This window comes from Streptomyces sp. ISL-98 (assembly GCF_018614055.1).
GTDB lineage: Bacteria > Actinomycetota > Actinomycetes > Streptomycetales > Streptomycetaceae > Streptomyces > Streptomyces spiramyceticus.
In genome coordinates, this window is sequence record NZ_JAGGPB010000034.1 from 1 (window position 1) to 370,182 (window position 370,182).

Genomic DNA, 370,182 nt, shown 5'->3' on the forward strand with positions numbered 1-370,182 from the left:
CCGGGCCCTTCCTCGTACGTACGCCCGTCAGCTCGCGGCGTCTTCCCTGCGCACCGACAGCAGGTCCTCCAGCTGCTCCTCACGCGCCTGGGCGGCCACGAACAGCAGCTCGTCGCCCGCCTCCAGAGTCTCCTCCTGGCCGGGAGTCAGGACGCGCGTCCCCCGGATGATGGTGACCAGCGAGGTGTCCTCGGGCCACGCCACATCACTGACCTGAGTGCCGGCCAGCGCCGACTCGGGCGGCAGCGTCAGCTCGACGAGGTTGGCGTCGCCGTGGCTGAAGCGCAGCAGCCGTACGAGATCGCCCACGCTCACCGCCTCCTCGACCAGCGCCGACATCAGACGCGGCGTGGAGACCGCGACGTCGACGCCCCAGGCCTCGGTGAACAGCCATTCGTTCTTGGGGTTGTTGACGCGGGCGACGACCCGCGGCACCCCGTACTCGGTCTTGGCGAGCAGCGAGACGACCAGGTTGACCTTGTCGTCACCGGTCGCCGCGATCACGACGTTGCAGCGCTGCAGCGCCGCCTCGTCGAGCGAGGTGATCTCGCAGGCGTCGGCCAGCAGCCACTCGGCCAGCGGCACCCGCTCCACCGAGATGGCGGTCGGCGCCTTGTCGATGAGGAGGACCTCGTGCCCGTTCTCCAGCAGCTCGCCCGCGATGGAACGTCCCACCGCGCCGGCCCCGGCGATAGCAACCCTCATCCTTGACCGCCTTCCTCGGGACCCTTCGCGCAGGCCGCCTCGACCTTCGCGATCTCGTCCGTATGCATCATCACGTGGACGAGGTCGCCCTCCTGGAGCACGGTCTGGGAGGTCGGCAGAACGGCCTCGCCCAGCCGGGTGAGGAACGCGACGCGTACGCCCGTCTCCTCCTGCAGCCTGCTGATCTTGTGCCCGATCCAGGCCTCGGAGATGTGCACCTCGGCGAGCTGCACACCGCCACTCGGGTCGCGCCACAGCGGCTCGGCCCCGGACGGCAGCAGCCTGCGCAGCATCTGGTCGGCGGTCCAGCGGACCGTGGCGACGGTGGGGATGCCCAGGCGCTGGTAGACCTCGGCGCGGCGCGGGTCGTAGATACGAGCCGCGACGTTCTCGATGGCGAACATCTCGCGGGCCACCCGCGCCGAGATGATGTTGGAGTTGTCACCGCTGCTCACCGCGGCGAAGGCGCCCGCCTCCTCGATGCCGGCCTCGCGGAGAGTGTCCTGGTCGAAGCCGACTCCGGTGACGCGGCGGCCACCGAAACCGGAGCCCAGACGGCGGAAGGCCGTGGGGTCCCGGTCGATCACGGCGACCGTGTGCCCCTGTTGCTCCAAGGTCTGCGCGAGAGCGGCTCCCACTCGCCCGCAACCCATGATGACGACGTGCATCGTCCCGTTACCCCGCACTCCTGGTCGCCCCGCTGACCTGCACAAACACCCTGCTCACATCTTTCTGCTCGGCTCACCGGGGCGGCACGGGGCAAAAGCGCCCGAATATTGCCTTGCCCCTGTCTTCGTCCACCGTAGCGTCAACTCCGAACGCGCCATCGATCACGTCGCACATCTCGGGGTGAGTTCAGGGTCTATCAGGTTCATGCGGGGAGAACGCCGATGCCGGCGGGAGATTCTGTGGGCGAAAGGGGTGGTGGGTGGTCGATGCCGTTTTCGAACGCTTACGATCCTCTGCGTGTCCAAACTGACCGACGTGCCCAAACGGATCCTGATCGGCCGGGCGCTGCGCAGCGACAGGCTGGGGGAAACCCTCCTGCCCAAGCGCATCGCACTTCCCGTCTTCGCCTCCGACCCGCTCTCGTCCGTGGCGTACGCACCGGGAGAAGTGCTCCTCGTGCTCTCCATCGCGGGCGTGTCGGCGTACCACTTCAGCCCGTGGATCGCGGCCGCTGTCGTGGTGCTGATGTTCACGGTGGTGGCGTCGTACCGCCAGAACGTGCGGGCGTACCCGAGCGGCGGCGGTGACTACGAGGTCGCCAACACCAATCTGGGTCCCAAGGCCGGGCTGACCGTCGCCAGTGCACTGCTGGTCGACTACGTCCTCACCGTGGCCGTGTCGATCTCCTCGGGCGTGGAGAACCTGGGCTCGGCGGTCCCCTTCGTCGTCGAGAACAAGGTCCTGTGCGCGATCGGCATCATCCTGCTGCTGACGCTCATGAACCTGCGCGGCGTGCGGGAGTCGGGCAGCCTCTTCGCGATCCCGACGTACGTCTTCGTGGCGGGCGTCTTCATCATGATCGCCTGGGGCGCCTACCGCGGAATCGTCGCGGGCGAGACCATGAGCGCCCCGACCGCCGACTTCGAAATCAAGGCCGAACACCAGGGACTGGCCGGTTTCGCCCTCGTCTTCCTCCTACTGCGCGCCTTCTCCTCCGGCTGCGCGGCGCTCACCGGTGTCGAGGCGATCAGCAACGGCGTCCCCGCCTTCCGCAAGCCCAAGAGCAAGAACGCCGCCACGACGCTGGCGCTGATGGGCGGCCTGGCCGTCACCATGTTCTGCGGCATCATCGGTCTGGCCATGGCCACCGACGTGAAGATGGCGGAGACTCCTGCCGAGGATCTGCTGCAGAACGGGACCCCAGTTGGCGCCGAATACGTCCAGGACCCGGTGATCTCGCAGGTCGCGGCCGCCGTCTTCGGAGACGGCACCTTCTTCTTCGTCCTCCTCGCGGCGGCCACCGCACTCGTCCTCTTCCTGGCCGCCAACACGGCGTACAACGGCTTCCCGCTGCTCGGCTCGATCCTCGCGCAGGACCGCTACCTGCCGCGCCAGCTGCACACCCGCGGCGACCGCCTCGCCTTCTCCAACGGCATCGTGCTGCTCGCGGGCGCGGCCGCGCTGCTCGTCTGGCTCTACGGAGCCGACTCGACCAAGCTGATCCAGCTCTACATCGTCGGTGTCTTCGTCTCCTTCACGCTCAGCCAGATCGGCATGGTGCGGCACTGGAACCGCCACCTGAGCACCGAGAAGGACCCGGCCGAACGCCGCCGCATGATCCGCTCCCGCGCGATCAACACCTTCGGTGCGTTCTTCACGGGCCTGGTCCTCGTCGTCGTACTGGCCACCAAGTTCACGCACGGCGCCTGGGTCGCGCTGCTCGGCATGGTGATCTTCTACGGAACGATGAGCGCGATCCGTAAGCACTACGACCGGGTGGCCGAGGAGATCGCGGCCGCCGAGGGCCCGTCCGACGACAGCGTCCGGCCGTCGCGCGTCCACTCCATCGTCCTTGTCTCCAAGGTGCACAAGCCGACGCTGCGCGCCCTCGCGTTCGCCAAGCTGACGCGCTCGGACACGCTGGAGGCGCTCAGCATCAGCGTCGACCCGGTCGAGACCAAGGCACTCAGGGACGAGTGGGAGCGGCGCGGCATCAATGTCCCGCTGAAGATCCTCGACTCGCCGTACCGCGAGATCACGCGGCCGGTCGTCGAGTACGTGAAGGGCCTGCGCAGCGAGAATCCGCGCGACGCGGTCAGCGTCTACATCCCGGAGTACGTGGTCGGCCGCTGGTACGAGCACGTCCTGCACAACCAGAGCGCACTGCGGCTCAAGGGCCGGCTGCTCTTCACGCCGGGTGTGATGGTGACGTCCGTGCCGTACCAGCTGGTCTCCTCGGAGCTCGCGAAGAAGCGGGCGAAGAAGCGGGCCGAGTGGAACGCGCCGGGTTCGGTGCGGCGGGGCCCGGTGGACCGGCGCCCGAAGGAGCCGAGCGGCAAGAACTGAGGCAAGAGCCGAGGCATGAGCAGAGGCATGAGCAGAGGCAAGAGCTGAACTGTTTACTGTGGTGAACGGCCGGACGACACCCACGTAGACTGGTGGGCTGTTGTCCGGTCGTACCCCTTTGACCCTCTGGAGCCACCCCGTCATGCAGAACGAATCCCAGGAATCACTGGTCGGGGTGGAGTACGAGGTCGAGGTCGGTCCTGTCGCCCACGGCGGCCACTGCATCGCCCGCACCGAAGAGGGCCGCGTGCTGTTCGTACGTCACGCGCTGCCCGGCGAGAAGGTCCGCGCCCGCGTCACGGACGGCGGCGAGACCTCCCGTTACCTGCGCGCCGACGCCGTCGAGATCATCGAGGCGTCCAAGGACCGCATCGAGGCCCCCTGCCCGTACGCCGGACCCGGCATGTGCGGCGGCTGCGACTGGCAGCACGCGAAGCCGGGCGCGCAGCGGCGGCTCAAGGGCGAGGTCATCGCCGAGCAGCTCATGCGCCTCGCGGGCCTCACCCCGGAGGAGGCGGGCTGGGACGGCACGGTCATGCCGGCCCCCGGCGACAAGCTGCCCCAGGGCGAGGTGCCCGCATGGCGCACCCGCGTGCAGTACACCATCGACGACGACGGCAGGGCCGGACTGCGCAAGCACCGCTCGCACGACGTGCAGCCGATCGACCACTGCATGATCGCCGCACCGGGCGTCACCGAGCTGGGCATCGAGAAGCGCGAGTGGCCGCAGATGGCGTCGGTCGAGGCCATCGCCGCCACCGGCTCCAGCGACCGGCAGGTCATCCTCACCCCGAAGCCGGGCGGCCGCCTCCCTCTCGTGGAGCTGGACAAGCCGGTCTCTGTCCTCCGCGTGGAGGAGAAGGACGGCGGCGTACACCGCGTGCACGGCCGCGCCTTCGTGCGCGAGCGGGCCGACGAGCGTACGTACCGCGTAGGCATGGGCGGCTTCTGGCAGACCCACCCGCAGGCACCGGACCTCCTGGTCAAGGCTGTGATGCAGGGCCTGATGCCGCGCAAGGGCGAGTCCGCACTCGACCTGTACTGCGGTGTCGGCCTGTTCGCGGGTGCGATCGCCGAGCGCATCGGCGACAAGGGCGCGGTGCTCGGCATCGAGTCCGGCAAGCGCGCCGTCGAGGACGCCAGGCACAACCTCCAGGACATGCCCTACGTCCGCATCGAACAGGGCAAGGTGGAGCAGGTCCTGCCGCGCACGGGCATCACCGAAACCGACCTGATCGTCCTCGACCCGCCCCGAGCGGGCGCCGGCAAGCAGACGGTGAAGCACCTGGCCTCCCTGGGCGCCCGACGCATCGCCTACGTCGCCTGCGACCCGGCGGCGCTGGCCCGCGACCTGGCGTACTTCCGGGAGGGCGGCTACAAGCCGCGGACGCTGCGGGCGTTCGACCTGTTCCCGATGACGCACCATGTGGAGTGCGTGGCGATTCTGGAGCCGGTGAAGAAGGACGTCTGACCTGCGGATTCGGGTCATGCGCGTCGTGGGCGGTACGGGCGGCATTTGACGCACGCCCGACGCACTTTCTGACGGGGGGGGCAGCGGTAAGCCGCCCCCCGGACCAGGCTGTGTCCCCGTTCCGGAGGTGGCTCAGAACACCGGCAGGGCCGTCAGTGAGTGCGAGTCGTGGACGAAGACGCGGTTGCCGGCGGCCGCGAGGCCCCAGCGGCTTCCTTCGCCGGTCTTGTACACCATGCGGGGGTAGCCCGTCGTCAGGTCGAGGCCGCTCACCCGCGGAAGCTGCTCATCCGTGTCGACGACCCAGACGCCGGAGCCCTGCATCCGCATGGGGCCGTCGCCGCTGCCCATTCCCCAGAGTTCCTTGCCCGTCTTGGGGTTGAGGCGTTTGGGCTCGTCGTCGTGGGCGGCGAAGAGCATGCCGGGGTAGGCCGTCGGAAAGCGCCAGGGTTTCGGGGCGCCGAGATAGTCCTTGCCGGCGGGGACTGACCACAACTCCTTGCCGTCGCCGATGTTCAGTGCGGTCAGTGTCTTGCCGCCCAGGTAGACGACGCCGTCCTGGTGCGCAGGGCGCAGGATCTCGTCCGACTGCTTCAGGCGGTCCCAGACCTCGCTGCCGTCGGTGCTGTCGACGGCGAGCACATCGCCCTCGGCTGTCCACAGGACCAGGCGGCCGGCGGCCGCGATGCCCAGCGGGTGCACCTCCGCACTCAGGTTCACCGTGACCCGGGCCGTCCAGCGGACCTTCGCGTCGGAGCGGCCGATGGAGCGCAGGCGGCCGTCCTTCGTGACGACGTACACCGCGTCGTCGTCCTCCGCCAGGAGCGAGCGCGCCTCGGCGCGGGCGGTCCACTTGGGGACGCCGGTGGAGGGTACGTACGTCCGGAGCGTGCCCTTGGCGTCGACCAGGGCCACGAGGCGGTCGGACAGGGAGAGATAGCGGCCCGACGGGACGGCGGTCGGGGCCCGCCAGCGCTGCTTGCCGGTGACCATGTCGAAGGCCGCCACTCCGCCCGCCTTCGCCCCGATGACGACAACGTCGCCCACGGGCAGCGGCGCGGGTGTGTCCGCCGCGACGGCCTGCACGGGGCCCCACAGGGCCTTCGGGGCTTCGCCGACGATGTACTCGCCCTTGTCCGGGTCGAGCAGTTTCGCCTCCTCGGCCTGCACCGCCGGCGGGATGTCGAAGGGGTCCGACGGACCGTCGGCGTTCGTGCCGGTGCCTGACCCGGAGCCGTCCCGCAGCCACCACCACGTCCCCGTGCCACCGCCCGCCGCGAGGACCGTGCCGCCCGCCGCGAGTGCCGTGAGCATGCGGCGGCGGGAGACCGGGCGGGGCCCGTCGACCGCAGTGGTCACCCGGTGGACATCTGTCTCGCGCGTCTTGATGCCGGCCGCCAGCGGGCCGCTCCGCCAGACACGGTCCGCGCCCTTCGGCGGCGTGAACGCCGCCGCGATCTGCCCGGGATCCGGACGCAGGGCCGCGTCCTTCGCCAGGCAGGGGCCGATCAGGGCCTGGAGTTCCGTCGAGACCTGGCTCAAGTCCGGTTCACCATGGACGACTTCGTACTGCACGGCCGCCACATGCGCCGCGTCGAACGCGCGACGGCCGCTCGCCGCGTACACGAGGACGGCGCCGAGCGAGAAGACGTCGGCGGCCGGGCCGACGCGCCGGCCGAGGATCTGTTCCGGGGCGCCGTAGCCCGGCGTGACGGGGATCTGGCCGGTGGTGGTGAGGGTCAGGCCGTGCTCGGGGCGGGCGATGCCGAAGTCGATGATGCGCGGGCCCGACGACGTCAGCACGATGTTCGGGGGCTTGAGGTCGCGGTGGATCAGGCCGGCGGTGTGGATGTCGTGGAGCGTACGGGCGAGAGCGTCGGCCAGGGCGCGTACCGTCGGGCCGTCCATCGGGCCGTACGCGCCGATGGCCTCGTCGAGCGTCGGCCCGGCCAGGAACTCGGTGGCGATCCACGGGCGCCCGCCCTCCGTCTGCGAACCCAGCACCCGCGCCACACCCTTGCTGGTGACGGCCTTCGCCATCTCCGCCTCGCGTACGAATCGCTGCGCGAGGTGCTGGTCGTGGGCGAGTTCGGGGCGCAGTACCTTCACGGCGGCGGGGCGTCCGGTGCCGTCCTGGCCCAAGTAGACCTTGCCCATGCCGCCTTCGCCGAGCACGCCGAGGAGGCGGTACGGGCCGAGGCGGATCGGGTCACCGGTACTGAGGGGCTTCATGGCTGCGCTTCCAGGGGGTTTGTCGGAGGGTGGCTTGCTGCCGGGGCTACCGCGGGCCGGCTACTTCAGGGCGTCCGCCGCGCTACTTCAGCGGGTACGCCGCGATCAGCGGGCCGCCGAGGGCGAAGACGACCCGGGCGCGCTCATGGGCGATGAAACGGGTCCCCGAGGTCTTGTAGGTGGCGGTTGTCGTATGCGTGGATACGTCGATCTGACGGAGGCCCGAAGGTCCCTTGCTGTACACGCACTTCCTGCCTACTACCGGGGGGTCGGTGCGGTCCGCCCGCGCCCCCTCTCCGCCCTTCTCCTCCCAGCGCACCTTCCCGTCGGCCGCGCCGACGGCGACGAGTCCCAGCTTGTCCTGCACTGCGTACGCGACACCGTCCTTGACGGCCGGCGGCCCGAAGGAGGTGCCCGGGCGGCTCTTGGCGAGGGTCCATGCCTCCTTGCCGTCGGCCAGGCGCAGGGCGCGCAGCGGGCCGAATCCCAGATAGACGTGCCGGTCGTCCGTGGTCAGCAGGTTCCGGACCAGATCCGGCTTGGCGTCGGTCGCGGGGACGGACCAAAGGGGCGTTCCTGTACGGGAGTCGTGGACCGCGAGCTTCACCTTTCCGGCGGCCGTCTCCTGGAGCAGCACAAGCCGGTTGCCGACGACCCGGCCCGCGAGGAAGTGCGGGCTTTCGGAGTCTTTCTTGTGCGGCGGGAGGGGCCGGCGCCAGCGCTCTGCGCCCGACCGCATGTCGACGGCCAGCAGGTACCAGGACTGCCCGTTCTGATAGCCACCGCGTTTGAACCCGCCCGTGCCGCCCACCAGATACAGCATGCCGTCGGCGCAGCAGATCAACTGGGCTTCCTTGTGTAGGACGTTGAAGTCCGGGAAGGTCTGCCGGGGCTTGGCCGTCTTGCCGGTGGCCGCGTCGACCGAGTCGACGACCAGGGGCTTGACCTGCCCCTCGATGCCGAAGAACTCGTGATCAGGGATGCGGAAAATCTGCTTGCCGTCCGTGGCCACGCGCCACGCGTACTCGGCATCGCCGCTCGTCCAGGCGGCGTTGCCGGTTTTGGGGTCGATAGCGGCGAGCCCCGTGCCGATCGCCAGCAGGACGTGGTCGCCCAGGACGACCGGGTATGGATCGGCCGCCGGGTAGTTCTCGAGGGCGAGGTCGTCCACGGGGGGTATCTGGACCTGCCAGAGGTAGTCGCTCAGCGGCTTCTTCGATGTCGTGGGGGAGGGGGCGCCGCCGCTCTTGGCCGGTCCCGGCTTGCCTCCCGGGTCCTCCGGGCCGAGCCATGCCCACGCGCCCGCCCCGGCCGCCGCGACGCCGAGGACCGAACTTCCGCCCACGGTCAGGAGTCTGCGGCGGGTAAGGGCCGGGACGACGGCGGTCGAGGCCTGGTCGGCCTCCTCCGGTGCGGGGAGCCGGTAGGGCTGGTACTGCCAGACCTCTGTCGCCCTGCGCGCGATGTCCGCGAGCAGCAGGTCCGGCAGATGGTCCGCGAACTCGCCGTGACCGTCGTGGAGCTCCGCGGTGAGCTGGGCCGTGGTCGGGCGCTGGGCCGGGTCCTTGGAGAGGCAGCGGGTGAGCAGTGGGAGGAGCGAGGGCGGTACGTCCGTCAGATCCGGCTCCGCGTACCTGACGCGGTAGAGCAGGTCCGCGGCTTGGCCGGTTCCGAAGGGGCCGCGGCCCGTGGCGGCGAAGACCAGGACGCCCGCGAGGGCGAAGACGTCGCCTGCCGGGGTGTGTTCCTGGCCCGTGGCCTGTTCCGGGGACATGAAGGCGGGGGTGCCCGCCGCCGCTCCCGTACGAGTGAGGCGCTCGTCCCCGGCCGCTCGGGCGATGCCGAAGTCGATGATTTTGGCGCCGTAGGCCGTGACCATCACGTTGGACGGCTTCAGGTCGCGGTGGACGACGTCCGAGGCGTGGAGTTGCGACAGGGCCCCGGCCAAGGCTGCGCCCAGCGCGCGGACCGAGGGTTCGGGCAGGGGGCCGCAGAGGGCGATCGCGTCGTCGAGGGGCGGGCCCAGGACGTACTCGGTGGCCAGCCACGGGGTTTCGGCGAGCGGGTCGGCGTCGACGACGGTCGCTCCGTGGTGGCCGCCGATGATGCGGGCCGCGTCGGTCTCCAGGCGGAAGCGGGTGCGGGAGGCCGGATCCGATGCGATGCCGGCGTGCATCGTCTTCAGCGCGACCGTGCGGCCGCCGGCGGAGCGGGCCAGGTAGACCGTGCCCATGCCGCCGCTGCCCAGGCGGGCCAACGGGCGGTACGCGGCGATCTGGGCAGGGTCGTCGTGGGTGAGGGGGGACAGCATCGGTCAAGTCGTCCTGGAGGGCAGCGGGATGCGGAGTTCGGCGGCGAGCACTTTCGCGGACTGGTGGGCCACCGCCGCCACTACCCGGCCGGGCAGCCAGCCGGGGGTGATGAGCGATGCTGTGGAGTCGAGCTCCGTCGCGGTGGGGGCAGGTGACGACGGCGGGAGGGCGTGCAGGACTTCGGCAGCGGTGGGGCGTCCCGCCGGGTCGCGTGTCAGGCAGCGTGCGATCAAGGAGCGCAGGGATTCGGGAAGTTCGTCACGGTCCGGGACCGTGTGGCCCGTCGCCGCGTACGCCAGGACCGCGCCCAGTGCGTAGATGTCGCCCGGCGGGCGCGGGCGGCCGCCCGATGCCTGTTCCGGGGCCAGGCTTCCCGGCTCCAGGCCCGGGAGACCGGTGCGCCGGTCGCCGTCCGGGGCCGCCGCGCGGACCGCGCCGAAGCACGTCAGGCGCGGGCCGTTTCCGGCGAGTAGCACGGCTGCGGGGGACAGGCCCGCATGTGTGATGCCCATGGCGTGTGCGCCGGCGAGCGTCTCGGCCAAGGCCGCGCCCACAGCTCGTACGGTGCGCTCGGGCAGGGGGCCGCCGTGGACGGACAGGGCCACGGGGAGCGGCAGCGCGGGGAGGTACGGCGAGGCGTACCAGGGGGCCTCGGACGGGGGCGAGACTTCGGAGACGGGGCAGACCCAGGGGCCCAGCAGCCGGCGGGCCGCGTCGGCTTCGACGAGGAAGCGTCCGGGGGCGGTTGTTTCGAGCGGGGCGCTGATCAGCACCGTACGGTCGCCGTCCGCACTTCGCGCGACGAACCGGCGCTCGGGTACGGGCGGGAAGCCGGGACCGGCCGGATCGAGGCGGGTGATCAGGTGGTACGGGCCGATCCGGCGTGGATTGTCCACGCGCGGTTGTTCTGTGCGTGCTCGTTCCATCTGCGAATCCCCCGGGCCGGTCTGATGCATCAGGAGCCTACTCATGCAGCGGGGCCGGCCCGGAGGGTGGTCAGGTCGCGGTCGGTCGGAAGGGCTCCTTGCCATGACTTTGGGCGGCGCCGTCGGTCCTGCCCGCCTCGCCGCCGCCTGTACGCGGGCTCATGGTGCCCCACGGCAACAGGCCTGTGGGCCATCGTGGTCCGGATGCGGGCGGTGGTTTCCCGGAGGAGGAGGCCAGCGTCATGAGGGTGTAGATGTTCACTTCGCGGTGATCCTTACCGGGAGGCTCTCCAGGCCGTTGACGACGATGGAGCGCAGCGGGACGGCCGGGCCGGTCTGCTCGATGTGGTGGATGGAGTCGAGCAGTTCCGTGAAGAGGATCCGCATCTCGGTGCGGGTCATCATCGCTCCGAGGCAGAAGTGTTCCCCGGCGCCCAGCGCGAGATGGCGGTTGGGGCGGCGGGTGATGTCGAAGACGTCCGGGTTCTCGAAGTAGCGCTCGTCCCGGTTGGCCGAGGGGGTCCACATGACCACCCGGTCTCCTGCCTCCAGCAGGCGGTCGCGGAGCGTTACGGGCTCGGTCACCGTGCGCATGATGTGGGTCGCGCTGGAGGTCCAGCGCAGTACCTCTTCCACCGCCGTGGGCATCAGAGTGCGGTCGGCGTGCAGACGTTCCCAGTCGGCGGGACGGTCCAGGAAGGTCTGCATTCCGCCGGCGACCGCGAGGCGGACGTTCTCCGTGCCGCCTACCAGGAGGTTGTCGCAGTTGAGGAGGATGTCTTCCTCGGAGAGCAGATTGCCGTCGACCTCGCCGTTGACCAGGGCGCTGACCAGATCGTCCTCCGGCTGGTCCATCCGCCGGTACATCAGCTCGAGGAAGTACGCCATGATTTCCTGGTGCGCGATGCTGCGGGTCTCCGCCTCGCCCGCGCCGAAAGCCTTGCTGGTGAGGGAGAAGAGCATCTCCTGCTCGTGGTCCGGTACGCCCATGAGCCGGCAGATGACATAGAGCGGCAGCCGTGCCGCGATGTCGGTGACGAAGTCGCACTCGCCCAGTCCGGCCGCCCTGGCCACGACCTGGCGCACCGCACCGCGCATCGCCTCCTCCAGCGCGCGGACCGAGCGCGTGGTGAACCAGTCGGCGACCAGCGAACGCAGCGCCTTGTGGTGTGGGGGGTCGGTGAGTGCGAGCGTGCGGCCGCCGCCGGGGTCCTTGCCGTGGGCGAGGGGGCGCAGCAGGATGCCCTCGGCCGAGCTGAAGACCCGTGCGTCGTTGTAGACGGTGCGGATGTCGTCGTACCGCGTGACCGACCAGAAGGCGGGGTACTGGGTCGCGGCGTGCAGCCGTACCGGGTCGTTGTCCCGCATCCAGCGCCAGACCGGGTACGGGTCCCCGGTCGCGTACAGCTCGGGGTCGACGAGGTTGGCGAGGTCGACGGACTCGGGGGCCAGCACGGTCATGACAGGTCTCCTTCGGGCAGCGGCAGGGTGTGTACGAGGTCGGCCAGCCGCTTGACGAGCTCGTGGGCGGTGATGTCGGGGACCGCGTCGGGCCGGTAGTTGAGCGCGAGCCGCAGCCGGCCGTCGGGCAGGGGCCAGAACTCCGTCTGGACCTCCAACGGGATGTCCAGGTACGGCGGGCGGAGGTGCACGGTCGTGAGCCCGGACAGGGCGAGTTCCGGCACGGCGTTGTCCTGCAGCACCAGGAGGGTCTGGAAGAGCGGGGGCCGCCCGGTGCGGGGCGGGTTGAGCAGACGTACGAGGTCGTGGAAGGCCACGTCCTGGGCGCCGAAGGCCCGGTCGATGATGCGGCCCGCCTCGGCGATGGCGTCGGGGCCGCCGTCGAGGACCTTCCCTCGCAGCCGCAGGCACGCCATCTCGATGTGGCAGCCGACGGCCTCTTCGAGGCGGGTGTCGAATCGCTGCGCGACCGGTGCTCCGATCGCGAAGTCGTCCCGGCCGGTCAGTTCGGCGAGCAACTGCCCGTAGCAGGACAGCAGTACGGCATACCGGGTGACGCCCGCGCGGGTGGCGGCCGCGTCGATGCGGGCCGCGGCGTCCTGGTCGAGCTGCCGCTCGATCCGTACCGGGCGGCGGACATCATCCGTACGGTCGGGCGCGAGGGGCCACACCAGCTCCGGTACGCCGGACAACTCGGCCTCCAGTGCCATCCGTTGGCGCTCCAGGTCCACCAGGGCGAGCCGTTCCGAGCGCAGGCGCGCGCTTTCGGCGGCGGAGAGCGCCGCGGGCCGGGCGGATGTGCCCGAACCGGTGAGGGCCGCGTTGTACGCATGGGCGAGGTCCGCGGTCATCACGGACTCCGACCAGCCGTCGAAGGCGATGTGGTGGACGACGCAGCCGAACACCCAGGACCGGCCGGACTCCAGCGGCACCAGCGCGGTTCGCCACACCTCGCCCTCGGTGAGTTCGAGCGGTGCGCCGAGCGTCTCGCACAGCACCGCGGTCGCCGTGTCCGCGTCCGGTTCGGCGTCCAGGATCTCCAGTACGGGGGCGGGGAACTCCACGGCACAGGCGACGGGTTCGGGCGCGGCGCGGTAGGCCATCCGCAGCACTTCGTGGCGGTTGTGCACGGCCTCGACAGCGCTGTCGAGGGCATCCAGGTCCAGCTCGCCGTTCTCTCCGTCGATGCGGAAGAGAAGCAGGCAATGGGCCGAGCGGTCCTCGGGATTGAGGAGATGGTTGGTCAGAAAGCCGGTCTGCATGGGCGTGAGCGGCACATCCGCGCCCTCCCCGACGGCCGTGCTCCCGGCGGGGCCCGTCCGCGCCAGCCACTGCCCCAGACCGCGCGCGGTCGGGTGCTCGTACAGCCGTGATACGGGCACGGGCCGCCCCAGTTCCGCCGCGAGCCGCGCGCACACCCGGCCGGCGCCCAGCGAAGTGCCGCCGAGATCGGTGAAGGCGATGTCGGCCGGTACGCAGGCCCGGTCCAGGACCGCCGCGAAGACGGCGGCGGTCAGCCCGACCAGCGGCTCGTCGTCCGGCTCGTCGTCCGGCTCGTCGTCCGGCTCGTCGTCCGGCTCGTCATCCGGTTCGTCGTCCCGGGCGACGGACGGCGTCTGCGGGAGGCCGCCGGGGGCCGCGACCGGTGCCGACTCCAGCAGCGCCCGCTCGTCCAGCTTGCCGTTGGCGGTCACGGGGAAGGCGGCCACCGGAACCACGGCGTCCGGCCGCTGGTAGTGCACCAGCCCGGCCCTCAGGACGTCCTCGGCCCCGGCCAGCCCGTCTCCCGCCACGGTGGGCACGCAGAAGGCCAGCAGGCCCTCGGCGTTCCCGGCCTCGTCGCGGCGGGCCACCACTCGGCAGGTGCGGACACCGGGGAGCAGCGCCTCGATCTGCCGCTCGACCTCGGCCGGCTCGATCCGGTGGCCCCGGATCTTGACCTGCCGGTCGGCGCGTCCCAGGTAGTGCAGGACGCCGTCCTCGTCGAACCGGCCCAGGTCGCCGGTGCGGTAGACGCGAACGTCCCGGCCCCGTACAGGGATGCGGGGGAACTTGGCCCCGGTGAGGGCGGGGTCGCCGAGGTAGCGCAGGGCCAGTCCGTCGCCCGCGACGCAGATCTCGCCGTCGACGAGGTGGATCTCCGTACCGGGGACCGGGCGGCCGACGGGAATGCCGCCGGGCAGCTCGCAGTCGGACGCGGTGATGCGGTGCGTGGTGGCGAAGACGGTGCTTTCGACCGGCCCGTACCCGTTGATCAGGGCGATGCCGGGGTGGTGGCGGAGGAAGGCGCGTACGTGCGGGACGGACAGCCGCTCGCCGCCGGTCATCACCTGGCGCAGACCCCGGAAGGCATCCGGGTCCTCGTCCACGATCATGTTCAGCAGGCTGCTGGTGAGCCAGACCGTGTCGGCGCCGTGCTGGGTGACCGCGTCACGGAGCACCTGCCCGGACAGATACGGCTCGTCGACGACGAGCGAGGTGCCGCCGCTGAGCAGCGCGGTCCACAGTTCCAGCGAGAACGCGTCCCAAGGCAGTGCGGCAGCCAGCGGGATCACTGTGCCGGTGCCGAACCGGGCGAAGGTGCCGGGGCGCACCAGGCGCGCGGTGGCGCGGTGCGGGGTGAGAACTCCCTTGGGCCGCCCGGTCGTTCCTGAGGTGAAGAAGACACAGGCGGGGGCGTCGGCGGTGACCTCGGCGGGACGGAAACCGGCGGGCGGCTCGTGGTCTTCGCCGTGGGCGGCGGGCGACCACACCGGTAGTCCCGTGTGGCCTCCGTCGGGGTCCTCCGTGACGATCAGCCGCGCCCCGAGTTCGGCGGTCACCTCCTGGATACGACGCTCCGGCCAGGCGGTATCGAGCAGCGCGTACGCGGCCCCCAGCTTCAGCACGGCGAGCACCGAGGCGATCAGCCCGGCGCTCCGCGGCAGCAGTACGGGCACCAGGTCGCCGGGACCGACGCCCCGGCGGGCCAGGGAAGCGGCCCAGGCGTCGGCGGTGCGGTCGAGTTCCGCGTAACTCAGCCTGCGTGCTCCGTGCACGACGGCGGTCGCCTCGGGGCGTTCGGCGGCCCAGCGGCTGACGGCGGTGTGCAGGACTTCCTGATGGCCGGCGCTCATGCCCCCGCTCCGAGGGTGTCGCGCAGGGCCCGTCCGAACTCCTCGATCTCCTCGAGGGTGTTGTAGTAGTGCGCCGAGACGCGGACGGCGGTCTCCACACCGCGCTCCGCCATGTAGACCGGGGTGTGGTGGCCGACGATCTTCCATACGTTGATGCGCTGTTCGGCGAGCCGGTCCCTCACGGTCTCGGCGGCGACGTCCTGGTGCCGGAAGGACAGGATGCCCGACTGCTCGGTGCCGGGGGCGATGAGCTCGATACCCGGGATGTCCTCCAGGGTGGCGCGCAGTGCCCGGAACACCTCCTTGTGGTCGAAGGGCGTGCCCTCCTCGAACAGAGTGAGCGCGGTGTTGAACCCGGCCACGGCGGCGGTGCTGCGCTCGGCGAGTTCCAGAGAGCGGGCGCTGTGGTCGTCGATCCGGTAGCCGGTGGCCGAGTCGATTCGGGCCACGTGCAGATCGTGGAAGTCCGGGACCAGCGCCGCGCGCAGCTCGGGCGCGACGTAGGCGAAGGCGGTACCGCGCGGGCCGCGCATGAACTTGCGGCCCGCGCCGGTGAGGAGCTGGCAGCCGATGCGCTGAACGTCGACCGGAACCTGGCCGATGGACTGGCAGGCGTCGACGGCGTAGAAGCAGCGGTACGGGGCGAGCAGGCGCCCGATCGCCTCGACCGGGTTGACGATGCCGCAGCCGGAGGGGATGTGCGTCACCGACACGAGGGCGACGTCGTCGGCGATGTTGGCCGTCATCCACTCCAGGTCGAGGTCGCCGCCCGGCAGGGTGGGGACGACCTCGATCTGGCAGCCGGTGCGGTCGCGCAGGTTGAACAGGGAGATGAGGTTGCCCGCGTACTCGTAGGGCGTGACCCAGACCCGGTCGTCCGGGCCGAGGGACAGCCGGGGCACGACGGCGCACCAGGCGCGGGTGGCGCTGTCGAACAGGGCTACGTCCGTGACCGGTGCGCCCAGCACGCGGGCGAGCCGGCGGTAGACCTCGTCGTTGATGATCCCGTCGAAGAAGCCCTCTGTCTCGTAACAGCCCGTGGCTGCCTCACGGTCGAGGACCTCGGCCATGGTCCGCCGCACCTCGGCGGGTACCAGACCGGCTCCGGCCGTGTTCAGATGAATCAGCCGGTCGGCTCCTGCGGCCCCTGTGTTCCTCATCGTTCTCCACCTGCTCTGTTGTGTACGTGTACGTGATCGACTCGTGCGGCTCTGGGCCTAGGGGGTCTCCGGTTGATCTCCGCGGCGTCGCGGGGCCCCTAGTAGCCCGCACCGACGGTCCGGCTGTCGCCCCGGTGGCGTTCCGCGATGTCCGCGAGCGCGGTGAGGACCATCGGCGGGTGCTCGGCCAGGCGGTGCAGCAGGTGCAGCCACCAGTTCTCGCCGTAGGTGGCGTAGATCCGGCACGCGTAGCCGGCCTCGCGGTAGGAGCGCAGCAGGTCGGGGCGTACGCCGTGGAGCATTTCGATCTCCTCGACGCGGTCCAGCAGTCCGCTCTCCCTGGCGGCGGCCAGGACCGTGGGGTCCTGGGTGGCCAGGCTCAGGCGGGCGCCCCGGTCCAGAAGGCGCCCGGCGAGCCGCAGATACCGCTCGTCGAGTGCCGGGCCGCGCCCCAGCGCGATCTCGGTGGGCGCCGTGAAAGCGCCCTTGACCAGGCGGATCTTGCGCTCGTCCACCGGGATCGTGTCGATGTCGGCCTCGGTGCGGTGCAGGTAGGCCTGGACGGTGACGCCGAGATTGGGGTGCTCGGACGCGAGGTCGCGATAGGTGCCGAGCACCTCGTCCACGGCGGGCGCCCGCTCCATGCTGAGGACGACCTCACAGCCCCGGGCCGCCGCCGCCTCGGTGATCCGTGCGGTGTTCTTCCGGGAGAGTTCCCGGGAGAATGCGAGGCCCAGGTTGGAGAGGTCGAAGCCGAGCTGCTCCGGGACCGGCTCATGGGCGAGGACCGTCAGGTACTCGTCCACGACGCGCTCGATCTCGGCAGGGTCGGAGTTCTCCTCGCCCACGAACTCCACGGCGATCCGGTATGACTTGCCGCGCAGGATGCCGAGGTGGTCGAGGAACTCGTCCCGGCCCGCGGCGAGTACGTACCGGCGCGCGGCCGGCGACAGCACGTCCTGGAGGACCGAGCCGGGGGTGGTGAAAGCGGTGCGGCACCGCTCGTCGGCTGCCAGGATCCGCAGGCCCTGACCGGCCGCCTCGTGCAGGGCACGCTGGGACATTGCCGACTTCATGAGAGCACCTTGGCCTTTTCGTCGTCGCAGGAGAGCTGCTCGGTCCCTGACAGGACGAAGTCAGCGGGGTCGCCGGCCGTGCCCGACCCGGCGGCGAGCACCATCAGCTGGGCGAAGCTCGGCCCGGCCGCCGCCGGATCGCCGCCCAGGCGGCGCCATGTGCGGTACTTGGCGGCGTAGCTGATCACGGTTTCCTTGTCGCGCCGGTCGCGCGGCCGGGTGAAGGCGCCGGCCCACAGGCCGTCCCAGGCGGCGTAGCCGGGGTCGCCGAGCAGCACCTGGTGGGCGCGGCCGAGGTTCCAGAACGGGATGCCGGCGTTCATGTGGTGGACCAGGTGGTAGCGGTCGTTGTGACGGCTGATCAGGAAACGTTCCAGGAAGACGCCGTGGCGGTTGCGGGTCAGCAGGACCTGCTTGTTCTCGCTCTCGGGCATCGGGTAGTGCTCGGAGAGCTCGGCCAGCCAGCCGATGGCCACGTTGGTGGTGAACAGCGGTACGAACCAGAAGAGCAGCAGCTCCGGCAGGAACCCGAACCAGGCCGAGGCGCCGAAGATCGCGGACCACTGGGTCACGAAGACCAGCTGCTCCGTGCGCAGCGGCACCGGCACCGACACGGTGATCTGCGAGCTGTCGCAGAAGACCCGCTCGCGGGCGATGTAGCCGAGGTACTTGAGGGTGCGCAGACCCAGCGCGGAGGCGACCACTTCCTTGAGGAAGAAGTGCCGGTCGGAGCGCTCGGTGTCGTACAGGCCGCACTCGATGTGGAAGCTGTAGTCGGGGTCGTTCTGCGCGTCGCCCAGGTTGCGGTGGTGATTGCCGACGTGGGAGCTGCGGTAGGGCCCGTACAGATGCCACACCAGATAGCCGGAGAAGAGGGAGCCGCCTGCCAGGTTCAGGACCGTGTTCCTGGCCAGCACCTTGTGGCTGGACTCGTGCAGGAAGTGCGACAGGAACCGTTGTACGGAGCCGATGACGACCAGCGCCACCGGATAGAACCAGTAGGAGACCCCGACGCAGAGCGCCACGGACGCGGCGATGAGCGTGTACTCGAAGAGGATCGCGAGCGGGGCGTGGTGGTTGTCCAGGGTCCGGAGGTTCCTGAGCTCCCTGCGGATGCCAGGAGCCAGCCGGTCGAAGTTCAGTTGCTCGAGTGTGGACATGAGGGTGCCTCTGTTCGTTCAAGGAGCGTGGGACCGCGCGGGGCGCGGGAGCGCGCTCAGTGCGCGGGGGCGAAGCCGAGTGCCCGGCCGTAGAGCCGCAGTTCGGCCCGGAGCGAGTCGGCGATGGTGGCGGAGCGCCGGAAACCGTGCCCCTCACCTTCGAAGGTCAGATAGCGGTACGGGGCTGTGCCGGCTGTGCAGCCGTCGATTCGCTGGAGCAGCCGCTCCGCCTGGGCGGGCGGGCAGACGGTGTCGTCCAGTCCCTGCAGGAGGACGAAGGGGGCGCGGATGCGCTCCGCGCCGGCCAGCGGCGACTGCTTCTCGTACTGGTCAACGGCTTCCGGCCAGGGGCCGATCAGGGTGTCCAGGTACCGGGATTCGAAGTCGTGGGTCTCGTCGCGCCAGGTCACCGGGTCGAGCACCGGGTAGTAGATTCCGGCCGCCCGGTAGAGATCCGGTTCGGCGGCGATCGAGGCGGCGGCCGTCCAGCCGCCCGCACTGCCGCCGCGGATCGCGACGCGCCGCGGGTCCGCGAGCCCCTCGGCGATCAGGCCGCGGACCGCGGTGGCGCAGTCGACGACATCGGTCAGGCCCCAGCTCCGGCGCAGTCGTTCGCGGTACGCCCGGCCGTAGCCGGTGGAGCCGCCGTACTGGACGTCGAGGACGCCGATGCCCCGGCTCGTGAAGTAGCTGATCTCCTGGTTGAGGACCAGGTGCGTACGGCTGGTGGGGCCGCCGTGCACGAAGACCAGCCAGGGCGGCAGTTCGCCCTCGGGGCCGGTGATGCCGGGGTGGTACGGCGGGTACACATGGGCGTGGACCGGTTCCCCGCCGCTGCCGGCGTACGTGCGCCGGTACGGGGTGGTGGCGTAGGCGTCGAAGGAGGCCCCGGCCGGGGCCCGTACGACCTCGACACTGCCGTCGGCCGGGTCGGCCAGGACGACGGTGCGCCGCCGGCCGGGCGACGAGGAGACGGCGGCGACCCGGCGGCCGTCCGTCGCGGCGAAGTGCCATTCGGTGGCGGGGTCGTCGAAGTCCGTGAGCGTGCCGTCGGCGAGGATGCCGAGTCGGCGCTCGCCCACGCCGTGGATCACGGCGAGGCTGCCGTTCAGCAGCGGCAGGCACCAGCGCAGGCCGATCCGCCACAACGCCTCTCCGAACTCCTCGGGGCGGGGGCACAGATTGCGGACCCGGCCGCCCCGGTCGATCGCGTGGACGTTCCACCAGCCGTCCGGGTCGCTGACGGCGTACAGGCTGCCCGAGCCGTCGGTGGCCCAGTCGGCCTGGGTGACCGATTCGCCGTCGCCGCCCAGGAGCCTCGTCGCCTCGCCGAGCGTGCCGTCCGGACGGATGCCGGCGACCATCAGGTCGGTCGTGTCCCAGGGCATGTCCGGGTGGTCCCAGCCGAGCCACGCCACCCGGTCGCCGCCGGGCTCGATGCGCGGACCGGTCATGAAGTGGTGGGTGGCGGCCAGTTCGCGGACGCGGGACGGGTCGTCGGCCGCGTTGCCGTCCAGCGGCAGTGCCACGAGGTGGCGCTCGGCCGTGCGGGCGGTGTCGTCCGTCACCGTCTCGCGCAGGCACCACACCTCGTCGCCGCGCACCGCGAAGTCGGCGTACCGCAGTTCGCCCGCCCAGGCGCCGGCCGGGCTCAGCGGTACGGGCAGGGTGCCCGGCCGCCAGCGGTAGACCCGCTGGTCGGGGCCGTGACTGAAGACGAGGCCGTCCTCGGCGCGGTCGGAGAGGGCCAGCCAAGGGCGGCCGCCGTACTCGATGACCCGGGTACGTACGTCCCAGCCCGCAGGGAGCACCTCGCGGATGCCGTCGTCGGTGCGGCACATGAGTCCGCTGCGGCCCTCCTCCTCCGGGAGCACCTCGGTCCAGCACACGTGCTCGCCGAGGAAGCCGACCCATTCGAGCAGGACGTCGCCGCGCGCCGCGTCCTCGGCTCGCACGGGGGAGTCCCAACTGCCGTACGGGAGCTGCCGTTTGACGTCCGTCATGCCGGATCACCCGTCCCGTACGCGATCCGCGGGATCCCGGGGCTGCTGCTGTCCAGTTCGTACGCGGCGACTGCCGGGTCGTCGCTCACCCAGAAGTGGCCGTCCAGGTCCGACCAGTCGGACAGGCCCGCGAGCTGCGCGGCGTACGCGATGGCCCGCGGCGGCTCCAGGAAGCAGCCCAGCATCCGGGCGGCGCCCTGCTCGGTCGCGCCGGTGAGGGCGGTGAGTGCGGGCAGGAGACCGCCGAAGCGCATCAGCTTGACGTTGAGACCTCCGGCCGCGCGCACCGCGAACTCCGCGTCCGCCGAGGTGGCGACGCCCTCGTCGAGCAGGACTGCGGTGCCGGGCAGCGCGGCGCGGATCTCGGGCAGGAGCGCCGGATCGCGCACCGGGTCCTCCAGGACGGCCGGGGCGAGCCCCGTCACCAGGGAGCGCAGCCGCTCCCAGTCCTGCCGGTCCCAGCCGCGGTTGGCATCGAGGATCAGCGGCGCGTCGACACCGACGAGCGAGCGGAGCACCTGCTCGTCGTCCGGACCGCCCAGCTTGATCTTGAGCGGCCGGCCGTCGAGGGGGATCTCCTCGCCGATGGGCACGGTGTGCAGCAGCCGGACGCGGCCGGGCTCGGGGAGTCGGAGGAGCTGCCACACCGGTACGCCGGCCAGCCGGGCGGCGCGGTCCAGGAAGGCCATCTCCACCAGCATCCGGGCGGGCGCGCTGACGCCGTCCGCCGCGGCCTTCTCCAAACGGGCGCGGACGGGCGCCACGCGATCCGCACCGCGGTCGCACTCCCCGGCCAGGGCCCGGGCCAGCAGCTCCGCCTCGGCGGCGATGGCCGGGCCGTCCTGCCCGTACCCACTGTCGGCGGCGATCTCGCCCTCGCCGACGGTCACGCCGCCGGCCAGCAGGCGCAGCCGGAGGATGTCGACGGTCTCGATGGTCATGTGGGAGATCTGGAACGAGCTGGTGAGCGGCCGGGCTTCGAGGGTGAGTGACACCTCCGGTGCCGGCTCGGCCGGCTCGATCGTGAACCGGACCGAGTCCACGAGCCGGCGGGCCAGTTCGCGCGCCTCCGGCGGGGTGTCGGCGCCGACGACCACCGCACCGACCCGGTCGCCGCCGCTGCGGAAGCCGGAGACCACATCGCCTGGCGCGACGTGCAGTTCGGCGTGGAGCACGGACGGGTGCGAGCGGACCTCGTCCCATCCCTCGACTGCGGTCACCCGGCCGGCGGGCGGGGAGAAGTAGCGGGTGGCGGCGGCTCGGGTGGCGGCGGGCAGTTGGACAGGCCGGCCGAGTACGTCGTCGTAGACCGTCCCGTACAGCTCAAGGCCGGGGAGGGCGTGCGGGAGCATCCGGTGGATCCAGCCGCCGCCGATGCGGGCATGCACCTCGCCGAGCACGATCCCGTCGGCCGTCAGCCACAGTTCCACGTGGAAGAGGCCGAAGCGCAGCTCCAGGGCGGTGAGCGCCGCGATGACGGTTTCCTCGATCTCGCGGCGGGTGTCCTCCGGGAGGTCGGCGGGCAGCACGTGCCCGATCTCGACGAAGTACGGGGGCGCCAGCTTCTCCTTGGCCGTGACGGCGAGGACGCGTGGGGTGCCGCCGACGAAGACGCCCTCGACGCTGAACTCCGCGCCCTCGACGAACTCCTCGACCAGGAACGGGGCTTCGCGATCCGGCAGCTGTGCCAGCGCGGCCGGCAGGTCGTCGGCGCCGGTCACCTTGCGTACCCCCGCGCTGTCCGCGCCGTCGCGCGGCTTGACGACCCACGGGCCGGCCGAACCGGCGAGGAAGGCGCGCGCCTCGGCCTCGTCCGCGCACAACCGGACGGCGGGCTGGCGGAATCCGGCAGCGGCCAGCGCCGCCCGGCAGGCGTCCTTGGTACGGATGCGGCGTACGGCGGCGGGCGGATTGCCCGGCAGCGCGAGGGCCTGTGCGGTCTCGGCGACCGCCTCCTGCGCCATCTCCCGTACGCCGAAGACGACGGCCGGGCGCTCACCGGTCGCGGCGCGGGCCGCCGCCCAGTCGGCGGTGTCACCGGGGCGGGTGAAGTCGACGGCGCTCGCGCCGCCGGCCGCGGCCGTGACCGCGGGGGTGGCGGCGAGTGTGTCGCCGAGGTTGGTCACATGGGTGCGCAGTCCGCGGGCTCGGGCCTGCTCCAGTGCCTGTACGGCCACGTCGACGCTGAGCGTCATCGCGCCGCCGCCGCCGATCAACAGCAGTTCGGGGGAGTGGGAGTGGGAGTGGGGTGCGGTGTTCACGCGGCGGCCCGCCCCGAGTCGTCGCGCAGGCGGTAGACGCGGTCCTTGAGCTGCTGGATGCGCGCGTAGTCCTGCTCCAGGACCTCGGCCGACGTGTGCGAGAGGTGCGCCGCGAGGGTGGCGGTGTAGAGGTCGACGGTCGGGCGCATCCGGCTGCCGGGAGCCAGTTTGGGGACGAGCTTGTGGACGGACGGGAGCGACTCGATCTCCGCGATCACGTCCTGGTCGAGGCTCTCGACGACGCCGTCGGCCTCGGTGGCGGTGAAGACCATGCTCGCGTGGGTCAGCTTGCGGTAGGTACGGCCGGCGTACCGGTCGAGGAACTCCTGCGGCCTGGCGTACGCGAGGGCCGTGATGTCGGCCTGGTTCCCGCCGAGGCAGATGTCGTGGAAGTCGGGCAGCGTTCCGCCGCTGAGCCGGGCGCCGATCTCGACGAGGGCGGGGCCCTGCGGGGTGACGATGACCTCGGCGTGGGTGGGGCCGTACTGGATGCCGAGGGCGTCGAGCACCTCGTGCATGTACGCGATCATCTCGGGCGCGGGGCTCGCGTCCGGCGGGGTGATCGAGTCGTGGTCGTACAACTGGTGGGTGCCCTCACGGCGCTTGTGGTACTGCCAGACGCCGCAGATGTGGCGCTGCCCGGCGTACGAGACGACGTCGATCATGTACTCCTCGCCCTGGAGGAAGGACTGGATCAGGACCTCGTCATTGCGCTCGTGGAAGATGTTGACGGTGCCGAGCACGGCCTCGGCGGCCTTGCGGACCTCTTCGGCACTGCCGCAGATGGCCACGCCTTCGGTCGCGGCGGAGGAGAGCGGCTTGACGACCACGGGGTACTGGCCGCGCTGCTCGGCCCAGGCGACGAGCGCCTCGGCGCTGTCGCTCTTGAACTGGTCGGCGCAGCGGACGCCTGCTCGGCGCAGGGTCTCGATCATCTCGTACTTGTCGCGACGGGCGGAGGAAAGGGCCGTGCCGTTGCCCGGCAGGCCGAGCAGCTCGGACAGTTCGTCGGCAAGCGGTACGCCCGGTTCCTGTCCGGCCACCACGCAGACCGGGCTGAACTCCGCGAGGCGCGCGGCGGTTTCGGCCGGGGTGCCGTACGGGATCGTTGCCCGGTATGCGGTGAGATCGGGCAGCCTCATGGAGGTCATAAGCTCGGGCGTGCTCTGGACGTGCACCACGTCGACTCCGAGTTTGGCAAATGCTGGAGGCAAGTGATTGCCCGTCGTGTAGGCATCCACCAGTACTGCCACCGGAGGTACTTCCGCGCTCCTCATGTACTCCACCTTGCGATCAGGGAACAGCCCGCAGCCGTGTCGGCGGTGCCGTTTTCCAGGGATTGGCAAGAGGTTGCCACATGCATTGCCTCGATGGCAATATGGTCCGCGCATCGTCCATAGATCTGGTCAACACAGGTCAACACAGAGGGGATCGGCCTTGACCGTCGAAGCACCCACCGCACCGCCCCGCTCGGGCCTGGGGCGCGGGACCGCACTGACCCTCGCTGTCGCGGGCGCCCTCACGGTCGCCAACATCTACTTCCCGCAGCCACTGCTGGACGCCATCGCCTCGGGGCTGGGGGTCTCGGGTTCGGCGGCCGGCCTGGTCGCTACCGCCGCGCAGATCGGGTACGCGCTCGGCATCAGCCTGGTGGTCCCCCTCGCGGACGTCGCACGACTGCGCCGCCTGACCACCGCGCTGCTGCTGCTGACGACGGCCGGGCTGCTGGTCGCGGCGGCGGCTCCCAACCTCGTCACGCTCACGCTCGCCACGGTCGCCCTGTCGACCACCACGGTGATCCCGCAGGTACTCATGCCGACGGCCGCCTCGATGGCCGGGCCGGCCCACAGCGGCCGCGCCGTGGGGATGATCGGGATCGGCCTCACCCTCGGGTCGACGCTCTCGCGCACGCTCTCCGGCGCGGTCGTCGAACTCAGCGGCGACTGGCGCACCGCCTACCTGGTCTCGGCCGCGCTCACGGGCGCCCTCGTCCTCGTCCTGCCGCGGCTGCTGCCCGAGCACGGCGCGGGGGACCGGACCGTCCCGTACCGGAAGCTGATCGGGTCACTGCCGAAGCTGCTGCTCGCCCATGCCGAGTTGCGGCTCTCGGCCTTCCTGGGTGCGACGGTCTTCGCCGCCTTCAGCGCCTTCTGGGCGACGCTCGCCTTCCACCTCGCCGGGCCGGCCTTCGGCAAGGGGGTCGCCTGGGCGGGGCTGTTCGGGCTGTTCAGTCTGCCGGCTGCGCTGCTGTCGTACTCGGCGGGCAGGCTGAGCGACCAGCGTGGCCCCTTGTACGTCAACACGCTCGCCCTGGCGTGCGTCAGCGCCGCGTTCCTGCTCCTGGGCACCTTGGGCGGCGGCTCGATGGCCGCGCTCGTCATCGGCTCCAACCTGCTGGTGTACGGCGGAAGCTGCTGGCAGATCGCCAATCAGGTGCGGATCTTCCGGCTGGACGAGCGGATCCGCGCCCGGCTCAACACCCTCTTCATGCTGGCCAGCTTCGCGGGCGGCGCAGTGGGGTCACTGACCGGCACCGCGCTCTACGGGACGTACGGCTGGAGCGGCATGATCCTGGGCTGCGGTGGCTTCCTGGTCCTGGCGGCCGGTGGACTGGTGCGCGGCCGCCGCATCGGCTGAACCCCGGCCCACTGTCCCCCGGGCGACACTCGCCCGACGGAGCCTCCCCCGCCCGACGACGTCAGGCGGGGGAGGCTCCGCGCGCGTCCGTGAGGGTCTCGGCGAGCAGGCGCCAGATGTCGGCGGCCAGGTCGATGTTCGACGCGGCCTGTGCCTCCTCGGCGAGTGCCCGCATCCTGCGCAGCCCCTCGTGTTCTTCGCCCTCGATGATCAGCAGGCGGCTGTCCAGGACGTCCAGGCGCACCCGGTTGCGGTACGTCATGTGCGGATCGGCGCCGCGTACCCGGTCGAGCAGCGCGCGGGCATCGGCGAAGCGGCTCCCCTGGAAGGCGATGTCGGCCTTGAGGGAAATCACCTCCTGGTCCAGCGCGGGAATGCCGACAAAGGCGAGGCTCGTCTCGGCCTGCTCGACGTACTGCTCCGCGATGTCCAGCTCCGGCGGGGTCTTCTGGAGGTGCAACCGGGCCGCCGCCACCCGCAGGCGCGTCCACAGCGCCAGGTTCTCCGAGCTGGTGAAGCCGTCCAGCGCCTGCTCCAGCAGCTCCTGGGCGGCCACGAGGTCGCCCTGGCGCACCCGGACGGCGGCAGCCGTCCACCGCGCCTCGGCCCACAGGGAGTCCGACCGGTTGTCGGTCAGGGCGGTCAGCTCGTCCGCGTGCGCCCGCGCCTCGGAGAGCCGGCCCGCCTCGGCCTCGGCCGAGACCAGGGCCAGCAGGCTGGCCGCCATGTCCTGTACGGGCAGCTCGTTGTCACGGGCCAGCTGATGGGCGGTGGTGGCCGCATCGACGGCGAGGGTGATCTCACCGCAGGCGCGCAGGCAGCGCGCCAGCTGGGTGAACCCGCGGGAGCGCAGGGCGGGCAGGCCGAGTTCGTCGCCGAGCCTGACGAGCTCTTCGAGGAACTCCCGCTCCTTGGCGTGCTCGTTGTGCCGGCGGCGCCACTGCGCGACGAGCCACAGGGCCTGCCAGCGCAGCAGAGGGTCCTGGCCGGCGCCCACGGACAGTGCGCGCTCCAGCGCCTCGACGGTCTCGTCGGAGTTGGTCGACGTGGCGTTGGCAAGTGCTTGCGCCAGCGAATCGGTGACGCCGGGTTCCTCGAAGGCCGAGGCCTTGACGCCCAGTTGCGCGGTCAGGTGTTCCACGGCGCGGGCGGTGGGCTGCCGGGCGCCGGACTCCAGCCGTGACAGATAGCCGGTGGACATGCCGTCACCGGCGAGCGCGGCTTGTGACAGGCCCCGCTCGCTCCGCAGCTGCTTGAGCCGACGCCCGAAGGAAGGCTGTTCCAGCAAGAGATCAACCCCAGAGGTCGTACAGGCGGTGGAGGGAGGGGGCGGGCTTCTCACGGCCCCCAATACAGGGCGCACGTTGCCGTTGTCGAAGCAAAGGCTAGCCGGGCACCGGACGCTCGGGCAAATTCTTGCCCAGTACTTGAGACCGATTGGCGGGGATCGTGCGGTCCGCAGCTGAACCAGGATTGCCAATTTCTTGGCAACCACTTGCCAAGATCCGTGCGGCTGATCTAGCTTTCTGGGCAACGCGGCAGCCACCGATGCTCCGCGACCTCGTGATTCATATCTGCCAAGGAGTCTTTGTGCGGTCCTTCCTGCGTGCCACTCGCATCCGTATCTCGGCCGGCGCGTTCGCCTTCGTAGCGCTTTTCGCGGTTGTAGCCGGTCCCGCGGGTGACATCGGCTGGCCGGTTCCGATCGCCAAGTCCGTCGTCGCGGGCGACATCGGCTGGCCCGCCCCTCCGGCCGCCTAAGGCCCTGTCCTGACGGACCGGTTCCCGCCGACCGCTCCTCGTACATCGCACACCGCACAGAGAGTGATGGACTCGATGGCTTCCGACTCGACCCCGGCCCGCCCGGTCAAGACCGCTGTGATCGTGGACGGGTACTCGACCGGCACCTTCCTGCCCCCGGCCTTCGCCCGGCTCGGCATCGACCTGGTGCATGTCCACAGCACCGCCGACCCCATGTCGACCATGCTCCAGCCGGACCTCGGCGCCTACCGGGAGAACTTCCACTGCCCGGACGACGCCGCCTTCGAGCGGACCGTCGAGGCACTCACCGCGCTCGGTCCTGTGGCCGTACTGGCGGGCCAGGAGCCCGGTGTCCCGCTCGCCGACGCGCTCAGCGAGCGCCTGGGGCTGGCCACCAACGGCACGGCGCTCTCCAGTGCCCGCCGCGACAAGTACGAGATGATCGAGGCCCTGCGCCGCGCCGGAGTGCGCTGCGCGGACCAGTACAAGAGCACCAGCCCGCAGGCCCTCGCCGACTGGGCCGAGCGGGCGGGCTCGTACCCCGTCGTCGTCAAGCCGCTGAGCTCGGCCTCGACCGACCACGTGTACCGCTGCCACAGCTCCGCCGAAGTCCTGGCGGCGGCCCGCGCGGTGCTCGGCTCCACGGACATCTTCGACCGGCCCAACACCGAGGCGCTCGTCCAGTCGTTCCTGGAGGGCACCGAGTACATCGTCGACACCGTCAGCGTCGACGGCGACCGGTACGTGTGCGGAGTCTGGGAGTACGAGAAGGAGATCTTGCCGGGCGGCAAGAACATCTACGACCTCGATGTCCTGCTCGACCCGGACACCGAGCCCGTACCCGAGCTGATCGCCTACGTCGACACCGTGCTGAAGGCACTCGGCATCGAGCACGGTCCCGCCCACGCCGAGGTCATCATGACCCCGCAGGGCCCGGCCCTCGTCGAGATCGGTGCCCGCCTCAACGGCAACATGAACCCGGGCTTCCACGACATCTGCCTGGGCGCCAACCAGGCCGACCTCACCGCCCTCGCCTACGCCCGCCCCCAGGAGTTCACGGACCGGTACGCCGGCCGCGTCTACGCCCCGCGCGCGGCGGCGGCCGTACACAGCACCCGTACGGAACTCGACGGCGTCGTGGAAGCCGTGAACCAGGACGTCGTCGACCGCATCGCGGCCCTGCCCAGCGTGCACCTGGTCGGCGTCAAGCTCGCGCCCGGCAAGCGGATAAGCCCCACGGCCGACCTGCTCACCAGCCCGCTGCGGATCTTCCTGACGGCACCCGACCCGGCCACGATCCGCGCGGACCGCGACACCATCCAGACCCTGAAGGACGACGTCTACGAGGTGGCCGGGGAAGACCGCCGCCCCAGCGTGCTCCTGCTCGGCACCGACAAGTACGTCATGCAGGCCTGCGTACGCAACGGCATCGACGCCGTCGTCGTCTGGGGCGCCGCAGGGTACGACCACGGACTCGCCGAAGTCCCCCAGGAGTTGAAGGTCCTGCTGGTCGAAGACCAGAAGAACCCCGAAACCATCCTCATGGCCCTGCACCGGGCCGGACTCGGCAACCACCGCTTCGACGCCGTCCACACCTCCGACGAGTGGGGGCTGGTGACCGCCGGCGTCCTCGCCTCCTACCTCGGCTGCCGCGCCATCGACCCGGTGACCGCCGTCTACTTCCGGGACAAGTCGCTCCAGAAGCGGAAGGTCGCCGAGGCCGGGATCCCCACCGCCCGCGTCACCGTCATCGACGACGTCCACGACGTCTCCGATGTCACCTGGGAGTACGAGAAGGCGGTGCTCAAGCCGGTCGCGGGCGCCGCGACCGCACGTACCGCCGTCGTCGACAGCCTGGAGGGCCTGCGCGCCCTGAGCCGCCGCTACCGGGCGGACCGCACCGCACAGCGCACCTTCGTCCTGGAGGAGTACATCGGCGGCGAGGAGTGGATCGCCGACGGCTTTCTCCACGACGGCGAACTGCGCTTCCTGGCCGTCGGCCGCTACGGCGCCCCCTGCCTGACCATGATCGACCAGCAGACCCCGCTGTGGATGAGGCACTTCGACCCCAAGGACGAGACCTGGGCGTACGACCGTGCGGAACCGGTGATACGTCGCTCGCTGGAGGCCCTCGGCCTGCGTGACGGCGTCTTCCACATGGAACTCTTCCACGACCCCGAGACCGGCCGGCTCACCTTCAGCGAGTGCGCGGCCCGCCGCGGCGGAGCCCTCATCCACGAGCAGATCCAGGCGAAGTTCGGCATCCATCTGGGCGAGGCGGCGCTGCTGAGCGTCCTCGGCCGGGAGCCGAGCGCGGACGTCGAACACCGCCCGGAGATCTTCGGTACCAGCTACCTCAAGGGCCGGGCCGGGACACTCCTCACCTGCCCCTCCCCGGCCGAGCTGCGCACTCTGCCGGGCGTCGAGTTCGCCCGGGTGGAGTTCCCGGCGGGCGGCACCTTCCTCGGCGACATCGACAACACCAACCACCGGATGGGACAGGTACTGGTGTCGGCGGCGAGCGAGGAGGAGCTCGAAACACGCTTCGCCGACGTACGGGCCTGGTTCGACGAGCGCCTCGTGGTGGCTCCGCAAGGTGTCACCGGCCGCGAACTGCGCGCCTGGGGCCGCGAGCAGCGTCCCGACGCGGACTTCCGGGACACGCTGTGGCAGTGACCACGAGCCCGGAGGCCGGCACCTCCGCCGGTCCACAGGGACCGCTCGCGCGGCTGCTGCCCGAGCGCGGCCCCCGACGCACCCTGGCCGGGGCGACGTTCGTGAACGCCTTCGGCAGCGGGATGTTCATGTCCTCCAGCGCCCTGTACTTCACCAGGGTCGTCCACCTCCCCATGTCCCAGGTGGCGTTCGGACTGTTCGCCGGGGCGATGGTCGGCCTGGTGGCCGGCATCCTCGGCGGCCGTATCGCCGACCGCTGGGGAGCCCGGGAGACCCAGATCGCGGTGATGCTCTCGGGCACGGTCTTCATGGGCTGTTTCCTGCTGGTCGACGCCTTCTGGTCGTTCGTCCTGATCTCGGTCCTCACGGGTGTGGTCTTCGCGGCCGACAAGTCCAGCCGTGCCCCCCTGGTACGAGCCTTCGGCGGGGACGACCCGGCCCGGTTCCGCGCCTACCTGCGGGCCGCCACCAACCTGGGCATCTCGCTCGGCGCGCTGGTCGCCGGCGTGGCCATCCAGCTCGACACGGCACCCGCCTATCTGAGCCTGGTCGGCGGCCGCGCCCTGGCCTTCGCGGGCTGTGCCCTGGCCCTGCTGTGGCTGCCCCGGCCGGTGCCGGTCCCCGTACCACCGCTCAGCGGCCGCTGGGACGCTCTGCGGGACCGGCCCTACCTCGCGGCCACCGTCCTCAACTGCCTGATGTCGCTGCACTTCGCGGTGCCGACGTTTCTCCTGCCGCTGTGGATCGTGGAGCACACCGAGGCGCCCCGCTGGCTCGTCTCCGGTGTTCTGGTACTCAACACCGTCCTCGTCATCACCCTCCAGGTGGCGGTCAGCAAGAACGTCTCCGACCCCGACTCGGCAGGCAGCCGGATGCGCTGGGCGGGACTGGCGATCTGCGCCGGGCTGGTGCTGATGATGGCAGCCGGCAGCGTGCCCGCCTGGGCCGCCGCCGGGCTCCTCCTGGCGGCCACGGCCGTCTACACGCTCGGCGAGCTGTGGCACGCGGCGTCCGCCATGGAGTACTCCTTCGGGCTCGCCGCCCCGCACGCCCAGGGCCAGTACTCCGGGGTCTTCGGCCTCGGCGGCGGCCTCGCCGAGGCGCTCGCGCCCGCCGTGCTGGGCACCCTCGCGTTCGGACTCGGGCGCCCCGGCTGGTTCCTGCTCGGCGGGCTGTTCCTCCTCGTCGGCTTCGCGAGCCGCCCGCTCGTCTCCTGGGCCGTCCGTACGTCGCCGCAGGTCCGGGCGTACGAAGTCCCTTCCCCGTAACCGCTCTTCTCCCCGTAACCCCAACACGCACACCGTCCGGGCGACCGCCCGGAGAGAACGGAGATCACCATGGCCACGCCCACCCTCAGCACGATCGACACCGAGCTGGTCGAGATCGTCGCCGGGCTCCAGCTCGACCACGACAAGATCGTCGAGGCGTACCACCAGTACATCGAGCGCGTCCCCGCCGCGGCGTCCGGCAAGCCGGAGGACCGCCTGCGCCGCCTCGGCCTGACCCACCGCGCCGGTGCCGAGGACCAGTGGCGCGACGCCGGAAACGGGCAGTTCAACCAGGAGACCGGCGAGAAGAACTTCGAGGAGAACGAGTTCGCGTTCTTCAACGAGGCGCTCAAGGACACCTACTTCTACGAGCTCTACAAGCAACTGCCGTTCCGTCCCGGCCGCATGCGTCTCGTCACCCTGCACCCGGGCGAGATCTACCACATGCACACCGACCACTCGCGCGTCGCGCACGTGGCGATCCAGACCAACGAGGACAGCCGCCTGCTCTTCCGCAGCGGCCACACCTACCACGTGCCCACCGACGGCCGGGTCCACATCCTCAACACCCTCCGCCACCACTCCGCCTACAACGCCGGCGGCACGGACCGCATCCACCTCACCATGACGCTGACCGACTGAGCAGTAACACCGCGTCCCGACCGCCACCGAAGGAGTTCCGATGTCATCGCCGTCCGCCGCCCCCCTCGACCATCCCCGGGCCGAGGACAGGAGCGAGGCGTTCCAGCAGTGGGCCGACGAGGTCCGCGCTGCCACCACCGACCGCCCGCTGGGCGTCGGAGGCGCCCGTCCCGTCCCCGCCGGACGGACCGCAGTGGTGCGCCTGCCTCTCGACCCCGCTCTGCGGGCGGCGGTCGGACGCACGGCCCGCGAGCACGCGGTCACCCCACTGACCGTCGGCCTCGCAGCGCTGGCCGTGACCCTGACGCGGCGTACGGGCACGGACCGTGCGGTGGCCGGGGCGCTGCGGGTACCGGTCGTGCTCGCGGTACGGGACGACCTGAACCGCGCCGAGCTGCTGGCCGGTACGGACCTCGCGCTGGAGCGGTCCATCTCGCTGTGGACCGACGGTACGGACGCGACGATCCCGGACCATGCGGTGGAGTTCCGGCACGGCGCGGCCCCCACCACGCTGTCCGGCGCCCGTGAGGTCGGCATCGCGCTGTGCGACGGCGACCCCGCCGAGGGGGCCGCCCACCTCGCGGCGCTGTACAACGCCGACCGGTACACCGAGGACAGCGTCTCGGCACTCCTCGGCCAACTGCGCACCGTCCTGGGTACGTTGACGGGCGAGGAGCCCGTGACCGCCGGCGCTCTGCCTCTGCTGGACGAGGCCGAGCACCAGGCATTGCTGGGCCTCGGCACCGGCGACCCGCTGCCGGAGGACGGCCGCGAGCCGGTGCACGCACAGGTCGCCGCGCTCGCCGCCGCCGACCCCCGCCGCATCGCCCTCGTCTGCGGGGACGAGCAGGTCGGCCGGGGCGAACTCGATGCGTGGGCCGGGCGGATCGCCGCCCGGCTGGCCTCGGCCGGTGTCGGACCCGGCGACCGCGTCGGCATCCTCGCCGACCGCTCCACGGCCATGGTCGCGGCGGTGCTCGGCGTCGTACGCACCGGAGCCGCCTACGTACCCGTCGACCCGGCCAACCCCGACGAGCGGATCGCCGCGGTGCTCACCGACGCCCGCGTCTCCGCCGTCGTGGTGACCGGCGACGCCGGACAGCGCGTCACTCTGCCCGGCCTGAGTGTCGTGACCGCCGACGACCGCGCGGTCCGCGAGGAAGGCGACATCCTGCCACTGGCGCAGACAGGCCCCCGGGACGCCGCCTACCTCATCTACACCTCCGGCAGCACCGGCACCCCCAAGGGCGTGGTCGTCGAGCACGCCCAGCTGGCCGCCTCCACCCGGGCCCGCCGCGAGGTCTACCCCGGCGAGCCGGTCTTCCTGCTGCTCTCCCCGCTCGCCTTCGACTCCTCCGTCGCCGGGCTCTGGGGCACCCTCGCCTCGGGCGGCCGCCTGGTCGTCGCCGGGCCGGACGAGTTCCGCGACCCGGACGCCCTGCTGAAACTCGTCGAACGGCACGCGGTCACACACCTGTTGTGCGTCCCGTCCCTGTACGACACGCTGCTCGCCGCGGGCGAGCGGCTCGGCCTGCCCCGGCTCGCCTCCCTGACCACGGTGATCACGGCCGGCGAGGCGCTCCCGGAGGCGCTGCTGCGCCGGCACGTCGAGGCACTCGGCAGCGGAACCGTGCTCGTCAATGAGTACGGGCCGACCGAGGCCACCGTCTGGGCCAGCTACCGGCGCTTCGACACGGCCGGACCGGTCGACATCGGCGGCCCCGTACCGGGCACACGGCTCTACGTCCTGGACGAGGCGGGCCGCCTGGTGCCGCCCGGCATCACCGGCGAGCTCCACATCGGCGGCGCCGGCGTCTCCCGGGGCTACTTCGGACGCCCCGAGGCCACTGCACGGGTGTTCACCGCCGACCCCTTCGCGGGAGGGGACGCCCGGATGTACCGCACCGGCGACCTGGTGCGCTGGACCGCCGCCGGCACCCTCGAGTTTCTCGGGCGTCGCGACAACCAGGTGAAGATCCGCGGCCATCGCGTCGAACTCGGAGCCGTGGAATCGGCGTTGCGCGCCTGCCCCGGCATCCGCGAGGCCGTGGTCGTACCGGACGCCGCGGGAACCCGGCTCACCGGATTCGTGGTCACCGCCGCACCGGACGAGCTGGCCGCCGTACGGGAGAGGCTGGTGCGGACGCTGCCCGAGGCCGCGGTCCCGTCCACGCTGAAGGCACTGGACGCCTTCCCCGTCACGGTCAACGGCAAGGCGGACCGTGCGGCGCTGGCCGCGCTCGTCGAGCAGGAGGCCCCGTCGGTGGCGCCGGCGATGCCCGCGCCGTCGAGCGGTGACCCCGTCGGCCAGGTGTCGGCCGCGTGGGCGGAGGTCCTGCAGGTCTCCTCCGTGCCGGGTGACGTCAACTTCTTCGATCTCGGCGGGCATTCGCTGCTGATCATCCGCCTCCAGGACGCCCTGGGACGCCATACCGGCGTACGGCCGTCCGTCGTCGACCTGTTCCGCTGCTCCACGGTGAACGCGCAGGCCGAGCTCGTCCGGGCCGGCGCCGCAGCGGGCCCCGGCACGGCAGCACCGGCCAACGACCGGGCCGAGCGGGCCCGCCGCGAACGCGTCGCCCGCGCCCGCCAGCGCCGCGTACAGCAGGGAGCGGCCCGATGACCGGCTTCCCACGGCATACCGACGAGACAGCGCACGAGCGGTACTCCCAAGAGACCGGGCACGAGCGGTACACCCACGAAACGGAGCGCGACCGCTCCCTGGACATCGCCGTCACCGGTATGGCCGGACGCTTCCCCGGAGCCGCCGACATCCCCTCCTGGTGGCAGGCACTGCTCCGCGGCGAGATCCTCACCACCCGCCTCGACCGCCGCACACTCCTGGACGCCGGCGAGTCCGCGAACGTACTGGACGACCCCGACTACGTGCCCGTACGAGGCCTGCTCGACGACGCCGACCGGTTCGACCACGAGCTGTTCGGCATCAGCCGGCGCGAGGGCGAACTGATGGACCCGCAGCACCGGTTGATGCTGGAGGCCGCCTGGACGGCGCTGGAGGACGCGGGCTGCGACCCCACCGCCGAGCCCCGGGTCACCGGCGTCTACGCCTCCGCCAGCAGCAGCGCGTACCTGCGCGCCATGCTTACGTCGAACACCCTGGACGCGGCAGGCGTCGAGGAGGCCCTGCGCGCCAACGAGCCCGACTACATGGCGACCCGGATCGCCTACCGGCTCGGGCTGACCGGCCCGGCCCTCAGCGTGCTGACCGCCTGCTCCTCCTCACTGGTCGCGGTGCACCTCGCCGTACAGGCCCTGCTGAACGGCGAGTGCGAACAGGCCGTGGTCGTCGCCGCGGCTGTCGACTTCCCGCAGGCCGGGCACGTCCACCTGCCGGGCGGCATCCTCTCCGCGTCCGGCGAGTGCCGGCCCTTCGACGCGGAAGCCGACGGTGCGCTGGCCGGCTCGGGTGTCGTGGCGGTGGTCCTGCGCCCGTACGAGGACGCCGTCGCCGACGGCTGCGACCCGTACGGCGTGATCATCGGGACGGCCGTCAACAACGACGGCTCCGCGAAGGCGGGCTACCAGGCGCCCTCCGCCACCGGCCAGGAGGCCGTCATCCGCGCCGCCCTCGCGGCCGCGGACATCGAGGCCGACTCCCTCGGCTACCTGGAAGCGCATGCCACCGGTACCCGCGTCGGCGACCCGATCGAATGGTCGGCCGCCTCGTCCGTCCTGCGCGAACTCGGCGCCCGCCCGGGCGGGATCGCCGTAGGCGCCGTCAAGGCCAACATCGGCCACCTCGACGCGGCCTCGGGTCTGGTCTCGCTCATCAAGACCCTGCTGGTGGTCCGGGAGGGCGAAGTGCCGCCGGTGGCCGGGTTCCGCAGCCTCAACCCGCTGCTGGAGACCGACGGTTCGCCGCTGTACGTGCCCACCGGGCGCCTGGCCTGGGACAGCGGGCCGGGACCGCGCCGGGCGGGCGTCAGCTCCTTCGGCATCGGCGGTACGAACGCCCACGTCGTTGTCGAGCAGGCGCGGCCCGCGACCGGCGAGCGGAACCCAACTGACCGTCCCGTGATCGTCGGCCAGGAACAGGTACGGCCCGCGTTCCGTGAGGGGGCCATGACCGACGAGCGGCCACTGGTACGCCCCGCGACCGACCAGGTGTTGATGCTCTCGGCCGCCGACCCCGACGCCCTCGCGCGCGCGGCGCACCGGCTCGCGGACCGCCTCCCGGAGCTCCGCTCAGTGGCGCTCGCCGACATCGCCCACACCCTGGCGACCGGCCGCGCCCGACTGCCCCACAGAACCGCCGTCGCGGGCCGCACCCACCAGGAGCTGGCCGACCGGCTGCGCACTCTCGCCGAGTCGGTGAGGGGGAGCGAGGCGGCGGCCGCCACCCCCGCGCCCGTCGTCCTCCTGCTGCCCGGTCAGGGCAGCCAGCGCCCCGGCATGGCCCGGCCGTTCCAGCAGGCGCTGCCCGGGTTCGATGGCGCGCTGGAGGAGTGCCTCGGGCACTTCGGGCCCGCCCTGGCGGCACAGTTGCGCACCGCCCTGTTCGACCCGGAGTTCCCGGCCGGTGAGCTGGCCCGTACGGAACTGGCGCAGCCCGCGCTGTTCTGCGTCGAGTACGCGGTGGCCACGGCGCTCACCGGCCTCGGGCTTCGCCCCGTCGCGCTCGCCGGGCACAGCCTTGGCGAGATCACCGGCGCCGCACTGTCCGGCGTACTCGGGCTCGCGGACGCCGCCGAACTGGTGACCGTACGCGGCAGGGCCATGCAGGCCTGCCCGCCGGGTGCGATGGTCTCTCTCGTCATGGGCGAGGAGCGGGCCCTGGAGCTGGCGGAGCGGTTCTCGGCGACGAGCGGACACCGGCTGGAGCTGGCTGCGGTCAACACCACCGAGAGCGCTGTGCTGGCCGGGCCCGTGGAAGCCGTGGACGCCTTCCAGGCATGGCTCGGCGACCGCGAGACCGCACGCTGGCTGCGGACCAGCCACGCCTTCCACACCGGGATGCTCGACCCGGCTGTGGTCCGGCTGCGGGAGGCCGCGGCGGGGATCACCCTCGGCCGCCCCGCACTGCCGTACCTGGCCAATGCCACCGGGACACTCGTTCCGGCCGGGAGCGCCGTCGAGGCCGGTGCCTTCGCCGAACAGGCCCGCAGCGCGGTGCGGTTCGCGACCGGTCTGGCCGCGATCGCGGAGGCGTTCCCGGGTGCCGTGGCCGTCGAAGCCGGCCCCGGCAAGGCCCTGAGCGGGATGGCCGAAGCCGCGGGGCTGACCGCTGTGGCGCTCAGCCCCGGGCGCTCCGAACGCCCGGGCGAGGAGACGCTGCTGGCTCTGGCGGAGCTGTGGGCCATGGGCCTGCCCGTGGACCCGGCCGACCTGACCGGTCCCGGCCGCCCGGCGCACCTGCCCGGGTACGCCTTCGCGGGGCCGCGGCTGCTGGCACCGGCGGCGGCCGTCCGTACCGCCGTGATTGCGGCGCCCGTCGCGGCCCCGGCAGAGCAGGAGCCCGTACCGGCGGCGGAGAAGACTCCGGCCGAATCGGTCGCGGGCCTGTGGACGGACCTGCTCGGCAGCACCGGGCTGTCGCCCGACTCCGACTTCTTCGACCTCGGCGGGGACTCGCTGCTGGTCGTGCGGCTCGCCCGCCGGATCGGCGAGGACCTCGGTGTCCGCGTCCCGGTCCGCGACCTCATGACCGGCTCGACGCTGGCTCAGCAGACCGCGGTCGTGGAAACCCTTCTCGCGGCGGGAGACCTGCGATGACGAACTGGCTGAGATGCGCCACCCCGCGCTCCGAGGCGGCGTACCGGCTCGTGTGCTTTCCGCACGCGGGCGGTTCGGCCCCCTTCTTCCACAGCTGGGCGGAGGGGCTCCCGGAGTACGAGGTCCACGCGGTCTGCTACCCGGGACGCGCGTCCCGGCTCGACGAGCCGTTGCCGACCAGTCTGCTGCCGCTGGCCGCGGACATCGCGGAGGCGGTACGACCGCTGCTCGACCGGCCCGTGGCCTTCCTCGGCCACAGCATGGGCGCGGTGGTCGCCTTCGAGACGGCCAGGCTGCTCCAGGCCGGGGGCCACCCGGTCGCCCACCTCTTCGCCTCCGGCGCCCGCGCCCCGCACCTGGCGCACCCGGAGGGCCCCGAGGCGGCCGACATGGACGACGACGCCATCGCGGACGCCCTGGTGTCACTGGGCGGAACCGATGCCGAGCTGCTGGCCGACCCGGACTTCCGCGAGCTGGTACTCCCGTACGTCTGCGGGGACTTCAGGATGTTCGACGCCTACGCCCACCGGCCCGGGGCGGCGCTGACCTGCGACGTCACCGCCATCGCGGGCGACGCGGACCCGCAGGTGGGCACCGAGTACGCGGCGGCGTGGGCAGAAGTGACAGAGGGACGGTTCACGCACCACACCGTGCAGGGCGACCACTTCTACCTCACGTCGAACCCGCCGTTCCGGCTGATCGAAGCGGCCCTCTCGGCGGGGGTGCAGCAGAGTGTTCGCTAGCCTCCTCCCGGCGTCGCGGAACGGCCGCGTCATCGCATGCGGCGCGGCCGTGGACGCCATCGCGGTCGGCATGTTCCTCGCCGCCGCCACGCTCTACTTCGTGGGCATCGTCGGCATCCCCGCGGTCGCGGTCGGCGGCGCGCTCACCGCGGCCAATGTGCTGGGGCTGCTCAGCCCGGCGCCCTTCGGAGCGTTGGCGGGGCGGATCGGTGCGCTACCCGTTTACGTGGGGCTGACGCTGGTGCGGGCGGCGGGTTTCGTCTCGTACGCATTCGTCGAGGAGTACGTCGGCTACTTCGCCGTCACCTGCCTGATCACGGCTGCCACGCGGGCGGCGATGCCGCTGCTCCAGGTCATCGTGGGGGAGCTGGAGCCGGAGGACCAGCGGACCAGGACCATGGCCTCGCTGCGGGCGGTGAGCAACGTCGGGATGACCGCGGGCTTTCTGCTCGCGGCCGTCATCCAGGCGGCCGGCTCCGAGGCGGCGTTCGTCGCGCTGTTCGCCTTCAACGGGGCCGCGTTCGTGGCGGTGGCTCTGCTGATCGCGGGGGCCGGCCGGTCGGCGGGCCTGCGTACGTCACTTCGGAAGAGCCCGCCGTCGTCACCCGGGAAGGGGAGGACGACGGCGGCCGGGACCGGCGGTCCGTCTCCCTATCGGGACCGCCGCTTCGTGACGGCCGCGCTGGCCAACTCCGTACTCCTGCTCAACGATTCGATCCTGTTCATCCTGGTGCCGCTGTGGATGACCCAGCAGGCCGGACTGCCCGGGGGTGCGAGCTCCGTCGTCCTCGCCGTCAACACCGTGCTGACGGTGGTCCTCCAGGTGTACGTAGCCCGCTTCGCGCAGGGCGTCGCCAAGGCGCTGCGGCTGCTGCGGCTGGCCTGTCTGCCGCTGGTCCTGTCCTGCGTGCTCTTCGCGGCGGCGGACGGACAGGGCGTCGTCGTCGCCCTGGTGGCCGTGGTCCTCGCGGTGGTGGCGCTCACCGTCGGCGAGAACCTGCACGCGGTGGCCGCCTGGGAGCTGTCGTACGAGATGGCCCACCCTCGGTCGCGGCCGCAGTACTTGTCCCTGTTCAGCATGGGCATGAGTGCGCAGCTGATCGTGGGCCCCTTCCTGATGACGGCCTTCGTCCTGCCCGCGGGCACGGTCGGCTGGCTGGTCGTCGCCCTGCTCTTCGTGGCCGCGACGGCCGCTTTCTCCATCGCCGCCCGCGCTTCCGGCGAGCGGGCAGCGCCGCCGGCACCCGTGGTCCCCACGACCGTCTCCTCACCTTCCTGACTCTCCTCGACTTCCTGACCTTCCTGAAGGGCTCTTGCCATGGCTGACGACCTCAACCCGGCCTCCACGCCGGACCATTTCCTGCTGTTCGCGATCGGCCCCCGCCTCGACTTCGCCGCACGCCTGCGGGCCCTGGACGAGTCGGCTCGTATCTCGGTGATCTGCCGTCCCGAGCACCTGTCCCGGATCACCGAGTCGGGTAACTATCTGCGGGTCCTCGCCGTGCGCCAGGACGCCCCGATGGACGAGGTCGTCGCGCTGGCGCGCACCGTTCATGAGCTTGAGCCGGTCACCCGGATCACCACCTTCTGGGAGCACGACCAGGACCGTGCCGCCGCTGTGGGCGCGGTCCTCGGTGTCGCCACCCACAGCCCCGAAACGGTGCGCCTGGTGCAGGACAAGCACGCGATGCGTGAGCAGCTGCGTGAGGCGGGGGTGGAGGACACGGCCGCAGGCCGTGCGTACGGCGAGGCGGACCTGCTGGCGTTCGGCGAGAGCGCCGGATACCCCTTCATCGTGAAGCCGACAGCCGGCACGGCGAGCTTCGGCGTCACCCTCGTCCACTCCCCGGAGGAGGCCGCGGCGGCCTACCGTACGGCGACCGCGGACTTCCCGGGCATCGCCCGGCTCGGAGTCCTGGCGGAGCAGTACCACAGTGGCCCGCAGTACAGCGTGGAGGCGTTCTCGGAGGCGGCCGAGCATGTGGTGGTCGCCATCACGCGCAAGTACTCGGACCCCAAGAACATGGTGGAGCTGGGACACGTCCTGCCGGCACCGCTGGACCCGGCCACCCAGGAAGCGATCGGCGACCACGTGGGGCGCGTCCTCGACGCCCTGGGCGTGGAGTTCGGCCCGACACACACCGAGATCGTGCTCACGGCGGACGGCCCGCGCATCATCGAGACCCACTTGCGTGTGGGCGGCGACGAGATCTTCAACCTGACCAAGGACGCGGTCGGCGTCGACATGATCGACTTCCAGACCCGGCAGGCGTTCGGCGACAAGGTCCTTCCGGACATCCGCGCCATCCTGGAGTCCGACCGCGCCCCGCGCTGCGAGGCCATCTGGTACACGGCTCCCGAGGCTTCCGGAACGTTCATGGGCCTGGCGGACGGTGACGAGGCGAGCTCGAACCCCGACGTCACGGTGCTTCTGACTCCTGGCGAGCAGCTCACCGGCCACGGTTCGTTCGCCCGCATCGCCCGCGCCCGCGCGTCGGCCCCGAACGCCGAGGACGCGCTCGCCCGTGCACGCTCGACGGTCAACGGCCTGTCGTTCCTCTTCCGCGTCGCATCGGCGGAACCCGGAACGGTCTGACACACGTCGCGTCGCCAGGTCACCGGTCGCTGGGGCTGTTGGACAGCCGGTCCAGCCATTCGGTCATCAGGCCGGTCTCGGCGGCGCTGAGGGGCGAGGTCGGTGACCGGCGCAGCAGGGCGTTCAACCGGGCCGCGGTGGACGGCACTTGTGCTGCGTCGGCGTCCTTCCCGGAGCTGTCGGAGCTGCCCTGGCCCGCGGACACGTCCGGGGTGAAAATGGCGGCGTGCACCGCGTCCCGTACGCGCGTCGATGCGCTCATGTCCGTGAAGGTCGAAGGGCGGGCGACGAGCATCAGGGCCACGCCGACGTTGGCCGACATGACCATCTGGGCGGCCAGCTCGGGAGCGAGCCTCAGCTTGCCCTGCGCTGCGGCCCGTTCCAGGTCCCGGGTCAGGATCTGGTGGGACTCCAGCGCCGCGGCCGGCGGTGTGCGCATCGCTGGTGAGTTCATCAGGCGGTACAGGTTCGGGTTCCGCAGGGCGAAGTCCACGTGACTGTCCCAGCCGTTGCGCAGATCCTCGATCGGATCCGCGCCGCGACCGTACTGCCGCTTCGTCGCGAGGTACTTGTCGAAACCGTGGTCGACGACGGCCGACAGCAGGCCCTCCTTGTCACCGAAGTGACGGTAGAGCGCCGGTGCGCCGACCTGCGCCGCCTCGCAGACCGCCCGGGTGGAGACGTCCCCGTCCGGAGACTGCGCGACCAGATCGGCGGCCACTTCCAGGATGCGCGCTCGCGTGCTCATGAGAATGACGCTATCAAGCACGCTGTAGCGACGCTACGCATGCCCGGGAGTGCGAATACGAAGGGTGTTTGCCGGTCAGAGCGCGAGGCTCAGTGCGAAGACCAGGAAGAACGCCGCACAGAGCGCGGTAATGATCACAATGGCGATGAGCGGCCCCCTGGCCCAGTCGCGCGGTGGTTCGACGCCCGGACCGGATCCTGAGGCCGTGCTCGCCTCGCCGGGCGGGGTCTCATCGGGGGGCACCGAGCCTCCGGCTTCCAGTCCGGGAGTCTTACGGGGGTCGGGGTCAGGATTGTCGGTGTTCATGCCGTGAAGGTGCCCGTCACCGGGTTTCTAAACAGCGCACGGCAGTGGTGACCGGCGGAGACGGGGGGATCGGCCGGGTGGCGTACCTGGACGGACATCCCGCGCATATCCCGCGCCTGAATTGGCGCGCGGCACAGCCGTGTCGCTGTTGGGCCGAACGGGTGAGGGGCGGGAGAATGGCCGGATGCAGATACAGCACGTGGGCCGGGTGGTCCGGTGAGCAGGTACGACGTCACCGACGAGCAGTGGGACGGGCTCGCCCAGGTACTGCCGCTGCGCAGCAGGAACGAGTGGCCCTCCAGAGTCGATCACCACACGCTGCCGCAGGAGTACGCCGCCGAGCAGCGGCGGATGGTCGTGCTGCGCGTGCAGGTCTTCGCGGACGCGCGTGAGGTCGCCGAATACCTCGTCGCGCAGATACCCGTGCTTCTGGACCTGACCGCCGCCGACACCGATGTGGCCAAAAGGATCCTGGACTTCAGCAGCGGCGTGGTCTTCGGACTCGGCAGCGGGATGCACCGCGTCGACCGGAACGTCTTCCTCCTGGCGCCGGTCGGCATGGAGGTCGAGGGGGCCGAGGCCGCCGCCGTCCCTCAATCGTAGGAAGGTCTGCCGGGCGGAACGGTTCGGCAGCTCCGTAGCTGCATACCGTCCGGCCATGACCGTGCTTTCCCGGGCCACAGCCCCCGGGTCCCCCGCAGAACACCGTGCCCCCACCGTCACCGAACTGCGGCTCTCCGCTTACAAGTCGCACCGCGGCGCGGTGTTTCCGCTCGGCCCGGTCACGCTCTTCTCCGGGGCCAGCGGCAGCGGCAAGTCGAGCGTCCTCCATATGTACGAGGCGCTGGCCCGTCTCGGTGGTGGTGCCGCGCTGGGGGCGGTGTTCCCGGACGCGGCGGGGTGCGTGCCCGAGCGGGCGGGTCCCGACCGCCAGGGGCGGCGGGGGTTCCGGATCGGCTGCACCGTCGACGGGCCCGTGGGCCCCGTACGCCTGGATCTCGCCGTACAGGCCGAACCGGAACTCCGCATCGTCGGCGAGCGTTTGACGTGTGACGGGCAGACCCTGCTCACCACCGCTCTGGTCGACCCCGGGCGCAGCACCGTTCAGGCGGCCTGGCATACGGCGGGCACGGTGCCGGTGACGCGGGCGCCGCTGCCCGACGACCGGCTCGGGACCGCGCTGCTGCCCCTGCGCGTGGCCGGCACGACGGCGGGGCAGCTGAGGGTGCTTGCCGCCGCCGAGCAGGTGGTGGTCGCGCTGCGCTCGGTGTTCGCGTGCGATCCGCAGCCCTCGCGGATGCGGGAACCGGTGGCGATGGGCGACGCCAGGCTGCGGCGCGGCTGTGACAACCTCGCGGAGGTTCTGCGGCGTACGCACACCCAGTGCACCAAGCGGCATGCGCGGCTTGCGGCCATGGCGCGCTCCGGGTGCGCCGGGCCGGTGGAGGCGCTGACGGTGGAGGAGCTCGCGGACGGGAAGGTACGGGCGCTGCTGGGCCGGGGCGGGGCACTGCGGGCCACGCCGCTCGGCCGGCTCGGGGACGGCGAGTTGAGGTATCTGGCGCTCGCGCTGGTGCTGCTGACCGGGCCCGGAGTGCTGGCCATGGACACCGTCGCGGAGGTGCCTTCGGCGATGCAGGCGCTCACCGTCCTCGCGGACGGCTTCGACCGGTCCCTGGACGGGACGCAGACACGGGAACTGGCGGCGCTGGCGGCGGCGATCTGCGCGGACGGGCACATCAGGCTGGTGGGGACGGTCGCGGACGGGGCGTACACGCGCGGGGCGGACGGGGTGACGGTGGTAGACCTGGGGCCGTGACGAGCGAACAACACGATGTGAAGGCACTGCAGCGCAGGCTGGCCGAATTCGCGGCGGCGCGGGGCTGGGAGCCGTACCACACGCCGAAGAATCTGGCGGTGGCGCTGAGCGTGGAGGCGTCCGAACTGGTGGAGATCTTCCAGTGGTTGACACCCGAGGAGTCGGCGCGGGTGATGGAGGATCCGACGTCCGCGCACAGGGTGGCGGACGAGGTCGCGGACGTTCTGGCGTACTTGCTGCAGTTCAGTGAGGTGCTGGGGATTGATGTGCTGGCGGCCCTGGCCGCCAAGATTGACCGGAACGAGCTGCGGTTTCCGGTGCCGGAAACAAAGGATCGTCACTCTTCGGAGTGAGCAACTTATCCGAAACCCTCTTGGTGTCCACAGATTTCGCCATAGCTCTGGCGTTCTGGTACCCACACACTCACTCTGGGTAGTGGATAGGAGAACGGTACGCGAAAGACGCGGGCCATCGTACGGACGGGGGCGGCGCATGGACGCGGTAAGGCTCATCGGGCAGAGCCGGGCAGCGCTGGCGCAGAGCCGGGCAGCGCTGGACATCCTGGTGGAGGCATGGCAGGCACAGGCACTGGCTCAGGCGATCGGCGGCCAACTGGCGGTGAGCGGACCGCCGGAGCTGAGAGGCGAGGCGCGCGGGCTCAGTGAGGTGGGCGGCCGGGGCTGCGGGGTGTTCGAAGGACCGGCGCTGCGGGCCGGGGGAATGGGCTTCACCGGGGGACAGCCCCCGGACATCCTGCCGCGGGCCGCGCAATTATCCGAAGTGGCCGACATCCGTGGGGCGTTGACGGGTCTCGGAGGGCTGCTGGGCGAGGTGGGAATCGCGCTCGTCGGGGTCGCGTGTGCCACGGACGAGGAAGGGCTCTACTGGCAGTGCATCGAGGGGATCGACGCCGCCGACGAGTCGAGTGACCGGGTGCGCGGGATGTTGCGCCGGCTCACGGTGCGGGAGCAGGACAGGATGCGCAGCGCTGCTCGCGACTCGGCGACGGAGCCGTCATGAAGAGGCCCCCTTCAGGAGGAGCGGCCGCCGACCGGGCTGCCGGAGCCGGTGTTGTCGCCGGTGCTGGACCGGGTGCTGTCACCGGTGTTGTCGTCTCCGGCGGTCGGCGGGCGGTCGCCGGAGGACTGCAGATCGGCGTCGAGCTGCGAGATGTCGGCGGTCAGTGCCGCCATCAGTTCCTCCATCTGCTGGAGCAGGCCCTTGGGCGCTCCCGGATGCTGCTGGGGTACGGCCTGTTCCGGCACGGATTCCTGGGACATGGCGGCCTCCTCGGCCCTGGCCCTCCCCGCGGGGGAGAGCGGTGTCGCGTGCGACGCGCCGACAGCGGCCGCCGGCGCGCGGGCCGGGCGGTCCGGCTCCGCCCGAGCCAACGATCACCCCGGGCACCGGTCGCTGGCGGGGTCGTGCGCGGGCCGTCGGGGGACGGAAGTTCACCCGACCGAGCATGAGGGGGACGGGCGAGGAAGGCGGGGTTGACGACAGTTCGAAGGTGCAGGATGGAAGCATGGATCTTCGAATCTTCACGGAGCCCCAGCAAGGGGCGAGCTACGACACCCTGCTCAGCGTTGCCAAGGCCGCCGAGGACCTCGGATTCGATGCCTTCTACCGCTCTGACCACTATCTGCACATGGGGCCGGGCGACGGTCTGCCCGGGCCGACCGACGCCTGGATCACGCTGGCCGGGCTTGCCCGCGAGACCAGGCGCATCCGGCTCGGGACGCTGATGACGGCAGGTACGTTCCGCCTGCCGGGCGTGCTGGCGATCCAGGTCGCACAGGTCGACCAGATGTCGGGTGGCCGGGTCGAACTGGGCCTGGGAGCAGGCTGGTTCGAGGAGGAGCATCGGGCTTACGGCATTCCGTTCCCGAAGGAGAAGTTCGGCAGGCTGGAGGAGCAGCTGGCCATCGTCACCGGGCTGTGGGCGACCGAGGTGGGCAGGACGTTCAGCTACGACGGGACGTACTACCAGCTGACCGACTCGCCCGCGCTGCCCAAGCCCGCCCAGTCCAAGGTGCCGGTGCTGATCGGCGGGCACGGTGCGACCCGGACGCCGAGGCTGGCCGCGCAGTACGCCGACGAGTTCAATATCCCCTTCGCCTCGCTGGAGGACAGCGAGAGGCAGTTCGGGCGGGTCAGGGCGGCCGCCGAGAAGGCCGGGCGGAAGCCGGACGACCTGGTGTATTCCAACGCGCTGGTGGTGTGTGTGGGCAAGGACGACATGGAGGTGGCGCGGCGGGCGGCGGCCATTGGGCGTGACGTGGAGGAGCTCAAGGCGAACGGGCTGGCAGGCTCGCCCGCCGAGGTGGTCGACAAGATCGGCCAGTACGGCGCGATCGGTGCGTCCCGGGTCTACCTCCAGATGCTCGACCTGGACGATCTCGACCACCTTGAGCTGATCTCCTCGCAGGTCCAGTCCCAGCTGAGCTAGGAGCCCCCGTGCAGCCCGTCCGTACTCTCGCCGTCGCCATCGCCGACACCACCGTCGTCCTCGACGGCGGTCTGTCCAACCAGCTGGAGGCGCAGGGCTGCGACCTGTCCGACGAGCTCTGGTCGGCGCGGCTGCTCGCCGACGGCCCGGAGCAGATCGCGGCGGCGCACGCGGCGTATGTGAGGGCCGGCGCGCAGGTGTTGATCACCTCCAGCTATCAGGCGACGTTCGAGGGCTTCGCGCGGCGGGGCGTCGGGCGGAGCGAGGCCGCGGGGCTGCTGGCGCGCAGCGTCGAACTGGCCCGGGAGGCAGGGGAGTCCGTGGACCGGGAGGTGTGGGTGGCGGCCTCGGTCGGTCCCTACGGGGCGATGCTCGCCGACGGCAGCGAATACCGCGGGCGGTACGGCCTGTCGTTGCTGGGGCTGGAGCGCTTCCACCGGCCGCGGATCGAAGCCCTCGTCGCGGCGGGGCCCGATGTGCTCGCGCTGGAGACGGTGCCCGACACCGATGAGGCGGAGGCGCTGCTGGCGGCCGCCGAGGGGTGCGGGGTGCCCGTCTGGCTCTCGTACAGCATCGCGGGCGAGCGCACCCGGGCCGGCCAGCGGCTGGACGCGGCCTTCGCGGTGGCCGAGGGGAACGACCAGGTGATCGCCGTGGGGGTCAACTGCTGCGCGCCGCGTGACGTGGACCGGGCGGTGGAGCTCGCGGCGTCGGTGACCGGGAAGCCGGTCGTCGTCTATCCGAACAGCGGCGAGCAGTGGGACGCGGAGCGGAGGAGATGGCGTGGCGGGGGGACGTACGACCCTGCGCGGGTGGGCGCGTGGCGGGCTTCCGGGGCCCGGCTGGTCGGCGGCTGCTGCCGGGTCGGGCCGGGGGAGATCGCCGAGCTCGCCCGGCTGCTGTGAAATGAAGGAAGGGGGATAAACCCATGGTCAGGGCGGGTGAAGCGGGCAATACTCTGACGCGTGTTCCTGACGTACAGTCCGACTCGTCTGCCGCCCTGACTTGTCCCAGGTCAGGGCCGGTTTTTTAGTGCGGACATTCTGGCGGGGTCGAATCCGGGGCGTTCTAACCAGGAAACCGTCGCACGAATCGGTCTCTCGCCGCACTGCTATAGAGGGACATGCTCCCTTATGGGGCTGCGCTCTCCGCCTTGCCGCTGTCCAGTCACCTCCGGCTATGTACTTTCGTATAGTGCGAAGTGTCCGGAGGGGGCTGAGCGTTGTGTATGCGAGGGGCCTCGGTGTACGCACGCGCCGGGTGCACCCGGGTGTCGGCAAGGGCTCGTGCCGTGATCGGTGTTCTTGTCAATCCCCCCGAATCGTGGAGACCTTCTTATGCAGGCAGCGCCTTGTCGAGGCTGGCCCAGTAGCCGTGTTCGTAGTCGATCGGGCTCGTGAAGCCGCACACGCTGTGCAACCGGCGTGTGTTGTAGAAGTCGGTGATCCAGGTAGCAATCCGGATCCGGGCCTCGGTGCGGGTGGCGAAAGTGTGCCGGTGGACGTACTCGACCTTGAGGACGCTGTTGAACGCCTCGCTGACGGCGTTGTCGAAGCACGATCCGACGCGGCCCATGGACTGGAAGACGCCCAGCTTTCGGCAAGCGCGGCGGAATCTCCGTGAGCCGTATTTGCTCCCGCGGTCGCTGTGGAAGATCACCCCGCGGACATCGCCGCCGCGGGTGGCTGCGGCCATGTGCAGCGCGGCGACCACCAGGTCGGCGTCGTGCCGCGGGCCCATCGCGTAACCGAGCAGGCGACGGGAGAACAGGTCGATGACCGTGGCCAGATACAGCTTCCCCTCGCCGGTTACGATCTCCGTCATGTCGCCGCACCACACCAGGTCGGGGTCCTCGGCGCTGAAGTCGCGGCGCACGAAGTCCGGGGCGGCCGGCCGCTTGCCGGGCCGGGTCAGCCCCCGCCGTTGACGCACCCTTCGGGCCACCAGGCCGAGTTCGGCCATGAGCTTGGCGATGGTGTTCACCGAGATGCGCCAGCCCTGTCGCACCAGCTGGATCCAGATCTTCGGCGAGCCGTAGATGCCGCCGGAGGCAGTGAACTCCTCGGTCACCGCCTCGGCCAGACGTTGGCGGCGTACTTCCCGCCGGGTGGGCGTGCGGGTGCGGTGCTTGTAGAACCACGACTCGCTCACGCCCAAAGCACGACACGAGACGCGGTGCGAAATGCCGTGCTCGGTCCTGAAGTCGCCGATCACCCCGACCACTTGGGCCGGGTCCGCCACGGCTACTTCACCCACAGGACCATGCAGCGTTTGAGGACATCACGCTCCCTACACGGTGGATGCCAGCTCCTCCCCGGCCAACGGCACATGGAAGCTCCGCCAAGGTGTTCGTCGATGTCACGCACGGCTGGCTCGGCGATGTCGAGACGCCTCCTCAGGAGCCACAGGCAGACTCAACGGTGCCCGGGTCGGGGATAGCCGTGGTGCCTACGTTCGCAAAGGGGGAGATCGCGCCGCTCGGCTACAAGGGCAGCTACCAGCGCGTTCGCGCCTACCTGCACGACAAGCGCACCTCACCGCGGCCGGTGACCGCCAGGCCGCCTTCGGCCCGGGCCGTCGCCGGATGGATCCTCCGCCGTCCGGAAACCCTCACCGAGTCCGAGCAGCTCCAGCTCAAGACTGTCCGTACGCACTGCCCCGAACTCGACGCCCTCACCCGGCACGTCCGGTCCTTCGCAACGATGCTCGTCGAGCGCCGAGGCGAACGTCTGCCGGACTGGCTCGACGCCGTCCGGCAGGATGACCTGCCCAGCCTCCACACCCTTGCCGCCGGAATCTACCGTGACCGAGACGCCGTGACCGCCGGTCTGACCCTGCCCTGGAACTCGGGCGTCGTCGAAGGCCATGTCAACCGAATCAAGATGCTCAAGCGCCAAATGTTCGGTCGTGCCGGCTTCCGACTTCTCCGGAAGCGAGTCCTCCTGGCGTGAGCTGACCTACAGCTCGTACGGCCGTGCCACTGTCGGTGGCCCGGCCTACTGTGTGGGCGACACAGGATCCGTGACGATAAACAGGAGTTCCCCTTGACAACCCTGCCCGATCGGCCGAACACCGCGCTGCTCGTCATCGACGTCCAGAACGGGGTGGTGGCAGGCGCCCATGACCGCGATGGCGTGATCGCGAACATCAACACACTGGTGGGCAAGGCTCGCGCTGAGGACGTACCCGTGGTCTGGGTGCAGCATTCCGACGACGGTCTCGAGCGGGACAGCGAGCCCTGGCAGTACGTGTCGGAGCTGGTTCGCCGAGATGCGGAGCCTCTCGTCCACAAGACCTACGGTGACTCGTTTGAGGGCACTGCGTTGGAGGCGCTGCTCGCCGAGCGTGGGGTGGGCCAGCTCGTCGTGACGGGTGCCCAGAGCGACGGGTGCATCCGCGCGACTCTTCACGGGGCCTTCGTCCGCGGGTACGACGTGACGCTGGTCAGCGACGCACATACGACGCAGGACCTCAGCGAGTACGGCGCGCCAGCCCCGAACCAGGTGATCGCGCACACCAACCTCTACTGGCAGTGGCAAGGCGCACCCGGACGCCGCGCAAAGACCGTCGATACAGCAGAGGTGACGTTCACGGCGGACGCTGGCTGACCCGTACCTGATCAGAGCCTGGTGTGCACGCCGGTTTCTGGGCAAGCTTCCTCAGTTGTTACTCGGCGTGCACCCTCCACAGAAGTGATGCTGTTGGTGATCTTGTCGGGACCCTTGGAGCCGTGCTGTTACACCCCGCGCGGCGTGCCGGGCTTGTAGCCAATGAACGTGCTCTCATGCTGTCTTCGGCCAGCGTCCTGGCTTCCCGGGCCGACGGCTGACCAGCGACCACTGGAACGCAACGGCGCTCGCGCCGAAGATCACCAACAGCATCCGGAATGTGTGCCAGAACCTGAGTCTCAGCAGCGGTTGTCGGTCGCAGAGCCACCAGATATCGCTGAGAATCGACACCACTGCTGCGGGCCAACCGAAGGAGCGTTGGCAGAACGACCAGCGCCACTGGCGGAACCTTGCGCCGCAAGGCGCCTCGTATGCTTCGTCCCGAAGCGCGCCGCCGCCCGGGCGGCGCAAGGGGAGGGAGGCCGGTCGGTGACGACCCGCATCGCTGTATTCGGGGCAGGGTCCTGGGGGACCGTGTTCGCCATGATCCTGGCTGACGCGGGGTGCGAGGTCTCCCTATGGGCGCGACGCCCGGAGCTGGTTGACACCATCAACACCACCGGCCGGAACCCCGAGTACTTTCCCGACCTCGACCTGCCCTCCGGGATCACGGCCACGACCGACCCGGCGAAGGCCGCAGCCGAGGCCGAGTTCGCACTACTCGCCGTGCCCTCGCAGACGCTGCGCGCCAACCTTGCTGCCTGGTCATCAGTGATCGACGTGGATATTACGGTACTGGTCAGCCTGATGAAAGGCGTTGAACTCGGCACGGCCAAGCTGATGAGTGAGGTCATCGCAGAAGTCACGGGCGCGGGCCCGGAGCGGATAGCTGTCGTGTCCGGCCCCAACTTGGCTGGCGAGATCGTCCACCGCCAGCCAGCCGCGTGCGTCGTGGCCTGCAAGAGCAAAGACGTTGCGCAGCGGCTCCAGGCGGTCTGCCACACCGGCTACTACCGTCCCTATACGAATGCGGACGTGGTGGGCTGCGAGATCGGTGGCGCGGCGAAGAACGTCATTGGCCTGGCCGTCGGCATCGCGGGCGGTATGGGCATGGGAGACAACACGAAGGCATCGCTGATCACCCGCGGTCTGGCCGAGACCACGCGCCTCGGCCAGGCGATGGGCGCCGACCCGCACACTTTCGCGGGTCTGGCCGGCATGGGCGACCTGGTTGCCACGTGTGCCTCGCCACTGTCCCGCAACAACACCTTCGGCACCCATCTGGGGCGCGGGATGACGCTGCAAGAGACCGTCGCTGCCACAAGGCAGACGGCAGAGGGTGTCACGTCCTGCAAGTCGGTGCTGGATCTCGGCCGACGTCACGGCGTCGATATGCCGATCACCGAGACAGTGGTCGACATCGTTCACGGCGGAAAGCCTCCGCAGGTGGCCGTGGAGGAGCTGATGTCGCGGTCGTCGAAGCCCGAACGCCACTGAACCCCCTGAAAGTCTTTCATTGCTGTCAGGCCACCCAGGGTTGTGGTGTGGTTCGGTCAGCCCGCGGCGGCGGTCTGTTCGGCGCGGACGAGGGTGCTCTCGCGGCTGAGCAACAGGCGCTCTCGTAACTCAGGTTCTGGCACACATTCCGTGAGCGATCTTGAGTGCGGCTTCCCGGGGCCCATGCAACTCCTGATCGGTGCTGGTCATGCGACTCGTTCCGCCGGATGGCGCGAGACCAGCAAGATCTTTCACGGAATGGATGCTGTTGGTGATCTTCGGCGCGAGCGCCGTTGCGTTCCAGTGGTCGCTGGTCAGCCGTCGGCCCGGGAAGCCAGGACGCTGGCCGAAGACAGCATGAGAGCACGTTCATTGGCTACAAGCCCGGCACGCCGCGCGGGGTGTAACAGCACGGCTCCAAGGGTCCCGACAAGATCACCAACAGCATCCAGAAGTTGATCCAGAACCCGAGTTGGTTCTGGCCCAAGTTGTGTGGAGCTGTCGGGTTCCAGAACGGCTGTGCTCGACTCCGTGCAGGTCAGCACAGCCCTGGTAGACCCAGGCGCCACAGTGAGGGCTCCCTCCACACAAGTTGAGCCAGAACCGCTTCTCGTGAATAAAGCCACCCGCCCAGCGCGCCAACGTCAACGCCATGTTGGCGGTCATGCACGCGCTGCTGGCCGCTAGCGAGGACGTACGAGGTATCCCCCAGCCGCTGCTAGAGCTGCAGGAAGCCATCCGTTTCGGTCGCTGAGACGACCTCAAAGCGTGATTGGCTCGCCCCATTTCCGGGGGGCAGTAGGTGTCCCGGAGTCCCAGCCGTCCGTCTGGCATCGGCCAGAGAGCGAGGACGGAGCGCCGCGCGCATGATGACGGCATGGACCACCGTGTGCGAGTGATCGTCGAGCCGCCGGCCCCGACCGGCGGCCGGCGGGTGCGGATTGACGGAGAGTTCCTCGGGATCGCCTACGCGCCCTCAGATCTCTGTGAGTTCCTCCGCCGCGCCGGCCTCGACCCGGAGCAGGTCCAGCTCGACGACGCCAAACTCTTCGAGTGGCGCGGCGGAGGGCCCGACGTCTTGTCGCGGCGTCGCCCTGATCCTTGGCCCGCACTGTGCAGAGCCGGGAGGGCTCATGACATCCTGCGCCAGTGCGATTGAGTGATCATGCAAGCAGTGTCGAGCTCCGTCCGCTGCGCTACCAGTTCCCCGCGGTCAGGGGCGACTCGTACGACGACAACTGGCTGGTCATCGGTGGTGCAGTGACGACTCCCGAGGGCAGCTGGTCCTTTGCCGATCCCTGTCTGCTGACCGATGAAGCGCGTGAGGTGGCCGCCTGGCTGCGCGCGGTAGCAGCGGGGGCGGTGGCTGTGACCGGACCTGATGCCGACGGCGAGTTGTCCCCGGACACGTGGTTCGTCGAGCCGGTCCTGGCCTTCAGCCTCGCCGACCGAAGCAAGGGTGGGGCAGTGCTCCGTGTTCACCTGTCTTTGGAAGCGGCACCCCCATGGCAGCAGGGTGATGACGGAGCGGACCTATACCAGTACGTGGTGAAGGTGCGGGTGGATACGGCTGCGCTCCTTCACGCGGCTGACGAGTGGGATCTTGCGCTGGCATCCTTCCCGACCCGCTGATCAACGTCAGTCCTCCCCGGACGCGGTCCGCTCGGAGCCCAGCACAGGTCCCGAGGATTGACTTCTCCAGTGGGAAGCCACTGAGCGCTTGAGTTTGGCCCCGCTGGGCGTCACGGTTGGCCCGCAGGGTAGCGAGGGCGTTTCTGACCTGCGGTGTCTTCGTGCGAAGTGGGCAGCCGAATACCCGCACGCGTTGGCTGCATAGGATCCCCCGATGGCAATCACCAGCTACCTCCGGCAAGGGCCGCGAGTGGCCATTCGCCACGTCCGTCGTCAGGATTACGACGAGCTCACAGCACTGGCCCAAGACAGTGCCGAGATGCTCCGCCGCTGGCTAGGCGCCCGCGAGAACACGGTGGAAGCGTTCGAGAGCTACCTCAAGCGGTTCGAGCAGCCCACCCATGAGGGCTTCGTGATCTGCCTGCGCGGCACCGGCGCCATCTTGGGCGGTGTCAACATCAACAACATCGTCCGGGGCACGCTCCAGAGTGGGACTTTGGGTTACACCGCCTACGCCTCCACGACCGGCCACGGCTACATGACCGAAGGACTCAGGCTCGTCATCCAGCACGCCTTCGGCGAGCTCGGACTGCACCGACTGGAGGCGAACATCCAGCCGGACAACACCCCCTCGCTGAACCTTGTCAAGCGCCTGGGCTTCCAGCGGGAGGGCTACTCGGCTGCGTTCCAGTTCATCAACGGCGAGTGGCGAGACCACGAGCGCTGGGCCATCACCGCCCCGCAGACCACCAACCAAGATGGGTGCAGATCTTGTGAGGGTGCCTCGTTGGGGTGATTCGCTGGGGTTTGGGATGTAGCTGGTCGTGTCGGCTTCTACCGTCGCCGGGGTCGAGCCCGCCGTGATGGGTGGGGGTGCTGAGCGAGGGTGGGTGTGCGGTGCCGTCGTTGATCGAGGCGTTGGAGACCAGACAGGCCGAGGTGCTGGGCCAGGTCGAGCGGCTGCGTGAGCAAATCGCCGGTCTGTCCGAGGAGTTGTCGCGGGCCGAGGAGCGACTGTCGCGGTCGCAGATCACGCGGGAGACGGTGGAGGCAGTACTGGCCGCGCCGTCTTCGCCGGTGCCGGGCGCGGACGGCGCGGGCGGGGATGCCGGCGGCGGGGTCGCCGCGGCGCTGGTGAAGGCCGAGGCGGAGTTGGATGTGACGGCGATGTCGCCGGAGTATCGGGCGATCATCGGGTTGTTCGCGACCTCGGAGGCGGCGATGCGCTGCAAGGAAGTGTGCCGGCACCTGGGTCTGGGGACCGAGCCGCGGCATGTCGAGGGGATGCGCTCAAAGCTGAAGCGGCACCCGGCCCGCGGCCAGGACGTCTGGTCTGCTCCAGTTCGCTGGCGCCGCGTGGGCCAGGGCCAGCTTCTGGTGGGCGACACCCATTCCCACGAGCCTCCCTGCCGCACACCGCCAACTCCCCTGCTTCTAGGGCGCGTATCGAGTCGTGATCATCGGGTGGTCCTGGTGAGGTCTTTGATCCAGATCATCGAGGCGTGCAGGTGGAGACTGGCGAGGTAGCTGTCGGGAGTCTTGTCGTATCGGGTGTCTCACCGTCCCAGTTCCGGCCTCCTGGTACGTCACGCTCTGGGGCGGGTGAGGCACGTGGAGCCGACGTGAGCCGACCGGTGCACTGATGTCCGGGCGGGGACTCATGGGACATGGCCCGGCACCCGGCTCAGGTTCCGGGGAGGATACGGCGCGTTTCGTAGGCCCACATCGCGATCTCGACCCGGTTGCGGGCGCCGAGTTTGGCCATCAGGCTGGCCAGATGCGTCTTCACCGTGCTGAGGCTGATGTGCAGTGCATCGGCGATCTCGGTGTTGGTCAGCCCGCGAGCGACGGCGAGGAGCACCTGCTCCTCGCGGGCGGTGACGGGGGAGACCGGCTGGGCCACGGGCCGGCCGGCGGGCAGGTCCGCGAATGCCTGGAGCAGACGGACGGTGACGCTGGGCGCGATGAGCGCCTCACCGTCGGACGCCGACCGTACGGCCTGCGCCAGAAGGTCCGGTCCCGTGTCCTTGAGGAGGAATCCGCGGGCGCCGGCACGCAGTGAGCCGTAGACGTACTCGTCGAGGTCGAACGTGGTGATGACGACCACGGCCAGCGGGTCGGCGACGCCCGGGCCGGCGACCAGCCGGGTGGCCTCGAGCCCGTCGAGTACGGGCATGCGGATGTCGAACAGGCAGACGTCGGGGCGTAGTTCGCGGGCCAGACGTACCGCTTCCCGCCCGTCGGCGGCCTCGCCGACCACCTCGATGCCGGGCTGGGCGTTCAGCATGATCCGCAACCCGGTGCGGATGATCGTCTGGTCGTCAGCGACGAGGACGCGAATGGACACCGCTCTCGCTCCTCGCTCTCGGCAGTTCGGCTTCGACATGCCAGCCCCGGTCAGTACCCGGGCCGGCTCGTAGTGTGCCGCCGAGCAGGGTCGCGCGCTCGCGCAGTCCGGTAAGTCCGTATCCGTCGCGACCCCGGCCGGTGCGCCGGCCGTTGTCGCGCACGCTCACCCGTACCGTGTGCCGTTCCGCGGCGACCCGAACGACGAGCTCGGTCGCGTCGACCGCATGGCGCAGCGCGTTGGTCACCGACTCCTGCACGATCCGGTAGACGGCCGCGTCCACGGCCGGGGGCAGCGCGTCCAGTTCGCCGTCGAGCCCCAGGTCGACCCTGAGGCGACCACCCGGGGTGCGCACCAGGCGCTCCAGATCCGCGACTCCGGCAGGGGGCGCCAGCTCGGCGCCGACCCCGCGGTCGCGCAGCGCGGCGACCATGGCGCGCATTTCCTCCAGCGTGCGCGCCCCTTCCTCCTCGACCCCCTCCAGCGCCTCGACGGCGGCGGACGGGTCGGTGCCCGCGAGCACCCGGCCCGCCTGGGCGATGATCACCATGGCCGACACGTGGTGGGCCACCGTGTCGTGCAGTTCCCGGGCGAGCTGCTCGCGCTCGCGGGAGCGCACCTGCTCCAACTGCCGCTCGCGAGCGGTCACCCGGAACCGCACGGCAGCCCCGACCACGCCGGGCAGCAGCAGGAAGACGAAGCCCACGACCTTTTCGACGACCGGGGTCTCGTCCGTGACGACACACAGCGCGCCGGCCGCGAGGATCACCGCGCCGCCCAGCACGATCTCGCGTCCCGATCCCCACCGGGGCAGCGCGTACACCAGCACGAGCACGACCGCGCCGGTGTACAGGCCGACGGGCTCGCGCGGTGCGGCGACGAGCGAGGCCACCGGAAGCAGGATCACCGAGCCGAACGCCAGCGTCACCATCGCCAGCGGGCGGGTCCGGCGCCACAGGGGCAGCAGGCACAGCCATACGGCGAACACCACCGCCACCGGCCGCCACACGACGTTCTCGCGCAGGGTGGCCTCCAGCGCCACACCGGCAAGGCCCGCGGCGAGCAGCGCCCAGTCCCGCCGCACCCGGGCGGGCGCGTCGGGCGGCCGGGGTTCGGTCCACAGGGTTCGCAGGTCGTCTCGGAGCACGGTTCTCAGCCTAGGGATCGCGGCGTGCCGCGCATCGGCCGAAAGGACGGGTCGTCACTCCGCCCCGGGGCCGACGGATCCGCGGCCCGCGGGCCGATGCCGCGGAGCGCCGTGGCGACGAGCCTCGGCATCGGCGGCCGTACAAGGACGGCCGACGAGGTGGTTGGAGGACCCGATGCTCTCGAAAGCCCTGTTGCGCCTGGGCGCAAGCGCCGCCCGCCATCCCTGGCGGGTGATCGCGGCATGGCTGATCGCCGCCACGCTCGCCGTCCTCGCCGCCGTCGCCTTCGGCGGGCGTACCGCGGACTCGATGACCGCTCCGGGACTGGACTCCCAACGGGCCGCGGAACTGATCGAGCGGGCAGGCACCGGCCAGGAGGGGATGACCGCCCAAGTGGTCGTCACCCCCCTCGACGACGGTGCGACGTTCTTCGACCACGGCAGCGCGCGCACCGCTCTCACGCGGCTGCAGACCGAGGTGAAGCGGCTGCCGCACGTGCTCGGCACGAGCGACCCGGCGGGGGCACTCGACGCGGGCGGGGACACCGCCGTGCGCGGCGGCCTCGTTTCGGCCGACGGGCGGATCGCAGTCGTCCGGGTGCAGTACCCCGACCAGAGCCGGCTGTCGGCCAAAGACCTCGACGCCCTCGTCGATCTCGGCGACCGGCTGCGCGCCGAGCTGCCGCTGCGCATCGAGATGGGCGGGAACCTCTTCTACGCCTTCTCCGACCCCGACGGCGGCGCAAGCGAGCTGATCGGCCTCCTCGCCGCGGCCGCGATCCTGTTCCTGGCGTTCGGTTCGCTCGTCGCCGCCGCGCTGCCGATCGGCATGGCGGTCTTCGGGCTGACCATCGGAGTTGCCACGATGACGGTACTGGCGGGGGTGACAGAGGTCCCCACCTTCGCACCGGTCCTGGGCAGCATGGTCGGGCTCGGAGTGGGCATCGACTACGCGCTGTTCGTGCTCGCCAGGCACCGGGAGTACCTCGCGTGCGGGCTCGATCCGCAGGCGGCGGCCGGACGAGCGGTGGCAACGGCGGGGCGGCCGGTGGTCTTCGCCGGCGGCACCGTCGTCGTGTCGATCCTCGGCCTGGCGGTCGCGAACGTGCCGTTCATGACGGTGGGCGGGGTTGCCGTCTCGATCGTCGTCCTGACGATGGTGCTCGCGTCGGTGACGCTGCTGCCGGCCTTCCTCGGCGCGGCGGGCCCGCGCCTGGCCCGGGCCGGCCGGATCGGCCGGGCTCTGCAGACCAGGAAGCTGGGCCGACTCGCACGGCGGCGGGACCCGGCGGCAGGCGCCGCCCACGCCGCCGGGTGGCGTCGCTGGATCGGGCACGTCAGCCAGCACCCGGTGCCGTACGCGGTCGGCGCGGCGGGGCTGCTGCTGACCGCGACGCTGCCCGTGCTCGGCCTGCGCGTCGGCCTGCCCGACGACGGCTCACTGCCCCACAGCCGTACCGAGCGCCGGGCCTACGACCTCGTCGCCGAGGGGTTCGGCCCGGGCACCAACGGTCCCCTCGTCATCGCCGCGGACCCCACCGGTGATCCGGGAGTGCTGGACCGACTCGTCGCAACGGTCGCGGCGGATCCGGGCATCGCATCCGTCGCGCCGACGCACATCGATCGGGCCACCGGCATCGCGACCCTCGTGGTGTTCCCGACCACCAGCCCTCAGGACAAGGCCACGGCCGACACCATCGCCCGGCTGCGCACCGACGTGCTGCCCACGGCGATCGGGCACGGCCCGGCCAGGGCCCACGTCGGCGGCGCCGCCGCGAGCCTGTCCGATGTGGGCCAACGCACCAGCCAACGCCTGCCGGTGTTCGTCGCCGCCGTGCTGGCGATGTCGTTCCTGCTGCTGATGCTGGTCTTCCGCTCGATACTCGTACCGCTCAAGGCGGTACTGCTGAATCTGCTGAGCATCGGCGCGGCCTACGGCATCATGGTCGCGGTCTTCCAGTGGGGCTGGGGAGGCGCACTCATCGGGCTGGAAGCGACGGTTCCGATCGTGTCGTTCATCCCGATGTTCCTCTTCGCCATCCTGTTCGGCCTGTCGATGGACTACGAGGTGTTCCTCCTCTCCCGCGTACGCGAGGAGTACCTGCGCACCGGCGACAACGGCACGGCGATCGTTGAGGGCGTCTCGCGCACCGCCCGGATCATCACCTCGGCCGCCCTCATCATGGTGGCGGTCTTCCTGTCCTTCGCCGTCGCCGAGGACCCCTCCACCAAAATGTTCGGGCTCGGCCTGGCCACCGCGATCTTCATCGACGCCACGGTCGTACGCATGGTGCTGGTACCGGCGACCATGACACTCCTCGGCCGGACCAACTGGTGGCTGCCGAAGTGGCTAGACTGGATGCTTCCCCGCGGCCCGGTCGGCACCGACGACACCGACGCGGAATCCACGGGTGAGGCCCCGCGTCCACGGCTGGTTGACCGTTGACTCAACTCCTGCCCGCCCTTGGCGTCCGGCACCTCAGCGCGTCACCTAGGGGCATATCGAGTCGTGATCATCGGGTGGTCCTGGTGAGGTCCTTGATCCAGATCATCGAGGCGCGCAGGTGGAGACCGGCGAGGTAGCTGTCGGGAGTCTTGTCGTATCGGGTGGCGATGCCTCGCCATGCTTTGAGCTTGTTGATCAGGCGTTCGACGGTGTTCCGCTCCTTGTAGAGATCGGCGTCGTGGCTGACGGGTCGGCCACCTCTGGAGCCCTTCTTCTTCCGGTTGGCGGCCTGGTCCTTCTTCTCCGGGATGACCGCCTTGATACGGCGTTTGCGCAGGTGGGCGCGGTTTCCGCGGGACGAGTACGCCTTGTCCCCGGCGACCGCGTCCGGCCGGATGCGGGGTCGGCCGACGGGCCCGCGTACCCGTACCTTCTTCAGGGCGGGGATGAACTGCGGGCTGTCCGCTGCCTGGCCTGTGGTCAGGATGAACGCCAGCGGGCGGCACTTGCGGTCGGCGGCGAGGTGGACCTTGCTGGTCTGCCCGCCTCTGGAACGTCCGAGGAGGGCGGCCTTCAGCCGGAGTTTCCGCCGACGCCGGATGCGTCGTCGTTCTTCCAGCGCGGGATCACTTTCGGTCTCTTGCCCGTTTTGCTCTTCGAGGCCGCCCCCTTTGACCTGGCCTTCTCCTTCTCGGCCGCGGCTTTCTCCAGGGCGGTGACGACGTCCTCGTCGAGGTGCATCCCGGCCGCGTCGTGGTGGGCTCGGGCGGTGGTGGAGTCGATGCTGACCAGGGACAGGTCCACCTCACCCCGCTTCGCGGCTTCCGTGATCAGGCCCTCCAGCAGGGCCTCGAAGACGCCGGCGTCACGCCACTGCCGGAAGCAGTTGTGGACGGTCGACCAGGCGCCGAACTCCGTCGGCATCTCCCGCCACTGCCCGCCCGTCTTGAACCGCCAGATCACGCCCTCGAACTGCTGCCGCAGTCGCTCGGGGTACGGGCCGTACTCGCCGATCGGCAGGTACGGCTCGATGAACTCCCAATCCGGATCGGTCAGTTGCACTCGCGTCACGTAAGACCGTCTATCGGACCGGACCGTGCCACGAAGGCACATCCCGCAAATTGATCACGACTCGATACGCGCCCTAAATGCCATTGGCTTGGTTTACGATCTCCAGCTCCCGATGTCGGAGGTTGTCATGAGCGAACGAGCCGTCCACACGGTCGAGGTGCCCCTGGGCGACGGCAGTGACGAAGTGATCCGCGTGCAGGTCCGTGAGGTGGACGAGACCCTGGTCCGGGTGGGTCGGGCTGGTCGCTCCGTGGCGCGGGCCGAGCGGTCGTTCGGGCAGATGCTGGACACCGTACGGCCGGTGGCGGAGAGCTTCGTGGGGCGGTTCCGGGGGCTGGCGAACGCGCCGGACGAGCTCACGCTGGAATTCGGGGTGTCCCTGTCGGCCGAGGCGGACGTCGTCATCGCCAGCACCGCTACGGCGGCCAACTTCTCCGTGAGCCTGACCTGGAACAGGAGTGGTTCGGAGACCCCAACCGGGGATAATTCACAGGAGAGTTGACCCAAGCTGTCGACGGGGGCCCAGCGGCATGGTGACGGAAGTGGGAGCAGCGGGGTCGCGGAACGCGGACGAGGCGCTGGCCTCTGCGGTCGCGCGGATCACAGGACAGGACGGCACGCCGGTCGGGGCGGGCCTCCTCGTCACCCGGGACCTGGTGCTGACCTGCGCCCATGTGGTGTCGGACGCTCTGGGGCGGCCGCGCGACGAGCCGGTGGCGACCGGCACCGCGGTCACAGTCGGCTTTCCGCTGGTGCGGCCGGTGGGAGACGCGGCCGACAGCCCCGCCGCCCTCGTCGAGCACTGGATCCCGACCCGCCCCGACCGCACCGGAGACCTGGCCGTCCTGCGGCTGAAGGACGGGAAGGCCTCTGACGGCGCTCGGCCGCTCCCCATGGTCAGCCCGAGGGGCACCTGGGACCACGGGGCGCGTGCCGTGGGGTTCACGGGTGGTGAGCCGGGTGAGATCTGGTTCCGGGGAAGGCTCACCGGGGCCACGAGCGAGGGCTGGCTGCAGCTCTCCCGGGCCGACGGGCAGGCCGTCCACGTCCGGGAGGGGTTCAGCGGCGGCCCCGTCTGGGACAACGAACTGGGCGCGGTGGTCGGCCTCGTCGTGGCGGCCCAGCGCGAACAGGACGCCCAGCAGTCGTTCGTGCTCCACACGGACACGGTGCTTCGGGAGCTCCCCGACCTCGCCCCCGTACTGCGCCCGCCCTCGCCCTTCCGCGGTCTGGTGCCCTTCGAGGAGGGCGACGAGGACGTCTTCTTCGGACGCGACGCCGACATCGAGGAGGTCATCACGGCCCTGCGCGGTGACGACCCGACCGTCACCCTGTACGGGCCCTCCGGCTGCGGGAAGTCCTCCTTGGCCCGGGCCGGCGTCGCGCCCCGTATGCGGCGGGCCGGATACGACGTCCTGGTGGTGGACGCCGGGAAGATCTCGTCCCCACGGTCCGCCCTCGCCACCGAGCTGTACGAGAGCGCCAGGGCAGCGGAAGCGGGGCAGGACGGACCGCCCCGTGTGGAGAGCGCCGACCAGGTGGAGGCCTGGCTCGCGAAGGGCCTCGCGGACACCCTGCACCGGGTGCGGGGCACGACACGCGGCGGGCTCGTCGTCGTGCTCGACCAGGCCGAAGCCCTCCTGGACCGCTCCGAGGCCGAGGTCGAAGAGGCCGTCGACTTGCTGTTCCCCAAGCACCGTCCGGCCGCCGGGTTACGGGTACTGGTCACCCTGCGCGCTGATTTCATGGACGCGATGCTCAAGCATCCACGTCTGGGTCCCGCCCTGCGCGGCGGCAGGACGCTCCCGCTCACCCCGATGACCCGCGACCAGCTCCGGGACGTGATCACCAAGCCGGTCGAGAGTGTCCTGGCGATGGCGTACGAAGCTGGGCTCGACCGGCGCATCCTGGACGACGCCGGCGGCGAACCGGGCATCCTGCCGCTGCTGGGCTTCGTGCTGGAGAAACTGTGGGAACGGCAGGCCGGCGGGCGGCTGCTCACGACGGCGTACGAGGCGATGGGCGGCGTCTCGGGCGCGCTGGAGCAGCACGCCGAGCGGGCCTGGCAGGAGTGCGTGGGCGGGCAGGAGGAGCGGCAGGCCGAGGCACGGCGGCTGCTCACCGGTCTGGTGCGGGTACTGCCCGGCAGCGAGACCCCGTTGCGGCGCAGACTCACCCGGGAGGAAGCGGGCCCGGATCGGTGGCGGCTGGCCGAGGCGTTCGCCCGGCGGCGGCTGCTCGTGCTCCGCGGGGACGAGGGTGAGCCGGAGACCGCCGAGCTCGCGCACGAGGCGCTGACCACGGCGTGGGCGCAGCTGCGGCACCGGGTCAGGGCCGATGGGGAGTTCCTGGCGGGCCGGGCCGAGCTGGGCCACGACCTCGACCGCTGGAGACGGGGCAGCAGATCCGCGGACCTGCTGCCCGGCTTCCTCCACCTCGCGGCCATCGAACGCCGACTGGCCGGCCGCGAGCGTGAACTCACCGAGGAGGAACGGGACTTCCTGGCGCTCGCCCGGCAGCGGCACCGCAAGCGACGGGCCCGCGTCCGCGCCGCGTGGACCACGATGGCCGTGGTATTCGCGCTGATCGTGGGCCTGGGCACGTTCCTCGTCTACCAGGCGCAGGTCAGCGCGCAACGGGACGCCGAGGCCCGGTCACGCGCCCTGGCCAGCCTCTCCAACGACCTGGCTCCCCAGGATCCCGGCCTGGGCGCCCTGGCCGCGATCGCCGCGTACGACGTCGCGCCGACCAATGAGGCCCGCGGCGCGCTGATGCGCCGGTACGAGCTCTCCAAGGAGACGGCGTGGCTGCTGAGCGGCGCTGAGGGAATGATTCGCGCGGTGGCCACCAGCAACGATGGCGCGGTCACCCTGGTCACGACGGACACGGGGGGACGCGCGACACTCTTCGTCCGCCGGGCCGACGGCACGGTGCTGCGCGAGCAGCTCCGCCTCCCGGTCAGCGCCGTCAGCCCCATGGTGAGCCGGGACGGCCGGCGCATCGCCTATCTGGCGTCGGAGTCGGAGTCCAACGACCTGTACTGGCACGATGTGGATTCCACGGCCGAGGACGTGCTGGGTCCCGCCCACTCGATCCCGGCCGGAGCGTTCATCCACTCGACTCAGGTCAGCGACATCACCCGGCCCCGCGTCAGCACCGCCGCCTTCTCCCCCGACGCGAAGCGGGTGGTCTCCGTGTCGCAGGACGGACGGCTCTGGCTGTGGGACCTGCAGACGGAGGAGAACCGACGGCTGACGCGCCCGAGGGACATTGAGGGAGTGTGGTTCGGTCCGGACGAGGAGAGCCTGGTGGTCCATCGCCGGAACGAAGAGACGTTCGGGCTCTCGGTGACGGCCTTGGACCTCCGCACGGAACGGGAGCGGCCCCTCGCGGACGACGTCGAGGGGTCGCTGGACGTCGCGTATGTGGGCCTCTCGGGGGACGGCGGTGTCCTGGCCGCCTGCTCGGACGCACCCCGTGAGGACCCCGTCTACCGGGCCGTACGCGTCTCGGACGGACGTGAGTTGGCGCGCTGGGACTCCCACCCCATCGTCGCGTGCGACGAGATCGCCGTGGACAGGACTGGAACCCGCTTCGTCAGCAAGGGCACCACCGGCGAGTGGACGATCTTCGACATGCGCCGCGGGAAGGCGGCACGGACCCTCGGGAGCACGTCCGGCAGCGTCTCAGGGATGCCCCTCCTCCACGAGGGGAGTGATCCCGTCGTGCTCGCTTGGGACAAGAGCTGGGTGGCCGCCCGGCCGATGAGCACGGGCACCGTCCTCATCGGCCGCGAACCGGTCCTGCTCGGGGACGGCCGCACCATGGTGGCTTACTACGGTAGGGGCCGTGGCCTGGCTGTCATCGACCACAGCGAATCGGTGACCGACTGGAACGGGGAGTGGAAGATCCCCGCCCGGGCGGACCGGGATGCCGAGGTCGGCCTGCGGGAGAACCCCGAGCCCCTACAGGTCAACCCCGCCGAAACCCTGGTGGCCGACCTGATCGCCCCGGACCGGATCGCGGTCCGGGCACTGCCCTCCCTGCGCCAGGTCACCGAGATCACCACCGCCAGGCCTCCCACGGCCGCGGACGGGAAGCCCGTCGCGCTGGAGTTGCAGTTCCTCGACGACGACGAGCTCCTGACCGTCTCCGGCAGCGTGATCGAACAGTGGAACGTCCGGGACGGGCGACGGCTCACGAAGCCGATCGACGCCCGCGACCTCGGGCTCACCCGCCAGAAGGCCCCTCAGTTCGCCGTCCGGTCCCACTTCAAGCCGGGCCTCCTGCAGATCACCGTGTTCGGCGAACAGACCGTCCACGCCATCGACCGCCGAACGGGCAAGGAACGCAAGGACCTTGGCGTGACCTTCAACGACGACTTCGTCGTCGCCGCGTTCACGAGCGACGGACGGTACGCGCTCGTCCTCACCACCGGCAACCTGCTGGAAGGGTGGTCCGTGCGCACCGGGGAACGGCCAACAAGGGTGTTCGGTCCGCTCGGACCCCCCATGACGGACTACACAGAGCTGCGGTCGGTGGGCAACTCCGGGTTCTTCATCGCCAACGGGAACTACGCACGCTACCTGTGGTTCTCCGACCTCGACCGGGTCGACTCCTACGACTTCACGGAGGATCAGAACTTCTACGCGGCCTCCAGGGACGGCAAGACACTGTTGCGCAGCCCGACAGACCGCTCGGGCATGGACGTGTTCCGGCTCGATCCCGAGCTCTGGAAACGCCACCTGTGCGAGGTCCTCGGCCGCGACCTCACCGCGGACGAGCGCCGCACCCTCCCCTCGGGCATACCCGATCGCATCTGCCCGACCTGACGACGGGGCGCGCGGGCACCGAGGACCGCCCGCTCGGCGCTATTTGGTGCCCACCGTCCGCAACACAGCCAGCACAAACGTCCGTGCCACCTCCACGATCTCCGGCAGCGTGACCCGCTCCCGGGCACTGTGGCCGTGGCGGATGTCGCCGGGGCCGTACTGGAGGGTCGGGGTGCCCGCCGCCGCGTACAGCCGCAGGTCACTGCCGTACGGCGCGCCGCGCTCGCGCACGCCCCCGTTCGCGGCCGCGTGCGCCTCCCGTACGGTGTCCCGGAGCGGATGCCCGGCCGGCATGCGGCCGCTGGCGAACTGGCCGCCCGGCCACGTCACCGTCACCGGGTGCGCACGCAGCCACGGCACACTACGAGGGGAAGCGCAGACCTGCCGCAATGGCTCGCCGCCCGGACCACAGCCAGAGGCTCAACAACCCAGCTCAGCCAGTCCCTGTGGAAGAGCTACACCCTACTCAGCTTGCGGTGTGCGTCGTGGGCCTCACGCCGAACGCTTCGGGGCGGGCTCTGCCAGAAGCCTCGTTCCGCGAAGTGTGACCTTCCGCGGAACGAGGCCCGGCCATTCAGGAGCCGCTGGTGACGCGGCTACTTGCGGCAGACCCAGGCCTCGTTGCCCGGTTGGCTGGTCTGCTGCCAACGGTTTGGTGCTGCTCGAGAAGCCGAACGTGATGGCCCGTCGGCGCAGCGTCACGCTGGAGATGCCGGTGGACTGCCAGGTGTGGCCGTAGGTGCCGAAGGCCTGGATGTTCCAGCAGCCGCCGTGGGCCCTGGGCCGGAAGGATACGGTCGCCCGGCCTGTGTAACCCTGCATGTCCCAGTCGGGGATCCGCGGGCCCTCGTTGAAGATGAACGCCACGCCCTTCTTTCCGGCTTTCTGCGCCTGCCGGATCGTCTCCGTGGAAGAGCCCCTCTTCCACCGGTAGGTCAGCTTGTAGTTGATGAGCGAGACGTTCCTCGTGAAGGTGATCTCGAAGCCGTCGGGCTTGTTGACGTGGCGGGGAATCCCGAGCCACTTCCAGCCAGCCGTGGCGATGTAGTAGTCCTTGTGGCGTGCGTGGTAGATGCGCGGCTGCGCGAGCGCGATCTCCTGGCTCGGCTCGCCGAGGGTGGTGATCGACTCTGGGTGCAGATCCGATGAGGGTGCTGTCGATCAGGCGGTGAGTATGAGCCGGTCGCGGTAGCGCGCCTGGTGGTTGCGGATGAACTCCTGCTGCTCGTGCCAGGCCCCGTAGGCTTCGAAGTCGCCGTTGGCGCGGACGGCGCGCAGCTTGAGCACGGCTTCAGCGCCGGAGAGGCCCCAGCGGGCGCCGGTGATGTCCAGGCGGTCTTTGACCAAGTGGCGGGATGCTCCCTCGATGATGCCGGTGGCGATCGGCCAGCCGCGTTCCAGGGCGGTGTCGTAGCGCAGGTGTTCGGCCTTGCTGGTCAGGTAGTTCACGGCCTCGTCGATGCCCTTGCGTTTGGCGCCGCGCAGTCTGGCGGCGCGGGCGGCCGCCTCGAGCGCGGCAGCGGTCTGCTGCACGCCACCGGCCAGGAGGGCGCGGGCGTGGCGGGCGACCCAGGTCTCGGCGGAGGCGTCGCCGGTGTCGTGCAGGCACCAGGCCGCTCGCCACAGATATTCGAGCACGTGGATCAGGTCGACGATGATGTGGATGTCCGCGCCGCGCTGCTCTGCTTCGGCCTTGATGAGGTCGATCTGATGGCGGGCCCCGTCGACAAGGACGACCCAGGGACGGCGGTGCCCGGGGTCGCGGTGCTCGGCCTGGTCGAACACGGCGGCCACCACCTCGGCGGCGGTGTCGTTCACCGAGCCGTACAACCACTTCGACCTGGCCTTCGGGCCGGGGCGGCGCTCGGGGGGCACGGCATGGGCGGCGTCATGCCGGTCGGGGTCGGCGATGACGTCGTCCACCGTGCGCGGCGCGGGCTCGGCGTCGTAGACGGCTCCCAGGGTGGCCATCCGCTTCCTGCCGTGTTTCTCCCCGGAGGCCAGCCGGGTCTTCATTGCGTTTCCGCCCTTGGCCGCGGCGGCCTTGGCGGTGTCCGCGCGCAGCGCTTCGGGCCTTATCACGACGCCCTAGCCGTCCACCGACAAGATCAGCGGCGTGGCGTCGGTGCAGGGGCCGGCACGAGGGCGTCGTAGAAGGTGTCGATGTCCGCCGCGGCGTCGACGGCGAGCTCCTGGACCTGCCGATGCCCGACTCCGGCGCCGGTGACGGCGTTGATCCGCTCACAGGCGTCGGCGAAGCTGCCGCGGGAGGACTCGATCGCGGCGAGCTTGGCCAGCCCGTGCGAGTGCATCCCGTCCGGCAGGCTCAGCACCGCATCGGCCGGGTGCAGGTCCGCCACGCCGGTGCCGCGGTAGGCGATCCGGGTCACGGTGACCTTGCCGAACACCGTGGCCAGGGTCCGGCGCCGGCCCCGCTCGATCCGGGTGCGCTCGACGCTGGCGGCGTCCACGGCCTCCTCAAGACGCACCTCGTCCCTGGCCCGCAGCGTCAGGTGGTCCTGAAAAAGCTGCCGGGTGACCTCGCGCATCTGCGTCCCCAGCAGGTCCTCCAACTGTGAGTGCGTCAACTCCGCCGCCTCAGGGGCCGCCAACTCCGCGGTCACCGCAGCGAACAGACCCGCCGAGGCGGCGAAGGCATCCTCACATGCCGCCAGCGCACCGCCGGCCGACTCCACCACGCTCACCACCCCTGCCCCCTACCGTCGACCTTGAACAGCCCGAACGACGGCTCGGCCAGGATCCCGCGCTCCACCAGCCGCTTCAGCTTTGAGCGCATCCCCTCGACATGCCGCGGCTCGGTCCCCAGACCCAGGTGCCGGCACACTTCCTTGCAGCGCATCGCCGCCTCCGAGGTCGCGAACAACCCGATGATCGCCCGATACTCCGGCGACATCGCCGTCACATCCAACTCCGCCTCGGCCTTCACCAGCGCCGCGGCGACCCCGCCGCCGGCATCCCCGCCCGCGCCGTCCGCGCCCGGCACCGGCGAAGACGGCGCGGCCAGTACTGCCTCCACCGTCTCCCGCGTGATCTGCGACCGCGACAGTCGCTCCTCGGCCCGCGACAACTCCTCGGACAGACCGGCGAAAACGTCGAGGTCGACACCGAGCTCGCCAAGCTCGACCCGGCCGGCTACCGGCCGCTGCGGACACGGCGGCCGGAGCGCACGTAGGGGAGCGGCGGGAAATTCCCGGAGAGCGTCGGGAAGGTCGGTGATGCCGCGCTGGAGCTGCCAGCTGCGGGCCCGGCGCAAGACGGCTCGGAAGTCGGAGATAGACAGATTAGTTGATCTTGAAATGCAGGTGCCGCGCCGCCGCATTTGGCGCCCCCTTCTTCGCTGGTTGCGGGGAGTCAGCTGTCTTGTGGGTACCCGAGGGAACAGGAGAGGAAGCCGCCGGGAAGGCAGCGGCGCATAGTGTGGGCCATGTCTGCACGCCGCTCGAAAAGTTCGAAGAACAGGCTGCTATTGGTGATGCCTTATCACCAACTCGCCAGGAAGGCTGCCGAGGCGGGCTTTCGCGTCTGGTCTCTGTGGGACCCCCAGATACCTGAGGCCGACTTCCTGTCGCAGGTCGCGGATGCTTCTGAGGAACTGCTGCACACCAGTTTCGCGGACGAGGCGAGACTGCGACAGCTGGTGACCCAGATCTCACATCAGCACAACCTCGGGACCGTGCTGCACTGTGGCAGCGGGCCATCCGTGCTGCCGGTCGTCGAGGAAGCGTGGCATCTTGGGCTGTCTCCGAATCCGCCCGAGGCGCTCAGGCGGCTCCGGAAAGCCGATGAGCCATCAGTGGAGGCACCTCGGCTGACTGTGCAGACGCTTACTGTGGGCGGCTGCCACCATGTCGTGGGCATGGCTACTCAGCGCACCAGTGGTCCACCGGACTTCGCGGTGACTGGGTATCTATTCCCCGCGCTGCTGTCGAACCTGGAGCGGGAGACGGTCGAACAGTTGGTCTGCGGGTTGCTGCGGGCGAGCGGCTACCGCTTCGGGCCGGCTCACACCGAGGTGGCGCTCACCGCTGACGGGCCGCGGGTGGTGTGCTGCCAGCCTCGGCTGAGCCCCGATCGCATCCCGCTGCTGATCCAGGTCGCGAGCGGGTTCGACTGTGAGGCAGCGCTCTTCGACGCGCTCCTTGGTGAAGCTCCGCGGTTGCGGCCCGCGCACCAGTACGCCGAGATCGGTTTCTTCCCGCTGTCTGAAGGTCGGCTGCTGACCTATGCGGGGACGGAGGACATCGCCGTCACCCCCTGGGTGCGCGGTGCGCGCTTCCCGTACACCGTCCACGACTGGATCCCGCCCGCCACAGATCCCCGCTCGCGGCGCGCTTACGTGGTGGTGGAAGGCGACTCGCCGGAAATCACGAGGGAGCGGGTCCGCCAGGCGTGGGCCGACCTCGTCACCGACATCCGTTCGGAGGGATGAACGGCCATGAACAGCGGAAGTAACTCCCTGAATGTCCTCGGCATGGACGCAGCGTGCGAAGCCGTCTACCGGCGGCTCCTGGCGCTTCCCGGGGAGGGCCAGCAAGAGCTGGCCGACAGCCTGGGGCTGTCTGACCGGGCGCTGAGCGTGGCCCTGGGGCGCCTGCGGACACTGGGATTCGTACGCCCGGCTGCCGAGCCCCCGCATCAGCTGCATGCCGTCAGCCCACACCTGGGCATGGAAATCCTTCTCTCCCGGCAGGAGGCTGAGCTGGGCGCGCGTCAGCAGCGGCTACGGGAGGGTCGGGCTGCGGCAGCACGGCTGCTCGGTGAGTTTCCGCCACCCGGGGGCAGCGTGCCGCAGGGCGGTGTGGAATTCCTCGACGGGCTCGACAGCATCCGGGATTTCCTGGAGATCCTCAACTCCGAGGTCGGTGAGGAGATGCTGGCCTTCGCACCCGGAGGCGCGCAGACCGGCGCGAACATGCGCGCTTCTCGTCCGCTGAACCGACGGCTCCTCGAGCGCGGGGTACGGATGCGCACCGTCTATCTCGAAAGTCTGCGACGCGACCGTGCCAGCGTGGCCCACGCCGAGTGGCTCACCCTGCACGGCGGAGAAGTACGGACCACGTCGGCCCTCCCCAACCGCATGATCATCTGCGACCGGAGAGTGGCCCTCGTCGCGGTGGACAGCGAACACACCGGAGCGGGTGCCGTCGTCCTGCGGACCCGCGGGTTGGTCGAGACGCTGTGCGCGCTCTTCGACGAAACCTGGCGGCGAGCCGACCCCCTCGGAACACCACAGCGCAGGGACACCACGGGGTTCACGCCGCAGCAGGCGGAGGCGTTGCGGCTGCTCTCCCAGGGCCACACCGACCAGGCTGTCGGCAAGCGGCTCGGCGTCTCGCCGCGTACGGCCCGGCGCACCGCCGCCGAGGTCATGGCCCGGCTGGACGCGCGCAGCCGCTTCCAGGCCGGGGTCCTTGCCGCGCAGCGAGGACATCTGCCCCGGCCCTACGCCTGAGCACGGCGTCCACGAGCGACGATCTGGGCCCCCGCGCCGGTCACGACGCGGACCTGGAGGGCACCGCAGGAGCAGCGCAGCCAGACCGTGGTGCCGACCGAGGTGCGGTGCCGGGAAAGGACCTGGAAGTCCTCATGGCCATCGGCTCCGCAGTAGGTGCACAGCGGCTTCTTCGGCGGCTGAGAAGTCTGTGGAGTCGGGACGGCCGTGGAGCCGGTGAGGATCTGCGTCATGGCGGAACTCTCCTGTGGCTTCGGGGACGGTGCGTCGGTACGTGCGTCGGTACGTATTAGGCGGTGCGAGGGACGCGTACGACCAAGGCCATCAGGGCCGCGACGAGGCAGACCGCGCTCAGTGTGGTCCACACCATGTCGTAGGTGCCGAACAGGTCGCGGGCGGTGGCGCCGAGGAAGGCCGAGACTCCCGCGCCCAGTTGGTGGGCGGAGTTCGTCCAGCCGAAGACGATGGGGCCGTCCTCGCCATAGACGCGGCTGGTGAGCGCGATGACCGGTGGGACGGTCGCGACATCGACGAGGCCGTAGACAACCACGAAGACGATCATTGAGAGCGTGACCGTGGAGGAGAACACCATCGGCAGCGCGAGCAGGGTGAGCGCGCGGATCGCGAAGTAGGCGGTCAGTAGGCGGCGAGGGTCGAAGCGGTCGGTGAGCCAGCCGGAGAAGACCGCGCCCAGGGCGGAGAAGATGCCGATCAGGGACAGCATCGAGGCTGCGGCCGTGACCCGCATGCCATGGTCGTGGGCGGCGGGAGCCCAGTTGCTCCACATGATGCCGTTGGTGGAGGCGCCGCAGATGATGAACATGCCGGCCAGCAGCCAGAACGGACCGGTGCGCGCGGCGCTGAAGAGCACCCTCATAGTGCGTTGGGCCGCCCCGGACGCGGGCGCGGGCTTGGCCACGAACTCCGTTGCCCCGTAAGGTTTCACGCCCGCGTCGGCCGGGTGGTCGCGCAGCAGCAGGAACACCAGGGCGGCCACCGCCAGCGCCACGAACGCCAGCGTCACCACCGGCGGCTGCCAGCCGAAGCGGTCGACGGCCCACGCGAGCAGCGGCAGGAAGAGCAGCTGGCCCAGGTGGCTGGATGAGCTGAGCGCGCCGGTGACCAGTCCACGGCGCTTGTCGAACCAGCTGCTGGTAACGCTGGCTGCGAAGGTCATGGTCAGGCAGCCGCTGCCGAGGCCGATCAGTACGCCCCAGTACGCGACCAGCTGCCAGGGCTGTGTCATGACGCTGGTGAGCAGGGCTCCCGTGGTGATGAGTAGCAGCGCACCCACGACCACGCGGCGGATTCCGACCCGGTCCATCAGAGCCGCCGCGAAGGGGGCGGTGAGACCGAAGAGCACCATGTTCACCGAAGCAGCCAGGGCGATCTGGCCGCGGTCCCAGGAGTAATTCTCATGCAGCGGCGTCACCAGCAGGCCGGGGACGGTGGTGAAGGCGCCAGCCGTGACAATGGCCGTGCCCGAGACGACGGCGATCGCCCAGGCTCGGTGGAAGCGGGGCCCCGGGGCGCGCGGTGTGGTGCTCGGTGAGGTCTGTGTCAGCTGAGCCATGCCTCAAGCCTGGTGGGAGAGTCTCACCAAAACGAGGGTCTAGATGGCCCACATGCGCAAGGATATGGCCATGTCTGTCTTCTCTCACTCCGGACGGCACCACGTTGCCGTCCTTGCCCGCCAGGTCTTGCTCCCCATTGAGCTGGGCATCGTGCACCAGCTGTTCGGACAGGCCAAAGAGGGGGCGTCGGCGGACGGAGAGCGGCTGTACGAGGTCGCCACCTGCACGTTGCGGGCCGGCGATGTGCGTACGGACGGCGACTTCACCGTCTGTGTCCCGCACGGCCCCGAGGCGCTGGACGAGGCGGACACCGTGATCGTTCTGTCGTCGTACGAGGACTACGTTCAGGACACCCCGGAGCTTCCGGCCCCACTCGCCGAGGCTCTCGCCCGCATCCGCCCTGGCACCCGGATGGCTTCGATCTGCACCGGTGCTTTCGTGCTCGCCTCCGCCGGGCTGCTTGACGGGCACACCGCGACGACGCACTGGCGCTACACCGACCTGTTCTCCAGGCTGTTCCCGCAGGTCGACCTGGACCCGGATGTGCTCTACACCGACGCAGGGAGCGTGCTGACCTCGGCGGGCTGTGCCTCCGGAATCGACCTGTGCCTGCACATAATCCGGCGTGACCATGGAACGGCCGTCGCCAATGACGTCGCCCGCCGCACCGTCGTACCGCCGCACCGTGAGGGCGGCCAAGTCCAGTACGTCCGCCGCCCCGTGCCCGCTCTCTCGGCGCCCGCCACATCGGCCGCCCGCGAGTGGGCGCTGCAGCGCCTGAAAGAGCCCATCACTCTGGGGCAGCTGGCAGCCAGGGAAGCGATGAGCGTGCGGAACTTCAACCGACGTTTCCGCGACGAGGTGGGCATGACGCCGATGAACTGGCTTATCCAGCAGCGCCTCGAACGCGCCAGAGAGCTGCTGGAGGAATCGAATTTGCCCGTCGACCAAGTCGCCGCGCAGACGGGACTCGGTACGGCGGCCAATCTGCGTCAGCACTTCCACGCAGCGTTGGGCATCTCACCGAGCGCCTACCGCACCACGTTCCGCGGCCCCGACGGCCCGCGGCCGGCGTACACATGACGAGGCGCGGGGCGGCTCCAGTGGAGCCGCCCCGCGCCGGACGCGTCATTCAGCTGAGGTCACATCCCGCGTGCGAACTCCCGGTTGCCCAGGTGCTGGGGGCGGGGAAGGGCTGCCGCGAAGGGCTCCTCCAGGGCGTTCTCCACGCTGTTGTAGACGATAAAGATGTTCGAGCGAGAGAACGGGGTGATGTTGCCGTTGGAACCGTGCAGCAGGTTCGAGTCGAACATCACCGCTGACCCGGCGGGGCCGGCGATCTGCTTGATGCCGTGCGCGTGGGCCATCCGCGACAGGTGCTCCTGGCCGGGGGACCCCACGGTGATGCGGTGCACCCGCAGGGACTCCTTGTGGAAGTCCAGGGGAGTCTCGCCGACCGAGGGGATGAACGTCTTGTGCGTACCCGGCATGACCATGAGCGGGCCATTGAACTCATAGTTCTCGCTCAGGGCGATGGACACACTGAACGCGCGCGGCCGGGGCATACCGTCCTCGGCGTGCCAGGTCTCGAAGTCCGAGTGCCAGTCGAATTCGGCCCCGCCGAAGCCCGGCTTGTAGTTGACCCGGCTCTGGTGGACGTACACATCCGAACCGAGTACCTGCCGGGCGACGTCCGTCAGCCGGGATGAGTTGAGCAGTGCGGCGAAGAGCTCGCTGACCTTCTCGACCTCGAAGACCGAGCGGAGGCGGTCGGAATCCGGCTCCAGCACCACGCGGTCACTCGCCAGCAGCGCGGGGTCCTCGCTCAGCCGCTGGAGTTCGGCGCGGTACGTCTCGACTTCCTGCGGGGTCAGCAGGCTGTCGAAGACGTGGTAGCCGTTGGAGTCATAGCGGTCCCGTTCCTGCTGGCTGAGCGGCCCTTCGTGGTCGCCCCAGACAGTCGGGTCGAGGCGCGTCTGAGCTATGGCCTCGCCCGTGACGCGGGTCGGATACAGGTCGGTGCGGGGGGCGGCGGTCATTCGGTGTTCTCCTTCTGCTTGGAGGGCACGTCTGCGAGGGGGCCTATGCGGTGCAGGACTTCGTCGTGATGGCCGTCGCCCAGCCAGTCGGCTGGGAACAGCACGCGGTCGGTGACCTCGGCCGAACGCTTGCGGGCGTACTGCCTGAGGACCATGAGGATGGCCTTGTTCTCGGCGGAGACGGTGGCCTCGACGTACCGGGCACCGCGGTCCCGCTGCCGGTCGGCTGCAGCCTCGAAGAGCTTCACGCCGAGGAACGGGATGCCGTGCCGCGGACTGACCGCGGTCTGCCAGACGAAGTACGTGTCCGGTTCGTCGGGACGGCGATAGCCGGTGAGAAAGCCGACGATCTCGTCGTCCACGGTGGCCAGCAGCGAGCAGTCGGCGAAGTCCCGGAACCACAGCACGTAGGAATAAGGGCTGTTGGTGTCCAGGCCGGGGGTGTTCTTTACCATCTCCCACACCGCGAAGCCATCCTCGGGGCGCGGAGTACGGAAGACGGCCTTCTTGCGGGGCGATGCTTGGGGCCCGGATTCGAGTGCGGTCGTCACGGTCAGTCCACCTCGCCCTCGGTCAACAGCGGGTAGACGCCAGACTCGTCGTGGTCCTCTTGGCCGGTGACCGGCGGGTTGAATACGCATATGTAGCGGGAGTCGGTCTTGGGACGCAGGGTGTGCCGCTCATGCCCGTTGAGGAGGTACATCGTGCCCGGAGCGATCCAGTGCGTCTCCCCGGTCTCCTCGTTGGTGAGCTCCGACTCGCCCTCGACGCAGAGCACGGCCTCGATGTGGTTGGCGTACCACATCGTTGTCTCAGTGCCGGCGTAGACGGTGGTCTCGTGCAGCGAGAAGCCGACTTTTTCCCGGGCGAGCACGATCCGCTTGCTCTCCCAGGTTCCGGAACGCGAGCGTACGTGGCGGTCGGTATCGGTGATGCCGGCGAATGACCGTACGATCATGGGTGGTTCTCCTCTCCTTGACTGTCTCAGCGGGTCTCGCGGACAGAACGGGCGAGGACAGCCAGTCCTTCGTCCAGCTCGTCCTCGGTGATGGTCAGGGCAGGCAGGAGCTTCACCACCTCGCTCAGCGCGCCGGCGGTCTCTACGAGAAGCCCCAGGTCAAAGGCGCGTCGACAGATCTTCGCGGCGCGCAGCGGGTCGTGGAACTCCAGGCCCCAGGCCAGTCCGCGGCCGCGGACGTCCGCCACCTCGTGGTGGTGTTCGGCGGCAATACCTCTGAGCGTGGTCTCGACCTGTTCGCCACGGGCCAAGGTCTGCTTCTCCAGGTGGCCATCGGCCCAGTAGGTCTCCAGCCCCGCGGTGGCCGTGACGAAGGCCGGGTTGTTGCCGCGGAAGGTGCCGTTGTGCTCGCCCGGCTCCCAGACGTCCAACTCCGGTTTGAGGAGCAGTAGCGACATGGGCAAGCCGTAGCCGCTGATGGACTTTGAGAGTGTGACGATGTCCGGGACGATGCCGGCCTCCTCGAAGGAGAAGAAGGCGCCAGTCCGCCCGCAGCCCATCTGGATGTCGTCGACGATCAGCAGCATGTCGCGCCGTCGGCACAGGTCCGACAGGCTCCGCAGCCACTCGGTGCGGGCCACGTTGATGCCGCCCTCGCCCTGCACCGTTTCGACGATCACAGCGGCCGGCTGATTGAGGCCGGAGCCTTGGTCCTCCAGCAGTCGCTCGAACCAGAGGAAGTCCGGGGCCTGGCCGTCGAGGTAGCGGTCGAAGGGCATCGGGACGCCGTGTACCAGAGGTACACCCGCACCAGCGCGTTTGAAGGCGTTGCCCGACACCGCCAGCGCGCCCAGTGACATTCCGTGGAACGCGCCAGTAGAAGGACACGACCGTCTCACGACCCTTGACCTTGCGCGCCAGCTTCAACGCCGCTTCGACGGCGTTGGTGCCCGTCGGGCCCGGGAACATAACTTTGTACGGCAGGTCGCGAGGCCGCAGCACGATGTCCTGGAACGATTCCAGGAAGGCGCGCTTGGCCGTTGTGGACATGTCCAGACCGTGTATGACACCGTCCCGTTCCAGGTAATCCAGCAAGGCACGTTTGAGTACGGGATTGCTGTGGCCGTAGTTGAGGGCGCCCGCACCGGCGAAGAAGTCGAGGTAGGCGTGACCGTCCTCGTCGTACATGTGCGAGCCCTGCGCGCTGTGGAAGACGGTCGGCCAGCCACGGCAGTAGCTGCGTACCTCCGACTCGAGGGTTTCGAAGACGCTCAGGTCCGGCAGAGTGATCGTCATGCGGTGCCTCCTTCTGCTTCGGGAGCAGCGCGTACGGTCACGCCGCGGCGGGGGAGGGGGCCAGCGGGACGGAAAGTACGAAGTCGGTGAAGGTGTCCACCGACTCGAAGTCGTCCACGTCCAGTTCTTCGGGATCGACTACGAGCCCGATGGAGTCCTCGAGCGCCATCAGCATCTCGAGCATGGTGGTGGAGTCCAGGTGCAGGTCGTCGAAGAGCCTGACCTCCCCCCGCAGACCGGTGACAGGGCGCTCCAGTACATCGGTCAACGCCGTCTCCAGGGCCTGGACGACATCCTTGCGTTCCATGAGTCTTCTCCTTGAGTCGAGTTGGGTTCAGTCGAGTTGGGCTGTCTGCCGGTCGGGCCTGACGGGAACGTCCGCCTCGACCAGGGAGGCAAGCTGCTTCCGGTCGACCTTTCCGTTGCCGTTGACCGGCAGTTCGTTGAGCCGCACGCAGCGGCGGGGGATTTTGAACGGCTCGATCTGTTCGCGCATCCGTTCCAGAAGCTCATCAGTGGCCAGTTCAGTGACCACCGCGAGCAGCGCGGGTCGTCCGCTGTCCGGAGGCAGGACGGCTGCTGCCGACACCTGCTCGATCCGGCGCGCCGCCGCCTCGACCTCCGTACAGCTGACGCGAAAGCCCCGCTCCTTGTACAGATCGTCCCGGCGGCCGGAGAAGTAGAGGTAGCTGTCCTCGTCCATCCAGCCGTAGTCGCCGGTACGCAGTTCAGGGAAGAGCCCTTCGGCGCGGGGAAAGCGTTCGGCGGTCAGTTCGGGGCGGCGCCAGTAGCCGGTCATCACATGAGGGCCGCGCACCACGAGCTGCCCGATCTCGCCCGGGGGGAGACGCTCGCCGTCGTCTCCGGCGACGTATATCTCCGTGCCAGGCAGCGGCCGGCCGCTGGATCCCGGACGTTCGAGATCCCCGTCCGGTGGCATGATCGCCGCGCGCTTGCACTCGGTGAGCCCGTACATCACCTGGATCCGGAGACCGGGCAGGGCGGAGCGCAGGGCGGACATGGTCTCGGTGGGCAGGGCGGCACCGGTGTTCGTCAGCAGTCGAAGTCCGGCCAGGCGCCCGCTGCCGCGGCTGCTACGGGCGAGCAGCCAGGCCAGTCGGTCGCTGACCGAGGGGACACCCGCGAGTATCGTCGCCCCGCTGGACTCCAGACTACGCAGCAGTGGTGGACCGGCCTCGGCCGCGGTGGCGAGCCGGAGCTGCGCGCCGCTGAGTACCGCCAGGAACAACTGGTACAGGCCGTAGTCGAAGGACAGCGGCAGCGGGCAGTAGATGATGTCGTCGCTGCGGTAGTCCAGCCGGTCCTGGATGGCCGAGGCCGCGAACAGCATCTGCTGATGGGTGCTCACCACCGCCTTGGGCAGCGAGGTGGTGCCCGACGTGTAGATCAGGCAGGCCGGGTCGACGGCGAGGGTGCCGGGGTGGGGCAGCGGTCCTGCCCCGGCCTGCACCGTGAGGAGTTCCGTCAGTGACAGGGACGCCGTCCCCACCCGTTGTGCCGTCGCCTCGGCCGAAGAGTCGTCGGTGACGAGCAGCACTGGCTCGCTGTCAAGCAGTACGTGCTCCAGCGGCCCGCCACGCACCTGCTCGTGCAGCACGCTGAAAGCTGCCCCGAGCCGGGAGAGACCGTACAGCGCCGCCGCGATGCCCAGTCCGTCGGCTGCCGTGACCACCACCCGGTCACCGCGCCGTACGCCCCGGCCGGCGAGTGCCGTGGCGGCGCGGACACTGGCCGTGGCCAGCTCACCGTAGGTGAGGCTGCCGTTCTGGTCGGTCAGGGCGATGCGCTGCGGAAGCTGCTCGGCGGCGGCGTCCAGCACCTCGTGCAGCAGCCGCGGCTGCTCGTCTGCCCGGGTCACGCCGCCGCCCCTTCGGCCGGGGTGGGCCTGGCGACCAGAGGAGCGACCGTGGTGGCCGTGGCGCTGCAGACCAGCTGGGGGCTGGACAGCGCCTCGGCAGCGCTCGGCGACGCACCAGGACGCGCTGAAACCACCTTGTGTGCCTCCAGCTCCACCACCCGGCGCAGTCGGGTGCGGTGGACGAGCCGTGCGCGGGCCTCGATGTAGTCGCCGGGGTAGACGGGAGCGGTGAAGCGGACCTTCGCGTACTCGGACAGCAGGCCCTCGTCGCCGTCAGTGCGTACGGTGATCTCGGTGACCAGATCTCCGAACAGCCGGAGGATGCAAGCCCCGTCGATCAGGCCGCCGCCGTAGTGGGCATCTGCCTGGCTCATACGCACCCGAAGGAACGCGACGGTGGGGTTGTCTTCGTCTTCTGGTGTATTCATGGCGCGGGACTCCTCTCAGTAGGTCAAATGCCGGTCCCCGCAGAGGGGATGCTGATCGCTACGGCCGCCACCACGTTCTTCTTGTGCGCGATGGACAGGGCCATGGGAGGCAGGGACAGGCCGGCGGCCCGGCCGGTGAAGCGCACCGACGGCGCACCGTCGTCCGTGCGGCCGATGCTGATCTCGCGGGGCGCGAGTCCCTGGAAGAAGCCCCGGCCCAGGGACTTGAGGACCGCCTCCTTGGCGGTGAACCTGCCGGACAGGAACTCCAGGCGGCGCCCGGCGGTCATCTGCGCGGCGAGCGCCAGCTCCTCGGCGGCGAAGGTATAGCGCAGGAACCAGTCCCGGTCCGCCAGCCGACGCAGCTCGCTGCGGTCTAGTACGTCCAGTCCGATGCGCAGATCTGGTGGGCTCACTGGTGGCCTTCCCCGCTGAAGTCGGCCAGCTGCTGGCGGCTGAGCAGGTCCTCGGGCGTGTCCCGTTCGCGCACCAGGTGGGCCTCGCCCCGGTGGACCACCACCTCGGCGGGGAAGCCGTGGCTGAGGAAGAGCCCGGGGGACGCGGTGGGTCCGTACGCACCGGAACGCTCTACGCCCAGCAGATCGCCGGGCCGCACTTGGGGCAGGGTGACCTTCTTGGCGACCACGTCGTTGGGCGTGCACAGCGGACCGGTGAGCGAATAGCGGCGGTCCGCCTGGCCGCCGGGGCGGCTCAGGTGCTGCACGGGGAAGTTCCGCTTGACGAAGCTGCCGATGCCGACAGCGGCCATGTGGTGGTTGGTGCCGCCGTCAGCGACCACGAACCACTCACCCATGGACTGCTTCACATAGCGGGCGCGCACCATGTATGTGCCGGCGCGGGCGGCCAGGTATCGACCCAGTTCCATGATCACGCGGCATCCGGGGTGACGCCGCGTGAAGGGGATGACGGCATCACGCATTCCGGTACCGAGTGCTGCCACATCGGGGTCTGCCTCGCCGTCGAAGTACGCGACTCCGAGCCCACCGCCGACATCTACCGTGTGCAGCGGGATACCAAGTTCCCCCGCGAGATCCTCGGCGGTGGCCAGGATTCTACGGGTGTTGTGGACGACGTCGGCGGCATCCAGAATGCGGGTGCCCATGTAGGCGTGCAGGCCGATGACCTCGACGTGCTGTAGAGCCGCCAGTTGCTCCTTGGAGCGGCGTACGGTCTCTTCGTCGATGCCGAACTGCCGGGGCTTGCCTCCCATCGAGAGCCCCGATCCCTTGGCGGCGAAGGCCGGGTTGACCCGCAGCATCGCCGGGAAGGTGCCGCCCCCGCTGCCCTCCAACAGCTCGTCCAGCAGCTGGAGTTCCGCCATGGATTCGCACACCACCGCGTGGATTCCCGCCTCGACGCAGGCCGCGAGCTCCCGCTCGTCCTTGCCCGGACCGAGGAAGATGATGTCGCTAGGTGCGATACCGGCCCGCAGGGCAGTCAGCAGTTCGGTGTATGAGGAGACTTCGGCGCACGCGCCCAGCGTGCCGAGAAAGGCGCACACACTGATGTTCGGGTTGGCCTTGAGTGAATAGAAAATGTCGATCTCTTCCGGAAGCTCCTCGCGGAGCGTGCGGAAGGTGTTCTCCAGGATCTCGGTGTCGTAGACGAACAGCGGGGTTCCGAAGCGGTCAGCGAGTGCTGACGCGGGGATTCCCTGAACGTGGATTTCCTCGGCGCTCATGTCTTCTCCTCCTTGCCGCCGCTCGAATTCTTGCGGTCGACGACGGCGGAGTGGAATGCAGAACCGCTGGTCAAAAGCGTCCTTGGCCTCTTGCGGCCGGACGCGCGGGGGTGCGGGATCCGCAGGGTGCCGGGGCGGTAACGGGCGGGGAAGGAGGCGCGGAAGTATCAGCGGTGTCAGAGGGAAACGCCACCCGAGGGAGATTCGAAATGCGCACCAAGAAGCTCACCACCATCGCCTCGATCGTCGCGGCCGGGGCTTTCGTCTGGGCGCTCGCCATCCCCGCGCAGGCCGGCACCCAGGACTCCGGCTGGCAGCTGAAGACAGCGGCCGGCACGAGTGCCGGTCAGGCGACCAGCGACACCACCAACGACAACAACGGCAACAGCTGACCTGGCGTTCAGGTGCTCCAGTCCTCCTGGGAGCCGTCACCTCAGGCGTACCGGAACACGCCTTCCGGTACGCCCATGAGGAAGAAGAGCGAGTCGGCCTTCTGGCGGTTACTGACGGCGGCCTCCAGGTCCCCCATCGCCTCACTGGTTGCAGCGAGGCCGTCCAGGGCCTGGGCCTTCTCGTAGTGCAGCTCCATGCGGGAGGAGATCTCGTGGGCCAGCTGGTTCTGGCGCAGAGCCTCCGTGAAGTCGCCCAGCGCGAAGTACGTGCGGGCGGCGGAGAGGTGCACGAACGCCCGGTGGATGTCGTCCGTGCTGCGGATGGCCTCGGCCAGCGCGTGCAGGACGCATTCGCGGGCGCTCTCGACCCGGCCCATACGTAGCAAGATGTCAGTGCGGCAGGCGAGCATGACCGGTAGGACGGAGGGCATCCGCAGATGCTCGCAGCGCTCGACCGCCTCTTCCACCCGGGCGAGTGCCTCCTCGTAACGGCCCATGCCTTCCAGGGCGCGCGAGAGATAACTGAGCGCGTCCACGGACAGCTGTATCTCTCCTATGGAGTCGAATACTGTCAGCGCCTCCTTTGCCGTCTCGGCCGCCATCGCGAACTGCCCGAGTCGCACCTGCACTTGACTCAGAGTGCTCAGGGACGAGCCGTCGAGCCGCGCGAAGCCGGTCTTCCGCGCCATGCGGTTGGCCTCCTCGCTGAGCTGGAGTGCGCGCTGCAATTCGCCCAGGCTGTTGTACGCCTGACCCAACCGGGCCTTGCACTCGGCCTCGCTGCGTGGGTCATTCATGGACCGTGACAGCTCTAGGGCTTCCTCCAGCTGGGCGACCGCGTCCCTGATGCGGCCCAGCCGCCACTGCCCCATGGCCAGATTGGTGAGGTTCAGGCGCATCAGCGACGGGTCCGCCAGCTGCCGGGATGCCGTGACACCCGTCTCGAGCGCCACATTCGCCTCCAAGTCGTAACTGCGGATGCTGGAGTGGAAGCCCACCTCGCGCGGCAGCCGCGCCGCGTGCCGCAGCAGCCCGCGTCCGTGCGCGATGTCCACTGCTGCCAGCAGACTGTCACGGTGCTGGTCGAGCCATCTCAGTGCGACATCCTTGTCCGCGATTTCCGGCTCCTGTCCGTCCCGTTCGCCAACGGGCCCGCTGTGGCGGGGCCTGCCGGGGAAGAGTGTGTCGCAGGCGTGCGCCGCCGTGTGCAGATAGTGGTCGAGGAGCCGCTCCACCGACTGCCCGTCTTCCGGAGCCGCTTGGCCCTGAGCCAGTCGGCGCGCGAAATGGCGCACCAGATCATGGAAGGCGTACGTACCTGGCTCCCTGGCCTCCAGCAGGCGGACATCCACGAGCCTCTCCAGGAGATCCTCGGCGTCCAGGGCCCCGCCGCCCAGCAGCGCGGAGGCCTCGTCAACGTCGATGTACCGGCCCGGGTGGTGGGCCAGCAGTCTGAAAGCCGTGCGCTGCTCCTTCGGTAGGGACTCGTACGACAGTGACAGCGCGCTCGCAACTCCTCTGTCCTCGCTGGACAGTTCATCGAGCCGCCGCCCGTGGTCCTGTAGCCGGTCGACCAGGAGCTGGATCGTCCAGCGCGGCCGGTTCGATAGCCGGGCAGCCGCGATGCGCACCGCGAGCGGGAGCCCGCCGCACAGTCGCAGCAATTCGACCGCGGCCTCCGGCTCTCGTTCCACCCGCTCGGCGCCCAGGGCGTGCCGCAGGATCTCGTGGCTGTCCAACTCCGCGAGGGCACCGAGGGAGAGCCATTCCACGCCGTCGAGGTCCGTCAGCCGGGGGCGGCTGGTGACCAGGGTGAGACTGTCGGGCGAGGTGGGGATGAGGGTACGGACCCGTTCGGAGGTGTCGGCGTTGTCGAGGATGAGGAGCATTCGGCGGCCCCGCATGTAGGACTGCCAGAGTGCGCTGCGGCCTGCAGGAACGCCGGGAATCTCCTCGCTGGGGATCCCGGCGGCCGCCAGCAGGTCACCCTGGGCGGAGAACGTACTGAGCGGCCTCTGTCCCGGAGTGAAGCCTCGCAGGTCGACAAACAACTGCCCGTCCGGATAGCGCTGTGCCAGCTGGTGCGCGGCTCGTACGGCCAGCGCCGTCTTGCCCCCGCCACCCATGCCGTCGATCGCGATGACCGTGGGCGATCTCGTCGGTGTGCGTTCGACCGCTACACGGATCCGTTCCAGCTCGGACGCACGGCCAGAGAAGCCCGGCACGTCGTACGGCAGCGCCTGCGGGACCGCAAAGGAAGCGCCGTACGCGCGAGCCGACGCCCGCTCCGGAGGGGCAAGGGAGAGATCCTGCCGCAGTATGTATGCGTGCAACTCGCGCAGTTTAGCGCTGGGGTCGATGCCGAGCTCTTCGGCAAGCAGGTCCCGAATCTGAGTGAACTCTTCGAGGGCAGCGGCCTGTTGGCCGGTGTGGTAGAGAGCGAGCATCAGCTGGCCGCGCAGCGTCTCGCGCAAGGGGTACCGGCCCGCCATGGAGCGCAGTTCACCGATGATCGAGGCCGCCTCGCCCGCCTCTATGGTCAGCTCGTACAGCCGCTCGGCGGCCGCGAGACTCTGCTCCTCCAGGGCAGTCGAAATGGCATCAACGACTTGCCCGCCAGCCCCAGCCAGCACAGGCCCGCGCCACAACTCCAGCGCGGAGCGCAGCTGTGCCGCCGCCCTCGCATGCACTCCCGCTTCCCCGGCCGCATGGGCCTGACGCAGCAGCTCCTGGTAACGCATCAGGTCGAGCTGATCCACACCGACAACCGCACGGTAGCCGGGGCCATCGGTCACTATCAGTTCGAAGCCCTGCGGGATCCGGCGGCGCAACTCGGCCACGGCCTTGCGGATCTGGTGTGCCGCGCTCTCCGGAGGCGCTTCGTCCCAACCGGCTTCAACAAGGCGTGAGACGGGGATCACCCGCCCCGCTTCGAGTAACAGCATGGCGAGGACACGTTTCCGCAGGATCCCGTTGATGGGGACCGCCCCCCCTGCGTTCCGGACTTCCAGGGATCCAAGAATGCTGAAGTGGGGTCTGCCGCTTGCGGTTGTCTCGTCTATGTCTGAAATCGCGGCGTGCACGTAGTACCCCCTGCGGACGATGCCTGCCTTCGAGCCCAAGTTGTGATCTTAAGCTCACTCATGGGATGCCTACTCGGGTGCCCGCCTCCCGCCCACTCCCGACGCAGGCATGCACGCGCCCTCTTCCCCACTGACCGGGCACGCGCCCCCGTGCCCTACCTCGCACCCGCCAGGCCGATGCCCAGTGGCACCAGAGCGACCTGGAGCGTGCGTGCGCCACCGCGAACCGGGCCCTAGCCGAGGAGATCAGCTCCCACCGCACCACCGGCCCCCTGTGCGAGCTCGCCGCGAACATGCGCACCACCCGGGCTGCAGCGTGCTCGCGTGCCCTCCGAACCGCCGCTCGACTGGGTGCTCGCCCGTCGCCGGGCCATCGGGGACCAGATCCGGGCGGCCAGGCTTCACGCCAACCTCACGCAACAGGCAGTTGCCGAGAGGGCGGGCATGGATAAGGCCATCTACGTACGGGTCGAGCGGGGGCATCCGCCGCGCTGATCGACACCCTGATCCTCATCGCCGTACGAGGTCGACGCACCGCTCGCCGACCTCGTACGGCAATGAAGAGCCCCGGCCGTCCGCTCCACCGGTGCCGGACGGCCGGGGCCGGTCGAGGTGTTTCCTGCGAGGCGGGCTGGCCGGAGCCGGGGCAGGTCTCCGTGCCTGTGCCGCCATGCTGGTGGGTCGTGGCGGGCGTGGTGGGTGTGCCGGGCGGCGAGCCGACGCCTGCGCCGCGCCGCCGCCGCAAGGGCGAGGAACTGCCGGCCCGGAAAGAGGCGCAGAACAAGTCCCACAAGCAAGTCCGGGCCCGCGTCGAGCACGTCTTCGCGCGCATGAAGTGCTGGAAGATCCTGCGCGACTGCCGCCTCGGGGGAGAGGGCGTGCACCATGCCATGCGCGGAATCGCCCGCCTGCACAACCTCAACCTCGTCGGATAGGGGGCGCGGCCGGAACAGCCACCGGCCACGCCCCCATCCACCCAACCAAAGATCCTTTACGGGACAGGCCTTAGAAGGCGCTGTCGCCGCAGCCCATGCTCGAACCGATGTGGGTCTTCTGTGCGCCCGGGTCGCCCTCGCCGTTGAGCGCGCTGCCCAGCAGGCCGTTGAGCACCCCGACCTGGCCGAGGACGTCGACGTTCAGGTCGTGCGACTTGCAGTTGGAGCTCTGCTTGATGTTGAAGTGGTCGCCGTCGTGGTGGCCGTGGCCATGGCCGCCGGCGTGGGCAGTGCCGGCGCTCAGGAGTCCGACGCTGCCGAGGGCAGCGACCAGGACGGCGGCCTTGCGAAGCTTGTGCATGTCATCTCCGGTGGAGTGAGGTGGGTGCGATCTGTGATAGATCGACTTCGTTCAGTTACGGGAGATTAGTATGAAATACCATCAAAATACCCGGTGACGCGCCGAGTCCGGGCGGGACAGCGCGGGCTGGCCGCCGATGGGGTGCGCTGTGCGGGGTGCTCTTCGCAAATCGCCGACGCGATCGACGTACCGCTTGCCGATCTCGGCAGTGAAGAGCCCCGGCCGGCCGCTCCCCAGGAAGTGGACGGCCGGGGCGGTATCAGCGGCCGGCGGTGTACGGGGTCCGTGTTCTCGTGTCGACGACGATCACGAACGGGTCGCCGTAGGACTTCCTCGACCAGCCCCGCCTTCGCTTGGGCCCTCGTCTCTCTCCGTTCCCCAACGACGGTAGAGCCGCGGGGGAACGGAGCCCAGGGAGTCGTCAGTTCGGGCCTTTACGCGGAGGCGATCACTCTTCTCGGGTGGGTCAGCCACACGTCCTGACCGCGGGGCGTCACGGTCAACCCGAAAGCGTCAGCGTCAGGGCTGCCCAGAGCCTCATACTCCTGGTACGTCGTCTCGACGTCCCACCACAAGTCGCGCTCGCCGTACTGCCACGCCTGCTCACCGGGCTCAGCGAAGGCGCCCGACCCGGCCTGGTCCATCAGCCAGACCCCGGTGGTGCCATCGTGCTCGGCGTGGACCATCGAGACTCCGGGCATCCGGGCGCCCGCGTAGATGGAGAACCCGACGGTGAGCAAGAGCCGGGGGTCGAGCTTGCTCTCTGTCGGCCTGGCATTCCCTTGCACCTGCGCGTCGGCGGGGGCTCGGTGAGACCTCATCGGCATGTAGGACGCACCGCCCCGGAATGGGCCTGACGCGATGCCTCCCTCCTGGATCGACAGCTGGACGATTGCGCCGCTCCAGAACTCCCCGGCCATAGGCGCGACGAGGATGCCGCCTGGTTTCACCTGGCGCACCAACTCGTACGGCACGCGGCGCAGCGCGCAGGTGGCGATGAGCCGGTCGTACGGCGCCGCCTCTGCCCACCCGTGCTCGCCGTCGGCCACCACCACCGTGGGCGCGTACCCCAGAGTCGCGAGGTTCTCCCTCGCCTCATGAGCCAACGGCGGGTCGATCTCGACGCTGAAGATGAGCTCGTCGCCCAGGCGCTCGGAGAGGAGCGCCGCGACGTGGCCGGTGGCAGTGCCGATCTCCAGCACCCTGTGACCGTCCTCGACTTTCAGGTGTTGCAGCATGGTGGCGACCATGGACGGCTGGGAGTTGCTGGACGTGGCTACACCCGGGCCGTTGGCCGCCCCGTCGTCGATCTGGGTCACCACCGGCTCGTCGCTGTAGACGAGCTGCCACCACTCCGCGTCCGTGGTGACGGGCTCGCAACGCTCGGGTCCTTGACGCCAGATTGTCGGTGGGATGAACAGGTGACGGGGGACTCGCTCCCAGACCTCGCGCCAACGCTCAGACACCAGGCCCTGCTCCGCCAGTAACTCGACGAGCTCGGCGTGCTGCGGGTGTACCTGCGCGGTGCTGCCCACCGTCAGTCCTCCGTGTGGTTGGTGACCTTGGGCGGCGGTCCGTCAGGGGACGGCGAAGGGGGCGGAGGCGTCCACGGTTTGTCGGAAGGCTGGCCGGCGTGCTTGCCGTCATCGGACATGTGACTCTCCCGGTTCGAAGTGGTGGGTGAAGAGCCTGCCTCGGCTGTCGACGCCCCCAGGCGCGCGGCGACCGAGGCAGGAGTCATGGGGTGGGCAGCTGGCCCTTACCAGGGCCGGGAGTGGCGCGGAGGAACGCGGTGACGATCTCCCTGTAGCCCGTGTGGCCGGTCAGGCCTGCGTGGCGGAGTGCCCAACTGTCGGGGCCCAGCTGGTCGGTGCTGGCCTCGGACCGGTCCTGGCAGGTAGTGCATTCGATCTCGCGGATCGGCGGTGACGCGCCCTGCGAGTGGTCTGCACCGAGCGTCCAGGTTGCCTTTTTGATGATGGAGCGTGGGGTCACTGCGTCTCGCCCGCGCGCTTCGGCCATGCCTCGCGGGAGTAGGCGCGGAAGTGGTCGCCACTGTGGCCCGCGCGGAGGGTGCAACGCATCGGGGTGCCCGGCTTGGGGACCCAGCACACAACCGGAATATGGACGCGCCTCTGCTTCCAACTCGTCATGATGGCCGCCCCGCCATCGCCTGCTCCGCGGCCGGCGTCAGTTGGCGCTGCTGACGGCACGGCGCGCATCCATACCGGCCGTAGCCCGAGCCGGACGTCGCCTCAACGGAGTCGATGAGCACGGCGGTCACCGATGGCCCCTCATGCCAGTGACACCAAGTGCCGGGCGTACCCGCTTCGGTGGCCCCCGAGGGGCGGGTTCCTGAGTCCATGTCCTGGACCATACGAACGGCGGCCAAGTCGACACCAGGAAGTTCTACGAGATTCCACGCGGATTCACCCCAGTGCCTGGAGTGCCTCTGCAATCAGCGTGCGTGCGTCCGCTCCGTACACGGCGAGCTCGGCCAACTCTGCGAAGGTGTCGGCGTACATCGCTACCTCCGGAGCCTGCGTAATCGTCAGATACCCAGAGATCAACTCGACGTTGACCTGAGCAGAGTCATAGATCCAGAACCCCTCGACGGGCATGCGCGAGCGGTCCAGCCGCATGGGGACGATGCCGAGACTGACGTTCGGCAGCGACCCCACTGTGATCAGCTGTCCGAGCTGGCCGGCCATGACATCCCGGCCGCCGATCCCAGATCGCAGCACGGACTCCTCAATCAGGAAGGCGAAGGTGCGGCTTCCCTCGTGGAGCACCCGTTGCCGCTCCATGCGCACGTCCACGGCAGCGTCGACATCATCCACGGTGACCCGGCGGCGCTGCACGGCCCGCAGCACGGCCTCCGTGTAGGCGCGGCTCTGGATCAGGCCCGGCACGAACCACGAGGAGTACGCACGAAAACGGGTGGTGCGCTCATAGAGCGGGCGGACGGCCTCCTGCGCGCGGCGAAGGCCGGCGCGTTCCATCCGCCGCCACTCAACGAACATGCCTTCAACGGCGTGCAACGACTCGACGAGGCCCGCGGCCTGGTCGCCAGCGCCGCACGCGGTGCACCACGCGCGGATGTCGTCGGCGGACGGCGCGGTGCGGGCGTTCTCGATGCGCGAGACCTTGGAGGGGTACCAGCCACACGCGGCAGCAAGGTCCCGGCCGTTCAGCCCAGCGTCCCGGCGGATCTCGCCGAGACGGTCGGCGAGACTCTGCCGGGCTTGCTGGACTGAGGACGATGCCGACGTGGCCATGATGCGTGCTGGTCAGGGCTTGTACTGCTCGTGCGGGATGGCCCGTTGCCAGACGGACTCGAAGGCCTCGCCGACCAGCTTCGCCAGAGCAGGGTCGGAGACGTACTCGCGGCCGTCCTCGGCGAGCTGGCCGTCGCCGGTGAAGTGGTGGAAGAGGACGGTCTCGTTGTCGAAGACCCAGAAGTCGTTGGCGGGCAGCAGCAGGCCTGTCGTCTGGCGTCTCGGCAGCCACCGGACCTGTTCGCCCGCGAGGACGTTGGCGAACGTGAGGTCGTACTCGTAGCGGATGTAGTCGCTGATCGGCTCCGACGCGATGCGGACGCGGCGCACTGCGACACCTCGGGCGGTCGCGTCGCTGACCGAGTCGTGCCAGCCGCCCCACCAAGACGCCCGGTCGGCAGGATCCAGGCGCTTGCCCTGCTGCCACGCGATGAACTCGGGGTCGTCGAGCATGTAACTGTCGCGCAACTCCAGGTGAACGGCGGAGCGTTGAGCCCGTGCCAGGGCGTTACGCGCGGGTGGCTGCACTGCCTACCTCTTCAACGTCGGTGCGGGGGATGTACTTCAGCATGACCGCGGGGAGCCTGATGATCGTTTCGTGATCGGGGACGTCTGTGGAATGTCCAGGAATTGAGCCGATCTCTTGGCACGCCCGGACTTCTTCTTCCGTCGCCTTGTACGACTGGATCAGCAGGTCTCCCGTTTCCTCGTCGAGCCAGATCGTTGGGGACTCGTCCGTCGGGGTGTTGGGGATGATGCCCAGGAACTTTACGGTCATGGAACTCTCCTCCGTCGAGCGGATTCCACGCTGTTCCACGCACCTTCACGCTGCTGGAGCAGCGCGTCAAGGGTGCATCACATGACGTGACGGACCTGGGTGCGCCAAAATGCCCTGCCCTCCCCGAAGGGAGAAACAGGGGGGAGATCTGTCTCTTGTCGGCCTACGGGGCGGGCTCGTAGGTGACGGTCGTGTCGGGGCATGCCTCCGCGAGTTCGACGAGCGCGGCCTTCTCCGGCGCGTCCACGGTGAGGCCCCACCGCATCTTGATCCCCGTCCACTTGGCGGCGTACTGGCAGTGAACGTCGTTGACCGTCGGCAGCCAGGTGCTCGGATCTTGGTCTGCCTTGGAGCGATTCGAGGCGGCCGTCACCGCGACGAGGGAGGTAGGGGCGGTGAGGTCGTTGACGTATGCCTCGCGTCGGGCAGGGGTCCACTGGGATGCTCCGCTGTCCACGTAATTCCACTATTGATCCGAAACCCGCAGGTTCTTCTACCGCCGCCAACGCCAACCGCACATCATCCGCGGCTACTTCGGCGGCCCGCACGTCCGCTACATCCTCGAATAGAACCCTTTGAGTTTCGGATCAATAGGACACCGCCCAAGGATCTGCAGTTTTCGGCGTACGTAGCGGAAACGGCCCGCCAGCGTGGCTGGCGGGCCGTTGTTGCCATGTCTAGCAGAGGTTAGACATGGGTCAGTCGCGTGTGGACCACCATCTGGTCAGGGCGTTGGCCCCACGCACCCCGATGGCGAGGGCGAGGAATATCAGTGGCCAGGTGAGCCACCCTTGCTCGACCATGGTGGGCGACACCCAGTTCGCTACCGGAATCAACGCCGTAAAGACGATCACCGCGATCAGGGGCATCAGGCAGCATCCTGACAAGTTGCCGCGACCTGCCGGGTCCAAACCGTCTACCTGGTGATGCTGTGGCATTGGACGCCTCTGCGCTTTCCACCGGACCAGAACTGTGCGCAGGCTTTTCCGTAGTGCTTCAGGTTTTTGTCCGTGAAGGTCTCACGTATGCCTTTGGTCGCGCACTGGTTGTGTGTCGAGCCTCTGTCCCATCTGTAGGACTTGCCATACGTGTCGGCGTAGTGCCACTCCATGCGCCAGTTGCAGAAGCCAAGACCCAGGTCAGGCAGGGGGCCACAGCCGAACTTGCCACGCTGGTATTTGATTTTCTTACCGCTGCCTTCGATTTTGTGGCCCATGTTGCACACCGTGATGGGCAGCGAGCCCACCTTGCTCTCGTACCCGATGCTGACAATGTTCGCCACTCCGTTGGCGCTGTAGGCAGATGCCTGCGGGTCGTCACCTGCACCGGTATCGACAATGGGGGCCTGTGTCTCATCGAGCGGCAGCTGTACCACCGCGTTGCCATCCAGGTCGGTCAGCTGGAGGATGGTCCCTCCCTGAGAGCCAGTCTCGGCTACCACGCTCTCCTGGAGGCCGTTCACATGACGTGTTGTCGACGAGCCACGTTCCCACGATGGGCTCTCGCAGTCGCAGCCGTAGTGGTAGGTCGTCTGCTCGCCACCGTTCCAAGCACTGCCCGAATAGGTCTCCGCCTGAGACGTGGCAGTGCGTTGCGCCGCGTCATACTTCATGACTTGCCGACGGTCAGCGGTGCCTGTCTGGTAGATGGAACCGTTGGCGTAGTACTTGAGCGCGAGGCCACCGGGCTGGGCAGTCGTGCGTCCGAGATCGTCGTAGGCGTAGCCCGTATCGGTCAGGCGGCCGCCGCTGTCGTATGTGTGTGTGGTGACTTCGCTGGTGCTCGTGTCGAAGACGGCGCAGGACTCAGGCGCCGAGGTGAGCTTCGTCAGGTTGCTGTTGCTGTTGTAGGTGTAGGTGTAGTCGCGGCACTGGCGCCAGTTGCCCGTGTGAGCGGTAGCCGACAGGCCGAGCCCGTCGAAGGTGTAGCGCGCTGTGGCGGTCGACCCCTTCGTCTGGCTCCGAACCGCGTTCTGATCGTGGACGTTGACGTCAGCGTTGTCGGCGAGAGCCACGACGCCGGTCGAGGTCGTGTAGATGCGTGTGACTTCGTTGCCGACCGGGTCGCGCTCAACTCTGAGGGTCACGTCGCCAGGCAGCTTCTCGGTGTCCACGGCCCCGTCCGGGTTGTACGTCGCCGAGATGTTGCCGGCCGCTGAGTCTGTGACGCTGGTGGCCAGGCCCCGTGGGTCCTTGGCTGTGTCGTAGGCGTAGATCCGGGTGGAGGGCGCTGAGTCAGTGACCTTGGTCTGTCGGCCCAGGCTGTCGTACTCGGTTGTGGTGACGTTCCCGGTGCCGTCGTCGTATCGGATCAGGCGGCCGAGCTTGTCGTAAGTGGAGGCGATGGTGCCATCCGCGGACTTGATGGTGGCTGACTTGCCGGTGGCATCGTCGTAAGTTGTCGTCACTGCGGGAACGGCTTGATCACCGTTACCGGTTACCGTGCTCTTGATCGTGCGCCCGGCTTCATCCACTTCAGTCGTCGTGCTGCGGGTCTGGTCGCCTCCACTGGTGACGGTCTTGGCGACGTTGCCCCAGCGGTCGTATTCGGTGCTCAGGGTGCTGCCGGCTGATGCGACGGCCGGACCGACGGAACACTCGAGGTCGGCCCACTCCGGACGCCCCTCACAGGTGCCTGTGCCGGTGGCCGTCCAGTACTGGTGCACGGTGGTTCCGGCGTCACTGCCGGTGGACAACGGGTCGCGCTCGGAAGTAGTGCGCCCCTGGTTGTCGTAGCCAGTGGTGTGAGTGACGTTCTTGCTCGCCGGGTCGGAGATGTCCTTAGTGGGGAGTCCCTTGCTCCAGTCGTACACCGTCTTGGTGGTACGGGGGTCCGCGCCCGCCGGATACCCGTCGACGTAGCCACTGGTCACCGTGGTCGTAACCTGCTGGGCGACGACCGCACTGCCGTCAGTGGGCCGCCCTTCGTCGTACTCCCTGGTGACGTGCTGGCGCGCGGCAACCAGGGTTCCTGGGGCGAGGTCGGTACCGCTGCTGCCAGCCTTGAGCGCGCTCTGAAGGCTCACGTTGTGAAGCGGCCCGTACTCGTGGAGCAGCGTCTGCCCGTTGCCGGAGTAGACGAAGAGGGAGGAGAGCTGCTGGGCGCGCTCGGCCATCGAAAGTCCGTCGATGCCCAGTACGGTGAGTTGCTCGAGCCGGTCACCGGAAGCGGAAAGGGCCAGCTCCCGGTTGGCAGCGCTCAGCTCACGGATGATGTTGCCGTACTCGTCGTATTCCGTGGTCGAGATATGACCACCGGGCTCCTGGGTGTTCACCGACCGTCCCGAGGTCGAGTAGTACGTCACGCTTGCGCGGGTGAAGTCGCCGGTGGCGGCATCGTTCCCGTCATTCGATGCTGGGGCTTTGGCCGAGGCGTCTGCGGGGAAGACAGCCGTCGCACCGGCGGGATTGTCGGTCTGGCCCCATTTGGCAACGTCCGAGGCTGCCATGTCGTGCGGAGCATGTGTGCCGTTGAGGGCGACATTGTAGACGACGTTGGTGACCGCCGACCCGTCGGTTTCGGTGCTGCTGCCGGCCTTCAAGGCGGGGCGGGACACTGACAGCAACATGCCTGGTCCGCTGGGTGCCTTGGATCCGACTTGGCCGTATGTGAAGGTCCACGCAAGCTCACCGGGCGGGGTGAGGGTAGCGACCCGGCCAGTACTGGTGTAGGTGTAGGCCGTCTTCAGTGCCGGGCTGGTTCGCGGGTCCCACTGCTCACGCAGACGACCGTCCTCGTCGTACGTGTATTGGGAGAGCGCGGTGGCCGTCCCCATGCCGGCTCCGGGGGTGGTGGCCCACAGCTTGATCTGCTTGACCTGTCCTGCGACCTCGCCGAGAGAACTGGCAGTGGCCGTGGTGGTACTGGCGTACACGTACTCCAGGACGCGGCAGCCCTTGGTCGACGGGTTGGCTTCGCATGTGGCCGCCGAGGCCGCCGTCGTGGGGCCGATCAGGTACTTCGGGCGAGCGAGTGTCTTTTCTCCTGAGGTGACCTTCTCCCACACGATTGTGGTGGTGGAGTTGTCCGTCGGCATGGAAGCCGATGTCATTTGCCAGGTAGGCGCGTCAGAGGCCACCTTGGTGAACTTCGTTGTCGATCCGCTGGTGTGCTTCAGGGTGAAGTTGCCAGTGAACGATCCGCTCAGTGCGAGGCTCTCCGAGCCGGGCTCGACGACCCAATCGCCCGAGGCCGCGGCCGTGAAGCCGATGGCTTCTCCATCAGCTCGCACGATCTCCACCGAGGTGGCCGAGGTCTTGCGGATGAAACTCCAGCTGGTACTGCTGCGCTCGATGGTCAAACCGGATGTCCACTGAGACCCATAGATCGGCGCTTGGCCTTCCTGGTCCTTGCCCGCGTCGGGGCGCCGGGACGCGGCTGTCCGTGATGAGGCCATGCCGAATGCTTTGGCGTCGGAGGAGCTGAGCGTGTGGTCGCCGGTGACTGCGTTCACACCACCAGGGCTGATGTCCTCGGACAGGTCAGCTCCTCCCCAGCGGTCCACCGTGATGGTATTGGGCGACGAGTAAACAGTGGTCCCACCGGTGAACTTCGCGCGCACCTCCACGGGGCCGCCCTCGGACAGAGTCTTGGTGATGTCCCACGTCAGACTCGGCGAGGTTGAGCTGCTCACGCCGACGGGCCAAGCCGAGACAGGAGATCCGTCGGCAGCCTTCGTGACATCGGCAGCGGGGACGTCGTTCCAGGAATCCGTCTCACCATGGCGGTACTGGTATGTCACGCCCGTGTGGCCTGAGTTGCCACGCGAGGACAGCCGTACGGTGGCGTTCGAGCGCTCCCCCGCTTCCGGGGTCAGCAGGGCCGCTCCGCCCACACCGAAGGTGTAGTCGGTGGTGGCGGCGGAGAGGTTGCCGCCGGAGTCGACAGTCTTGGCGTAGAGAGTGTGCCAGCCGTCTTCGGGCTTGATGGTGATCGTCAGTGGATCACCACCGGTGCCGTTGGTGGTGTCATCGATTCGGTTGGGCGCAGCCACGTTGTCGAGGCCCCAGTAGTACCCCTGGCCGTCGGTGGAGCTGGTGTCGAGGGTGCATTGGGCGCCCCCATCGGCCTTGGCGGTCCACGCGTCCTTCTCGTACGGGGTGCAAGAGATGCTCGGGGCGACCGGCTTGCCCGTGTTCAGGGTGAAGTTGGTGTGCCCCGACCAAGGCCCGTAGTCCGTCCCGTCGTAGGCGCGTATCCGCGCTTGCAGGTGGGAGCCTGCGGGGAAAGCGCTCGCCGAAGGCACGGTCAGTTTGGCCGTCCCACCAGAAGCGACGCCCGCGCTCGTACCGGTGTAGGAGTAGGCGCCGGCGTCGTTGTAGTTCGGGTTGGGCGTGACCTCGAACTGCGCCTTGACCGTGCCACCGTCCGTGTCGCTGACCTTGGCGCTCAGCAACGGGGTCAGTGAGGTGACGTACCGACTGCCGTTGTAGGCATTGAGTGCGGACGGAGAAACGGCAAGGGCCGATCCGGTGCCGTAGGAGTTGTACGTCACCGTGAGGTGCGGCTCGGAGGCTTCGTCTCCAGAGGCGTGGTTCGCCGAGCGGAACCGGCGCCAGGTGCGGGAGTCGTCCTCATCCGCGCCACGGACCTGCAGGCCGTGGTTGGCCGAGCCGTCAGCCCATGCCTGCGCAATGCCGTCGACATCGAAGTTCATCGTGCCGGCCGGGCAGGAGGAGTCGTAGCCCAGCGCGGCGGTACTGGTTTTCGCGTCCGTGGCCGTCGTCGCGGGCTGCGCACCCCAGGTAACCGTGTCCGGGTCCCAGTCCGCGGTGATGCGTCGGACCTGCACGCCTGCCCCGGTGGTCTGGCAGGTAGAGGCGTAGTACGAGTACAGCGCCAGGTTGGTGTCAATGATGTGCTTGCCCTTGAACCTCGCCACATCGAACTTCACGTAGCTGCGCGCCACGGTGGTGCCCGCGTCGTAGGTGCCGGCCTTCAGCTCGGTAGAACCGCGCTGAGAGTCGGGATAGTTCGTGGCAACCCAGGTATCCGTGGACGCCGCCAGAGTCGAGACCGGGTCGACGGTCACCGGGTAGGTGACATCCGGGTCGGACAGGAACTTCTCGTCCGGCTTCAGCACGAGCACGCTGGCGCCGTCACTGTCCTGCTCAATCGCCGTGTCGACCTCGGCAACGTGCGCGGGCTCGCCAGATGCCTTGTTCTTGTCTGAGCCCCACATCGACGGAGCCGACGCTTCGGCCACGATCTTGCCGTCGCTGTCCTCCAGCCGCAGGTGACCGTTGTCGGCCTTCTCCAGCTTGAGACCCTTCAGGTCCAGGGGAATGCGGTACGACACGGGCTCACTGGGGCGCTCGGTAAGCAACACGGACTGCTCGAAGCCCTGCGGCAGCGCTTGGATCTTCAGGTCCGCTCCGCCGCCGAGCGCGTAGGTAGCGGTGTCGCCCTTGAGCGTCGGTGCGGGCAGGCTCTTGGACCAGCCCATTGAGAAGGACTGCTTGCCCCGTTCCAGCGAAGCCAGCGTCCCAGACCCACCATCGGAGATGACCACCTCGGCCGCTGCGGCCTTCGGCGCGACCTCATCGCCGGTGTCCACCAACGTGGTATCGATGTCCCGCCAGTCACCGCCTTCATCCTTGACCCGCACCGGACCGGAGAATGCCTCCACGGTCAGAGAGCCATCGGGATTCGCCCACGTCGTCGAGTCGTCGGTGCGCTCCGACAGGATCTCGATCCGGCGATCCTGCAGCCGCGACATGAGCCGGGCAGCCGCCTCATTCTTAGCTTCTGCAGGACCTTGCCCCGTGCCGGTTGCGGTCAGCAGACCTGCCCGTGAGGACGGTTCGGCCGCAGCCGCATTGGTTGCGGTGACGGCCAAAGCCGACTGTGCGGCCATCACCAGAGAAAGACCAACAGCTATCCGCTGTGTCCGTCTTGTCCGCCGGAGTGAACGTGCAGCGGCAGACGCCATGTACGGCGCCCCCACCCCTTGCTCTTTCATGCGCTCCCCATCCACATATGCCTCCCACAAGATCAGGAGGTAAGGAGGAGGGATCTACCAGCAGGATGGCTACCACTTCTTCACCAGGTCACCATATGGGGGTCCGGAGCACCCTGAGCGACTGAAGAAGTGGGGGTGAATATCGCCTTTAATCCACAATGCGCAACGGTCCCTTGTCACGCTTTCAACTCACTCTAGTAGGTCGCAGTCGTTATCAATTCGCAGTTATCGCAACCATTCATCACTGTTCGCAGAACAAAGAGGGGGATTCCCTGGATTTTCAACTCCCCATGCACTGCAAGGGTTTACCCCTCCGGGACGTTGAGGAGCACTCGGTAAGTCGTTGCTCGACTGCTGTCCAGGTCGCTGATCACGGGAGGCGCCATGGGAGGAGGGAAGCGCTCGCAACGCCTACCTCAGCCCCGCCGGGCCTTCCCCACTAGCGCCTCGCAGCAAGGGCCACACCCAGCATGCGGGCAAAGACCTCGACCATCGTGACGTCGTCGTGGTGGAGGTCACCCGGCTTGAGGCAGTCGACCGTCAGGAGCCCGAATGACATGTCTCCGGCCGTGACCGCGCAGGTGATGTACGTCTTGTAGGTGTCACTGTCCGGCTTCAGCGCTGGAGGCAGCTGATCGACATCGTGAACGAACTGGCTCGTTCCCTCGTCGAGCAGCTGCAGGAGCTCCTTGCCGCGGATGTCGGACTCTTTAAAGATTGTGACTGGCGCGACATTCCTGCCAGACCATAAGTTGCTTTGACATTTAACTTCCCGCATCCCCGGCAGCGTGTTGGGGGTCTCTTCCAGGAAGCACGCTCGCGTGTCTGGCGGACCGATCAAGTTGGCTGTGAGAGCGACGATCGCCAGCTTGGTTTGCTGTTTGAGCGCCTGCCGTTCGGCCCTGACGGTGCTGGAGACGATGAGGCCGAGGTTGAGCGTCAATGGAACCAGGACGTCCTCGAACGCCCTGCGCTGGTTGGAAGGCCGGGCACCGCTCGGTCAGCGGCCATGAGGGCCAGTACGCGACGCGGGAGATCGTGAACGCGATCCTGCACCAGTCCCGGACCGGTTGTCAGTGGGACTTCCTGCCGCACGACCTGCCGCCCCGCGGCGCGGTGTACTACTACTTTGCGAAGTGGCGCGACGACGGCACCGAGCAGACCATCCATGACCTGCTGCGCTGGCAGGTGCGGGAGAAGAAGCGCCGAATAGCCGACCAGAACCTGGTGGTGTTCGACACGAGAGTGTTCACGCGGCGGCCGGCGTCCCGGCCGCACGACGGGGCCTGGCCGAGCAGAACGACGAATGGACCGAAGCCCGCTGCTACCTGGGCCGCGAGCTGCTGGCCAAGGCCCGACTCCACCCGATCGAGTTAGAATCCGACGATCCCGTCATACCCACAGAACTCACCGCATAGCCTGAAACTGGATCACTGAGTGGCCGTCAATACACCACTCCAGGGGACGTGACCGCGTGTTTTGGCGTCCCTCGGCAAACACTGCTGAGGGAGGGGAATGGGGGACGTGGTGGAACGAAGGGCGCGGCTGCGCACAGCGCGAAGAAGGCCTGGGCCAGACCGAGTGAGAGCGCGGGTGCGGGATGTCGGTGAACCTCCGCAACGGACTTGGAGGCCCCATATCGACTGGACCCGGTGGGGCGCCGTCGTTGGGATCGGCGCGGGCATTGGAAGCCTGCTGTTTACGGCTGTCGCGACCTACTACGGAGCCATGGTTTCGCGGGATCAGCTTGAGCAGTCGCAGGAGGATGCCGAGTTGAAGTCTCGTGACCAGGCCACACGCGTCGCCTCCTGGAGCGGCAAAGCTCCGAATGGCGCGGCGTCGCGCCTGCATCTGATGAACAGATCACCGGACCCTGTGACCAGGGTAAATCTGTCCCTGATCCTGATGATCCCCGTGCCCCAATCCGCCGCCCATAGAGAGGTGAATGCCTCACTGTGGCAGGGGGATATGGCGCCTTGCTCGGAAGTGACCTTCGAGCTGGGCACGTTGAGGTACCAGGAGACGAAGAATGAGGAGTGGGAGAAGCCTAATCCTAAGATGTCGGCTTTCGTGATGAACCTACATTTCGTGGATCGCGAGGGTGCGCCGTGGAGGCGCAATGACGTGCAGCTGAGTCGGCTGGACTTTGATGAAGGGGCACGTCTCCAACCTGGGGTTTGGGGTTGGGATCTAACACGGTCTTACGGGCAGGCCCGGGCCGAACCCGTGGTGAGCAAAGCGTCCACGTGCGGAGCGGATACTGGCGGCTAGAGATCTTCAATGGCGGGGGTTACGCGGGGTCGTGACGGCTGTCGTGGGTCGCGCTATGCCAGAGGGATGAGGTATCCCGATGGCGGAGGGCTGACGGCTGAGGAGCGGGTTCGGCGTGAGCGGGTCCGGTTGGCGGCCGCCGATCTGATCGAGGCAGGGGCCAGTGACCGGGGGTGGCCCTGGGTTCAGGGTGACCCGGATGTCGGCGAACCGCTGGCGGCGGGCGTTGGCTTCGGGCGGGCGGCAGGCCCTGGCCTCCAAGGGGCCCGGCGGTGCCCGCTGCAAGCTCGATGCAAGTCAACTGCGTGTGTTGCAGGTGGTGTTGGATGCCGGCCCGGCCGCCGCCGGCTGGAGCGACCAGTGCTGGACTCTGGCGAGGATCGCCGAGGTCGTGCGACGCCGGTTCGGCGTCGAGTACACCTTGGCCGGGATGGACCTGCTGCTGCACCGCATCGGCTGGAGCGTGCAGATCCCGTCCCGCAAGGCCGCCGAGCGCGACGAGGAGAAGATCGCCGCCTGGAAGGACGAGCAGTGGCCCGTCATAAAAAGACGGCGGCGGACCTGGGCGCCTGGCTCTGCTTCGAGGACGAAGCCGGCCAGGGGCTGAGGCCGCCCAAAGGCCGCACCTGGGGCCGCCGAGGCCACACCCCCGTCGTGCGGGTCACCGCCGCGGGCACCAAACGCGTCTCCATGGCGGCACTGATCTGCACTAAGTCCGGCCATCGGCCCCGGCTGATCTACTGCACCCACCTCGACCGCGGCCCCGCCAAAGGCCGCCGCAAAGGCTTCACCGAGACCGACTACGCACGCCTGCTCGACGCCGCGCACCAGCAACTCGGCGGCCCGATCGTCCTGGTCTGGGACAATCTGAACACGCACGTCAGCCGCACCATGCGGCAGCTGATCGACGCCCCGATTATGGCTGACCGTCTACCAGCTGCCGCCGTACGCTCCGGAGTTCAACCCGGTCGAGGGCCTCTGGTCGCACCTGAAACGGTCCCTGGCCAACCTCACCAAGCACAGCCTCGACCAGCTCACCGCGCTGGTGAAGACCCGGCTCAAACGGATGCAGTACCGACCCGGCGTCATCGACGGTCTCATCGCCAAGAGCGGCCTCGACTTCCAATCGCCGTAACCTCAGCCATTGAAGATCTCTAGTTCCAGAAGGAAGCGGCGCGGGGGTGGACCGCGCCGGCCTGCGACCGGGGTCAGGGAAGTTCTTTGTGGAGGTCGGTGGCCGGCTGCTTGAGTGCTTCCCGCGCGAGCGGGGGTGGACCGGCGGTGGCGTGATGAGCAACGAACTTCGCCTCGTGCTTCCCGCGAGAGCGGGGGTGGACCGAGGCGCGGGGTGGTCTTCACCGAGGAGGAGGCGTGCTTCCCTGGCGAGCGAGGGTGGACCGGCTTCGGCGGTGGAGCGGCAGCGCGCCCAGCTGTGCTTCCCGCGCGACCTGCTGCGGCGCGGCTGGCTCTCCAACGTCGCCTTCTCCACGCCAGAACACCTCATTCGCACCGTCCGGAGAGGCCTACGGCACATCCAGTACCGCAGCAACCTGATTGACGGCTGCCTCACCGAGACCAGCCTGACCATCAAACCCGCATGACGACATCACGAGTCCCACCTCAGTAGACACTCCCGAAGCGGACAGGTCGGCTCACCACAAGAGCAGTGGCAGTCCTTCTTGTTCAGCAGCCCGGATGCGTTCTTCGATCTGGGCTGCGTCCTCACCGGCCGCGGTGCCGACGCGGATTGCTGTGGCGATGGCTCGGGCCCGGCCGGCGGGGCCTCGGAGGTCTGCCAGTGGGCCATTGGGGTCTCGATGACGTGTTACCCATTCTGAGCGGTTCTCCGCTGGGGTACCCAGCCGCAGGTGGGTGGGGTTTTGGCATGCGTGTGAGTCGCATGTGTGGCAGAGGACGGGGTCTTCGGTGCCGGACCATCCGAGTCGGGATATCACCCCATGTGCCAGCTGGTAGGCGAAGAGGTGGGCCGGGACTGTGCCTCGGCGGGATCTGCCGGGGAGGCTGGCTGCACGGAAGGAGCCGTGTCCGGTCGAGCTGATCGCGTTGAGCCAAGGCCAGCATTGCGAGGCGGCCCGCCGGTACCTCTTGGCTTCGAATCGGGCGACTACCGGGGGGTCGGCGAGCCAGGACTGCCAGAGGGCGGAGGGCACGCGTACCAGGGTGGGTTTCCCAAGGAGGGAAAGCTGTTCGCCTCGGCGGACGTCGGGTCCGGGCGTATTGACCCCTCCCAGGGGCAGTTGATTACCGAGAGCAGTCATGGCGCATCCGGCTGGTTGGCTCGGGGCGAACGGGGGCGCGTTCCTTGAGTGCACCGATGTGCGTGCGGACCCGCTTCCTTGAGCCGTTCGTAGGGGTGTGCAGGATTCACCTTTGGCCTCCGTATGGGACGCACGGGGAGTGCAGCTGTGGTGCCGATTGAGGTGAGAGGGATGGGGGACCGAGCCCCTTGAGAAAGGTCGGTCCCCCGTGGAACAGGCGGTTGTGTTGCGCTGCCGGGCGTTCAGGAGTGAAGGTCTGACATCTGTAGGGAGAGGGTGGCGAAGGTCAGCCGCTGGACGATGTCCTGCCGTAGGCAATCGGCTTCTTTGTGGTTAGCCGGGTCGACGCGGACGTCTTTGGCGAGGTCTTCTTCGATGGCGATGACGCGATTGAGGATGCTCCGGAGAACATCGACGGCGTCGTAAGCGCCCTTACTGCCGGTGCCTTCAGATCCAGGTTTCGGGCCCGCTCCGTTCTGAGTACCGGCTTCGTTCGCGCCCGTATCGGGCGGCGTTACCTGACTGTGATTGTCTGCGAAATTTTGCAGAGCTGGTGCTGGTGAGTGTGCAAGGGCAGGCAGGGCGCGGTGGGTTGGGGCTGCGTTCGGTGCTGCCAGTGGGAGGACTTGGGCAGCCATGAGTTGCTGTGCTGCCTCCTTGAACTGTGTCTCCCCGGCCTGCCTGCCTGCGGTTTTCAGGACGGCCTTTACTACCTGGGTAGTGATGGTGGCGGTAAGCCGAAGGTTCTCGTTGGCGGCGCGTGCGCGAAGTTGCTGGTAGAGGCCGGCTGCGGCGGCGAGTCCGAACCGCGTGGCGACGGGCAACAGAGCGCGGGTGTGGGATGCGGTCGCGGGCTTTCCCAGGCTCTGGGCGAGGCGCTCGGCGAGTGGCCATTCCTCCATCATTTGGTAGGCGGCGCGTTCGCTGATTTCCCAGCGTTCCTCGACGTAGGCACCGAATGTGGTGTGGGTACGGCGGTAGAGCTTGCGGTTGCAGATGGCCTGGAGGGCTTTTCCGGCGAGCCAGGTTGCTGTGGTCAGGTTCTCGACGGCGTTCTCGCAGACCGCGAGGTCGTGGATCTCGTTGTGGCTGAGGTCGCCTGTTGCCTCGACCTGTACGGGGGCGGGGATCATGTCGGAGGTGACGACCAGATCGGCTGGCCGCTCGGACGTGTGCTGGGCCGCCGGTTGCAGGTTGTCGGGCGCGTTCCGCTGGTCGCGTCGTGCACGAAGCGCGGCGGCGCGGTCGTGGTTGCTCATCGCAGAGTGCCCCTCTGAGGGAGAAGACCGCGCTGGATCATCTCGGTGGTCAGTTCGTCGTACGCGGAGCCGCGGGCGGTGACGGGTTCGAGCATCGACTGGGCGTATTTCTGCCGGCTGGGGATGGTGGTGGTGAAGACGTTCCAGCCGTCCTCTTCGAGGTATTCGCGGTACTGGCCTGTGGCTTTGGCCCCTGCGGTGGTGCGGTTGAGGAGGACCCAGGTGGGGGGCGGGTTGCCGTCGGGGCGCAGGACGTCGATGTCGTCGATCAGGTCGCGCATGGGGAGGCGTTCGATGCGGTCGATGTCGGCAGTGGTGGGGGCGGTGTTGAGGATGGCGAGGTCGGCGACGCGCAGGACGGACTGCACGATGTTGCGGTGGTCCTCGGCGTGGCCGCAGTCGACGACTCCAACTTGGCCGGGCTGGATCGCGGACGGGACGTTCTTGTGGAACAGGGGGGACGCCTGCTGCTGGACGGGGAAGGGGAACCCTCCGGCCTGTACGTCCCACTCCGCGAGCTGGCGGCTGTAGTCGGCCTCGTAGGCGATGACGGGGTAGCCGCGCTCGTAGAGGGCGTGGGCCTGCCATCCGACAGACGTGGTCTTGCCACTGGTACGCGGACTGATGTGAGCGATGATCACGCGTCTGGCTCTCTCTACTGGTGGTGTGTGAATGGGGATGTCTGCGCCGTCGCGCATCTGCATTGCCTTGGCGCACGGTGAACGCTGGGCCTCGTGTTGGGGCCTTAGCGGAGCGCTGCGCGCCGTCGCCTGCGGCGGGGGGCGGGCTGCCTCGGGGGAGGAGGCGGCGCGCCGGTGTTGCGGTCGTAGCGCTGTTCCGGCCTGGCGGAGCAGCCGGTAGACCGTGGTGGGGGAGCAGCCTTGATCGGCGGCCAGAACAGGGACGGCTTCTCCGGCGTCATAGCGAGCGCGCAAGGCGATGGCTTGGTCCAGGCGAGCCGCGGTGGCAGTGGTAGTGCGGAGCTGCCGGGTTTGTTGTGGCGAACGCAGTGTCGTCCCGGCTTCGCGGAGTAGGCGCCGCACGGTCCTTGCCGACCGGCCGCAGTCGGCCGCTAGCTCGTTGACGGTGGCTGCCGCCTCATATCGAGCGCGCAGATTCGCAGCCAGCCGGCGACGGGCAGGCAACTGACCCTTGTCCGAACGCAGCCTGCGAGTTGCCTGGGCTGTGCGCATGGCTGTACCGGCCGCGTGTAGCCGGTTTATGACCGTTCCGTAGGACAGCCCTGTGCTGTCGGCGAGTTCGTAGACTGTGGCGCCGTTCTCGTAGTCGGCGCGTAGCACCAATGGATCCTGGCGCCGTGCTTCTCCGCTGGTGGGCGGGGTCTTGGTGTTCATGCGGCGGATTCCCATTCGTTGATGGCTTCGGCGTGTGCTGCGACGAGCTCGTCGTAGGTGCGCTGGTCGGCGGGGGTGATGAGGATGAGGCGGCCGTCGGTGGCGACCGTCCATTCGCAGTCGGTGTGGGTGGTGGCCGGGCCGCTCCGTCCTTCACTAGGGGGCTGCCACTGCGCTGGGATCTCGTCACCGCGCGGCGCGGGAACCAGGACCAGCCGGCCGTCGTCGTGGACGACGAACAGCGCCTTGCTCCGGTGCTCAGCACGCTGTTCGAGCGCTTGGCGGTATGCGGTGCGTTCCGCGTCGTGGAGTGCCTTTCGGCGCTGGGCGGTGCCCGTGGTGCCGTAGCAGTGGGAGATGGCGTCCCAGCGCTGTGCGGTGCTCGCCTCAGGGGATGGGGCTACGCCCTTGTTCGTCTGGCCGATGTCTTCCAGAACGCGGGGCGTCAGAGTCCAGGCCCGATCGTTGTGGGTCACGAGACCGTGGGCTGCGAGGCGTTGCAGGGTTCGGTAGACGGTGGCCCGCGACACCGACGAGGAGGCGACGAGCTCGGTCGCGGTCTGACCGGGCCGTACATGAAGTGCGCCGATGACCATGAGGGCAGAGCTGCCGAGGCCCTGGTGGGCGAACGCGTCATGGCCCATCAAGCGGCTGATGAGAGTGGAGTCGATGTCGGCCGTGGTCGTCTCAGGGGTGGGCCACTCCTCAAGTTCCCGGTCGGGGGGGAACTGAGTGGTGCGGATACGAGACGACGAGCGGTCAGCGAAGTCGTTGCGACCGTCGCCGAGGTACCAGGTGGAGCCATCGCGGCCGTGACCGATGCGCAGCCGGTGAAGCCACCCGTTCGGTTTCAGGACCGACTCGTAGGCGTTGCGCAGCGCTTGCCGGGATACCCCGGCCTCCTCGGCGGTCTGGCGCTCGCTGGCGCTGTGCTGACGGCCACCTGCGGTCTCGGCAAAGTTGAGGTGCGCCCGCAGTATCCGCAGGGCTGTGCGGCCCCGTTCGCCACGCCACGGCGTGGTCTCGATCCGGTCGCGCAGCCCTGCGAGGTCTTCGTGGGCGTGCTGGCGGGCTTCGACCGTGACGGTGGAGCTGACCGCCGCCGACGCGCTGACCCACACACGGCGGACGTAGTCGAGGGCACGGGCCTGCCCGGAGCGCAGCGCGATGGTCCGCGCATGGCGGCCGCCCTCGTGATCGGGGTGCATCAGCAGAGGCACCAACTGGTCGAGGGTTCCGCCGGCGCGGGCCACATGGCAGGCGATGGCCGCCGTGATCCGGTGACCGTGGTCGGCTTCGCCCTGCCGGTCTGGACGGGCAACGACGGACAGGCCGTCGGAGCTGAGCCTGCTGTAACTGCCCGCCGCGTAGCGGCCGGTCAGATCACCGAGCAGGACAAGGTCAGCGGCAGCTGTGGAGAGATGGTGAAGTCCGAGGGGCACATAATGAGCGCCTGTGACTGCCTCTGATGGTCTCTTCGCTGAAGACGAAGGCTTGTTACTGGAGTGCGCAAGAACGTTGCCGTGTGGCATTCTGAGGCTGTCCCGCCAAGGACGTGGACCCACCCAGGCCCGCAAAAACCAGGGGTGGTGTCCGGACCGACCTCCAATCGGTACCAGCGAAGCCTCCAGGATTGCCGTCCTGGGGGCTTTCGTGCGCCTGGTGCCGAGGGAAGGCAGGCGTCCCCAACGCGGCTCGACCGGGGTCGAATCGGGGTCGAATCAGAGTGATTACCTCTGATTGCCTCCGATCGCCTCTGCAACCCGTCCTAGCAGGTCACAGCCAGTTCGACTCACATAAGCGCAGGTCAGAAAGGCGCAGCAGTTGTACCTGACGATCAGTACTACCGGCAATCAGGAGCGTCCTGCGACCGACCTCGGATTCCTGCTGCACAAGCACCCCGACAAAGCGCAGACGTTCTCCACTTCCCACGGCACGGCGCATGTCCTCTACCCCGAGGCGTCCGTCGAGCGGTGCACGGCCGCGCTGCTGCTGGAGGTGGATCCGGTGGCGCTGGTGCGGCGCGGCAAGGGCAAGGGCCGCGGCGGTTCGCCCGACTCCGCGCTCGCACAGTACGTCAACGACCGGCCGTACGCCGCGTCGTCGCTGCTGGCCGTCGCGCTGAGCACCGTCTTCAAGACCGCCCTGCACGGCGTGTGCAATGCGCTCCCCGAGCGCGCCGAGGCCCCGCTGCCGCTGCGCATCGAGGTGCCCGCGCTGCCCGCGCGGGGCGGCGCCGAGCTGGTGACGAAGCTGTTCGCACCGCTGGGCTGGACGACGGTGGAGGCGCAGCCGGTCGCGCTGGACGAGCAGTTCCCGGAGTGGGGCGACTCGCGGTACGTACAGCTCGTACTGGAAGGGGAGCTGCGGCTCGCCGACGCCCTGCGGCAGCTGTATGTGCTGCTGCCGGTGCTGGACGACGCCAAGCACTACTGGGTCGCGCCCGACGAGGTCGACAAGCTGCTGCGGGCGGGTGAGGGCTGGCTGGCCGAGCACCCCGAGCAGAAGCTGATAACCAGCCGGTATCTGTCGCGCCGCTGGGGTCTGACCCGGCAGGCGATGGAGCGCCTGGAACTGGTCCGCCTCGCCGAGGCCGACGACCTGGAGGTCGAGGAGATCGACAACGCCGTCGACGAGACGACGGACACGGAGGACAAGCCCGTGCCGCTCGCCGTGCAGCGGCGGGACGCGATCCTTCAGGCGCTCGAAGCGGCCGGGGCGAGCAGGGTGCTCGACCTGGGCTGCGGGCAGGGCCAGTTGGTGCAGGCGCTGCTCAAGGACGTGAAGTTCAGCGAGATCGTGGGTGTGGATGTGTCCATGCGCGCGCTCACCGTCGCCTCGCGGCGGCTGAAGCTCGACCGGATGGGCGAGCGGCAGGCCGGCCGCGTCAAGCTGATGCAGGGCTCTCTCACGTACACGGACAAGCGGCTCAAGGGATACGACGCCGCCGTGCTCAGCGAGGTCATCGAGCACCTCGACCTGCCGCGACTGCCCGCCCTGGAGTACGCGGTGTTCGGCTCGGCGCGGCCCCGGACCGTGCTCGTGACGACGCCGAACGTCGAGTACAACGTGCGCTGGGAGACCCTGCCCGCCGGGCACGCGCGGCACGGCGACCACCGCTTCGAGTGGACGCGGGAGGAGTTCCGCGACTGGGCGCGGAAGGTGGCCGAACGGCACGGGTACGGCGTCGAGTTCGTCCCTGTCGGACCGGACGACCCCGAAGTCGGACCGCCCACCCAGATGGCTGTGTTCACAGTGACCGCCCAGGACAAGCAGAACGAGAAGGAGGTGAAGGCCGCATGACCACCACGACCCGCAAGCTCCCCGTCACCGACCTGTCCCTCGTGGTCCTGATCGGTGCCACCGGATCCGGCAAGTCCACTTTCGCGCGCCGGCACTTCAAGCCGACCGAGGTCCTGTCCTCGGACTTCTGCCGCGGCCTCGTCGCCGACGACGAGAACGACCAGAGCGCGAGCGGCGACGCCTTCGATGTCCTGCACTACATCGCGGGCAAGCGGCTCGAAGCGGGCCGGCTGACCGTCGTCGACGCCACCAGCGTGCAGTCCGAGAGCCGCAAGCAGCTCGTCCAGCTGGCCAGGAAGTACGACGTACTGCCGATCGCCATCGTCCTCGACCTGCCCGAAGAGGTCTGCGCGGAGCGCAACGCATCCCGCCCCGACCGGGCCGGGATGCCCCGCCATGTCATCCAGCGCCACCGGCGCGAGCTGCGCCGTTCGCTGCGGAGCCTGGAGCGTGAGGGCTTCCGCAAGGTGCACATCCTGCGCAGCGTGGAGGAGGTAGAGGCGGCCGAGATCGTGCTGGAGCGGCGCTTCAACGACCTCACCCACCTCACCGGGCCCTTCGACATCATCGGTGACATCCACGGCTGCCGCTCCGAGCTGGAGACCCTGCTCACCAAGCTCGGTTACGTCGACGGGGCGCACCCCGAAGGCCGCACGGCCGTCTTCGTCGGCGACCTCGTCGACCGCGGCCCCGACAGCCCAGGCGTGCTGCGCCGGGTGATGGGCATGGTCGCCTCCGGCAACGCACTCTGCGTGCCCGGGAACCACGAGAACAAGCTCGGCCGTTACCTCAAGGGCAGGAACGTCCAGCACACGCACGGACTCGCCGAGACCATCGAGCAGTTGGAGAAGGAGGACGACACCTTCAAGGAGCAGGTGCGGGAGTTCATCGACGGCCTCGTCAGCCACTACGTCCTCGACGACGGCAACCTCGTCGTGTGCCACGCCGGTCTGCCCGAGAAGTACCACGGCCGCACCTCGGGCCGCGTCCGCTCGCACGCGCTGTACGGCGACACGACCGGCGAGACCGACGAGTTCGGCCTGCCCGTGCGCTACCCGTGGGCCGAGGAGTACCGCGGCCGCGCGGCCGTCGTCTACGGCCACACGCCCGTGCCCAACACCTCGTGGATCAACAACACCATCTGCCTGGACACCGGCGCGGTCTTCGGCGGCAAAATGACCGCGCTGCGCTGGCCGGAACGCGAGCTGGTCGACGTACCTGCCGAGCAGGTCTGGTACGAGCCGGTCAAGCCGCTCACCACGGAGGCCCCCGGCGGCCACGACGGCCGTCCGCTGGACCTCGCCGACGTGCACGGCCGCCGGATCGTCGAGACCCGGCACATGGGACGGCTCGCCGTCCGCGAGGAGAACGCCGCCGCGGCGCTCGAAGTCATGAGCCGCTTCGCGGTCGACCCGCGCCTGCTCGCCTACCTGCCGCCGACGATGTCGCCTACCGGTACGTCAGAGATAGAGGGCTACCTGGAGCACCCGGCCGAGGCCTTCGCGACGTACAAGGCGGACGGCGTGGAAAGGGTCGTGTGCGAGGAGAAGCACATGGGCTCGCGCGCGGTGGCTCTGGTCTGCCGGGACGCGGACGCGGCGCGCGAGCGGTTCGGGGCGGACGGCCCGACCGGCGCCATCCACACCCGCACCGGCCGCCCATTCTTCGACGAAGAGACAGTCACCGAGCAGATACTCGACCGGCTGCGCACCGCCGTGACCGAGGCAGGGCTCTGGGACGAGCTCCAGACCGACTGGCTGCTGCTCGACGCGGAGTTGATGCCCTGGTCCCTCAAGGCGTCCGGTCTCCTGCGCCACCAGTACGCCGCGGTGGGCGCCGCATCCCGCGCCGTCTTCCCGGGCGCCGTCGCCGCGCTCGAAGCGGCCGCCGCCCGTGGCGTCGAAGTGAAGGGGCTGCTGGCGACGCAGCGCGAACGGGCCGCCGACGCGGCCGCCTTCACCGATGCGTACCGGCGCTACTGCTGGACCACCGAAGGGCTGGAGGGCGTACGGCTCGCACCGTTCCAGCTGCTCGCCGTCCAGGGCCGGTCACTGGCCGCCGTACCGCACGACGAACAGCTGGCCTGGCTGGACCGGCTGGTGGAGCACGACCCGACCGCCCTCCTGCAGACCACCCGCCGGCTGATCGTCGACACCGGCGACCCGGAATCGGTGCAGTCCGGCATCGACTGGTGGCTGGAAATGACCAGCCGGGGCGGCGAGGGCATGGTCGTCAAGCCGCTCCAGGCCCTCGTACGGGACGGGAAGAACCGGCTCGTGCAGCCGGGCATCAAGGTGCGCGGCCGTGAGTACCTGCGGATCGTCTACGGTCCCGAGTACACGCGCCCGGAGCAGCTGGCCAAGCTGCGCAACCGGTTCCTCGGCCACAAGCGGTCGCTGGCGCTGCGTGAGTACGCGCTGGGGCTCGAAGCGCTGGACCGGCTGGCCGAAGGGGAGCCGCTGTGGCGGATCCACGAGGCGGTCTTCGCGGTGCTCGCACTGGAATCGGAGCCGGTCGACCCGCGGCTGTGACCCAGCGAGCCGGAACACGGCTGTGACCGCCGCTGTGACCGCGCCTCCCTGTGCGAAGTGGAATCGCTTCGCACAGGGAGCGCCCACAGGGACGCGCGTGCGGCGTGGCTCGGTCAGGATGGGGGGATGGGATTCCATGTCGATTCCGAGACCGGGCGGCTGCGCCGCGTCATCCTCCACAGACCGGATCTGGAGCTCAAGCGCCTCACCCCCACCAACAAGGACGCGCTGCTCTTCGACGATCTCTTGTGGGTGCGCCGCGCCCGTCAGGAGCACGACGGCTTCGCCGATGTGCTCCGTGACCGAGGGGTGGACGTGCACCTCTTCGGTGATCTGCTGCGCGAGTCGCTGGAGATCCCGGCGGCCAAGAACCTGGTCCTCGACCGGGTCTTCGACGAGAAGGAGTACGGACCGCTGGCCACCGGCGTCCTGCGGGATGCGTTCGACGGCCTGTCCGTGGCCGATCTGACCGAGGCACTGGTCGGCGGCATGACGAAGCGGGAGTACCTGGCCCAGCACACCGAACCGACCTCCGTCCGGTTCCACGTCATGGACCTGGACGACTTCTTGGTCAAGCCGCTGCCCAACCACATCTTCACCCGCGACACATCGGCCTGGATCTACGACGGCGTGTCCATCAACGCGATGCGCTGGCCGGCGCGGCAGCGCGAGACCGTCCACTTCGAGGCGATCTACAAGCACCATCCGCTCTTCAAGAGCCCCGAGGCGGGCGACTTCCACACCTGGTCGGAGGGGCAGCACGACTACCCGTCCACCATCGAGGGCGGCGACGTCCTGGTCATCGGCAACGGCGCGGTGCTGATCGGAATGAGCGAGCGCACCACCCCGCAGGCCGTGGAGATGCTCGCCCGCGGTCTCTTCGCGGCGGGCTCAGCGACGACCATCGTGGCGCTCGACATGCCCAAGCGGCGGGCGTTCATGCACCTCGACACGGTGATGACGATGGTCGACGTCGACACGTTCACCCAGTACGCCGGGCTCGGGATGCTCCGCTCGTACACCATCGAACCGGGCGTCGGCGAGCGCGCGTTGAAGGTGACCGACCACCCGCCCGAGCACATGCACCGCGCCATCGCCGCCGCCCTGGGACTGCGCGAGATCCGCGTACTGACCGCCACGCAGGATGTCCATGCGGCGGAGCGCGAGCAGTGGGACGACGGCTGCAATGTGCTGGCGGTCGAGCCCGGCGTGGTGGTGGCGTACGAGCGCAACGTCACGACCAACACTCACCTGCGCAAGCAGGGCATCGAGGTCATCGAGATCCGCGGCAGCGAGCTGGGCAGAGGCCGGGGCGGGCCCCGGTGCATGAGCTGCCCGGTCGAACGCGAAGCTGTATAGTGATGCGCTCATTCGTATACACTTCCACGGTCCCCGCATTCGCGACCCAGGAGCAGCCACCATGGCGATAGACCTCGCAGGCCGCCACCTCCTCAAGGAGCTGGACTTCACCGCCGAGGAGTTCCGCGGCTTGATCGATCTCGCCGCCGAGCTCAAGGCGGCCAAGAAGGCGGGCGCCGAGGTGCCGCGGCTGCGCGGCAAGAATGTCGCGTTGATCTTCGAGAAGACCTCCACCCGCACCCGTTGCTCGTTCGAGGTTGCCGCGGCCGACCAGGGCGCGTCGACGACGTACCTCGATCCCTCCGGCTCCCAGATCGGGCACAAGGAGTCGGTGAAGGACACCGCGCGCGTGCTGGGCCGGATGTTCGACGGCATCGAGTACCGCGGTGACAGCCAGGCCGCCGTCGAGGAGCTGGCCGCGTACGCCGGGGTCCCCGTCTTCAACGGGCTCACCGACGACTGGCACCCCACCCAGATGCTCGCCGACGTGCTCACCATGACCGAGCACACCGCCAAGCCCCTGGAGCAGATCGCATTCGCCTACCTGGGGGACGCCCGCTTCAACATGGGCAACTCCTACCTCGTCACCGGCGCACTGTTCGGCATGGACGTACGCATCGTGGCGCCCAAGGCCTATTGGCCGGCCGAGGAGATCGTCGCGCAGGCCCGCAAGGCCGCCGAGGCCAGCGGCGCCCGCATCACGCTCACCGAGGACGTCGCCGACGGTGTTCTCGGCGCCGACTTCGTCGCCACCGATGTGTGGGTGTCGATGGGGGAGCCCAAGGAGGTCTGGGCCGAGCGCATCGAGGCCCTGACTCCGTACGCCGTGACCATGGACGTACTGCGCGCCACCGGGAACGCGGACGTGAAGTTCCTGCACTGCCTGCCCGCGTTCCACGACCTCGGCACCAAGGTCGGCCGCGACATCCACGAGCAGTACGGCCTCACCGAGCTGGAAGTCACCGATGAGGTGTTCGAGTCGAAGCACTCGGTCGTCTTCGACGAGGCCGAGAACCGGATGCACACCATCAAGGCGGTGCTGGTCGCCACCATGGCCGGCGCCGAATAGTCGCCGAACGGCCGCCCAGCAGTCGTCGAAGGGGACGCCGAACAGCCGTACCGCCTGGTTCAGCCCGGCGGTGCGGCAGGCGGCCCTGCGGCCGGTCCCGCAAGGGTGAACCAGACCGCCTTGCCCTGCTCGGTGACGCGGTGCCCGCAGTCCGTGCTGAGCGTACGGATCAGCAGCAGCCCCCGCCCGTGCTCCTGCCACGGGTCGGGGCACAGGTCCTCGGGCGCACTGTCCAGCCTGCCCGGCGGGGCCGGGGCGGGGTCGTGCACCTCGACCTGGCACCCCGTCGGCAGCAGCTCCACCACCAGCCTGATCGGCTCGTCTCCGGTCGTGTGCTCCACGGCGTTCGCGACCAGCTCGGCGGTGAGCAGCTCCGCCGTTTCGCTGTCCGCGGGACCCTCGGCGGCCGAGATGTCGGCGAGCGCCGCACGGATCAGGGCGCGCGCGATCGGCACCGCGGCCGGGGTGTGCGGCAGCGCGATGCGCCATGAATCCGGGCCTGCTGCTTCCAGCAAGGCGTAATACCCCCTTTCGGGCACCAAAAGGATCAAGAGGGATCAAGAGGTCGATCTTTCAACCATACGAAGGCAATGCCGTATCGCCCAATGGCCTAGGTCAGAGGGCTCGATATCGCGCACTCGTGACGGCGGTCACGGATCGGTGATAACTTTGAGCGGCAGGCACCAGCCCCGCCGGTTGAAGGAGCCTTGCCCATGAGCCCCTTTCCCAGCTCAGCTCCTCGTACGCAGCAATGGCGCCATCTGCGCCTGACCACCGACGACGGCGTCGCCACCGTCACCCTCGCCCGGCCCGAGAAACTCAACGCCCTGACTTTCGGCGCGTACGCCGACCTGCGGGACCTCCTCGCCGAGCTGGCTCGCGAGCGCTCCGTGCGCGCCCTCGTGCTCAGCGGCGAAGGCCGCGGCTTCTGCTCGGGCGGCGACGTCGACGAGATCATCGGCGCCACGCTCTCCATGGACACCGCGCAGCTCCTCGACTTCAACCGGATGACCGGCCAGGTCGTACGGGCGCTGCGCGAATGCCCCTTCCCCGTGATCGCCGCCCTGCACGGCGTGGCCGCGGGAGCGGGCGCCGTGCTCGCCCTCGCCGCCGACTTCCGGATCGCCGACCCGTCCGCCCGGTTCGCCTTCCTCTTCACCAAGGTCGGCCTCTCCGGCGGCGACATGGGCGCGGCGTATCTGCTGCCCCGCGTCGTGGGCCTCGGGCACGCGACCCGGCTGCTGATGCTCGGCGACCCCGTACGCGCACCCGAGGCCGAACGGATCGGCCTGATCAGCGAAATGACGGACGAGGGGCAGGCGGACGCCCGCGCCGTCGAGCTGGCCCGACGGCTCGCGGACGGTCCGGCCCTCGCGTACGCGCAGACGAAGGCCCTGCTCACCGCCGAGCTCGACATGCCGCTCGCCGCCGCCGTCGAGCTCGACGCGGCCACCCAGGCGCTCCTGATGAACGGCGACGACTACGCCGAATTCCACGCCGCCTTCACAGAGAAGCGGCCGCCGAAGTGGCAGGGGCGGTAGCGATGCGGGTCGCGGTCATCGGTGGCGGGCCCGGCGGGCTCTACGCGGCGGCGCTGCTCAAGCGGCTCGACCCCGCGCGCGAGATCACCGTCTGGGAGCGCAACGCGCCCGACGACACCTTCGGCTTCGGCGTCGTCCTGTCCGACGAGACCCTCGGCGGCATCCAGCACGCCGACCCGGTCGTCTACCGGGCGCTCCAGGACGAGTTCGTACGCTGGGACGACATCGACGTCGTCCACCGGGGCCGCACACTCACCTCAGGCGGCCACGGCTTCGCCGCCCTCGGGCGCCGCAGGCTCCTGGAGATCCTGCACGAACGCTGCCGCTCGCTCGGCGTCGATCTGCGCTTCCGTGAGGAGGCGCCGTACGCCGCCGAACTCTCCACGGCGTACGACCTGGTGATCGCCGCGGACGGCGTGCACAGCCCCACCCGTGAGGCACACGCAGACGTCTTCGCGCCCCGCGTCACCACCCACCGCTGCCGCTACATCTGGCTCTCCGCCGACTTCGCCTTCGACGCCTTCCGCTTCGAGATCGCCGAGACCGAGCACGGCGTGATGCAGCTCCACGGCTACCCCTACGCCCGTCCGTCGCCCGACCTTCCCCAAGCTCTCGACTCCGCTCGAGCAGGGGAGGCCCCATCCCCCTCAACGAGGCTCTCCGGGCCGCAGAGTCAATCCGGAGCCTCCACCGTCATCGTCGAGATGCGCGAGGAGGTCTGGCGGGCCGCCGGGCTCGACCGGTGCGACGAGGCCGAATCCACCGAGCGGTGCGCGAAGGTCTTCACCGACGCGCTGGGCGGCCGCCCCCTGCGCGGCAACAACTCCTCCTGGACCGCCTTCCGTACGGTCGTCAACGACCGCTGGTCGCACGGCAATACAGTCCTGATCGGCGACGCCGCGCACACGGCCCACTTCTCCATCGGCTCAGGAACCAAACTCGCCGTCGAGGACGCGCTCGCCCTGGCCGCGTGCATCGAGGAGCAGCCCGACCTGCCGGCCGCCCTCGCCGCGTACGAGACCGAGCGCCGGCCCGTCGTAGCCTCCACGCAGCGCGCGGCCGCGGCGAGCCTGCGCTGGTTCGAGGAGCTCGGCACGTATCTCGACCAGGCGCCACGGCAGTTCGCCTTCAACCTCCTCACTCGCAGCCGGCGCGTCACCCACGACAATCTGCGGCTGCGCGACCCCGCGTTCACCCAGGCCGTGGAGGAGGACTTCGGCTGCCCGCCGGACACGCCCCCGATGTTCACCCCCTTCCGGCTGCGCGGTCTGACCCTGCGCAACCGGGTCGTCGTATCGCCCATGGACATGTACTCGGCGGTGGACGGTGTGCCCGGTGACTTCCACCTCGTCCACCTCGGCTCGCGCGCGCTCGGGGGAGCGGGGCTGGTCATGACCGAGATGGTGTGTGTGAGCCCCGAAGGCCGCATCACCCCCGGCTGCACCGGCATGTACACCCCCCAACAGGCCACGGCCTGGCGCCGGATCACCGACTTCGTCCACCGCCAGTCGCCGCCCGGCACGGCCATCGGCGTCCAGCTCGGCCACTCCGGCCGCAAGGGCTCGACGCGGCTGATGTGGGACGGCATCGACCAGCCGCTGGACGACGGAAACTGGCCTGTCTCCGCGGCCTCACCGCTTCCGTACCGTGCGGGCATCAACCAGGTCCCGCACGCACTCGGCCGCGCCGGACTCACCGACATCCGCGAACAGTTCGCCTCGGCCGCCTGGCGCGCGGCGCGCTGTGGCTTCGACTTGCTGGAACTCCACTGTGCCCACGGCTACTTGCTCTCCGGCTTCCTCTCCCCTCTCACGAATCAACGGACGGACGCGTACGGCGGTTCCCTCGCCCGGCGGCTGCGCTTTCCGCTGGAGGTCTTCGACGCGGTACGCGGTATCTGGCCGGAGGAGCGGCCGATGACGGTCCGTATCTCCGCCACGGACTGGGCGGACGGGGGTACGACGGCGGAGGAGGCGGTCGAGATCGCGCGCGCGTTCGTGGCGCACGGGGCCGATGCGATCGATGTCTCGACCGGGCAGGTTGTGGCCGACGAGGCGCCTGAGTACGGCCGGTCGTACCAGACGCCGTACGCGGACCGGATTCGCAATGCGGTGGGCGTGCCGGTGATCGCGGTCGGGGCGATTTCGTCGTGGGACGACGTCAATTCGGTGCTGCTGGCGGGGCGGGCGGATCTGTGTGCGCTGGGGCGGCCGCACTTGTACGACCCGCACTGGACGTTGCACGCGGCGGCGGAGCAGGGGTATGCGGGGGGCGCGGCGCCGTGGCCCTTGCCGTACCGGGCGGGGAGTCGTACGCCGCCGACGGGGCGCACCGACGCCCCGAAGCCGCGGCTGAGCCTGACGTAGCTTTCCGGCAAGGGCCCGGAAACCCAGCCCGTCCGGCGCCCGGCGATTGAGGACACTCACACAGGGCGTCCGGGTCTGGGGGCTTGCCCCTCACGCGGCGGAGCCGCAAATGTCGCAGCCGGGAAGAATGGGGTCTCCCCTGCTCGAACGAAGTTGAGAGCTTGGGGAAGGGCAGGGGAGCAGCGCCGCAGGCCCGCGCCCCCACGCATCGCCCGGCGCCGGGCCCCCACGCAGCGCCCCGCGCCGCGCCTGCCGCCCCGCCCCTCCTCAGCCCGCCACCGTGATCTCCACCCGGTCGGCCACCGGCCTGTAACCAATGCGCTGGTACACGCCGTTCGACGTCGGGTTCGCGAGGTCCGTGAACAGGAGTACCTCCTCCGCCCCCGCATCCAGCGCCGCCCCGCTCACCGCCGCCGTGACCGCCGCCGCGTACCCCCGCCCGCGCTGCTCGGGTGGCGTATAGACCGGTGCGACCCTCACCGTGCCCGCCGCCGGGCGCGACACGCCCGCCATCGACACCGGGGTGCCTTCGTGTTCCCAGAGGGTCAGGCCGCCGTACGAAACCCGGTCGTCGACGGCCCGCCCGGCGCCGGGCGCCGGCTGGCCGGTGTCCCGGCGGAACGCGTTGACCCAGTCCACCAGCAGCTCCCGGTCGGCGGCGGTGGCAACCCGCGCACGCCCGGGCGGCGCAGGAACCGGCGGGGTCAATTCCGCGAGCCGGTACAGCCGTTGCTCCACCACCGTCGTCGCCGCGACCCCCGCCCGCCGCCACTCGGCCGCCAGCGCCTCCGCCGTCTCGCGCTCCGCGCTGACCGCCGGGCTCCCGAATATCCCGCACGCCTCGGCCAGCGGCGCCACCGCCTCCGCGGGAACGGCCCCCACCATCACCGCATGCGGCGGCGTCCACACCAGCGCCCCGTCCACGCCGCCGTCGGCCCCGCGCCACCAGCCGAACCGCGGCGCACCTTCGCCGTACGCATCGCTGCCGCGCTGCCGGAGCGTCTCCGCGATCGTCAGCAGCAGCGTGTTCTCCGCGGGACGCGCGGCGACGGCGGCTCCGGCGGTGGCCAGGTACTCATCGAGGTCGTTGGTAAAGGTCCAGGTCAAGATCGAGGTCATGCCTCATGATGCCCGTACGAACTCCTCGCCCGCATCGCGCAGGAGCGCATGCAGTTCGGCGAAGACCTCCGCCGAGCGGGCGCCCGGCCAGCCCGCCGGGAGGAGTTCGGCGGGCAGACCCGGGTCCACGTACGGGAGGCGGCGCCAGGAGTCGAGGGCCAGGAGGTAGTCGTGGTAGGCCTGCTGGGGGTCCGGCGACCGGCCGCCGGACGTCCAGGAGCGCAGCACCGGCTCGTGCAGATCCAGGAACTCGGCGTGCTGCTTGGCGATCGCGGGCAGGTCCCACCAGCGCGCCACCGCCTCCTCCGTCACCGCGAAGCCGAGGTGTTCGCCCCGGAAGAGGTCGACGTACGGGGCGAGTTGGAGGCGCTCCAGGGTGTGGCGCGTCTCCTCGTACAGGCGCGCGGGGGCGATCCACACCCCCGGTGCCGCCGCACCGAAGCCGAGGCGGGAGAGGCGCGAGCGCAGCAGGTGACGCTTGTTGCGCTCGGCCTCGGGCACCGAGAAGACCGCGAGGACCCAGCCGTCCGACAGGCGCGGCGCCGGGTGCTCGTAGATGCGCCGGTCGCCGTCGTCGAGGAGCTGATGGGCGTCGTCGGACAGCGCGTATCCGGCGGCGCCGTCCGACGTGCGCGCGGCGACGAGCAGTCCGCGCCGTTTGAGACGCGAGACCGACGAACGTACCGAGGGCGCGTCGACGCCGACCGCGGCCAGCAGCCGGATGAGCTCGGCCACGCGCATCGGCTCGGCGTCGCCTCCGTCGGGCGTGCGCCCGTACGCGCCGTAGAGAGAAACGATCAATGAACGGGGAGTGTGCTGCTCGGCCACGTGATCACTCTACGGCCCGCAGCCGGAAGCGCTGGAGCTTGCCGGTCGGTGTACGCGGAAGGGCATCCAGAAAGACGATGTCGCGCGGGCATTTGTACGGCGCCAGCTCGGCCTTCACGAAGTCGCGCAGCAGAGCCGTGGTCCCGTCGCCGCGCGGCACCCCGTCGCGCAGGACGGCGTACGCGACGACGATCTGGCCGCGCCGCTCGTCGGCCTGCCCCACCACCGCCGCCTCCAGCACGTCGGGATGGCGCAGCAGCGCTTCCTCGACCTCCGGGCCTGCGATGTTGTACCCGGCCGAAATGATCATGTCGTCGGCGCGGGCGACATAACGGAAGTAGCCGTCGGCCTCACGGACGTAGGTGTCGCCGGTCAGATTCCAGCCGCCCTGTACGTACTGGTGCTGCCGCTCGTCCGCGAGGTAGCGGCAGCCCACGGGGCCACGGACCGCGAGCAGCCCCGGCTCGCCGTCGGCCACCGGCTGTCCGGACCGGTCCACCACACGCGCGTCCCAGCCGGGCACCGGCACCCCGGTCGTACCTGGCCTGATCGCCTCGTCCGCCGCCGAAATGAAGATGTGCAGCAGCTCGGTCGCGCCGATGCCGTTGATGATGCGCAGCCCGGTGCGCTCGTACCAGGCCCGCCAGGTCGCGGCGGGCAGGTTCTCGCCGGCCGAGACACAGCGGCGCAGGGCGCCCAGGTCGTACGCACCGAGGTCGTCCAGCATCGCCCGGTACGCCGTCGGCGCGGTGAACAGGACGGAGACCCGGTGCCGGTCGAGCGCGGGCAGCAGCTGCTTGGGGCCCGCCTGTTCGAGCAGCAGCGCGGACGCGCCCGCCCGCATCGGGAATATCACCAGGCCGCCGAGCCCGAACGTGAAGCCGAGCGGCGGGCTTCCCGTGAAGACGTCGTCGGGCCGGGGCTTGAGCACATGGCGCGAGAAGGTGTCGGCGACGGCCAGCACATCGCGGTGGAAGTGCATACAGCCCTTGGGGCGCCCGGTCGTCCCCGAGGTGAAGGCGATCAGCGCGACATCGTCGGCGGAGGTCGCCACGGCGGCGTACCGCGACGGCTTGTCGGCCGCCAGACGCAGCAGGTCGTCGGGCGTGTCACCGCCGTACGCCGTGATGCGCAGCCCGGGCACCTCGGCCTTGGCCAGGTCGTCGACGGCCCGTACGTCGCACAGAGCATGGCCCACCCGCGCGATGGCGCACATCGTCGCCAGCTCGGTGGCCCGCTGCTGCGCGAGGACCGTCACCGCCACCGCGCCCGCCTTCATCACCGCGAGCCAGCAGGCGGCGAGCCAGGGGGTCGTGGGGCCGCGCAGCAGGACGCGGTTGCCGGGCAGGACGCCCAGGTCGGAGGTCAGTACGTGCGCTATCCGGTCGACGGTGCGGCGGAGCTCGTCGTACGTCCAGATCTCACTTTTGGCGGTACGGAACACCGGCCGGTCCGCGCCGAAGCGCTCGATGGTGCGGTCCAGGAGCTCCGCCCCGCAGTTGAGCAGGTCCGGATAGCGCAGCTCAGGACGGTCGAAGACCAGATCCGGCCACTGGTGGGCGGGCGGCAGCTGGTCGCGGGGAAAGGTATCGAGGTGCGCTGAGGTCTTCAGCTCCATGATGGGATCGCCCCCTTGTCGCACATTGAGCGTATCGTTTAGGTGACGACAGTCAACGGCCCGCGATAAGAGGGGTGCCGCAATATGCCGGGATTCGAGCTGGAACCGGAACAGCACGGGTGGTGCGCCGAACTGCGCGCGCTGGCCGCGGACCGCCTGCGGCCCCTCGCGGAAAAGGGCGAACCGGGCACGGTGAACCGCGCGTTGGTCGCCTCACTCGGTGAACTCGGACTGCTGGAGCGCCTGTTCAGTTCTGGAGCCCTGGACCTCTGCCTGATGCGCGAATCGCTCGCCCAGGTCTGTACCGAGGCCGAGACCGCGCTCGCCCTGCAAGGGCTCGGGGCCAGTCCGGTGGCCCGCGCGGGCACCGGGGAGCAGCGCGCCCGCTGGCTCCCGGAAGTGATCTCGGGCCGCGCCGTGGCCGCCTTCGCGCTGAGCGAGCCGGGCGCGGGATCGGACGCGGCGGCTCTCTCGCTCAAGACCGTACCGGAGGGTTCCGGATGGCGCCTGTCCGGCGAGAAATGCTGGATTTCCAACGCACCGTACGCCGATTTCTACACCGTATTCGCCCGTACGGATGAGGGGGCCGGGGCCCGCGGCGTCACCGCGTTCCTGGTCCCCGCCGACCGTCCCGGCCTGACCGGGACCCCGCTCGACATGCTCTCGCCGCACCCCATCGGCGCCCTCGCCTTCGACGGCGTACCGGTCACCCCCGCCGACGTGATCGGTGAGGTGAACGGAGGCTTCCGGGTCGCCATGGACACCCTCAACCTCTTCCGCCCCAGCGTCGGCGCCTTTGCCGTCGGAATGGCACAGGCGGCCCTGGACGCGACCGTCGAGCACACCGCGCGCCGCACCGCCTTCGGCGGCCCCCTCAAGGACCTCCAGTCGGTCGCCCATCAGGTCGCCGAGATGGCGACCCGTACCGAGGCCGCGCGCCTGCTCGTGTACGCGGCCGCCTCGGCGTACGACGCGGGCGCATCCGGCGTGCCCCGCCGCGCCGCCATGGCCAAACTCTTCGCCACCGAGACGGCCCAGTACGTCGTCGACGCCGCGGTGCAGCTGCACGGTGCGCGCGCCCTTCAGCGCGGGCACCTGCTCGAACACCTCTACCGTGAGGTCAGGGCGCCCCGTATCTACGAAGGCGCCACCGAGGTCCAGCGGACGATCATCGCCAAGGAGCTGTACCGATGACCCTGCACCGCATCAACCCGGCCGAGCTGTCCCCGCCCACCGGCTTCTCCCACGCCGTCACGGCCACCGGCTCCCGCCTGGTCTTCCTGGCGGGCCAGACCTCCCTCGACACGGACGGCAAGATCGTCGGCGATATGCTCCCGGCCCAGTTCGAGAAGGCCCTCACCAACCTCCTCACGGCGCTGCGCGCCGCCGGCGGCACCCCCGCCGACCTCGCCCGCGTCACCGTCTACGCCACCGATGTCGCCGACTACCGCGCCCAGGCGCCCGAACTGGGCCGCATCTGGCGCCGACTGGCGGGCCGCGACTACCCCGCCATGGCGGTGATCGGCGCGGTCCGCCTCTGGGACGATCAGTGCCTGGTCGAGCTGGACGGGGTGGCCGTACTGGACTAGCTGGACGGGTGGCCCTACTGGACCGACTGCCCGTAATGGCCTTGCTGCCCGCACCCGTACTGGCCCGACCGGCCTGCGACTGATCCTTGTACGGCTCCAGCGCCTCGGCCGCCTCAGTTCACCGCCGAGTCCACAAACACACTCCAGCGCGGACTCGTCACGATCGCCCGCAACTCGTCGAACGACAGCGGCGGTTCCAGGCCGACGACCGGCCCGGTGAGCCGCCCGAAGGATTCGTACGAGCCCGGCACTGCGCGCGCGAACTCCTCCAATCGCTGCCCTGAGCCGCTCTGCCGTTCTCCCGTAACGACGCCGCGGAGGGGGCACCTTGTCACTGGCCGGACGGAGATAGCCTCGCTCTCAGCCGAGATGGAGGATTTGCCATGCCCCGGATTGAGCTCACCGCCGGAACCGTCGCGTACGAGGACACCGGCGGACCAGGACCCGTTGTGGTCCTCCTGCACGGCCTGGTCCACGACGCGACAGTCTGGCGCAAGGTCGTCGCCGCACTGCGGGCGGACCACCGGGTCGTCGCCCCGACCCTGCCGTACGGATCACACCGCATACCCATGCGCGCGGACGTACCGCTCACCCCGGACTCCGTCAACGAGCTCATCGCGGAGTTCCTCGACCGGCTCGACCTGCGCGACGTCACGCTCGTCGAGAACGACTGCGGGCGGGCCCAGACCGTCGCCGCCCAGCACCCCGAACGGCTCGCCAGGCTCGTCCTCACCTCCTGCGAGGCCTTCGACAACTACCCGCCCGGCGTGCCCGGCAAGCTGATCTCCCTCGCCTGCAAGGTGCCGGGCGGCATCACCTTCCTCGCCCGTACGCTCGCCCTACGCCCATTGCGGCGCCTGCCCGTGGGGATCGGCGCGCTCACCAAGCGGCCCGTACCGGACGAGATCGTCGACGGCTGGCTGGAGCCGCTCCTCACCGACCCGGCCATCCGCGCCGACTTCCGCCGCTACAACCGGGGCGTGCGCAGGACGGAGCTGCTCGAAGCGGTGGACGGGCTGCGGAAGTTCGACAAGCCCGCGCTGGTGGTGTGGGCGAAGGAGGACCGGATGATGCCGCGGGCGCACGGCCGGAGGCTGGCGGACATTCTGCCGCAGGGGCGCCTTCTTGAGGTCGAGGACAGCTGCACGCTGATCGCCGAGGACCAGCCGGAGGTGCTGTCCGCGGCGCTGCGGGAATTCATCGCCGCATCACGCTGAAGCGCGCCCGGCCCGCCGTACCTGTCCTCTACGGATTCGGTGCGGCGGGCCGGGCAATCGTTCCTTCTTCTTCACTTCTTCCCGGTCGCGAGCTTCCCGAAGGTCAGCCCGGTACCCGCCAGATCGGCCCTGATTCCTTCACGCTCCACGCTGATCTCGCGCAGCCGCAGGTCGCCGGGCGTCTTGGGCAGCCGGAAGGACAGCGAGAGCTGCTCGGACAGTTCCGGCGGCCGCAGGCTCAGCAGGGCGGCGACCAGCTTGGGGTCGATTCCGACCTTCTTCAGCAGCCAGGGGTGCTCGATGATCACGTCGACGAGGTTGAGCTTCATCAGCTGCTGGACGAAGCGCGGCGAGCCGGTGAGCTTGTTCAGCTCCTTCTCGCTCTGCAGCGCCCGGTCCACCCACTTCCTCGGTACGCCGAGCCGGTCCACCACCGCGGGAACCGCCAGCAGCGCCTTGATGCGCGCGCTCTCGCGGCTGATCCGCTCGGCGGCCTCGGGGTGCAGCCGGAGGCCCGAGTGCGCCCGGTCCTTGCCCGGCCGGTAGGTGACGAGCCCGGGGATGTCGAGCCGCATGTGGTCGACGGTGGTGGACACGGCCTGGTCGCCGTCGCGGCGTACGTGCGCCCGGGCCCGTACGCGGACTTCGTTGCCGGCGACGGGGACGGAGCCCACCACCCGTATGTTGCTTGCGCCGTCTCTCGTGAACTTGGCCTGCGAGGCGCCCAGTTCGCGGTTGAGGTCGTCGAAGGACAGCAGAACGTCGCCGTCCACGCTGCCGATGACGGCGCCCTTGATCGAGGAAGGCAGGCTGCCGACGATACGTACGTCCTTGGCGGTGGCCCGTACTTCGGCGAGGGAGACGCGGTCGGCGGCGACGTCGGGGACGCTGACGTCGACCTCGTCGAGGCGCTGGTCGAGGACCTGGGTGAGGAACGGGAAGCCGTGGATGTCGACCTCGGGCGCGGCCGCGAGCCCCAGTGACTTCTGGAGGTTTTCCTCGGCCTTGTCCTGCGCGTACATCACGGCGTAGCGGTCGGCGATCAGCAGGAAGGAGAGGCAGACCAGGCCGGTGACGACCAGTTTGAATACCACCGGGACGGCGGCGAGACGGCTTTTGCCACGGTGGTTGGGCGGGGCCCAGTCGTCGGCACCGTCATCGTCGTCGTCGGGCGCGAGACCGAGACCGAGCGGGTCGTCGCGGTCGTAGTCCGGCTCCGGTGTCGCGAGTTGTGCCAGTTCGTCGTAGGGATTAGGAGGATGTGAGGCTATGCGTGTGGGGGGTCGCATCAGCTCATCCCACCATGTGAACCGCCCTCGAACGCAAGCTCGACGACGGGAAGGTCCATATTTGGCCACGTTTATTGCGGGGAACGCGGCCGAGGTCTTTGCGTATTCTTTCCCGCCATGAACAGCGCATGGTTCGAACGACCCACCCTGACCGGCCAATACGTACGCCTTGAGCCACTGACCGCCGATCATTCCGAGGGTCTCTTCGAGGCACTCAAGGACCCCGGGGTCTGGACCTGGCTCTCGCACAAGCAGCCCGCGGACGTCGGCGGAATGCGGGCGATCGTCGAGCGCCTGCTGGTCAAGCAGGAGGAGGGCGACAGTGTCGCGCTCGCGCAGATCGACGTCGCGACCGGTGAAGTGGCCGGATCCACCTCGTACTACGAGATAGAGCCCGCCGACCGCGGCATCGCGATCGGCTCCACCTGGCTCGGCAGCCGCTTCCACCGCACCGGCATCAACACCGAGGCGAAACTTCTCCTGCTGGGCCGTGCCTTCGACGACCTCGGCGCGGTCCGGGTCACCTGGCACACCGACCACCGCAACGAACGGTCGCAGCGTGCCATCGAACGCCTCGGCGCACAGCGCGAGGGCGTACTGCGCCGCCATCGGACCAGGCCGGACGGGACGATGCGCGACACCGTCGTCTACTCGATGGTCTCCGACGAGTGGCCGACCGCACGCGAGGCGCTGACAGCACGCCTCCGGGAAGGCTCCCGGCCGTCCGCCTGACGGAGTGAGCGGCATGTCGAGCGGGCGCGGATTGATCGACTGGTGGCATGCACGCACCGGGCTTACGGTCAAATGGTGGGCAGAACCGCCCACTGCCTCTGTCGTGAGGGCCATGCGCCATGTCGACCTCCCAACCGACACCAGGACAAGCCACAACCGACAAGGGTCCGGGCAGCAGGAACGGCCTGGCCCTGCTGGTCATCGCCTCGTGCCAGCTGATGGTGGTTCTCGACATCACCATCGTGAACATCGCCCTGCCGCACATCCAGAGCGCCCTCGACTTCTCCACCACGAGCCTTTCGTGGGTGGTCAATGCCTACACGCTCACCTTCGGCGGGCTGCTGCTGCTCGGCGGGCGTGCCGGTGACATCCTCGGCCGCCGCCGGGTCTTCATTTTCGGCGTTCTGCTGTTCGTCCTTGCCTCCCTGCTCGGAGGCCTCGCGCAGAACTCCGGCCAACTCCTGGCCGCCCGCGCCCTCCAGGGCGTCGGTGGTGCCATCGCCTCTCCGACGGCACTCGCGCTGATCGCCACCACGTTCACCGAAGGCCCGGCCCGCAACCGGGCATTCGGCGTCTTCGCCGCCGTATCCGCGGGCGGTGGAGCCATCGGGCTGCTGGCCGGCGGTGTGCTCGTCGAATGGCTCGACTGGCGCTGGGTGCTGTTCGTCAACGTACCGATCGGGCTGCTCATCGCCGTCGCCACACCCCGCGTCATCAAGGAGTCCGAGCGCCATCCCGGCCACTTCGACTTCACCGGCGCCCTGACCTCCACGGTCGGCATGGTGTGTCTGGTCTACGGCTTCATCCGGGCCGCACAGGACGGCTGGAGCGACGCTCTCACTCTGGTTTCGTTCGCCGCCGCGGTGGTACTCCTCGCCCTGTTCATCCTGGTGGAACGGCGCTCCAGGCAGCCGATCACTCCGTTGCACATGTTCGCCGACCGTAACCGGGCGGGCACGTACGGAATCATGCTGAGCCTCGCCGCCGCGATCTTCGGCATGTTCTTCTTCCTCACGCTGTTCGTCCAGAACGTCCTGGACTTCAGCCCGCTCAAGACCGGACTGGCCTTCCTGCCGGTCAGCGCGGTCATCGCGGTGGGCGCGGGAATGGCCTCCCAGCTCCTGCCGAAGTACGGCCCGAAGCCCTTCATGGTGACCGGCTCGATCCTGGCAGCGATCGGCCTGTCCTGGCTGACCCTGACGGACATCGACTCGACCTACCTGGGCAGCATCCTGGGCCCGATTCTCATCTTCAGCCTCGGCATGGGCTTCAACTTCGTGTCGCTGACGCTGATGGCCGTCTCCAACGTGCCCACACACGAGTCGGGCGCGGCCTCGGGCATGCTCAACGTCACCCAGCAGGTGGGCGGCTCGCTCGGCCTGTCCATCCTGGTCACGATGTACGGCACGGCCAGCCGCAACGAGGCCGACACCCAGATACCGCGCTTCCTGTCCGCGGCGAGCCCCGCGGAACGCGCGAAGTTCGAGCAGACGGGCCAGCTCCCACCACCATGGGCCGACGAGGTCCTCACCTCCGGAGTCTCCGCGGCGTTCATCGTCGCCGCGGTGTTCACGGTGGTGGCCGCGATCGTCGCAATAATCGCCATCCAGGTACGCCCGTCCGACCTGGAACGCCTCCAGGGCGGCGGAATGGGCCCCGGGCCCTGAACCGGCCGGGCGCGCGCGTACGGGCGTAGCCGCGGCGCGCGAATCGCGGCCGTCACGAATTCGAGCGCCCCGGGTGCGCTCACCTGTGCGTAGCGTGGCCTCCCGCGGACCCCATGAGGCCGCCCGCCGACCGCTGTTGGGTGGCGGTGACGCGGCGCTGCTGCATCGACGTCACCTGCTGTACGACCACGACGGCCAGCACCGCCGACGCCAAAGTCAGGGCGCCTTCGAAGAAGCTCAGCAGGGCGAGCAGGCGGGCCTCGTCGAGGTCCTTGGCCTCGTCCCAGGTCTGCCAGGCCTTGGAGACGTACAGCAGACCGATGCTCCCGGCGAACGACAGCCACCATGCGTGCAGTGCGGCGCGTGAGGGCGTCGGCCGCTCGGGCCGGGTGGCGTAGGGCGCGGGGGCGGGCGGCGATGCGCTGGCGGTCCAGACGTCGTTGATGACCTGCTTGGGCACCCACAGGTGAGCCACTGGCACGAACCAGGCGGCCAGTGCCCATCCGCGCCCGAGCCTGTGCGCCTGTGCGTCGAATAGTTCGGCGTTGATCCGTACGCGACGGAACCAGATGAGCCACAGCACGACGGTCGCGAGCATGATCACGGACCAGATCCCCAGGATCGCCTCCGGGGTGCCCTTCCAGGTCAACTGGAGCGCATGCAGCAGGTCGGAAGGATTCGATCCGGTCAGATCCGCCGAGCTTTGTACGTCGTTCAGTTCACCGACGAGCTTCGCCTCGTAGTTGAGGTCGATGACGGACACGAGCATTCCTGCGCCCAGAAGGATGACCAGCGCATTGGACAGGCCCTTGGGCGTTTTCAGCACCGGCCCGCCGGCCGCCGGGCGCGGCAGCGGTGTCGCGGGACCGAACCCCGGCGTCGGCACCGGTCCGTGCATGCCGGGAGCCCGGTGGGGCTGGAACGGGAACGCGGGCCCGAACTGGCCTGTCGGGGCGGCCGGTACATGACCGCCGGGCACCACCGTCGGCGGCTGCTCCGTCATGTCGGCGTCCAGCAGCCGTGCCGCGTCCCGCCCCAGGTGCGCGGTCAGCCCGGCAGGCAGCCACGCACCCGCGTCCTGTTCCTGCACGTACGGCTCGGTGAGCTCCCGCAGTTGCGCGACCGTCGGCCGGTCCTCTGCGTTCTTGGCGAGACAGGCGGTAATCAGACGGAGGATGGGGCCCTCGGGGATCGCCGAGAGGTCCGGATCCTCGTGGGCTATACGGAAGAGCAGCGCGTGGATGCCGCTCTCGACCCCGCCGAACGGCACCCGTCCGGTCATGGCGTACGCGAGGACCGAGCCGAGGCAGAACACATCGCTCGCCGTGCCGACCCGCTCGCCCCGCACCTGCTCGGGTGACATGAAGCCGGGAGAGCCGATCACCGCACCGGTACGGGTGGCCGGGGCCTCAGCGACCGGTTCCAGGGCGCGGGCGATTCCGAAGTCGATGACGCGCGGACCGTCGAGGGTGATCAGCACATTGGAGGGCTTGAGGTCACGATGGACGAGTCCCGCGCGGTGGATGTCCGCGAGAGCCCCGAGCAGTCCGTTGGCCAGGACGAGCGCGGACCGTTCGGACAGCGGCCCGAAGGTGTCGTCGGACACGACGTCCTGGAGCGACGGCCCGGCGATGTAGCCGGTCGCCACCCATGGCGTGGCGGCGTTCGTGTCGGCGTCGAGCACGGGGGCGGTCCACTGGCCGCCCACGCACCGGGCGGCCTCCACTTCCTGCTGGAAGCGCCGCCGGAACTCCGCCTGGCCGGCGAGCTCTCTGTGCACCAGTTTCACCGCGACGGTACGGCCGCCGGCGGACCTGGCCAGATAGACCTGTCCCATGCCTCCGGCACCGAGTCTGCGCAGCAGCCGGTACGCACCGATCGCCCGTGGATCGCCCGGATTCAGGTACTCCATGTGCGGTTGGTCCTCCCCCTGCTGCGATTCGCTCGCGACGCCAGCCAGAAGGATAAGTGCGTTCGCGGACCGGGATGCCCACGGGTTACTTCGCGCGCAGGGCCGTCGACCGGATCGTCCGCCGGAGCGGGCGTCGGGTCCGGTTGCGGATGCGGGTGGCCTTGTCCGAGGCCGGGGGTAACGGCGGCACCACGACCGGTGGGGCCGCCGAGACCTCCGCGCGGCCCTCAACCCGCCATCCGTCCAGCCGGCTCAGGTGTTTTGGGGGACTTCAGACTGCTCCCACTCGCATGTCAGCAACGTCACTGACGTCCCGGCCGAACAAGGACCGGGCACTCTCCAGCGCGGCGCTGTCCGTGTGGACCTGCCCTGGCGCGCTGCCGTGGCCGAGCACGGCGCCGCCCCACCGCATGCCGAGGAACTCGGCGCAGTTGCGGAGCGTGCCGAGCATCGGATCGGCCTTCGCCGGGTCTCCCGAGGAGAGCGCGGTGACCGCCCACAGCGTCTTGCCCGCCATCCGCTCCTTGAACTCGACACCGGGGACACGCATCCAACCCGACCAGTAGTCCATGTAGAGCTTGGCGCTCGCGGACAGGCTGTACCAGTAGAGCGGGGAGGCGATCACCAGGTCGGTGGCGGCCAGCGTGGCGTCGAGCAGGACACGCGCGTTGCCCGCCGGCTCGGGATATTGGCCGGTGCCCACATGCCTGAGATCCTCGAACGGGGGCAACGGCAGTTCGCTCAACCGCACCCAGGACCGCTGCACGCCTTCGGGCAGCCCTGCCGCCGCGGTACGGGCGAGTGTCTCGGTGTTCCCTTTCGGCCGGGCGCCGCCCAGCACGAAGAGGAACTTGCGGTCAGTTGTGTGGTGCGGTGCGGTCATGTTGTGACGCCTCCTGCTATCGGTTCGGTTGTCAGTTACTGCGGCTCAGGGAACCCTCGGCAGCGGGCTCGGGCTCGGGCGCGGGCTCGGGCTCGGGGGACTGTGCGAGCTTCGCCGCGTCAGGCTTGGTTGAGGAAGCGGCCGCATCGCCGCCGCCCGGCCGACGGCGGGTCAGCGCGATACCGGTGAGCACCAGAGCCACACCCGCCAGGGTCACCGCTGTGACCGGCTCACCGAGTGTCAGCACTCCGAGAGTGACCGCCACGATCGGCAGGAGGTACGCGACGGTCGACGCGAGGGTGGCGCCGTCGTCCTCGATCAGCCGGTAGTTCAGGAGCACGGCGTACCCGGTTCCCAGCGCACCGAGGACGACCAGGGCGATCACGGAGTCAGCACGCAGGTGTACCGGTGTCAGCCCGGCGAACGGAGTCGTCACGGCCGCGATGGCGGTCGCGGCGAGCAGTTGTGCCGCTACCAGCGCAACCGGCGGGATGCCACGGCCGGCCAGCGTGCGGTCGATGTAGGTGTACCCGAGGGCGTAACTCAGCGCTGCGGCCAGGCAGGCCAGCACGCCCACCATGGCGGGGCCGGATGCCCCGCTCTTCCAGGGCTCGAAGATCAACAGGGCGCCGGTGAACCCGACGACGAGGCCGACGAGCAGTGCCGGAGTCAGCCGGGCGCGTTGCCGGCCTGCGAAGAGCCCGACCAGCAGTGCCCACAACGGGGTTGTGGCATTGAGGGCGCCGGCCAGTCCGGAGTCGACCGTCTGCTCGCCGACGGCGAACAGCAAGAACGGCACCACGTTGGCGAGTAGTGCGGCGATGCTCAAGTGAACCCAGACCATGGCGCCGCGCGGCAACCGCAGCTTCGCGAATCGCACCGCCGCCAGAAGCACCAGTGCGCCGAGGGCCAGTCGGACGAGCAGGATCTGGGTAGGCGTGAATCCGCGGAGCGCGATCTTGATCCAGAGATAACTGGACCCCCAGACCAGGGCAAGGAGTGCCAATCGAACGAGAGCACCTTGGCGCATGACGTGTATCCCTCCAACTGGAGTGCTGTGGCCTTGCAGACTTGACGTATGCCTGGAAATGTAGGTAGGGGCCCAAGGAGTGGCTATATCCAATCGGGGTCCAGTGGCTTCAGGGGGAACAAATGGGTCGTAACGTAGGTGCGCCGCAGTTGGCCGGAATGCTCGGCAGTGTGCGGACCGACCGGCCCGGATACCTGGAACTCGCCGACGCGGTACGGCAGTTGATTGACGACGGCCGACTGGGTGACGGCCTGCGGCTGCCCGCCGAGCGGGAGCTCGCGAGCGCGATCGGTGTCAGTCGGACCATGGTGACCGCGGCGTACCGGGAGCTGCGCGCCGGGCAGTACCTCACCAGCCGCCGGGGGGCCGGCAGCTTCACCTCGCTCGCCGGAAGCAGGAAACTGGCTGCCCGCGGTTTGTGGTCCGCGGGGCACTCAGAAGTGATCGATCTCGCCTGCGCCGCCCTGCCCGCACCGCCCGAACTGCTTGACGCGACGCGTGTGGCCAGTACCGATCTGCCGCTCTACACCCAGCACTCGGGATACCTGCCGCTGGGGCTGCCGGTGCTGCGTGAACGCATCGCCGAGAAGTACACGGCGCGCGGGGTGGCCACCATGCCGGATCAGATCATCGTTACCGCCGGCAGCCTCCACTCGCTGCATCTGATCCTGAAGCTTCTGGCCGGGCCGGGCGAGAAGGTCCTCGTCGAGTCGCCGACGTATCCCAACGCGCTCGCGCTGCTGGACCGGGCCGGCGCCCGGCTGGTCACCTGCGGTCTGGGACCGGCCGGTTGGGACAGTGCGCAATTCGTCGACATGCTGGCCCAAGTGCAACCGCGCCTGGCGTACCTGATCCCCGACTTCCACAATCCGACGGGTCATCTGATGCCGGCCGAGCTGCGCGAACGGCTCGCCGCGGTGTCGCGGGCCACCCGTACGGACCTTGTTGTGGACGAGACCCTCGTCGATCTCGACCTGGACGGCGGCCTTGTGCCGCCGCCGTTCGCGAGCTTCGACCGGAACGGGCAGGTGCTGTCGATCGGCAGCATGAGCAAGGCTTTCTGGGGCGGTCTGCGCGTGGGATGGATTCGCACGTCCGCGCAGCTCGTGCAGCAGCTGGCGGCCGTCGCTGTCGATCTCGGGGTCAGCTGCTCCATCCTCGACCAGCTCATCGCGGGGCGGCTGCTCGAATCCGGCGCCGGTATTGTCGCGAACCGGCGTGCCGAGTTGGCAGTGCAGCGGGACACCCTCGTCGCGGCGCTGCACGAGCAGTTGCCCGAGTGGCGGTTCCACATTCCTTCCGGCGGAATCTCCGTATGGGCGGAACTCGACGCTCCGGTCAGCAGCCACCTCGTGAAAGCCTGCGCGGAGGTCGGGGTCCGGCTCGCCGGAGGTCCCCGCTTCGGCGCCGCGGGGACTCTCGAACGGTTCCTCCGGCTGCCGTTCACCCTGCGGGGACCGGAACTGGAGGAGGCGGTGCGCCGCATCGCCGGAGTGCGGGCGGGCATAGACGACCGGTCCCGGTCGTACCTCACAGAACCTGCCGTATTCGCCTAGCCGTGGCGAAGCTCTGTGCGGCGCGCAGGAAGGCGTTGTTCTCCTCGGGCGACCCCACCGTGACGCGTACTCCGTCACTCGCGAAGGCACGCACCATGACGCCGTGGTCCGCGCAATGCCCGCTGAACTCGGCGGACCGCTCGCCCAGTGGCAGCCAGAGGAAGTTGGCCTGTGACGGGGGCAGTTGGTGTCCGGTGGCCAGCAGCGCGGCATGGACGCGTTCCCGCTCCCGTACCACCACCTCGCACCGTTGCCGTACCTCGTCGCCGTGGGCCAGGGCGGCGAGCGCGGCGGCCTGCGCGAGTCTGCTCACCGCGAAGGGGACCCCGACCTTCGCCGCGGCGGCGGTGACCGGCGGAGCGGCCACGCAGTAGCCGATCCGGACGCCTGCCAGCCCGTATGCCTTGGAGAAGGTCCGCAGGACCGCGATGTTCTCGTGCTCCAGCGCGAGCGGGATGCCGTCCGGCACGTCCGGGTCCGTCACGAACTCGCCGTACGCCTCGTCCAGGATGACCAGTACGTCGGAGGGCACCTTGTCCAGGAATCTGAGCAGGGCGTCCGAACCCACCGCGGTGCCGGTGGGGTTGTTGGGGTTGCAGACGAAGACGACCCGGGTAGCCGGCGTGATCGCTGCGAGCATCGCGTCCAGATCGTGCCGGTGCTCCGCGTCCAGGGGGACGGCCCGTACCGCAACGCCGGCGACGCTGGCGAAGACCGGGTACGCCTCGAAGGACCGCCAGGCGCACACCACTTCGTCGCCGGGGGCGCAGAACGCCTGGATGAGCTGCTGGCACAGGCTCACCGAGCCGCAGCCGACGGTGATCCACGGCTCCGGCACGCCGAGCCGCTCCGCGAGCCGGGACACCAGTGCGTCCGAGAACCACATGGGGTACCGGTGGCCTTCGGCCGCCGCCCGGGTGATGGCTTCCACGACGGACGGTGGAGGCGGCAGCGGTGCTTCGTTGGAGTTCAGCAGGATCGCCCCGGGCACCTGGCTCGGGATGATGTAGTCGGGCAGCTCGGCCAGGTCGGCCCGGACGGGGACGGGCATGGTATTCCTTCCACAAGGCGCCTGCGAAAGCGCCGGTTGTTGATCGGACGAGGTTGATCAGACGAGTCGGAACACGTCGTCCTTGAGCGCCACGATCCGCCGGTAATCGGCCATCAGATCCTGGTGGTTGCTGCCCGTCAGGTAGACCCGCAGCGGGCTGGACAGCAGATCGGTGGTGGGGCGCAGCCGATCCCCGGGTGCCACCCGGGGCACAGCCAGATGCACGGTGTTCAGCGCCCCGATCTCAGCGAGCACCCGTTCGTCGATCGCTGCCACCACGCCGCTCAGGCTGGTCTGCCCGTGGTAGACGATGCCCTCGTGGCGCTTGCGGTACATGGTCTTTCCGGTGAACCGGCGGGCGTACTCCTCGGGACGGACGCACGCCAGAGCCAGCAGATCCGCCTGGTTCCCGTCCGTACACGCGTCATGGAAGCCGGGCTCCAGGTTGCCGTTCAGCCGGGCGCCGATCTCCACCAGCGCGGGCCCTTCCGGGGTCATGATGATTTCCGCGTGGGCCGCGCCGAACCGGATCTCCAGGGCTTCGAGCACCGTGTCCAGATAGGCGACGAGCTCGGCCACCGGCTCATTGTCCGGCGTCAGCAGGACGTCCTTGTCATAGATGCGCCGGGAGCCGGTCTCGGTCTTCTCGTACTCCCAGACTCCGCACACATGCCGTCCGCCGCCGGGGCCACGCACGATGTCCACGATGTATTCGGTGCCCTGGAGGAAGGACTGGACGAGCACCTCGGTGTTGCGGCGCTCGAAGATGTCGTACGAGCCGAGGACCGAAACGGCGGCGGCCCGGACCTCCTGCGCGTTGCGGCAGATGAAGACGCCGTCGGCGGAGGCGGAGCTCAGTGGCTTGACGACCACTGGGTAGGCGGACTCCCGCTGCGCCCACTCCACGATCTCCGCCGGATCCGCGGACTTGAGCTGACGCGCGCAGTGGATCCCGGCGGACCGCAGGGCCTCGATCATCTCGTACTTGTCGCGCCGTGAGAGGGAGAGCGCCGAGCCGTTCCCCGGCAGCCCCAGGTACTCGGCGAACAGGTCCGCCGGCATCACACCGGTCTCCTGCCCCGGCAGTATGCATACAGGGGCGTACTCGGCGAGCTGCTTGGCGGTCCCTTCCAGGCCGTCGTGGACGACATTGGCGAGGTACGGGCGCAGGTCGGGCGGCGGGACGGTGGACAGGAACTCCGGCGTGCTCTGCAGATGTACGACATCCGCCCCGAGCCGTTGGAACGCGGCGGGCAGGAACTTGCCGACCGAATAACCGTCGACCACTACGCCCACCGGCGCGGGGTGAGGTGTCACGGGTGTCTCGGGTGTCATCATGGGCCGTCCTCCTGTCACGCGGCTGCCGAGGCAGCGATGCTGACGCGGTGCACCGTCCGGGAGATGCCCGGGGGCAGATCGGTCGCCATGTGGTACGTCGTCGATGTCTTCCACACCAGCAGGTCGCGCGGGGTCCAGCGGTGCGTGTACACGTGGGCGGGGTCCTGGAGCAACGTTTCGACCAGGTCGAAGAAGGCCTCGTTGTCGTTGGCGTCGAGACCGGCCACCGAGTCCATGTACTCCCGGGCCGCGTAGAGGTAGGGACGGCCGGTGAACGCGTCGCGCCGCACCACCGGGTGTTCCACCGCGGGGTGCTGCTGGGCGACCAGCGCCCGCATCTCCGCTATCGACAGCCCGACGTGCTCCTCGGCGATGCGCTGCTGCTTGCTCAGCGTGTGCAGTCCGATGCGGCCTTCGAGCTTGGCCTGCCACGTCTCCGGCAGCCGGTCGTACACGTCGCAGGCACTCGCGAAGAGGGTGTGGCCGTAGTCCTGCGGCACGTTGACGCCGTGCAGCATCGTGTACTCGGACGGACGCTCGCTGAAGGACGAGTCCTGGTGCCAGAAGTTGCCGACCCGCGGAACGCCCAGCGGCTTGTTGTTCTTCCACTCGTTCGAGGACACGAGGATCTCGTCGAACGACGGGTGACGCCAGTCCTTCAGCACGAAGGGCACCGGGCTGCCGATCCGCGAGGCCAGTTCGATCTGCTGCTCCGGCGTCATGTTCACGTTGCGGACGACGACCAGGTCCCGCTGGTGCAGCGCGTCGACGACGGCGTCGAAGACCTCGGGACGGCGCACGTCGTCAAAGGTGACCCCGGTGAACTCGACACCGATGTACGGGGTCAGTTGGCGCATTTCCATGCTTCCTCCTTGTGCCAGGTGTACGGACTTCTGCGGGCAACGATCAGCAGCAGCCACGCCACACAGACCGCCGCTCCGCCCACGGCCCAGGGCGCGCCGGGATGCCCGGGCCCGGAGAGCAGCAGGGCGAGCTGGGGTGCCAGAATGAAGGCGACATTGACGCCCGTGGAGTACAGGCTCATGTTCCGGTCGGCCGAGCCGCCGGACGGCGCGAGGCCGCTGACGTAATGCAGCAGCCCGGGGAACACGACTATCTCGCCGGCCGTCCACACCAGGGTGGAGAGCACAAGCGCCGGGCCGGATTCGGAGAGGCCCATCAACAGGAACCCCGCGCCCGCCAGCCCGTATCCGATGAGCAGCGTCGGCAGGTTCTCCATGCGCGCCATGACCACATTGAGGGGGACCTCGAAGAGAACGATGCCCGCGGCGTTGACGGTGAAGATGATGCCCGCCCAGTAACTGGGCAGCCCCAGGCCGACGATGACGTACGTACTGGCGAAGACCGAGGGAAGCGAGTACGCCAGCTGAACAGGCAGCGACAGGGCGAAGATCGTCCAGAACCGGGTGTGGTCACGCAGCGGGCGTACAGCGGGTACACCCCGCCGCGCCGCCCGCGCCCGCCGCGCCGGGGAGGAGCCGCCGTTCGTCCGGAGCGTCAGGTAGCCGGCCGCAGCCAGCACACAGACCGCGTTGGCCCAGAACACCGCGCGGGGGTTCACCGCGAAGATCAGCCCGCCGATCACCGGACCGACCGCCATGCCGAGGTTGATGGCCAGCCGGTAGCAGGAGAAGGCGACTTTGCGTTCCTCCGGCTCCGAGCCGGCGATGGTCGCCGAGTACGAGGCGGGGGTGACCACCTCGTACGCGAATCCCCAGACCACGATGGCCCCGATGATCCAGGGCAGTTCATGGAGCAGCGGGGTGACGGCCAGCACGGCGGCATTGAGCAGGAGACCGCCGAGCATGACCGTCCGCGAGCCGACCCGCCCCAGCAGTGCGCCGGCTGCCAGGTCCGCGGCAAGCGCGCCCACTCCGAAACTGGCGACAGCTGTGCCGGCCTGCGACGCGTCGAATCCGCCGGAGAGCAGCAGGTGCGCGGCGAGGAACGGGTACGCCATCGTTCCCGTGCGGAAGATGAGCGTGGTGAAGAAGAGAGTCCGCAGTCCGTCGTTGAGTCCGGCCACGATCCGGTAGGTCTTGACGATCACGGGGTGCCCTGGACCGCTTCCGCCGGGGCGAACATGGCTCCGGGGTTGAAGAGGTTCCCCGGGTCCAGGGCCGCCTTGAGCTGCCGGTGCACCCGCATCGAGACCGGGCCGAGCTCACGCTCCAGCCATTCCTGCTTGAGCTTGCCGATGCCGTGTTCGCCGGTGACCGTGCCCCCGAGGGAGAGGCCCAGGGCGAGAATCGCGTCGAACGCCTCACCGGCCCGGCGGAACTCGTCCGGCGAGTCGCGGTCGTACAGCACGGTGGGGTGCATATTGCCGTCGCCCGCGTGGCCGACGACCGCCACGGTCAGCCCGGCCGAGGCGCCGATCTTCTCGCAGCCGGCGATGAGTTCGGCGATCCGGGTGCGCGGTACGGCCACGTCCTCGGTCATACAGGCCCCTTGTGCCTCCAGGGCGGTGAGCGACACCCGGCGGGCACGCAGCAGCAGGTCGCCCTCGGCGGGATCACGGGTGACGTGAACGAGGGTCGCCCCGGCGTCCCGGCAGAGCCGCTCCATCGCCGCCAGCTCCCGGTCCGCCGCCTCGCCGCCCGAGTCCGACTGGCAGAGCAGCAGGGCTTGTTGGCCGACGCCACCGAGGTCGGTGCCGAGGTACGCCGCGGACGCCCGGAGCGAGGTGGCGTCCATGATCTCCATGAGGGAGGGGACGATTCCCTCCCGTACGACACGGATGACGCAGTCGCCCGCGTTCTCCACCGAGTCGAACGAGGCGATCAGTGTGCCGGGCGCGGCAGGCAGCGGCTTGAGCGCGAGGGTCGCCTCGGTGATGACGCCCAGGGTTCCCTCGCTGCCCACGAAGAGCCGGGTGAGGTCGTATCCCGCGACGCCCTTGACGGTTCTGCGTCCTGTCCTGAGCAGCGAGCCGTCGGCGAGGACCGCCTCCAGGCCGAGAACCGCTTCCGTGGTCACGCCGTACTTTCCGCAGCACAGGCCGCCGGCGTTGGTGGCCAGGTTGCCGCCCAGGGTGCACCATTCGAGGCTCGAAGGGTCCGGTGGGTAGAAGAGGCCGTGTCGGGCCGCCGCCTTGCGCAGGTCCAGATTGATCACGCCGGGCTGGACGACCGCGAGCCGGTTGTCCGCGTCGATCTCCAGGATCCGGTTCATCCGGGTCATGACCAGCACGACGCAGCCGTCCACGGCGTTCGCCGCGCCGGTCAGTCCGCTGCCCGCGCCGCGCGGCACGATCGGGACGCCGGCCTCGGCGCAGGCACGTACGCACGCACTCACCTGCGCGGCGTCGGCGGGCAGGACCACCGCGAGCGGCCGCCCCCGCGGGACGAGCGGCATCATGTCGCCCGCGTAGCCTTCGGTCACACCGGGGTCGGTGAGCACCGCCGTCTCTCCCAGGGCGGCGCGCAGCGCGGCGAGCAGGCCGGCCGTCATCCTGTGCTCCCGCCCTGTGTCGCGCCGACCAGGATCGCCTGGGCGGGGCAGAGGTCGGCGGCCTCGTGGACGCTGTCCGCGAGGTCCGCGTCCGGGGTGTCGTCGAGCAGGAGGACAACGCCGTCGTCCTCGTTCTGGTCGAAGACCTCGGGGGCCGACGTGACGCAGTGTCCGGCGCCGACGCACTGTTCGGGTGCGAGGAAGACCTTCATGACAGGAAGCTCCTTACAGGGTTTCTCGGATTGCGGGGTCACCAGGTGACGGGCAGCTCGTGCACGCCGTACACCGCCATGTCCTCCTTGAAGCGGAGCTCTTCGTCGGGCACGGCCGTACGGAGCGTGGGGATCCGGCGGGCGATGCCCGCGTACACCTCCTGGAGCTCCACCCGGGCGAGGGACTGCCCCAGGCACTGGTGCGGCCCGTAGCCGAAGGCCAGGTGGCCGTGAGCCCGTTCGGCAGGGACGAACTCCTCACCGGAGGCGAACCGTCCAGGGTCGCGGTTGGCCACGTTGATGGCAGCGACGACGCCTTCCCCGGCGCGCACCTGATGGCCGTTGACGTCCACGTCCTCGACAGCGATACGACGAATGCCGCGCTGCACGATGGTCAGGTGGCGCAGCATCTCCTCGACCGTGTTGGCGAGCAGCTCAGGATTGTCATTCCTGCCGAGCATCGCGAAGTGGCCGGGGTGGCGCAGCAGGGTGAGCACACCCAGCGAGATCATGTTCGCCGTGGTGTCGTGCCCGGCGGTCAGCAGCAGCAGCGCCATGGCACCGAGGCGTTCCTGGTCCATGGCACCGGTGCGCAGATGCCTCACCGCCATCCGGCTGATGAAGTCCTCCCGCGGGTCCTTCGCACGGACGGCGACCAGCGACACCAGGTAGTCCTGCAGCTCCTGGCGGGCGGCCGCGGCAGTCTGCGTCGTACCGCCGATCGCGTTCATGGTGTGGGTGAGGGAGCGGAAGAACTCCCGGTCCTCGAACGGCACTCCCAGGAACTCGCAGATCACCGAGAAAGCGACGGGGAGGGCCAGGCCGGCGACCAGATCCGCCGGGGCGGGCCCGTGGAGCATCCGGTCGAGGCAGTCGTCCACCACCGCACGCACGGCGGGCCGCCAGGACTCAGCGCGCTTCACGGTGAACTCGCTGAGGACCAGTCGCCGGTAGTGGTCGTGCTCCGGATTGTCCATGATGAGCAGCGTCGGAGTGACCGCTGTCTCCGCGAGCGCGACCGCACTGGACAGCGGGTAGCCGGGACGGCTCTTGTCCGCGCTGAACCGGGGGTCGCTGAGCACGATGCGGGCGTCGTCGAACCGGGTGAAGAGCCAGGGCCGTACCCCGTTCCAGATCGTCACCCGGGGGACGGTCCCTTCGGTACGCACCCTGGTGACCTCTTCGGGCGGTGCGTACGGGCATTGGCGCGCCATCGGGTAGCGCAGAGCTCCAGAGGTCGTCGTCCGGGAGGGCCCGGCACCGGAACTCGTGGAAGGCACAGTGGTCATCGGCTCGTCTCTCCGGTTCTTGTACTGAGCGTGGCGCGCGCATCCTCAAGGAAGTCCCACCACCGGCTGACGAGTGCGTAGTCGAGGTCCGGCGGGGTGATGCCGTGCGCCCGCAGCGCGGCGAGGGTGGTGCGGTTGTCGTGGCGGGCGCCGCCCCGGTGCGGGGCGGCGTGCAGTTCCCTGAGGTGTTCCAGGTAGGCGAGGGCGGGCAGTTCGGTCCCGGCCTCGGCGGCCGCGCCGAGCCGCTGGATCCACTCGGCGAGATCCACCCGGTCCGTACGGCCGTCCGCGCGCCGGTCGTACGGGTCCATGAACGCGCCGAGGTCCAGCTCCCGAGGGTGGTGCAGGTGGTGGACGGTGCCGGGCGCACCGTCGGCGAGGGCCAGCGTCACCAGGGCCCGAGCCATGACATCCACGGGCAGCACGTCGAAAGTCAGCCGCGAGTCGGCCGGGTAACACCCCAGTGCGGCGGACGTGACGAGCATCCGGGTGAGCATGTCGTCCAGGCTCAGGGCGCCGTTGCCGGTGGAGCCACCCGCCCGGCCGAGCCGGTAGACGCGGGCGTGCGCGCCCCGGGCCACGGCCTGCGCGACGAGCTGCTCGGCGGCCCACTTGGTGGCGACGTAGCCCCGGCCGCGCGCGTGCCGTTCGCCGTCGAGCGGTGTCGCCTCGGTGATCACCCTCGGCGGTCCTTCGGCCCGGAACACCCCGAGCGTGGAAATGTGGTGGAACCGGGCGGGCCGGCCCACCGCCGCGATCCTCAGCAGCTCCTCGGTGCCCCGGACGTTGGCGGCGGCGAGGTGCTGGAAGCCGGAGAGATGGTGCACCTGGGCACCGACGTGGAAGACGGTGGCGGCCTCCCGCGCCGCCCGCTCCCACTGCGTACCGGCAAGCCCCAGGCCGGGCAGGGCCAGGTCGCCGGGGACGGGCACGATGCGCGCATCGTGCGGGTCGAACCCCAGTCGGTAGCGGGTGGCGGTGGCCTCGATGCGCCGACGCGCGGCGCCGGGCGAGTCCGCCCGTACCAGACAGAGCACCTGGTCGTCCGTACGCTCCAGCAGTTCCTGGAGTACGTACGCCCCGACGAACCCGGTGACTCCGGTCAGCAGCACCGGACCGCCGCCCGGGGCCGGCGGTCCGGTCGAGCCGCTGCATCCGGTGAAGACGATGCCCGGATCGAGCACGGCGTCGGCCGGTCCCACCGTGGCCGAGGCCCCGGCACCCCTGCCTGCGAGCCGCCCGGCCGTGGCACGGACGGTCGGTGCCGCCAGGAAGTCGCGGACCGGGATGCGTGTGCCGCACTGCCGCTCGATGAGGCCGAGCAGCCGGATGAGCCGCAGAGAGTGCCCGCCGAGCGCGAAGAAGTCGTCGTCGAGCGACCCGACCGGGGTGCCGAGCACTTCTTGCCACAGGGTGAGCATCCGGAGTTCACCCGGGCCGGCCCCGGCCGCGGGGTCCCGGCCGTCGGGGGCTGCCGGGTGGCGGGCGGTCAGCCGGGCGGCGAGCGCTGTGCGGTCGGCCTTGCCGTGGGTGCTGGTCGGGATGGTCCCGACAGGGACGACGAGCCGGGGAACCATGTGGCCGGGCAGCAGCCGGGCGAGGTGCTCGCGCGCCTGCCGCTCGTCCGCCGGACCGACGTAGAACGCCGCGAGTTCGGCGTCCGGGCCGGATCCCTCGATGACCGCCACGGCTTCCCGCACACCGGGATGCGTCGCCAACGCGGCCTCGATCTCGCCGAGTTCGATACGGAAGCCGCGCAGCTTGATCTGTCCGTCCAGCCGGCCCAGGAAGTCGATGTTCCCGTCGGGCAGCCATCGCACCCGGTCGCCGGTGCGGTACAGCCGCTCGTCGGGTCCGACCACCGGAGCAGTGGTGAAGACCTTCTCGGTCTGCTCGGGGTTGTTCCAGTACCCGTGGCCGACGCCGGCGCCACCGAGGTAGAGCTCGCCGGGAACGCCGGTGGCGGCGAACCGTCCGTGCCGGTCGATCACATGGGCACGCGTACCGGGCAGCGGGCGGCCCACCGGCACCCGGGACCTGTCGTCGTCGTCCGCCGATACCCGGTAGGTGGTCGCGAGAATGGCGGCCTCGGTCGGCCCGTATCCGTTGATCACCACCCGGTCGCGGGCGAAGTGACGGGTGTCGTGTACGTCGGCGGGCTCGCCGGCCACCATCAGCACCCGCACACCCGCGAGGTCCGGACGGCCGAGGGCACGCAGCAGGGACGGGACCGTCACCATGACGGTCACTCCCCGCTCCCGCAGGACGCGGGTGAGGGCCGGGCCGTCACCCCGTGTGGCGTCGTCGCAGTAGACCAGGGTGCCGCCGGACACCAGCGGCATGAACTGCTCGTACACCGCTACGTCGAAGCCGGGCGAGGTGAGCTGCAGCCACACGTCCGTGGCGGCGAAAGGGTGTCGTGCCAGGTTTCCGTACAGGGTGTTGACGACCGAGCGGTGCCCGATCACCACACCGCGCGGGCGGCCGGTGCTGCCGGAGGTGTAGATGATGTACGCCGGTGCGGCAGGCGTGGCTCCGGCAGTGGGGGGCATGGTGGCGGCCTCGTCGGCCGGTGCCGTCAGCCGCTCGATGTCGAGGACGGCGATGGCCCCCGGCATCTCCAGGAAGGTCTCCCGGAACAGGGCGTCGGAGATCTCCTTGGCGGAGACGAGCACCCGCGCCTGTACGTCCTCGACGGTGTACCGCAGCCGCTCGGCGGGGTACGACGGGTCGAGCGGGACGTACGCCGCGCCGGACTTGAGCACGCCGAGGATCGCCACGATCAGGCGGGGCGAGCGGTCCAGGCAGATCGCCACCCGGTCGCCCGCGCGGATGCCGTGCGCGGCGAGCCGGGCCGCGACACCGTCGCTGAGCCGGTCGAGTTCACGGTAGGTGAGGGTGAGGTCGTCGCCGACGACAGCCGGCTTTTCGGGCAGGGCGGCGGCCTGCCGGGCGAACAGCTCGTGCAGCGTGGCGTCGGTGCCGGCCGGCGTCCGCTCCGGCTCCGGTACGGAGCACAGGCGTTGCCGCTCTCCCGGCGCGAACAGTTCCAGCTCGCGCAGTGTGGTGTCCTCGCCGCCCGCGAGCCGGTCCAGCACGGCGATCAGCTGGCTCCCGAGCTGCCGGACGGTGTCCTCGCGGTAGAGGTCGGTGCTGAACTCCAGCTCGATGTCGATCGCGTCGCCCGTCTCCTGGAAGGCGAAGAACAGCTCGAACTTGGCCGTGTCCCCAGCCGCCGTCCGCCAGGACTCGACGTCCGCCGCACCCAGGGTCAGCGGCCGGGGCTGACGCTGCTGGTAGTTGACGACGGCCTGGAAGGGGATCGAACCCCGGGCGGCGCCCGTGACGCCCAGGTCCCGGCAGACCGTCTGGAAGGGGACGTCCTGGTGCCGGTACGCCGCTACGCAGGCTTCCCGCACCTGCTTCAGCAGAGTCGCCACGCGGGTGTCGCCGCAAGCGCTGACCCGTATGGGAAGCATGTTGACGAAGTAGCCGATGAGCCGCTCGGTGCCGGCCCGGCCGCGTCCCGTGACGAGGCTGCCGAGACAGAGATCGTCCTGCTCGGCGTAACCGGACAGGACGGTGTAGACCCCGGCCAGGCAGAACATGAACCGGCTGACGCCGTGCCCGCGGGCCGCCCCGGCCAGCCGCGCGGTCTGTTCGGGGCCGATTCTGAGGCGGACCCGGTCTCCGGCGCCGCTGAGGACTCCCGGACGCGGGGCGTCCGTCACCAGGTCGAGCGCGGCGGCGCCGCCGTCCAGGGCCTGCGCCCAGAACTCCCGTGCGGTGGCGGCCCGCCGCGGGCCGCTGTCCAGCGAGTCCAGCACATGGTCGGCGAACGAGAATTCCAGTGCCGGGAGTGCGGCCGTGTCCGGCTCGGCGGACCGCAGCAACGCCTCGTAGAGTGCGGAGAGTTCACCGAAGAACAGGTCCAGTGACCAGTCGTCCGCGATCACATGGTGGATGTCGAAGTGGAGAACGGTCCGTACGGGATCCAGCGTGAGCACCAGGGTACGGACGAGCGGCGTCGCCGGGTCTGCGGGGTCCGCCGCGGCGGATTCCCCGATCAGCTCCCGGGCGCGGGTCTCCCGGCCGGCCACCGGCGTGGATCCGAGGTCGAGGTGGCGCAGTGCGGCGCCCGGGTCGGCGGACGAGGACTGCCACCAGCCGCCGTCCGTGTCGTGCTCGACGACCGTGCGCAGCGCGCGCTGGCGGTCCGCGAGCCGGGTCAGGGCGGTGCGCAGGGCGGACACGTCGAGCGGACCCCGGACGAGAAAGGTACGGGAGATGTTGTAACGGCCGCCGGGAGCCGCCTGCTGCTCGAACCAGATGCCTTCCTGCCCCGGCAGGAGAGGCACCCGCTCGCGGGGCGTGCGGGGCGCCGCGGGGCGTGCGGGATCTGCGGCATCGACCCGGGCGGCGAGCTCCCGGACGGTGGCCGCTTCGAAGAGTTCGGCAACGGAGAGTGCGACACCCGTAGCCCGCTCCAGACGGGCCAGGACGACCATGGCCGAGAGCGAGTCGCCGCCCGCGGCGAGGAAGCCGGTGTCCGGGTCGGCGGGTCCGCCGAGGACATCGCGCCAGATGGCCGCGACCGTACGTACGCTCTCGGCACCGGAGCCGGCCATGCCCCCCGCTTCGGGGTGTACGGCCTGGGCGGTCCGGGCCAGCAGTCCGCGGTCGGTCTTGCCGTTCGCCGTCACCGGAAGCGCGGGCAGCACTGTCACAGCGGCCGGGACCATGTGGTCCGGGAGCAACTCGCCCAGGTGACCGGTCAGTTCGCTCTGCGAGACGTCGCGCCCGGCCGCCGGGCTGACGAATGCCGCGAGTCTTCTGAGCCACGCGTCACCCTGGACGACGACCGCCGCCTCGCCCACCGCCGGGTGGGCGAGCAGTACCCGCTCGACCTCGCCCGGTTCGACCCGGTGCCCGCGAATCTTGACCTGGTCGTCAAGACGGCCGAGGAACGCGAGGTTGCCGTCGGGGAGCAGCCGCACCCGGTCCCCGGTCAGATAGGCCCTGAGCTCCGGCCTGCCCGGCTCGGGTATGAACCGCTCGGCCGTCAGCTCCGGCCGGCCGAGATAGCCCCGGGCCACCCCGGCGCCGCCTACGCACAGCTCCCCCTCGTCGCCCGGCGCCACCGGGCGTCGGTCGGGGCCGAGCACATGCGCCGACGCGCCCGCGACCGGCCTGCCGATCGGTACGTCCGGCCAGCTCTCGTCGTACTCCGCCAGAACCTGCCAGCAGGCGTAGACGGTCGTCTCGGTCGGTCCGTAGCCGTTGACCACCCGGCAGCCGGGCAGCTCCCGCAGCGCCTTGCGCACCGCGTTGGCGTACGCCCGGTCACCGCCCGATATGAGCAGTCGCAGCCCGCGCAGCTCGGGCGTGATGTGCTCCACCGCCAGCCGGAAGAGCGGGGCTGCCAGTCTCAGCACGCTCACGCCGTGCCGGGTGACGGCGCGGCCGATGTCGTGGACGGTCGGGTCCGGCTGTTCGGGCAGGACGAGCGTCGCGCCGTTCAGCAGGGCGCCCCACATCTCGAAGACCGACGGATCGGCGTGCAGCGGGGCCAGCTGCAGAAGGACGTCGTCGGGTCCGAGCCCGGCCGTCTCGCTGCGCACCAGGCCGAGCACGGAACGCTGTTCCACCAGCACGCCCTTGGGCCGGCCGGTGCTGCCCGAGGTGTAGATGACATAGCCGAGCACGTCCGGGCTCTGCGGTACCGGGGCGAAGGGGGCAGGATCTTCGGGCGGCGACTCGTCGATGGGCAGGATCTCGACGTGCTCGGGCAGCAGGGCACGCAGCCGCGGTACGTCCTGCCGCGCCGCGAATACTGTGCGGGTTCCGCTGTCCTCGATGAGCATCCGCAGCCGCCCCTCGGGCGAGCGCGGATCCAGCGGCAGGCAGGCGCCCCCGGCGAGGACCACTCCGAGGAGCGTGGCGATCGTTCCCGGCGAGCGCGCAGCACAGATCCCGACGAGTTCTTCTGGTTCAAGGGTGCCCGCGAGCCGTCCGGCGAGCGCCCCGGCCCAGCCGGCCAGCCGGCCGTAACTGAGCCTCAGGTCACCGGCGATGAGCGCGGTGTGCTCGGGGCGGCCGGTCACGACCTCGTGGAAGACGCTGCCCAGAGTGTTGGCAGGAGTTGCGTTCATGTGGAGCGTCACCCGCGGGGAGCGTTCAGGGCCTCTACGACGCTCGCGGTGTCGTAGAGATCGAGGTAGCGCGTGATCAGGCCGTCGTGGACGGTGAAGACATTCATCCACTGCGCCTCGTACCGGGCGTCGTTGGCCAGGATCCGGGTCCTGCTGACGCCGAGTACCACCACCCTGTCGCCCGCGTCGAGATAGTCGTACGCGTCGCACTCCTGGACCTCGATCAGGCCCCGGACGACAGTGAAGAACTCCCGGAACCCGGTGACCCCACGGTATGTTCCGGCCCAGGGCAGGGACTTGGGACCGTGGTAGATCCACTCGAAGTCCTCGGAGAGCAACGACTCGATGTCTTCGAGCCGCCCCTCCTCGAACAGCTGGAAGAATCGGCGTACCACGTCGACGTTCGGCTGGCTCATGAATGGCTCCCCATGGTGCTGACGGACTGGTGTACGGCTCTGCGGCCCCGCCGCAGGAAGCGGCGCAGCCGCTCTTCCGCGTGGAATCGGGCCACCTGAGCGAGCAGCCGGTACGGGCTGGTGCGCGAGAGCTCCTGGGCACTCCGCATCACCTGACGGATCTCCTCCTCAGTCGCGGTCAGCGGCAGCAGGAAGATGTCGTAGACGACGAATGCCCTGGCCCTGGTGATCCACCAGAGCATCATCGAGAAGGTCATCAACTCCCCCTCGGGCTGCATGAACCGGAGCAGCAGAGGGGGCAGACGCACCTCGAAGCGGCCGAGCAACCCCTCCGCGAACCGCCGCCCGACGCTCGGAGAGCGCCCCTGCATGGCGGCGATTCCGGTACGCACCACATCGGACAGCGCGGCGACGCGCCGGTTGAGCTGGAGCGCGTCGGCCTGGGCAATAGCCTGCAGTGCGAAGTGCGCGCCGAGCCGGCTGGCGTGATGGCCGCGCAGTTCGCTCACCAGCCGGGGATGGGCCTTGGCCGCCGCCTCGTGCACGGCGTCGGAGACCAGAGCCGCGCCGGTGGGGAAACAACCGTAACTGAGCGCCTTGGAGAGGCTCATCAGGTCGATCTCGGGCAGCCGGTCCTGGTGGGCGAAGCGCTTTCCGCACCGGTAGAAGGAGGTCAGCACCTCGTCGACGCCGACCAGATAGCCCCGGTCCGTCCGGCCCCGCGCGACGACGTCGAGCAGCGCGTCGGGGATCGGGGCGTACGAGTCCGAACTGCCGTGGACCAGTTCGATCCAGACGAGGCCGACCTGGCCCGAGTCGAGTTCCGCGTGGAACTCGTCGGCCGCGCTCTCCGAGAACGGGTCGATATAGACGATGTCTTCGTACAGCGGCCCGAACGGCGCACGGGTCCCGGCCGCGGCGGTGGCGAGCAGCGAAACCAGCGTCTTTCCGCCGTAATTGTGCTTGAAGACGACGATGCGCCGGTGCTCGGGGCGGGCGAGCCGGGCCAGGATCAGCGCGTTCTCCACCGCCGAGGCGCCGCTGACCGCGGGAAAGGCGTGCGGCAGCCCGGTTTCCTTGGCCAGGACCTGCTCCAGCTCAGCCACGTAGTCGCGGTCCGGGTCGTGCACCCGTACGACGTCGGTGAGCGCGTCGGCCGGATTGTGGCCGTTGATGCCGAGGCCCGCTCCGCACAGCCCGTCGACCAGGTCCAGACGGCGGCCCGAGTCCAGCTGGACGGTCAGCCGGGAGCCCTTGGCGCGTACGACGTGCAGGGCGCCGCGCAGCTTGCGGTGCATCCGTACCGTCATCGGGTTCACATGGCGCGCGTAGAGGTCGAGGGTGCGCTGCCAGTCGCGTGCGGTCGTGGCGAGTACGCGGTGCACGTGCGCCTGGTCGTCCCAGCGGCGCAGCAGCGACGCCTTGACGGCGCGCATCGCGACGGTGTTGCCGCCGTAGGTGTTGGAGTGCAGGAAGGCGGTCGAGGGGGTGCTCCACGGGGCGAACATGTCGCGGGTGCCGATGAACGCGCCGAACGGGACCTCGTAGCCAGTGAGCGATTCGCCGACGACAACGAGATCGGGTCGCGCGGCCGCGACCGCCGGGGACCGGCGCTGCGTCGGGTCGGCGTCGGTGAGGTCGAGGGCGACCCGTGCGCCGTGGGTGCGGGCGAGCTTCGCGAGTGCGGCCAGCTCCGCGGTGTCCAGACACTCCGGGTCGCGGACGACCAGAGCGCAGTACGTCCCCGCGGTCATGTCGGCGCGCAGTGCGTCGAGGGTGGGGTGGCTGGGGAGGCCGGGTACCAGGGCGAGCTCAGGTCCCTCGCCGAGCGGATCGGCGCGCCGGCCGAGGGTGCCGTCCGGGTCGAGGACGAGGACGCGGCCGCCGTGGCTGCCGGCCGTGGCGAGGGCGCGGTGGCGCAGCAGTTTGACGGCGCCGTGCAACGCCTCGAAACGGGAGTTCGCGAAGAAGCTGCGGTACGCCGTTCCGGGCGCCGCGTCGCCGAGTTCACGTACCCATTCGCTGAGGAGGAAGCCCGTATGGGCGGAGTCCGTGGTGACGAACCAGGACGGCATCGCGAAGATCGGGCGTTCCTGCTCGATGAGGTCCGACAGGATGTGAAGAGTCTCTTGCCCGGCCGGCCGGAAATACGCCACGGTGCCGCGGTCGAGATCGAGGTTCGTGGACAAGGGGCCACCTATGCCGGCTCGGGTGAATGCTGGGGTGTTTCCGTGATGCGCGGAGCGGGGTGGCGGGGTGCGTCCGTCTGCCGGGTGCGTGCCCCGCCACCGTGTCCACACGTTCAGTGCGTCTCTTGCAACTCACAGCGCTGTGCGTCGCTCAGCGCCTCTGTGAACTTTCGTCGGCTCTCTGCCAGCTGACTGGCCAGCAGTTCGCCGATGTGCTCGGAGTCCCGGAAATCCGATTCGATGGACCACGTGCTCCACCATGTGCCGCCCGGCTCGCCGGCCTGGACGGGCTCCCGGAACACCGCTGTGAATTCCAGCCACACCGTGGTGTCCGGGCCGAGACTCAGCCGGATGGTGAAGTCTGCCTCCGCGACGGACACCTTGATGAGGTCCTGGATGAACGAAGCAGAGACAATCCCCGGAATGGACTTGCTGATCAACGGATGGGCGAAGCGCATCGCCAATCCCTCGGTGCGGATGGCACGTTTCCTGCGTCCGTCGGCCCTGGGGCCGGCGTGGACTTCCGTACTCGCCACGGTAGTCATGCCGATCGCCCGCTGTTTCGGTTCGCCTCACGTACGATCGCGCGGTAGAAGGCGGGGTAGCTCCGCTCGACGAACTTCGCACATGCGGTCACCTCGCCGTGCCGTTCCCTGAGCCGATTGATCGCTACCGTCATCACCGCGTGGTGTTCTACGTGGAGATTGTTGCCGTTCGTGTACCAGGTGCTGAACCAGGAGCCCTTTATCGACCGCGTGTTCCGCAGGACATCAGTGGTGTCACTGTCGCAGAGGATGTGCTCGGGAAGCTCCAGGAGGAAATGCATGGGAATGGCCACCAGCAGCGGCAGAACCCAGAGCTGCAGTACAAGCCCGCCGTAACCGGCACAGGTTGCCGCCACCGCTCCCGCGATCGGCAGAATCATCATCCGATATTCGGTGATAATTTCACGCCGGCGACGGTCGGCGATCTGGCCGGCATCGTACTTCCAGGTACCACGCCAGCTCCGCAGAATTTCCCTCGCCACGATGAGAAAGCGATCGTAGGAAAACGTTCCGCGTGCCAGAACGCCCCAGGTGAGCGGCTTTCGCGTGTCGAACCCGAAGAACTCCGAGTCCTGAGGTGTTCCGAGAGATGCGTGATGTTGCAGGTGACGCACTCGGTAATGGCTGTAGGAGACCATCATCGGGATGCCCAGCGGGATCCCGACAATCCGGTGCGGCTTCGCGGAGGTGAACGCTGTATGGTGCAGGCACTGGTGCTGAAGCTCCACCATGTGTGCATAAAGGGCGCCGAGGATGAAAATGCCGATCAGGTGGCTTACCCACCCGCCCTGAAGCTGCAGTAGCACGCCCACCGCGCCGATCGCCCCAGCGACCACGAGCTTGCCGATGAAAACGGTCTGATCGCGTTTGGCGACCCTGGATCTTTGAAAGAGCAGTCCGCCGCGCCTGGTGTCCGTTGTTGTCGTCACGATTACCCCACCCGTCCGAAGTCGTATGCCGTCCTCTAGCGCAGGCCCCGCATGGCGTCCCAAATGCGCTGGTAATATCCGTTGGCGACCCGGACTCGGGTCAGAATGCCGAGGCTGATTTCCCGGAGAAGTTCCGGCGAACGGTCCACGAGCGGCACGAAGACCCCTTCGAACCACTCCGCACCGTGATCGGCGTCAACATGCACGTGGATTCGCTGGTAGTCGATGACGTCTTCCGGAACCCCGAGCCTGTTGCACCCGTCGACCATTGACTGGAAGCGGGGCGAGGCGCTCTGCTCCAGCACACCCATCGCCCCCAGGGCGCGCGGGTTCAGGTGCCGGTGGATGCCGTACATCAAGAGCATGGACGCGTTCTCGTAAGCCTCCGGAAAGTGCAGGCTTGAGTGGTCGACGCCGGACTTTTCGAGATGAGCACGCATGTATTTGGCCGAGTGTTCGAACATGCGGGTATGCACATGCTCGATGTCTCCCTCGCCCATCTCGTCCCAGTAGTTCTCAGCGATCGTGAGTTTTGTGTGACCCTGAGTTCCGATCTGGACCATGGCCATGAGGTCGTCGAATTTACTGTCCACCAGCTCTTCACCCATGAAGAAAAGTGCAATTTCATCGAGGGTGGCCTCTTCTGCCAGGTACTGGCAGAACTCCGGCTGGGTGTGCTGTGCGGCGGTGTTGAGGAACCACTCGCGGAACTCGTGGCCCGTTTTGGGCAGCGTCCGCTCGTCCACCTGCGCGTCTTCCCACCGGAGCCACGCAGTTTCGATGGCGCTGATCTCGGTGTCTGCATTCAGGCGAGGAATGCTGTCGAATTCTTCGGGTCCTGCCATGTACGCCACGTAGTGGGCGTGCAGTTGTTTGAACAGCCGGAGCCGAGCCGCCCTGTCGGGAGAGCCGTTCAGCGGGAATGCAAGGTCCAGCTCGCGCTGAAACTGCGAAGTTGAATTCGCCGAAACCTCTATCAGCGAAGCGGTCATGGTTGCCATCCTTCTGTTTTGGTGTGTGCTTTGCTCAACAGGCGTGCCGGCCTTCAGCTGCCCCAGGTCAGGTCGTTCGTGGTCATGACCGGGGTCGTGTCTATCGGCGCTTCGGCCTGGATGTGCGACGCACCGGCGACCTTTGCGTGGGTCGGAGCGAAGAGCAGCAGACCTGCACAGGCGAGAGAGAGAACGAGAGCGCTGCGGACGGCAGACAAAGGAACCACTCCTATTGAGAATTACCGAGGATCGCCGGATACGCTCTGGACTGCTGTCCCCCGACCGGTGCCCGATCGTTTTCCGTTCCGACGAGCACAACTCTGCCGACCGTGCGTTGCGGCGGAAAGGGTTCCGCTATGGACAAAATATGCAGTGGCATATTGCGTCCAGCGGGGGCGTCGGCAGCGGTTATTCACACGGCTGAGCGGGAGCCGCGTAGCGGATCCCGCTATTCCGCTCCTTCGCCGCCGAGCAGCAGTTCGTAGTGGATGGGAGGCACGGCGACCTGGCAGGTGACGAGTCGGAACCCCTGCAATTCACTGGCCGTCTCCAGGGCTCGCGTGCAGACCGCATGCGCGGAACGCTCCGCCTCCGCCAGGGAGGCGCTCAGCAGGAACAGACCGAGGACGGGTCCCGAAGCGGCCAGTGGATGCGCTGTGACGTGCTCCACGCGCTCCTCGGGGAGGGCGCACTGCATCACGGCTTCCGCGGCACTCTCGGGGGGCAAGTCGCCGCTTTCCGCTACGAGTCGGGCATGAATGAGATACACGTATCCATAGTCATCGCGCGGCAATCAGTAGCAAAGGTGACCGGTATGGACACTTTATGCCGTTGCAGAAAGCGTCCTCCGCAGCACGGGCCCCCTGCTCCCGGCTGACGTCATACTGTCGGCGAATGCCGGGCGGGAGAGGCCGGGAGCCGAACGGGCGAACCGGCCCGGAACGCTACGAGGAGGCCCGGATGCCCCTTTGGGGTATCCGGGCCGGCGCAATTCCGTGCGGTATCAGCAATCTGCGCCCTCTTGATCGATTTATCACCGTAGACTGAGGCGTCAACCTTCCCCCAGAATGATCTCGTCATTTGTCAACTGCATACTGGTGGGGGCGATACGTGCTGGAGACCCTGGGTGTCAGTCCTTTGTCGGAGCAGATCTACCGATCGATGCTGGCGTATCCCGACGAGGGCGTGAGTGCACTGGCGCTGCGTCACGGGATTGGGGAGTCAGAGGCTCGCCAGTCACTGAACCAGCTCAGCGCACTGGCTCTCATCCGCCCTTCGGAGAGCGACGGTAGCGGTTTCCACCCGGTCTCCCCGGAGTTAGCCATGGAGTCACTCCTTGCCCGCCAGCAGGCGCGGCTGGCGGCCGAGCAGTCGAAGGTGGAGGCGTCGCGGGCAGCCGCCGCGCAACTCATCGCCGAGTACTCAGTCCTTCGACCGTCGGGATCGCACACAGACCAGCTGGTCGGGGTTGATGCGATCCGTGAGCGCCTGGCGCAGCTCGGGAAGGCCGCCGAGTCGGAGGTGATGACGTTCGCGCCGGGCGGCGCGCACTCCCCATCGGATCTGGCAGCGAGCCGTGGTCCCAATACGACGCTGCTCGACCGCGGCGTCCGCATGCGGACGATCTACCTGGACAGCGTCCGCAACGACCAGCCGACCGTGGAACACGTCACATGGCTGCACTCCAGGGGAGGTGAGGTGCGCACCACGGCGAGCCTGCCCACCCGACTCATCATTGTCGATCGCAAGCAAGCCCTCCTGCCCACCCAGTTGGTGGACGCCCGCAATGGCGCAGTGCTTGTGAGGAGCGAGGGGACCATTGCGGCGCTGTGTGCGCTTTTCGAGTCCATGTGGTCGGCCGCAACCCCGTTCGGCACCAAGCCGAAGCTCGACCCCCGAGGGCTGCCCGGTCAGGAGGCCGAGGTTCTCCGGTTGCTCGCCAAGGGGCTGACCGACGAGGCCATCGCGAAAAAGCTGGGGGTCTCGCCCAGGACCGCCCGGCGCATCGCCGCCGAACTCATGGAGCGACTCGCTGCGCGCAGCCGTTTCGAGGCCGGGGTCCATGCCGTCCAGGACGGATGGCTGCCCCCCACACGCTGACGAGGGCGTGACGTGTGGCGACAATTCCTGGCGGCGGGGGGTTGTGGCGCGGGGACAGATGATTCCGGCACGGTAGAAACGTAATCCCCCGGCAGCGCGTCTCCCGCCGGCGCGCCCCGGACGCCATGCTGGAGTCCCTTGCGGGAAGGAGCCCCCGCCGCGCTTCGAGTCGCGGTCATCGGTTCAGGCCCCAGCGGCGTCTACCCAGGCATTGGTGCAGCAGGACGCGGTGCCCGACGTGCCGCGCGCGGGCGCCCGAGGCACCGTCGCCATCGACGCAATCCTTCACGCAGCCTCGGCCGGGACGGCGTCGGGCCCGGACAGCGGCCCGCAGGAGCCCGGCTCGGGCGCAAAGTCCCAGAGAGTCCCACAGGTGCCGCCGCACCCCTCCTGACCCGTGTTCTTGCTGGTCAGGGTGTGGCGGCACCCGTCAATCAAATGTCGCGGAAGATCTCGATCTGCGCGCCCACCGAGTTGAGGCGTTCCGCCAGGTCCTCGTAACCCCGGTTGATCACATAGACGTTGCGCAGTACGGACGTACCCTCAGCCGCCATCATCGCCAGCAGCACGACCACCGCGGGCCGCAGCGCCGGCGGGCACATCATTTCGGCGGCCCTCCAGCGCGTCGGGCCCTCCACCAGGACCCGGTGCGGGTCGAGGAGCTGGAGGCGGCCGCCGAGGCGGTTGAGGTCCGTCAGGTAGATCGCACGGTTGTCGTACACCCAGTCGTGGATCAGGGTCTGGCCCTGGGCGACCGCCGCGATGGCCGCGAAGAACGGCACGTTGTCGATGTTCAGCCCGGGGAACGGCATCGGGTGGATCTTGTCGATCGGCGCCTCCAGCTTCGACGGCCGCACGGTGAGATCCACCAGGCGCGTATGGCCGTTGTCCGCCGCGTACTCGGAGGTGCGGTCGTGGTCGAGGCCCATCTCCTCCAGTACCGCGAGCTCGATCTCCAGGAACTCGATCGGCACCCGACGGATCGTCAGCTCGGAGCCCGTCACGACGGCCGCGGCCAGCAGGCTCATCGCCTCGACCGGGTCCTCGGAGGGCGAGTAGTCGACGTCCACGTCGATGTTCGGCACGCCGTGCACGGTCAGGGTGGTCGTCCCGACGCCGTCGACCCGTACGCCCAGCGCCTCCAGGAAGAAGCACAGGTCCTGGACCATGTAGTTGGACGAGGCGTTACGGATCACGCTCACGCCGTCGTGCCGCGCCGCCGCGAGCAGCGCGTTCTCGGTCACCGTGTCGCCGCGCTCGGTCAGCACGATCGGACGGGCGGGCCCGGTCGCCGGCTCCACCACCGCGTGGTAAATCCCCTCCGTCGCCGTGATGTCCAGGCCGAAGCGGCGCAGCGCGATCATGTGCGGCTCGACGGTCCGGGTGCCGAGGTCGCAACCGCCCGCGTAGGGGAGCCTGAAGTGGTCCATCCGGTGCAACAGCGGGCCGAGGAACATGATGATGCTCCGCGTCCTGCGCGCCGCCTCCGCGTCCATCGAGTCCATGTCGAGACGGGCGGGCGGGACGATCTCCAGGTCCTTGCCGTCGTTGATCCAGCGGACGCGTACGCCGATGGAACTCAGCACCTCCAGAAGGCGGTAGACCTCCTCGATGCGCGCCACCCGCCGCAGGACGGTGCGGCCCTTGTTGAGGAGCGAGGCGCACAGCAGCGCCACGCACGCGTTCTTGCTCGTCTTTACGTCGATCGAGCCGGAGAGGCGTCGCCCGCCGACCACTCGCAGATGCATCGGTCCCGCGTACCCGAGAGAGACGATTTCACTGTCGAGAGCCTCGCCGATGCGCGCGATCATCTCAAGGCTGATGTTCTGATTGCCGCGCTCGATGCGGTTCACGGCACTCTGGCTGGTACCGAGTGCATCGGCTAGCTGTGTCTGTGTCCAGCCCCGATGCTGACGGGCGTCACGGATGAGCTTGCCGATGCGTACGAGATAGTCCTCTGCCATGGCGGCAGGCTATCTCACATATGAGATGTGGGATTCCTGGGGCGCGCCGGTCAGCTGACGGTGTGAAATATTCCGGTTGAAGCGGAAAAGGTTGGAAGGGTCGAGACGCGACTTGCTGTACGCGTGCGGGAACGGCGGGTCCTTGCGGATCGACTCGCCCTCGCTGTACGGAAGTTCCCGGACGTCGTCGATGAGCCTGAGCCCGATCGTGCGCAGCGGTGACACCCCAGGCGCTCACCCTCGGCCGCATCGCCATTGAAGGCAATCCGCACATACGCGATGAAACGCCCACGGAGCTACTCGGGAAGCTGCGGCATGTCCGGATACACCTGCCGTCAGGTTTTCCGGGCGTACAAGACCTGAGGTTCGCCCCACTCGACGAAGTGGTCTGCGAGAGTCATGCCGACGGACTCCAGCAGTCGCCGCGAACGCGCATTGGCCTCCTGGGTGACCGCGACGACCTCCGGCCGCGCGGGCGTGACCTCGTCCAGCGCCCAGGAGATCGCGGCAGTGACGGCCTCGCGGCCGTATCCGCGGCCCCAGTGCTCGGGCAGCAACTGGTACGACACCTCTGCCCGGCCCGCCCTGCGCGAGTCCGACTCGACCAGCACCGAGCCGATCACGACTGGTTCGGTACGCAGAAGCACACTGAAAGCCCCCACCGCGCCCACGCAACCCCGCTCACGCGCGGGCAATTCCTCTGCGGCGACTGGCCCGCCGAGGTAACGGCGTACCTCGGGGTCCGTCCAGAGCTCCGACATCACGGCAACATCGGCGCGCTCGATCGGGCGCAGCAGAAGCCGGTCGGTGTGAAGAGAAGCGGGCCAGAAGGCTGGCTGAGGTAAAGGCGGCACGTGGTCGATCGTGTCAGACCGCCGATCGCCGGTCCCGCACGGCGACTTCCGACGGCTGCCCCCGCTGCCTGATCCGAAAGTTCCACCCCGCCCGGAGTAAAGCGTCGATTCGATGGGAGCGGTCAGGCGTGGTCCGGGCATGACCGAGTCGAGGCCATGTACTAGTGTTATCTCGACATCGAGATATCTGCCGAAGGCGTACCGCAGCCGCCGACCGCTAAGGGTGACCTAAGTAAGTCTCACCTTAGCGGATGGCCAGGGGGCCGTGGCGGCAGGATGCGGTAGAAACGCGCACATTGAAGAAGGAGACTGTCGTGTCGGCGAACAGCTTCGACGCCCGCAGCACGCTGCGCGTGGGCGACGAGTCGTACGAGATCTTCAAGCTGGACAAGGTCGAGGGCTCCGCGCGCCTCCCTTACAGCCTGAAGGTGCTGCTGGAGAACCTGCTCCGCACCGAGGACGGCGCGAACATCACCGCCGACCACATCCGGGCGATCGGCGGCTGGGACTCCCAGGCCCAGCCCAGCCAGGAGATTCAGTTCACGCCCGCCCGCGTGATCATGCAGGACTTCACCGGCGTGCCCTGCGTCGTGGACCTCGCCACCATGCGCGAGGCCGTCAAGGAGCTCGGCGGCGACCCGGCGAAGATCAACCCGCTGGCCCCGGCCGAGCTGGTCATCGATCACTCCGTCATCGCCGACAAGTTCGGTACGGCCAACGCCTTCCAGCAGAACGTGGAGCTGGAGTACGGCCGCAACAAGGAGCGCTACCAGTTCCTGCGCTGGGGCCAGACCGCCTTCGACGAGTTCAAGGTCGTCCCCCCGGGCACCGGCATCGTCCACCAGGTCAACATCGAGCACCTGGCGCGGACCGTCATGGTCCGCAACGGCCAGGCGTACCCCGACACCCTCGTCGGCACCGACTCGCACACCACCATGGTCAACGGCCTCGGCGTGCTCGGCTGGGGCGTCGGCGGCATCGAGGCAGAGGCCGCGATGCTCGGCCAGCCGGTCTCCATGCTCATCCCGCGCGTCGTCGGCTTCAAGCTGACCGGCGAGCTGCCGGCCGGCACCACCGCCACCGACCTCGTGCTGACCATCACCGAGATGCTCCGCAAGCACGGCGTCGTCGGCAAGTTCGTCGAGTTCTACGGTGAGGGTGTCGCCGCCACCTCCCTCGCGAACCGCGCCACCATCGGCAACATGTCGCCGGAGTTCGGCTCCACCGCCGCGATCTTCCCGATCGACGACGAGACCCTGAAGTACCTGCGCCTGACCGGCCGCGACGCGCAGCAGGTCGCGCTCGTCGAGGCGTACGCCAAGGAGCAGGGCCTCTGGCTCGACCCGGCCGCCGAGCCCGACTTCTCCGAGAAGCTCGAACTGGACCTGTCGACCGTCGTCCCGTCGATCGCCGGCCCGAAGCGTCCGCAGGACCGTATCGTGCTCGCCAACGCCGCCGAGCAGTTCAGGGCGGACGTCGTCAACTACGTCGACGCCGCCCCGCAGCAGGAGCAGCCGACTGCCGCCTCACCGGTCGACGAGGCCAGCGACGAGTCGTTCCCGGCCAGCGATGCCCCCGCCTACGGCCACGAGGAGAACGGCGCGGGCGCCCCGCAGCACTCGGCCGTGGTGCCGGGCGCCGGGCCGTCCAACCCGGTCACCGTGACCGCCGCCGACGGCACCACCTACGAGATCGACCACGGCGCCGTGACGGTCGCCGCGATCACCTCCTGCACCAACACCTCGAACCCGTACGTCATGGTCGCCGCCGCGCTCGTGGCCAAGAAGGCGGTCGAGAAGGGCCTGACCCGCAAGCCGTGGGTCAAGACCACCCTCGCCCCCGGCTCGAAGGTCGTCACCGACTACTTCGACAAGGCAGGTCTCACCCCCTACCTCGACAAGGTCGGCTTCAACCTCGTCGGCTACGGCTGCACCACCTGCATCGGCAACTCGGGCCCGCTGCCCGAGGAGGTCTCGAAGGCCGTCAACGACCACGACCTGGCCGTTACGTCGGTGCTCTCGGGCAACCGCAACTTTGAGGGGCGCATCAACCCCGACGTCAAGATGAACTACCTGGCCTCCCCGCCGCTGGTCGTCGCGTACGCCATCGCGGGCTCCATGAAGGTGGACATCACCAAGGACGCGCTCGGCATCGACACCGAGGGCAAGCCGGTCTACCTCGCGGACATCTGGCCCACCGAGGCCGAGGTCAACGACGTCGTGGCGAACTCCATCGGCGAGGACATGTTCAACAAGTCCTACGCCGACGTCTTCGCGGGCGACGCGCAGTGGCAGGCGCTGCCGATCCCGACCGGCAACACCTTCGAGTGGGACAGTGAGTCGACGTACGTCCGCAAGCCCCCGTACTTCGAGGGCATGACGATGGAGACGACCCCGGTCGTGGACATCACCGGTGCGCGCGTGCTCGCCAAGCTGGGCGACTCGGTCACGACCGACCACATCTCCCCGGCCGGTGCGATCAAGGCCGACACCCCGGCGGGCAAGTACCTGACCGAGCACGGTGTCGAGCGTCGTGATTTCAACTCCTACGGCTCGCGCCGTGGCAACCACGAGGTCATGATCCGCGGCACCTTCGCCAACATCCGCCTGCGCAACCAGATCGCGCCGGGCACCGAGGGCGGCTTCACCCGCGACTTCACCGTCGAGGGCGGCCCCGTGTCGTACATCTACGACGCCTCGCAGAACTACCAGGCCGCCGGCACCCCGCTGGTCATCCTGGCGGGCAAGGAGTACGGCTCGGGTTCGTCCCGCGACTGGGCGGCCAAGGGCACCGCGCTGCTCGGCGTCAAGGCCGTCATCGCCGAGTCGTACGAGCGCATCCACCGCTCGAACCTCATCGGCATGGGTGTCCTGCCGCTCCAGTACCCGGAGGGTGCCTCGGCCGAGGCCCTGGGTCTGACCGGCGAGGAGACCTTCGAGATCACCGGCGTCACCGGCCTGAACGACGGCGGCATCCCGGAGACCCTGAAGGTCAAGGCCGTCAAGACCTCGGGGGAGACGGTCGAGTTCGACGCGAAGCTGCGCATCGACACCCCCGGCGAGGCGGACTACTACCGCAACGGCGGCATCCTGCAGTACGTGCTGCGGTCGCTGATCCGCAAGTAGGCGTCACCGCTTGAGCCCCGAAGGGCCGCATCCCCGCGCAGGGGATGCGGCCCTTCGGGCGTTTTGCCCACGTCAGGACAGCAGCTCCACCTCCGCCAGCGACGCCCCGCGGCCGCTCACCAGCCGGTAGCGCTTGTACGTACCCGGGTCGTCCACCGTGAACGCGCGGGTCTGCCGGTCCCAGGCGAAGGACTCGCCCGAGCGCTTGTCGACGTCGGTCCACTTCTCGCCGTCGTCGGATCCCTGGAGCACCCAGCCCGTGGGGGCCTTCGTGCGGTCCGACGAGGTGAGGGTGTACTGGACGGCTCGCGCCGGTGACTTCAGCGGCAGGTCGACGGACTCGGACTGCCCCTGCGTGGCGGACGAATTGTCGAAGAGCGCGCCTGATCCGCTGATCACGTCGGACGGCGGCGTCGGCACCTTGTCGTCCTGGGTGATCGAGACGGGCGCGGCCTTCTTGCCCGTACCCCAGGCGGACGGCTTCGCGCCCATGTCGAACTCCAGCGTGCCGCCGCGCGCGAGCAGGTCGTGCGGGAGGGCGGTGGACTTCCATGACTTGCCGTTGACCCTCAGGCCCTGGACGTAGATGTTCTTCGCGCTGTTCCTGGGGGCCTTGACCACCAAGTCCCGGCCGTTCTCCAGGTGCACGGTCGCCTTCGTGAAGAGCGGCGATCCGACGGCGTACTCACCACTGCCCATGACCAGCGGGTAGAAGCCGAGCGCCGAGAAGAGGTACCAGGCGGACTGCTCGCCGTTGTCCTCGTCACCGTGGTAGCCCTGGCCGATCTCGCTGCCGGTGTAGAGGCGGGAGAGGACCTCGCGGACCTTCTCCTGCGTCTTCCAGGGCTGGGATGCGGCGTTGTACATGTACGTCGCGTGGTGGGCGACCTGGTTGCTGTGGCCGTACATGCCCATCCGTACGTCACGCGCCTCCGTCATCTCGTGGATGACGCTGCCGTACGAGCCGGTGAACTCGGGGCTCGCCGTCTCGGGGGTCGAGAAGTAGCGGTCGAGCTTGTCGCCGAGGCCGGAGCGGCCGCCGTAGAGGTTGGCGAGGCCGCGGGAGTCCTGGGGGGCGGTGAAGGCGTAGCCCCAGCCGTTGGTCTCGGTGTAGTCGTAACCCCAGATGCGCGGGTCGAACTTGTCGCTCGGCACCCGCCAGTCGCCCTTGAGGTCACGGCCCTGGAAGAAGTCCGCCTTGTCGTCGAAGAGCTTGACGTAGTTGCGGGCGCGGCCCAGGAAGTACGCCGACTCTTCCTTGTAGCGGGCCTTCTTCGTCTTCGCGTAGAGGGCCTGGCCCATCTTCGCGAGGCCGTAGTCGTTGAGGTAGCCCTCCAGGGACCAGGAGAGGCCTTCGTGCGTCTCGGTGGACGCGTAACCGAGGAAGGGGGAGGTCTCCATGCCCTTGCGGCCGACGCCCGACGAGGGCGGTACGACCGTGGCGTTCTTCAGCGCAGCTTCGTACGCCGTCGTGGCGTCGAAGTCGACACCCTTGACGTACGCGTCGGCGAAGGCCACGTCGGACGAGGTGCCGGTCATCAGGTCGGCGTAACCGGGGGAGGACCAGCGGGAGATCCAGCCGCCGTCCTTGTACTGCTGGACGAAGCCGTCGACGAGCTTGCCGGCCTTCTTGGGGGTGAGGAAGGAGTAGGCGGGCCACGTCGTCCGGTAGGTGTCCCAGAAGCCGTTGTTGACGTACACCTCGCCGTCGACGATCTTCGCGCCGGTGTGGGTGGGGGTGTCGGGGCCGGTCTGCGGGGAGAAGGGGCTGGCGTACTGGTTCTTCGAACCGACCTTCTCGAAGCCGGAGTTGGGGTAGAGGTACAGCCGGTAGAGGCTGGAGTAGAGGGTCGTCAGCTGGTCGCGCGTCGCGCCTTCGACCTCGACGCGGCCGAGGATGTCGTCCCAGGCGTCCTGCGCGCGGTCCTTGATGCGGCCGAAGCCGGCGGAGCCGGGGATCTCGTCGGCGAGATTCCGCTTCGCCTGGTCGACGCTGATGAGCGAGGTGGCCAGGCGCAGGGTGACGGTGCGGTCCGCGCCGGCGTCGAAGCGGAGATGGCCGGTGACGCCTTCGGAGGCCGACGAGGTGACGGGCGCGTCGAAGACTCCGTACACGAAGAGCCGCGTCGCGCCCGTGGAGAGTCCGCTCTTGACGTCCGAGAACCCGGTGAAGGAGCGGGTGGCGGGGTCGAGGGTCAGTCCGCCCTCCTTGGTGACGTTGTCGAAGATGACGCTCGCGTCGTCGCCCGGATAGGTGAACCGCATCATCGCCGCGTGGTCGGTCGGGGTCATCTCGGCCTTGAGGCCGTTCTCGAAGGCGACGCCGTAGTAGTGCGGCTTCGCTGTTTCGTTGCTGTGCTTGAAGGGCAGGGCCCGGGCGGTTCTGGAGGTGTCCGGTGTGCCGGCCGCCGCCGACGGCATCAGCTGGAAGGTCTGCCGGTCACCCATCCAGGGGCTCGGCTCGTGGCTGGCGCTGAACGACTGGAGGGTCGGCAGGTTGTCGGCGTTGTTGGCGCGCGCGTAGTCGTACAGCCAGCTCTTCGACGCGGCGTTCGTCACCGGCGTCCAGAAGTTGAAGCCGTGCGGGACGGCGGTGGCCGGGAAGGTGTTGCCGCGCGAGAACGAACCGCTGGAGTTGGTGCCGCGGACCGTCGATGCGTAGTCCGAAAGACGGTCGAGACGCTTCTCGGGGGCCTTGGGCGCCATCGTCACATCGTCGATCCAGCCCTGGAACTTCGCCGGGCCCTTGGGGGAGTCGTACGCCACCAGGATCCGGTCGACCGTCCTGCCCGCCGCCACCGCGCCGATCCGGGACGCGACCTGGTTCCACTGGTTGACGTAGAGCCGCTTGGCGGCGCCCTGGCCCTGCGGGCTGAGGACCCCGCCGTGCGCGTCGACGGCCTTGAGGTCACTCAGATAGGTGCCGTCGGTGAAGGCGAGGTCCACCGACACGTTCGTGGCCGGATAGTTCAGGTCGGTTTCCGGCAGTGAAGGGAAGACCCGGTAGGAGAGCTCGGTGTCGCGAGTGATCGCCGTATCTACGTCGAAGACCTTGTTGTACGAGTACGCCCGGCCGTCCGCCTTGTGCGTACCGGCGTAACGCAGCGCCTTCTTTCCGGTGAATCCCGCGTTCGCCTTGGCGGTCGGCGAGCCGCCGGGACCGCGGTCCACGTGGCTGCGCATGTCCTCGGGGACGGGCACGCTGGTGTCACCGTTCGAGAACTGAACGTCGGCCAGCTGGGTGATATTTGCCGCGCCGTTGTTCTTGGTGATCTCCAGGCGATAGTGCGCGTACGCCGTGTCGTTCTGGAAGTCGTACGTCTTCGTCTCGAAGCGCTTCTGGAAGCTCTGGCCCTCGCGGGAGTCCAGGGTCTTCCACTCCTTGCCGTCGGCGGAGGCCTTGAGCGTCCAGTCCTTCGGGTCGCGCTCCGGGGCGTCATTTGCCGAAGTCAGGGCATATGTCACGACCTTGACTGGTTCATCCGTGTCGAACTCGACCCAGGCCGTGGGCTCGAAGGCCAGCCACTTGGTGCCCGGCTGGGTGTCGACGAGATTCTCCTTGATCTCGCCGCCCGCGACATTCTCCGCACTCGCGCGCACGTCCGTGACGTGGTCGGTGACATTGCCCGGTATCCCGGAAGTGAAGCCACCGTCGACGCCGGATGCCCGCTTGGAGCCGTCCGGTCCGGTTTCCACAGTATTACGCCATTCCGGCTGAGGTTCGTCCGCCTCGAAGGAGGAGCTGAACGCGCGCTCGGGCGGTGCGGGTTCGGTGGGCTGGGCGACGGCCGCGGAAGGGGCCGTGACGACGAGCAGAAGAGCGGCCGCCGCGATGGCGGCCGCTGTGCGGCCTTGTCCGTGCCGAGGTCTGTGCTGCATCCCGGACATGTGGCTCCCCTTGGACAACGTTGTCATGAGCGGTTCACGGGGTCCAGTAGGAAGCCAAGTCACCGATGGTGTCAAGGGTGTTGTACGCGGCAGGGGAGACGAAGGGGGCGCGCCGGTTTTGCGCGGCCGCACAGGCGGCTACGTGCGCGTTCCAGATATCCGCGAGGTCTCAACTCGGGAAAGACTGCCGCCCAAACCTGCTTTCGATCTTGCTCAGTTGGCGGGAAGTGGACTATACCTGTCGGCGTCTGCAACGCCGCTTTGTGGCAGCGGGCCAGGGGGACGGGAACAGCGTGGGAAGTCGCCTCGGGCGGCTGCCTGACGCTATGTTCCGTATCTTCTGCAACTCTGCACGACCCAGCGTCATTTGACCGCGGTGGCGGGGCCCTTCGCCTAGGCGAATATCGACGGGTGACCGGTACACCGCCTGAGTCCTGGAGAAGGCGAGGACTTGAGCATGGGATCCACCTCCGCCCACAACAATGAGGGCCTTGGCCGTCGCGATCTGATCAAGCGGTCTGCCGCACTCGGCCTGATCGCTGTTCCGACGATGAGCTTCCTGTCCGCTTGTGCGAGCAGTGACAGCGGCGGCGACGAAAAGGTCGACAAGGGCAAGAAGACGGACAAGAACCCGCTGGGCGTCAATGACAGCGCCCCGCTCGAAATTGTTATTTTCGACGGCGGGTTCGGCACGCAGTATGCCCAGGACGCCAAGGCCGTCTATGAGAAGACGTACCCCAAGGCGCAGATCAAGTTCTCCTCCACGCAGAAGATCCGCTCGCAGCTCCAGCCGAGGTTCAACGGCGGCACGCCTCCGGACCTGATCGACAACTCGGGCGCCGAGCAGATGGACATGGGCGTCCTGGTCGGCAAGAAGCAGCTCACCGACCTCACCCCGCTGCTGGACGCCGCGTCCATCGACGACCCGAGCAAGAAGGTCCGCGACACGCTGCGGCCCGGCATCGTCGAGATGGGCCAGTTCGACGGCGACCCGGTCTGGATCATGTACTACGCGTACACCGTCTACGGGGTCTGGTACTCGCAGACCGCGCTGGAGAAGCTCGACGCGACGTACCCGGAGAACTGGGACGACATGCTCGCGCTGTGCGCCAAGGCGAAGAAGAAGGGCATCGCGGGCTGGACGTACGCGGGCAAGCACCCGTACTACATCCCCTTCTCGCTCTACCCGTTCATCGCCAAGATCGGTGGCCGCGAAGTCCTCGACGCCATCGACAACCTGGAGCCCAACGCCTGGAAGCACCCGGCCGTCAAGGCCGCCTTCGAGGCGTACTACGAGCTCTTCAAGAAGGGCTACATCCTCAAGGGCACGCCGAGCATCGACCACATTCAGTCGCAGACCGCCTGGACCAAGGGCAAGGCGCTCTTCATCCCGAACGGTTCATGGGTGGAGAACGAGGCGTCCAAGACCATGCCCGCCGACTTCAAGCTGTCCGTCGGCGCACCGTCCGGCCTCGACGGCTCCGACAAGCTGCCCTTCGGCACCATCTGGGCGTCCGGCGGCGAGCCGTTCATCGTCCCGAAGTCGGCGAAGAACCCCGACGGCGGCATGGAGCAGCTGCGCATCATGCTCAGTGAGGCGTCGTCCAAGAACTTCACCCAGAGCGTGAAGTCCCTGACCGCCCTCAACGGCGGCACCGACGGCATCGAGCTGACCCCGGGCCTCACCTCGGCCAGCGCCGCGCTCGAAAAGGCCGGTGCGAATGTCGTGAACCCGCGCCTGCAGGACTGGTATGTGAAGCTCCAGAAGGAGCAGATCGGTGTCGCCGGTCTCGGCGAGATGATGGCCGGCCGCGCGACCCCGGCGGAGACCATCAAGAAGATCCAGGGCTTTGCCGATGCGGCGGCCAAGGATCAGTCCATCAAGCACTACAAGCACCAGTGAGTAACCCGGGGGTCCGGGGGCGGGCCCCCGGGAGATCGCAGAACCAGCGGCGGCACACGCCCGAAGAGCGGGGTCGGTAACCATGCAACACGGCAAGTACCGGTTCATTGCGGGGTTCTTGGGAGCCCCATTGGCGTTGTACGTAATCTTCGTCATCTGGCCGTTCATCCAGTCCATTTACTACTCGTTCACGGACTGGACCGGCCTGAGCCCGGACTTCGAAATGGTCGGCTTCGACAACTACAGCAGAATGCTGGAAGACCAGATCTTCTGGGATTCTCTGGGGCACAGCCTGCTCTTCGCACTGCTGCTGCCGCTGGTGACGCTCGGCCTCGCGCTTTTCTTCGCCTTCATGATCAATGTCGGCGGGCGGCGCCGGAAGGGCGCCGCCATCGCGGGAGTCCGGGGCTCGTCCTTCTACAAGGTCGCCTACTTCTTCCCGCAGGTGCTCTCGATCGCCATCGTCGCGGTGCTGTTCGCTTTCGCGTACAACCCGAACGAAGGCGCCATCAACGGACTGCTGAGAGCGATCGGTCTCGACAGCATTCAGCCGCAGTGGCTGGGTGACCCGGACATCGCCATCTGGGCAGTCATGGCAGTGATGGTCTGGGCCACCGTGGGCTTCTTCGTGGTGCTCTTCTCCGCGGGCATGGCGTCCATTCCCAGGGACTTCTACGAGGCTGCCCTGCTCGACGGCGCGAGCCGGGTCACCACATTCTTCAGGATCACCATCCCGCTGCTCTGGGACACCGTGCAGTCGGGCTGGGTCTACCTGGGAATCCTCGCCCTGGGCGCGGAATCCTTCGCGGTCGTCCAGATCATGACCGTGGGCCCCGGCGGCCCCGACTACTCGACGACCGTCCTGGTGCTGTACGTCTACCAGACGGCGTTCCGGGACGGCCAGGCAGGTTATGCGACAACGATCGGAGTGGCCCTCCTCGTCATCACTCTGGCCTTCGCGGCCCTGGTGATGCGACTGGGCCGGCGTGAGCGGCTGGAGTTCTGATGAAGATCACTGACACCCCTCCCGCCGACGTCGGCGCCGCGGACCGCCCGCCGGTGCGCAAGGCGACCGTCACGGAGCCCGCCAAGAAGCGGCGCGACGTCAGCGGCACCACGCTCAACGTCTTCTCGCACGGCGTCCTGATCCTGTGGGCCTTCATGGTCGTCATGCCGCTGCTCTGGGCGGTGATGACGTCCTTCAAGGACGACGCGTCGATCTTCGAGTCGCCGTTCTCGCTGCCGGACAAGCTGCACTTCGAGAACTGGTCGCGCGCCTGGTCCGAAGCGCACATGAGCGACTACTTCTTCAACACCGTCATCGTGGTCGGCGGCTCGCTCGTCGGCACGCTGCTGCTGGGCTCCATGGCGGCGTACGTCCTCGCCCGCTTCGACTTCCCCGGGAACCGCTTCATCTACTTCCTCTTCGTCGGAGGAATGAGCTTCCCGATCATGCTGGCCCTGGTGCCGCTCTTCTACGTACTGAAGAACATGGGGATGCTGGAGACCATCCCCGGCCTGATCCTCGTCTACATCGCGTACTCGCTGCCCTTCACCGTCTTCTTCCTCACCTCGTTCTTCCGTACGCTGCCGAGCTCGGTGGCGGAAGCGGCGATGATCGACGGCGCCTCGCACACCCGGACCTTCTTCCAGGTGATGCTGCCGATGGCCAAGCCCGGCCTGATCAGCGTCGGCATCTTCAACTTCCTGGGGCAGTGGAACCAGTACATGCTGCCGACGGTGCTCAACAACAACCCGGAGAACCGGGTGCTCTCCCAGGGCCTGGTCGAGCTCGCGACCAGCCAGGGATACAAGGGCGACTGGTCGGGGCTCTTCGCCGGTCTGGTGATGGCGATGCTGCCCGTCCTCGCGGCGTACATCATCTTCCAGCGCCAGGTCGTCGCCGGCCTGACCGCGGGCGCCGTGAAGTAGCGCCACCGGGGTTTTCTGCCTCAGTACGAACCGCCCGCCGGCATCCCGCCGACGGGCGGTTCGGCGTTCAGCGGGCTGTGTCACAACGCTCAAGGTCTTGACGCGAAGCAACCCCAAAGGCTCATCTTAGGGTTCACATGTTGGAGGAAGGGAAGTCAATGGAGACTCCGGGGTCGCAGACGTCACTGCACCGGGCCAACCTTGAGCGGGTCGTTCGTGCGGTACGCATGGCGGGCTCGCTCACCCAGGCAGAGATCGCCAGGACCACAGGGCTCTCTGCAGCCACGGTCTCCAATATCGTTCGCGAACTGAAGGACGGCGGGACCGTCGAGGTCACGCCGACCTCCGCGGGCGGCCGCCGGGCTCGCAGCGTCGCGCTCAGCAGCGACGCGGGCATCGTCATCGGCGTCGACTTCGGTCATACGCACCTGCGCGTTGCCGTCGGAAATCTCGCGCACCAGGTGCTCGCCGAGGAGGCCGAGCCGCTGGACGTGGACGCCTCGTCCGCCGAAGGCTTCGACCGGGCAGAAGGCCTGGTCAAGCGGCTGATCGCGGCGACCGGCATCAGTCAGGACAAGGTGATCGGCGTCGGTCTCGGCGTACCGGGACCCATCGACGTCGAGTCCGGCACGCTCGGCTCGACCTCGATCCTGCCGGGCTGGAAGGGCATCAACCCGAGCGAGGAACTGTCCGGCCGCCTCGGTGTGCCCGTGTACGTCGACAACGACGCCAACCTCGGCGCCCTCGGCGAGCTGGTCTGGGGCAGTGGGCGCGGGGTCAAGGACCTGGCATACATCAAGGTCGCGAGCGGTGTCGGCGCCGGCCTGGTGATCAGCGGACAGATCTACCGGGGACCCGGCGGCACGGCCGGCGAGATCGGGCACATCACGCTCGACGAGTCGGGGCCGGTCTGCCGCTGCGGCAACCGGGGCTGCCTGGAGACCTTCACGGCCGCCAGGTACGTCCTGCCGCTGCTCCAGTCCAGCCACGGCGCCGATCTGACCATGGAGCGCGTGGTGCAGCTGGCCCGCGAGGGCGATCCGGGCTGCCGCCGGGTCATCGCGGACGTCGGCCGCCACATCGGCAGCGGCGTCGCCAACCTCTGCAACCTCCTCAACCCCAGCCGTGTGGTGCTGGGCGGAGACCTCGCGGAGGCGGGTGAGCTGGTGCTCGGGCCGATCCGCGACTCGGTGTCCAGGTACGCCATTCCCAGCGCAGCCAGGCAGCTTTCGGTGCTGCCCGGAGCGCTCGGCGGGCGGTCCGAAGTGCTGGGCGCGCTGGCGCTCGTACTCAATGAAATGGGCGATTCGACCCTTCTGGACAGTGCACTGCCCGCCGACGCGCCTGCCTTCACCTAGATAACGAATGGCACCGTTGTCATCTCGTTAAGGGTTTACTCCTTGACGCTGCCAGCGGGGCGGAGTTGACTTCCAGCCACCTCGGCCGCAACGACGCGGCCTCGTCAGGGAGGTTTCTGAAGTGAACACGCAGATGCGTCGTGCCGCCGTGGCCGTGGCCGCCACCGCAATGGCCGTTTCCCTCGCCGCCTGTGGCAGCGCCAAGGAGTCCGGAGACAAGGCAGACGAGACAGCCGGGAACAAGGGCGATGCCCTCAAGATCGGCCTGCTCCTGCCGGAGAACCAGACGGCGCGTTACGAGAAGTTCGACAAGCCGCTGATCGAGGAGAAGATCAGCGAGCTGACCGATGGCAAGGCCGAGGTCGTTTACGCCAACGCCAAGCAGGACGCCACCGTCCAGACGCAGCAGATCGACACGATGATCACCAACAAGGTCGACGCGCTGATCGTGGACGCGGTGGACTCGAAGGCGATCGCCAACGGCGTGAAGAAGGCCAAGGACCAGGGCATCCCGGTCGTCGCCTTCGACCGCCTCGCCGAGGGCCCGATCGACGCCTACACCTCCTTCGACAATGAAGAGGTCGGCCACGTCCAGGGCGAGGCCCTGCTCGAGGCGCTGGGCGACAAGGCCAAGGACGCCCAGATCGTCATGATGAACGGCGCCATCACCGACCCGAACGCCGCCCTCTTCAAGAAGGGCGCGCTGGCCGAGCTCAAGGGCAAGGTCAAGATCGGCAAGTCGTACGACACCAAGGAGTGGAAGCCGGAGAACGCCAACGCCAACATGGAAGGCGCGATCTCGTCCCTCGGCAAGGACAAGATCGACGGCGTCTACTCCGCCAACGACGGCATGGCGGGCGGCATCATCACCGCTCTCAAGGCCGCCGGTTTCTCCAAGCTCCCGCCGGTCACCGGCCAGGACGCCGAACTCGCCGGTGTGCAGCGCATCGTCGCCGGTGAGCAGTTCATGAGCGTCTACAAGCCGTACGCCCCTGAGGCGTCCGCCGCTGCCGAGATGGCCGTCGCGCTGGCCAAGGGCGAGAAGCTCAACAACATCGCCAAGGACACCGTGGACAGCCCCACCACCAAGGGCATCCCGACCCTGCTGGTGCCCGTCATCTCGCTGACCCAGGACAACATCAAGGACACTGTCGTCAAGGACGGCGTCTACACGGTCGAAGAGATCTGCACCCCGAAGTACAAGGCCGCCTGCGACAAGCTCGGTCTCAAGTAAGTCCCCTGTCCCGCATGGGACTCGAAGACTTACGCGCGGTTGAAGCCTGTCCGGCGCCCCGCCCTCCACAGCCCCGCAGCTCGGGCGGGGCGCCGGACAGAACACCCCGCCACCCGCAACACCCGTCACCCGCACATTCCTGCTCAACCTCCGCGCCACTTCCCCCCGGCGCGGCATCCCCGCCGGTCAGGCGGCGAAGGAGATGGTTCACGTGTCCGCTACGCCCGTGCTGGCGTTGCGAGGGGTCTCCAAGCGGTTCGGTGCCGTCCAGGCGCTCACCGACGTAGAGCTTGAGGTCCACGCCGGTGAAGTGGTCGCCCTGGTGGGCGACAACGGAGCCGGCAAGTCCACGCTGGTCAAGACCATTGCCGGCGTCCACCCCATCGATGACGGTGTCATCGAGTGGGAAGGCAGCTCCGTACAGATCAACAAGCCCCACGACGCGCAGAACCTCGGCATCGCGACCGTCTACCAGGACCTCGCGCTCTGCGACAACATCGACGTCGTCGGCAACCTCTACCTCGGCCGGGAGATCCGCAAGCGCGGCATCCTCAACGAGGTCGAGATGGAGCGCCGCGCCCGCGAGCTCCTCACCACGCTGTCCATCCGGATCCCGAGCGTGCGCATCCCGATCGCCTCGCTCTCCGGCGGTCAGCGCCAGACCGTGGCCATCGCCCGCTCGATGCTCGGTGAGCCCAAGCTCGTCATCCTCGACGAGCCGACCGCGGCCCTCGGCGTCGAGCAGACCGCCCAGGTCCTCGACCTCGTCGAGCGGCTGCGCGAGCGCGGCCACGCGGTCATCCTCATCAGCCACAACATGGCGGACGTCAAGGCCGTCGCGGACAAGGTGGCGGTCCTCAGGCTGGGCCGTAACAACGGCGTCTTCGACGTCAAGACCACCTCGCAGGAAGAGATCATTTCCGCCATCACCGGTGCCACGGACAACGCCGTGACCCGCCGTGCGGCGCGCAACGGGGAGGCCCAGAAGTGAGCACCGACAAGATCCCCGCGGGCCACGTCGTCGAGAACCCCGAGGCCGCCCACGACGCGCTCACCGCCGTCGACCCCCGGCTGCTCGTCCGCGAGCGCGGCTTCGCGGGCTACATCTCCGAGTTCAAGCGCAAGCTGCACGCCGGTGACCTGGGCTCGATCCCCGTGGTCATCGGTCTGATCCTCATCTGCGCGATCTTCCAGGGTCTGAACTCGAACTTCCTCTCCGCGCAGAACCTCAGCAACATCGCCGTCACGATGGTCGCCACCGGCATGATGGCCGTCGGCATCATCTTCGTGCTGCTGCTCGGCGAGATCGACCTGTCGGTCGGTTCCGTCAGTGGTGTGTCCGGCGCCATCGTGGCCGTACTGAGCGTCACGCACGGCATGAACGAGTGGCTCGCGGTGATCGTCGCGATCGCCAGCGGCGCGGCCATCGGCGCGGTCCACGGCTTCTTCTTCGCCCGGATCGGCGCACCCGCCTTCGCCGTCACACTGGCCGGCCTGCTCTTCTGGCTCGGCTTCATGCTCCAGCTCCTCGGCGACCAGGGCACCATCAACCTGGACAGCGACGGCGTCGTCGGCAAGCTGACCACGTACTACTTCTCGGACGTGGCGGCCGCCTACGGCCTCGCCGCGCTCGCGGTGGCCGGCTTCTTCCTCTCGTCCTTCTTCGACAACCGCCGCCGCGAGGCCGCGGGCGTCCCGTCCCGCCCGCTCATGGACATCGTGATGCGTACGGCGGTGCTCGCTGTGGTCGCATTCGCCGCCGCGATCATGTTCAACCAGTACAAGGGCCTGCCCCTGGCGCTGCTGCTCTTCCTCGTCGTGCTGGTGGTGACGGACTTCGTGCTCCGTCGCACCGCGTACGGCCGCAAGATCTTCGCGCTCGGCGGCAGCGTCGAGGCCTCGCGGCGTGCCGGTATCAACGTCACGGCGGTCCGGATCTCGGTCTTCGCGATCGCCGGTACGTTCGCTGCCGTCGGCGGCCTGTTCTGGGCCTCCAAGATCGCCGCCGCCAACCAGAGCGCCGGCGCCGGTGACCTGCTCATGAACGTCATCGCGGCGGCCGTCATCGGCGGTACCAGCCTCTTCGGCGGACGCGGCCGGACCTGGAACGCGCTGCTCGGCGTCATGGTGATCGTCTCGATCCAGTACGGGCTGGCGCTGGAAGGCATCGCCACGCCGATCCAGTACATGATCACCGGTGGTGTTCTGCTGGCGACCGTGGTGATCGACTCCGTCACCCGGAAGACCCAGAAGACCGCGGGCCGCGCCTGACCGCGGCACACCGGACGTGCCCGGCACCGATTTCGGTGCCGGGCACGTTTGTGCGTACGGCCGTCCGCTCACCCGGGTGACGCAGAACGCACCGCCCGATGACCACAGTCGCGAGCGGAACATTAGACTCGGCAGACCGGCAAGCCAGACAGTTCAACTGCAAGGAGGCACGGGTGGCGCTGCTGACCCGCATTACGGGACCGCGCGATCTGGACCGGCTCAGCCCGGAGCAGCTGGACCAGCTGGCCGCTGAGATCCGGACATTTCTCGTCGACGAGGTCTCCAAGACCGGCGGACACCTGGGCCCCAACCTCGGTGTGGTCGAGCTGACCATCGCCCTGCACCGCGTATTCGACTCGCCCAAGGACAAGGTCCTCTTCGACACCGGGCACCAGTCGTACGTACACAAGCTGCTCACCGGCCGCCAGGACTTCTCGAAGCTGAAGATGAAGGGCGGCCTGTCGGGCTACCCGTCGCGCGAGGAGTCCGAGCACGACGTCATCGAGAACTCGCACGCCTCGACCGTCCTCGGCTGGGCCGACGGCCTCGCCAAGGCCAACGAGGTCCTCAAGAAGGAGGATCACCACGTCGTCGCCGTCATCGGTGACGGCGCGCTCACCGGCGGCATGGCCTGGGAGGCGCTGAACAATATCGCCGTCGCCAAGGACCGCCCGCTGGTCATCGTCGTCAACGACAACGAGCGCTCGTACGCCCCGACCATCGGCGGCCTCGCGAACCACCTCGCCACGCTCCGTACGACCGACGGCTACGAGCGCTTCCTCGCCCGCGGCAAGGACATCCTGGAGCGCACGCCCGTCGTCGGGAAGCCGCTCTACGAGACCCTGCACGGCGCGAAGAAGGGCCTCAAGGACTTCATCGCCCCGCAGGGCATGTTCGAGGACCTCGGCCTCAAGTACGTCGGCCCGATCGACGGCCACGACATCGAGGCCCTGGAGTCCGCGCTCACCCGCGCCAAGCGCTTCGGCGGCCCCGTCATCGTGCACTGCCTCACCGAGAAGGGCCGCGGCTACCAGCCCGCCCTCGCCGACGAGGCGGACCGCTTCCACGCCGTCGGCAAGATCCACCCCGACACCGGCCTGCCGATCGCCTCGTCCGGCGTCGACTGGACCTCGGTGTTCGGCGAGGAGATGGTCAAGCTCGGCAAGGAGCGCGAGGACATCGTCGCGATCACGGCGGCCATGCTGCAGCCGGTCGGCCTCGACAAGTTCGCGAAGGCCTTCCCCGACCGGGTGTACGACGTGGGGATCGCCGAGCAGCACGGCGCGGTCTCCGCGGCCGGTCTGGCCACCGGCGGCCTGCACCCCGTCTTCGCGGTGTATGCGACCTTCCTCAACCGGGCCTTCGACCAGGTCCTGATGGACGTTGCCCTGCACAAGTGCGGCGTCACCTTTGTACTCGACCGCGCGGGCATCACCGGCACCGACGGCGCCTCGCACAACGGCATGTGGGACATGTCGATCCTGCAGTGCGTCCCCACGCTGCGCATCGCCGCGCCGCGCGACGCCGACCAGGTCCGCGCCCAGCTGCGCGAGGCCGTCGTGGTCGACGACGCGCCGACCGTCGTCCGCTTCTCCAAGGGCGCCGTCGGCCCCGCGGTGAAGGCCGTGGGCAAGGTCGGCGGCATGGACGTCCTGCGCAACGCCGACGCGGACACCGAGCGGCCTGACGTCCTGCTCGTCTCTGTCGGGGCGCTCGCGCCGATGTGCCTGGAGATCGCCGACCTGCTCGACAAGCAGGGCATCTCGACGACCGTGGTCGACCCGCGCTGGGTCAAGCCGGTCGACGAGGCGCTCGCGCCGCTGGCCGAGCAGCACCGCGTGGTCGTCACCGTCGAGGACAACAGCCGCGCGGGCGGCGTTGGTTCCGCCATCGCCCAGGCACTGCGCGATGCGGGCGTCGACGTACCGCTGCGCGACTTCGGCATCCCGCCGCGCTTCCTCGACCACGCGTCCCGCAAGGAGGTCATGGCCGAGATCGGTCTGACCGCCCCGGACATCGCCCGCCAGGTGACGGGTCTCGTCTCCAAGCTGGACGGCCGGCTGGAGGACACGCCGGAAGCCGAGGTGGCGCGCGACTGACGCGGCGCCAGGACCTCGTACGCCGTCGCAAGGTCGTACGTCGTCGTACGCCGTCGTACGACTCAAGGCCCGGCTGGAGCAGCTCGCTCCGGCCGGGCCTTTCCGTCACCCGAAAGGCTCAACTTTCAGGCCAATTCCGCATACTCACCGGTGCCTCTCATCGGGTGAAACCCTGCGGCGGTACTCGTCGGTGCTGCCCGGTTCGCTCACGATCATGACTGAAACTCGCTCACTTCAAGGTTGGGCGACAGCCAACAGGCGGAGGTACGCCGGTGAGTACGCAGCAGGACCCCGGACCGGGAAGCGGCGGGATGTTCCGGACCAAGACGATCGAACAGTCGATCCGCGACACGGAGGAGCCGGAGCACGCGCTCAAGAAATCCCTCTCCGCGCTCGACCTGACGGTCTTCGGAGTCGGGGTCATCATCGGCACCGGCATCTTCGTCCTCACGGGCAAGGTGGCCAAGGAGACGGCCGGTCCCGCCACCGCGCTCGCCTTCGTCGCCGCCGGCGTCGCGTGCGGCCTGGCCGCCATCTGCTACGCCGAGTTCGCCTCGACCGTGCCGGTCGCCGGGTCCGCGTACACCTTCTCGTACGCCTCGCTCGGCGAGCTGGTCGCCTGGACCATCGGCTGGGACCTGGTCCTCGAATTCGCGCTGGGCACGGCGGTGGTGGCGGTCGGCTGGTCGGGGTACGTCCGGTCGCTGATGGACAACGCCGGCTGGGCTCTGCCCGACGGGCTCTCAGGCCCCGATGTGGCGGAAGGATTCGGCTTCGACCTCCTGGCCTTCCTGCTGGTGCTGCTGCTCACCGTGATCCTGGTGCTCGGCATGAAGCTGTCCGCCCGGGTCACCGCAGTCGTGGTCGCCGTCAAGGTGACCGTGGTCCTCATCGTCATCATCGCGGGCTCCTTCTTCATCGACACGGACAACTACTCGCCCTTCATCCCTGACGCCGTGTCACAGGACGCCGGATCGGGCTGGGACGCCCCCATGGTCCAGCTGCTGTTCGGCTACGAACCCACCAACTTCGGCGTCATGGGCATCTTCACCGCCGCCTCCGTCGTCTTCTTCGCCTTCATCGGCTTCGACGTCGTGGCCACCGCCGCCGAGGAGACCAAGCTCCCGCAGAGGGACATGCCGCGCGGCATCCTCGGCTCGCTCCTCATCTGCACCGTGCTCTACGTCGCCGTGTCCGTGGTGGTCACCGGCATGCAGCACTACAGCGAGCTGTCGGTGAGCGCCCCGCTAGCAGACGCCTTCAAGGCCACCGGGCACCCCTTCTACGCCGGCACCATCAGCTTCGGCGCCGCCGTCGGTCTCACCACGGTGTGCATGATCCTGCTGCTCGGCCAGACCCGGGTGTTCTTCGCGATGAGCCGCGACGGACTGCTCCCGCGGTTCTTCTCCGTCACGCACCCGCGATTCGGCACGCCCTACCGCCCGACCATCCTGCTCGGCGTGATCATCGCGATCATCGCGGGCTTCACCAGCATCGAAGAGCTCGCGACGCTGGTGAACATCGGCACGCTCTTCGCGTTCGTCGTCGTCGCCCTCGGCGTGATCGTCCTGCGCCGTACCCGGCCCGACCTGCACAGGGCCTTCCGTACCCCGATGGTGCCGCTCCTCCCGATCCTCTCGGTGGCCGCCTCGCTCTGGCTGATGCTGAACCTGCCGGCCGAGACGTGGCTGCGCTTCGGCATCTGGATGGCGCTGGGCTTCGTGGTCTACTTCGTGTACGGGCGCGGGCACAGCCGCCTCGGCCGCGCCGGCGGCGCTGCCAAGTACTAGGCCCTAGGCCTGACTTCTCTTCTCCGCACCGTTTCCCGGCTCCGTACGTCCCGCTTCGGCGGGGACTGCGGGGCCGGACTGCTGAGCCCGTACCGTCCGCGGCCCGACGCATTGCGCGCCGTACGCCTCCACGCGCCGCCTGAGCTCCCGGTCGGCGGTGACGACGACCACGGCGGCCTCACCCACCGCTTCCGCGACCACCTCGACGATCCGGTCGTCGCCGCTGCCCGTCGCCGCCTCGACCCGTACGCCGGGCACCGATGTGACACCACGCGCGGCCCCCTCGACGACGAGGACGACGCCGAGGGGACCGGGGTGACCCGGGATGCCCTCTTCGGCGTACGCCGGGAGGCGGTCCCTGAGGCGTTCGGCGGCTCCGTGGCGGTCGCGCCACCAGCCGTCGGGGACGGACCCGACGACGTTGGCGGCGTCCACGACGAGCAGAGTTCTCATAGCATCCTCATAGCATGCGTGGCCCTCGGGGCGGTCGCCACCAGGCAAAACGCTATGCTTGTTCGAATCACGGGGAGTCAAAAGTCGATGTACAGAAGGTTGGCGTGACGCCATGAGGCCGCGGACCGCGCGTAAGTCCGAGCGTAATCTTCCCTCTCCTTCCAGCAGCCCCCCGGCGGCGGCGACCGGGCCCGGGACCAGCCGGTGGCTGCTGCGCGGCAAGGACGACAGACTCTCCGCCTACGCGCCCACGGACGGCGGCCTGCTGCGCTGGACGGAGATCCGCCCCGGCGGCCCGGAGTGGTCGGGACCCGACTTCTTCCCGGCCCCCGGCATAGAGCACCTGACCCTCGCCCAGGGCCCGGACGGCTACGTGCACTTCATAGGCCGGCGCCGGAAGGGGAAGGCCGTCGACATCGTGCACGCGATCCAGTACCAGACCGGCCGCCCCCTGACCGTCTGGCACACCCTCGGCAACCCCTACAAGGAAGCCGACCGGGGCCTCAAGATCGGCATTCCGGCCGCCACCGTCAACACGGCGGGCTCGGTCCATGTCTTCGTACGCAACGCGGGCCTCGGCGTCCAGATGCGACGCCAGGCCGCCAACGGCAAGTGGGAAGGCTGGAAGGACCTGCGCGGCAGCAAGGTCCAGGACGGCCCGGCAGCGGTGGCCACGGCCACCGGCAAGGTCGAGGTGCTGGCCCCGGCAGCGGGCCGGACGCTGCGCTGGACGCAGGAGAAGCCCGGCGGCGAGCTGACGTTGGCCGAGGACATCCCGTTCACCCCGGTGGTCCGTACGGTCGTCGGCCTGGAGACCGCCGAGGACCGCATCACGTACTACTGGAACGAATCCGAGGCCGACGGAGGCATCACCGCCCACCGCCCCGGCCAGGCCACCGTCGCCCTCTCCGGCACCCCCGCGGACAGCCCCGCAGCGGCCCTGCGCACCGAAATCGGCGGCCACGACTGCACGGTCCTGGCCCACCGCGGCACCGACGGACGCCCCGTCCTCGCGGCCTGCGTGACAGAGGCCGAGGACGACGGCGTGTGGTGGACGGCGACCGGCGACGAGTGCCTGGGCGCACCTGCGCTGGCGGTGGACGCGATGGGCCGCGTGGTCCTCGCGGTGATCGGCACGGACGGCGGGCTCCATGTGGCCCGCCAGAAGCCCGAGGACGGCCTGGCGCTGGGGGCCTGGACCCGCGTCTGACCACGCACCACAGACGGACGGGCCGTACGGGAGCATCTCCCGTACGGCCCGTCTCGCATTGCGCGTCCGTTGTTACGCCGGGACGCTCGCCACGCCCGGCTCCAGGAACTTCTTCCCGTTCACACGCTCCGAGTAGCCCTCGCGGTCCAGGTACGGCGTAATGCCGCCCAGGTGGAAGGGCCAGCCCGCGCCCGTGATCAGGCAGAGGTCGATGTCCTGCGCCTCGGCGACGACACCCTCCTCCAGCATCAGGCCGATCTCCTGCGCCACGGCCTCCATGACGCGGGTACGGACCTGCTCCTCGGTCAGGACGGTGTCGCCCTGCTTGAGGAGAGCCGCGACCTCGGGGTCCAGCTCGGGCTTGAACCCGTTCTCGGCGGAGTAGACGTAGAAGCCGCGCTTGCCGGCCTTGACCACAGCGGCCAGGTTCGGCGACACCGTGAAGCGCTCCGGGAAGGCGCGGTTCAGGGTCTCCGAAACGTGCAGACCGATGGCCGGGCCGACCAGCTCCAGGAGCACCAGCGGGGACATCGGCAGGCCGAGGGGCTCGACGCCCTTCTCGGCGACGGCGACCGGGGTGCCCTCGTCGATGACGTTCTGGATCTCGCCCATGAAGCGGGTCAGGATGCGGTTGACGACGAACGCCGGGGCGTCCTTCACCAGAACCGCCGTCTTCTTGAGCTTGCGCGCGACACCGAACGCCGTGGCCAGCGAGGCGTCGTCGGTCTGCTCGCCGCGGACGATCTCCAGGAGCGGGAGGATCGCGACCGGGTTGAAGAAGTGGAAGCCGACGACCCGCTCGGGGTGCTTCAGCTTCGACGCCATCTCGGTCACCGACAGCGAGGAGGTGTTGGTGGCGAGGATCGCGTGCGCCGGGGCGACCGCCTCGACCTCCGCGAACACCTGCTGCTTGACGCCGATCTCCTCGAAGACCGCCTCGATGATGAAGTCGGCGTCGGAGAAGCCCTCGGCCTTGTCCAGAACACCGGAGACCAGGCCCTTCAGGCGGTTCGCCTTGTCCTGGTTGATACGGCGCTTGCCGAGCAGCTTGTCGATCTCGGCGTGGACGTAGCCCACACCCTTGTCGACGCGCTCCTGGTCGATGTCCGTCAGAACGACCGGCACCTCCAGGCGGCGCAGGAAGAGCAGCGCCAGCTGGGAGGCCATCAGGCCGGCGCCGACGACGCCCACCTTGGTGACCGGACGCGCGAGCGACTTGTCCGGCGCACCGGCCGGGCGCTTCGCGCGCTTCTGGACCAGGTTGAAGGCGTAGATGCCGCTGCGCAGCTCGCCGCCCATGATCAGGTCGGCCAGCGCGGTGTCCTCGGCGTCGAAGCCGGCGCCCAGGTCGCCGTCCTTCGCCGCAGCGATGATCTCCAGCGCGCGGTACGCCGCCGGGGCAGCGCCGTGCACCTTGGAGTCCGCGACGGCCTTGCCGCGCGCCACGGCCTGGTCCCAGGCGTCGCCGCGGTCGATCTCGGCACGCTCGACCGTGACCGAGCCGTTCAGGACGGACGCGGTCCAGTTCAGCGACTGCTCCAGGAAGTCCGCGCCCTCGAAGATCGCGTCGGCGATCCCGAGCTCGAAGACCTGCTTGCCCTTGAGCTGCTTGTTCTGGTTGAGCGAGTTCTCAATAATGACCGAAACTGCACGGTCCGCACCGATCAGGTTCGGCAGCAGCACGCAGCCGCCCCAGCCCGGTACGAGGCCGAGGAAGACCTCGGGCAGGGAGAAGGCGGGCAGCGCCTTCGAGACCGTGCGGTACGAGCAGTGCAGGCCGACCTCGACGCCGCCGCCCATCGCCGCACCGTTGTAGTACGCGAAGGTGGGGACAGCGAGCCCGGACAGACGGCGGAAGACGTCGTGGCCGCCCTTGCCGATGGCCAGCGCGTCCTCGTGCCGCTTCAGCAGCTCGACACCCTTGAGGTCGGCGCCGACCGCGAAGATGAACGGCTTGCCGGTGAGGCCGACACCGACGACGGAACCCTCGGCGGCCTCCTTCTCGACCTGGTCGATGGCGGCGTTGAGGTTCGCCAGCGACTGCGGCCCGAAGGTGGTCGGCTTGGTGTGGTCCAGGCCGTTGTCCAGCGTGATGAGCGCGAAGCGCCCGGCGCCGTACGGCAGGTCGAGGTGGCGCACGTGCGCCTGCGTGACGACCTCGCCGGGGAACAGCTCGGCCGCGCCCTTCAGAAGCTCAGCGGTGGTGGTGCTCACTTGTTGCCTCCGTCAAAGTGCGGGTTCTCCCAGATGACCGTTCCGCCCATGCCGAAGCCGACACACATCGACGTCAGGCCGTAGCGGACGTGCGGCTGCTCCTCGAACTGCCGCGCCAGCTGGGTCATCAGGCGTACGCCCGAGGAGGCCAGCGGGTGGCCGAACGCGATCGCGCCGCCGTACTGGTTGACGCGCGGGTCGTCGTCCGCGATGCCGTAGTGGTCCAGGAGCGAGAGCACCTGCACCGCGAAGGCCTCGTTGATCTCGAACAGGCCGATGTCGTCGATCGTCAGGCCCGCCTTGGCCAGGGCCTTCTCGGTCGCCGGGACCGGGCCGATGCCCATGACCTCCGGCTCGACACCCACGAAGGCGTACGAGACGAGACGCATCTTGACCGGCAGGCCCAGCTCGCGCGCGACGTCCTCGGCGGCGATCAGGGAGGCGGTGGCGCCGTCGTTGAGACCGGCGGCGTTACCGGCGGTGACCCGCCCGTGCGCACGGAACGGCGTCTTGAGCCCGGCCAGGCTCTCCAGGGTGGTCCCCGGGCGCATCGGCTCGTCGGCGGTCACGAGGCCCCAGCCGGTCTCACCGGCCTCGGGGTTGGTGCGGCGTACGGAGATCGGCACCAGGTCCTGCTGGATCTTGCCGTCGGCGTACGCCTTGGCGGCCTTCTCCTGCGAACGCACCGCGTACTCGTCGGCGCGCTGCTTGGTGATGTGCGGGAAGCGGTCGTGCAGGTTCTCCGCGGTCATGCCCATGAAGAGGGCGGACTCGTCGACCAGCTTCTCGCTGACGAAGCGCGGGTTGGGGTCCACGCCCTCGCCCATGGGGTGGCGGCCCATGTGCTCGACGCCGCCGGCGAGGGCGATGTCGTACGCACCGAAGGCCACGCCGCCCGCCATGGACGTCACCGCGGTCATCGCGCCCGCACACATGCGGTCGATCGAGAAACCGGGGACGGACTGCGGCAGCCCGGCGAGGATGCCGGCGGTGCGGCCGAGGGTCAGGCCCTGGTCGCCGATCTGGGTGGTCGCCGCGATGGCGACCTCGTCGATCTTGGCCGGGTCGAGGTCCGGGTTGCGGCGCAGCAGCTCCCGGATCGCCTTCACGACAAGATCGTCGGCCCGGGTCTCGTGGTAGATGCCCTTCGGGCCCGCCTTGCCGAACGGGGTGCGGACGCCGTCGACGAAGACGACGTCCCTGACGGTACGAGGCACGATGGCTCTCCTCCAGGGTGCGGGGTGGCACTGCTGCGGGCGCACGGCTAAGCGCGCGCTTCCTTTCCTCATGCTACTTGTGGGTAACCATGCTGCCCACCCCCCACGGCGGGAGCGGTGAACGTCACACCTGGACGACCGCACGAACCACCCCACGAACCACCCCACGACAAAGCCCCCGGCCGCGGACGGTCGGGGGCTCGCATCAGGCGCAATCGGCCGGATGCGGTCAGTCGGACGAGGCGATCAGGGCCTTGGCCAGCAGCGGAGCCACCAGCCCGATCTGCCACTGCCGCGCGCCGTACGTCGCCAGGGACGAGGACACCGCTTCCGGTGTGGCGTCGCCCGGCGGCTCCCAGCACACCCGGCGCACCGTGTCCGGGGTGATCAGGTTCTCCTGCGGCATGTTCAGCTCCTCGGCGAGCGCCGAGACGCCCGCCCTGGCCGCCGAGAGGCGGGCCGCGGCGGCCGGATCCTTGTCCGCCCAGGAACGCGGCGGAGGCGGGCCCGTCACGGCCGCCCCGGGCTGCGGAAGCTCCGTGTCCGGCAGCGCCTTGGCGCGGTCGACCGTCGCCTGCCACTGCTCCAGCTGACGGCGCCCCATGCGGTGGCCGAAGCCCGGCAGCAGGGACAGCGCCTGTGCGTTCGCCGGTACGGCGAGGGCCGCCTCGACGATCGCGGTGTCGCTCAGGACCTTGCCGGGCGACACGTCACGCCGCTGAGCGATCCGGTCCCTGGCGTTCCACAGCTCCCGCACGATCGCCATCTGCCGGCGGCGGCGCACCTTGTGCATTCCCGACGTACGGCGCCACGGGTCCTTGCGGGGCGGCGCGGGCGGGGCCGACGCGATGGCGTCGAACTCCTCACGGGCCCACTCCAGCTTCCCCTGCCGGTCGAGCTCCTTCTCCAGCGCGTCGCGCAGGTCGACGAGGAGCTCCACGTCGAGCGCCGCATAGCGCAGCCAGGGCTCGGGGAGCGGACGGGTGGACCAGTCGACCGCAGAGTGCCCCTTCTCCAGGGCGTATCCGAGGACGGACTCGACCATCGCGCCCAGGCCGACGCGCGGGAACCCCGCGAGCCGTCCGGCGAGCTCGGTGTCGAACAGCGTGGAAGGGACCATGCCTATTTCGCGCAGGCACGGCAGATCCTGTGTTGCCGCGTGGAGGATCCACTCGGCCCCGGTGAGGGCTTCGCCCAGGCCGGAGAGGTCGGGACAGCCGACCGGATCGATGAGCGCGCTGCCCGCACCTTCGCGGCGCAGCTGTACGAGATAGGCCCGCTGTCCGTAGCGATAACCGGACGCGCGCTCGGCGTCCACGGCCACGGGGCCGGTGCCCGCGGCGAATGCCGCGATCACTTCGGCCAGTGCTTCCTCGGTGGCAACCACCGGGGGAATGCCTTCGCGAGGCTCCAACAAGGGAATCGGCGCCGTCTCGACGTCGACCGGGGGAGCGCCCCCGGGGGTTCGCAGGTCTGGTTCTGCTGCGGTCTCTTGGGCGTCGGTCACGTGTAAAGGGTATCTGTGTATGGACAGCGCCCGCCGACGGAACGTTCCGTCGACGGGCGCGTGAGGGTTGTAATCGGTCAGTGGATGATTCCGGTACGGAGCGCCACCGCTACCATCCCGGCCCGGTCCCCCGTGCCGAGCTTGCGGGCAATGCGGGCGAGGTGGCTCTTTACGGTCAAGGCGGACAGTCCCATCGAGACGCCGATGGCCTTGTTCGACTGGCCCTCGGCGACGAGCCGGAGGACCTCGACCTCACGGCCGGAGAGCTCGCGGTAGCCGCCCGGGTGGCTCGGGGTACCCGGGGGGCGGCGGTGCATGCGGGCTGCCGCGGCGCCGATGGGGGCGGCGCCGGGGCGGGTGGGGTGCCCGATGTTGTTGCGCGTACCGGTGACGACGTAGCCCTTGACGCCGCCCGCGAGTGCATTGCGTACGGCGCCGATGTCGTCGGCGGCGGAGAGGGCGAGGCCGTTGGGCCAGCCCGCGGCGCGGGTCTCGGACAGCAGGGTCAGCCCGGAACCGTCGGGCAGGTGGACGTCGGCAACGCAGATGTCGCGCGGATTGCCGACGCGGGGACGTGCCTCCGCGATGGACGACGCCTCGATGACGTCACGTACTCCAAGGGCCCACAAGTGGCGGGTGACGGTGGAGCGGACGCGTGGGTCGGCCACGACGACCATGGCCGTCGGCTTGTTAGGGCGGTAGGCGACCAGGCTTGCGGGCTGCTCGAGGAGAACGGACACCAGGCCTCCTGGGGGAGTGGCGGGAAGCGCCGGCTCGGGGATGTTGCCGGGGCGAACCGTGCTGGAAGGGTCATTGACTCCTTCGGCAGCACTACCGCTCTCCTTTAGGGAAAGATCACGATTTGGTGAGTAACAATTCAGGCAATTCGGACGCGCGATCGATCATGTGAAGAAATATCGCCTCGCGACCGCATGGCCGTGCGCGCCGGCGCATAGCCGTGCACGGCGTGCATGCGGAGTCGTCCATGCCCATGCACGCGAGCCGTCCCTGGCCGTTCATAGCCGTGCATGCGAAGGGGCACGCTCTTCGGCGTGCCCCTTCCGGTGCGTTACGGCCGCTGCGGTCCGCGCCGCTGCGGCAGCGACACCACGCCCGCGTCCGCCGGGGCGGAGGAGTCCGGCCCGACGGCCTGTACCGGGGGCAGTCCCGCGATCTGGGCCAGCAGATCGCACCAGGCCGCCAGATGAGCCGCCGTGTCCGGCACCCCGCCCCGGCCCTCGTGCGGTGTCCAGGACGCCCGGATCTCGATCTGCGTCGCGGGCCGCCGGTCCGCCAGGCCGCCGAAGTAGTGCGAGCCGGCCTGGGTGACAGTGCCGCTCGCCTCCCCGTACGACAGACCGCGCGCCTCCAGGGCGCCCGTCAGCCAGGACCAGCTCACCTCGGGCAGCAGCGGGTCGGCCGCCATCTCCGGCTCCAGTTCCGCCCGTACGAGCGTCACGAGCCGGAACGTCCCGTGCCACGCCTCGTGGCCCGCCGGGTCGTGAAGGAGTACGAGCCGGCCGTCCGCGAGATCGTCCTCGCCCTCGACTACCGCTGCCTCCAGTGCGTACGCGTACGGCGCCAGGCGCTGTGGCGGGCGGGTCGGGTCGATCTCCACCTCGGGGCGCAGGCGAGCCGAGCGCAGGGCCTCGACCGCCTGACGGAACGCGGGCGGGGCGGAGCTGTCCGCCGCGCCGCCCATGTCGTCAGCATCATCCGAAAGTCGTCCCTGAGCCGGAGCCATGCGGGGAAGAGTAGGCGGAACGCGGGCCTCGCGCAGCGAAGGACACCCGGCCCGCGACAACGGCTTGGGCACGCATGCGAAGATTCTGCGCGTGAGTGCCAACCACCGCCCCTCCGGGGCCCCGCAGAGCCAGACACACGCCGCCGACGAATCGGCCTTCCTCAAGGCGTGCAGGCGCGAGCCGGTGCCGCACACGCCGGTCTGGTTCATGCGGCAGGCCGGGCGCTCGCTGCCCGAGTACCTGAAGGTGCGCGAGGGCACCGCGATGCTCGAATCCTGCATGCGGCCCGACCTGGTCACCGAGATCACGCTCCAGCCGGTGCGCCGCCACAAGGTGGACGCGGCGATCTACTTCAGCGACATCGTGGTCCCGCTCAAGGCCATCGGTATCGACCTGGACATCAAGCCCGGCGTCGGCCCGGTCGTCGCCCAGCCGATCCGCTCGCGCGCCGACCTGGCGCAGCTGCGCGATCTCGAGCCGGCGGACGTCTCGTACGTCACCGAGGCCATCGGCATGCTCACCGGCGAGCTCGGGTCCACGCCGCTCATCGGATTTGCGGGCGCGCCTTTCACTCTCGCGAGTTACCTCGTCGAGGGCGGACCGTCGCGCAACCACGAGAACACCAAGGCCCTGATGTACGGCGACCCGCAGTTGTGGGCCGATCTGCTCGACCGGCTCGCGGAGATCACCTCGGCGTTCCTGAAGGTGCAGATCGAGGCGGGCGCGTCCGCCGTGCAGCTCTTCGACTCGTGGGTCGGCGCGCTCGCGCCCGCCGATTACCGCCGTTCGGTGATGCCCGCCTCCGCGAAGGTCTTCGACGCGGTGGCGTCCTACGGCGTACCGCGCATCCACTTCGGTGTGGGCACCGGCGAGCTGCTCGGCCTGATGGGCGAGGCCGGCGCGGACGTCGTGGGCGTCGACTGGCGCGTCCCGATGGACGAGGCGGCGCGGCGGGTCGGCCCCGGCAAGGCGCTCCAGGGGAACCTGGACCCGGCGGTGCTCTTCTCGACGCCGGATGCGGTCATGGCGAAGACGGATGAGGTGCTGGAGGCGGCGGCCGGTCTTGAGGGGCACATCTTCAACCTCGGGCACGGGGTGCTGCCGACGACGGACCCGGACGCGCTGACCCGTCTCACGGAGTACGTCCACACGCGGACGGCGCGGTAGGGGAACAGCCCCGCGCAGGGCACGCCCTACACACCCGCCTTCCGCAGTGCCGTAACCGTCTTTCTGGCGGCAACGAGGACCGGGTCCCAGACCGGGGAGAACGGTGGGGCGTAGCCCAGGTCCAGGGCCGTGATCTGGTCGGCCGTCATGCGGGCCGTGAGGGCCACCGCCGCGATGTCGACGCGTTTCGCCGCGCCCTCCCGGCCGACGATCTGGACGCCCAGCAGACGCCCCGTGCGGCGCTCGGCGATCATTTTCACGGTCATCGGGGACGACCCGGGGTAGTACCCGGCGCGGCTCGTGGACTCGATCGTCGCCGTCACGAACTGCAGGCCCTCCGCCCGCGCGTCCTTCTCGCGCAGGCCGGTCCGGGCGATCTCCAGGTCGCAGACCTTGCTGACCGCCGTACCGACGACACCGGGGAACGTGGCGTAACCGCCGCCCACGTTCGACCCGATGACCTGGCCGTGTTTGTTCGCGTGCGTGCCGAGCGCGATGTGGCGCCGGCGGCCCGAGACGAGGTCGAGCACCTCGACGCAGTCGCCGCCCGCCCAGATGTTGTCGTGGCCCACGACGCGCATCGCCAGGTCGGTGATCAGGCCGCCGGACTCCCCGACCGGCAGGCCCGCGTCGCGGGCCAGCGTGGTCTCCGGTTCGACGCCGATGCCGAGCACGACGACGTCCGCCGGGTACGTGTCGTCGTCCGTGGCGACCGCCCGGACCTGCCCTCCCCCAAGCTCTCGGCTTCGCTCGAGCAGGGAGGTACCCCCACCTCCGGTGAGGATCTTGGTGACCTCCGCGCCCGAGACGGTCGTGATGCCCATGCCGTTCATCGCGTCGTGGACGAGGCGGCCCATGTCCGGGTCGAGTGTGGCCATCGGCTGCTCGCCGCGGTTCAGGACGGTCACGTCGTAACCGCGGTTGACCAGCGCCTCGGCCATCTCGACGCCGATGTAGCCCGCCCCGACGACGACCGCGCGCCGCCCTTGTGTCCGCTCCAGCGTGTCGATCAGGGCCTGGCCGTCGTCGAGGGTCTGCACCCCGTGGACGCCGGGGGCGTCTATGCGGGGCAGCGGGGGACGGACGGGGCGGGCGCCGGTGGCGATGACCAGCTTGTCGAAGCCGGTCCAGGACTCGGCGCCCGATTCGAGGTCCCGGGAGCGGACCCGGCTGCCCTCCACGTCGATTGCGGTGACCTCGGTTCTGATTCGCAGGTCGATGTCGCGCTCGCGGTGCTCCTCGGGCGTACGGGCGATCAGCTCCGCCCGCTCCGTCACGTGCCCACCGACCCAGTACGGGATGCCGCAGGCCGAGTACGAGGTGAAGTGGCTGCGCTCGAAGGCGACGATCTCCAGCTCGTCCGGGCCCTTGAGCCTGCGGGCCTGCGATGCGGCGGACATACCCGCCGCATCGCCGCCGATGACCACCAGTCGCTCCGCCGCTGCCATGGCGTGTCCTCCCAGTCCGTACATCCGAACCTGCGTACATCCGAAGGACACGCTACGTCCGCTGCGTTCCCTGGGCGGGGCTAGTTCTCTTCCTGCGGTGCCGGCAGCGGCGTCGCCACCGGCGCCGCGCGGTGCGGCAGGCGGCTGCGGAGCGCGCGCCACAGGACGTACAGCAGCGCCAGCGCGGCGGCGAACGGGGCGACCGCGCCCAGCACCATCGCGACCCACTTCAGCGTGGTGACGAACGCGTTCCAGCCGCCCCCGAGCGCGTCCAGGAAGCCCGGGTCGTCGTCCGGCTTGGCGGTCTCCTCCGCCTCGGGCTCGGAGAGTTCGAGGGTGATGGTCGCCAGGGTCGTACGGTCCTTGAGCGACGCCTGCTGGGCGAGAAGGGCCTCGAGCTCGGTCTGACGGGTGTTCAGTTCGCCTTCGAGCATGACCACATCGCTGATCTTCGTGGCCCGGTCCATCATTTCCCGCACCCGCGCGACGCTCGACCGCTGCGACTTGATGCGGCTCTCGACGTCCACCACCTGGTCCGTGACGTCCTTCGCGTCGGCCTTGCGGTTGAGCAGCTTGCCGGTGCCCGTCAGCTCCTTGAGCACGGCGTCGTACTCCTCCTGCGGGACGCGCAGGACGATGCGCGAGAAGACGTGGTCGTCCTCGGTGCGCTCCGTGGTCTCGTTGCCGACGATGCCCCCGGCGTTCTCGGCAGCCGTACGGGCCGTGGCGAGGGCCTTCGTCGCGCTGTCGACCTCGACGGAGAGCGTCGCGGTGCGGATGATGTGGGTCTTGGCGAGCGGCGGCTTCTTCGCATTGCCCTGGCCGTCGGGCTTCTGGGCGCCCGACTGGTCCTCGACGCCGCTGCCCGGCGCCCTCTCCGCGGGCGCCGCCGCCTTGTCGTCGGCCGCGCTGCTCTGTGCGCCGCTGTCGTCGGACGCGCCGCAGCCGCCGAGCGCCAGCGAAGCGGTGAGCAGGGCGGCCGCGAGGACCTTGAGTGAACGGTGCCCTGACGTGTGTGCTGCACGCATGTCGGCTCCCCCGAACGTCGTGGTGGGTGTTGCCGGTTCGACGTGCGGGGCGGGGGAGAGGGTTGCCCTTTTCGGATCCCGAAGCGGTCACGGTCAGGACTCTTTCCGGGTTTGAGAGAGTGGACCCCATGAGCGCCCACACACATTCACCCCACGTCGTCGTCATCGGTGGCGGCATCTCCGGCCTCGCCGCCGCGCACCGGCTGGTCGGAGCCGGTGCGCGCGTGACCGTGCTCGAAGCCACGGACCGGCTCGGCGGCAAGCTCCTGGCGGGCGAGATCGCGGGCGTGCCCGTCGATCTGGGTGCCGAGTCGATGCTCGCCAGGCGCCCCGAGGCGGTCGACCTGGCGCGCGCGGTGGGCATCGGCGACCGGCTCCAGCCGCCCGCCACCGCCACCGCGTCGCTCTGGAACCGGGGCACTCTCACCCCGATGCCCAAGGGGCACGTGATGGGCGTACCGAGCGACCCGGCCGTCCTCGGCGGCGTCCTGTCCAAGGACGCCCTCGCGCGCATGGAGCAGGACCACGAGCTGGCGCGCACCGAGGTCGGCGACGACATCGCTCTCGGCGAGTACGTCGCCGCCCGCCTCGGCCGCGAGGTCGTCGACCGGCTGGTGGAACCCCTGCTCGGCGGCGTGTACGCCGGTGACGTGTACCGGACGTCGATGCGGGCCGCCGTACCGCAGCTCTTCGAGGCGGCCAGGACGCACGACTCGCTCCTCGACGGCGTACGGGAGATTCAGCGGCGGGCGGAAGACAAGCAGCAGACCGGGCCCGCCCCCGCCAATTCAAGCTTCATGGGGATCGAGGGCGGCGTGGGCACCCTGCCCGGTGCCGTCGCCGATGCCGTGCGCGCCGGGGGCGGCGAGATCCTCCTCGACACGCCGGTGCTCGGCCTGACCCGCGGCGCCGGCGGCTGGGAAGTGCGTACCGACCAGCGGGTGATCGCGGCCGACTCCGTAGTCCTCGCGTCCCCGGCCTGGTCCGCGTCCGCGCTGCTCGCCGCCGAGTCACCGGCCGCGGCCGCCGAACTGTCCGCCGTCGAGTACGCGTCGATGACACTGGTCACCATGGCCTTCCGGCGCCGGGACGTGGAAGGGATGCCGGAGGGGTCCGGTTTCCTGGTGCCGCCCGTGGACGGGCACACCATCAAGGCGTCGACCTTCTCGACCCGCAAGTGGGCCTGGGTGGACGCCGCCGCGCCCGACCTCTTCGTACTGCGTACCTCCATCGGGCGATACGGCGAGGAGGAGCACCTGCACCGCGAGGACGACGAGCTGGTTGATGTGTCCCTGCGGGATCTCGGCGCGGCGACCGGCTTCGACGCCCGGCCCGTGGCCACCGAGGTCACCCGCTGGATCGGCGGCCTTCCCCAGTACCCCGTAGGCCACCCGGAGCGTGTCGCGCGGGTGCGGGCCGAGGTCGCGAAGCTGCCCGGACTGCGGGTCTGCGGCGCGGCGTACGACGGTGTCGGCATCCCGGCGTGCATCGCGAGCGGGCAGCGTGCCGCCGACGAGATCATGGTCACCCCGGCCCCGGCGCGGGGCACGGATCCGGGCGCGGGAGAATAGGGACATGACTGATGCTCCGGAGACTGTGACATCCCCCCGAGGCCCCAACGCCGGCAAGAAGGCCAAGGACCTCAACGACGTCATCCGTTACACCCTGTGGTCCGTCTTCAAGCTTCGGGATGTGCTACCGGATGACACCGCGCGCGCCGGGTACGCGGACGAGGTGCAGGAGCTGTTCGACCAGCTCGCCGCGAAGGACGTCACCGTGCGCGGTACGTACGACGTGTCCGGGCTGCGCGCCGACGCCGACGTCATGATCTGGTGGCACGCGGAGACCGCTGACCAGCTCCAGGAGGCGTACAACCTCTTCCGCCGCACCAAGCTGGGCCGCGCGCTGGAACCGGTCTGGTCGAACATGGCGCTGCACCGCCCCGCCGAGTTCAACAAGTCGCACATCCCGGCCTTCCTGGCCGACGAGACGCCGCGCAACTACGTCAGCGTCTACCCCTTCGTGCGCTCGTACGACTGGTACCTGCTGCCCGACGAGGACCGTCGCCGCATGCTCGCCGACCACGGCAAGATGGCGCGCGGCTACCCGGACGTGCGGGCCAACACGGTCGCGTCGTTCTCGCTCGGCGACTACGAGTGGCTGCTGGCCTTCGAGGCCGACGAGCTCTACCGCATCGTCGACCTGATGCGGCACCTGCGCGCGTCCGAGGCACGGATGCACGTGCGCGAGGAGGTGCCGTTCTACACCGGCCGGCGCAAGGACATCGCAGACCTGGTGGCGGGCCTCGCCTGAGCGACGGCCCACCACCCCCTGACCCGGAAGATCAGACAGCGGGCGCAGGCCTCCTGGCCACTGCCCGCTCGTCCAGCGACACCGGGTTCGGCTCCGGGTGCGGCGCGCATTGTGCGCGCCGCACCGGCGTCCGTCCGGTCAGGAGATACGTCTCCATGTAGCCGTTGACGCACTTGTTCTCGCCGCCGCCGATGCCGTGCGTACCGGCATTCCGCTCCGTGACCAGGACTGAACCCTCCAGCCGCCGCTGAAGCTCCAGCGCGCCCTTGTACGGCGTGGCCGCGTCCCGCTCGGCGGCCAGGATCAGCGTCGGAGGCAGCGCACCGGGCTCCGTACGGACGTCCAGAGGCACCTGCCGGGGGGCGCTCCAGTACGCACACGGCAGGTTCATCCAGGCGTTGTCCCAGGTCTCGAACGGCGCGCGGCGTGCCAGCTCGGTGTTGTCGTGGTTCCACACCTGCCAGTCCGTCGGCCAGGGCGCGTCATTGCACTCGACGGCGGTGTACACGGCGTTGCTGTTCTCGTCGTCCCACGCGGACTCGGGCTTGGGCGCGGCCTGCTCGATCAGCGGCTTCGGGTTGCCCTTCAGATACTGGGTGAGCGCGGTGGCGCGCAGCGCCCAGTAGTCGTCGAAGTAACCGGCCCTCAGAAACGCCGTCTGGAGCTCGCCCGGCCCCACCTTGCCGCCGGCCGGCCGGTGGGCGAGCCTGGCCCGCACCTTCTCGTAACTGGCCAGCACCGCGTCCGGCGTCTTGCCCAGGTGGTACCACTTGTCGTGCTTGGCGACCCAGGCCCGGAAATCGTGCCAGCGGGTTTCGAAGGCGAGCGACTGGTCGAGATTGCTGCGGTACCAGATCTGGTGGGGGTCGGGGTTGACCGCCGAATCGAAGACCATGCGGCGTACGTGGCCGGGGTAGAGCGTCGCGTACAGGGCGCCCAGATACGTGCCGTACGACGCGCCCATGAAGGTCAGCTTCTTCTGGCCCAGCGCTGCCCGCAGAACCTCCAGGTCGCGGGCGTTGTTGAGGGACGTGTAGTGGCGCAGCGCGTCGCCCGCGTTGCGCGCACAGCCGCTCGCGTACGCCTTGGCCTGGGCGACCCGCTCCCGCTTGTACGCGACGGAGGGGTCGGACGGGGACTGGGTGGGGGCCTTGGCGAAGTCCTTCGGCGCCTGGCAGGACAGCGGGGCCGAGCGGCCGACGCCGCGCGGGGCGTAGCCGACCAGGTCGTACGCCGCGCTGATCCGCTTCCACTCGGGCATCGACGCGACCATCGGGAAGTACATGCCGGAGGCGCCGGGCCCGCCGGGGTTGAAGACGAGCGCGCCCTGGCGTGCGACGGCTTTGCCCTTGGCCCCTTTGCCGCCCGCCCCCTTGCCACCTGCCCCTTTGCCGCCCGCCCCCTTGCCACCTGCCCCTTTGCCGTCGGCCTTCCCGCGGCTGACGGTCAGTGAGATCTGGCGTCCGTCGGGGGCGGCGTAGTCGAGGGGGACCTTGACCTTGCCGCACTGCGCCGGGGAAGACAGGCCCTCGGCCGCGGGGCACTTGCCGAAGGCGATGCCGGCGGCGGCCGCGCGCTTGGCGGCGAGGGCGGTGCCGCGGGCCTCGGCGGATGCGGGGGGTGTGAGCAGTGCGGGAAGTGCGGGGGATTCGGCGCTGCCGGCGGGGGCGGCGACGAGGGCGGTCAGGACCAGGGAGCCGAGGGATGCCAGGGTCCCGTACATCGCTACTGCTCTCATCGCGTTCCCTTCGTACAGATACAGGACAAAGGGGGATCCTTGACGCGGCAGTTGGCGAAGTAAAGCACCGGTGTTCGGTGTCGGGGTCAATGACCCCGATGCGCGTCACGGCTTGGGGCGGCTCGCCGGAGGCGGCAGCGGGAAGCTGGTGGACGGGGTGACCGGGACGGCCGGTGGCGGGGTGGTGCGGGACGGCGGGGCGGGCGGCGGCGGGCCTGTGGGGCTCGCGGTGGCGGTCCCGGCGGCCTCGTTCGCCAGGGCGTCGAAGTCGACACGGCCGGTGGCCTCCAGCATCCGGATGTGGTCCAGGACGGTCGTATTGGCGTCGTCGGCGAGGCCCCGGACGAGGGTGTTGCGGGTGGTGTGGCGCACCTGGGCGATGACCGCGAAGACCTTGCCATGGGCGGCGCGGAGGATGTTGGCGAATCTGCTCTCGTACGCCGGGCCGCTCGCCTCCGTGAACTCTCTGAGCCAGCCGCGCTGCTCGGCGGTGGGCTGGTTGGGCAGCTCCATGTTCAGCTGCGCCGCGACCTCTCGTACGCGTGCGTCGAGGAAGGTGTGGCCCTCGACGAGGTGTGCGCCGGCCTCCTCGACGGCACGGGTCGGGGCCCGCTCCAGTGCCTGCTGGCCGGCCGGGAGTTCCCACAGGCCGGCGAGTCTGATGCGTACGACGAGGTCGCGGTCGGCGGCCGAGAGCGGTCCCCACCGGGTGGGGACCGTTCCGGCGTCGAGCTGGGCAAGCCCGGTGCCCGAGCGGTCGGCGTACGACCAGATCGGGAAGATCAGCGCGGCGAGGGTCGCCGTCAGGGCGACGACGACCAGGCCGGTGCCGGCGGTGACGGAACGCATGGTGCCTCCTGGTGCGGCACCGCACGTTAGTGCGCGTCTCGGTGATCCCGTGGGGCGTTGTGAGAAATGGGTGGTGGAGCGGCCAACTCGGCTGCGTGGTAGGTATGTTGGCGGGTTCAGGAGGAGGAAGAGCAGCTGCTTCCGCCGCCGCAGCTGGAGCCGGAGCTCGAACTGCAGCTGGAGCCGGAGCTGCTGGAGCAGCTTGATCCGCCGGAGCCCGAGCCGGAGTCGTATCCCGACCCTGATCCCGATCCGGAGTCGCCCGAGCTTCCGCAGCTCGAACCGCCGGGGCCGGAAGAGGCGCACCACACGACGACTCCGGCTGCGGCGTACATGCTGCTGTCACTGGTGCTGCTGGTCGTGCCGGCCCTCGTGGTCCTGCTCGTCGGCGTCTGGCGCGCTGCCGCCTGCAGCTGGGCCTGCAGTTCGGGGTCGGGCAGCGCCCGCAGGCCGCCGAGCGCGACCAGGTGGCCCGCATCGGTCCGGTACGCGTGCGCGATGCGGTATGCCGCTGCGGCCGCCCGGCCGGCGGGGGTGACGCGGGCGGCGGCCCTGGACGCGTTGCCCGCGCCGCTCGCGATGCCGACGATCAGCGCGGGCAGAATCTTGACGACGAAGGGGATGCTGGAGTCCTCCACGAACGAGACGACGACGGCCGCCGGGAAGCCCAGGACGCAGGCCAGCGTCAGGATGTGGCTGCGGGTGCGCCAGTTGTGGCCGGCGTGCGGGGGCACCATCAGGCCGCGGAACGCGAGGCTGTCGCCGACCTCCTGCACGGCTGAGCTGCGCATCACCGCGTGGCGGAGGGTGTGCAGCGCGCCGTTGGGCGCGGCGCCGAGCTCCTGGAGCACGGCCCGTTCCACCGGGTCGCGGGTGACGGTGCTCCGGGCGGAGACGATGCCGGGGCCGCCGATCGCCAGGCGGCCGTCCTGGCGCATGGCGGCGAGGGCGGTGTCCACGGTGCGGGAAGGGCCGCCGTTGAGGAAGGCCGCCTCCATGACGTCGTGGACGGAGCCGCCGCCGGAGCCGTTGGCGCTGCGGCGGACGGCGGTAACGCCTCTGGTCAGGACCACGGAGGCGACGACCACGGCGAGCGTGATCAGCAGGGCGAGGACGGTCATCGGCGTGTCACTTCCGGACGAGTGCGGCACGTGCCGCACGGACGAGGCGGGTCGTACGGCGCGGAGGGCGCGGGGCGGCGCGGTCCTGCCACCAGTGGGTCAGCCGACGGCGCGCGGAGGCGTCCTCGGGGAGGCCGGCGGCGAGCAGATGCTCGGCGAAGTTCAGCGCGTCGCGGCGGTAACCGGCCGACATGGGACGGGACTTGGCGTACGCGAGGAAGGCGGTCCGGTAGGCGGCCCCGAGGATCTCCGGGAGCTCCGGGGCGAGCTTGGCGACGACGTCGGCGCGCTTGGCGGCGAGGGCACGACTCTGCACGCGCAGGCGGGCGGAGTCGAAGCCGGTGGGGGTCGGGGTGCCGGCGACGAGGGCGGAGAGCAGGGCGGCCTGAGCGAGGGCGACGCGGGTGCGGATGGCGGTGGCGGCCTCTGCGGGGCGAAGGGGTGCGGCCTCGACGGTGGCGGCGGGGTGCGCGGGAGCTGCGGCAGTGGCGTTGTTCCCCCTACCCCCGCGAGCTTCGCCGCGTGGGGGAGTGGTGGCTCCCTGCGCGGTGGTGGCGCGGGGGGTGGCGGCAGTTCCCGGTGTCGTGGTGATGGCGGCTTGGTCGCGCGGCGGGGTCGGGGTTGCGGTCGTGGTGGTCAGGGTGTTGCGGATTGTTGTCAGTTCCCTGGCCAGCTCCTCCGCCGGCGGGAAGTTGTCGTCCCGTTCCAGCAGGACACCCGGGGGGTTCGTGCGGGACCGGAGTTCGGAGAGGATGTTCAGGACCGGTTGCGTCACCGGGTGCGCGTGGGTGTCGTGCCAGACGCCGTCCTTCTCCACGCCGCCCGCCACGTGGACGTACGCGATCGACTCCACCGGGAGCTCGTCGAGCGCCGCCGCCGGGTTCTCACCGCGGTTGACGTGGTTCGTGTGGAGGTTCGCCACGTCGATCAGGAGGCGGACCCCCGTGCGCGCCACCAGCTCCGCCAGGAACTGGCCCTCGGTCATGTCCTCGTCGGGCCAGTTGATCAGCGCGGCGATGTTCTCCAGTGCGAGTGGAACAGGGAGCGAGTCCTGCGCGATACGGACGTTCTCGCACAGCACGTCGAGGGCGTCCCAGGTGCGGGGGACCGGGAGCAAGTGGCCCGCCTCCAGGCGCGGGCTCGCCGTGAGCGGGCCGCCCGCCCGTACGAACGCTATGTGCTCGGTGACCAGGGGGGAGCCGAGCGCCTCCGCCCTGGCCGCCAGGTCCGCCAGGCGGCCCGCGTCCGGGCGGTCCGCGCCGCCCAGACCCAGCGAGACGCCGTGCGGGACCACCGACACGCCACGCTCGCGCAGGCGGAGCAGGGAGTCGGGGATGTGGCCCGGGCAGATGTTCTCCGCGACCGCCTCGACCCAGTCGATCCCGGGCAGCCGCTCCACCGTGTCGGCGATCTCCGGCCGCCAGCCGATTCCGATTCCGAGACGCTCCATGATTCCCCCTCCTCTGCTTCGTGCAGGGGTAATGGCCCCGGTGCGCAGGGCCGAATCCAGAGGAGGGGACGTTCAGAGGTTGATTTGAGGTTCCGCGGGTCCTACGGCGAGGGTTCGGGGCGGTTCGTATTCACCGCCGGGCTGCCGATCTCGCCTTCCGGCTGCGCCGACGGCCGTGACGTAAAGGTCTGGCCGCCGGTCGGTACCGCGGGCGGCGGCGACGGGACCGTGACCGAGCCGTCCGGCGGCGGCGGGCCCGTGGGGCTGGCGGTGGCGGCTCCGGCGGCCTCGTTCGCCAGGGCGTCGAAGTCGACGAGCCCGGTGGCCTCCAGCATCGTGATGTGGTCCAGGACGGTCTGGTTGGAGTCGCTCGCCAGCTGCCGGATCAGGGAGTTGCGGGTGGTGTGCCGGACCTGGGCCACGAGGGCGAAGACCTTGCCGTGCGCGTTGCGCAGCAGATTGGCGAACTTCCGCTCGTACTCCTTGCCGCTCGCCGCCGACAGCTCCCTGAGCCACCCCTGCTGCTGCTCGGTGGGCTGGTTGGGCAGCGGTACGCCGAGCTGTGCGGCCACCGTACGGGCCCGCTTGTCGAGGTCGGCGTGGCCGACGACGAGGTGGTCGCCCGCCTCCTTGATGGCCTCGCTGGGCGCGCGTTCGATCGCCTGCTGCCCTGCCGGCAGCTCCCACAGGCCCGCCAGCCGTACCTTCACCAGCAGGTCCCGGTCCGTGGCGGACAGCGGGCCCCACTGGGTGGCGACGGTCGAGGCGTTGAGATTGGCCTGGCCGGTCCCTGAGCGGTCCGCATAGGACCACACAGGGAAGGCGAGCGCCCCGAGGGTGGCGACAAGTGCCGCGATGATGAGGGCCGTTCCGTTGATGCGTCGCAACAAGGTGTCTCCCGAGCCGATGCGTGAACACCGTCAACCTACTTGTAAGTATTCGTAGATACGTGTGACGCAGACCATGCGTTCAATGGGGCTTGGGAGAAGCCTGATTCAGGAGCGACGCGAGAGGCGGCGCAGCGCCGGGTGGTCCGCGACCACCGTGCACGAACCGGGCGCGATCTCCGTGAACCCCGCGTCCCGCACGACCGGCAGCCCGCTGGTGGTGAGCTCCTGCCACCGGCCTGCGTCGGGCGTCCGTACGGACAGCGGGAAGCCCGCGTCCTGCCACGCCTTCCGCTCCACCTCCGACAGCTCCCACCAGGCAAGTTGAGCCCCGTGGCCCGCCTGCGCCATCGCCTTTCCCGCCGACATGTCGAGCTCCGGACTCAGCCACATGACGGGGCCGGGCGGCGCGGCAGGCGGCGGCTCCGGGTCGTCCAGGTCCGTGCCCGACACCTGGAGTTTCGCCAGCTCCTTCGGCCATCCGTCCAGGGGTACGGGCGGGAAGACCCGCACTTCGGCGGCTTCTCCCGTGACGGTGATGCCGGGGAGGGCCGACGCCTTGCGCCACTCCGCGCCGCGCGCCCGCCGCACCACCTTGCGGATCCGGGCGTCCTGCCAGTCCCGTACGGCCTCGGCCCACTCGCCCGCGCCGAGCGACCGCTCGTCGGCGAGCATCACCAGCACCGCGCGGGCCGCCGTCTCCAAGGCCTCCGTACGGGCCGGAGGTTCGGCCTTCTCGATGTGGACGACGAGGGGGAGCACGTACTGCGGGGCCTCGTCGCGGGCCGTCTGCTCGTGCCGGAAAGGACTGTCGGGGGTGTCATGGGTGCTCACGCCCCAAGTCTGCCGCAGCCGTGAGACTCCTCGCCGAGGCTTCCCGCCGAGGCTTCTCGGCCGGGCGTCTTGGCGGAATGAATCGCTCCGGGCGAGGATGATCCGCATGAAGAGCGATCTTTTTGCCTCAGAGAACATGGCGGAGCAAGCCACCGTCCCCGGGATGACCCTCCAGAACGCCAAGGCGGTCAAGTACGCCGTCAACGGCGAAATGCACGCGCGGCAGGGCTCGATGATCGCCTTCCGCGGCAATCTTCAGTTCGAGCGCAAGGGCCAGGGCATAGGCGGCATGCTCAAGCGCGCCGTCACCGGCGAAGGCCTGGCGCTCATGGCCGTGCGCGGCCAGGGCGAGGCGTGGTTCGCGCACGAGGCGAACAACTGCTTCATCGTCGACATAGAGCAGGGCGACGCGCTCACCATCAACGGCCGCAACGTGCTGTGCTTCGACCCGACCCTCTCGTACGAGATCAAGACGGTGAAGGGCGCCGGCATGACCGGCGGCGGGCTCTTCAACAGCGTCTTCACCGGTTACGGCAAGCTCGCCGTGATCTGCGAGGGCAACCCCATAGTGATCCCCGTGAGCCAGCAGTGGCCGGTGTACGTCGACACCGACGCGGTGGTGGGCTGGAGCGCCCAGCTCAACACGTCGCTGCACCGCTCGCAGTCGGTCGGTTCCATGATCCGCGGCGGCTCGGGCGAGGCGGTCCAGCTGATGCTCCAGGGCGACGGCTTCGTGATCGTGCGGCCGAGCGAGCTCAAGACCGAGAAGGCGTCGGCGAGCTGAGACTCATAGGGGTGGGCCGCCGGTACGGCATCGGCGGCCCGTGGATTCTGCGCGGAGTCGACCTCGACCTGCCCGGGCAGGGACGCGGCCGGGCCCTGGTCCGGATCGAGGGCGCCAACGGCAGCGGCAAGTCGACGCTGCTGCGGCTGCTGGCCGGCATCGACGCGCCGACGGCCGGGCAGGTGCTGGAGCGCCCGCGCACGGCGTACGTCCCCGAACGCTTTCCGGCGGCGCTGCCCTTCACCGCGGCCGGGTATCTCGTTCACCTCGGGCGGATCCACGGGCTGCGGGGGTCCGTGGCGCGGGCCCGGGCGGAGGAGTGGCTGGAACGGTTCGGGGCGGCGGGGTATGCCCGTACCCCGCTGTCCGCGCTGTCCAAGGGCACCAGCCAGAAGGTGGCGGTGGCCCAGGCGCTCGTCGCCGAACCGGAGTTGCTGGTGCTGGACGAGGCGTGGACCGGCCTCGACGCGGCGGCCCGCGAGGAGCTCGACCGGGCCGTGGCCGAACGGGTCGCCGACGGCGCGACGGTGGTCTTCGTCGACCATGACGCGCGGAGGCTCGCGGAGGCGGTGGATGTGGTCCACCGGGTCGAGGGCGGCCGCCTTGTACGCGGGCGGGTCTCCGACTCGGCCGCGCCCGGCCCGCTGGTACGGATCGACGCGGTGGGGCCGGCCGGGGCGGCGCTGCCGGTCGGGTTGCCCGGCTCCCCGGACTGCGAGCCCGGGCCGGACGGCGGCGTACGGCTGACGGTGTCGGCGGCGCACTCGGACGCGGTGCTGCGGGCCCTGCTGGGGGCGAGGCCGGGGTGGCATGTGAGTGCGGTTTCCCCGGCCCCGGCCCGTCATGGGAGGGGCGGCAGCCCCGCGCTTGCGCCGCTGGTGGGGAAGGGACAGGGGGAATGAGTGCCTTGCTGCGGTATCAGGTGGCTCTGCTGCTCCGGTCACAGCGGTGGCCGGCGCCCGTCCTGCTGTACGCGATCTTCCTGTTCGTCAGCGTGCAGGCGGGGCAGCCCGTGCTGGACTCGCTGGGGTACGGGGCTGCCGCGCTGCTGCCGGTCGCGGCGTGGTTCGTTCGTATCTGCGCCACCAACGAGCCGTCCGCCGCCCGCAATTGCGCCGCCGCCGCGACCACCCCGGCCCGCGTCCACCTCGCGTGCCTGCTCGCCGCCCTGGGCTGTGCCGTCGCGCTCGGTACGGTCGGCACCACTGTGATCACGCTGATCAGCAAGGCCGCCAGCAGCGACAACCGGGTCGCCGTTCCGCTGGGCCCGGCCGCCCTCGCCGGGCTGCTCGCCGTACTGGCCTGCGCCCTGGTCGGGAGCGCCGTCGGTGCGCTGTGCACCTGGCCCCTGCTGCGCAGACCCGGCTGGTCGGTTCCGGCCACCGCGCTCGGCGCACTGCTGACGCTGGTGGTCGGCGGATCACCGGCGCAGGCGGCCGTATCCGGGCTGGTCACGGGATCGCACGCCGGGGTGGTGCACACGCCGGTGTTGCCACTCGCCGCTGCCGCCGTGGTCGCGGGCGTGGTGGTGGCGATGGTCTGTGCGCTCAGCTCGCGGCGTGGCTGAGTAGGCTCGTACGCATGGATGAGGAGAGTCCGCCGTACGCCGAGTGCGTGCTGTGCCGCAAGCCGACCGAGTACCCGGAGACGGTCAAGGGCGTCGTGTACTGCCCTGTCTGCGAGTGGCAGGAGGCGCAGCGCCTGGCCTGTTCCGGCTGAAACCCGGTGGACACCTCTCCCGGCGCTCGACGATCATCCGCAGCGTGAAAAACGTGAGCTTCACCGAGCTGAACGGCGCGGTCATGACCGCCCTCCTGGACGGCGACCTGGCCCGCGCCAGTGCCGAGGCAGGGGTCGGCCTGACCGACTACTTCCTGGCCGACAAGGCACTGTGGCTGTGGCGCTACCGGCTCGGTCAGATGGCCGACAACCCCGCCGCGGCGCACTGGTGCGGGCGCCTCGCGGTGTGCGGGCCCGACGGCGCGGTCGTCGGGCACGGCGGCTTCCACGGCCCGCCCGACGACGCGGGCATGGTCGAGGTCGGCTACTCCGTGGACCCGGCCTTCCGCCGCCGGGGATACGCCAGAGCCACCCTCACCGAACTGCTGCGCAGGGCCGCCGCCGACCCGGACGTCACCACCGTGCGGGCCTCGATCAGCCCCGACAATGCCGCCTCCCTCGCCACGATCGCCGGCTTCGGCTTCACGGAGGTGGGCGAGCTGTGGGACGAGGAGGACGGGATCGAGACGCTGTTCGAGGTGCCTGTACGGCAGGCCGTACGCCCTAGCGCTGCATGAGGCCGGAGACCTTCACGAACCGGTAGCCGCGCTTGCGCAGCTCCGGCACGATTCGCCGGACCGCCCGGTCGGTGACCGGGGCCGCGCTGCGCGTGCAGTGCATGACCACCACCGAGCCCGGCCGTACGCCCTCCAGTACCTGCTCGGCGACCGCGTCCCCGTCGGACGCGAACGCGTCGCCGCTGACGACGTCCCACTGGACCGCCGTCACTTTTGCCGGGGCCAGTGCGCGCAGGGCCCGGTCGTCGTAACAGCCGCCGGGGAAGCGGAAGTACGGGACGATGTGCCGCGCGCCCGCCTTGCGGAAGGCGGCGAACGCGCGGTCCACGTCGGTGCGCATCTGCTCCGCGCCGACCGTCGGGAGTCCGTAGCAGGGGGACTTGAAGGCGTGGTGGCTGTACGAGTGGTTGGCGATCTCGAAGAGCGGGTCCCGTCCGATCGAGCGCGTCTGGTCCGGGTACTCCTCCGCCCAGCGGCCCGTCATGAACACCGTCGACGGGACCTTGAGCCTGCGCAGTGATGCGATGAGCCCCGGGTTGTCGAAGCGTTCGCCGCCCGCTGCCCGGGGGCCCTGGGCGGCGGTCATGTCGGCGTCGAAGGTGAGCGCGACGGTCTTGTCCGTGGTGTTCCGGGCCCGCTCGAAGACCGGGGTGAGGCCTCCGGGGCCGGGCGCGAGCATCGGCGGCGCCGACTGCTTGGGCCCGGCCTCACGCGCGGCGGACGGGGCGGGGGCGGGAGCCACCGCCGCCGAGGGCACGGGTGATGCCGATGCGGGCGCGGCGCTCTTGCGCGGGGTGTTGTCGGTGCCGGCGCCGCACCCCGCGAGTGCCGCGCCCAGGGCCGCCGCCGCGATCAGCCTTCGTACGAAAATGTTCACTTACGGAAAGTAGCTGATCATGGTGGCGCTACGCGGGTGCCGCCTCGCGCGGGGCGGCCGACCGGGTGGCAAGAGAAGCGGAATAGCGGCGCAGGAGCAGCACGGCGGTGGTGGCCAGGCCGGTCAGCAGCCCGAGCCAGATGCCCAGGGTGTCGAGGCCCAGGGGACGGGCGAGGAGCCACGCGGCGGGGAGTCCGACGGCCCAGTAGCCGATCAGGGTGATGCGGAAACCGCTCTTCGTGTCGTCGAGGCCGCGCAGCAGACCGACTCCGATGTTCTGCGCGCAGTCGAAGAACTGGAGGAAGACGGTGACGACGAGCAGCTGGGTGGCGATGGCGAGCGCCTGGCCGGAGCCGGGTCCCGAGTCGAGGAACGGGCGCAGGACGAGCTCGGGCAGCGCGAGGTAGGCGACGCCGACGACCGCCATCACGGCCGCGGCGCACGCGAGCGCGGTGTTCTTGATGCGGCGTGCGTCGTCGGTGCGGCCGAGCGCGAGTTCGCGGCTGACGTTGATGGAGGCGGCGTGCGAGAGACCGACCGCGACCTGGAAGACGATGTAGACGAGCTGGTTGACGGCGGTGTGCGCGGCGAGGGCGGCGGGTCCGAAGGATCCGGCCATCAGCGCGGTGATGGAGAAGAAGCCCGCTTCCGAGCCGTACGTCGCCGCGATCGGCACCCCGAGGGCGATGAGCCGCTTGACGGTCGCCGGGTCGGCCTTGGCGGCGTTCAGGGTGAGCAGGGGCGCCAGTTCGCTGTCCCTCTTCGCCGAGACGTACAGGGCGATGAAGGACAGGAAGTAGACGGTGGAGGTGGCGACGCCGATACCGGTCAGGCCCAGCCGTGGCAGCCCCCAAGTTCCGTGGATCAGAACCCAGTTCAGGCCCGCGTTGACGGCGACGGACGCGATGGTTATCTGAAGCAGAGCCTGCGGGCGCCGCATGCCCACGGTGAACTGGCGGATCGCCTGGAACCAGAGGCAGGGCAGCAGGCCGGGCGCCAGGGCCAGCAGCATGGTCCGGGTGCGTTCGACCACGGCGGCGTCCTGGCCGAGCCAGGTCAGGGTCTGGCCGATGAGGACCATGAGGACGGCCCCGGCGATGCCGGCCAGCGTCGCCACGGCCATGCTCGCCCGGACGATGCCGCGGACCTCTTCGTGATCCCCTTCCGCCTCCGTTCCCGCCTTCTCCGTGCGGGCGGCAGCCGCGGCTATCTGGTTGCCGACGGAAGTCACCAGGCCGACGCCCATCGTGCGCAGCTGGTTGAAGATGACGATGGCCAGGCCGCCTGCGGCCAGTTCCTGGGTGCCGAGGAGGCCCATCATCACCGTGTCGGTGGTGGTCAGGGCGACCTGGGCGAGTTGGGTGAGGACGAGCGGTACGGCGAGGGTGGCCAGCGCGCGGCTGTCGCGGAGAAGGGTCGTCAGCATGAGGGTTATCGGTTCCTGCGGAGTTTGGTGAGGAGCTCTTCGATCTCGCGTTCCGCTTCGGGATCGAGGAGGTCGCGGGCTTGCATCCAGGCGTCGTTGAACACGGTGTCCATGTACTTCTCGCCGCCGTCGTTCACCAGCGCGACCATAGTGGTGCCGGGCGGGAGGGTGGGCAGGCGGGTCAGCGCCTCGTGGACGACGCCGCCGGCGGAGCCGCCGATGAGCAGGCCCGTACGGGCGACGGCGCGGCAGGTCGCGAACGCTTCGACGTCGCCGACCTTCACGCCTTCGTCGATGAGGTCGAAGTCGACGAGGGCGCCGATCTCGGCTCCCTCCGGTGTGCCGGTGCCCGACTGGTAGTAGTCGTGGGCCGGCCCGCCGAACGCGATCGACCCCTTCGGCTCGACTCCGACGGTGCTGAAGCCGGGTATCAGCCCCCGCAGTTCGCGGGCGGTGCCGCACAGCGCTCCGCCGGTGCCGACCGCGCCGATGAGGACGTCGAGCCGGCCGTCGAGGGCCTCGTTGAGCTCGTGGGCGACGGGGAAGTAGCCGACGCCGTTGCTGGGGTTGTTGTGCTGCTCGGTGAAGATGGTGTTGTCCTCGCCGCGTGCCATCTCCTCGGCGAGTTCCTCCCGGGCGGCGGTGGCGAGCTCTTCGGTGCCGTCGTCGACGACGTACACGAGCTCGGTTCCCAGGGCCTTCATGCCGCGCAGCTTGTCGGCGCAGGCGTGGTGGTCCACCACGGCCGTGAAGGTGTAGCCGCGTTCGGCGGCGATCACGGCGAGGCCGAGGCCGGTGTTGCCGGACGTGGACTCGATGATCCGGCCGCCGGGCCGCAGTTCGCCGCGGTCTTCGGCATCGGTGACCATCTGCCGGGCCATGCGGATTTTCGCTGTGCCGGTCGGGTTGAACATCTCCAGCTTCAGCAGCAGGCGGCTGCCGGTTTCGGTCGTGGCCAGTTCCAGCAGGGGGGTGTAACCGATGAGGTCGGACACGCGGGTGACCACGGCGGGTCGCTGAAGGGCTCCGGGCATCGTGGGGCTCCAGGGTGGGGTCAGGTGAAGTGGCGGTCGAGTCGCCAGCGCGGCCGCGGGCGTTCGGTGTGGTCGACGACGACCTTGGGCGGGAGGGCCAGGTCGTGGAAGGGGGATTCGTTGGAGTCCATCTGGTAGCCGGCCGTGTTGGGGTAGACCAGCAGGTCACCGGTGCGTGGCCGCCTGGGGAAGGGGATCTTCCGCCAGGTGAGTATGTCCGATTCCAGGCAGGTCGCCGCCCCGACACTGGCGGGATACGTGCCCGCCGGGGCGTCGGCGTCCCGCGAGAGCAGGTACGGGTCGGGCAGGTACTCGCTGTTGAACCACTGCTCGGACAGGCTCAGGCTGGTGCCGTCCACGGTGAGGAGCTGATAGCCCTCCCGGTCCTTGACACCCTGGATCCGGAACACGGTCGCGCCCGCCCGGTCGAGCAGCGCGCGGCCGGGCTCCATCAGCAACTCGACGCCCGAGTCCTTCAACAGCTCGGCGACACTCTGGCCGTGCCCCTCCGGCCGGGCCGCCAGGAGGGCCCGCAGGGCGTCCGCCCCGGCGGCCGGCGAGTGGTACGGGTAGAAGTCGCCGCTGCTGAACGACTTGCCCGCGTGGTAGTGACCGCTGTTCTGCTCGCCGAGGAAGGTCTGCCAGCTGTTGGCGTCGGTGTAACTGACCGGCAGGCCGCCGCCGATGCTGATCCGGCAGGCCTCCAGACCCAGGACGCGGGCCTTGAGGCACAGGTCGACCAGCCGGGCGGCGAGGTCGGCGCGAGGCTGGACTGCGTACCCGGACAGGTGGAAGCTGAACCCTTCCATGCGTACGGCGTCGCCTGCCTGCACGCAGCGGTCCATGGCGGTGGCCAGCTCGGCGTCGTTCATGCCGAAGCGGCTGTGCGGCTGGTCCGGCGGCAGGCACCGCAGGAGCAGCCGGGCGGGCCGCACGGTGCCGTTCAGCACGGTCGTGACGACGGCGTCGAGTTCGTCGAGCGCGTCCACGGCGATCAGCGCGCCCTGCCGCACCGCGAGGCGCAGCAGGTCGTGGCCCTTGGCCGGGCCCGTGACGACGAGGTTCTCGCCGCGTACGCCGTGGCCGAGGGCCTCGCGCAGCTCACCCACGGACGCGACGTCGACGCCCGCCCCGAGGGCCGCGCACTGTTCGATCCAGACGGCGGCCTTGTTGGCCTTCTTCGCGAAGTACACGAAGCCGTCCACACCCGCGTCCGTAAGGGCTGCCCGCATCGCATCGAGGTTGTCCCGGAAGGCGTCGGGCAGCAGGAAGTGGAAAGGCCCGCCCAGGGCGTACGAAAGTTCCTCGATCAGCCCACTGCCCAGCACCGCTTCGGTCGCGGGGTCGGGCAGGGCGGGCAGAGTCGGGAGAGTCGGCCGGGGCGGCCGGCCGGGGGCTCCGCTCACTGCCACAGCGGCACCTCGGTGCCCAGGCCCTGGGCGAGGGCGAGTTGGGCGAAGCGGTGGCCGAGGGCGATGTCGGTGACGACGAGGCCGCTGTTGTACGCGAAGATCCGCTCCTCGGCGGAGCGCCGCCCGACGGCCGCGCCACCGATCACGGGCGGGAACTCGGTGTCGACAGCGGGAAGTTTGCCGTCGGCGTCGGCCATGTCCGTGCCCGTGACGTTCATCTGCGCCTCGCTCGTGGCGATGACGCGGTCGGCCCGGTGGAGCGTCGAGGGGGCGAGGCCGTGGCCGACGAGGATGGACAGCGCGCCGGGCTTCAGCCACTCCGCCTCCACGGCGGCCTCTGTGTGCCCGCCCGCAGTCGCGACGATGACGTCGGCGTCCGCGGCGGCGGCCCGCAGATCGGTGACGATCTCCACGTCACGGTCCGGGAAGTGCGTCCTCAACTGCTCACGTACGGCGGTGATTCCCTCGGGATGGGTACCGGACAGCATCAGCCGGTCCAGGTCCGGGAGGGTGGTGAGCAGGAACGGAAGCGCGAGACGGCCCTGGGTCCCGGTGCCGATGACCAGGGCGCTGCGAGCTCCGGGGGCCGCGCATTCGCGGGCCAGCAGCGCGGAGACGGCCGGGGTGCGCAGGGAGCCGATACGGGAGCAGTCCATCATCGCCACGGGGAGACCGGTGACGTCGTCGTAGAGCGTGAGCGACGTGTAGTAGTGCTGCTCCTCACGGCCCTTGTCCAGGCCGTGCTTGTACGACGTCTTGATCGCGACGACGTTGCGGGTACCGTCCCGGCCCAGCATCGCGTAGGAAACGGAGTGCCCGTCCTGGGGCTTGACGGTCAGTTTGCGGGGGTTGTCGGACTGCCCGGCGTGGAGGGTGCGGTAGGCGCCTTCCACGGTGGCGACGACATCGGGCAGGGATATGTCGATCCCGGCGAGGTCCGAGGTCGAAAGGATCCGCAGATGCTTGTCGTCGCCGCCGGATATGAGGGGGTTGGCGGTGTCGGTCGATATGTCGCTCATGGTGTTCCTCCGGTCCGGGTGCGGATGCTCAGGCGGCGTGGCCGGCTGCGTGCTCAGTGTCGAGCTCAGTGGCGTGCGCTTCGAGGGCGGCCTGACCGTAGCCGTGCTCTGCGGCTTCGGCCAGAGGACGACTGAGCCGCCCGGGGACGCGGACCGATGCCCGCTTCAGCCACCGGTCGGTCCCGTCGTACCGGGCCTGGAACGGCACCCGGCCGTGTACGACCAGGTCGTTGTCGACGACGAGCACCTCACCCGGATCGAGGCTCACCGCGACCGACACGCGGGCGAGTTCGGCCTCCAGGCGCCCGTACGCGGCCCGGTACGCCTCGTCCGCTTCCTCCACCGGCGTGTACGCCGGGTCGAAGCGCAGCGTCATGCCGTTCTCGGACTTGAAGAGGGCGGGCACCGCGGGGGGCGCTTCGTCGGCGTAACTCTGTGCGGCCTCGTAGGCGTCGTCGGGGAGGATCGGCAGCGCGGGCCGCGTCAGGATGTCGATGTCCTCGTCCGTGAGGCGGACTTTGCGGATGCTCGCGGCGGTGGTGGCGATGTGGTCGTGATTGCGCATGCAACCGAGCATCAGCAGGTGCGCGCGGCCCGGGTGGAAGGCGTCCTCGGTGTGGGGGCTGAGGAGCACCGCGCTGCTGGCGCCGGTCTGCTGGCTCTCGTGGCCCGGCGAGGGAACGATGTTGTGGACGAACCGGCCGTCCTGCTGGCCCTCCCACGCGATGGGGTTGCCCATCACGGTGGCCAGCAGAAGCAGTTGGATATCATGAACGGCGCCGCTGTCCCCGGCAGTTGCCCAACTGGTGGGCGTACTGCCGACAGCTTTGTCGTCGACTTCGAGGCCGCGCAGGACGAAGAGGCCGTCGTCGGTGTCGACGGGGCGGCAGTGGTGGCGGAGGGTGTCGCTGAATCCGTCGGCCGTCTCCGCGACTCGTCGCAGAAGTTCGGCCGATGTGGCGGACGTTCCGAATTCGGCAAGTATTTTCTCTGCGGCCTGGCGGAGTTCACCCACGGTGTGGGCGTCGAGCTGGCGGACAGGTGCGGCTGCCGTGCTCATGGCGAAGAAGTTCCATTTCGTCGTCCGACATGGGGAGTTGTTCATGGACGCTAGCATTAAACTTAGGTAAGGCAAACCTTACTCGCCAGTCAATTTGGCTGGACCTGATGGAGCGTCAGCTCAAGTGCTTCGATCTGCGCGTGGCGGAGTCGTGTGCGGGGTTGCGGAAATGGTTGTCATTAGGGTAGGCAAACCTAAGCACATCAAAGTTGCTCCGAAGTGGATCGAGGACGTACGTGGACATGAACAGGCGTCAAGTGCTGTGGGCCGGCGGAGCGATAGGCATGACGGCGCTCCTAGCCGCCTGCTCCGGAACCGACGACACCTCCTCGAAGTCCGCCGGTGAGGGCGCCAAGCCCAAGAAGGGGGGCACCCTCAGAGTCGGCGCCCTCGGCCGCGCCTCGGCCATCACCCGCGACCCGCACGGCACTCAGGCCAACGAGAGCGACTACCTCGTCATCTCGCTCGTCCACGACACGCTCACCACCCCGGGCGCGAAGACCAACACCGCCCCGCGCCTGGCGTCCAGTTGGAAGGCCTCGGACGACCTCAAGACCTGGCGGTTCACCATCGCCAAGGGTGCGAAGTTCCACGACGGCACCCCCGTCACCGCCGAGGACGTGGTCTGGTCGCTGCGCCGGCTGCGCGGCACCCCCTCCGGCGCCTCCCGCCTGCCCGGCATCAAGGCCGACAACATCAAGGCCGAGGGGACCGACACCGTCGTCCTGGTCTCCGACTACGCCAATGCCGAACTGCCCCTGCTCACCCGCCTGACCACCTTCGTGCTCAAGAAGGGCACCAAGGACAAGGAGATCGGGAAGGCCCCCGGCACCGGCCCGTTCAAGCTGGAGTGGTTCCGCTCCGGCAACGCCCGGCTCGTACGCAACGAGGACTGGCACGGCGGCGAGGTCCTCCTCGACGCCATCGAGGTCAAGATCTTCGAATCCCCGCAGGCCATGTCCAATGCCCTCCTCGCCGGGCAGATCGACGTCGCCTCCAACGTCGGCGCGGTGGCGGCCCGTACGGCCGAGAAGCGCAAGGACATCCAGATCGTCCGCCGCCCCAACGACATGGCCATGCCCATCGTCATGCGCACCGCCGACGGCCCCTTCGCGGACCCGAAGGTGCGCGAGGCGCTGCAGCTCGCCGTCGACCGCAAGGCCATGGTCAAGCAGGTCCTGTCCGGATACGGAACCGTCGCCAACGACATCCTCGGCACCGGTGACCCCGCCTACGCCAAGGACATCCCGCAGCGCACCCGCGACCTGGCCAAGGCCAAGTCGCTGCTGAAGGAAGCGGGCTTCGACACCTCCAAGACGTACAAGCTGCTGACCACCGAGGACATTTCGGGACTGGCCGAGTCCGCGACGCTCTTCGCCACCCAGGTCCGCGAGGCCGGCGTGAAGATCGAGGTGGTCAAGCAGGAGTCCGCCACCTTCTGGGACAAGACCTGGCTCAAGGCCGACCTCTACACCACGTACTGGGGCACGAACGACTCCGTCGTCTTCTTCGCCAGCAAGACGATGGTCTCCGAGTCCGCCACGAACGAGGCGGGCTGGAAAAACAAGGCCTTTGACGCGGCGTACCGCAAGACCATCGGCACCAAGGACGCGGCCGCGCGCGCCAAGCTGCTGCGTGAGCTCCAGCAGATCGAACACGACGAGTCCGGCTACCTGTTCTGGGGCATCGCCGAAGGCATCGACCTGGCCGCCGCCCCCGTGCGGGGCCTGCCCACCCTGCCCGGCTACGGACGCGTGCAGCTCGAGCGGGCATGGCTGGCCCGCTGAGCAGTACGGCGAAACAGCCCGCGCCCGCGCCGGGCGGAGGGGTGCCTCAGGCAGCCCTCCGCCCGGCCGGGTCCGCGATGTCCGGCGCCCGCCGGCTGGGCGGCCTTCTCGCCCTGCTGGCCCGCCGGGCGCTGCTGCTCGCCGTGCTGCTCGCCGCGGTCTTCGCCGCCGTCGAACTGCTTCCCGGCGACGCGGCCACCGCCACATCGGAACGCGGCGAAAGCGCCGCCGATCTCGCCCAGCGGCGCGAACTCCTCGGCCTCGACCGCCCCGTCCTCGCCCGCTTCACCGACTGGATGACCGCGTTGCCCGCAGGCGACCTCGGCACCTCCGCCCGCGGCGAGCCGGTCGCCGACCTGCTGTCCCGCCCGTTCCCCAACACCCTGCTCCTCGGCGGACTCGCCCTGCTGGTCACGCTCGCGCTCTCGCTCGCCCTCGGCTGCTGGGCGGCGCTCAAGCCGGGCGGCAGGACCGACCGGGCCGTGTCCGCGACCGCCACCGGCATCCTCGCGCTGCCCGAATTCGTCGTCGCGGTCGCCCTGGTCCTCGTCTTCGCGCTGTGGACCGACTGGCTCCCCGCCGTCACCCTCACCGACGCCGAAGGCGCACCCGCCTCCTGGCGGATGCTCATCCTGCCCGTCATCGCCCTGGCGATCCCGCAGATCGGCTGGAACACCCGCATCGTGCGCGCCGCACTCGCCGACGAGGCCAAAGCCCCGCACGTCGAGAGCGCCGTCGTCGACGGACTGCCGCGCCACCGGGTCTTCATCCACCACCTGCTGCCCGGGGCGATGCCGACCATCGCGGCGGGCATCGCCACATCGACCGGCATGCTGCTCGGCGGCGCCGTCGTGGTGGAGACCATTTTCAACTACCCGGGCATCGGCTCGGTGCTGGCCGGAGCCGTCACCGACCGGGACAGTCCGGTGATCGCCGGCGTCGTCGCCGTCACCGGGGCCGTCATCACCGGCGTACTTCTGCTCGCCGATTTCGTACGGGCCTGGGCTTCCGGAGGCCGCACATGAATACGGACCTGACCACGCAGACGTCCGCCGCGCCCACCCCGAAGAAGCAGACCGTACGCCGCGTCGCCCTCCGCCGAGGCGTCGTCCTGCGCACCCTTCCCGCGCTGGTGCTCATCGCCCTCGCCGTCGCCGGCCCGTGGCTCGCCCCGCACGTCATCGACGCCCCGGTCACCGCTCCGTACGCCGAACCGGGCGGCGGGGCCCCGCTCGGCGGCGACCAGCTCGGCCGCGACGTACTCAGCCGGCTCCTCGCCGGCGGCCGTGAACTCATCGTCACCTCCCTCTTCGTGGCCGTCCTGGTCACCGCCGCGGCAGCCCTGCTCGGCGCGGTCGGCGCTCTGCGTCCGGCCGTCGGGCGGATCGTCGAACGGTCCGCCGACGTCCTCATGCTGCTGCCCGCCGTCCTCGGCATCCTCCTCGTCGCCCTGTCCTGGCCGGGCGGCGGCCGGCTCGCCGTGATCGCCGCCGCGGTCGTCATGGGCGTGCCGTACGCCGTACGGCTGGTAGCCGGCGCGGCGGCGCCCGTCGCGGCCTCCGGCTACATCGAAGCCGCGGCGGTCGGCGGCGAACGGCTGTGGCATCTCGTCGTACGCGAGGTCCTGCCCAACCTGCGCGCCACCCTGCTCGCACTCTTCGGGCTGCGCTTCGTCGCCGCCGTCTACGTCGTCGCCACCGCGGGCTTCCTCCAGGTCGGCCCCCAACCACCTGCCGCCGACTGGGCGTTGATGATCCGTGAGAACTCGGGCGGCATCGTCCTCAACCCATGGGCCGTGCTGGCCCCCAGCATCGCCATCGGCCTCCTCGCCATGAGCGTCAACCTGGCGGCATCGGCACTCGTCCCCACGACCGGCCGGAAAGCGGTGACCGCGCTGTGAACCACATGCCCCAGTGCTGTGTCCTTCCGGGGGGCAACCCCCGTACCTCCTGCCGGAAAATGCCGATCAGTGGGGGTGACCGTGCTGTGAACCACATGCCCCAGTGCTGTGCTCTCCCGGGGGCCAACCCCCGCACCCCCAGCCGTAAAAGCAGGTCAGCGGGGGTGAGCGCGCCGTGAACCACATGCCCCAGTGGTACCCCGAAGGCCAGGTACCCGACTCCGACGCCGCCGTGAGCGTCACCGGCCTGACCGTCGCCGCCTCCGACGGCCGCCTCCTCCTCGACAACGGCAGCCTGGAGGTACGCCCCGGCCGCGTCACCGCGCTCACCGGCCCCTCCGGATGCGGCAAGACCACCCTGCTACGGGCCGTGGCCGGCGTCCTGCCGCCCGGAGCCCGGCGAGCCGCCGGCCGCGTCGAGGTCCTCGGCCAGGACGTCCTGACACTGGAGGCGTCCGACCTGCGCGACCTGCGCCGCCACCGCCTCGCCTACCTCGGCCAGGACCCCGGCTCGGGACTCAACCCCCGGATGAAAGTACGCCGCCTCCTCGGCGAGGTCGCCGTGGATCGCAGCACCGAGGCGCTGCGCGCACTCCTCGCCGAGGTCCAACTCCCGTACGACAACGCCTTCATGGGGCGCCGCACCGGCGAGCTCTCCGGCGGCCAGCAGCGGCGTGTGGCCCTGGCCAGGGCCCTGGCCCGCCACCCGGCCGTACTGCTGCTCGACGAACCGACCGCAGGCCTCGACCCGGCGCTGCGCGACGAGATCGCCGAACTCCTGCGCCACCTCGCGGCCCACCACCGGCTGGCCGTCGCGCTCTCCTGCCACGACGCGGACCTCGTGTCCCGGCTGGCCGACGACGTCGTGGACCTGTCCCAGGACACCGCAGCGCCACCGCCCGCTCCCCGCACGGCAGTCCGGACGCTGCCCGAAGGCGGCGCGTCGCGGCTCTCCGTCTCCGGCCTGCACGCGCAGTTCACGCAGCGCGGCCGACGCATCCCCGTCCTGCACGACATCGATCTCACCGTGGCCGCCGGATCCAGCACCGGCATCGTCGGCGCGTCGGGATCGGGCAAGACGACCCTGGTACGCGCCGTCGTAGGCCTCCACCGCCCCACCGAAGGCACGGTCACCCTCGACGGCGTACGCCTCAGCCCCTCCGCCCACGGCCGTACGCGCGAACAGCGCCGGCGCCTCCAGCTCGTACCGCAGGACCCGCTTGGCACCCTGAACCCGAGCCGCACGGTCGGCGCGACGATCGGCCGCCCCCTGCGCCTGCACCGGCGTGCCGGCCGAGGCGAGTCACCCGCCCGCGTCCTGGAGCTCCTGGAGAATGTCGGCCTCCCGGCCAACTTCGCCGACCGCTACCCGCACGAACTCTCCGGCGGCCAGCGTCAGCGCGCCTCCATAGCCCGCGCGCTGGCGGCCGACCCCGACGTACTGGTCTGCGACGAAGTGACCTCCGCGCTGGACGACAAGACCGCCTCCGCCGTCATGGACCTGCTCGAAGACCTGCGGGACAGCCGCGGCCTCGCCCTGGTCCTCATCAGCCACGACCTCCACCTCGTCGCAAGCCGTACCGACGCGCTGCTCGTCCTGTCCGCGGGCCGGGCCGTGGAATCGGGCGCGACCCGGGAGCTGTTCATGTCCCCGTCCCACCCGGTGACCGCCTCACTGGTCGGCGGCGCGGTGGGTACTCCTACGGTGTGAGGACGGGCCGGTGGAGATGCGAAAGGGGGGCGGTCCGCGCAGGACCGCCCCCTCCGCTCAACTCAGTGGTTCCACGGGCCCGTTACGGCGAATGTGGTGCCCGGGGTGTAACAGTTGACGTACATCGTCCCGAAGTCCGGCGAGAAGGTGACACCGGCGAACTCGCCCCACTCCGGCTTCTCGGGCGTACCGATGTTCTGCCGGTTGCGGGCCATCGCGTACACCTCGCCGCGCCTCGTCAGCCCGTACACATGCTGCGAGCCATTGCCGTCCTCGCACACCATCAGGCCACCGCGCGGGGCGAGGCAGATGTTGTCGGGGGACTCGCCGGGCATCTCGATGTCCGTGTCGGGACCGAAGCCCACGACCATGGTCAGGCGGCGCCGCTCCGGCTCGTACTTCCACACCTGCCCGAAGTGGTCGCCCGCCGAGCCCTCCGCGCTGCGCGCGAAACTGGACACGAAGTACACCGCCTTGTCGCCCCAGTAGCAGCCCTCCAGCTTCTGGGCGTGCGTGATCCCCTTCTTGCCGAAGTCCTGGAGACGGATGGGGGTCTGCTTCGCCAGCGGATCGGGTACGGGCACCCACTCGACACTGTCGAAGGTCGCGCCCGGCTCGTCGACCGCCGACAGGTCGGGTACGCCGGGAACGCGCATCGCCTCCAGAGCGCCGCCCGCGCGCAGGGAACCCCTGCCGCCCATGGGGCGCTCGGGCAGGAAGCGGTAGAAGAGCCCGAAGGGCTTGTCGAACGCGTCCTCGGTCTCGTACACAATGCCGCTCTGCGGGTCGACGGCGATCGCCTCGTGCTGGAAGCGGCCCATCGCGGTGAGCGGGACGGCGCCGGTGCGGCGCGGGTCGATGGGGTCGACCTCGAAGATGAAGCCGTGGTCCTTGGTGTAGCCGTTGGTGCCGGCCTTGTCCTCGTTCTCCTCGCAGGTGAGCCAGGTGCCCCAAGGGGTGGGCCCGCCCGCGCAGTTGACGGCTGTACCGGCGATGGCGACGCGCTGGCCGAGGACGTTGTTGCGGCCGTCGAGAGCGATGGCCGTGCAGCCGCCCTTGGCGGCCGGGTCGTACGTCAGACCCTCGACCGTGGGGACACCGGCCGTGGCGCTGTGACGGTTCTCGTGGTTACGGACGAGATGGACGCGGCCGCGACGGCCTCTGAAGGCGGCCATGCCGTCGTGGTTGGCCGGGACCTTGCCCTCGTCGCGCCCTTCCGCGCGGAGCGGGTCGCCCGCCCGGGAGAGGACCTTGTAACGGAAGCCCTCGGGCAGGTCGAGCAGTCCGGCCGGGTCGGGCACGAGCGGCCCGTAACCGTTGCGGCCCAGGCCCTGTGCGGCGGCGGTGCCGGCGAAGATCTCCGAGAAGGACCCGGCGAAGGCGATACCGGCGCCCAGGGCGCCCGTACGGGCCAGGACTTCACGGCGTGATGCGGATGCTGAAAGCGATGCGGACATGAGGCAACTCCCTGTTGGCGGACAGGAACGTGACCCGCACGTGTGTACCACGCAAGTGATCTCACGTGAACCATGCGGGTCACAACACCTCAACAGACGCGCGTGTCGCCCGCCTGCCGTGCGTCAGACGAGCTTCGCGCTCAGAGTGATCTTCGTACCCGTCAGTGCCTGGCTGACCGGGCAGTTCTCCTTGCCCACCTCGGCCGCCTTGGCAAAGGCGTCCTGGTCCATGCCCGGGACCTCGCCCTCCACGGTGAGGTGGATTCCGGTGATGCCCTCGCCCGGCTGGAACGTCACGTCGGCCCGGGTGTTGAGGCGGGTCGGCGGGTTGCCCGCCTTGGCCAGCACGTTGGAGAACGCCATGTTGTAGCAGCTGGACTGGGCGGCGGCGATCAGCTCCTCGGGGCTGGTCATGCCGTTCGGCTCCTCCGTACGGGCGGGCCAGGAAACAGGGTGGGAGCCGATGCCGGACGAATCGAACGTCACGGTCCCCTTGCCCTTGAACAGGTCGCCTTCCCAGACGGTGTGTGCGTGACGCGTGGCTGCCATGTCGAACCCCTTCTAGCGGACGGTGATCTCCGCCCAACTTACTGGGCCACAAGGTCCTTCGCGTCGCGTGCCAGGGCGGTGAGCCGGGAGATCGCCCGGAAGTACTTCTTGCGGTACCCGCCGTTCAGCATTTCTTCGCTGAACAGCCGGTCGAAGGGCAGCCCGGAGGCCAGCACCGGCACCTCGCGGTCGTACAGCCGGTCGGCGAGTACGACCAGGCGCAGCGCCGTCGACTGGTCCGGCACCGGCCGCACATCGGTGAGGCAGACGGCGCGCAGCTCGTCGGTGAGCGCCCCGTACCGGCTCGGGTGGACCTTGGCGAGGTGGTCGAGCAGGTGCGGGAAGTCGTCGAGGCTCGCTCCCTCGGTGGCGTACGCCGCCTTGGTGACCTGCGCGTCGGAGTACGGCGCGGGGGCTTCGGGCAGGCCGCGGTGGCGGTAGTCCTCACCGTCGATGCGCAGCGGCCGGAAGTGGGCGGACAGGCCCTGGATCTCGCGCAGGAAGTCGACGGCGGCGAAGCGGCCCTCGCCGAGCTTGCCCGGCAGGGTGTTGGAGGTCGCGGCGAGGGCGACGCCCGCCTCGACGAGCCTGCGCAGCAGCGACGACACCAGGACGGTGTCGCCCGGGTCGTCGAGCTCGAACTCGTCGATGCAGAGCAGACGGTGGTTGCTCAGCGTCTGCACGGTCTGCTGGAAGCCCAGCGCGCCGACCAGGTTCGTCAGCTCGACGAAGGTGCCGAAGGCCTTGAGCTCGCGGGGCGCGGGCGTGGCGTGCCAGAGGGAGGCGAGCAGGTGCGTCTTGCCGACGCCGTATCCGCCGTCGAGGTAGACCCCGCGCGGCGCGGTGGGCGCGGCCGGCTTCTTCGCGAACCAGCGCCGCCTGCCGCCGGGGATCGCGGTGGCCCCGCCGAGGCCGGCCGCGAAGGTGCTGAGGACCTCGACCGCCTCGCTCTGGCTGGGCTGGTTCGGGTCGGGTACGTACGTATCGAAGCGCACCGAGTCGAAGCGCGGCGGCGGCACCATCTCCGCGACCAGGCGGTCGGCGGGGACGTGCGGCTCGCGGGCGCACAGGGACTGGGGAACCGCTTCGGATATGGGCCCGGGGCCCTGAGCGGCGGTGGAGGTCGACACAGCACTCCACTCTAAGCTCCGTGCCAGACTGCTCGGCATGCGACGCCTGTTCCCTGTGACCGATGAAACAGTCTCCGCCGCCGAAGGCGAGTGGAGCCTCGACGAGCTGGCCGACGCCTACGCGTATCCGACGGCGGGCGCCGGGTCCGGGACCGAGTCAGAGTCAGAGTCCGGGGCTGTGGCCGGGTCCGGGACCGTGGCCGGCTCCCCGTCCAGGCCCGGTTCCTGGCTCCGGGCCAACATGGTCTCCTCGCTCGACGGCGCCGCTCAGCACGAGGGACGTTCGCAGCCGATCTCGTCCGACACGGACATGCGGATCTTCGGGACGCTGCGGGGACTGGCCGATGTGGTGATCGTCGGCGCCGAGACGGTCCGTCTTGAGGGCTACCGCCCGGCCCGCGCACGCGAGGCCTTCGCGGAGCGCAGGGCGGCGGCGGGACAGGGCCCCGCACCCGCCATCGCCGTGGTCAGCGCCGGCCTGAACCTGGACTTCTCCCTTCCGCTCTTTACGTCGCCGCTCGTCCCCACCCTGGTGCTGACCGGGGCCGCGGCCCCCGTCGACCGGATCCGCGCGGCCAGGGAGGCCGGGGCCGAGGTGGTGATCGCCGGGGAGGGGGCGGCGGTGGAGCCGCCGCGGGCGGTGGAGGCGCTGGCCGAGCGCGGGCTCACCCGGTTGCTGACCGAGGGCGGGCCCCGGCTGCTGGCGCAGTTCATCGTGGCCGATGTGCTGGACGAGCTGTGCCTCACCGTGTCGCCCATGCTCACCGCGGGGCGGGCGCAGCGGATCGCGGACGGGCCGGGACTGCCCGTTCCCGAGCGCTTCGCACTGGCGTCCGTACTGGAGGAGGCCGGGTTCCTTTTCACCCAGTACCGTCGGATCTGACAATCAGCGGAATTTGCCGTTCCGGTTAGCTCCCGTTGGGCACACTTACTTCGCAGTCCCCGTGCGGGCACGGGGAAGGATGGTTTCCGCAGGGCCGGCGGCGAGACCGGGAAGCACCGGCCCACGAAGAAGAGAAGGGCGCCCGTCGTGTTCACGAGCGTATTGATGATCGAGAAGCCCCTGACCTCCATCGACGTGGAATTCGTCACCACCCTGCACGGCGAGGAGAGCGTCTCTTTCATCGTGCTGATGCAGCCGCGCGGAGACCAGGCGGACGTCCTGCTGCGTGCCATCGACGACGTGGCGCTCGGCCGGGTCGACGAAGCCGTCCACGAGCCCGAGAAGCCCCGGGGCGAGAAGGCGAAGCCCCTCGCCGAACGCGGCCTGGAGACGACCCTGGAGGCGCTGCGGGCCCGGGGTCACGAGGCCGTCGGCCAGGTCGTCGCCGAGCATCCGCTGGACCTTCTCAAGTCCGTCGTGGCCGAGACGAGCGCCGACGAGGTGATCGTGCTGACCGCACCCCATTACGTCGAGGAGTTCTTCCACCGCGACTGGGCCTCCCGAGCCCGCCACAAGGTCGGCGTACCGGTGCTCAAGCTCTTCTCCCACAACGAATAGGCTGGGGCACCGCTCACCCGTCACACCTTGGGAGAATCACGTATGGCACCCGGCCTTCCCACCGCCATGGACCGACCGCACTTCATCGGCATCGGCGGAGCCGGAATGTCGGGCATCGCGAAGATCCTGGCCCAGCGCGGCGCACGGGTCGCGGGCAGCGACGCACGCGAGTCCGGCACCGCCGACGCGCTGCGCGCGCTGGGCGCCACGGTCCACATCGGCCACGCGGCCGAGCACCTGGCCACCGACGCGACCTGCGTCGTGGTGTCCAGCGCCATCCGCCCGGACAACCCGGAGCTGGTCCGCGCCGCCGAGCTGGACATCCCCGTCGTCCACCGCTCCGACGCGCTGGCCTCGCTGATGGAGGGCCTGCGCGCCATCGCCGTCGCGGGCACGCACGGCAAGACGACCACGACATCAATGCTGGCCGTGGCCCTGACCGAGCTCGCCCTCGACCCGTCGTACGCGATCGGCGGCGACCTCGAAGGCCCGGGCACGAACGCCCGCCACGGCTCCGGCGACATCTTCGTCGCCGAGGCGGACGAGAGCGACCGCAGCTTCCAGAAGTACGACCCCGAGGTCGCGATCGTCCTCAACGTCGAGCTGGACCACCACGCCAACTACGCCTCGATGGACGAGATCTACGACTCCTTCGAGACCTTCGTCGGCAAGGTCGTCCCCGGCGGCACGCTGGTCATCTCGGCGGACCAGGCGGGCGCGGTGGAACTCACCTCCCGCCTCCGCGACCTCTCCACCCTGAAGATCGTCACGTACGGCGCGTCCCCGTCGGCCGACGTACGCGTCCACAAGGTCACCCCTCGCGGCCTCACCAGCGAGGTCACGGTCGTCCTCGACGGCCGCTACCTCACCTTCACGGTCTCCGTCCCCGGCAGCCACTACGCCCACAACGCGGTGGCCGCCCTGGCCGCAGGCACAGCCCTGGGCATCCCGGCGCACAATCTGGCCTCCGCCCTCGGCAAGTACACCGGCGTCAAGCGCCGCCTCCAGCTCAAGGGCGAGGCGAACGGCGTGCAGGTCATCGACTCGTACGCCCACCACCCGACCGAGATGACCGCAGACCTGGAAGCCATGCGCGGCGCGACGGCGGCTGCCGACGCCCCCTCCGGTCGCCTCCTGGTCGTCTTCCAGCCCCACCTCTTCTCCCGCACCCAGGAACTGGGCACCGAGATGGGCCAGGCCCTGGCGCTCGCGGACGCCTCGGTGGTCCTCGACATCTACCCGGCCCGCGAAGACCCGATCCCCGGCATCACGAGCACCCTCATCATCGACGCGGCCCGCGCGGCAGGCGCCGACGTGACCGCCGTGTCCGACAAGGCGACGGTCCCCGACGTGATCGCGGGAATGGCGAAGCCGGGCGATCTCGTTCTCACGATGGGCGCGGGTGACGTCACGGACCTCGGCCCGGCCATCCTGGCCCGCCTGTCGAACTGAGGGAGCGCACCATGTCGTACGACGTCGAGAAGTCCGACGAGCAGTGGCGCGTGGAACTGACCCCCGCCGAGTACGCGGTCCTGCGCCAGGCCGGCACGGAGCCCGCCTTCGTAGGTGAGTACACGGACACGAAGACGACCGGCGTCTACTCCTGCCGGGCATGCGGCGCGGAACTCTTCCGCTCGGACACGAAGTTCGAGTCCCACTGCGGCTGGCCGTCCTTCTACGACCCGAAGGACACGGACGCGGTCGAACTGATCGCGGACAGCTCCCACGGCATGACCCGCACAGAGGTCCGCTGCGCAAAGTGCGGCTCGCACCTGGGCCACGTATTCGAGGGCGAGGGCTACCCGACCCCGACGGACCAGCGGTACTGCATCAACTCGATCTCGCTGCGGCTGACCCCGGACGAGGGCTGAAGACCGAGATTCCGCTCGGCAGGGCGTAATGCCCACGCCGCTGCGTTGTGAACGCGTGAAGGGTGCCCCGGACGGGGCACCCTTCACGCGTTGCAGGCATTGTCGGCGCGTTACTCGATGACGAGTTCGACCTCGATGTTGCCGCTGGTGGCCTTGGAGTACGGGCAGTAGGCGTGGGTCGCCTCGACCAGTCGGCGGCCGGTCTCGCCCGCCAGGGCGTCCGGCAGCTCCACGCGCATCACGACCGCGAGCCCGAAGCCCGTGTCGTCCTTGCCGATGGAGACCTCGGCGGTCACCGAGACGTCCTTGGTGTCGACCTTCATCTCGCGGGCGACCGCCCCCATCGCGCTGGCGAAGCAAGCGGCGTACCCGGCGGCGAAGAGCTGCTCGGGGTTGGTGCCCTGGCCGTTGCCGCCGAGGGCCGGGGGCAGGGCGAGGGCGAGGTCGATCTGACCGTCGGAGCTCACGGTGCGGCCCTCGCGGCCGTTGGCGGTGGCGACAGCGGTGTACAGCGCGTTCATGGGGTCTCCCTCGGTTCGTCTGCCGGAGACATAAGAATTGCACATCATTAAGTTGTGCACAACCCAATGATGCGCGAGGGGTTACTCTGGATCCATGACGCCTCCGCCGACCACCGACCCGGTCCTCCCCGCGGTGTCCGATGCGGAGCTGCTCCGCCTCGATCACCAGGTCTGCTTCTCACTGCACGCCGCCTCGCGCGCCTTCGGTGGCGTCTACCGTGACGCGCTCAAGGACCTCGGCCTCACGTATCCCCAGTACTTGGCCATGCTGGTTCTCTGGGAGCACGGCCCGCAGCCCGTCAAGGCGATCGGTGAGCAGCTGCGCCTCGACTCCGGCACGCTCTCTCCGCTGCTCAAGCGGCTGGAGACCGCCGGCCTGGTGCGACGCGAGCGCAGCGCCGCGGACGAACGCTCCGTAACTGTCCAGCTGACGCAGGCGGGCGCCGAGATGCGTGAGCGGGCGCTGCCCGTGCCGCGCAGGATTCTTGCCGCGACCGGCCTTTCGATCGAGGAGATCCTCGGCCTTCAAGGGCTCCTGGGTCGCTTGACGGGCGCTCTCGACGAGGCTCAGCTGTAGTTCGGGCGGCCCAGCTCCTTGCGGAACAGGTCGAGGACATTGCCGCCGAGGATCTTACGGACGATTTCCTCGGGCAGGCCCCGGTTCAGCAGTGCCTCCGTGACCAGAGGCAGACCGCGCGGCCCCTCGATGCCCGGCAGCGACCACGGGAAGCCGTAATCGGTCTCGCAGCAGGGCGGGGTGGTGTCGCCGATGACTTCCTGGATGAAGTCCGGGCCCAGGCCCACGTGGTCGGCGCCGGCGATCTCGGTGATGTGCACGATGTGGTCGGTCAGGCGGTCCAGCGTGCATGCGGCCGGGGCGTCGGCCAGGAACTCCGGGAGGAAGTTCACGCACACCGTGCCGCCCGTTGCGGCGATGCCGCGGATCTGGGCGTCGGTGAGGTTGCGGTGGTGGTCGCGCAGGGCGCGGGACGAGGAATGGGTGGCCATGACCGGGCGGGTGGCCAGTTCCAGGATGTGGGCCACGCCAGAGGCGCTCAGGTGCGACACGTCGAAGAGGATGCCGAGGCGCTCCATCTCGGCCAGCGCCTCCACGCCCGCCTCCGTGAGGCGGCTTCCGGTGGCGTCCTCGCCGCTGCCGTCGGCCAGCGGCGTACGGCCCCAGTGGGCTATGGAGGCGATACGTACGCCCAGGCGGTGGAGGGTGGGGAAGAGTTCGATGTTCGCGTCCACGCCCGGGGCGCTCTCCAGGGCCAGGACCAGGGCGATCCGGCCCTCGGCGAGCGCCGCGTCGATGTCGTCGCCGTCCAGGCACAGCCGTACCTCGTCCGCGTTGCCCTCGGCCAGCGTGTGCGCACACTCGATCATGCGCAGGGTTTCGCGCAGCGCGCCCTCGGGGCGGAACCGGTCGTCGATGAAGACCGGCAGCACCTGGAGGTTCACGCCGCCTTCGCGGAGTTGCGGCAGCCACTGCTCGCGGAAGAAGGCCGCCCAGCGGCGGGGCGGGCGGGCGGTGACCGCTATGAGCAGGTCGTTGTGGGTGTCGGCCAATACGGCACGGCGGTGGAATTCGTTGGGCATGTGGGCGGATGCTACGGGCCGGGGATGGGCGTGCACAGCGGATTGCGGTGCCGGCCCCGGGCCGTAGCGGCGTACTCCTAGTGGGTGTCCGGTCGGTCTCCGCGACGCCGTGGAGACCGACCGGCCCCCTCCTAGGAGCCCGGCGTCAGGCGCAGGGTCAGGATCTGGAACGGGCGCAGGGTCAGTCGCAGCGTGCCGTCCGGGGCCGGTTCGTACGCCGCCGTCTCCGGCAACGGGCGCTCCAGCAGGTCCGTTTCGGTGAGGGAATCGACCGGGAAGGCCGTCGCCAGCTTCGCCGTGGCGCGGCCGCCGCCCGCCTCGTAGAGGCGCACGATCACATCACCGCTTCGGTCCTCGGCCAGCTTCACCGCCTCGACGACGACGCGGTCGTTGTCGACCGTGAGGAGTGGGGCGACCGGTCCTGCGCCTCGCGGGAGCGTGCGCTCCGGGAGGTTGATCCAGTGGCCCTCGCGGACCGCGTCCATGACCGTCGCGCCCGGTGCCAGTGCGAAGCGCAGGCGGTGGGCGCCCTGGTCGGTGGCCGGGTCCGGGTAGCGCGGGGCGCGCAGGAGGGAGAGGCGGACCGTTGTGGTCTGGCCGCCGTCCTCGCGGACGGTGCGGGTCACGTCGTGGCCGTACGTCGAGTCGTTGACGACCGCAGCGCCCCAGCCCGGCTCCTCGACGTGGATCCAGCGGTGCGCGCAGATCTCGAACTTGGCGGCGTCCCACGACGTATTGGTGTGGGTGGCACGGAAGACATGCCCGAACTGCGTCTCGGCGGCCGACCGGTCGGCCTTCACGTCGAGCGGGAAGGCGGCCTTCAGGAATTTCTCCGTCTCGTGCCAGTCCACGTCCGTCTCGATGTCCAGGACTTTCGCGCCGGAGCGCAGGGTCAGGCGCTGCACGACCGTCGAGCCGGAGAAGGAGCGGGAGACGGCGATGACCGCACGGTCCTCCGTCGATTCGACGAGTTCCAGCGCGTCGAGCTCCACGAGGTCCGTCACATTGTGGCGGTAGAACTCGTCGACGTCCCACGCGTCCCACATGTTCGGGAAGTCCGGGTGGATCTGGAGGAGGTTCGCCGCTCGGCCCGGCGCGACCGCCTCCCTCTGCGCCCCGATGTCGTACGCCGAGACCACCAGGCCGCGCGCGTCGACCGTGACGCGGAGCAGGCCGTTGGCGAGCTCGTAGCCGCCCGAGCGGGGTGCCACCGTGACCGGAGGCGTCGTACGGGGCCCGGCCACCGCCGCGCCGCCCGCCGGGACCGAACGGCGCTCGTGCGGCGATGCGTTGAAGACCAGATCCAGGGAGCCCTCGCCCGCCAGCGCCGTCTGCGCCGCTACCGTGATCGCCTCCAGCTCCGCCCGTACCCGCGCGTACGTCTCCCGCGCCTCCCGGTGCACCCACGCGATCGACGATCCCGGCAGGATGTCGTGGAACTGGTGCAGCAGGACCGTCTTCCAGATGCGCTCCAGGTCGTCGTACGGGTACGCGTAGCCGGGGACGCGCACGGCCGCCGTCGCCGACCACAGCTCCGCCTCCCGCAGCAGCGACTCGCTGTGCCGGTTGCCCTGTTTGGTCTTCGCCTGCGAGGTGTACGTACCGCGGTGCAGCTCCAGATACAGCTCGCCCGCCCACACCGGCGCGTCCGGATACTCCGCCTGCGCCTTGGCGAAGAAGGCGGAGGGCTTCTCCACCGTCACCTTCGGCGAGCCCTCCAGGTTCCGCAGCCGCCGCGCCCGCGCCAGCATCTCCCGGGTGGGGCCGCCACCGCCGTCGCCCCAGCCGAAGGGGGCCAGGGAGCGCGAAGCGCGGCCCTTTTCACGGTAGTTGCGGGCCGCGTGCGCCATCTGGGCGCCGCCCAGATCGGAGTTGTACGTATCGACCGGCGGGAAGTGTGTGAAGACGCGCGTGCCGTCGATGCCCTCCCACCAGAAGGTGTGGTGCGGGAACTTGTTGACCTGGCTCCATGAGATCTTCTGCGTCAGGAACCACTTCGACCCCGACAGCTTCACCAACTGCGGCATCGCCGCCGTGTAGCCGAAGGAGTCGGGCAGCCAGACCTCGTTCGTCTCGATCCCGAACTCGTCCATGAAGAATTTCTTGCCGTACAGGAACTGGCGGGCCATCGCCTCCCCGCCCACCATGTTCGTGTCGGACTCCACCCACATCCCGCCGACCGGCACGAACTGCCCGTCCGCGATCTTCTTCTTGACCTTCGCGAAGACCTCCGGACGGTGTTCCTTGATCCAGGCGAGCTGCTGCGCCTGCGACATCGCGAAGACGAACTCCGGGTGGTCGTCCATCAGCGCGACGACGTTGGAACAGGTGCGGGCCACCTTGCGGACCGTCTCGCGCAGCGGCCACAGCCACGCCGAGTCGATGTGCGCGTGGCCGACCGCGCTGATGCGGTGCGCGGACGCGTTCGCGGGGGAGGCCAGGACCCCGGCCAGTTCGGCCCGGGCGCGCGTGGCCGTCCCCGCGATGTCCGTCAAGTCGACCGCGTCCAGGGCGCGTTCGACGGCGCGCAGGATGTCCCAGCGGCGCGCGTCGCCCTCCGCGAGCTCCGTCATCAGCGAGCCCAGCACCTCCAGGTCCTGGACCAGCTCCCACACCTGCGCCTCGAAGACCACCAGATCGATCCGGCCGATGCGGTACAGCGGCTCGCTGCCGGAGGTGAGCCTGTCGCCCTCGTACGTCGGCTTGTGCTCGACCAGGACCGGATTCGACGACGCCTCGACGTACAGCAGCACGTCCTCGCCACCGGCCGCCGGGTCGCCGATCCGCACCCAGTCGTTGAACGGGTTGAGCGCCTTCACCGCTTCCCCGTCGGGGCGGTAGACCAGCCCCTCGCACTGGAAGCCCGGCATCTGCCGGTCGAAGCCGAGGTCGACGACGGCCTCGACGGTGCGGCCCCGCCACTCCTGAGGCACCCGGCCCGTGACCCTGAACCAGGTGGTGCCCCACGCCGGGCCCCACGTCTGCCCCGCCGCGGCCGGCTCGTACACGGCGGACAGACCGTCCGCGACCGGCACCGGCTCGCCCGGGGCGTCCCACCTCTCGATGGTCAGCGGCACGGGGCTGGAGCGGACGGCGGGCTGGATGCGTTCCCTCAGTACGCGCCGCAGGCGGTGTTCCACGATGCTTCGGTCGTCATGCATGAAAGCGACTCCGATGGCTGCTCGGCTACCCGACGTCGTTCGGGTCGATCACCTCGGTGATACCCAGTGCCGCCGGATGTCCGGCATCACCGGTGCGCCTCCGCGGGCTGGAGCAGGTCCCAGCGGTTGCCGTAGAGATCCTCGAAGACGGCGACCGAGCCGTACGGTTCGTGGCGCGGCTCCTCCATGAACCGGACGCCGGCCGCCGTCATGCGAGCGTGATCGCCCGCGAAGTCCTCCGTATGCAGGAAGAAACCGACCCGGCCGCCGGTCTGCGCGCCCACGCTCGCGAGCTGCGTGACGTCCTTGGCGCGGGCCAGGAGGAGGCCCGTACCCGGTGCGGAGCCGCGCGGCCGGACGACCACCCAGCGGGAGGCGTCGCCGCGGTCGGTGTCCTCGACCAGTTCGAAGCCGAGGGCGTCGGTGTAGAAGGCGATGGCTTCGTCGTAGTCGCGGACGACGAGGGTGACCAGGGCGATGTGCGGCATGGGCTTCTTCCGGTGAGGGGAGGCCGACGTTATACCGCGACACCGCGCCGTCTGCCTCTTCCGCGCCGTCTGCGTCGTCCGCGTCCACGACGCCCCGGCTCTACTGCGTCTGGGGGATGTGCTGGGTGACGCAGTGGACGCCGCCGCCACCCCACGCGAGCGTGCGTGCCAGGGCGCCCACGACCTCGCGGGTGGGGAAGAGCGTACGGAACTGGGCGAGGGCGAGGGAGTCCGTCGCCGACTCGCCGGACAGGGGTACGACGACGCTGCCGCTGGTCTCGTAGTAGTTGGTGTAGCTGAACGTCTCCACCGTCAGGCCGTTGTGCCGGAAGTGGGGCTGGTGGTGGAGCTCCACGATGTCCAGGCTCCGGCCTCGGGCGTCCGTGGCGTTCTGCAGTACCGCCTTGTTGGCCGCCATGCGCGCGTGGTTGGGGCTCGTGGTGTCGGGCTGGGTGTGGAGGAGGACCTTCGCCGGGCCCAGATAGGCGGCGACGAGGTCGACGTGGCCGTTGGTGATGTCGTCGTTGTTGAGGCCGTACGGCAGCCAGACGACCTTGCTCGCTCCGTACGCCGCCAGCAGCGCGGCCTCGATCTGGGCGCGGGTCATGGTGGGGTTGCGGTTGGGGTTGAGCAGACACTCCTCGGTGGTGATGAGCGTGCCCTGCCCGTCGGTGATGACCGCCCCGCCCTCCAGGACCATGTCGACGGGCTTGCGCTGTACGCCCAGGTGGTCGCACACGCCGACCGGCAGCAAGTCGTCCTTGGCGTACGGGAACTTCTCGCCCCAGCCGTTGAACTTGAAGTCCAGCCCCGTCTTCTGTGTCCTGGCCGCGTTGACGGCGAAGACCGGTCCGGTGTCCCGCGTCCAGCAGTCGTTGATCGCGTACTCGATGACGGTGACCGTGCTGCCGCACTGGGCGCGTGCCTCCGCGGCGTGGCCCGGCTCGGCGACCATCAGGACCGGCTCGAAGCGGGCGATCTCCTTGGCTATGCCGGCGATCTCGGCCTGGGCGTCGTTCAGGAGCCCGCCCCAGCCGACGGCCGGGTCCCAGGGCCAGGCCATGACACAGCCGGAGTGCGCTTCCCACTCGGCGGGGGCGTGGAACACGGTGGTGGCCTCCTTGGCGGTCGGGGCGGTCGGCGCGGTCGTGGCTGTGGTCGGGGCGGCGGCGGCGCGGCCGCCGCCGAGCACGGCGGCTGCTGTGGCTGTCAGTGCGGCGGCGCTGAACCCTCTTCTGCTCATGTGCGGCATGCGGGGCAGAGTCATCTCGTATCTCCTTGCCGGGAAGAAGCTGATGTGTGCGCGGAAGGGTGAGGGCGAAAGCCGGTCAGGAGGGATCGGCGGCGAGCTCGGCGGTCTCGTCCGCGCCCGGCTTGTCGGTCCCGGCCGGACGGTCGTGGCGGTCGTCGCGGATCTTGTCCTGCGGGCGCTTGACGACCAGGTAGACCAGGCCGACGACGATGATCACGGCTGTGCCGATGAGACCGGCCCACACCTGGTACCAGGGGGCGCCCGGAGGGGCGAGGATGGCGCGCGGCCAGCACACGTTGACCACCTCGAAGCCGGTCCACAGCACGGCCAGCACATTGAGCCACGTGCCCTTCTTCCCCTGCCGGATGTGTCCTGCGGGAACCCACGTGCCGCGCAGGCGCGCGACCAGTGCGGCCAGGGAGGTCAGGAAGAACGGCAGGAAGGTCGCCGCCGTGCCGAATGCGATCAGGCTGCCGATGGCGGTTGCGTCGAGACCGAGGAGCAGGGCCGAACCGCTGACCAGGGTGGAGGCGACCAGGCCGCCGATCGGGGCCTGTCGCTTGTTGACCTTCCGTACGTGCCGGGAGAAGGGGAAGACGCCGTCCCGGGCCAGGGAGTAGAGACCGCGGGCCGCGCCGCCCTGGGACGCCATGGCGCAGGCAAGGAAGCCGAGCAGAACGACGGCTACGAACGGCTTGTCGGACCAGGAGCCGAAGGAGTGCACCACCGCCGTGGTCACCGGGTCGATGTCCTCGCCCAGGACGACCTTGTCGGGGGCGGGGTGGGCGAGGGCGACAGCCATCGCGTTCAGGATCACGACCGCGCCGACGCTGAGCAGCGCCCACCACATGGCGCGCGGCACCTGGCGGCCCGCGTCCTTGGTCTCCTCGGAGGTGGAGACGCAGGCGTCGAAGCCGATGAAGGCCCAGCCCGCCACGGCGACGGCGGCGAGGAAGGCCATGGCGGTGGAACCGCCGGACAGCGCCTCGGCTCCCATGGTGTCCGTGAACAGGGCGAAGCCGTGCTCCCGGAAGAACAGCAGCAGGGCGAAGCCGACCAGGACCGAGGCGACGGCCTCGGCTGCGATGCCCATGGACACGATCAGGCTCAGGACCCTGATGCCGTACGCATTGATCAGCATGCACCCGAGCAGGATGGAGACGGCCACCGCCACCATCGCTCCGGGCGTCGGCGTGATCCCGAAGAGGGCGAAGACCCAGGGGGCGGCCAGATAGGCCACGGTGGTGTTGCCGAACATCACGGCGAACTGCCAGACCCAGCCACCCATCCAGCCGAAGGTCGGGCCGAGGAGGCGCCGCCCCCACTGGTACGGGCCGCCCGCGAGCGGCCACTGGGAAGCGAGCTCGGAGTAGACGTTCACGACCAGGCACTGGCCGATCAGCACCAGGGGCAGTGCCCAGATCCACGCCGGGCCCGCGATGGTCGTGCCGACCATGGCCACGGCGTACAGGGCCACCACGGGCGAGACCACGGCGAAGCCCATGGAGATGTTCCCCAGGATGCCGAGGCTGCGGCGCAGCTCCTGCCGGTAGCCCAGGTCGCTCAGGCGGGCGGCGTCGGTGTCGATGGGTGGCGCGGGACTGCCGGCGCGCGGTTCTGTCATGGGTCACCTCGGGGGGAGCAGCTAAATCTAACGCTGTTAGGTATGGGGTGCGGGGACCATAACGCGCCGCCTGGCCGGATGTGAACCCCCTTCCGCCGGGTAATCTGGCGGCTGAAAAGAGGGGGAGCATCGCGATGGGCCGACCGAGCCAGCCACTGCTGAGCCGCGAGAACATCGCGCGCGCGGCGCTCGTACTCCTCGACGAACTGGGCCCGCAGGCGCTGACGATGCGGGCGCTGGCCCAGCGTCTGGGCGTGAGCGGAGCGTCGCTCTATCACCACGTTGCGTCCAAGGACGATCTGCTGGACGCGGCGTTGGACCTGATCAATGAGGAGATCGACCTCGGGCCGCTGGAGCATCCGCAGTGGCGTGAGGGGATCGCGGCGTACGCCCGTGGCTACCGCGAGGTGTACATGCGCTACCCGAACATGATTGCGATGGTGGCGCGGCGGCGGGTGGAGGCGGACAAGGCTCTGCGCGGGTACGACACGCTGATGGGCGCGCTGCTGCGGGTCGGGTGCACGCCGGCCAAGGCGGCGGAGGTTGCGGCGGCGATCGACTATCTGGTCCTCGGGTCTGCGCTGGAGACGTTTGCGGCGGGCTTTACGCGGGCGCCGGGTGCGTACCGCCCGGCGTTTCCGTCGCTGGCGGATTCCCTCGAAGGGGCCGACGGTGTGGGGTCGGGGCTGGCCGGGCTCGACGACCGCGGCTTCGAGTTGGGGCTCGGGTTGGTGCTGGACGGGCTGGCTGCGGCTGTGCGGGGGCGCGACGCGTAGGCGGTGCGGAGCCACCGAGCGGCGGCGTCGGCACATTTCACAGCGGGAAGGGGCGGGGTGGGGAGCAGGCACCCGCCAGCACAATGGGCCCATGCAACCGCACCGGCTCGTCGCGCGTGCCCGCCGTCTCATCGCCCCCGGCCGCCGCCGCATCCTCGGCATCACCGGCCCGCCCGGCGCCGGCAAGTCCACCCTCGCCGCGCACCTCGTCGACCACCTCGGCGGGCAGGCCGTCCTCGTCCCCATGGACGGCTTCCACCTCGCGGGAGCAGAGCTCGACCGCCTCGGGCGTACGGACCGCAAAGGCGCACCCGACACCTTCGACGCCGCCGGGTACGTCGCCCTCCTCACCCGGCTGCGCGCCCCCGGGACGACCGAAAGCATCGTCTACGCGCCCGCCTTCGACCGCGCACTCGAAGAGCCCGTCGCCGGCAGCATCGCCGTACCCGGGCCGCTGGACGCGCCGCTCGTCATCACCGAGGGCAACTACCTTCTCCTCGACGAAGAGCCCTGGGCCGCTGTCCGGGACCTGCTCGACGAGGTCTGGTTCGTGGACCTCGACCAGGACGAGCGCGTACGCCGCCTCATCGACCGGCACGAACGGTTCGGCAAGCCCCGCCCGACCGCCGAGCGCTTCGTCCACGCATCGGACGAGGCCAACGCCCGCCTCGTCGAGCAGGGGCGCGACGCCGCCGACCTCGTCGTCACCCTCGCAACCGGCTAGCGAGCGCCCCGCCCTCGCGGCAGGATGAAGCCATGCCTCCCGCGCCCGTCACATCCGATGCGCCCACGCCCTTCACCGCCGACGTCTACCGCGAACGTATGGCCCGCGCCGCACAGTCGGCCGCCGACGCCGGGCTCGACGGCGTACTCGTCGCACCGGGGCCCGATCTCGTCCACCTCACCGGCTACCGGCCCGTCGCCACCGAGCGCCTGACCCTCCTCGTCCTGTCCGCGAAACAGGAACACGAACCGGTCCTGGTCGTGCCGACCCTCGAAGCCCCCGACGCCGAACAGGCCGTCGGAGCCCCCGCGCTCACCCTTCGCGACTGGACCGACGGCAAGAGTCCGTACGAGGCCACCGCGCCCCTCCTCGCCGCCGACGGCCGCTTCGGGGTCAGCGACAACACCTGGGCGATGCATCTGCTCGGGCTCCAGAAAGCGCTGCCGGGCACCTCGTACGTATCGCTGACCGAGGCCCTGCCCATGCTGCGGGCCGTCAAGGACGCGGCCGAACTGGCCCGGCTCGAAGCGGCGGGCGCGGCGGCGGACGCGACGTACGAGGAGATCGTCAAGGTACGTTTCTCCGGGCGGCGCGAGTCCGAGGTCGCCGCCGAACTCGCCCATCTGCTCACCCAGTTCGGGCACGAGCAGGTCGACTTCACGGTCGTCGGCAGCGGCCCGAACGGCGCCAACCCGCACCACGAGGCGGGCCTGCGCGTCATCGAGGAGGGCGACATGGTCGTACTCGACTTCGGCGGCCTCATGCACGGTTACGGCTCCGACACCTCCCGGACGGTCCATGTCGGCCCCCCGACCGCCGAGGAGCAGCGCGTCCATGACGTCGTACGGGAGGCGCAGCAGGCGGCCTTCGAGGCGGTGCGGCCGGGGATCGCGTGCCAGGAGGTGGACCGGGTGGCGCGCGCGGTCATCACCGGGGCCGGGTACGGCGAGCGCTTCATTCACCGCACCGGACACGGAATCGGCGTGACCACGCACGAACCGCCGTACATGGTCGAGGGCGAGCGGCAGCCGCTCGTACCCGGCATGTGCTTCTCCATCGAGCCCGGCATCTACCTCCCCGGCCGCTTCGGCGTACGTATCGAGGACATCGTGACCGTCACGGAGGCCGGCGGCCGGCGTCTCAACACCACCGCGCGCGAGCTGGCCGTCGTCGGCTGAGGCCCCGCTCCAACCCTGGTACTTGGGGCGGTCGCGGACGCTGTCCAGCACCGGAGTTTGAGCACACCTCAAGGCAAGAGGTCATACGCTCGCGGGGCCCAGTACGACGCAGGACTCGGGCGGCAGGCGCAGCTGTCCGTCGGGGCCGGGCGGCGTGACCGGCTCCCAGGCCGCCAGTACGACGCTGCGGCCATTGCGGCCGAGGCCGATCGTGGCAGGCTCCTTCGACAGGTTCACCGCGACCCGGACGTCGCCGCGCCGGTACGCCAGCCAGCGTGCCGCCTCGTCGTACGCGACCTTCACCGCCGCCAGGTCCGGGTCGGCGAGGTCGGGCCGCTTGCGGCGCAGGGTGATCAACTCGCGGTACCAGGCGAGGATCCGTGCATGCGGCGCGACCGCCGGCTCCGACCAGTCCAGGCAGGAGCGCTCCCTGGTCCGCGGGTCCTGCGGGTCGGGGATGTCATCCTCTGCCCATCCGTGCGCGGCGAACTCCCGCCGCCTGCCTGCCCGTACGGCCTCGGCGAGCTCCGGGTCGGTGTGGTCGGTGAAGAACTGCCAGGGCGTGCGGGCCGCCCACTCCTCGCCCATGAACAGCATCGGCGTGAAGGGGCCGGTGAGGACGAGGGTGGCGGCGCAGGCGAGCAGCCCGGGGGAGAGGGACGCCGAAAGCCGGTCGCCGAGCGCCCTGTTGCCGACCTGGTCGTGGGTCTGGGCGTAGGAGAGGAAGCGGTGCGCCGGGGTCTTCGTGCGGTCCACGGGGCGGCCGTGGGTGCGGCCCCGGAAGGTCGAGTACGTACCGTCGTGGAAGAAGACGTGGGTCAGTGCCTTGGCGAGCGCGCCGATCGGTGCGCGGGCGAAGTCGGCGTAATAGCCCTGGGACTCGCCGGTCAGGGTGGTGTGCAGAGCGTGGTGGAAGTCGTCGTTCCACTGGGCGTGCAGACCCAGCCCGCCCGCCTCGCGCGGGGTCGTCGTCCGCGGGTCGCACAGATCCGACTCGGCGATCAGGAACAGCGGCCTGCCGGTCTCGGCCGCGAGCGTGTCCACGGCCGTGGACAGCTCTTCGAGGAAGGTCAGAGCACGCGTGTCGGCGAGGGCGTGGACCGCGTCGAGCCGCAGTCCGTCGATGCGGTAGTCGCGCAGCCACGCGAGCGCGCTGTCGAGCAGATACGTACGGACCTCGTCGGATCCCGGGGCGTCGAGGTTGACGGCCGAGCCCCAGGGGGTGTGGTGGGTGTCGGTGAAGTACGGGCCGAAGAGGGGCAGGTAATTGCCGGAGGGGCCGAGGTGGTTGTGCACCACGTCGAGCACGACACCGATGCCGAGACCGTGCGCGGTGTCGACAAAGCGCTTCAGCCCTTCCGGCCCGCCGTACGGCTCGTGCACGGCCCACAGCGACACGCCCTCGTACCCCCACCCGTGAGTGCCGGGGAACGGGCATACCGGCATCAGCTCGACGTGGGTGACCCCCAGCTCCGCCAGATGGCCGAGCCGGCGGGCGGCGGCGTCGAAGGTGCCCTCCGGGGTGTACGTACCGATGTGCAGCTCGTACAGCACCGCGCCCGGCAGCGGGCGCCCCCTCCAACCACCAGTCCACGCGAAGGTGTTGTGGTCCACGACCGCGCTGAGCCCGTCGGGTCCTTCTGGCTGGCGACGCGAGCGCGGGTCGGGCAGCACATGGCCGTCGTCGAGTACGAAACCGTAGCGATCGCCGTCGCCCGCCTCGGCCTCGGCGGTCCACCACCCGTCCCGGCCCGGATCGCGCTCCATTGCATGGGTCTCGCCCCCCAGCCGGAGCGCGACCCGGTCGGCCTGTGGTGCCCACACCTCGAAAAGCACTGGCGGCCCCTCTCGTCGACGATGCCGCCCACCATGGTGCGTCAGGAGAGGGTGATCCGCTCGTACATCACCACTTCCGCGTCACTTCAAGTCGGCCTCCTGCGCAGTGCGAGTGGACGGACCACGGTAATGATCTTGTGGCGTGGGTCGGGGCTTTTCTGGACACTTGAGCCTGGTCGGACCGACAATCAGCTTTGTGACGTCCTCCTTCGAGTTCCCCACGTATCCCGCGCGGCTGTCCGACGCCGAGCGCGATCGTGCCCTCGGGGTGCTCAGAGAAGGGGCGGCCCAGGGCAAGTTGTCGCACGACACCTTCGTGCGCCGCATGGAACTCGCCCTCACCGCCCGCAGGTCCGACGAACTGGCCGTGCTCACCGCCGACCTGGAGACCGACGGCCGCTGGTCGCGGGCGCTGTTCGCCGCAGTGGGCCGCGCATCGGCCTTCTCCGTACGGCTGCGCAGGGCGTGGCAGTCGGAGCGGCTGCCGAAGCTGCTGTTCCCCGTACCCGGACCGTATCCGCTGCGCATCGGGCGTGATCCGGCGAACGGACTGCGGCTCAGCCACGAGACGGTCTCGCGCGTGCACGCCGAACTGTCCGCACAGGGCGACAGGTGGATCCTGCGCGACCTCGGCTCGACCAACGGGACGTCCGTCAACGGGCGCCGGGTCACGGGAGCCGTGTTGGTACGGGACGGGGACCAGGTGAGTTTCGGGCGGATGAGCTTCCGGCTCTCCTCGCGCTGAGCCGGGGGTCTTCCCGCCGTCGGGGTGGGGTTAACCACAGAAGAGCCCCGGTCGCTGGCACCAGTGACCGCGACGTACCGAACCAGGACGCTGATCAAGAAGAGATAAGCGTCCTGGGGAGGGAACCGCAATGGCGGTCAGAGGTCAGCCGGTCACGGTCGGAATCGCGCGATGGTGCGCCACACATCCATGGCGGGCCATCGTCGGCTGGCTGCTGTTTCTCGTCGTGTGCGTCGGCGCGGGCAGCGCGGTGGGGACGAACAAGGGGCAGTTCTCCGACTTCTGGATCGGCGAGGCGGGCCGGGCCGAGGCCATCGCCGCCGACGCCGGGCTGACGCCCCCGCCGGTCGAGCGGGTGCTGATCACGGCGGACCGCGGAAAGGGGGGCAAGCCCGGCGCGGCCGCCGAAGACGCCGCGCGCGACGTGCAGCGGCGGATGAAGGACCTGCCCGCCGTCGTCTCGGTCGCCGAGCCGAAGGCCGCGCGGAACGGCTCCGGGCTCATGGTCGCCGTCACCCTGCGCGGCGACAAGGAGACCGCCAAGGAGGACGTCGACGCGCTGCTGAAGCAGACCGAGGCAGTCGCGAGCGAGCACCGGGACCTGCGGATCGAGCAGACCGGCAGCGCGTCCCTCTCCAACGGGGTCAACGACAAGCAGGGACAGGACCTTCAACGCACCGAGGCCATCAGCCTGCCGGTCACCTTCATCATCCTGTTCGTCGTCTTCGGGGCGGTCCTCGCAGCCGGCATCCCCGTGATCCTCGCCGTCTTCGCCTTCGCCGGAGCGGTGGGGCTCTACGGCCTCGCCTCCTGGATCACACCCGACGCGGGCGGCGCGGCGCTCAGCGTCATCTTCATGATGGGCATGGCCGTCGGCGTCGACTACTCGCTCTTCTACCTGAAGCGGGCCCGCGAGGAGCGCGAGCGTACGGGCGGCACGATCAGCCACGCCGCGGCCGTCGAACTGGCCGCCGCCACCTCGGGCCGCGCCATCTTCGACTCGGGCCTTGCCGTCGCTTTCGCACTCGGCGGCCTCTACCTGATGGACGACGTGATCTTCTCGTCGATCGCCTCCGGGGCGATCCTGGTCACCCTCGTCGCGGTGGCGGGATCGCTGACCGTACTGCCCGCGCTGCTCGCCAGGCTCGGGCACCGTACGGACGGCCGCCGGGGCAGGCGCCGCACGGCCCGTCGCGCCCCGGAGCAGAGCCGGATGTGGTCCGCCATGCTGCGGCCGGTCATGCGCAGGCCGCTCGTCACGCTGCTCATCGGTCTCGCCGCCACGGCGGCCCTCGCCCTGCCCACGCTCGGCATGAAGCTCGGCACCGAGGGCAAGGACACGTTCCCCGACAGCGTGGCCGCCGTGGCGACGTACGAGCGTCTGACGGCCGCCTATCCGGCCGACGGGATCGCCCACCTCGTGCTCGTACGGTCCGACGCGGCCCATGCGGAGCAGGCGAAGGCCGCCCTGCGGAAGCTCGCCGACCGGACCAGCGGCAATGAACTCTTCGCTCAGGAGGGGGCGCCGCAGTTGCGCACCTCGCAGGACGGGCGCGCGGCGATGCTGACCCTGCCCGTCCCCTACGCCGAGAACGGCACTCAGGCGGACCGCTCCCTGGCACTGCTGCGCGACGAGCTCCTGCCGGCGACTGTCGGCAAGGTGGCCGGCACCGAGTCGGCCGTCAGCGGGGAGATCGCCTACGGCGCGGACTACGCGGCACACCAGGAGGAGCGGCTGCCCTGGGTGATCCTCTTCGTGTCGCTGGCGACGCTGGCCATCATGTACGCCGCCTTCCGGTCCGTCGTCATGGCCGTGCTGAGCGTGCTGCTCAACCTGGCCGCCGTGATGGTCTCCTGGGGCGTGCTGACCCTGGTCTTCCAGGGCACCTGGGCGGAAGGGCCGCTCGGTTTCGACTCCACCGGATTCGTCGGATCGCGTACGCCGCTGATGGTCTTCGCCATCCTGGTCGGCCTCTCCACCGACTACCAGATCTTCGTGGTCAGCCGGATCAAGGAAGCCGTCCGGCGCGGCATACCGACGCGCGAGGCAGTGGTGGACGGAATCGCAGGCTCCGCGAGCGTCGTCACCAGCGCCGCCGTCATCATGGTGTCGGTCTTCGTCAGCTTCCTCTTCATCGACCGCATCGAGATGAAGCAGATCGCCGTGGGCCTCACGGTGGCGGTGCTGTTCGACGCAGTGGTGCTGCGGGCACTGATCCTGCCGTCGGCGATGGCACTGCTCGGAGACCGCTGCTGGTGGTCGCCGTGGAGCACCGCGCCGGGGCGCGGGGAGCCGGCCGGAGCGGCGCTGCCTCGTCCTACTGCTGGTGCGGGCCACGGCCCGCGAGCGTAAGGAAGGTTTCACCGACTGCTTCGGAGAGGGGTGGGTGGGCGTGGACGTGGCGGGCGACGTCGGAGGGTTCGGCGTCCCGGCTACCGCTCCTCTCCTCCCGCCCGGGTCAGGAGCGACACCGGACGTTCCGTGAAGAGCTCAGCCACCCGCACCCGCCCGCTGAACTCCCGCCCCGGCGCCAGCACATCACCCCACCGTCCCTCCGGCAGCACCAGCTCCGTATCGCGCCAGCCGCCCGCCTCCGCCAGCCGCAGCGAGAGCCGGGTGACGGCCGTTACGGCCTCCCCGGAGCGGCAGAACGACACGCAGTGGCCGGCCGCCGGGCCCACCGCCGTCAGCGGTGTGTACGTACCCGTCTCACCGAACGCGTCGGGCCGCTCGCGCCGCAGCCGCAGAGCCGCCTGCGTCACCGCGTATTTCTCACTGGACAGGCCGTGGGGCGACGCCGGGACGGTGAAGCCGACCGGGCGCCGGTTGTCGGGGTCCACCAGCGCGCGGAACTCCCCCTCCGTGCCCTGATAGAGATCCGGAACGCCCGGCATGGTCAGGTGGACCAGCGCGGCCCCCAGCACATTGGCCCGTACGTACGGATCGAGTTCCCGCGAGAACGCCGCCACCGTTTCGAACGGCGGTCCCGCAGGCCCCGCCGCCACGAAGTCGGCCACCGCCTGCTCGTACGCCTGGTCCTGCTCGGTCCAGCTGGTGTGCAGCCCCGCCTCCCTCACGGCCTTGAGCAGCGCAGGCGTCAGCCTCTGCGCGTCGGGCGTGCCGAAGCCGAGGGCGGTCTGCCAGGCCGTCCAGGCCAGATGCGGATCGGGGGCGGGTACAGCGGTCCCCTCGGCCAGCTGCCGCATCAGCCCCGCCCACCGCCCGGGGCACTCGGACAGCACCGCGATACGGGCCCTGACGTCCGCGCTGCGCTTCGTGTCGTGCGTGGACAGCACGGTGCCGGTGCCCGGCCAGTCGCGCGCCAGCCGGGCGCAGAAGGCATGGAAGTCCTCGGGGCTCACCCAGGGCGTGCCCGGATCCCCGCCCACCTCGTTCGCCGAGATCAGCGGCACGTACCGGTAGAAGGCCGTGTCCTCCACCGACTTCGCGCGCAGCGCCGAAGCCGTCTGCGCGAAACGCGCGCAGAAGGCCGATGGGTCGGGGCCCGGACCCAGCCTCCCCAGCGCCAGATCCCGCACCAGATCCACGACCGACGCCTCCTCCCGTACGGCGAACCCCTCCTTCACCTGCCGCACGGCCGCCACCGGTACAGCGGCCTCCGCACTCTCGGGACAGGGCCCGCCCGCCGTCACGTACGGCCGGTACACCGGCACCCGCACCAGCAGCTCCCGCACCGCCGCGCGCAGGGCCCACGGCGCGTGGTCGCCCAGCCCCGGATCCGCCGCGCAGATGCGCTCCGCCGTACGGACCAGGAAGTCGGTCTCGGCGGCCAGCTCATGGGTGAGCACCCGGTACGCGGCCCTGCGCACCGTCGCCTCCCAGTAGCCGCCCCGGTCACCCGTCGGGCCCGCGAAGTCCCGGTAGTGGCGGAGCAGTTCCCCCGCGCCCGAGGGGTCGGTGAAGAGCCCGTCGATCCGGTACAGCGCGTCGTACCCCGTCGTACCGGCGACCGGCCACTCCGCCGGCAGCCGCTCGTGCCCCGTAAGAATCTTCTCGACGACGGTCCAGCGGCCCCCGACCGCCTCCCCGAGCTGCCGCAGATACGCCTCGGGATCGGCGAGCCCGTCCGGGTGATCGATGCGCAGACCGTCCAGCACACCCTCCCGTACGAGATCGAGGACCTTCGCGTGCGAGGCCGCGAAGACCTCCGGGTCCTCCACCCGGACGCCGATCAGCTCGGAGATCGTGAAGAAGCGCCGGTAGTTGAGCTCGGTCCGCGCCAGCCGCCACCACCCGAGCCGGTACCACTGGGCATTGAGCAGCTCGGGCAGCGGCAGCCGCGCCGTGCCCTCGCGCAGCGGGAACGCGTGGTCGTAGTAGCGCAGGACGTCGCCGTCGACCGTCAGGGCGTCCAGTTCGTCACCGATCCGGTGCGCCAGCACGGGCAGCAGGACCTTGCCGCCGCCCGCCTCCCAGTCGATGTCGAACCATCGGGCGTACGGCGACCCTGGCCCCTCTCTGAGTACCTCCCACAGAGGCCGGTTGAGACTCTCCGGAGCCGGTACGGCCATATGGTTCGGCACGATGTCCAGGACCAGGCCGAGGCCGTGCGAGCGTGCCGTGCGCGACAGGGCGCGCAGGCCCTTCTCGCCGCCGAGCTCGGCCCGTACGCGTGCGTGGTCCACGACGTCGTACCCGTGCTGAGAGCCGGGCACGGCTTCCAGTACCGGCGAAAGATGCAGGTGCGAGACACCGAGTGCGGCCAGATGGGGCACCGCCTCCTCGGCCGAGGAGAAGGGGAAGTCGGAGCTGAGCTGCAGACGATAGGTGGCGGTGGGCGTCATGCGAACGTACGTACCCGAATTGGCGGCTTCTGTGTCATCGGCCCATGCGTCCGTGTCCTGACACCGCATTACGTTCGCCCGATGTCAGGAACTCTTCGTACGTATCGCGAGGTGCTGGCCCTGACGGGGCCCGTGCTGCCCGTCGTTTCCTTCCTCGGCAGGCTGCCGACCGCGATGTGCCAGCTCGGCAGCCTGCTCCTGGTCGCCGAGACGAGCGGCAGCCTGGCCACCGCGGGACTGGTCGGCGGAGCCCTCGCGGCCGGTCAGACGGTCGGCGGCCCGCTGCTGGGCCGAACGGCCGACCGCCACGGCCAGCGCACCGTCGTCCTGGTCGCCGCCCTCGTCAACGCGGTCGCCGTGGCCGCGCTCGTCGTCGCCGCACTCGCCCACACCGGTACGGCCTGGCTCGCCCTCATCGGAGCCGCCGCCGGGGCGAGCGTGCCGCAGGTCGGCCCCATGGCCCGTACGCGCTCGGTCGCCCTCGCCCGCCGAGGCGGCGCGGACGACCGGCTCATCGGCACCGTCCTGTCCTTCGAAGGCACCCTCGACGAGGTGTCGTTCGTGCTGGGCCCCGCCCTCGTCGGCCTGGCGGCGGCCCTCGCTCATCCGGCGGCGGCGCTGCTCGTGGCCGCAGGACTGCTGGCCGTATGCGGCACCTGGTTCGCCCTGCATCCGACGGCGGCCCCCATACGCCCCGCGTCCCGGCAGGCATCCCCCGTACGTACGAGCCTGCCCGGCGCGGTGTACGCCCTGCGCACCGCGATGGTCCTCCAGGGCGCCATGTTCGGCGCCTCACAGGCGGGCATCACCGCCCTCACAGGGCAGCTCGGCCGGCCGGAACAGGCTGGGCTCGTCTACGCGGCGATGGGCGTCATGAGCGCGGCCGCGGGGCTCGCGATGGCGGCTGTACCGGGCAGGATCACCCTGACGGCCCGTTGGCGCACCGCGACGGCCGCGCTGATCGTGCTTTCCGTACCGCTGCTGTTCGTACAGTCCCTGTGGGCCCTGTACGCCGTGGTCGTCGTGCTCGGTGTCGCGTACGCGCCCCACCTGATCACGATTTTCGGCCTGACCGAACGGATTGTCCCGGAGAGCAGGATGGCGGAGTCGATGGCCTTCCTGACGAGCGGCGTCGTCGGCGGCCAGGCCCTGGCGCTCGCCCTGTCGGGGCGCCTCGCCGAGAGCAACGGGGCGCCCGCGGCCTTCGCCGTGGCGGTGGCGGCGGCCACGCTGTGCGCGGTCCTCGCCTGGGCCACCCGCCCCGCCACGGCACAGACACCGCCTACGCCGGCCGCTGCAGCACCACCAGAGATCGCCCGATCAGCGTGACCCGCTCGCCCGCCGCCACCTTGGAGCCCGTCCCGGGCGGCACCCCGTCCGCTCGGGCCGTGTCGACCACGATCTGCCACTGCCTGCCGTGATTGACCGGAACCGCGAACTCCAGCGTGTTGGAGCTCGCATTGAACATCAGCAGGAACGAGTCGTCCGAGATCCGCTCGCCGCGCGGTCCCGGCTCCGAGATCGCGTGCCCGTTCAGGAACACCGTCAGCGCCTTCGCATGCGCCGCCTGCCAGTCCCGCTGGGCCATCTCTGTGCCGTCCGGTGTGAACCACGCGATGTCCGTCAGATCGTCGTGCGTGCCCTCCACGGGGCGCCCGTGGAAGAAGCGCCTGCGCCGGAAGACCGGATGGTCCCGCCGGAGCCACACCATCGCGCGCGTGAAGGCGTGGAGGCTGCTCTCCTCCTCGTCCCCTTCCGGCCACTGGACCCACGAGATCTCGTTGTCCTGGCAGTACGCGTTGTTGTTGCCGCGCTGTGTCCGTGCGAACTCGTCGCCGTGCGAGAGCATCGGCACGCCCTGCGACAGCATCAGCGTCGCGATGAAGTTCCGCATCTGCCGGGCGCGCAGTTCGAGGATCGCGGGATCGTCCGTGTCGCCCTCGGCTCCGCAGTTCCAGGACCGGTTGTGGCTCTCGCCGTCCCGGTTGTTCTCCCCGTTGGCCATGTTGTGCTTCTCGTTGTACGAGACCAGGTCGGCCAGCGTGAACCCGTCGTGGCAGGTCGCGAAATTGATGGACGCGAGCGGCCTGCGCCCGTCGTCCTGGTACAGGTCCGAGGACCCCGTCAGCCGCCCGGCGAACTCCGCGATCGTCCGCGGCTCACCCCGCCACAGGTCCCGCACCGTGTCCCGGTACTTGCCGTTCCACTCGGTCCACAGCGGCGGGAAGTTCCCCACCTGATAGCCGCCCTCACCGACGTCCCACGGCTCGGCGATCAGCTTCACCTGGCTGACCACCGGGTCCTGCTGCACCAGGTCGAAGAACGACGAAAGCCGGTCCACCTCGTGGAACTGCCGCGCCAGTGTCGCGGCCAGATCGAAGCGGAAGCCGTCGACATGCATGTCCGTCACCCAGTACCGCAGCGAGTCCATGATCAGCTGGAGTACGTGCGGCGAGCGCATCAGCAGGGAGTTCCCGGTCCCCGTGGTGTCGGTGTAGTAGCGGGGATCGGAGGCGAGACGGTAGTACGAGGCATTGTCCAGGCCACGGAAGGACAGCGTGGGGCCGAGATGGTTGCCCTCCGCCGTGTGGTTGTACACGACATCGAGAATGACCTCGATCCCGGCCTGGTGCAGCGCCCGTACCGCCGATTTGAACTCCAGGACCTGCTGTCCCCGGTCGCCCCACGACGCATAGGCGTTGTGCGGTGCGAAAAAGCCGATGGTGTTGTAGCCCCAGTAATTGCTCAGCTTCGCGTCGGCCAGCCGGTGGTCGTTGACGAACTGGTGCACCGGCATCAACTCGAGAGCGGTGACGCCCAGTTCCGTCAGATGCGAGATGACCGCCGGATGCGCCAGCGCGGCGTACGTACCGCGCAGCTCCTCGGGCAGGTCGGGGTGGAGCATGGTAAGGCCCTTCACATGGGCCTCGTAGAGGATCGTGCGGTGGTAGTCGGTGCGCGGCGGGCGGTCGTCACCCCAGTCGAAGTACGGATTGACGACGACCGAACTCATCGTGTGGGGAGCCGAGTCCAGGTCGTTGCGCGAATCCGGCTTGCCGAAGTGGTAGCCGTACACCGCCTCGCCCCAGTCGATCTCGCCACTGATGGCCCTGGCGTACGGATCGAGCAGCAGTTTGGCGGAATTGCACCGCCGTCCCTGCTGCGGGGCGTACGGACCGTGGACCCGGTAGCCGTAGCGCTGGCCCGGCATGATGCCGGGCAGGTAGGCATGGCGTACGAACGCGTCGGTTTCGCGCAGTTCCACCGCCGTCTCCGAACCGTCGTCGTGCAGAAGGCACAGCTCGATACGGTTGGCGGCCTCCGAAAAGACAGCGAAATTGGTGCCGGCGCCGTCGTACGTGGCACCGAGTGGGTAAGCCTCTCCCGGCCAGACCTGCATGCGATCGACTCTTCCACTTCTGATCCGGCTGCTGCGGGGCACTTCGCACAGATCTTCCCCGAAAGTGGGGCAACCTCCTAGGACTTCGGATCGTCCTACCGGGTGACCACGCATACCCGGTATGCCAGTTACAGTCGCGCGCGACGCGCGGGAGGACTGGAGACTCCGGGGGGAGTAGGGGGGAAACGTGCACCAGACAGTGCGCCGTCATCTGGGGAAGATGATGGCGGGGGCCGCGATCGCGGTGACCGCAACCGCGGTGATGATCGGAGTGACCCTGCCGGGCCAGGCGGGCGCCGACGAATCGACGGGCGCGCGCGGAGCGGGCAGCGCGGCGGCCGCCGGCACGGGCCAGGGGGGACAGCAGGGCGCCGGGACCGGCCAGGACGCCGCGGGCGGCGAGGCTCCCGCACCGGGCGTCGTCGAGGGCGCCCCGGCGGACGGCGAGAAGGGCATAGGCAGGGACCCGCTCACCGACGACGAGCTGAAGCGGGTCGAGAAGCTGGCGATGACGCGCGCGCAGTTCGCGGGCGGCAGGGACGTCGAGGGGGACCGCGGTCCGCAGCACCTCTCCACGAACCTGAGCGAGCTGGAGCCGTCCGAGGTCGACGACCCGACGCCGCCGCGCCGCGCGGAGGTCTCGTTCTACGACTACAAGACCGACGAACTGGTGACGAGGACGGTCAATCTCGACACCGGCAAGGTCGAGCGGGCCGACGCCCTCAAGGGCGTCCAGCCGTCGCCGACCCCGAAGGAGAACCGCGAGGCCACGGAGCTGATCCTGGCCAGCCCGCTCGGGGACGGCCTGAAGAAGGATTACAAGGACGCCATGGGCAAGCCGCTCACCTCGGCCGACCAGCTGTGGGTGAACGGCGGCATCTACCGGGTGGACCGCGAGGAGCAGGTGCCCGCGGCGCTGTCGAAGTGCGGTGTCCACCGGTGTGTCCGCATTACGTCCAAGGTCAAGAACGGGCCGTGGATCGACACGCGTGACCTCGTCGTCGACCTGAGTGCGAGGACCGTCGGCCGCATCGGCTGACCTTCCTGCCCGTCTCATCTCTCCAGTCCTTTCCCGCACTTCCGTAAGAGGGAGTCCACCTTTCATGCACGTCAACAGATCAACGCGTTCCCGCAAGCGGGCCGCGGCAACCCTCGCCGTCGCCGCGATGCTGGGCAGCCTGGCCACAGCGACCGGATCCGCCGCCACCGCGGCACCCAAGGACGCGGCCAAGGGTGTGTCCAAGGCCGCGCCCAAGGCCCCTGCCCCGCCCCCGGCCGACTGCAGCGCGGCGTACCGCATCGAGCAGAAGCTCGACGGCGGCACCACCTGGGGCATGTGCTGGAGCTACGACAGCGACGCCGGCCTTGTCCTGGAGAAGGTCTCGTACCAGCCCAAGGGCGAGCCCAAGCCGATCCGCGTCCTGACGTCCGGCAAGCTCGCACAGGTCCATGTGCCGTACGACAACGGCAAGGAGGAGTTCGACGACCTCACCACCTACGGATTCGGGTACGGCCTCCAGAACCTGAAGCCGAACGAGTGCCCCGGCGGAACCATCAGGACCGTCAAGGTCGCCGAGGTGGGCAACGTCAAGGGCCTGTGCACGACCACGCGGGCCCGCGGCCACGCCTACCGCCTCGCCAACGACGAAGGCACCAAGGTCTGGCAGGCCCAGGGCAAGGACCTGCTCGTCTACACCGTCAACAAGGTGTCCTGGTACGAGTACATCACCGAGTGGCGCTTCTCGTCCGACGGCACGATATCCGCCAACGTCGGTGCCACGGGCAGCCTTTCGCCCGGCGACTACGACGCCACGGACGGCCGCGGCTGGCCCATCGGCAAGGGCGCGCGCGACTACGCCACCAGTCACAGCCACAACGTCTTCTGGCGGCTGAACTTCGGCCTCGACGGCAGCTCCAAGAACCGCGTCGAGCAGTACGACTCGAAGGTCACCCCGCCCACCGGCAACGGCAAGCCGAAGACCAAGACCACCCGCACCCCGATCACCAAGGAGCTCGCGGGCGACGCCAAGAGCATGCGGTGGTGGCGGATGGTCAGCGCGACGGGCAAGAACAAGGACGGGCACGCTCGCTCGTACGAGATCGTCCCGGGCCCGACGAACAAGCACCCCGGCCGCAGCTTCACCAAGCATGACCTGTACTTCACGGACTACCGCAAGTGCGAGCAGTTCGCGAGCAACAACATCCGCAACTGCGGCACGAACGCGCCCGACAGCGTCGACAAGTGGGTGAACGGCGAGCCCCTCAAGAACCCGATCACCTGGGTCAACATCGGGTTCCACCACATTGCCCGGGACGAGGACCAGCAGCCCATGCCCGTCCACTGGCAGGGATTCCAGCTCGCCGCCAGGGACGTAACCGCTATGAATCCGCTCACTCCGGCCGATCTTGCCGGACAGAACGGACGTTACGAATAGGGGAGTTGGGAAAGGAGCCTGTGGATCCGGCTGCACCGCCTCCCGCTCGCGGAGTACCCTTCCTTGATCGTTGAAGAAGGGTCTCCAGGAGCTGAAGGCGGTGCGCGGGTGAGCTCGGGAGGGCTGGAACTGCCCCCCGGTGACGCAGGTCACGAGGGGGGTTCCACAGGTTCCACAGAGGTCCCGCCCGGAGCGGTCTCGCTTGCGCGGCCGATGGAGATCGGAGCGGAGCTGGACTGGGGCGCGGACGCATGGAGTGAAGTGCGTACGCGCGCCCAGCGGGCCGGGCGGGCCTACATCTGGCTGAACCTGGTGGAACAGCGGCTGCGCGCCGTCGTCGCCGCCGTGCTCCGGCCCATCTACGAGCCGGTGCACGGCGAGGACGACTGGGTGGTCGCGGCGGCCGGCCCCGCGGGCCAGGAGTGGGTGCAGCGCGCCGTGGCGGTACGGGAGGTCTCCCGCCGCAAGGGCTATCTGCTGGACCCGGCCGACGACAACGTCCTGAGCTTCCTCACGCTGCCCCAGCTGCGCGAGCTGATGGTCCAGCACTGGCCGTGCTTCGAGCCGTACTTCGACGACCGCCGGGACGTCGAGCTGGCCCTGGACGAGCTGGAGGTCACCCGTAACGTCGTCTCGCGCAACCGGGCGCTGTCCGAGGCGGTGCTCGCCCAGGCGGAGCGGGCCTCCGCGCGGCTCCTCGAAATCCTGGGCAGCGGGGCCGGTGTGCCGTCCTCCGGGCGGCTCAAGGTGGACGCGGTCGAGGATCTGGTGGGGGACAGATACGCGGACGTGGTCAGCGTCCACCCGGACCGGGTGCGGCTGCAGCGCCAGCTTCCCGCCGAGGACCTCTTCGGGGGCGCGCGGCGCCTCGACGCGATCGGCATAGGCCTGAACCTCCTCGTCCAGAATTTCTCCGGCAGGAGGCTGGTGCGGCTGGCCGAATCGGGTTGCCGGACACGGCTGCTCTTCCTCAATCCGGCGAGCAGTGCGGTCAAGCGGCGCGAGCGCGAACTCGGCCTGAAAAAGGGCGAATTGAGCCGGTCGGTGGAGATGAACATCCTCCATATGCGCCGGGTGCGCTCGAAGCTGCGCGATCCGGGGGCGTTCGAGATCCAGGTCTTCGACGAGACGCCGCGCTTCACGGCGTACCTCGTGGACGGAGACGGGTCGGACGGCCTCGCCGTCGTCCAGACGTATCTGCGCAGGGCGCGGGGCATGGAGGCGCCGGTGCTGGTTCTGCGGGGCGGGGGGCGTGGGGTGGTCCGGCAAGGCCAGGACACCGAACACGGACTTTTCGAGACGTACCGGGAGGAGTTCGAATCCGTGTGGGCGGACTCCCGTCCGGTCTCCTGAGGGCGTTGTCAGTGCTGCGTGCGAGGGTTGTTTTCCACCGGGGGAGCATCCGGGACAAGACAGTACGAAGGAGGTCCCAGGATGGGATGGCACGGGGAACCGCTGGTCGGATTCGACCTGGAGACGACCGGCACCGAGCCGCTGGAGTCCCGGATCGTCACGGCCGCGATCGTCGGCGTGAAGGGCGGCGCGGTGGTCCGGCAGCGCGACTGGCTGGCCGACCCGGGCATCCGAATTCCGGCGCAGGCATCGGCGATCCACGGCATCAGCAGCGAGCGGGCGGGGGCGGAGGGCAGGCCGGCCCGTGAAGTGGCCGACGAGATCGCCGAAACCCTCGCCGGGTACTGGAGGCAGGGGATCCCGGTCGTCGCCTACAACGCGGCGTTCGACCTGACCCTGTTGACGGCCGAGCTGAACAGACACGGGCTGCCGTCGCTGAGCGAGCGCCTCGGCGGCGGGATCGGGCCGGTCGTCGACCCGTACACCATCGACCGCGCCGTCGACCGGTACCGCAGGGGCAAGCGGACGCTGGAAGCGGTGTGTGTCGAGTACGGCGTGGTGCTCGACGGCGCCCACGAGGCGGGCGCGGACGCGCTGGCGGCGGTGCGGGTGGCGCGCGCGATAGCCGAGCGGCACCCGCAGGTCGCCGCACTGTCCCCGTCCGAGCTGCACGACCGCCAGATCCAGTGGTACGCGGACTGGGCGGCGGACTTCCAGAGCTTCCTGCGGAAGAAGGGCAACCCGGACGCGACGGTGGACCCGGCCTGGCCGCTGCGCGACCTGGTGCCGGCCGGTCGCTGACGGCCGGTGGCAGCGAGTCCTTCGCGCCAGCCATGTGAACAGCGTCAGCCGGAGCGTGATCGTCACAGTCGCCCGAAGGCTCGTCAGAAGGGGTACCAGCGGACTTCGGGGTCGCCGTCGCGCAGCGATGCCACCCGTCGGCGGAACTCCGCCAGCGCCGCCGGGTTGGTCGGGGCGTGCTGGGCGACCCAGGCGCAGCTGGCCGTTTCGCGGGCGCCGCGCAGCACCGTCCAGCCCGGCCATTCGCGTACGTCCCAGCCGTACGCCGTGGTGAACGCGTCGTACGCCTCGGGCGCCAGGCCGTAGCGGTCGCGCGAGAGGGCCATGACGACCAGGTCGTGCTCGCGGAAGTCGGCGGCGAACGTTTCCAGGTCGACCAGGGCCGGGCCGCCCGGGCCGACATGGACGTTGCGGGGGAGCGCGTCGCCGTGGATCGAGCCCGGCGGCAGGTGCGGGGTCAGGCCGGCCGACGCCGCCGCGAAGCTGTCCCGCCGCTCGCGCAGATACGCCGCGTCCGCCGCGTCGATCGCATCGCCCGCGAGCCGCAGCCACCGCTCGACCCCACCGAGCAGGTCACGAGGAGGGAGGGCGAACGAGGGCGCGGGCAGGGCGTGGACGAGGCGCAGCAGTTTCGCCAGGTCCTGCGGCGCCGCCGGCCGTACGGACTCGGGCAGCCGGTGCCAGACGGTCACCGGGTGGCCGTCCACCACACGCGGCTTCGGCTCGGCGGCCCGTACGGCGGGGACGTCGGACGAAGCGAGCCAGGCGGCGACGGCCAGTTCACGCTCGGCCCGCGCCAGCAGCTCCGGGTCACGGCGCCCGACCTTCACGACCAGGGCACCGTCCACCGCGAACACCGCGTTCTCGCCCAGGGCCAGCAGCTCCGCGTCGGCCGGGAGTCCGGCGGCGGCCAGAATCTCGCGTGCTCGTGTCTCGTCCATGGGCACCGATTCTCGCATCTGTGCAGGTGGCCTTGACGAACCGACGACCCGTCAGCACGATGACGGAGGCCGCCGGGGCGGCCCTATATCAGGATGAGCCGCCCGAAGGAGTCGAATCCGTGATATTAGAGACCGTAAAGGCGCGGTCCGGCAGAAAATCCACCAGCAGAAAATCCATCAAAAGACCGGATCACGGCGCCTGGTTCCTGGTCCTGCCCGCGCTGATCCCCATCCTGATCCTCAGCGTCGGCCCGCTGCTCTACGGCGTCGCGCTCGCCTTCACCGACTCCCAGTCCGGCCGCACCCAGCCCACCCAATGGGTCGGCGCGCTGAACTTCCGGGACCTGCTGCACGACACGCTCTTCTGGGACTCGTTCCGGATCGGCCTGCTGTGGGCCGTCGGCGTCACCGTGCCGCAGTTCCTGCTCGCCCTCGGCCTCGCCCTCCTGCTCAACCAGAACCTCCGCTTCCGCCCGCTGGCCAGAGCCCTCGCGATCATCCCGTGGGCCATGCCCGAAGTCGTCGTAGGCATCATGTGGCGCCTCGTCTACAACCCCGACGCCGGGATCCTGAACGAGACGATCCGCGACCTCGGCCTGGGCGACGGACGCGACTGGCTCACCGCCCTCGCCACCGCCCTCCCCGCCGTGATCCTCGTCGGCATCTGGGCGGGCATGCCCCAGACCACGGTCGCCCTGCTCGCCGGCCTCCAGAACACCCCGCACGAGCTGCACGAGGCCGCCGCCCTCGACGGCGCCGGGGCGTGGCGCCGCTTCCGCACCGTCACCTGGCCCGCCCTCAAGCCCGTGGCCCTCGCCATCACCGCGCTCAACTTCATCTGGAACTTCAATTCCTTCGCCCTGGTCTACGTCCTGACCAACGGCGGCCCCGGCGGCCGCACCCGCCTCCCCATGCTCTTCGCGTACGAAGAGGCCTTCCGCTACGGACAGTTCGGCTACGCCGCCGCCATGGGCTGCGTCATGATCGCGGTGATCTCGGTGATGCTCGCCTGCTACCTCGTGGGCCGCCTGAAGGGAGGCGACGACCAATGACGCTCCGCACCAGCAGATCCGCGCGCACCGGCCAGTACCTCGCGCTCCTCGGCTACCTCGTCTTCCTCGCCTTCCCCTTCCTCTGGCTCGTCTCGACGGCCTTCAAGCCACCCCGCGAGCTCGGCTCTCTGCACCCCACCTGGATCCCCGAGAACCCGACGCTCGACAACTTCCGCCAGGCCTTCGACGAACAACCCCTGCTGGAAGCCGCGCTCAACAGCCTGATCGCCGCACTCTCGGCGGCCCTGATCGCCGTCGTCATCGCGACCCCGATGGCCTACGTCATGGCCCGCCACCGCAACAAGCTCTCCGCTGCGGCCACCGGCTGGGTCGTCGTCAGCCAGGCGTTCCCCTTCGTCCTCGTGATCATCCCGCTCTTCCTGATCCTCAAGAACCTCCACCTGATCAACTCCCTGGTGGGCCTGGTCATGGTGTACGTCGTGTGGTCCCTGCCGTTCGCGCTCTGGATGCTCGTCGGCTACGTCAGGGCCGTACCGCGTGAGCTGGAGGAGGCCGCCGCCGTAGATGGCGCGAGCAGGCTCCGTACGCTCGTCTCGGTCATCGCCCCGCTGCTGGCCCCCGGCATCGTCGCCACCGCGCTGTTCGCATTCATCACGGCATGGAACGAGTTCTTCTTCGCGCTCGTCCTGCTCAAGACCCCTTCGATGCAGACGTTGCCGGTCGTGCTCACCCACTTCCTCGGCGCGGAGGGCGTGGCCGACCTCGGCCCGCTCGCCGCCGCCGCGTTCCTCGCCACCCTTCCCTCCCTCGTCGTCTTCGCGGTCATCCAGAAGCGGATCACGGGCGGCATGACGGCCGGGGCGGTGAAGGCCTGATGCGACGCATCGCCCGGCTCACGGCGGCAGCCGCCGCGTTCGCGCTGCTGCTCACCGGCTGCTCTGACGGCGGCGGCAACGACACCGACGGGAAGGTCACGCTGCGCTTCCAGTCGCTGGCCTGGCAGAAGGAGTCCGTCGACGCCAATAAGGCGCTCGTCGAGCAGTGGAACGCCGCACACCCCGACGTCCGGGTCGAGTACGTCCAGGGCAGCTGGGACAGCGTCCACGACCAGCTCCTGACGTCCTTCGAGGGCGGCGAGGCGCCGGACATCATCCACGACGCCTCCGACGACCTCGCCGACTTCGCGTACGGCGGCTACCTCGCCGATCTGCGCGGGCTGCTGCCCGCTCGCCTCAAGAGCGACATCCCGCAGCGCAGTTGGGACACGGCGACCTTCGGCACGGGCGTGTACGGCGTCCCGTTCCTCCAGGAGCCGAGGGTCCTGATCGCCAACGAGAAGATCCTCAAGGCATCGGGCGTACGCATCCCCACTCCCGAAAAGCCCTGGAGCTGGCCGGAGTTCCGGCAGGTCACCAAGGAGCTGAGCGGCGGTGAGGGTGACGGCGACGGCAGCGGAGTCGGTAAGAGGTTCGGCGTCGCCTGGCCGCTCAAGGAACCGGTCTCCGCCACCCTCAACCTCGGGCTCTCGGCAGGCGGGCAGCTCTTCCACCACGACGGCGACGGCAAGGCCGAAGTGCGCTTCGCCGAGGGCGACGCCGTGGTGCCCGGCACCATCCACGACCAGGTCAACACCGACAAGAGCGCCTCAGCGGCGACGCTCGGCATGGGCGGCTCCGACACTCTGCCGGGCTTCTTCGGCGGCAAGTACGCCATGGTGCCGCTCGGCTTCTCCTACCGGCAGCAGATCGTCCAGCAGGCGCCCGAGGGCTTCGAGTGGAAGGTGCTGCCCGCTCCGGCGGGAGCCGGGGGCCTGACCCAGGGCGTCAGCCCGCAGACGCTCTCTGTCGCCGAGGACAGCCCGTACAAGAGGGAGGCGGTGGAGTTCATCGACTTTTTCCTCCGGCCCGCCAACATGGCCCGCCTCGCCAAGGGCGACTGGATGCTCCCGACCGGCACCGCCGCCCTGAAGGACCCGGCTCTGCGCGCCGAGAAGGACGGCTGGGCCACCGGCACCGCGCTTGCGGAGCACCTGGTTCCGGCCCCGGCCCAGTCCGTGCGCGGCTATCCCGAGTGGAAGGACAAGGTGGCGACGCCCGCTTACCAGGAGTTCTACAGTGGCGCGATCGACGCCGGTGAGCTGGAGAAACGGCTGGTCTGGGACGGCAACCTGGTGCTCGCCCGCTACCAGCGCTGAAACCTACTTGCACGAGACGTCTCGTCTCGTCTGTTCGTGGCATGACTTCAGCGAGTTCTTGCGAGGAGCCCCGGGAGGATTCACATTCTTGTGTTCGCGGTGGGGAGCGCCGCGGTATCGCTGCGGTTGCCTGGCCGCGCTGCGGCCGGGTGCCGCTTCGGGGAGAGCCGGACGAGGTGCGGACGAAGGAGGATGGGTTCACTCGGTGGGGTGAACCGTGGGGAACGTGTGGTGGGTGCTCGCACGGGTGTGTACGTTCGGTGATCGTGAAGCTGGTGGTGCAGGTCAAGCTGCTGCCGACGCCCATGCAGGCGGCGGCACTTGAAACGACCCTGCGCGCCTGCAACGAGGCTGCCACGTGGGTGAGCGAGATCGCTTTCGAGCGAGGGGAGTTCAAGAGCTTCTCCCTGCGCAAGCACACCTACGAGCAGATCAAGGTGCGTTGGGGACTGGGCGCGCAGGCCGCGCAGCATGCCATCAAGAAGACCTGCGACGCCTACACCACGCTGACGGCGAATCTGAGGGCCGGAAACTACGGCAGGCCGGGTTCGAAGCGCTACCGCCGGGCGGCCGGGAAGCCGCTTGCGTTCCGGTCCGAGGGCGGGCAGCCGTATGACGACAGGATGCTGTCCTGGCAGATCGCCGAGCGCACGGTGTCGATCTGGACCACGGTCGGCAGGACGAAGCAGGTCGCATTCACCGCCTCGCCGGAGCAGCTGGCCACCCTGACCCTGTATCGGCGGGGCGAGTCGGATCTGCTGTACCGGGACGGCATGTGGTTCCTCATGGCGACCTGCGAGGTCCCCGAGGCCGAGCCGAACGCCAATCCGGTGGACTTCCTCGGGATCGACCTGGGGGTCGTGAACATCGCCACCACCTCCGACGGCCAGATCATGGCCGGACGCGCTCTCAACCGGGTGCGGGTCCGTGAACGCGGCCTGCGGCAGAAACTGCAGAAGAAGAACACACCCTCCGCCAGGCGACGCCTGAAGAAACGGCGCCGCAAAGAGGCGCGGCGGGCGAAGGACATCAACCACAAGATTGCAAAGCATTTGGTGGCCGAGGCAGAACGCACCGGTCGCGGAATCGCCCTGGAGGATTTGACGGGCATCCGCGAACGGGTACGGCTTCGCAAGGCCCAACGGGCCACCCTCCACTCCTGGGCGTTTCACCAGCTCGGAGAGTTCATCGCGTACAAAGCCCGCCGCGCCGGAGTACCGGTGGTGCACGTCGATCCGGCATACACCTCCCGCACCTGCGCAGAATGCGGGCACATCGACAAAGCGAACCGCGTCTCACAAGCACGGTTCGCATGCCGGTCCTGCGGATTCGTTGATCACGCAGACCGCAACGGCTCCCGCAACATCCGTGCCCGCGCACGGGAGTTGTGGCGACGCGGGGCCCAGTCAACGGCCCCTGCCGTACCCCGACCACGGAGTGCGGCTGGACGCAAACGCAGCATCACCGCCAGTGGTGCCCGTTGTGCAAGCCCGGGACTTTAGTCCCGGGTAGTTGACCGAAGCGTGCCCATGTCGCCATGTCCTCCATCGCCGCCTCGGCATGGCGGCGGAGGGCGGTGCCGAGCGGGCGGCCGGTCTCATCGAGGCCGAACTGCTCACCCGGTAGCGGCGGTTCACCGGCCGTTCGGTGGAACCGCGTCGTCACGATCCTGGCCATGTAGATCTGCGCGCCCGCTCGCGTCTTGATGGCCGCGCAGTGGGCGGAAGGTTCCACTGCAAAAGAGGCTGTCCGACTTGGCGCCTCTTGCCTGTTTTGTTATTACGAAAGCTTGTTGAGTAAGTAACAGGCGCATGTAGGTCTTGATCTGAGCGTGTCAATCGGTCAGGGTTTCGAGTCAACCCCCGGAGATTTTCCGGTCCGGGGGCAAATCCCCCCACATTTTGACGAGGAGACCCCTCTTCATGGCAATCCACAAGCGTTCCAGCCGACTGAAGCTCACCGCGGCGATAACCGCCGTAGCGGCCGCAGCTGGTGTGACCGTACTCAACTCGTCCTTCGCGGGAGCCTCTCCGGCCCCCGCCCAGGGCATCGTGTACGGAGCCGACGCCAAGGGCGCCGTCGCAGGCAGCTACATCGTGATGCTGGACGAGAAGGCCGACAAGCAGGACTTGGCCAAGGAGTACGGCGGCAAGCTCCAGCGCAACTACAACTCTGCCATCAACGGCTTCTCGGCCAGCGGCCTTTCGGAGACCGAGGCCAAGCGCCTCGCCGCCGACCCGGCCGTCGGCAAGGTCGTCCAGAACAAGAAGTTCACGATCAACGCGACGCAGGACAACCCGCCCTCCTGGGGCATCGACCGCATCGACCAGGCCGACACCGCGGGCGACAGCAAGTACACGTACCCGGACAGCGCGGGCGAGGGCGTCACGGCGTACGTCATCGACACCGGTGTCCGCATCACGCACAAGGACTTCGAGGGCCGCGCCGCCCACGGCTTCGACGCCGTGGACAACGACGACTCCGCCGACGACGGCAACGGCCACGGCACGCACGTGGCGGGCACCATCGCCGGCGCCGCGCACGGTGTCGCCAAGAAGGCGAAGATCGTCGCGGTCCGCGTCCTCGACGACCAGGGCTCGGGCACCACCGAGGGCGTCGTCGCCGGCATCGACTGGGTCACCAAGAACCACCAGGGCCCGTCGGTCGCCAACATGAGCCTCGGCGGCGGCCCCGACGAGGCCCTGGACGAGGCCGTACGCAAGTCCATCGCCGCCGGTGTCACCTACGGTGTCGCCGCGGGCAACGAGTCCAGCGACGCCGGCCAGGGCTCGCCGTCCCGCGTGAAGGAGGCCATCACGGTCGCCTCCAGCACCAAGGACGACCAGCAGTCCGACTTCTCCAACTTCGGTGCGGTCGTGGACATCTACGCGCCGGGCTCGGACATCACCTCCTCGTGGAACGACAGCGACGAGGGCACGAAGACCATCTCCGGTACGTCCATGGCGACCCCGCACGTCGTGGGTGCCGCCGCGGTCTACCTGGCGGGCCACAAGGACGCCACGCCGGACGCCGTCGCCAAGGCGCTGACCGACGGGGCCACCCCGGACAAGATCAGCAACCCGAGCGAGGGCACGGCGAACAAGCTGCTGAAGGTCGTCGAGTAAAGACTCACCCGAAGCACTGAAACGGGCGGCCGCCGCGCCCTCCCCCACGGGGTGCGGCGGCCGCCTATCGTTCTGTGCATGACCACGACGTACGCCGCACTGCTGCGCGGAATCAATGTGAGCGGGCACAGAAGAGTGCCCATGGCGGAACTCCGGGCGCTGCTGACCGAACTGGGCCACCGGGACGTCCGTACGTACCTCCAGAGCGGCAACGCCGTCTTCACCACGGACGCGGACAAGACCGACGACGCGCTCGCCGCAGACCTGGAGCGGGCCATCGAGAAGCACTTCGGCTTCCCCGTCGACTGCCTCGTCCGCAGCGGCGCCTACCTGAGCGCCGTCGCCGACGCCTGCCCCTTCCCGGCCGCCGAGCTGGAAGGCAAGCAGCTGCACGTCACGTTCCTCTCCGGAGCCGTCGACCCGAAGCGGCTGGCGCCCATCGACCCGGCGGCGTATCTCCCCGAGGAATTCCGGCTGGGCGACCGTGCGCTGTACCTGTATGCCCCGAACGGCCTAGGCCGCTCCAAGCTTGGCGAAGCGCTGGCGAAACCGTCGCTCTTCAAGGGTGTAATCGCCACGTCCCGGAACTGGAACACGGTCGCCAAGCTCGTGGAGATGACCCGTGACTGACCGGACCTCCGGCACAGGCTCCGCCGTCGATGAGGCCATGGAGTGCGAACTGCGGCTGCTCGACCCGGACGTCCGCAACTCCGCGGAGCTCCTCGCGGAACTCCTGCACCCCGAGTTCAGCGAATTCGGCGTGTCGGGCCGCCGATGGGACCGCGAATCGATCATCGAGGCGGTCGCCGACGCGTCGGCGACGACGGGCCGCGCGATCACCACCATGCGGATGAAAGGCGTCCAGCTCGCCCCCGACCTGGTGCAGCTGACCTTCGACACGAACACCAACGGCCGCCTCGCGCACCGGAGTTCACTGTGGCGGCTGACCGAAGACCGGGGCTGGCTCCTCTACTTCCACCAGGGAACGCCGTACGAGGAGTAGCCCGTCAGGGGAAACAGCACCGCAGGGTACACACCTACGCGCTGACCGCCGCCAGCCGCACCGGCACCCGCGCCTCGTCGTAACGCATGAGCAGCAGCCGGGCCAGCTCCGGCGACGCGCCCAGGACCTCGCCCAGCACCTCCGCGCCGCCCTCACGTGCGCCGCGCGCGATCCGGTCCGGCAGGAAGCCCGGCGCTATGACGTACGGGGCGACGGCGATACGCCGTACCCCCGCCGCCGCCCGCAAGTCCCGTACCGCATCCTCGGTACGGGGCAGCGCAGCGGAGGCGAACGCAGGCCGCACGGCGCACCAACCGGTGTACCGCAGCTCCCGCGCAATTTCAGCGATCACTGCGATCGCCTCCGGGTCTGTGGAGCCCGCCGAGGCCAGGACGACCCCGGTCGAGCTCTTGTCACCGGGGCTGAGCCCGGCTTCGTACAGTCGTCGCTCCAGCGCGGTGAGGAGGAGCGGCGACGGGCCGAGTACCTCCGCCTGGTGGACCCGCAGCCGAGGCAGCCGCGCCGACGCCTCGCGCAGCGCGGCCGGAATGTCGGCCTTCGCATGGAAGGCGCGGGTCAACAGGAGCGGCAGGGCAACCACGTCCTGCACCCCTTCCCCCGCCAGACGCTCCAGCACCTGCGGCACTGCGGGTGCGTTGAAGTCCAGGAAGCCGGTCTCCACACGCAGGCCGGGCCGCGCCGCCCGCACCCGCTCCACCAGGGCGTGCACGGTCGCGGCATGCCGCGGGTCGCGGCTGCCGTGGGCTATGACCAGCAGGACGGGGCGACGGGACATGGTGATCAGCCCTTGGTGAGCAGGCCACGGCTGCGCAGCACGCGGCGCTCCAGCGGGGAGAAGAACAGCAGGTCGATGCCGATGCCGACGACCAGAATCAGGATGATGGTGGCCAGCACACCCGACATGTCGCTGTAGGTGCGGAAGTTCTCCATCAGCTGTCCGAGACCCGTGCCGAGGTCCGGCGAGTTGGCGATGAGCTCGGCGGCCATCAGCGAGCGCCAGGAGAACGCCCAGCCCTGCTTCAGCCCGGCCAGGTAACCGGGAAGCGCGGCGGGCAGCAGCACATGCCGTATGCCGTTGATACCGGTGGCCCCGATGGTGCGGCCGGCCCGCAGGTACAGCGGCGGAATCTGGTCGACGCCGGCGACAAGACCGTTGGCGATCGACGGTACGGCGCCGAGCAGCACCACCGCGTAGATCGTGGCGTCGGTCAGCCCGAACCAGATGATCGCGGCGGGCACCCATGCCACCGACGGCAGGGACTGGAGACCGGACAGGATCGGGCCGATCGCCGCCCGTACCACCTTCACCCGGGCGACGAGCAGGCCGAGCGGCGTGCCGATGGCGACCGAGACGGCGAAGCCGAGGGCGCCGCGGGAGACGCTGGTCCAGATGTAGCCGAGCAGCGTGCCGTCGAGCCACATCTGCTCGACCGAGTGCCATACGTCCACCGGACCCGGCAGGACGTAGTCCGGCTTGAGGTCCGAGGCTGCGGCGAGCTGCCAGAGGGTGATGACCAGGGCGATGGCCACCAGCGGCGGCACCACCTTGGACAGGAGGATCCGCCCGAGGCCGACCCGCTCGGTGGAGTACTTCGTCTCCAGTGCGTCCAGGCCGGCCTCAAGACCGGCGAGGTCGTTCTTCGGGCTTGTTTCAGTGCTGGCCATGTCGACGGATCTCCCCCCGCAGCTGTTCGGTGATCTCGACGGACAGGTCGGCGACCGCGGAATCCTCGATCCGGCGCGGCTGCGGGATGCCGACCTGCCATTCGCGCGCGATGCGTCCCGGACGGGACGACAGCAGCACCACGCGCTCGGCGAGGCGGACGGCCTCGCGGACGTTGTGGGTGACGAAGAGGACCGAGACGCTGGTCTCCGACCAGATGCGGGTGAGCTCCTCGTGGAGTACGTCGCGGGTGATGGCGTCCAGCGCCGCGAACGGCTCGTCCATCAGCAGGAGCTGGCTGTCCTGGGCCAGTGCCCTGGCCAGCGCGACGCGCTGACGCATACCGCCCGACAGCTCGTGCACCCGCTTCCCGTACGCCCCGCCGAGACGCACCAGCTGCAGCAGCCGCTCGGCCTCGCCGCGCCGCTCGGGCTTCGCCATGCCCCGCATCTTCAGCGCGAGTTCGATGTTCTTCCCGGCCGTCAGCCAGGGGAACAGCGCGTGCTCCTGGAACATCAGGGCGGGTCGCCCGCCGGGTACGTCGATAGAGCCCGCGGACGGCCGGTCGAGTCCGGCGACCAGGTTGAGCAGGGTCGACTTGCCGCAGCCGGAAGCCCCCAGCAGGGTCACGAACTCACCCGGCGCGACATCGATGCTGATGTCGTCCAGTACGAGCTGCTGCGCGCCGGGCCGGCCGAACGACTTCGACACGTGGTCGATCCGTGCGGCGTAAGGCACCGTGTCTGCGGGCGCGGCGGCCTGCTTGACGAGTGTGGTGGCCATGAGCCTCACCTCCTGAGGGCGTTCCGGTTGCGGGAAGGACGGTTACTTGGTGCCGAGTCCGGCGTCCACGACGGCGGGCTGCTTCTCGGCCTTCAGCACCTTGTTGAGGAGCGTCAGGTCGTAGATGCCGTCGAGCAGCGGGTCCTTGAGGAGACCGGCCTTGACCGCGTGACCGGCCTCGTCCCGCAGCGTCGAAGCGAGCGGGTCGTTGGTGATCTCGACGTTCTTGAACGCCGGGTCGAGCACCTCGGCGGGCAGCTCCTTGCCGGAGTCCGCCTTCAGCTTCGCGTTGATCGCGGCCTTCGCCTCGTCCGGGTTGGCCTTGATCCACTCATTGCTCTTCACAGAGCCGCGCAGGACCGCCTCGACGACGTCCGGGTGCTCCTTGAGGAACTTCTGGGAGACGATCACGTTCGTGATGACGAACTTGCCGTCCTTCCACAGCTTCTTCTCGTCGAGCAGTACCTTGCCGCCGCCCGCGACCAGCTTGGACGCGGTGGGCTCAGGTACCCAGGCGCCGTCCAGCGCACCGGACTCGAAGGAGGCCGGGATCTCCTTGTTGTCCTGGCGGATGACGGTGACGTCGCCCTTGCCGGTGTTGGCGTCGACCTTCAGGCCCTTCTCCGACAGGTAGTTCAGCAGCGCCACGTCCTGGGTGTTGCCGAGCTGCGGGGTCGCGATGCGCTTGCCCTTGAGGTCGTCCAGGGACTTGATCTTCTTCGGGTCGACGACGAGTGAGACGCCGCCGGAGGCCGAACCCGAGATGATCTTCAGGTTCTGGCCCTTGGACTTGGTGAAGCCGTTGATCGCGGGGGAGGGGCCGATCCAGCTGATGTCGACGGCATCCGCGTTGAGGGCCTCGATCGCCGAGGGGCCCGCGTTGAAGGGCTGCGACTTGACCTGCGTGCCGCCGAGCTCCTTCTGGAACAGGCCCTTCTGGAGGCCGACCAGGGCGGTGGCGTGCGTGACGTTGGGGAAGTACCCGATACGCACTTCGTCGACGCCGCCGATCTTCTCGCCCTTGGCGGCGGGAGCGACCTTGTCGTCCTTCTCGGCCTTCGAGCCGTAACCGCAGGCGCCCAGCGCGCCGATCAGCAGCGGAAGGGCGGCGGCAGCGGCGAGGCTGCGGCGAAGGGTGGTACGTGGGGCATGCACGGGAGGCGTTCCTCTCGGTGGCCCGGCGTCACACCTCTCGCGTGGAGCGGGGTGCGGCCGGGAAGTCGGCAGGTCTTCGTCGGTACAGCGGCAGGGCGCGCAAGCGGTGCGCGTACGTCATCGGGCACATCGCGCCACGCCGCCCGTTCCCGCACCGACGGTGCCGCTGCCGATGCGGCCGCCCTCTTTCGCGAACGTCGCATAGATGTCGATGGTGTCGATGGTCATGATCAGAAGTCCCAGCCCTCGTCGTCCGCCACGACCTTCACGGTCTCGGCGGCGAACGAGTCGCCCGCCATGCCGGCCGCGAGCGTCGTACCGTCGGCCGGGTCGATCAGCAGGAACGATCCGGTGCGGCGCGAGTCGCGGTACGCGTCGAGCGCGAGCGGCTCGGCGGTACGGACCTTCACCCGGCCGATGTCGTTGGCGACCAGCTGCCCCGGGTCCGGATGCTGAGACAGGTCGTCCAGCGTCAGGCGGGACGGGATCTCCTTGACGATCGCCTTGACCGTGCGCGTGGTGTGCTTGAGCAGCACCCGCTGGCCCACCGAGAGCGGCTGGTCGGCCACGTGGCAGACCGTCGCCTCGACGTCCTGGGTGGTGCGCGGCGCGGAACCGCTCGGCGCGATCAGGTCGCCGCGCGAGATGTCCAGGTCGTCCGCGAGCGTGACGGTCACCGACTGCGGGGCCCAGGCGATGTCGACGCTCTCACCGAGCGCGTCGATCCCGGTGATCGTGGACGTACGCCCCGAGGGGAGCACGGTCACGGCCTCGCCCACCCGCAGCGCGCCGGACGCGATCTGGCCGGCGTAACCCCGGTAGTCGGGGTGTTCGGCGGTCTGCGGGCGGATCACGTACTGGACCGGGAAGCGCGCGGGGCAGCCCGCCAGGTCGTGGCTGACCGGCACGGTCTCCAGGTGCTCCAGCACGGTCGGGCCGCCGTACCAGTCCATGTTCGCGGAGGGCTCCACCACGTTGTCCCCGGCCAGCGCCGAGATCGGAATGGCGGTGATCTCCGGCACGCCGAGCGAGGCGGCGTACGCCGTGAACTCCTCGGCGATGGCTGCGAAGACCGGCTCGGCGTACTCGACGAGGTCCATCTTGTTGACGGCCAGCACCACGTGCGGGACACGCAGCAGCGCCGCGACCGCCGCGTGGCGGCGGGTCTGCTCGACCACACCGTTGCGGGCGTCGACGAGGACGACGGCCAGCTCGGCGGTGGACGCGCCCGTCACCATGTTCCGGGTGTACTGCACATGCCCGGGGGTGTCGGCCAGGATGAACCGGCGGCGCGCGGTGGCGAAGTAGCGGTACGCGACATCGATGGTGATGCCCTGCTCGCGCTCGGCACGCAGCCCGTCCGTCAGCAGCGCAAGGTCGGGCGCCTCCTGGCCGCGCTTGAGGGACGCCGCCTCGACGGCCTCCAGCTGGTCGGTGAGGACCGACTTGGAGTCGTGCAGGAGCCGGCCCACGAGGGTGGACTTGCCGTCGTCGACCGACCCCGCGGTGGCGAAGCGCAGCAGGGTGGTGGCGCTCAACTGCTCAGTGGTGGTGGTCATTTAGAAGTACCCCTCGCGCTTGCGGTCTTCCATCGCGGCTTCGGACATCTTGTCGTCGGCACGTGTCGCGCCCCGCTCGGTGAGCCGGGAAGCGGCGATCTCGGCGATCACGGCGTCGAGCGTGGTGGCGTCGGAGTCGACGGCGCCGGTGCAGGACATGTCGCCGACGGTGCGGTAGCGGATGAGCCGCGTCTCGACCTGCTCGTGCTCCTTGGGGCCGCCCCACTCACCGGCGGTCAGCCACATGCCGGAGCGCTGGAAGACCTCGCGCTCGTGGGCGTAGTAGATGCCGGGGAGTTCGATCTTCTCGCGGGCGATGTACTGCCACACGTCGAGCTCGGTCCAGTTGGACAGCGGGAAGACACGCACGTGCTCGCCGGGCGCGTGGCGGCCGTTGTAGAGCTGCCACAGCTCGGGGCGCTGACGGCGCGGGTCCCACGCGGAGAACTCGTCGCGCAACGAGAAGACCCGCTCCTTGGCGCGCGCCTTCTCCTCGTCGCGGCGCCCGCCGCCGAACACCGCGTCGAAGCGGTGCTGCTGGATCGCCTCGGTCAGCGGCACGGTCTGCAGCGGATTGCGGGTGCCGTCGGGCCGCTCGCGCAGCTTCCCGGCATCGATGTACTCCTGTACGGACGCGACATGCAGCCGCAGACCGTGCTCGGCCACCGTACGGTCGCGGTATTCGAGCACCTCCGGGAAGTTGTGCCCGGTGTCGACGTGCAGCAGCGTGAAGGGAACCGGCGCGGGCGCGAACGCCTTGAGCGCCAGGTGCAGCATGACGATCGAGTCCTTGCCGCCGGAGAAGAGAATCACCGGCCGCTCGAACTCACCCGCCACCTCACGGAAGATGTGGACGGCCTCGGACTCCAGGGCGTCCAGGTGGCTGAGCGCGTACGGGCTGTCCGTACCCTCGTTGACGGTTGCGGCGGTCGTCGTCATGCCAGACCCCTTTCGGTGAGCAGCGCGTGCAGCGCGGCTGCGGACTCCTGCACGGTCTGCTGGTGCGACTCGATCCGCAGGTCGGGCGACCCGGGTGCCTCGTAGGGGTCGTCGACCCCGGTGAGCCCGGAGATCTCGCCGGCCGCCTGCTTGGCGTAAAGGCCCTTCACATCGCGTACGGAGCACACGTCCACCGGCGTGGCGACGTGCACCTCCAGGTACGCGGTGCCCTCGGCCTGGTGGCGCTTGCGGACGGCGTCGCGGCTGTCGGCGTACGGCGCGATGACCGGAGCCAGTGCCAGCACACCGTTGCGGGCGAGCAGCTCGGCGACGTAACCGATCCGCTGCACATTGGTGTGCCGGTCCTCGCGGCTGAAGCCGAGGCCCGCGGAGAGGAACTCGCGGATCTCGTCTCCGTCCAGCACCTGGACACGGCGGCCCTCGGCGCTCAGGCGCCCGGCCAGCTCGTAGGCGATGGTGGTCTTGCCGGCGCTCGGCAGACCCGTGAGCCAGATGGTGGCGCCGGTGGTGGCCCCAGTCACGTCTTTCTCCTGCTCCTGATCGTTTGTCATCAGCCGTGCAGCCCGCATTCGGTCTTGTTCCGCCCCGCCCAGCGGCCGGCGCGGGCGTCCTCGCCCTCCGCGACCCTGCGGGTGCAGGGGGCGCAGCCCACGGACGCGTATCCGTCCATCAGCAGCGGGTTGGTGAGGACTCCGTGCTCCGCGACGTACGCTTCCACGTCGTCCTGCGTCCAGCGGGCGATCGGCGAGATCTTGACCTTCTGCCGCTTCTCGTCCCAGCCGACGACCGGAGTGTTCGCCCGGGTCGGGGACTCGTCGCGGCGCAGGCCGGTCGCCCAGGCGCTGTACCCCTTCAGCCCGTCTTCGAGCGGCTTGACCTTGCGCAGGGCGCAGCACAGGTCCGGGTCGCGGTCGTGCAGCTTCGGCCCGTACTCGGCGTCCTGCTCCTCGACGGACTGCCACGGCAGCAGCGTGATCACATTGACGTCCATGACGGCCTCGACGGCGTCCCGCGTCCCGATGGTCTCCGGGAAGTGGTAGCCGGTGTCGAGGAAGACGACGTCGACGCCGGGCTTGGCGCGCGAGGCGAGATGGGCGACGACGGCGTCCTCCATGGAGGACGTCACGCAGAAGCGGTCGCCGAAGGTGTCGGCCGCCCACTTCAGGATGTCGAGGGCGGAGGCCTCTTCGAGGTCCCGCCCTGCCTGTTCCGCCAGTGACTTGAGATCTTCCTGAACCGTCGTCATATCTCGTCCCCTCCACCGTCGTTGCGCTGAACTCCCCGGGACAGCAACCCGAGGAACTTCAACTGGAATGCGCGGTTGCACGCCGCGCATTCCCAGGCGCCGTGGCCGGTCTCGTGCGGACGCAGGTCCTCGTCGCCGCAGTACGGGCAGTAGAAGGGCGCCGCGCGCTCGCTCACGAGAGGTCCCCCTCGCTCGCCCGCGCCACCCAGGTCGCGAAGCGCTCGCCGTCCTCGCGCTGCTCCTGGAAGCGGAGCAGGACGCGCTCGACGTAGTCGGGCAGCTCGGCCGAAGTGACCTTCAGGCCGCGCACCTTGCGGCCGAAACCGGCCTCAAGACCCAGCGCGCCGCCCAGGTGCACCTGGAAGCCCTCGACCTGGTTGCCGTGGTCGTCGAGGACCAGCTGGCCCTTGAGACCGATGTCCGCGACCTGGATACGGGCGCAGGCGTTCGGGCAGCCGTTGATGTTGATGGTGATGGGCTGGTCGAACTCCGGGATGCGCCGCTCCAGCTCGTCGATGAGCGAGGCGCCGCGCGCCTTCGTCTCGACGATCGCGAGCTTGCAGAACTCGATGCCGGTGCAGGCCATCGTGCCGCGCCGGAACGGCGAGGGGGTGACCCGCAGATCCAGCGATTCCAGCCCGGCCACCAGCGACTCGACCTGCGCCTCTTCCACATCGAGCACGATCATCTTCTGCTCGGCGGTGGTACGGAGACGGCCCGAGCCGTGCGCGTCGGCCAGCTCGGCGATCTTCGTCAGCGTGGTGCCGTCCACGCGGCCGACGCGCGGGGCGAAGCCGACGTAGAAGCGGCCGTCCTTCTGCTTGTGCACACCGAGGTGGTCGCGCCACGTGCCGGTCGGCTGCTCGGGCGCCGGGCCGTCGACCAGCTTGTACTTGAGGTACTCGTCCTCCAGGATCTGGCGGAACTTCTCCGGACCCCAGTCGGCGACGAGGAACTTCAGGCGGGCGCGGGTGCGCAGGCGGCGGTAGCCGTAGTCGCGGAAGATGCCGATGACGCCGCCGTACACGTCCGGGACCTCGTCGAGGGGCACCCAGGCGCCGAGCCGCACACCGAGCTTGGGGTTGGTGGAAAGCCCGCCGCCGACCCACAGGTCGAAGCCGGGTCCGTGCTCGGGGTGGTCGACGCCGACGAACGCGATGTCGTTGATCTCGTGCGCGACATCGAGCTGCGGGGAGCCGGAGACCGCGGACTTGAACTTGCGGGGCAGGTTGGAGAAGTCCGGGTTGCCGATGAAGCGGCGCTGGATCTCGTCGATGGCCGGGGAGCCGTCGATGATCTCGTTCTCGGCGATGCCCGCCACGGGGGAGCCGAGGATCACGCGGGGCGTGTCACCGCAGGCCTCGGTCGTCGAGAGGCCGACCTCTTCGAGCCGCCGCCAGATCTCCGGTACGTCCTCGATCCGGATCCAGTGGTACTGAACGTTCTGCCGGTCCGTGAGGTCGGCGGTCCCGCGCGCGAACTCCTGCGAGATCTCACCGATGACCCGCAGCTGCTCGGTCGTCAGCCGGCCGCCGTCGATGCGCACCCGAAGCATGAAGAACTCGTCGTCCAGCTCCTCCGGCTCCAGGATCGCCGTCTTGCCGCCGTCGATCCCGGGCTTGCGCTGGGTGTACAGACCCCACCAGCGCATGCGTCCGCGCAGGTCGTTGGGGTCGATGGAGTCGAATCCCCGCTTGGAGTAGATCGTCTCAATGCGTGTCCGCACATTGAGACCGTCGTCGTCCTTCTTGAACTGCTCATTGCCGTTGAGGGGGGTGAAATGACCTACGGCCCACTGACCCTCGCCACGGTGGCGTCCGGCCTTGCGGCGGGGCGTGACTGCAGCGGGCTTTTCCGGCGTGGCGGCCATGGTGGTTTGTCCTTCTCTGGCGGCTCAAGGTGTGGCGGGTCGCGCCGACGGTACCCCTGTGACCTGCGGGAAGGCGGTCGGACACGGCAGAGCGGAATGCTCCGCCGGGTGGGCGGAGATCACGTGCGTATCGGGGTGGCCGGCTCGTCCGCGACGGCGGGGACGGCTGAAACTATTCGGTGTTGCTGTGCTGTCAGCCCACCGGACAGATGGCGCTGGACATGCGGCCGAGGTCGACGTGCCGCCGACTCACCAAGGCAACTCCAGCTGAAGACATGACGGAAGCGTGTCACGGGGATCTCGGGGCAGTCCACCACTGCCCACAATGTGGACAAGACTGTCCCGAATCGCGAGACAGTGTGTCACCGGTCACTTCACGGTCGCTTCCCGGCCACTCGGTCAGGCATGCGCTCCCGGCCACGGACCCGGGGTGACCGCGTCCGCCTCTTGCGCCGTCTTCGTGGCGAAAAGCCGGAATCCGCGGCGCAGATAGTTGTCCATCGCGTGCGGCCCGTCCTTGCTGCACGTGTGCAGCCATACGCGCTTCGTGTCCGTCCGCTCGGGCCACCGCTCCGCGAGGTCCCAGGCCCGTGCGACACCGTAAGAGAGGAGGTGGCCGCCGATGCGGCGGCCCCTGAAGGCCGGTATCAGCCCGAAGTACATGATCTCGACGACACCGTCGTCCTGCGGGTCCAGCTCGACGTACCCGGCCGGAGTGCCGTTCTCGTACGCGACCCAGGTCTCGACGCCGGGCCGGGCCAGCGCCGCCCGCCACTGCTCGTACGTCATCCCGAGCCGGTCGGTCCAGCCGATGTCGCCGCCCACCGCGGTGTAGAGGAAGCGGCTGAACTCGGGGGAGGGGATCTCGGCCCGGACGATCCGGACATCTCCCGCCGGCTCGACGGCGGGCCTCAGGTCGTCCGGCGAGGTCTGTTCCAGGGACCACGTGGTCACAGCGACGGTGCTCATGCGGCCCAGGGAACCATGCGCCCTGGCTATGGCCAAAGCCGGGGCGGTACGGGATGATCACGCCGCGCGTGCCACCCCCCACATCCCTCGGCAGAAGGATGTTCATGTCCCGTCGCACACACCGCGGCCTGCTCGCCGCGGCCACCGTCACCGCGGCCCTCGCCACCCTGGCCACCCCGGCCGGAGCCTCCGCCGATCCGCAGGCCCGGCTTTTCATGGTCAACCCCGTGCAGTCGTCGAACGACCAGTCCCTGACCGACGCCAAGGACTCGGCGGACGCCGTTTCCGCCTCCGCCTACGGGAGCGCCGCGCTGCGCAACCTCGACGCGAGCGGCGGGCTGTCCGGCAAGTGGGCATACGTGAGATCGGACACCGGAGCCTCCGCGAAGATCGCGGAAGCGGGCTCGTACGACCGCAATGACGACCAGTTCGAACAGGTCATGGCGTACTTCTGGGTCAACGAGTCGCAGGAGTATCTCCAGGGCCTCGGCTTCGGCAGCGAGCTGCCCGGGGCCAATGACCGCGCCCAGCCGGTCCGTATCAACCAGTGGGGCGCCGACAACTCCTTCTTCACCGACAAGAAGGCCGAGATCCGCTTCGGCAAGGGCGGCGTCGACGACGCCGAGGACGCCGAAGTGGTCATGCACGAGTACGGGCACGCCGTGCACCACGCCCAGGTGCCGGGCTTCGGAACCTCGGTCGAGGCCGGGTCGATCGGCGAGGCCTTCGGCGACTACCTCGCGGTCACGGTCGGCGCCCACGCGGCCGGGAAGTACGGCTGGCCGCTCAAGGCGGACCTGGCGTGCGTCGCCGACTGGGACGCCGTCTCCTACACCTCGACGGCCCCGCACTGCCTGCGCCGCATCGACGGCAACAAGGTCTACGGCGACCGGGTCGGCCAGGTGCACGCGGACGGCCAGATCTGGTCCCGCGCACTGTTCGACATCCGGGGCGCGCTGGGTGCGCGGACCGCCGACCGCATCATCGTCAATGCACAGTTCGGCTTCGCCCCGGACACGAGCTTCGAGGACGCGGCGACGACGACGATCGCCACGGCGCGGAAGATGTACGGCGAGGGGGCGGCGGACGCGGTACGCAAGGCGTTCCGGGACAGGGAAATACCGGGCGTCTGATGCCGGGCGGGCGGCGGCTCACCCGGCCTCGGGTGGGCCCTCGCCCGCGTCCCGCAGCGGTGCGCGGGGGAGCGCGGCCCGTACGGCCTTCCTGGGATCGGCCACCGGGACGCCCAGCCCGGCCAGCCGGCCGCGCACGCGCTCGATCGGCTCGTGCATCAGCCGTGCGTGGGAACCCGGGGTCCTGCCAGGGATCGTCGGCCAGTCGCCGCCCCGTCTCGTCGCGGAGTACGGCCAGCCGCGCGGCCACCAGCGCCACCTGGTGCCGGTACCGGTCGGCGTCCCGGTTGTGGGGGACGTGATCCCAGATGCTGGAACCGCGTGCCCTCGCCACCCAGTCGTCGTCCCCGGCAGCCGAGGAAGGCCCTTCCGGTAATGGGCCTTGCCGCACGGTCAGTTGACCGACCGAACCGACCTGCACGATCGAACCCGCCACTGTGCAGTCGCCCACCATGTTGTGGCTGTTGGGGTGTTGCATGCCGCCCTGTCTTCCGCTTCGTGGAGCCACAGCCTAGAAGTGGCTCCACGCCGGCGTGGAGCGATTCAGTCCGGTCAGTCCGGCGGCCGCAGTTCGCCCGAGCCCCGTGCCACCAACTCCACCGCCACCGTCCGCGTCCGCGCCCCCGATCGGTCGCCGCCCAGCCGCGCCAGCACCTGCTCGGCGGCCGCCCTGCCCATCGCGGCCGGGTTCTGCGCGACCACCGTCAGGCCCGGTTCCAGGACCGCGGCCAGCGGCAGGTCGTCGAACCCGACCAGGGCGACATCGCGTCGGCCGGCCTCGGCGAGCGCGGGGACGACGCCGAGCGAGGCGAAGTTGTTCGCGGTGAAAACCGCCGTCGGGGGAGTGGGGAGAGCGAGCAGGCGGCGTACGGCCACCCCCGCCGCGTACGGATCGTGCGCCGCGACGACGAGGGCGGGGTCGTACGGCAGGGCCGCCTCCGCGAGCGCCGCCCGGTAGCCCCGCAGCCGCATCTTGCGGGTGTAGAGGGTGGCCGGCCTGTCGCCGATGAAGGCGATACGACGGTGGCCGTGCGCGATCAGGTGCGCCACGCCCATCCGCGCACCCTCCTCGTTCGCGCTGACGACCGAGTCCGCCGCCAGCCCGGTCGCCGGCCGGTCGAGGAAGACGACCGGCAGCCCGCTCTCCCGCTCCCGGCGCAGGTAGCGGTGGTCGCTGCCCGCTGCCGGCACGACCAGCAGACCGCTGATGCGCCGGGCGAGGAACGTCGTGACGAGGGAGTGCTCCAGCGGCTGCCGCTCGCCGGACGAGCCCATCAGGAGGGTCAGGCCCCGGTCGCGTACGACGTCCTCGACGCCGCCCGCGACCGTGCCGAAGAAGGGGTTGCCCATGTCCGGGACGACGAGCCCGACCGTCGAATCCCGCGCCCCCACGCGCATGTTGCGTGCCATGAGGTTCGGGCGGAAGCCGAGCTCCTCGACGACCGCGAGCACCTTGGTACGCGTCGCCTCGGAGACCGGCCCGTCCTCGTTGAGCACCCGGGACACGGTCTTCGCGCTGACCCCGACGCGCTCGGCGACATCGGTCAGCGTCGGGCGTCGGCTGCTCGCCATGGTCACCGATCACCGCATCTCTCAGCTCAGCTCAGTCCACTCCGGCGGCCTTCGCTGCCTCCCGGTCGGTTACGACCGTACCGCCGTCGTCACCCCCGACCTGAAGGGCCCCGGTCATGATCGCCACTACCTCCGCCATGGAATGGTCCTGCGGTCGGATCTCCGCCACCCGCCGCCCCAGCCGCTGTACGTGGATGCGGTCCGCGATCTCGAAGACGTGCGGCATGTTGTGGCTGATGAGTACGACGGGCAGGCCCCTGTCCCGTACCCGCCTGATCATGTCCAGGACCTGTCCCGACTCCTTCACGCCGAGCGCGGCCGTAGGTTCGTCCATCACCACCACATGCCGGGCCCAGGCGACCGCACGGGCCACCGCGACGCCCTGGCGCTGACCGCCGGAGAGCGTCTCGACGGACTGGGTGAGCGACCGCAGCCCGATCTTCAGGTCGGCCATGTGGGCGGCCGACTCCTCCCGCATCCGCTTCTTGTCGAGCATGCGGAAGACGGTGCCCAGCGGGCCCGGCCTTCGGATCTCCCTGCCCAGGAACATATTGCTCGCTATGTCGAGGGAGGCCGCGACCGCCAGATCCTGGTAGACGGTCTCGATTCCGTGCCGGCGTGCGTCGAGCGGATCACGGAAGCGGACCGGTTCCCCGTCGAGCTCGATCGTGCCCTCGTCGGGCTGTACGGCGCCGGTGAGGGCCTTGATCAGGCTGGACTTGCCCGCGCCGTTGTCTCCGATGACCGCGAGGACCTCGCCGGGCATCAGGTCGAAGTCGGCGCCGTCCAGGGCGGTGACCTGGCCGTACCGCTTGACCAGGCCTCGGGCGCGCATCACGGGAGTGGTCGTGGGTGTGGTGGTCATCGGCTGGCCTTCCTGCGGGAGATCTGGTCGACGGTCACGGCGAGGATCACCAGGGCGCCCGTGATGAGGGTCTGGTAGATGGAACCGACCCCCATCAGCTGGAGGCCGTTGCGGAACACGCCGACGATCAGGGCGCCGACGAGCGTGCCGAGCACCGCGCCCCGGCCGCCGAACAGGCTCGTACCGCCCAGGACGACCGCCGTGATCGCGTCGAGGTTGTCGGTCTGGCCCGCCTTCGGGTCGCCGACTCCCGTACGGGAGACGAGGAGCAGGGCCGCGATGCCGTAGATGAGTCCTGCGGTGGCGTAGATGCCGAGCTGGAGGCGGGTGGTGCGGATGCCGGTGAGGCGGGCGACGTCGGGGCTGTTGCCCAGGGCGTACGTGTGCTTGCCCCACGCGGTCTGGCTGAGCATGTACGCGAAGGCGAGGAAGAGGACGATGGTCAGCACCGAGCCGTACGTGATGTCGGTGCGGCCGAGCGGGAAGGTTTCGCCGAGGCCGGTCAGCGCTGCCGGCAGGTCGGTGATGGTCTGCTCGTCCGAGTAGATGTGGGTGAGCGCGAAGGCCACGTTGAGCATGCCGAGCGTCACGATGAACGGCGGCAGCTTCACCAGTGTCACCAGCGCGCCGTTGACCAGCCCGAAGAGCGCGCACACGCCGATACCGGCGCCGATCGCGACCAGCGGCGGCAGTGTCCCTTCCGCCGCGAGCTTCGCCATCACGATGGTGCCGAAGGCCATCACGGCGCCGCAGGACAGGTCGATGCCGGCGGTGAGGATGATCAGCGTCTGGCCGAGGGCGAGGGTGCCGACGACCATGACCTGCTGGACGACGAGCGAGAGGTTGCCGCCGGACAGGAACTGGTCGCTCTGGAAGGCGAAGAAGACGCAGGCAACGAGCAGGGCGACGAGCGGCCCGGCGGTCGGATGGGCGGTCACTGCACGCCAGTTGGGCGTCACCGGAATGGTCCGTGGCGCGGTGGAGGTGGTCATGGGGCTCCTTGGTTCATGGATGTACGGGCGATGTTTCGCGGGACGGGGCCCCGGGCCTATCCCCAGCAGTTCTCCAGCCCGTACGCGGCGTCCTTGGCGCTCACGCCCGCCGCGGGCTTGTCGGTGATGAGCTGGACGCCCGTGTCGACGTAACCGCTCGCCTTCTTGCCGTCCATGGCGTACGCCGTCACGGCCTTGACGCCCTTGGACGCCATGAGTAGCGGGTACTGCTGTGAAGTGGCGGCGATCCTGCCCGACTTGACGGCCTCGGTGCCGGTGCAGCCGCCGTCGACGGACACGATCAGTACGTCTTTCTCGCGACCCTTGGCCTTGAGCGCCGTGTACGCGCCGAGCGCGGCGGGCTCGTTGATCGTGTAGACGACGTTGATGCCGGGGGCCTTCTGGAGGCAGTTCTCCATCGCCGTCTGGCCCTTGGACTGGTCGCCGCCGGTGTCCTGGGAGCAGACGACCGACGGATCGCCCTTCTTGATCCCGTAGCCCTTCAGGAAACCGTCGTGGCGCAGCTGCCCGACGGCGACCCCGGGGGCGAGGTCGAGGGTGGCGATCTTCGCCTCCTTGCCGCGCATGGCGGCCTTCGCGTACGCGCCGATCAGCTCGCCGGCCTTGAGGTTGTCGGTGGCGAAGAGTGCGTCGGCGGCGTCCTGCGGATCGGTCGGGCTGTCGAGCGCGATGACCAGAACGCCCTTTTTCCGGGCCTGTTCGACGGCGGGGACGATCGCCTTGGAGTCGTTGGGGGTGATCAGGATGCCTTTGACTCCGGCGGCGACCATGTTCTCGATCGCGGTGACCTGGCCTTCGTTGTCGCCGTCGAACTTGCCTGCGGCCGTGCTCAGTTCGGCGCCCTCGGCCTTCGCCGCCTGGGCGGCGCCCTCCTTCATCTTGACGAAGAAGGGGTTGGTGTCCGTCTTGGTGATCAGGCCGACCTTGACCTTTCCTCCGCTGCCGTTGGACCCCTGGGCCCCCTCGCCGCATCCGGCGAGCAGCAGGGCGGCGGACGCGGTGCAGGCGGCAAGGGCTGTGGTGGTGCGGGCGGTGCGTGCTGTGCCGGCAGTGCGGGTGGTGCGTCGCTTCATGGCGCGGCTCCTCAATGGCGTGGGCTGTCATCGTTGACTTATGTCAACGTTGACATCGACTCGCCCAGATGGTGGACTCCGCGGCGAGCAACGTCAATGCCCCCTACGCGTAACGAGTTGGCAACGGAGGCCATCCAGATGAGCCGACGTCCTGATCGACCGGTCCTCCGTCGAGGTCTTCACCGGCGACGGCACGGCGCTGAGCGCCCGCGTGTACCCGCGCTACCGCGAGTTCGACGCCGTCGAATTCACGGCAGAGGGCGGTGGACTGCGTCTGAAGAGAGCCACGCTGACCCGCCCCGGCTCGTCCTGGACCGACTGACCGACCTCCCAGATCTCCCCCTCTCCCGAAAGGACCCTCATGCCCGCGACCCGCCCCGTGGCAGTACTCGGCGAATGCGTTGCCGACGCCTTCGTCGCTCCGGCGCACGACGACGCCCCGGGCCTCAGGCTCGACGTACTGCCCGGTGGCGGGCCCGCCAACACCGCGGTGGCGCTCGCCCGGCTCGCCACCCCCACCCACTTCATCGGCCGCCTCTCCACCGACGTCTTCGGCAGGCTCTTCCGCAGCCACCTCGCCGCATCGGGCGTCAACCTCGACTCCTGTACGGACGCCACCGAGCCCAGCACCCTCGCCGTCGCGGGCCTGGCGCCCGACGGCAGCGCCGACTACTCCTTCCACGCCGAAGGGACCGCAGACTGGCAGTGGACGGCCGACGAACTCGCCGCCGCCGAGCTCGTCGACGCGGCCTGCCTGCACACCGGTTCACTCGCCCTTGTGCGTGGCCCGGGCGCGTCCGCCGTGGAGGAACTGCTGTGCGCGGTACGTCCGTACAGCACCATCAGCATCGACCCCAACGTGCGCCCGCACCTGGTCGACCCCGCCGTCTACCGGACCCGACTGCCCCGCTGGTGCGCCCTCGCCGACATCCTGCGCATGAGCGACGACGACCTGTCGGAACTGCACCCCGGCGTCGCGCCGGAGGCGGCGTGCGACACCTGGCACGAGGCGGGCGCGACCCTGGTGGTCGTCACGCGCGGCGCCGACGGCGTGCTCGTCTCGTACGCCGGCGAGCGGCTGCATGTGCCGTCGCCGCCGGTCGACGTTGTGGACACGGTGGGCGCGGGGGACGCGTTCACGGCGGGACTGCTGCACCGGCTGCACGCGGCGGGGCTGCTCGGCGGCCGGCTCGACGGGCTGTCGTGGCGGCAGATCGAGGATGCGGTCGCTTTCGGCACGGAGATCGCCGCTGCGACCTGCGCGGTACGCGGCGCGAACCCACCCCGAGTGAACAGTTCGGCGCCGGCGTGCCCTTAGCCGGTGGGCCGTGCGGGTGCCTGCGGGCTTGTTCCCCTACCCGCCCCTTTCACGAAGCTGTGGGGGCAAGCCCTCAGACCCCCGGACGCCCGTCCGGCGTTTGAGGAGCGGGTCTGGGGCGGGGCCCCAGTTCGGGAAGGGGCGGGCAGGGGAACAGCCCCGCAGGCACCCCGCTGGAAGCGGCCGGCGTTGGCTAGCCCTGGCCCGCGTCCCGGTTCCGCCGCGCCCCCGTGATCGCCGGTGCCGTGGAGTGCGGCAGCAGGTACGCCGGGTGGGCCGGGCGGATCACCTCCACCTCCACCTCGTCCACGAAGCGGTACGGGCGATGCGCCAGCACCTCCGCCAAGTGGCGCCGCAGACGCGACATTTCCGCTCGTACCGTCACGGTCCGAGTCGGATCGCCGAACAGGTCGGACGCCAGCTGGGCCGCGCTGCGCCCCTCCCGGTGCACGCTCAGCAGGTACAGCAACTCGGCGTGCCGCGGGCTGAGTTCATGCGTCCACGGCCCCGCCTCACCCGCCCCCGACACCGTCACCGACGACCGGCTCCGGTTGCTCAGGTCCAGTACGACCCGACTCGCCGCACCCACCTCCGAGCCCCGCTCCTCCACCCGCACCAGCCAGCCCCCCGGCAGCGGCTCCACCGCGCACATCCCCAGCGACGGCAGCCATCTCCGCCCCGCCCGGAACGACTTCGGCAGCGGCAGCCGCCCGACCGGCGGCATCCCGGTCACCGCCGCCAGCCAACCGTGCGAGTCCACCACCAGCGCCCGGCCGCCCACCCGGCACAGCACCGGCGCCGCCACCGAGCGCAGCTGCTCGACCGTGGCGAGGTGGCGCTGTCGCAGCTCGGCCTCCGCCAGCTTGGCCACCGAGTCGACCAGGGCCAGCGTGGCCGGGTGGAAGGTGGAGTCGACGCCGCTGACGTCTATGACGCCGAGCAGCCGCCCGTCCCGCGGATCGTGCACGGGCGCGGCGGCGCAGGTCCAGTTGTGGAGCGTACGTACGAAATGCTCGGCAGAGTGCACCTGGACGGGCCGGCGCAACTCCAGCGCCGTACCGATCGCGTTCGTGCCCGTCGTGTCCTCGCTCCACGCGGCGCCCTCTTCGAGACAGATGGACCCGGCCTTGCGCATCACCGCCCGGTCGCCGTCGCGCCACAGCACGCGTCCCTCGTCGTCGGTCACCACCATCATCTGCTGGGACGCCTGCACGACCGCGACCAGCCCCTGGCTGAGCGAGGGCAGCACCTCGCCCAGCGCGGTGGATCTGCGCCGGTGTTCCAGCTCACCGGCCGGCAGCAGGTCACTGCTGGTGCTCCGGTCGGGGTCGACCCCGATGCGCAGCATGCGCTGCCAGGAGGCGTCGATCACGGCGCGCGGCGCGACGGGCGCCGGATCGCCGGAGAGGGCGGCGGCCCGCATTCCGTGGAGCCTGCGGGCGGTCTCCGCGGTGTGCCGGGAGTTGAGCCGGGCCAGGCCGTGCGGGTCGAGTGGGTCGATCTTCACTGGGATTACCCCGTCACTGCTGTGAGGTCACGAGGGCACAAGGTCCCTGGGTCACCCGTATGCGAGGTGGTTGTTCCCTATCGTGCCCCTCCGTCGGCGTGCTCGCCCGCCAGTCCGCACAAACAGTGCAACCGTTTGCAACTCTCGTGCAGGGGCCCCGACTTGTACGAGGGTGGAGGTGTCAGTCGGGGTGGTGCCGTGTCGGCGCAGCACCACCCCGGCGACACCCGGCTGCATGGGCCGGGACCCGTCAGACGACCGCCCGCGCCCGCTCCACGACCGACGCGAGATCGAGGCTGTGCGGCAGTGTTCCGAAGGCCGCGCCCCAGTCCCCGCCGAGCCGCGACGCGCAGAACGCGTCAGCGACCTCCGGCGGCGCCCACCGCACCAGCAGCGAGCCCTGCAGCACGAGCGCCATCCGCTCGACGAGCCTGCGCGCACGCCCCTCCATGCCCTCCAGATCGGCGAGTTCGGTCAGCAGGCCCTTGATCGCCCCGTCGAGCCGGTGATCGGCGCCGCGCGCCTGCCCGATCTCGGTGAGGAAGGCATTGAGCGCCTGCGGTTCGCGCTGCAGCGCCCGCAGGACATCCAGCGCCTGTACGTTCCCCGAGCCCTCCCAGATCGAGTTCAGCGGCGACTCGCGCAGCAGCCGCGGCATCCCCGACTCCTCGACGTACCCGTTGCCGCCCAGGCACTCCAGCGCCTCGGCGGTGACCGGCGTGCACCGCTTCGTCACCCAGTACTTCGCGGCAGGCACCGCGAGCCGCAGGAACGCCCGGTCCTGCTCGGTGTCGCTGTCGTACGCCGCCGCGAGCCGCATCGCGAGCGTCGTCGCCGCCTCCGACTCCAGCGCCAGGTCGGCCAGTACGTTGCGCATCAGCGGCTTGTCGATCAGCTTGCCGCCGAAGGCGCTGCGGTACGCCGCATGGTGCGTGGCCTGCGCCACCGCCTGGCGCATCAGCGCCGCCGAGCCGACCACGCAGTCCAGCCGGGTCGCGGCCACCATCTCGATGATGGTGCGCACGCCGCGCCCCTCCTCGCCGACCAGCCGCGCCCACGTCCCGTCGAACTCGACCTCGCTCGACGCGTTGGACCTGTTGCCCAGCTTGTCCTTGAGGCGCTGGATCCGGAACACGTTGCGCGTCCCGTCCGCCAGTACCCGCGGCACCAGGAAGCAGCTCAGGCCGCCCGGGGCCTGCGCCAGGACCAGGAATCCGTCGCACATCGGTGCCGAACAGAACCACTTGTGCCCGGTGAGCAGATACTCACCCTCGCCCGCCAGCGGCTCCGCGCTCGTCGTGTTGGCCCGGACGTCGCTGCCGCCCTGCTTCTCGGTCATGCCCATCCCGAAGAGCGCCCCCGTCTTGAGCGACGGGATTCTCAGCTCCTCCTCGTACACGTGAGAGGTGAGCCGGGGCTCCCACTCGGAGGCCAGTTCGGGGTTCGCACGCAGGGCGGGCACCGCCGCGTGCGTCATGGACAGCGGGCAGCCGTGCCCCGCCTCGGCCTGCGTCCACACGAGGAACCCGGCCGCGCGCCGGACGTGCCCGTCGGGGCGGCCCCAGGCGTCCGTAAGGCCTGCCGAGACGGCGTGTCCGAGGAGGCGGTGCCAGGCCGGATGGAACTCGACCTCGTCGATTCGGTTGCCGTAGCGGTCGTGCGTCCGCAGTTTTGGCGGGTTCTCGTTGGCCTGGACCCCCCATTCCTGTGCCTGGACGGACCCGGCGGTGCGGCCGAGCGCCGTCAGCTCCTGCCGTACGTCTTCGAGGAGTCCGGGGGTGACGTGCCGCTCCACGCCCTCGCTCAGGGCCCGGTCGGCGGTGAAGACGTCGTACCCCACCAGGGGCGGAGCCTGATTGGTCACTGTGTGTGTCGTGGCTGCCATGCCGCTACGGTAAGGAGGTGCAGGCAGCAAAAGAAACACCCGAACGGCCTCATGGCAGGCTTCACCGGGCCAGAGTCCTCTATCGCAATGTCTCCAAGCGCAAGTTGGTTTGGCTGCTGCTGAAGGACACCGTCAACTCGTGCATCGAGTACCGCATCCTCGGTCTCGCCGCAGAGGCGGCGTTCTTCACCCTGCTGTCCCTCCCACCCCTGCTGCTCGGCATGATCGGTCTGCTCGGTTACGTCGATGCCTGGACCAGCACCGAGACGGTCGCGTCCATCGAGCGGAACATCCTGACCGCCGCTGAAGCCGTCCTCTCCGACCGAGGCGTGAACGACTTCGCCAAACCGCTCCTGGACGACGTCACCAAGGGCGCGCGGCCCGATGTCATCTCTCTCGGCTTCGCCATCGCACTCTGGTCGGGCTCACGCGCGGTCAATGTCTTCATCGACACGATCACCGTGATGTACGGCCTCGACGGCCACCGCGGCATCGTGAAGACGCGGCTGCTGGCCTTCCTGCTGTACATCGTGGCGCTGATCATCGGCGCGGTGGTGCTGCCGCTGATGGTGGTCGGACCGGACCGGGTGGTTGACCTGGTGCCGTTCGGCACGGAGGTCATCAGTGTCCTGTACTGGCCGGTCGTCACCCTGCTGTCCGTCGCCTTCCTCACCACGCTCTACCACGTCTCGGTGCCGGTCCGTTCGCCCTGGATCGAGGACATCCCCGGGGCGCTGATGGCCCTCGGCATGTGGGTGCTCGGCAGCTTCCTGCTGCGCATCTACCTGACCAGGACCGTCGAGGGCGTCTCCATCTACGGCTCCCTGGCCGCCCCCATCGCCGTCCTCCTGTGGATCGGCATCTCGGCGTTCGCGGTCCTGGCGGGCGCTGCCGTCAACGCCGCGATCGACCGTGTCTGGCCGTCGGTGGCCACGGCGGCGGCCCGCGAGGCGAACGACCGCGTACGGACGGCCCAGGCGGCGGCGGTGATAGCGCGCGCGGAGGCGGCGCGCTCGGCGGAGGGCGACGCGGACGAATCCGACCCGGACATGCCGTCGGAGTTCCCGGAGCGGTGGTCGCGATTCCTGCCGCCGGACGACGTGAAGTCCCGACTGCACTCGGGCAAGGACAAGGGACAGCTTTAGTCGGGGGAGTACCCGCACCGTCACCGCACCAGCACCAGCACCCGACGTCACGGCTTCGTAAGGCGCCGCCCGCCCCGCACCCCGCCCCATGTCGACGACACTGGCCCCATGCAGACCATCCTGGTCGTCGACGACGACCCCACGGTCGCCGAGGTCGTCACCGGCTATCTGGAACGTGCCGGCTTCGCCGTGACCCCCGCCGCCGACGGCCCTGAGGCCCTTCGGCAGGCGGCGGACCGCAGGCCCGACCTCGTGGTCCTGGATCTCATGCTGCCCGGCATGGACGGCCTGGAGGTGTGCCGCAAGCTCCGCGCCGACGGACCCGTCCCGGTCATCATGCTCACCGCGCGCGGCGACGAGGACGACCGGATCCTGGGCCTGGAGGTCGGGGCCGACGACTACGTCACCAAGCCGTTCAGCCCACGCGAGCTCGTGCTGCGCGTCGAGTCCGTACTGCGCCGTGCCGCGCTCCAGCACCAGGGCCCACGGGTGCAGGCCGCCGGGATCACCCTCGACCCCGAGGCCCGCCGCGCCACCAAGGCAGGGGCCGAACTCGCCCTCACCCTCAGGGAGTTCGATCTCCTCGCGCACCTCATGCTCCACCACGGCCAGGCGCTGAGCCGGGAGCGGCTGATGCATGACGTGTGGGGCTGGGAGTTCGGCGACCTGTCGACGGTCACCGTCCATGTGCGGCGGCTGCGCGGCAAGATCGAGGACGACCCGGCACGACCGCGCCTCATCCGGACGGTATGGGGAGTCGGCTACCGCTTCGATGCCGACCGACTCGACGAAGGCGGGGTCTCACATGCGTGACCTCCTGCTCATCGCCTTCTTCGCCTTCCTCGGCGCCGCAGCCGCCGGCCTCCTCGGCGCCGTGGCCCTGCGCCTGCTCCGCCACCGCTCCGTCGCCGTGTCGCTGACGGTCGTCGCCGCCGTCACGGTCACCGCGATGCTCGCGGGCACGCTCTCCGTGGCGCAGGCGATGTTCCTGTCCCCGCACGACCTGACCGTGGTGACGACGGTCGTCGCGATGGCCGCCGTCGTCTCCCTGGCCACCGCGCTGCTCCTCGGCCGCTGGGTCGTCGCGCGCAGCAACGCCCTGAAGCTGGCGGCCCGTACCTTCGGCGACGGCGGCGACTTCGCGGCGCCGACGGGATCCTCCACCGCCGAACTGGACGCCCTGGGCCGTGAGCTGGCGTCCACCAGCGCCAAACTCGCCGCCTCCCGCGAACGCGAGCGCGCGCTGGAGACCTCCCGGCGCGAACTTGTCGCCTGGATCTCGCACGACCTGCGCACCCCGCTGGCCGGCCTGCGCGCCATGTCCGAGGCGCTGGAGGACGGCGTCGTCGCCGACCCGCCCCGCTACCACCGGCAGATGCGCACCGAGGTCGACCGGCTCAACTCCATGGTCGGCGACCTCTTCGAGCTCTCCCGCATCCACGCGGGCGCGCTCGCCCTCACGCCGATCCGTATATCGGCGTACGACCTGGTGGGCGAGGCCATCGCGGGCGCGGACCCACTGGCCCGCGCCCAGGGCGTACGCCTCGTCGGCGACGCGGTGGAGGCTCTGCCGCTCGAAGTCGACGCACGCGAGATGACCCGCGTCCTCGCCAACCTCCTGGTCAACGCCATCCGCCGTACCCCCGCCGACGGCACGGTCGCGGTCGCCGCCGAACTACGCGACGACTCGGTGGTGCTGTCCGTCACCGACGGCTGTGGCGGCATCCCGACCGAGGATCTCCCGCGCGTCTTCGACACGGGCTGGCGCGGCACCGAGGCCCGTACGCCCCCGGCGGGCGCGGGCCTCGGGCTCGCCATCGTGCGCGGCATCGTCGAGGCCCACGCGGGCCGTGCAGACGTACGCAATGTGAAGGGCGGCTGCCGCTTCGAGGTCACACTGCCCGCGGCGCCGCGCTGACGGTCAGGAGCTCTTGCTCCGGCTCGTGGTCGCACGCGTCGTCGATGCCGTACGTGTCCCACGCGGGGAAGGGATCGTCCGCCGGGGCGCCTGCGTCCTCGCCGACCGCGGTGAGGCATGCGGTGAGCGCCGTGTGCAGCGCCTCGGCCCGCAATCCGGTGCCGATGAAGACCAGTTCCTGGCCCTGCTCGGTGGCCGAATCCGCGTCGCGCGCCCCCGAGGGCTCGAACCTGGCGACCGCCCCGGCCTGCGACCACAGGCCGGTCACCCGCGGGCGGCTGGCCAGCCAGAAGAAGCCCTTGGAGCGCAGGATCTGCCCGTACGTGCCGCTGTCGAGTTCCTGCGTGACGAAGTCCCACAGGCGCCCGGGATGGAACGGCCGCTCGGCGCGGAACACGGTGCTCGAAATGCCGTACTCCTCCGTCTCCGGCACATGGTCGCCGTTCAGCTCCCGCACCCAGCCGGGCGCCAGCTGGGCCTTCTCCAGGTCGAAGAGGCGGGTGCCTAGCACGTCGGCGGGGGCCACGCGCCCGTGGGTCGCGGCGACGATCCTTGCCGCCGGGTTGAGGCGCGAGAGGGCCGCCCGGAGCCGGTGTGCCGTCTCCGAGTCCACGAGGTCGAGCTTGTTGAGCACGATGACGTCGGCGAACTCGATCTGGTCCATCAGCAGATCACTGACCGTGCGGTCGTCGTCCTCGTACTGGTCGAGCCCCCGCTCGGCGAGCCCGTCGCCACCGTTCAGCTCGGGCAGGAAGCCCGCGGCATCGACCACCGTGACCATCGTGTCGAGCCGCGCCAGGTCGCCCAGCGTCGCGCCGTCGTCGCGCGGGAACGCGAATGTGGCGGCGACCGGCATGGGTTCGGAGATGCCGCTGGACTCGATGAGGAGGTAGTCGAAGCGCCCCTCCCTGGCCAGCCGGTCCACCTCTTCGAGCAGGTCGTCCCGCAGGGTGCAGCAGATGCACCCGTTGGTCAGCTCGACGAGGCGCTCCTCGGTGCGCGACAGCGCGGCCGTGCCGCCCCGCACGAGCGCGGCGTCGATGTTGACCTCGCTCATGTCGTTGACGATCACGGCGACCCGCAGCCCGTCCCGGTTGCCCAGGATGTGGTTGAGCAGCGTGGTCTTGCCCGCCCCGAGGAAGCCCGAGAGCACGGTCACGGGCAGTCGGTGCTGTGTCATGCCGGTCGGCGCCATGCCGGTCAGCCCTCGGGGCGCAGGAGCCCGCGCTCGTACGCCTTGGCCAGCCGTTGCGGCACCCGGTAGACCGAGCCGTCGACGGTGATGGGGACGAGCTGCGGCGTGGTGGCCTTCCACTGGGCGCGGCGGTGGCGGGTGTTGCTGCGGGACATCTTCCGCTTGGGTACGGCCATGGGGTCCTCCAGGGGTGAGTGCGATCGTCGGAACGCTACCTGCAAATGGATCCCGTTTTCAATTTGGCCGCTCATTGAGGCCCGTACTGCCGCGAATATCTGGGCGTATCGTGATATTTAGGCGCGTGATCGGGACCTCTGGGGGTCGAAATGGTCGAGGAGCTGTTGACAGCGGGAGCGGTGGCGGGATCCGCCGCTGTGCTGTACGTCATGGCGGCCGCCAGGGTGGTGCGGCAGTACGAACGGGGTGTCGTCCTCCGCCTCGGGCGGCTTCGCCGGAACATACGGACCCCCGGCTTCACCATGGTGATTCCGGCCGTGGACCGGCTGAACAAGGTGAACATGCAGATTGTGACGATGCCCGTGCCCGCCCAGGAGGGCATCACGCGTGACAACGTCACCGTGCGCGTCGACGCCGTCGTGTACTTCAAGGTCGTCGACCCGGCCGCCGCGATCATCGCGGTCGAGGACTACCGCTTCGCGGTGTCCCAGATGGCGCAGACCTCGCTGCGGTCGATCATCGGCAAGAGCGACCTGGACGACCTCCTGTCCAACCGCGAGAAGCTCAACCAGGGCCTTGAGCTCATGCTCGACAGCCCGGCCATCGGATGGGGCGTGCAGATCGACCGGGTCGAGATCAAGGACGTTTCGCTGCCGGAGACCATGAAGCGCTCCATGGCACGCCAGGCGGAGGCGGACCGCGAACGCCGCGCGCGCGTCATCAACGCGGACGCGGAGCTGCAGGCGTCCAAGAAGCTGGCCGAGGCCGCCGGGGTGATGTCCGAACAGCCCGCCGCGCTTCAACTCCGGCTGCTCCAGACCGTGGTGGCCGTCGCGGCCGAGAAGAACTCCACGCTCGTACTGCCGTTCCCGGTGGAGCTGCTCAGGTTCCTGGAGCGGGCGGCACAGCCGCAGCAGCCGCAGCAGCCGCAGCAGGCGCACGACGAGCCGCGGACCGAGGCCCGGCCCGAGCCCCCGTCGGCGCTCGCGGACGAGGAGCCGGCCCTGGCCGAGCCGCCGGTCACCGGCGACCACTCGATTCAACGGTAGAGCCGTCAGCCGGTGGAGAGACCGGCCGCGGATTCCGCCAGTGCGTCCAGAACCGGCCGGATCAGCGGATGGTGCTCGGCCCCTCGGCGTACGGCGGCGAACACCCGCCGCGTCGCGGCCGGGCCCGCCACGGGACGTACCACCGTGTCCTTGAGCTCCATCCCGCGCAGCGCCGAACGCGGCACCAGCGCCACTCCCGCGCCCGCCCCCGCCAGCGCCACCACGGCGCGGAAGTCGTCCGACGAGTGGACGAGCCGCGGCTGGAAGCCCGCGAGTTCACAGGCGAGCAGCATCACGTCGTGGCACGGATTGCCGGGGTACGGGCCGATCCAGTCGCTGTCGGCAAGCTCCGCGAGGGCTACGTGCGCGCCCTGCCCGAGCGGGTGCGAGGCGTGCAGTACGGCGTCGAAGGGCTCGGCGTACAGCGGTACGCGGGCCAGGCGCCGGTCGTCCTCGCGCGGGGCGCCCCGGTACTCGACGGCCAGCGCGACATCCGCCTCCCCGTCCAGCACCAGCGGCAGGCTCTCGTCGCCCTCGGCGTCCCGGACGCGGACACGGATGTCCGGGTGGCGGTCCGCGAGACGGCCGATCGCCGGGGCGAGCACCTCCGCGATGCCGGTCGCGAAGGCCACCACGCGCACTTCACCGGCCGCTCCGCCCGCGTACGCCGCGAGCTCGGCCTCGGCCCGCTCCAGCTGGGCGAGCACGGCGTTGGCGTGGGCCAGGAGAATGTCGCCGGCCGCGGTCAGCCGTACGCCCCTGCCGCTGCGGGTCAGCAGGGTGTGGCCGGTCTCCTGCTCCAGCGCGGCGAGCTGCTGGGACACGGCGGACGGGGTCAGGTACAGCGCCGCAGCCGCGGCGGTCACCGTCCGGTGGTCCGCCACGGCCCGCAGGATGCGCAGCCTTCGGGGGTCGATCACCCAGCCATTGTCGCCCGAGCGTCGATGAACGCCGCCACAGCCCGCTCCACGTCGGCGGTCGAGTGCGCGGCGGAGAGCTGGACCCGGATGCGGGCAGCGCCCATGGGGACGACGGGGTACGAGAAGCCGATCACGTACACGCCGCGCTCCAGGAGGAGTTCGGCCATGCGGCTCGCCTCCGCCGCGTCGCCGATCATGACGGGCGCGATGGCGTGGTCGCCGGGGAGGATCTCGAATCCCGCCTCGGTCATCTTCGTACGGAAGAGCTTGGTGTTGGCGGTGAGGCGCTCGCGCAGTTCACCGGCGGATTCGAGGAGGTCCAGGACCTTGATCGACGCGGCGGCGATCACCGGGGCGAGGGAGTTCGAGAAGAGGTACGGGCGCGAACGCTGGCGCAGCAGCTCGACGATCTCGGCGCGGGCGGCGACGTAACCGCCGGACGCGCCGCCGAGGGCCTTGCCGAGCGTGCCGGTGATGATGTCGACGCGGTCCATGACGCCGTGCAGCTCGGGGGTGCCGCGGCCGCCGGGGCCGACGAAGCCGACGGCGTGCGAGTCGTCGACCATGACCATGGCGTCGTACTGGTCGGCCAGGTCGCAGATCTCGGCGAGCGGGGCGACGTAGCCGTCCATCGAGAACACGCCGTCGGTGACGATCAGGCGGCGGCGGGCGTCCTGAGTGTCCTTGAGCTGCTGCTCCAGGTCGGCGAGGTCGCGGTTGGCGTAGCGGTGGCGGCGGGCCTTGGAGAGGCGGATGCCGTCGATGATCGAGGCGTGGTTGAGGGCGTCGGAGATGACGGCGTCCTCGGGGCCGAGGAGGGTCTCGAAGACGCCGCCGTTGGCGTCGAAGCAGGAGGAGTAGAGGATCGTGTCCTCCTGGCCCAGGAAGGCCGAGAGCCGCTGCTCCAGCTCCTTGTGGATCTCCTGGGTGCCGCAGATGAAGCGGACCGAGGCCATGCCGTAGCCCCAGCGGTCGAGGGCGTCCTTGGCGGCGGCGACGACGTCGGGGTGGTCGGCGAGGCCGAGGTAGTTGTTGGCGCAGAAGTTGAGTACGTCGCCGGAGGGGACGGAGACGGAGGCGTTCTGCGGGGTGGCGATGACGCGCTCGGGCTTGTAGAGACCGGCGGTGCGGATTTCGTCGAGGGTGGTGCGGAGGTCTTCGCGGACGGAGGTGAACATGGGCTTTGGCTCTCCTTGCGGTGGTTGGGTGGTGACGTCCGGGCTTCCGCTGCGCGGGGCTGCCCCTGTCCGCCCCTTTCCCGAAGCTGGGGGCAGGCCCCCAGACCCCCGGGACGCCCGTTCGAGGAGCGGGGTCTGGGGCGGAGCCCACGCGGTGGCAGCCGCACATGTCACAGCCGGGAAGGGGCGGGCAGGGGAAAGGCCCCGCCAGGGCAGGATCGGCTCAGCTCGTCCAGTCGAGGATGATCTTGCCGCTGCGCGCGGTCGCCGCTTCGTCGAACGCCGCGTCGAAGTCCTGGTAGCCGTAGCTGCCGGTGATCACCGGGCTGAGGTCAAGACCGCCCTCCAGCAGCACCGTCATCGCGTACCACGTCTCGTACATCTCACGGCCGTAGATCCCCTTGACCGTGATCATCGAGGTGACGATCTTCGACCAGTCGACGGCGAACTCCTCGGACGGCAGGCCGAGCATCGCGATCCGGCCGCCGTGCGTCATGTTCGCGACCATGTCCCGCATCGCCTCCGGCCGGCCCGACATCTCCAGACCGATGTCGAAGCCCTCCTTCAGCCCCAGCTGCCGCTGCGCGTCGGCGATGTCCGACTCGGCGACATTGAGCGCCAGCGTCGCGCCCGCCTTGCGGGCGATCGCCAGGCGGGACTCGCTGACGTCGGTGATGACGACATTGCGCGCACCGGCGTGCCGGGCGACGGCCGCGGCCATGATGCCGATCGGGCCCGCTCCGGTGATCAGTACGTCCTCGCCGACGAGCGGGAAGGAGAGCGCGGTGTGCACCGCGTTGCCGAACGGGTCGAAGATCGCCGCCACGTCCAGGTCCACCTTGGCGCGGTGCACCCACACATTGGACGCGGGCAGGGCGACGTACTCGGCGAACGCGCCGTTGCGGCCGACGCCGAGGCCGACGGTGGAGCGGCACAGGTGCCGGCGCCCGGCCAGGCAGTTGCGGCACTTCCCGCACACCAGGTGGCCCTCGCCGCTGACCAGGTCGCCGACCGCGATGTCCTGTACGTCCGCACCGACGGCCGCGACCTCGCCCACGAACTCGTGACCGAGAATGAGCGGTGTGGCAACGGCCTGCTGGGCCCAGCCGTCCCAGGATCTGATGTGCAGGTCCGTGCCGCAGATGCCGGTACGGAGCACCTTGATCAGCACGTCACCGGGCCCGGTCTCCGGCTCCGGCACGTCCATGAGCCACAGCCCGGGCTCGGCGTACTGCTTGACAAGTGCCTTCATGGCTGCGGCTCCAGGCGAGGTGACAGGGCTGATCGCGAACGCGTACCAATCTGTCGGGACCGGGGCGTGCAGTCCATCGAGGATTTCTTAACCGGGCCAACAGCGCAGCTTCACGCGTACGGCGAGGCCCGGTAGGCCCTATGCGACGCCGACCAGCACATAGCTGTGCCCGTACTGCCACACCGGGCCCGCCTCGGCGAAACCCGCCTTGCGCAGGAGGTCCGTATGGCACTCCAGGCTCAGCCCGTTGTCGCCGCCGCTGTCGAGGCGCCGTCGGCGGCGTTCCGCCATGAGGCCGGTCAGCTCCGGGGCGGCGAGCGCGGCGGCCCACCAGGACTGCCAGTCCTCATGGGCAGCGACCCCAAGACGGTCCGCGCGCCGGCGCCCCGCGTGCTGGGCGAGAGCAGCCAGCCGGGGCGCCTCGTGGTCGAAGTGGTCCGCGTTGACGAGTACGCCGCCGGGGCGCAGTGCGGCGTACAGACGTTCGTACACCTCGGAAAGGGCGGGCTGCGGAAGGTAGTGGAGCGCCGTGGTGGACACGGCGGCGTCCAGCGGGCCACCCAGTTCCAGTGTCTCGATCCAGCCGGGGGAGCCGATCGCCACATCGGCGAAGCGGACCGCCGTGCCGCAGTGCCTGCGCCCCAGCTCCAGCAGCAGCGGATCAGTGTCGACGGCGACGATCTCCCACGCCGGGTTACGGGCGGCCAGCCGCGCCGCCAGCGAACCGGGGCCGCACCCCAGATCGGCCACCAGGGGGCGCCGCTGTCCCGCCGTGACGTGCTCGACGACGTCCGCGATCACGGTGAAGCGTTCCTCGCGGTCGACCGCATAGCGTTCCTGCTGTAGATCCCATCGCCGGATCCACTCCGTCGCCGCGGCCGGCGTCAACTGCCCGGTCACCGTGCGCCCTTGTTTGCTTCGCCGTTTGCTTCGCCGCCCATGGGTGGTGTCGCCCTCTCGATCCGTGGTGCACCCACCCTACAACTTAACGACAATCATTGTCGTTAAGTTGTAGGTGATCGTATTTATGTGCGGGTCTCTGTGCGGGCGCCGGGTTCGAAGCCTGCGAGCATCTGTTCCAGTTCCTGCTGGTCGGGGCCGATGAAGGGATCCGAGCCGGGTGCCGCGGTGAGGGTGTCGATCATCCGCGGGGCAATACCGACGGCCGGCGGCAGATGGGTGCACATGACGGCCTCGGGGTCCATGACCCGCAAGGGTTCGAGGCTGGCGAGGAATCTGCCGACGTCCACGACATGGATCCAGGGGCTGTCCACCGTGGCCCACAGCAGCTGCGCCGCGCGCAGGTCGTCGGCGGCGACGTCCCCGGCGTTACCATCGGCGGCCACTTCCGCACTGGGCATGGGGCCGCCGAAGCAGTCGGAGCTGAAGCATGTGCGCGAGCGGTCGTCGTAGAAGCCGACGGTGGCCGGGTTGTCGAACAGCGGCGGCCGGAAAGCGCTGAGCGTACGGTCGCCCACGTCGAGGCTCTGGCCGGGGTTCACCAGGCAGACGCGGTCGAGCGGCAGCGGGCGCTCGGTGGACATGATGCCCGCGCCGAGGAACGTGGTCACGACTCGCGCCTTGGGGGCGGCAGCGAGCAGGTCGAACAGGCCGCCGGTGTGGTCGCGGTCCGGGTGCGTGAGCCATATCCAGCGTACGTCGGCGGGGTCGACGGCCGGGCCGAGCGTGGTCAGGAAGTCCCGGTCGGCGAGGCTGAGGCCGGTGTCGACGACGACCGGCTGCTCGGCATGCAGGACAAAGGAGTTGACCGGGAGGAAGCCGAGCCCCGGCACTTCGAGACAGTCCCCCAGCACGGTGATGTCGCGTCCGATTTTCTGCATGCTCATGGCTGGCCTCCTCAGGTCTCCTCTCCAGTTTCCTCCCGGCCGGTGCGGGCTGCCTGCCCGGTGAACCAGGCCAATCTCGCGCACTCCGTGTCCGGCGGTGTCCGTCGGCCACGGCCCGCGCCGGGCCGGAGCGAAATGCGGCCCCACAAAAGGGAACCAGGCTGATGCCCGGGGCGCGAATGGCTGGATCAATATGCACGGCCGACGTGGTCGGGTGACATGAATTGGCCGGATCGGGTGGCTGGTGGTCGCTCGTTCTCCCGGGCGGTATTGACTCGCGGCCCCGTCACCGATTCTCTTTGCTCTCTCCGGGGGCGGGGAATAGGTGAGCGTTGAATCAATGAGTTTCGAACGGAGAATGGGGGGCGTTCATGAATTTGTCCAAAGGTCATTCCATGCCAGGCGATAAGGCGCCGGTGATCGTGGCACTGATACCCGCCCACAACGAGGCCCGTCGCATCCGCGCCTCCGTCGCCGCGCTCCACCGCCAGAGACGTGTCCCCGACCGCATCGTCGTAGTGGCCGACAACTGCACCGACTCGACCGCCGACATCGCCCGGCTGGCGGGCGCGGCCGTCCTGACTTCCGAGAACAACCGGCACAAGAAAGCCGGCGCCCTCAACCAGGCCCTGGAACGGACCCTCCCCGAGCTCACCGACCATGACTTCGTCCTCGTCCAGGACGCCGACACCATGCTCCAGCCCTCCTTCGTCTCCAGTGCCGTCGCGGCAATGAGCCGCAAGGTGGGGGCCGTCGGCGGAATCTTCTACGGCGAGAAGGGCGGCGGCCTGCTAGGTGCGCTGCAGCGGGTGGAATTCCACCGTTACGCCCGCGAGATCACCCGCCGCCGCTACCGGGCCGACGTGCTGACCGGCACCGCGACCCTGTTCCGGGTGACCACCCTCCGCGAGGTCAAGCAGGCCAGGGCCGACGGCCGGATCGGCGGTGGCGACTCGTACTACTCGCTGGCCTCGCTCACCGAGGACGACGAAATGACCAAGGCCGTACGGACCTTGGGCTATCTGACGGTCTCGCCGCCCGGCTGCGGCGTGGTCACAGAAGTCATGACGACCGTCCCGAAGCTCTGGCACCAGCGACTCCGCTGGCAGCGCGGCGCCCTGGAGAACCTGCGCGACTACGGCTGGACGCGGGTCACGGCTCCGTACATCCTCCGCCAGATCTCCATGGGTCTGTCGGTCGTGTTCCTGGCGCTGTATCTCATCTTCACCGCATGGATGCTCACCCGGGGGCGGCCGGAGTTCTCGCCCTTCTGGATCGCGATCGGCCTCGTCTTCGTCGCGGAAAAGGTCATTACCGCCCGCGGCGCCGGCCGGCGAGCCCAGCTGCTCGCGGGGACGCTCGCCGTGGAGCTGGCGTACGACATGTTCCAGCACGCGGTCTACGTGCGCTCCCTCTGGGACATGGCACGGCGTCGTGAGGAGCGCTGGATCGCCACCTGAGTCACGACCCCCATTCACCACCCGAGTCACCACCGGGCCATAAACAACCCCTTGGAAGACAGGAGTTCCGTGTACGGAGGAATGCCGATCGCCGGTGTGGTCGGGCTCGGCGGGGCGTCGTCGCTCGCGGCCAGACGGTCCGGCTTCGACACGCTCGCGAACGTCGTCGCGGCGACCACTCTGCTCATGGCCGGAGTCTCCCTGTTCAAAATCATTCCCCGGCGCATGCCCGATATCGCACTCACTGACCCCGGAGCCTTTCAACGCTCCGCAGGACACGGCACGTTGAACGAGCCCCGGCTTTCCCGCGGGACGTTCCGCCGTCGTCACCGAATCCAACGGACACCGAGCAACAGCGCACGACCGATGGGCAATTCCGCAATTTCCGATGACAGGAGATTCAGCAATGACCACTAACGGTGCTACTGCCGCTCCCTACCCCGACGGAACAATCGTCACCGCGGCCGGCAACGGCCAGGCAGGGTACGTATCCGACGGCAGCCCTGCCGTCGGCACCAAGACCCACTACCCCCACGGGGTCGCGGTCGACGGCGAAGGCAACCTCTACATCGCCGACCAGCACAACCACCGGGTCCGGAAGGTGGCCCCGAACGGGATCATCACCACGGTGGCAGGCACCGGCACAGCGGGCTTCGTGTCGGACGGCGGCCCCGCCGCCGGCACCCCGCTCCACTACCCCAGCGGGGTGGCGGTCGACGGCTCCGGGAACCTGTTCATCGCCGACCACTACAACCACCGGGTACGGAAGGTGGCCCCGAACGGGATCATCACCACGGTGGCCGGCACCGGCACAGCAGGGTTCGTCTCCGACGGTGGTCCGGCTGTCGGCGCCCGTCTTCACTACCCCATCGGGGTGGCGGTCGACGGCGCCGGAAACCTGTTCATCGCCGACCAGCACAACCACCGGATCCGGAAGGTGACCCCCGACGGGATCATCACCACAGTGGCCGGCAACGGCCAGGCCGGATTCGTCTCGGACGGCGGCCCCGCCGTCGCCACCCAGCTGTATCACCCGCTCGGGGTTGCGGTGGACGAGTCAGGAAACCTCTACATCGGTGACTGGAGCAACCACCGCATCCGTAAGGTGGATGCGAAGGGCAACATCACCACGGTGGCCGGCAACGGCGTCGCCGGGTACGTCTCGGACGGCGGCCCCGCCGTCGCCACCCGCGTCTACCACCCCGGCGGCATGGCAGTGGACGCCGCCGGAAGCCTGTACTTCGCCGATCACGCCAACCACCGCATCCGTAAGGTGGATGCGAACGGGAACATCACCACGGTCGCCGGCACCGGTGTCGCCGGATACGTCGCCGACGGCGGCCCTGGCGTCGCCACTCAGCTCTACTACCCGACTGACGTGGCGGTGGACCCGTCCGGGAACCTGTTCATCGCCGACCGGCACAACCACCGCATCCGGCGGGTGTACGGCGCTGCGCACGTGCAGCCGCCTAAGCCCCCGATGGCCGACCTCTTCGGCGAGATGGTGGCCCCTTCCTCGGTGCCGCGCGGCCAGGAGTTCGACCTCGGCGCCCGTATCCGCAACCGTGGCCCGGCCACCGTCGACGGCGGGAACGTCACCGTCGTGATGACGCTGGCCGAGGGTCTGACCGGCGGCCCCGGTACCACTGGTCGCCGACTGACCCGTACCTTCTCCGGAGCCCAACTCGTCCCGAACGGCGGCTCGCTGGACGGCGTCTTCCGGGTGAGCGCCCCCGACACCACGCCTCCCGGGATGTACGAATCGACACTGGAGATCCAGTACGGCGGCGATCTCAACCTCAAGGACAACGTCTTCAAGCTGCCCGTCACCGTCGTCGTGCCCGCGCCGGTCGGGGACGAGACGGCGCTGACGATCTATCAGGAGACCGTCCCCGAGGCCGCTGCGGGCCAGAGCAGCCGCATCAACCTGCGGCTTCTCTCGCCCACGAGCCAGCCGGTCAACCCCGGCATCATCATCCAGCGTTTCACCGCGCCGACCGGTTTCGTGTTCAACGGCCGGCCGACGTACGCGTACCACACGGCATCCCACGGGGTGATCACCGGCGACCTCGACCACCAGGTCCACGACGGCGGCCGAACGATGATCATCGCCGCCAACCCGCACCTCAACACCACAGCCACCGACACCGGCTCCCTCATCTACTCCATCCCTCTCCTCGCCCTGCCCGGTGCCACCCCGGGACTGCAGACCGACGGATCGGCCAGCATCGGCAGGCGCACCCCCGTACAGCTCGCTGCCAAGATCGTCGGGGCTGCCGCCGATTCGGCGCAGGTCATACAGATCCAGCGGGAAAAGGCGAAGGTGCGGCCCGGTCAGCAGTGGGTGTATCCGGCGGTCTTCAAGGTGACCAACACCGGCCGGGCCCGGATCGGCAACCACCCGATCGTCCTCAGCGCGCCCGAAGGGATGCGCTTCACCGAAGACCGGCTGGTGATGTCCCGGCAGGACGATGACGGCCGGGAGACCGTCAGCCCGGCCGTACGGTCGGCCGACGGGCGCACCCTCACCTGTTCCGCCGTCGCTCTTGAGCTCGACCAGGGCAAGTCGGCGTCGATGTACCCCGAGATGGAGGTGGACCGCTCGGCCGCCCCGGGTGAGGTGACGGTCCGCCTCCAGATGGGCAGCCCCGTCTTCTCCTCGGGCTACGCCACGATCGTCGTCGAACCCCGGTAAGAAACCCCCGGTAAGAAACACGGCAATAAATGGCTGGCACTGCGTCCCGGGACAGGGTTATGGTTCCCCCGTTCCGGGACGCGGCTGTGCCGCGACCGGAGCGCATTGTCGGTTCGTTGAAGAAGCAGGAGGTGAGGACATTGATGACTGTCACGGTGACGGGCACTGCCCGCATTCAGGAGTTCATCATCGTTTCCACCCCTGTGGTCTCCGGCTGACACCCACTCAACTTCCGTGCGCAGAGCGCACCGCCGGGGCCACCCTTCGAAGGGTTCCCCTTGTTCAACGCTTTGCTCAACACGTCCCACCACTCCGCTGCCCAGCACGCCCTCGCCCCCTACGGCTGGGACGCAGCATGGGAAGCCGAATTCGCTCCGTACGCCGCACAGGGCCTGCTGCCCGGCCGTGTCGTACGGGTCGACCGGGGCCAGTGCGACGTCGTCACCGCCGACGGCACCGTCCGCGCCGACACCGCCTACGTAACTCCCCACGACCCGCTGCGCGTTGTGTGCACCGGCGACTGGGCGGCCGTCGACCCCGTCGGCGATCCGCAGTTCGTACGGGCGTATCTGCCGCGCCGTACGGCTTTCGTACGCTCCACCTCCTCCTCCCGGTCCGAGGGGCAGATCCTCGCGGCCAACGTCGACCACGCGATCATCGCGGTCTCGCTCGCGGTCGAGCTCGACCTCGGGCGCATCGAGCGGTTCCTGGCGCTGGCCTGGGAGTCGGGCGCCCAGCCGCTGGTCGTCCTCACCAAGGCCGACCTGGTGCCGGACGCCACCGGGCTCTCGTACCTCGTCGACGACGTGGAGACCACCGCGCCCGGCGTGCAGGTGCTGGCCGTCAGCTCCACGACGGGCGACGGCCTCGACGTACTCAGCGCTGTCGTCTCGGGCGGTACGAGCGTGCTGCTCGGGGTGTCCGGTGCGGGCAAGTCGACCCTCGCCAACGCGCTGCTCGGCGAGGACGTGATGGATGTGCAGGCCGCCCGTGAAGTCGACGGCAAGGGCCGGCACACCACCACGACGCGCAACCTGCTCGCGCTGCCCGGCGGGGGAGTGCTCATCGATACGCCCGGACTGCGCGGCGTGGGGCTGTGGGACGCCGAGGCCGGTGTCGGGCAGGTGTTCTCGGAGATCGAGGCGCTGGCCGAAGACTGCCGGTTCCACGACTGCGCCCACGAGGCGGAGCCGGGCTGCGCGGTCCTCGCCGCCATCGAGGACGGCACACTGCCCCACCGGCGGCTCGACAGCTACCGCAAGCTGCTGCGCGAGAACCGGCGCATCGTCGCCAAGACCGATGCCCGTCTGCGGGGCGAGATGCTGAAGGACTGGAAGCGCAAGGGCGCCGAGGGGCGCTTCGCGATGGAGGCCAAGCGCGGCAAGGTGCGCTAGCCATCGGGTGTGGTGAGTGGGGCAGCGGGACCTTCCCGTTGCCCCACTGTCGTGTCCGAACTTCTGTGTCCGAAACCCGCGAGTGCCTCGTCTCCGGCTGTCGCACACTGGGTGACGTGATGGACGAAGAGACCAAGTACGAGGCGGTGACCAGCCGCGACGCGCGCTTCGACGGAGAGTTCTTCTTCGCCGTCGTGACCACCGGCATCTACTGCCGGCCGAGCTGCCCCGCCGTCACCCCCAAGCGCAAGAACGTCCGCTTCTACCCGACCGCGGCCGCCGCCCAGGGCAACGGCTTCCGCGCCTGCCGCCGCTGCCGCCCCGACGCCGTACCCGGCTCCGCCGACTGGAACGCGCGCGCCGATGTCGTGGGCCGCGCCATGCGGATGATCGGCGACGGAGTCGTCGACCGCGAGGGCGTCCCCGGGCTCGCCGGGCGGCTCGGCTACAGCACGCGGCAGGTGCAGCGGCAGCTCACCGCCGAGCTGGGCGCCGGGCCCGTCGCGCTCGCCCGCGCGCAGCGCGCACACACCGCCCGCGTACTGCTCCAGACGACCGGGCTGCCGGTCACGGAGATCGCGTTCGCGTCCGGCTTCGCGAGCGTGCGGCAGTTCAACGACACGATCCGGCAGATCTACGCCCGTACCCCGAGCGAGCTGCGCGTGGAGTCGGGGACCAAGACCGGGACCAGAGACAGCGCGGGCAGCAGCGCAGGACCCGCCCTCGCCGCCGGGATTCCGCTGCGGCTCGCCTACCGGGGGGCGTACGCCGCCCGCGAGGTCTTCGATCTCCTCGCGAGCGAGGCCGTCCCGCGCATCGAGGAGGTCGTCGGCGAGCCGGGCGCCCGCACCTACCGGCGCACGCTGCGGCTGCCGTACGGCACGGGCATCGTCGCCGTCGACGAAGCGCCGCACAACGGCTGGCTCGAAGCCCGCATCCACCTCACCGACCTGCGCGACCTCACCACCGCCGTCCAGCGCCTGCGCAGGCTCTTCGACCTGGACGCCGACCCGTACGCCGTCGACGAACGCCTCGCCGCCGACCCGCGCCTGGCGCCGCTGGTCGCCGCCCGGCCCGGACTGCGCTCGCCGGGCGCCGCCGACCCGGACGAGTTCGCGGTACGGGCGCTGGTGGGGCGGGAAGGCGCCGTACAGCTCATCGAAACGTACGGAAAGGCCCTGGACCAGCCCTGTGGTGCGCTGACGCACGTCTTCCCCGAGCCGGGCGCCCTCGCCGGGGCCGACGACCCCGCACTACGGGCCCTCGCGACCGCCCTCGCCGACGGCGACGTACGCCTGGATCCGGGTGCCGACCGCGACGAGGCGCAGCGGGCGCTGCTCGCGCTGCCCGGGATCACCGCGAGGACGGCGGGGCTGATCAGGATGCGGGCGCTCGGTGATCCCGATGTCCTGCCGGACGGGGAGGCGGAGGGCGAGTTCGGGGGCGGGCCGCAGTCGGACGGGTGGCGGCCCTGGCGTTCGTACGCCGTACAGCATCTCTGGACGGTCGGTCCGGACCCCGGCTGACAGTCAGTCCAGGCCCCAGCTGTGGATCTTCTGCGGGTGGATCCGGATGAGCTCCTGGCTGAAGTGGGGACCGAGCTCGTGCGGGCCCGTCAGCAGCTCGGCCTCGCCCCGGATGTCCACCCCGCGCACGGCCCACGGGCGCAGGCTCACGATGTCGTCGACCACCAGCGCGACCTTCGGGTTCGCCTGGAGGTTGCGCCACTTCTTGGTCGTGCCGAACACCTGCCAAAGACACCCCATGCGTGCCAACATGAAACATGACCTACGAACCGGCGGATCACCAACTCGCGTGCATCTACTGCCGCATCAGCAGCGACCGAGAAGGCGCCGGCCTAGCCGTCGAGCGGCAGCGCGAGGACTGCGAACAGCTCGCTGACCAACTCGGCCTGAAAGTCCTTGAGGTGTACGAGGACAACGACCTCTCCGCCTACAGCGGCAAGCCCCGCCCCGGGTACAAGCGGCTCCTGGACGACCTCCGGGCCGGGCGGGCGGGGGTTGTACTGGCCTGGCATACCGACCGGCTCCACCGCTCACCGACAGAGCTGGAGGAGTACATCGACGTATGCCAGCCGCAGCGCATCGACACTCGTACGGTCAAGGCGGGGAACCTCGATCTGACCACTGCCACCGGCCGGATGATCGCCAGGCAGCTCGGCGTCCAGGCCCGCTACGAGGTTGAGCGGATGATCGAGCGACAGAAGCGGTCGCGGGATCAGATGGCGGAGAAGGGCAAGTACTTCGGCGGGCCGCGGCCGTTCGGCTGGGAAAAGGGCGGAGTCACGCAGGTCCCGGAGGAGATTGCCGCCCTGCGCGAGGCGTGCCAAGCCCTTCTCGCAGGGGCGTCGCTGCGCGCTGTCGCCGCAGACTTCAACGAGCGCGGCATTCACACCAGCTCGGGCGGGCAGTGGGTCGGCCCTGATCTCCGGCAAGTCCTCCTGCGGCCGCGCAACGCTGGCATCATCAAGCACCGCGGCGAAGAGGCCGGCCGGGCGGTATGGGAGCCCGCGCTGGACGAGCCGTTGTGGCGGAGCGTCGTAGCGCTGCTGAAGGAGCCGTCTCGCCGCACGGTGACGACCAACGTGCGCAAACACCTGGGGTCGAATCTGTACGTCTGCGGGGTCTGTGGTTGCACGCTGCGGGCCTCTTCGAAGAATTCGGGGAAGGGGCGCCCGATGCGGTCCGTATACCGCTGTCGGGAAGCGGATCACGTGACGCGCAGCCAGCCCCGCTTGGACGACCATGTGCAGTTGGCAGTTCTCGAACGAGTCTCGCGGCCCGACGCCGCTGAGCTGATGGCGCAGCGCGAGGATCCGGTTGACGTGCGGGGTACCCAGGAGGAGATGCGCGCGGCCCGCGAGACGCTGGACAGCCTGGCCGGGATGCTGGGCTCGGGCGGGATGGATTTGCAGGAGTGGCGCGTGGCCTCGGCGGCGGCGCGGGCGCGGTTGAAGGACGCCGAGTTGGTCATGTCTCGAGCGGTGAAGGCCAACCCGGTGGGTGAGCTGCTGGATACGGATGATCCGGAGGCTGCCTGGAATCGGTTCGATCTGTCTCGTCGTAGGTCGGTGGTGGATTACCTGATGACTGTTCGCGTGATGCCGTCGAGGGGCGGGCGGTTGCCGGGTGGCCAGTACTGGGATGCGGCGACGGTGCAGATCGAGTGGAAGTGACTGCGCCCCCGGCTGTGTAGGCCGGGGGCGCAGCAGCCGCTCTTCGCTTGCCTGGGGGGCGGTGCGAGGAGGGCTGTTCATGGTGGGGGGTGGTCCGTGTGGAGTACCCGCCTCCCCCGTGATCAAACACTGTAGGTTTTACCCTACATACTTTCGATCATGGACCCGTGAGCGTGGATGGGTGCCGCGCTCCGTCCCACCGCCCGACTGGGTACTCGCTCGCCGCCGGGCCATCGGGGCTCAGATCCGCGCCGCCCGCCTCCACACGAACCTGACGCAGGAGGCAGTAGCTGCGCGCATCGGGATGGACCGGGCGACGTACAACCGGATCGAGCAGGGCCACGCGAGCGCGCTGGTCGACTCGCTGATCCTCATCGCCGACGCGATCGGTGTACCGCTCGCAGACCTCGTCCGGCAGTAGGGGCTTAACCCTCCATGTGGCCGCAGCCCTGACAGATGTACATGGAGTACCCGGTCGGGTTGCCCTGGTCGTCCGTCTCGACGGTGCGGTACATGGTGCCGCCGCACTTGCCGCACCCGCGTGTCTGAATGAGCTGTCCCATGGAACTCTCCATCTCGTTGACGATTCGTCGGTCGGCGTCGCGCTGTGTGGCGCGCTCACCGAGAGCTGCGTCCAGCAGTGCGATGGCGTGCTCGCGCTCCTGCTGGTGCCGCTCGATGTCCTCCGGGCTGTCCCCAGGGATTGCGTACCGGGTGCACGTGCGGCAGTACCAGCGCTCGGGGAGCGCTGCCGCGCGGTGCATCGGGGTGTGGCAGCTGGGGCACATCACACGTCCTCCATATGGCCGCAGGCGGAGCAGACCCAAAGGTCGCGCTGCATCCACATCGTCCTGCGACAGCGGGGGCACCCGGTTGTTTGGATGCCCAGCGGGGTCATGAGGGGCGGGTCCGGAGTGGCGGCCGCGTACTCGACGATCCGCTCGCGCTCCTGGTCGTCATCGGTGGCGGCCATGCGGAGCAGTCGGGCGGTGCGGGTACGGGCCTCGTCGGCGAAATCGGTCATCTCGCCGGGCAGATTACGCCGTCAAGGGCATGCGGCGGGGCGCGCTGGCGGTCTTCACTCGGCGGTGTCATGAGCAGTCCTCGTTCGGGAGTGGAAAGCCCCGGCCTGCCTGCATCCCCAGGGTGCGAGGGCAGGCCGGGGCGGTCAAGGCGCGACTACTGGGCAGGGGAGCCAGAGCCGGGGGGTCAGCCGGAACCGATGGCGGGCCGCTCGGGGCGGCTGAGTGCGTTGCGCTGGAGGTCGTCCGGGGTGATGGGTTCGCCGCGGTAGAGCAGCGTCACGCCGTGCTCGGGGCAGTACGCGCCTTCGTGGTCCTCTACGGGAAACTCGTGCTCACCGAAAACGCACTCCGTCATCGCCGCGCCTCGCGCTCTGCCCGCCTCAGCCGGTCGCCGGTCACGCACCCGTCGAGACAGGTCGGGCAGTCTTGGGCGTGGGCCAGCAGCGCGCGGTACTCCGCGACCCCTCGCTCGGTGCTGCGGTACCCCGGGGTCTTGAACCTGTCGCTGACGGGCGCTGCGCGGGCGGTCACTGCCTCTCACCCTCGTATCGCGGCCACTCAATGCGGTCGTAGGCGTGGTAGTGGTCGCCGTCGTGCCCCGCGCTCTCGGTGCACCGCATGTGTGTGCCCGGCTTAGGGATCCAGCAGAGGCCGGGGATGTGTACGCGGCGCCCGGTCTGTGCGGCCCTCACGACTGGTGCCTCGCGGCGTCGGCGGCCGCAGCCTCGCGGCACGGCGCACACGCTGGGACAGGCATCGGCGGGCCCGAATTGGTCTCGCCCCACAGGGCGTCGAGCTCGGTGTCGGTAGGCCCGTTGTGCCAGTGGCACCACTTCCCCCGGGGCGAGCCTGCCTTACACCGAGGACAGGTGCATGCCGGGAACCCCGGCGATGCGGGCAACTGGTCTACGTCGCCCGGCACGACAGTGACCAGCCGACCGACGTTTCGTCGGCTCCCGTCCGCCCCTAGTCGATACACCTGCATTGTCATCGTCATGGCTGTCTCTCCGACCCGACTCGGTTGGGAGACCCATCGTGAGAGTGATGTGCCGTCACTCTCATACAGTCTTTTCGCTCCCGGGCGTATATTTCCGCCATGAGCCGTCGGGGACTCTGGACAGACGTCAGGCTGCGCGCCGCATGGGCACGGGGTGACTGGGGTGCTGTCCTACGCGAGTACCGACGAGCCGCAGACATCTCCCAGGTGGCCCTCGAATCGCTCATCGGCATGCCGCAGCCCCACATTTCGGCAATCGAGTCCGGCCGCAGGCAGGTGAAAACCGCCGAGGTACGGGCCCGCATCACTGAGGGGCTTCAGGTGCCGCAAGAGGTCATCGACGCTGGGCAGAGCGCGGCGTACGGCGAGTGGGAGCCGTCTCCCGAGCTGCGCGAGCGCATCGCGCACGGGCACCGGACCGGCCGGACCGACCTACGTACGGCCGACTGGATCGGCGAAGTCCTCGCCACGCAGCGCCGGGCCGAGGACGAGATCGGCGGTATCGCTCTGTGGCCCGTCGTCCGCTCCCAAGTCGACGCGGTTACCCGCTTGATCCCTGGCACGTCCGGCCCGGCCGCCGACCGGCTCATGCTGCTCGCTGCCGAGCACGCGCACTGGCTGTCGTGGGTGGCATGGCAGAACAAGCAGCGCGGGCCGGCGCTTGCGTGGCTGGACGTGGCGCTCGGGTGGGCGGTCGATGGCGGGCATTCGGATATGGCGTCGTGGGTGCAGCGCGTGCGGGCGTATTACTGCCGCAGCCACGGTGACCCTGTGCGGGCGTTGCGCACCGCCGAGGCTGCTCGATCAGTGTCGGGGCTGTCGCCTGCGGCGGCTGCGGTGGCGGCGCATGAGGCGTCGCTCGCCGCGGCGGCGGTCGGCGAACGGGATCGGGCTACGCGTCTGGCCGATGATGCGTTTGTGCAGGCGGCGCGCGCTCCTGAAGAGTCGGACCGGCCGGGGTGGCTGTACTGGCTGACGCCCGAGCGGGCGAGCCTGCACTCGGCTGATGCGGCGTATGCCTGCCACCGCTGGCAGGCAGCGGCGGATCAGATACGGGACGCTCTTCCGGGACTCGACGGGTACCCGCGCGATCGGGCGCACTACCAGGACCTGTTGGACGACGCTCTGCGCCGGGTCGGTTAGTCCTCGTCGCCGGGCTGACGTGTTTTGACGATCACGATGTCTTGCCCGACCCGGTCGCGAACTGCCTTGACCATGTGGCCGATTGCCGGGCCGTAGCCGGGCTCGACCAGGTCGGCGGGAAACTCGAAGAGATCACGTTGCGGCTCGGCCGCAGGCTCGCAGTCGTCGTCGGTCAGGATGCGGTACGTGATCCACAGTTTGTACGGGTCGTCGCTCATGGCGCCGATCGTAGCGGCGGGGTCGGACATGGTGAGACCCCCGGGGGTCGGGCCCCGGGGGTCTGATCGACAGCGTACCGGTCGCTGGTCGTCGATGCCTGGGTTCACGGGTACTGGCGGCGTTGCGGGTCCAAGCCCAGCGACAACGTCCGCTGCTGCGGCGCCGGGTCAGGATCAGGCGCCCCATCTCGGCGGCAGACCAGCGCGTCCGGGTCGTAGTCCGGGGTCTGCCACGAGTACCCGTCCGGGCACGACTGCCCGGCGGGCCCGGCCGGCCCTTCCTCGCCCCGAGGACCAGGCACAGTGGAGTCCGCACCTGAACGCCCGGCTGGCCCCTCGGGACCCATCGGGCCGGGGACAGTGGAGTCGGAACCCGGCTGCCCCGGCCGTCCCGGTTCACCAGGCAAGCCTCGTGCAGGCGTAATGGTCGGTGCGGGCATGCCCGGCTCGCCGCGGTCACCCTTCGCCCCCTTCTCACCTTGCGGGCCAGGTATCGGCACCGGCACCTCGGTGCGATCCGGCAGATCCTCCACGGCCTTGGACGGATCCGGGGCGCGCGGCGTCTGGCCCTCCGCTTCGATCTGCGCCCGCAGGACTCGCACGTCCCCGGCGAGCGTCGAGACCGCGTCACCGCGTCGGTTCGCTTCGGCGATGGCCTGCTCTCGCGCTGCGGTCTCAGCGTCGATCCGCAGCCACACCAGGACGATCGCCCCAGACAGTACGGCGAGGACCGCGGTGACGGCCAGGGATCGCCAGCGTCGGGCGAGGACGCTTTCGGATCGGTGGTGCCGGGTGCGGGTCACGGGGTCGGCCCTCCTAGGGCGGCGATCTGTCGGTCACGGTCGGCGATCTGCGCTTCAAGCTGCTCGATCTCTGCCTGGAGTTGCGCCTTGTCGGAGTAGGCCGCAGTCAGTGCGGTCTCGGCTGCGGCAAGTTTGGCTTCCAGCCCAAGGCGCTCTGCCTGCAATCGGTCGAGGAGCCCGCCGTAGCCAGTCATCACCACGCCCTGGTGCGAGCCACGGTGGCCGATCCATGCGGCCGTGGCCGCTGCGAGCCCGACCGCGATGGTTCCAACGGCGCCGAGCGTCGCAACGTCCACGTGCATACCTCCTTGGTCAGACGCTCGCCGGGCCCCGCGGCGTGTGCCGGGCCTGGTAACCGGCGAGCCAGGTCAGTGCGGTCGGAACCAGCGGGATGGCGACGGCCTGGAGCCAAACCGGCAGCGGCCCGAGCAAACTGCTGTCTGCGGCAACCGCGTTGAGGACGGCGAGCACAAGGCCGACGACGAACGTCATCGCGCTCGCGGCCTTCACCTTGGCTTCGGTGGGTGCGTTGGACATGAGGGGTCCCTTCGGTTAGTTCGCCAGCCGGGCGGCGAGCTTGTCTGCGACGAGGTCCGCGAGGCGGGCCATCTGGGCGTCGGTGAGGCCAACGGTCTCCAGCTGGCCGACCGTGGCGGCGAGCTCGGTGACGGTCTTCTGGGTGGCGCGGGTGCGCGCGTTGGTGTCCTTCTCGTAGGAGTCGAGCCGCCACGTCGGGTTGGTCTCCGTGTCGGGGGCGTCTTTCGGTGCGGTGATGGCGTCCTTTTGCACCACCGCTTTGAAGGCGTGCGTGTTGATCCCGTCGGCGATCGCCGTCTTGATCCACGTCTTGTCGTCGGCACTCAGGGCCATGTCGTCCTCCGGGGGCTGGTTATTGTCGAGGCGGGCGGCGACCCGGCCGCGCATCGTCTGCATCGTGAAGCCGCGGGGGTCGACTTTCCCCGGCTGCCATTCGAGGTGGCCGATGACCGACCCGGCCCCCCACCCGTGGTGGCGGCAGATCGCGGCGGACGCCCGCTCGATAGCGTCGAGTTGCGCCGACGGCCACGGGTCTGCGCCGTCGCCGAGGTTGATGCACTCGAACCCGTAGAAGTGCCGGTTGCCGTCGGTGTCGGTCTCGTTGTCCGCCGGGAGGGCCGTCTCGTCGATGACGGCCTGGAGGACGTCCCCGTCCCCGAGGCCGGCGTGGTTGGTGCGCCCGTACCCGACAAGGTGGATGACGCCCTGCTTGTCGATGACGCCGTGGCACAGCGGGCCGGGCAGGGAACTGTGGCCGTCGCGGCACAGGGCCACACTGTTGGCGGTTCCCGACGTGACGGTGTGGTGAATCATCACGCCGTGCACAGGGCCCCAGGGGCCCTTGTGGTTGCGGTTGTGGGTCTCCCAGTTGCCGACCTCGACGACCGTCAGGCCCTCGGCGCGCAGGATCGCAGCGAGCTGCGAGGCTGCCATCGGGGAGGCCACGTCACGCCTCCAGGTTCGTGGCGGCGATCACGTTCTTGGACAGCTGCGTCATCACGCCAATGCGGGCATCGAGGCTGTCGCGCAGCTCCTCTACGACGCTCTGCTCGGTCAGCCCCGGCAGCGGGCCGCCAGCGCCAACGGTGACCTGAATGAGCAGCGTCAGCCCGGTCTCGTTCGGGCCGTCGGCCTGGAGGCGGTAGTGCGGGTACGGGGTGTCGGCCATGAGGGGCTCCTTATGCGATGCGGCGGACGATCATGATTGATCCGGCTCCGAGCCGGGTCGCGGTCGCGTCCGAGGTGGTCTGCGCCCACTGGACGGCCAGCGTTCCCGCGCTGGTCGTGGTGACGATGGCCTCCTCTTGTGCGAGGCACTGGTTGGAGGCGGAGTTGCGGGTGCCGTAGCTGACGGACGTGGTGAAGGCGTGGACACCGAACCTCGACGTGGTGGCGGCGGTGGCGTCCGTGGCGGCAGACCCGGCACCTTGGGCGGAGCGGTTACCAGTGGCTCCCGACGGGACGGTCCACGCCGTCTTGAACCCGGCGGTCGAGATCGCCGCGTAGTGGAGATACATGATCACGTGGTAGACCGCGTTGGCCTCCAACTCCGTCGTCAGGTCCGTGTCGTCCGCAAACGTCGTCGTCGCGCTGCGGTCCTCGTGCGCGGTCTTCCACTTCTCCTGCGGCAACATGGACTGGTAGACGCCTGCACTCATGCGCCGGCCCGAAGCGATCGTCGGGTACCTGGACACTGGGGCCTCCTACAAGGCTGCGATGGGCGGGTTGGCGAGCCAGACATCAGCCCCGGCGGAGTGGGCCTTCGTGATGCCGTTGACGGAGCGGGTTACGCCGAGGGTCTGCGGGTCGAGGAGCGAGAACTCGGCAAAGCTGACGGATGGGTTGACGTTGGTGATGCCGCTGAGACCCGACGCGGATACGCCAACGGAGCCGCTGGACACGGTGTTCGACGTGACCGTGCGGTCGATGTGCCAGAAGTCCTCATCCGGTTCGGCCGCCCCGTCCGCCCAGACGCGGCCGCGGACCCTGTGTCCGTCCAGGCGTGCGCGGAGCCAGAACACGGCGCCGGCCGTGTAGGTGAGCCCGGTGTTGACCTGTGCGCCGATCTCTGTGGCCACGTTGGTCACCACGATGTACACGTTGGAGTCGGTACGGAAGTGCAGGCGGCAGCGGTAGAACGCGGTACTGCTGGCGTGGCGCAGGAGGACGCCAGGCACGAACGATGTGCCGGTCGAAACTTGCCCAGGCGAGATGGACGCCAGCACTTCACAGTTGCGGACGTCGTCGACGAGCAGCTGCCGGCGCACGAGTTCGGGGTTGGCGGCGAGCGTGAGGACGCCTGCGGTGCCGTCGACAGTGCGGTCGGACGCGGCGCCGGTGAGCTCGGTCCATGCCTGCCCCGTGTCCGCGATGCCCCATGTGTTCGTCTCGGTGCGGGTGAAGGCGTCGTAGCCCTTGGACGTGACGTAGGTGACGGTCATGACCTCGCCGCCCACCCGGATGTCGAAGGGCGGGTCGTCGTCGTCCGTGGTCCACAGGCCGGTTTCGCCGTCGGCGGGGGTGACGTCGATGGTGGTGGCGCTCGACGTGATGTCGGAGTAGAGAACGCTGCCGTCGGTGTCGGCCCGGCCGTAGACGTCGTCGTCGGCGGTCGTCACCCGCCAGGGGCTTTCCGGCCCGCAGTTGAAGGTGACCTGGTGCTGGAAGTGGTCGATCGTCTCGCTGTAGCCGAGGGCCATGAGTGAGATGTCGTCGGTGGGCGGGACAGGTAGGGGCCCTTCAAGGACGATGCGGTCCCCCGGCCGGACCGTGAGCACCTGTGCGCGCAGCGCCGGGTTCGTGGTGAACGGGGAGCGGGCGAGGTTGATGCTGATCTGCGGGTAGCGGGCCTCGTCCACCGTGCCGAGGTGGAGACGCCAACCGGCTTGGTCGGCAAGGTCGTCGTCTGACTCGACGTTGACGGTGACGGGGTCGCCGTACTCGCCGATGCCCTCGGGCGGGTCGGCCGTAGACATGGCGCCCTCGGTGACTTCCGCCCGCTCGGTGACGCTGGTGTCGCTGTTCGTGACGTCGACGACGTTCTTCACGAACGACAGGTCATCGACTGGCTTCGGCACCTGCGACAGGTGGGCGCCCGTGTACGACAGCGTCAGGGTGGGGTCCTGGTTGTACAGGGTGGTCCGCGGCCGGTAGCCAAGCCCCAGAGCACTGCGCGCCTCGTACATGATCCCGAGGTCAGTCGTCTCGCACTCCTGGAGCCGCTCCACCGCCTTCGTACGCGGCTCCGGGCCCATCGCCGACGAGTCCGTCAGCGTCAGCCCCAGGTTCTCGAACGCCACCCTCGCCTCGGCGCATACCCGCTGGAAGCGCGCGCCGGCCGTCTCCCCGGACGGGTCGAGGCGCTCCCCGAGGTCCGTCACGGCGGTGACGCTGTTCCACAGGGCGACGTGGCCGATGGTGCCGTCGGGCAGGCCGCGGGTGCCGAGTGGGCCGATGACGCCGACCGTGGCGGGGCACATCGATATCGACGTGACGCGCGCCAACGTGGAGAGGTTCTGCGTGTCCGTGACGGAATCTGCGTCGGTGGCGTTGACCCCCAGTGTGCGGATGGCTCGGTCGATGCCGGTGCCGTTTTGCTGGAGTTCGACGGAGACGCGCAGGTGCTTGCCGCGCACGTCAAGGCTGTGGGCGAGCTCGCCGCCGAGGAGGGCCCCGTCAGGGTCCAGGGCGCGGAGAGTCAGGGTGTTGGTGCTGGTGTAGTACAGCTCCCAGTAGGCGGTTCCGGCGTCGTCCTGCTGAATGCGGCAGATGACCTTGCCTTCGTCGGCCCCGTCGTCGGGGACGTGCAGCAGGAAGCGGAGCTGCGTGGAGCCGATTGTGTATTCGGGCAGGCGGCCGACGAACGAGGCGTCCGTCATGGTCGGCAGGGGGTCGGAGGAACCGAATCCCGAGTAGGTCGCGAGCTCCGGGGTTCCGCTGATGGTCATGGCCGGGATGTTCGTGGTGGCGGATGCGATGCTGCGGGATGCGGCGATGTCCTCGCACGGCCAGTACGCGATCGGTGTGGGGCTGAGCGCCGATATGCCGCGCCGCAGGACGCTGGTCGTCGGCGGCCGGCCGCGCTGGAGGCGGGCGAGGATGCCCATGGCTTCGACGTCGCACCAGATGTCGTTGCCGGTGGTGTCCCAGTCCTGCGGCCAGTCGCTGACTTCGCCCCAGAATCTGTAGTCCTTGAGGTTCGTCGGGCCGGGCACGCTCACGCGGAGCTGCACATTGCGGGACAACGTGCCGTAGTAAGGGCCGGTCGGGTTCCTGGGCGAGAAACGTCCGTCGCGGTTGTTCAGCTGGAAACGACACCGGCCGGGCTCCACAGTGGAACCGGCGCTGGACCGGCCGCCGCTGATCTCGACATGGCCGCCGCCGTCTCGGGTCAGGACGTACCCGGTGATGTCCACCCACGCGCCGGCCACGTACAGCTCCACGGTGAGCGGCTCACCGTTGGAGTACTCGCCGGACGGCCGGGCGGGGCCGGGCAGGTTGGCGTATCGGCGCTTCCACGCCGTGACGCGTGCTGCGAGACCGCCGGGCATCGGTCAGCCCACCTCGCTGAAGATGATCCAACAGCGCAGGTCCACGGCCGTCGTCGGCGTCGTGGCCCGCACCCGCAAGAACTTGCTGACGGCGACGATGGGGCGCTCGTCGGGCATCCACTGCCACGCGTGCGTCAGCGCCGAGTTCCCGGCGGTCGAGTCGAGGGCCACCGCGTCGAATGTACGGCTGGCGGTGGTGCTGCCCTCAGCGGTGGCCGTGTAGCCCGTCGCTGACGTGCCGAGGGTGAGCAGCGACGCCGTGCCGTTGGGGTCCAGGTTCTGCACGCCGGACGCGGCGTGCGCTGTGACCGTCGCGGCGACGTCCGTCTGAAGAAGCTCGATGACGCCGTCCGCACCGGGGGCGTCGTCGGCGGTGAATCCCCAGCTGATGAGCTGGATCTGGCGCGTGCTCGGGGTGGCGAGCTGAAGCATCGTCTTGATGGCCGTGCCGGTGGTCACCGACGCCTGCGCGGCGGTGGTCGGCATCGGCCCGTTCCACACCTTGTAGGGCATCTGCTGTTCTCCTTCTGTCAGTTACGGCCGAGGGCCTTTTGCACGTCGCCGCCAGTGCGCCGCAGCACCTCGTCACGCATGGGGTCGAAAATCTGCCGGGCGACGACCTTGCCGTCGAGCGTGATCACCTGGTGCACGACGATCGGCTGCTGCACACCGACAGCCGTGGGAGCAGCGGCAGGCCGGGCCGCGGCGTGCTTGCCGGTCGTGAGCATCGACTCCCACGCCATCCGCTTGGACTGCCCCGTCGGGTACACACGGGAGCCGACCGGCAAGCGCACGATCTCCGGGCCCTCCTCGCCGGTGAGGGTCAGACCGCCCCGGACGCCGCCCGACGCTGCGGCGCCGACGATCCCGCCGGCCGCCTTCTTGGAGAACGCCTTCTCGATGACCTTCTCCATGGCCTTCGCCAGCCTGTCCATGGACTTGGTCAATTTCTCCTGCACGCTCTTCAGCGCACCGACGACCTTCGCCTGAGCCTTGATCTGCGCCCCGTACACCGCGTCGGCCGTCACCTTGCCAGCCGCGCTGGCCGCCTTCGTGATCTGTGCCTGGAGTTGGTTCATGGACGCGATCTCGGACTTAGACGAGCCGAGCAGCGCCGAGGCCGTCTCCAGGCCGCCGCCGTCGATGCCGGCCTCTGCGACCTGCGCGAGCAGGTCCTTGCTGAGGCCCTTCTTTTGCAGGTCCTTGAGCGCTTTCGCGAACGCGGTTGCTTTGTCGCGGGAGCCGGTGAGGCCGCCCATGATGCTGGCGGTGGTGACGCGGCCCTCGCCGGATGCGCCCTTGGTGATGTTCGCCGAGCCGAGGATGTTGCTCTTCACCGAGGAGGCGAGCTGCGAGGCGGCGTTCTTCAGGTCGGCGAGCTTGGACTTGGCCTTGTCGAGCTGGTCGGTGACCCGCGACAGGGCTTTCTCCTGCTTCAGCAGGGCCCGGCCGGTGGCGTCCAGTTGGCGCAGCAGGTTGCGTTCCGTACGGCCGTGGGTGGCTTTCATGATGATGCCGCGCCACTGGTTCAGGCTGTTGACCAGCGCACCGAGAGAGTCGGGCTTCGCGAGCCCGGACCGAATCTCGGACCGCTGATACCCGGCCATCTTCCCGAAGTGGGAGATCGTCAGGTCACCTTGGGCACCGGAGCGTGCCTCCCGCTCCGCCTTCGCCTGCGCGGCCGCGCGCTCCCTCCGGGCCTTCGCCGCCTTCTGCGCCTTCGTCAGGCCGCCCTTGGCGAACGTCTCCAAGCCGACGCCGAAGCGGTCCGCCACTTCCTCCAGGATCGCCAGCGACCGGGGGCGCTTGGACTCGGACAGGGGGATGTACGCCTCGCCACCGGTCTCCGGCTCCGCCCATACCCGCATCGACCCCGCCGGGGCGATCTGGGCGACGTGGTTCTCGGAGCCGTTCGCGAAGTGCCGGATGCCGCCCTGCGCGTAGTAGTCAGTCACCGAGCCGTTGGCTTCTCTCAGCTGCGAGCCGTGCGACCCGGCGCGGCGGGCGGCGCTGCCGTCACCGACGACGACATAGCGGGTCGTGATCGTGGCGGTGGCGCTGCTGCCGTCGATCCTGCTGAGCTCGTACCTGGCCTGCGCGATCTTCCGCTTCAGGTCCGCAATGTCCGCCCGGACCTGCGCCTTCCGGGAGTCCGGGACCTTCCGCAGCTGCCCCTTCGCGCTGTTCAGCTTGGCCTGCAAGTCCTGCATGTTGCCCTTGAGGCGGGCCGTCTTATCGGGCGTCCGCAGGATTTGGTCCGCCAGCCGTTTCGCCGCCGCCTCGCTGTCCGTCACTCCCCGGGTGAGGGCCAAGATCTTGGCGCGGCCACGGTCATAGATGCCGTTGACCTTGTTCCAAGAGGCGCCGTTTGCGCGGGCACTCTCAACCGCCTTCATGGTCGAGGCGGCGATGTCGTCCAGCGCCTGGGCGTTGCCGCGGCCCTTCTCCGTGGTCTCGTCGAGAGTTTTACCGTTCTTCTTGAACGCGGCGTCGGCGGCGTCCATGGCCGCTTCCATGCCACGGATGCCGCCGCGTGCCATCAGGTACGCATTGCTGAGGGCGTTGATGGATTGGGCCAGCCCATCCGCGCTGGACTTCTGTGCGCTGAGCTTCTCCTGTACAGCGAGCGCCTGCTGCCCAAACAGGCCCTGAGCCTCGGCGGCCAGCTGCGCCTCGAAAGCCATGTCCGCGAGGGCCGACTTGTAGTCGTCCAGCTCCGTGCGGAGTTCCCCCTCCGTGAGGCTCGTGAAGCTCTTCGATACCCGCTTGAGGGCGGCCTCCGCCATTTCGGCATTGCCGCCCTTGACCATCCCGGCGAGCGCCTTATCAATTCCGTCGATGGCCTCCTTCGACTCCTTGACCGGAGTGGAGTCCATGCCGAAGAACGAGGTAATAGCCTGCTGGGTTTTGTCCAGATTCGACGGGCGGGCCAGAGTGCGGAGCGACTTCTCCAACTCCGCGAAATCTTTGCCGTACACGCGTGCCGCTTCGCCCGACACCTTCCCCGACCGGGCGAGCTTCCCCAGCGACGACGTCAGCTTCTCAACGTCCGGCGGTGCCGACCTGCCCATCTGCGCCAGCGACGTCAGCGCCACGACGAGGATGCCGATACCCGTAGCGAGGAGCGCCGCCTTCGCCCCGACGGACAGCGCAGCGAACGCGGCCGTCAGCGTGGCCAGGCCGCCCGACGCGCCGATCGCTGCTGTGCCCATCGCTGTGATGGCCGCGCCGAAAGCGGCGAGTCCGGCCTGGAGAGCGACGAATCCAGCGATCGCCAATTTCGCGACCTTGAACGCGATTGCGAGCTGGAGGAACGTGGCGATGAGGTCGGTCGGGATCGCATTGACCACCTGGGCGAATGCATTGACGATGCCGAGCATGCTGACGCCAAGGTCGGACGCAGATGCAACCAGGTGGATCAGGGCCTTCGCGAGGTTGCCGAGGGTCTCGCCGACAGCAGGGCCGACCTCGCGGGCGTAGGCCATAAACTCGGTGAATTCGCTGTGCCCGGCGCCGCCTGCCATGGCGCGGGAGAAGCTGATCAGCCCGTCGGTGGCCTTGGACAGGGCGCCCTCAGCGAAGCCGGAGAACGAGTCCATAAACCTGGCGAATCCGTCGCTCTCAATGCCGCCAGCCATGACGGTCATCAGCCGGTCCAGCTCGGACGATGCGCCGCGCACCAGCGGCGACAGCTTCGGCAGCAGCGCCCCGAAGGCCGCAAACGACTTGGTGGCGACGGGCATCGTGGAATCAGCGAGACTGTCCGACCACGCCTTGTACTGGTCCTTCATCAGCGACAGACCAGCCGCAGCCTGCTGCGTCGACTCGGGCATGTCCGCCAGCGCAACCTGCACTTGACGTGCGGCCTTCGCTGCTTCCGCGGAGCCTTGCCCGTGTTCCTTAACCGCGTCCTTGTACTTCTTCTCTGCGGCTGCGGCCTCTGAGATTGCCGCGACCTGTTGGCCGATCGCGAGCCCGAACGCGGCCACAGCAATGCCCGCAGCGCCAAGGCCAGCCGCGATGGGCACCGTCGCGGCGGCGATGGGTATGAGCGCCGACGCCAGGGCAATCGCCGCCGTCTTGAGGCTCTGCATGCCGTTCCCTGCACCACCGGAGGACGAGCCGACGCTGCCGAGATTTCCGCGCAGCGCTCCCATCCGGCCCCCGACGCGGAGCAGTGATCCGTCGAGGTCGTCCATGTCCCCGCGCAGCGTGCGGGTGCGGGTGGCGAGCGAGTCAAGGCGGCCGTCGGCCGTCTGCGCGCGGACGTTGAAAGCGCGCAGCGCCAGGGACACCGCAGCAACGCGGTCCCGGAGATCTGCCATCGCCTCGGATGCTGCGACTGCACGGCGGCGGAGGGTCCGCAGGGCGTCGGATGCCTCTTCGGCCTGCTGCTCCAAAGAGTTCAGCGCTGTGGCGGCCGCCGCTGCACGGGTGGACAGCGCGGTGAGGGCGGTCCCGGCACCGTTGGCGTCACCGCGCAGATCCTGCATCGCGGCTGCGGCTGCCGTGATCTGTGCCGACTGCCCGTCGAAGGCCACGTCCAGGCGTACGGGGCTTTCGCGCTTGAGGTCGCGAAGCGCGTTCTTAATGGCGGTGACGCTGGGGGCGATTCGGTCGTCGATGGAGGCGGTGACGCGGATGTCTCCGGCGGCGCCCCGGAGGCGGACGAGGGCCCGTTCGGCGGAGTCTGCCCGGCTGCTGAGGGTGGCGAGGGACGTTGCTGCTGCGGTGGAGCTTCTGACGAGCCCGTTGAGAGCGTGCCCAGCGCGCTGGGCGTTGTCCTTCAGCCCGTTGAGGGAGGTGTTGGCGGCGGCGAGCCCGGCGCCGGTGTCGTTGGACACGCGGACGCTGATCTGAATGTCGTTACCCACCGCCGTCGTCACCCCCCTCTGGTGTGCCGAGTCGTTCGATTTCGAGCAGGTACAGCAGCTCTGCGTCCTCGTCCATCAGCTGCGAGGGCAGGCAGTGGAAGCGGTCGCAGAGGTTGAGGATCAGGCGGGCACGGCTGTAGGCGCCGGGTGGTCTGGCAGCGTTTCCATAGGAATCGACGCCACCGGGGACGGCTCGCCACCGGGCGAGCTCTCCGGCAAAGGGGCATCCACCGCGCCTTCGAGGCGCTCGAACCAGCGGGTTGCGACCCGGAGCATCATGTCCTTGTCCTGGGCGAACACGGCGTCCCTGGTGGGCGGTACGGGGGTGCCGTCCTCCTCTTCGAGGTTCCAGGAGATGAGGCCCTTGGCGAACTCCTCCAACTGCCGCACGAGCGCGGGACCGTCGATGTCGCTCTCGGTAAGACCGATGATCTCCAGGTACTCGCCGAGGCTCTTGCCGCGGACGTGGACTTCCAGGCCGTCGAGGTCGGGGTCGCCCTCGAAGGTGAGGACGACAGGCTTGGTCTTCTTTCGGAATCCCATGTGCGTGCCTTTCAGGCCCAGGTCGGGACGGTGCCGTCTGCCAACACACCCGGCACGGCGAAGGTGAGCTCGCCGGAGTCCGAGCGGGACAGCGGGTAGTCGGTGTAGAGCACTTCGTTGGGGAGGCTGACGCCGTTGACCGTGAGGGACGTGGTGCGGGCCACGCTCGTGGACGGCACGGTCCTGAACACCAGGTGCGAGGTGGCCGCGTTGAACACCCCGTTCAGGGTGATGCTGAAATCGGCGAGGAGCAGCAGCCGCTCCATCGCGCTCTTGTCCACGCCGGTGACGTCCTGCACCGCGCGAGGGGTCGCGAACTGCAAGTTGGTGATGTCGTTCTTGATTACGACGGGGGTACCGCCGCTGTCGTCCACGCTGAGCGTGGTCCAGCCGATGCCGCTGGCCTTCGCCATGACATGTCCCTTCTGTTCGGTTAGCCGCTACGCCTGAGCGAGCTGCGGTTCTGTAACCCACTTGGGCTCGTTGTCTCGGCTGACAGCCAGGCAGCCGAATATCTTGCGGACGCCGCCCGGTTCCACCCACTCCTCGTGGAACTGGACCAGCACCGGGACCGCCTGGTCCTCAAACGCGACCTTGAGCGGGTGGACCTGATTGCCGCAGTCCACCAGCGCCCGTAGCCGCCCGCTCGGATTGGTCAGCGTGACGGTGAACCCACGGGGTCCGAGAACCCGCCGCTGCCCTCGCCCATCGTTGTGCGGCACGTCGTACACCAGGGCGGGCATGCTGACGTCGAGGTCTTCACAGTCGCCTGTGTAGTCCTCGCCATGGATCTCAAGACGCCACCGCTTCGGCTCCGTCACAACCTCAGCCCCTCTCGCGTGCGTCTGCGAGCCCCTGCTGGTGCGTCGCGAAGTCCTCGACCCAGTGCTCCGGCTTCTGGTGCATCCGGGCTTTCGTGCCGCGCGGATTGCCCCGGTGGTCACCGTCACGGACGATGAAAAGTTCCGGCTTGTCGATCCGGGTCCGGTGCTCACTGGCCTTGAAGCACGGCTGGCCGGCCTCGAACTGCAGCCACGTCTCGCCCTCCGCGACAGGGAGTTCGATGTAGCGCCGGCCGCTGGTCTTCGCGGCGTGGACCATCTCCGGGGGCAGGCCCTCGATGCGGACGCGCCAGCCGTTCAGGTAGTGGGGGCAGTCGACTTCGGCGCAGGTCGCGGGCCGGTGGTGTGTCGCGACGGGGGCGACGATCGCGTACGTCTTGTACGCGGATGCGGGCATCTGAGGCTCGGGGCGGGCCATCAGAACGTCACCGCCGTGTCGTTGCGGCAGATGATGACCGCGAAGGTGCACTCGGAGAAGGTGCCGGTCGTGACGACCTTCAGGTACCGCTCGACGGTCAGGCCGGCGGCGGTTGCGATGCGCTGTGAGGTGACGCCGGTTGCCGCGGTGAATGCCCCGCCGACGACGTCGACGTACGCGTCGGCGCCGTTGTCGCTGCTCTCCTGGAGTTTCACGGTGCACGAGGTGCCGGTGAAGCTGAAAACATGCAGGTACGCCTGGAGCCCGAACGCGGAGGACGCACCGCCGTCTACTGCGGTGACTGCTGCAGCGGCGGTTGCTGCGGTGTCGGTGCGCTTCCCCGCGGTGCCTTGGACGCCCCATTCCAGGCCGTAGGCGTTGGACTCCACGTTGACGGCGAAGGTGAGGCTGCCGTCGTCGCCTCGGCTGGGGTCGTAGTTGATCTGCTTTGCCACGCAGGCGGCGGCTGGGTTCGCCAGCGTCGTGCCCTGGTGGTAAGAGGTGATGACGTCGGCTGTCGGCAGTGCGGAGAGCCGCTCGTGTGCCCGGCCGGTGGCGGTGTTGAACCACGTGGACCAGGACATGCCGCCGGTTCTCAGGCCGCCGATGCGTTCGAAGGCCGACTTGTCGATGCCGGTCACGACGAGCGCGGCGGGGCCGCCGGATGTGTTGATGCTGCCGAGGTCGCCGCTGATGTCGTATCCGGCGATGTAGAAGTTATCGCCCAATCCGCCTGATTTGGCCACCTATGCCACCTCTTCCCAAAGATCATTGACGATGACGGGCAGGCTGATCGTCATCACTCGGTACGGTGCGCCGTCCTGCGACAGGTATCCGGCGCGAACGTCGAACGGGGCGCCATGGGCGCCGAAGATGTCGACCTTGCGGACGAGGCCACCGAGGGTGAAATCGCCGCAGTAGGCGATGCACAGCGCGTCGACGGCCTTGACCATGTCGGGGTCGATGGCGTCGAGCGGCAGGGACTGCCCGGTCTTGTACAGCCGGACGTTCAGCACGAGCAGGACCGACACCGAGCTGAGGCCGGACGAGCGGACGGGCGTGACGCGGTCGACCCACACGGCAGCCGTGAGACCGCCTGTGATCGGCGGGTTCAGCGGCTCGTGGCCGTTGACCTGCTCGAAGTACCCGGACGCAGAGGCGTGGGACGTCGCCGCGTCGAGGATGCTGTCGATATCGAGAGCCATCGGTCACCCCCTCATCTCGGGGAGATGGCGCTGCACGGCGCGGTCGGCGATCGCCGGGCCGCGCAGCTGCGCGAGCTGCTTCGTCTGCCGCCAGTGCGAGTAACCAGGGAAGCCGGGGCGTGGACGGTTCCTGGTGCCGACGCCCTCCAGCCACGGGCCGTAGACGACGCCCTGGTCGTGGACGAGGGACGTGTCGGCCGCGACCCGCTCAGTCGTGACACGGGACTCGTAATAGCCGGTGGGCTCACGGAAGTTCGCGCCCATCAGGGCCAGCGCGTGCTCCTCGGCAAACTCGGCGATGTCCTCGCGCGCGGCGTCCGCAGCGTCCTGCATGGCGCGCGCCGCCCGGCCGTCGAACAGCGGCCCCGTCATCGTGATCTCGATGCTCACCTCACACCGCCCTCGTCCGGGCCTTGCGGCCGTGCGCGGTGTACACCTGCTGGCGCAGGCTCGGCAGCGCGGTCGCGTCCAGGGCCTTCTCGCTGGTGCCGCCGTCGCCGGTCTTCCGCGTGCGTGCGTAGCCGGTGTGTTCGTTCGTCAGCCGGGCGATGGCCTCGGCGATCGTCAGGTCTCGGACCAGGCCGGGCGGGTCCCACCGGTATGCGGTGGCGCCGCTGGAGTGCGTGGCCGCCGTGGTTCCGAGCGCGCCCCGGGTGACGGTGAGAGTGCGCGGGGCGTAGATGTCGACGCCGGCCGAATGGGCGGCGAGCACGCTGCCGTCCCATCCGCGCTTGACGGTGAGGTTGTTGCCTGCGATGTCGACGATGAGCATGCGCTCGGAGTCGATGAGGATGGTCTCGTCGACCGTGTACGCGGTGCCGTCCGTTACGGCCACGGTGACGGAGTTGTTCTGCGCGGTGAGTCCGGCGCCGCCGAGGTTCTGTCCGGTGTCGGCCATGGTGCGGCCGGTGACGAGCATCCGTTCCGTGTCGATCCGCAGGACGGAGCCGATGCCGATGAGCGCGGATGCTGCCCCGGTGACGGAGATCGTGGTCGCGGTCGTCGAGCCGACGGCGGCCGTGAGAGCGCCGACGGTCGTCTCGTCGTTGCGGTAGCCGAACAGCCCGCTGATCACAGTGGCCTGCTGGTGCGTGTCACCAGAGGAGAACGCAGCGGCGCTGTCGAGGTCGATCTCGACGTGCGTGAACGGCGGCTCGTTGCGCTGGTCGGAGCGGCGCAGGAAGTAGTCGTCCGCGGTGATGGTGACGCCGCCGCTGGTGAGGGAGGTGACGGAGATGAGGGTGTTGGAGTCGAGCCACAGGCGCCACGGCCGCGCGTACTGGCTGCCCGGGTAGTCGAAGCGTCGGGTGTCAGTCTCGGGGGCGAACGTCCGGTGGCACAGGTCGTCGATGCTGCGGCTGGCGGACTCCAGGGCGCGGCTGATCTGCCCGTTGTTCCGTGCGGTTTCCTTGCTGTCGAGGGCGTGCTTCACGTCCTCGCGGGTCGCGTAGACGACCATCTCTCTCACCTCCTCTCAGGTGTTGTTGGGCTGTGTGGTCAGATGCGGGGCGGCCAAGTCCAGCGGTAGAGACCGCCGGTTTCCTCGTCGAGGCTGTCGACGTAGGTCGCCGAGGTCTGCCACTCGGTGACGTGGCCGTCGGGCAGCACGTGCACGTTGACGGTGGTGTCGTCCCAGACGCGGGTAATGACAGCGGGCGCGACGCCAGCGCCGTTGTTCATGGCCGGGTCCATCGAGACGAGGACAATGCGGCCCACGCTCGGCTTCATGTGTTCCTCCAGTTGTTGGTCAGGGTCGGCCGTGGATGGAGAAGCTGACCCCGGTGAAGGTGGGGGTGTCGGTGCCGCCGACGGTCCACCGGATCCGGCCCAAATTGGTCATCTGATAGCCGTTGTTGATCACGCCGTACGTGGTGCCAGCCGCCGACACCACCACCCCGCCGATCGACGTCGCGGGCGAGGTCTGCACCCACGAGCTGTACGCGTCCAGCACATCGAAGAAGATCGCGAGCGTGGGGTTCGTGCCCGTCGGCGCATTCGCGATCGTCACCACCAGCAGGCCGTTGCTGACACGCGAGATGTCGATCGCCCCGGTGCGGCCCGTGGTGTCGTTCGTGGTGTTCGCGGTGACGTGGTTGGTTGAGCTGTTCAGGGTCAGGCCGGTGGCCCTGAACAGCTCGCCGTTCCGGTAGGCGCTCACCCGGATTCCTCACCGTCCGGCTCGAACGTGAGCGTGTACGCCTGCTGCGGCTCGAACAGGTCCGCAGCCGCACCGTTGAGCGTCATGTTCAGCTGCAGGTGCGGCGTCGCCACCGCCCACTCCTTGTTTCGGCCGTCGGAGTAGTCCGGCAGGAACGACACGAGTGCCTGGCGGCTGTCGCCCTCACCGGTCTCCACCTTCTGGCTGCAGACGACCTTCGCGGTCACGGCCACGTCAGTTCCCCTTCGCGCTGTCAGAGCCGGAGATCGTCTCCGACGTATCGTTCTCCTGGCCGCCATCCGTCGAACGGGCAGTAGAGCTCCCCGTCCGGCCCTTCCCGGAGCGGTTCCCCGTCTTGCGGGCAGGCGACGGGCTGTTGGGCTTGCTCGTCTCGGGCGATGTCGGCTGCTTCTCGGCAGATGTCTCGGAGCTGCTCCCAGCTGATGGCTGCTCACTCCCCTCGGGCGCCGAATCCGCCGGCACAGCGGCCGTCTCCGACTCGGCTTCGTCCTCGTAGCGGTTCGACGGCCCACCGTGGGCGGTGATCTTCGGCATGCTGTCCTCCTCGTTGACGTCCGGCACCGGGACTTGAGGCATCGCGAGGCCACACCCGGCGCATACGAGGCTCGGCATCTCCAGCACGCCAGGGGCGGCCGTGCGCAGGTGCACCCGCCGCCGCTTCCCGTAGTGCATGCAGTCGGCCGTCGCGCACTCGACGGTCAGCGACGGCAGCACAGCGCCCCCACGGCCCTCCGTACGTTCGGTGCTGCCGCACTGCGGGCATCGCGGGGCGCCCACCGCATAGGTGGTGGTGCAGCCTGCGCACGTCTCCACAGCCATGTCAGGCCGCCGCCACAGACGCGCCGTTGTCGAGCGGGATGTACGTGAGGACCCATGTGATCCCGCCGTCCGCGCCGGTCGCGTTGACCTGCTCGATCGTGCCCGTGTTGACCACGATCGGGCGCTGGACGTTCGGCGCGGAGCCGGGCCCGTGGACGATTGAATCGGTCTTGACGCCGGTGAAGCTGAGGATGTTCCCGGCCGGGGTGTCGGTCGTGCCGAGGTCGGTGGCCGCCACCAGGTCCGACGTGGTGCCCGTCGTCGGGTTGGCCTGGAGCTTCGACGTGCCGGCCGTGGTGATGGCCGTGGTGACCTCGCCCGTGATGGACGTGATCAGCACCTTGCCGCCAGTGACGTTGAACAGCGTCTTCGTCTCGACGGCGAGCGTTGCGTACGCCTTCTCCACGCGGGTGCCGTACAGGATGGTCCGGAGCTGGTCCCCGGAGATGAGTGTCGACATGTCAGATCTCCGTTCAGCTCAGCGGGGCGACGAGGTTGGCCGGAGTCCGCTGCACCGCGAGATCGCGCAGCAGGTACAGGCTGGAGATGAGCTGCGCGCCAGCTGCTCCCGTGTCGGCGATGTCGAGGCTGATGTAGTCGTAGCCGTCGGACAGTGACCGGGCGTCGACCTCGATGACGACGATCATCTGCGTCTCGGCCGAGGTCGAGTTCAGCGTCACCTCGGACGCGGCGGTCTGCGTGACCCGTGTCCACGTCTCGTCGCCGTCGAGAGTTGCTTCCTGCTTGATGTAGTAGTGATCGATGATGTCCAGGTCAGCGCTGGTGCCGCCCGATGATGCGGTGTGCTGCTGCAGGTCCAGCACCGGGTCATCGTTCGCTGTCCCTGCCGCCTTGAAGACGACGATCGTCACGCCGCCCGCATTGCGCAGGGACACGCGGTGGCCAGTCATCGCCGCGGTCTGCGAGTCGACGGGCACGATGCCCGACGAGATGTCGAACAGTCGGCCGAGGCCTTCCTGTGCCATGAGGTATCTCCTGTCTCGTGGTGCCCTGCCGGGGCGACACTGCCGGCCCGGGTGAGAGCTGGCGCCGGGGATTGATTGCCGACGCCAGCCGGTTGGTTACGCGCGCTCGGCGATCTCGACGAACGGGCTGAGGGTGGGGCCGCCGTTGGCCGGGGTGATGGCCGACTGGAGCCAGGGGCGGCCGTCGACGCGCTGGATGATTCTGTAAGCGGTCTGGTCGTTGCCGAACTTGTACTCGGTGCTGCTGTCGGCGGTCATCTGCTGCCGGTCGCCGATGAGGTAGTACGAGAGGTCGACGAACGCGAGGTCGGAGCGGTCGCCGAGGCGTCCGGCCTTCTCCGACACGACGAGCGGACGGCCGAAGATGGTCATCGGCGCCGGGCCCGCGACGTTGGTGAGCATGACCGGGCCGCCGCCGGTGCCGACGGACAGGGCCATCGTGTAGAGCTCCGGGATGGCCTCGGGGGAGCACACCCAGATGCCGCGAGCGAGCGACGACGGGAGCATGCGGGAGTACATCTTGATGACGTTCTCGACGACGATCGTGTCCGCGGCCTGGCCGGACTCCTTCGTGACGGCGACACCCGCGGAGTTCGCGGCGCCGAGGAAGCCCTCCGGTTCGCCTGCTCCGGTGCCGGACATGAACGCCAAGTCCTCGAAGAACGCCAGGGCCTGCGGCCACAGCGTCTCGATGAGCGCCGAGAACGAGATGAGGGAGTCCTGGAGGAGCTCGTTGGGGACGAGCGCGAAACCGGTGAGCTTCTTCGCGTCGAGGACAGCCCGGCCGAACTTCGGGTTGGACTCGACGAGCGCTGCGCCCTCTTCGCCCCAGTAGCCGATCATGCCGCCGAACACGGACCCGACGTTGGTCGTCGAGTCGATCATCGGGAACGGGACGCGGGCCGTCTCCATCGGAACGACCGTCGCGCGCGAGCGGACGACAGACGACTCCAGGGCGATCTGGAGCAGCTGGGAGCGCAGCGTCTCGGGGACGAGGAAACCGCCGTCCGCTGGGATGACGGAGCTGTACGCGTTGCGGAGCTCGTCCATCTTCGCGCGGGCCGCGGGGTCTGTGTTCCGGTGCCAGGCGTGACGGAAGAAGTCGGCCGCGTTCTCGAACTTGCCGTCCAGGGCGGCGCCGACGGCCTTCGGGTTGTACGCCGTGGCCTGCCTGTGTGTCGTCAGCATGTTGCCCGGCCGGGTCTGCGGGTCCAGATTCAGGCGCTTGATCGCGTCGCCGCTGGCCGTCACGTCGTGGTCGCGCAGCATGTTCGCGAGGCCGCGCTGGACGCCCTCGTCGATCTGCCGCTGCATGTCGGTGCCTTCGCCCTGCTGCTTCTGGGCGTACTCGTCGATGAAGTCCGCGAGGGCCTTCGGGGTTTCCATGATCTGCTTGGCGCGCGTCGGGTCGGCGAGCATTTCCGCCAGCTCGTCCGAGTTGCGCGGCGTGGTCAGGGTGGGTGCCACTGGTGCCTCCTTAGGCTGCTTCCGTCGCCGCGCTGGACGACGCCGTGGTTCCGGTCAGGTGGGATGTGAGCTCGGCCCACGGGTCGGGGGCGGGCTGCATGAGCTGGGCGACGGCCGCCGCCCACGGGTCCAGGAGCGGCTCGGCCGCAGGGTCCTCGTCGACGGGGGCGGGCGGGGCAGGCTCGGCTGGTACGGCGGCCACCACCTGCTCCACGGGCTCGGGCTCAACGGGGGCAGGCTCGACGACAACCTGCGCGCGCAGCGCCGCGGCGACTTCCTCGCCGACCAGCGCGCGAATGTCCTCCGTGAGGCCGGTCGCCTGCTGGGGGCCGGTGTAGCCGTACGCGGTCAGGTCGAACGCGCGGTGCATGTCTGGCTCCGGCGAGCTCTCCTCGGGAGAGGCGGGCGGGGTACCGGTCTTGGGCACCTGGATGGCCTCATCGGCGAGTCCGGCGTCGACGGCGTCCTCGGGGAGGTACCACGTCTCGGCGCGCATGCGTTCGCGCCACTGTTCGCGGGTGCCGCCCGCCCTACTGGCGTAGGCGTCAGCGATGTTGTCGCTGATGAGGTCGAGGAGCTCTTCCATCTCGGCCATGTCCGCGGCGTTGCCCATGCAGAGGCCGGACGCTTCGTGAACCATCATCATCGTGTTGGGGGCCATCTCGATCCGGTCCCCGGCCATGGCGATGACGGAGGCGATCGAGGCGGCGATGCCGTCGACCTGGATCGTGATGTTCGCCGGGTGGGAGCGGAGCGCGTTGGCGATGGCGATGCCCTCGAACACCGACCCGCCGGGGCTGTTGATCCGGACGCGGAGGTTCGGCGCCGTGACGCCGCGCAAATCGGCGATGAACTGATCAGCAGTCGCGCCGTACCAGCCGCCGATGTCCTCGTACAGCAGCACCTCGGCCTCGTCGGAGGACTGGTTGGTGATCCGGTACCAGGGCTGGGGCTCGATACCGTGCTGGGCTCGGAGCTTGTCGGCCTGCTCGCGCTGCTTGGCGAGGAAGCTGTTCAGGTTGGCGGGCAGCGTGAGGCCCGGCATGCGGCTCATTCGTCGTCTCCCGTCTTGCGCCGCTTGACGACCTTGCAGCGGCATTCGTTGCCGTACTCGGCGCCGACGCACTTCACGTAGCCGGAGCCGCCGGGGTAGTCCCGGTAGGCCGCGGCCCGGTTGCGGTAGGTCTTGCCGTCGTTGTCGGCGCAGGGCTTGCAGGTGTTGTCGTCGATCTCGGCGACGGCTTCCCACCGCATCGCAGCCTCGATGCCGTCTCCGGTCAGGCCAGCCACCGCAGCCGCCCACCCGTCCGCCGGGCCTGCTGACTGCGCAGGAGCCGGCCGCCCCGTGTGCGGGATGTCGGGCAGCCCCACCGCGGACAGCGTCCCGGCGGCGTCGAAACCCTGGCTCACCAGGACGGCGGCGGCGTTCGCGCGGGCGGTCAGCTCAGCGGAATCGGCTTCGCGGTCGTCGGGGACGGGGTTTTCGTAGTCGAATTCGAGGCCCTCGCCGGTGGGCCCGTACAGCGGGAGCAGTTGGTGGTTGAGCGCGTCCTTGATTGCTTCGAGGTCTGGGACGCACAGCCAGCGGGCGAACATGACCTCACCGGCGTCGGCGTTCGCGCGGTTTACGTCGTCGACGGCGCCCAGCATCGGCTTGGGGAAACCAAAAGCTTCGCGAATCACTTCGCGGCTGACGTTGCGGAGCTCGACGAACTGCATGTCGCGCTGGGTGAACTTGCGGTCTTTCCACGTGCCGTGTTCGAGGATCGCGACCCTGTGGGCGTTGGCGATGCCCTTGTGCTGCTCGTTCCACCTGTCGCGCAACTCGTTGTACTCGTCGTCGCCCAGGTGGTTGGGGACCTCGATGATTCCGCCGGGCTCCGCGCTGTTGAGGAAGAAGTTGCGGTTCCACTCGGCCGAGTACCGGACGGCGTCGAGGTCGGTGAGCAGCGCCTGGACCGGGCCTATACCCCGGTACGGGTCGGTGGGGTGCGGGGTCCGAATGAAGATCACGTCTTCTTTGCGGAGCGCGATCTGCTGCCCGTCCGGCCCGGTGTACATGTACCCGGACAGGAAGTGGTCCGGGTCGGGGACGGGCTCCATACGGTCCGGGCGAACCGGCCACATCTCCAGGGGTATGTCGAATCGCTCGTCGCGGGCGATGACCCACCACTGCTCGCCCGTCAGCTGCTTGTGCTGCGCCCCGGCCTCCACGAACACGGACTGCGTGTAGAACTCGTTGGGCTTGTTCCACAGGTCCAGCGCCGCGTGCGCGGTGACCTCGACACGGTCCTCCGTCTTGCCGCTCTTCGCCTTGCGGTACAGGTGCCAGCCAACGCCAGCCTCAGCTTTGGCGGTTCGGTTGACGATGGCGAACAGCGTGCTCACAGAGCCCATGGAGTTCAGCTGGGCGGTGGCGCCGCGCTGGGAGCCGAAGAGGCTGCGGCCGTAGCTGCGGGTGCGGGATGTGAAGGGGACTGGGGTGGCCGTGGCGCGGTTGCGGAGTGCGCCGAGGAGGGTTCTGGCCACCGGCCCCTCCCCTCCGCCTGCTAGTCGCCGTAGATGCGCCAGTTGAGGACGATCGCGGCGATTCCGGCGGTGATCCATCCGGCGGGCGCGTAGATCATGTTGGCACCTATTGACAAGAGAATAGCGCCTACCGAGTCCAGCGCCACCGGCATAGCCCTATTCAATTGCCGTGTGACGCTGGGCATACGCGGTTTCCGTGCCATCGAGGCCGCCTCATCGTGATCGGATTCGGTTTGTAAGGTACCTACAATCCGAGGCTCGCGAGCCTCGTTACAGCCAGCGGACCCGCGTCCGGCCCTTCAGGTCCCGGGCCGCGGCCATGTACCGCAGCGCGTCCATGCCGTGATCGTTCTCCTTCGCGGGGGCTTCCTTCAGCCCGCCCGCCGCGCCGGGCTTGACCGCCCACACGTAGCCGGTGATCTCCTCGGCGGTGCACGTCGGCAGAGACGCAGCCTCCAGCGCCTGGTCGCGTTCGACGAGGGCACCGCGCACGATGAACAGGCGCGGCTTGCCGTCCGGCTGGACCTTGAGACGGGACTGCACCGCCTGGATCCCATCGGACACGGTCTTGGTCGCGGCCGTCGTTGACAGGCCGAGATGCCGCTCCAGCGTGGCCCGGTCCTCCGCATCATGGTCCGCGAAGATCGCGCGCGGCCGGGGCCCCCGGGGTTCCCCCGACGGGTAGTTGAGCAACTGTTCCTTGATCTGCCTCGCGTGATCCTCGACCAGGCGGCGCGTGAAATACAGCTCGTTGACCAAGTACAGGCGGCCGTCGGGATCTTCCCTCCAGTCTTGGAAGCAGAAAGGTGCCGTGTACCCGAAGTCGACTGCGGCCCACCTGGTCCACGTGTTGGGGATCTTGAAGGGATCGATCAGGTGGACCGACTCATCCCACGCTTCATAGATCTGACCCTCGGCAGCAGCCCATGCTCCATCGCGGTAGCGCAGACGACGGACTCCTGTGAGCGCGTCGAGCTTGTCGAGGTAGTCCTGGCCGCGTTCAGTGAGGGAGCCATCGGAGTTGACGTACGCCGGGTTGTCGCGGTGGCGGGAGATGATCCTTTGCATCGTGCCGCGGTCGGCGCGCTGCTTCAGCCAGTGGGTCGGATGGGCCGGGTTGGCGGCGCAGACGACCTGCTTGTACGTCGGCGCTGTGCCGCGGAGTCGGGTGATCAGGGTCTCCAGTGCGAGCTCGCTGACCTCTGTGGCCTCGTCGATCGCGATCCGGTCGAACTCGGAGCTGAGGAACTTCTCTGGCCGGTCAAGCCCGCCAACGAGGATCTCTGAACCGTTCGCGTAGCGGTACGCGGCTGGCTGTCGGCTGCTGCCGCCGTACCAGTTGACGATGCCCGCAGCCATGGCGTCCTGCGCCACGGTCCGTTCGAAGGTGACGAGCGTGGTGCCGGTGAGGGACGCGTGCGTCTGACGGACCAGGAGGGCGCGAAGGCCAGGCACAGCGAGGGCCGCTAGGTGGATCTTGAACAGCATCGCCAGCGACTTTCCCGTACCCGCCGGCCCATCGATCAAAATCTCCGTCGAGCGAGAGACTAGGAGGTCCCTGGCCCCTCCTCGCGGCTCGTAACGAACGACCATCTCAGACACTGACGTACCGCCTGACATAGGCCGCCGCCGCTTCGAGGCGTTCGGGGTTGTCTCGCATCAGGCCGATGGACCGGTTGCACGGATCGCACAGGAGCGCCCGGACGCATCGCCCGCAGGACTTGCCGCCGGGGCAGCACGAATGGTCGTGGTCGACGTAGAGGTTCCTGCCGCTCGCATTGGTGCCCCCGCAGATCGCGCACCCGCCGTCCTGCTTGGTCAGCATCGCCTCGTACTCGCCGATGGTGATGCCGTAGGCGGCCCTGAGCTTCTCGTCCCGCCAGCAGCGCAGACAGAAGGAGTGGAGCCCGCCCTTGATGCGGGGGTTGGCCATGTAGCCGTCCTCGGGCTTCCATTCGCGGCAGCGGCTGCACTGCTTGCGTCCGTGTTCGTCCCGGGCGGTCGTGTCGATGTGCGGCCTGAGCGGGCGCAGCTCGTGGCCCTTGAACTTTTGGAGGTAGTGGGCGGTGCAAAGACCGTCGCTTCGTCGCTGCCGACCACAGTCGTCGAAGGTGCACACCCGGTGGGCCCGAGCAGGGGCTGTGCTTCCTGCTACACCGCAGCGCTTCCATTCCCGGTAGTGGTAGTCGCAATAGCCCCACGCCGTGTGGGAGCGTACGCATTCGGGCAGGTCACAGCTACGCTGGCCCATGAGGGCACCTCTCAGATAGGTGGTCTCCGCGCCCCGGGACGGCTGCAACCGTCGCCGGGGTTTTGATGCTCTGATTCTACCGTTTCCGCAGCTCAACCGCCGTGCACACTGCAGGAGTTGGGCGGTCATGCGCGGCCCTGCCGGTGGACGCGGTTCTCGCGCGCGAGGAAGTCCCGCAACCACGGCGCGCCGCAGCGGGCTTCCCGGCGCAGGGCCTCGGCGACGGCCTCGCGGTTGGCGGGGTCGCGAAGCCAGCCAGCGATGTCCTCGGGGGTCGGCCGCGCGGTGGTCATGTGAGGTCCGCGGGGTCGATGCCGACGACCTCGTAGCGGACACCGCCGGACAGGCTGATCTTCTTCTCGGCGTCGAGGCCGTGGAGCTTGCGGTACGACTCGCGGATGGCGCGGAGTTCGCGGATCGCGGCGAGCTTCGGCCCGTCGTCGAGGAGCGGCTGCCCGTCCTCGCCGGTGACGATCCGGCCATGGGACACGGTGACGTGATCGCGCTCAAGGACTTCGAGCGCAGCGACGTACAGGTCGTCGAGCTGGGCTGCCTCGGAGGCGACGAGCTCGGCGCCGGCCTGTTGGACGACGCCCTTGCGGCACTTGTCGATTGCGCGCCAGGCGTCGGCTTTGTGGGTGTAGCCGACGGCGTCCGCGATCTGCTGGAGCGTCATGCGGGGGTTGTCGGCCTTGAGGCGGGCGGCCTGGGCGGCGCGTTCGTCGTGGGCGAGGGTGGTGATGAAGCGCCCTCGGGCGTCTTTGACTCGCCCGGGCGGTGGTGTGGGTCCGTCCGGTACGGGTGGCTCGTTACCGGTGTTCATGGTCTGATGGTAGCGGCGCTACGCGCGTGGGGGCCCGCTCCTGGTTGGTGGCCAGGGGGCGGGCCCTCAGTCGTGCGCGGGGTCAGTCGTCGTCTTGGGTACCGACCCACTCAACTCCGGACACCAGCCCGTGGGTCTTGGCGCTGAGCACGCCGGTCGGCGCCCAGCCGTCGGCGATGAACTTCGCGGCGACCTCCTGCGGAACCCAGTGGTCGCCGCGCGCCGGGTCGGACATCCACGCCGCGAGGTCGTCTGCCGTCGCGTACACGGGGCTGATCGGGGAGCCTTCGCTCACGGTCTCCCAGAGCTGCCAGCCGTCGCCCGTGGGCGGGTCGGTCGGCTCCCACGCTTCGGCCTCGGCACGCTGCCCTTCGTGCTTCTCGATACCGCTGTGCCCCTGGCAGGTCGGGCAGGTGTCGTCGATGCCTTCGCGCTCGCAGCGGGCACGGATCACCACGCTCGCGTTGATCCCGTCATGGCCGAAGCCGCCGATGGACCACCCGTTGACCTGTTCGGCGGTCGGCGTGACGGGCGGCTCCTTTTTCTGCCAGCCGTCCTCGCGACTCCAGGTGTGGGTGAAGTCGTGCAACCGCCCGGCGGCGACGAGTGCGTCGACGTCGTCCTGCGAGAGGTGGTGGGACCACTGCCCATTGAACAGGTTCGCCAGCCGCTGCGCCTCGCGCACGATGGCCGCTTCCCCGGTCCCGTAGTAGTCGGGCGCGTTACCGACGTTGCGCTCGGCGAACGCTCGGACGGCCGGGCTGTCGTTCCGCCACGGCGTCGATCCGGTGCTGGCCGGGTCGAACGGCAGCTTCCCGTACCAGAGGTCGTACAGGTTCTGAGCCTGCGGCGAGTAGCCGCTCTTGCAGTCGGGGCACTTCTCCTCGTCGAACCGATCGGGCATCAGGAAGCCCTCCCAGACCTTGTTGAGCGGCCAGTCGAAGTCGAGGGGTACGCGGCGGATTTGGCGGCCCATGTGGGTTCTCCCGGGATGTGGTGGCGGTTTCAGCGTATGTCGGTCACGCCGCGAGGAGGAGCCGCACGGCGAGCTGGTGCGGTGCTGCTCCGCTAGTTCGCGGCCCCAGTTGAGCCGCTCCTGTGGTGGCGGGCGCGCATCCGGCCCCTGGTCTGCTCGATGGTGGGCGCCGTCCACGCGTGCCAGCCGACGCCGTCGGTGTGCTGCCGGGCGTGCGGGCGTTCAGCGAGACGGCAGTACCGGCAAGCGTCGGGGTCGGCAGGCTGGTTCCTGTCCGGCTGCGCTTCGCAGAGGGGGCAGGGGCAGACGCCCCCGGGGGCGGTGGCGTGGCCGTAGCCGTTGACGTCGTAGGTGCCGGGCTCGTACCAGAAGGGTGAGGTCTCGCGCGGGTTGTGGCCGGGGCCGCCGTTGGTGTCGAGCTTGTCGATGATGCGGCGCAGCGTGTCGAAGGCGCAGGCCTCGGAGACGGGGTCGCCGTGGTTGATGACGTGGCCGTTGACGTGCGTCTTGACGCAGCCTGGTGTGCGGGACTTGGTGACCTTGAGTTCGCGGCCTCGGTAGGTGGTGCGGATCATGTGTGGCTCCGATCTGGGAGGAGGGTCAGGCGGCGAGGCTGAGGATGTGGGCGGCGATGCGGTGCTTGCAGGGGTGGAGGCCCTTGATTCCGGCTGGGCAAGAGCAGGCAGTGCGGTGGGCCTTGTAGGTGCGCGATCCGTCGGAGGAGGGGGCGAGGTAGATGCCGCTGCGGAGGGGGATGAGGGCGCCCTGTTCGATGAGCTCTTCTGCCTTGGCGATCTGGTGGGGCTTGTACTGGGCGACGATGGCGGCCTTGGCGGCGGCCTTGACCTTGCGGGTGCAGGTCGGGCCATAGCCGGTGGCGGTGCTCTTGGCGCTGGTCAAGCGACGCCCGCAGCGGAGGCAGTTGGTGTGGTGGTGGGTGGTGGCTGCGGCGTTCATGTGGTCCCCCTCGTTCGCGGTGTCTATTTTCTAGACACTTAGAGAATGGCAGAGGCAGGCGCTGCTGTCTAGTGCATAGACGTAACTCGTCTAGGAATCAGACGCCAACCGTGAGACGATGCCGCTATGACCGACTGGGAGAAACAACTCGGCCGCCGCGCCACAGCCGTCGAACGCGCCAAGGAAGCACTCGACGCAGACATCGCAGCCGCCCGCCTCGACGGCGCGTCGTTCCGGGACATCGGCAGGTGGGCGAGCGTGAATCACGAGCGGGCGCGCAGCATCGCCATCCGCATCAACGGAGACTCCCGGACCCGCACCGAGCGCGAGGAGCAGACCGTATGAGCGAGACCTGGACCGACCGCAGGCCCATCCTCGGATCCGAGGTGCAGATCGGCGACATCGTTTCCATCCCCGGACGCCCAGACGTGACCGTCCGCGAAATCGAGACCAGCTTCGACGGCTGGGTCAAGGTGAACCCGGGCACTCAGGAGCAGCGGCTGGGGCTTGCCACGCAGTACGTCAAGGTCATCAGGCCGGAGCACCCGGCGAGTACCGAGGAGAAGAACGCATGAGTGAGCAGCCCGACGAGACGCCCGGCGCCCTCGCCCGGATCATGAACATGGAGGGCTGCGGCCAGGTCAAGCGCATCCTGAACCAGGCCATCTACGGCAACGCTGACGGGCCCGACCGCGAACGGACACCGGTGAGCGACGAGTTGGCGCGCGCCGTCGATGAAGTACTTGACGGGCCGGAGAACAGCGAGGAGAAGAACACATGATCAAGCCCGTGTACCGCGTCCAATGCGACGGACCCGGCAAAGAGTGGCTGTCACTCCCCGACGGCTACGTCCCAGGCACTGACCTCATGGCAGGCGTGCTCATCGCGGCCGCCACTGCAGAGCGGGCCGGAAACTGGCCCGGCGAGCGGGAAGCGCAGCGCGCAGCAGTCGGCGCGGGGTGGCGGCCGGCAGTCGGCTCGGACTTCAGGACTTGGCTCTGCCCGGCCTGCCCGGCCTGCCAGGGCGCGGGCCCAACGACTAGCGAGGAGAAGACCGCATGAGCGAGAGCGTCGACCCCTACGAGTTGCGCGCCCGACTCCACCGAATCATGGCCGGGCGGCTCCGGGTCGCTGCTGCCCAGCACGACATGGCCGCGTCTGCGGTGATGGCCACCAAGTCCTTGAAGGGTTTCACCGACGCGTGGAATGCCAGCGTGGCGCGCGAGGTCGCGGAGCACCCGGACTTGGCGGAGTTGAACGTGCAGATGCACGGCTTCTACGGCGTGGGCCCGGTGCGCCCGGACGAGGAGCCCACCCCATGACCGAACGCCGCGAAGAGACCTGCCCCGACTGCCAGGCCACCGAAGCCAACAAGGACGCCCGCATCACCAGCATCGGCAAGGACCTCACCACAGGGGCCATGCACGCCACCGTCACCTGGCACACCAAGGACTGCCCCACGCACACGGTCAACCAGATCCTCATGGAAGACGGCGCGCGCCGCGCGAAGGAGCGGGACGAGTGGATGAAGACGGCGTTCCCCGCCGCACATGAACGGTTGAAGGCAGCGGCCGCAGCGCTCCCGGATGAAGCCGCCGCAGCCCCGTTCGTGGCCGCGCTCACCGAGCTCGTCGCGGAGCAGGCTGACGACCTGGGCCGGTTCGTGCCGCCGGAGCGATGGGCTGAGATCCTGGACAGGCACTTCCCGCCGCAGAGCGAGGAACCAACCGCATGATCGAGCCGGACTACGTCGTCATCCGCCCCTGACGGGTGGATCCGACCAAACCCATCACCCCCCTTGCCCCCGGTGCCCTACCCTCACCGCACCAGCAACAAGGGGGGTCCTCTATGTCCAGCGGCCAGGCCAGCTACAGAACGCTCTTCGGCCTCATCGCCATCGTCGTCATCCTGATCGCGTGGACGGGTGCGGCCGGCGAGTGGGACAACAGGGAGTGTTCGCTCGGGCAGGGGTACGTGTTCGTCATCGCGCATGGCGGCGGCCCGGATGAGCATGAGGGGTGTGAGGACGAGCCGGGTGGGGCGGTGTACACGGACGAGTACGGGTCCTGGTAACGCGAAAGCCCCACCGGGACGGGGGTGTCCGGTGGGGCTTCGTTGTGCCGGGCGTTACCCGGCGCGAGCTTCCAGTGTGGCAGTTGCCCTACTTCTTCGTGGGCTCCTTCGGTGCTTCCACCGGGCGGGTGTAGCCGCCGGTGCTGCTCGCGTACTGCCGGGAGTGCTGCGGCTCGGCCTCGGCTCGCTTCGGGTCTCTGGTCGGCATGTCGTTGCTGAGTGCCATGATTCGGGTTCCTGTCTCGCGTATTCGGGATGGGCCGGGGCGGCCGGTCAGCTGCCAGGCGGGCGGCCGCCCCGGGGGTCTTCAGCGGGTGCGTAGCGTGTGGCGGCGGTGCGCCTCGGACGGGTCGTGCACGACGGTCCCCGCCTGGCCAATGGCCTCTACACGGAACCCCTTCTCAGGGCCGCTCTCGTCGGCGTTGTTGGCGTTGGCGTTGGCGCCTGAGCTGCACAAACAACCGCCACCACACGCGCCGCCCACAGGCGAGGAGGTGAGGGGCGGGATGTCGTCCTGGTGGACCCCAGGCCCGTTCCCCTGCGCGGTGCGGACACCCGCGCGGACTTGGACGCCGGCCTTGTCGAGGAGCGCCCGGACGGTCTTGGTGTCCGGCAGCCCAGCCGCCGCCTGAAGGTGAGTCAGCAGGACGTGGCCGCCGCCGACGCCGAGGGCACGGAGGTGCGCGACGACATCGACCAGCTGCTCCTTGTCCTGCTCCTTGGCTCCCTTGCCGCGCGCCTCACGCCAGGTGCGGCACCGCTGCCACCCGAGGGTGCTGGCGATACCGACTACGACGTAGGCCATCTCAGGCAGCGCGGCGACGACTCCCCACATGGCGAGCAGCAGCACACCCGTGAGCAGCACCCGGGCGGTGCGCTCGCTCATCCCCTGCGGCTCGTCGGTGTCCGGCTGCTCATCGGTGTCGGTGTCGCTCACCCGAACACCCCGGTGAAGGCGGTCCCCGCCAGATTGGCGCCGCTGCCGAGCGGGATCGCGGCGACACCGGCGACGTTCCCGGACAGGGCGGTCAGGATGCCCGCGAGGCAGCCGAGCAGGATCTTGCTCTTGGACTGCTTGGGGCCCCACTTCAGCAGGCCGAGGAGCACGAGGGTAAGTAGGAAGACGATCGCGTAGCCGCCGTCGGTCAACACGAGCTGCTGCGCGCGGGTGACATCCGGAGCCGTCCCGCCGATGCCCCACACGAGGGCCGCGTAACCGGCGACGTTGCCCGCCCATAGGGCGAGCCAGGTGACGCCCCCGAGGGCAGACACGGAGCCGAGGGCGGCGAGGGCGGCGAGCATTCCGTACAGCACGGACAGGGCGAAGGGCACGAGCGCGCCGAGGCGCTTCTTCTCTCGCATGATCCAGCGCATGAGGAACAGGACGATGATGCCGACGCCGAGGGTGACGCCGCCGAGGTTGATGGCCATGTACGGCACGGGAGGGGTCCTATCGGAAGAGGGCGGCGACGTAGACGGCGGCTGTGGTGATGAGGGCGACGGTCCGCACCGCGGGGAGCAGGTACCGGCTGGGTTGGTACGTGGGGGCGCAGGCGATCAGGGCGAGTGCGGCGAGGAGCGCGAGCATGGCGAACGTGATCAGGCCGAGGATCATCAGGCCGTCCTCCGTGCCATCTCGCGGCTTCGGATGCGCCTGACGTTGTCCGGGTCAACGTCCGGTCCGTGGATCTTTTGGACGTAGGACAGGACAGCGGCCTTGTCCTCGAAGCCGGAGGACAAGGCTGTCCGGATCGTGTCCGTGACGGTTTGCCCGGGCGGGGAGATCGGGCGGAGCGTGGTGTCTGACCTGCTGTCCGTCGTGTCCGGACCGGTGTCCTTCGCGCTGTCCACGAGTGTCCGGACGGTGCGCTCGTCGTAGTCGATGCCGAGGTCGTCGAGCCGGTCGAGGACGTCGTCGGCGGACGCGTCCGGGGTGGTGGACAGGACAGCGCGGACAGCGGACCGGACAGTGCCGGCCGCGCGTCCCGGCGCGGGGGCGCGGTCGGCAGGCTCCTCGGCGGCCGCAGGCTGGGGCAAGGCCGCGGCGTGCTGCTCCGTCCGGTCGAGCTGCCGCTGGCGGGCGGCGAGGGCGATGCGCGCGGTCATCTGCTCCTCGCGCTTGAGGAACCATTTCTGCGTGAGCGGCGACATGGGGCGCGCCTGGTGCTCGAGCGTCACGGTCCACATGCCCTTGGCCACGGCGGAGATCACGGCGCCTGCCACGCCGACGGCGAGGGAGTCTTCGACGCTGCCGTGCGCGCAGACGGCACCCATCTCGATGAGGAGGGCGATGTTCCCAGCGGTGCACGGGAGTCGGGCGCGGGCGGGGTCGTAGCGGGCGTGCCATTCGAGGGCCATGCAGGAGATCCAGGCGAGGCCGAATGCGACGGCGCCGAGGTAGGCGATGGGTGCGACAACGGCGCGGGCGAGGAAGTCGCCGATGCTGGCGGTGGACCAGACGACGCTGATCGCGACCATCGCGCCGGCGATGCCGAGGACGCTGGTGATGACGATGTGGTCCCAGTCGCGGGGCGGGACGGGGACGATCACGTCGTACTCGTCGTCGACCAGCTCGGGGATGCCGTCGATGGTGTGGAGAACCTGCCTCGTGCGGGTCTCTACGCGGGTCTTCACGGTGCGCTCCAGGGCGAAGGGTGGCCGGGCCCCGCGGGCGTGGGTGGCAGGAGCCCGGCCGGTCAGGTGGTGGTCAGCGGGTGCCGGTGCCGTGGCAGGACTGGCAGGAGCGCCCCGTCTGGCGGGCGACACCGTCACCGGACGTGTCCTCGGTACGGCCGCCGCTGCCGTGACAGTCGCTGCAGGGGCGCGGTTCGTCGGTGGCCATCACAGCCCCCTCGCGGCCTGGCGGAGACGTGGCGCGTACTCCATGCCGGTCTCGCCGGGGCGGGGTGCGGGCGTGATCGCGGCGGCTCGCTGGGATGCCTCGTCGGCGACGATGTCCGGCAGGCCAGCGAGGACGATCGCGGCCGCGTTGACGCACGCTTCGTCGAGGACGTGCAGGTTGACGACGAGGAACGGTGCGCCGTTCTCCAGCTGGACGGCGGTCTGCTCGGCGAGCTGTGCAGCCCAGGTGGGCTCGTTGAGGATGCGCGCGAGTAATGCGTCCAGCGGGTGGTGATCGGTACGCTCCATGGCGGACCTGCCTTTTCGTCGCTGATGCGGGTGGGTCCACCCCCGGTCCGGCGCTCCAACGCCACATGGACCGGGGGTTTTCCCGTTACCGAGTACGACGCTAACGACCTCCTTGCCATATGGCAAGTAGGTCAGAGAGAATGGTGGCCATGGCCGACGACGAAGGAGGGCCGGACATGATCAGCTTCCGGGAACTGGCCCGACGCCTGGTGAGCGAGGGCGTCGTCGAGCGGATGACGCACCAACGCATCTCGCAGATCCGCAAAGAGGACCCAGCAGGCTTCCCGCCCGTCGTGCAGATCGGCCGCTCGATGGCCGTGGACTACCGCAGGGCGCGCCCCTACTTTGTGGGCAGGAAGCTGCGGCCGGGGGAGCGTACGGACCTGAAGGACCGGCCGGCCGAGTAGCCCGTACGCGTGCGTGAGCCCCCGACCTCGACGAGGCGGGGGCTCACGTGTGTCCGAGGAGCGCCAGCAGCTCGGAGCCTCAGCGTAACGGCGGGCACTGACAGCCGGCGGGGATCAGGTGGCGCTCACCGCTGCTCCTTGTCGAGGGCGCGGATGGTAGGGCACGGGTAGGGCACGCCGTCGTTGCGGGTGCACTCGGAGCAGGTCTCGTATTCGTTCCGGTGCAGGTCCCGGATGCGGTGGATTCGGGCGCTGGCGGCGGCGAGCATTTCGGCGAGTTGGAGTTCGTCGAAGCTGGCGAGGAGGGCGCGGGCGGGCTCGCTGGCGTCGTCGTAGGTGCTCACGGTTGTGCCTTCCAGTTCGGCCCACGGAGTGCGGGCGGGACGCTGCTCGTCGGGTTGGCGCTGAGGAGTCGGACGAGCGCCGTGAGGTTCACGGGCGGCTTCGGGGCGGGGCGTTCCGGTTCGGGCCGGTCGAGGGCGGCGCGCTGCTCGTCGGTGAGCCCGTAGCCCTCGGCGAGCGCGAGCAGGGTGGGGCAGTCGTTGACGTGCTCGGTGATCGGCTCGGGGCAGTAGCTGGCGTCGTAGCCGCAGCCTTCGCAGGCGTAGTGGCTGGGCCAGCCGTCGCCCTTGGGTGCGTGTTCGGCGAGGATCTTGCGGTCGGCGGCGCAGCGGCGGAGGACCGTGGCCGGGTCGTGCTCGCTGATGTGCTCGGCGATCGGCCCGGCCTCGGTGGTGAGCGGCCAGCCCTCGCCGACGTCGACGGCGGCCGTGCAGGGCTGCGGCCAGTCGAGGTGGCCGTAGTGGGCGGCGCGCTTGGCGAGGTCCTCGCGCTGGCGGATCTTCCGGGTGATCCATTCGCGGAGGTCAGGCACCGGGCTGCTCCTCGCGCTGGCACGAGGGGTAGCAGCGGTCAACAGGCTGCTCGGTGGGCGCAGTCATGACGCTGGCGTGGACGTCGAGGGTGCGCCGTTGGCAGGCGTGGCAGTGCGGGAGTGACGTGCCGGTGATCCGACGCCAGAGGGTGCGGAGGTGGTTCTTCACGGCTGCTGCTCCTCGTCGATACGGATGGTGTCGCAGAGCCGGGCCTTGTGATCCATCAACTGGCATTCGCTGGCGGTGGCCTGGTTGCGCGCGGCAGCTTCGGCGACTTCGAGGCGCTTGGCGGGGGTGGCCCGGTTCCACTGCCAGATCCACTGGGCGGGGGTGGCGGCGGTGTACTCGTCGAGGTGCGGCTCCTCGCCCTCGTGAAGGGCGGCGAGTTCGGCGCGTAGCTGACCAACGACGGCCTCGGCTGCATCGGCCCGCAGCCTGTAGGTCTCCAGGGCTGCACACGCCTGCTTGTACGCCCACGCGGTGGGGTACGGCTGCCGGTCGTGGGCGATGGCGAGGTCACGCTCGCGGCGCAGCTGTTCCATGCCCCGGTCCCGCACGGCCATCACGGCGTCAGCCAAGTCCCCGTCAGTGGCCGCCCCGTACAGGCCGATCTCCCCGCGCCACGGGGACGCTGCGGGCGCGCCGGCCTGCTGGAGCCGTGAGCGGATCGCTGCTGCGTAGTCCTCGCGCAGGCTGTCCGATGCGGCGCCTGGAGCCGTGTCCGGACTGTCCGGGGGGCTGTCCGCTGTTGTCCGGACAGCGTCCGGGGTGCGCCAGTCCTTGACGAGTTCCAGCGTCAGCGTGCTGCTCGCCGCGTCGTACCCGGTGACCCGGTAGGCCACCTGGTCGGCAATCTCGATGACGTCCGGGCCGGGCATGGACAGGGTGGAGTTCGCGGAGGCGAGCGCGTCGAGGGCGATGCTGCTGTGCTGCGGGGCTTGGGTGACGATGATGCCGCGGCCGCGGTGGCGGGTGAGGACGATGTCGCTGGGCTCGACGGCTGGAGGGTGGTCCTCGGCGAGGTGGCGTGCTGCTTCCCTGCGGGCTGCGTCTTCGCTGCGGTGGTCGAGGCCGACCCAGCCAAAGCAGGAGTCGTCGCCCCAGCAGCGCCACGCCCAGGCTTGGTGGCCGTGGTCGTGGCGGTACTGGTTGATGGCGATGAACTCGGGCAGTGGCGCGGTTGGCTGCCGCTCGACGACGGCGGCCTTGGCGTCCTTGAGTCGTGCGGCCATGGCGGTGATCCCTTCGTCCAGTTGCTCGACTTCGGGCGGGAGGATCGTGCCGCGGCGGACGCGGTCGACGAGGTGGTGCAGGTCGGCTTCGGCTTTGTCCAGCATGCGGGTGTCGGTCACCGCTGCTCCTCGGTCTCACGGGGGTGCGGAGTGCCTGCGGCCTTGCCTGGCCAGTCGTGCGCCATGGCCTGCCCGCACCAGCAGCCCTCGCCATCCCCGAGCGCGGAGCCGCGGGTGTCGGGGTGGCGGTTGTCGCGGTAGCGGACGCGGTTGTACTTGGCGGCGGCGGAGTTCTCTGCGGCGGTGTTGGCGCGGACGCGCTTGGGGTCTGCCATGGGTGCTCCTGGGCTGGGGCCCGGCCGCGCTACGGCCGGGCCGGGGGTGGTCAGTGGTCGTCGCCGAACGCGGGTGCGTCGTACATGTCTTGGAGGCGGCGGCGCTCCCGCACCCGGCGGGCCTTGATCCACAGGGAGCCGGTGAGGATGAGTGCCTGCCCGCCGACCATGGGGAGCCACCAGTCGGGCGTCTCGCTGAGGAGGAGGTAGCCGAGGCCGGTGGCGATGGCTGCGGCGAGGGCGCCGATGAGGAAGGTGTGGAGGATGTCGAGGCGGGTGGGCATCAGGCGTCCTTCGGGTCGGTCGTATCGGGGCCCTGCGGCTGGTGGGCGGAGCCGAGGTACGTGAAGCGGGTCAGGAAGTCGACGCGACGCAGGGCGTGAGCGTCGGTCGAGGCCACCGGGGTGTCGTCGTAGATGACCCAGTCGGCGGCGACTTCGAGGACCCAGTACGTGGTTGCCGTGGCATTACTGCGCCAGGTGGTGCCGGGGCGCAGGGCGCTGCTCGTGTCCCAGTGGGCGCGGCAGAGGTGCTCCATCACTTGACCGCAGAGGCAGGTGAGGCGGATACGGGTCGGTGAGGGGTCAGGCATCGGGGCCTCCGGTCGGGGCCGTGGCGGGCCCTGGTGGGGGCGTGGGCGGGCTGAGCCAGTCGGGTGGGGCATCGGGACACTCGGTGGCGGCGCCGACCGGGCAGCGGGGCGCGTGGCTGCGGCCGCCGGTCGCGGTCCAGAACTGGCAGCACGGGACGAGGAGTAGGCCGACGATCGCTGACTCGTCCAGGGACTCCTCGTCGAGGAGGGCTGCGCGGCGGGCCCGCTCATGCCGGACCAGGTCTGCCCGGTGCGCGGCGGCCTCACGGTGGCTCGCTGCAGCGAGGATGACGCCCATACCAATGGCGAGGGCTGCGGCCCATGGTTCGTCGCGGCGCCACATGATGGTGGCGGAGAGGCCGGCGCCCGCTGCTCCGATGGTGAGGGCTATCTGGTGGCGGCGGTAGCTGCTCACGGTGTCTCCTCGGTGGGCTGGTCGTCATGGCAGGTGCAGGAGCAGTCGGTCTCGCCGACTTCGCAGCAAGGGATCCAACGGCCGTCGACGTAGTGGCGGCCGGCGTGGGCCCACGGGCGGTAGCTGCTCACTTCTGCTCACCGCCGAGGAGGTCGCGGATCGCTTCGGCCGCCACCTCTGCGGCTTCCTGCGGCGTGGGGCCCCGAAGAACCGGGAGCGGGCCGTTGCCCGGCAGTTGAACGCACATCTGGTCCTCGGGAGCACCGTCAGCGAACCGCTCAGCAAGGGCGAGGGTGATGCGCTCCTGCACTTCGAGGGCGCGGGTACGCGCACAGCAGCGGCCATCTTGGGTGTGGACGCCGTGGTCGGCGAACGCGGCGACGATGGCGGGGTCGTCGAGGAAGTCTTCGAGGGACTCGTCTTCGGTGTCCCAGTCGCCGTCTTGGAGGCCCTTGATGAGGTCGCCGAGGACTTTCCGCTTGGTGGTGTCGTCGGCGCTGGTGTTGATGAGGGCGCGGGCGACGGGGTTGAAGATCTCGTTAGCGCTGGACCATCCCATGACGGGCCTTTCGGTTGAGGCGGCGGCAGAGTGCGCCGAGGCTGAGGCGGAGGGCGGAGAGGAGGGGCATGGCGGGGATCGCCATGCCCAACCAGCGAGCAGCGGTCACGTGATGAACCGTCGTGTCGGGATGCCGGCCGCCTCAGTGAGGTCGGCGCAGCCACTGGCACCGTGCGAGCCGTGCGGGCGGGGCCGTGAGCACCTGGCCTTCGTGCACGGGCTGATGAACGCGGCGCACACATCAGCGCCGAGGGCGACCATGTGCCGGTTGCGGATGGGGCCGCACTGGGGCCACTGGCCGTGGTCGCTGGCGTGGTGCCGTTCGATGGTGATGCGGGCGCCGCGCTGCTGGTGCCAGCGCGCCCACTGGTCGGCGTGGGCGTCGGCCCCGGTGGGGCAGGCTCCGTGGACGAGGGTGAACGGCTGGCCCAGGAAGGTGGTTGCGGCGAGCAGCGCGGTGAGCTGGCGGCTCACGGCCAGTTCGTCGGGCCAGTCGCGGGAGCCGGTGACGAGGACGCGGTACGTGGTGATCACGAAGGCTGCCCTCCCGCGCGCCGGCAGTCCGGGTAGGCCCGGGACAGGTGGTACTTGGCCCCGCCGCCCCAGTCCTGGCCGGGCCCGGGGATGGGCCCGAACCAGGTGTGACCGGTGCCGGTGATCGTGCGTTTGCAGTGGGCGCAGTTCCACGGCGGGCTCGGCCTTGTCGTGGCGACAAGCTCGGCGTACACGGCACTGGCCCGCTCGACGTCCCGGCACCGCCGGTCGCAGCGCTGCCCGTCGTACGGCTGCCGGATCTCCGACCCGGTCCGCTGCAACTGGACCTGGTGCAGCCGGGCGTGGAGCTCCTCGGCGGTCTTCCACGCCACATCAGCGGGCGTCCGGTGCGGGCTGCGGGTGCAGCCGCGGAACTCCATCTGCGCCAGGTTGGTGATGCGGTTCGTCCGGTCGTCTCGGCGTGCGGCGTGGGAGTGGAGCCAGCGGGCGAATGTCGGGGCGAGGACGGTGTACGGCGCCTCGCCGTCTCCGGCGCAGCCGTGGGCGTACAGGGCGCCTGTCTTGCGGAGGCGGATCTCCTGGCCGCAGGGCTCGCAGAGGCCGAGCTTGGGCAGCGGGTAGTGGGTCACGGCTGTTCCCCCTTGGTGGGCGGCTGCTCGATGGTGGTGATCGTCGTGGTGCGCACCACCCGGTACGGCCAGGACGCCGGGCTTGCCTCCCAGCGGGCGAGGTCTTCCAGTGCCTCGCTGCGCCGACCGCGGGGCGGCGCGTAGCCGGTCCACTGGCCGTTGGCGCGCTGGGCTTCCACGGTCCACGTGGTGGCTGGCGGCCGGGCCTCGTCGAGCGCACCGGGCGGGAGGACTTCCCGGCCGATGTACACGGCGACAGCCACGGTGAGGGACCCGACGAGCTCGGGCGTGGTGTCCGGGTCGCCGAGCCGGATCGGGGTGTCGCGGAGCGCCTTGGCGATCACCCGGGCGAGAGGCGCGAGTTCGGCCAGGTCGCCGCTCACAGCTGCTCCCCGCCGACCACGAACGGCGCCGCCTCGACGAGGCTGTACTCCAAGGCAGGGAAGTTGCGGCGCCGGTGCGCGAGAGCGGCCTCAGCCTGCGGGCGTTCGGCGGCCGTGTACGTATCGATCAGAGTCCACTCGCCTCGCCCGAGCCCGCAGACCAGGGCCCACTCCTGGACGACCGGCGTCGCCGTGTCTGCGGGCTGCTCGGCGCGGAGACGAGTCGCAGCCTCCCTCCACCGGGCGATCACTTCGCGCGCCGCTTCGGGCTCCAGATAGTCGCCGCAGTCACACGCAAGGCAGTTGTCCTCGAAGTGCCGCTGCGCGGGGTGCCCGCAGATGCAGACCACCATGGCGGCGGGCTGTGCGGCGCGGCGCACCAGCTCGTCGAGCATCCCGGCCGACCCCGGAACGGCACGGGCAAGGATGCCGTTGCGGAGCATCTCGCTCGGGAACTCCACCTCACAGCTGACCCCGCAGTACTGGTGGCCACCCGCCGCGTGGTTTCGCTCGGTCTCCAGTCGGTCCGCGCGCTGCTCGTCGCTCTCGGCCTCCGTTGCGCTCGGGTGCTCGCCGGGGTTGGCCCGCCGGTCGAGGTCGGACACCCAAGCGGCGCAGACGGCGGCGACCTGGATCAGCTCGGTGCGCAGCTTGGCCGGGTCGGACTCGGCTGCGGCCTCCGCGAACTCCTCCAGAGCGATGTCCAGCCACGTGACGTGTCCCTCGCTTGCGAGCTGGTCGGTGTTCTCGCGTGCGCAGTTGGCGACGTACCCGGCCGGGCCGGTGAACGCCCAGATCCGGTCGGGGTGGGTGCCGTCGCGGTGGCGCTGGTCGCCGAACTTGGCGAGTTGCCGCTGCCGTTCGGCGTCGATCTCCTCGGCGAACTGCTTCACGCCGGGGGTGGTGAAGAGGGTGGGGTACATGGGCTGCTCCTTGTGGTGTGATCGGTGGGTGCCGCCCCGCACTGCCCGCGGGGCGGCCGCTTTGCGTGCGGGCTCAGTCGTCGGTGGGTTCGGTGAGGTGCCATCCGCCGCAGTGGTCGCAGAAGGCAGGAACTTGGGCGATGCCGAGGAGTCCGGCGTCCACGGATTCGGTCTGGGCGAGGCTGGCGGTACGGATCGGGGGCTCCCCCGTAGCCGGGCAGATGGCTGGTATGCGGGCGGGGATGGTGCGGGCTTGGTGTGGTGGGGTCCAGCGGGTCATGAGGCGGCGTTCCCGTTGTTTTGGGGTGCGGTTGGTGCGGTCAGTTGTGGTCATTGGTGCCACCAGGTGGGCCAGTTGGGGTGGCCGGTGATGGTGCCGGTGGTGGTTATGACGAGGAGGACGTAGAGGACGACGGCGATCACGACTGCTCGCTCGTGGCGTAGGTGCGGGTGCGGTTGTGGCGGCGGTAGGTCTTCATCGGCTGGCCTTGGCGAGCCGGATTCGGCGGGTGGCGTTGCGGTGGTCGCCCTGTCGATCGAAGGTTCCGTTCCGTACGCCGTCGTGCAGGAGGTTGCTGGCGGTGACTGCCTTGATGTCGCTGGCGCCGGTCATGGCGGTGACGACATCGGTCCAGGGCTGCCAGGCACCTCCTGTCAGGAGGGCGAGCGCGGCGTTCCAAGCGGGTGCCAGTCGGGTGCTGCTGGTGGGGTTGAAGGTGGCCATGAGGGTCTCCGTGTGATGGGTGGTTCGGGTGCTTCGGGGGTGGTGCAACCCCCTCCTCCCCTTTAGGGGAGGGGGTTGCGTGAAGCTCTGCGTGAAGCGAGCGTGAAGCTGTGACCTGCGGGTTCCTTGATCAACGTGAAGCGCGTGAAGTTTGGCGTGAAGCGGTGCGTGAAGCGGGGGTGCGTGAAGCGGCGTGAAGCGGTGCGTGAAGCTGTGAGCAGGCAGTTCCTTGATCAACGTGAAGCGCGTGAAGCGTTCGTGAAGCCGAATTTCCTTGATCAACGTGAAGCGCGTGAAGCGCCGCGTGAAGGTGGTACTGAATCCGGACATGCCCTTTTCGCCCCTCATTCCGGAAGCACCCCCTGCTCGTCGAACGCAGCGAAGTAGGCGACCGGAGCAGTGCGCGAATTGCCCGTCTTGCGCATCACCGCGAGCCCCTGCTCGACGTACTGGTCCAAGCGGCGCCGCGACTTCTCGATCTCCGACGTGGTCGGCTTCGACTTCGGGTTCGGGTAGAGGTTCACCGCGAGCGCCGCAGGCGTCAGCCCGGCACTCCCCGACGCCTTCAGCAGGCCGAGAATGTCCACCTGGTGCCACACCTCGGTGCGCCCCCGCGGGTGGTCGTGCTTCAACTTCCACGGGCCGACTTCCCCGGCCGGCTGCTTCAGGTGGCGCAGCGACACGATGGGTTCACCGGCGGAGCCCCAGAGGCTGACGACGGACCCGGCCCCGGCGGTGATCCAGGTGGAGCCGTACAGCTCGTCGAGGCTGGTGGCTTCTTTGCCGCCTTCCTTGCCGCCGCCTTGCTTGCGGTGGTGGTGCAGCCCGACGACTTCGATGCCTTCGACGAGGGTTCTCTGGATGGCCTGGTTGATGGCCTGGCCGCCTTCCTCGGAGGCGAGTTCACCGGCCATGTCCTTGAGGGAGTCGAGGCATACGGCGTCTGCGCCGGCGGCCTCGCAGAGGCGGAGCAGGATGCCGGGGTTTTTGATGAAGTCGGAGGGTGGCGGGCCGGGCCAGAACACGAGGCGTTCGTCGAGGAGTTCACGGTCCTCCGGCTTGACCATGCGCGCCATGGACCGGGCGGCCTGCTGGGGGCGGTCGGAGGCCAGGTACAGGAAGCGCTTGAACCGGTGGACGGGCAGGCCGAGGACGCCACCGTGGAGGACGCCGATCGCGTTGAGGATGACCTGCTGGGCGACGGTGGTCTTGCCGACACCGGACGGCCCGGCGATCAGGAGCGCTTCGCCTTCGGCCCACAGCACCTGCTCGCTGTAGCCCCAGATGGCGGGGACGGTGTCGGGCCGGTCGAGGATGAAGGAGCCGCCGCCGATGAGTCGCGCGGCGAACGGGTCGGTGGCGTTGGTGGTCGCGGCCTGCTTGAGGTAGCCGCTCAGTTGCCCTTCGAGGGTGTCGGGGTCGCCGCCGGTGAGGACCCCGGCGCGGAGCCGGATGGCGAGGTCGTTGATGCGTCGGACGCGGGCTTTCTGGCGGATCGCCTCGGCGAAGTGCGGTGCCATGCCGGCGCTGATGTAGTCGGCGCCGAGCTTGTTGATCAGGTTTCCGTCGTCGACTTCGCGGAGGCGGCCGAGCTTGTCGATCTCGGCCTTGACGGTGACGGGGTGGAGGGCCTTCTCCTCGGCGACGATGCCGCCCACGACGTCCCAGATGAGCCGGATGGCGGGCTGGTAGATGTCGTCCCGCTTGATGACCTCGGCGCACTCCTTGTACGCGGTGGCGCTGTGCAGGATGGCGCCGGCCACGAGATCCTCGGCCTCGGCGTCGTGGGGTGCCGTCCGGTCGGGGCCGTCGTGGTCCGCCTGGTCGCGCGGGTTCATGTGGCGGACGTTCTCCACGGGCGGGGCTCCTAGGGTCAGAAGAGGGTGTCTGCCGACTGCCGGTCGCAGCGGTGTTCGGTGACGTGCTGGTGGGGGCAGTCCGTGCGGTGCCAGGTGGTGATCCAGGTGAGGCGTGGGGGCCCGTACTTGGAGGTCCGGAGGCACCAGATGAGGCGGTTGGGTTCGCGGATGGCGGCCTGCTGCTCGGCGTCGAGTGCTGTGAGGTCTGCGGTGACGGTCAGGGCAGCCCGGTCGCCGACGAGCTGGGTGAGGATGGGCGCGCGGCAGGTCCGGCAGCGGGAGTCGTCGCTGCGAGGCCGTGCCGCGCGCCCGGCCATCAGTCCTGCTCGGCTTCAGCCACGCAGGACTCGCAGGCGATCTGGTCCTCTACGTAGGCGATCTCGTCGCCTTCCTCGATGTCTCCTCCGCAGTGCTGGCACTCGGAGTCGAATCGGGCGTTGAACTTGCGCATCAGGCGGGGCTCCCGTTCATGACGGGCTGCTCGATGGCCTCGCCGATGGCGGTGACGACGTCACCGAACGCGGTGGCGAGGATGTCGCCGGGGCGCTCGAGCTTGTAGCCGATGCGCAGCTGCGTGTCGACGATCCGGTGCCGCAGCCGGGCGGTGACCTTGTAGCCCTGTGACCCGTCGAACGGGACGAGGCCGACGATGAACGTCTCCGGGATGGTGAGCTGCCCCTTTTGCCCTGCCTTGGCGGTGACGGTCTCGACGTACTCGAACTGCCGCTGTCCGGTGGCCAGTCGCGTACCGGACTTGAAATCGACCTTGCTTGTGGCCTGGAAGGACTGGGCGATCTCGAGCATCTCGGCGGCCGCGGGCTCGAGGAGCTCGGGCAGGTGGTCCTCGAGGAACTCGGCGAACTGCTCCTGGCTGACGAGCTTGCCGTCCAGCTCCTTCCACTGCTTCCACGCGTCGGTGGTGCGCAGCGCGAGGGTGAGCCGGTGCCCGGACCAGCGCGCGGTGTCGGCCTGGTGGGCGTCGAGGACGGCGGTGATGGTGAGCCGCTCGGCGTCCGCGTACACCTCGGTGTCGCTGTCGGCGTGCTTGTCGAAGTAGGCGGCGAAGCTGGTGGCGTCGCGGACGGTGGTGGTGCCCTGCTTCCGCGGCGGGGTGCCGGTGTGCTCGGGGCCGGTGAGGTCGACCTTGTGGACGCCCTGCCGGGTGTGGAAGGCGTAGACCTTGCCGGGCTCCAGCTCGGCCGGGCGGGCGGCGAGGAGGGCGGTGTCGACGATGGTCTGCGCTTCGCCGGGGGTGCTGGCGAGCTCGGTGGAGTAGGTCATGTTCAGGCGTCCTTGAAGGTGTTGGTGGTGGGTGCGGTACGGAAGTCGATGGCCATCTGGCGCGGGTCCTCACGGACCGGGTTGCCGTCGTCGTCGAGGAAGTACAGGGACTTGACCGGGGTGGGCTTGGGGGCCTTGACGGTCGACTCGACGCCGATCGGGAGCGGGGCGGACTCGACGCCGTTGGCCGGGGGGTCGACGACGAGGGTGATGACGAGGGCCCCCTTCTTGCCGTGGGCGCGGACGGCTTCGAGGAGGTCGTGGAACTCGGTGGACAGGGCTTCGGCGGTGCGGCCGTTGAGGTGTCCGGCGATGAACGCGGCGAGGTCGGCGCGCTCGGTCTCGGTCTCGGTCTCGGTGTGCTGGATGGTCATGCGGCGTGTGCTCCTTGGTGGTTGGCGGTGCAGTTGGCGGGGTGGTCTGTGCGGATCCGGGCGACGAACTCCTGGACGGCTATGGGGCCCTTGACGGGGCCCTCGGTGGTGCGGCAGAGGAGGCACTCGTAGCGGGCGCGGGGTGGCTGGACCCATGTGCCGCCGTCCGCGCTGGTCTTGGTTCGCCGGCCGAGGTCGACGAACAGGGCGGCGGTGATCCGGAGGGCGGTCACGCGGCTGCCCTCCGCTGCTCGGTACGGCCCCGCTTGAGCTTCCTACGCTCGTTCTCGGACAGACCGCCCCATACGCCCTGCCTCTCGGGGGTCGTGAGCGCGTACTCCAGGCACTCGGTGCGGACCTCGCACGCCATGCAGATCCGGCGGACGGGCGCGCTGATCACCCCGGTCTCCGGGTAGAACAGCTCGGGGTCGACCTGCGCGCACAGCGCGTCGGCCATCCACGGCGGCGGGGAGGCGATCACCGGGCCACCGCCTTGGACTTGTCGTACTGGTAGCGGCGCTGGCTGCCGGTGAGGCCGCCGCGGATCCCGAACCTGTTTTCCTTGCTCGCCGGACCTTCGGTGCGCATGGCCTCGTCGAGGCAGATCAGCTCGACGGAACACCCGGCACAGATCTGCTTGGCCGTCTCGATACCGAGCTTGTCTCCGGAGTTGGGAAACATGAGGTCCGGGTCCGGAATGCATGCGCCGTGCTGCTGCCAGTTCGTCATCGGGCTACCGCCACGGTGGCCGTCGGCCAGTGCACAGTGTCGAGAGCGCGGCGCTGCTGCTGCGGGAGGGTGAGCAGCGGGTAGCCGAGCCAGTCCAGGCCCATCGCGACGAACACGGCGGCGTCGGCGGCGTCGTACCGGCCGGTGCCCTCGCACCAGATGCCGAGCTGCTCAACGACGAAGCTGTGAACCATGCCCTTGGCGATCCGGGCACGCTTCTCGCGCGGCTGGTCCTGCGCCGGGTTTGCCTTCCCCGTCGCGTAGATCGTCCGCAGGTGCGGGTTCGCCACCCCGTACGGGATGCCGCGCCGGAACAGACCTTGCGTGATGAGCCACCACAGGCCGGCGCGCTCGTGGTGCCCCGCCTGCAACTGCTGTCCGTACGCCGGTCCTTCGATGACGACGAGGTCGGCGGCCTTGGTGCGGTCGGTGATCTCGTCGAGGAGCCAGCCGAGGCGGGCGTGGCCGGTCTGCTTCTTGGGGCGGATGGCGTCGGCCCAGTCGGCTCCGGCGATGCCGCAGGAGGTGAGGGACGGGTCGAGGCCGATGACGAGGGGGCGGGGCCCCGCCGCTGGCCGGGTGGCCGGGGCGGGGTCCTGCTCGAAAAGGGTCGGGGTGCTCATGCCAGCACCGCCTTGACGCGTCCACCGAGCCACTGCGCGACGTTGCACGACACGGCGTTTCCGGCCTGCATGGTCTGCTCGCCCTTGTTGCCGAGGACGATGTACTCCTCCGGGAACCGCTGCGCGAGGAGCTGCTCCCGCGGCTGGATCATCCGGTAGTGACAGTCCTCCAGCGCAGGCGCCGGACCGAGGAGCCCCGCCGAGTCGACCGTGCCGAGCGTGTGCAGCGGTTCTCCGACCGACTTGGTGGCGGCGTTTCGGTACGGGACGACGAGCCAGTGGTGGCGCCCCTGCCCGGTCACCGTGTCGACGGGCTCAGACACCGGGCGGGCAGTGGAGTTGCGGCGCAGGGTGACGATGAACGAGTCGTCGGCCGGCGGCGGGACGGCGAGCGCATGGCCGTCGCGGGCCGTGACGGTCCCGAACGGCTCGGCGATGCTGCGCACCATGTCGACTGGGCGGGCGTTGCCGCCGTAGTTCTTGACGTAGAACGCGCCGTCTGGCACGAGGATCGCGTCACCGATCTTCGCAGTGCGGGCCGGGAGCGGCGCGGCGTCCGCCGGGAAGGAACGCCCGTCGTGGCCGCCGTGGTTGACGGTGACCACCATGCGCCGGTCGCCGAGGAGTTCGAGGCCCTTGCGGATCCGGGTCACGGTGTTCGCGGCGAGCGGGGGCAGCTTGTGCTGCGGGCGGTCGCCGATCAGTACGCCGAGGTTCGTCCAGTCGATGATGGACGCGGCTGGGCGGACGTACGGTTCGACGATCGCGTGGCGGCAGCGGGGCCCGTTGGGGCAGCGGTAGACGTACTGCTGCCCGTACTTGCCGAGCTTGCGGGCGCCCGGCTTCTTCCACGACTGGACTGCGGCCACGTTCTCCTCGCACACCGTGCACCAGGCGCGGGGGCGGGGCTCGACGTCCGGGAGCGGGATGTCCTGGCGGGTGAGGACGATGTAGATGCGGTCACGCCACTGCGGTGCCGGGGCGTTGGTGTCGTCGCCCGCGTGCGCTGAGGACAGGGACACGAACTGGTGGCGGTAGCCGAGGGTGCGCATCCCGGCGAGCCAGATGTCGAACAGCTCCCAGTCCGCTGCTTCCATCACGTTCTCGACGAGGACGGCCTTGTAGCGGTGGACTTCGGCGGCGCGGATGACGTCCCAGAAGGTGGCCCGGGTGCGGTCGAACGCGCCGGTGGGTACGTGTCCGTACTCTTCGAGGGCGACTTGGCCGTGCCCGGCGTCGGTCTTGCGGTTCTTGCGCCTGCGTCCGCCTGCGGGGCTCAGCTCTGTGCAGATCGGGGAGGCCCAGAGCACGTCGGTGCTGGGCAGGCGGCGCATGTCGTAGTTGTTGACGTCCGCGCAGAGGTGGTCGGCGTCGCGGTGGTTCGCGGCGTGGGTCTCGATCGCGCGGGCCCAGTGGTTCGCGGCGAGGGTCAGCTCGTAGCCGGCGGCGACGAGCCCGGTGGAGGAGCCTCCAGCGCCGCAGAAGATGTCGGTGAACGTGAGGGTCATTGGGTACCTGCCGGGGTGGTGGTGCCGCAGCTGGTGCACGTCCAGGCGCCGTCGGGCTCCGGGGTGTGCGGGCGGGTGAGGTGGGCGCAGGTGGTGGTGTCGCACCTCAGCCAGCGGGTGCCGGGCTGCGGGTCGACGAACGCGGCCGGGGCCGGGGTGGCGCGGTGGCGGCCGCGGGGCCGGATCACGGAGGGAATGTGGAGCTTCACGGCTGCACCTCGCGCGGCTTGTCCGTACGACGGTCCTGCCTGTGGGCCCCTGCGGCGATCTGCGGGTTGTCCAGGCCGAGGAGGTTGTCGAGCTGGCCCTCCAGGGAGCGGATCCGCCGGTCTCGTGCGTGGATGGCGTCGAGGTAGCGGGCGCAGGCACGGAGAGCGCGCTCTCGGCGCTGGTCGACGCGCACGACGGTGCCGACAGCGTTCCCCTGGAGCACTCCAGCGAGGGTGATCGCGTTGCTGCGCTGGCCGGTCCGTACTTCGAGGAGCTGACGGAGGCGGGCGATCTCGCGCCCCTTGGAACCGAACATCAGGCTTCTCCTCGCTGGTGTGGGATGAGGGGCCATTCCGTGCGTACGCCGTCGGCCCACGACTCCTTGCCGGGTGTCCGGGCGAAGTGGTCCCGCAGTGACTCGCCCTGCTCGCGAGCCCAAGCGATCTGCTGGGCGTGCAGCTGCTCCAGCGGCAGGGCGGCCAACTCCGGCCGGGTCGCGCCGATCCGCCACGCGACTCGGCAGGCGGCGACTGCGTCGGCGTCGGCCGAGTGCGCGCCGTCGAGACGAACCCCGTAGTGCTGGCACAGAGCGGTGAGCGTGCGGGACCCGCGGCGGCGGCTGACGTGCTTGTCCAAGACGCGGGGGTCGATGACGCGCAGGTCGGTGCCGACCGCATCGACGAGCGGGGTGACACCGTGTCGGCGGGCCTCGCGGTCGAGGAGCGTCAGGTCGTACGACGCGTTCATCACGACGACCGGGACCCCGGACAGCACAACCTGCGTGAGCGCGGCGATCAACTCGGTGACGACCTCCGCCGCCGGCCTGCCCTCGGCGCGGGCCCGCTCGGTCGTGATGCCGTGGACCTTCGCGGCGCCCTCGGGAATCTCCATCCCGCCGACGTCAGACAGCCAGGAAGCCGATTGAGCGGGGCTGCCGCCGCCGCACTGCACGACGCACGCCGTAACGATGCGGTCGTTCTCGACGTCGACTCCCGAAGTCTCCAGGTCAAAGCCACAGAGGCGGCCTTCGTGCCAGGTCATGCGATTCCCCCCTTGGCCGTGCGGCGGCCGCGTTCGTTCTCCCTGTGGCAGGCGCGGCAGTAGCGGCGTCCGCGGTAGAGCCGGGTGTTCTCCGGCGTGTAGTCGTGGCCGTTGCGGCAGCGGCGGCGCAGTAGCCGCGGGCGCCGGTTGTTGGCCTGCTCCTTGGGCGTGGCCCACCGGCAGTTGCCTGGCTCGTAGTTGCCGTTGGTGTCGATCCGGTCGATGGAGTGCGCAGGTGTGGGACGCGGCCCCATGTCGGCGTAGAAGCTGACGAAGTCGAGCCAGCGTTCGCAGACGGAGATGCCACGGCCGCCGTAGTCGGGCCAGTCCTTACCGTTGGGGTCCCCACATCGATCGCGCATGTGGTGCCAGACGCGGTACTCCGGCGTCTTACTCAGGCCGTGGGTGCTGTTCCTGACGCTCGCCACTTCCCGGCGGAGGCAGCCGCAGGATTGGGTGCGCCCCCACTCTCCGAAGAGGACCGAGTGCGCTTGGCCGCAGTCGCAGCGGCACTGCACGCGACGCTCACCCGGCTGCCGTTCGACCGTGACGGTGAGCCTGCCGTGGCGCTCACCGGCGGGGATGATGCGAGGCATCATGCGCGGGCCCCCGATCCGGGCTGCGCGGCGGTCGGCCACTCCGTCGAACTGTCGGCCGAAGGCGCAGCCGTCGCGGCCTGCTGCTGGATCTCATCGACCGTGACCCGAGGCAGCGGGAACTCCTCGTCGGCCGTGACCTCGCCCCGCTGGATCGACTGGAAGGCGACGAGGAGTTGCGCCACGTCGTGCTCGGTCCACTTGCCCGACGGGCGCCCTAGCTTCGTTTCGATGCGGTCCTGCGTCACGCCGATGCCCTCGAACGCGCGGATGGCGTCGGCGATGCGCTGCGGCAGGGGCTTGCCTCCGCCGTCGGAGAGGGTCTTCGTGCAGATCTGCTTGGCCTCTTCGACGAACCAGGGCGGCAGGATCGCGAAGATCGCCTCACGGACGCGGCGGGCACCGTTGTTGGCGTTGTTCTCGTAGATGTCCCGCATGTCGGTGAGCTGCTTGGGGCCGCCCTTTTGGTCCCTCTTGTGGGGGACGATGAACGTCGAGCTGTTGCGGGAGTTCTTCTCGACGTCCCAGGCGAATGCCTGCATCTCGGACTGGCCGAACTCGTCGTCGCGGCGCATCTCGACGAGGCCGTACTGGATGTTGCCCCAGCAGCGGGCCAGCTCGCGGGCGAGGTGGACGGAGGGGCCGGTGATGTTTCCGGAGCCGCGGCTGTACCGGAAGAACGCGCGCTCGGCGAGGAACATTTGCTGGCAGGACTGGCGCATCTCGGCGATGGCGTTGTTGATGTCTCGCGGGCACTGCTGGGCGACGATGATTGCGGCCTGGACCTCGGCGACGGCGCGGGACTGCTCGACCGCGGTTCCCTGCCCGACCCGAGCGGGGGCGGCGGCTGGGGTCATGCGCTCTGCGGGGTAGTTCACAGGTACTCCTCGGTGTCACGGATCTCGGCCCACGGGGGCAGGGAGAGGTAGGCGATCTCGTCGCTGTAGCCAGGCCACTGGCCGGTAGCCGTGCACTCGGCGAAGATCTCCAGGGCCCGGCGGTTACGGGCCGCGCCGATCCGGCGGGCAGCGGCGTCCATCTCGACGACCGTCACCACGTACGGGGCGGTCTTCTCCTGGCAGACGAAGACGAACGCCGCGTCGTCGCCCGCTAGGTCCAGCGCTCGGGCGCCGGCGCGGTACCAGTCGTCCTGCTGGTGGTAGCCGAACTCGTCGACAGCGCGCGCGAGGGCGGCCGGTTCGGCAGATCGGCACGTCTTGTAGTCGGGGATGATCAGTCGTCCGCTGCGGGCGTCGGGCAGCCAGTCGAACCGGGCTCGGCGCATCACGCCGGTGGGCTGGTCGCGCCAGAACAGGGACTGCTCCGGGCGCCCGCGCGCCGGGTCAAACAGGACGGAGGCGACGGCGTGGCGGCGCAGCGCGTCGGCCATCGCGTGCACCTGCTCGTACTCGGCGGGCTTCAGGGGGATGCCGCCCTCGGAGCGCACCTCGGCGACGTCCGCCTTGACGGCGTTGGTCGTCCACTTGTCGGCGTCGATCCGTACGAGGTCGGGCCCTTCGCCGAGGACGAGTTTGTGCGCGGCGGAGCCGAGATCGAACGTCTTCTTCGGCTCCTGGGGGGTGTCCTGCGCGTGCCGGAAGAGGGCGGGGCAGGATGGCGGGAGGAGTCGGCGGGCGCCGCTGGAGGAGAGCGACCCTCGGTCGGCGTGGTACTCCTCGTTGGTCATCTGGTAGATGCCGGGCTCGGTGATGGGCTCGGCCGCGGTCTGAGGCTGCACGGCGGTGGCCATCAGGCGTTGCCTCCGGTCTTGCGGCAGGTGTAGAAGCGGCGTGGTGTCCCGTCGCCGTGCCGGGTGAGGTGGCCTGCGGCCTCAAGGCGCGCGAAGTGGCGGCGGATGGTGGCGCGGTAGGTGTGCTTGCGCAGCAGGCGCCGGTACACGGGCTTGGCTCGTCCGACGGTCCACTCGCCGCGATCGCGCTTGATGACGGCCAGCAGGTGCGCCATGGCGTCGATTCGCCGGGGGCGCCGCCCGGCGGCCGGGGCCGAAGCCCCGACCATCGGTGTCGTCGTCATCAGGCGTCGCCCCCGTCGGCAGCGGGTGTTCCGAATGGCTGGCCGACGTCGAAGCGCGGGCCGCCAGCGGAGTCGTATGCGTCCTTGTAGGCGGCTTCGTTGGCGGCCTGGCTGGCGGCCAGCCGGCCCTCCAGGGCCGCCACGTGGGCCCGAAGCTTGCGGAGTTCGGCGAGGGCGTGGATTTCCCTCGGGCTTGGGGTGCTGGTGGTCATCAGGAATCCGAATCGGGCCATCAGGCACCGCCCTTCAGGGTGTAGTAGCGGGCGCCCTTGACCTCGTGCACCTTCAGGAAGCCCTCGGCCGCCAGCGCGGCGAGGTCCTTTCGGGCGGTGTGCTGGCCTGCGGCGATCCCGGCTGCGGTGTAGGCGTCGGCGGCTCGGCCGGACTTCCATCGGCCGCCGTGGGCGGTGATCTGCTGGCGGAGGTAGGCGCGGCGGGCGTTCTCCTCGTCCGGTTGGGGAGCGGCCTTGGGCGGCGTGTAGGGGTGGAGCCAGGCGGCCTCGTCGTTGAGGCAGGGGAGGCATCCTTCGCCGCCGGTGCTGCCGAGGCGGTTGTGGGCTGTCGGGGCGTGCTCGCAGGTAGCGCACGGTTGGGGAGTGGACTCGCCCGTGGGGGTGTCCTTCTCGCCCTGCTCGGCAACCCCCCACGGGCGCTGGGCCGCTGCGTGCTCGACCCGGTTCGCCATCTTGAGCAGGAGGTCCGCAGCGCCGCGCTGGTCGTGCTCTTCGAGTTCGAAAGCAGCCTGCCGCAGCACATGCGCCTCGACGGGGCGAGAGGCGAGTTCGGCACGCAGCAGCTCGATCTCCGCGTCAGCCACGGCCATGACGGGGTCGACATGCGCTCGTACGTCAGCGAAGAGTCCAGCAAGGTTCTTGACCTTCAAGACTGCCGCCGCGTACCGCTCGCGCCGCTCGTCGCGGGCGCTCATGCGGCACCTGCTTCACGCTGCGTCGGCACGGACTTCAGCGCGCCGATCGACTGGAGCCGGTCCGCGAGACGCATCACCTGCGCCCCGTACACCGGAATCCGCCCGTCGTCCGCGACCTCGGCCAGCAGCTCGGCGACCTGTACGTCCCGCTGGTGTGCGGCGTGTGAGTCCGGGCCCTGGTGAGCGGCGGACCGGTTGAGTTCGGCGATGTCGACGAGCTCGGAGAGGAGGCTTTCCCCGTCCTCCTCGGCGGCGTGCGCCAGGTTGAGGAGGATCGCGGTCAGGTAGTGCGACACGTCGATGGTCGCGCCGGTCGGCAGCGAGTCGACATAGATGCGGTACGGCCCGTCAACGGGCATACGGTCAGGCATCGGTGCCTCCGAGCAGGATGAGCAGCGCCAGGAACCCAGCGCAGAGGGCGGCGAAGAGGAGCAGGTACGCGACGGCGATCACGGCGTCACCTCGGGCAGGTCCCGGAGCGTCCGGTACTCGTGGTGCAGCGGCGAGTCGTGCGGGTCCTCGACGGCGGCGGTCTGCCGGGCGATCAGCGCGCGGAGCTTGGTGACCTGCGGCCGTACGTCGTCAACCACCTGGGTTGGACGGGCCTGCGCGAGGGGCAGCGCTTCGAGCGCGTGGTCCAGCGGGTCCATCAAGTGCCGCTGTTCGGCGGCCTGGCCGAGCTGGTGCTCCAGCTCCGCGACCCGCGCCTGCAGCGCGTTGCACTCCATCTGCACGGTGAGCTCTTCGGCCACGGTCTCTCGCAATGCCTCCTGCAAGTCCCGTGTCCGAGCGGCGTACCGGTCAGCGGCGCTGCCAGTCGCGAGAGCGCGGGTGCGGGCCCTTCGCCACGCGATGCGGTAGCGCTCGCAGCGGGCCCGCAGTTCGGCCAGTTCGGCGGCGGTCTCCGGGGACTGGAGCAGGCACGCCGACTCCAGCGCATATGCAATCCCCGCAGCCGTCTGCCGGGTCTGCTGCGCAGCAAAGATCACACCCGCCGCAGCCGCGACGCGCTTCGCGTTCACGCCGACACCTCCGACGCGTCAGCAGCCGGGTACAGCACCGCGCACACCGACTCCGTGGTCCGACCCACAACGTCGCACCACGACGCCAGGTGGAACTCGGCCGCCATGTCGTCGTCGCCGTACGGACCGCACCCGTCGACAAGCAGCCGGTCAGCCAGGAAACGGATAGCCAGCGAGGCGAGCGGGGTCTCCGTGTGCGGGTCGCCGCTCACAGCAGTACGGATCGCGCCGGTCACGCACATCGGCCGGGTGGCGTGCGGGGTGGTCAGCACGCGGTCGAAAGCGTCCGCGACCATGTCACCTTGGTGCAGGTGGTTCGTGGCCATGACGCGGGCAGCGGCGCGGTATACGCCGGCCAGAGTGGTCGGTTGGGGTGGTGCGATGTCCGTCACGCGGATCGTCCGCTGCCATCCGGCGGGGAGATCGATAGGCTGTGTCACGGTGTCCTCGTTTCTGTGTGGATGAGGTGCCGAAGGGGTTCCTGGACCAAGCCCGGTCCGGGGGCCCCGCTTTATGTGGTGGGTCAGGCGGCGCGCGGTGCGGGCACGCTGACCACCGGGTGACGAGCGGACTCGAAGACCGCCCGCAGTTGCATGAGTTGTTCGGGGCGAAGAGCCGGAGCAGCGTCGACCGATTCCCGGATCGCCTTCACAGCGGCGGGCCCGAGACGCTGTTCCGCTGCGGCGCGGCTGAACGGTGCGGCGGTGGTCATGCGGTCACCGACAGGCGAGGCCGGGTCGTGCTCGACTCGGCGCGCTGGACGGGGATGAAGAGGACGAGGAGATCGACGCCGAGCGCGTTCGTGATGCGCTCGGCTGCGTCGGTGAAGACGCCCTCTTGTTCTCCCGTGAGGAGGTTGCCGATGGTCCCGTGGGGGACGCTGGCGCGGTCGGCGAGCTGTCGAACGCTCACGGAGTCACCGCGCCCGGTGCGTCGCATCAGCAGCTCCAGGAGTTGGATGCTGACGAGCTTGTAGCGAAGGACAGGTGTGGTCACGTCCACCTCGTGCAGTAGTTCGTTGCACTGCTTGGATGGATGAAGCATTGCATAGCTTGGACGGAACGTCCAGCGTCTTGGATGTGGTGTGTGGTTTCGGTCAAAACTCGGAGGCGGCCTAGGCAGGGTTGCCTTAATCCATGGACAATCTGTCCAGCGCGTGAAATGACCAACGCGCGCTATCAGGGGGTATGCAGCTCGCACCCCGCTGGTCCCATGGACACCCCACGGCCCATGACATGACACGGAGTGGCAGGATGAGCCTCATGGCTGCTGAAGATCGCGCGCCCAGCCCAAGCGCGCGGACCCAGCTCACAGACCTCGTGCGTGAGCGGAAGGCTGCGCTTGGGCTGAGCTATGAGCGCCTCGCCAAGCGATGCGTGGACCCGGAAACCGGCGAGATGCCGGTGAAGTCGTCATGGCTGCACCGCCTGGTAACCGGGCTGCCCGTTATCTCTCCGGACCTGTCGCAGTTGCAAGCCCTCGCGGCGGGCCTAGACGTCCCGCTGGGGCGGATTCAGGACGCGGCTGGCGCGCAGTTCTTCGGTATCGACGTGGTGCCAGCGCGCTCGGGCGAGGTTCGAGCCTTGGTGGAGCGTGCCGACCGGATGTCTCCCGAGCAGTTGGAGCAGCTCCTTCGCCTGTTGGACACCTTTACGCCAGGCGATCAGGCGTAGGCATATTCCTCTGGCCAAAACGCGTACGCACGGTAGTTCCCTGGTCTACATGTAGTCAGAAGTGATTGAAGATGACAGCATTGAGCTGCATCCGCCTGGGGGGCGCGAGGTAGAGGGACTAGCCTGCTACGACGTTCGGTCGAACATGCGATCGAACGCGTGGGTCGCGCCAAGGGGGTCTCATGGAGGACAGCCGCAACCACCGCCTTCGCTTCGAGCTGAGCGACCTGGTTCCAGAGGGGAGTGGCGTGGTTCGAGTGCAGCGGCAGGACGAGACGCTGCTGGTGGTACGGCCCGATGAGCCGCTGACCCCAGCGCTTACCGCCGAGATCAACCGCCACCTTGCCCACGGGCATGCGCGCGTTCTCGGCGCCGAGCCTTCGTCGTTCGAGGAGCCAGCCAGACCCCATCCAAGCAGCGACTTTTAAAGGCGGCTTTCGCAGGCGTTCGATGTGCCGAGGGCGTGCCCGCCGATCAGGATCGTCCCGTCGTCCTGCGGGAAGAAGCCGACCGGATTGGCCTGCGGCCGACCCGTGGGATCGACGGTCGCCATACGCCCCAGGCGCTGCGTCTTGAGGTACGCGCGCTCGGCATCGCTGAATGCGGTCATGGCGTCAGCCTCACACGCGCACCCCGCCCAGCACATCGGAAACATGTCCTAGGACTTCAGGAGGGCGGGCTTCGGGCGGGCTTCGCTGTCGGCGGGCTTCAGCCCCAGATCAGTGCGCCCACCCAGGCCCCCACCACCAGCAGGCACGTGAACAGCTCGACCAGCACCGGGTAGCCGACGGCGCGCATGACCGTACGCGTGGACGCCCAGCCGCCCCCGTGGCTGCCCAGCCGCGCCCGCTCCACGCCGTAGATCCCGCCGACGAAACCCGGGATCGCGCCCACCACGGGCAGCAGGAAGAAGCCGCCGATGGCGGCGGCCCCGCCCACCAGGAGCGTCCGCAGCGGAACCCCGGCCTCGCTGTGGCGGCGGGTCGGCAGCAGGGGTCTCAGCGCCACGTTGAGCAGCAGCACACAGGTGGCGCCGATCAGTACGGCCCAGGCGACCACCGTTTTGTCCTCCAGCGCCCACCACACCACCGACGCCCACACGATGGCCTGCCCCGGCACACCCGGCACCAGGACACCGAGCAGGCCGAGCAGCATCACCAGGCCGACGGCGACGAGCTGCCACACACCCATCTGCCAAGGGTGCAGGAGAGGGAGCGTTCTCGCAGGTCAAGGCGGCCCGGCCGGGGTGGGGCACTGACTGGTCGAGCCCGCCCGGACGGGTCAGTCGCGGGCCACCCAGCCGCGCTCGTACGCATGCCAGCCCAGCTGTAGCCGGGTCGTCACGCCCGCCAGCTCCATCAGCCCCTTCACGCGCCGCTGCACGGTCCGCAGGCCCAGCTCCAGCTGCTTGGCGACGCTCGCGTCCGTCATCCCGGCGAGCAGCAGCGATAGCACCTGGAGATCGACGGCATCGGGCCCGGGCACCGCTTCTTCGGCCATCGCCGCACCGGCCCCACCCGCCCGGAGGCGCAGCGGCCGCGCCTCCCGCCACACCGCCTCGAAGAGGCCCATCAGCGACTCCAGCAGTCCGCTCGCATGGACGACGAGAGCGGCGGGGTCGGCGCCGCGCCCCGTAAGCGGCACCATCGCCGTGCTCCGGTCCGCCACGACGAGCTTGGTCGGCACCGTGTCCACCACCCGGACCTGCTCGTCGCGCCCCAGCGCGATGGAGAGTTCGACGATCCCGGCGGGCAGCGTGAGCACCTCGCGCTCGACCACCACCCGGTACATCACACCGCGCGACGCCGCCCGCTCCTCCGCCTCGTTGTCCGTGCCCGACACTCCATTCGGCCTCCCGGTCACCAGGGCGCACACCTCCTCGGCCGCCCCGAGCCGGAGCTGGTTGAAGCGGTGGGCGACCGCGTCGGCGCCCGTCACGACCTCGACCAGATCGTGCACGGCCGGCTTGTCCGCCTCCACCCGGTACTCCTGCGCGAGCAGCGCCGCCGTCAGCTCCGCCTGCTCCAGCTCGTGCCGCTGCCGGGTGAGCAACGCGCCCAGCGCGACGCCCGGCGGCGCCGCCACCCAGCGTCCCGTACGGGTGGACGACCGGGCGGCGAGCCCCTGCCGCTCCAGGCGGCGCAGCGCCCGCTCCGTGTCGGCCTCGGGCAGCGCCAGCCGGTGCGCCAGATCGGGCACCTCCGCCGCTCCTACAGCGACGAGCACGCGGTACGCCGACTCCTGCGCCTCGTCCAGACCAATGGCTCCCAGCATCCCCCGAACCCCTCCCGGACGATCCGATTCCGCACCGTCCCCCTGATCTTCCCCGACGGCGCTCCCCACGTCCGCGCGGACCACTTTTTCCCGTTGCCCCGTTTCGTACGCCCCCAGCGGTAGAAAATAGGGACATGAGCCAGCAGGGGGAGAGGCACACCACGAACGAGGACGAGTGGTGGGGCCGACTGTACGACGAGACCGCCCCGGACACGGGCCCCGCACAGCCGGGCGACACCCTGGACGACAGATTCGACTCCGCCGTGGACACAGTCGCGGAGCCACCGCCTCCACCCCCGCCCGCATCCGCATCCGCGCCCCCACCCCCGCCTGCGGCGAAACGGTCACCCTCACCCCCTGTCATGCCCAGCCCGCGCGCCCCCTGGGAGCCCCCGGAAGCGCCGCCCGCACCGCCCTCCCCGGGGGACGCGCCCCCGGAGGCCTGGCGCCCCACGCCCCACCACATCCCCGAGGCCCGCACCGCCTGGGACGCGACCGCACCCCCCGAAGCCTGGCAGCCACCGCCGGCCACCCCCTCGCCACAGCAGCAGCAGCCACAGGCACAACCACAGCCGCAACCAGACCCCCACAGCCACCCGCCCCGCCCCCGCACCGACCACGTCGGTGACGGGCCGCCCACCTACGACGCCGAGCCCACCGCGCTCCCCGTGGCCGACCCGAACGAGCTGCGGACCCTCGTCGCCGACACCGTGCTCGACGGCGCCCAGTACGGGACGTACACCCTGCGGGCCGCATCCATCCGCGGCGACTCCGCCCGCTACCGCGGCGAACCCCGCCGCGACGCACTGCTCACCGCCCGCTTCGGCCACGGCGACGACGCGCTCGTCCTCGTCGCCGTGGCCGGCGGCGTGCGCGCCGCCGAGAGCGCGCACCTCGCCGCGGCCGACGCCTGTCGCTGGATCGGCGGGGCCGTCGGCCGCAGTCACGCACGCCTCGCCGATGACATACGGGCGGGCCGCAGGGGCGACCTCAAGTCGGGACTGCACCGCCTCACCGACCGCACCTACGGCAAACTGCGCGCCGGTGCCTCCCAACTCGACCTGGACGCCGAGGAGTACACGGCGAGCCTGCGCTGCCTGCTGCTGTCCGCCGACCCGCAATGCAGGACCCGGGTCTTCTTCGGCGTCGGCGCGGGTGGGCTGTTCCGCCTGCGCGACGGCGCCTGGCAGGACCTGGAGCCACTGGTCCCCGAGCCCGGGGCCGGCACCGGTGAGCCCGTGGTCGGCTTCGGCTCGGTCCCCGCCGAGACCTCCGACGGCGACCGCCTCACCATGGACCTCGGCATTACGACGCCCCCGTCGCCGTACGTCGAGAGCGAGCCCCCGCCCAACGAGCCGTTCCGCTTCCGGGCATCGGTGGCCCGCCCGGGTGACACCCTCGTGCTGTGCAGCGGCGGCCTCGCCGAGCCCCTGCGCGGTGAGCCCGCCCTCGGCAAGGAGCTCGCCGAACGCTGGGCCCCCACCGAGCCGCCGGGCCTCGCCGAGTACCTCGCGGACGTCGGCCTGAGGGTGAAGGGTTACGCCGACGACCGGACGGCGGTGGCCGTCTGGGAGGCGTAACGGCGTACGCCATGGGTTGATGGGAACGGCAACGGCACACGACCGACCGTCTCCCCCGCCGAAAGGGTGTGCGCATCAATGGCCAAGCAGAAAGTGGCGGAGCAGTTTGTCGACATCCTCGTCCGCGCAGGGGTCCAACGCCTCTACGGTGTCGTCGGCGACAGCCTCAACCCCGTCGTCGACGCCGTCCGCCGCACCTCCGGGATCGAGTGGATCCAGGTCAGGCACGAGGAGGCCGCGGCCTTCGCCGCCGGCGCCGAGGCCCAGCTCACCGGCCGGCTCGCGGCCTGCGCGGGCTCCTGCGGCCCCGGCAACCTGCACCTGATCAACGGCCTCTACGATGCCCACCGCTCCATGGCCCCGGTCCTCGCCCTCGCGTCGCAGATCCCGTCCAGCGAGATCGGCCTGGGCTATTTCCAGGAGACGCACCCCGACCAGCTGTTCCGCGAGTGCAGCCACTACAGCGAGCTGATCTCCAGCACCAAGCAGATGCCGCGCGTCCTGCAGAGCGCGATCCAGCACGCGGTCGGCCGCAGTGGCGTCAGCGTGGTCTCCATGCCTGGCGACGTCGCGTCGGACACCGTCCCCGAACGGGCGCTGGAACACGCGCTGGTGACCTCCCGTCCGACCGTACGCCCGGCCGACACCGAGATCGACAAGCTCGTCCGGCTGATCGACGACGCGGACCGGATCACGCTCTTCTGCGGCAGTGGCACGGCCGGCGCGCACGCGGAGGTCATGCAGTTCGCCGAGCGGGTCAAGTCCCCGGTCGGGCACGCCCTGCGCGGCAAACAATGGATTCAGTACGCCAACCCCTACGACGTAGGCATGAGCGGCCTTCTCGGCTACGGCGCGGCGTACGAAGCCACACACGAATGCGACCTGCTGATCCTGCTCGGCACCGATTTCCCCTACAACGACTTCCTCCCCGACGACGTCAAGATCGCCCAGGTCGATGTGCGGCCCGAGCACCTGGGCCGTCGCTCCAAGCTCGATCTGGCGGTCTGGGGCGACGTACGCGAGACGCTGCGCTGTCTGACGCCGCGCGTGAAGGCCAAGACCAGCCGCAAGTTCCTCGACCGGATGCTGAAGAAGCACGCGGACGCCCTCGAAGGCGTGGTGAAGGCCTACACCCGCAAGGTCGAGAAGCGGGTCCCGATCCATCCCGAGTACGTCGCTTCGGTCCTCGACGAACTGGCCGACGACGACGCCGTGTTCACGGTCGACACGGGCATGTGCAACGTCTGGGCGGCCCGCTACATCACCCCCAACGGGCGGCGCAGCATCATCGGATCCTTCACCCACGGATCGATGGCCAACGCCATGCCGCAGGCGATCGGCGCCCAGTTCACCGACCGTAGGCGTCAGGTGATTTCGATGTCCGGCGACGGCGGATTCAGCATGCTGATGGGCGACTTCCTCACCCTCGTCCAGTACGACCTGCCGGTGAAGGTGATCGTCTTCAACAACTCCTCCCTCAGCATGGTCGAGCTGGAAATGCTGGTCGACGGCCTGCCGTCGCACGGCACGGAGAACAAGAACCCGGACTTCGCGGCGGTCGCGCGCGCGTGCGGCGCGTACGGCGTGCGCGTGGAGAAGCCGAAACATCTGGCGGGAGCGCTCAAGGACGCCTTCCGCCACAAGGGCCCGGCCCTGGTCGACGTGGTGACCGACCCGAATGCCCTGTCGATGCCGCCGAAGATCCGCGCCGACATGGTGAGCGGCTTTGCGCTGTCCGCAAGCAAGGTCGTGCTGGACGGCGGGGTGGGCCGGATGCTCCAGATGGCGCGCTCGAACCTGCGCAACGTACCGAGGCCGTGAGCGACTTATGGCCGAAACCCCTGAGAAGGGGAATCCACCTGCTTTAGCTGGGGGAGGACGTCAATCATGGGCATGAGTGCCTGTGCACGTGCGGGGCATGCATTGCGTGAACCAGTTCGAGAAGCATGACCGGTCGGTGTGCGGGTGGGGGATATGACAGGGAAACAGGCGAGCGGGCGGGGTCCGGCCGCACGCGCTCAGTTACGACGCAGACTGGCCCGCGCGGATCTCGCGGCGGTTCCCGAAGTGCGGCGCGCTCTGCGCGACCTGCTGAGGCACCGCGGACGCCGGGAGTGTTCGGAGGTCGCCGAGCTCCTCACCACGGAGCTCGTGACCAATGCCCTCGTCCATACGGAGCACGACGCGGAGGTCACCGCGACCGTGAGCGTCTCCAGACTCCGTGTCGAGGTACGGGACTTCGTGGCACGGCACCCCACATTGCGCGCACCGGTCGCCGACGACGGTACGAACGGCAGGGGACTCGTCCTGGTCCAGGCACTCGCCGACGCATGGGGCGTAAAGGCGCACGGGGTAGGGAAAGCGGTGTGGTTCGAGCTGGACATGGCGGGCGGCGGACCGGCGTAAGAGACCGGCCCACCACCGCCATGGTCACCTGCTGAGCAGGGAACCTGCTCAGCCGAACTGCTGCTCAAGGTCCTTGAGCTTGCGCTCAAGAGAGTCGAGCCGGGGCAGAGCCTGCGTGTCGTCCTCGGCGGTGAGGTCGACGGTCGTGATCGGCTTGTCAGAGCCTCTGACTGCCTGGAGGGAGGGCCTTTGTCGAAGCGGCAGTTGTCCCGGCTCTGCTATGGCGGGCTCCGCGACGACCTGCGCCGGCGCGGAGCCCGATCCAGGGGCGATGCCCGTGACTTCGACCTGCCTTCCGCCGCGACCGCGGCCCCAGGCCCTGTGCTGCCGGTTGATGGCCTTTATCTGGGCGCGCTCCAGCCTGTGGTGATCGCGTCGGCGGATGCGGTTCTGCTCCTTCTCGCGCACGTCCTCGCGGACTTCCTCGACCGCCTCGTCGAGTGTGCGTACACCTTCGAGCAGCATCAGCGACCAGGCCCCGAAGGTCTCTCTGGGGGCTCTCAGCCACCGAACGATCCGGATCTGCGGCAGCGGACGGGGCACCAGGCCCTGCTCGCGGAGCGCGGCTCTTCGGGTCTGCTTCAGCGCGCGGTCGAAAAGCACCGCCGCCGAGAGCGACATGCCCGCGAAGAACTGCGGAGCGCCGTCGTGGCCGAGGCCCCGGGGCGCGTGCACCCAGTTGAACCATGCGGCGGCGCCGGCGAACAGCCAGACCAGGAGCCGTGAGCCGAGGGCGGCGTCGCCATGGCTCGCCTCGCGCACGGCGAGCACTGAGCAGAACATCGCTGCGCCGTCGAGGCCGAAGGGGACGAGGTATTCCCAGCCGCCGGTGAGGCTCAGGTTCTGCCGGCCGAAGCCGACCAGGCCGTGGAAGGAGAGTGCGGCGGCGACCGCCGCGCAGCAGAAGAGCAGCAGATACGACGCGATCCCGTAGATCGCCTCCTTGCGCCTGCGCCGCTCTTCGGTACGTTCCCAGGAGTCGTCGGCTGCGGCCTTGCCACCGGCGCGCTTGCCGCGCGCAAGCACCGCAACCGCCGCCAGGACCCCCGCCAGCATCACGCCACCCGGAAGCAGCCAGTCCAGCGATATGTCGGTCAGTCTCATGCGGTGTCCCTTGCATCGCGGTAGGGCGTTTCGGGCGCCATATTGGCGGAATCCAAGTGACCCAAAGGGGGTTTCGATGCAAGAGGGCGCCAACGGAGTGTCAGGGCATACGGATAGGTGCGTTCTGGTCGAACCACCGTACGCAGAGGGCGGATTGGGTTCGATTTAGGTCACTGGATCGGGTGGCGTGCCGTCAGACGGCGGCGACGGCGGAAGCCGCCGTCGCGGCGGCTTCCTCGCTCAGCTTCCGTACGCGCTCGGCGTCGCACGTACGGGGACACGTCACGCAGGTGTCCTCGGGCCGCAGCGTGTAGAAGAGGCAGCAGCTCGCCCGGTCGCGCGTTGGCAGCGATTCGCCGTTCGGTCCGGTCAGCTCGCGGAAGCCTGCGGTGCCGGCGTACGGCTTGGTCGTACCCGGCAGCAGCTCCTCCAGTTCCCGCATCGCGCGCCGCTCGTCACCCAGCTGATGGGCGATGTACCAGAGCCCTTCCACGATCTCGTCCGTGACCATGCCCCACAGTGCGCGCTTCCCGCGCCGCATCCGCGGCCCGAAGCCGTTGAGGACGGGCCCGAGGTGCGCGGCGACGGCGTCCCGCACCTCGCCGCGCAGGGCTTCCTCGTCCCGTACGACGCGGGCGCCGGGAAGGGTGGCGGCGGGGTCGTCGGGCAGGCACGCGAAGTCCCGTACGCGTACGGCCATCCGGCCCAGCGTGCGCTGGAAGGCAACGTCCTCGACGGGCATGCGCGGCACCCGGCGCTGCAGAAACCACGGCACCGTAATGAGGAGGCAGGCGGGCCAGGCGTAACGGTGCAGACCGAAACTGGCGACGACGTCGGGGCGGGCCTGCTGGCCGTAATCACGCAGAACCTGCGCGTTGTCCCAGGCCAGGAAGGTGTCGAGCGCGGTGCCACCGGCGGCCAGCTCGGCCGCGCCGACCCAGCCCGCTGCGCCGGGGGCCTGCTCGCCGTCCGGGATCTCCTGGATCCGCAGGCCGGGAAAGGCCTCGGTGAGACGGGCGTACGAGGCCGCGACGGGAGACGCGGTGACGCCGGTGAGAACAGCGGGGACGGTCGTGGGGACGGTCATGCAGAGACCACCGAATCGCGATCGTTGGCAGGTAAGCCTTACCTTACCCGATCGTTTCGAGGTTTGAACTGAGACCTGGGCCGCCTATCGTGCATATGGGGCACAGCACCGGAGGAGACGTCATATGGAGCAGTCGCGGGCGCAGGGCGGAGCGCGCGAAGCCGCGTACCCACACGTCCCCGCGATCCCCGTCGCCCCAGCCGTCGGTGTCCCGGAACAGGCCCGTGGCGAACACACCCACAGCGAGCCCCCCGCCCCGCGCGTCGTCCAGCGTCACTCGGTCCGGGGCCAGATACTCGACGCCCTGCGCGCGGCCCTGGTCAGCGGCGAGCTGATACCCGGCGAGGTCTACTCCGGCCCGGCCCTCGGCGCCCGCTTCGGCGTCTCGGCGACGCCCGTACGAGAGGCGATGCAGCAGCTGTCCCTCGAAGGCGCGGTGGAAGTGGTCCCCAACCGGGGTTTCCGCGTCACGGTCCGCAGCGCAGTGGAACTGGCGGAGCTGGCGGAAGTGCGCTCCCTGATCGAAGTCCCCATCATGCTCCGCCTGGCCCGCACGGTCCCGGCCGACCGGTGGTGCGACCTGCGCCCCCTGGCCGAAGCCACCACGGCAGCAGCGGCAACGGGCGACCGGGCGGCGTACGCGGAGTCGGACCGCGCGTTCCACGGGGCGGTGCTCGCTCTGTCGGGCAACCGGCAACTCGTAGCCGTGGCCGACGACCTCCACCGCCGCTCCCAATGGCCCCTGCTGACGGGCGACCCCCTGGGCCGCAGGGCAGACCTCCTGGCAGACGCGGCGGAACACCTGGCGCTGCTGGACGCCCTGGTGGCCCAGGACCTGACGGTGGTCCAGTCGCTGGTCCGCGAGCACTTCGCGGGCGCGGACCGCTGACGGCCGATCAGAGGCGGCCCTCCTGGTTGCAGAAGCAACCCATGCAGTGGGTCAGACCGCCGGCCCCGGGGTCATCGGGGTCAGTTGTGCTGCCAGCCATGTTGGTACGCCGTCCAGGAGGCGGAACAGGCGGGCTGCTTCCGCGCGCAGGCGGGTTGCCTCCGGTTCTGGTTCCGCGTCTGCCAGGGCTGCCAGTGCGGGGGCCGTGCCGACCAGGTAGCCCAGTTCCTCCCGTATCCGCAGCGACTCCGCGAAGCCGTGCCTCGCGTCTGCCAACTCGCCCTCCCTCAGGGCCAGTCCGGCCAGGTGGCGCCATGTGAAGGAGAGCAGCAGCGTCTCGTCGTTGGCCGTGGCGCCCGCGTGGGCGCGGCGGTAGGCGGCGAGGGCCGACTGCGGGGAGTCGGAGATGTGCTCGGCGACCAGGCCCCGGCGGAAGTCCAGCAGGGGGCGAGCCGCCGCCGTCGGGGAGAGCAGGGCCGCTGCCCTGCCGAGCGCGGCGCGTGCCTCGTCGGCCCGGTCGCGGGCGCCGAGCACCGTCGAGGCGTACGCGAGCTGGCCGCGTTCGCACGCCGCCGCACCGCGCTCGTCGTCCTCCCGGGCGACGGCTTCCGCCGTACGCAGGGCGTCTTCCGCCTCCGCCCAGCCTCGCTCCGTGAACAGGCAGCGCTCGACGAGCAGCGATGCTCGCTGCAGCGCGGCGGCGGGAGTGGCGGGGGCACCCGCATGTGGTTCTAGCAGGGCCGCCGCATCGGTCCAGCAGCCGCGCGAGCGCAGCCGCCATACCGCGGTCTGGAGTGGGCTTCCGTCCCCTGCGGTTGATCCGGAACCAGACATGGCGGTATGCGCCACATTGCCCTCCCCGAGCACGCCATTGAGCTGTGAGTAGCTGTAGTGGCCGAATCTCAGCACGGAATGGCACTCCGGGCCAAGAGGTCAGGTGAACGAATTCACAATCGGCCGGTCACAGCGCCGAGTTGGCTGAGAGTAGCGGCCATTGCCGTACGCATCTTCTTCGGATACCCGGGCAACTCTACGATCAGCCGGGGGAAACGGGCCCGCGACCAGTCGTAGGTGTGCGTGACCCGGGTCGCCGTACCGTCGGGCTCCAGTTCGTAGCGCCAGCGCTGGCCGCCCACCAGCCGGCGGCCGCCCAGCTCGCCCCACGTCTCCCAGGCGATGAGCCGGTCCTGTTGGTACTCCACGACGACATTCACCGAGCGGTACGGGATGCCTCCCTGGCTCATCCCCATCGTGAACCGGTCACCGGGGCCCAGCACTTCGGGCCCCTGCGGCCTGCCCTTCAGCATGCCCGAACCGTCCAGCTCGGCGTGCCGGGCCGGTGTCGCCAGCAGCTCGAATATCTGCTGCGGCGATGCGACGACGACCTCCGAGACCGATATCGATCTCTGTCCTGCTTCCGTTGTCGGTCCCGGTTTCATGTGGAGCCCCCTCCTGAGTGCCTGCTTGCGCTAGCTCATCCTCAGGGCGAGGAAGAAGTCCAGCTTGTCCTCGAGGCGCGACAAATCGCGCCCCGTCAACTGCTCGATCCGGCCCACCCGGTAACGGAGTGTGTTGACGTGCAGGTGCAGCCTCGCCGCGCAGCGCGTCCACGAACCGTCGCAGTCGAGGAACGCTTCGAGGGTGGGGATCAGTTCCGCGCGGTGGCGCCGATCGTAGTCCCGCAGCGGATCGAGCAGACGCGCGGTGAAGGCCCTGCGTACGTCGTCGGGTACGAACGGCAGCAGCAGCACGTGCGACGCCAGCTCGTGGTGGCCCGCCGCGCAGACCCGGCCGGGGCGCGCAGCGGCGACCCGGCGGGCGTGCCGGGCCTCCTCCAGGGCGCCGCGCAGGCCCTCCGCCGAGTGCACGGCGGCGCTGACACCCAGTGTCAGCCGCCCGTCGTCGGCGAGACCGCCCGACAGCGGCTCGCGCACCGCCTCCAGGAGTACGTCGGCGTGCAGGCCCTGGTCGGAGTCCCGCACCTCGTCCTCGTCCTCGCCTTCGGCGGCCTCCCCCTCGGTCGCGATCGCCGGCAGCGGTACGAGTGCGATCGCCTCGTCACCCGCATGGGCCACCGCGATCCGGTCCGACGAGTCGGAGCCCGCCACCGCCGGGTCGACCAGGATTTCCTCCAGCAGCGTCTGTGCGACGGGCCCGCTCTGGAGAGCCCCGCCGTCCTGCCACTCGACGCGCGCCACGACGACCTGCCAGTGCGGCGCGGAGCCGAGGCCCGGCAGCAGCACCGGCGCCGCGACCCGCAGCCTGGCGGCGATCTCGGCGGGGGCCGCGCCCGTCTGGACCAGCTCCAAGACCTCCTGGGCGAGGCGGCGGCGTACCGTACGGGCCGCGTCGCGGCGGTCGCGCTCCACGGCGATCAGCTGGGTCACGCCTTGGAGCAGGTCGAGGCGGGCGGCGGGCCAGTCGCCCGCGTCCGCCTCCACGGCCAGCAGCCAGTCCGAGAGGACGCTCTCGCGCACGTCACGGGAGGCGGACACCGCGGCGGCAGCCGCGCCGCGCCCGGCGCTGCGGATCGGGAAGAGCGAGTACGTCGTGCCCTGAACGGCGGCGCGGTGCGGCGCCCGGCGGCCGGTCCGTACGGCGGCCAGATGCTCGCCCGCGAGCTTGGAGCCCACGCCGGGGGACAGCGGCGCACCGGCCCCGGCGATCTGACGTCCGGTGGGCGAGAGCACCCAGGCGTGCAGGTCCAGGTCGGAGGTCAGCAGGTCGAGGACCACCTCGGGCCCGCCGCCCGCCGGGCCCGACGTCATGAGCCTGCGGTGCCGGTCGACGACCGCCGCGAGGTCCCCGGCGCGCTCGCCGGACACCTGGCGCACCACGTACTCGGTGATGGTGGCGAAGGCGACGGCCTCGCTGACCGCGAAGAGCGGCAGCCGGTGGCGTACGCACGCCTCGACGAGGTCGTTCGGGATCGCGCCGAGCTCCGCCTCGCCCGCCGCGAGCCCGACAACGCCCGCGCCCGCCAGGAGGCGTACGAAGGGTTCGGAGTCCTCGGCCGAGTGCCGCCACGCCAGCCCGGTGAGGACCAGCTCGCCGCCCGACAGGTACCGGCTGGGGTCCCGCAGGTCGGTGGTCATCACACCGCGCACGGTGCGGTCGAGCTCGTCCTCGCCGCCGAGCAGCCGCAGGCCCAGTGCGTCGGTCTCAAGCAGTGCGCGCAGCCGCATGGGTCGCCGCCGATCTGTCTCTCGATGTTGGATGGATGTGTTCGGGTGGTTTGTCTGTCGGAGGAGGCCGTGCCTGTGGTTTCGAAAAGGCTGTGCTTGTGGCTTCCAAAAGAAAGCCGTGGGGTTACTGAGGTCACCCTTTCGTTCGAATCTACAAGACGTAAGGGGCGGCCAGCCAACTCCTTCATGGTTTCGGTGACTGCACCAGGCGGGGCCCGCCTTGTGTACTGGGGCCACGCCGCGTGAACAGCACATGAACGACTGAACGAATCAGTCGAGGGCCGGCCGTCTCCGGGCCCCAGCGCACAGCGATCAACCCGATTGAGAAGAAGAGAGCCTCATGGACTTCCTTCGCCCCGCCAGCTGGGAGGAGGCGCTCGCCGCCAAGGCCGAGCACCCCACGGCTGTGCCCATCGCGGGCGGCACCGATGTCATGGTCGAGATCAACTTCGACCACCGCCGCCCCGAGTACCTCCTGGACCTGAACCGCATCGGCGAACTGCGCGAGTGGGAGGTGGGTGAGGAGACCGTACAGCTCGGCGCCTCCGTCCCGTACACCCAGATCATGGACCACCTGCGGGCGGAACTGCCCGGTCTCGCGCTCGCCGCCCACACCGTCGGCTCGCCGCAGATCCGCAACCGCGGATCCGTCGGCGGCAACCTCGGTGCCGCTTCGCCGGCCGGGGACTCGCACCCCGCCCTGCTTTCGGCGGGCGCCGAGGTCGAGGCCGAGTCGGTGCGCGGTACGCGCCTCATTCCGGTCGAGGAGTTCTACACCGGTGTGAAGCGCAACGCGCTGGAGCCGGACGAGCTGATCAAGCGCGTCCACATCAAGAAGGCCGACGGACCGCAGCAGTTCTCCAAGGTCGGCACCCGTAACGCCATGGTCATCGCGGTCTGCGCGTTCGGTATCGCGCTGCACCCGGAGACCCGCACCGTGAAGACGGGCATCGGCTCCGCCGCCCCCACCCCGCTGCGGGCACGCGCCGCCGAGGACTTCCTCAACGCCGCGCTCGAAGAGGGCGGATTCTGGGAGAGCGGCAAGATCATCACTCCTTCGGTCGCCAAGCAGTTCGCGGAGCTCGCCTCCGGCGCCTGCAACCCGATCGACGACGTGCGCGGCACGGCGAAGTACCGCCGCCACGCGGTCGGGATCATGGCCCGCCGGACGCTGGGCTGGACCTGGGAGCAGTACCGCGGCACCGGCCGCTCGCTTGAAGGAGCTGCATAGCAATGCGCGTCAATTTCACGGTCAACGGCCGTAAGCAGGAAGCGGACGACGTCTGGGAGGGCGAGAGCCTGCTCTACGTCCTGCGCGAGCGCATGGGCCTCCCGGGCTCCAAGAACGCGTGCGAGCAGGGCGAGTGCGGTTCCTGCACGGTCCGCCTCGACGGCGTGCCCGTCTGTGCCTGTCTCGTCGCCGCCGGTCAGGTCGAAGGCCGCGAGGTCGTCACGGTCGAGGGCCTCGCAGACTTCGCCAAGCAGCGCGAAGAGGGCTGCGCCACGGGTGCCTGCGGCGGTACGTCGCTCCAGGAAGCCCGGCAGTGGCAGGCGAAGGGGACGGACTCCCAGACCGGCGAGGGCGACGAGCTCGCGCCGATCCAGCAGGCGTTCATCGACGCCGGCGCCGTGCAGTGCGGTTTCTGCACCCCGGGTCTCCTGGTCGCCGCCGACGAGCTCCTCGAGCGCAACGCCGAGCCGTCCGACGCGGACATCCGCGAGGCGCTCTCCGGCAACCTGTGCCGCTGCACCGGTTACGAGAAGATCCTTGACGCCGTCCGCCTCGCGGCCGCTCGTCAGGAACGCCAGGAAGAGGCGGTCTGATCATGGGCGTCACTGGTACCCCCACCAACATCAACCAGGGTTCGAAGACCAAGGGCGGCATCGGCGAGTCCACGCTCCGCCCCGACGGCACCCTGAAGGTCACCGGCGAGTTCGCGTACTCCTCGGACATGTGGCACGAGGACATGCTCTGGGGCCACACCCTGCGCTCCACCACGGCGCATGCCGAGATCAAGTCGATCGACACCGCCGAGGCGCTGGCGATGCCCGGCGTCTACGCCGTGCTGACGTACGACGATCTGCCGACCTCGGTGAAGAACTACGGCCTGGAGATCCAGGACACCCCGGTTCTCGCCCACGGCAAGGTCCGCCATCACGGTGAGCCGGTGGCCATCGTCGCCGCCGACCACCCGGAGACGGCCCGCCGCGCCGCCGCGAAGATCAAGATCGAGTACGTCGAGCTGCCCGTCATCACCGACGAGGCATCGGCGACCGCGCCCGACGCGCTGCTGATCCACGAGGGCCGCGACGACCACCACATCGGTCACGTCCCGCACCCGAACATCGTGCACCGCCAGCCGATCGTCCGCGGCAACGCCGACGAGGCCGCCAAGCGCGCCGACGTGATCGTCTCCGGCGAGTACGTGTTCGGCATGCAGGACCAGGCGTTCCTCGGCCCCGAGTCCGGCATGGCCGTACCCGGCGAGGACGGCGGCGTCGACCTGTACGTCGCCACCCAGTGGCTGCACTCGGACCTCAAGCAGATCGCCCCCGTCCTCGGCCTGCCCGAGGAGAAGGTCCGCATGACGCTCTCCGGCGTCGGCGGTGCCTTCGGCGGCCGCGAGGACATCTCGATGCAGATCCACGCGTGCCTGCTCGCCCTGCGTACCGGCAAGCCGGTCAAGATCGTCTACAACCGGTTCGAGTCCTTCTTCGGCCACGTGCACCGCCACCCGGCGAAGCTCTGGTACGAGCACGGCGCGACCAAGGACGGCAAGCTCACGCACATGAAGTGCCGGATCGTGCTGGACGGCGGCGCCTACGCGTCGGCCTCCCCGGCGGTCGTCGGCAACGCGTCGTCGCTGAGCGTCGGCCCGTACGTCGTCGAGGACGTCGACATCGAGGCCATCGCGCTCTACACGAACAACCCGCCCTGCGGCGCCATGCGCGGCTTCGGCGCGGTCCAGGCGTGCTTCGCCTACGAGGCACAGATGGACAAGCTCGCGGCGAAGCTCGACATGGACCCCGTGGAGTTCCGCAGACTCAACGCCATGGAGCAGGGCACGCTCCTGCCGACCGGCCAGCCGTGCGACTCCCCGGCGCCCGTCGCCGAGCTGCTGCGCCGCATCAAGGCCATGCCGATGCCGCCCGAGCAGCAGTGGCTCGCGGCCGGTGAGCAGGCGGACGTACGCGCCCTGCCCGGCGGTCTGTCGAACACCACGCACGGCGAAGGCGTCGTACGCGGTGTCGGCTACGCGGTCGGCATCAAGAACGTCGGCTTCTCCGAGGGCTTCGACGACTACTCCACCGCCCGCGTGCGGATGGAGGTCATCAACGGCGAGCCGGTCGCGACCGTGCACACCGCCATGGCCGAGGTCGGCCAGGGCGGCGTCACCGTCCACGCGCAGATCGCGCGCACCGAGCTGGGCGTCACGCAGGTGACGATCCACCCGGCCGACACCCAGGTCGGCTCGGCCGGCTCCACCTCCGCCTCCCGTCAGACGTACGTCACGGGTGGCGCGGTGAAGCACACCTGCGAGAACGTCCGCGAGAAGGTCCTGGAGATCGGCCGCGCGAAGTTCGGCTCCTACCACCCGGCCTGGGCCACCGCCGAGCTGCTGCTCGAAGGCGGCAAGGTCGTCACCGACGGCGGCGAGGTCCTGGCCGACCTGGTCGACGTACTCGAAGGCGAGTCGGTGGACCTGGAGCTGGAGTGGCGCCACCGGCCCACCGAGGCCTTCGACCTGGTGACCGGACAGGGCAACGGCCACGTCCAGTACTCCTTCGCCGCGCACCGCGCGGTCGTGGAGGTGGACACCGAGCTCGGCCTGGTCAAGGTCATCGAGCTCGCGGTCGCCCAGGACGTCGGCAAGGCGCTCAACCCGCTGTCCGTCGTCGGCCAGATCCAGGGTGGTACCACCCAGGGCCTGGGCGTCGCGGTCATGGAGGAGATCATCGTCGACCCGAAGACCGCGAAGGTGCGCAACCCCTCCTTCACGGACTACCTGATCCCCACCATCCTCGACACGCCGACCATCCCCGTCGACGTACTCGAACTGGCCGATGAGAACGCGCCGTACGGTCTGCGTGGCATCGGCGAGGCCCCCACTCTCTCGTCGACTCCGGCCGTCCTCGCGGCGATCCGGAACGCGACGGGTCTGGAACTCAACAGGACGCCGGTGAGGCCCGAACACCTCACCGGTACCTGATCCCCGGGTTCCACCGAAAGCTCCCCGGGCGGTGCCGTGCCTCCAGGAACGTCACACTTCCCCGCCTCCACCGCCCGGGGCCCCAAGTGCCGCACCGCTCGCGGCTCTTGCAACAACACCGCTCACAATTTCACCCAGGTATTACCCAGCTTTACCCTGATTTGCCCAGTTCGTCTCGGGCCGTCCCCCGGGTCGTGCAGCCAGCGCAGCATCCCAAATCCCGCGTTTCCAATCTCCATTGCGGGTGCCCCTTTGAACCTTGGGAGACAGGCACCATGACCCAGCAGTCCACAGAGCCGACCACGACGGCGGAAGATGCCGGCGCGGGAACGCGCCAGCCCGCCGGCCGGTCCTGGCTCGACCGGTACTTTCACATAACGGACAGAGGATCCACCGTAGCGACCGAGGTCCGCGGCGGCATCACCACCTTCATGGCGATGGCGTACATCCTGCTGCTCAACCCGCTGATCCTCGGCGGCAAGGATGTGGCCGGCAACGTCCTCAGCCAGCCCGCCCTCATCACCGCGACCGCACTCGCCGCCGCGGCGACCACCCTGCTCATGGGCTTCTGGGGCAAGGTCCCGCTCGCCCTCGCAGCCGGTCTCAGCGTTTCCGGTGTGCTCGCGTCGCAGGTCATCCAGGTGATGACCTGGCCGCAGGCCATGGCCATGTGTGTGGCCTACGGTGCGGTGATCTGCCTCCTGGTGGTCACCGGCCTCCGCGAGCTGATCATGAACGCGATCCCGCTCGCCCTCAAGCACGGCATCACCATGGGCATCGGCCTCTTCATCGCGCTGATCGGCCTGGTCAAGGCCGGCTTCGTGCACGAGAACCCCGCCCCCGGCGGCGGTCCCGTGTCCCTCGGCCCGGCCGGTGAGCTGGCCGGCTGGCCCGTCCTGATCTTCGCAGTCACCCTGCTGCTGATCTTCGCCCTGCAGGCGCGCAACATCCCCGGCGCCATCCTGATCGGCATCGTTGCGGGCACAGTCATCGCGGCGATCCTCAACGCGATTGCCGACATCCCGGGCAAGGCCTGGTTCTCCGGCGCACCGGAGCTGGAAGGCAGCGCGGTCTCCACCCCGGACTTCTCGCTCTTCGGCCAGGTGTCCTTCAGCGGCTTCGGAGAAGTCGGCTACATCACCGTCACCATGATCGTCTTCACCCTGGTGCTGGCGGGCTTCTTCGACGCCATGGCCACGATCATCGGTGTCGGCAGCGAGGCGAAGCTCGCCGACGACAAGGGCCGCATGCCCGGCCTGTCCAAGGCGCTGTTCATCGACGGCGCGGGCGGTGTCATCGGCGGCGTCGGCGGCGGCTCCGGCCAGACCGTCTTCGTCGAGTCGGCGACCGGTGTCGGCGAGGGTGCCCGTACGGGTCTCGCCTCCGTGGTCACCGGTGCGTTCTTCGCGGCCTGCCTCTTCTTCACCCCGCTCACCGCGATCGTGCCCCAGGAAGTCGCAGCCGCGGCCCTGGTCGTCATCGGCGCGATGATGATGCAGAACGCCAGGCACGTGGACTGGAGCGACCGCTCCGTGGCGATCCCGGTGTTCCTCACCGTGGTCCTGATGCCGTTCACCTACACCATCACCACGGGTGTGGCCGCCGGTGTCATCTCCTACGTCGTCATCAAGGTGGCGCAGGGCAAGGCCCGCGAGGTGGGCGCCTTCATGTGGGGCCTGACCGCGATCTTCATCGTGTACTTCGCGATCCACCCGATCGAGAGCTGGCTGGGCGTCAGCTGACCGCCCGAGCCCTCCACACCCCCTTAAGGAGAGAGTCATGCTGGACATCGCCGAAGAGCTCAACCGGTGGGTCGAGCAGGGACGCGACTTCGCCGTCGCCACGGTCGTGGCGACGAACGGAAGCTCGCCCCGGCAGCCGGGAGCGGCCCTCGCGGTCGACTCCGACGGCACGGCGATCGGCTCTGTCTCCGGCGGGTGTGTGGAGGGCGCTGTGTACGACCTGTGCCTGCAGGCGCTGGAGGACGGCGGCGATACCGTCCTCGAGCGCTTCGGGTACAGCGACGAGGATGCCTTCGCCGTGGGTCTGACCTGCGGCGGGATCATCGACATACTCGTCACCCCGGTACGTGTGGACTCTCCCGCCAGGGAGGTGTTCGCGGCCGCGCTGGCCACCGCCGCATGTGGGGATGCGGCGGCGGTCGCGCGGATAACCGACGGCCCGGCCGATGTCATGGGCCGCGCCCTGCTCGTACGCCCCGACGGTGCGTACGACGGATCCCTCGGCGGGCACCCGGAGCTGGACCGTACGGCGGCCGGTGAAGCCCGCGCCATGCTGGACGCGGGCCGCACCGGCACCGTCCTCATCGGCGAGGACGGCTCGCGCTGCGGGCAGCCGCTGACGCTCCTCGTCGAGTCGAGCGTCCCCGCCCCCCGCATGATCGTCTTCGGCGCCATCGACTTCGCCTCCGCCCTGGTGCGGGTGGGCAAATTCCTGAACTACCACGTGACGGTGTGCGACGCCCGGCCCGTCTTCGCCACCGCCGCCCGCTTCCCCGAGGCCGACGAGATCGTCGTCGACTGGCCGCACCGCTACCTGGAGTCGGCCGAGACCGACGGCCGTACGGTGCTGTGCGTCCTCACCCACGACGCCAAGTTCGACGTTCCGCTCCTCGAACTCGCCCTGCGGCTCCCGGTCGCGTACATCGGCGCGATGGGCTCGCGCCGCACCCACGAGGACCGCAACAAGCGGCTGCGCGAGGTCGGCGTCACCGAGCTCGAACTGGCCCGCCTGCGCAGCCCCATCGGCCTCGACCTCGGCGCCCGTACGCCCGAGGAGACCGCCCTGTCCATCGCCGCGGAGATCGTCGCGGCCCGGCGCGGCGGCAGCGGCGTCTCGCTGACCGGCGCGCACACCCCGATCCACCATGAGGGTCCGCAGGAGCCGGCGGGGCGGATCGCTTCCGTGGCCTGACAGTCGTACGGACGTACAGTGTCCGGTGTGATTGATCTTCGCCGGACCCGTGCGCTCGCGGCTGTGGCCGCGGGCCTGACACTCTGCGCCGGGCTCGGCATCCGGAGCGCGGTGGACGGCGATGTCGCCAAGTACGCAGGGGACGCGCTCTACACGGTCCTTCTGTGCACGCTCGTCGTGCTCGTCGCGCCCAGGACCAGGCCGCCGGTGGTGGCCGCCGTCGCGCTGGGCCTCAGCTGGGCGATCGAATGCGCCCAGCTCACGGGCGTGCCCGCCGAGCTGGCGGAGCGCAGCCTCGCGGCCCGTCTTGTGCTCGGCTCGACGTTCAACGCGCCCGATCTGCTCTGGTACGCCGCTGGCGCCGGGTTCTTCCTGCTCATATGCACGGTGGTGCCCCGCCCGAGCGGCCTGCGCCACGCTCGTGAGGCGAGTGCAAACGCCGGACGGCTGGAGGTATACAGCCCGTCCGGCGATTGAGGACCACGCCCAAAGGGCGTCCGGGGGGCTGGGGGCTTGCCCCAAGTTTCGGGAAGCCCCGGTGCTCCAGACTGACAGTTCTGGAGGCGTCGGGCCATGGTGGCATCTACGCAGGTCAAGCAGTCAAGGAACACGCCCGGCCCTACAACGGGCATGGAGATTCGCAACCCAGCCGTTGGAACCGCAGCAATCGAGACCCTGCGGGGCGTGCGATGCATCCGACTGTCAGTCCGGACGGATGAGACGACCAGCCCGGAGCGGCAGCGTGAAGCCGACGACATTGCAGCAGCAGCGCTCGGCATTGATTTCGGCGAGGGCGATGCGCTGCGGGAAGCCGTAGATCTGGACGTGTCGGCGTCCAAGATCCGCCCCTTTGACCGCCCGCAGCCAGGCGTACGAGAACCGGGCTTCGGTCCGGGCTCGGCGGAAGCGGCGGGAAGTGATCGCACGGGGCAACTCGGCTGCCGCTCGGCTCCGCCGGATCATCCGGAAGTCGGGGCGCTGTAACTGCGCTCGCTGCGGTCGGCATGTGCTCGCGTCGGGCATCGACGTGGACCATGTGCTACCGCTCGCCCTCGGTGGCGAGGACACGGACGACAACGTTCAACCGCTGTGCCGTCCGTGCCATCGACTCAAGACGCGTGAGGATTTCGGGGCCGGTGGGACGCCGCTCTAAGGACCATAAAGACGTTAGGACCCAGCATTAGGACGCAGTAATCTCTCGGTTCCCAGCATTGGGGCCCATATTGGTCCGAGGGCCTCCGTCCATTGCTTCCTGGAACTCTGCGGCGATCTTATCGTGGACAGACGTGGGCAGTCGGAGAAACCGATTATCTTGCAGCCTATCCCCTGGGGTTTTCACTAGCTCGGTCATGTCAAGTGTTGTCGAGTCTGGCGTGGGGGCAACGGGTGCGGCGCTGGCAGGAGAGGCGAGAGCTCCGAAGGATACGGCCCCCCCAAGGGCAGCAGCGGCAAGCACGCGCTTCATGTTGTTCATACCCTGCCAACGATCTCGAGCCGTTCGGATCACGCCCGATGCGCAGTCCCACCCGTTCGGAGGTGATCCCCCATGCCCCGAAAGCCCGCCCGCCCCCCCCGTGCAGCGTCCCCGGGTGCCCCGAACTGACCCCCTGGTGACCGTTGTGAGCCGGACAGCACGATGCCCCGCACGGCCGAGAAAGGCACGTACGGGGCAGGTATGCGGGTGGCCGATCAGCCGGCGAGGAGTGCGCTCACGACAGAGGAGAGCCCACTGGTGAGGCTGGTCACGACTGAGGTCAGGAGCGGAGCAAGCATAGAATCCCCTTGATTGAAGCTGAGTTGGGACACCGCGTGTGTCGACTAAGGGCTGTCCCGCAACGGC

The 370,182-nt window shown here is 69.7% G+C and carries 350 protein-coding genes and 14 pseudogenes; 132 read left to right on the forward strand and 232 right to left on the reverse strand.

The window, feature by feature from the left end; genetic code table 11:
• Window positions 1-27 precede the first annotated feature (27 nt).
• Window positions 28-705 carry a TrkA family potassium uptake protein gene (locus tag J7I98_RS22210; protein WP_214923374.1) on the reverse strand — a complete coding sequence of 226 codons (678 nt, stop codon included), beginning with the start codon at window positions 703-705 and terminating at the stop codon, window positions 28-30.
• Window positions 702-1,391, reverse strand: coding sequence for a TrkA family potassium uptake protein (locus J7I98_RS22215; RefSeq protein WP_374225164.1), 690 nt, complete (start codon window positions 1,389-1,391; stop codon window positions 702-704). Before J7I98_RS22215 ends, J7I98_RS22210 begins: the two co-directional genes overlap by 4 nt.
• Before the next feature lie 280 nt (window positions 1,392-1,671).
• Here J7I98_RS22215 and J7I98_RS22220 point away from each other — a divergent pair, with 280 nt between their 5' ends.
• Entirely contained in the window at window positions 1,672-3,720 is a 2,049-nt protein-coding gene (locus tag J7I98_RS22220) for an APC family permease (RefSeq protein ID WP_214923393.1), read from the forward strand.
• A 142-nt stretch (window positions 3,721-3,862) separates the two neighbouring features.
• Complete coding sequence (locus tag J7I98_RS22225) at window positions 3,863-5,191, forward strand: class I SAM-dependent RNA methyltransferase (RefSeq protein WP_214923397.1); 1,329 nt, start codon at window positions 3,863-3,865, stop codon at window positions 5,189-5,191.
• 132 nt (window positions 5,192-5,323) lie between these two features.
• Here J7I98_RS22225 and J7I98_RS22230 read toward each other — a convergent pair whose 3' ends face one another.
• The 11 genes from J7I98_RS22230 to J7I98_RS22280 all read right to left on the reverse strand — a co-directional run bounded on the left by J7I98_RS22230 (window position 5,324) and on the right by J7I98_RS22280 (window position 24,175).
• Entirely contained in the window at window positions 5,324-7,423 is a 2,100-nt protein-coding gene (locus J7I98_RS22230) for a serine/threonine-protein kinase (protein WP_214923400.1), read from the reverse strand.
• 82 nt (window positions 7,424-7,505) lie between these two features.
• Window positions 7,506-9,734: a protein kinase gene (locus J7I98_RS22235; RefSeq protein WP_214923425.1), complete on the reverse strand. Its 2,229-nt coding sequence runs from the start codon at window positions 9,732-9,734 to the stop codon at window positions 7,506-7,508.
• 3 nt (window positions 9,735-9,737) lie between these two features.
• Complete coding sequence (locus J7I98_RS22240) at window positions 9,738-10,661, reverse strand: serine/threonine protein kinase (RefSeq protein ID WP_214923428.1); 924 nt, start codon at window positions 10,659-10,661, stop codon at window positions 9,738-9,740.
• Window positions 10,662-10,919: 258 nt separating this feature from the next.
• Window positions 10,920-12,122 carry a cytochrome P450 gene (locus J7I98_RS22245; protein ID WP_214923431.1) on the reverse strand — a complete coding sequence of 401 codons (1,203 nt, stop codon included), beginning with the start codon at window positions 12,120-12,122 and terminating at the stop codon, window positions 10,920-10,922.
• Window positions 12,119-15,238, reverse strand: a complete 3,120-nt coding sequence (locus J7I98_RS22250) for an AMP-binding protein (RefSeq protein WP_214923466.1) — start codon at window positions 15,236-15,238, stop codon at window positions 12,119-12,121. The genes J7I98_RS22245 and J7I98_RS22250 overlap by 4 nt, the downstream gene beginning before the upstream one ends.
• Window positions 15,235-16,398, reverse strand: a complete 1,164-nt coding sequence (locus J7I98_RS22255; RefSeq protein ID WP_214923469.1) for an aminotransferase class V-fold PLP-dependent enzyme — start codon at window positions 16,396-16,398, stop codon at window positions 15,235-15,237. The genes J7I98_RS22250 and J7I98_RS22255 overlap by 4 nt, the downstream gene beginning before the upstream one ends.
• A 98-nt stretch (window positions 16,399-16,496) precedes the next feature.
• Entirely contained in the window at window positions 16,497-17,474 is a 978-nt protein-coding gene (locus J7I98_RS22260; protein ID WP_214923472.1) for a proline dehydrogenase family protein, read from the reverse strand.
• Window positions 17,471-18,634: a fatty acid desaturase family protein gene (locus J7I98_RS22265; protein WP_214923475.1), complete on the reverse strand. Its 1,164-nt coding sequence runs from the start codon at window positions 18,632-18,634 to the stop codon at window positions 17,471-17,473. The genes J7I98_RS22260 and J7I98_RS22265 overlap by 4 nt, the downstream gene beginning before the upstream one ends.
• A 56-nt stretch (window positions 18,635-18,690) precedes the next feature.
• Window positions 18,691-20,637: a prolyl oligopeptidase family serine peptidase gene (locus J7I98_RS22270; RefSeq protein WP_214923485.1), complete on the reverse strand. Its 1,947-nt coding sequence runs from the start codon at window positions 20,635-20,637 to the stop codon at window positions 18,691-18,693.
• Entirely contained in the window at window positions 20,634-22,898 is a 2,265-nt protein-coding gene (locus tag J7I98_RS22275; RefSeq protein ID WP_214923500.1) for an ATP-grasp domain-containing protein, read from the reverse strand. The genes J7I98_RS22270 and J7I98_RS22275 overlap by 4 nt, the downstream gene beginning before the upstream one ends.
• On the reverse strand, window positions 22,895-24,175 hold the full coding sequence (locus tag J7I98_RS22280; protein WP_214923504.1) for an ATP-grasp domain-containing protein: 1,281 nt from the start codon (window positions 24,173-24,175) through the stop codon (window positions 22,895-22,897). The genes J7I98_RS22275 and J7I98_RS22280 overlap by 4 nt, the downstream gene beginning before the upstream one ends.
• Before the next feature lie 160 nt (window positions 24,176-24,335).
• Here J7I98_RS22280 and J7I98_RS22285 point away from each other — a divergent pair, with 160 nt between their 5' ends.
• Window positions 24,336-25,535, forward strand: coding sequence for an MFS transporter (locus J7I98_RS22285; RefSeq protein WP_251021013.1), 1,200 nt, complete (start codon window positions 24,336-24,338; stop codon window positions 25,533-25,535).
• Between the two features lie 61 nt (window positions 25,536-25,596).
• Here J7I98_RS22285 and J7I98_RS22290 read toward each other — a convergent pair whose 3' ends face one another.
• A complete protein-coding gene (locus J7I98_RS22290; protein ID WP_214923520.1) occupies window positions 25,597-26,823 on the reverse strand; it encodes a helix-turn-helix domain-containing protein in 1,227 nt (408 codons plus the stop codon).
• 302 nt (window positions 26,824-27,125) lie between these two features.
• Between J7I98_RS22290 and J7I98_RS22295 the strand changes: the two genes are divergently transcribed.
• The 9 genes from J7I98_RS22295 (at window position 27,126) to J7I98_RS22335 (ending at window position 40,954) form a co-directional block, all read left to right on the forward strand.
• On the forward strand, window positions 27,126-27,296 hold the full coding sequence (locus J7I98_RS22295; RefSeq protein ID WP_214923533.1) for a hypothetical protein: 171 nt from the start codon (window positions 27,126-27,128) through the stop codon (window positions 27,294-27,296).
• Window positions 27,297-27,371: 75 nt separating this feature from the next.
• The gene (locus J7I98_RS22300; protein WP_251021014.1) at window positions 27,372-29,972 is read left to right on the forward strand and encodes an ATP-grasp domain-containing protein; all 2,601 of its coding nucleotides are present in this window, start codon (window positions 27,372-27,374) and stop codon (window positions 29,970-29,972) included.
• Window positions 29,969-31,240, forward strand: a complete 1,272-nt coding sequence (locus J7I98_RS22305; RefSeq protein WP_214923539.1) for an MFS transporter — start codon at window positions 29,969-29,971, stop codon at window positions 31,238-31,240. The genes J7I98_RS22300 and J7I98_RS22305 overlap by 4 nt, the downstream gene beginning before the upstream one ends.
• Window positions 31,241-31,309: 69 nt before the next feature.
• Window positions 31,310-31,882 (forward strand): aspartyl/asparaginyl beta-hydroxylase domain-containing protein, encoded by a 573-nt coding sequence (locus J7I98_RS22310; RefSeq protein ID WP_214923542.1) that lies wholly within the window; start codon window positions 31,310-31,312, stop codon window positions 31,880-31,882.
• Window positions 31,883-31,922: 40 nt separating this feature from the next.
• Window positions 31,923-34,505, forward strand: a complete 2,583-nt coding sequence (locus J7I98_RS22315; RefSeq protein ID WP_251021015.1) for an amino acid adenylation domain-containing protein — start codon at window positions 31,923-31,925, stop codon at window positions 34,503-34,505.
• Complete coding sequence (locus J7I98_RS22320) at window positions 34,502-37,615, forward strand: type I polyketide synthase (RefSeq protein ID WP_214923545.1); 3,114 nt, start codon at window positions 34,502-34,504, stop codon at window positions 37,613-37,615. The genes J7I98_RS22315 and J7I98_RS22320 overlap by 4 nt, the downstream gene beginning before the upstream one ends.
• The gene (locus J7I98_RS22325; RefSeq protein WP_214923548.1) at window positions 37,612-38,358 is read left to right on the forward strand and encodes a thioesterase II family protein; all 747 of its coding nucleotides are present in this window, start codon (window positions 37,612-37,614) and stop codon (window positions 38,356-38,358) included. Before J7I98_RS22320 ends, J7I98_RS22325 begins: the two co-directional genes overlap by 4 nt.
• On the forward strand, window positions 38,348-39,637 hold the full coding sequence (locus J7I98_RS22330) for an MFS transporter (RefSeq protein ID WP_214923550.1): 1,290 nt from the start codon (window positions 38,348-38,350) through the stop codon (window positions 39,635-39,637). Before J7I98_RS22325 ends, J7I98_RS22330 begins: the two co-directional genes overlap by 11 nt.
• 39 nt (window positions 39,638-39,676) lie before the next feature.
• A complete protein-coding gene (locus J7I98_RS22335) occupies window positions 39,677-40,954 on the forward strand; it encodes an acetyl-CoA carboxylase biotin carboxylase subunit family protein (protein ID WP_214923553.1) in 1,278 nt (425 codons plus the stop codon).
• A 19-nt stretch (window positions 40,955-40,973) separates the two neighbouring features.
• Here J7I98_RS22335 and J7I98_RS22340 read toward each other — a convergent pair whose 3' ends face one another.
• Both J7I98_RS22340 and J7I98_RS22345 read right to left on the reverse strand, forming a co-directional pair.
• Window positions 40,974-41,702: a TetR/AcrR family transcriptional regulator gene (locus tag J7I98_RS22340; RefSeq protein ID WP_214923556.1), complete on the reverse strand. Its 729-nt coding sequence runs from the start codon at window positions 41,700-41,702 to the stop codon at window positions 40,974-40,976.
• Between the two features lie 75 nt (window positions 41,703-41,777).
• Window positions 41,778-42,008: a DUF6480 family protein gene (locus J7I98_RS22345; RefSeq protein WP_214923559.1), complete on the reverse strand. Its 231-nt coding sequence runs from the start codon at window positions 42,006-42,008 to the stop codon at window positions 41,778-41,780.
• Between the two features lie 216 nt (window positions 42,009-42,224).
• On the opposite strand from J7I98_RS22345, the gene J7I98_RS22350 reads away from it, so the two are divergent.
• The 4 genes from J7I98_RS22350 to J7I98_RS22365 all read left to right on the forward strand — a co-directional run bounded on the left by J7I98_RS22350 (window position 42,225) and on the right by J7I98_RS22365 (window position 44,847).
• On the forward strand, window positions 42,225-42,611 hold the full coding sequence (locus J7I98_RS22350) for a cell division protein SepF (protein WP_214923562.1): 387 nt from the start codon (window positions 42,225-42,227) through the stop codon (window positions 42,609-42,611).
• A gap of 55 nt (window positions 42,612-42,666) precedes the next feature.
• The gene (locus tag J7I98_RS22355) at window positions 42,667-43,827 is read left to right on the forward strand and encodes an ATP-binding protein (protein WP_214923564.1); all 1,161 of its coding nucleotides are present in this window, start codon (window positions 42,667-42,669) and stop codon (window positions 43,825-43,827) included.
• 17 nt (window positions 43,828-43,844) lie between these two features.
• A complete protein-coding gene (locus tag J7I98_RS22360) occupies window positions 43,845-44,180 on the forward strand; it encodes a nucleotide pyrophosphohydrolase (protein ID WP_308377892.1) in 336 nt (111 codons plus the stop codon).
• Between the two features lie 139 nt (window positions 44,181-44,319).
• Complete coding sequence (locus J7I98_RS22365) at window positions 44,320-44,847, forward strand: DUF6099 family protein (protein WP_214923591.1); 528 nt, start codon at window positions 44,320-44,322, stop codon at window positions 44,845-44,847.
• Window positions 44,848-44,858: 11 nt separating this feature from the next.
• On the opposite strand, the gene J7I98_RS22370 is transcribed toward J7I98_RS22365, so the two are convergent.
• Window positions 44,859-45,107 carry a hypothetical protein gene (locus tag J7I98_RS22370; RefSeq protein WP_214925226.1) on the reverse strand — a complete coding sequence of 83 codons (249 nt, stop codon included), beginning with the start codon at window positions 45,105-45,107 and terminating at the stop codon, window positions 44,859-44,861.
• A gap of 245 nt (window positions 45,108-45,352) precedes the next feature.
• On the opposite strand from J7I98_RS22370, the gene J7I98_RS22375 reads away from it, so the two are divergent.
• Both J7I98_RS22375 and mmuM read left to right on the forward strand, forming a co-directional pair.
• Complete coding sequence (locus J7I98_RS22375; RefSeq protein WP_214923594.1) at window positions 45,353-46,276, forward strand: LLM class F420-dependent oxidoreductase; 924 nt, start codon at window positions 45,353-45,355, stop codon at window positions 46,274-46,276.
• Window positions 46,277-46,284: 8 nt separating this feature from the next.
• The gene (mmuM, locus tag J7I98_RS22380; RefSeq protein ID WP_214923606.1) at window positions 46,285-47,181 is read left to right on the forward strand and encodes a homocysteine S-methyltransferase; all 897 of its coding nucleotides are present in this window, start codon (window positions 46,285-46,287) and stop codon (window positions 47,179-47,181) included.
• 430 nt (window positions 47,182-47,611) lie between these two features.
• Here the strand turns inward: mmuM and J7I98_RS22385 are convergent, their stop codons facing one another.
• Window positions 47,612-48,532, reverse strand: a complete 921-nt coding sequence (locus tag J7I98_RS22385; RefSeq protein WP_214923609.1) for an IS3 family transposase — start codon at window positions 48,530-48,532, stop codon at window positions 47,612-47,614.
• A 209-nt stretch (window positions 48,533-48,741) separates the two neighbouring features.
• On the opposite strand from J7I98_RS22385, the pseudogene J7I98_RS41220 reads away from it, so the two are divergent.
• The 7 genes and pseudogenes from J7I98_RS41220 to J7I98_RS22420 form a co-directional block, all read left to right on the forward strand.
• Window positions 48,742-49,227: pseudogene (locus J7I98_RS41220) on the forward strand (transposase); the annotation flags it as partial.
• 93 nt (window positions 49,228-49,320) lie between these two features.
• The gene (locus tag J7I98_RS22395; RefSeq protein WP_214923612.1) at window positions 49,321-49,884 is read left to right on the forward strand and encodes a cysteine hydrolase family protein; all 564 of its coding nucleotides are present in this window, start codon (window positions 49,321-49,323) and stop codon (window positions 49,882-49,884) included.
• Between the two features lie 489 nt (window positions 49,885-50,373).
• Window positions 50,374-51,381: an NAD(P)H-dependent glycerol-3-phosphate dehydrogenase gene (locus J7I98_RS22400; RefSeq protein WP_308377893.1), complete on the forward strand. Its 1,008-nt coding sequence runs from the start codon at window positions 50,374-50,376 to the stop codon at window positions 51,379-51,381.
• Window positions 51,382-52,258: 877 nt separating this feature from the next.
• Window positions 52,259-52,540 carry a hypothetical protein gene (locus J7I98_RS22405; RefSeq protein WP_251021016.1) on the forward strand — a complete coding sequence of 94 codons (282 nt, stop codon included), beginning with the start codon at window positions 52,259-52,261 and terminating at the stop codon, window positions 52,538-52,540.
• Entirely contained in the window at window positions 52,531-53,013 is a 483-nt protein-coding gene (locus J7I98_RS22410; protein ID WP_214923619.1) for a hypothetical protein, read from the forward strand. The genes J7I98_RS22405 and J7I98_RS22410 overlap by 10 nt, the downstream gene beginning before the upstream one ends.
• Before the next feature lie 214 nt (window positions 53,014-53,227).
• Window positions 53,228-53,809, forward strand: a complete 582-nt coding sequence (locus tag J7I98_RS22415; RefSeq protein WP_214923622.1) for a GNAT family N-acetyltransferase — start codon at window positions 53,228-53,230, stop codon at window positions 53,807-53,809.
• A 101-nt stretch (window positions 53,810-53,910) separates the two neighbouring features.
• Complete coding sequence (locus tag J7I98_RS22420; RefSeq protein ID WP_214923635.1) at window positions 53,911-54,540, forward strand: hypothetical protein; 630 nt, start codon at window positions 53,911-53,913, stop codon at window positions 54,538-54,540.
• A 157-nt stretch (window positions 54,541-54,697) separates the two neighbouring features.
• On the opposite strand, the gene J7I98_RS22425 is transcribed toward J7I98_RS22420, so the two are convergent.
• Together J7I98_RS22425 and J7I98_RS22430 are read right to left on the reverse strand one after the other, a co-directional pair.
• The gene (locus J7I98_RS22425) at window positions 54,698-55,360 is read right to left on the reverse strand and encodes a response regulator transcription factor (RefSeq protein ID WP_150497990.1); all 663 of its coding nucleotides are present in this window, start codon (window positions 55,358-55,360) and stop codon (window positions 54,698-54,700) included.
• On the reverse strand, window positions 55,335-56,507 hold the full coding sequence (locus tag J7I98_RS22430) for a histidine kinase (RefSeq protein ID WP_214923664.1): 1,173 nt from the start codon (window positions 56,505-56,507) through the stop codon (window positions 55,335-55,337). Before J7I98_RS22430 ends, J7I98_RS22425 begins: the two co-directional genes overlap by 26 nt.
• Before the next feature lie 175 nt (window positions 56,508-56,682).
• Between J7I98_RS22430 and J7I98_RS22435 the strand changes: the two genes are divergently transcribed.
• Window positions 56,683-58,953, forward strand: a complete 2,271-nt coding sequence (locus tag J7I98_RS22435; protein ID WP_214923666.1) for an MMPL family transporter — start codon at window positions 56,683-56,685, stop codon at window positions 58,951-58,953.
• A 67-nt stretch (window positions 58,954-59,020) separates the two neighbouring features.
• On the opposite strand, the pseudogene J7I98_RS22440 reads toward J7I98_RS22435, so the two are convergent.
• Window positions 59,021-60,024, reverse strand: a pseudogene (locus tag J7I98_RS22440) (IS5 family transposase).
• Between the two features lie 127 nt (window positions 60,025-60,151).
• On the opposite strand from J7I98_RS22440, the gene J7I98_RS22445 reads away from it, so the two are divergent.
• On the forward strand, window positions 60,152-60,526 hold the full coding sequence (locus J7I98_RS22445) for a CU044_2847 family protein (RefSeq protein WP_214923669.1): 375 nt from the start codon (window positions 60,152-60,154) through the stop codon (window positions 60,524-60,526).
• A 28-nt stretch (window positions 60,527-60,554) separates the two neighbouring features.
• Window positions 60,555-64,856 (forward strand): trypsin-like peptidase domain-containing protein, encoded by a 4,302-nt coding sequence (locus J7I98_RS22450; RefSeq protein WP_214923671.1) that lies wholly within the window; start codon window positions 60,555-60,557, stop codon window positions 64,854-64,856.
• Window positions 64,857-64,895: 39 nt separating this feature from the next.
• On the opposite strand, the pseudogene J7I98_RS22455 reads toward J7I98_RS22450, so the two are convergent.
• The 4 genes and pseudogenes from J7I98_RS22455 to J7I98_RS22470 form a co-directional block, all read right to left on the reverse strand.
• Window positions 64,896-65,213, reverse strand: a pseudogene (locus J7I98_RS22455) (peptidase M20); the annotation flags it as partial.
• 135 nt (window positions 65,214-65,348) lie between these two features.
• Window positions 65,349-65,723, reverse strand: a complete 375-nt coding sequence (locus tag J7I98_RS22460) for a hypothetical protein (RefSeq protein WP_214923675.1) — start codon at window positions 65,721-65,723, stop codon at window positions 65,349-65,351.
• A gap of 294 nt (window positions 65,724-66,017) precedes the next feature.
• Window positions 66,018-67,531, reverse strand: a pseudogene (locus J7I98_RS22465) (ISKra4 family transposase).
• Between the two features lie 26 nt (window positions 67,532-67,557).
• Window positions 67,558-68,196: a hypothetical protein gene (locus J7I98_RS22470; protein WP_214923688.1), complete on the reverse strand. Its 639-nt coding sequence runs from the start codon at window positions 68,194-68,196 to the stop codon at window positions 67,558-67,560.
• Between the two features lie 105 nt (window positions 68,197-68,301).
• Here J7I98_RS22470 and J7I98_RS22475 point away from each other — a divergent pair, with 105 nt between their 5' ends.
• Window positions 68,302-69,306: a phosphoribosylglycinamide synthetase gene (locus J7I98_RS22475; protein ID WP_251021019.1), complete on the forward strand. Its 1,005-nt coding sequence runs from the start codon at window positions 68,302-68,304 to the stop codon at window positions 69,304-69,306.
• A 6-nt stretch (window positions 69,307-69,312) separates the two neighbouring features.
• Window positions 69,313-70,329: a helix-turn-helix transcriptional regulator gene (locus J7I98_RS22480; protein WP_214923695.1), complete on the forward strand. Its 1,017-nt coding sequence runs from the start codon at window positions 69,313-69,315 to the stop codon at window positions 70,327-70,329.
• On the opposite strand, the gene J7I98_RS22485 is transcribed toward J7I98_RS22480, so the two are convergent.
• Window positions 70,320-70,562, reverse strand: coding sequence for a hypothetical protein (locus J7I98_RS22485; RefSeq protein ID WP_214925228.1), 243 nt, complete (start codon window positions 70,560-70,562; stop codon window positions 70,320-70,322). The two genes, J7I98_RS22480 and J7I98_RS22485, sit on opposite strands and share 10 nt — an antisense overlap.
• Window positions 70,563-70,618: 56 nt before the next feature.
• Complete coding sequence (locus J7I98_RS22490; RefSeq protein ID WP_214923698.1) at window positions 70,619-71,902, reverse strand: MFS transporter; 1,284 nt, start codon at window positions 71,900-71,902, stop codon at window positions 70,619-70,621.
• 64 nt (window positions 71,903-71,966) lie between these two features.
• On the opposite strand from J7I98_RS22490, the gene J7I98_RS22495 reads away from it, so the two are divergent.
• Window positions 71,967-72,986 (forward strand): GlxA family transcriptional regulator, encoded by a 1,020-nt coding sequence (locus J7I98_RS22495; RefSeq protein ID WP_251021053.1) that lies wholly within the window; start codon window positions 71,967-71,969, stop codon window positions 72,984-72,986.
• Window positions 72,987-73,045: 59 nt separating this feature from the next.
• Here J7I98_RS22495 and thpD read toward each other — a convergent pair whose 3' ends face one another.
• The 9 genes and pseudogenes from thpD to J7I98_RS22535 form a co-directional block, all read right to left on the reverse strand.
• Entirely contained in the window at window positions 73,046-73,942 is an 897-nt protein-coding gene (gene thpD, locus J7I98_RS22500) for an ectoine hydroxylase (protein WP_214923704.1), read from the reverse strand.
• A complete protein-coding gene (gene ectA, locus J7I98_RS22505; protein ID WP_214923727.1) occupies window positions 73,939-74,493 on the reverse strand; it encodes a diaminobutyrate acetyltransferase in 555 nt (184 codons plus the stop codon). Before ectA ends, thpD begins: the two co-directional genes overlap by 4 nt.
• A gap of 2 nt (window positions 74,494-74,495) precedes the next feature.
• Window positions 74,496-74,900, reverse strand: coding sequence for an ectoine synthase (locus tag J7I98_RS22510; RefSeq protein ID WP_214923740.1), 405 nt, complete (start codon window positions 74,898-74,900; stop codon window positions 74,496-74,498).
• Between the two features lie 26 nt (window positions 74,901-74,926).
• Window positions 74,927-76,196 (reverse strand): annotated as a pseudogene (gene ectB, locus J7I98_RS22515) (diaminobutyrate--2-oxoglutarate transaminase).
• Between the two features lie 37 nt (window positions 76,197-76,233).
• Window positions 76,234-76,503, reverse strand: coding sequence for a phosphopantetheine-binding protein (locus tag J7I98_RS22520; RefSeq protein WP_214923742.1), 270 nt, complete (start codon window positions 76,501-76,503; stop codon window positions 76,234-76,236).
• Window positions 76,504-76,530: 27 nt separating this feature from the next.
• Window positions 76,531-78,075, reverse strand: a complete 1,545-nt coding sequence (locus tag J7I98_RS22525; RefSeq protein WP_214923745.1) for a class I adenylate-forming enzyme family protein — start codon at window positions 78,073-78,075, stop codon at window positions 76,531-76,533.
• Entirely contained in the window at window positions 78,072-78,503 is a 432-nt protein-coding gene (locus J7I98_RS41225; RefSeq protein WP_251021020.1) for a hotdog fold domain-containing protein, read from the reverse strand. Before J7I98_RS41225 ends, J7I98_RS22525 begins: the two co-directional genes overlap by 4 nt.
• Before the next feature lie 23 nt (window positions 78,504-78,526).
• Window positions 78,527-78,919 (reverse strand): 4'-phosphopantetheinyl transferase superfamily protein, encoded by a 393-nt coding sequence (locus tag J7I98_RS41230; RefSeq protein ID WP_308377894.1) that lies wholly within the window; start codon window positions 78,917-78,919, stop codon window positions 78,527-78,529.
• The gene (locus tag J7I98_RS22535; protein WP_214923748.1) at window positions 78,916-80,205 is read right to left on the reverse strand and encodes a diaminopimelate decarboxylase; all 1,290 of its coding nucleotides are present in this window, start codon (window positions 80,203-80,205) and stop codon (window positions 78,916-78,918) included. The genes J7I98_RS41230 and J7I98_RS22535 overlap by 4 nt, the downstream gene beginning before the upstream one ends.
• Window positions 80,206-80,414: 209 nt before the next feature.
• On the opposite strand from J7I98_RS22535, the gene J7I98_RS22540 reads away from it, so the two are divergent.
• Window positions 80,415-80,597, forward strand: a complete 183-nt coding sequence (locus J7I98_RS22540) for a hypothetical protein (RefSeq protein ID WP_214923762.1) — start codon at window positions 80,415-80,417, stop codon at window positions 80,595-80,597.
• Between the two features lie 41 nt (window positions 80,598-80,638).
• Here J7I98_RS22540 and J7I98_RS22545 read toward each other — a convergent pair whose 3' ends face one another.
• On the reverse strand, window positions 80,639-83,542 hold the full coding sequence (locus J7I98_RS22545; RefSeq protein ID WP_251021021.1) for a BTAD domain-containing putative transcriptional regulator: 2,904 nt from the start codon (window positions 83,540-83,542) through the stop codon (window positions 80,639-80,641).
• Window positions 83,543-84,004: 462 nt separating this feature from the next.
• Between J7I98_RS22545 and J7I98_RS22550 the strand changes: the two genes are divergently transcribed.
• Together J7I98_RS22550 and J7I98_RS22555 are read left to right on the forward strand one after the other, a co-directional pair.
• Window positions 84,005-84,175 carry a helix-turn-helix domain-containing protein gene (locus tag J7I98_RS22550; RefSeq protein ID WP_214923765.1) on the forward strand — a complete coding sequence of 57 codons (171 nt, stop codon included), beginning with the start codon at window positions 84,005-84,007 and terminating at the stop codon, window positions 84,173-84,175.
• 233 nt (window positions 84,176-84,408) lie between these two features.
• Window positions 84,409-84,615: pseudogene (locus J7I98_RS22555) on the forward strand (transposase family protein); the annotation flags it as partial.
• Between the two features lie 70 nt (window positions 84,616-84,685).
• On the opposite strand, the gene J7I98_RS22560 reads toward J7I98_RS22555, so the two are convergent.
• The 10 genes and pseudogenes from J7I98_RS22560 to J7I98_RS22605 form a co-directional block, all read right to left on the reverse strand.
• Entirely contained in the window at window positions 84,686-84,976 is a 291-nt protein-coding gene (locus J7I98_RS22560; RefSeq protein ID WP_214923788.1) for a hypothetical protein, read from the reverse strand.
• A 434-nt stretch (window positions 84,977-85,410) separates the two neighbouring features.
• Window positions 85,411-86,511 (reverse strand): methyltransferase domain-containing protein, encoded by a 1,101-nt coding sequence (locus J7I98_RS22565; protein ID WP_214923791.1) that lies wholly within the window; start codon window positions 86,509-86,511, stop codon window positions 85,411-85,413.
• Window positions 86,512-86,713: 202 nt separating this feature from the next.
• Window positions 86,714-86,971, reverse strand: a complete 258-nt coding sequence (locus J7I98_RS22570) for a hypothetical protein (RefSeq protein ID WP_251021022.1) — start codon at window positions 86,969-86,971, stop codon at window positions 86,714-86,716.
• Between the two features lie 434 nt (window positions 86,972-87,405).
• The gene (locus tag J7I98_RS22575) at window positions 87,406-88,254 is read right to left on the reverse strand and encodes a helix-turn-helix transcriptional regulator (RefSeq protein WP_214923794.1); all 849 of its coding nucleotides are present in this window, start codon (window positions 88,252-88,254) and stop codon (window positions 87,406-87,408) included.
• A gap of 12 nt (window positions 88,255-88,266) precedes the next feature.
• Window positions 88,267-88,782 (reverse strand): DUF6879 family protein, encoded by a 516-nt coding sequence (locus J7I98_RS22580; protein ID WP_214923797.1) that lies wholly within the window; start codon window positions 88,780-88,782, stop codon window positions 88,267-88,269.
• Window positions 88,763-89,032: a hypothetical protein gene (locus J7I98_RS22585; protein WP_214923800.1), complete on the reverse strand. Its 270-nt coding sequence runs from the start codon at window positions 89,030-89,032 to the stop codon at window positions 88,763-88,765. The genes J7I98_RS22580 and J7I98_RS22585 overlap by 20 nt, the downstream gene beginning before the upstream one ends.
• A 163-nt stretch (window positions 89,033-89,195) precedes the next feature.
• Window positions 89,196-89,486: pseudogene (locus J7I98_RS22590) on the reverse strand (DUF1524 domain-containing protein); the annotation flags it as partial.
• Between the two features lie 244 nt (window positions 89,487-89,730).
• Window positions 89,731-89,901, reverse strand: coding sequence for a hypothetical protein (locus J7I98_RS22595; RefSeq protein WP_214923806.1), 171 nt, complete (start codon window positions 89,899-89,901; stop codon window positions 89,731-89,733).
• Between the two features lie 47 nt (window positions 89,902-89,948).
• Entirely contained in the window at window positions 89,949-95,888 is a 5,940-nt protein-coding gene (locus tag J7I98_RS22600; RefSeq protein WP_214923820.1) for a DNRLRE domain-containing protein, read from the reverse strand.
• A gap of 544 nt (window positions 95,889-96,432) precedes the next feature.
• Entirely contained in the window at window positions 96,433-96,936 is a 504-nt protein-coding gene (locus tag J7I98_RS22605; RefSeq protein WP_214923834.1) for a hypothetical protein, read from the reverse strand.
• Window positions 96,937-96,971: 35 nt separating this feature from the next.
• On the opposite strand from J7I98_RS22605, the pseudogene J7I98_RS22610 reads away from it, so the two are divergent.
• The 4 genes and pseudogenes from J7I98_RS22610 to J7I98_RS22625 form a co-directional block, all read left to right on the forward strand.
• Window positions 96,972-97,279 (forward strand): annotated as a pseudogene (locus J7I98_RS22610) (transposase); the annotation flags it as partial.
• A gap of 1,184 nt (window positions 97,280-98,463) precedes the next feature.
• Complete coding sequence (locus J7I98_RS22615) at window positions 98,464-98,871, forward strand: winged helix-turn-helix domain-containing protein (protein WP_251021023.1); 408 nt, start codon at window positions 98,464-98,466, stop codon at window positions 98,869-98,871.
• Window positions 98,872-98,954: 83 nt separating this feature from the next.
• Window positions 98,955-99,399: pseudogene (locus tag J7I98_RS22620) on the forward strand (transposase).
• A gap of 313 nt (window positions 99,400-99,712) precedes the next feature.
• Window positions 99,713-99,865: pseudogene (locus J7I98_RS22625) on the forward strand (IS630 family transposase); the annotation flags it as partial.
• A gap of 920 nt (window positions 99,866-100,785) precedes the next feature.
• Here J7I98_RS22625 and J7I98_RS22630 read toward each other — a convergent pair.
• From J7I98_RS22630 to J7I98_RS22640, 4 genes and pseudogenes are all read right to left on the reverse strand, one after another.
• On the reverse strand, window positions 100,786-101,802 hold the full coding sequence (locus J7I98_RS22630; RefSeq protein WP_214923849.1) for a hypothetical protein: 1,017 nt from the start codon (window positions 101,800-101,802) through the stop codon (window positions 100,786-100,788).
• A complete protein-coding gene (locus tag J7I98_RS42595) occupies window positions 101,799-102,443 on the reverse strand; it encodes a plasmid partition protein (protein WP_214923852.1) in 645 nt (214 codons plus the stop codon). Before J7I98_RS42595 ends, J7I98_RS22630 begins: the two co-directional genes overlap by 4 nt.
• Before the next feature lie 372 nt (window positions 102,444-102,815).
• Window positions 102,816-103,271, reverse strand: a pseudogene (locus J7I98_RS42600) (helix-turn-helix domain-containing protein); the annotation flags it as partial.
• Window positions 103,154-104,599, reverse strand: a complete 1,446-nt coding sequence (locus J7I98_RS22640; RefSeq protein WP_308377895.1) for a MarR family transcriptional regulator — start codon at window positions 104,597-104,599, stop codon at window positions 103,154-103,156. The gene J7I98_RS22640 and the pseudogene J7I98_RS42600, both read right to left, overlap by 118 nt.
• A gap of 382 nt (window positions 104,600-104,981) precedes the next feature.
• On the opposite strand from J7I98_RS22640, the gene J7I98_RS22645 reads away from it, so the two are divergent.
• The 4 genes from J7I98_RS22645 to argF all read left to right on the forward strand — a co-directional run bounded on the left by J7I98_RS22645 (window position 104,982) and on the right by argF (window position 111,419).
• Window positions 104,982-106,460: a 3' terminal RNA ribose 2'-O-methyltransferase Hen1 gene (locus tag J7I98_RS22645; protein ID WP_214923870.1), complete on the forward strand. Its 1,479-nt coding sequence runs from the start codon at window positions 104,982-104,984 to the stop codon at window positions 106,458-106,460.
• Complete coding sequence (locus J7I98_RS22650; protein WP_214923873.1) at window positions 106,457-108,991, forward strand: polynucleotide kinase-phosphatase; 2,535 nt, start codon at window positions 106,457-106,459, stop codon at window positions 108,989-108,991. The genes J7I98_RS22645 and J7I98_RS22650 overlap by 4 nt, the downstream gene beginning before the upstream one ends.
• A 126-nt stretch (window positions 108,992-109,117) precedes the next feature.
• Window positions 109,118-110,350, forward strand: a complete 1,233-nt coding sequence (locus J7I98_RS22655) for an arginine deiminase (RefSeq protein ID WP_214923876.1) — start codon at window positions 109,118-109,120, stop codon at window positions 110,348-110,350.
• Between the two features lie 61 nt (window positions 110,351-110,411).
• On the forward strand, window positions 110,412-111,419 hold the full coding sequence (argF, locus tag J7I98_RS22660; protein ID WP_214923891.1) for an ornithine carbamoyltransferase: 1,008 nt from the start codon (window positions 110,412-110,414) through the stop codon (window positions 111,417-111,419).
• A 59-nt stretch (window positions 111,420-111,478) separates the two neighbouring features.
• Here the strand turns inward: argF and J7I98_RS22665 are convergent, their stop codons facing one another.
• Entirely contained in the window at window positions 111,479-111,934 is a 456-nt protein-coding gene (locus J7I98_RS22665; RefSeq protein WP_214923894.1) for an ATP-binding protein, read from the reverse strand.
• A 198-nt stretch (window positions 111,935-112,132) separates the two neighbouring features.
• Here J7I98_RS22665 and J7I98_RS22670 point away from each other — a divergent pair, with 198 nt between their 5' ends.
• Together J7I98_RS22670 and J7I98_RS22675 are read left to right on the forward strand one after the other, a co-directional pair.
• A complete protein-coding gene (locus J7I98_RS22670; RefSeq protein ID WP_214923897.1) occupies window positions 112,133-112,960 on the forward strand; it encodes an enoyl-CoA hydratase family protein in 828 nt (275 codons plus the stop codon).
• A 2-nt stretch (window positions 112,961-112,962) separates the two neighbouring features.
• The gene (locus J7I98_RS22675) at window positions 112,963-115,326 is read left to right on the forward strand and encodes an oxidoreductase (RefSeq protein ID WP_214925140.1); all 2,364 of its coding nucleotides are present in this window, start codon (window positions 112,963-112,965) and stop codon (window positions 115,324-115,326) included.
• 267 nt (window positions 115,327-115,593) lie between these two features.
• Here the strand turns inward: J7I98_RS22675 and J7I98_RS22680 are convergent, their stop codons facing one another.
• Genes J7I98_RS22680 through J7I98_RS22690 form a run of 3 tightly spaced genes read right to left on the reverse strand, consistent with a single transcriptional unit; the run spans window position 115,594 to window position 118,891 of the window.
• Window positions 115,594-116,433, reverse strand: coding sequence for a GNAT family N-acetyltransferase (locus J7I98_RS22680; RefSeq protein ID WP_214925141.1), 840 nt, complete (start codon window positions 116,431-116,433; stop codon window positions 115,594-115,596).
• A 15-nt stretch (window positions 116,434-116,448) separates the two neighbouring features.
• Window positions 116,449-117,273, reverse strand: a complete 825-nt coding sequence (locus J7I98_RS22685; protein WP_214923916.1) for a PaaX family transcriptional regulator C-terminal domain-containing protein — start codon at window positions 117,271-117,273, stop codon at window positions 116,449-116,451.
• Between the two features lie 4 nt (window positions 117,274-117,277).
• Window positions 117,278-118,891 carry an AMP-binding protein gene (locus tag J7I98_RS22690; protein ID WP_214923919.1) on the reverse strand — a complete coding sequence of 538 codons (1,614 nt, stop codon included), beginning with the start codon at window positions 118,889-118,891 and terminating at the stop codon, window positions 117,278-117,280.
• Between the two features lie 84 nt (window positions 118,892-118,975).
• On the opposite strand from J7I98_RS22690, the gene J7I98_RS22695 reads away from it, so the two are divergent.
• Entirely contained in the window at window positions 118,976-120,085 is a 1,110-nt protein-coding gene (locus tag J7I98_RS22695; protein WP_214923922.1) for an acyl-CoA dehydrogenase family protein, read from the forward strand.
• Complete coding sequence (locus tag J7I98_RS22700; protein ID WP_214923925.1) at window positions 120,082-120,480, forward strand: RidA family protein; 399 nt, start codon at window positions 120,082-120,084, stop codon at window positions 120,478-120,480. The genes J7I98_RS22695 and J7I98_RS22700 overlap by 4 nt, the downstream gene beginning before the upstream one ends.
• A gap of 113 nt (window positions 120,481-120,593) precedes the next feature.
• Here the strand turns inward: J7I98_RS22700 and J7I98_RS22705 are convergent, their stop codons facing one another.
• A complete protein-coding gene (locus J7I98_RS22705; protein WP_214923928.1) occupies window positions 120,594-120,752 on the reverse strand; it encodes a hypothetical protein in 159 nt (52 codons plus the stop codon).
• A gap of 111 nt (window positions 120,753-120,863) precedes the next feature.
• Here J7I98_RS22705 and J7I98_RS22710 point away from each other — a divergent pair, with 111 nt between their 5' ends.
• Window positions 120,864-121,697, forward strand: coding sequence for an alpha/beta fold hydrolase (locus J7I98_RS22710; protein WP_214923931.1), 834 nt, complete (start codon window positions 120,864-120,866; stop codon window positions 121,695-121,697).
• A 71-nt stretch (window positions 121,698-121,768) separates the two neighbouring features.
• Here the strand turns inward: J7I98_RS22710 and J7I98_RS22715 are convergent, their stop codons facing one another.
• Entirely contained in the window at window positions 121,769-122,986 is a 1,218-nt protein-coding gene (locus tag J7I98_RS22715; RefSeq protein WP_214923934.1) for a DUF2993 domain-containing protein, read from the reverse strand.
• A gap of 117 nt (window positions 122,987-123,103) precedes the next feature.
• On the opposite strand from J7I98_RS22715, the gene J7I98_RS22720 reads away from it, so the two are divergent.
• Both J7I98_RS22720 and J7I98_RS22725 read left to right on the forward strand, forming a co-directional pair.
• Entirely contained in the window at window positions 123,104-123,718 is a 615-nt protein-coding gene (locus tag J7I98_RS22720; RefSeq protein WP_214923938.1) for a GNAT family N-acetyltransferase, read from the forward strand.
• 119 nt (window positions 123,719-123,837) lie between these two features.
• On the forward strand, window positions 123,838-125,385 hold the full coding sequence (locus tag J7I98_RS22725; RefSeq protein WP_214923941.1) for an MFS transporter: 1,548 nt from the start codon (window positions 123,838-123,840) through the stop codon (window positions 125,383-125,385).
• Window positions 125,386-125,464: 79 nt separating this feature from the next.
• Here J7I98_RS22725 and J7I98_RS22730 read toward each other — a convergent pair whose 3' ends face one another.
• The 3 genes from J7I98_RS22730 to J7I98_RS22740 all read right to left on the reverse strand — a co-directional run bounded on the left by J7I98_RS22730 (window position 125,465) and on the right by J7I98_RS22740 (window position 129,186).
• Entirely contained in the window at window positions 125,465-127,297 is a 1,833-nt protein-coding gene (locus J7I98_RS22730; RefSeq protein ID WP_214923944.1) for a DUF4328 domain-containing protein, read from the reverse strand.
• Between the two features lie 271 nt (window positions 127,298-127,568).
• Entirely contained in the window at window positions 127,569-128,180 is a 612-nt protein-coding gene (locus J7I98_RS22735) for a flavodoxin family protein (protein WP_214923948.1), read from the reverse strand.
• A 31-nt stretch (window positions 128,181-128,211) separates the two neighbouring features.
• The gene (locus J7I98_RS22740) at window positions 128,212-129,186 is read right to left on the reverse strand and encodes a DMT family transporter (protein WP_251021024.1); all 975 of its coding nucleotides are present in this window, start codon (window positions 129,184-129,186) and stop codon (window positions 128,212-128,214) included.
• Between the two features lie 146 nt (window positions 129,187-129,332).
• Between J7I98_RS22740 and J7I98_RS22745 the strand changes: the two genes are divergently transcribed.
• Window positions 129,333-130,766 (forward strand): PLP-dependent aminotransferase family protein, encoded by a 1,434-nt coding sequence (locus J7I98_RS22745; protein ID WP_214923955.1) that lies wholly within the window; start codon window positions 129,333-129,335, stop codon window positions 130,764-130,766.
• Here the strand turns inward: J7I98_RS22745 and hisC are convergent.
• The 15 genes from hisC to J7I98_RS22820 all read right to left on the reverse strand — a co-directional run bounded on the left by hisC (window position 130,741) and on the right by J7I98_RS22820 (window position 150,080).
• Entirely contained in the window at window positions 130,741-131,817 is a 1,077-nt protein-coding gene (gene hisC / locus J7I98_RS22750) for a histidinol-phosphate transaminase (RefSeq protein ID WP_214923958.1), read from the reverse strand. The genes J7I98_RS22745 and hisC overlap by 26 nt on opposite strands.
• 57 nt (window positions 131,818-131,874) lie before the next feature.
• Window positions 131,875-133,155, reverse strand: a complete 1,281-nt coding sequence (locus J7I98_RS22755; RefSeq protein WP_251021025.1) for an ATP-grasp domain-containing protein — start codon at window positions 133,153-133,155, stop codon at window positions 131,875-131,877.
• Between the two features lie 14 nt (window positions 133,156-133,169).
• Window positions 133,170-134,018, reverse strand: coding sequence for a TauD/TfdA family dioxygenase (locus J7I98_RS22760; protein WP_214923960.1), 849 nt, complete (start codon window positions 134,016-134,018; stop codon window positions 133,170-133,172).
• Window positions 134,000-135,226 (reverse strand): MFS transporter, encoded by a 1,227-nt coding sequence (locus J7I98_RS22765; protein WP_214923963.1) that lies wholly within the window; start codon window positions 135,224-135,226, stop codon window positions 134,000-134,002. The genes J7I98_RS22760 and J7I98_RS22765 overlap by 19 nt, the downstream gene beginning before the upstream one ends.
• Window positions 135,223-136,629 carry an FAD-binding oxidoreductase gene (locus tag J7I98_RS22770; protein WP_214923984.1) on the reverse strand — a complete coding sequence of 469 codons (1,407 nt, stop codon included), beginning with the start codon at window positions 136,627-136,629 and terminating at the stop codon, window positions 135,223-135,225. Before J7I98_RS22770 ends, J7I98_RS22765 begins: the two co-directional genes overlap by 4 nt.
• Window positions 136,626-136,841 carry a ferredoxin gene (locus J7I98_RS22775; protein WP_214923987.1) on the reverse strand — a complete coding sequence of 72 codons (216 nt, stop codon included), beginning with the start codon at window positions 136,839-136,841 and terminating at the stop codon, window positions 136,626-136,628. The genes J7I98_RS22770 and J7I98_RS22775 overlap by 4 nt, the downstream gene beginning before the upstream one ends.
• A gap of 38 nt (window positions 136,842-136,879) precedes the next feature.
• Window positions 136,880-138,130 carry a cytochrome P450 gene (locus tag J7I98_RS22780; protein ID WP_214924004.1) on the reverse strand — a complete coding sequence of 417 codons (1,251 nt, stop codon included), beginning with the start codon at window positions 138,128-138,130 and terminating at the stop codon, window positions 136,880-136,882.
• Window positions 138,127-144,282, reverse strand: coding sequence for a non-ribosomal peptide synthetase (locus tag J7I98_RS22785; RefSeq protein WP_214924006.1), 6,156 nt, complete (start codon window positions 144,280-144,282; stop codon window positions 138,127-138,129). Before J7I98_RS22785 ends, J7I98_RS22780 begins: the two co-directional genes overlap by 4 nt.
• Before the next feature lie 8 nt (window positions 144,283-144,290).
• Window positions 144,291-144,698 (reverse strand): nuclear transport factor 2 family protein, encoded by a 408-nt coding sequence (locus J7I98_RS22790; protein ID WP_214924009.1) that lies wholly within the window; start codon window positions 144,696-144,698, stop codon window positions 144,291-144,293.
• Window positions 144,695-146,887, reverse strand: a complete 2,193-nt coding sequence (locus J7I98_RS22795; protein WP_214924012.1) for an aminotransferase class III-fold pyridoxal phosphate-dependent enzyme — start codon at window positions 146,885-146,887, stop codon at window positions 144,695-144,697. The genes J7I98_RS22790 and J7I98_RS22795 overlap by 4 nt, the downstream gene beginning before the upstream one ends.
• A 113-nt stretch (window positions 146,888-147,000) precedes the next feature.
• Window positions 147,001-147,345: a hypothetical protein gene (locus tag J7I98_RS22800; protein WP_214924038.1), complete on the reverse strand. Its 345-nt coding sequence runs from the start codon at window positions 147,343-147,345 to the stop codon at window positions 147,001-147,003.
• An 83-nt stretch (window positions 147,346-147,428) separates the two neighbouring features.
• Window positions 147,429-148,361, reverse strand: coding sequence for a fatty acid desaturase (locus J7I98_RS22805; protein WP_214924049.1), 933 nt, complete (start codon window positions 148,359-148,361; stop codon window positions 147,429-147,431).
• Window positions 148,362-148,396: 35 nt separating this feature from the next.
• The gene (locus tag J7I98_RS22810) at window positions 148,397-149,353 is read right to left on the reverse strand and encodes an iron-containing redox enzyme family protein (RefSeq protein ID WP_251021026.1); all 957 of its coding nucleotides are present in this window, start codon (window positions 149,351-149,353) and stop codon (window positions 148,397-148,399) included.
• Window positions 149,354-149,406: 53 nt separating this feature from the next.
• Complete coding sequence (locus J7I98_RS22815; protein WP_214924055.1) at window positions 149,407-149,571, reverse strand: hypothetical protein; 165 nt, start codon at window positions 149,569-149,571, stop codon at window positions 149,407-149,409.
• 230 nt (window positions 149,572-149,801) lie between these two features.
• Window positions 149,802-150,080 carry a hypothetical protein gene (locus J7I98_RS22820; protein ID WP_251021027.1) on the reverse strand — a complete coding sequence of 93 codons (279 nt, stop codon included), beginning with the start codon at window positions 150,078-150,080 and terminating at the stop codon, window positions 149,802-149,804.
• A 383-nt stretch (window positions 150,081-150,463) separates the two neighbouring features.
• Between J7I98_RS22820 and J7I98_RS22825 the strand changes: the two genes are divergently transcribed.
• The gene (locus J7I98_RS22825) at window positions 150,464-151,453 is read left to right on the forward strand and encodes a helix-turn-helix transcriptional regulator (RefSeq protein ID WP_214924060.1); all 990 of its coding nucleotides are present in this window, start codon (window positions 150,464-150,466) and stop codon (window positions 151,451-151,453) included.
• Between the two features lie 434 nt (window positions 151,454-151,887).
• Here the strand turns inward: J7I98_RS22825 and J7I98_RS22830 are convergent, their stop codons facing one another.
• From J7I98_RS22830 to J7I98_RS22840, 3 genes are all read right to left on the reverse strand, one after another.
• On the reverse strand, window positions 151,888-153,417 hold the full coding sequence (locus tag J7I98_RS22830) for a UDP-N-acetylglucosamine 1-carboxyvinyltransferase (RefSeq protein WP_214924074.1): 1,530 nt from the start codon (window positions 153,415-153,417) through the stop codon (window positions 151,888-151,890).
• A 9-nt stretch (window positions 153,418-153,426) separates the two neighbouring features.
• Entirely contained in the window at window positions 153,427-153,642 is a 216-nt protein-coding gene (locus J7I98_RS42605) for a hypothetical protein (RefSeq protein ID WP_214924077.1), read from the reverse strand.
• Window positions 153,643-153,752: 110 nt separating this feature from the next.
• Entirely contained in the window at window positions 153,753-154,271 is a 519-nt protein-coding gene (locus J7I98_RS22840) for a GNAT family N-acetyltransferase (protein WP_308377896.1), read from the reverse strand.
• A 314-nt stretch (window positions 154,272-154,585) separates the two neighbouring features.
• Between J7I98_RS22840 and J7I98_RS22845 the strand changes: the two genes are divergently transcribed.
• Entirely contained in the window at window positions 154,586-157,396 is a 2,811-nt protein-coding gene (locus tag J7I98_RS22845) for an aconitate hydratase (RefSeq protein ID WP_214924083.1), read from the forward strand.
• A gap of 72 nt (window positions 157,397-157,468) precedes the next feature.
• On the opposite strand, the gene J7I98_RS22850 is transcribed toward J7I98_RS22845, so the two are convergent.
• Window positions 157,469-161,275, reverse strand: a complete 3,807-nt coding sequence (locus J7I98_RS22850; RefSeq protein WP_214925145.1) for a GH92 family glycosyl hydrolase — start codon at window positions 161,273-161,275, stop codon at window positions 157,469-157,471.
• 466 nt (window positions 161,276-161,741) lie between these two features.
• On the opposite strand from J7I98_RS22850, the gene ngcE reads away from it, so the two are divergent.
• The 9 genes from ngcE to J7I98_RS22895 all read left to right on the forward strand — a co-directional run bounded on the left by ngcE (window position 161,742) and on the right by J7I98_RS22895 (window position 173,871).
• Entirely contained in the window at window positions 161,742-163,187 is a 1,446-nt protein-coding gene (gene ngcE, locus J7I98_RS22855) for an N-acetylglucosamine/diacetylchitobiose ABC transporter substrate-binding protein (RefSeq protein ID WP_214924095.1), read from the forward strand.
• 82 nt (window positions 163,188-163,269) lie between these two features.
• Window positions 163,270-164,193 carry a carbohydrate ABC transporter permease gene (locus J7I98_RS22860; RefSeq protein ID WP_214924115.1) on the forward strand — a complete coding sequence of 308 codons (924 nt, stop codon included), beginning with the start codon at window positions 163,270-163,272 and terminating at the stop codon, window positions 164,191-164,193.
• Window positions 164,193-165,119, forward strand: a complete 927-nt coding sequence (locus J7I98_RS22865) for a carbohydrate ABC transporter permease (protein WP_214924118.1) — start codon at window positions 164,193-164,195, stop codon at window positions 165,117-165,119. Before J7I98_RS22860 ends, J7I98_RS22865 begins: the two co-directional genes overlap by 1 nt.
• Window positions 165,120-165,277: 158 nt before the next feature.
• On the forward strand, window positions 165,278-166,477 hold the full coding sequence (locus J7I98_RS22870) for an ROK family transcriptional regulator (RefSeq protein WP_214924120.1): 1,200 nt from the start codon (window positions 165,278-165,280) through the stop codon (window positions 166,475-166,477).
• Window positions 166,478-166,610: 133 nt separating this feature from the next.
• On the forward strand, window positions 166,611-167,711 hold the full coding sequence (locus tag J7I98_RS22875; protein ID WP_214925149.1) for a sugar ABC transporter substrate-binding protein: 1,101 nt from the start codon (window positions 166,611-166,613) through the stop codon (window positions 167,709-167,711).
• A 202-nt stretch (window positions 167,712-167,913) separates the two neighbouring features.
• On the forward strand, window positions 167,914-168,702 hold the full coding sequence (locus J7I98_RS22880; RefSeq protein WP_214924125.1) for an ATP-binding cassette domain-containing protein: 789 nt from the start codon (window positions 167,914-167,916) through the stop codon (window positions 168,700-168,702).
• Window positions 168,699-169,982, forward strand: a complete 1,284-nt coding sequence (locus J7I98_RS22885; protein WP_214924157.1) for a sugar ABC transporter permease — start codon at window positions 168,699-168,701, stop codon at window positions 169,980-169,982. The genes J7I98_RS22880 and J7I98_RS22885 overlap by 4 nt, the downstream gene beginning before the upstream one ends.
• Window positions 169,983-170,155: 173 nt before the next feature.
• Window positions 170,156-172,081: a 1-deoxy-D-xylulose-5-phosphate synthase gene (gene dxs / locus J7I98_RS22890; RefSeq protein WP_214924162.1), complete on the forward strand. Its 1,926-nt coding sequence runs from the start codon at window positions 170,156-170,158 to the stop codon at window positions 172,079-172,081.
• A gap of 311 nt (window positions 172,082-172,392) precedes the next feature.
• Entirely contained in the window at window positions 172,393-173,871 is a 1,479-nt protein-coding gene (locus tag J7I98_RS22895) for an amino acid permease (protein WP_214925150.1), read from the forward strand.
• A 3-nt stretch (window positions 173,872-173,874) separates the two neighbouring features.
• Here the strand turns inward: J7I98_RS22895 and J7I98_RS22900 are convergent, their stop codons facing one another.
• Entirely contained in the window at window positions 173,875-174,324 is a 450-nt protein-coding gene (locus J7I98_RS22900) for an NTP pyrophosphohydrolase (RefSeq protein WP_251021030.1), read from the reverse strand.
• A 112-nt stretch (window positions 174,325-174,436) separates the two neighbouring features.
• Between J7I98_RS22900 and J7I98_RS22905 the strand changes: the two genes are divergently transcribed.
• Window positions 174,437-175,534 (forward strand): hypothetical protein, encoded by a 1,098-nt coding sequence (locus J7I98_RS22905; protein WP_214924175.1) that lies wholly within the window; start codon window positions 174,437-174,439, stop codon window positions 175,532-175,534.
• A 72-nt stretch (window positions 175,535-175,606) separates the two neighbouring features.
• Here the strand turns inward: J7I98_RS22905 and J7I98_RS22910 are convergent, their stop codons facing one another.
• The 5 genes from J7I98_RS22910 to J7I98_RS22930 form a co-directional block, all read right to left on the reverse strand.
• Window positions 175,607-177,748 (reverse strand): 3-hydroxyacyl-CoA dehydrogenase NAD-binding domain-containing protein, encoded by a 2,142-nt coding sequence (locus J7I98_RS22910; protein WP_214924178.1) that lies wholly within the window; start codon window positions 177,746-177,748, stop codon window positions 175,607-175,609.
• The gene (locus tag J7I98_RS22915) at window positions 177,745-178,965 is read right to left on the reverse strand and encodes an acetyl-CoA C-acyltransferase (protein WP_214924181.1); all 1,221 of its coding nucleotides are present in this window, start codon (window positions 178,963-178,965) and stop codon (window positions 177,745-177,747) included. Before J7I98_RS22915 ends, J7I98_RS22910 begins: the two co-directional genes overlap by 4 nt.
• A 229-nt stretch (window positions 178,966-179,194) precedes the next feature.
• Window positions 179,195-180,472, reverse strand: a complete 1,278-nt coding sequence (locus tag J7I98_RS22920; protein ID WP_214924194.1) for a ribonuclease D — start codon at window positions 180,470-180,472, stop codon at window positions 179,195-179,197.
• A 77-nt stretch (window positions 180,473-180,549) separates the two neighbouring features.
• Window positions 180,550-181,212: a response regulator transcription factor gene (locus tag J7I98_RS22925; RefSeq protein WP_214924198.1), complete on the reverse strand. Its 663-nt coding sequence runs from the start codon at window positions 181,210-181,212 to the stop codon at window positions 180,550-180,552.
• Window positions 181,213-181,541: 329 nt separating this feature from the next.
• Entirely contained in the window at window positions 181,542-182,216 is a 675-nt protein-coding gene (locus J7I98_RS22930) for a DUF3000 domain-containing protein (RefSeq protein ID WP_214924202.1), read from the reverse strand.
• 91 nt (window positions 182,217-182,307) lie between these two features.
• On the opposite strand from J7I98_RS22930, the gene hemE reads away from it, so the two are divergent.
• Window positions 182,308-183,384 (forward strand): uroporphyrinogen decarboxylase, encoded by a 1,077-nt coding sequence (gene hemE / locus J7I98_RS22935; RefSeq protein ID WP_214924204.1) that lies wholly within the window; start codon window positions 182,308-182,310, stop codon window positions 183,382-183,384.
• Between the two features lie 26 nt (window positions 183,385-183,410).
• Here the strand turns inward: hemE and J7I98_RS22940 are convergent, their stop codons facing one another.
• Both J7I98_RS22940 and J7I98_RS22945 read right to left on the reverse strand, forming a co-directional pair.
• Entirely contained in the window at window positions 183,411-184,832 is a 1,422-nt protein-coding gene (locus tag J7I98_RS22940) for an FAD-dependent oxidoreductase (protein WP_214924219.1), read from the reverse strand.
• An 80-nt stretch (window positions 184,833-184,912) separates the two neighbouring features.
• Window positions 184,913-185,860 (reverse strand): DUF4349 domain-containing protein, encoded by a 948-nt coding sequence (locus tag J7I98_RS22945; RefSeq protein ID WP_214924222.1) that lies wholly within the window; start codon window positions 185,858-185,860, stop codon window positions 184,913-184,915.
• A 128-nt stretch (window positions 185,861-185,988) separates the two neighbouring features.
• Here J7I98_RS22945 and hemG point away from each other — a divergent pair, with 128 nt between their 5' ends.
• Window positions 185,989-187,431 (forward strand): protoporphyrinogen oxidase, encoded by a 1,443-nt coding sequence (hemG, locus tag J7I98_RS22950; protein WP_214924315.1) that lies wholly within the window; start codon window positions 185,989-185,991, stop codon window positions 187,429-187,431.
• 4 nt (window positions 187,432-187,435) lie between these two features.
• Window positions 187,436-188,173: a hydrogen peroxide-dependent heme synthase gene (hemQ, locus tag J7I98_RS22955; RefSeq protein WP_214924318.1), complete on the forward strand. Its 738-nt coding sequence runs from the start codon at window positions 187,436-187,438 to the stop codon at window positions 188,171-188,173.
• 31 nt (window positions 188,174-188,204) lie between these two features.
• Here the strand turns inward: hemQ and J7I98_RS22960 are convergent, their stop codons facing one another.
• The 6 genes from J7I98_RS22960 to J7I98_RS22985 all read right to left on the reverse strand — a co-directional run bounded on the left by J7I98_RS22960 (window position 188,205) and on the right by J7I98_RS22985 (window position 195,052).
• On the reverse strand, window positions 188,205-189,911 hold the full coding sequence (locus J7I98_RS22960; protein ID WP_214924330.1) for an alpha/beta hydrolase: 1,707 nt from the start codon (window positions 189,909-189,911) through the stop codon (window positions 188,205-188,207).
• A 105-nt stretch (window positions 189,912-190,016) separates the two neighbouring features.
• Window positions 190,017-190,760, reverse strand: a complete 744-nt coding sequence (locus tag J7I98_RS22965) for a DUF4142 domain-containing protein (RefSeq protein WP_214924343.1) — start codon at window positions 190,758-190,760, stop codon at window positions 190,017-190,019.
• A 116-nt stretch (window positions 190,761-190,876) separates the two neighbouring features.
• Window positions 190,877-191,881, reverse strand: coding sequence for a TIGR04222 domain-containing membrane protein (locus J7I98_RS22970; RefSeq protein ID WP_214924352.1), 1,005 nt, complete (start codon window positions 191,879-191,881; stop codon window positions 190,877-190,879).
• 7 nt (window positions 191,882-191,888) lie between these two features.
• Complete coding sequence (locus tag J7I98_RS22975) at window positions 191,889-193,331, reverse strand: DUF692 domain-containing protein (protein ID WP_214924355.1); 1,443 nt, start codon at window positions 193,329-193,331, stop codon at window positions 191,889-191,891.
• A gap of 101 nt (window positions 193,332-193,432) precedes the next feature.
• Window positions 193,433-194,218 (reverse strand): DUF4142 domain-containing protein, encoded by a 786-nt coding sequence (locus J7I98_RS22980; RefSeq protein WP_214925154.1) that lies wholly within the window; start codon window positions 194,216-194,218, stop codon window positions 193,433-193,435.
• Between the two features lie 108 nt (window positions 194,219-194,326).
• A complete protein-coding gene (locus J7I98_RS22985) occupies window positions 194,327-195,052 on the reverse strand; it encodes a peptidyl-tRNA hydrolase (RefSeq protein ID WP_308377897.1) in 726 nt (241 codons plus the stop codon).
• A 106-nt stretch (window positions 195,053-195,158) separates the two neighbouring features.
• Between J7I98_RS22985 and J7I98_RS22990 the strand changes: the two genes are divergently transcribed.
• The 5 genes from J7I98_RS22990 to J7I98_RS23010 are packed head-to-tail and all read left to right on the forward strand — an operon-like array spanning window position 195,159 to window position 198,133.
• Window positions 195,159-195,836 carry an AIM24 family protein gene (locus J7I98_RS22990; protein ID WP_214924370.1) on the forward strand — a complete coding sequence of 226 codons (678 nt, stop codon included), beginning with the start codon at window positions 195,159-195,161 and terminating at the stop codon, window positions 195,834-195,836.
• Window positions 195,833-196,738 carry an ATP-binding cassette domain-containing protein gene (locus J7I98_RS22995; RefSeq protein ID WP_214925157.1) on the forward strand — a complete coding sequence of 302 codons (906 nt, stop codon included), beginning with the start codon at window positions 195,833-195,835 and terminating at the stop codon, window positions 196,736-196,738. Before J7I98_RS22990 ends, J7I98_RS22995 begins: the two co-directional genes overlap by 4 nt.
• A complete protein-coding gene (locus tag J7I98_RS23000) occupies window positions 196,735-197,403 on the forward strand; it encodes an ABC transporter (protein ID WP_214924373.1) in 669 nt (222 codons plus the stop codon). The genes J7I98_RS22995 and J7I98_RS23000 overlap by 4 nt, the downstream gene beginning before the upstream one ends.
• 14 nt (window positions 197,404-197,417) lie before the next feature.
• Window positions 197,418-197,555: a hypothetical protein gene (locus tag J7I98_RS23005; RefSeq protein ID WP_214924376.1), complete on the forward strand. Its 138-nt coding sequence runs from the start codon at window positions 197,418-197,420 to the stop codon at window positions 197,553-197,555.
• Between the two features lie 44 nt (window positions 197,556-197,599).
• Complete coding sequence (locus J7I98_RS23010; RefSeq protein ID WP_308377898.1) at window positions 197,600-198,133, forward strand: GNAT family N-acetyltransferase; 534 nt, start codon at window positions 197,600-197,602, stop codon at window positions 198,131-198,133.
• Here J7I98_RS23010 and J7I98_RS23015 read toward each other — a convergent pair.
• From J7I98_RS23015 to J7I98_RS23040, 6 genes are read right to left on the reverse strand one after another with little or no spacing between them, the layout of a single operon-like run.
• Window positions 198,120-199,010 carry a polysaccharide deacetylase family protein gene (locus J7I98_RS23015; protein ID WP_308377899.1) on the reverse strand — a complete coding sequence of 297 codons (891 nt, stop codon included), beginning with the start codon at window positions 199,008-199,010 and terminating at the stop codon, window positions 198,120-198,122. The two genes, J7I98_RS23010 and J7I98_RS23015, sit on opposite strands and share 14 nt — an antisense overlap.
• Before the next feature lie 28 nt (window positions 199,011-199,038).
• Window positions 199,039-200,436: an MATE family efflux transporter gene (locus J7I98_RS23020; protein WP_214924379.1), complete on the reverse strand. Its 1,398-nt coding sequence runs from the start codon at window positions 200,434-200,436 to the stop codon at window positions 199,039-199,041.
• Between the two features lie 5 nt (window positions 200,437-200,441).
• Window positions 200,442-201,470, reverse strand: coding sequence for a cysteine synthase family protein (locus tag J7I98_RS23025; protein WP_214924382.1), 1,029 nt, complete (start codon window positions 201,468-201,470; stop codon window positions 200,442-200,444).
• A 20-nt stretch (window positions 201,471-201,490) separates the two neighbouring features.
• On the reverse strand, window positions 201,491-202,882 hold the full coding sequence (locus tag J7I98_RS23030) for a Y4yA family PLP-dependent enzyme (RefSeq protein WP_374225165.1): 1,392 nt from the start codon (window positions 202,880-202,882) through the stop codon (window positions 201,491-201,493).
• Window positions 202,873-203,901 carry an ornithine cyclodeaminase family protein gene (locus tag J7I98_RS23035; RefSeq protein ID WP_214924387.1) on the reverse strand — a complete coding sequence of 343 codons (1,029 nt, stop codon included), beginning with the start codon at window positions 203,899-203,901 and terminating at the stop codon, window positions 202,873-202,875. Before J7I98_RS23035 ends, J7I98_RS23030 begins: the two co-directional genes overlap by 10 nt.
• 28 nt (window positions 203,902-203,929) lie before the next feature.
• The gene (locus J7I98_RS23040) at window positions 203,930-204,961 is read right to left on the reverse strand and encodes a TauD/TfdA family dioxygenase (protein WP_214924402.1); all 1,032 of its coding nucleotides are present in this window, start codon (window positions 204,959-204,961) and stop codon (window positions 203,930-203,932) included.
• A 242-nt stretch (window positions 204,962-205,203) separates the two neighbouring features.
• Between J7I98_RS23040 and J7I98_RS23045 the strand changes: the two genes are divergently transcribed.
• From J7I98_RS23045 to J7I98_RS23060, 4 genes are all read left to right on the forward strand, one after another.
• Complete coding sequence (locus J7I98_RS23045; RefSeq protein ID WP_214924405.1) at window positions 205,204-206,748, forward strand: ABC transporter substrate-binding protein; 1,545 nt, start codon at window positions 205,204-205,206, stop codon at window positions 206,746-206,748.
• Window positions 206,733-207,773: an ABC transporter permease gene (locus tag J7I98_RS23050; protein ID WP_214924419.1), complete on the forward strand. Its 1,041-nt coding sequence runs from the start codon at window positions 206,733-206,735 to the stop codon at window positions 207,771-207,773. Before J7I98_RS23045 ends, J7I98_RS23050 begins: the two co-directional genes overlap by 16 nt.
• On the forward strand, window positions 207,770-208,648 hold the full coding sequence (locus J7I98_RS23055; RefSeq protein ID WP_214924422.1) for an ABC transporter permease: 879 nt from the start codon (window positions 207,770-207,772) through the stop codon (window positions 208,646-208,648). Before J7I98_RS23050 ends, J7I98_RS23055 begins: the two co-directional genes overlap by 4 nt.
• Before the next feature lie 175 nt (window positions 208,649-208,823).
• Window positions 208,824-210,359 carry an ATP-binding cassette domain-containing protein gene (locus J7I98_RS23060; RefSeq protein ID WP_214924427.1) on the forward strand — a complete coding sequence of 512 codons (1,536 nt, stop codon included), beginning with the start codon at window positions 208,824-208,826 and terminating at the stop codon, window positions 210,357-210,359.
• A gap of 62 nt (window positions 210,360-210,421) precedes the next feature.
• On the opposite strand, the gene J7I98_RS23065 is transcribed toward J7I98_RS23060, so the two are convergent.
• The 3 genes from J7I98_RS23065 to zapE all read right to left on the reverse strand — a co-directional run bounded on the left by J7I98_RS23065 (window position 210,422) and on the right by zapE (window position 213,495).
• A complete protein-coding gene (locus J7I98_RS23065) occupies window positions 210,422-211,816 on the reverse strand; it encodes an alkaline phosphatase PhoX (RefSeq protein WP_214924430.1) in 1,395 nt (464 codons plus the stop codon).
• 123 nt (window positions 211,817-211,939) lie between these two features.
• A complete protein-coding gene (locus tag J7I98_RS23070; protein ID WP_214924447.1) occupies window positions 211,940-212,365 on the reverse strand; it encodes an OsmC family protein in 426 nt (141 codons plus the stop codon).
• A gap of 38 nt (window positions 212,366-212,403) precedes the next feature.
• Window positions 212,404-213,495: a cell division protein ZapE gene (gene zapE, locus J7I98_RS23075; protein ID WP_214924450.1), complete on the reverse strand. Its 1,092-nt coding sequence runs from the start codon at window positions 213,493-213,495 to the stop codon at window positions 212,404-212,406.
• A 37-nt stretch (window positions 213,496-213,532) separates the two neighbouring features.
• On the opposite strand from zapE, the gene J7I98_RS23080 reads away from it, so the two are divergent.
• From J7I98_RS23080 to msrB, 4 genes are all read left to right on the forward strand, one after another.
• Window positions 213,533-214,378, forward strand: coding sequence for a pyrimidine reductase family protein (locus tag J7I98_RS23080; protein WP_214924454.1), 846 nt, complete (start codon window positions 213,533-213,535; stop codon window positions 214,376-214,378).
• Window positions 214,379-214,525: 147 nt separating this feature from the next.
• Complete coding sequence (locus tag J7I98_RS23085) at window positions 214,526-214,996, forward strand: indole-3-glycerol phosphate synthase (RefSeq protein WP_214924457.1); 471 nt, start codon at window positions 214,526-214,528, stop codon at window positions 214,994-214,996.
• Between the two features lie 42 nt (window positions 214,997-215,038).
• The gene (gene murC, locus J7I98_RS23090; RefSeq protein ID WP_214924460.1) at window positions 215,039-216,448 is read left to right on the forward strand and encodes a UDP-N-acetylmuramate--L-alanine ligase; all 1,410 of its coding nucleotides are present in this window, start codon (window positions 215,039-215,041) and stop codon (window positions 216,446-216,448) included.
• An 11-nt stretch (window positions 216,449-216,459) separates the two neighbouring features.
• A complete protein-coding gene (msrB, locus tag J7I98_RS23095) occupies window positions 216,460-216,867 on the forward strand; it encodes a peptide-methionine (R)-S-oxide reductase MsrB (RefSeq protein WP_214924463.1) in 408 nt (135 codons plus the stop codon).
• Between the two features lie 110 nt (window positions 216,868-216,977).
• On the opposite strand, the gene J7I98_RS23100 is transcribed toward msrB, so the two are convergent.
• Window positions 216,978-217,388 carry an organic hydroperoxide resistance protein gene (locus J7I98_RS23100; RefSeq protein ID WP_214924466.1) on the reverse strand — a complete coding sequence of 137 codons (411 nt, stop codon included), beginning with the start codon at window positions 217,386-217,388 and terminating at the stop codon, window positions 216,978-216,980.
• Between the two features lie 94 nt (window positions 217,389-217,482).
• On the opposite strand from J7I98_RS23100, the gene J7I98_RS23105 reads away from it, so the two are divergent.
• Window positions 217,483-217,965, forward strand: coding sequence for a MarR family winged helix-turn-helix transcriptional regulator (locus J7I98_RS23105; RefSeq protein ID WP_214924469.1), 483 nt, complete (start codon window positions 217,483-217,485; stop codon window positions 217,963-217,965).
• Here J7I98_RS23105 and J7I98_RS23110 read toward each other — a convergent pair.
• The 5 genes from J7I98_RS23110 to J7I98_RS23130 all read right to left on the reverse strand — a co-directional run bounded on the left by J7I98_RS23110 (window position 217,956) and on the right by J7I98_RS23130 (window position 225,512).
• On the reverse strand, window positions 217,956-218,987 hold the full coding sequence (locus tag J7I98_RS23110; RefSeq protein WP_214924471.1) for a dipeptidase: 1,032 nt from the start codon (window positions 218,985-218,987) through the stop codon (window positions 217,956-217,958). The two genes, J7I98_RS23105 and J7I98_RS23110, sit on opposite strands and share 10 nt — an antisense overlap.
• A gap of 131 nt (window positions 218,988-219,118) precedes the next feature.
• Window positions 219,119-222,148, reverse strand: a complete 3,030-nt coding sequence (locus tag J7I98_RS23115) for a glycoside hydrolase family 38 C-terminal domain-containing protein (protein ID WP_214924473.1) — start codon at window positions 222,146-222,148, stop codon at window positions 219,119-219,121.
• Window positions 222,149-222,234: 86 nt separating this feature from the next.
• Entirely contained in the window at window positions 222,235-222,636 is a 402-nt protein-coding gene (locus J7I98_RS23120; RefSeq protein WP_214924475.1) for a VOC family protein, read from the reverse strand.
• Between the two features lie 100 nt (window positions 222,637-222,736).
• Complete coding sequence (locus J7I98_RS23125; protein ID WP_251021034.1) at window positions 222,737-223,903, reverse strand: agmatine deiminase family protein; 1,167 nt, start codon at window positions 223,901-223,903, stop codon at window positions 222,737-222,739.
• A gap of 61 nt (window positions 223,904-223,964) precedes the next feature.
• Window positions 223,965-225,512, reverse strand: coding sequence for an APC family permease (locus J7I98_RS23130; RefSeq protein WP_214924477.1), 1,548 nt, complete (start codon window positions 225,510-225,512; stop codon window positions 223,965-223,967).
• A gap of 134 nt (window positions 225,513-225,646) precedes the next feature.
• On the opposite strand from J7I98_RS23130, the gene J7I98_RS23135 reads away from it, so the two are divergent.
• The 3 genes from J7I98_RS23135 to J7I98_RS23145 all read left to right on the forward strand — a co-directional run bounded on the left by J7I98_RS23135 (window position 225,647) and on the right by J7I98_RS23145 (window position 228,190).
• The gene (locus J7I98_RS23135) at window positions 225,647-226,288 is read left to right on the forward strand and encodes a TetR/AcrR family transcriptional regulator (RefSeq protein ID WP_214924482.1); all 642 of its coding nucleotides are present in this window, start codon (window positions 225,647-225,649) and stop codon (window positions 226,286-226,288) included.
• 91 nt (window positions 226,289-226,379) lie between these two features.
• On the forward strand, window positions 226,380-227,012 hold the full coding sequence (locus tag J7I98_RS23140) for a nucleoside/nucleotide kinase family protein (RefSeq protein WP_214924484.1): 633 nt from the start codon (window positions 226,380-226,382) through the stop codon (window positions 227,010-227,012).
• Between the two features lie 32 nt (window positions 227,013-227,044).
• Complete coding sequence (locus tag J7I98_RS23145; RefSeq protein WP_214924486.1) at window positions 227,045-228,190, forward strand: aminopeptidase P family protein; 1,146 nt, start codon at window positions 227,045-227,047, stop codon at window positions 228,188-228,190.
• An 81-nt stretch (window positions 228,191-228,271) separates the two neighbouring features.
• Here the strand turns inward: J7I98_RS23145 and treZ are convergent, their stop codons facing one another.
• The gene (treZ, locus tag J7I98_RS23150) at window positions 228,272-230,026 is read right to left on the reverse strand and encodes a malto-oligosyltrehalose trehalohydrolase (protein ID WP_214924491.1); all 1,755 of its coding nucleotides are present in this window, start codon (window positions 230,024-230,026) and stop codon (window positions 228,272-228,274) included.
• Window positions 230,027-230,222: 196 nt separating this feature from the next.
• On the opposite strand from treZ, the gene J7I98_RS23155 reads away from it, so the two are divergent.
• A complete protein-coding gene (locus J7I98_RS23155) occupies window positions 230,223-230,771 on the forward strand; it encodes a DUF1707 and FHA domain-containing protein (protein WP_214924505.1) in 549 nt (182 codons plus the stop codon).
• 130 nt (window positions 230,772-230,901) lie between these two features.
• The gene (locus J7I98_RS23160; RefSeq protein WP_214924509.1) at window positions 230,902-233,124 is read left to right on the forward strand and encodes an MMPL family transporter; all 2,223 of its coding nucleotides are present in this window, start codon (window positions 230,902-230,904) and stop codon (window positions 233,122-233,124) included.
• Between the two features lie 80 nt (window positions 233,125-233,204).
• On the opposite strand, the gene treY is transcribed toward J7I98_RS23160, so the two are convergent.
• Window positions 233,205-235,577, reverse strand: a complete 2,373-nt coding sequence (gene treY, locus J7I98_RS23165; RefSeq protein ID WP_214924519.1) for a malto-oligosyltrehalose synthase — start codon at window positions 235,575-235,577, stop codon at window positions 233,205-233,207.
• Window positions 235,578-235,658: 81 nt separating this feature from the next.
• On the opposite strand from treY, the gene J7I98_RS23170 reads away from it, so the two are divergent.
• Entirely contained in the window at window positions 235,659-236,906 is a 1,248-nt protein-coding gene (locus tag J7I98_RS23170) for an MFS transporter (RefSeq protein ID WP_214924522.1), read from the forward strand.
• On the opposite strand, the gene glgX is transcribed toward J7I98_RS23170, so the two are convergent.
• Window positions 236,860-238,977 (reverse strand): glycogen debranching protein GlgX, encoded by a 2,118-nt coding sequence (gene glgX, locus J7I98_RS23175; RefSeq protein WP_214924525.1) that lies wholly within the window; start codon window positions 238,975-238,977, stop codon window positions 236,860-236,862. The genes J7I98_RS23170 and glgX overlap by 47 nt on opposite strands.
• A gap of 187 nt (window positions 238,978-239,164) precedes the next feature.
• Between glgX and J7I98_RS23180 the strand changes: the two genes are divergently transcribed.
• The 4 genes from J7I98_RS23180 to J7I98_RS23195 all read left to right on the forward strand — a co-directional run bounded on the left by J7I98_RS23180 (window position 239,165) and on the right by J7I98_RS23195 (window position 243,566).
• Window positions 239,165-240,016: a Tat pathway signal sequence domain protein gene (locus J7I98_RS23180; RefSeq protein WP_214924528.1), complete on the forward strand. Its 852-nt coding sequence runs from the start codon at window positions 239,165-239,167 to the stop codon at window positions 240,014-240,016.
• Window positions 240,017-240,080: 64 nt separating this feature from the next.
• The gene (locus J7I98_RS23185) at window positions 240,081-241,412 is read left to right on the forward strand and encodes a copper amine oxidase (protein ID WP_214924534.1); all 1,332 of its coding nucleotides are present in this window, start codon (window positions 240,081-240,083) and stop codon (window positions 241,410-241,412) included.
• Window positions 241,413-241,520: 108 nt separating this feature from the next.
• Window positions 241,521-242,765 carry an SAV2148 family HEPN domain-containing protein gene (locus J7I98_RS23190; protein ID WP_214924536.1) on the forward strand — a complete coding sequence of 415 codons (1,245 nt, stop codon included), beginning with the start codon at window positions 241,521-241,523 and terminating at the stop codon, window positions 242,763-242,765.
• An 81-nt stretch (window positions 242,766-242,846) separates the two neighbouring features.
• Entirely contained in the window at window positions 242,847-243,566 is a 720-nt protein-coding gene (locus J7I98_RS23195; RefSeq protein ID WP_214924538.1) for a 3'-5' exonuclease, read from the forward strand.
• Window positions 243,567-243,649: 83 nt separating this feature from the next.
• Here the strand turns inward: J7I98_RS23195 and J7I98_RS23200 are convergent, their stop codons facing one another.
• A complete protein-coding gene (locus J7I98_RS23200; protein ID WP_214924540.1) occupies window positions 243,650-244,507 on the reverse strand; it encodes a phosphotransferase enzyme family protein in 858 nt (285 codons plus the stop codon).
• A gap of 119 nt (window positions 244,508-244,626) precedes the next feature.
• Between J7I98_RS23200 and J7I98_RS23205 the strand changes: the two genes are divergently transcribed.
• From J7I98_RS23205 to J7I98_RS23235, 7 genes are all read left to right on the forward strand, one after another.
• Window positions 244,627-245,559 (forward strand): carbohydrate ABC transporter permease, encoded by a 933-nt coding sequence (locus J7I98_RS23205; RefSeq protein WP_214924548.1) that lies wholly within the window; start codon window positions 244,627-244,629, stop codon window positions 245,557-245,559.
• Window positions 245,556-246,395 carry a carbohydrate ABC transporter permease gene (locus J7I98_RS23210; protein WP_214924551.1) on the forward strand — a complete coding sequence of 280 codons (840 nt, stop codon included), beginning with the start codon at window positions 245,556-245,558 and terminating at the stop codon, window positions 246,393-246,395. Before J7I98_RS23205 ends, J7I98_RS23210 begins: the two co-directional genes overlap by 4 nt.
• On the forward strand, window positions 246,395-247,714 hold the full coding sequence (locus J7I98_RS23215; protein ID WP_214924554.1) for an ABC transporter substrate-binding protein: 1,320 nt from the start codon (window positions 246,395-246,397) through the stop codon (window positions 247,712-247,714). The genes J7I98_RS23210 and J7I98_RS23215 overlap by 1 nt, the downstream gene beginning before the upstream one ends.
• Window positions 247,715-247,980: 266 nt before the next feature.
• Window positions 247,981-249,216, forward strand: a complete 1,236-nt coding sequence (locus J7I98_RS23220) for an RNA-guided endonuclease TnpB family protein (RefSeq protein WP_214924557.1) — start codon at window positions 247,981-247,983, stop codon at window positions 249,214-249,216.
• Window positions 249,217-249,636: 420 nt separating this feature from the next.
• Window positions 249,637-250,839: a S8 family peptidase gene (locus tag J7I98_RS23225; RefSeq protein ID WP_214924559.1), complete on the forward strand. Its 1,203-nt coding sequence runs from the start codon at window positions 249,637-249,639 to the stop codon at window positions 250,837-250,839.
• Window positions 250,840-250,917: 78 nt separating this feature from the next.
• Complete coding sequence (locus J7I98_RS23230) at window positions 250,918-251,469, forward strand: DUF1697 domain-containing protein (RefSeq protein ID WP_214924562.1); 552 nt, start codon at window positions 250,918-250,920, stop codon at window positions 251,467-251,469.
• On the forward strand, window positions 251,462-251,842 hold the full coding sequence (locus J7I98_RS23235; protein WP_308377900.1) for a DUF4440 domain-containing protein: 381 nt from the start codon (window positions 251,462-251,464) through the stop codon (window positions 251,840-251,842). The genes J7I98_RS23230 and J7I98_RS23235 overlap by 8 nt, the downstream gene beginning before the upstream one ends.
• Window positions 251,843-251,876: 34 nt before the next feature.
• On the opposite strand, the gene J7I98_RS23240 is transcribed toward J7I98_RS23235, so the two are convergent.
• From J7I98_RS23240 to J7I98_RS23290, 12 genes are all read right to left on the reverse strand, one after another.
• A complete protein-coding gene (locus J7I98_RS23240; RefSeq protein WP_214924565.1) occupies window positions 251,877-252,638 on the reverse strand; it encodes a sirohydrochlorin chelatase in 762 nt (253 codons plus the stop codon).
• A 5-nt stretch (window positions 252,639-252,643) separates the two neighbouring features.
• Window positions 252,644-253,528: an ABC transporter permease gene (locus J7I98_RS23245; RefSeq protein ID WP_214924568.1), complete on the reverse strand. Its 885-nt coding sequence runs from the start codon at window positions 253,526-253,528 to the stop codon at window positions 252,644-252,646.
• Window positions 253,515-254,309, reverse strand: a complete 795-nt coding sequence (locus tag J7I98_RS23250; RefSeq protein ID WP_214924570.1) for an ABC transporter ATP-binding protein — start codon at window positions 254,307-254,309, stop codon at window positions 253,515-253,517. Before J7I98_RS23250 ends, J7I98_RS23245 begins: the two co-directional genes overlap by 14 nt.
• A gap of 42 nt (window positions 254,310-254,351) precedes the next feature.
• On the reverse strand, window positions 254,352-255,464 hold the full coding sequence (locus J7I98_RS23255; RefSeq protein ID WP_214924590.1) for an aliphatic sulfonate ABC transporter substrate-binding protein: 1,113 nt from the start codon (window positions 255,462-255,464) through the stop codon (window positions 254,352-254,354).
• Window positions 255,465-255,694: 230 nt separating this feature from the next.
• Window positions 255,695-257,023, reverse strand: coding sequence for a sulfate adenylyltransferase subunit 1 (locus J7I98_RS23260; RefSeq protein WP_214924593.1), 1,329 nt, complete (start codon window positions 257,021-257,023; stop codon window positions 255,695-255,697).
• A complete protein-coding gene (gene cysD / locus J7I98_RS23265; protein ID WP_214924596.1) occupies window positions 257,024-257,962 on the reverse strand; it encodes a sulfate adenylyltransferase subunit CysD in 939 nt (312 codons plus the stop codon). It lies immediately after the preceding gene.
• Window positions 257,959-258,534 carry an adenylyl-sulfate kinase gene (cysC, locus tag J7I98_RS23270; protein ID WP_214924628.1) on the reverse strand — a complete coding sequence of 192 codons (576 nt, stop codon included), beginning with the start codon at window positions 258,532-258,534 and terminating at the stop codon, window positions 257,959-257,961. Before cysC ends, cysD begins: the two co-directional genes overlap by 4 nt.
• Window positions 258,534-259,229 (reverse strand): phosphoadenylyl-sulfate reductase, encoded by a 696-nt coding sequence (locus J7I98_RS23275; protein WP_214924631.1) that lies wholly within the window; start codon window positions 259,227-259,229, stop codon window positions 258,534-258,536. The genes cysC and J7I98_RS23275 overlap by 1 nt, the downstream gene beginning before the upstream one ends.
• Window positions 259,226-259,405 (reverse strand): hypothetical protein, encoded by a 180-nt coding sequence (locus tag J7I98_RS23280; protein ID WP_214924634.1) that lies wholly within the window; start codon window positions 259,403-259,405, stop codon window positions 259,226-259,228. Before J7I98_RS23280 ends, J7I98_RS23275 begins: the two co-directional genes overlap by 4 nt.
• Window positions 259,402-261,099 (reverse strand): nitrite/sulfite reductase, encoded by a 1,698-nt coding sequence (locus J7I98_RS23285; protein ID WP_214924644.1) that lies wholly within the window; start codon window positions 261,097-261,099, stop codon window positions 259,402-259,404. Before J7I98_RS23285 ends, J7I98_RS23280 begins: the two co-directional genes overlap by 4 nt.
• A 193-nt stretch (window positions 261,100-261,292) precedes the next feature.
• Window positions 261,293-261,376, reverse strand: coding sequence for a putative leader peptide (locus J7I98_RS42935; RefSeq protein WP_355250053.1), 84 nt, complete (start codon window positions 261,374-261,376; stop codon window positions 261,293-261,295).
• Window positions 261,377-261,498: 122 nt separating this feature from the next.
• Window positions 261,499-262,068: a GNAT family N-acetyltransferase gene (locus tag J7I98_RS23290; RefSeq protein WP_214924646.1), complete on the reverse strand. Its 570-nt coding sequence runs from the start codon at window positions 262,066-262,068 to the stop codon at window positions 261,499-261,501.
• Between the two features lie 104 nt (window positions 262,069-262,172).
• Here J7I98_RS23290 and J7I98_RS23295 point away from each other — a divergent pair, with 104 nt between their 5' ends.
• Window positions 262,173-263,201, forward strand: coding sequence for a M4 family metallopeptidase (locus tag J7I98_RS23295; protein ID WP_214924649.1), 1,029 nt, complete (start codon window positions 262,173-262,175; stop codon window positions 263,199-263,201).
• Window positions 263,202-263,219: 18 nt separating this feature from the next.
• Here the strand turns inward: J7I98_RS23295 and J7I98_RS23300 are convergent, their stop codons facing one another.
• The 5 genes from J7I98_RS23300 to J7I98_RS23320 form a co-directional block, all read right to left on the reverse strand.
• Window positions 263,220-263,360, reverse strand: coding sequence for a hypothetical protein (locus J7I98_RS23300; protein ID WP_214924652.1), 141 nt, complete (start codon window positions 263,358-263,360; stop codon window positions 263,220-263,222).
• Window positions 263,361-263,753: 393 nt separating this feature from the next.
• On the reverse strand, window positions 263,754-264,773 hold the full coding sequence (locus J7I98_RS23305; RefSeq protein ID WP_214924655.1) for a LacI family DNA-binding transcriptional regulator: 1,020 nt from the start codon (window positions 264,771-264,773) through the stop codon (window positions 263,754-263,756).
• A gap of 31 nt (window positions 264,774-264,804) precedes the next feature.
• Window positions 264,805-265,638 carry an ATP-binding cassette domain-containing protein gene (locus J7I98_RS23310; protein WP_214924658.1) on the reverse strand — a complete coding sequence of 278 codons (834 nt, stop codon included), beginning with the start codon at window positions 265,636-265,638 and terminating at the stop codon, window positions 264,805-264,807.
• Window positions 265,635-266,630: an ABC transporter permease gene (locus J7I98_RS23315; RefSeq protein WP_214924667.1), complete on the reverse strand. Its 996-nt coding sequence runs from the start codon at window positions 266,628-266,630 to the stop codon at window positions 265,635-265,637. The genes J7I98_RS23310 and J7I98_RS23315 overlap by 4 nt, the downstream gene beginning before the upstream one ends.
• 56 nt (window positions 266,631-266,686) lie before the next feature.
• Window positions 266,687-267,724, reverse strand: a complete 1,038-nt coding sequence (locus J7I98_RS23320) for a substrate-binding domain-containing protein (protein WP_214924669.1) — start codon at window positions 267,722-267,724, stop codon at window positions 266,687-266,689.
• Between the two features lie 154 nt (window positions 267,725-267,878).
• On the opposite strand from J7I98_RS23320, the gene J7I98_RS23325 reads away from it, so the two are divergent.
• Both J7I98_RS23325 and J7I98_RS23330 read left to right on the forward strand, forming a co-directional pair.
• The gene (locus J7I98_RS23325) at window positions 267,879-268,046 is read left to right on the forward strand and encodes a GH32 C-terminal domain-containing protein (RefSeq protein WP_308377909.1); all 168 of its coding nucleotides are present in this window, start codon (window positions 267,879-267,881) and stop codon (window positions 268,044-268,046) included.
• A gap of 39 nt (window positions 268,047-268,085) precedes the next feature.
• Complete coding sequence (locus tag J7I98_RS23330) at window positions 268,086-269,042, forward strand: carbohydrate kinase (RefSeq protein ID WP_214924678.1); 957 nt, start codon at window positions 268,086-268,088, stop codon at window positions 269,040-269,042.
• A 193-nt stretch (window positions 269,043-269,235) separates the two neighbouring features.
• Here the strand turns inward: J7I98_RS23330 and J7I98_RS23335 are convergent, their stop codons facing one another.
• Window positions 269,236-270,465, reverse strand: a complete 1,230-nt coding sequence (locus tag J7I98_RS23335; protein ID WP_214925195.1) for a GAF domain-containing protein — start codon at window positions 270,463-270,465, stop codon at window positions 269,236-269,238.
• 334 nt (window positions 270,466-270,799) lie between these two features.
• On the reverse strand, window positions 270,800-272,434 hold the full coding sequence (locus J7I98_RS23340) for an acyl-CoA dehydrogenase family protein (protein ID WP_214924681.1): 1,635 nt from the start codon (window positions 272,432-272,434) through the stop codon (window positions 270,800-270,802).
• A gap of 17 nt (window positions 272,435-272,451) precedes the next feature.
• On the opposite strand from J7I98_RS23340, the gene J7I98_RS23345 reads away from it, so the two are divergent.
• The 3 genes from J7I98_RS23345 to J7I98_RS23355 all read left to right on the forward strand — a co-directional run bounded on the left by J7I98_RS23345 (window position 272,452) and on the right by J7I98_RS23355 (window position 275,497).
• A complete protein-coding gene (locus J7I98_RS23345; protein ID WP_214924689.1) occupies window positions 272,452-273,579 on the forward strand; it encodes a YihY/virulence factor BrkB family protein in 1,128 nt (375 codons plus the stop codon).
• Window positions 273,580-273,687: 108 nt separating this feature from the next.
• Window positions 273,688-274,392 carry a response regulator transcription factor gene (locus J7I98_RS23350; protein ID WP_214924702.1) on the forward strand — a complete coding sequence of 235 codons (705 nt, stop codon included), beginning with the start codon at window positions 273,688-273,690 and terminating at the stop codon, window positions 274,390-274,392.
• Window positions 274,385-275,497 (forward strand): sensor histidine kinase KdpD, encoded by a 1,113-nt coding sequence (locus J7I98_RS23355; protein ID WP_214924712.1) that lies wholly within the window; start codon window positions 274,385-274,387, stop codon window positions 275,495-275,497. The genes J7I98_RS23350 and J7I98_RS23355 overlap by 8 nt, the downstream gene beginning before the upstream one ends.
• Here J7I98_RS23355 and J7I98_RS23360 read toward each other — a convergent pair.
• Together J7I98_RS23360 and rpmF are read right to left on the reverse strand one after the other, a co-directional pair.
• Window positions 275,472-276,677 (reverse strand): GTP-binding protein, encoded by a 1,206-nt coding sequence (locus J7I98_RS23360; protein WP_214924714.1) that lies wholly within the window; start codon window positions 276,675-276,677, stop codon window positions 275,472-275,474. The two genes, J7I98_RS23355 and J7I98_RS23360, sit on opposite strands and share 26 nt — an antisense overlap.
• Before the next feature lie 20 nt (window positions 276,678-276,697).
• A complete protein-coding gene (gene rpmF, locus J7I98_RS23365) occupies window positions 276,698-276,868 on the reverse strand; it encodes a 50S ribosomal protein L32 (protein WP_214924716.1) in 171 nt (56 codons plus the stop codon).
• A 150-nt stretch (window positions 276,869-277,018) separates the two neighbouring features.
• On the opposite strand from rpmF, the gene J7I98_RS23370 reads away from it, so the two are divergent.
• On the forward strand, window positions 277,019-277,918 hold the full coding sequence (locus J7I98_RS23370; protein ID WP_214924719.1) for a slipin family protein: 900 nt from the start codon (window positions 277,019-277,021) through the stop codon (window positions 277,916-277,918).
• Window positions 277,919-277,923: 5 nt separating this feature from the next.
• Here the strand turns inward: J7I98_RS23370 and J7I98_RS23375 are convergent, their stop codons facing one another.
• The 5 genes from J7I98_RS23375 to J7I98_RS23395 all read right to left on the reverse strand — a co-directional run bounded on the left by J7I98_RS23375 (window position 277,924) and on the right by J7I98_RS23395 (window position 283,115).
• Entirely contained in the window at window positions 277,924-278,838 is a 915-nt protein-coding gene (locus J7I98_RS23375; protein WP_214924722.1) for a LysR family transcriptional regulator, read from the reverse strand.
• Window positions 278,835-280,016: a glycine C-acetyltransferase gene (locus J7I98_RS23380; RefSeq protein ID WP_214924723.1), complete on the reverse strand. Its 1,182-nt coding sequence runs from the start codon at window positions 280,014-280,016 to the stop codon at window positions 278,835-278,837. The genes J7I98_RS23375 and J7I98_RS23380 overlap by 4 nt, the downstream gene beginning before the upstream one ends.
• Window positions 280,017-280,239: 223 nt before the next feature.
• Window positions 280,240-281,268: an L-threonine 3-dehydrogenase gene (tdh, locus tag J7I98_RS23385; RefSeq protein WP_214924725.1), complete on the reverse strand. Its 1,029-nt coding sequence runs from the start codon at window positions 281,266-281,268 to the stop codon at window positions 280,240-280,242.
• A gap of 138 nt (window positions 281,269-281,406) precedes the next feature.
• On the reverse strand, window positions 281,407-282,168 hold the full coding sequence (locus tag J7I98_RS23390) for a class I SAM-dependent methyltransferase (RefSeq protein ID WP_308377901.1): 762 nt from the start codon (window positions 282,166-282,168) through the stop codon (window positions 281,407-281,409).
• 125 nt (window positions 282,169-282,293) lie between these two features.
• A complete protein-coding gene (locus J7I98_RS23395) occupies window positions 282,294-283,115 on the reverse strand; it encodes an MBL fold metallo-hydrolase (RefSeq protein WP_214924727.1) in 822 nt (273 codons plus the stop codon).
• Between the two features lie 395 nt (window positions 283,116-283,510).
• On the opposite strand from J7I98_RS23395, the gene J7I98_RS23400 reads away from it, so the two are divergent.
• The gene (locus J7I98_RS23400) at window positions 283,511-284,575 is read left to right on the forward strand and encodes a glycosyltransferase family 2 protein (protein ID WP_214924731.1); all 1,065 of its coding nucleotides are present in this window, start codon (window positions 283,511-283,513) and stop codon (window positions 284,573-284,575) included.
• A gap of 26 nt (window positions 284,576-284,601) precedes the next feature.
• Here J7I98_RS23400 and J7I98_RS23405 read toward each other — a convergent pair whose 3' ends face one another.
• Window positions 284,602-284,763 (reverse strand): hypothetical protein, encoded by a 162-nt coding sequence (locus J7I98_RS23405; protein WP_214924734.1) that lies wholly within the window; start codon window positions 284,761-284,763, stop codon window positions 284,602-284,604.
• Window positions 284,764-284,981: 218 nt separating this feature from the next.
• On the opposite strand from J7I98_RS23405, the gene J7I98_RS41245 reads away from it, so the two are divergent.
• The 3 genes from J7I98_RS41245 (at window position 284,982) to J7I98_RS23420 (ending at window position 290,190) form a co-directional block, all read left to right on the forward strand.
• The gene (locus tag J7I98_RS41245) at window positions 284,982-287,270 is read left to right on the forward strand and encodes an NHL repeat-containing protein (protein ID WP_251021036.1); all 2,289 of its coding nucleotides are present in this window, start codon (window positions 284,982-284,984) and stop codon (window positions 287,268-287,270) included.
• Between the two features lie 278 nt (window positions 287,271-287,548).
• Window positions 287,549-288,664 carry a ribosome small subunit-dependent GTPase A gene (gene rsgA, locus J7I98_RS23415; protein ID WP_251021037.1) on the forward strand — a complete coding sequence of 372 codons (1,116 nt, stop codon included), beginning with the start codon at window positions 287,549-287,551 and terminating at the stop codon, window positions 288,662-288,664.
• 119 nt (window positions 288,665-288,783) lie between these two features.
• A complete protein-coding gene (locus J7I98_RS23420; protein ID WP_214925203.1) occupies window positions 288,784-290,190 on the forward strand; it encodes a DNA-3-methyladenine glycosylase 2 family protein in 1,407 nt (468 codons plus the stop codon).
• A gap of 3 nt (window positions 290,191-290,193) precedes the next feature.
• Here the strand turns inward: J7I98_RS23420 and J7I98_RS23425 are convergent.
• Window positions 290,194-290,406: pseudogene (locus J7I98_RS23425) on the reverse strand (pyridoxamine 5'-phosphate oxidase family protein); the annotation flags it as partial.
• Window positions 290,407-290,447: 41 nt separating this feature from the next.
• Between J7I98_RS23425 and J7I98_RS23430 the strand changes: the two are divergent.
• A complete protein-coding gene (locus J7I98_RS23430; protein ID WP_214924745.1) occupies window positions 290,448-291,860 on the forward strand; it encodes a recombinase family protein in 1,413 nt (470 codons plus the stop codon).
• A 181-nt stretch (window positions 291,861-292,041) separates the two neighbouring features.
• Entirely contained in the window at window positions 292,042-292,281 is a 240-nt protein-coding gene (locus tag J7I98_RS23435) for a helix-turn-helix transcriptional regulator (RefSeq protein ID WP_308377902.1), read from the forward strand.
• Window positions 292,282-292,285: 4 nt separating this feature from the next.
• On the opposite strand, the gene J7I98_RS23440 is transcribed toward J7I98_RS23435, so the two are convergent.
• The 4 genes from J7I98_RS23440 to J7I98_RS23455 form a co-directional block, all read right to left on the reverse strand.
• Entirely contained in the window at window positions 292,286-292,648 is a 363-nt protein-coding gene (locus J7I98_RS23440; RefSeq protein ID WP_214924786.1) for a hypothetical protein, read from the reverse strand.
• A complete protein-coding gene (locus J7I98_RS23445) occupies window positions 292,648-292,884 on the reverse strand; it encodes a hypothetical protein (RefSeq protein ID WP_214924803.1) in 237 nt (78 codons plus the stop codon). Before J7I98_RS23445 ends, J7I98_RS23440 begins: the two co-directional genes overlap by 1 nt.
• A 185-nt stretch (window positions 292,885-293,069) precedes the next feature.
• The gene (locus tag J7I98_RS23450; protein ID WP_214925231.1) at window positions 293,070-293,240 is read right to left on the reverse strand and encodes a hypothetical protein; all 171 of its coding nucleotides are present in this window, start codon (window positions 293,238-293,240) and stop codon (window positions 293,070-293,072) included.
• Complete coding sequence (locus tag J7I98_RS23455; RefSeq protein WP_214924812.1) at window positions 293,237-293,416, reverse strand: hypothetical protein; 180 nt, start codon at window positions 293,414-293,416, stop codon at window positions 293,237-293,239. Before J7I98_RS23455 ends, J7I98_RS23450 begins: the two co-directional genes overlap by 4 nt.
• A gap of 565 nt (window positions 293,417-293,981) precedes the next feature.
• On the opposite strand from J7I98_RS23455, the gene J7I98_RS23460 reads away from it, so the two are divergent.
• Window positions 293,982-295,025 carry a helix-turn-helix domain-containing protein gene (locus tag J7I98_RS23460; protein ID WP_214924815.1) on the forward strand — a complete coding sequence of 348 codons (1,044 nt, stop codon included), beginning with the start codon at window positions 293,982-293,984 and terminating at the stop codon, window positions 295,023-295,025.
• Here the strand turns inward: J7I98_RS23460 and J7I98_RS23465 are convergent.
• The 34 genes from J7I98_RS23465 to J7I98_RS23630 form a co-directional block, all read right to left on the reverse strand.
• On the reverse strand, window positions 295,022-295,243 hold the full coding sequence (locus J7I98_RS23465; RefSeq protein WP_214924817.1) for a hypothetical protein: 222 nt from the start codon (window positions 295,241-295,243) through the stop codon (window positions 295,022-295,024). The genes J7I98_RS23460 and J7I98_RS23465 overlap by 4 nt on opposite strands.
• Before the next feature lie 104 nt (window positions 295,244-295,347).
• Window positions 295,348-296,046, reverse strand: coding sequence for a collagen-like protein (locus tag J7I98_RS23470; protein WP_214924821.1), 699 nt, complete (start codon window positions 296,044-296,046; stop codon window positions 295,348-295,350).
• Window positions 296,043-296,342, reverse strand: a complete 300-nt coding sequence (locus J7I98_RS23475; protein ID WP_214924824.1) for a hypothetical protein — start codon at window positions 296,340-296,342, stop codon at window positions 296,043-296,045. Before J7I98_RS23475 ends, J7I98_RS23470 begins: the two co-directional genes overlap by 4 nt.
• Before the next feature lie 16 nt (window positions 296,343-296,358).
• The gene (locus tag J7I98_RS23480) at window positions 296,359-296,583 is read right to left on the reverse strand and encodes a holin (RefSeq protein WP_214924827.1); all 225 of its coding nucleotides are present in this window, start codon (window positions 296,581-296,583) and stop codon (window positions 296,359-296,361) included.
• Window positions 296,584-296,598: 15 nt separating this feature from the next.
• A complete protein-coding gene (locus tag J7I98_RS41250) occupies window positions 296,599-297,528 on the reverse strand; it encodes an N-acetylmuramoyl-L-alanine amidase (RefSeq protein WP_308377903.1) in 930 nt (309 codons plus the stop codon).
• Between the two features lies 1 nt (window position 297,529).
• Window positions 297,530-297,751: a hypothetical protein gene (locus tag J7I98_RS23490; RefSeq protein ID WP_214924829.1), complete on the reverse strand. Its 222-nt coding sequence runs from the start codon at window positions 297,749-297,751 to the stop codon at window positions 297,530-297,532.
• Window positions 297,752-297,761: 10 nt separating this feature from the next.
• Window positions 297,762-298,277 (reverse strand): hypothetical protein, encoded by a 516-nt coding sequence (locus J7I98_RS23495; RefSeq protein WP_214924832.1) that lies wholly within the window; start codon window positions 298,275-298,277, stop codon window positions 297,762-297,764.
• A 9-nt stretch (window positions 298,278-298,286) separates the two neighbouring features.
• On the reverse strand, window positions 298,287-301,133 hold the full coding sequence (locus tag J7I98_RS23500) for a hypothetical protein (RefSeq protein ID WP_214924835.1): 2,847 nt from the start codon (window positions 301,131-301,133) through the stop codon (window positions 298,287-298,289).
• Window positions 301,134-301,136: 3 nt separating this feature from the next.
• A complete protein-coding gene (locus J7I98_RS23505; RefSeq protein ID WP_214924837.1) occupies window positions 301,137-301,646 on the reverse strand; it encodes a hypothetical protein in 510 nt (169 codons plus the stop codon).
• Window positions 301,647-301,663: 17 nt separating this feature from the next.
• Entirely contained in the window at window positions 301,664-306,007 is a 4,344-nt protein-coding gene (locus J7I98_RS23510) for a phage tail protein (protein WP_214924840.1), read from the reverse strand.
• Between the two features lie 120 nt (window positions 306,008-306,127).
• Window positions 306,128-306,550 carry a hypothetical protein gene (locus J7I98_RS23515; protein ID WP_214924843.1) on the reverse strand — a complete coding sequence of 141 codons (423 nt, stop codon included), beginning with the start codon at window positions 306,548-306,550 and terminating at the stop codon, window positions 306,128-306,130.
• Window positions 306,551-306,561: 11 nt separating this feature from the next.
• Window positions 306,562-306,963, reverse strand: coding sequence for a hypothetical protein (locus J7I98_RS41255; RefSeq protein ID WP_251021038.1), 402 nt, complete (start codon window positions 306,961-306,963; stop codon window positions 306,562-306,564).
• A gap of 27 nt (window positions 306,964-306,990) precedes the next feature.
• Window positions 306,991-307,371, reverse strand: coding sequence for a hypothetical protein (locus tag J7I98_RS23525; protein WP_214924847.1), 381 nt, complete (start codon window positions 307,369-307,371; stop codon window positions 306,991-306,993).
• A gap of 4 nt (window positions 307,372-307,375) precedes the next feature.
• Window positions 307,376-307,810, reverse strand: a complete 435-nt coding sequence (locus tag J7I98_RS23530; protein ID WP_214924850.1) for a hypothetical protein — start codon at window positions 307,808-307,810, stop codon at window positions 307,376-307,378.
• A complete protein-coding gene (locus J7I98_RS23535; protein WP_214924853.1) occupies window positions 307,810-308,556 on the reverse strand; it encodes a hypothetical protein in 747 nt (248 codons plus the stop codon). Before J7I98_RS23535 ends, J7I98_RS23530 begins: the two co-directional genes overlap by 1 nt.
• A complete protein-coding gene (locus tag J7I98_RS23540) occupies window positions 308,557-309,015 on the reverse strand; it encodes a hypothetical protein (protein WP_214924856.1) in 459 nt (152 codons plus the stop codon).
• A 3-nt stretch (window positions 309,016-309,018) separates the two neighbouring features.
• Entirely contained in the window at window positions 309,019-309,405 is a 387-nt protein-coding gene (locus J7I98_RS23545) for a hypothetical protein (protein ID WP_214924858.1), read from the reverse strand.
• A gap of 1 nt (window position 309,406) precedes the next feature.
• A complete protein-coding gene (locus tag J7I98_RS23550) occupies window positions 309,407-310,474 on the reverse strand; it encodes a hypothetical protein (RefSeq protein WP_214924867.1) in 1,068 nt (355 codons plus the stop codon).
• A gap of 38 nt (window positions 310,475-310,512) precedes the next feature.
• Entirely contained in the window at window positions 310,513-310,743 is a 231-nt protein-coding gene (locus tag J7I98_RS23555) for a hypothetical protein (RefSeq protein WP_214924869.1), read from the reverse strand.
• A gap of 19 nt (window positions 310,744-310,762) precedes the next feature.
• Complete coding sequence (locus J7I98_RS23560) at window positions 310,763-311,173, reverse strand: hypothetical protein (protein WP_214924871.1); 411 nt, start codon at window positions 311,171-311,173, stop codon at window positions 310,763-310,765.
• Window positions 311,170-311,406, reverse strand: a complete 237-nt coding sequence (locus tag J7I98_RS23565; protein ID WP_214924873.1) for a hypothetical protein — start codon at window positions 311,404-311,406, stop codon at window positions 311,170-311,172. The genes J7I98_RS23560 and J7I98_RS23565 overlap by 4 nt, the downstream gene beginning before the upstream one ends.
• A gap of 1 nt (window position 311,407) precedes the next feature.
• Entirely contained in the window at window positions 311,408-312,013 is a 606-nt protein-coding gene (locus J7I98_RS23570; protein ID WP_214924877.1) for a hypothetical protein, read from the reverse strand.
• A gap of 1 nt (window position 312,014) precedes the next feature.
• Window positions 312,015-312,473, reverse strand: a complete 459-nt coding sequence (locus tag J7I98_RS23575; RefSeq protein ID WP_214924879.1) for a hypothetical protein — start codon at window positions 312,471-312,473, stop codon at window positions 312,015-312,017.
• 13 nt (window positions 312,474-312,486) lie between these two features.
• Window positions 312,487-312,999 (reverse strand): hypothetical protein, encoded by a 513-nt coding sequence (locus J7I98_RS23580; RefSeq protein WP_214924881.1) that lies wholly within the window; start codon window positions 312,997-312,999, stop codon window positions 312,487-312,489.
• A gap of 96 nt (window positions 313,000-313,095) precedes the next feature.
• Complete coding sequence (locus J7I98_RS23585) at window positions 313,096-314,466, reverse strand: phage major capsid protein (protein WP_214924895.1); 1,371 nt, start codon at window positions 314,464-314,466, stop codon at window positions 313,096-313,098.
• 10 nt (window positions 314,467-314,476) lie between these two features.
• Window positions 314,477-315,520, reverse strand: a complete 1,044-nt coding sequence (locus J7I98_RS23590; protein WP_214924903.1) for a head maturation protease, ClpP-related — start codon at window positions 315,518-315,520, stop codon at window positions 314,477-314,479.
• Window positions 315,517-316,995 (reverse strand): phage portal protein, encoded by a 1,479-nt coding sequence (locus J7I98_RS23595; protein WP_214924906.1) that lies wholly within the window; start codon window positions 316,993-316,995, stop codon window positions 315,517-315,519. Before J7I98_RS23595 ends, J7I98_RS23590 begins: the two co-directional genes overlap by 4 nt.
• Before the next feature lie 270 nt (window positions 316,996-317,265).
• Window positions 317,266-318,522: a phage terminase large subunit gene (locus J7I98_RS23600; RefSeq protein WP_251021039.1), complete on the reverse strand. Its 1,257-nt coding sequence runs from the start codon at window positions 318,520-318,522 to the stop codon at window positions 317,266-317,268.
• Window positions 318,523-318,589: 67 nt separating this feature from the next.
• A complete protein-coding gene (locus J7I98_RS23605) occupies window positions 318,590-319,246 on the reverse strand; it encodes an endonuclease VII domain-containing protein (protein WP_214924911.1) in 657 nt (218 codons plus the stop codon).
• Window positions 319,247-319,371: 125 nt separating this feature from the next.
• Window positions 319,372-319,539: a hypothetical protein gene (locus tag J7I98_RS23610; RefSeq protein ID WP_214924913.1), complete on the reverse strand. Its 168-nt coding sequence runs from the start codon at window positions 319,537-319,539 to the stop codon at window positions 319,372-319,374.
• The gene (locus tag J7I98_RS23615; RefSeq protein ID WP_214924915.1) at window positions 319,536-320,069 is read right to left on the reverse strand and encodes a hypothetical protein; all 534 of its coding nucleotides are present in this window, start codon (window positions 320,067-320,069) and stop codon (window positions 319,536-319,538) included. Before J7I98_RS23615 ends, J7I98_RS23610 begins: the two co-directional genes overlap by 4 nt.
• A gap of 82 nt (window positions 320,070-320,151) precedes the next feature.
• Window positions 320,152-321,045, reverse strand: a complete 894-nt coding sequence (locus J7I98_RS23620) for a hypothetical protein (protein WP_214924917.1) — start codon at window positions 321,043-321,045, stop codon at window positions 320,152-320,154.
• Window positions 321,046-321,137: 92 nt separating this feature from the next.
• On the reverse strand, window positions 321,138-321,620 hold the full coding sequence (locus J7I98_RS23625; protein ID WP_214924920.1) for a hypothetical protein: 483 nt from the start codon (window positions 321,618-321,620) through the stop codon (window positions 321,138-321,140).
• A 25-nt stretch (window positions 321,621-321,645) separates the two neighbouring features.
• Window positions 321,646-322,002, reverse strand: coding sequence for a DUF6011 domain-containing protein (locus J7I98_RS23630; protein WP_214924924.1), 357 nt, complete (start codon window positions 322,000-322,002; stop codon window positions 321,646-321,648).
• Between the two features lie 126 nt (window positions 322,003-322,128).
• Here J7I98_RS23630 and J7I98_RS23635 point away from each other — a divergent pair, with 126 nt between their 5' ends.
• The 7 genes from J7I98_RS23635 (at window position 322,129) to J7I98_RS23665 (ending at window position 324,075) form a co-directional block, all read left to right on the forward strand.
• Window positions 322,129-322,347, forward strand: a complete 219-nt coding sequence (locus tag J7I98_RS23635; RefSeq protein ID WP_214924927.1) for a hypothetical protein — start codon at window positions 322,129-322,131, stop codon at window positions 322,345-322,347.
• On the forward strand, window positions 322,344-322,577 hold the full coding sequence (locus J7I98_RS23640; RefSeq protein WP_214924930.1) for a hypothetical protein: 234 nt from the start codon (window positions 322,344-322,346) through the stop codon (window positions 322,575-322,577). The genes J7I98_RS23635 and J7I98_RS23640 overlap by 4 nt, the downstream gene beginning before the upstream one ends.
• Window positions 322,574-322,783 carry a hypothetical protein gene (locus J7I98_RS23645; RefSeq protein ID WP_214924932.1) on the forward strand — a complete coding sequence of 70 codons (210 nt, stop codon included), beginning with the start codon at window positions 322,574-322,576 and terminating at the stop codon, window positions 322,781-322,783. Before J7I98_RS23640 ends, J7I98_RS23645 begins: the two co-directional genes overlap by 4 nt.
• Window positions 322,780-323,064 (forward strand): hypothetical protein, encoded by a 285-nt coding sequence (locus J7I98_RS23650; RefSeq protein ID WP_214924935.1) that lies wholly within the window; start codon window positions 322,780-322,782, stop codon window positions 323,062-323,064. The genes J7I98_RS23645 and J7I98_RS23650 overlap by 4 nt, the downstream gene beginning before the upstream one ends.
• Complete coding sequence (locus tag J7I98_RS23655) at window positions 323,061-323,324, forward strand: hypothetical protein (RefSeq protein ID WP_214924937.1); 264 nt, start codon at window positions 323,061-323,063, stop codon at window positions 323,322-323,324. Before J7I98_RS23650 ends, J7I98_RS23655 begins: the two co-directional genes overlap by 4 nt.
• Window positions 323,321-323,737, forward strand: coding sequence for a hypothetical protein (locus J7I98_RS23660; protein ID WP_214924938.1), 417 nt, complete (start codon window positions 323,321-323,323; stop codon window positions 323,735-323,737). Before J7I98_RS23655 ends, J7I98_RS23660 begins: the two co-directional genes overlap by 4 nt.
• A gap of 113 nt (window positions 323,738-323,850) precedes the next feature.
• Window positions 323,851-324,075, forward strand: coding sequence for a hypothetical protein (locus J7I98_RS23665; RefSeq protein WP_214924944.1), 225 nt, complete (start codon window positions 323,851-323,853; stop codon window positions 324,073-324,075).
• A gap of 88 nt (window positions 324,076-324,163) precedes the next feature.
• Here the strand turns inward: J7I98_RS23665 and J7I98_RS23670 are convergent, their stop codons facing one another.
• The 7 genes from J7I98_RS23670 to J7I98_RS23695 all read right to left on the reverse strand — a co-directional run bounded on the left by J7I98_RS23670 (window position 324,164) and on the right by J7I98_RS23695 (window position 327,225).
• A complete protein-coding gene (locus tag J7I98_RS23670; protein WP_214924947.1) occupies window positions 324,164-324,301 on the reverse strand; it encodes a hypothetical protein in 138 nt (45 codons plus the stop codon).
• Between the two features lie 81 nt (window positions 324,302-324,382).
• A complete protein-coding gene (locus tag J7I98_RS23675; protein WP_214924956.1) occupies window positions 324,383-325,012 on the reverse strand; it encodes a hypothetical protein in 630 nt (209 codons plus the stop codon).
• Window positions 325,009-325,506, reverse strand: a complete 498-nt coding sequence (locus J7I98_RS23680) for a hypothetical protein (protein ID WP_214924959.1) — start codon at window positions 325,504-325,506, stop codon at window positions 325,009-325,011. The genes J7I98_RS23675 and J7I98_RS23680 overlap by 4 nt, the downstream gene beginning before the upstream one ends.
• Window positions 325,507-325,525: 19 nt before the next feature.
• Complete coding sequence (locus J7I98_RS23685) at window positions 325,526-325,690, reverse strand: hypothetical protein (protein WP_214924962.1); 165 nt, start codon at window positions 325,688-325,690, stop codon at window positions 325,526-325,528.
• Window positions 325,690-326,709: a protein transporter Sec31 gene (locus J7I98_RS23690; protein ID WP_214924972.1), complete on the reverse strand. Its 1,020-nt coding sequence runs from the start codon at window positions 326,707-326,709 to the stop codon at window positions 325,690-325,692. The genes J7I98_RS23685 and J7I98_RS23690 overlap by 1 nt, the downstream gene beginning before the upstream one ends.
• 73 nt (window positions 326,710-326,782) lie before the next feature.
• Complete coding sequence (locus J7I98_RS42300; protein ID WP_285438067.1) at window positions 326,783-326,917, reverse strand: hypothetical protein; 135 nt, start codon at window positions 326,915-326,917, stop codon at window positions 326,783-326,785.
• The gene (locus J7I98_RS23695) at window positions 326,917-327,225 is read right to left on the reverse strand and encodes a hypothetical protein (RefSeq protein WP_214924975.1); all 309 of its coding nucleotides are present in this window, start codon (window positions 327,223-327,225) and stop codon (window positions 326,917-326,919) included. Before J7I98_RS23695 ends, J7I98_RS42300 begins: the two co-directional genes overlap by 1 nt.
• Window positions 327,226-327,374: 149 nt before the next feature.
• Here J7I98_RS23695 and J7I98_RS23700 point away from each other — a divergent pair, with 149 nt between their 5' ends.
• Window positions 327,375-327,632, forward strand: a complete 258-nt coding sequence (locus J7I98_RS23700) for a hypothetical protein (protein WP_251021040.1) — start codon at window positions 327,375-327,377, stop codon at window positions 327,630-327,632.
• A gap of 125 nt (window positions 327,633-327,757) precedes the next feature.
• On the opposite strand, the gene J7I98_RS23705 is transcribed toward J7I98_RS23700, so the two are convergent.
• From J7I98_RS23705 to J7I98_RS23890, 39 genes are all read right to left on the reverse strand, one after another.
• Window positions 327,758-327,976 carry a hypothetical protein gene (locus J7I98_RS23705; RefSeq protein ID WP_214924978.1) on the reverse strand — a complete coding sequence of 73 codons (219 nt, stop codon included), beginning with the start codon at window positions 327,974-327,976 and terminating at the stop codon, window positions 327,758-327,760.
• Window positions 327,973-328,506, reverse strand: a complete 534-nt coding sequence (locus J7I98_RS23710; protein WP_214924981.1) for a DUF6221 family protein — start codon at window positions 328,504-328,506, stop codon at window positions 327,973-327,975. Before J7I98_RS23710 ends, J7I98_RS23705 begins: the two co-directional genes overlap by 4 nt.
• Window positions 328,499-328,675, reverse strand: coding sequence for a hypothetical protein (locus tag J7I98_RS23715; protein WP_214924984.1), 177 nt, complete (start codon window positions 328,673-328,675; stop codon window positions 328,499-328,501). The genes J7I98_RS23710 and J7I98_RS23715 overlap by 8 nt, the downstream gene beginning before the upstream one ends.
• Window positions 328,672-329,859, reverse strand: a complete 1,188-nt coding sequence (locus tag J7I98_RS23720) for a hypothetical protein (protein ID WP_214924988.1) — start codon at window positions 329,857-329,859, stop codon at window positions 328,672-328,674. Before J7I98_RS23720 ends, J7I98_RS23715 begins: the two co-directional genes overlap by 4 nt.
• On the reverse strand, window positions 329,856-330,074 hold the full coding sequence (locus J7I98_RS23725) for a hypothetical protein (protein ID WP_214924991.1): 219 nt from the start codon (window positions 330,072-330,074) through the stop codon (window positions 329,856-329,858). The genes J7I98_RS23720 and J7I98_RS23725 overlap by 4 nt, the downstream gene beginning before the upstream one ends.
• Before the next feature lie 50 nt (window positions 330,075-330,124).
• Window positions 330,125-330,358 (reverse strand): hypothetical protein, encoded by a 234-nt coding sequence (locus J7I98_RS23730; protein ID WP_214924992.1) that lies wholly within the window; start codon window positions 330,356-330,358, stop codon window positions 330,125-330,127.
• The gene (locus J7I98_RS23735; RefSeq protein ID WP_214924995.1) at window positions 330,358-330,666 is read right to left on the reverse strand and encodes a hypothetical protein; all 309 of its coding nucleotides are present in this window, start codon (window positions 330,664-330,666) and stop codon (window positions 330,358-330,360) included. Before J7I98_RS23735 ends, J7I98_RS23730 begins: the two co-directional genes overlap by 1 nt.
• Window positions 330,659-331,081 (reverse strand): hypothetical protein, encoded by a 423-nt coding sequence (locus tag J7I98_RS23740; protein ID WP_214924997.1) that lies wholly within the window; start codon window positions 331,079-331,081, stop codon window positions 330,659-330,661. The genes J7I98_RS23735 and J7I98_RS23740 overlap by 8 nt, the downstream gene beginning before the upstream one ends.
• A gap of 127 nt (window positions 331,082-331,208) precedes the next feature.
• The gene (locus tag J7I98_RS41260) at window positions 331,209-331,640 is read right to left on the reverse strand and encodes a hypothetical protein (protein WP_251021042.1); all 432 of its coding nucleotides are present in this window, start codon (window positions 331,638-331,640) and stop codon (window positions 331,209-331,211) included.
• A 105-nt stretch (window positions 331,641-331,745) separates the two neighbouring features.
• A complete protein-coding gene (locus J7I98_RS23750) occupies window positions 331,746-332,174 on the reverse strand; it encodes an SLOG family protein (protein WP_214924999.1) in 429 nt (142 codons plus the stop codon).
• Window positions 332,171-332,764 (reverse strand): hypothetical protein, encoded by a 594-nt coding sequence (locus J7I98_RS23755; protein ID WP_214925003.1) that lies wholly within the window; start codon window positions 332,762-332,764, stop codon window positions 332,171-332,173. The genes J7I98_RS23750 and J7I98_RS23755 overlap by 4 nt, the downstream gene beginning before the upstream one ends.
• The gene (locus J7I98_RS23760) at window positions 332,761-333,147 is read right to left on the reverse strand and encodes a hypothetical protein (RefSeq protein ID WP_214925006.1); all 387 of its coding nucleotides are present in this window, start codon (window positions 333,145-333,147) and stop codon (window positions 332,761-332,763) included. The genes J7I98_RS23755 and J7I98_RS23760 overlap by 4 nt, the downstream gene beginning before the upstream one ends.
• Complete coding sequence (locus J7I98_RS23765) at window positions 333,144-334,070, reverse strand: hypothetical protein (RefSeq protein ID WP_214925008.1); 927 nt, start codon at window positions 334,068-334,070, stop codon at window positions 333,144-333,146. The genes J7I98_RS23760 and J7I98_RS23765 overlap by 4 nt, the downstream gene beginning before the upstream one ends.
• A 73-nt stretch (window positions 334,071-334,143) precedes the next feature.
• Entirely contained in the window at window positions 334,144-334,404 is a 261-nt protein-coding gene (locus J7I98_RS23770; protein ID WP_214925010.1) for a hypothetical protein, read from the reverse strand.
• A 141-nt stretch (window positions 334,405-334,545) separates the two neighbouring features.
• Complete coding sequence (locus J7I98_RS23775) at window positions 334,546-334,794, reverse strand: hypothetical protein (RefSeq protein WP_214925012.1); 249 nt, start codon at window positions 334,792-334,794, stop codon at window positions 334,546-334,548.
• Window positions 334,795-335,138: 344 nt separating this feature from the next.
• Window positions 335,139-336,650, reverse strand: a complete 1,512-nt coding sequence (locus J7I98_RS23780; protein WP_214925016.1) for a DnaB-like helicase N-terminal domain-containing protein — start codon at window positions 336,648-336,650, stop codon at window positions 335,139-335,141.
• A gap of 17 nt (window positions 336,651-336,667) precedes the next feature.
• Complete coding sequence (locus J7I98_RS23785) at window positions 336,668-336,970, reverse strand: hypothetical protein (protein WP_214925018.1); 303 nt, start codon at window positions 336,968-336,970, stop codon at window positions 336,668-336,670.
• Window positions 336,970-337,104 (reverse strand): hypothetical protein, encoded by a 135-nt coding sequence (locus J7I98_RS42305; RefSeq protein ID WP_285438068.1) that lies wholly within the window; start codon window positions 337,102-337,104, stop codon window positions 336,970-336,972. Before J7I98_RS42305 ends, J7I98_RS23785 begins: the two co-directional genes overlap by 1 nt.
• The gene (locus tag J7I98_RS23790) at window positions 337,104-337,934 is read right to left on the reverse strand and encodes a DUF2303 family protein (RefSeq protein ID WP_214925019.1); all 831 of its coding nucleotides are present in this window, start codon (window positions 337,932-337,934) and stop codon (window positions 337,104-337,106) included. The genes J7I98_RS42305 and J7I98_RS23790 overlap by 1 nt, the downstream gene beginning before the upstream one ends.
• Window positions 337,935-337,936: 2 nt before the next feature.
• The gene (locus J7I98_RS23795; RefSeq protein ID WP_214925020.1) at window positions 337,937-338,308 is read right to left on the reverse strand and encodes a hypothetical protein; all 372 of its coding nucleotides are present in this window, start codon (window positions 338,306-338,308) and stop codon (window positions 337,937-337,939) included.
• Entirely contained in the window at window positions 338,305-338,541 is a 237-nt protein-coding gene (locus tag J7I98_RS23800; protein WP_214925021.1) for a hypothetical protein, read from the reverse strand. The genes J7I98_RS23795 and J7I98_RS23800 overlap by 4 nt, the downstream gene beginning before the upstream one ends.
• Window positions 338,538-338,765, reverse strand: coding sequence for a WhiB family transcriptional regulator (locus tag J7I98_RS23805; protein ID WP_214925216.1), 228 nt, complete (start codon window positions 338,763-338,765; stop codon window positions 338,538-338,540). The genes J7I98_RS23800 and J7I98_RS23805 overlap by 4 nt, the downstream gene beginning before the upstream one ends.
• Window positions 338,766-338,785: 20 nt before the next feature.
• The gene (locus tag J7I98_RS23810) at window positions 338,786-339,037 is read right to left on the reverse strand and encodes a WhiB family transcriptional regulator (protein ID WP_214925022.1); all 252 of its coding nucleotides are present in this window, start codon (window positions 339,035-339,037) and stop codon (window positions 338,786-338,788) included.
• A complete protein-coding gene (locus J7I98_RS23815; RefSeq protein WP_214925025.1) occupies window positions 339,034-339,660 on the reverse strand; it encodes a hypothetical protein in 627 nt (208 codons plus the stop codon). The genes J7I98_RS23810 and J7I98_RS23815 overlap by 4 nt, the downstream gene beginning before the upstream one ends.
• The gene (locus tag J7I98_RS23820; RefSeq protein ID WP_214925026.1) at window positions 339,657-341,168 is read right to left on the reverse strand and encodes a DNA cytosine methyltransferase; all 1,512 of its coding nucleotides are present in this window, start codon (window positions 341,166-341,168) and stop codon (window positions 339,657-339,659) included. The genes J7I98_RS23815 and J7I98_RS23820 overlap by 4 nt, the downstream gene beginning before the upstream one ends.
• Entirely contained in the window at window positions 341,165-341,377 is a 213-nt protein-coding gene (locus J7I98_RS23825) for a hypothetical protein (RefSeq protein WP_214925027.1), read from the reverse strand. Before J7I98_RS23825 ends, J7I98_RS23820 begins: the two co-directional genes overlap by 4 nt.
• On the reverse strand, window positions 341,374-341,694 hold the full coding sequence (locus J7I98_RS23830) for a hypothetical protein (protein ID WP_214925032.1): 321 nt from the start codon (window positions 341,692-341,694) through the stop codon (window positions 341,374-341,376). Before J7I98_RS23830 ends, J7I98_RS23825 begins: the two co-directional genes overlap by 4 nt.
• On the reverse strand, window positions 341,694-342,419 hold the full coding sequence (locus J7I98_RS23835) for an exonuclease domain-containing protein (protein ID WP_214925035.1): 726 nt from the start codon (window positions 342,417-342,419) through the stop codon (window positions 341,694-341,696). Before J7I98_RS23835 ends, J7I98_RS23830 begins: the two co-directional genes overlap by 1 nt.
• The gene (locus tag J7I98_RS23840) at window positions 342,416-343,018 is read right to left on the reverse strand and encodes a hypothetical protein (protein WP_214925038.1); all 603 of its coding nucleotides are present in this window, start codon (window positions 343,016-343,018) and stop codon (window positions 342,416-342,418) included. Before J7I98_RS23840 ends, J7I98_RS23835 begins: the two co-directional genes overlap by 4 nt.
• Entirely contained in the window at window positions 343,015-343,893 is an 879-nt protein-coding gene (locus J7I98_RS23845) for a hypothetical protein (protein WP_214925041.1), read from the reverse strand. Before J7I98_RS23845 ends, J7I98_RS23840 begins: the two co-directional genes overlap by 4 nt.
• Entirely contained in the window at window positions 343,890-344,765 is an 876-nt protein-coding gene (locus tag J7I98_RS23850; RefSeq protein WP_214925043.1) for a PD-(D/E)XK nuclease-like domain-containing protein, read from the reverse strand. Before J7I98_RS23850 ends, J7I98_RS23845 begins: the two co-directional genes overlap by 4 nt.
• A complete protein-coding gene (locus J7I98_RS23855; RefSeq protein WP_214925047.1) occupies window positions 344,765-345,049 on the reverse strand; it encodes a hypothetical protein in 285 nt (94 codons plus the stop codon). The genes J7I98_RS23850 and J7I98_RS23855 overlap by 1 nt, the downstream gene beginning before the upstream one ends.
• Window positions 345,049-345,282 carry a hypothetical protein gene (locus J7I98_RS23860; RefSeq protein WP_214925049.1) on the reverse strand — a complete coding sequence of 78 codons (234 nt, stop codon included), beginning with the start codon at window positions 345,280-345,282 and terminating at the stop codon, window positions 345,049-345,051. The genes J7I98_RS23855 and J7I98_RS23860 overlap by 1 nt, the downstream gene beginning before the upstream one ends.
• Complete coding sequence (locus J7I98_RS23865) at window positions 345,282-345,977, reverse strand: hypothetical protein (RefSeq protein WP_214925064.1); 696 nt, start codon at window positions 345,975-345,977, stop codon at window positions 345,282-345,284. Before J7I98_RS23865 ends, J7I98_RS23860 begins: the two co-directional genes overlap by 1 nt.
• Entirely contained in the window at window positions 345,974-346,348 is a 375-nt protein-coding gene (locus J7I98_RS23870) for a hypothetical protein (protein WP_214925067.1), read from the reverse strand. The genes J7I98_RS23865 and J7I98_RS23870 overlap by 4 nt, the downstream gene beginning before the upstream one ends.
• A gap of 78 nt (window positions 346,349-346,426) precedes the next feature.
• Window positions 346,427-346,999 (reverse strand): hypothetical protein, encoded by a 573-nt coding sequence (locus J7I98_RS23875; protein WP_214925071.1) that lies wholly within the window; start codon window positions 346,997-346,999, stop codon window positions 346,427-346,429.
• Entirely contained in the window at window positions 346,996-347,439 is a 444-nt protein-coding gene (locus J7I98_RS23880) for a hypothetical protein (RefSeq protein WP_308377904.1), read from the reverse strand. The genes J7I98_RS23875 and J7I98_RS23880 overlap by 4 nt, the downstream gene beginning before the upstream one ends.
• Before the next feature lie 83 nt (window positions 347,440-347,522).
• Window positions 347,523-347,711: a hypothetical protein gene (locus tag J7I98_RS23885; protein WP_214925078.1), complete on the reverse strand. Its 189-nt coding sequence runs from the start codon at window positions 347,709-347,711 to the stop codon at window positions 347,523-347,525.
• Window positions 347,708-347,995: a helix-turn-helix transcriptional regulator gene (locus tag J7I98_RS23890; protein WP_214925081.1), complete on the reverse strand. Its 288-nt coding sequence runs from the start codon at window positions 347,993-347,995 to the stop codon at window positions 347,708-347,710. The genes J7I98_RS23885 and J7I98_RS23890 overlap by 4 nt, the downstream gene beginning before the upstream one ends.
• Window positions 347,996-348,261: 266 nt before the next feature.
• Here J7I98_RS23890 and J7I98_RS23895 point away from each other — a divergent pair, with 266 nt between their 5' ends.
• Both J7I98_RS23895 and J7I98_RS23900 read left to right on the forward strand, forming a co-directional pair.
• Window positions 348,262-348,672, forward strand: coding sequence for a helix-turn-helix domain-containing protein (locus J7I98_RS23895; protein WP_214925085.1), 411 nt, complete (start codon window positions 348,262-348,264; stop codon window positions 348,670-348,672).
• A gap of 182 nt (window positions 348,673-348,854) precedes the next feature.
• Window positions 348,855-349,100, forward strand: a complete 246-nt coding sequence (locus J7I98_RS23900; protein ID WP_214925086.1) for a hypothetical protein — start codon at window positions 348,855-348,857, stop codon at window positions 349,098-349,100.
• Between the two features lie 26 nt (window positions 349,101-349,126).
• On the opposite strand, the pseudogene J7I98_RS23905 reads toward J7I98_RS23900, so the two are convergent.
• The 3 genes and pseudogenes from J7I98_RS23905 to J7I98_RS23915 all read right to left on the reverse strand — a co-directional run.
• Window positions 349,127-349,282, reverse strand: a pseudogene (locus tag J7I98_RS23905) (pyridoxamine 5'-phosphate oxidase family protein); the annotation flags it as partial.
• 98 nt (window positions 349,283-349,380) lie between these two features.
• Window positions 349,381-349,863, reverse strand: a complete 483-nt coding sequence (locus J7I98_RS23910) for a DUF456 domain-containing protein (RefSeq protein ID WP_214925088.1) — start codon at window positions 349,861-349,863, stop codon at window positions 349,381-349,383.
• A 90-nt stretch (window positions 349,864-349,953) separates the two neighbouring features.
• A complete protein-coding gene (locus J7I98_RS23915) occupies window positions 349,954-350,946 on the reverse strand; it encodes a helix-turn-helix domain-containing protein (protein WP_214925091.1) in 993 nt (330 codons plus the stop codon).
• Between the two features lie 134 nt (window positions 350,947-351,080).
• On the opposite strand from J7I98_RS23915, the gene J7I98_RS23920 reads away from it, so the two are divergent.
• The 3 genes from J7I98_RS23920 to J7I98_RS23930 all read left to right on the forward strand — a co-directional run bounded on the left by J7I98_RS23920 (window position 351,081) and on the right by J7I98_RS23930 (window position 354,932).
• Window positions 351,081-352,526: a protein phosphatase 2C domain-containing protein gene (locus J7I98_RS23920; RefSeq protein ID WP_214925093.1), complete on the forward strand. Its 1,446-nt coding sequence runs from the start codon at window positions 351,081-351,083 to the stop codon at window positions 352,524-352,526.
• 78 nt (window positions 352,527-352,604) lie between these two features.
• On the forward strand, window positions 352,605-354,347 hold the full coding sequence (locus J7I98_RS23925; RefSeq protein ID WP_214925096.1) for a pyruvate dehydrogenase: 1,743 nt from the start codon (window positions 352,605-352,607) through the stop codon (window positions 354,345-354,347).
• A 153-nt stretch (window positions 354,348-354,500) separates the two neighbouring features.
• Window positions 354,501-354,932, forward strand: a complete 432-nt coding sequence (locus tag J7I98_RS23930) for an ATP-binding protein (protein WP_214925100.1) — start codon at window positions 354,501-354,503, stop codon at window positions 354,930-354,932.
• A 48-nt stretch (window positions 354,933-354,980) separates the two neighbouring features.
• On the opposite strand, the gene J7I98_RS23935 is transcribed toward J7I98_RS23930, so the two are convergent.
• Together J7I98_RS23935 and J7I98_RS23940 are read right to left on the reverse strand one after the other, a co-directional pair.
• Complete coding sequence (locus J7I98_RS23935; RefSeq protein WP_214925101.1) at window positions 354,981-356,036, reverse strand: DUF2637 domain-containing protein; 1,056 nt, start codon at window positions 356,034-356,036, stop codon at window positions 354,981-354,983.
• 193 nt (window positions 356,037-356,229) lie between these two features.
• On the reverse strand, window positions 356,230-357,123 hold the full coding sequence (locus J7I98_RS23940) for a (2Fe-2S)-binding protein (RefSeq protein WP_214925102.1): 894 nt from the start codon (window positions 357,121-357,123) through the stop codon (window positions 356,230-356,232).
• Window positions 357,124-357,247: 124 nt separating this feature from the next.
• On the opposite strand from J7I98_RS23940, the gene J7I98_RS23945 reads away from it, so the two are divergent.
• Window positions 357,248-358,012 (forward strand): GntR family transcriptional regulator, encoded by a 765-nt coding sequence (locus tag J7I98_RS23945; protein WP_214925103.1) that lies wholly within the window; start codon window positions 357,248-357,250, stop codon window positions 358,010-358,012.
• 51 nt (window positions 358,013-358,063) lie between these two features.
• Here the strand turns inward: J7I98_RS23945 and J7I98_RS23950 are convergent, their stop codons facing one another.
• From J7I98_RS23950 to J7I98_RS23960, 3 genes are all read right to left on the reverse strand, one after another.
• Window positions 358,064-358,861 (reverse strand): hypothetical protein, encoded by a 798-nt coding sequence (locus J7I98_RS23950; protein ID WP_214925220.1) that lies wholly within the window; start codon window positions 358,859-358,861, stop codon window positions 358,064-358,066.
• Between the two features lie 98 nt (window positions 358,862-358,959).
• On the reverse strand, window positions 358,960-359,451 hold the full coding sequence (locus J7I98_RS23955; RefSeq protein WP_214925105.1) for an SRPBCC family protein: 492 nt from the start codon (window positions 359,449-359,451) through the stop codon (window positions 358,960-358,962).
• A gap of 30 nt (window positions 359,452-359,481) precedes the next feature.
• Complete coding sequence (locus J7I98_RS23960) at window positions 359,482-361,197, reverse strand: PucR family transcriptional regulator ligand-binding domain-containing protein (RefSeq protein WP_214925111.1); 1,716 nt, start codon at window positions 361,195-361,197, stop codon at window positions 359,482-359,484.
• A 340-nt stretch (window positions 361,198-361,537) separates the two neighbouring features.
• On the opposite strand from J7I98_RS23960, the gene J7I98_RS23965 reads away from it, so the two are divergent.
• The 8 genes and pseudogenes from J7I98_RS23965 to J7I98_RS24000 all read left to right on the forward strand — a co-directional run bounded on the left by J7I98_RS23965 (window position 361,538) and on the right by J7I98_RS24000 (window position 369,495).
• On the forward strand, window positions 361,538-362,428 hold the full coding sequence (locus J7I98_RS23965; protein WP_214925114.1) for a xanthine dehydrogenase family protein subunit M: 891 nt from the start codon (window positions 361,538-361,540) through the stop codon (window positions 362,426-362,428).
• Window positions 362,429-362,430: 2 nt separating this feature from the next.
• Window positions 362,431-363,021: a (2Fe-2S)-binding protein gene (locus J7I98_RS23970; protein WP_214925115.1), complete on the forward strand. Its 591-nt coding sequence runs from the start codon at window positions 362,431-362,433 to the stop codon at window positions 363,019-363,021.
• A gap of 2 nt (window positions 363,022-363,023) precedes the next feature.
• On the forward strand, window positions 363,024-365,408 hold the full coding sequence (locus J7I98_RS23975; RefSeq protein WP_214925122.1) for a xanthine dehydrogenase family protein molybdopterin-binding subunit: 2,385 nt from the start codon (window positions 363,024-363,026) through the stop codon (window positions 365,406-365,408).
• 275 nt (window positions 365,409-365,683) lie between these two features.
• Entirely contained in the window at window positions 365,684-367,150 is a 1,467-nt protein-coding gene (locus J7I98_RS23980) for an NCS2 family permease (RefSeq protein WP_214925125.1), read from the forward strand.
• Window positions 367,151-367,187: 37 nt separating this feature from the next.
• Complete coding sequence (locus J7I98_RS23985) at window positions 367,188-368,342, forward strand: XdhC family protein (RefSeq protein ID WP_214925128.1); 1,155 nt, start codon at window positions 367,188-367,190, stop codon at window positions 368,340-368,342.
• Between the two features lie 27 nt (window positions 368,343-368,369).
• Complete coding sequence (locus J7I98_RS23990; protein ID WP_308377905.1) at window positions 368,370-368,819, forward strand: DUF2809 domain-containing protein; 450 nt, start codon at window positions 368,370-368,372, stop codon at window positions 368,817-368,819.
• Window positions 368,820-368,972: 153 nt separating this feature from the next.
• Window positions 368,973-369,212, forward strand: a pseudogene (locus tag J7I98_RS23995) (recombinase family protein); the annotation flags it as partial.
• Between the two features lie 46 nt (window positions 369,213-369,258).
• Window positions 369,259-369,495 (forward strand): HNH endonuclease signature motif containing protein, encoded by a 237-nt coding sequence (locus J7I98_RS24000; RefSeq protein WP_308377906.1) that lies wholly within the window; start codon window positions 369,259-369,261, stop codon window positions 369,493-369,495.
• The last annotated feature ends 687 nt before the right edge of the window (window positions 369,496-370,182 follow it).

Coding starts and splice junctions, on each gene's coding strand:
- J7I98_RS23420 (WP_214925203.1), top strand. CDS start 288,784: ATGGACGAAGAGACCAAGTACGAGGCGGTGACCAGCCGCGACGCGCGC.
- J7I98_RS22755 (WP_251021025.1), bottom strand. CDS start 133,155: ATGATGACACCCGAGACACCCGTGACACCTCACCCCGCGCCGGTGGGC.
- J7I98_RS23945 (WP_214925103.1), top strand. CDS start 357,248: ATGGAGCAGTCGCGGGCGCAGGGCGGAGCGCGCGAAGCCGCGTACCCA.
- J7I98_RS23335 (WP_214925195.1), bottom strand. CDS start 270,465: ATGCGGGCCGCCGCCCTCTCCGGCGATCCGGCGCCCGTCGCGCCGCGC.
- J7I98_RS22280 (WP_214923504.1), bottom strand. CDS start 24,175: ATGAGGAGCGCGGAAGTACCTCCGGTGGCAGTACTGGTGGATGCCTAC.
- J7I98_RS22340 (WP_214923556.1), bottom strand. CDS start 41,702: ATGAGCACGCGAGCGCGCATCCTGGAAGTGGCCGCCGATCTGGTCGCG.
- J7I98_RS22790 (WP_214924009.1), bottom strand. CDS start 144,698: ATGAGCCAGCCGAACGTCGACGTGGTACGCCGATTCTTCCAGCTGTTC.
- J7I98_RS23555 (WP_214924869.1), bottom strand. CDS start 310,743: ATGAAGCCGAGCGTGGGCCGCATTGTCCTCGTCTCGATGGACCCGGCC.
- J7I98_RS22655 (WP_214923876.1), top strand. CDS start 109,118: ATGGGATTCCATGTCGATTCCGAGACCGGGCGGCTGCGCCGCGTCATC.
- J7I98_RS23625 (WP_214924920.1), bottom strand. CDS start 321,620: ATGATCCGCACCACCTACCGAGGCCGCGAACTCAAGGTCACCAAGTCC.
- J7I98_RS23815 (WP_214925025.1), bottom strand. CDS start 339,660: ATGAGCACCCCGACCCTTTTCGAGCAGGACCCCGCCCCGGCCACCCGG.
- J7I98_RS23315 (WP_214924667.1), bottom strand. CDS start 266,630: ATGACCACCTCCACCGCGCCACGGACCATTCCGGTGACGCCCAACTGG.
- J7I98_RS22600 (WP_214923820.1), bottom strand. CDS start 95,888: ATGGCCGCACAGTCGGCTTTGGCCGTCACCGCAACCAATGCGGCTGCG.
- J7I98_RS22365 (WP_214923591.1), top strand. CDS start 44,320: ATGGACGCGGTAAGGCTCATCGGGCAGAGCCGGGCAGCGCTGGCGCAG.
- J7I98_RS22900 (WP_251021030.1), bottom strand. CDS start 174,324: ATGAGAACTCTGCTCGTCGTGGACGCCGCCAACGTCGTCGGGTCCGTC.
- J7I98_RS23055 (WP_214924422.1), top strand. CDS start 207,770: ATGAATACGGACCTGACCACGCAGACGTCCGCCGCGCCCACCCCGAAG.
- J7I98_RS23935 (WP_214925101.1), bottom strand. CDS start 356,036: ATGAGACTGACCGACATATCGCTGGACTGGCTGCTTCCGGGTGGCGTG.
- J7I98_RS23860 (WP_214925049.1), bottom strand. CDS start 345,282: ATGGCCCGATTCGGATTCCTGATGACCACCAGCACCCCAAGCCCGAGG.
- hemQ (WP_214924318.1), top strand. CDS start 187,436: ATGACTGATGCTCCGGAGACTGTGACATCCCCCCGAGGCCCCAACGCC.
- J7I98_RS23660 (WP_214924938.1), top strand. CDS start 323,321: ATGACCGAACGCCGCGAAGAGACCTGCCCCGACTGCCAGGCCACCGAA.
- J7I98_RS23310 (WP_214924658.1), bottom strand. CDS start 265,638: ATGACCACCACACCCACGACCACTCCCGTGATGCGCGCCCGAGGCCTG.
- J7I98_RS23350 (WP_214924702.1), top strand. CDS start 273,688: ATGCAGACCATCCTGGTCGTCGACGACGACCCCACGGTCGCCGAGGTC.
- J7I98_RS23630 (WP_214924924.1), bottom strand. CDS start 322,002: ATGAACGCCGCAGCCACCACCCACCACCACACCAACTGCCTCCGCTGC.
- J7I98_RS22450 (WP_214923671.1), top strand. CDS start 60,555: ATGGTGACGGAAGTGGGAGCAGCGGGGTCGCGGAACGCGGACGAGGCG.
- J7I98_RS23785 (WP_214925018.1), bottom strand. CDS start 336,970: ATGGCCGGGCGCGCGGCACGGCCTCGCAGCGACGACTCCCGCTGCCGG.
- hisC (WP_214923958.1), bottom strand. CDS start 131,817: ATGCCCGTCCCCGTCCGGGCCGACCTGGCCGAGCTGCCCGACTACATC.
- J7I98_RS23960 (WP_214925111.1), bottom strand. CDS start 361,197: ATGCGGCTGCGCGCACTGCTTGAGACCGACGCACTGGGCCTGCGGCTG.
- J7I98_RS22345 (WP_214923559.1), bottom strand. CDS start 42,008: ATGAACACCGACAATCCTGACCCCGACCCCCGTAAGACTCCCGGACTG.
- J7I98_RS23855 (WP_214925047.1), bottom strand. CDS start 345,049: ATGACGACGACACCGATGGTCGGGGCTTCGGCCCCGGCCGCCGGGCGG.
- J7I98_RS22940 (WP_214924219.1), bottom strand. CDS start 184,832: ATGGCAGCGGCGGAGCGACTGGTGGTCATCGGCGGCGATGCGGCGGGT.
- J7I98_RS23045 (WP_214924405.1), top strand. CDS start 205,204: ATGAACAGGCGTCAAGTGCTGTGGGCCGGCGGAGCGATAGGCATGACG.
- J7I98_RS42300 (WP_285438067.1), bottom strand. CDS start 326,917: ATGGCCACCGACGAACCGCGCCCCTGCAGCGACTGTCACGGCAGCGGC.
- J7I98_RS23795 (WP_214925020.1), bottom strand. CDS start 338,308: ATGACCATCCAGCACACCGAGACCGAGACCGAGACCGAGCGCGCCGAC.
- J7I98_RS23580 (WP_214924881.1), bottom strand. CDS start 312,999: ATGGCACAGGAAGGCCTCGGCCGACTGTTCGACATCTCGTCGGGCATC.
- J7I98_RS23230 (WP_214924562.1), top strand. CDS start 250,918: ATGACCACGACGTACGCCGCACTGCTGCGCGGAATCAATGTGAGCGGG.
- J7I98_RS23540 (WP_214924856.1), bottom strand. CDS start 309,015: ATGGCTCTCGATATCGACAGCATCCTCGACGCGGCGACGTCCCACGCC.
- J7I98_RS22865 (WP_214924118.1), top strand. CDS start 164,193: ATGAAGATCACTGACACCCCTCCCGCCGACGTCGGCGCCGCGGACCGC.
- glgX (WP_214924525.1), bottom strand. CDS start 238,977: ATGCAGGTCTGGCCGGGAGAGGCTTACCCACTCGGTGCCACGTACGAC.
- J7I98_RS23145 (WP_214924486.1), top strand. CDS start 227,045: ATGCCTCCCGCGCCCGTCACATCCGATGCGCCCACGCCCTTCACCGCC.
- J7I98_RS23970 (WP_214925115.1), top strand. CDS start 362,431: ATGCGCGTCAATTTCACGGTCAACGGCCGTAAGCAGGAAGCGGACGAC.
- J7I98_RS22370 (WP_214925226.1), bottom strand. CDS start 45,107: ATGTCCCAGGAATCCGTGCCGGAACAGGCCGTACCCCAGCAGCATCCG.
- J7I98_RS22785 (WP_214924006.1), bottom strand. CDS start 144,282: ATGAACGCAACTCCTGCCAACACTCTGGGCAGCGTCTTCCACGAGGTC.
- argF (WP_214923891.1), top strand. CDS start 110,412: ATGGCGATAGACCTCGCAGGCCGCCACCTCCTCAAGGAGCTGGACTTC.
- J7I98_RS23400 (WP_214924731.1), top strand. CDS start 283,511: ATGCCAGGCGATAAGGCGCCGGTGATCGTGGCACTGATACCCGCCCAC.
- J7I98_RS23355 (WP_214924712.1), top strand. CDS start 274,385: ATGCGTGACCTCCTGCTCATCGCCTTCTTCGCCTTCCTCGGCGCCGCA.
- J7I98_RS23295 (WP_214924649.1), top strand. CDS start 262,173: ATGTCCCGTCGCACACACCGCGGCCTGCTCGCCGCGGCCACCGTCACC.
- J7I98_RS22745 (WP_214923955.1), top strand. CDS start 129,333: ATGGGTCGTAACGTAGGTGCGCCGCAGTTGGCCGGAATGCTCGGCAGT.
- J7I98_RS22535 (WP_214923748.1), bottom strand. CDS start 80,205: ATGAGCGCCGAGGAAATCCACGTTCAGGGAATCCCCGCGTCAGCACTC.
- J7I98_RS41260 (WP_251021042.1), bottom strand. CDS start 331,640: ATGGGATGGTCCAGCGCTAACGAGATCTTCAACCCCGTCGCCCGCGCC.
- J7I98_RS23665 (WP_214924944.1), top strand. CDS start 323,851: ATGTCCAGCGGCCAGGCCAGCTACAGAACGCTCTTCGGCCTCATCGCC.
- J7I98_RS22245 (WP_214923431.1), bottom strand. CDS start 12,122: ATGACCGTGCTGGCCCCCGAGTCCGTCGACCTCGCCAACCTCGTCGAC.
- J7I98_RS23640 (WP_214924930.1), top strand. CDS start 322,344: ATGAGCGAGACCTGGACCGACCGCAGGCCCATCCTCGGATCCGAGGTG.
- J7I98_RS22690 (WP_214923919.1), bottom strand. CDS start 118,891: ATGGAGCTGAAGACCTCAGCGCACCTCGATACCTTTCCCCGCGACCAG.
- J7I98_RS23330 (WP_214924678.1), top strand. CDS start 268,086: ATGCCCGCGACCCGCCCCGTGGCAGTACTCGGCGAATGCGTTGCCGAC.
- J7I98_RS23835 (WP_214925035.1), bottom strand. CDS start 342,419: ATGACCTGGCACGAAGGCCGCCTCTGTGGCTTTGACCTGGAGACTTCG.
- J7I98_RS23115 (WP_214924473.1), bottom strand. CDS start 222,148: ATGCATGACGACCGAAGCATCGTGGAACACCGCCTGCGGCGCGTACTG.
- rpmF (WP_214924716.1), bottom strand. CDS start 276,868: ATGGCCGTACCCAAGCGGAAGATGTCCCGCAGCAACACCCGCCACCGC.
- J7I98_RS23160 (WP_214924509.1), top strand. CDS start 230,902: ATGGCGGTCAGAGGTCAGCCGGTCACGGTCGGAATCGCGCGATGGTGC.
- J7I98_RS22225 (WP_214923397.1), top strand. CDS start 3,863: ATGCAGAACGAATCCCAGGAATCACTGGTCGGGGTGGAGTACGAGGTC.
- J7I98_RS23110 (WP_214924471.1), bottom strand. CDS start 218,987: ATGCCCAACGAATTCCACCGCCGTGCCGTATTGGCCGACACCCACAAC.
- J7I98_RS23500 (WP_214924835.1), bottom strand. CDS start 301,133: ATGCCCGGCGGTCTCGCAGCACGCGTCACGGCGTGGAAGCGCCGATAC.
- J7I98_RS23605 (WP_214924911.1), bottom strand. CDS start 319,246: ATGGGCCAGCGTAGCTGTGACCTGCCCGAATGCGTACGCTCCCACACG.
- J7I98_RS23940 (WP_214925102.1), bottom strand. CDS start 357,123: ATGACCGTCCCCACGACCGTCCCCGCTGTTCTCACCGGCGTCACCGCG.
- J7I98_RS23320 (WP_214924669.1), bottom strand. CDS start 267,724: ATGAAGCGACGCACCACCCGCACTGCCGGCACAGCACGCACCGCCCGC.
- J7I98_RS23655 (WP_214924937.1), top strand. CDS start 323,061: ATGAGCGAGAGCGTCGACCCCTACGAGTTGCGCGCCCGACTCCACCGA.
- J7I98_RS23490 (WP_214924829.1), bottom strand. CDS start 297,751: ATGGCCGACACCCCGTACCCGCACTACCGCCTCCAGGCCGACGGCCCG.
- J7I98_RS22650 (WP_214923873.1), top strand. CDS start 106,457: ATGACCACCACGACCCGCAAGCTCCCCGTCACCGACCTGTCCCTCGTG.
- J7I98_RS22355 (WP_214923564.1), top strand. CDS start 42,667: ATGACCGTGCTTTCCCGGGCCACAGCCCCCGGGTCCCCCGCAGAACAC.
- J7I98_RS22775 (WP_214923987.1), bottom strand. CDS start 136,841: ATGAAGGTCTTCCTCGCACCCGAACAGTGCGTCGGCGCCGGACACTGC.
- J7I98_RS22210 (WP_214923374.1), bottom strand. CDS start 705: ATGAGGGTTGCTATCGCCGGGGCCGGCGCGGTGGGACGTTCCATCGCG.
- J7I98_RS23080 (WP_214924454.1), top strand. CDS start 213,533: ATGCGACGCCTGTTCCCTGTGACCGATGAAACAGTCTCCGCCGCCGAA.
- J7I98_RS23005 (WP_214924376.1), top strand. CDS start 197,418: ATGGATGAGGAGAGTCCGCCGTACGCCGAGTGCGTGCTGTGCCGCAAG.
- J7I98_RS23275 (WP_214924631.1), bottom strand. CDS start 259,229: ATGACGACGGTTCAGGAAGATCTCAAGTCACTGGCGGAACAGGCAGGG.
- J7I98_RS22230 (WP_214923400.1), bottom strand. CDS start 7,423: ATGAAGCCCCTCAGTACCGGTGACCCGATCCGCCTCGGCCCGTACCGC.
- J7I98_RS23965 (WP_214925114.1), top strand. CDS start 361,538: ATGGACTTCCTTCGCCCCGCCAGCTGGGAGGAGGCGCTCGCCGCCAAG.
- J7I98_RS23360 (WP_214924714.1), bottom strand. CDS start 276,677: ATGACACAGCACCGACTGCCCGTGACCGTGCTCTCGGGCTTCCTCGGG.
- J7I98_RS23775 (WP_214925012.1), bottom strand. CDS start 334,794: ATGGCCACCTTCAACCCCACCAGCAGCACCCGACTGGCACCCGCTTGG.
- J7I98_RS23260 (WP_214924593.1), bottom strand. CDS start 257,023: ATGACCACCACCACTGAGCAGTTGAGCGCCACCACCCTGCTGCGCTTC.
- J7I98_RS23975 (WP_214925122.1), top strand. CDS start 363,024: ATGGGCGTCACTGGTACCCCCACCAACATCAACCAGGGTTCGAAGACC.
- hemG (WP_214924315.1), top strand. CDS start 185,989: ATGAGCGCCCACACACATTCACCCCACGTCGTCGTCATCGGTGGCGGC.
- J7I98_RS23120 (WP_214924475.1), bottom strand. CDS start 222,636: ATGCCGCACATCGCCCTGGTCACCCTCGTCGTCCGCGACTACGACGAA.
- J7I98_RS41225 (WP_251021020.1), bottom strand. CDS start 78,503: ATGAATACACCAGAAGACGAAGACAACCCCACCGTCGCGTTCCTTCGG.
- J7I98_RS23930 (WP_214925100.1), top strand. CDS start 354,501: ATGACAGGGAAACAGGCGAGCGGGCGGGGTCCGGCCGCACGCGCTCAG.
- J7I98_RS23650 (WP_214924935.1), top strand. CDS start 322,780: ATGATCAAGCCCGTGTACCGCGTCCAATGCGACGGACCCGGCAAAGAG.
- J7I98_RS23865 (WP_214925064.1), bottom strand. CDS start 345,977: ATGAGCGCCCGCGACGAGCGGCGCGAGCGGTACGCGGCGGCAGTCTTG.
- J7I98_RS23505 (WP_214924837.1), bottom strand. CDS start 301,646: ATGCCCTACAAGGTGTGGAACGGGCCGATGCCGACCACCGCCGCGCAG.
- J7I98_RS22870 (WP_214924120.1), top strand. CDS start 165,278: ATGGAGACTCCGGGGTCGCAGACGTCACTGCACCGGGCCAACCTTGAG.
- J7I98_RS23200 (WP_214924540.1), bottom strand. CDS start 244,507: ATGGACGAGACACGAGCACGCGAGATTCTGGCCGCCGCCGGACTCCCG.
- J7I98_RS22875 (WP_214925149.1), top strand. CDS start 166,611: ATGCGTCGTGCCGCCGTGGCCGTGGCCGCCACCGCAATGGCCGTTTCC.
- J7I98_RS22575 (WP_214923794.1), bottom strand. CDS start 88,254: ATGGCCACGTCGGCATCGTCCTCAGTCCAGCAAGCCCGGCAGAGTCTC.
- J7I98_RS22480 (WP_214923695.1), top strand. CDS start 69,313: ATGAACAGCGGAAGTAACTCCCTGAATGTCCTCGGCATGGACGCAGCG.
- J7I98_RS22710 (WP_214923931.1), top strand. CDS start 120,864: ATGCCCCGGATTGAGCTCACCGCCGGAACCGTCGCGTACGAGGACACC.
- treY (WP_214924519.1), bottom strand. CDS start 235,577: ATGACGCCCACCGCCACCTATCGTCTGCAGCTCAGCTCCGACTTCCCC.
- J7I98_RS23790 (WP_214925019.1), bottom strand. CDS start 337,934: ATGACCTACTCCACCGAGCTCGCCAGCACCCCCGGCGAAGCGCAGACC.
- J7I98_RS23635 (WP_214924927.1), top strand. CDS start 322,129: ATGACCGACTGGGAGAAACAACTCGGCCGCCGCGCCACAGCCGTCGAA.
- J7I98_RS23395 (WP_214924727.1), bottom strand. CDS start 283,115: ATGAGCATGCAGAAAATCGGACGCGACATCACCGTGCTGGGGGACTGT.
- J7I98_RS22585 (WP_214923800.1), bottom strand. CDS start 89,032: ATGACCGTAAAGTTCCTGGGCATCATCCCCAACACCCCGACGGACGAG.
- J7I98_RS22540 (WP_214923762.1), top strand. CDS start 80,415: ATGCGCACCAAGAAGCTCACCACCATCGCCTCGATCGTCGCGGCCGGG.
- J7I98_RS23185 (WP_214924534.1), top strand. CDS start 240,081: ATGCACGTCAACAGATCAACGCGTTCCCGCAAGCGGGCCGCGGCAACC.
- J7I98_RS22730 (WP_214923944.1), bottom strand. CDS start 127,297: ATGGAGTACCTGAATCCGGGCGATCCACGGGCGATCGGTGCGTACCGG.
- J7I98_RS22970 (WP_214924352.1), bottom strand. CDS start 191,881: ATGACCGTCCTCGCCCTGCTGATCACGCTCGCCGTGGTCGTCGCCTCC.
- J7I98_RS22495 (WP_251021053.1), top strand. CDS start 71,967: ATGGCCATGTCTGTCTTCTCTCACTCCGGACGGCACCACGTTGCCGTC.
- J7I98_RS22415 (WP_214923622.1), top strand. CDS start 53,228: ATGGCAATCACCAGCTACCTCCGGCAAGGGCCGCGAGTGGCCATTCGC.
- J7I98_RS23735 (WP_214924995.1), bottom strand. CDS start 330,666: ATGCCTGACCCCTCACCGACCCGTATCCGCCTCACCTGCCTCTGCGGT.
- J7I98_RS23870 (WP_214925067.1), bottom strand. CDS start 346,348: ATGCCTGACCGTATGCCCGTTGACGGGCCGTACCGCATCTATGTCGAC.
- J7I98_RS23670 (WP_214924947.1), bottom strand. CDS start 324,301: ATGGCACTCAGCAACGACATGCCGACCAGAGACCCGAAGCGAGCCGAG.
- J7I98_RS23215 (WP_214924554.1), top strand. CDS start 246,395: ATGCGACGCATCGCCCGGCTCACGGCGGCAGCCGCCGCGTTCGCGCTG.
- J7I98_RS22945 (WP_214924222.1), bottom strand. CDS start 185,860: ATGCGTGCAGCACACACGTCAGGGCACCGTTCACTCAAGGTCCTCGCG.
- J7I98_RS23290 (WP_214924646.1), bottom strand. CDS start 262,068: ATGAGCACCGTCGCTGTGACCACGTGGTCCCTGGAACAGACCTCGCCG.
- J7I98_RS23380 (WP_214924723.1), bottom strand. CDS start 280,016: ATGTTCACCTCCGTCCGCGAAGACCTCCGCACCACCCTCGACGAAATC.
- J7I98_RS22560 (WP_214923788.1), bottom strand. CDS start 84,976: ATGCACAAGCTTCGCAAGGCCGCCGTCCTGGTCGCTGCCCTCGGCAGC.
- J7I98_RS23515 (WP_214924843.1), bottom strand. CDS start 306,550: ATGGGATTCCGAAAGAAGACCAAGCCTGTCGTCCTCACCTTCGAGGGC.
- J7I98_RS23140 (WP_214924484.1), top strand. CDS start 226,380: ATGCAACCGCACCGGCTCGTCGCGCGTGCCCGCCGTCTCATCGCCCCC.
- J7I98_RS22800 (WP_214924038.1), bottom strand. CDS start 147,345: ATGCGCTTCGCCCATCCGTTGATCAGCAAGTCCATTCCGGGGATTGTC.
- J7I98_RS23695 (WP_214924975.1), bottom strand. CDS start 327,225: ATGGAGCGTACCGATCACCACCCGCTGGACGCATTACTCGCGCGCATC.
- J7I98_RS23050 (WP_214924419.1), top strand. CDS start 206,733: ATGGCTGGCCCGCTGAGCAGTACGGCGAAACAGCCCGCGCCCGCGCCG.
- J7I98_RS23430 (WP_214924745.1), top strand. CDS start 290,448: ATGACCTACGAACCGGCGGATCACCAACTCGCGTGCATCTACTGCCGC.
- J7I98_RS23925 (WP_214925096.1), top strand. CDS start 352,605: ATGGCCAAGCAGAAAGTGGCGGAGCAGTTTGTCGACATCCTCGTCCGC.
- J7I98_RS22260 (WP_214923472.1), bottom strand. CDS start 17,474: ATGAAGTCGGCAATGTCCCAGCGTGCCCTGCACGAGGCGGCCGGTCAG.
- J7I98_RS23590 (WP_214924903.1), bottom strand. CDS start 315,520: ATGAGCCGCATGCCGGGCCTCACGCTGCCCGCCAACCTGAACAGCTTC.
- J7I98_RS22250 (WP_214923466.1), bottom strand. CDS start 15,238: ATGAGCGCCGGCCATCAGGAAGTCCTGCACACCGCCGTCAGCCGCTGG.
- J7I98_RS23100 (WP_214924466.1), bottom strand. CDS start 217,388: ATGAACGCGCTGTACACCGCTGTCGCCACCGCCAACGGCCGCGAGGGC.
- J7I98_RS23830 (WP_214925032.1), bottom strand. CDS start 341,694: ATGTTCGGTTCCAAGGGGCGCGAGATCGCCCGCCTCCGTCAGCTCCTC.
- J7I98_RS22810 (WP_251021026.1), bottom strand. CDS start 149,353: ATGACCGCTTCGCTGATAGAGGTTTCGGCGAATTCAACTTCGCAGTTT.
- J7I98_RS23450 (WP_214925231.1), bottom strand. CDS start 293,240: ATGACGGAGTGCGTTTTCGGTGAGCACGAGTTTCCCGTAGAGGACCAC.
- J7I98_RS22615 (WP_251021023.1), top strand. CDS start 98,464: ATGTCGGCGAACCGCTGGCGGCGGGCGTTGGCTTCGGGCGGGCGGCAG.
- J7I98_RS22670 (WP_214923897.1), top strand. CDS start 112,133: ATGAGCCCCTTTCCCAGCTCAGCTCCTCGTACGCAGCAATGGCGCCAT.
- J7I98_RS22675 (WP_214925140.1), top strand. CDS start 112,963: ATGCGGGTCGCGGTCATCGGTGGCGGGCCCGGCGGGCTCTACGCGGCG.
- J7I98_RS22960 (WP_214924330.1), bottom strand. CDS start 189,911: ATGAGAGCAGTAGCGATGTACGGGACCCTGGCATCCCTCGGCTCCCTG.
- J7I98_RS23020 (WP_214924379.1), bottom strand. CDS start 200,436: ATGCTGACGACCCTTCTCCGCGACAGCCGCGCGCTGGCCACCCTCGCC.
- J7I98_RS22760 (WP_214923960.1), bottom strand. CDS start 134,018: ATGGAAATGCGCCAACTGACCCCGTACATCGGTGTCGAGTTCACCGGG.
- J7I98_RS23895 (WP_214925085.1), top strand. CDS start 348,262: ATGGCTGCTGAAGATCGCGCGCCCAGCCCAAGCGCGCGGACCCAGCTC.
- J7I98_RS22375 (WP_214923594.1), top strand. CDS start 45,353: ATGGATCTTCGAATCTTCACGGAGCCCCAGCAAGGGGCGAGCTACGAC.
- cysC (WP_214924628.1), bottom strand. CDS start 258,534: ATGACAAACGATCAGGAGCAGGAGAAAGACGTGACTGGGGCCACCACC.
- J7I98_RS22720 (WP_214923938.1), top strand. CDS start 123,104: ATGAACAGCGCATGGTTCGAACGACCCACCCTGACCGGCCAATACGTA.
- J7I98_RS23900 (WP_214925086.1), top strand. CDS start 348,855: ATGGAGGACAGCCGCAACCACCGCCTTCGCTTCGAGCTGAGCGACCTG.
- J7I98_RS22850 (WP_214925145.1), bottom strand. CDS start 161,275: ATGCAGCACAGACCTCGGCACGGACAAGGCCGCACAGCGGCCGCCATC.
- J7I98_RS23980 (WP_214925125.1), top strand. CDS start 365,684: ATGACCCAGCAGTCCACAGAGCCGACCACGACGGCGGAAGATGCCGGC.
- J7I98_RS23125 (WP_251021034.1), bottom strand. CDS start 223,903: ATGACTCTGCCCCGCATGCCGCACATGAGCAGAAGAGGGTTCAGCGCC.
- J7I98_RS22770 (WP_214923984.1), bottom strand. CDS start 136,629: ATGACGGCCGGCCTGCTCGCCGCGCTGCGCGCCGCCCTGGGAGAGACG.
- J7I98_RS23210 (WP_214924551.1), top strand. CDS start 245,556: ATGACGCTCCGCACCAGCAGATCCGCGCGCACCGGCCAGTACCTCGCG.
- J7I98_RS23700 (WP_251021040.1), top strand. CDS start 327,375: ATGGCCGACGACGAAGGAGGGCCGGACATGATCAGCTTCCGGGAACTG.
- J7I98_RS22475 (WP_251021019.1), top strand. CDS start 68,302: ATGTCTGCACGCCGCTCGAAAAGTTCGAAGAACAGGCTGCTATTGGTG.
- J7I98_RS23285 (WP_214924644.1), bottom strand. CDS start 261,099: ATGGCCGCCACGCCGGAAAAGCCCGCTGCAGTCACGCCCCGCCGCAAG.
- tdh (WP_214924725.1), bottom strand. CDS start 281,268: ATGAAGGCACTTGTCAAGCAGTACGCCGAGCCCGGGCTGTGGCTCATG.
- J7I98_RS23105 (WP_214924469.1), top strand. CDS start 217,483: ATGACGCCTCCGCCGACCACCGACCCGGTCCTCCCCGCGGTGTCCGAT.
- J7I98_RS22595 (WP_214923806.1), bottom strand. CDS start 89,901: ATGCCCCTGATCGCGGTGATCGTCTTTACGGCGTTGATTCCGGTAGCG.
- J7I98_RS23250 (WP_214924570.1), bottom strand. CDS start 254,309: ATGGCCACCACACTCGTCAAGCAGGCCGCCGCGCCCGCAGACACGGTG.
- J7I98_RS22880 (WP_214924125.1), top strand. CDS start 167,914: ATGGTTCACGTGTCCGCTACGCCCGTGCTGGCGTTGCGAGGGGTCTCC.
- J7I98_RS22270 (WP_214923485.1), bottom strand. CDS start 20,637: ATGACGGACGTCAAACGGCAGCTCCCGTACGGCAGTTGGGACTCCCCC.
- J7I98_RS23765 (WP_214925008.1), bottom strand. CDS start 334,070: ATGTACCCCACCCTCTTCACCACCCCCGGCGTGAAGCAGTTCGCCGAG.
- J7I98_RS23550 (WP_214924867.1), bottom strand. CDS start 310,474: ATGGTCGTCTACGCGACCCGCGAGGACGTGAAGCACGCCCTCGACAGC.
- J7I98_RS22235 (WP_214923425.1), bottom strand. CDS start 9,734: ATGCTGTCCCCCCTCACCCACGACGACCCTGCCCAGATCGCCGCGTAC.
- J7I98_RS23025 (WP_214924382.1), bottom strand. CDS start 201,470: ATGCCCGGAGCCCTTCAGCGACCCGCCGTGGTCACCCGCGTGTCCGAC.
- J7I98_RS23000 (WP_214924373.1), top strand. CDS start 196,735: ATGAGTGCCTTGCTGCGGTATCAGGTGGCTCTGCTGCTCCGGTCACAG.
- cysD (WP_214924596.1), bottom strand. CDS start 257,962: ATGACGACGACCGCCGCAACCGTCAACGAGGGTACGGACAGCCCGTAC.
- J7I98_RS22510 (WP_214923740.1), bottom strand. CDS start 74,900: ATGATCGTACGGTCATTCGCCGGCATCACCGATACCGACCGCCACGTA.
- J7I98_RS22630 (WP_214923849.1), bottom strand. CDS start 101,802: ATGAGCAACCACGACCGCGCCGCCGCGCTTCGTGCACGACGCGACCAG.
- J7I98_RS23575 (WP_214924879.1), bottom strand. CDS start 312,473: ATGTCGACACTCATCTCCGGGGACCAGCTCCGGACCATCCTGTACGGC.
- J7I98_RS22930 (WP_214924202.1), bottom strand. CDS start 182,216: ATGGCTCCGGCTCAGGGACGACTTTCGGATGATGCTGACGACATGGGC.
- J7I98_RS22735 (WP_214923948.1), bottom strand. CDS start 128,180: ATGACCGCACCGCACCACACAACTGACCGCAAGTTCCTCTTCGTGCTG.
- J7I98_RS23910 (WP_214925088.1), bottom strand. CDS start 349,863: ATGGGTGTGTGGCAGCTCGTCGCCGTCGGCCTGGTGATGCTGCTCGGC.
- J7I98_RS23300 (WP_214924652.1), bottom strand. CDS start 263,360: ATGCACGAGCCGATCGAGCGCGTGCGCGGCCGGCTGGCCGGGCTGGGC.
- J7I98_RS22325 (WP_214923548.1), top strand. CDS start 37,612: ATGACGAACTGGCTGAGATGCGCCACCCCGCGCTCCGAGGCGGCGTAC.
- J7I98_RS22895 (WP_214925150.1), top strand. CDS start 172,393: ATGTTCCGGACCAAGACGATCGAACAGTCGATCCGCGACACGGAGGAG.
- J7I98_RS22445 (WP_214923669.1), top strand. CDS start 60,152: ATGAGCGAACGAGCCGTCCACACGGTCGAGGTGCCCCTGGGCGACGGC.
- J7I98_RS23850 (WP_214925043.1), bottom strand. CDS start 344,765: ATGGCCACCGCCGTGCAGCCTCAGACCGCGGCCGAGCCCATCACCGAG.
- murC (WP_214924460.1), top strand. CDS start 215,039: ATGGCACCCGGCCTTCCCACCGCCATGGACCGACCGCACTTCATCGGC.
- J7I98_RS22490 (WP_214923698.1), bottom strand. CDS start 71,902: ATGGCTCAGCTGACACAGACCTCACCGAGCACCACACCGCGCGCCCCG.
- J7I98_RS23040 (WP_214924402.1), bottom strand. CDS start 204,961: ATGAGCACGGCAGCCGCACCTGTCCGCCAGCTCGACGCCCACACCGTG.
- J7I98_RS22435 (WP_214923666.1), top strand. CDS start 56,683: ATGCTCTCGAAAGCCCTGTTGCGCCTGGGCGCAAGCGCCGCCCGCCAT.
- J7I98_RS23480 (WP_214924827.1), bottom strand. CDS start 296,583: ATGTCCAACGCACCCACCGAAGCCAAGGTGAAGGCCGCGAGCGCGATG.
- J7I98_RS23680 (WP_214924959.1), bottom strand. CDS start 325,506: ATGGCCATCAACCTCGGCGGCGTCACCCTCGGCGTCGGCATCATCGTC.
- J7I98_RS23610 (WP_214924913.1), bottom strand. CDS start 319,539: ATGACCACCGCGCGGCCGACCCCCGAGGACATCGCTGGCTGGCTTCGC.
- J7I98_RS23130 (WP_214924477.1), bottom strand. CDS start 225,512: ATGACAGAACCGCGCGCCGGCAGTCCCGCGCCACCCATCGACACCGAC.
- J7I98_RS23730 (WP_214924992.1), bottom strand. CDS start 330,358: ATGCCCACCCGCCTCGACATCCTCCACACCTTCCTCATCGGCGCCCTC.
- J7I98_RS23240 (WP_214924565.1), bottom strand. CDS start 252,638: ATGTCCCGTCGCCCCGTCCTGCTGGTCATAGCCCACGGCAGCCGCGAC.
- J7I98_RS22255 (WP_214923469.1), bottom strand. CDS start 16,398: ATGAGGAACACAGGGGCCGCAGGAGCCGACCGGCTGATTCATCTGAAC.
- J7I98_RS22485 (WP_214925228.1), bottom strand. CDS start 70,562: ATGACGCAGATCCTCACCGGCTCCACGGCCGTCCCGACTCCACAGACT.
- J7I98_RS23035 (WP_214924387.1), bottom strand. CDS start 203,901: ATGAGCGACATATCGACCGACACCGCCAACCCCCTCATATCCGGCGGC.
- J7I98_RS23840 (WP_214925038.1), bottom strand. CDS start 343,018: ATGATGCCTCGCATCATCCCCGCCGGTGAGCGCCACGGCAGGCTCACC.
- J7I98_RS23340 (WP_214924681.1), bottom strand. CDS start 272,434: ATGGCAGCCACGACACACACAGTGACCAATCAGGCTCCGCCCCTGGTG.
- J7I98_RS23920 (WP_214925093.1), top strand. CDS start 351,081: ATGAGCCAGCAGGGGGAGAGGCACACCACGAACGAGGACGAGTGGTGG.
- J7I98_RS23465 (WP_214924817.1), bottom strand. CDS start 295,243: ATGAGCGACGACCCGTACAAACTGTGGATCACGTACCGCATCCTGACC.
- J7I98_RS23770 (WP_214925010.1), bottom strand. CDS start 334,404: ATGACCACAACTGACCGCACCAACCGCACCCCAAAACAACGGGAACGC.
- J7I98_RS22700 (WP_214923925.1), top strand. CDS start 120,082: ATGACCCTGCACCGCATCAACCCGGCCGAGCTGTCCCCGCCCACCGGC.
- J7I98_RS23065 (WP_214924430.1), bottom strand. CDS start 211,816: ATGTCCGCATCGCTTTCAGCATCCGCATCACGCCGTGAAGTCCTGGCC.
- J7I98_RS41255 (WP_251021038.1), bottom strand. CDS start 306,963: ATGGCGAAGGCCAGCGGCATCGGCTGGACCACGCTCAGCGTGGACGAC.
- J7I98_RS22965 (WP_214924343.1), bottom strand. CDS start 190,760: ATGCGTTCCGTCACCGCCGGCACCGGCCTGGTCGTCGTCGCCCTGACG.
- J7I98_RS23170 (WP_214924522.1), top strand. CDS start 235,659: ATGTCAGGAACTCTTCGTACGTATCGCGAGGTGCTGGCCCTGACGGGG.
- J7I98_RS22715 (WP_214923934.1), bottom strand. CDS start 122,986: ATGCGACCCCCCACACGCATAGCCTCACATCCTCCTAATCCCTACGAC.
- J7I98_RS23985 (WP_214925128.1), top strand. CDS start 367,188: ATGCTGGACATCGCCGAAGAGCTCAACCGGTGGGTCGAGCAGGGACGC.
- J7I98_RS23070 (WP_214924447.1), bottom strand. CDS start 212,365: ATGGCAGCCACGCGTCACGCACACACCGTCTGGGAAGGCGACCTGTTC.
- J7I98_RS23685 (WP_214924962.1), bottom strand. CDS start 325,690: ATGATCCTCGGCCTGATCACGTTCGCCATGCTCGCGCTCCTCGCCGCA.
- msrB (WP_214924463.1), top strand. CDS start 216,460: ATGTCGTACGACGTCGAGAAGTCCGACGAGCAGTGGCGCGTGGAACTG.
- J7I98_RS42935 (WP_355250053.1), bottom strand. CDS start 261,376: ATGTCTTCAGCTGGAGTTGCCTTGGTGAGTCGGCGGCACGTCGACCTC.
- J7I98_RS23620 (WP_214924917.1), bottom strand. CDS start 321,045: ATGGGCCGCCAAATCCGCCGCGTACCCCTCGACTTCGACTGGCCGCTC.
- J7I98_RS23915 (WP_214925091.1), bottom strand. CDS start 350,946: ATGCTGGGAGCCATTGGTCTGGACGAGGCGCAGGAGTCGGCGTACCGC.
- J7I98_RS22695 (WP_214923922.1), top strand. CDS start 118,976: ATGCCGGGATTCGAGCTGGAACCGGAACAGCACGGGTGGTGCGCCGAA.
- J7I98_RS22300 (WP_251021014.1), top strand. CDS start 27,372: ATGGCTTCCGACTCGACCCCGGCCCGCCCGGTCAAGACCGCTGTGATC.
- J7I98_RS23615 (WP_214924915.1), bottom strand. CDS start 320,069: ATGAACACCGGTAACGAGCCACCCGTACCGGACGGACCCACACCACCG.
- J7I98_RS22975 (WP_214924355.1), bottom strand. CDS start 193,331: ATGGAGCGTCTCGGAATCGGAATCGGCTGGCGGCCGGAGATCGCCGAC.
- J7I98_RS23445 (WP_214924803.1), bottom strand. CDS start 292,884: ATGACCGATTTCGCCGACGAGGCCCGTACCCGCACCGCCCGACTGCTC.
- J7I98_RS22545 (WP_251021021.1), bottom strand. CDS start 83,542: ATGCTGTTACTCGAAGCGGGGCGGGTGATCCCCGTCTCACGCCTTGTT.
- J7I98_RS23195 (WP_214924538.1), top strand. CDS start 242,847: ATGGGATGGCACGGGGAACCGCTGGTCGGATTCGACCTGGAGACGACC.
- thpD (WP_214923704.1), bottom strand. CDS start 73,942: ATGACCGCCGCCCCCCGCACCGACCTGTATCCGACCCGCGTCACGGGC.
- J7I98_RS23570 (WP_214924877.1), bottom strand. CDS start 312,013: ATGGCTGTGGAGACGTGCGCAGGCTGCACCACCACCTATGCGGTGGGC.
- J7I98_RS22320 (WP_214923545.1), top strand. CDS start 34,502: ATGACCGGCTTCCCACGGCATACCGACGAGACAGCGCACGAGCGGTAC.
- ngcE (WP_214924095.1), top strand. CDS start 161,742: ATGGGATCCACCTCCGCCCACAACAATGAGGGCCTTGGCCGTCGCGAT.
- J7I98_RS23955 (WP_214925105.1), bottom strand. CDS start 359,451: ATGAAACCGGGACCGACAACGGAAGCAGGACAGAGATCGATATCGGTC.
- J7I98_RS23645 (WP_214924932.1), top strand. CDS start 322,574: ATGAGTGAGCAGCCCGACGAGACGCCCGGCGCCCTCGCCCGGATCATG.
- J7I98_RS23885 (WP_214925078.1), bottom strand. CDS start 347,711: ATGACCACCGCCGCACCGTTCAGCCGCGCCGCAGCGGAACAGCGTCTC.
- J7I98_RS22725 (WP_214923941.1), top strand. CDS start 123,838: ATGTCGACCTCCCAACCGACACCAGGACAAGCCACAACCGACAAGGGT.
- J7I98_RS23530 (WP_214924850.1), bottom strand. CDS start 307,810: ATGGCCCGCCCCGAGCCTCAGATGCCCGCATCCGCGTACAAGACGTAC.
- J7I98_RS23460 (WP_214924815.1), top strand. CDS start 293,982: ATGAGCCGTCGGGGACTCTGGACAGACGTCAGGCTGCGCGCCGCATGG.
- J7I98_RS42305 (WP_285438068.1), bottom strand. CDS start 337,104: ATGCGCAAGTTCAACGCCCGATTCGACTCCGAGTGCCAGCACTGCGGA.
- J7I98_RS23370 (WP_214924719.1), top strand. CDS start 277,019: ATGGTCGAGGAGCTGTTGACAGCGGGAGCGGTGGCGGGATCCGCCGCT.
- J7I98_RS23305 (WP_214924655.1), bottom strand. CDS start 264,773: ATGGCGAGCAGCCGACGCCCGACGCTGACCGATGTCGCCGAGCGCGTC.
- J7I98_RS23725 (WP_214924991.1), bottom strand. CDS start 330,074: ATGGCAGACCCCAAGCGCGTCCGCGCCAACACCGCCGCAGAGAACTCC.
- J7I98_RS22860 (WP_214924115.1), top strand. CDS start 163,270: ATGCAACACGGCAAGTACCGGTTCATTGCGGGGTTCTTGGGAGCCCCA.
- J7I98_RS22405 (WP_251021016.1), top strand. CDS start 52,259: ATGGACCACCGTGTGCGAGTGATCGTCGAGCCGCCGGCCCCGACCGGC.
- J7I98_RS23805 (WP_214925216.1), bottom strand. CDS start 338,765: ATGGCCGACGCGCTGTGCGCGCAGGTCGACCCCGAGCTGTTCTACCCG.
- J7I98_RS22470 (WP_214923688.1), bottom strand. CDS start 68,196: ATGCGGCGGCGCGGCACCTGCATTTCAAGATCAACTAATCTGTCTATC.
- J7I98_RS41245 (WP_251021036.1), top strand. CDS start 284,982: ATGACCACTAACGGTGCTACTGCCGCTCCCTACCCCGACGGAACAATC.
- J7I98_RS22335 (WP_214923553.1), top strand. CDS start 39,677: ATGGCTGACGACCTCAACCCGGCCTCCACGCCGGACCATTTCCTGCTG.
- J7I98_RS22265 (WP_214923475.1), bottom strand. CDS start 18,634: ATGTCCACACTCGAGCAACTGAACTTCGACCGGCTGGCTCCTGGCATC.
- J7I98_RS23820 (WP_214925026.1), bottom strand. CDS start 341,168: ATGACCCTCACGTTCACCGACATCTTCTGCGGCGCTGGAGGCTCCTCC.
- J7I98_RS22240 (WP_214923428.1), bottom strand. CDS start 10,661: ATGGAACGAGCACGCACAGAACAACCGCGCGTGGACAATCCACGCCGG.
- J7I98_RS23405 (WP_214924734.1), bottom strand. CDS start 284,763: ATGAGCAGAGTGGTCGCCGCGACGACGTTCGCGAGCGTGTCGAAGCCG.
- J7I98_RS22905 (WP_214924175.1), top strand. CDS start 174,437: ATGAGGCCGCGGACCGCGCGTAAGTCCGAGCGTAATCTTCCCTCTCCT.
- J7I98_RS23810 (WP_214925022.1), bottom strand. CDS start 339,037: ATGACGAACTGGCAGCAGCACGGCGCATGCATTCCGGACCCGGACCTC.
- J7I98_RS23440 (WP_214924786.1), bottom strand. CDS start 292,648: ATGTGCCCCAGCTGCCACACCCCGATGCACCGCGCGGCAGCGCTCCCC.
- J7I98_RS22830 (WP_214924074.1), bottom strand. CDS start 153,417: ATGGCAGAGGACTATCTCGTACGCATCGGCAAGCTCATCCGTGACGCC.
- J7I98_RS22520 (WP_214923742.1), bottom strand. CDS start 76,503: ATGGAACGCAAGGATGTCGTCCAGGCCCTGGAGACGGCGTTGACCGAT.
- J7I98_RS22315 (WP_251021015.1), top strand. CDS start 31,923: ATGTCATCGCCGTCCGCCGCCCCCCTCGACCATCCCCGGGCCGAGGAC.
- J7I98_RS23135 (WP_214924482.1), top strand. CDS start 225,647: ATGGGCCGACCGAGCCAGCCACTGCTGAGCCGCGAGAACATCGCGCGC.
- J7I98_RS23245 (WP_214924568.1), bottom strand. CDS start 253,528: ATGGCCAGCACTGAAACAAGCCCGAAGAACGACCTCGCCGGTCTTGAG.
- J7I98_RS23225 (WP_214924559.1), top strand. CDS start 249,637: ATGGCAATCCACAAGCGTTCCAGCCGACTGAAGCTCACCGCGGCGATA.
- J7I98_RS22310 (WP_214923542.1), top strand. CDS start 31,310: ATGGCCACGCCCACCCTCAGCACGATCGACACCGAGCTGGTCGAGATC.
- J7I98_RS22990 (WP_214924370.1), top strand. CDS start 195,159: ATGAAGAGCGATCTTTTTGCCTCAGAGAACATGGCGGAGCAAGCCACC.
- J7I98_RS22780 (WP_214924004.1), bottom strand. CDS start 138,130: ATGACCACTGTGCCTTCCACGAGTTCCGGTGCCGGGCCCTCCCGGACG.